This window comes from Emcibacter sp. (assembly GCF_048269205.1).
In the GTDB taxonomy this organism is placed as follows: domain Bacteria; phylum Pseudomonadota; class Alphaproteobacteria; order Sphingomonadales; family Emcibacteraceae; genus Emcibacter.
In genome coordinates this window covers 1,255,339-1,716,711 of sequence record NZ_JBLXJC010000001.1, presented here as the reverse complement: position 1 = coordinate 1,716,711, position 461,373 = coordinate 1,255,339, and the positions used below count along the sequence as shown (strand labels likewise).

423 protein-coding genes, 7 tRNA genes, 1 pseudogene and 2 riboswitches (2 of these 433 cut by a window edge) are annotated in these 461,373 nt (G+C 52.7%); of the genes and pseudogenes, 203 read left to right on the top strand and 228 right to left on the bottom strand.

Going from position 1 to position 461,373, the window contains the following annotated elements; genetic code table 11:
* The 3 genes in view from ACN0YD_RS08015 to ACN0YD_RS08005 are tightly spaced (at most 3 nt apart) and all read right to left on the bottom strand, a layout consistent with a single transcriptional unit that may run on beyond the window.
* Positions 1 to 179, bottom strand: the 5' portion of a protein-coding gene (locus tag ACN0YD_RS08015) for a MaoC/PaaZ C-terminal domain-containing protein (RefSeq protein WP_417318535.1). It extends 241 nt beyond the left edge of the window; only the first 179 of its 420 coding nucleotides appear in the window; the start codon lies at positions 177 to 179; the stop codon falls past the left edge of the window.
* Between the two features lie 2 nt (positions 180 to 181).
* Positions 182 to 637: an FAS1-like dehydratase domain-containing protein gene (locus ACN0YD_RS08010; RefSeq protein WP_417318533.1), complete on the bottom strand. Its 456-nt coding sequence runs from the start codon at positions 635 to 637 to the stop codon at positions 182 to 184.
* Positions 638 to 640: 3 nt separating this feature from the next.
* Complete coding sequence (locus ACN0YD_RS08005) at positions 641 to 1,843, bottom strand: lipid-transfer protein (RefSeq protein WP_417318531.1); 1,203 nt, start codon at positions 1,841 to 1,843, stop codon at positions 641 to 643.
* 218 nt (positions 1,844 to 2,061) lie between these two features.
* Positions 2,062 to 2,258: riboswitch (cobalamin riboswitch) on the top strand.
* Between the two features lie 134 nt (positions 2,259 to 2,392).
* On the opposite strand from ACN0YD_RS08005, the gene ACN0YD_RS08000 reads away from it, so the two are divergent.
* From ACN0YD_RS08000 to cobO, 5 genes are read left to right on the top strand one after another with little or no spacing between them, the layout of a single operon-like run.
* Positions 2,393 to 4,243, top strand: a complete 1,851-nt coding sequence (locus ACN0YD_RS08000) for a TonB-dependent receptor plug domain-containing protein (protein WP_417318529.1) — start codon at positions 2,393 to 2,395, stop codon at positions 4,241 to 4,243.
* A gap of 2 nt (positions 4,244 to 4,245) precedes the next feature.
* On the top strand, positions 4,246 to 5,118 hold the full coding sequence (locus ACN0YD_RS07995) for an ABC transporter substrate-binding protein (RefSeq protein WP_417318528.1): 873 nt from the start codon (positions 4,246 to 4,248) through the stop codon (positions 5,116 to 5,118).
* On the top strand, positions 5,115 to 6,077 hold the full coding sequence (cbiB, locus tag ACN0YD_RS07990) for an adenosylcobinamide-phosphate synthase CbiB (RefSeq protein ID WP_417318527.1): 963 nt from the start codon (positions 5,115 to 5,117) through the stop codon (positions 6,075 to 6,077). Before ACN0YD_RS07995 ends, cbiB begins: the two co-directional genes overlap by 4 nt.
* Positions 6,074 to 7,111, top strand: coding sequence for a threonine-phosphate decarboxylase (locus ACN0YD_RS07985; protein WP_417318525.1), 1,038 nt, complete (start codon positions 6,074 to 6,076; stop codon positions 7,109 to 7,111). Before cbiB ends, ACN0YD_RS07985 begins: the two co-directional genes overlap by 4 nt.
* Positions 7,095 to 7,706 (top strand): cob(I)yrinic acid a,c-diamide adenosyltransferase, encoded by a 612-nt coding sequence (cobO, locus tag ACN0YD_RS07980; protein WP_417318523.1) that lies wholly within the window; start codon positions 7,095 to 7,097, stop codon positions 7,704 to 7,706. The genes ACN0YD_RS07985 and cobO overlap by 17 nt, the downstream gene beginning before the upstream one ends.
* Here cobO and ACN0YD_RS07975 read toward each other — a convergent pair.
* The 6 genes from ACN0YD_RS07975 to ACN0YD_RS07950 all read right to left on the bottom strand — a co-directional run bounded on the left by ACN0YD_RS07975 (position 7,703) and on the right by ACN0YD_RS07950 (position 12,674).
* On the bottom strand, positions 7,703 to 8,326 hold the full coding sequence (locus ACN0YD_RS07975) for a histidine phosphatase family protein (RefSeq protein ID WP_417318521.1): 624 nt from the start codon (positions 8,324 to 8,326) through the stop codon (positions 7,703 to 7,705). The two genes, cobO and ACN0YD_RS07975, sit on opposite strands and share 4 nt — an antisense overlap.
* Entirely contained in the window at positions 8,323 to 9,123 is an 801-nt protein-coding gene (cobS, locus tag ACN0YD_RS07970; RefSeq protein ID WP_417318520.1) for an adenosylcobinamide-GDP ribazoletransferase, read from the bottom strand. The genes ACN0YD_RS07975 and cobS overlap by 4 nt, the downstream gene beginning before the upstream one ends.
* Positions 9,120 to 10,136, bottom strand: a complete 1,017-nt coding sequence (gene cobT / locus ACN0YD_RS07965) for a nicotinate-nucleotide--dimethylbenzimidazole phosphoribosyltransferase (RefSeq protein ID WP_417318881.1) — start codon at positions 10,134 to 10,136, stop codon at positions 9,120 to 9,122. Before cobT ends, cobS begins: the two co-directional genes overlap by 4 nt.
* Before the next feature lie 5 nt (positions 10,137 to 10,141).
* Complete coding sequence (cobU, locus tag ACN0YD_RS07960) at positions 10,142 to 10,714, bottom strand: bifunctional adenosylcobinamide kinase/adenosylcobinamide-phosphate guanylyltransferase (RefSeq protein WP_417318518.1); 573 nt, start codon at positions 10,712 to 10,714, stop codon at positions 10,142 to 10,144.
* A 210-nt stretch (positions 10,715 to 10,924) separates the two neighbouring features.
* Complete coding sequence (locus ACN0YD_RS07955; protein WP_417318516.1) at positions 10,925 to 11,545, bottom strand: hypothetical protein; 621 nt, start codon at positions 11,543 to 11,545, stop codon at positions 10,925 to 10,927.
* Positions 11,546 to 11,558: 13 nt separating this feature from the next.
* Positions 11,559 to 12,674, bottom strand: a complete 1,116-nt coding sequence (locus tag ACN0YD_RS07950; protein WP_417318514.1) for a pyridoxal-phosphate-dependent aminotransferase family protein — start codon at positions 12,672 to 12,674, stop codon at positions 11,559 to 11,561.
* A gap of 156 nt (positions 12,675 to 12,830) precedes the next feature.
* Here ACN0YD_RS07950 and mgtE (ACN0YD_RS07945) point away from each other — a divergent pair, with 156 nt between their 5' ends.
* Positions 12,831 to 14,255, top strand: a complete 1,425-nt coding sequence (gene mgtE, locus ACN0YD_RS07945; protein WP_417318512.1) for a magnesium transporter — start codon at positions 12,831 to 12,833, stop codon at positions 14,253 to 14,255.
* 8 nt (positions 14,256 to 14,263) lie between these two features.
* The gene (locus ACN0YD_RS07940; RefSeq protein WP_417318510.1) at positions 14,264 to 14,689 is read left to right on the top strand and encodes a DUF1489 family protein; all 426 of its coding nucleotides are present in this window, start codon (positions 14,264 to 14,266) and stop codon (positions 14,687 to 14,689) included.
* A gap of 102 nt (positions 14,690 to 14,791) precedes the next feature.
* Here the strand turns inward: ACN0YD_RS07940 and panC are convergent, their stop codons facing one another.
* Together panC and ACN0YD_RS07930 are read right to left on the bottom strand one after the other, a co-directional pair.
* The gene (panC, locus tag ACN0YD_RS07935; RefSeq protein WP_417318508.1) at positions 14,792 to 15,661 is read right to left on the bottom strand and encodes a pantoate--beta-alanine ligase; all 870 of its coding nucleotides are present in this window, start codon (positions 15,659 to 15,661) and stop codon (positions 14,792 to 14,794) included.
* A 41-nt stretch (positions 15,662 to 15,702) separates the two neighbouring features.
* Positions 15,703 to 16,635: a glucosaminidase domain-containing protein gene (locus ACN0YD_RS07930; RefSeq protein WP_417318506.1), complete on the bottom strand. Its 933-nt coding sequence runs from the start codon at positions 16,633 to 16,635 to the stop codon at positions 15,703 to 15,705.
* A 164-nt stretch (positions 16,636 to 16,799) separates the two neighbouring features.
* On the opposite strand from ACN0YD_RS07930, the gene ACN0YD_RS07925 reads away from it, so the two are divergent.
* The 9 genes from ACN0YD_RS07925 to ACN0YD_RS07885 all read left to right on the top strand — a co-directional run bounded on the left by ACN0YD_RS07925 (position 16,800) and on the right by ACN0YD_RS07885 (position 25,698).
* Positions 16,800 to 17,657 carry a division plane positioning ATPase MipZ gene (locus tag ACN0YD_RS07925; RefSeq protein ID WP_417318504.1) on the top strand — a complete coding sequence of 286 codons (858 nt, stop codon included), beginning with the start codon at positions 16,800 to 16,802 and terminating at the stop codon, positions 17,655 to 17,657.
* A gap of 8 nt (positions 17,658 to 17,665) precedes the next feature.
* Positions 17,666 to 18,154 (top strand): hypothetical protein, encoded by a 489-nt coding sequence (locus tag ACN0YD_RS07920; RefSeq protein ID WP_417318502.1) that lies wholly within the window; start codon positions 17,666 to 17,668, stop codon positions 18,152 to 18,154.
* A 17-nt stretch (positions 18,155 to 18,171) separates the two neighbouring features.
* Positions 18,172 to 19,560 (top strand): phosphoglucomutase/phosphomannomutase PgmG, encoded by a 1,389-nt coding sequence (gene pgmG, locus ACN0YD_RS07915; protein ID WP_417318500.1) that lies wholly within the window; start codon positions 18,172 to 18,174, stop codon positions 19,558 to 19,560.
* A gap of 271 nt (positions 19,561 to 19,831) precedes the next feature.
* A complete protein-coding gene (locus ACN0YD_RS07910) occupies positions 19,832 to 20,389 on the top strand; it encodes a phasin family protein (RefSeq protein ID WP_417318498.1) in 558 nt (185 codons plus the stop codon).
* 231 nt (positions 20,390 to 20,620) lie between these two features.
* Entirely contained in the window at positions 20,621 to 20,947 is a 327-nt protein-coding gene (gene clpS / locus ACN0YD_RS07905; protein ID WP_417318496.1) for an ATP-dependent Clp protease adapter ClpS, read from the top strand.
* A 34-nt stretch (positions 20,948 to 20,981) separates the two neighbouring features.
* Complete coding sequence (gene clpA / locus ACN0YD_RS07900) at positions 20,982 to 23,297, top strand: ATP-dependent Clp protease ATP-binding subunit ClpA (RefSeq protein ID WP_417318494.1); 2,316 nt, start codon at positions 20,982 to 20,984, stop codon at positions 23,295 to 23,297.
* A gap of 119 nt (positions 23,298 to 23,416) precedes the next feature.
* Positions 23,417 to 23,851 carry a LexA family protein gene (locus ACN0YD_RS07895; RefSeq protein ID WP_417318493.1) on the top strand — a complete coding sequence of 145 codons (435 nt, stop codon included), beginning with the start codon at positions 23,417 to 23,419 and terminating at the stop codon, positions 23,849 to 23,851.
* Positions 23,852 to 23,858: 7 nt separating this feature from the next.
* A complete protein-coding gene (locus tag ACN0YD_RS07890; RefSeq protein ID WP_417318491.1) occupies positions 23,859 to 25,148 on the top strand; it encodes a Y-family DNA polymerase in 1,290 nt (429 codons plus the stop codon).
* Between the two features lie 109 nt (positions 25,149 to 25,257).
* A complete protein-coding gene (locus ACN0YD_RS07885) occupies positions 25,258 to 25,698 on the top strand; it encodes a hypothetical protein (protein WP_417318489.1) in 441 nt (146 codons plus the stop codon).
* Positions 25,699 to 25,718: 20 nt separating this feature from the next.
* Here the strand turns inward: ACN0YD_RS07885 and ACN0YD_RS07880 are convergent, their stop codons facing one another.
* The 7 genes from ACN0YD_RS07880 to ACN0YD_RS07850 form a co-directional block, all read right to left on the bottom strand.
* A complete protein-coding gene (locus ACN0YD_RS07880; RefSeq protein ID WP_417318487.1) occupies positions 25,719 to 26,870 on the bottom strand; it encodes a GNAT family N-acetyltransferase in 1,152 nt (383 codons plus the stop codon).
* Between the two features lie 32 nt (positions 26,871 to 26,902).
* Complete coding sequence (locus tag ACN0YD_RS07875; RefSeq protein WP_417318484.1) at positions 26,903 to 27,373, bottom strand: RidA family protein; 471 nt, start codon at positions 27,371 to 27,373, stop codon at positions 26,903 to 26,905.
* 85 nt (positions 27,374 to 27,458) lie between these two features.
* Positions 27,459 to 28,208: a GGDEF domain-containing protein gene (locus tag ACN0YD_RS07870; RefSeq protein WP_417318482.1), complete on the bottom strand. Its 750-nt coding sequence runs from the start codon at positions 28,206 to 28,208 to the stop codon at positions 27,459 to 27,461.
* A gap of 178 nt (positions 28,209 to 28,386) precedes the next feature.
* Entirely contained in the window at positions 28,387 to 29,640 is a 1,254-nt protein-coding gene (locus ACN0YD_RS07865) for a DNA polymerase IV (RefSeq protein ID WP_417318480.1), read from the bottom strand.
* Position 29,641: 1 nt separating this feature from the next.
* On the bottom strand, positions 29,642 to 30,544 hold the full coding sequence (locus ACN0YD_RS07860) for an ROK family protein (protein WP_417318479.1): 903 nt from the start codon (positions 30,542 to 30,544) through the stop codon (positions 29,642 to 29,644).
* Entirely contained in the window at positions 30,545 to 31,198 is a 654-nt protein-coding gene (locus ACN0YD_RS07855; protein ID WP_417318477.1) for a hypothetical protein, read from the bottom strand.
* Positions 31,199 to 31,218: 20 nt separating this feature from the next.
* Positions 31,219 to 31,497, bottom strand: a complete 279-nt coding sequence (locus ACN0YD_RS07850; RefSeq protein WP_417318475.1) for a DUF3572 domain-containing protein — start codon at positions 31,495 to 31,497, stop codon at positions 31,219 to 31,221.
* 172 nt (positions 31,498 to 31,669) lie between these two features.
* Between ACN0YD_RS07850 and ACN0YD_RS07845 the strand changes: the two genes are divergently transcribed.
* Positions 31,670 to 32,035, top strand: a complete 366-nt coding sequence (locus ACN0YD_RS07845) for a response regulator (protein WP_139938453.1) — start codon at positions 31,670 to 31,672, stop codon at positions 32,033 to 32,035.
* A 9-nt stretch (positions 32,036 to 32,044) separates the two neighbouring features.
* A complete protein-coding gene (locus ACN0YD_RS07840; RefSeq protein ID WP_417318473.1) occupies positions 32,045 to 33,415 on the top strand; it encodes a PleD family two-component system response regulator in 1,371 nt (456 codons plus the stop codon).
* Between the two features lie 13 nt (positions 33,416 to 33,428).
* Here the strand turns inward: ACN0YD_RS07840 and fumC are convergent, their stop codons facing one another.
* The gene (gene fumC, locus ACN0YD_RS07835) at positions 33,429 to 34,811 is read right to left on the bottom strand and encodes a class II fumarate hydratase (RefSeq protein ID WP_417318471.1); all 1,383 of its coding nucleotides are present in this window, start codon (positions 34,809 to 34,811) and stop codon (positions 33,429 to 33,431) included.
* A gap of 121 nt (positions 34,812 to 34,932) precedes the next feature.
* Between fumC and ACN0YD_RS07830 the strand changes: the two genes are divergently transcribed.
* From ACN0YD_RS07830 to ACN0YD_RS07820, 3 genes are all read left to right on the top strand, one after another.
* On the top strand, positions 34,933 to 35,652 hold the full coding sequence (locus tag ACN0YD_RS07830) for a TerC family protein (protein ID WP_417318470.1): 720 nt from the start codon (positions 34,933 to 34,935) through the stop codon (positions 35,650 to 35,652).
* On the top strand, positions 35,642 to 36,235 hold the full coding sequence (locus tag ACN0YD_RS07825) for an exopolysaccharide biosynthesis protein (protein WP_417318469.1): 594 nt from the start codon (positions 35,642 to 35,644) through the stop codon (positions 36,233 to 36,235). Before ACN0YD_RS07830 ends, ACN0YD_RS07825 begins: the two co-directional genes overlap by 11 nt.
* 139 nt (positions 36,236 to 36,374) lie before the next feature.
* Positions 36,375 to 36,971 (top strand): NAD(P)H-dependent oxidoreductase, encoded by a 597-nt coding sequence (locus ACN0YD_RS07820; RefSeq protein WP_417318467.1) that lies wholly within the window; start codon positions 36,375 to 36,377, stop codon positions 36,969 to 36,971.
* A gap of 65 nt (positions 36,972 to 37,036) precedes the next feature.
* On the opposite strand, the gene rpmG is transcribed toward ACN0YD_RS07820, so the two are convergent.
* From rpmG to ruvX, 8 genes are all read right to left on the bottom strand, one after another.
* The gene (rpmG, locus tag ACN0YD_RS07815; protein ID WP_417318466.1) at positions 37,037 to 37,204 is read right to left on the bottom strand and encodes a 50S ribosomal protein L33; all 168 of its coding nucleotides are present in this window, start codon (positions 37,202 to 37,204) and stop codon (positions 37,037 to 37,039) included.
* A gap of 125 nt (positions 37,205 to 37,329) precedes the next feature.
* Positions 37,330 to 39,612 carry a ribonuclease R gene (rnr, locus tag ACN0YD_RS07810; RefSeq protein WP_417318464.1) on the bottom strand — a complete coding sequence of 761 codons (2,283 nt, stop codon included), beginning with the start codon at positions 39,610 to 39,612 and terminating at the stop codon, positions 37,330 to 37,332.
* A gap of 16 nt (positions 39,613 to 39,628) precedes the next feature.
* Positions 39,629 to 42,175 carry a type I DNA topoisomerase gene (gene topA, locus ACN0YD_RS07805; protein WP_417318462.1) on the bottom strand — a complete coding sequence of 849 codons (2,547 nt, stop codon included), beginning with the start codon at positions 42,173 to 42,175 and terminating at the stop codon, positions 39,629 to 39,631.
* A 109-nt stretch (positions 42,176 to 42,284) separates the two neighbouring features.
* Positions 42,285 to 43,409, bottom strand: a complete 1,125-nt coding sequence (gene dprA, locus ACN0YD_RS07800; RefSeq protein ID WP_417318460.1) for a DNA-processing protein DprA — start codon at positions 43,407 to 43,409, stop codon at positions 42,285 to 42,287.
* 21 nt (positions 43,410 to 43,430) lie between these two features.
* Positions 43,431 to 43,955, bottom strand: a complete 525-nt coding sequence (plsY, locus tag ACN0YD_RS07795; RefSeq protein WP_417318879.1) for a glycerol-3-phosphate 1-O-acyltransferase PlsY — start codon at positions 43,953 to 43,955, stop codon at positions 43,431 to 43,433.
* A gap of 80 nt (positions 43,956 to 44,035) precedes the next feature.
* Entirely contained in the window at positions 44,036 to 45,322 is a 1,287-nt protein-coding gene (pyrC, locus tag ACN0YD_RS07790; RefSeq protein ID WP_417318458.1) for a dihydroorotase, read from the bottom strand.
* Positions 45,319 to 46,305, bottom strand: a complete 987-nt coding sequence (locus tag ACN0YD_RS07785; protein ID WP_417318456.1) for an aspartate carbamoyltransferase catalytic subunit — start codon at positions 46,303 to 46,305, stop codon at positions 45,319 to 45,321. Before ACN0YD_RS07785 ends, pyrC begins: the two co-directional genes overlap by 4 nt.
* A 100-nt stretch (positions 46,306 to 46,405) precedes the next feature.
* Complete coding sequence (gene ruvX / locus ACN0YD_RS07780; protein ID WP_417318455.1) at positions 46,406 to 46,867, bottom strand: Holliday junction resolvase RuvX; 462 nt, start codon at positions 46,865 to 46,867, stop codon at positions 46,406 to 46,408.
* Between the two features lie 76 nt (positions 46,868 to 46,943).
* A riboswitch (TPP riboswitch) is annotated at positions 46,944 to 47,045 on the top strand.
* A 68-nt stretch (positions 47,046 to 47,113) separates the two neighbouring features.
* Here ruvX and thiC point away from each other — a divergent pair.
* The 5 genes from thiC to ACN0YD_RS07755 all read left to right on the top strand — a co-directional run bounded on the left by thiC (position 47,114) and on the right by ACN0YD_RS07755 (position 56,532).
* Positions 47,114 to 48,964 (top strand): phosphomethylpyrimidine synthase ThiC, encoded by a 1,851-nt coding sequence (gene thiC, locus ACN0YD_RS07775; RefSeq protein WP_417318453.1) that lies wholly within the window; start codon positions 47,114 to 47,116, stop codon positions 48,962 to 48,964.
* A gap of 793 nt (positions 48,965 to 49,757) precedes the next feature.
* Positions 49,758 to 50,348, top strand: coding sequence for an RNA polymerase sigma factor (locus ACN0YD_RS07770; protein ID WP_417318451.1), 591 nt, complete (start codon positions 49,758 to 49,760; stop codon positions 50,346 to 50,348).
* Positions 50,349 to 50,360: 12 nt separating this feature from the next.
* Positions 50,361 to 51,467 (top strand): FecR family protein, encoded by a 1,107-nt coding sequence (locus ACN0YD_RS07765; protein ID WP_417318449.1) that lies wholly within the window; start codon positions 50,361 to 50,363, stop codon positions 51,465 to 51,467.
* A 63-nt stretch (positions 51,468 to 51,530) separates the two neighbouring features.
* A complete protein-coding gene (locus ACN0YD_RS07760; protein WP_417318448.1) occupies positions 51,531 to 54,989 on the top strand; it encodes a TonB-dependent receptor domain-containing protein in 3,459 nt (1,152 codons plus the stop codon).
* 310 nt (positions 54,990 to 55,299) lie between these two features.
* Positions 55,300 to 56,532: an argininosuccinate synthase gene (locus tag ACN0YD_RS07755; RefSeq protein WP_417318446.1), complete on the top strand. Its 1,233-nt coding sequence runs from the start codon at positions 55,300 to 55,302 to the stop codon at positions 56,530 to 56,532.
* A 46-nt stretch (positions 56,533 to 56,578) separates the two neighbouring features.
* On the opposite strand, the gene ACN0YD_RS07750 is transcribed toward ACN0YD_RS07755, so the two are convergent.
* Positions 56,579 to 58,699, bottom strand: coding sequence for a molybdopterin oxidoreductase family protein (locus tag ACN0YD_RS07750; protein WP_417318444.1), 2,121 nt, complete (start codon positions 58,697 to 58,699; stop codon positions 56,579 to 56,581).
* Positions 58,700 to 58,856: 157 nt separating this feature from the next.
* Here ACN0YD_RS07750 and ACN0YD_RS07745 point away from each other — a divergent pair, with 157 nt between their 5' ends.
* Positions 58,857 to 59,864 carry an XdhC family protein gene (locus ACN0YD_RS07745; protein WP_417318442.1) on the top strand — a complete coding sequence of 336 codons (1,008 nt, stop codon included), beginning with the start codon at positions 58,857 to 58,859 and terminating at the stop codon, positions 59,862 to 59,864.
* A gap of 8 nt (positions 59,865 to 59,872) precedes the next feature.
* A complete protein-coding gene (locus tag ACN0YD_RS07740; protein WP_417318440.1) occupies positions 59,873 to 60,439 on the top strand; it encodes a nucleotidyltransferase family protein in 567 nt (188 codons plus the stop codon).
* Here ACN0YD_RS07740 and ACN0YD_RS07735 read toward each other — a convergent pair whose 3' ends face one another.
* Positions 60,440 to 61,624, bottom strand: a complete 1,185-nt coding sequence (locus ACN0YD_RS07735) for an acetyl-CoA C-acyltransferase (RefSeq protein WP_417318439.1) — start codon at positions 61,622 to 61,624, stop codon at positions 60,440 to 60,442.
* A 175-nt stretch (positions 61,625 to 61,799) separates the two neighbouring features.
* Entirely contained in the window at positions 61,800 to 62,276 is a 477-nt protein-coding gene (locus ACN0YD_RS07730; RefSeq protein ID WP_417318437.1) for an Lrp/AsnC family transcriptional regulator, read from the bottom strand.
* 174 nt (positions 62,277 to 62,450) lie between these two features.
* Here ACN0YD_RS07730 and ACN0YD_RS07725 point away from each other — a divergent pair, with 174 nt between their 5' ends.
* From ACN0YD_RS07725 to kynA, 3 genes are read left to right on the top strand one after another with little or no spacing between them, the layout of a single operon-like run.
* Positions 62,451 to 65,918, top strand: coding sequence for an indolepyruvate ferredoxin oxidoreductase family protein (locus ACN0YD_RS07725; protein WP_417318877.1), 3,468 nt, complete (start codon positions 62,451 to 62,453; stop codon positions 65,916 to 65,918).
* Positions 65,919 to 65,976: 58 nt separating this feature from the next.
* On the top strand, positions 65,977 to 67,044 hold the full coding sequence (locus tag ACN0YD_RS07720; RefSeq protein ID WP_417318436.1) for a Glu/Leu/Phe/Val dehydrogenase dimerization domain-containing protein: 1,068 nt from the start codon (positions 65,977 to 65,979) through the stop codon (positions 67,042 to 67,044).
* 21 nt (positions 67,045 to 67,065) lie between these two features.
* Entirely contained in the window at positions 67,066 to 67,911 is an 846-nt protein-coding gene (gene kynA, locus ACN0YD_RS07715; RefSeq protein ID WP_417318434.1) for a tryptophan 2,3-dioxygenase, read from the top strand.
* Here kynA and ACN0YD_RS07710 read toward each other — a convergent pair.
* Complete coding sequence (locus ACN0YD_RS07710; RefSeq protein ID WP_417318432.1) at positions 67,903 to 68,775, bottom strand: alpha/beta hydrolase; 873 nt, start codon at positions 68,773 to 68,775, stop codon at positions 67,903 to 67,905. The two genes, kynA and ACN0YD_RS07710, sit on opposite strands and share 9 nt — an antisense overlap.
* Positions 68,776 to 68,974: 199 nt before the next feature.
* Here ACN0YD_RS07710 and kynU point away from each other — a divergent pair, with 199 nt between their 5' ends.
* The 4 genes from kynU (at position 68,975) to ACN0YD_RS07690 (ending at position 73,622) form a co-directional block, all read left to right on the top strand.
* The gene (gene kynU, locus ACN0YD_RS07705) at positions 68,975 to 70,210 is read left to right on the top strand and encodes a kynureninase (protein WP_417318430.1); all 1,236 of its coding nucleotides are present in this window, start codon (positions 68,975 to 68,977) and stop codon (positions 70,208 to 70,210) included.
* A gap of 112 nt (positions 70,211 to 70,322) precedes the next feature.
* Positions 70,323 to 71,807, top strand: a complete 1,485-nt coding sequence (locus tag ACN0YD_RS07700) for an FMN-binding glutamate synthase family protein (RefSeq protein ID WP_417318875.1) — start codon at positions 70,323 to 70,325, stop codon at positions 71,805 to 71,807.
* A gap of 160 nt (positions 71,808 to 71,967) precedes the next feature.
* Positions 71,968 to 72,693 (top strand): queuosine precursor transporter, encoded by a 726-nt coding sequence (locus ACN0YD_RS07695; protein ID WP_417318428.1) that lies wholly within the window; start codon positions 71,968 to 71,970, stop codon positions 72,691 to 72,693.
* Complete coding sequence (locus ACN0YD_RS07690; protein WP_417318427.1) at positions 72,690 to 73,622, top strand: DUF3108 domain-containing protein; 933 nt, start codon at positions 72,690 to 72,692, stop codon at positions 73,620 to 73,622. The genes ACN0YD_RS07695 and ACN0YD_RS07690 overlap by 4 nt, the downstream gene beginning before the upstream one ends.
* Here ACN0YD_RS07690 and ACN0YD_RS07685 read toward each other — a convergent pair.
* Entirely contained in the window at positions 73,617 to 74,027 is a 411-nt protein-coding gene (locus ACN0YD_RS07685; protein WP_417318426.1) for a hypothetical protein, read from the bottom strand. The two genes, ACN0YD_RS07690 and ACN0YD_RS07685, sit on opposite strands and share 6 nt — an antisense overlap.
* A gap of 121 nt (positions 74,028 to 74,148) precedes the next feature.
* Here ACN0YD_RS07685 and ACN0YD_RS07680 point away from each other — a divergent pair, with 121 nt between their 5' ends.
* Positions 74,149 to 75,090, top strand: coding sequence for a hypothetical protein (locus ACN0YD_RS07680; RefSeq protein ID WP_417318424.1), 942 nt, complete (start codon positions 74,149 to 74,151; stop codon positions 75,088 to 75,090).
* 207 nt (positions 75,091 to 75,297) lie between these two features.
* Positions 75,298 to 76,050, top strand: a complete 753-nt coding sequence (locus ACN0YD_RS07675; protein WP_417318422.1) for a carbonic anhydrase — start codon at positions 75,298 to 75,300, stop codon at positions 76,048 to 76,050.
* Between the two features lie 53 nt (positions 76,051 to 76,103).
* Here the strand turns inward: ACN0YD_RS07675 and ACN0YD_RS07670 are convergent, their stop codons facing one another.
* The 3 genes from ACN0YD_RS07670 to erpA form a co-directional block, all read right to left on the bottom strand.
* Complete coding sequence (locus ACN0YD_RS07670) at positions 76,104 to 76,673, bottom strand: PEP-CTERM sorting domain-containing protein (protein WP_417318420.1); 570 nt, start codon at positions 76,671 to 76,673, stop codon at positions 76,104 to 76,106.
* Positions 76,674 to 76,892: 219 nt separating this feature from the next.
* Positions 76,893 to 77,669, bottom strand: coding sequence for an exodeoxyribonuclease III (gene xth, locus ACN0YD_RS07665; RefSeq protein WP_417318418.1), 777 nt, complete (start codon positions 77,667 to 77,669; stop codon positions 76,893 to 76,895).
* Positions 77,670 to 77,689: 20 nt separating this feature from the next.
* The gene (gene erpA, locus ACN0YD_RS07660; RefSeq protein WP_417318416.1) at positions 77,690 to 78,031 is read right to left on the bottom strand and encodes an iron-sulfur cluster insertion protein ErpA; all 342 of its coding nucleotides are present in this window, start codon (positions 78,029 to 78,031) and stop codon (positions 77,690 to 77,692) included.
* Between the two features lie 162 nt (positions 78,032 to 78,193).
* Here erpA and ACN0YD_RS07655 point away from each other — a divergent pair, with 162 nt between their 5' ends.
* The 15 genes from ACN0YD_RS07655 to ACN0YD_RS07585 all read left to right on the top strand — a co-directional run bounded on the left by ACN0YD_RS07655 (position 78,194) and on the right by ACN0YD_RS07585 (position 91,544).
* A complete protein-coding gene (locus ACN0YD_RS07655; RefSeq protein WP_417318414.1) occupies positions 78,194 to 79,396 on the top strand; it encodes a deoxyguanosinetriphosphate triphosphohydrolase in 1,203 nt (400 codons plus the stop codon).
* Entirely contained in the window at positions 79,393 to 81,144 is a 1,752-nt protein-coding gene (gene argS / locus ACN0YD_RS07650) for an arginine--tRNA ligase (RefSeq protein WP_417318412.1), read from the top strand. Before ACN0YD_RS07655 ends, argS begins: the two co-directional genes overlap by 4 nt.
* 32 nt (positions 81,145 to 81,176) lie before the next feature.
* Positions 81,177 to 81,938: an SPOR domain-containing protein gene (locus tag ACN0YD_RS07645; RefSeq protein WP_417318410.1), complete on the top strand. Its 762-nt coding sequence runs from the start codon at positions 81,177 to 81,179 to the stop codon at positions 81,936 to 81,938.
* Positions 81,939 to 82,967: a beta-N-acetylhexosaminidase gene (nagZ, locus tag ACN0YD_RS07640; protein WP_417318408.1), complete on the top strand. Its 1,029-nt coding sequence runs from the start codon at positions 81,939 to 81,941 to the stop codon at positions 82,965 to 82,967.
* On the top strand, positions 82,968 to 83,645 hold the full coding sequence (locus tag ACN0YD_RS07635) for a site-2 protease family protein (protein ID WP_417318406.1): 678 nt from the start codon (positions 82,968 to 82,970) through the stop codon (positions 83,643 to 83,645).
* A 6-nt stretch (positions 83,646 to 83,651) separates the two neighbouring features.
* Positions 83,652 to 84,458, top strand: a complete 807-nt coding sequence (locus ACN0YD_RS07630; RefSeq protein WP_417318404.1) for a segregation and condensation protein A — start codon at positions 83,652 to 83,654, stop codon at positions 84,456 to 84,458.
* Positions 84,458 to 85,054, top strand: coding sequence for an SMC-Scp complex subunit ScpB (gene scpB / locus ACN0YD_RS07625; protein ID WP_417318402.1), 597 nt, complete (start codon positions 84,458 to 84,460; stop codon positions 85,052 to 85,054). Before ACN0YD_RS07630 ends, scpB begins: the two co-directional genes overlap by 1 nt.
* A 132-nt stretch (positions 85,055 to 85,186) precedes the next feature.
* On the top strand, positions 85,187 to 85,417 hold the full coding sequence (locus tag ACN0YD_RS07620; protein WP_417318400.1) for a twin-arginine translocase TatA/TatE family subunit: 231 nt from the start codon (positions 85,187 to 85,189) through the stop codon (positions 85,415 to 85,417).
* Between the two features lie 20 nt (positions 85,418 to 85,437).
* The gene (gene tatB, locus ACN0YD_RS07615) at positions 85,438 to 85,806 is read left to right on the top strand and encodes a Sec-independent protein translocase protein TatB (RefSeq protein ID WP_417318398.1); all 369 of its coding nucleotides are present in this window, start codon (positions 85,438 to 85,440) and stop codon (positions 85,804 to 85,806) included.
* Positions 85,803 to 86,630: a twin-arginine translocase subunit TatC gene (tatC, locus tag ACN0YD_RS07610; RefSeq protein WP_417318396.1), complete on the top strand. Its 828-nt coding sequence runs from the start codon at positions 85,803 to 85,805 to the stop codon at positions 86,628 to 86,630. The genes tatB and tatC overlap by 4 nt, the downstream gene beginning before the upstream one ends.
* Entirely contained in the window at positions 86,623 to 87,897 is a 1,275-nt protein-coding gene (gene serS / locus ACN0YD_RS07605) for a serine--tRNA ligase (RefSeq protein ID WP_417318394.1), read from the top strand. Before tatC ends, serS begins: the two co-directional genes overlap by 8 nt.
* The gene (gene surE, locus ACN0YD_RS07600) at positions 87,894 to 88,676 is read left to right on the top strand and encodes a 5'/3'-nucleotidase SurE (RefSeq protein WP_417318392.1); all 783 of its coding nucleotides are present in this window, start codon (positions 87,894 to 87,896) and stop codon (positions 88,674 to 88,676) included. Before serS ends, surE begins: the two co-directional genes overlap by 4 nt.
* Positions 88,676 to 89,326, top strand: a complete 651-nt coding sequence (locus ACN0YD_RS07595) for a protein-L-isoaspartate(D-aspartate) O-methyltransferase (RefSeq protein ID WP_417318390.1) — start codon at positions 88,676 to 88,678, stop codon at positions 89,324 to 89,326. The genes surE and ACN0YD_RS07595 overlap by 1 nt, the downstream gene beginning before the upstream one ends.
* 294 nt (positions 89,327 to 89,620) lie before the next feature.
* The gene (locus tag ACN0YD_RS07590) at positions 89,621 to 90,325 is read left to right on the top strand and encodes a peptidoglycan DD-metalloendopeptidase family protein (protein ID WP_417318388.1); all 705 of its coding nucleotides are present in this window, start codon (positions 89,621 to 89,623) and stop codon (positions 90,323 to 90,325) included.
* A 40-nt stretch (positions 90,326 to 90,365) separates the two neighbouring features.
* Positions 90,366 to 91,544 carry a PQQ-dependent sugar dehydrogenase gene (locus ACN0YD_RS07585; protein WP_417318386.1) on the top strand — a complete coding sequence of 393 codons (1,179 nt, stop codon included), beginning with the start codon at positions 90,366 to 90,368 and terminating at the stop codon, positions 91,542 to 91,544.
* On the opposite strand, the gene ACN0YD_RS07580 is transcribed toward ACN0YD_RS07585, so the two are convergent.
* The gene (locus ACN0YD_RS07580; protein WP_417318874.1) at positions 91,541 to 92,398 is read right to left on the bottom strand and encodes an ATP-binding protein; all 858 of its coding nucleotides are present in this window, start codon (positions 92,396 to 92,398) and stop codon (positions 91,541 to 91,543) included. The genes ACN0YD_RS07585 and ACN0YD_RS07580 overlap by 4 nt on opposite strands.
* Before the next feature lie 164 nt (positions 92,399 to 92,562).
* Here ACN0YD_RS07580 and yajC point away from each other — a divergent pair, with 164 nt between their 5' ends.
* From yajC to ACN0YD_RS07560, 4 genes are read left to right on the top strand one after another with little or no spacing between them, the layout of a single operon-like run.
* Positions 92,563 to 92,898 carry a preprotein translocase subunit YajC gene (gene yajC, locus ACN0YD_RS07575; RefSeq protein ID WP_417318384.1) on the top strand — a complete coding sequence of 112 codons (336 nt, stop codon included), beginning with the start codon at positions 92,563 to 92,565 and terminating at the stop codon, positions 92,896 to 92,898.
* Positions 92,899 to 92,916: 18 nt separating this feature from the next.
* On the top strand, positions 92,917 to 94,530 hold the full coding sequence (gene secD / locus ACN0YD_RS07570) for a protein translocase subunit SecD (RefSeq protein WP_417318382.1): 1,614 nt from the start codon (positions 92,917 to 92,919) through the stop codon (positions 94,528 to 94,530).
* Positions 94,531 to 94,541: 11 nt separating this feature from the next.
* Positions 94,542 to 95,489 (top strand): protein translocase subunit SecF, encoded by a 948-nt coding sequence (gene secF / locus ACN0YD_RS07565; RefSeq protein WP_417318380.1) that lies wholly within the window; start codon positions 94,542 to 94,544, stop codon positions 95,487 to 95,489.
* A 9-nt stretch (positions 95,490 to 95,498) separates the two neighbouring features.
* Positions 95,499 to 95,876, top strand: coding sequence for an Mth938-like domain-containing protein (locus ACN0YD_RS07560; protein ID WP_417318378.1), 378 nt, complete (start codon positions 95,499 to 95,501; stop codon positions 95,874 to 95,876).
* 52 nt (positions 95,877 to 95,928) lie between these two features.
* On the opposite strand, the gene ACN0YD_RS07555 is transcribed toward ACN0YD_RS07560, so the two are convergent.
* Both ACN0YD_RS07555 and ACN0YD_RS07550 read right to left on the bottom strand, forming a co-directional pair.
* A complete protein-coding gene (locus tag ACN0YD_RS07555) occupies positions 95,929 to 96,468 on the bottom strand; it encodes a urate hydroxylase PuuD (RefSeq protein ID WP_417318376.1) in 540 nt (179 codons plus the stop codon).
* A complete protein-coding gene (locus tag ACN0YD_RS07550; protein WP_417318374.1) occupies positions 96,428 to 96,574 on the bottom strand; it encodes a hypothetical protein in 147 nt (48 codons plus the stop codon). Before ACN0YD_RS07550 ends, ACN0YD_RS07555 begins: the two co-directional genes overlap by 41 nt.
* Positions 96,575 to 96,762: 188 nt before the next feature.
* Here ACN0YD_RS07550 and ACN0YD_RS07545 point away from each other — a divergent pair, with 188 nt between their 5' ends.
* Positions 96,763 to 97,614 carry a phytoene/squalene synthase family protein gene (locus ACN0YD_RS07545; RefSeq protein WP_417318372.1) on the top strand — a complete coding sequence of 284 codons (852 nt, stop codon included), beginning with the start codon at positions 96,763 to 96,765 and terminating at the stop codon, positions 97,612 to 97,614.
* Here ACN0YD_RS07545 and trmFO read toward each other — a convergent pair.
* Positions 97,597 to 98,967, bottom strand: a complete 1,371-nt coding sequence (gene trmFO / locus ACN0YD_RS07540; RefSeq protein ID WP_417318370.1) for a methylenetetrahydrofolate--tRNA-(uracil(54)-C(5))-methyltransferase (FADH(2)-oxidizing) TrmFO — start codon at positions 98,965 to 98,967, stop codon at positions 97,597 to 97,599. The two genes, ACN0YD_RS07545 and trmFO, sit on opposite strands and share 18 nt — an antisense overlap.
* Before the next feature lie 225 nt (positions 98,968 to 99,192).
* On the bottom strand, positions 99,193 to 102,036 hold the full coding sequence (uvrA, locus tag ACN0YD_RS07535; RefSeq protein ID WP_417318368.1) for an excinuclease ABC subunit UvrA: 2,844 nt from the start codon (positions 102,034 to 102,036) through the stop codon (positions 99,193 to 99,195).
* Between the two features lie 192 nt (positions 102,037 to 102,228).
* Here uvrA and ACN0YD_RS07530 point away from each other — a divergent pair, with 192 nt between their 5' ends.
* The 10 genes from ACN0YD_RS07530 (at position 102,229) to ACN0YD_RS07485 (ending at position 111,946) form a co-directional block, all read left to right on the top strand.
* Positions 102,229 to 102,735 carry a single-stranded DNA-binding protein gene (locus tag ACN0YD_RS07530; protein WP_417318366.1) on the top strand — a complete coding sequence of 169 codons (507 nt, stop codon included), beginning with the start codon at positions 102,229 to 102,231 and terminating at the stop codon, positions 102,733 to 102,735.
* Positions 102,736 to 102,883: 148 nt separating this feature from the next.
* Complete coding sequence (locus ACN0YD_RS07525; protein WP_417318364.1) at positions 102,884 to 103,105, top strand: hypothetical protein; 222 nt, start codon at positions 102,884 to 102,886, stop codon at positions 103,103 to 103,105.
* Positions 103,105 to 104,049, top strand: coding sequence for a hypothetical protein (locus tag ACN0YD_RS07520; RefSeq protein ID WP_417318362.1), 945 nt, complete (start codon positions 103,105 to 103,107; stop codon positions 104,047 to 104,049). The genes ACN0YD_RS07525 and ACN0YD_RS07520 overlap by 1 nt, the downstream gene beginning before the upstream one ends.
* 259 nt (positions 104,050 to 104,308) lie before the next feature.
* Complete coding sequence (locus ACN0YD_RS07515; protein WP_417318360.1) at positions 104,309 to 104,929, top strand: PEP-CTERM sorting domain-containing protein; 621 nt, start codon at positions 104,309 to 104,311, stop codon at positions 104,927 to 104,929.
* An 814-nt stretch (positions 104,930 to 105,743) separates the two neighbouring features.
* Positions 105,744 to 108,503: a DNA gyrase subunit A gene (gyrA, locus tag ACN0YD_RS07510; protein WP_417318358.1), complete on the top strand. Its 2,760-nt coding sequence runs from the start codon at positions 105,744 to 105,746 to the stop codon at positions 108,501 to 108,503.
* Between the two features lie 3 nt (positions 108,504 to 108,506).
* A complete protein-coding gene (coaD, locus tag ACN0YD_RS07505; RefSeq protein ID WP_417318356.1) occupies positions 108,507 to 109,022 on the top strand; it encodes a pantetheine-phosphate adenylyltransferase in 516 nt (171 codons plus the stop codon).
* A gap of 27 nt (positions 109,023 to 109,049) precedes the next feature.
* A complete protein-coding gene (locus ACN0YD_RS07500; RefSeq protein ID WP_417318872.1) occupies positions 109,050 to 109,580 on the top strand; it encodes a peptidylprolyl isomerase in 531 nt (176 codons plus the stop codon).
* Positions 109,581 to 109,589: 9 nt separating this feature from the next.
* Positions 109,590 to 110,630: a tRNA preQ1(34) S-adenosylmethionine ribosyltransferase-isomerase QueA gene (queA, locus tag ACN0YD_RS07495; protein WP_417318354.1), complete on the top strand. Its 1,041-nt coding sequence runs from the start codon at positions 109,590 to 109,592 to the stop codon at positions 110,628 to 110,630.
* Complete coding sequence (gene tgt / locus ACN0YD_RS07490) at positions 110,627 to 111,769, top strand: tRNA guanosine(34) transglycosylase Tgt (RefSeq protein ID WP_417318352.1); 1,143 nt, start codon at positions 110,627 to 110,629, stop codon at positions 111,767 to 111,769. Before queA ends, tgt begins: the two co-directional genes overlap by 4 nt.
* A 101-nt stretch (positions 111,770 to 111,870) precedes the next feature.
* A tRNA-Lys gene (locus tag ACN0YD_RS07485) sits at positions 111,871 to 111,946 on the top strand.
* Positions 111,947 to 112,184: 238 nt separating this feature from the next.
* Here ACN0YD_RS07485 and ACN0YD_RS07480 read toward each other — a convergent pair.
* Both ACN0YD_RS07480 and ACN0YD_RS07475 read right to left on the bottom strand, forming a co-directional pair.
* On the bottom strand, positions 112,185 to 112,631 hold the full coding sequence (locus tag ACN0YD_RS07480; protein WP_417318350.1) for a helix-turn-helix transcriptional regulator: 447 nt from the start codon (positions 112,629 to 112,631) through the stop codon (positions 112,185 to 112,187).
* A gap of 29 nt (positions 112,632 to 112,660) precedes the next feature.
* Positions 112,661 to 112,993 (bottom strand): DUF4258 domain-containing protein, encoded by a 333-nt coding sequence (locus ACN0YD_RS07475; protein WP_417318348.1) that lies wholly within the window; start codon positions 112,991 to 112,993, stop codon positions 112,661 to 112,663.
* Between the two features lie 732 nt (positions 112,994 to 113,725).
* Here ACN0YD_RS07475 and ACN0YD_RS07470 point away from each other — a divergent pair.
* Positions 113,726 to 114,370: a DUF4760 domain-containing protein gene (locus tag ACN0YD_RS07470; RefSeq protein WP_417318346.1), complete on the top strand. Its 645-nt coding sequence runs from the start codon at positions 113,726 to 113,728 to the stop codon at positions 114,368 to 114,370.
* Positions 114,371 to 114,614: 244 nt separating this feature from the next.
* Here ACN0YD_RS07470 and ACN0YD_RS07465 read toward each other — a convergent pair whose 3' ends face one another.
* Together ACN0YD_RS07465 and ACN0YD_RS07460 are read right to left on the bottom strand one after the other, a co-directional pair.
* Positions 114,615 to 115,298, bottom strand: coding sequence for a hypothetical protein (locus ACN0YD_RS07465; protein WP_417318344.1), 684 nt, complete (start codon positions 115,296 to 115,298; stop codon positions 114,615 to 114,617).
* A gap of 146 nt (positions 115,299 to 115,444) precedes the next feature.
* A complete protein-coding gene (locus ACN0YD_RS07460) occupies positions 115,445 to 116,056 on the bottom strand; it encodes a putative 2OG-Fe(II) oxygenase (protein ID WP_417318342.1) in 612 nt (203 codons plus the stop codon).
* 327 nt (positions 116,057 to 116,383) lie between these two features.
* On the opposite strand from ACN0YD_RS07460, the gene ACN0YD_RS07455 reads away from it, so the two are divergent.
* Positions 116,384 to 117,007, top strand: a complete 624-nt coding sequence (locus tag ACN0YD_RS07455) for an antibiotic biosynthesis monooxygenase (protein WP_417318340.1) — start codon at positions 116,384 to 116,386, stop codon at positions 117,005 to 117,007.
* Here the strand turns inward: ACN0YD_RS07455 and ACN0YD_RS07450 are convergent.
* From ACN0YD_RS07450 to ACN0YD_RS07435, 4 genes are all read right to left on the bottom strand, one after another.
* Positions 117,004 to 117,393 (bottom strand): acyl-CoA thioesterase, encoded by a 390-nt coding sequence (locus ACN0YD_RS07450; RefSeq protein WP_417318338.1) that lies wholly within the window; start codon positions 117,391 to 117,393, stop codon positions 117,004 to 117,006. The two genes, ACN0YD_RS07455 and ACN0YD_RS07450, sit on opposite strands and share 4 nt — an antisense overlap.
* Before the next feature lie 25 nt (positions 117,394 to 117,418).
* Positions 117,419 to 118,114, bottom strand: coding sequence for a S24 family peptidase (locus ACN0YD_RS07445; RefSeq protein WP_417318336.1), 696 nt, complete (start codon positions 118,112 to 118,114; stop codon positions 117,419 to 117,421).
* 58 nt (positions 118,115 to 118,172) lie between these two features.
* Positions 118,173 to 119,930 carry a putative bifunctional diguanylate cyclase/phosphodiesterase gene (locus ACN0YD_RS07440; protein WP_417318334.1) on the bottom strand — a complete coding sequence of 586 codons (1,758 nt, stop codon included), beginning with the start codon at positions 119,928 to 119,930 and terminating at the stop codon, positions 118,173 to 118,175.
* Positions 119,931 to 120,035: 105 nt separating this feature from the next.
* Positions 120,036 to 123,662 (bottom strand): vitamin B12-dependent ribonucleotide reductase, encoded by a 3,627-nt coding sequence (locus ACN0YD_RS07435; protein ID WP_417318332.1) that lies wholly within the window; start codon positions 123,660 to 123,662, stop codon positions 120,036 to 120,038.
* A 305-nt stretch (positions 123,663 to 123,967) separates the two neighbouring features.
* Here ACN0YD_RS07435 and ACN0YD_RS07430 point away from each other — a divergent pair, with 305 nt between their 5' ends.
* The 3 genes from ACN0YD_RS07430 to ACN0YD_RS07420 are packed head-to-tail and all read left to right on the top strand — an operon-like array spanning position 123,968 to position 125,255.
* Entirely contained in the window at positions 123,968 to 124,354 is a 387-nt protein-coding gene (locus ACN0YD_RS07430) for an NADH:ubiquinone oxidoreductase subunit NDUFA12 (protein ID WP_417318330.1), read from the top strand.
* A gap of 23 nt (positions 124,355 to 124,377) precedes the next feature.
* Positions 124,378 to 124,824 (top strand): outer membrane lipid asymmetry maintenance protein MlaD, encoded by a 447-nt coding sequence (gene mlaD / locus ACN0YD_RS07425; RefSeq protein WP_417318328.1) that lies wholly within the window; start codon positions 124,378 to 124,380, stop codon positions 124,822 to 124,824.
* A gap of 8 nt (positions 124,825 to 124,832) precedes the next feature.
* Positions 124,833 to 125,255 carry a DUF2155 domain-containing protein gene (locus ACN0YD_RS07420; RefSeq protein ID WP_417318327.1) on the top strand — a complete coding sequence of 141 codons (423 nt, stop codon included), beginning with the start codon at positions 124,833 to 124,835 and terminating at the stop codon, positions 125,253 to 125,255.
* On the opposite strand, the gene aat is transcribed toward ACN0YD_RS07420, so the two are convergent.
* From aat to aroQ, 4 genes are read right to left on the bottom strand one after another with little or no spacing between them, the layout of a single operon-like run.
* Positions 125,192 to 125,848 (bottom strand): leucyl/phenylalanyl-tRNA--protein transferase, encoded by a 657-nt coding sequence (gene aat / locus ACN0YD_RS07415; RefSeq protein WP_417318325.1) that lies wholly within the window; start codon positions 125,846 to 125,848, stop codon positions 125,192 to 125,194. The two genes, ACN0YD_RS07420 and aat, sit on opposite strands and share 64 nt — an antisense overlap.
* A gap of 10 nt (positions 125,849 to 125,858) precedes the next feature.
* Positions 125,859 to 127,205, bottom strand: a complete 1,347-nt coding sequence (gene accC / locus ACN0YD_RS07410) for an acetyl-CoA carboxylase biotin carboxylase subunit (protein WP_417318323.1) — start codon at positions 127,203 to 127,205, stop codon at positions 125,859 to 125,861.
* Positions 127,206 to 127,219: 14 nt separating this feature from the next.
* Complete coding sequence (gene accB / locus ACN0YD_RS07405; protein ID WP_417318870.1) at positions 127,220 to 127,672, bottom strand: acetyl-CoA carboxylase biotin carboxyl carrier protein; 453 nt, start codon at positions 127,670 to 127,672, stop codon at positions 127,220 to 127,222.
* A 42-nt stretch (positions 127,673 to 127,714) separates the two neighbouring features.
* Positions 127,715 to 128,167 carry a type II 3-dehydroquinate dehydratase gene (gene aroQ, locus ACN0YD_RS07400; protein WP_417318321.1) on the bottom strand — a complete coding sequence of 151 codons (453 nt, stop codon included), beginning with the start codon at positions 128,165 to 128,167 and terminating at the stop codon, positions 127,715 to 127,717.
* Positions 128,168 to 128,400: 233 nt separating this feature from the next.
* Here aroQ and thiS point away from each other — a divergent pair.
* Positions 128,401 to 129,364: pseudogene (gene thiS, locus ACN0YD_RS07395) on the top strand (sulfur carrier protein ThiS).
* Positions 129,365 to 129,413: 49 nt separating this feature from the next.
* Here thiS and purN read toward each other — a convergent pair.
* Positions 129,414 to 130,076: a phosphoribosylglycinamide formyltransferase gene (gene purN / locus ACN0YD_RS07390; protein ID WP_417318319.1), complete on the bottom strand. Its 663-nt coding sequence runs from the start codon at positions 130,074 to 130,076 to the stop codon at positions 129,414 to 129,416.
* A gap of 9 nt (positions 130,077 to 130,085) precedes the next feature.
* Complete coding sequence (gene purM / locus ACN0YD_RS07385) at positions 130,086 to 131,204, bottom strand: phosphoribosylformylglycinamidine cyclo-ligase (protein WP_417318317.1); 1,119 nt, start codon at positions 131,202 to 131,204, stop codon at positions 130,086 to 130,088.
* A gap of 253 nt (positions 131,205 to 131,457) precedes the next feature.
* Between purM and ACN0YD_RS07380 the strand changes: the two genes are divergently transcribed.
* The 4 genes from ACN0YD_RS07380 to ACN0YD_RS07365 all read left to right on the top strand — a co-directional run bounded on the left by ACN0YD_RS07380 (position 131,458) and on the right by ACN0YD_RS07365 (position 136,956).
* The gene (locus ACN0YD_RS07380; RefSeq protein WP_417318315.1) at positions 131,458 to 132,573 is read left to right on the top strand and encodes a DUF2066 domain-containing protein; all 1,116 of its coding nucleotides are present in this window, start codon (positions 131,458 to 131,460) and stop codon (positions 132,571 to 132,573) included.
* Complete coding sequence (locus ACN0YD_RS07375) at positions 132,570 to 133,244, top strand: HdaA/DnaA family protein (protein WP_417318313.1); 675 nt, start codon at positions 132,570 to 132,572, stop codon at positions 133,242 to 133,244. The genes ACN0YD_RS07380 and ACN0YD_RS07375 overlap by 4 nt, the downstream gene beginning before the upstream one ends.
* Before the next feature lie 73 nt (positions 133,245 to 133,317).
* On the top strand, positions 133,318 to 135,456 hold the full coding sequence (locus ACN0YD_RS07370; RefSeq protein ID WP_417318311.1) for an RNA degradosome polyphosphate kinase: 2,139 nt from the start codon (positions 133,318 to 133,320) through the stop codon (positions 135,454 to 135,456).
* A 6-nt stretch (positions 135,457 to 135,462) separates the two neighbouring features.
* Positions 135,463 to 136,956 (top strand): Ppx/GppA family phosphatase, encoded by a 1,494-nt coding sequence (locus ACN0YD_RS07365; protein ID WP_417318309.1) that lies wholly within the window; start codon positions 135,463 to 135,465, stop codon positions 136,954 to 136,956.
* Here the strand turns inward: ACN0YD_RS07365 and rnd are convergent.
* Positions 136,931 to 138,085, bottom strand: coding sequence for a ribonuclease D (gene rnd, locus ACN0YD_RS07360; RefSeq protein WP_417318307.1), 1,155 nt, complete (start codon positions 138,083 to 138,085; stop codon positions 136,931 to 136,933). The genes ACN0YD_RS07365 and rnd overlap by 26 nt on opposite strands.
* A gap of 112 nt (positions 138,086 to 138,197) precedes the next feature.
* Between rnd and aspS the strand changes: the two genes are divergently transcribed.
* Entirely contained in the window at positions 138,198 to 139,976 is a 1,779-nt protein-coding gene (gene aspS, locus ACN0YD_RS07355) for an aspartate--tRNA ligase (RefSeq protein ID WP_417318305.1), read from the top strand.
* 96 nt (positions 139,977 to 140,072) lie between these two features.
* On the opposite strand, the gene ACN0YD_RS07350 is transcribed toward aspS, so the two are convergent.
* Positions 140,073 to 140,267, bottom strand: coding sequence for a hypothetical protein (locus ACN0YD_RS07350; protein WP_417318303.1), 195 nt, complete (start codon positions 140,265 to 140,267; stop codon positions 140,073 to 140,075).
* Positions 140,268 to 140,430: 163 nt separating this feature from the next.
* On the opposite strand from ACN0YD_RS07350, the gene ACN0YD_RS07345 reads away from it, so the two are divergent.
* Both ACN0YD_RS07345 and ACN0YD_RS07340 read left to right on the top strand, forming a co-directional pair.
* On the top strand, positions 140,431 to 141,708 hold the full coding sequence (locus ACN0YD_RS07345; protein WP_417318301.1) for a tetratricopeptide repeat protein: 1,278 nt from the start codon (positions 140,431 to 140,433) through the stop codon (positions 141,706 to 141,708).
* 34 nt (positions 141,709 to 141,742) lie between these two features.
* Positions 141,743 to 142,093 carry a chorismate mutase gene (locus tag ACN0YD_RS07340; protein ID WP_417318299.1) on the top strand — a complete coding sequence of 117 codons (351 nt, stop codon included), beginning with the start codon at positions 141,743 to 141,745 and terminating at the stop codon, positions 142,091 to 142,093.
* Positions 142,094 to 142,115: 22 nt separating this feature from the next.
* Here the strand turns inward: ACN0YD_RS07340 and ACN0YD_RS07335 are convergent, their stop codons facing one another.
* From ACN0YD_RS07335 to parE, 5 genes are all read right to left on the bottom strand, one after another.
* Complete coding sequence (locus ACN0YD_RS07335; RefSeq protein WP_417318297.1) at positions 142,116 to 142,289, bottom strand: hypothetical protein; 174 nt, start codon at positions 142,287 to 142,289, stop codon at positions 142,116 to 142,118.
* 77 nt (positions 142,290 to 142,366) lie between these two features.
* Complete coding sequence (locus ACN0YD_RS07330; RefSeq protein WP_417318295.1) at positions 142,367 to 143,434, bottom strand: GGDEF domain-containing protein; 1,068 nt, start codon at positions 143,432 to 143,434, stop codon at positions 142,367 to 142,369.
* Positions 143,435 to 143,569: 135 nt separating this feature from the next.
* Positions 143,570 to 144,922, bottom strand: a complete 1,353-nt coding sequence (locus tag ACN0YD_RS07325) for a DEAD/DEAH box helicase (RefSeq protein WP_417318293.1) — start codon at positions 144,920 to 144,922, stop codon at positions 143,570 to 143,572.
* Between the two features lie 148 nt (positions 144,923 to 145,070).
* Positions 145,071 to 145,760: an aspartate/glutamate racemase family protein gene (locus tag ACN0YD_RS07320; RefSeq protein WP_417318291.1), complete on the bottom strand. Its 690-nt coding sequence runs from the start codon at positions 145,758 to 145,760 to the stop codon at positions 145,071 to 145,073.
* A 39-nt stretch (positions 145,761 to 145,799) separates the two neighbouring features.
* Complete coding sequence (gene parE, locus ACN0YD_RS07315) at positions 145,800 to 147,770, bottom strand: DNA topoisomerase IV subunit B (protein WP_417318289.1); 1,971 nt, start codon at positions 147,768 to 147,770, stop codon at positions 145,800 to 145,802.
* Between the two features lie 166 nt (positions 147,771 to 147,936).
* Here parE and ACN0YD_RS07310 point away from each other — a divergent pair, with 166 nt between their 5' ends.
* Complete coding sequence (locus ACN0YD_RS07310) at positions 147,937 to 149,097, top strand: divergent polysaccharide deacetylase family protein (protein ID WP_417318287.1); 1,161 nt, start codon at positions 147,937 to 147,939, stop codon at positions 149,095 to 149,097.
* A 27-nt stretch (positions 149,098 to 149,124) separates the two neighbouring features.
* Here the strand turns inward: ACN0YD_RS07310 and trpE are convergent, their stop codons facing one another.
* The gene (trpE, locus tag ACN0YD_RS07305; RefSeq protein WP_417318285.1) at positions 149,125 to 150,651 is read right to left on the bottom strand and encodes an anthranilate synthase component I; all 1,527 of its coding nucleotides are present in this window, start codon (positions 150,649 to 150,651) and stop codon (positions 149,125 to 149,127) included.
* Positions 150,652 to 150,670: 19 nt separating this feature from the next.
* On the bottom strand, positions 150,671 to 152,584 hold the full coding sequence (locus ACN0YD_RS07300; protein WP_417318283.1) for a SurA N-terminal domain-containing protein: 1,914 nt from the start codon (positions 152,582 to 152,584) through the stop codon (positions 150,671 to 150,673).
* A gap of 209 nt (positions 152,585 to 152,793) precedes the next feature.
* Between ACN0YD_RS07300 and tpiA the strand changes: the two genes are divergently transcribed.
* From tpiA to ACN0YD_RS07235, 13 genes are all read left to right on the top strand, one after another.
* Positions 152,794 to 153,543, top strand: a complete 750-nt coding sequence (gene tpiA, locus ACN0YD_RS07295; protein WP_417318281.1) for a triose-phosphate isomerase — start codon at positions 152,794 to 152,796, stop codon at positions 153,541 to 153,543.
* A 101-nt stretch (positions 153,544 to 153,644) separates the two neighbouring features.
* Positions 153,645 to 153,962, top strand: coding sequence for a preprotein translocase subunit SecG (gene secG / locus ACN0YD_RS07290; RefSeq protein ID WP_417318279.1), 318 nt, complete (start codon positions 153,645 to 153,647; stop codon positions 153,960 to 153,962).
* A 63-nt stretch (positions 153,963 to 154,025) separates the two neighbouring features.
* Complete coding sequence (locus ACN0YD_RS07285; RefSeq protein ID WP_417318277.1) at positions 154,026 to 155,660, top strand: CTP synthase; 1,635 nt, start codon at positions 154,026 to 154,028, stop codon at positions 155,658 to 155,660.
* A gap of 28 nt (positions 155,661 to 155,688) precedes the next feature.
* Positions 155,689 to 156,960: a phosphopyruvate hydratase gene (gene eno, locus ACN0YD_RS07280; RefSeq protein WP_417318276.1), complete on the top strand. Its 1,272-nt coding sequence runs from the start codon at positions 155,689 to 155,691 to the stop codon at positions 156,958 to 156,960.
* A gap of 226 nt (positions 156,961 to 157,186) precedes the next feature.
* On the top strand, positions 157,187 to 157,519 hold the full coding sequence (locus tag ACN0YD_RS07275) for an FtsB family cell division protein (protein WP_417318274.1): 333 nt from the start codon (positions 157,187 to 157,189) through the stop codon (positions 157,517 to 157,519).
* Positions 157,520 to 157,706: 187 nt separating this feature from the next.
* Positions 157,707 to 158,768 carry a pyruvate dehydrogenase (acetyl-transferring) E1 component subunit alpha gene (gene pdhA / locus ACN0YD_RS07270; RefSeq protein ID WP_417318272.1) on the top strand — a complete coding sequence of 354 codons (1,062 nt, stop codon included), beginning with the start codon at positions 157,707 to 157,709 and terminating at the stop codon, positions 158,766 to 158,768.
* Between the two features lie 14 nt (positions 158,769 to 158,782).
* Positions 158,783 to 160,162 (top strand): pyruvate dehydrogenase complex E1 component subunit beta, encoded by a 1,380-nt coding sequence (locus ACN0YD_RS07265; protein ID WP_417318270.1) that lies wholly within the window; start codon positions 158,783 to 158,785, stop codon positions 160,160 to 160,162.
* A 13-nt stretch (positions 160,163 to 160,175) separates the two neighbouring features.
* Positions 160,176 to 161,447, top strand: coding sequence for a pyruvate dehydrogenase complex dihydrolipoamide acetyltransferase (locus ACN0YD_RS07260; protein ID WP_417318268.1), 1,272 nt, complete (start codon positions 160,176 to 160,178; stop codon positions 161,445 to 161,447).
* 11 nt (positions 161,448 to 161,458) lie between these two features.
* Complete coding sequence (lpdA, locus tag ACN0YD_RS07255; RefSeq protein WP_417318266.1) at positions 161,459 to 162,880, top strand: dihydrolipoyl dehydrogenase; 1,422 nt, start codon at positions 161,459 to 161,461, stop codon at positions 162,878 to 162,880.
* Positions 162,881 to 162,914: 34 nt separating this feature from the next.
* The gene (gene lipA / locus ACN0YD_RS07250) at positions 162,915 to 163,937 is read left to right on the top strand and encodes a lipoyl synthase (RefSeq protein ID WP_417318264.1); all 1,023 of its coding nucleotides are present in this window, start codon (positions 162,915 to 162,917) and stop codon (positions 163,935 to 163,937) included.
* Positions 163,937 to 164,368, top strand: coding sequence for a type II toxin-antitoxin system RatA family toxin (locus ACN0YD_RS07245; protein ID WP_417318262.1), 432 nt, complete (start codon positions 163,937 to 163,939; stop codon positions 164,366 to 164,368). Before lipA ends, ACN0YD_RS07245 begins: the two co-directional genes overlap by 1 nt.
* Positions 164,369 to 164,445: 77 nt before the next feature.
* A complete protein-coding gene (locus ACN0YD_RS07240) occupies positions 164,446 to 165,957 on the top strand; it encodes an oligosaccharide flippase family protein (RefSeq protein WP_417318260.1) in 1,512 nt (503 codons plus the stop codon).
* Complete coding sequence (locus tag ACN0YD_RS07235) at positions 165,950 to 167,098, top strand: CDP-alcohol phosphatidyltransferase family protein (protein ID WP_417318258.1); 1,149 nt, start codon at positions 165,950 to 165,952, stop codon at positions 167,096 to 167,098. The genes ACN0YD_RS07240 and ACN0YD_RS07235 overlap by 8 nt, the downstream gene beginning before the upstream one ends.
* Here the strand turns inward: ACN0YD_RS07235 and ACN0YD_RS07230 are convergent.
* Genes ACN0YD_RS07230 through ACN0YD_RS07220 form a run of 3 tightly spaced genes read right to left on the bottom strand, consistent with a single transcriptional unit; the run spans position 167,075 to position 169,225 of the window.
* A complete protein-coding gene (locus tag ACN0YD_RS07230) occupies positions 167,075 to 167,578 on the bottom strand; it encodes a CinA family protein (RefSeq protein ID WP_417318256.1) in 504 nt (167 codons plus the stop codon). The two genes, ACN0YD_RS07235 and ACN0YD_RS07230, sit on opposite strands and share 24 nt — an antisense overlap.
* On the bottom strand, positions 167,571 to 168,068 hold the full coding sequence (locus tag ACN0YD_RS07225; RefSeq protein WP_417318254.1) for a phosphatidylglycerophosphatase A: 498 nt from the start codon (positions 168,066 to 168,068) through the stop codon (positions 167,571 to 167,573). The genes ACN0YD_RS07230 and ACN0YD_RS07225 overlap by 8 nt, the downstream gene beginning before the upstream one ends.
* Positions 168,069 to 168,070: 2 nt before the next feature.
* The gene (locus tag ACN0YD_RS07220) at positions 168,071 to 169,225 is read right to left on the bottom strand and encodes a bifunctional 2-C-methyl-D-erythritol 4-phosphate cytidylyltransferase/2-C-methyl-D-erythritol 2,4-cyclodiphosphate synthase (protein WP_417318252.1); all 1,155 of its coding nucleotides are present in this window, start codon (positions 169,223 to 169,225) and stop codon (positions 168,071 to 168,073) included.
* A gap of 187 nt (positions 169,226 to 169,412) precedes the next feature.
* On the opposite strand from ACN0YD_RS07220, the gene dusB reads away from it, so the two are divergent.
* From dusB to ACN0YD_RS07170, 10 genes are all read left to right on the top strand, one after another.
* On the top strand, positions 169,413 to 170,393 hold the full coding sequence (gene dusB / locus ACN0YD_RS07215) for a tRNA dihydrouridine synthase DusB (RefSeq protein ID WP_417318250.1): 981 nt from the start codon (positions 169,413 to 169,415) through the stop codon (positions 170,391 to 170,393).
* Positions 170,393 to 171,493, top strand: a complete 1,101-nt coding sequence (locus tag ACN0YD_RS07210; RefSeq protein WP_417318248.1) for a two-component system sensor histidine kinase NtrB — start codon at positions 170,393 to 170,395, stop codon at positions 171,491 to 171,493. The genes dusB and ACN0YD_RS07210 overlap by 1 nt, the downstream gene beginning before the upstream one ends.
* Before the next feature lie 20 nt (positions 171,494 to 171,513).
* Positions 171,514 to 172,965 (top strand): nitrogen regulation protein NR(I), encoded by a 1,452-nt coding sequence (gene ntrC, locus ACN0YD_RS07205; protein WP_417318245.1) that lies wholly within the window; start codon positions 171,514 to 171,516, stop codon positions 172,963 to 172,965.
* Positions 172,966 to 173,029: 64 nt separating this feature from the next.
* Complete coding sequence (locus ACN0YD_RS07200; RefSeq protein WP_417318243.1) at positions 173,030 to 175,282, top strand: ATP-binding protein; 2,253 nt, start codon at positions 173,030 to 173,032, stop codon at positions 175,280 to 175,282.
* A complete protein-coding gene (locus ACN0YD_RS07195) occupies positions 175,272 to 176,642 on the top strand; it encodes a sigma-54-dependent transcriptional regulator (RefSeq protein ID WP_417318241.1) in 1,371 nt (456 codons plus the stop codon). The genes ACN0YD_RS07200 and ACN0YD_RS07195 overlap by 11 nt, the downstream gene beginning before the upstream one ends.
* Positions 176,643 to 176,665: 23 nt before the next feature.
* A complete protein-coding gene (trkA, locus tag ACN0YD_RS07190) occupies positions 176,666 to 178,042 on the top strand; it encodes a Trk system potassium transporter TrkA (protein WP_417318239.1) in 1,377 nt (458 codons plus the stop codon).
* A gap of 3 nt (positions 178,043 to 178,045) precedes the next feature.
* Complete coding sequence (locus ACN0YD_RS07185) at positions 178,046 to 179,506, top strand: TrkH family potassium uptake protein (RefSeq protein WP_417318237.1); 1,461 nt, start codon at positions 178,046 to 178,048, stop codon at positions 179,504 to 179,506.
* 151 nt (positions 179,507 to 179,657) lie between these two features.
* A complete protein-coding gene (gene hfq, locus ACN0YD_RS07180; protein WP_417318235.1) occupies positions 179,658 to 179,903 on the top strand; it encodes an RNA chaperone Hfq in 246 nt (81 codons plus the stop codon).
* 11 nt (positions 179,904 to 179,914) lie between these two features.
* On the top strand, positions 179,915 to 181,315 hold the full coding sequence (gene hflX, locus ACN0YD_RS07175) for a GTPase HflX (RefSeq protein ID WP_417318233.1): 1,401 nt from the start codon (positions 179,915 to 179,917) through the stop codon (positions 181,313 to 181,315).
* Positions 181,316 to 182,125, top strand: coding sequence for an inositol monophosphatase family protein (locus ACN0YD_RS07170; RefSeq protein ID WP_417318231.1), 810 nt, complete (start codon positions 181,316 to 181,318; stop codon positions 182,123 to 182,125). It abuts the gene before it with no gap.
* On the opposite strand, the gene mazG is transcribed toward ACN0YD_RS07170, so the two are convergent.
* Positions 182,105 to 182,935 carry a nucleoside triphosphate pyrophosphohydrolase gene (gene mazG / locus ACN0YD_RS07165; RefSeq protein WP_417318229.1) on the bottom strand — a complete coding sequence of 277 codons (831 nt, stop codon included), beginning with the start codon at positions 182,933 to 182,935 and terminating at the stop codon, positions 182,105 to 182,107. The two genes, ACN0YD_RS07170 and mazG, sit on opposite strands and share 21 nt — an antisense overlap.
* Positions 182,936 to 183,204: 269 nt before the next feature.
* Between mazG and ACN0YD_RS07160 the strand changes: the two genes are divergently transcribed.
* Positions 183,205 to 185,820 carry an ATP-binding protein gene (locus ACN0YD_RS07160; RefSeq protein WP_417318227.1) on the top strand — a complete coding sequence of 872 codons (2,616 nt, stop codon included), beginning with the start codon at positions 183,205 to 183,207 and terminating at the stop codon, positions 185,818 to 185,820.
* Between the two features lie 21 nt (positions 185,821 to 185,841).
* Here ACN0YD_RS07160 and ACN0YD_RS07155 read toward each other — a convergent pair whose 3' ends face one another.
* The 3 genes from ACN0YD_RS07155 to ACN0YD_RS07145 form a co-directional block, all read right to left on the bottom strand.
* Positions 185,842 to 186,429: a GNAT family N-acetyltransferase gene (locus ACN0YD_RS07155; RefSeq protein WP_417318225.1), complete on the bottom strand. Its 588-nt coding sequence runs from the start codon at positions 186,427 to 186,429 to the stop codon at positions 185,842 to 185,844.
* A gap of 100 nt (positions 186,430 to 186,529) precedes the next feature.
* Positions 186,530 to 187,453, bottom strand: a complete 924-nt coding sequence (locus ACN0YD_RS07150) for a bifunctional helix-turn-helix transcriptional regulator/GNAT family N-acetyltransferase (protein WP_417318223.1) — start codon at positions 187,451 to 187,453, stop codon at positions 186,530 to 186,532.
* 119 nt (positions 187,454 to 187,572) lie between these two features.
* Positions 187,573 to 187,662, bottom strand: a tRNA-Ser gene (locus ACN0YD_RS07145).
* A 243-nt stretch (positions 187,663 to 187,905) separates the two neighbouring features.
* On the opposite strand from ACN0YD_RS07145, the gene ACN0YD_RS07140 reads away from it, so the two are divergent.
* The 11 genes from ACN0YD_RS07140 to ACN0YD_RS07090 are packed head-to-tail and all read left to right on the top strand — an operon-like array spanning position 187,906 to position 198,539.
* A complete protein-coding gene (locus ACN0YD_RS07140; RefSeq protein WP_417318222.1) occupies positions 187,906 to 188,952 on the top strand; it encodes a lytic murein transglycosylase in 1,047 nt (348 codons plus the stop codon).
* 2 nt (positions 188,953 to 188,954) lie between these two features.
* Positions 188,955 to 189,848, top strand: coding sequence for a septal ring lytic transglycosylase RlpA family protein (locus ACN0YD_RS07135; RefSeq protein ID WP_417318220.1), 894 nt, complete (start codon positions 188,955 to 188,957; stop codon positions 189,846 to 189,848).
* 50 nt (positions 189,849 to 189,898) lie between these two features.
* On the top strand, positions 189,899 to 191,071 hold the full coding sequence (locus ACN0YD_RS07130) for a D-alanyl-D-alanine carboxypeptidase family protein (RefSeq protein ID WP_417318218.1): 1,173 nt from the start codon (positions 189,899 to 189,901) through the stop codon (positions 191,069 to 191,071).
* Complete coding sequence (tmk, locus tag ACN0YD_RS07125) at positions 191,064 to 191,723, top strand: dTMP kinase (RefSeq protein WP_417318216.1); 660 nt, start codon at positions 191,064 to 191,066, stop codon at positions 191,721 to 191,723. The genes ACN0YD_RS07130 and tmk overlap by 8 nt, the downstream gene beginning before the upstream one ends.
* Positions 191,720 to 192,841 (top strand): DNA polymerase III subunit delta', encoded by a 1,122-nt coding sequence (locus ACN0YD_RS07120; protein WP_417318214.1) that lies wholly within the window; start codon positions 191,720 to 191,722, stop codon positions 192,839 to 192,841. The genes tmk and ACN0YD_RS07120 overlap by 4 nt, the downstream gene beginning before the upstream one ends.
* A gap of 36 nt (positions 192,842 to 192,877) precedes the next feature.
* Positions 192,878 to 194,422 (top strand): methionine--tRNA ligase, encoded by a 1,545-nt coding sequence (metG, locus tag ACN0YD_RS07115; RefSeq protein ID WP_417318212.1) that lies wholly within the window; start codon positions 192,878 to 192,880, stop codon positions 194,420 to 194,422.
* Positions 194,422 to 195,201: a TatD family hydrolase gene (locus ACN0YD_RS07110; protein ID WP_417318210.1), complete on the top strand. Its 780-nt coding sequence runs from the start codon at positions 194,422 to 194,424 to the stop codon at positions 195,199 to 195,201. The genes metG and ACN0YD_RS07110 overlap by 1 nt, the downstream gene beginning before the upstream one ends.
* A gap of 12 nt (positions 195,202 to 195,213) precedes the next feature.
* Entirely contained in the window at positions 195,214 to 195,969 is a 756-nt protein-coding gene (locus tag ACN0YD_RS07105; RefSeq protein WP_417318208.1) for an MBL fold metallo-hydrolase, read from the top strand.
* The gene (locus ACN0YD_RS07100) at positions 195,966 to 197,234 is read left to right on the top strand and encodes an MFS transporter (protein WP_417318206.1); all 1,269 of its coding nucleotides are present in this window, start codon (positions 195,966 to 195,968) and stop codon (positions 197,232 to 197,234) included. The genes ACN0YD_RS07105 and ACN0YD_RS07100 overlap by 4 nt, the downstream gene beginning before the upstream one ends.
* Entirely contained in the window at positions 197,224 to 197,862 is a 639-nt protein-coding gene (locus ACN0YD_RS07095) for a peptidylprolyl isomerase (protein WP_417318204.1), read from the top strand. The genes ACN0YD_RS07100 and ACN0YD_RS07095 overlap by 11 nt, the downstream gene beginning before the upstream one ends.
* Before the next feature lie 20 nt (positions 197,863 to 197,882).
* Entirely contained in the window at positions 197,883 to 198,539 is a 657-nt protein-coding gene (locus tag ACN0YD_RS07090) for a TIGR00730 family Rossman fold protein (protein WP_417318202.1), read from the top strand.
* On the opposite strand, the gene chrA is transcribed toward ACN0YD_RS07090, so the two are convergent.
* Positions 198,540 to 199,769, bottom strand: a complete 1,230-nt coding sequence (gene chrA, locus ACN0YD_RS07085) for a chromate efflux transporter (RefSeq protein WP_417318201.1) — start codon at positions 199,767 to 199,769, stop codon at positions 198,540 to 198,542.
* Positions 199,770 to 200,173: 404 nt separating this feature from the next.
* Between chrA and ACN0YD_RS07080 the strand changes: the two genes are divergently transcribed.
* Both ACN0YD_RS07080 and ACN0YD_RS07075 read left to right on the top strand, forming a co-directional pair.
* A complete protein-coding gene (locus ACN0YD_RS07080) occupies positions 200,174 to 201,820 on the top strand; it encodes a hypothetical protein (RefSeq protein WP_417318199.1) in 1,647 nt (548 codons plus the stop codon).
* 16 nt (positions 201,821 to 201,836) lie between these two features.
* On the top strand, positions 201,837 to 202,361 hold the full coding sequence (locus ACN0YD_RS07075; RefSeq protein WP_417318197.1) for a hypothetical protein: 525 nt from the start codon (positions 201,837 to 201,839) through the stop codon (positions 202,359 to 202,361).
* Here the strand turns inward: ACN0YD_RS07075 and ACN0YD_RS07070 are convergent.
* The 7 genes from ACN0YD_RS07070 to ACN0YD_RS07040 all read right to left on the bottom strand — a co-directional run bounded on the left by ACN0YD_RS07070 (position 202,330) and on the right by ACN0YD_RS07040 (position 210,269).
* A complete protein-coding gene (locus tag ACN0YD_RS07070) occupies positions 202,330 to 203,562 on the bottom strand; it encodes an ABC transporter permease (RefSeq protein ID WP_417318195.1) in 1,233 nt (410 codons plus the stop codon). The two genes, ACN0YD_RS07075 and ACN0YD_RS07070, sit on opposite strands and share 32 nt — an antisense overlap.
* A complete protein-coding gene (locus ACN0YD_RS07065; protein ID WP_417318193.1) occupies positions 203,559 to 204,281 on the bottom strand; it encodes an ABC transporter ATP-binding protein in 723 nt (240 codons plus the stop codon). Before ACN0YD_RS07065 ends, ACN0YD_RS07070 begins: the two co-directional genes overlap by 4 nt.
* Positions 204,281 to 205,744, bottom strand: coding sequence for an efflux RND transporter periplasmic adaptor subunit (locus ACN0YD_RS07060; protein WP_417318191.1), 1,464 nt, complete (start codon positions 205,742 to 205,744; stop codon positions 204,281 to 204,283). Before ACN0YD_RS07060 ends, ACN0YD_RS07065 begins: the two co-directional genes overlap by 1 nt.
* Positions 205,745 to 205,841: 97 nt before the next feature.
* Positions 205,842 to 206,306: a MarR family winged helix-turn-helix transcriptional regulator gene (locus ACN0YD_RS07055; protein WP_417318190.1), complete on the bottom strand. Its 465-nt coding sequence runs from the start codon at positions 206,304 to 206,306 to the stop codon at positions 205,842 to 205,844.
* Positions 206,307 to 206,801: 495 nt separating this feature from the next.
* The gene (locus ACN0YD_RS07050) at positions 206,802 to 207,023 is read right to left on the bottom strand and encodes a hypothetical protein (protein WP_417318188.1); all 222 of its coding nucleotides are present in this window, start codon (positions 207,021 to 207,023) and stop codon (positions 206,802 to 206,804) included.
* Positions 207,024 to 207,026: 3 nt separating this feature from the next.
* On the bottom strand, positions 207,027 to 209,555 hold the full coding sequence (locus ACN0YD_RS07045) for an ABC transporter permease (protein WP_417318186.1): 2,529 nt from the start codon (positions 209,553 to 209,555) through the stop codon (positions 207,027 to 207,029).
* Complete coding sequence (locus tag ACN0YD_RS07040; RefSeq protein ID WP_417318185.1) at positions 209,556 to 210,269, bottom strand: ABC transporter ATP-binding protein; 714 nt, start codon at positions 210,267 to 210,269, stop codon at positions 209,556 to 209,558.
* Positions 210,270 to 210,317: 48 nt separating this feature from the next.
* Here ACN0YD_RS07040 and ACN0YD_RS07035 point away from each other — a divergent pair, with 48 nt between their 5' ends.
* The 4 genes from ACN0YD_RS07035 to ACN0YD_RS07020 all read left to right on the top strand — a co-directional run bounded on the left by ACN0YD_RS07035 (position 210,318) and on the right by ACN0YD_RS07020 (position 213,342).
* Positions 210,318 to 210,998, top strand: a complete 681-nt coding sequence (locus ACN0YD_RS07035) for an arylesterase (protein WP_417318183.1) — start codon at positions 210,318 to 210,320, stop codon at positions 210,996 to 210,998.
* A gap of 160 nt (positions 210,999 to 211,158) precedes the next feature.
* Positions 211,159 to 211,518 (top strand): hypothetical protein, encoded by a 360-nt coding sequence (locus ACN0YD_RS07030; protein WP_417318181.1) that lies wholly within the window; start codon positions 211,159 to 211,161, stop codon positions 211,516 to 211,518.
* A 132-nt stretch (positions 211,519 to 211,650) separates the two neighbouring features.
* A complete protein-coding gene (locus ACN0YD_RS07025) occupies positions 211,651 to 212,415 on the top strand; it encodes an alpha/beta fold hydrolase (protein WP_417318179.1) in 765 nt (254 codons plus the stop codon).
* 3 nt (positions 212,416 to 212,418) lie between these two features.
* The gene (locus tag ACN0YD_RS07020; RefSeq protein WP_417318177.1) at positions 212,419 to 213,342 is read left to right on the top strand and encodes a ketopantoate reductase family protein; all 924 of its coding nucleotides are present in this window, start codon (positions 212,419 to 212,421) and stop codon (positions 213,340 to 213,342) included.
* Here ACN0YD_RS07020 and ACN0YD_RS07015 read toward each other — a convergent pair.
* Genes ACN0YD_RS07015 through cysE form a run of 3 tightly spaced genes read right to left on the bottom strand, consistent with a single transcriptional unit; the run spans position 213,336 to position 216,394 of the window.
* Entirely contained in the window at positions 213,336 to 214,496 is a 1,161-nt protein-coding gene (locus ACN0YD_RS07015) for a cysteine desulfurase family protein (protein ID WP_417318175.1), read from the bottom strand. The genes ACN0YD_RS07020 and ACN0YD_RS07015 overlap by 7 nt on opposite strands.
* Positions 214,493 to 215,614, bottom strand: a complete 1,122-nt coding sequence (locus ACN0YD_RS07010; RefSeq protein WP_417318174.1) for a cysteine desulfurase family protein — start codon at positions 215,612 to 215,614, stop codon at positions 214,493 to 214,495. The genes ACN0YD_RS07015 and ACN0YD_RS07010 overlap by 4 nt, the downstream gene beginning before the upstream one ends.
* 45 nt (positions 215,615 to 215,659) lie before the next feature.
* Positions 215,660 to 216,394, bottom strand: a complete 735-nt coding sequence (cysE, locus tag ACN0YD_RS07005) for a serine O-acetyltransferase (protein ID WP_417318172.1) — start codon at positions 216,392 to 216,394, stop codon at positions 215,660 to 215,662.
* Between the two features lie 211 nt (positions 216,395 to 216,605).
* On the opposite strand from cysE, the gene ACN0YD_RS07000 reads away from it, so the two are divergent.
* A complete protein-coding gene (locus ACN0YD_RS07000) occupies positions 216,606 to 217,247 on the top strand; it encodes an alpha/beta hydrolase (RefSeq protein WP_417318170.1) in 642 nt (213 codons plus the stop codon).
* Here the strand turns inward: ACN0YD_RS07000 and ACN0YD_RS06995 are convergent, their stop codons facing one another.
* Positions 217,248 to 218,387, bottom strand: coding sequence for an anhydro-N-acetylmuramic acid kinase (locus ACN0YD_RS06995; RefSeq protein WP_417318168.1), 1,140 nt, complete (start codon positions 218,385 to 218,387; stop codon positions 217,248 to 217,250).
* A gap of 104 nt (positions 218,388 to 218,491) precedes the next feature.
* Here ACN0YD_RS06995 and tyrS point away from each other — a divergent pair, with 104 nt between their 5' ends.
* Positions 218,492 to 219,763: a tyrosine--tRNA ligase gene (tyrS, locus tag ACN0YD_RS06990; RefSeq protein WP_417318166.1), complete on the top strand. Its 1,272-nt coding sequence runs from the start codon at positions 218,492 to 218,494 to the stop codon at positions 219,761 to 219,763.
* Here tyrS and ACN0YD_RS06985 read toward each other — a convergent pair.
* The gene (locus tag ACN0YD_RS06985; protein WP_417318164.1) at positions 219,760 to 222,918 is read right to left on the bottom strand and encodes an AsmA-like C-terminal domain-containing protein; all 3,159 of its coding nucleotides are present in this window, start codon (positions 222,916 to 222,918) and stop codon (positions 219,760 to 219,762) included. The two genes, tyrS and ACN0YD_RS06985, sit on opposite strands and share 4 nt — an antisense overlap.
* 157 nt (positions 222,919 to 223,075) lie before the next feature.
* Here ACN0YD_RS06985 and ACN0YD_RS06980 point away from each other — a divergent pair, with 157 nt between their 5' ends.
* From ACN0YD_RS06980 to ACN0YD_RS06960, 5 genes are all read left to right on the top strand, one after another.
* On the top strand, positions 223,076 to 226,078 hold the full coding sequence (locus ACN0YD_RS06980) for a bifunctional [glutamine synthetase] adenylyltransferase/[glutamine synthetase]-adenylyl-L-tyrosine phosphorylase (protein ID WP_417318162.1): 3,003 nt from the start codon (positions 223,076 to 223,078) through the stop codon (positions 226,076 to 226,078).
* A 12-nt stretch (positions 226,079 to 226,090) separates the two neighbouring features.
* On the top strand, positions 226,091 to 226,552 hold the full coding sequence (bcp, locus tag ACN0YD_RS06975; RefSeq protein ID WP_417318160.1) for a thioredoxin-dependent thiol peroxidase: 462 nt from the start codon (positions 226,091 to 226,093) through the stop codon (positions 226,550 to 226,552).
* A 7-nt stretch (positions 226,553 to 226,559) separates the two neighbouring features.
* Positions 226,560 to 227,363: a ferritin-like domain-containing protein gene (locus ACN0YD_RS06970; RefSeq protein WP_417318159.1), complete on the top strand. Its 804-nt coding sequence runs from the start codon at positions 226,560 to 226,562 to the stop codon at positions 227,361 to 227,363.
* 190 nt (positions 227,364 to 227,553) lie between these two features.
* The gene (locus tag ACN0YD_RS06965) at positions 227,554 to 228,735 is read left to right on the top strand and encodes a peptidoglycan DD-metalloendopeptidase family protein (RefSeq protein ID WP_417318157.1); all 1,182 of its coding nucleotides are present in this window, start codon (positions 227,554 to 227,556) and stop codon (positions 228,733 to 228,735) included.
* Positions 228,736 to 228,748: 13 nt separating this feature from the next.
* A complete protein-coding gene (locus ACN0YD_RS06960) occupies positions 228,749 to 229,162 on the top strand; it encodes a bactofilin family protein (protein ID WP_417318155.1) in 414 nt (137 codons plus the stop codon).
* Between the two features lie 75 nt (positions 229,163 to 229,237).
* On the opposite strand, the gene prfB is transcribed toward ACN0YD_RS06960, so the two are convergent.
* The 3 genes from prfB to ACN0YD_RS06945 all read right to left on the bottom strand — a co-directional run bounded on the left by prfB (position 229,238) and on the right by ACN0YD_RS06945 (position 234,078).
* Positions 229,238 to 230,366, bottom strand: a protein-coding gene (prfB, locus tag ACN0YD_RS06955; RefSeq protein WP_417318153.1) for a peptide chain release factor 2 whose coding sequence is annotated in 2 segments (ribosomal slippage) — positions 229,238 to 230,296 and positions 230,298 to 230,366 — 1,128 coding nt in all. Because the reading frame shifts where the segments join, the coding sequence is not laid out codon by codon here.
* 30 nt (positions 230,367 to 230,396) lie between these two features.
* The gene (locus ACN0YD_RS06950; protein ID WP_417318151.1) at positions 230,397 to 232,844 is read right to left on the bottom strand and encodes a penicillin-binding protein 1A; all 2,448 of its coding nucleotides are present in this window, start codon (positions 232,842 to 232,844) and stop codon (positions 230,397 to 230,399) included.
* A 118-nt stretch (positions 232,845 to 232,962) separates the two neighbouring features.
* Positions 232,963 to 234,078: an N-acetylmuramoyl-L-alanine amidase gene (locus ACN0YD_RS06945; RefSeq protein ID WP_417318149.1), complete on the bottom strand. Its 1,116-nt coding sequence runs from the start codon at positions 234,076 to 234,078 to the stop codon at positions 232,963 to 232,965.
* A gap of 684 nt (positions 234,079 to 234,762) precedes the next feature.
* Here ACN0YD_RS06945 and ACN0YD_RS06940 point away from each other — a divergent pair.
* The 3 genes from ACN0YD_RS06940 (at position 234,763) to ACN0YD_RS06930 (ending at position 239,682) form a co-directional block, all read left to right on the top strand.
* Positions 234,763 to 237,309: an Rne/Rng family ribonuclease gene (locus tag ACN0YD_RS06940; RefSeq protein WP_417318147.1), complete on the top strand. Its 2,547-nt coding sequence runs from the start codon at positions 234,763 to 234,765 to the stop codon at positions 237,307 to 237,309.
* A gap of 140 nt (positions 237,310 to 237,449) precedes the next feature.
* Complete coding sequence (locus ACN0YD_RS06935) at positions 237,450 to 238,910, top strand: M48 family metalloprotease (RefSeq protein ID WP_417318145.1); 1,461 nt, start codon at positions 237,450 to 237,452, stop codon at positions 238,908 to 238,910.
* 22 nt (positions 238,911 to 238,932) lie between these two features.
* Positions 238,933 to 239,682: a DsbA family protein gene (locus ACN0YD_RS06930; RefSeq protein WP_417318143.1), complete on the top strand. Its 750-nt coding sequence runs from the start codon at positions 238,933 to 238,935 to the stop codon at positions 239,680 to 239,682.
* A gap of 62 nt (positions 239,683 to 239,744) precedes the next feature.
* On the opposite strand, the gene ndk is transcribed toward ACN0YD_RS06930, so the two are convergent.
* Positions 239,745 to 240,167 carry a nucleoside-diphosphate kinase gene (ndk, locus tag ACN0YD_RS06925; protein WP_417318141.1) on the bottom strand — a complete coding sequence of 141 codons (423 nt, stop codon included), beginning with the start codon at positions 240,165 to 240,167 and terminating at the stop codon, positions 239,745 to 239,747.
* A gap of 148 nt (positions 240,168 to 240,315) precedes the next feature.
* Here ndk and ACN0YD_RS06920 point away from each other — a divergent pair, with 148 nt between their 5' ends.
* Both ACN0YD_RS06920 and ACN0YD_RS06915 read left to right on the top strand, forming a co-directional pair.
* On the top strand, positions 240,316 to 242,211 hold the full coding sequence (locus tag ACN0YD_RS06920) for an ABC-F family ATP-binding cassette domain-containing protein (RefSeq protein ID WP_417318139.1): 1,896 nt from the start codon (positions 240,316 to 240,318) through the stop codon (positions 242,209 to 242,211).
* A 111-nt stretch (positions 242,212 to 242,322) separates the two neighbouring features.
* Complete coding sequence (locus ACN0YD_RS06915; RefSeq protein ID WP_417318137.1) at positions 242,323 to 242,589, top strand: hypothetical protein; 267 nt, start codon at positions 242,323 to 242,325, stop codon at positions 242,587 to 242,589.
* A gap of 52 nt (positions 242,590 to 242,641) precedes the next feature.
* Here the strand turns inward: ACN0YD_RS06915 and ACN0YD_RS06910 are convergent, their stop codons facing one another.
* Positions 242,642 to 243,094, bottom strand: coding sequence for a DNA polymerase III subunit chi (locus ACN0YD_RS06910; protein ID WP_417318135.1), 453 nt, complete (start codon positions 243,092 to 243,094; stop codon positions 242,642 to 242,644).
* On the bottom strand, positions 243,094 to 244,584 hold the full coding sequence (locus ACN0YD_RS06905) for a leucyl aminopeptidase (RefSeq protein WP_417318133.1): 1,491 nt from the start codon (positions 244,582 to 244,584) through the stop codon (positions 243,094 to 243,096). The genes ACN0YD_RS06910 and ACN0YD_RS06905 overlap by 1 nt, the downstream gene beginning before the upstream one ends.
* A 183-nt stretch (positions 244,585 to 244,767) precedes the next feature.
* On the opposite strand from ACN0YD_RS06905, the gene ACN0YD_RS06900 reads away from it, so the two are divergent.
* The 4 genes from ACN0YD_RS06900 to rsmA all read left to right on the top strand — a co-directional run bounded on the left by ACN0YD_RS06900 (position 244,768) and on the right by rsmA (position 250,197).
* On the top strand, positions 244,768 to 246,963 hold the full coding sequence (locus ACN0YD_RS06900) for an LPS-assembly protein LptD (protein ID WP_417318131.1): 2,196 nt from the start codon (positions 244,768 to 244,770) through the stop codon (positions 246,961 to 246,963).
* Between the two features lie 78 nt (positions 246,964 to 247,041).
* Complete coding sequence (locus ACN0YD_RS06895) at positions 247,042 to 248,331, top strand: peptidylprolyl isomerase (RefSeq protein WP_417318129.1); 1,290 nt, start codon at positions 247,042 to 247,044, stop codon at positions 248,329 to 248,331.
* The gene (pdxA, locus tag ACN0YD_RS06890; RefSeq protein WP_417318127.1) at positions 248,309 to 249,343 is read left to right on the top strand and encodes a 4-hydroxythreonine-4-phosphate dehydrogenase PdxA; all 1,035 of its coding nucleotides are present in this window, start codon (positions 248,309 to 248,311) and stop codon (positions 249,341 to 249,343) included. Before ACN0YD_RS06895 ends, pdxA begins: the two co-directional genes overlap by 23 nt.
* On the top strand, positions 249,340 to 250,197 hold the full coding sequence (gene rsmA, locus ACN0YD_RS06885) for a 16S rRNA (adenine(1518)-N(6)/adenine(1519)-N(6))-dimethyltransferase RsmA (RefSeq protein WP_417318126.1): 858 nt from the start codon (positions 249,340 to 249,342) through the stop codon (positions 250,195 to 250,197). The genes pdxA and rsmA overlap by 4 nt, the downstream gene beginning before the upstream one ends.
* Positions 250,198 to 250,200: 3 nt before the next feature.
* Here the strand turns inward: rsmA and gmk are convergent, their stop codons facing one another.
* Positions 250,201 to 250,833: a guanylate kinase gene (gene gmk, locus ACN0YD_RS06880; protein ID WP_417318124.1), complete on the bottom strand. Its 633-nt coding sequence runs from the start codon at positions 250,831 to 250,833 to the stop codon at positions 250,201 to 250,203.
* Between the two features lie 9 nt (positions 250,834 to 250,842).
* Entirely contained in the window at positions 250,843 to 251,730 is an 888-nt protein-coding gene (locus ACN0YD_RS06875; protein WP_417318122.1) for a YicC/YloC family endoribonuclease, read from the bottom strand.
* A 64-nt stretch (positions 251,731 to 251,794) separates the two neighbouring features.
* On the opposite strand from ACN0YD_RS06875, the gene ACN0YD_RS06870 reads away from it, so the two are divergent.
* Positions 251,795 to 252,559 (top strand): SDR family NAD(P)-dependent oxidoreductase, encoded by a 765-nt coding sequence (locus ACN0YD_RS06870; protein ID WP_417318120.1) that lies wholly within the window; start codon positions 251,795 to 251,797, stop codon positions 252,557 to 252,559.
* Between the two features lie 47 nt (positions 252,560 to 252,606).
* Here ACN0YD_RS06870 and ACN0YD_RS06865 read toward each other — a convergent pair whose 3' ends face one another.
* The 7 genes from ACN0YD_RS06865 to fabD all read right to left on the bottom strand — a co-directional run bounded on the left by ACN0YD_RS06865 (position 252,607) and on the right by fabD (position 258,027).
* Positions 252,607 to 252,921 (bottom strand): hypothetical protein, encoded by a 315-nt coding sequence (locus ACN0YD_RS06865; protein WP_417318118.1) that lies wholly within the window; start codon positions 252,919 to 252,921, stop codon positions 252,607 to 252,609.
* Between the two features lie 114 nt (positions 252,922 to 253,035).
* Positions 253,036 to 253,458: a tetratricopeptide repeat protein gene (locus ACN0YD_RS06860; protein WP_417318116.1), complete on the bottom strand. Its 423-nt coding sequence runs from the start codon at positions 253,456 to 253,458 to the stop codon at positions 253,036 to 253,038.
* Between the two features lie 19 nt (positions 253,459 to 253,477).
* The gene (mltG, locus tag ACN0YD_RS06855; RefSeq protein WP_417318114.1) at positions 253,478 to 254,458 is read right to left on the bottom strand and encodes an endolytic transglycosylase MltG; all 981 of its coding nucleotides are present in this window, start codon (positions 254,456 to 254,458) and stop codon (positions 253,478 to 253,480) included.
* Positions 254,459 to 254,473: 15 nt separating this feature from the next.
* Positions 254,474 to 255,736 (bottom strand): beta-ketoacyl-ACP synthase II, encoded by a 1,263-nt coding sequence (fabF, locus tag ACN0YD_RS06850; RefSeq protein WP_417318112.1) that lies wholly within the window; start codon positions 255,734 to 255,736, stop codon positions 254,474 to 254,476.
* Positions 255,737 to 255,872: 136 nt separating this feature from the next.
* Positions 255,873 to 256,106 carry an acyl carrier protein gene (locus ACN0YD_RS06845; protein ID WP_417318110.1) on the bottom strand — a complete coding sequence of 78 codons (234 nt, stop codon included), beginning with the start codon at positions 256,104 to 256,106 and terminating at the stop codon, positions 255,873 to 255,875.
* Between the two features lie 215 nt (positions 256,107 to 256,321).
* Positions 256,322 to 257,059 carry a 3-oxoacyl-[acyl-carrier-protein] reductase gene (fabG, locus tag ACN0YD_RS06840; protein ID WP_417318108.1) on the bottom strand — a complete coding sequence of 246 codons (738 nt, stop codon included), beginning with the start codon at positions 257,057 to 257,059 and terminating at the stop codon, positions 256,322 to 256,324.
* Between the two features lie 20 nt (positions 257,060 to 257,079).
* A complete protein-coding gene (gene fabD, locus ACN0YD_RS06835; RefSeq protein ID WP_417318106.1) occupies positions 257,080 to 258,027 on the bottom strand; it encodes an ACP S-malonyltransferase in 948 nt (315 codons plus the stop codon).
* A 330-nt stretch (positions 258,028 to 258,357) separates the two neighbouring features.
* Here fabD and rpsF point away from each other — a divergent pair, with 330 nt between their 5' ends.
* The 11 genes from rpsF to ACN0YD_RS06780 all read left to right on the top strand — a co-directional run bounded on the left by rpsF (position 258,358) and on the right by ACN0YD_RS06780 (position 268,508).
* The gene (gene rpsF, locus ACN0YD_RS06830; RefSeq protein ID WP_417318104.1) at positions 258,358 to 258,822 is read left to right on the top strand and encodes a 30S ribosomal protein S6; all 465 of its coding nucleotides are present in this window, start codon (positions 258,358 to 258,360) and stop codon (positions 258,820 to 258,822) included.
* Positions 258,823 to 258,847: 25 nt separating this feature from the next.
* Complete coding sequence (gene rpsR, locus ACN0YD_RS06825; RefSeq protein WP_417318103.1) at positions 258,848 to 259,111, top strand: 30S ribosomal protein S18; 264 nt, start codon at positions 258,848 to 258,850, stop codon at positions 259,109 to 259,111.
* A gap of 11 nt (positions 259,112 to 259,122) precedes the next feature.
* Positions 259,123 to 259,791 (top strand): 50S ribosomal protein L9, encoded by a 669-nt coding sequence (rplI, locus tag ACN0YD_RS06820; RefSeq protein ID WP_417318101.1) that lies wholly within the window; start codon positions 259,123 to 259,125, stop codon positions 259,789 to 259,791.
* A 149-nt stretch (positions 259,792 to 259,940) separates the two neighbouring features.
* Complete coding sequence (locus tag ACN0YD_RS06815) at positions 259,941 to 261,452, top strand: replicative DNA helicase (RefSeq protein ID WP_417318099.1); 1,512 nt, start codon at positions 259,941 to 259,943, stop codon at positions 261,450 to 261,452.
* Positions 261,452 to 262,570: an alanine racemase gene (alr, locus tag ACN0YD_RS06810; RefSeq protein WP_417318097.1), complete on the top strand. Its 1,119-nt coding sequence runs from the start codon at positions 261,452 to 261,454 to the stop codon at positions 262,568 to 262,570. The genes ACN0YD_RS06815 and alr overlap by 1 nt, the downstream gene beginning before the upstream one ends.
* Before the next feature lie 19 nt (positions 262,571 to 262,589).
* Complete coding sequence (locus tag ACN0YD_RS06805; RefSeq protein WP_417318095.1) at positions 262,590 to 263,366, top strand: MlaE family ABC transporter permease; 777 nt, start codon at positions 262,590 to 262,592, stop codon at positions 263,364 to 263,366.
* Positions 263,363 to 264,154 (top strand): ABC transporter ATP-binding protein, encoded by a 792-nt coding sequence (locus ACN0YD_RS06800; protein ID WP_417318093.1) that lies wholly within the window; start codon positions 263,363 to 263,365, stop codon positions 264,152 to 264,154. Before ACN0YD_RS06805 ends, ACN0YD_RS06800 begins: the two co-directional genes overlap by 4 nt.
* Positions 264,155 to 264,158: 4 nt before the next feature.
* Positions 264,159 to 265,538 (top strand): DNA repair protein RadA, encoded by a 1,380-nt coding sequence (radA, locus tag ACN0YD_RS06795; RefSeq protein WP_417318091.1) that lies wholly within the window; start codon positions 264,159 to 264,161, stop codon positions 265,536 to 265,538.
* Positions 265,538 to 266,182 carry a CvpA family protein gene (locus ACN0YD_RS06790; RefSeq protein WP_417318089.1) on the top strand — a complete coding sequence of 215 codons (645 nt, stop codon included), beginning with the start codon at positions 265,538 to 265,540 and terminating at the stop codon, positions 266,180 to 266,182. Before radA ends, ACN0YD_RS06790 begins: the two co-directional genes overlap by 1 nt.
* A gap of 91 nt (positions 266,183 to 266,273) precedes the next feature.
* The gene (gene purF / locus ACN0YD_RS06785) at positions 266,274 to 267,767 is read left to right on the top strand and encodes an amidophosphoribosyltransferase (protein WP_417318087.1); all 1,494 of its coding nucleotides are present in this window, start codon (positions 266,274 to 266,276) and stop codon (positions 267,765 to 267,767) included.
* A 21-nt stretch (positions 267,768 to 267,788) separates the two neighbouring features.
* Positions 267,789 to 268,508 (top strand): SDR family NAD(P)-dependent oxidoreductase, encoded by a 720-nt coding sequence (locus ACN0YD_RS06780; RefSeq protein WP_417318085.1) that lies wholly within the window; start codon positions 267,789 to 267,791, stop codon positions 268,506 to 268,508.
* Between the two features lie 220 nt (positions 268,509 to 268,728).
* On the opposite strand, the gene ACN0YD_RS06775 is transcribed toward ACN0YD_RS06780, so the two are convergent.
* The 12 genes from ACN0YD_RS06775 to ACN0YD_RS06720 form a co-directional block, all read right to left on the bottom strand.
* The gene (locus ACN0YD_RS06775; protein WP_417318083.1) at positions 268,729 to 269,406 is read right to left on the bottom strand and encodes a hypothetical protein; all 678 of its coding nucleotides are present in this window, start codon (positions 269,404 to 269,406) and stop codon (positions 268,729 to 268,731) included.
* 33 nt (positions 269,407 to 269,439) lie between these two features.
* Positions 269,440 to 270,858: a ribosome biogenesis GTPase Der gene (der, locus tag ACN0YD_RS06770; RefSeq protein WP_417318079.1), complete on the bottom strand. Its 1,419-nt coding sequence runs from the start codon at positions 270,856 to 270,858 to the stop codon at positions 269,440 to 269,442.
* Positions 270,859 to 270,934: 76 nt separating this feature from the next.
* On the bottom strand, positions 270,935 to 272,278 hold the full coding sequence (locus ACN0YD_RS06765; RefSeq protein WP_417318077.1) for a PQQ-binding-like beta-propeller repeat protein: 1,344 nt from the start codon (positions 272,276 to 272,278) through the stop codon (positions 270,935 to 270,937).
* Between the two features lie 20 nt (positions 272,279 to 272,298).
* Complete coding sequence (locus ACN0YD_RS06760; RefSeq protein WP_417318075.1) at positions 272,299 to 272,943, bottom strand: tetratricopeptide repeat protein; 645 nt, start codon at positions 272,941 to 272,943, stop codon at positions 272,299 to 272,301.
* Positions 272,944 to 273,064: 121 nt separating this feature from the next.
* Positions 273,065 to 273,889 (bottom strand): 3-methyl-2-oxobutanoate hydroxymethyltransferase, encoded by an 825-nt coding sequence (gene panB, locus ACN0YD_RS06755; protein WP_417318073.1) that lies wholly within the window; start codon positions 273,887 to 273,889, stop codon positions 273,065 to 273,067.
* Between the two features lie 62 nt (positions 273,890 to 273,951).
* Complete coding sequence (locus ACN0YD_RS06750; RefSeq protein ID WP_417318071.1) at positions 273,952 to 274,473, bottom strand: GNAT family N-acetyltransferase; 522 nt, start codon at positions 274,471 to 274,473, stop codon at positions 273,952 to 273,954.
* Positions 274,474 to 274,575: 102 nt separating this feature from the next.
* Positions 274,576 to 275,313, bottom strand: a complete 738-nt coding sequence (locus tag ACN0YD_RS06745; protein WP_417318867.1) for a GNAT family N-acetyltransferase — start codon at positions 275,311 to 275,313, stop codon at positions 274,576 to 274,578.
* Positions 275,313 to 276,860 (bottom strand): glutamine-hydrolyzing GMP synthase, encoded by a 1,548-nt coding sequence (gene guaA / locus ACN0YD_RS06740; protein WP_417318069.1) that lies wholly within the window; start codon positions 276,858 to 276,860, stop codon positions 275,313 to 275,315. The genes ACN0YD_RS06745 and guaA overlap by 1 nt, the downstream gene beginning before the upstream one ends.
* Before the next feature lie 51 nt (positions 276,861 to 276,911).
* A complete protein-coding gene (locus ACN0YD_RS06735; protein ID WP_417318067.1) occupies positions 276,912 to 278,201 on the bottom strand; it encodes an RsmB/NOP family class I SAM-dependent RNA methyltransferase in 1,290 nt (429 codons plus the stop codon).
* A 15-nt stretch (positions 278,202 to 278,216) separates the two neighbouring features.
* The gene (guaB, locus tag ACN0YD_RS06730; RefSeq protein WP_417318065.1) at positions 278,217 to 279,677 is read right to left on the bottom strand and encodes an IMP dehydrogenase; all 1,461 of its coding nucleotides are present in this window, start codon (positions 279,675 to 279,677) and stop codon (positions 278,217 to 278,219) included.
* 146 nt (positions 279,678 to 279,823) lie between these two features.
* A complete protein-coding gene (locus tag ACN0YD_RS06725) occupies positions 279,824 to 280,549 on the bottom strand; it encodes an RlmE family RNA methyltransferase (RefSeq protein ID WP_417318063.1) in 726 nt (241 codons plus the stop codon).
* On the bottom strand, positions 280,546 to 281,724 hold the full coding sequence (locus ACN0YD_RS06720; protein WP_417318061.1) for a Ppx/GppA phosphatase family protein: 1,179 nt from the start codon (positions 281,722 to 281,724) through the stop codon (positions 280,546 to 280,548). Before ACN0YD_RS06720 ends, ACN0YD_RS06725 begins: the two co-directional genes overlap by 4 nt.
* A gap of 197 nt (positions 281,725 to 281,921) precedes the next feature.
* On the opposite strand from ACN0YD_RS06720, the gene ACN0YD_RS06715 reads away from it, so the two are divergent.
* Positions 281,922 to 281,995: transfer RNA gene (locus ACN0YD_RS06715), tRNA-Gln, on the top strand.
* A 91-nt stretch (positions 281,996 to 282,086) separates the two neighbouring features.
* Here the strand turns inward: ACN0YD_RS06715 and ACN0YD_RS06710 are convergent.
* A complete protein-coding gene (locus ACN0YD_RS06710) occupies positions 282,087 to 283,361 on the bottom strand; it encodes a dicarboxylate/amino acid:cation symporter (protein ID WP_417318060.1) in 1,275 nt (424 codons plus the stop codon).
* A 165-nt stretch (positions 283,362 to 283,526) separates the two neighbouring features.
* Here ACN0YD_RS06710 and ACN0YD_RS06705 point away from each other — a divergent pair, with 165 nt between their 5' ends.
* The 6 genes from ACN0YD_RS06705 to lexA all read left to right on the top strand — a co-directional run bounded on the left by ACN0YD_RS06705 (position 283,527) and on the right by lexA (position 288,391).
* On the top strand, positions 283,527 to 284,132 hold the full coding sequence (locus tag ACN0YD_RS06705; protein WP_417318058.1) for an anthranilate synthase component II: 606 nt from the start codon (positions 283,527 to 283,529) through the stop codon (positions 284,130 to 284,132).
* Positions 284,129 to 285,145 (top strand): anthranilate phosphoribosyltransferase, encoded by a 1,017-nt coding sequence (trpD, locus tag ACN0YD_RS06700; protein ID WP_417318056.1) that lies wholly within the window; start codon positions 284,129 to 284,131, stop codon positions 285,143 to 285,145. Before ACN0YD_RS06705 ends, trpD begins: the two co-directional genes overlap by 4 nt.
* A gap of 4 nt (positions 285,146 to 285,149) precedes the next feature.
* Entirely contained in the window at positions 285,150 to 285,950 is an 801-nt protein-coding gene (trpC, locus tag ACN0YD_RS06695; RefSeq protein ID WP_417318054.1) for an indole-3-glycerol phosphate synthase TrpC, read from the top strand.
* Positions 285,947 to 286,423, top strand: coding sequence for a cyclic pyranopterin monophosphate synthase MoaC (gene moaC, locus ACN0YD_RS06690; protein WP_417318052.1), 477 nt, complete (start codon positions 285,947 to 285,949; stop codon positions 286,421 to 286,423). The genes trpC and moaC overlap by 4 nt, the downstream gene beginning before the upstream one ends.
* Positions 286,424 to 286,425: 2 nt before the next feature.
* Positions 286,426 to 287,634: a gephyrin-like molybdotransferase Glp gene (gene glp / locus ACN0YD_RS06685; protein WP_417318050.1), complete on the top strand. Its 1,209-nt coding sequence runs from the start codon at positions 286,426 to 286,428 to the stop codon at positions 287,632 to 287,634.
* A 94-nt stretch (positions 287,635 to 287,728) separates the two neighbouring features.
* A complete protein-coding gene (lexA, locus tag ACN0YD_RS06680) occupies positions 287,729 to 288,391 on the top strand; it encodes a transcriptional repressor LexA (protein WP_417318865.1) in 663 nt (220 codons plus the stop codon).
* Between the two features lie 9 nt (positions 288,392 to 288,400).
* Here lexA and ACN0YD_RS06675 read toward each other — a convergent pair whose 3' ends face one another.
* A complete protein-coding gene (locus ACN0YD_RS06675; protein ID WP_417318048.1) occupies positions 288,401 to 290,437 on the bottom strand; it encodes a ComEC/Rec2 family competence protein in 2,037 nt (678 codons plus the stop codon).
* Positions 290,438 to 290,708: 271 nt separating this feature from the next.
* On the opposite strand from ACN0YD_RS06675, the gene gltX reads away from it, so the two are divergent.
* On the top strand, positions 290,709 to 292,127 hold the full coding sequence (gltX, locus tag ACN0YD_RS06670; RefSeq protein ID WP_417318046.1) for a glutamate--tRNA ligase: 1,419 nt from the start codon (positions 290,709 to 290,711) through the stop codon (positions 292,125 to 292,127).
* A gap of 171 nt (positions 292,128 to 292,298) precedes the next feature.
* Entirely contained in the window at positions 292,299 to 293,615 is a 1,317-nt protein-coding gene (gene gltA / locus ACN0YD_RS06665; RefSeq protein ID WP_417318044.1) for a citrate synthase, read from the top strand.
* A 69-nt stretch (positions 293,616 to 293,684) separates the two neighbouring features.
* Here gltA and gloA read toward each other — a convergent pair whose 3' ends face one another.
* The 51 genes from gloA to ACN0YD_RS06410 form a co-directional block, all read right to left on the bottom strand.
* Entirely contained in the window at positions 293,685 to 294,077 is a 393-nt protein-coding gene (gene gloA, locus ACN0YD_RS06660; RefSeq protein WP_417318042.1) for a lactoylglutathione lyase, read from the bottom strand.
* Positions 294,078 to 294,091: 14 nt separating this feature from the next.
* Entirely contained in the window at positions 294,092 to 294,556 is a 465-nt protein-coding gene (gene fabZ / locus ACN0YD_RS06655; RefSeq protein WP_417318040.1) for a 3-hydroxyacyl-ACP dehydratase FabZ, read from the bottom strand.
* 186 nt (positions 294,557 to 294,742) lie between these two features.
* Positions 294,743 to 295,318, bottom strand: coding sequence for an OmpH family outer membrane protein (locus ACN0YD_RS06650; RefSeq protein ID WP_417318039.1), 576 nt, complete (start codon positions 295,316 to 295,318; stop codon positions 294,743 to 294,745).
* Entirely contained in the window at positions 295,318 to 297,588 is a 2,271-nt protein-coding gene (gene bamA, locus ACN0YD_RS06645; RefSeq protein WP_417318037.1) for an outer membrane protein assembly factor BamA, read from the bottom strand. The genes ACN0YD_RS06650 and bamA overlap by 1 nt, the downstream gene beginning before the upstream one ends.
* A gap of 96 nt (positions 297,589 to 297,684) precedes the next feature.
* A complete protein-coding gene (gene rseP, locus ACN0YD_RS06640; RefSeq protein WP_417318035.1) occupies positions 297,685 to 299,061 on the bottom strand; it encodes an RIP metalloprotease RseP in 1,377 nt (458 codons plus the stop codon).
* Positions 299,062 to 299,071: 10 nt separating this feature from the next.
* Entirely contained in the window at positions 299,072 to 300,253 is a 1,182-nt protein-coding gene (locus ACN0YD_RS06635; protein ID WP_417318033.1) for a 1-deoxy-D-xylulose-5-phosphate reductoisomerase, read from the bottom strand.
* A gap of 11 nt (positions 300,254 to 300,264) precedes the next feature.
* Complete coding sequence (locus tag ACN0YD_RS06630) at positions 300,265 to 301,041, bottom strand: phosphatidate cytidylyltransferase (protein WP_417318031.1); 777 nt, start codon at positions 301,039 to 301,041, stop codon at positions 300,265 to 300,267.
* A gap of 36 nt (positions 301,042 to 301,077) precedes the next feature.
* Positions 301,078 to 301,827, bottom strand: a complete 750-nt coding sequence (locus ACN0YD_RS06625) for an isoprenyl transferase (protein WP_417318029.1) — start codon at positions 301,825 to 301,827, stop codon at positions 301,078 to 301,080.
* Between the two features lie 14 nt (positions 301,828 to 301,841).
* A complete protein-coding gene (frr, locus tag ACN0YD_RS06620) occupies positions 301,842 to 302,402 on the bottom strand; it encodes a ribosome recycling factor (RefSeq protein WP_417318027.1) in 561 nt (186 codons plus the stop codon).
* Between the two features lie 6 nt (positions 302,403 to 302,408).
* On the bottom strand, positions 302,409 to 303,131 hold the full coding sequence (pyrH, locus tag ACN0YD_RS06615; RefSeq protein ID WP_417318025.1) for a UMP kinase: 723 nt from the start codon (positions 303,129 to 303,131) through the stop codon (positions 302,409 to 302,411).
* A 164-nt stretch (positions 303,132 to 303,295) separates the two neighbouring features.
* Positions 303,296 to 304,222, bottom strand: coding sequence for a translation elongation factor Ts (gene tsf / locus ACN0YD_RS06610; protein ID WP_417318023.1), 927 nt, complete (start codon positions 304,220 to 304,222; stop codon positions 303,296 to 303,298).
* 87 nt (positions 304,223 to 304,309) lie between these two features.
* Complete coding sequence (gene rpsB / locus ACN0YD_RS06605) at positions 304,310 to 305,191, bottom strand: 30S ribosomal protein S2 (protein ID WP_417318022.1); 882 nt, start codon at positions 305,189 to 305,191, stop codon at positions 304,310 to 304,312.
* Between the two features lie 309 nt (positions 305,192 to 305,500).
* Positions 305,501 to 306,313, bottom strand: a complete 813-nt coding sequence (locus ACN0YD_RS06600) for a THxN family PEP-CTERM protein (protein WP_417318020.1) — start codon at positions 306,311 to 306,313, stop codon at positions 305,501 to 305,503.
* A gap of 429 nt (positions 306,314 to 306,742) precedes the next feature.
* Positions 306,743 to 307,570: a THxN family PEP-CTERM protein gene (locus ACN0YD_RS06595; RefSeq protein ID WP_417318018.1), complete on the bottom strand. Its 828-nt coding sequence runs from the start codon at positions 307,568 to 307,570 to the stop codon at positions 306,743 to 306,745.
* 386 nt (positions 307,571 to 307,956) lie between these two features.
* Complete coding sequence (locus ACN0YD_RS06590; RefSeq protein WP_417318016.1) at positions 307,957 to 308,757, bottom strand: NUDIX hydrolase; 801 nt, start codon at positions 308,755 to 308,757, stop codon at positions 307,957 to 307,959.
* Positions 308,754 to 312,269: a DNA polymerase III subunit alpha gene (gene dnaE, locus ACN0YD_RS06585; protein ID WP_417318014.1), complete on the bottom strand. Its 3,516-nt coding sequence runs from the start codon at positions 312,267 to 312,269 to the stop codon at positions 308,754 to 308,756. The genes ACN0YD_RS06590 and dnaE overlap by 4 nt, the downstream gene beginning before the upstream one ends.
* Before the next feature lie 21 nt (positions 312,270 to 312,290).
* On the bottom strand, positions 312,291 to 312,692 hold the full coding sequence (locus tag ACN0YD_RS06580) for a DUF1761 domain-containing protein (RefSeq protein ID WP_417318012.1): 402 nt from the start codon (positions 312,690 to 312,692) through the stop codon (positions 312,291 to 312,293).
* Between the two features lie 10 nt (positions 312,693 to 312,702).
* On the bottom strand, positions 312,703 to 313,383 hold the full coding sequence (locus tag ACN0YD_RS06575; protein WP_417318010.1) for an ABC transporter ATP-binding protein: 681 nt from the start codon (positions 313,381 to 313,383) through the stop codon (positions 312,703 to 312,705).
* Positions 313,376 to 314,632 carry a lipoprotein-releasing ABC transporter permease subunit gene (locus tag ACN0YD_RS06570; protein ID WP_417318008.1) on the bottom strand — a complete coding sequence of 419 codons (1,257 nt, stop codon included), beginning with the start codon at positions 314,630 to 314,632 and terminating at the stop codon, positions 313,376 to 313,378. The genes ACN0YD_RS06575 and ACN0YD_RS06570 overlap by 8 nt, the downstream gene beginning before the upstream one ends.
* A 9-nt stretch (positions 314,633 to 314,641) precedes the next feature.
* Positions 314,642 to 315,946: a proline--tRNA ligase gene (proS, locus tag ACN0YD_RS06565; RefSeq protein WP_417318007.1), complete on the bottom strand. Its 1,305-nt coding sequence runs from the start codon at positions 315,944 to 315,946 to the stop codon at positions 314,642 to 314,644.
* A gap of 74 nt (positions 315,947 to 316,020) precedes the next feature.
* Entirely contained in the window at positions 316,021 to 316,464 is a 444-nt protein-coding gene (locus ACN0YD_RS06560) for a hypothetical protein (protein WP_417318005.1), read from the bottom strand.
* A 289-nt stretch (positions 316,465 to 316,753) separates the two neighbouring features.
* Positions 316,754 to 316,996 carry a DUF1467 family protein gene (locus ACN0YD_RS06555; RefSeq protein ID WP_417318003.1) on the bottom strand — a complete coding sequence of 81 codons (243 nt, stop codon included), beginning with the start codon at positions 316,994 to 316,996 and terminating at the stop codon, positions 316,754 to 316,756.
* Positions 316,997 to 317,005: 9 nt separating this feature from the next.
* Entirely contained in the window at positions 317,006 to 317,410 is a 405-nt protein-coding gene (gene mce, locus ACN0YD_RS06550; RefSeq protein ID WP_417318001.1) for a methylmalonyl-CoA epimerase, read from the bottom strand.
* A 14-nt stretch (positions 317,411 to 317,424) separates the two neighbouring features.
* The gene (locus ACN0YD_RS06545) at positions 317,425 to 319,101 is read right to left on the bottom strand and encodes a ribonuclease J (protein ID WP_417317999.1); all 1,677 of its coding nucleotides are present in this window, start codon (positions 319,099 to 319,101) and stop codon (positions 317,425 to 317,427) included.
* Positions 319,094 to 319,867 carry a type III pantothenate kinase gene (locus tag ACN0YD_RS06540; RefSeq protein ID WP_417317997.1) on the bottom strand — a complete coding sequence of 258 codons (774 nt, stop codon included), beginning with the start codon at positions 319,865 to 319,867 and terminating at the stop codon, positions 319,094 to 319,096. The genes ACN0YD_RS06545 and ACN0YD_RS06540 overlap by 8 nt, the downstream gene beginning before the upstream one ends.
* Before the next feature lie 27 nt (positions 319,868 to 319,894).
* Positions 319,895 to 320,662: a biotin--[acetyl-CoA-carboxylase] ligase gene (locus tag ACN0YD_RS06535; RefSeq protein WP_417317995.1), complete on the bottom strand. Its 768-nt coding sequence runs from the start codon at positions 320,660 to 320,662 to the stop codon at positions 319,895 to 319,897.
* Positions 320,663 to 320,677: 15 nt separating this feature from the next.
* Positions 320,678 to 322,138 carry an NADH-quinone oxidoreductase subunit NuoN gene (nuoN, locus tag ACN0YD_RS06530; RefSeq protein WP_417317993.1) on the bottom strand — a complete coding sequence of 487 codons (1,461 nt, stop codon included), beginning with the start codon at positions 322,136 to 322,138 and terminating at the stop codon, positions 320,678 to 320,680.
* Positions 322,139 to 322,152: 14 nt separating this feature from the next.
* On the bottom strand, positions 322,153 to 323,670 hold the full coding sequence (locus tag ACN0YD_RS06525; protein ID WP_417317991.1) for an NADH-quinone oxidoreductase subunit M: 1,518 nt from the start codon (positions 323,668 to 323,670) through the stop codon (positions 322,153 to 322,155).
* Between the two features lie 3 nt (positions 323,671 to 323,673).
* Entirely contained in the window at positions 323,674 to 325,599 is a 1,926-nt protein-coding gene (nuoL, locus tag ACN0YD_RS06520) for an NADH-quinone oxidoreductase subunit L (protein WP_417317990.1), read from the bottom strand.
* Positions 325,600 to 325,606: 7 nt separating this feature from the next.
* Positions 325,607 to 325,915: an NADH-quinone oxidoreductase subunit NuoK gene (gene nuoK / locus ACN0YD_RS06515; RefSeq protein WP_417317988.1), complete on the bottom strand. Its 309-nt coding sequence runs from the start codon at positions 325,913 to 325,915 to the stop codon at positions 325,607 to 325,609.
* Positions 325,916 to 325,932: 17 nt separating this feature from the next.
* Complete coding sequence (locus tag ACN0YD_RS06510; protein WP_417317986.1) at positions 325,933 to 326,544, bottom strand: NADH-quinone oxidoreductase subunit J; 612 nt, start codon at positions 326,542 to 326,544, stop codon at positions 325,933 to 325,935.
* 9 nt (positions 326,545 to 326,553) lie between these two features.
* The gene (nuoI, locus tag ACN0YD_RS06505) at positions 326,554 to 327,042 is read right to left on the bottom strand and encodes an NADH-quinone oxidoreductase subunit NuoI (protein WP_417317984.1); all 489 of its coding nucleotides are present in this window, start codon (positions 327,040 to 327,042) and stop codon (positions 326,554 to 326,556) included.
* Between the two features lie 5 nt (positions 327,043 to 327,047).
* The gene (nuoH, locus tag ACN0YD_RS06500; protein WP_417318863.1) at positions 327,048 to 328,079 is read right to left on the bottom strand and encodes an NADH-quinone oxidoreductase subunit NuoH; all 1,032 of its coding nucleotides are present in this window, start codon (positions 328,077 to 328,079) and stop codon (positions 327,048 to 327,050) included.
* Between the two features lie 25 nt (positions 328,080 to 328,104).
* Positions 328,105 to 330,165: an NADH-quinone oxidoreductase subunit NuoG gene (gene nuoG, locus ACN0YD_RS06495; RefSeq protein ID WP_417317982.1), complete on the bottom strand. Its 2,061-nt coding sequence runs from the start codon at positions 330,163 to 330,165 to the stop codon at positions 328,105 to 328,107.
* 9 nt (positions 330,166 to 330,174) lie between these two features.
* A complete protein-coding gene (nuoF, locus tag ACN0YD_RS06490) occupies positions 330,175 to 331,452 on the bottom strand; it encodes an NADH-quinone oxidoreductase subunit NuoF (protein WP_417317980.1) in 1,278 nt (425 codons plus the stop codon).
* Positions 331,452 to 332,075 carry an NADH-quinone oxidoreductase subunit NuoE gene (gene nuoE, locus ACN0YD_RS06485; protein ID WP_417317978.1) on the bottom strand — a complete coding sequence of 208 codons (624 nt, stop codon included), beginning with the start codon at positions 332,073 to 332,075 and terminating at the stop codon, positions 331,452 to 331,454. Before nuoE ends, nuoF begins: the two co-directional genes overlap by 1 nt.
* A complete protein-coding gene (locus ACN0YD_RS06480) occupies positions 332,072 to 333,250 on the bottom strand; it encodes an NADH-quinone oxidoreductase subunit D (RefSeq protein WP_417317976.1) in 1,179 nt (392 codons plus the stop codon). The genes nuoE and ACN0YD_RS06480 overlap by 4 nt, the downstream gene beginning before the upstream one ends.
* Positions 333,251 to 333,874 (bottom strand): NADH-quinone oxidoreductase subunit C, encoded by a 624-nt coding sequence (locus ACN0YD_RS06475; protein WP_417317974.1) that lies wholly within the window; start codon positions 333,872 to 333,874, stop codon positions 333,251 to 333,253.
* 14 nt (positions 333,875 to 333,888) lie between these two features.
* Positions 333,889 to 334,410 carry a NuoB/complex I 20 kDa subunit family protein gene (locus ACN0YD_RS06470; protein ID WP_417318861.1) on the bottom strand — a complete coding sequence of 174 codons (522 nt, stop codon included), beginning with the start codon at positions 334,408 to 334,410 and terminating at the stop codon, positions 333,889 to 333,891.
* A gap of 29 nt (positions 334,411 to 334,439) precedes the next feature.
* Positions 334,440 to 334,805 carry an NADH-quinone oxidoreductase subunit A gene (locus ACN0YD_RS06465; RefSeq protein ID WP_417317972.1) on the bottom strand — a complete coding sequence of 122 codons (366 nt, stop codon included), beginning with the start codon at positions 334,803 to 334,805 and terminating at the stop codon, positions 334,440 to 334,442.
* Positions 334,806 to 335,124: 319 nt separating this feature from the next.
* Positions 335,125 to 335,201 (bottom strand) — tRNA-Asp (locus tag ACN0YD_RS06460).
* Positions 335,202 to 335,310: 109 nt separating this feature from the next.
* Positions 335,311 to 335,386, bottom strand: a tRNA-Val gene (locus ACN0YD_RS06455).
* Between the two features lie 129 nt (positions 335,387 to 335,515).
* A complete protein-coding gene (locus ACN0YD_RS06450) occupies positions 335,516 to 335,791 on the bottom strand; it encodes an HU family DNA-binding protein (protein WP_321391577.1) in 276 nt (91 codons plus the stop codon).
* Positions 335,792 to 336,013: 222 nt separating this feature from the next.
* Positions 336,014 to 338,407: an endopeptidase La gene (lon, locus tag ACN0YD_RS06445; protein ID WP_417317969.1), complete on the bottom strand. Its 2,394-nt coding sequence runs from the start codon at positions 338,405 to 338,407 to the stop codon at positions 336,014 to 336,016.
* 129 nt (positions 338,408 to 338,536) lie between these two features.
* Complete coding sequence (clpX, locus tag ACN0YD_RS06440) at positions 338,537 to 339,808, bottom strand: ATP-dependent Clp protease ATP-binding subunit ClpX (RefSeq protein WP_417317968.1); 1,272 nt, start codon at positions 339,806 to 339,808, stop codon at positions 338,537 to 338,539.
* Between the two features lie 274 nt (positions 339,809 to 340,082).
* Entirely contained in the window at positions 340,083 to 340,712 is a 630-nt protein-coding gene (clpP, locus tag ACN0YD_RS06435; protein ID WP_417317966.1) for an ATP-dependent Clp endopeptidase proteolytic subunit ClpP, read from the bottom strand.
* Positions 340,713 to 340,821: 109 nt separating this feature from the next.
* Positions 340,822 to 342,390 (bottom strand): trigger factor, encoded by a 1,569-nt coding sequence (gene tig, locus ACN0YD_RS06430; RefSeq protein WP_417317965.1) that lies wholly within the window; start codon positions 342,388 to 342,390, stop codon positions 340,822 to 340,824.
* Positions 342,391 to 342,487: 97 nt separating this feature from the next.
* A tRNA-Leu gene (locus tag ACN0YD_RS06425) sits at positions 342,488 to 342,572 on the bottom strand.
* A gap of 166 nt (positions 342,573 to 342,738) precedes the next feature.
* Positions 342,739 to 344,256 (bottom strand): NAD(P)H-hydrate dehydratase, encoded by a 1,518-nt coding sequence (locus ACN0YD_RS06420; protein ID WP_417317963.1) that lies wholly within the window; start codon positions 344,254 to 344,256, stop codon positions 342,739 to 342,741.
* 25 nt (positions 344,257 to 344,281) lie between these two features.
* Complete coding sequence (locus ACN0YD_RS06415) at positions 344,282 to 346,144, bottom strand: DUF885 domain-containing protein (RefSeq protein WP_417317961.1); 1,863 nt, start codon at positions 346,142 to 346,144, stop codon at positions 344,282 to 344,284.
* 157 nt (positions 346,145 to 346,301) lie between these two features.
* Positions 346,302 to 346,378 (bottom strand) — tRNA-His (locus tag ACN0YD_RS06410).
* 288 nt (positions 346,379 to 346,666) lie between these two features.
* Between ACN0YD_RS06410 and ACN0YD_RS06405 the strand changes: the two genes are divergently transcribed.
* From ACN0YD_RS06405 to ACN0YD_RS06395, 3 genes are all read left to right on the top strand, one after another.
* On the top strand, positions 346,667 to 347,005 hold the full coding sequence (locus tag ACN0YD_RS06405) for a P-II family nitrogen regulator (protein WP_417317959.1): 339 nt from the start codon (positions 346,667 to 346,669) through the stop codon (positions 347,003 to 347,005).
* A 62-nt stretch (positions 347,006 to 347,067) separates the two neighbouring features.
* Complete coding sequence (glnA, locus tag ACN0YD_RS06400; protein ID WP_417317957.1) at positions 347,068 to 348,477, top strand: type I glutamate--ammonia ligase; 1,410 nt, start codon at positions 347,068 to 347,070, stop codon at positions 348,475 to 348,477.
* A 146-nt stretch (positions 348,478 to 348,623) separates the two neighbouring features.
* The gene (locus tag ACN0YD_RS06395) at positions 348,624 to 349,181 is read left to right on the top strand and encodes a hypothetical protein (RefSeq protein WP_417317955.1); all 558 of its coding nucleotides are present in this window, start codon (positions 348,624 to 348,626) and stop codon (positions 349,179 to 349,181) included.
* Between the two features lie 12 nt (positions 349,182 to 349,193).
* On the opposite strand, the gene ACN0YD_RS06390 is transcribed toward ACN0YD_RS06395, so the two are convergent.
* Positions 349,194 to 349,832: a TetR/AcrR family transcriptional regulator gene (locus ACN0YD_RS06390; protein ID WP_417317953.1), complete on the bottom strand. Its 639-nt coding sequence runs from the start codon at positions 349,830 to 349,832 to the stop codon at positions 349,194 to 349,196.
* Positions 349,833 to 350,059: 227 nt separating this feature from the next.
* On the opposite strand from ACN0YD_RS06390, the gene ACN0YD_RS06385 reads away from it, so the two are divergent.
* Together ACN0YD_RS06385 and ACN0YD_RS06380 are read left to right on the top strand one after the other, a co-directional pair.
* Entirely contained in the window at positions 350,060 to 351,169 is a 1,110-nt protein-coding gene (locus tag ACN0YD_RS06385) for an efflux RND transporter periplasmic adaptor subunit (RefSeq protein ID WP_417317952.1), read from the top strand.
* Positions 351,162 to 354,314 carry an efflux RND transporter permease subunit gene (locus ACN0YD_RS06380; protein WP_417317950.1) on the top strand — a complete coding sequence of 1,051 codons (3,153 nt, stop codon included), beginning with the start codon at positions 351,162 to 351,164 and terminating at the stop codon, positions 354,312 to 354,314. Before ACN0YD_RS06385 ends, ACN0YD_RS06380 begins: the two co-directional genes overlap by 8 nt.
* A 58-nt stretch (positions 354,315 to 354,372) precedes the next feature.
* Here ACN0YD_RS06380 and pssA read toward each other — a convergent pair whose 3' ends face one another.
* The 3 genes from pssA to ACN0YD_RS06365 all read right to left on the bottom strand — a co-directional run bounded on the left by pssA (position 354,373) and on the right by ACN0YD_RS06365 (position 357,782).
* Entirely contained in the window at positions 354,373 to 355,071 is a 699-nt protein-coding gene (gene pssA / locus ACN0YD_RS06375; RefSeq protein ID WP_417317948.1) for a CDP-diacylglycerol--serine O-phosphatidyltransferase, read from the bottom strand.
* 71 nt (positions 355,072 to 355,142) lie between these two features.
* On the bottom strand, positions 355,143 to 355,868 hold the full coding sequence (locus ACN0YD_RS06370) for a phosphatidylserine decarboxylase (RefSeq protein WP_417317946.1): 726 nt from the start codon (positions 355,866 to 355,868) through the stop codon (positions 355,143 to 355,145).
* A 33-nt stretch (positions 355,869 to 355,901) separates the two neighbouring features.
* Positions 355,902 to 357,782, bottom strand: a complete 1,881-nt coding sequence (locus ACN0YD_RS06365; RefSeq protein WP_417317944.1) for an ABCB family ABC transporter ATP-binding protein/permease — start codon at positions 357,780 to 357,782, stop codon at positions 355,902 to 355,904.
* Between the two features lie 186 nt (positions 357,783 to 357,968).
* Here ACN0YD_RS06365 and ACN0YD_RS06360 point away from each other — a divergent pair, with 186 nt between their 5' ends.
* A complete protein-coding gene (locus ACN0YD_RS06360; RefSeq protein ID WP_417317942.1) occupies positions 357,969 to 358,403 on the top strand; it encodes a hypothetical protein in 435 nt (144 codons plus the stop codon).
* 30 nt (positions 358,404 to 358,433) lie between these two features.
* On the opposite strand, the gene ACN0YD_RS06355 is transcribed toward ACN0YD_RS06360, so the two are convergent.
* Entirely contained in the window at positions 358,434 to 359,507 is a 1,074-nt protein-coding gene (locus tag ACN0YD_RS06355; RefSeq protein WP_417317940.1) for a LysM peptidoglycan-binding domain-containing protein, read from the bottom strand.
* A 215-nt stretch (positions 359,508 to 359,722) separates the two neighbouring features.
* Here ACN0YD_RS06355 and ACN0YD_RS06350 point away from each other — a divergent pair, with 215 nt between their 5' ends.
* Positions 359,723 to 360,307, top strand: a complete 585-nt coding sequence (locus tag ACN0YD_RS06350; protein ID WP_417317938.1) for a TIGR00730 family Rossman fold protein — start codon at positions 359,723 to 359,725, stop codon at positions 360,305 to 360,307.
* 149 nt (positions 360,308 to 360,456) lie between these two features.
* Positions 360,457 to 361,671, top strand: coding sequence for an NADP-dependent isocitrate dehydrogenase (locus tag ACN0YD_RS06345; protein ID WP_417317936.1), 1,215 nt, complete (start codon positions 360,457 to 360,459; stop codon positions 361,669 to 361,671).
* A gap of 68 nt (positions 361,672 to 361,739) precedes the next feature.
* On the opposite strand, the gene ACN0YD_RS06340 is transcribed toward ACN0YD_RS06345, so the two are convergent.
* The 10 genes from ACN0YD_RS06340 to flgB form a co-directional block, all read right to left on the bottom strand.
* The gene (locus tag ACN0YD_RS06340) at positions 361,740 to 362,933 is read right to left on the bottom strand and encodes a cyclic nucleotide-gated ion channel (RefSeq protein ID WP_417317934.1); all 1,194 of its coding nucleotides are present in this window, start codon (positions 362,931 to 362,933) and stop codon (positions 361,740 to 361,742) included.
* Positions 362,934 to 362,978: 45 nt separating this feature from the next.
* Positions 362,979 to 365,633 carry an alanine--tRNA ligase gene (gene alaS, locus ACN0YD_RS06335; protein ID WP_417317932.1) on the bottom strand — a complete coding sequence of 885 codons (2,655 nt, stop codon included), beginning with the start codon at positions 365,631 to 365,633 and terminating at the stop codon, positions 362,979 to 362,981.
* Between the two features lie 209 nt (positions 365,634 to 365,842).
* Positions 365,843 to 366,916, bottom strand: a complete 1,074-nt coding sequence (gene recA, locus ACN0YD_RS06330) for a recombinase RecA (protein ID WP_417317930.1) — start codon at positions 366,914 to 366,916, stop codon at positions 365,843 to 365,845.
* Positions 366,917 to 367,122: 206 nt separating this feature from the next.
* A complete protein-coding gene (locus ACN0YD_RS06325) occupies positions 367,123 to 369,615 on the bottom strand; it encodes a response regulator (protein WP_417317928.1) in 2,493 nt (830 codons plus the stop codon).
* A 64-nt stretch (positions 369,616 to 369,679) separates the two neighbouring features.
* The gene (flhB, locus tag ACN0YD_RS06320) at positions 369,680 to 370,792 is read right to left on the bottom strand and encodes a flagellar biosynthesis protein FlhB (RefSeq protein WP_417317927.1); all 1,113 of its coding nucleotides are present in this window, start codon (positions 370,790 to 370,792) and stop codon (positions 369,680 to 369,682) included.
* A gap of 21 nt (positions 370,793 to 370,813) precedes the next feature.
* Positions 370,814 to 371,572, bottom strand: a complete 759-nt coding sequence (gene fliR / locus ACN0YD_RS06315) for a flagellar biosynthetic protein FliR (protein ID WP_417317925.1) — start codon at positions 371,570 to 371,572, stop codon at positions 370,814 to 370,816.
* Positions 371,565 to 371,831, bottom strand: a complete 267-nt coding sequence (gene fliQ / locus ACN0YD_RS06310; RefSeq protein WP_417317923.1) for a flagellar biosynthesis protein FliQ — start codon at positions 371,829 to 371,831, stop codon at positions 371,565 to 371,567. Before fliQ ends, fliR begins: the two co-directional genes overlap by 8 nt.
* 36 nt (positions 371,832 to 371,867) lie before the next feature.
* Positions 371,868 to 372,209 carry a flagellar hook-basal body complex protein FliE gene (locus ACN0YD_RS06305; protein ID WP_417317921.1) on the bottom strand — a complete coding sequence of 114 codons (342 nt, stop codon included), beginning with the start codon at positions 372,207 to 372,209 and terminating at the stop codon, positions 371,868 to 371,870.
* A gap of 22 nt (positions 372,210 to 372,231) precedes the next feature.
* Complete coding sequence (flgC, locus tag ACN0YD_RS06300) at positions 372,232 to 372,639, bottom strand: flagellar basal body rod protein FlgC (protein WP_417317919.1); 408 nt, start codon at positions 372,637 to 372,639, stop codon at positions 372,232 to 372,234.
* 14 nt (positions 372,640 to 372,653) lie between these two features.
* A complete protein-coding gene (flgB, locus tag ACN0YD_RS06295) occupies positions 372,654 to 373,070 on the bottom strand; it encodes a flagellar basal body rod protein FlgB (protein ID WP_417317917.1) in 417 nt (138 codons plus the stop codon).
* Between the two features lie 280 nt (positions 373,071 to 373,350).
* On the opposite strand from flgB, the gene ACN0YD_RS06290 reads away from it, so the two are divergent.
* The 3 genes from ACN0YD_RS06290 to fliP are packed head-to-tail and all read left to right on the top strand — an operon-like array spanning position 373,351 to position 374,764.
* A complete protein-coding gene (locus tag ACN0YD_RS06290; protein WP_417317915.1) occupies positions 373,351 to 373,683 on the top strand; it encodes an EscU/YscU/HrcU family type III secretion system export apparatus switch protein in 333 nt (110 codons plus the stop codon).
* The gene (locus tag ACN0YD_RS06285; protein ID WP_417317914.1) at positions 373,683 to 373,994 is read left to right on the top strand and encodes a FliO/MopB family protein; all 312 of its coding nucleotides are present in this window, start codon (positions 373,683 to 373,685) and stop codon (positions 373,992 to 373,994) included. Before ACN0YD_RS06290 ends, ACN0YD_RS06285 begins: the two co-directional genes overlap by 1 nt.
* On the top strand, positions 373,991 to 374,764 hold the full coding sequence (fliP, locus tag ACN0YD_RS06280; protein WP_417317912.1) for a flagellar type III secretion system pore protein FliP: 774 nt from the start codon (positions 373,991 to 373,993) through the stop codon (positions 374,762 to 374,764). Before ACN0YD_RS06285 ends, fliP begins: the two co-directional genes overlap by 4 nt.
* 12 nt (positions 374,765 to 374,776) lie before the next feature.
* Here fliP and ACN0YD_RS06275 read toward each other — a convergent pair whose 3' ends face one another.
* The 8 genes from ACN0YD_RS06275 to ACN0YD_RS06240 all read right to left on the bottom strand — a co-directional run bounded on the left by ACN0YD_RS06275 (position 374,777) and on the right by ACN0YD_RS06240 (position 382,823).
* Positions 374,777 to 377,701: a tetratricopeptide repeat protein gene (locus tag ACN0YD_RS06275; protein WP_417317910.1), complete on the bottom strand. Its 2,925-nt coding sequence runs from the start codon at positions 377,699 to 377,701 to the stop codon at positions 374,777 to 374,779.
* A gap of 56 nt (positions 377,702 to 377,757) precedes the next feature.
* Positions 377,758 to 378,465: an OmpA/MotB family protein gene (locus ACN0YD_RS06270; protein WP_417317908.1), complete on the bottom strand. Its 708-nt coding sequence runs from the start codon at positions 378,463 to 378,465 to the stop codon at positions 377,758 to 377,760.
* Complete coding sequence (locus tag ACN0YD_RS06265) at positions 378,462 to 379,193, bottom strand: hypothetical protein (RefSeq protein WP_417317907.1); 732 nt, start codon at positions 379,191 to 379,193, stop codon at positions 378,462 to 378,464. The genes ACN0YD_RS06270 and ACN0YD_RS06265 overlap by 4 nt, the downstream gene beginning before the upstream one ends.
* A 94-nt stretch (positions 379,194 to 379,287) precedes the next feature.
* Positions 379,288 to 379,929 carry a protein phosphatase CheZ gene (locus ACN0YD_RS06260; RefSeq protein ID WP_417317905.1) on the bottom strand — a complete coding sequence of 214 codons (642 nt, stop codon included), beginning with the start codon at positions 379,927 to 379,929 and terminating at the stop codon, positions 379,288 to 379,290.
* 114 nt (positions 379,930 to 380,043) lie between these two features.
* Entirely contained in the window at positions 380,044 to 380,721 is a 678-nt protein-coding gene (locus ACN0YD_RS06255) for a MotE family protein (RefSeq protein ID WP_417317904.1), read from the bottom strand.
* A 40-nt stretch (positions 380,722 to 380,761) separates the two neighbouring features.
* Positions 380,762 to 381,175, bottom strand: coding sequence for a DUF6468 domain-containing protein (locus ACN0YD_RS06250; RefSeq protein ID WP_417317902.1), 414 nt, complete (start codon positions 381,173 to 381,175; stop codon positions 380,762 to 380,764).
* A complete protein-coding gene (gene fliM / locus ACN0YD_RS06245) occupies positions 381,172 to 382,278 on the bottom strand; it encodes a flagellar motor switch protein FliM (protein WP_417317900.1) in 1,107 nt (368 codons plus the stop codon). Before fliM ends, ACN0YD_RS06250 begins: the two co-directional genes overlap by 4 nt.
* Before the next feature lie 5 nt (positions 382,279 to 382,283).
* Positions 382,284 to 382,823: a flagellar basal body-associated FliL family protein gene (locus tag ACN0YD_RS06240; protein ID WP_417317898.1), complete on the bottom strand. Its 540-nt coding sequence runs from the start codon at positions 382,821 to 382,823 to the stop codon at positions 382,284 to 382,286.
* A 338-nt stretch (positions 382,824 to 383,161) separates the two neighbouring features.
* Here ACN0YD_RS06240 and flgF point away from each other — a divergent pair, with 338 nt between their 5' ends.
* The 4 genes from flgF to flgH are packed head-to-tail and all read left to right on the top strand — an operon-like array spanning position 383,162 to position 386,477.
* A complete protein-coding gene (gene flgF / locus ACN0YD_RS06235; protein WP_417317896.1) occupies positions 383,162 to 383,908 on the top strand; it encodes a flagellar basal-body rod protein FlgF in 747 nt (248 codons plus the stop codon).
* A 23-nt stretch (positions 383,909 to 383,931) separates the two neighbouring features.
* Complete coding sequence (gene flgG, locus ACN0YD_RS06230; RefSeq protein WP_417317894.1) at positions 383,932 to 384,717, top strand: flagellar basal-body rod protein FlgG; 786 nt, start codon at positions 383,932 to 383,934, stop codon at positions 384,715 to 384,717.
* Positions 384,718 to 384,727: 10 nt separating this feature from the next.
* Complete coding sequence (gene flgA / locus ACN0YD_RS06225; RefSeq protein WP_417317892.1) at positions 384,728 to 385,699, top strand: flagellar basal body P-ring formation chaperone FlgA; 972 nt, start codon at positions 384,728 to 384,730, stop codon at positions 385,697 to 385,699.
* 16 nt (positions 385,700 to 385,715) lie between these two features.
* Positions 385,716 to 386,477 carry a flagellar basal body L-ring protein FlgH gene (gene flgH, locus ACN0YD_RS06220; protein ID WP_417317890.1) on the top strand — a complete coding sequence of 254 codons (762 nt, stop codon included), beginning with the start codon at positions 385,716 to 385,718 and terminating at the stop codon, positions 386,475 to 386,477.
* A gap of 115 nt (positions 386,478 to 386,592) precedes the next feature.
* Here the strand turns inward: flgH and dksA are convergent, their stop codons facing one another.
* Together dksA and ACN0YD_RS06210 are read right to left on the bottom strand one after the other, a co-directional pair.
* On the bottom strand, positions 386,593 to 387,009 hold the full coding sequence (gene dksA / locus ACN0YD_RS06215) for an RNA polymerase-binding protein DksA (protein WP_417317888.1): 417 nt from the start codon (positions 387,007 to 387,009) through the stop codon (positions 386,593 to 386,595).
* 164 nt (positions 387,010 to 387,173) lie between these two features.
* Complete coding sequence (locus tag ACN0YD_RS06210; RefSeq protein ID WP_417317886.1) at positions 387,174 to 387,590, bottom strand: flagellar assembly protein FliX; 417 nt, start codon at positions 387,588 to 387,590, stop codon at positions 387,174 to 387,176.
* 338 nt (positions 387,591 to 387,928) lie between these two features.
* On the opposite strand from ACN0YD_RS06210, the gene ACN0YD_RS06205 reads away from it, so the two are divergent.
* From ACN0YD_RS06205 to ACN0YD_RS06190, 4 genes are all read left to right on the top strand, one after another.
* A complete protein-coding gene (locus tag ACN0YD_RS06205) occupies positions 387,929 to 389,017 on the top strand; it encodes a flagellar basal body P-ring protein FlgI (protein WP_417318859.1) in 1,089 nt (362 codons plus the stop codon).
* Entirely contained in the window at positions 389,017 to 389,334 is a 318-nt protein-coding gene (locus ACN0YD_RS06200) for a rod-binding protein (protein WP_417317884.1), read from the top strand. Before ACN0YD_RS06205 ends, ACN0YD_RS06200 begins: the two co-directional genes overlap by 1 nt.
* Before the next feature lie 16 nt (positions 389,335 to 389,350).
* The gene (locus ACN0YD_RS06195; protein ID WP_417317882.1) at positions 389,351 to 389,803 is read left to right on the top strand and encodes a hypothetical protein; all 453 of its coding nucleotides are present in this window, start codon (positions 389,351 to 389,353) and stop codon (positions 389,801 to 389,803) included.
* Positions 389,804 to 390,138: 335 nt separating this feature from the next.
* Positions 390,139 to 390,969, top strand: a complete 831-nt coding sequence (locus ACN0YD_RS06190) for a flagellin (protein ID WP_417317880.1) — start codon at positions 390,139 to 390,141, stop codon at positions 390,967 to 390,969.
* A gap of 75 nt (positions 390,970 to 391,044) precedes the next feature.
* Here ACN0YD_RS06190 and pseB read toward each other — a convergent pair whose 3' ends face one another.
* The 14 genes from pseB to flbT form a co-directional block, all read right to left on the bottom strand.
* On the bottom strand, positions 391,045 to 392,079 hold the full coding sequence (gene pseB / locus ACN0YD_RS06185) for a UDP-N-acetylglucosamine 4,6-dehydratase (inverting) (protein ID WP_417317878.1): 1,035 nt from the start codon (positions 392,077 to 392,079) through the stop codon (positions 391,045 to 391,047).
* A gap of 114 nt (positions 392,080 to 392,193) precedes the next feature.
* Positions 392,194 to 393,159, bottom strand: coding sequence for a hypothetical protein (locus ACN0YD_RS06180; protein ID WP_417317876.1), 966 nt, complete (start codon positions 393,157 to 393,159; stop codon positions 392,194 to 392,196).
* Positions 393,146 to 394,462 carry a DegT/DnrJ/EryC1/StrS family aminotransferase gene (locus ACN0YD_RS06175; RefSeq protein ID WP_417317874.1) on the bottom strand — a complete coding sequence of 439 codons (1,317 nt, stop codon included), beginning with the start codon at positions 394,460 to 394,462 and terminating at the stop codon, positions 393,146 to 393,148. Before ACN0YD_RS06175 ends, ACN0YD_RS06180 begins: the two co-directional genes overlap by 14 nt.
* A 21-nt stretch (positions 394,463 to 394,483) precedes the next feature.
* Positions 394,484 to 395,464 (bottom strand): Gfo/Idh/MocA family protein, encoded by a 981-nt coding sequence (locus ACN0YD_RS06170; RefSeq protein WP_417317872.1) that lies wholly within the window; start codon positions 395,462 to 395,464, stop codon positions 394,484 to 394,486.
* Positions 395,461 to 396,222, bottom strand: coding sequence for a cytidylyltransferase domain-containing protein (locus ACN0YD_RS06165; RefSeq protein ID WP_417317870.1), 762 nt, complete (start codon positions 396,220 to 396,222; stop codon positions 395,461 to 395,463). The genes ACN0YD_RS06170 and ACN0YD_RS06165 overlap by 4 nt, the downstream gene beginning before the upstream one ends.
* Before the next feature lie 12 nt (positions 396,223 to 396,234).
* Positions 396,235 to 396,867 (bottom strand): pseudaminic acid biosynthesis-associated methylase, encoded by a 633-nt coding sequence (locus ACN0YD_RS06160; RefSeq protein WP_417317868.1) that lies wholly within the window; start codon positions 396,865 to 396,867, stop codon positions 396,235 to 396,237.
* Between the two features lie 30 nt (positions 396,868 to 396,897).
* Positions 396,898 to 397,644: a cytidylyltransferase domain-containing protein gene (locus ACN0YD_RS06155; RefSeq protein WP_417317866.1), complete on the bottom strand. Its 747-nt coding sequence runs from the start codon at positions 397,642 to 397,644 to the stop codon at positions 396,898 to 396,900.
* On the bottom strand, positions 397,628 to 398,302 hold the full coding sequence (locus tag ACN0YD_RS06150) for a glycosyltransferase family 2 protein (protein WP_417317864.1): 675 nt from the start codon (positions 398,300 to 398,302) through the stop codon (positions 397,628 to 397,630). Before ACN0YD_RS06150 ends, ACN0YD_RS06155 begins: the two co-directional genes overlap by 17 nt.
* Positions 398,303 to 398,308: 6 nt before the next feature.
* Complete coding sequence (locus tag ACN0YD_RS06145; RefSeq protein WP_417317863.1) at positions 398,309 to 399,487, bottom strand: N-acetylneuraminate synthase family protein; 1,179 nt, start codon at positions 399,485 to 399,487, stop codon at positions 398,309 to 398,311.
* Positions 399,484 to 400,323, bottom strand: coding sequence for an SDR family oxidoreductase (locus tag ACN0YD_RS06140; RefSeq protein WP_417317861.1), 840 nt, complete (start codon positions 400,321 to 400,323; stop codon positions 399,484 to 399,486). Before ACN0YD_RS06140 ends, ACN0YD_RS06145 begins: the two co-directional genes overlap by 4 nt.
* Before the next feature lie 75 nt (positions 400,324 to 400,398).
* Positions 400,399 to 400,860: a flagellar protein FlaG gene (locus tag ACN0YD_RS06135; protein WP_417317859.1), complete on the bottom strand. Its 462-nt coding sequence runs from the start codon at positions 400,858 to 400,860 to the stop codon at positions 400,399 to 400,401.
* A 176-nt stretch (positions 400,861 to 401,036) separates the two neighbouring features.
* Complete coding sequence (locus tag ACN0YD_RS06130; RefSeq protein WP_417317857.1) at positions 401,037 to 401,852, bottom strand: flagellin; 816 nt, start codon at positions 401,850 to 401,852, stop codon at positions 401,037 to 401,039.
* A 258-nt stretch (positions 401,853 to 402,110) separates the two neighbouring features.
* Positions 402,111 to 402,533 carry a flagellar biosynthesis regulator FlaF gene (flaF, locus tag ACN0YD_RS06125; protein ID WP_417317855.1) on the bottom strand — a complete coding sequence of 141 codons (423 nt, stop codon included), beginning with the start codon at positions 402,531 to 402,533 and terminating at the stop codon, positions 402,111 to 402,113.
* The gene (gene flbT, locus ACN0YD_RS06120) at positions 402,493 to 402,918 is read right to left on the bottom strand and encodes a flagellar biosynthesis repressor FlbT (protein WP_417317853.1); all 426 of its coding nucleotides are present in this window, start codon (positions 402,916 to 402,918) and stop codon (positions 402,493 to 402,495) included. The genes flaF and flbT overlap by 41 nt, the downstream gene beginning before the upstream one ends.
* 163 nt (positions 402,919 to 403,081) lie before the next feature.
* Between flbT and ACN0YD_RS06115 the strand changes: the two genes are divergently transcribed.
* The 6 genes from ACN0YD_RS06115 (at position 403,082) to ACN0YD_RS06090 (ending at position 411,267) form a co-directional block, all read left to right on the top strand.
* On the top strand, positions 403,082 to 404,761 hold the full coding sequence (locus tag ACN0YD_RS06115; protein ID WP_417317851.1) for a tetratricopeptide repeat protein: 1,680 nt from the start codon (positions 403,082 to 403,084) through the stop codon (positions 404,759 to 404,761).
* A 36-nt stretch (positions 404,762 to 404,797) separates the two neighbouring features.
* Positions 404,798 to 406,489, top strand: a complete 1,692-nt coding sequence (locus ACN0YD_RS06110; RefSeq protein WP_417317850.1) for a tetratricopeptide repeat protein — start codon at positions 404,798 to 404,800, stop codon at positions 406,487 to 406,489.
* Between the two features lie 66 nt (positions 406,490 to 406,555).
* On the top strand, positions 406,556 to 407,401 hold the full coding sequence (locus ACN0YD_RS06105; protein ID WP_417317848.1) for an AAA family ATPase: 846 nt from the start codon (positions 406,556 to 406,558) through the stop codon (positions 407,399 to 407,401).
* 15 nt (positions 407,402 to 407,416) lie between these two features.
* On the top strand, positions 407,417 to 409,066 hold the full coding sequence (locus ACN0YD_RS06100) for a tetratricopeptide repeat protein (protein WP_417317846.1): 1,650 nt from the start codon (positions 407,417 to 407,419) through the stop codon (positions 409,064 to 409,066).
* A 56-nt stretch (positions 409,067 to 409,122) separates the two neighbouring features.
* Entirely contained in the window at positions 409,123 to 410,307 is a 1,185-nt protein-coding gene (locus ACN0YD_RS06095) for a vWA domain-containing protein (protein WP_417317845.1), read from the top strand.
* 87 nt (positions 410,308 to 410,394) lie between these two features.
* A complete protein-coding gene (locus ACN0YD_RS06090) occupies positions 410,395 to 411,267 on the top strand; it encodes a universal stress protein (RefSeq protein WP_417317843.1) in 873 nt (290 codons plus the stop codon).
* A 66-nt stretch (positions 411,268 to 411,333) separates the two neighbouring features.
* Here ACN0YD_RS06090 and ACN0YD_RS06085 read toward each other — a convergent pair whose 3' ends face one another.
* The 3 genes from ACN0YD_RS06085 to ACN0YD_RS06075 all read right to left on the bottom strand — a co-directional run bounded on the left by ACN0YD_RS06085 (position 411,334) and on the right by ACN0YD_RS06075 (position 413,003).
* Positions 411,334 to 411,837: a hypothetical protein gene (locus ACN0YD_RS06085; RefSeq protein WP_417317841.1), complete on the bottom strand. Its 504-nt coding sequence runs from the start codon at positions 411,835 to 411,837 to the stop codon at positions 411,334 to 411,336.
* On the bottom strand, positions 411,830 to 412,381 hold the full coding sequence (locus ACN0YD_RS06080) for a response regulator (RefSeq protein ID WP_417317839.1): 552 nt from the start codon (positions 412,379 to 412,381) through the stop codon (positions 411,830 to 411,832). The genes ACN0YD_RS06085 and ACN0YD_RS06080 overlap by 8 nt, the downstream gene beginning before the upstream one ends.
* A 103-nt stretch (positions 412,382 to 412,484) precedes the next feature.
* Entirely contained in the window at positions 412,485 to 413,003 is a 519-nt protein-coding gene (locus ACN0YD_RS06075; RefSeq protein WP_417317837.1) for a DUF962 domain-containing protein, read from the bottom strand.
* 174 nt (positions 413,004 to 413,177) lie between these two features.
* Between ACN0YD_RS06075 and ACN0YD_RS06070 the strand changes: the two genes are divergently transcribed.
* Positions 413,178 to 415,787, top strand: a complete 2,610-nt coding sequence (locus ACN0YD_RS06070) for a hypothetical protein (protein ID WP_417317835.1) — start codon at positions 413,178 to 413,180, stop codon at positions 415,785 to 415,787.
* 85 nt (positions 415,788 to 415,872) lie between these two features.
* On the opposite strand, the gene ACN0YD_RS06065 is transcribed toward ACN0YD_RS06070, so the two are convergent.
* Positions 415,873 to 416,991: a DUF2336 domain-containing protein gene (locus ACN0YD_RS06065; protein WP_417317833.1), complete on the bottom strand. Its 1,119-nt coding sequence runs from the start codon at positions 416,989 to 416,991 to the stop codon at positions 415,873 to 415,875.
* 205 nt (positions 416,992 to 417,196) lie between these two features.
* Between ACN0YD_RS06065 and ACN0YD_RS06060 the strand changes: the two genes are divergently transcribed.
* The 3 genes from ACN0YD_RS06060 (at position 417,197) to ACN0YD_RS06050 (ending at position 420,077) form a co-directional block, all read left to right on the top strand.
* Positions 417,197 to 418,750, top strand: coding sequence for an alanine/glycine:cation symporter family protein (locus ACN0YD_RS06060; RefSeq protein WP_417317831.1), 1,554 nt, complete (start codon positions 417,197 to 417,199; stop codon positions 418,748 to 418,750).
* Positions 418,751 to 418,796: 46 nt separating this feature from the next.
* A complete protein-coding gene (locus ACN0YD_RS06055; RefSeq protein ID WP_417317829.1) occupies positions 418,797 to 419,180 on the top strand; it encodes a c-type cytochrome in 384 nt (127 codons plus the stop codon).
* 201 nt (positions 419,181 to 419,381) lie between these two features.
* Positions 419,382 to 420,077 carry an MlaC/ttg2D family ABC transporter substrate-binding protein gene (locus ACN0YD_RS06050; RefSeq protein WP_417317827.1) on the top strand — a complete coding sequence of 232 codons (696 nt, stop codon included), beginning with the start codon at positions 419,382 to 419,384 and terminating at the stop codon, positions 420,075 to 420,077.
* A gap of 13 nt (positions 420,078 to 420,090) precedes the next feature.
* Here the strand turns inward: ACN0YD_RS06050 and ACN0YD_RS06045 are convergent, their stop codons facing one another.
* Positions 420,091 to 420,630, bottom strand: a complete 540-nt coding sequence (locus ACN0YD_RS06045; protein WP_417317825.1) for a glycine cleavage system protein R — start codon at positions 420,628 to 420,630, stop codon at positions 420,091 to 420,093.
* Between the two features lie 140 nt (positions 420,631 to 420,770).
* On the opposite strand from ACN0YD_RS06045, the gene ACN0YD_RS06040 reads away from it, so the two are divergent.
* Positions 420,771 to 420,992 (top strand): DUF4170 domain-containing protein, encoded by a 222-nt coding sequence (locus ACN0YD_RS06040; RefSeq protein WP_417317823.1) that lies wholly within the window; start codon positions 420,771 to 420,773, stop codon positions 420,990 to 420,992.
* Between the two features lie 15 nt (positions 420,993 to 421,007).
* Here ACN0YD_RS06040 and ACN0YD_RS06035 read toward each other — a convergent pair whose 3' ends face one another.
* Positions 421,008 to 421,193 (bottom strand): hypothetical protein, encoded by a 186-nt coding sequence (locus tag ACN0YD_RS06035; protein WP_417317821.1) that lies wholly within the window; start codon positions 421,191 to 421,193, stop codon positions 421,008 to 421,010.
* Between the two features lie 137 nt (positions 421,194 to 421,330).
* Between ACN0YD_RS06035 and ACN0YD_RS06030 the strand changes: the two genes are divergently transcribed.
* Positions 421,331 to 421,894, top strand: a complete 564-nt coding sequence (locus ACN0YD_RS06030; RefSeq protein WP_417317819.1) for a PadR family transcriptional regulator — start codon at positions 421,331 to 421,333, stop codon at positions 421,892 to 421,894.
* 82 nt (positions 421,895 to 421,976) lie between these two features.
* Complete coding sequence (locus ACN0YD_RS06025; RefSeq protein WP_417317817.1) at positions 421,977 to 422,945, top strand: NAD(P)H-dependent flavin oxidoreductase; 969 nt, start codon at positions 421,977 to 421,979, stop codon at positions 422,943 to 422,945.
* Here the strand turns inward: ACN0YD_RS06025 and ACN0YD_RS06020 are convergent.
* The 3 genes from ACN0YD_RS06020 to ACN0YD_RS06010 form a co-directional block, all read right to left on the bottom strand.
* Positions 422,931 to 423,683, bottom strand: a complete 753-nt coding sequence (locus ACN0YD_RS06020) for a PhoH family protein (protein WP_417317815.1) — start codon at positions 423,681 to 423,683, stop codon at positions 422,931 to 422,933. The genes ACN0YD_RS06025 and ACN0YD_RS06020 overlap by 15 nt on opposite strands.
* 268 nt (positions 423,684 to 423,951) lie before the next feature.
* Positions 423,952 to 424,602: an OmpW/AlkL family protein gene (locus ACN0YD_RS06015; protein WP_417317813.1), complete on the bottom strand. Its 651-nt coding sequence runs from the start codon at positions 424,600 to 424,602 to the stop codon at positions 423,952 to 423,954.
* 112 nt (positions 424,603 to 424,714) lie between these two features.
* On the bottom strand, positions 424,715 to 427,042 hold the full coding sequence (locus ACN0YD_RS06010) for an EAL domain-containing protein (RefSeq protein WP_417317811.1): 2,328 nt from the start codon (positions 427,040 to 427,042) through the stop codon (positions 424,715 to 424,717).
* Positions 427,043 to 427,298: 256 nt separating this feature from the next.
* Between ACN0YD_RS06010 and ACN0YD_RS06005 the strand changes: the two genes are divergently transcribed.
* Positions 427,299 to 427,565, top strand: coding sequence for a hypothetical protein (locus ACN0YD_RS06005; protein ID WP_417317810.1), 267 nt, complete (start codon positions 427,299 to 427,301; stop codon positions 427,563 to 427,565).
* Here the strand turns inward: ACN0YD_RS06005 and thpR are convergent.
* Positions 427,562 to 428,149 carry an RNA 2',3'-cyclic phosphodiesterase gene (gene thpR / locus ACN0YD_RS06000; protein WP_417317808.1) on the bottom strand — a complete coding sequence of 196 codons (588 nt, stop codon included), beginning with the start codon at positions 428,147 to 428,149 and terminating at the stop codon, positions 427,562 to 427,564. The two genes, ACN0YD_RS06005 and thpR, sit on opposite strands and share 4 nt — an antisense overlap.
* A 23-nt stretch (positions 428,150 to 428,172) precedes the next feature.
* On the opposite strand from thpR, the gene ACN0YD_RS05995 reads away from it, so the two are divergent.
* A complete protein-coding gene (locus tag ACN0YD_RS05995) occupies positions 428,173 to 429,261 on the top strand; it encodes a substrate-binding periplasmic protein (RefSeq protein WP_417317806.1) in 1,089 nt (362 codons plus the stop codon).
* A gap of 220 nt (positions 429,262 to 429,481) precedes the next feature.
* The gene (locus ACN0YD_RS05990; RefSeq protein ID WP_417317804.1) at positions 429,482 to 431,542 is read left to right on the top strand and encodes a TonB-dependent receptor; all 2,061 of its coding nucleotides are present in this window, start codon (positions 429,482 to 429,484) and stop codon (positions 431,540 to 431,542) included.
* 2 nt (positions 431,543 to 431,544) lie between these two features.
* Here the strand turns inward: ACN0YD_RS05990 and ACN0YD_RS05985 are convergent, their stop codons facing one another.
* Together ACN0YD_RS05985 and ACN0YD_RS05980 are read right to left on the bottom strand one after the other, a co-directional pair.
* Positions 431,545 to 432,573: a zinc-dependent alcohol dehydrogenase family protein gene (locus ACN0YD_RS05985; protein ID WP_417318857.1), complete on the bottom strand. Its 1,029-nt coding sequence runs from the start codon at positions 432,571 to 432,573 to the stop codon at positions 431,545 to 431,547.
* A 96-nt stretch (positions 432,574 to 432,669) separates the two neighbouring features.
* Entirely contained in the window at positions 432,670 to 433,545 is an 876-nt protein-coding gene (locus ACN0YD_RS05980) for a LysR family transcriptional regulator (RefSeq protein WP_417317802.1), read from the bottom strand.
* Positions 433,546 to 433,682: 137 nt separating this feature from the next.
* Between ACN0YD_RS05980 and rimK the strand changes: the two genes are divergently transcribed.
* The 7 genes from rimK (at position 433,683) to ACN0YD_RS05945 (ending at position 441,000) form a co-directional block, all read left to right on the top strand.
* Positions 433,683 to 434,597: a 30S ribosomal protein S6--L-glutamate ligase gene (gene rimK / locus ACN0YD_RS05975; protein WP_417317800.1), complete on the top strand. Its 915-nt coding sequence runs from the start codon at positions 433,683 to 433,685 to the stop codon at positions 434,595 to 434,597.
* A gap of 3 nt (positions 434,598 to 434,600) precedes the next feature.
* Positions 434,601 to 435,641 (top strand): succinylglutamate desuccinylase/aspartoacylase family protein, encoded by a 1,041-nt coding sequence (locus tag ACN0YD_RS05970; protein ID WP_417317798.1) that lies wholly within the window; start codon positions 434,601 to 434,603, stop codon positions 435,639 to 435,641.
* Positions 435,642 to 435,643: 2 nt separating this feature from the next.
* A complete protein-coding gene (locus ACN0YD_RS05965) occupies positions 435,644 to 436,981 on the top strand; it encodes an HlyC/CorC family transporter (RefSeq protein WP_417317796.1) in 1,338 nt (445 codons plus the stop codon).
* Positions 436,982 to 437,044: 63 nt separating this feature from the next.
* A complete protein-coding gene (locus ACN0YD_RS05960) occupies positions 437,045 to 437,935 on the top strand; it encodes a mechanosensitive ion channel family protein (protein WP_417317794.1) in 891 nt (296 codons plus the stop codon).
* Positions 437,928 to 438,788, top strand: coding sequence for a magnesium transporter MgtE N-terminal domain-containing protein (locus tag ACN0YD_RS05955; protein ID WP_417317792.1), 861 nt, complete (start codon positions 437,928 to 437,930; stop codon positions 438,786 to 438,788). Before ACN0YD_RS05960 ends, ACN0YD_RS05955 begins: the two co-directional genes overlap by 8 nt.
* The gene (gene mgtE / locus ACN0YD_RS05950; RefSeq protein ID WP_417317790.1) at positions 438,781 to 440,100 is read left to right on the top strand and encodes a magnesium transporter; all 1,320 of its coding nucleotides are present in this window, start codon (positions 438,781 to 438,783) and stop codon (positions 440,098 to 440,100) included. The genes ACN0YD_RS05955 and mgtE (ACN0YD_RS05950) overlap by 8 nt, the downstream gene beginning before the upstream one ends.
* A 228-nt stretch (positions 440,101 to 440,328) precedes the next feature.
* Entirely contained in the window at positions 440,329 to 441,000 is a 672-nt protein-coding gene (locus ACN0YD_RS05945; RefSeq protein ID WP_417317788.1) for a hypothetical protein, read from the top strand.
* Between the two features lie 73 nt (positions 441,001 to 441,073).
* On the opposite strand, the gene ACN0YD_RS05940 is transcribed toward ACN0YD_RS05945, so the two are convergent.
* From ACN0YD_RS05940 to ACN0YD_RS05910, 7 genes are all read right to left on the bottom strand, one after another.
* Positions 441,074 to 442,225 carry a DUF819 domain-containing protein gene (locus tag ACN0YD_RS05940; RefSeq protein ID WP_417317786.1) on the bottom strand — a complete coding sequence of 384 codons (1,152 nt, stop codon included), beginning with the start codon at positions 442,223 to 442,225 and terminating at the stop codon, positions 441,074 to 441,076.
* Between the two features lie 55 nt (positions 442,226 to 442,280).
* Positions 442,281 to 444,191 (bottom strand): serine hydrolase domain-containing protein, encoded by a 1,911-nt coding sequence (locus tag ACN0YD_RS05935; RefSeq protein ID WP_417317784.1) that lies wholly within the window; start codon positions 444,189 to 444,191, stop codon positions 442,281 to 442,283.
* Between the two features lie 38 nt (positions 444,192 to 444,229).
* On the bottom strand, positions 444,230 to 445,396 hold the full coding sequence (locus ACN0YD_RS05930; RefSeq protein ID WP_417317782.1) for a dipeptidase: 1,167 nt from the start codon (positions 445,394 to 445,396) through the stop codon (positions 444,230 to 444,232).
* Positions 445,397 to 445,423: 27 nt separating this feature from the next.
* Positions 445,424 to 447,325: a serine hydrolase domain-containing protein gene (locus tag ACN0YD_RS05925; RefSeq protein ID WP_417317780.1), complete on the bottom strand. Its 1,902-nt coding sequence runs from the start codon at positions 447,323 to 447,325 to the stop codon at positions 445,424 to 445,426.
* 42 nt (positions 447,326 to 447,367) lie between these two features.
* Positions 447,368 to 448,345, bottom strand: coding sequence for a dipeptide epimerase (locus ACN0YD_RS05920; RefSeq protein ID WP_417317778.1), 978 nt, complete (start codon positions 448,343 to 448,345; stop codon positions 447,368 to 447,370).
* Positions 448,342 to 449,409, bottom strand: coding sequence for a DUF1611 domain-containing protein (locus ACN0YD_RS05915; RefSeq protein ID WP_417317776.1), 1,068 nt, complete (start codon positions 449,407 to 449,409; stop codon positions 448,342 to 448,344). Before ACN0YD_RS05915 ends, ACN0YD_RS05920 begins: the two co-directional genes overlap by 4 nt.
* A gap of 116 nt (positions 449,410 to 449,525) precedes the next feature.
* Entirely contained in the window at positions 449,526 to 451,724 is a 2,199-nt protein-coding gene (locus ACN0YD_RS05910; protein ID WP_417317774.1) for a TonB-dependent receptor, read from the bottom strand.
* Between the two features lie 225 nt (positions 451,725 to 451,949).
* On the opposite strand from ACN0YD_RS05910, the gene ACN0YD_RS05905 reads away from it, so the two are divergent.
* Positions 451,950 to 452,648, top strand: coding sequence for a GntR family transcriptional regulator (locus tag ACN0YD_RS05905; protein ID WP_417317773.1), 699 nt, complete (start codon positions 451,950 to 451,952; stop codon positions 452,646 to 452,648).
* A gap of 39 nt (positions 452,649 to 452,687) precedes the next feature.
* Here the strand turns inward: ACN0YD_RS05905 and ACN0YD_RS05900 are convergent, their stop codons facing one another.
* A complete protein-coding gene (locus tag ACN0YD_RS05900; protein WP_417317771.1) occupies positions 452,688 to 454,241 on the bottom strand; it encodes an amidohydrolase family protein in 1,554 nt (517 codons plus the stop codon).
* 323 nt (positions 454,242 to 454,564) lie between these two features.
* Between ACN0YD_RS05900 and ACN0YD_RS05895 the strand changes: the two genes are divergently transcribed.
* On the top strand, positions 454,565 to 454,801 hold the full coding sequence (locus tag ACN0YD_RS05895) for a YdcH family protein (RefSeq protein WP_417317769.1): 237 nt from the start codon (positions 454,565 to 454,567) through the stop codon (positions 454,799 to 454,801).
* Between the two features lie 110 nt (positions 454,802 to 454,911).
* Here the strand turns inward: ACN0YD_RS05895 and ACN0YD_RS05890 are convergent, their stop codons facing one another.
* The 6 genes in view from ACN0YD_RS05890 to ACN0YD_RS05865 are tightly spaced (at most 54 nt apart) and all read right to left on the bottom strand, a layout consistent with a single transcriptional unit that may run on beyond the window.
* Positions 454,912 to 456,528 carry an MFS transporter gene (locus ACN0YD_RS05890; protein WP_417317768.1) on the bottom strand — a complete coding sequence of 539 codons (1,617 nt, stop codon included), beginning with the start codon at positions 456,526 to 456,528 and terminating at the stop codon, positions 454,912 to 454,914.
* Between the two features lie 35 nt (positions 456,529 to 456,563).
* Positions 456,564 to 457,832 carry an MFS transporter gene (locus ACN0YD_RS05885; protein WP_417317766.1) on the bottom strand — a complete coding sequence of 423 codons (1,269 nt, stop codon included), beginning with the start codon at positions 457,830 to 457,832 and terminating at the stop codon, positions 456,564 to 456,566.
* 54 nt (positions 457,833 to 457,886) lie between these two features.
* Positions 457,887 to 459,176: a TRAP transporter large permease gene (locus ACN0YD_RS05880; RefSeq protein ID WP_417317764.1), complete on the bottom strand. Its 1,290-nt coding sequence runs from the start codon at positions 459,174 to 459,176 to the stop codon at positions 457,887 to 457,889.
* Positions 459,177 to 459,180: 4 nt separating this feature from the next.
* A complete protein-coding gene (locus ACN0YD_RS05875) occupies positions 459,181 to 459,717 on the bottom strand; it encodes a TRAP transporter small permease (RefSeq protein ID WP_417317763.1) in 537 nt (178 codons plus the stop codon).
* Between the two features lie 54 nt (positions 459,718 to 459,771).
* Complete coding sequence (locus ACN0YD_RS05870) at positions 459,772 to 460,809, bottom strand: TRAP transporter substrate-binding protein (RefSeq protein ID WP_417318855.1); 1,038 nt, start codon at positions 460,807 to 460,809, stop codon at positions 459,772 to 459,774.
* Positions 460,810 to 460,831: 22 nt separating this feature from the next.
* Positions 460,832 to 461,373, bottom strand: the 3' portion of a protein-coding gene (locus ACN0YD_RS05865; protein ID WP_417317761.1) for an NAD(P)-dependent oxidoreductase. It continues 406 nt past the right edge of the window; only the last 542 of its 948 coding nucleotides appear in the window; the start codon falls outside the window, past its right edge; it ends in the stop codon at positions 460,832 to 460,834.

Sequence of the window (461,373 nt, the reverse complement as noted above, 5' to 3'; positions counted from 1 at the left end):
CCGTGACAGAAGACATCCTCCATGCCCGCTTTTTTGGCAAAATCGAGATCAATATGGATTGGATTGTGATCACCGGAAGCCCCGGCAAAAAGAGCCAGCGTTGCCCTTGAGACAGGCCCCAGATCAAGGGGCGGAATGCTGTCGCCTGCCTTTAATGTGGAAAGGTCCATATAAGCCATTGTCATGCTCCCTTCTTCGGGTTGCGAACAACCACTGTCATGATTTGTCTGGCCAGAAGCTCACCGGCCTTGTTCTCGGCCCGGACCTCTTTGATCACGAATTCAAGGGCGCCGTTTTTCTTATCGTAAATGTCTTTAATGACTGCTTTCAGGATAACGGTGTCCCCGGCAAAGGCGGGCTTGAAATATTCGAAATCCTGGGTGCCGTGAAGCACATGGGCAATATTGATGCCCAGGGTCTCGAAATATTTGAATGGTTCGTCCTGAAGCAGGTCCATTGAAAAATAGTAGGTCGGTGGGACCGGCAGGCCGGGATAACCGGCTTCTGCAGCGGCGGCTTCATTAAAAAAGACCGGATTTTCCTGCCCGATAGCTTTTGCGAAAAACTTCAGCGCGCCTTTCTCTGGCTGCACCTCGTGGGACCCCAGGTCCAGCCCGATAAAGCTTTTGTCGATCATGGCTTAACCCCCGACGGCTTGGTACAGCGTGACAACACAGGCGCCGCCCAGGCCCAGATTGTGCTGCAGGGCATTCCGGGCACCGTCAACCTGTCGTGCTTCGGCAGTCCCGCGAAGCTGGTTGGTCAGTTCATAGCACTGGGCCAGACCGGTCGCGCCGAGAGGGTGCCCTTTAGAGAGCAGCCCGCCGGACGGGTTGGTGACGACTTTCCCACCGTAGGTGTAATCGCCGTCTGCGATAAATTTTGACGCGCCGCCTTCGGGGCACAGGCCAAGACCTTCATAGGTGATCAGCTCGTTGTGGGCAAAACAGTCATGCAGTTCCACCACATCAACATCATCCGGTCCGATCCCGGCCTGCTCATAAACCTGGCGGGAGGCCTCATAAGTCATGTCGTAACCGACAAGCTTCATCATGTCCCGGGAATCAAAGCTGCCTGGCATATCCGTGGTCATGGCCTGGGCCGCAATCGATACATCGCTTCGCAGGTTATGCTTTCTGGCGTATTCCTCTGAGACCAGAACGGCGGCGGCCGCACCGCAGGTCGGCGGGCAGGCCATCAGGCGTGTCATTACCCCGGGCCACATAACGGGGGAGTTAAGGACATCTTCAGGGGACAGCTTCTGTCGGAACAGGGCCAAAGGATTGTTTGTCGCATGAAGGCTGGCTTTGGCGCGGATTCTGGCGAAGTCTTCCAGGGTTGAACCATATTTTTCCATATGCGCCAGTCCGGCTCCGCCGAAATAGCGTAATGCCATGGGGATTTCCGGCTGGTTGATCAACTCGCCGCAGGTTTCATCAAAGGGGTCGAACGGGCTCGGCCGGTCCGTAAACTGGGCACCCAGGGCGCCTGGGTTCATCTGCTCGAACCCCAGGGCAATGACGCAATCGGCCATGCCTGACTCGATCGCCTGACGGGCCAGGAACAGAGCGGAGGAGCCGGTCGAGCAGTTATTGTTGACATTGAAAACCGGAATGCCGGTCATACCCACCTTGTAAAGTGCCTTTTGGCCGGAGGTGGAGTCACCATAAACATACCCCACATAGGCTTGCTGCAATTGATCATAGGAGAGTCCGGCATCGGTTAAAGCCTCTCTGGTCGCCCGGGCCCCCATAATGTCGTAGGTTTCCGAAGCGCCGGGCTTGGTAAAAGGGATCATTCCCACACCGGCAACGATAACGCGGTTTTGAGTTGACTTGGTCATGAATGCTCCTGGGTGGCTGGTTGATATAGTGGATATGATAGAAGAGGAAATGGCATGCGTAAAATGCATATTGTGCATTATATATTCATAACATGAATGCTTCAAAAAGCGTAAGCTAAGGTCCGAAAATCATTGGCTAATTTAACCGGCGAGGGTCCTGAGGAGGCCGGCTCGAGCGAAATTGAATTCTCTTGCATTGCACAAAATAATAACTGTGTGTATAAGTCTCCCTGGATGGTGCCCCGTAAGGGGGTAAAAGGGAACATGGTGCGGAATTATTCAAAACCATGGCTGTACCCGCAACTGTAACCGGCGAGCTTGAGCCCGTTTATTGACCACTGGACAATGTCCGGGAAGGTCGGGCGAGAGTGAAAACCCGGAAGCCAGGAAACCTGCCATCCGGTCGCCCTTCTGACCATCGGGCTAATGGATCAGAGCGGTAATCCGTACAGGCGACACCCGTTGCTTGTGCGGAGTGTCTGGCAAATCTTTCAAATACTCCCACAGCATTAGTGCAAACAGTCCCTTGGGACACTTGGAGTATTTAGAATGTTAGTCAAACAACAACTCAGATCATCCACACTCACCCTGTTGGCCGGTACGGCTCTTGTTAGCCCTGTGCTGGCCGAGGACGTAACCGACATTGCCGAGGAAATCGTTGTCACGGCAACACGTTATGAAAAACCGCTTTCAGAAGTGGGCAGCAGTATCGAGGTGCTGAATGATCTGGATATTCAAAAGCGGCAGGATTACTTTGTGCAGGACATTCTGCAGAATGTGCCGGGCCTGAGCCTGAATGGCAACGGATCTTTCGGAGGATCTTCTTCCATTCGCATTCGCGGGGCCTCCAGCGACCAGACCGTCATCCTGATTGACGGCGTGCAGATTAATGATGTTTCCGGCACCGGCGGCAGCTATAATTTTGCCAATCTGGAAGCGAATGGAATTGAGCGGATCGAGGTGCTTAAAGGCCCGCAATCCATCATGTATGGATCCGATGCCATTGGCGGCGTAATCAATATCATTACCAAAAGCGGCAAGGAAGGTCTGGGCGGAACGGCCACCGTCGAAGCCGGTTCCTATAATACATATCGGGGTAGTGGCCTGCTGCTGGGCGGCAATGACAAGCTGAAATTCAGCCTCGGTATATCCGGCATTGATACAGACGGTATTTCAAAGGCCGATGAAAATAACGGCAATTCCGAAGAAGATGGTTACTGGAACTATACCCTGCACGGTAAGATCAATGCGGAAATTGCCCCTGAATTTAATACGGAAGTTGTGACCCGCTATTCAAAAAGCCGCAATGAATATGACGGCTACGGTCCGGCGGATGGCGATGAAGTCGGCTTTACGGAAGAATTCCTGATCGGCGGCAAATGGTTCTATGATGTGGCCGATGGAAAGTTCCACAATACGGTTTCCGTGAACTATTCTGAAACCGACCGGGAAAATTTTTCTGACGGGGTACAGAGTTATCTGGCCGAGGGAACGCGCTGGAATGTTGACTATTTTGGCGTATATGAAATCGATCCGTCTCTGACCTTGTCCTTTGGGGCCCAGCACGAGGAAACAAAAGCGGAAACAGTCACAGACGAAAAATTCAATATCGACAGTCTGGTGGGCGAGGTTGCCTGGCAGGGGCTGGCGGGGCTGACCCTGACGGCGGGTCTGCGTTATGACGATCATAACCGTTATGGCGACACCACAACCCCGCGTCTGACGGCTTCCTATTATATGGAAGATACCGGCACAAAGCTCTTTGCCAACTGGGGTGAAAGCTTTAAGGCGCCAAGTGTTTATCAGCTGACCTATATCTGTACCTTCTGCGGCCTGACGGTAGCCAATCCCAACCTGAAGCCGGAGGAATCCGAGGGCTGGGAAATCGGTGTTGAGCAGAATCTCTTCGAGGACCGTTTGTTTGTTGCTGTGACTTGGTTCCATCACAACATCGACAATATGATCGATTTTTCCTATACGGCCGGGTATGACAATATCGCCGAGGTCGAAACCCAGGGGCTGGAACTGCGGTTTGACGCCCAGGTTCTGGACAGCATTCGTCTTTCCGCCAATTATACCTATACGGATGCGGAAGACGGTGCGACAGGAGTAAAGCTGGACCGTGTGCCGGAGCATATGGTTTTTGGCCAGATCGAATGGCAGGCGAGCGCCGACCTGTTACTGGCGTTGAGCGCCACTCACAATAGTGAGGAAAGGGATCCCTATTCGCCGTCTGTAGAGGCATGGACCCGGGTGGACCTTCGCACCAGCTACCGGATCAATGATACCTTCGAAATCTTTGGCCGTGTAGACAATCTGTTCGATAAGGAATATCAGCAGATATACGGTTACGGCACACCGGACCGTTCCTTCTATATCGGCGCCCGGGCAGGGTTCTGATCATGAAATGCGCCGCCCTGAAATTTGTGTTGTTTTTCGGGGCGGCACTTCTGTTGCCGTTTTCTGCTCAGGCGGATGAAGCACAAAAACCACGGGCCGTCTCTCTGGATTATTGTTCCGACCAGTATGTGCTGGCACTGGCAGACCGGGAGCAGGTTATCGCCCTTTCACGGGACGCCACCGACGTGCACAGCTTCTATCGGGATCTGGCCGAGGGCTTGCCACAGTTTGGGTCCACGCTTGAGGAAATTCTGGCCTATCAACCTGATGTTATCGCCCGATACTGGGCCGGATCCGGGTATGTGAACTATTTACAGGATCAGGGCTATAAAATCGCTTCGGCAGGATACGGATACCAGAGGGATGTTCTGCTGAACAATATCAGGATTATCGGTCACGCCTTGGGGCAGGAGAAACGTGCCGAGGAAAAAATCAAACAACTTGCCGGCCGTTTCGACAAACTGGAGCATTTGCCAAGGAAACCACAATTGGTTCTCTACCTCACGCCAAGCGGAATTACTGCAGGCAAGGGTACCTATGTGAACGATCTTCTTAATCTGGCGGGCTTCAGAACCATGGCCGATGAATTCGATTATTCCGGCTGGCAGCAAACCCCGCTCGAGCACCTGGTTTCCCGAAAGCCCGACCTGATCATCGCCAGTTTTTTTGACATGGAGTCCAATCACAATTCCAGCTGGAGCATCTCCCGGCATGGCATGGTGGAGCGCATGTTGAAGGATATTCCCACCATCTATGTGCCGGGAAAATACCTTTCCTGTAACGGGATATTCCTGCCGGATGCCGCCGAATATATCCTCGCCGAACTGGCAAAACTGGAAAATGCGGAAGGACAGGTGGCGGGGGCGTCTGAATGAACCCGGCGTTGGCGCTTTTCCTTATTCTAATTCTGGATCTGATCAGCGGGGAACCGAAATGGCTTTATGGCCGGGTCCCGCACCCGGTTGTCATCATGGGGAATATTCTGGACTTTTTCGATCGCCATTTCAATCACTGGCATACTGCAGGCCACAGGGAAAATTTTCTTCGCGGCCTGCTCTCCCTGTCAGTTTATCTGTCGTTCTGGATTTTGGGGGCCTGGGGTGTCGAGCGTCTTCTGTTCCAGATGTTACCCGACTGGGCGGCCTGGGGGATGGTGGTTGTTTTTGGCAGCAGCCTGGTTGCGGCACGAAGCCTTTATGATCATGTGTCTGCCGTTGGTGCTTCTCAGGATATTGACAGCGCCAGAGCCGCGGTTGCTCTGATTGTGGGCAGGAATGTTGAAACACTGGATGAGGCGGGCGTGAATCGGGCAGCCGTGGAAAGCCTGGCGGAAAATTTCTCGGATGGTGTGGTGGCGCCGGCGTTCTGGTTTCTGATTGCCGGACTTCCGGGACTGGTAGGCTACAAGGCCATAAATACGGCGGACAGCATGATTGGACACCGATCAGACAAGTACGAATATTTTGGCAAGGCCGCCGCTCGCCTGGACGATCTGGCTAATTTTCTGCCGGCGCGGATTACAGCAATTATCTTTGCTTTGGCGGGTTGGGTCGGGGGGCGGTGTCAGTTTCTGGAAACAATGAAGCAGACCATGAAACAGGCACAGGGGCATCTTTCGATCAATGCTGGCTGGCCAGAGGCAGCCATCGCCAACGTTCTCTCTTTCCGCCTTGGCGGGCCGCGGAGCTATGGCACCACCGAAGTCAGTGGCGCCTATCTGGGAACAGGGCGCGACCATCTTGAGAAAGGAGATATCCTCCAGGCCCTTGGCGTGGTCAAGACGACCTGTGGCATATTGCTCGGATTGTCGCTGAGTATGGGAGTGCTGCTATGAAAAAGAGAGTCCATGGCGGAGACCTTGCCGAGGCAATGGATCTATACCCGACCGCCCCGGTGCCCTGGATTGACCTGTCCACAGGCATCAATCCCAATCCCTGGCCCTGGACGGAAAAGGTCCCGATGGCGGAGCTGGAAGCGGCGGCAGCGCGGTTGCCGGGGGGGCAGGATATGGAGTTTTGCCGCACGGCCTGTGCCCAATATCTCGGTGTAGAAGACGACCATGTGACCCTGACACCCGGTTCCCAGGCCGCGATCGAAATGTTGCCGCTCTGCGTGGATGCCGGGCGTGATGTCTATATTCCCGGTCCGACCTATTCGGAGCATGGCCTGGCCTGGCATAAAAACGGACATCGGGTCCATCATATCCCTTATGACTGGGACATCATGACCTTTTTACCGGAAGGCTCCGTTTTGGTGCTGACCCATCCCAATAACCCGGATGGCCGGAAATTCGATCCGGAAAAGCTCTATCTGCTTTGCCTCGCGCATATCGAGCGGGGCGGGACAGTCATCATTGATGAGGCCTTTGCAGATATCGAGCCGGGGCTCAGCCTGTTGAATTTTCCTCTGCGGGAAGGATTGGTTGTGCTGCGGTCAGCGGGAAAATTTTCCGGACTTGCGGGATTAAGGCTCGGGGCCGTGGTTGCGACGGGAAGCCTGAAGGAAAACATCACGGCTAAATGCCCTTTGTGGGAGATTTCGACCCTGACCTTAAGGGTGTTCGGGCATTTTTACAGGGACCACGAATGGATCGCGGGAACCCGTGAAGCACTTGCCGGGGAAATGGACAGGCTTGCCGCCCTGCTATCGACATCCGGTTTCAGGGTTGTCGGCTCGACCCTGCTTTATTGTCTTGTGGAGGCAGAGGATGCAGCGGCCCGGGCTGAACATCTGTTACGGGAAGGAATTTATGTGAGGACTTTCCCGGAAAATTCCCGCCATCTCCGTTTTGGACTGCCGGGGAGCGAGGCGGCCTGGAAAAGACTGGAGCAACAGCTGAAAAGGAAAGCAGATGACTGCGCAGGATAAAAACGAACAGCACCGCGAAGAAATGAAAAAGCAGCAGGCGGCCCATCGGCAAAAGATGGCGGAGAAAGCAAAGCAGGAGTGCGGCCTTCTGATGGTCAATACCGGTTCGGGCAAAGGCAAGACAACGGCGGCCTTTGGCACTGTTCTGCGCGCCCTGGGCTGGAATAAAAAAGTCGGTGTGGTGCAGTTTATCAAGGGAAAATGGAAAACCGGTGAGCGGCTGTTTTTCAAGCGTTTCGAGGATTTGGTCGATTTCAGGGTCATGGGCGAGGGGTTTACCTGGGATACCCAGGACCGGGAGCGGGACATTGCCGCGGCGCGTGAAGCCTGGAATGTCGGGCTCGGGATGATGCAGAGCGGAGATTACGCGCTGGTTGTCCTGGATGAGCTGAATATTGTCCTGCGCAATGATTACCTGCCGGTCGAGGAAGTGATTGCAGGACTTCAGTCGCGACAGAAGGATTGCTCCGTCTTTGTTACCGGACGGGATGCCCCAAAGGAATTGATGGAGGTGGCCGATCTGGTCACGGAAATGCAGAATATCAAGCATCCTTTTGATGCTGGCTTCAAGCCGGTCCGCGGTGTTGATTTTTAATCCGGAAGGACGTGATTGAGGCCAACCAGCCGCCAGTGGCCGCCGCGAAACTCCTTGGCACTGAACTGCAGATGGGTAAGGGAAAGGGTATCCAGGGCGAAATTCAGGGCCAGGTCCGGGGCAAGCTCGAAGCAATGACCGAGAATGGCCCGGATGACGCCGGCATGGGTGACAATAACCCGGGGTGCCGTCGAACCATCCCCGACATGACCTTCCAAAAAGCTTGTCGCCCGTGCAGCAACCTGAGTGAAGGATTCCCCGCCGGGAGGGGTGCTGTCTGCCGCCAGCAATGACCAGTTATGGGGTGGCAGGCCCTCTATTTTAGGCCATAGTTTATCAAATTCCAGACCGTACCAGTCGCCGAAATCCTGTTCCGTCAGTTCCGGGGAGGTGATCAGCTCCCCGGTTACCTGCTTGCGTTCCCGCAGGGCCTGCGCGGTTTGCCGGGTACGCTGAAGCGGGCTTGAGAACCACTGGGCCTGATCCGGTAACCTTTGGGCAATCCAGTCAAGAGCTGCATGGTTGGAAAGATCGGCCGGTTCGTCGGCGGATTTATAAAGATTTTCCCTGGCACCGAGAACCGGGGCATGACGGACAAGATACCAGTCGATGATGCTCATGAGGCGAAATTCCAGAAGGAGAGCAAACCGAGCAGGATGGCAATTTCGCTGATCTGCTGGACGGCGCCAAGGACATCTCCGGTGATACCGCCCACCTGCCTCATGGCAAGCCTTCCCATGAGGAAAACCGCAGCAAGTGACAGAAGCAGGCACAGGGTCATTGCGGGCCAACCGAGCAGGAAAAACGCCGGCAGCAGACTTATACCCAGGGCAACGCCGATCAATATCGGTGCGGGTTTTTCCGTCCCTGCCGCAAGACCGTCCTTGCGGGCAGGGGGGAGGGAGGAAATGGCAAAGACAATCGCCAACCGGCTGAAAGCGCCACTGATCAACAGGGCGATGAGGGCGCCGGACGATGTCATAACGCCAAGGGCTGCAGCGCGCAGGGCAATGGATAAAATCAGGGCCAGGGCCCCGTAAGTGCCGACCCGGCTGTCCCGCATGATTTCCAGCTTGCGGTCCCGCGTCAGGCCGCCGCCGAAACCGTCCGCCACATCGGCAAGGCCGTCTTCATGGAAGGCGCCTGTGAGAAAAATCATGGCGGCCAAAGCCAGAAAGGCGGCAATCCAGGACGGTAACAGCAGTGCCTGGGTACCCCAGAATATAAATCCACCACATGCCGCTACCAGCAGACCCACAAGCGGATAGGCCCACAGGCTGCGGGAAATGTCCGGCGCATGATCCGAAAGGCGTTCCCATGGGACAGGTATTCGTGTCAGCACCATCAGGGCAGCGGCAATATCCCGGACCAGTGCGGGGCTGTGATGTTGTTTCTGGGTTTCTGGCAACTCATTCATTGCACTGACCTGGAGACATGGGCTTCTTCGAAACTGGCCATGCCGGAATAGGTGGCAAGCGCCGCCCGCAGGATCATCAGGGCTACGGCGGCGCCGGAGGCTTCGCCGAGCCGCATATCCAACTGCAGGATGGGGGATTTGCCAAGTGCTTCCACCAGATGACGATGACCGGGCTCGACCGACAGGTGCGAAACCTGGCAATGATCAAGACTGTCCGGGGCGCTTCTGATCAGGCTGGCCGCCGCCGCGGTAGAGATAAAACCATCCAGCAGGACCGGTATCCGGTTATGGCGGGCGGCGATTACCGCCCCGGCAATGGCGGCAAGTTCCCGTCCGCCCAGACGCCGCAGCAATTCAAAGGAATCTGCAATCCCGGACTGATGCAGTTTAACGGCCTTTTCCACGACTGCGGTTTTATGGGCCAGCTTTTCATCTTCCAGTCCGGTGCCGCGGCCGACCCACTGTTGCCCGCCGCCGCCGAACAACGCCAACGACAGCGCCGCTGCGGATGTTGTATTGCCGATACCCATTTCCCCCAGCAGCAGGCAATCAGCCTCCGTCGGGACCGCATCGGCACCGGCCTGTAATGCCTTGCACAATTCTTCCTCGCTCATGGCCGGTTCTTCAGTGAAGTCGCCCGTGGGACGGTCAAGGTCGAGGGGGATGACTTTGAGTTCTGCTCCGGAAAGTGTGCAGAGTTGATTTATAGCGGCTCCGCCATTTTTAAAATTCTGAACCATCTGCGCGGTGACTTCCGGCGGATAGGCGGAAATACCTTGCGAGACAACACCGTGATTGCCGGCAAATACAAGGCATGAAACCTTTTCAAGCCGGGGAAATTCACGGGTTTGCCATCCGGCCATGAATATGGAAAGTTCTTCCAGCTTGCCGAGGGAGCCCTGCGGCTTAGTCAGGCTATCCTGCCTGTGGCGGGCAAAATCCGTATAACTTTTATCTGTGGTTGGCAGGTTTGTGAGGACGCTGAGGAAATCTTCTCTGCTGTTAAAGGGCAGGCTCGTCACATATAGTCTCCCCAGATTGGCTCACCGTTTTTTTTGAGGACCATGGGCAAACCCGCGGCCATGAAAATGACGTTGTCGGCCACTTCCGCAACTCTCTGATTAAGGCGCCCGGCCTGATCGCGGAAGGTTCGGGCCAGGGCATTGTCCGGCACGATGCCGAGCCCCGTTTCGTTGGAAATCATAATGACGTTACCCTGGCTTTGGCCGAGGGCGTTGACAAACCTCTCTGTTTCTTTCTTCACATCTCTTTCCCGTTCCATCAGATTGCTGAGCCACAGGGTCAGGCAGTCGATGACCATGGTCCCCTGTCCGGCAATTTTGTCGGCAATCTCCAGCGGTTCCTCAAGGGTGGTCCAGTTATCACTGCGGTCCCTTTTGTGCAGGTCTATTCTCTCTCTCATCTCTTCATCCCGAATCTCTGCTGTGGCGAGATAGACGGGGTTATCGTCCAGTCCAAGGGCCAGGCGTTCGCCAAACCGGCTTTTGCCGGAGCGGGCGCCGCCGAGGATCAGGCTGATACCGGCTAGCCGGGTATGGTCAGGAGTATTGTTCCGGGTGAAGTCATTCATTTTTCAGGACGCTGTGGTTACTTGTTTAATTCAATGGCACTATATCCCCGAAAGGGATGGCGGGTAACAGTTTTATATCATCCGATATCTCTTAATTCAGCACCCGCCTCAACGCCTGCAAGCAGAGCTCTACATTCTCTTCCAGATACCTCGTCCATAAAAGTTCACTGAAATTAATCAATAAAAGGGGTTACCCGAAGGTTGAGCCGCCTAAAGCAGCCCTACCGTTTCGTATATCTTATCTATTTCGGGATTGGACCCGCCAAATAGAAAAGCAATACCTTCTGTTTTTAAGGTTGGGTTTGAAGGTACCCAAGTTAAACATTGGAAAAAGTAGTCTCCGTCAGGGAATGCTAAATTTAGCGCGTTACATTCTATTTGATCTATACGGGGTGTATTCCAGTCAACGTCTTTATGGATACACAGAATAGTAAACCTGAAATGTTGTCCGAAGATATTAATTGGAGTGTATATTATGTTTTTTTTAGATGAATTCACTTTTTCAATAGAGACTTTAGGAAACTTTTCAGCAAAAAGAAATTCTGCGGTTGCCACATGCCGTACCAGCTTTTCAGTGGTCGGCTCTTGAATGATCCTTTTCGAGCCTTCGGTTTCACCCCTTTTTTCATGTATATTGACTATGCCGGAACTATGCATAGTAATTCTGACATCTTGTTGGTTCACGGGATTCTTGAAGAATAGATAGATGCAATTTTCATTCTTGGCGAACTTCATTCTGAATAGTTCAACAATTTGTAGATTTGATTTAATGCCGGTAAAGCGAAGGTATTGCTTTTTATCGGTTGTAAATGTCATATCGAAGAAATGCATTTTACAGTTGCTCCTAATTCAGCACCCGCCTCAACGCCCGCAAGCAGAGCTCTACATTTTCTTCCCGCGCGCTATGGCCCATCAGGCCGATGCGCCAGACCTTGCCGGCAAGCGCCCCTAATCCGGCGCCGATCTCCAGATTGAATTCCTCCAGAAGCCGTTTCCGAAGTGTTGCCTCGTCAGTGACATGATCCGGGACTTTGATAGTGTTGAGCTGCGGCAGGCGATATTCCGGGGCGACAAGGAACTCGATGCCCATTTCCTCCAGCCCGTCGCGCAACCTTTCATGCATGGCGGTGTGCCGGGCCCAGGCGGCTTCCAATCCTTCCTCCTTTAGGATCAGCAGGCTTTCATGCAGGCCATACATGGCGTTAACAGGGGCGGTATGATGATAACTGCGACCGCCTTCGCCGTCCCAGTAATCCATAACCAGGCTCAGGTCCAGGAACCAGCTCTGGACCTTTTCTGTCCGGCTCCTGATCACATCCAGCGCCCGTTCGGAAAAGCTGACCGGGGAGAGGCCCGGCGGGCAGCTGAGGCATTTCTGACTACCGCTATAGACCGCATCAATGCCCCATTTATCCACCTCCAGCGGGCTGCCGCCGAGGGAGGTTACCGCATCCACCACGGTCAGGCAGTCATGGTCCCGGGCCAGACGGCACAAGGTTTCCGCATCGGACATCACCCCGGTGGAGGTTTCAGCCTGGACAAAGGCCAGAAGTTTGGCGTCCGGATGGTCGAGGAGGGCGTCCTCGACCATTTGCAGGTCCACGGGCTCTCCCCAATCATTTTCAACCACTACGGCAATGGCGCCTGCGCGTTCCACATTCTCGACCATGCGTCCGCCAAACACACCGTTGCGGCAGATGATGGCCTTGTCGCCGGGCTCCAGCAGATTGACAAAGGCGCATTCCATTCCGGCCGATCCCGGAGCGGACAACGGAAAGGTCAGGGCGTTTTCCGTCCGGAAGGCATATTTCAGGAGTGTCTTGATCTCCTCCATCAGGCCCTGGAAGGCCGGGTCAAGATGGCCGATGGTGGGGCGGGCCAGGGCCTCGAGCACGCGGGCGGGCACATCAGAGGGGCCGGGCCCCATCAGGGTTCTTTTTGGCGGGATGAATGTGTTCATGAAAAGACCTCAATTTTATTTTATGCGGATTATGCCTTCCGGCTTTCAAAAGCGGAAGGGCGTCGTTAAAATAAAATTTCACGGGTCAAATTCATTGGACCTTGACCCGAAACCTGAATCATCGGATACCTGTCGCATACCATAAGGGCGAAGCATATGACGGCACCGGACCTTCTTGAGCCCGAGCGCAAGAAGAAAAAGAAGAAAAAGAAGCGGAAAAAGAAAAAACTGAAGCAGGAAGTGCTTCAGCACGGTCCCGAGCTTGTCCAGGAAGTTGTCCGCGCCCTCGAGGAAGAAGACCATGACGTCATTGATGAAGTGGTTGAAGCCCTCCATTCGGCCGACCTGGCCGACCTTCTTGAGCAGCTGACCACAGAAGATCGCGCCGCCCTGGTGTCCCACCTGGGGGAGGAGCTTGATCCAGGGGTCCTGACCGAACTGGACGAGGTGGCTCGTGATCATGTGATCACGGAGATGGAAGACCGGCATGTGGTCAAGGCCATTTCCGAACTGGAAACCGATGACGCCATTCACCTTCTGGAAGATCTGGACGAAACGGATCAGCGCAGGATTCTGGAAGCCTTGCCGGAAGACGACAGGATTGCCGTCGAAGAGGGGCTGTCCTATCCGGAAGAGAGCGCCGGGCGACTGCTGCAGAAAAAGCTTATCGCTGTGCCAAGCCTTTGGTCCGTGGGTAAGGTTATTGATTTCCTGCGCGAGGATGCTTCCCTGCCGGAAGATTTTTACGAGATATTTGTGGTTGATCCGTTGCATCACCCTATCGGAACATTAAGGCTCAGCCATCTACTGCGGTCCGGTCGCGACGTATTGGTCAGCGAGATCATGGATGCGGACCCCAAGGTGGTGCCGGTGGATATGGACCAGGAGGAAGTGGCCTTCCTGTTTCGTCAGTATGACCTGACTTCCATGGGGGTAGTCGACGAGAACGGACGACTGATCGGTATGATCACCGTCGATGACGTCGTGGACGTGATGGACGAAGAGGTTCAGGAAGATATCCTGCGTATGGCCGGTGTGCAGGACACGGATATTCTGGAAAGCGTGTGGGAAGCTTCGCGCAACCGCATTTTGTGGCTGGTGGTCAATCTGGGAACGGCTCTGTTGGCGTCCTCGGTGATTGCACAGTTTGACGCTACCATCCAGCAGATGGTGGCCCTGGCTATTCTGATGCCCATTGTGGCCTCGCTGGGCGGCAATGCGGGCAATCAGGCCATGACCGTTGCGGTCCGGGCGCTGGCGACCAAGGAACTGACGCCCTCCAACGCCCTGCGCGTGGTGACCCGTGAATTATCGATTGGATTCCTCAACGGTTGCGCCCTGGCAGTGCTGATCGGTGTGTTGACGTTACTATGGTTTTCAAACACGGCGCTGGGCGGGGTGATTGCCCTGGCCATGGTGGTCAACATGATCGTTGCCGGTCTTGCCGGAATCATGGTGCCGTTGACTCTCGAAAAGATGAAGGTGGACCCGGCCCTGGCCAGTACCGTACTGGTGACGGCTATTACCGATGTGATCGGGTTTCTGGCCTTTCTCGGTTTCGCTGCCCTTTTCCTGCTCTGAGCGATGCCATGACCGTTCATCTTCTGAAACTCTGTGTGGGAATTGACAGCGTTGAGCACCTGATTGAGGTGCGCAAAGGGCGCGAACAGACATTGCCCGATGGTCGTCCCTATAATTACCACATCACCCGCTTTGCCCCGAAACGGGCGGAAGAAGTTCTGGACGGTGGGGCACTCTATTGGGTCATAAAGGGTTTTATCCTGGTGCGGCAACCGATCATCGGCTTTGAAGAAGTGAAAACGGATAACGGCACCAAGTGCAAGATCATCCTGGATACCGGTCTGGTGCGGACGGAAAGCCAGCCGCGGCGCCCGCATCAGGGCTGGCGGTATCTGGAACCGGCCGATGCGCCAAGGGACTTGCCGGAAGGACAGAGGGCGGATGATTTGCCAAAGGCGCTCCGCCGGGATCTGCAGGAACTTGGCCTGATTTAGCGCTTGATTTAACGTCTGATTCAGCCACAAGGCCCGCTGCTTCAGCACCTGCTATGGCTGAGGTTTGTTGTCGCCAGGCTTGCTTGCTGTTTATATCCCGTTTTATCTATAGGCCGGTTCGATCGCCATGTTGTCGATGAGGCGTGTCTTGCCGAGCACAGCAGCGACCAGCACACGGGCCGGGCGCTCGATGCTATCGACCAGTTCCAGGGTTTCCGCATCGCGTACTTCCAGATACTGAACTTCGTTGAACCCGGCCTCCAGCAGATGCTTTTCTCCGGCTGTGATGGCTTCGGAAACAGTCCTTGTTCCTGCCTGGAGGTCGGTGACGATCCGGGAGAGGCTTTTGTGTATTTCCAGCGCTGTTTGGCGTTCCTCAGGCGAGAGGTAGACATTGCGCGAGGATGTGGCAAGGCCGTCTTCATCGCGGATCAGTGTGCCGGACACAACCTCCACCGGAATATCCAGGTCTTTAACCAGTTTTTTCAGGACGGCTAGTTGTTGAAAATCCTTTTCGCCGAAAATGGCCCTGTCGGGCAGGCATTGGAGAAGCAGCTTGGCAACTACGGTGGTGACGCCGTCAAAATGGCCGGGCCGGTTGGCGCCGCAGAGAATTTCGGTCATTCTGGTGATGGAAACGGTGGTCAGGAAACCGTCCGGATACATTTCATCGACTGTCGGCGCATAGAGAAGCTCGACCCCGGCTTCGGTAAGTTTATCTGCATCCTGACGTTCCTGTCTTGGATATTTGTCCAGATCCTCATTGGGGCCGAATTGTTTGGGATTGACGAAGATGCTGACCACGATGCGGTCGCAATCTTCCTGTAACCGTTTGACCAGGGAAATGTGACCATGGTGCAGGGCGCCCATGGTCGGTACCAGTCCCACTTTCAGACCCTGTTGCTTCCATTCACCGACCTGTTGCCGCAGGTCCTTGACAGTTCTGACGATTTTCAGGGGTGCGGAAGGCATTTTTTCCTCTTTTTCTATAATGATATCGGGGAGCTGTGGTGCTAACTTTGCGGAGGCTGCAGACGTGCCCCGTCAAAATCCCGCATCCTGTTGACACGGATAATGTTTTTCAGGGTTTGCACATATTTTTCGCGAAGTTCAGAATAATTGTCCAGTGTTTCCACCAGCTTCTGAACATTAAGTTTGCCGGTTCTGGTCTGTCGGGTACGTTCTTCCCGAAATTTCCGGTAGGCCCGGTGGGTGTTCAGGTTATGGACATATCCGAAAACCGCCTCAATAGTGTTGGGAAAGCTTCTGATTTTATGTTTCTTTCCGTCATCCCGGCGTTCAGGGACCAGCCCGTCTTTTCCCCATGTCCATTGTCCGTAAAGCGCATTGCCTTCCTGGGCAAACCGGGAGGTGCCCCAGCCGCTTTCGATGGCGGCCTGGGTCAGGGCCAGAGACGGCGGAACAACATTGATCCGTTTCCTGAGGGCATAGAGGTCTTCTGTTTTCATTCTGTACTGTTTCTGCTTGCGCTGAAGCCAGTGAAGTTCGGAAGTCGTGGGTACGGTGCCCACCTCGATTTTGCGGATGATTCTTTCCAGCTTTTGCCGGTCCTCCAGAATGATTTCATTTACTTTTAGAATGAGCGGCAACATAGTGGAAATAAATAGTTTTTTTCTTTCCCTTATGTCGGACATTTCGGCCAGCTCGGAAGGGACGCCGGACAGATAAAGCCGGGGTACATCGGTGGCACCCCGACGGACGAGGCCCAGATCATAGCCGTAAGCGGCAAAATATTTTATGGCGCTGGTGTTTTCGGGAAGCTTTAAATTCTTGACCAAAGTGACTGGGGCCAAATGGTTTCTGCTCTGGTCTATCTGATCGACCGCAAGCCACAGCGGGATCAGGACAAAAAACACTATTGCATTGGTCGCAAGAATAGTGTTTCTGATAGAGTTGCTGGAACGTTTCGTATAACTTGCGGGCATTTGTCCGGGCCTGTCACGATTGGTCTAATCATATGCTATCAGATATTATATAGTTTTATGTTAACGGGAATGCCAGACTTTGAATCAAATAACAGAAATACACAGGGTCTTGGGAGGGGTTATGCAAAGTGGTGAGGGTATCGGGAAATTGGTAAGGGGAAAATATGGTACAGGATACATCAGCAGGTAAGTCTTCGGGCACTCATGTTATTGTGGTGGGCAACGAAAAAGGCGGGTCGGGAAAATCCACGACAGCCATGCATGTGGTCATAAGCCTGCTGAAAAGAGACTTCACCGTTGCTGTTCTTGATCTTGATGCTCGTCAGAAATCACTGGCTCGCTATCTGGAAAATCGGGAAAACTACGCCCGACAGCATAACCTGAAGCTGAGTATGCCCGAGGTCCATGTGGTGCCAAAATCCACACTGACAACCAAAGAAGAAATGGACGCCGACGAAATCGAGCGCTTCAATGTGGTCATGGACGGGCTGCGGGGGCAGGTGGATTTTGTCCTTATTGACTGCCCGGGAAGTGATTCCCATCTTTCTCGGCTTGCCCATGCAGTTGCCGATACGCTTATTACACCGATCAATGACAGCTTTGTGGATCTTGATCTTTTGGCCCAGGTCAATCCGGATAACTTCAAGGTGGAAAAGCTGAGCCTGTACAGCGAGATGGTCTGGGATGCCAAAAAGCGCCGGGCCCTGGCGGACCGGGGAAATATCGACTGGATTGTCATGCGAAACCGGACCTCTGCCCTGGATGCCAAAAACAAACGCCGGGTGCACAAGGCGTTGAAGGAACTTGAGAAACGGGTAAATTTCCGTTACGTAGCCGGGCTCGGCGAGCGGGTGATCTACCGTGAAATGTTTCCCAAAGGCCTGACACTCGTTGATTTTCGCGATGCGGACAGCGACAAAATGACCATGTCCCATGTGGCGGCCCGGCAGGAAATCCGCCGGCTGATGGACGACCTGAAGTTGCCCGGCTGGAATGAAAGTGCTGCCGCCGCAGCGGAATAGGACAATAAATGCCCCAGCTTCTCCTGATTGTCGGCCTGATCATTCTGATCTATGTGGCCGTAAGATATTTCAAGCAGGCTGATCCTCGGAAGCTGGCAAACCTTTCCCGGTATCTTGTTGGCGCCATTCTCGCGGGCCTCGGACTTTTTATTCTGCTCCGGGGTAACGTCTATGTGGCGCTGATCCTGGCAACCGGCGCTGTGCTGGCCTGGCAGGGCACCTTGTGGGGCTACCTCGCCAGTCGTGCCGGCGGCAAAGGCAAAGGGGAAAATACCGGCGGGCAATCGGCCGGAAAAAACAGAACGCCGGGGCGGACGGTCATGGACCGGGAAGAAGCCCTGGATGTTCTCGGCCTTAGGGGTAACCCGACTGTAACGGAAATTAAAGATGCGCATCATAAACTGATCCGAAAGATTCATCCGGACCAGGGTGGTTCCGATTATCTGGCCATGAAAATCAATGATGCCAGGGATGTGCTTCTGAACGACAATAAATAACGGGAAAATGACGACCGATGGCGCATGAATTCAATCCGACGGTTTTACGGGAATATGATATCCGGGGCATTGTGGGGAACACAATTACTGCGGCGGATGCCGAAGCTCTTGGCCGGGCGTTTGGTACGCTTGTACGGCGAGCCGGCGGCAAGAAAGTCTGTGTCGGCTATGACGGTCGCCTGAGTTCTCCCGACCTTGAAAAATCGCTGATCAATGGTCTGGTTTCAACAGGACTGGCTGTGATCCGGGTCGGGCGGGGCCCCACGCCCATGCTCTACTATTCTGTTTTTGAGCTGGATACCGACGGCGGCATCATGATTACCGGGTCACACAATCCACCTGAGTACAACGGTTTTAAAATGATGATCGGCAAGGAGTCCTGTTTTGGAGAACGGATTCAGGAGATCGGCCGGCTGAGCGCGACCGGCGATCTTGAAACCGGCGAGGGGGCCGTCTCGGATGAGGATATTTTTGACCGCTATGTGGAACGTATCCTGAAAGATGTGGATACGGAAAGCCTGGCCCGGGCGGACCTGACGGTAGCCTGGGATACGGGCAACGGTGCCGCCGGGGAAGTTGTTGAGGCGGTGATCAACCGTTTGCCGGGCGAGCATATCCTGATTAATGGCGATATTGATGGTACCTTTCCGGCACATCATCCGGACCCGACTGTAGAGGAAAACCTTGTCCAGCTGCAGGAAACTGTAGCCGGGGAGAAGTGTGACCTGGGACTGGCTTTTGACGGCGACGGTGACCGTATTGGCGCTGTAGACAGTGACGGGCGCGTGGTCTGGGGCGATCAGCTGCTGGCGATCCTGTCGCGGGAAGTGCTCGAGGATCATCCCGGCGCCACAATTATTGCCGATGTAAAGGCAAGCCAGGTACTGTTTGATCATATTGCCGCAAGCGGTGGCAAGCCGCTGATGTGGAAAACCGGCCATAGTCTGATCAAGAGCAAGATGCATGAAACAGGTGCGCCGCTTGCCGGGGAGATGAGTGGCCATATTTTCTTCAAGCACAAGTTTTACGGTTTTGATGACGCCATCTATGTGGCCTTGCGGCTACTGAATGAAGTCGCCCTGACAAATGGCGGCCTGAAGGCGCTTAAGGACAAGTTGCCCCAGGTCATCAACACGCCCGAGCTCAGGTTCCCCTGCAGCGAAGAACGCAAGTTCCGGATTGTGCCGGAAGTACACCTGAGGTTGAAAGCGACCGGCGCCGATGTAAATGACACCGATGGTGTGCGGGTCAATACGGAGGACGGCTGGTGGCTTCTGCGTCCCTCAAATACACAGGATGTCCTTGTGGCCAGATGCGAGGGCAGGGATGAAGCTTCCCTCGAGCGCCTGAAAGCCGCCCTGGCAGAACAACTTCGCGCCAGCGGCATTGAACCTCCGGCCATGTAGTGTATAATATGGAAGGCCCCTGGTTCCCGTTTTCCGGATAATAAACCAGGGCTATTTTCCGCGGTATAGCAAATGGTTTATTGCGAATGCGTGAAAAAAATATTGCAATGCACAAAATAACCTTGACATAGTTAAAATTATCCATATATTGAATATTATGTTGCAGCGCACAAAACAGTAAAATGTTGTGACATACCGGACAAGTATGATCTCCGGGTGTGATGCGTGAATAAATTGGGTAAAGACACATTATTGGTTAAGGATACGACACATGACCACTGCAAAGAAAACTACATCTTCCAAGAAAGCTGAAGATGCTGCAACTGAGAGCATCAAAGCCGCACAGGAAACCGTTCAGAAAGCTGTTGAAACCAGCAAGGAAAATATCGAAAAGGCTGTAAAAGCAAGTACCGAGACTGTCCAGAAAAACATTGAAAAAACCGTCGAGCTTTCCAAAAAGCAGATGGAAGACGCCACCAAGTCCTATGACGACGCTGTGGCCTTCAGCAAGGAAAACTTCGATGCTGTTATGGCTGCCGGCAATGCCGCTGTGAAAGCTGCCGAGACTGTCAACAGTGAAGTGATTGCTGCTGCCAAGAAGGCTGTGGAAGGAAATGTTGAAGCCATGAAATCCCTGATGGCCGCTAAATCACCGGCTGATTTCTTTGAAATCCAGGCCAGCCTGATGAAGAGCCGTTACGACGACATGGTTGCTGAGAGCACACGTATCAACGAAGTTGCCACCAAAGCAAGTGGCGAAGTGATCGAGCCTCTGAAAGCACGGTATGAAGCTGTTGCTGAAAAACTGAACCTGCCTCTGGCCGGATAATTTTTCACAACGCCATTCCAGCGTATAATCAAGGCCCGGTTTTTCCGGGCCTTTTTTTATATCCGGACTTTATTATTCAACGAATAGGTGTTTTTATTTACCGAACGTTAATGCTATGAAACTAATATTCAAAGGTAGATAGAAGTTATTTTTTACCTTTGGTATCTTTAAATTCCGTTTCATCGTTCTAACTAGAAATATAGTAACTTCAGTACAAAACGCGATTGACTCATGAGCGACGAAAATAACGACGGATACGAGAATACCGAAACCGGTACTCTCACCAAGACGGAACCAAAGACAAAGAAACCTTCTTTGTATAAGGTTTTGATGCTGAATGACGATTATACGCCCATGGATTTTGTGGTGCATGTTCTGCAGGCCATTTTTGGCAAGAATGAAACTGAGGCAGTGAAAATCATGCTTCAGGTCCACCAGAAAGGCGTAGGAGTCTGCGGCATATACAGTTTCGAGGTAGCAGAAACGAAGGTGAACAGAGTCGTGGAATATGCCCGCAGACATCAACACCCGCTGCAATGCACCCTGGAGAAGGAATAACACCATCCCTGTAAGATTAAGATAGGAATTTATTGTGCCGACATTTTCACCGAACCTGGAACGGACTTTACATCGCGCTATCAGCGAGGCCAACAACCGCAAGCATGAATTTGCAACGTTGGAACACCTGCTGCTCGGCCTTCTTGACGATCAGGACGCGGTGTCGGTGCTCAGGGCCTGCGACGTAAACATTGCCCAGCTGCGCGCCGAAATAAAAGCCTATCTTGATGTGGAACTAAGGAATATCGTCACGGACAGTGACGAGGATGCCTCGCCGACGGCCGGCTTCCAGCGGGTGATCCAGCGCGCGATCCTGCATGTGCAGAGTTCCGGACGCGAGGAAGTGACTGGCGCCAATGTGCTGGTCGGCCTGTTCTCTGAACGGGAAAGCCATGCGGTCTATTTCCTTCAGCAGCATGATATGACCCGCCTGGATGCGGTAAGCTATATTTCCCATGGCCTTGCCAAATCGGCCCAGCATGGTGACCCCCGGCCGCCAACCGGCGCTGATGAAGATGAAGACATGATGGATGAAGCCATGGGTGATACGGCGCTCGACAAATATTGCGTCGACCTGAACCAGAAGGCAAGGGACGGCAAGATCGACCCCCTGATCGGTCGCGATAGCGAGATCAACCGTACCATTCAGGTGCTGTGCCGCCGGTCCAAGAATAATCCGCTTTATGTGGGGGATCCGGGGGTGGGTAAAACCGCCATTGCCGAAGGTCTGGCCCGCCGTATCGTGGAAAAGGAAGTGCCCGACGTTCTTCAGGATGCCGTCATCTATAGCCTTGATATGGGGGCGCTTCTGGCGGGTACCCGTTATCGCGGGGATTTCGAGGAGCGCCTGAAAACCGTGATCCGGGAAGTTGAGGAGCACGACGGCGCGATCCTGTTTATCGATGAAATTCACACTATTATCGGTGCTGGCGCCACCAGCGGCGGGGCCATGGATGCCTCGAACCTGCTGAAGCCGGCCCTGGCCAGCGGCGCTTTGCGCTGCATCGGCTCTACCACCTACAAGGAATTCCGGTCCTATTTTGAAAAAGACCGGGCCCTGCTGCGCCGTTTCCAGAAGATTGATGTGACGGAACCAACCATTCAGGAAACCAAGGACATCCTGAAGGGCCTGAAGAAATATTTCGAAGAACATCATGATGTGAAATATTCCGACGATGTCATTGATACGGCAGTGGAACTGTCTGCCCGTTATATCAACGAACGCAAGATGCCCGACAAGGCCATTGATGTGATTGACGAGGTGGGTGCGTCGCAGAAGCTTCTGCCGTCCGCCAAACGCAAGAAACTCATCACCGTCGAGGATGTGGAAGGTGTGGTTTCCAAAATGGCCCGCATTCCCCCGAAATCTGTTTCCAAGGATGATATGGCCATTCTCAAAAGCCTGGATGTTGACCTGAAGCGTGTGGTCTTTGGCCAGGACAAGGCCATCGAGGTATTATCCGATGCGATCAAGCTGAGCCGTGCCGGCCTGCGCGAAGGCGACAAGCCGATCGGTTGTTACCTGTTCAGCGGTCCCACCGGCGTCGGTAAGACCGAAGTGACCAAACAGCTGGCCAGCCTGCTGGGTGTGGAACTGCACCGTTTTGACATGTCCGAATATATGGAACGTCACAGTGTCTCCCGCCTGATCGGCGCACCACCGGGCTATGTGGGGTACGACCAGGGCGGTCTGTTGACTGACGCCGTCGACCAAACACCTCATTGTGTGCTTCTGCTCGACGAGATCGAGAAAGCCCATCCGGACCTGTTTAATATCCTGCTGCAGGTCATGGACCACGGCCGACTGACCGACAGTAATGGCAAGAAGATCGATTTCCGCAATGTAGTGTTGGTGATGACCACCAATGCCGGGGCTGCGGAAATGAGCAAGGAAGCCATTGGTTTCGGCTCTACTGTGCGCCAGGGCGACGATGAAGAGGCCATCAAAAAGCTGTTTACACCGGAGTTTAGGAACCGGCTGGATGCGGTTGTTCCGTTCGCCAGCCTGCCGCCGGAAGTTATCAACCGGGTGGTCGACAAATTCATTCTCGAACTGGAAATGCAGCTTGAAGACCGCAATGTCCATATCGAGCTTACCCCGGCTGCCCGGAACTGGCTCGCGGATAAAGGCTTTGATCGTCATTATGGCGCCCGGCCTCTGAAACGGGTGATCCAGGAGCACATCAAGAAACCGCTGGCCAACGAACTGCTGTTCGGCAAGCTGGTCGGCGGCGGTGACGTGACCTTCCGGGTCAAGGACGGCGAGCTCAGCTTTGATATTGTGCCCGGCAACCTGCTGCCCAAACCGCAGTCCGGTGGCCAGGACAAGTCGGAAGAGCTGGTGAAGTAAGCTACAGTAATTAAGCAGATAGAGGGATGCGGTTTCGGCTGCATCCCTTTTTTTGTATGAGTTGAAAAGAACATAACAAGAACATTGACAGAAGGAGCCGTTCGGCGCATTCTGTCCATATGAGTATATGTGAATATAAAATTCTCCTTCCCCGGACGGAAAACTGTTGTGCCTTGCCGCTTTACGGCTGCAGGGTCGAGGCGGGCTATCCTTCGCCGGCGGAGGACTATCTGGAGGGGCGGCTGGATCTGAACGAGCATCTGATCCGGCGCCCGGCGGCCACTTTCTTCCTGACTGTTTCAGGAGAGTCCATGACCGGGGCGGGAATTTTCCCAAATGACATTCTGGTGGTAGACCGTTCTCTTGAAGCGAAGCACGGCAGTATCGTCATTGCCGTGCTGGACGGGGAACTGACGGTCAAGCGTCTGTACCGCAAGGGTGGCGTGCTGCGCCTGATGCCGGAAAATTCGCAGTTCCGGCCCCTTGATATCCGGGACGAAATGGAGTTCCAGATCTGGGGGGTTGTACGCCATGCCATCCACTCCTTTGAATAAGGGCCCTTTGAGTAATGGTTATGTGGCGCTGGTGGACGTGAATAATTTTTATGTCTCCTGCGAACGCTTGTTCCGCCCGGACCTGCAGAACCGACCGATGGTGGTGCTCTCTAACAACGACGGCTGTATCATTTCCCGTTCGGAAGAGGCCAGGCAGATGGGGATCGGCATGGGGGCAGCCTTTCATGACGTTCGCCGTCTTCTGGAGGAAAACCGGGTCGTGGTATTTTCCTCCAATTATCCGCTGTATGGGGACATGTCCGGGCGTGTCGTGTCTGTCCTTTATGAGTTTACGCCTTTCCTGGAGGTTTATTCCATCGACGAGAGCTTTCTTGACCTGACGGGATTTGAAGATTTGGCCGCCCATGGCCTCAGGATCAGGGAGCAGGTGCTGCAGTGGACCGGCCTGCCGGTCTGTGTCGGCATCGGTCGAACCAAAACCCTGGCCAAGATTGCTAACCGGCTGGCCAAGCAGCGGGTACGTGAGAACCCGCAAAGCGGCGGAGTTATGATCATTCCGGAGGACAATGATAGCATTCTTGCTGATCTGCCGGTCACGAAAATCTGGGGCATTTCCCGGGGTTTTGGCAGGCAACTTTCGGAACTTGGCATTGCCACGGCTCTGGACCTGAAGCGGGCGAATCCGAAAATGGTCCGCTCCCGCATGAATGTGGTGGCGGAGCGGATTGTCCATGAACTGAACAATATTCCCTGTATGGCGCTGGAAATGGTTCTGCCGGACAGGAAACAGGTGATGGTGTCACGCAGCTTCAGCCGCCGGGTTTATGCCCATGACGAGCTCAAGGAAGCCGTTTCCACTTATATCAGCCGGGCCGGGGAAAAACTGCGCAATCAGCAGCTTGTGGCTTCCGGGCTCAATGTTTTTATCCGGACCAGTCCTTTTGATAAGGATAATTTTTATTCCAACAACTACAGCACCTGCTTTTCCGAGCCCCATTGTGACACAATCCGGATGATCCGGGCGGCCTTTGACTGTCTGGGGCAGATTTACAAGCCGGGATATGTCTATCAGAAGGTAGGTGTGCAGCTGTTCGGCCTGGAGAAGGAAGGGAGGGCCCAGCGGGACCTGTTTCTTTCGGGGCCGGAGGAAGAGAAAAGTCGTGTCAAAAGCCGTGCTCTGATGGCGGCCATGGATAGTCTGAACGGAACCTGGGGTGGGAATACGGTCAGCTTTGCCTCTTCCGGAATTCGCCGGAGCTGGGCCATGAACCAGAAGCTGCTGTCGCCGCGCTATACCACAAGATGGAACGACATCAGGCGGGTCAGCGCCCGGTGATGGAAGCCTAAACTTTTACTCCCGCTGGGCCAATTCACTCTAGGTTCAGTTTGACCCTGCTAGAGATTGCAGATATTCTCTCGGGAAGGGACGTTACAGGAGAAACCTTATGAAGATGAAGTATTTCATTCCGGGACTGTTTGTTGTGTTGGCAGGGGGGCTGGCCGGATTTTCCGCCCATGCGCAAGACGGTTCAAAAAAGGCAGATACCGAAGTTGCCGAGCCCGAAGAGCTCGCCAAATATGAACGGACCGGCGAAATAAAACGCTGCGTATCAGTCAGTTTCATTGACCATACCCAGGTGCTTGATGACTGGCATATTATTTTCCATATGAAGGGCAAGAAGATTTACCTCAACAAGCTGCCGCGGCGCTGCCACAGGCTCGGCTTTGAAAGGTCCTTTGCCTATAAAGTCAGCGTCAACCAGCTCTGTAACGTGGATATGATTACGGTTTTCGATAATAGCGGTATCCCGGGCCCCCGCTGCGGCCTCGGTGATTTTGAAGAATTGAAGAAAAAAGAAACCGGCGAAGACAAAGAACAGGACTGATCCTGTAAACCTTTCCTGCTTCATCCCTTTTTGAAGGGGGTGAAGCTTTCCAGAAAAGTCATTTCTCCTTCGACCTGATTGCGTTCCTGACGCAGGTAACGCTCCACCGCGTCCCGGAAGCTCTCGTTGCCGATCCAGTGGGCGCTGAAGGTTTTTGACGGCACATACCCCCGGGCCAGCTTATGCTCGCCCTGGGCACCGGCTTCCACCCTGGCCAGACCCTTTTCAATGGCATACTCAATGGCCTGGTAATAACAGACCTCGAAATGCAGGAAGCGGTGCTCCTCGACGGCGCCCCAGTAACGGCCGTACAGCGTATCGTCACCGATCAGGTTCAATGCCCCGGCAATATAGCGGCCGTCCCGTTTGCACATTATCAGCAAAATCCGGTCTGAAAGTGCCTCTCCCAGCCGGCTGAAGAACTCCCGGTTGAGGTAGGGCCGTCCCCATTTTCGATTGGCGGTATCCATGTAGAAATTAAAATAATGGTCCCAGTGATCCTCGGTGATTTCCCGGCCGGTGAGCCGTTCTATCCCGATATCGTCTGCAATGGCCTCACGCCGTTCCTTGCGGATGTTCTTGCGCTTGCGGGAGGAAAGGGCGGCGAGAAAGTCGTCAAACGTCTGATAACCATCATTCAGCCAGTGGAACTGCTGGTCCTGCCGTTGCAGCATGCCGCAATCTGCCATCAGCTTCCAGTCCTCTTCAGGGGCAAAGGTGACATGCAGCGAAGACAGTCCCAGATCCTCACACCGCTGAATGGCGCCCTTCACAAGCAGACGGCCAACCGTGTCCCGGTTCGCCCCGGGATGGACCATCAGCCTTGGACCGGTGACCGGGCTGAAAGGAACGGAACTCTGTAGTTTGGGATAATAGTTTCCACCGGCCTGCTCGTAAGCATTGGCCCAGCTGTGATCGAACACATATTCGCCGTAGGAATGACTTTTCAGATAGAGCAGAAGTATGCCGGTGATGCCGCCATCATCTTCTTCCACCAGTAAGTGCTGACCGAGCCAGCCTGTGTCCGCCGTGGCGCAGCCGCTTGCTTCCAGGGCATGAAGAAACTCGTGCGAAACAAAAGGATTATGGCCGCTGGCCGCCTGCAGGGCGCAGGCGTTCCAGCTTTCCGGACTAATTTTGGAAAGACTGTCAATAATGCGGAGGCGGGGCATAAAAGCCGTCTTTCCTTTCCTAAGTTTTCAATTTAAGAAATTTCGATAAGCGCATCAATTTCAACGGGAACATTGAGAGGAAGTGCATTGGTTCCAACGGCAGAGCGGCTGTGTTTGCCTTCCTCTCCGAACACCTCGACCATAAGGTCGGAAGCGCCGTTGACAATGGCGGGCTGGCCGCCAAAACCGTCTGTGCAGTTAACAAAAGCGCCCAGTTTGATGATCCGGCGGACCCGGCTCAGGTTACCGTCACAGGCGGCTTTTGCCTGGGCAATAATGTTGACGGCGCAAAGGCGCGCGGCCTCGACCGCGGTTGCCTCATCGACCTCTTGTCCCACTTTGCCGACATAGGCCAGTTTGCCGTCCGCACCGAGCGGAATCTGGCCCGAAATGGATACCAGGGTGCCACTGGCTACGTATGGTACATAGTTGGCCACCGGCTTGGCGGGTTCGGGCAGGGTAATGCCGAGTTCGGCAAGGCGCTGTTCATAGATATTGGTCATCTTGTCATCCGGTTTGTTATTCTTTCCGGAAGACATTAGCGCCTGCAGGCGACTTTGAAAAGACCCGACCGGTACCGTCCGGGATTTATTCCGCCATACCGGTCACAGCCAGAATACGGCTTTTGTCGCCACGGTTCCGGCATCGGGATTTTTTGTCGAAATACATTTGTTCATCAGCGCGGTGCATGATGTCGGTCCGGCAGCTGTCGTCTATGGCGGTGATGCCGAAGCTGGCTCTCGCTGTCAGGGTGAGGTCCTGGAAATGCAGAGGGGTTTTTTCCAGCTTTTTGCGAATGAAAAGGAGGTGCGTGTTGGCAAATTGTTTGGCATCGCAATGGCTCAACAATAGACCAAATTCATCTCCGCCGAGACGGGCGGCGTAATCTGTCTGGCGGATGGAGCTTTTCAACAGGTCGGCCACATGAGAAATCAGGGCGTCGCCGGCGGCATGGCCGTAGTGGTCGTTGATTTCCTTGAAACCGTCAAGGTCAATATAGACAAAAAGGGACTGTTCCTCATGGCGTTTGTAGCGGGCAATGGCGTGCTCAAGTTCCATCTCCAGTCCGCGGCGGTTGAGAAGTCCGGTAAGCGGGTCCTTGATGGCCTGGGTTTTCAACTCGCCGATGAGCTTTTTTTGCTCTGCAATGGTCTGTTCCGCCTCGACAGCAAAATCAAGAATTTCTGTCAGAAGCGACCAGCTGCCGTTGGACAGGCCTTCGGGCACGACCTTGAATTTTTCGATCAGTTCTCCGGCCATCCGGGTCATGGCATCATTATAATCCACATTGGTTTTTGCTTTCCGGGAGTTCGGTAAAGACAGGGAAATATGGGTCATGATGTTGTCCTCGCTTTGAAAATGCTATTTTTCCACCTCACTACAAAGCAAAGGTCGTGCCAAATATTAGATCATTGAACTTAAAGGAAAAAATGTTGCTCACGAGACAGGACAAGGTCTGGGCCGGAAATAACTGCCGCCCGGATGCGGCAAAAAATGCGAAACTATGGTTAATTTTTCAGAAGTTTCGGCCCTTTTTGATTTTGTCCGTGCCGAACCGGCCGCGGATCTTGTCCATGGCTTTTTCCGCCTCCAGTTTTTTTGTCTTTCCTGTATCCACCAGGTCAGGTTGGTCGGCACCGTCCTCGCTGGCAAGATTGCCCACTCCGATGCCGATCAGGCGGTATTCCAGTCCCTGACATTCAGGTTTCAGAAGATGCATCCCGGTCTCGAAAATAACCTCCGCCATGCGGGTCGGACTGTCCAGCGACAGGGAACGGCTGACCTGGCGGAAATTGGCGGTCTTGAGTTTGAGAGTGATGGTCCAGCCCGCCAGATGCTTCGCCTTGAGCCGGGAGGACACTTTTTCGCATAGAGGCCAGAGCAATTTTCGCAATCTGTCGAAATCGGCAATGTCCGTATCCAGGGTAATTTCATTGGAAATGCTTTTTACCTTGCTGTCCGGGCTAACCGTGCGCACATCCTCGCCGCGGCTGAAATGATAGAGCCGTTCGCCGAGAATGCCATAGCTCTTCATCAGGTCATGTTTGTCCATATGCTGCAACTGACCGATGGTGGTGATGCCGTTGCGTTTCATTTTTGCCTGCGTGACCTTGCCAACGCCCCACATATTGGAGATCGGCTGGCGGGCGAGGAAGCCGGGGGCTTCGGCTCGTCCGACCACCGAGAACCCCCGTGGCTTGTTCATGTCAGAGGCCATTTTGGCGAGAAACTTGTTGTAGCTGAGACCGATAGAAACGGTGATGCCGATGTTCTGCTCGATCTCTTTGGCCGCCCGGGCGAGACTGGCTGCAGCCCGGGCATGGTGCAGTTTTTCTGTGCCGCTCAGATCAAGAAAGGCCTCGTCAATGCTCAGCGGTTCTACCAGGGGGGTCAGATGATCGAAAATTTCGCGGATTTCCTTGCTGGCGGCGGCATATTTTTTCATGTTGGGCGGCATGACAACTGCATCGGGGCAGAGTTTATTGGCCTTGAACATGGGCATGGCGGAATGAACGCCGTAACCCCGGGCCAGATAACAGGCGGTTGAAACCACACCCCGGTGGCCTCCGCCAATGATCAGGGGCTTACTCAGTAAGGCCGGGTTGTCCCGCTTTTCAATACTGGCATAGAACGCGTCACAGTCGATATGAGCCATGGTGAGGTCAAACAGTTCCTCATGCATGACCTGGCGCGGGCTGTCGCAACGGGGACAGGGACCATCGTGTTCCTGTTCATATTCATGGAAACAGTCCCGGCAGACCGTCTGCATGTCAGTTCTCCTGATCAAGCGGCCAGAGCCAGGCTGCGCCGCGCACACCGCTTGAGGTACCGTGTGCAGCTTTCCTGAGCGGCGTATCGCAATAATCGGAAAAGATAAACTCCTGCCACAGCTCGGGGACGCGGCTATAGAAGCTGTCGATTTCCGAGAGGCCGCCTGCCAGGACAATCACCTCAGGGTCCAGGATATTGATAACATGAGCCAGGGCGCGGGCGAGACGACGCTCATATTGTTCCGTCAGTTGCTGACACAGGGAATCCCCGGCCTGCGCCCGGGTGGCAATCTCTTCAGGCGGGACCTGGTCCGGATGCTGCTTTTGCAGGGCGGGACCGGACAGAAAGGTCTCGATACAGCCGGTTCTGCCGCAATAGCATGCCGGTCCGGGCCATTCTTCCTGAGAGAGGTCTGGCCAGGGCAGGGGATTGTGCCCCCATTCTCCGGCAATGGCATTGGCGCCCACCAGTGTACTGCCGTTGACATAGAGACCAGCGCCTACGCCGGTACCGAGTATCACGGCAAGGACGCTGTTGGCGCCGGCCGCGGCACCGTCGATGGATTCGGAGACGGCCAGACAATTGGCGTCGTTCGAGATGCGCACTTCCCGTTTCAGCAGTTTTTGCAGGTCCTGTCTCAGGGGCTGCCCGTTGAGCCAGGTGGAATTGGCGTTTTTGACAAGTCCGGTGCGGGGGGAGAGGGCACCCGGGATACCGATGCCGATCGTGCCCGTCAGACCAAGGATATGTTCCGTCGACTTGACCAGATGGCCTATGGCCTTCAGGGTGGCCTTGTAGTCGTTTTTCGGGGTGGCGATACGTTCCCGGTGCAGAATATCGCCATCGTCTTCAAGGGCGATAATTTCCGTTTTCGTGCCACCAAGGTCAATACCGATACGCATCTATTTTATATCCCCGATATGTCCCATGACCAGTTTGTGGATATGGTTCCAGTCGTCGCAGCGGTGATGGCTGTCTTCCGCCTTTTCAACAGTCTTTCCCAGTGCTTCATGGGCCACGTAATGCAGCCGCAGGGAGTCCGGTACGCACTCCGCCACCGAGCTGATGTGTCTGGAAATATCATCAATAAAAACAAGGGGATGGCTAACCCCGCTGGATATTTCCCGCACTGCCGGACCCTTGGGTCCGCTATTGGTGACCACGGGATGATGGATGTCATGCTGCCTGAACAGCGCTCGCCGCCTTTCGGCAAAATGATGGGGCAGGTTGGTCAGGATCACGATCTGGCAATGTTCCGACAGGGCGTCCAGGTTTTGCTTCGCGCCGGGCACCAGATCCTGCTGATCCACCGAATAGTCGAAGAAGTCCTCCAGCAGCAGGGAGAATTCTTCCTGCGGCACCGGTTTGTCGTTTGCCCGGTTTCGTATGTTGCCGAAAAGGGCGTAGCTCTTATAGGAGATATACATGTCCCGGGAGGACAGGAAACGGTCGAGAATATTGGCAAAATCCAGTACGACTTCGTCCGCGTCGGTCACAAGAAGAGGCCTGGACGGGTCAAGACTGAGACTTTTGATTTGTGAAATGGCCTGTTGCATGGCAATATAATCCAAAAAGATTATTGGTTTTGAAGATATTCGGCACCGGGCAGTGACATTCGGGCGCGGGCTGGATGATCGGGGCTCAGGTTTCGGCTTTCGCAGAAGGCAAGAAGTCTCTTTTCGTCCTGGAGAAGAAAATCCAGAACGCTGCCCAGAACTGCAGGATCGCCGGCATGGCCCGTCAGGGTTTCCCTGTCAAGGCCGGATAGCCTGAGGAACGCCATAAAGGCCTCTGTGTCTTCAGCGATGTAGCGCAAGGCTTCAAGGGCAATAAGTTCTGCCTGTTCCTGCATCATGAGGCTTGTCCCGGTTGGTGAAGGGGAATATAACTAGACTTGTTGAGTGAGTGTATCGTGTTAACAGCTTTTTCATAAGATGTTGTTATACAACAAGATAGAATTTAATACATATTTTGGCAGTGCAAAAAACATAAAACGCCCAACTAAATAATGATCAACGGGACAAATTATGCCTAAAAAGATTTTAGTAGTGGAAGACAACGAACTCAACATGAAACTCTTCTGTGATCTTCTGGAAGCTCATGGCTACGAGACCATTCAGACGCAGGAGGGCATGAAGGCGCTTGAACTTGCACGTACTGAAAGCCCGGACCTTATCCTTATGGATATCCAGCTTCCGGAGGTATCAGGCCTTGAAGTGACCAAATGGATCAAGGAAGATGATGATCTGAGGTCAATTCCGGTGATTGCCGTAACGGCTTTCGCTATGAAGGGGGACGAGGAAAAAATTCGTGATGGAGGCTGCGAAGCTTATATAGCCAAGCCGATTTCCGTCAGTCAGTTTATCGAAACCGTAAAAAAATTTGCAGGATAGCTCCCCCGGATGACCGCTCGAGTACTTGTTGTCGATGACGTTATTCAGAATGTGAAATTGCTGGAAGCAAAATTATCCAGTGAATATTTTGACGTTCTGACGGCAATGAACGGTGAAGAGGCTCTGGAGGTCATTGCCAGGGAACAGCCCGATATCGTGTTGCTGGATGTGATGATGCCGGGGATGGACGGTTTCGAGGTCTGTCGCCGTATTCGTGAGAATCCCAAGTCAGCTCATATTCCTGTAGTCATGGTCACCGCCCTTGATCAGCCGAGGGACCGGGTGGCCGGACTCGAGGCCGGCGCCGACGATTTTCTGACCAAGCCGGTGCAGGATACACCGCTGTTTGCCCGGGTGCGTTCCCTGGTGCGGCTGAAGATGCTCATGGATGAATTGCGCATGCGTGAATCAACCGGTGAGACCTTCGGTGTTAATTTGTCTAATGAAACCGGCCCAGTCAGCATTGCCAATGCCCGCGCTCTCCTGATTGAGGATTACGGCCGGGTGGCCGACCGGATCAGCCGCTATCTCGGCGATCTGGTACAGATGGATGTGGACGATGTGGAGAGCGGCGAGATTTCCACGCCCGGTCTGGAAAAATACGATCTCTTTATCATCAGCCTCAGCCTGAAGAATGTGGAGGGGTTGAGGCTCTGCTCCCAGCTCCGGTCCATGGAGAAAACCCGCCATACGCCGATCCTGGTGCTGGTGGATGAAGGAGACGACAAGCAGATGGTCAGGGCTATGGATATCGGTGTGACCGATTATATCACCCGTCCCATTGACAGCAATGAACTGGTGGCCCGTACCAAATCCCAGTTGCGTCAGAAGCGCTATGCCGCCCGTTTGCGCCGCAATATGAAGAAAAGTATGGAAATGGCCATGACCGATGCGGTTACCGGGCTTTATAACCGTCATTTCCTGTCATCCCACCTTGATAATCTGATGTCGCCGGACAACGACAAGCGCTCCAATGTATCCCTGCTGATGATGGACCTGGATCATTTCAAGGAAGTCAACGACACCTACGGCCATGCCTCCGGCGACGAAGTGCTGCATGAATTTGCCAAAAGGATCAGCAATAATATCCGCGGCATTGATCTTGCGGCCCGCTTCGGCGGTGAGGAGTTCGTCGTGGTGATGTCCGAGACCGATCTGGAATTCGCTTATTTCGTGGCGGAACGTCTGCGTCGTAGCGTGGCCGAGGTGCCGTTCGAGATCACTGCTTCCGAGAAGCCCATTAGTGTGACCGTCAGTATCGGAATCGCCCGGACCGGGGAAATCCGCCAGTCAAGCACGAAGCTTCTGGTGGCTGCCGATGAGGCCCTTTACCAGGCCAAAAATTCCGGCCGCAACAAGGTCTGCATCATAGAGGAATAGAGGGATTAGTCCCCTAGACCATCCCTGACGGTTCCACCCATTTGTCAAACTCCTCCGCTGTCACCAGCCCCAGATCCTGTGCGGCGTCCTTCAGGGTGATATTCTCTGCATGGGCCTTTTTGGCAATTTTTGCCGCGTTGTCGTAACCGATATGGGGATTAAGCGCAGTGACCAGCATCAGTGACTGTTCCAGAAGCTCGGTGATCCGCTCCCGGTTGGCCTCAATGCCGATCAGGCAGTTGTCGGTAAAACTCCGGCAGGCATCGGACAACAGACGGACGGACTGCAGGACATTATAGATGATCACCGGCTTGAAAGCATTGAGTTCGAAATGGCCATTTGAGCCGGCTACGGTCACAGTAACATGATTGCCCATGACCTGGGCCGCCACCTGGGTCAGGGCCTCGCACTGGGTGGGATTGACCTTGCCCGGCATGATGGAGGAGCCGGGTTCGTTGGCGGGCAGGATCAGTTCACCGAGGCCTGATCGTGGTCCACTGCCCAGGAACCGGATGTCATTGGCGATTTTCATGCAACCGGTGGCGATTACATTCAATACGCCGGAGACTTCCACCATGGCGTCATGAGCGGCAATGGCCTCGAATTTATTTTCTGCGCTGGTGAAGGCAAGCCCGGTTTCCCGGTTCATATGTTCGACAAAAAGCCCGGCAAAGTCGGGATGGGCGTTAAGGCCGGTGCCGACGGCTGTGGCGCCCTGGGCGAGCTCCGACAGCCGGGGCAGGGCCTCGCGCAATCGTTCCAGGCCCAGTTTCATCTGCCGGGCGTATCCGGAGAATTCCTGCCCCAGGGTCACAGGCGTGGCGTCCTGGGTATGGGTGCGGCCGATCTTGACGATGTCCCTGAACTCCTCCGATTTGGCCATCAGGCCCTGATGGAAGCGGGCCAGGGCCGGGACCAGGCTTTCCTGAATTTCCACAGCTGCCGCCACGGACATGGCCGTGGGGAAGCTGTCGTTGGAACTCTGGCCTTTATTGACGTCGTCATTGGGGTGGACCGGCTCCTTGCCGCCGCGTGTGCCGGTCATAATCTCGTTGGCGCGTCCGGCAATGACCTCGTTGGCGTTCATATGGCTCTGGGTGCCGGACCCGGTCTGCCAGACCACCAGCGGAAATTCCTCCAGCAGATCGCCGGCGATGATTTCTCCGGCGGCCCTGACGATGGCCTCGCACTTGTCCTTATCCAGCAGCCCGAGCTCTATATTGGCCAGGGCCGCACATTTTTTCTGCAGCCCCAGGGCCCGGATCAGAGGCGCGGGCATTTTCTCTCCGCCAATCCTGAAGTTTTCCAGCGAGCGCTGGGTCTGGGCGCCCCAATAGCGGTCTGCCGGGACCTCAATGGGGCCAATGCTGTCTGTTTCCGTCCGGGTCTCAACCATGGCCTGCTCCTGTTCATGGAACTTTTTTCAATCATAAGCTATTGACGGCTTGTACAAAAGAGCGATTTACATCAAGCTGCAATTGCGTCTATCGAAGTTATATTTGCTTTGGAATTATCAAATGGATTGGATGTTTGATTATCATATCTGGGCCAGTCTTCTGTCCCTGACCGCGCTTGAGATCATCCTCGGCATAGACAATGTGGTTTTCATTGCCCTGCTGGTCAATCACCTGCCGGAACAGCAAAGACAGCGGGCCCGACAGGCCGGGCTTCTGTTGGCCTTGCTGATGCGTATCGGCTTGTTGTTCGGTATCGTCTGGTTGATCGGGCTCAGTGAACCAATGGTTACCCTGTTCGGGCTTGATTTTTCCGGCCGGAGCCTGCTGATGTTGGGCGGGGGACTGTTCCTGCTGGCCAAGGGGACCACCAGCATCCATGACGAAGTTACCGGTGAGCGCGAGGAAAATTATTCCGCCTACAGCGGCGGGTTTCTGATCACGGTGCTGCAGATTGTGGTGATTGATTTTATCTTTTCCTTTGATTCCGTGCTGACTGCTGTGGGCCTGACCAGCAATATCTGGGTCATCGTAGTGGCCATGGTGATCGCCATGCTGGCCATGCTGCTCTCTTCCCGGGTAATATCGGATTTTATCCTGCGTTTCCCGACGCTCAAGATGCTGGCCTTTTCCTTCATCATGATGATCGGCGTGTTCCTGGTGGCCGAAGGGCTCGGCTTCCACGTACCCAAAGGCTATATTTACTTCGGCATGTTGTTCTCGCTGATGGTTGAAAGCCTTAATTTACTGGCGAAAAGGAAAAGAAAAAAGAATGAGCAGTAAGCTTCTGCCGCCGCGTCGGCTTTCGGCTGTTCTTAATGACCTGATGGATAGCCTGCAGGGGGAGGTGCTTTCGCTGAGGCAGATTTCAGACCAGCTAGGCACCCGTGCCTATGGTGCCTTTATTGTGGTGCTGACTTTGCCCAATTTCATTCCCGGCCTGTCGCTGATTAGTGGCGCTTTCATGGTCCTCTTTTCGGTGCAGATGGTGATGGGAGTGGAGCATCCCCGGTTGCCGGCCTTGATTGGCCGTTTCAGCATCCGCCGGGCCACATTGAGAAAAGCTATGACCGTGATTCTGCCGCGGCTGGAATATTTCGAGTACCGGATCCGGCCCCGGTGGGTGATTTTGAATACTCAGATTGCCATTCGCATCATGGGACTGGTGGTGGTATTCCAGTCCCTGGTCATCATGTTGCCGGTCCCGTTCAGCAATTTCATTCCTTCGGTGGCCTTGTTGTTCATGGCTTTCGGTATGATGCAGAAGGACGGATTGGTGGTGGTGCTGAGCGCGCTGCTGGGTGTCCTTTATTCTGTTGTTTATCTCTGGTTTGCCTGGGATCTTTTGACCAGACTTCTGGCCTGATTTATCTCCCTTCCGTCATCCCGGTGAAAACCGGGATCCAGACATGGCTTCCCCAGACAATCTGGTTTATTATTGGACTGGATTCCCGCCTTCAATCACTTTGGCGCGCGAATGACGAATGTAGAGGCAGGAATGACAAATGGGAACAGCCATGCCGAAAAAAATCCTGATCATTGATGGTCACCCGGATCCGGACGAGGCGCGTCTGTGTCATGCCCTGGCCAAGGCCTATTGGGACGGGGCCCGGGAAGGCGGGCACGAGGTGCGGGATATCGAGGTGGCCCGGTTTGACTTTCCGATCCTGCAATCTCTGCAGGATTATTATCACGGTGAACCCTGTCCCTCCATTCACAATGCCCAGAAGGACATCGAGTGGGCCGACCATATCGTCATTATTTTTCCCCTGTGGATGGGCGGCATGCCGGCGCTCCTCAAGGGGTTTCTGGAACAGGTGCTGAGACCCGGTTTCGCCTATGAGGCAAAGGAAGGCGGCTTTCCCGGCAAGCTTTTGCATGACAAATCCGCCCGCATCATTGTGACCATGGGCATGCCGGCCTTTGCCTACCGCTGGTTTTTCATGGCCCACAGCCTGAAGAACCTGAAACGCAATATTCTGAAATTCTGCGGCATCAACCCGGTACGCGATACCTTGTTCGGCATGGTTGAGGCGGTCAGCGACGAAAAGCGCAAGGGATGGATCGAGAAGATGCGGGATATGGGGCGCGGGGGAGAGTGAAACGAAAACCGGCCGGGAGAAACTCACCGGCCGGTTCGACAAACTTTGGCAGAAACCAGAAAATCTTATTTGATTTTATGTTCCTTGAATTCCACATGCTTGCGCACAACGGGGTCATATTTGCGCATGACCATTTTTTCCGTGATGTTGCGCGGATTCTTTTTGGTTACATAGTAGTAGCCAGTGCCAGCAGAGCTGACGAGTTTGATTTTTACACTAGCGGGTTTTGCCATTTTTCTGGTCCCGATCCTTAATCTAAGAAATTGATTGAGCGGAAAATACAGTGATTGCGGGCGAAGTCAAGAGGAGATCAGGGATTTACCTAAAAAAATCCGCTTCGAAGCTCCTCCCGTCCGCGTTAACGACGCCTGCGACTTCTTTCCGGCTGTTTTCCACCTTTTCGCGGTGTTCCGCCCCGCTTTGTGGCAGCGCGCCGTCCCTTTGATTTTGCAGCCGGCCGCCCGGCTTTCAGCAGTTCCTCGTCAATCAGTTCCAGCATCAGGCCGCCGGTCACCGGATTCGCTTCACGCAACCGGACCGTCACCTTGTCGCCGAGCTGATAGACGATGTTGGTATATTCCCCCTCCAGCATATGCAGGTCCGCATCATGGCGGAAATAGTCGCCGACGAGGGAGGAAACCGGCACCAGGCCGTCGCCGCCGCTTTCCTTGAGGGTGACGAACAGGCCCGCCCGGCTGACACCGGAGATGGTGCCGTCAAAAACATCACCCACATGATCCTTCATATAGGCGGCCACATAACGGTCGGTGGATTCTCTTTCGGCCAGCATGGCGCGCCGTTCCATATCGGAAATATGCTGGGCGGTTTCTGCAAACTTCTCCCGGTCCTCCTTGCTCAGGCCGTCATCACCCAGCTTCAGGGCGCTGACCAGGGCCCGGTGCACCATCACATCCGAATAACGCCGGATGGGGGAGGTGAAATGGGCGTACTGTGGCAGGGAAAGGCCGAAATGGCCTGCATTGTCCGGTGAATATATGGCCTGTGACTGGCTGCGCAGGACGACCGTGTTGACCACTTCCTCCTGCGGCGTATCCGCCACCTTGCGCAGGATGTTGTTAAACACCTTCGGTTTCATCACCTGTCCCTTGGCAAAGCTGTAATCAAGGCTCTGGAGGAATTCACCCAGGGCTTCCAGCTTTTCGGGGGTCGGTGGCTCATGCACCCGGTACATGCAGGGCCAGTCCTTGTGCTGCAGCTGCTGGGCGGCGGACACATTGGCCTGGATCATGAATTCTTCCACCAGCTTGTGCGCCGGCAGCACCATGCGGGGCACGATGCTTTCGATATGGCCGTCTTCGCCGATGGTGATCTTGCGCTCGGGCATTTCCAGTTCCAGCGGCTCCCGGTGCCGGCGGCCCTTCATCAGGCACTCATAGGCGCCCCAGAGTGGCTTGACAACCGTGTCCATGAGCGGTTTGGCAGCGGAGCCGGGTTTGCCGTCCACAGCGGCCTGATATTCCTCGTAAGAGAGGCCTGCCGCACAGCGCATCAGACCGCGCACGAATTTATGGCGCAGTTTCTTGCCGTTTTTCGCGAACCACATGTGTACGGCCATGCAATAGCGGTCCTCATTTTCATTGAGGGAGCAGAGCCCGTTGGAGAGCCGTTCCGGCAGCATGGGCACCACCCGGTCGGGGAAATAGACACTATTGCCCCTCTCGCGGCCTTCCTTGTCCAGCGCCGAGCCGGGCCGCACATAACGGGCCACATCGGCAATGGCGACAATCACGTGCCAGCCGCCTTCGTTGTTCGGGTCTGTGTCCGGTTCCGCCCAAATGGCATCGTCATGGTCCCGGGCATCGGCCGGATCGATGGTAATCAGGGGAATATCCCTGAGGTCCACCCGCTTGTCATCCATCGCCGGGGTTTCGGATTTCTCTGCTTCCTTGATGGCTTCGTCACTGAAATCAATGGGGATGCCATGGGCATGCACGGCAATCAGGCTGATGGAACGGGGCTCGTCCATGGCGCCGAGGCATTCACGCACCCGTGCCGGTTTCGGTTCGCCGCGTGCGCTGCGCCGGGCCTTGCGGGCCTCCACAAGGACAAGTTCGCCGTCCTTGGCGCCCTGCCAGTCCTTGCGACCGATCACATAGATATCGCGGTTTTTCTTGTCCGTGGGATAAACGAGGGCGACATTGTCGTCCTGTTGCCGGAAAAAGCCCATGACCAGACCGCCGCTTGATTCCAGCTTGCGGATGATCCGGGCGACGTAACCGGATTTATTATCCCGGTTGCGGCTGAGCCGGGCCAGAACCCGGTCGCCGACACCTGCTTTCCCTTTTGTTTCATGGGAAAACAGGATGATTTGCGGCGGCGGGCCTTCTTCTTCCCAGTTTGTGGGCTGGGCCAGAAGATCGCCCATTTTGTCCAGTCCGGTGATTTCAATCACTGAGACCGCGGGCAGGCCGTCGTCGGGGTGGATAGTCTTTTTGTGACCTTTTTTCAGAAGGCCTTCTTCTTTCAGTTCCAGAAGCATGGCTTTCAGGAGGATGCGGTCTTCGCCGCGTATGTGAAAGGCCCGGGCGACTTCACGTTTTGTCTGTCTGTCCGGATTGTTCCTGAGGAACTCGAGCACCTCTTCCCGGGAGGGGAAGGGGATATGTTTTTTATCTGTCATTTTTTCCTGCGCCTAATCAGGCGCTTTTTTTCTTGCGCGTGCTTTTCTTTTTGCCTTTGGCGGCGCGCGCCTTCAGAAGCTCAACGGCTTCTTCCATTGTTATCGATTGAGGGTCTTTATCCTTCGGAATTGTGGCATTTATACGTTTATGCTTCACATAGGGGCCATATCGGCCGTCCATGACCAATACCGGTTCCTTGTCCTCGGGATGGGGACCCAGTTCTTTCAGCGCTTCCGGCGCTTTCTTTTTCTTCGCACCTTCGGCGATCAGTTCAACAGCCCGGTTGATGCCCAGCGTAAAGACCTCTTCCGGGTCCTTCAGGCTTACAAACACACGGTTATGGGCTACATAGGGTCCATAGCGTCCGATCGCTGTAATAATCGGTTCCTGGTCTTCAGGGTGCTTGCCAACTTCACGGGGCAGGGACAGTAGCTGCAGGGCGCGTTCCAGGTCAACCGAGTCCGCAGACATGCCTTTCGGAATAGTGGCGCGTTTTGGCTTTTCTTTCTTGTCCACCGGCTCGCCAAGCTGGATATAGGGACCGAATCGACCGGTGCGCACAGTCACTTCCATGCCGCTTTCCGGATCAACGCCCAGGACTTTCGGACCGTCATCGGCCGCCCCGTCACCATCTTCACCGCTACCGGTTTTCATATGGCGGGTGTAGTTACATTCCGGATAGTTGGAACACCCGATGAAGGCGCCGAACTTGCCGGTTTTCAGGCTGAGCTGGCCTTCCTTACATTTGGGACAGCTGCGCGGATCTGATCCGTCTTCCCGCTCCGGGAAGATATAGGGCGCAAGAACATTATTCAGGGTTTCCAGAACCTCGGAAACACGAAGATCCTTGGTGCCTTCGACGGCCTTGCTGAACTCCAGCCAGAAGTCAGCCAGAACTTTTTTCCAGGCAATGTCACCGGCGGAAATCTTGTCGAGCAGTTCCTCCATGTCGGCGGTAAAGTCATATTGCACATATTTGCCGAAGAAATTCTCGAGGAAGGCAATCACAACCCGTCCCTTGTCCTCCGGGATAAAGCGGTTCTTGTCCATGACCACATAGGTGCGGTCGCGGAGCACCTGCAGGACGGAGGCATAGGTGGACGGCCGGCCGATGCCCAGTTCTTCCATTTTCTTTACCAGGCTGGCTTCGGAATAGCGGGGTGGCGGCTCGGTGAAATGCTGGTTGGCTTCCACTTTATCCTGATTTACGGACTCTCCGTTTGCCAGTTTGGGCAGACGTTTGCCGTTCTCTTCATCGTCCTCGTCGTCCTTGCCTTCCTGATAGAGGGTCAGGAAGCCGTCAAAAATCTGAACGGTACCGGTGGCGCGCAGGCCCTGTTTTCTGTCTTCGGACTGAAGATCCACTGTGGTGCGCTCCATTTGCGCTTCTGCCATCTGGCAGGCGATGGTCCGTTTCCAGATCAACTCGTAAAGCCGGGCCTGGTCATCATCCAGATATCTGGCCATGTCTTTTGGCAGACGGTTCAGGTCGGTGGGCCGGATCGCTTCGTGGGCTTCCTGGGCGTTTTTGGCCTTGGATTTATACATCCGCGGGCTTTTCGGCAGATATTTGTCGCCAAAGTCCCGGCCGATGACGGACCGGGCGCCCTGAATGGCTTCCTGGGCCAGGGTCACGCCGTCAGTACGCATATAGGTGATCAAGCCCACGGTTTCGCCGCCGAGGTTGGTGCCCTCATAAAGTTTCTGGGCTGTGCGCATGGTGCGGGTGGCATTGAAGCCGAGTTTGCGGGCTGCTTCCTGCTGCAGGGTGGAGGTGGTGAAGGGCGGCGCCGGATAGCGTTTCGCCGGTTTGCTCTCCACGGATTGGACAGTAAATTTAGCCGCTTCGACCTTCGCCTTTGCCGCCATGGCGTCGGCTTCGTTGGTCAGGGTGAATTTCTGAACCTTCTCACCGTCCAGCAGGCTGAGACGCGCTTCAAAGGACTGGTTTTCTTCACTTTTCAGGGTGGCAAGAATGCTCCAGTATTCTTCCGCGGTGAAGCTTTCGATCTCCAGTTCCCGCTCACAGATCAGGCGCAGGGCCACGGACTGTACCCGGCCGGCAGAACGGGAGCCCGGAAGCTTGCGCCACAGGACGGGGGAAAGGGTAAAGCCCACCAGATAGTCCAGCGCCCGGCGGGCGAGGTAAGCCTCAACCAGCGGCGTGTCAATATCGCGTGGTTGTTCCATGGCCTTGAGAATGGCGCTTTTGGTGATTTCATTGAACACCACGCGCTTGATTTTCTGGTCCTTGAGAACGCCGCGTTTGTTTTTAAGCAGTTCCAGGACGTGCCAGCTGATGGCTTCTCCCTCGCGGTCCGGGTCGGTGGCGAGGATCAGTTCGTCCGATTTCTTGGTCGCGTCGGCGATATCCTTGATACGCTTTTTGCTGTCGCTGTCCACTTCCCATTCCATGGCGAAATCTTCGTCAGGTTTGACGGAGCCGTCTTTGGAAGGCAGGTCTCGCACATGGCCGAAACTGGCAAGGACTTCATAGTCTTTGCCCAGATATTTGTTGATGGTCTTGGCCTTGGCCGGGGATTCTACAACTACAGTTTTCATGCGATCAGCTTTGTTCTGGATGTTTCCGGACTGGTTGGGGGGATGGTCTGTTTCCTGCCCCTGTTCCGTCTCCGGATAATTTCGTAATTTGGCAGGGGTTTAGCATATTTTACTTAACAAATGCTACCCTGTTTCCCGGATGTCGGACAATTTCCCCGGCAAGTTCCAGTTCCAGAAGAACCGTTTGTACGTCTGCCGCGTCCACGCCCGACAATCGGATCAAATCGTCTATGGGTACAGCGGTATGACTTAATTTTTCCCGAATTGCAAGCCTTGTGGAGTCAAATGAAGCATGAGGCAAGTCCGCTGGTGGGGGCGGCTGAAGGTGAATTTCCCTCTGGCTGGAACGCAGAGGGAGGTTTTGTTGTATCAGGATATCTAAGACGTCATCGATGCTTTCTGTCAGTTGCGCCCCATCCCGAATCAGGCTGTTTGGCCCCCTGGCCCGGGGATCAAGCGGATGACCGGGGACGGCAAAAACCTCGCGTCCCTGTTCCGCCGCCTGCCGGGCTGTGATCAGGGAACCGGAGCGCAGGGTGGCCTCCATCACCAGGACACCGCAGGAGAGACCCGAGATGATGCGGTTGCGTCTTGGAAAATGCCGGGCCTGAGGCTGTATGCCAAGTGGCATTTCAGAGACGACAAGCCCTTTTTCGACAATTTCCTCATAGAGCGGAATGTTTTCGCTGGGGTAGGGTTCGTCTATGCCGCCGGCCAACACGGCAATTGTGCCGGTCTCCAGCGCCCCCCGGTGAACGGCAGTATCGATGCCCCGGGCCATGCCGGAAACAATGGTCAGATCTTGTGCGCCTAACCCCCGGGCGAATTCACCTGCGAGTTTCATACCGGCGGCCGAGGCATTTCGTGCCCCGACAATGCCGAAACACCTGCTGTGAAGTAATTCCGTCCAGCCAAGCGTCATAAGGATGGGCGGCGCACTGTCTATGGCGGCAAGCGGCTTCGGATATTTTTCGTCCCCGATGACAATCAGTTCTCCACCAAGTTCGGCAAGGCGATCAAGCTCTTGCTGCAGGGCTTCCCGAGGCGGCGGTACAAGCGGCTTCTTTCGTCCACCGCGGCGGGACAGACCGGGAAGGGCCTCAAGCGCTGTTTCAGCATCAGCATATATGTTGAGCAGGTCCCGGAAGGTAACAGGGCCCACTCTTTCCGTCCGGCTCAGGCGCAGCCGATTAAGTTTTTCCTGTTCTGATAGAGAGGTTGTTATTGAGGTCACACAGAGTCCCGGGCGTTACGCTCAGGACTTTTTACCGATCCTCGGCTCTGTGCCCTGGAGCAGGCGTTTGATGTTATCCTTGTGTCTGAGGAAGATCAGCAGACATAATATGCAACTTAAAGTAGCAAGTCCAGTCCCGGATATATAATATGCGTAGAGGGGAGAAAGAAATGCAGCAACCAATGCGGAGAGCGAGGAGATGCGAAAGATCAGGGCTGTGAAAAACCAGGTGAGGCAGCAGGCGAGGCCCACGGGCCAGCTCAGCGCCAGCAGGGTGCCGAGAAAAGTGGCCACACCCTTGCCGCCTTTGAATTTAAGCCACACCGGGTAGATGTGGCCGATGAAGGCTGCACCACCGGCATAAAGGCCGGCACCCGGGGACAGATATTCTGCAATCAGGGCCGCCGCGGCCCCTTTGCCGCCGTCCAGGATCAGGGTAAGAAAGGCGAGAAACTTATTTCCGGTGCGCAAAACATTTGTGGCGCCGATATTGCCGGAACCGATGTTGCGGATATCACCCTGGCCGGCCAGCCGCGTCAGCACCATGCCGAAAGGAATGCTGCCGAGGAGGTAACCCCCTGCCAGTGCCGCGGCCAGTATTTCCACAGATAAAGCCACCCTTTGTTTTATCCCTTATATTCGAAGACGGTTTCGCCGCCGACCACGGTGCGAAGGACGCGACCCTGGACCGGCTTGCCGTCAAAGGGTGTGTTTTTCGTGATGCTGGGCAGTTTTTCCGGATCAATGCGCCAGGGGACATCCAGGTCAAACAGGCACAGGTCCGCCGGAGCGCCTTCCTTGAGGACGCCACTGTCCAGGCCCAGGATACGGGCCGGGTTGACGGTCATTTTTCTCAGAATGTCGAGCAGTTTCATCTGGCCGTTGTGGAACATCTCCAGGGTAACCGGCAGCATGGTTTCCAGTCCGATCACGCCGGCTTCCGCCTGTTCGAAGGGCACTCGCTTGCTTTCGGGATCTTCCGGATCGTGGCTGCTGACGATGACATCAATGATGCCGTTCCTGAGGGCCTCGACCACGGCGACACGGTCTTCTTCTGCGCGGAGCGGCGGTGAAACCTTGGCAAAGGTACGATAGTCCTCGATGGCGAATTCGTTAAGCGCCAGATGAGCCACGGACACACCGGCAGTGACGTTCATGCCGTTATCCTTGGCAGTTTTCATCACTTCGATACTGTCCTGGCAGGTAATCTGGGCCGCATGATAGCGGGTTCCAATTTTGCGCAGAAGACGCAGGTCCCGCTCCAGCATGATGGTTTCTGCCTCGGTAGGAATGCCGGGCAGGCCCAGCCGTGTGGCCAGTTCACCCGCATTCATGCAGCCGCCGGAGGAAAGTGAAGGATCCGCCAGATGCTGGATCAGGAGGGCGTCGAAATGTTTCATATATTTCAGGATACGTGTCATCAACGAGGCGTCGGCGATGCTCACATTGCCGTCGGTGAAGGCTTTCACGCCGGCCTGGCTCATCAGGCCGATCTCGGTCATTTGCTCTCCGCCAAGGTTTCTTGTAGCCGCGGGCAGGGCGATAAAATTGACGGCGGCATCCCGGGCCCGGCTCATGAGATATTCCACACGAGCCATGTCGTCGATAATGGGACTGGTGACCGGCTGCACGCAAACAGTTGTCACACCGCCATAGGCGGCGGCCTCACCGGTATTGTGGATGGTGTCGCGATAATCCGCACCGGGAATACCCACAAATACCCGCATGTCGATCAGACCGGGGGCCAGGCAGTGTCCCTTGCAATCGATAACGGTTGCGTCAGTTCCCTTCAGATCCACTTTTTCGCCAAGGGCGACAATAAGGTTGTCTTTGGTCAGGAGCTGTCCCTTGATATCCAGGTTGCTGGCCGGGTCGAGAAGCCGGGCATTGTCGTAAAGAACACGAGTACTCATTGGCTGTCCTCCTGCTCGACAAGGCGTTTTTTACGGGTCAGAAGGTCGAGGCAGGCCATGCGAACGGCCACGCCCATTTCCACCTGTTCCTGGATTACGCTGCGGGTAAGATCGTCGGCCACGGCAGCGTCAATTTCAACACCCCGGTTCATAGGGCCCGGATGCATGATCAGGGCGTCTTCTTTCGCCACACTCAATTTTTCATAGTCCAGGCCGTAGAAGTTGAAAAACTCGCTGATGGAGGGGAAATATCCGCCTTTCATGCGTTCAGTTTGTACCCTTAGCATCATGACAATATCGCAGTCCTTCAGCCCTTCCTTCATGTCATAAAAGACTTCCACTCCCAGGCGCTCCGCCTTGGCAGGGATCAGGGTCGGCGGTCCGATCAGCCTCACCCGTGCCCCCATGGTGGTCAGCAGGTGAATGTTGGAGCGGGCAACGCGGCTGTGGGCGATATCGCCACAAATGGCGACCGTCAGCCGTGCGATGCGCCCTTTGCGCCGACGAATGGTCATGGCGTCCAGCAGGGCCTGTGTCGGGTGCTCGTGGCGGCCGTCCCCGGCATTAAGCACGGCACAGTCTACTTTCTGGCTGAGCAGGTTCACGGCGCCGGACTGGCCGTGTCGCACCACCAGAAGGTCCGGCTGCATGGCGTTAAGCGTCAGAGCCGTATCCAGCAGAGTTTCCCCCTTTTTGAGAGAAGAGGTGGAGATGGACATGTTGATCACATCCGCGCCCAGCCGTTTACCGGCAAGTTCAAAGGACATCTGGGTTCGGGTGGAAGCCTCGAAGAAGAGGTTGATCTGGGTGAGGCCGCGCAGAATGCTTTTTTTCTTGTTTGTCTGGCGGTTCTGTTCCGCATAGAGATCCGCCACATCAAGTATTTGGGTGATTTCCTTTTCCTTCAGTCCTTCTATCCCCAGAAGGTGCTTGTGCGGGAAAAGTTCGCTCGTCACCGTTGAGGAGAGGGCGGCCTTAGACATGCTTCAGTCCTTGTATGTTCTCGTTATCACTGAAGAGCTATTTTATAGGGGCTTTGCATCTGGCAGGCAAGAAGAGTTTCTCGAGAGGGTCAAGAAGATTTTAAAGCTGTGAAAGAAGATCCAGCGCCCCCTGTAAAATATAGGCGGCAGCCATTTTATCGACCAGTTCACTACGTCGCTTGCGGCTGGCGTCCGCATCCAGAAGTGTGCGGGTCACGGCCATGGTCGACATGCGTTCATCCTGAAAGATGATCGGGATGTCGATTTTCGTCAGCATGTTGGCGGCAAATTGCCGGGTTGACTGGCAGCGGGGTCCCTCTGTTCCGTCCATATTCATGGGCAGGCCGAGCACCAGGGCGCCGACATTCTGTTCTTTGATGATCTGTAGAAGCCGTTCCGAGTCTGTGGTGAATTTTTTGCGTTTGATGGTTTCCATGGGGCTGGCGATACCAAGCAACACATCAGAAAGGGCAAGGCCGATGGTTTTGCTGCCCAGGTCCAGTCCGAGCAGGCGCTGACCGGGCTTAAGATGGCTTTTGAGGTCTTGGATGTCAGTGATCATGGGCCCTAGATAGACTGTTTGCGGATATTTTCAATATTTTCTTGAATTCGGCACCGCTTTCAATATCTAATGGGGCAAGAATTCCTAGGGGGGCCTTTTGAGGCTGAGAGGTGAGACACACCGACCCTTAGAACCTGATCCGGGTGATGCCGGCGGAGGGAAGGAATTGTCGCATTGACATTTTCACATTATACCCTCCAATCGCATCGCTGTCCGGGTTCTACATTTTGACAATTGGAGATCCTGATGAATATCGCAACCAAACCTGAAAAAATGGAAGTCACCACCGGGCCGCTGCCGGCGTCGCGCAAGGTTTATTTGGAAGGCACGGTTGCGGACAATATCCGTGTACCCATGCGGGAAATTGAACTGCATCCTTCCGCTAACGAAAAACCGGTGCCGGTGTATGATACGTCCGGCCCCTATACCGACCCCGAGGTAGAGATCGATATCTACAAGGGCCTGAGCCGTACCCGCCAGGAATGGGTGATCTCCCGCGGTGATGTGGAGGAATATGAAGGCCGGGATATCAAGCCGGAAGATAACGGCAATGCCAGTGGCAAATATCTGGCCCAGGAATTTCCTGTCAAACATAATCCTTTGCGCGCCAAGGACGGCCAGGCGGTAACACAGCTGGCCTACGCCCGTCGCGGTATCATCACTCCGGAAATGGAATATATTGCCATCCGGGAAAATATGGCCCGGGCGGAACTTGCGGAAAATTACACCCCAGATGAATATGCGGAAAGTTTTGGGGCAGAGATTCCTGACCAGATTACGCCTGAATTCGTCCGTGACGAGATCGCCCGCGGCAGAGCCATTATTCCCTGCAATATCAACCATCCGGAACTGGAGCCGATGATCATCGGCCGCAATTTCCTGGTCAAGATCAATGCCAACATCGGCAACAGCGCTGTGGCTTCTTCCGTAGCCGAGGAAGTGGAAAAGATGGTCTGGTCGACCCGTTGGGGTGCCGATACGGTGATGGATCTCTCCACTGGCCGTAACATCCACAACACCCGGGAATGGATCATTCGTAACTCACCGGTGCCAATCGGCACCGTGCCGATTTATCAGGCGCTGGAAAAAGTTGACGGTGTGGCTGAAGACCTGACCTGGGAAGTGTTCCGCGATACGCTGATCGAACAGGCCGAACAGGGGGTGGATTATTTCACCATTCATGCCGGTGTGCTGCTGCGCTATGTGCCGATGACCGCCAAGCGGGTGACCGGCATCGTCAGCCGCGGCGGCTCTATCATGGCGAAATGGTGCCTGGCCCATCATAAAGAGAATTTCCTCTATACCCATTTCGAGGAAATCTGCGAAATTATGAAAGCCTATGACGTGAGCTTCTCCCTTGGGGACGGCCTGCGTCCGGGTTCCATTGCCGACGCCAATGACGAGGCCCAGTTCGGCGAACTGGAAACCCTGGGTGAATTGACAAAAGTAGCCTGGGAACATGACGTGCAGGTGATGATCGAAGGGCCGGGCCATGTGCCCATGCACAAGATCAAGGTCAATATGGACAAGCAGTTGAAAGAGTGCCATGAGGCGCCGTTCTATACCCTCGGCCCGCTTACGACAGATATTGCGCCGGGCTACGATCATATCACCAGCGGCATCGGTGCCGCCATGATCGGCTGGTTCGGCTGTGCCATGCTTTGTTATGTGACGCCGAAGGAACATCTTGGCTTACCAGACCGGGACGATGTGAAGGTGGGGGTCATCACCTACAAGATCGCCGCCCATGCGGCAGACCTTGCCAAGGGTCATCCAGGTGCACAGATCAGGGATGATGCCCTCTCACGCGCCCGTTTCGATTTCCGCTGGGAAGACCAGTTCAATCTGGCTCTGGATCCGGAAAAGGCGCGGGAATATCATGACGCGACCCTGCCGAAGGAAGCCCACAAGGTGGCGCATTTCTGTTCCATGTGTGGGCCGAAATTCTGTTCCATGAAAATTTCCCAGGAAGTGCGGGACTTTGCCGCCCAGAAGAACCAGGAAGGCATGCTGGAAATGTCGAAGAAGTTCCGCGAAAGCGGCTCCGAGATTTATCAGACCGTGGATGCGAACAAGGAAGCTAACAAGGCGCTCTAGAATCGGGAAAAATATTTTTGGAAAAGGCTCCGCCGGAGACGGCGGAGCCTTTTCAAGTTGTCATGGAGGAGACTGGCGTTTACGACGAATTAACACAAATATGAGACAAAGGCTTGTCCGGGGCCTATGAGACTTATATTTGTTATAATATACTGGCATTGTGTAACAGGTTGTGATATCCGTAATTGCAGTGTTTAAACCGAATATTATTTTGCGACAGCCAAGTAAATAACAGTTTTTGCAGGTGTAACGCACCATACGGGGTATTACCACATCAATTTCCTAGATAGCTATTTTCCCACACAGAAATAGCTATCCTCCGTAGGAGAACTGGCTGCAGCTTTTTAAGCTGCAGCCTTTTTTATTCGTGGGGAGTGAGTCGAGGGAAGTATAATCGGCAGAAGATTCACTGTTCCGGGAGTAGACCCGGTTTGCAGCCGGTTCGCCAAACATTCTGTTTCCCTGATATATCCTTTAGATATAAAATTTTGCTGAACCCGTGTATCTGCGACACAAGCCCATAAAAAACAAAGACCCCTGGGAAAGTAAAACCCGCCAGTAGACTTTTATTTTTTTTGTTTTTACGATTTATCGTGGAATTTAAAGGGTTTCAGCCGGTTATGACGGCAGTCTGTCGCAATAATCCGGGCCTTGATCTCATTGATGGTGTGGGGTGCCTTCCGAGGCGCTAAAATCTAAATTCCACAATATGCTTAGCTCGTGCGGAGGAAGCTGGTGACGGGGACGGGTCTAAAGATGGCCGGAATTGTCCGTTCAGAAACGGGTGTCGGTTATGAAAGATAGCCGCAATTCGATTCTGGAGGGCCTTTACAAGGAACATAGTCAAAGTCTGAAAGGCTATGTCTACCGTTTTTTGCGTTCTGAAAACGAGGCGGAAGAACTGGTTCAGGAAACTTTCCTGAGGTACCATAACGCAAAAAACCAGGAGGATATCAAGTCTCCCAAGGCCTTTCTCTACCGGATTGCCCATAACCTCGCGATAAAGGCCCTCAGGCGACGTAAGATCGTACGGTTTGAAAACAGCCTGGACGGTGAACATATGGAGGTGAAGTGTGCCGAGCCTCTTGCCGACCAGAGGCTAAACTCCAAGCAGGAGTTCAAGCTGTTTTGCGATGCGGTCTGGAAATTGCCGCCGAGGTGTCGTCAGGTTTTTATCCTCCGCGTTATCAAGCGACATTCCTATAAAGAAATAGCCCAAAAACTGGAGATTTCCGTCAGTACGGCTGAAAAGCACGTGTTGAAAGGAATGCGCGATTGTCAGCATTATATAAAACTGCACCAGAAGAATCCTGCAAGCGTTCCGACGGAAAAAAGAGACGGCAGGAAAAAAGTAATAGGAATAACGCGGTTAAAATATAAATAAACGGTGAGTATTGTGGAAAACGAGAATATTGAGCAGGGTCTGGAAGACCAGGCAAGACAGTGGTATCTGCGCCTGCAGGAAGATCCCGGGAATGACGAACTTCGGGAGTCGTTTCTGGAATGGTATGAAGCAGACGAGCGTCATCGGGATGTCTATACCGAAGTGGCAGCCTTCTGGCTTGAGATTGATGAGATGGCCGAGGCAGAAGAACTGCCTGAGGAACTGTTGTCCGATGATGAAAGTCAGGCTGCCGTTGACACCGTAAATCCAGTCTTGGATTCCAGGATAGTGAATGTGACCTATTTGGGTTCACGCCAGAGAAAACATGCTGATACCGGGACCAGGCAGTTCCCGGGACGACGTATTGCACGGGTTGCTGCTGCGGTTGTTGTTCTTGTTGCTGTTTCAGTTGCCTATTATGGCTACAGCCGATATTTGCCTGAAGGAACTTACCGGACGGGTGTTGGTGAGCAGGCGCAGTTAGAACTCGCTGACGGCTCAAGAGTTTTCATGAACACAGACACGGTGCTGAGGGAGGAGTATACCGACAACCTCAGGAAAGTTGTATTGGTGAATGGTGAAGCCATTTTTGATGTCAAACAAGACCCAGTCCGTCCGTTTCTGGTTGAGACAGATTTTGGTTCGACCCGGGCTGTAGGCACTTCCTTCAGTGTTTATGACCGCGATGACAAGATCGAGGTGATTGTTATCGAGGGCACTGTTGCCTTGCATAGAAATAGTGATCTTCAGGAGGTGCTCAAGACTTCGGAGGACGAGGAAAGTAAGCCCCTTTACGTAAAGGGCGGACAGAAAATATATGTCTATGACGATCATTTTGGCACTGTGGGACAGGCCAGTGCTCTTGATCTTGATCGGCTGATTTTCTGGAGAGAGGGCAAAGTGGTTTTCAGAGGCCAGCCCCTGTCGGAAATCGTTCGCGAGATGGCCCGCTACACAAACAGGAAAATCATTATAACCGACAGGTCGATCAAGCAGATGAAAATGGGAGGTGCTTTTGATATCGATGACTTTGATGCTTTTATAAATGCAGTTGAGGACGCCTTTCCGGTAAAGGTGATAAGGGTCACGCCTTATGTCACCTTTATCATAGAAGCCTGATCCGGGGGCGAATGTCGATTCAATGTATGCCCGGATATAAAGTTAGATTGGAAGGGTGATTTTGTGTGCTGTAGGTTTCTTACAGGTGCTGGCAGGGTACTGGGAACGCTGGCGTTTCTGTCGGCGGGACCACATTGTGCTGCGTCTGCTGCACAGGCTGAACAGCAGGTGGAGAGCACTGAAAGCCAGCAGATTGATTTTTCCATCAGGGAACGTGACAGTCTCGCTGAATCCCTGCTGGCGTTTGCCCGCATCACAGGTGAGCAGATTATTTTTCCCTATGACGTTGCAAGCACTTTTCCCTCTCGGCCGCTGGAGGGTAAACTGAATGCAAATGATGCCCTGCTGCAGCTTCTGGAACAGACCCCCTTGAAAGCCTACAGGAACGGGGAGGGGGTTATCATCATACGGTATGACGAGGAACAGGCAAAAAGGCTTCGTTTCCAGGCTCAGCACGGGAACGGGAGCCGTCAGGCAGATTTAGGTGCGACAAACGCTCTGACTGTTGATGATACGGCATTCCAGGAGCCAATACTGGAGGAACTGGTGATTACCGGTTCTCAGCTCACACGTCGTGAATTGACGACGGTAAACCCTCTCTCAATTGTTGACTCCGAGATGATCTCGACAACCGGGACGGTGAATTTGGAAAATGCCCTGAACCGTTTTTCCCAGGTTATTCCTGGACTTACGGCTCATTCCAATAATCCCGGAAATGGAACGGTTACTGTCGATTTGCGGGGGTTTGGCCCGAAACGGACCCTGGTTCTTGTCGACGGGCGGCGCTATGCTCCAAGTGATCCGGATGGTATCGTGGACCTGAATGCAATACCCGTCGTCCTGCTGGAGCGGGTTGAAATCGTTACCGGCGGCACCTCGGCTGTTTACGGTTCCGACGCTATATCAGGAGTGGTCAATTTTATTCTCAAGGATGATCTGGAAGGCTTTCTTTTCGACGGTCGTTACCGGACTTCACACCAGGGTGACGCGGACAAGGTCAGTTGGGATATGGTTTATGGCGAAGCCATAGGCGGGGACAGCGGGAATTTCTTTTTTCATGTCGGCTATCTGGAACGAGAGTCTCTGTTGCAGGGAGAGCGGGATTTTTCCAGCAATGCACTGACAGACTATTATATAGTTCCGGGAAGTGTCGATGAGAAATATGGTTTCGGAACTCCACTGTTGCCGGCTGAAGGCGGGGTTCCGGGGTTGATCCGTGCCGGTAGCGCGGCAATTCCCGGGACATTGATATTTGGTGTGCGGGAATCAGGACCCTATCCGGGCCTCGCCACTTTTAACGCAGACGGGGAAAGCATCGAATACAACAGCCTGACGGATTCCTATAACTATGCCCCGGATAACTATCTTCAGGTTCCCCAGAAAAGATGGATGGCAACCTTTGGTGCCAACTACGACATATCCCATAATATGAATATCTACCTGCGGTCCATTTTTGTGCACAACAGGGTTGATACGGAGCTCGCCCCGACGCCGGGTTACCTTGAGGGGGTCGAAGTGTCTGTTGATCATCCTTTTCTTGCTCCGGAAGGCCGGTTGGCGCTGCAGGGGATCGACTGGTATGCGACCGGTGCCCCCATGCAGGCCCGGGACAGTATGGGGAGTCTTTTGTTTGATTCATCAGGGCGTCCTGTGCAGGCACGTCAGGCTATTGAATATGTTTATGACAGTACGGGGGAGATCATCGGGTCAAGCCCGCTCTGGAATCCGGATGGAACACCTGTTCCCGTGACAGGAATACCTGATACCGGTAACTCAGGCAGCCTGCTCTATGAAAGCGACGGCAGAGCACGAATTCCCACACTGGCTCGCAGGTTTGTGGAGATCGGTCCCCGGCGTCAGGAGAACATGCGAAAAACCTTTAATGTCGTTTTCGGTACGGATGTCGACATTTCTGACAATCTGGGTGTGTCGGTGAATTACAATTACAGCAGCTATAGTCACAACCAGCTCCAGGTGAATGACGTTTCAGCTCAGCGGCTTCGTTATGCTCTCGATGTCATCAAGTCGGGTGATCGTAATATATGTGCTGACGAGCAGGCGCGAAGGGAAGGATGTCAGCCGGCGAATATTTTCGGTGCCGGAAATATCTCGGCCGGGGCCGCGGAGTATATCCGCACCGATCTGGAGAGCAGTACCGAATATCAGCGTCATGTCGCCAGCCTTCATTTTGCAGGCGAATTTAGTAATCCGCTGGGAGGGGAAGCCAGGTATCTTATTGGCGCCGACTGGCGGCGTGAAGACTTAAAGCGTATTGCGGACGCGCAACTGGCCAGCGATGAGTCACTGGGATTTAACCATGTGAATAGCCTGGTGGGTGACTATGAAGTTATAAGCCTTTTTGGTGAAATTGATTTTCCGCTCATCCGTAATGAGGCCGGTCTTGATGTACTTAAGCTTTCCAGCGCTTTTCGCCTTTCCGATTTTACCACATCCGGCAGGGCCTCCTCCTATGCGGCGGGGCTTTTCTGGCAACCCTCCGAAGTTATAAATTTCCGGGGACAATATCAGCGCGCCGTCAGAACGCCGAGCATTAACGAGTTATATTCCGGCACTTTCGAGACATTTGAACCGGCGCGGGACCCTTGTGCAGCGGAGCATAATAACGGGTATACGGGGATAGAGGAACTCTGCGAAGCGACAGGTGTTCCGGCCGGTATGATGGGAGACTTTTACCAGACGAGTGACCAGGTCCGCAGTATATATGGCGGAAACCGTGAACTGGTAGAGGAATATTCCGATACTTTTTCTGCAGGTTTCGTGCTGAAACCGGCAAAGCTCGGAAATTTTCAGATTACGATGGACTATTACAATATCCAAATTCACGACATGATCGACATTTTTGCGGGCGGAACGGCCAATATTATCGACCTTTGCTACTCCGGGACAGAATATTCCACCTATTGTTCCGCTATCCATCGTTTTGATTCAGGAAGTATCGACTATGTAGAGGCCCTGTTGACCAATCTGGGCAAGGCATCCACATCAGGCATCGATACCCAGCTTTTCTATTTTGTCGAACTGGGCAGCGGTCTGATGAGTGAGAATGATACGATCGACATATTTTTCCAGGGCTCCTATGTCATGGATTTCACTCTGCTGGCGGCCGGAGGGTTGCAGGAATATAACTGTGCCGGCTATTTCGGCGATCATTGTGGTGATCCCCATCCCAGATTTCGCTTCACCCAGATGACCACCTGGGAAAGCGGTCCGTTCAGCCTGACAGTCAGATGGCGTTATCTTAGTGGTGTCAGGGAAGGGGCCATTCTGAGCGGTACCTTGCCGGAGGAACTGGCTGTGGCTTCTATTCCAGGTGAACATTATTTTGATCTTGGTGTGAAATATCAGATAGAGGAAAATATAACGCTGCGCGGTGGTGTGGACAACATGTTTAACAATAGGCCGGCCCCGCTGGGCAGCAGACAGCAGCAGGCCAATACCTTCCCCAATTTTTACGATGTACTTGGCCCCTATATGTACTTTGGACTGGAAGCGCGTTTTTAGGCTGCTGTTTACGGGACAGAATCTTTGCCGGCTTTTTCCGGTTTTCAGGAAATTTTAAAAGGGAGTAGCGGGTTTTGTCCGCTTAGGAGTCATGGAGTGTGAATGATCGGGCTGTGCATATGGCCCCGAGCACCTGAACCCTATGATAGTTATTATGCCACACACTAATAGCTATCCTCCGTAGAAGGGCTGGCTGCAGCTTGAAAAAGCTGCAGCCTTTTTTCTGCCGTTCTCCCGCGGCTTTTCAGTTGACCTCCCCCAGGCGTCAGAGTATTCACAGGACAGAAATTTGAGTAAAGGATGCCTCCTGATGACTGATAAAATCAACAAAGTGGTGCTGGCCTATTCTGGCGGGCTTGACACCTCCATTATTCTGAAATGGCTGCAGGATACCTACAACTGCGAAGTCGTGACCTTTACGGCCGACCTGGGCCAGGGAGAGGAACTGGAGCCGGCGCGTAAAAAAGCGGAAATGTTTGGCTGCAAGGAAATCTATATCGAGGACTTGCGCGAAGAATTCGTCCGCGATTATGTCTTCCCCATGTTCCGAGCAAATGCTCTCTATGAAGGGGTTTACCTGCTGGGGACCTCCATTGCCCGGCCGCTGATAGCCAAGCGCCAGATTGAAATTGCCAAAGCGGTGGGAGCTGAAGCCGTCTGCCACGGAGCAACCGGCAAGGGCAACGACCAGGTTCGTTTCGAACTGGGCTATTATGCCCTGAACCCGGATATCAAGGTCATTGCACCCTGGCGCGAATGGGACCTCAACAGCCGCACCAAACTGATCGACTATGCGGAAAAGCACCAGATTCCGATCGCCAAGGACAAGCGCGGTGAAGCCCCGTTCTCGGTTGACGCCAACCTGCTGCATACCTCAAGCGAGGGCAAGGCCCTGGAAGATCCGTGGGATGAAGCCCCGGAATATGTCTATAACCGTATTGTTTCCCCTGAAGAAGCGCCGGACAAACCGACCTATATCGAGATCGAGTTTAAAAACGGTGATGCGGTAGCCATTGACGGTGAGAAGATGTCTCCGGCGACCCTGTTGACCAAGCTCAACGAGCTGGGCGGGGCCAACGGCATTGGTCGTCTTGATCTACTGGAAAACCGCTTTGTCGGCATGAAGAGCCGCGGCATTTATGAAACGCCGGGTGGTACCATCCTGCTGACCGCACACCGGGGCATGGAAAGCATTACGCTCGACCGGGGCGCCATGCACCTGAAAGACGAACTGATGCCGAAATATGCAGAGTTGATCTATAACGGCTTCTGGTTCTCGCCAGAGCGCGAAATGCTGCAGGCCCTGATTGACAAGTCTCAGCAGCATGTGGAAGGCACCGTGCGCCTGAAACTTTACAAAGGCAGTGCGACACTGGTCGGCCGCAAGTCACCCAAGTCTCTTTACAGCATGGAGCATGTGACTTTCGAAGAAGACCAGGTTTACGATCAGCGTGATGCAGAAGGCTTTATCAAGCTCAACGCCCTGCGACTGCGCCTGCAGAAAAAGCGCGGGGATGCGGACATTCCGCCGACCTACGAATAAAATCTGATTATCAGATAAAGAAAAGGCCGGGATTTCCCGGCCTTTTTTATATTCGCTTTATCTTCACGGGTACGCCATTCACCGCGGCGGTGCCGGCAATGGGATCGCGCAGGGTGTCATCGGTAAAGTCATTGACACTGACACCGGCATGATCCCTGGCAACGGACAGTCGTGTGCCGTCCCGGTCATGGCCCCAGCCGTGTGGCAGGCTGACGGTGCCGGGCATCATGTCCTCGCAACTTTCCACCAGAATTTTCTGTTCTGTTACCCGGGAGGAAAGCAGGGCATAGCCTCCCTCAGACAGTCCGTATCTGTCGATGTCATCGGGGTGCACCAGCAGGGTGCAGCGGTTCTTGCCTTTCACCAGTCGGTCGTAATTATGCATCCAGCTGTTGTTGGAGCGCAAATGCCGCCGGCCGATCAGTAAAAGGCCGTTCTGTTTGGGGCCTGAGTTCAGTTTCTCGAGGAATTCCTCAAGCCCCTGCCGGATCAGATCGGGGAAGCAATTAATTTTCCGGTTTTTTGTTTTCAGCTTCTGTAACAGGCCGGGGTTCAGGGGGCCCAGATCAATGCCGTGGGAATGATCTTTGAGCTTTTGCAGGGAGAGCCCCGGTTCTGCTCTTCGCCTTTTGCCATAGGGGCCATAGGCCAGTCCCAGGTTGACCAGCCGGTGGGGGGCTCGCTTTTTTGTCGTTATGGGCGCGCCCATTTTTACCGCCATGCGCCGGGTCAGTTCATCATAGATCTGCCAGTCATGCAGTGTGCCTTCCGGTGGGGTGAAAACAGTCTCGCTGTAGCGGGTCACATTGCGGACCGCCAGCATCAGGAAGGTGATGTCATAATGGTCATGTTCCAGCGGCGCCGTTGGCGGCAGAATGATATCGGCATGACGGGTGGTTTCGTTGAGGTAGAAATCAACGCATACCATGAAGTCCAGGCTTTCCAGCGCCCGTTCCAGCTGTTTGCCATTGGGGGTGGAGAGCACCGGGTTTCCGGCCGCAATGATCATCGCATTGATTTGTCCGTCGCCGGGGGTGAGGATTTCCGTCGCCATTTCCGTTGCCGGCAGGTCGCTGCAGGCTTCGGGAAGGTCATTGATCCGGCTTCTCCAGCGGCCATATCCACCCGGGCCCATTAGATGCATGCCGACAAGGTCAATGGCGGGATCGGTGACCAGGGTGCCGCCAATTTTGTCCAGATTGCCGGTGACGATATTGATCATCTGGATCAGCCAGTGATTGAGGGTGCCGTTCTCTGTCACACTGACACCGAGGCGGCCATAACAGGTGGCCTTGTCAGCCGCGGCTAGCTCCTTCGCAATTGTCTCGATATCTTCCCTTGCAATACCGCATTGATCGGCGCAATCCGAAACTTTCACCGGTTTCAGAATGTTCTCAACCTGATCAACATTGTCCAGATGATCCGACAGGTGCGCTCGTTTCTCGGGTGCAGTTGTTTCCACCAGGACTTTCAACAGGGCCAACAGGAAAGCGGTATCGCCGCCCGGACGAATGAAATGGTGCCGCTCAGCCATATGGGCGGTTTCCGTGCGCCGGGGATCAATGACAATGATTTTGCCGCCCCGGTCCTGGATCGCCTTGAGTCGCTTTTTGATATCCGGGCAGGTCATCATGCTGCCGTTGGACACCAGCGGATTGCCGCCGAGGATCAACATATAGTCCGTGTGGTCGATATCCGGCACCGGCAGCAGGAACTGATGGCCGTACATCAGGTGACTGACAAGCTGGTGCGGGAGTTGATCCACCGTTGTGGCGGAATAGCGGTTCTTTGTGCGCAACATTTTATAGAAGATGGGCGCGTGGGTCATGGCGCCCAGGTTATGCACATTGGGGTTGCCGAGATAGATGCCGATGGAATCAGCGCCATGCGTTCTGTTGATTTCGAACAGCCGGTCCGTGACCTCGTCCAGGGCGTCATCCCAGCTGATTTCGCGCCACTGGCCGTCAACTTTCTTCAGCGGCTTTTGCAGCCGGTCAGGATCCTCCTGGATATCCTTCAGCGCCACGGCCTTGGGGCAGATATGTCCCCGGCTGAACGGATCGTCTTTATCCCCGCGAATGGAGATAACTTCCTGACCATCGGTTTTGATTTCCAGCCCGCAGATGGCTTCACACAAAGGGCAGGCGCGATAGATCGTCTGTTCCATTTTAGCGTCCCTGTTATATCTGTTAGATAGAATATTATATCAGACCCCGACCAAAGACAAACCGGATACGCATACTGTAAGGGGAAAGATAAGAGTATCACATCCGACGGGGCATGAATATATTTGCGGTACAAACAATTGCCGTTATAAGGAACTCATGACAGCAGACTGGCAACCCATTTGGAAAAAACTTGAACAATGGCAGGGCGAGGGAAGAACCCTGGCGCTGGCCACCGTTGTCGAGACCTGGGGCTCTTCGCCCCGTCCTGTTGGGAGCCATATGATTGTGGATTCCGACATGCGGATCGAGGGCTCGGTATCTGGCGGCTGCATTGAGAGCAGTGTCATCCAGGCGGTGATGGAGGTTTTCCGGGAAGGGCGACCCCGGTTGCTTGAGTTTACCGTGACAACCGAAATGGCTTGGGAGGCGGGGCTGTCCTGCGGCGGGCATATGAAAGTGCTGGTGGAGCCCTTCGGGGCAAAGGAGCAGTTGTTTCCCCAATTGACCGGCAAGTTAAAGCAGGGGGTGTGCTGGCTGGTAACCGATTGTGAAAGCGGAGACTTCTGGTTTAGTCAGGGGGAAACCTCGGTCGGATCAGATGCGGTCCGTGCGGCAGTTGAAGACAGCTTACCCAATCTCTACAAATCCCGCCTGCAGGAGATCAATGGGCGCTGCTATTTCCTGCAACGTTATGACGATCCCATCCACCTGGTGGTTCTGGGTGCCGTTCATGTGGCGCAAGCGCTGCTGCCCATGGCAGAGCAGCTCAACATCCGCACAACCCTGATTGATCCGCGAACGGCTTTTGCCACAGAGGAACGTTTTCCCGGGGTGGAAATCTGTCACGACTGGCCGGACGAGGCGCTGGATAAGATGGAGGTGGGACCGGGTACGGCTATTGTCACGCTCACCCATGACGCCAAACTGGACGATCCGGCCCTTGATTTCGCCCTGAAATCAAACGCCTTTTATATCGGCGCTCTGGGCAGCAGGAAAACCAATGCCCTTCGCCACAAGCGGTTGTTGGATGTCGGATTCACAGAAGATGATCTGAAACGCATCCATGGTCCTGTCGGGCTGGACATCGGCTCGGTAACCCCGCAGGAAATTGCCCTGTCTATTCTGGCCGAAGTGGTAGCCGTTTATCGCGGTCGGGAAGATTGATGAGCCGGATGGCTGCAATTGTCCTTGCTGCCGGTCAGTCCCGCCGCATGGGCGAACAGAATAAACTTCTTCTCCCCTTCGGCAATAGTGCCATTCTCGGAACTGTCCTTGATAACCTTTTGGCTGTGGGGCTGGGTGAAATTTATCTGGTTACCGGGCATGAGGCCGAAAAAGTCCAAGAGGCTGTTGCAGGGCAGAATATAAGGATCATTCATAACCCGGATTATGCACTGGGACTGTCCTCGAGCCTGAAGGCAGGAATTGCCGCCCTTTCAGAAGCGACAGAGGCCGCCATGATCTGCCTCGGCGATATGCCCGGCGTGACGGCGGAAGATTATAGAAAACTGGTTGAGGCTTGGGCGCCCGGCAAAATCATTGTGCCGGTGCAGGACGGCAGGCAGGGCAATCCGGTAATTTTTGATCGGAAGTATTTTTCGGAGATCATGGAATTTCAAGGAGACCGGGGCGCCAAAACGCTGCTGGTAAAATACCGTGACCAGCTTGTGACTGTTCCCTGCGGTCATGAAGGTATCTTCCGGGATGTGGACACCCCGGAAGATTATCATTCAACTTGATCAGGCGACCTCAAACAGTCCGGCTGCACCCATGCCGCCGCCGACACACATGGTGACAACCACATATTTGGCGCCGCGGCGCTTGCCTTCAATCAGGGCATGGCCGGTCATGCGTGACCCGCTCATACCATAAGGATGGCCAATGGAAATGGCGCCGCCGTTGACATTGAAAAGTTCAGGATCAATGCCAAGATGATCGCGGCAGTAGAGCGCCTGGACAGCGAAAGCTTCATTAAGTTCCCACAGGCCGATGTCATTGATGGTCAGGCCCGCCTTGCTCAGCAGTTTGGGAATTGCATAGATCGGACCGATGCCCATTTCCTCCGGCGGACAACCGGCGACGGCCATGCCGCGATAGATGCCGAGCGGCTGCAATCCCTTTTGTTCCGCGAGTTTACGTTCCATCAGGACACAGGCAGACGCGCCGTCGGAAAGCTGACTGGCATTACCCGCGGTTACCGTACCGCCTTCGATGACCGCATTAAGGTTCTGCAGGCTTTCAAGCGAGGTCTCGGGGCGGTTACCTTCGTCTTTTTCAAGGGTCACGGGCACTTCAGATACTTCGCCTGTTTCCTTGTCCTTAACCAGTTTGACAGAGGGCAGAGGGACGATTTCATCATCGAATTTACCCTCATGCTGCGCCTTGGCGGTGCGCTGCTGGCTGAGCAGGGAATATTCATCCTGGGCATCACGGCTGATGTTGTATTTTTTCGCCACGACTTCGGCCGTCTGCAACATGGGCATATAGGCGTGTTCGCTATATTTGGTTACGTTGGGGTCGGTGCTTTCCATCAGCCATTTAAAGGCCTGGTTCTGTACCATAGAGATATTGTCCAGGCCGCCGCCGACAGCAACATCCATGCCGTCAAACATAATCTGCTTCGCAGCTGTGGCAATGGTCATCAGGCCCGAAGAACACTGCCGGTCCATGGTCATTCCGGAAACAGTATCCGGGAGCCCGGCGGCAAGGGCGCTCATCCGGCCAATGTTCCAGCCGCTAGTACCACAGGGCAGGGAAGATCCCATGATAACATCTTCAACTTCGGCACCGTCAAGGCCGGCCCGTTTTACCGCTTCCCTGACGGCGTGACCGCCAAGGGTGGGTGATTTGGTATTATTAAACGCGCCCTTGTAAGCACGCCCGATCGGGGTGCGGGCAGTTGATACGATAACGGCTTCTCTCATGGTTTTTCTCCCGGCTATTGTGGTTTTCGCCGGGAGTTTAGTTCAGTCTTGATGTCAGGGCAACACAAAAATAAAACGGATGTTTTAACGCGCGAGTGAATGAAAATCTGTGCTTTCTTATAAAGGCTGGATAGCGGGGAAAAACTTTGGAATTTCAGCCCAAATGCCACCCGGATTATTTGGAAAGCTTGAGAGGTAAAATGGTGGTGTTTTTGACCTTTGTCACGGCAAAGCGGGAATGAACTTCGTTGACCATTTCCATTTTCAGAAGCTTCTGGCGCAGGAAATTTTCATAGGCTGTCATATCTGTTGTGATGATCTTTAGCATATAGTCCATTGACCCGCTGATGGTGTAGCACTCAACCACTTCCGGATAGACCTCGATCAGCTTTTCAAACTCTTCCAGTGAATTGTCCTTATGGTGAGCCAGTTTAACATTGGCGAAGGTAATGATGTGGAGCCCCAGTTTTTCCGCATTGAGGATGGCCACGCGGCCATCGATCAGGCCAAGCTCTTCCAGTCGTTTCACCCGCCGCCAGCAGGGAGCCGTGGACAGGCCGACCTTATCGGCAAGTTCCGTATTGGTGAGGCTGGCATCCCGCTGCAAGGCATCAAGAATTTTGCGATCTATATCGTTTAATTTATCAAGCATCAACGTTTCTCTTTTCACTAAAAAACCATAAAAATATAGCCAAAACTATCGTAATAAACCTGAAAAAGAAACTTAATTTCGCGAAAAATATGCAAAAATAATTCATTATAGGGTTGGAATGGAAAATGGAGCAGGGCAGTGAAAAAAGACCTAATTTCCCTTGATGATAAATATATGCTGGAAGAAGGCAGTGCCTTTATGTCCGGGACCCAGGCGCTGGTGCGTATCCCCATCGTGCAACGGTGGCGGGACCAGACCGCCGGTTTGAATACAGCCGGGTTTATTTCCGGTTATCGGGGGTCTCCACTTGGCGGTTACGACCAGGCGGTCATGAAAGCCAAAAAAATACTGGACGGCAACAATATTCATTTCCAGCCTGGCCTGAATGAGGAACTTGCCGCCACGGCGGTCTGGGGCACGCAGCAGGTCAATATGTTCAAGGGCGCCCGCTATGACGGGGTGTTTGGAATCTGGTACGGTAAGGGCCCGGGCGTGGACCGGACCGGTGATACCTTCCGTCACGCCAATGCAGCCGGTACAAGCCCGCACGGTGGTGTCCTGGCCATTGCCGGAGATGACCATTCCGCCAAATCTTCTACCCTGCCACACCAATCCGACCACAGTTTTTATGCCACCATGCTGCCGATGCTTTACCCGGCCGATATCCAGGAGTTTGTGGAATACGGTCTGCTGGGCATCGCCATGTCCCGTTACTCCGGTTGCTGGAGCGCCTTCAAGGTAACCAGCGAGACCGCCGAGACAACCGCAACGGTGGATCTGACCCGTGAACAGAGAGAAATCCTGTTTCCGGATGAAACGGAATTTGAAATGCCGCCGGGCGGGGTTCATATCCGCCCCAACGATGTCTGGAAAGATCAGGACTATCGTCTGCAGCGCTACAAGCTGTTTGCGGCGCTCGCTTTTGTGAAGAAAAACAAGATCGATCAGATCGTCATGAACAGCACGAAGTCGCGTTTCGGCATCATCACCAGCGGCAAGAGCTATGGCGATGTGCGTCAGGCCCTGTTTGAACTTGGAATTGACCAGGAAGTGGCTGAACAGATCGGCCTGAGAATCTACAAAGTAGGTATGCCCTGGCCGCTGGAGCCTGACGGGGTGCGCAATTTCTGTACCGGTCTCGAGGAAATCCTCATCGTTGAGGAGAAACGCGAACTGATCGAAAACCAGCTCAAGCAGCAGCTGTTCAACATGCCGGCGGATATCCGTCCCCGGGTCGTGGGCAAATATGACGAAAAAGGCAATTGGCTTCTGCCGCCGGAAAATGGTCTCAGTGTCGGCCTGATCACCCATGTGATTGCCGACCGGATTTCCCGCTTCTATCATAGTGACCGTATTGATGAACGGCTGGAATTCTTCAAACGCCGTGAGGAAATGCAGAAACATTATGCGACGCCTCTGGCGCGGACACCCTATTTCTGTTCCGGTTGTCCCCACAATACCTCCACCAAAGTGCCGGAAGGAAGCCGCGCCTCTGCCGGGATCGGCTGTCACATTATGGCGCTGTGGATGGACAGAAATACCTCTACTTTTACCCAGATGGGTGGGGAGGGCGTGCCCTGGGTTGGTCATGCGCCTTTCACCGATGAGAAACATATTTTCGCCAACCTGGGTGATGGCACCTACTTCCATTCCGGCATATTGGCCGTAAGGCAGTCCATCGCCGCCGGTGTGAACATCACCTATAAAATTCTTTATAATGATGCGGTCGCCATGACAGGCGGTCAGCCCCATGACGGACAGCTGACAGTTCCCGGTATTGCCACCCAGATGATGGGGGAGGGTGCCAAGAAGATCTGGATCCTGACCGAGGACCTGGACCGTTATAAAGACCGCAGCGGTATTCCTTCCCATATCCCGGTGCTGCATCGGGATGAACTTCCCGCCATTCAGGAAGAAGCCCGCAATACCGAAGGCTGTACGGTTATTATCTACGACCAGACCTGTGCGGCCGAGAAACGCCGCCGCCGGAAGCGCGGTCTTTTTCCCGATCCCGACCGGCGGGTTTTCATCAATGATGCGGTCTGTGAAGGCTGCGGTGACTGTTCCGTCAAATCCAACTGTGTTTCCGTGGAGCCGCTGGAGACTGAATACGGTCGCAAGCGGACCATCAACCAGTCTAGCTGTAACAAGGATTACAGCTGTGTAAATGGTTTCTGTCCGTCCTTTGTCAGCGTTTACGGCGGTAAGCTGCGCAAGACGCAGGCCACCGGCTTTGAGGAACTTCTGGAAAATATTCCCGAACCCGTGGTGCCGGAGCTGGACCATGCCTATAACATCATGGTGTCAGGTGTCGGCGGGACCGGTGTTCTGACCATCGGCGCCCTGCTTGGTATGGCGGCCCATGTGGAAGGCAAGGCGAGCCTGCTTCTGGATATGGCCGGCCTGGCCCAGAAAGGTGGCGCGGTACTGTCCCATGTGCGGCTTGGTCCGGATATGAATGAGCTCAGAACCCCGCATATTCTTACCGGCGGTTCCCATCTTCTTCTGGCCTGCGACATGGTGGTGGCTGCTAGCCCCCAGGCGATCGAAGCCATTCAGAAGACCAAGACAAGAGCGGTGATTAATTCACACCGGATTCCCGTCTCCTCTTTTGTCGGCAACAACAATATCGATTTCCGGGAAGAGGCGCTGAAAAAAGCCATCGCCGAGCATACCCGGGATGACGGACGCTATTTCATCGAGGCGTCGGAAATTGCCACCCTCCTTCTGGGGGACTCCATTGCCACTAATATCTTCATGCTGGGCTACGCCTGGCAGCAGGGATTGATTCCGCTCAGCTTTGCCTCCCTTAAACGGGCCATCGAACTGAACGGTGTGGCTGTGGCGCAGAATCTGAAAACCTTTGCCTGTGGCCGTCTTGCAGCTCACGCGCCGGAGAAGGTGGAAGAAGTTATTCGTCCGCTTCTGGACCCGTCCAGCCACGAACATATCTCCGACACTCAGGAGGAACTGGTTGAAAAACGTCGAAAGTATCTGGCCGAATATCAAAATGCGGCATATGCCAGAAAATATACCGATCTTCTCGCCCGGGTACAGGCCAAAGAGGTGGAATTGTTCGGCGAGGCAGGCGACCTCAGCGAAGCTGTCGCACGCTATTACTTCAAGCTGATGGCCTATAAGGATGAATATGAAGTTGCCCGGCTTTACAGCAATGGCAACTTCCTGAAAAAACTTGCCGCCCAGTTCGAAGGCGATTTCAAGCTGCGTTTCCATCTTGCACCGCCGATCATGGAGAAAAAGGACAAGGCAACGGGTCTTCCCAAAAAACGGGAATTCGGTCCCTGGATGCTTAAAGCCTTTGGATTGCTGGCTAAGGGCAAGGTGCTTCGCGGCACGGCCCTGGATATCTTCGGCTATACCGAAGAGCGTCGTCAGGAGAGGCAGCTGATCCGTGACTATGAGGAGGTCGTCGAGAAAATCCTGAGCCGCCTCAACAAGGAAAACCTCCAGCTGTGTACCGAGATTGCTTCCTTCCCGGATCGTATCCGTGGCTATGGTTATGTGAAGGAACGTAACCTGAAAGAACAGAAAGAGAAGCTTGCCGGCCTGTTGAGTGACCTGGAGGCCGAAAGATACTCCGGCCAGAATGCCGGGAAGACGGACGAGAAAATTCCGGCCTGAATGGCTCGGGATACCCAACAACAGTGACGCTGAAATATTTAGGAAGAAAGTCAGAGTAATGATTGAGACAAATCAGTTCAGGGAACATGAACAACTTGTTTATCTGCACGACAAGGAAACCGGCCTGAAAGCCATTATTGCCATTCACGACACCACCCTTGGACCGGCCGGCGGCGGCTGCCGCATGTGGCCCTATGACAATGAAATGGACGCTATTGCCGATGTGCTTCGGCTGTCCCGTGGCATGAGCTATAAAAATGCGGTTGCCGGTCTTGCCCTCGGCGGCGGAAAATCAGTAATCATCGGGAACCCCCACAAAGACAAGAGCGAGGAATTGTTCCGCGCCTTCGGTCGTATGGTCGAAAGCCTGGGAGGTAAATATATCGCTGCCGAGGACGTGGGCATTTCTGTGGAAGATATGGAAATTGTTGCTCGCGAGACAAAGCATGTTATCGGTCTGAGTGAGGGGGAGCATGCGTCAGGCGATCCATCTCCTTTCACGGCCGACGGTGTGTTCCAGGGCATTCGCGCCGCCGTCAAATACAAGCTTGGCAGGGAAGATCTTTCCGGTCTGACCGTTGCCGTGCAGGGTGTCGGCCATGTGGGATATTATATCTGTCGCCATCTGCATGAAGCCGGAGCGAAGCTGGTTGTCTCCGACATTCACCAGCCGTCACTGGACAGGGTTGTGTCCGAATTTGGCGCAACCGTTGTTGATCCCGGCGAGATTCTTCAGGTGGAGTGCGACGTCCTTTGCCCTTGCGCCTTGGGCGCGGTGTTGAATGATGATACCATTCCCAACCTGAAAACAACCATTGTTGCCGGCGCAGCCAACAATCAGCTGGCCCGGGATGAACATGGTCGCATGCTTAAGGATCGTGGTATACTTTTTGCGCCGGACTATGTAATTAATGCCGGTGGAATTATCAATGTATCCGCAGAGGCACGCGGCAAATATGATGTGGAATGGGTGCGTGAGAAAGTGGCCAACATTTATAATACGCTCATGACCATTTATCGCCGGTCTGACGAGGAAAATCGTCCGACCAACGTGATCGCCGATGAACTGGCCGAGGAAATCATAGCCGCCGGTCGTGAGCGCAACAGCAAAGGCAAAGCGGCCTGAAGTTAAGCATGGGGAGGCCTGATGACAGATAAACATGGACCTGGAGCAGTTGACCTGACCGGTGAAGAGATACACTGGGACCAGGATATCAGCTATGGTCAGTATCTTGGACTCGAAAAATTGCTGGACTGCCAGAATCCGCGCAGTGACCAGCATGACGAAATGCTGTTTATCATTATTCATCAGGCTTCCGAGCTATGGATGAAGCTGTCCATCCACGAGCTTGTCTCGGCCATGGATCATATCAGCCGGGATGATCTGGGACCCGCTTTCAAAATGATCAGCAGGATTGCCCGCATCCAGGAACAGTTGATCCAATCCTGGAATATCCTGGCCACCATGACACCAAGCGATTACCTCAAGTTCCGTGACACTCTGGGCCAGAGCAGTGGTTTCCAGTCCTATCAGTACAGGATTATTGAATTTTCTCTCGGAAACAAAAATCCGGGAATGGTTGAGGTTCACAAGGCCCATCCGGAAATTTACGAACAGGTCAAGGCGGCGCTGGACGCTCCCAGCATCTATGACCTGACCCTGAAACTGCTGTTCGATCGCGGTTTCAATATTCCCGTGGACAAACTGAATCGGGACTGGAGCACTCCCTATGAGGCCAGCGAGCAGGTTGAAGCGGCCTGGAAACAGATCTATGGCATGTCTGACAAATACTGGGATCTCTATGAACTGGCGGAAAAGCTTGTGGATCTGGAGCATCGTTTCCAGAGCTGGCGTTTCAGTCACCTGAAAACGGTGGAGCGGATCATTGGCTATCGCCGCGGTACCGGCGGTACAGGCGGCGTCAGCTATCTGTCAAAGGCGCTGGACTTGCAGTTCTTTCCGGAACTCTGGTCGGTGCGCACTTCACTCTGAGCGGATCAGACGCAGGAGGTCCTGAAACAGCCGACTGTTCGGTTTGCTCAGTTCCATGACAATGTCGAAGTGATTGACTTCCGGGGTTTCGAAACAGTCGCCGGCAAGTCCTCTTTCTTTCCAGGACTGGAAAAATTCCTTACTCTGGCGCTTGAATTCCGAAGTTTCGTTTTCCCCCCAGGTCACAATCAGTGGGCAGCACTGGTCTGGCAGATGAAACAACGGGCTGCAATTTTCCGCTGTTTCTTCATCGAGCCCAAGCGGGTCGTTGATATAGGTATGCACCAGCGGCCGCACATCGAAGACGCCGCTCATGCAAAGCGCCGCCTTCAGCGGGCAGTTTTCAAATCCCCAGGATACCCAGTCGGTGCTCAGCATTTCCATGACCAGATGGCCGCCGGCCGAACTTCCGGACAGGCTGATATTACTGGCATCACCTTTGAATTTATGGGCGGTTTTCAGCAGACTGATAATCCCCCGGCGGGTCTGATCAATGATTTCCGGCAGTGTGGCCTCGGGTGCCAGGGTATAGTCGAGAGCCACATAGATAATACCCTGGTCAAGAAAGTTGGAGGCGGCAAAGCTGCTTTCCTGTTTTGACAGTTGCTGCCAGTACCCGCCATGGATGAAAACATGCACCGGAAAAGGGCCTTCTCCGTCCGGTATAAAAATATCCATCACAGATCGTTCCTCCGGCCCGTATTTCACATCCGGCAAAAGGTTTGCGACCCATTTGTCCCGTGCATCGGTGCTCTGATCTTCATACCTGCGGATAAAGACATTTATGTCGTCAATGCAGGAACTTGGCGAATATTCCCGCTCAAGTTTTTCCCGGTTCCAGGTGCGCCAGATGTTATTCTTCATCCCATTTTCCTTGCTGCAAAATTTTTACCTGTTTTATCCGCCTGTCGGCGCAGTTTTTGCTGTTTATTTGGCTTAGAAAAAAATTACTGACAGAGAAAACAATGCTAACTTTTCTCTTGAGGCATACAAGATAATTGATGCGATGAAATTTGTCATTGCCGGATAGGGCAAACAAGGTTTCTGTTAAGGAGTACACTGCATGCTGAATCGGGAGCATTTCGAGGATCTGGATAAAACTGATCCGCTGACATCCTTCTATGAGGAATTCGATCTGCCCGAAGGCATAGTTTATCTGGATGGAAACAGTCTCGGCCCGCTGCCGAAAAAATCGAAGGAGCGCGCCCGCCAGGTCGTTGAGCAGGAATGGGGACGGGACCTGATCAAAAGCTGGAACAAGGCAGGCTGGTTTCATATGGGGGAACGCATTGGCGACAAGATCGGCGGGCTGATCGGTGCCGACCCCGGCGAAGTGATTGCCTGTGACAATACCAGTATCAATCTGTTCAAGGTGTTGAGCCTGGCGCTTGATATGCGGGCCGACCGGCGCAAGATCCTGATGGAAGGCTCCAACTTTCCTACTGACAATTATGTGGCCCAGGGGCTGACGAAGCATCTGGGATATGGGCATGAGGTGATCTTTGCCGAACGGGATCAACTGATCGATGCCATAACAGAAGATGTGGCCGTGGTTTCCCTGGTGCATGTACATTACAAGACCGGTCGCATCATGGATGTGAAGGCGGTTATGGAGAAGGCGCGCTCAGTCGGTGCACTTGTGGTCTGGGACCTGTGTCATTCGGCGGGGGCTGTGCCTGTGGAGCTGAATGACTGGAAGGCGGATTTCGCCGTCGGCTGCGGTTATAAATATCTGAACGGCGGTCCCGGCGCCCCGTCCTTTGTCTATGTGGCAAAGCGCCACCAGGGCCGGTTCCGCCAGCCACTGGACGGTTGGTGGGGCCACAAGGCGCCGTTCGACTTCACCCGGGATTATGAGCCGGCAGAGGATATCTGGCAGATGATGACCGGCACCCAGCCGATTCTGTCCATGTCTCTGCTGGAAGAGGGGGTGGACCAGATGACCCGGGCCGACATGGGGCTGATCCGGGAAAAATCAAAGCGCATGGGTGATCTTTTCATCCAGCTTGTCGATGAAAAGCTGGAAGGCTACGGTTTCGAAATTGTCAGTCCGCGCGATGCAGAGGAACGGGGCAGCCAGGTTGCCATGACCCATGAGTATGGCTATCCCGTCGTCCAGGCCCTGATCGAGCGGAATATTATTGGTGATTTCCGGGCGCCGGATATCCTCCGCTTCGGCTTTGGGCCGCTTTATACGCGCTATGTCAACATCTGGGACATGGTAGAGACACTTCAGGACGTCATGCAGAAGAATTTGTGGAATTTGCCTGAATATCAGGCAAAGGCTGCTGTGACCTGATCCGTCACGGCATTACTGTCCAACTCAGGCCCCGGTGGTAACGCCGGGGTTTTTTTCGTTTCAATAATATTCTCGTCCAGTGTAAACTATTGAAAAACAAAGGGTGTATATGATGGGAAATTTCTCCGGCCTGGCCATCAATTTTATCGAAATACTGGCTTATATGTTCCTGTTTGTGGTCGGTACGCTGATTATCTGGGTTCTGATCCTTTATGTGGTGGACAAGACCCAGACCGAAAGCACGCTCCGGCGGAATTTTCCGGTCATCGCCCGCTTTCGCTATTTCTTTGAACATCTGGGGGAATTTTTCCGCCAGTATTTCTTTGCCCAGGACCGGGAGGAAATGCCCTTCAACCGGGCGGAACGGTCCTGGTGTTACCGGGCTGCCAAGGATGTGGACAGCACTATTGCTTTCGGCTCGACCCGCGACCTGCGGCCCGTGGGTACAGTTTATTTCGTCAATACGGCCTTTCCTCATCTGGACGAGGAAATTATCGAACCGGGGCCGGTGACCATCGGCCCGTACTGCCGGGAACCTTACGAGACCGACAGCCTGATTAATGTTTCCGGCATGAGTTACGGAGCCTTGTCGATACCTGCAATCCGGGCCCTGTCAAAAGGTGCAAAAATGGCCGGGGTGTGGATGAATACAGGGGAAGGGGGGTTGTCTCCCTACCATCTGGAAGGAGGCTGCGACATCGTTTTCCAGATTGGCACCGCCAAGTTCGGTGTGCGCAGGCCTGAAGGCGGATTTGACGAAGAAAAACTGAAGGCCGTTGCGGCCCGCGAACAGGTCAAAATGTTTGAAATCAAGCTCAGCCAGGGGGCCAAACCCGGCAAGGGCGGAATCCTGCCGGGCATCAAGGTCACGCCGGAAATTGCTGAAATCCGTGGTATCGAGGTCGGCAAGGACGCCATCAGCCCCAACCGTCACCCGGAGGTGAAATCCCCGGCCGACCTTTTGGATATGATCCAGCATGTGCGGGACGTGACCGGCAAGCCGGTGGGTTTCAAAAGCGTGATGGGATCGGAGGATTTCTACCGCGACCTGTGCACAGAGATCAACAAACGTGGTGAGGAAAGTGCGCCGGATTTCATCACCATCGACAGCGCCGATGGCGGCACCGGTGCGGCGCCCATGAGCCTGATTGACAATATGGGCGTGCCGATCCGGGAAAGCCTTCCCGTTGTGGTGGACATCCTCAAGAAGAATGGATTGAGGCAGCGGATCAGGGTCTGCGCCAGCGGCAAGCTGATCACACCCTCCGAGGTGGCCTGGGCCTATTGCGCCGGGGCGGACTTTGTCAATTCGGCCCGGGGCTATATGTTTGCGCTCGGCTGTATCCAGTCGCTCCAGTGCAACAAGAATACCTGTCCTACCGGCATCACCACGCACAATAAAAAACTGCAATATGGCCTCAACCCCGAGGACAAGGCGGTCAGGGTCGCCCATTATGCAGAAAACATGGAAAAGGAAGTGAAAATCATCGCCCATAGCTGCGGGGTGGATTCCCCCCGGCAGCTTACCCGGGCACACGCCCGTATCAGGCTTGGCAATAGCAAATCCGTACTAATGAGCGAGATTTATCCGGACTGAGCTCCTGTATATGGGGGAATCCTGCTGTTTATCTCATCTTCCGGGCCATCTGCCGACTTTTCCTGTACAGGGGAGAGGCTTTTATGCAGAATGGCTCCAATGAAAAAGACAAGATGTTGAGTTTTTTGGCAATTAAGTAACCGGGTGAAATAACCAGACAATGGGGCTTCACAGATTTAAATATTATGACCTGGTGATGGCGGCGTTCGTTACCGTGCTGGTCTGTTCCAACCTGATCGGCCCGGCCAAGGTGGCTTCGCTAGAGGTGTTCGGGTCTCCGTTCGTCTTTGGTGCCGGTGTATTGTTTTTCCCCCTGTCCTATGTGTTCGGCGATATCCTGACCGAGGTTTATGGCTATGCCCGGGCCCGCAAGGTCATATGGGCCGGGTTCGCCGGTCTGGCCTTTGCTTCCTTCATGAGTTTCGTGGTGGTGAAACTTCCGCCGGCGCCGGGCTGGGGGCAGCAGGAAATCTATGCCAGCGTCTTTGGCCAGGTACCGCGCATCGTCTTTGCCTCGCTGACGGCTTTCTTCGTCGGTGAGATCGTCAATGCCTATGTGATGGCGAGGATGAAGGTCTGGACGAAAGGGCGTCATCTCTGGACCCGAACTATAGGTTCGACCATCATCGGCCAGGCGGCAGACAGTCTGATTTTCTATCCGGTAGCTTTTTACGGCATCTGGAGCACGGACCTGGTGATCCAGGTAATGTTCAGCAACTTTCTGCTCAAGGTGGGCTGGGAGGCGGTGCTGACCCCGGTGACCTATCGTATTGTTGGCGCTCTGAAAAAGGCCGAGGGTGTCGATGTTTATGATACCGAGACCGATTTCACACCCTTCAGTCTGGAAACCACTGATGATAGCCTGGAGGCGGAGGACAAGGCATGAGGCTCTTATTGTGCCTGACCATAGTCTCCCTGTCGTTTCTGCCGGGCTTTTCCCGGGCAGAAGAAACCTATGAAAAATTCAAACTGCAGGCGACCTATCATGCCTACTGGGCCGGCTTTGTCGTTTCCACCATTACCTCCGAGGTTTATCTGTCCAGGGACAGCTACAAGGTGGAGGTTTCCTACAAGACGCGGGGTCTGCTCAGCTTTTTCAGCAAGGCGGAAAGCACCACCTATGCCAAGGGAAAGATTGACGATGAAGGTTATTTCCTGCCGTTGATATACAAGAAGCAGGGCTATTGGGGCAGCACCCATTACAAACATGTTCTGGAGCGGGAGCCCGAGAGCGGCGAGGCGCTAACCATCGGCATCTATAACGAAGACAGAAAATGGGTCCGGGAACCGGTACCGGAGAAATTCTGGAACTATGTGGACCCGCTCACCTATATGCTGAACCTGTTTACCGAGAACCGCGCCAATATCCAGACCATGACCCGGGATAAGAAATATGTCAGCGATCCGGTCTTTGACGGTTCGGCTGCCGTTGAATATAGCTATAGCTGCCCGACGATCGAGACTTTGCCGCAAAATCGCAAGTCGCTTTATACAGGTGACGCCATTGTTTGCGGGTTTACCGAGCGGTTGCTGTCAGGGAAAATCAAAGGCAAGAGAGAATATGAAGACAAGAAGGAAAGCACCGAACCCCAGACTTTCAAGCTCTGGGTGGTGCCCTGGAAAGACCTGCCCTTTGTTATTCCGGTGAAAGGTGAATTTCCCACGGGATGGGGGACGGTAACGGTCTATCTGTCACAGCTTGACCTGGAGGTATTCATGGACGAGGAAGATTCCACCGCACCGCAGGCAGGTACTGAAGAAGACGAGGATGAAGCAAGACAGGGCCGGGAAGAATTCCTGGAGGGGAACTTATAAGCCCAGATTTGACCCGTCGCATTTGAGCATTCGGGCATCAAGAACGCTTGCGGTGCGGTGAATGGTCAGGGCAATAAATTCCGGCGAAGACAGAAGATCAAGCAGCATCCGCATGCTCGGATACCAGATCAGGTAAAACCTGTCCCATTTTTCATCCTCAGGTCCTATGAAAATATTCTGGATGGATTCACCTACCAGTATTCTGCCGCCGACTTTTTCGGCTATCTCTGTTCCCATTTCAACATAGGTATCAAAGGCTTTGGCGCCAGAGCAGGGTCCGTGATCACTGTTTTCAGGATACTGGGCATTTTCCCTGAGGCGCACCAGATTAATCATCAGGACCGGCTGGTCCGGATCGCTCTCGGTAAACTCTTCGATCTGTTTGTCTGTTGGAAAGACGTACATAAAACTGTCCTGAATAGACCCCTGCAATCCTCACATATTGCATTTCGCATTTTAGCAGATAGACTATTCAGGGAAATAATCAATTTATTCTATATTTGTAATATTATGGGGGAGGGGAAGCATGACCTCAAACAATAGTGACGATATCAACGGGTCATCCACAGACAATCTGGCCGAAAAATTTGACCTTTATCCGATACCACCTGTCGAATTATTCAAAGGAAGTTTCCTGGCTCCATTTAAGGATAGTGCATTACTTGTCTCATCTTTTATCTTGATAGTGGGGCTCACATTTGCTGCTGTATTGATTATTATGCTCTTGAGTTTAGTGAAAAGCGGGGTGCTCAATCTTGTGGGCATTGTCACCATTGCCATATTGATATCAGCTGGAATTGTCGGTGTCTTTAATGAGTGGGTTCGGCGCGGTTTGGGTCTGCCGGAGAACAAGTGTGCCGGGCGTTTTGGAAGGTTTTACAATGGCATTCTCCGGAATTATGGCTGGTTCATCCTGATTTCGATCATATCCGGGCTTATATCTTTTGCTGGGATTTGGCTATTGTCTCAGGTTTTGCCTTCAATATTAGGTATAGAGCACGCTCTCAATAAATCCAGGGGAGTTGATATTTCTGCCCTGAAAACGAAATTGTTTTTCCTGGGAAATATCTACAATCTGTTTGCCATCATGGTTTTTGCGTATGTCATCTACCGTTATGCAGCAGATTTGGTAACTGGAAGCCTGGGGGATAAACTTGGACCTGAGGTTGAACAACGGATCCCCTTCGGTGCCCGGCTTAAAGGACTATATCTGCCGTTCCTTGGATTGTTTTTTACTTTTTTGCTGTTTTCAAGCCTTATGTCATTTGTTCCGCTGGCAATAATGCCTGCCGGTCTTGCTGAATTTGGCCTGGGGCTGGGGGCGCTCGTAAGTTCGGGACTAATGTTTATAATCGGTATAGCCATTTCTGTACTGGAATTAGCTATGGTGGCCAGTATGTTGGCTTATGCTTTCCGGTATCGCTTCGGGCTTTCCGTACAGGGCTTATTGCAGGAACAGCAGGACTAAATCAGAGTTATTTTATCTCATTCAGGTCACACCAGATCGGGGTGTAATTGATGGTTGCTCCTTGCTGTGCGGTTTATGGCCCGGCGACGAGCCCTGAACCTATTCACGCCATTCCAAAGACCTTGATTCTTCTGTTGAATTAATATTTACTAATACTTCGTAGTTTCACCCAGTATATGATTAAACCCATAAAATCAGGAGGTTTTCGTGCGGGTCCTTACTATATTTATTTCAGCAATTCTGTTTGTTTTTTCCGGCGTTGTAGTTTCAGCCGCGGACTCTACCGCACCCCATTGGAGTTATAGCGGTCATGATGGCCCGGAATATTGGGGCGAGCTTTCACCAAAATTTCATGCCTGTTCTTCTGGTCGTTCACAGTCACCGATCGATATTGCCCGCATTGGTGGCTCCACCGATGGTATCGTCACAAATTACAGGTTGACGGCTCTGGATGTTTTGAACAACGGCCACACCATTCAGCTCAACTATGAGCCGGGAAGCACCCTGATGTCCGAAGGGCGCGAATATGAACTGCTACAGTTTCATTTTCATTCCCCCAGCGAACATACCATTGAGGGCAGGCATTTTCCGCTGGAAGTGCATCTGGTACACAAAGATGACAGCGGCAAACTTGCGGTCGTCGGGGTGATGTTCAGGGAGGGGCAGGAAAATCCTGACCTGGCGGCACTATGGAATCATATGCCTGAGAACGCCAATACCGGCTATGTCTCATCCGATCTGGTGAACGCTTCGAACCTGCTGCCGTCCAATTTGTCTTTTGTGCGCTATAACGGATCCTTGACGACACCGCCCTGTTCTGAGGGTGTCAGGTGGCATGTGGTGGCGGAGCCCCTGGAGGCCTCAGCCGCTCAGATCGACAAATTCCTGTCTGTGGTGCAGGAAAATAATCGCCCCATCCAGGCGCGCAATAAGAGGTTGCTGGAGAAGCATACGGAATAAATACATAAAAGGCCCCCGATGGGGGCCTTTTTCATTTCTGGCAGCAAAAACAATTAGCCGCGGCGTTTGCGTACCAAGACAAGTGCCATAAGGCCGAGACCAAGAAGCGCAAGCGGTGCAGGTTCCGGGACATTGGTGAGGGTTGCCTGAAAGGATACCTCACCGTAAGATGAGAAGCCTAATGCGCCAAGACTGGTCGTCAGGCCGCTGAACGCAAATGCGCAACAAGGGGATGCTTCGCTGTAAATTGCTGTAGAACTTGCCAGGTCATAGGATTTTAATTCAGGGGTGTTCAGAAAATCAATGAGATCCGAGTTCGCGGGTCTGCCCAGTCCAGTTCCAATATGATTGGTGAACATCCTTAGTATTTCACTAAAAAAACCTGATCCCACTCCATCAATGCTGAATGTTGCGCTATCTGCGAGGAGACTCTCTGTAAAGCCATCCGTAGTAATATTATTTGTATCTGCAAACAGCTCAATGGTGAAGTCGGCTGCATTAAAGTCAGTTTGATCCAGGGTGCCGCTTCCAGTTCCCCAGAAGGAGAATTTAATAGGTGCAGCATTTGCCGTCCCTGCAAAGAGGCACATCGTAAATGCCAATAAAAATATTTTCTTCAACATAAATAACCCCACTCTTGGATTGAATAATCTCCAGTAGAAAGCAATTAGTATGCCATTTATATTGGGTGCGTTATTTTCCGGGGGATTAAGTTGAATCAATTGTTCAAAACTGAACCTGACAATTGCAATTGTGTAAAGAATTCTGACACTTCAATACTCAAAAGCAGGGTTATTTTACACTTTTGGTATTCAGGTGAAGAGGCTCCTGGGGCCAGAGAGTTATCCCGCCACATCCAGTTCACACCAGATCGGGGTGTGGTCAGAGGCTTTTTCCCTGCCGCGCGGCTTGCGGTCCACGTCGCAGGCCTTGAGCTTGTCGGCCGCCTGGGGGCTGAGCAGCAAATGGTCAATGCGCAGGCCGTTGTCTTTCTGCCAGGCGCCGGCCTGATAATCCCAATAGGTATAGTTATGACCGCTGGGGTGAAAGGCGCGCAGGGCGTCGGTCAGGCCCAGGTTGACCAGGGTCCAGTACCGATCCCGGCTTTCCGGCATGCACAGGGCGTCACTGGCAAAGCGTTCCGGGGCGTAGCAGTCTTCATCCATGGGGCAGACGTTATAGTCCCCGCCCAGCACAAAGACCTCTTCAGTTTTCAGGAGCTTTTTTGCCCGCTTGATCAGGCGGTCCATCCAGCGGAGTTTATAGTCAAACTTTTCCCCCGGCACAGGGTTGCCGTTGGGCAGGTAAATGGCGGCAACGCGAACGGTATTGACGGTGGCCTCCAGATAGCGGGCCTGTTCATCGCTGGTATCGCCGGGAAGACCGACCATGACGTCCTCTATGGGGTATTTCGACAGGATTGCGACCCCGTTATAGGTTTTCTGGCCGTGGGTGACCACATTGTAGCCCAGGTCCTCTATCTCCATGCGGGGGAAATTTTCGTCAATGCATTTCAGTTCCTGAAGCAGAACCACATCGGGTTGAAATTCGGAAAGCCATTCCACCACCCGTGGCAGCCGTGCCTTGACGGAGTTCACATTCCAGGACGCTATTTTCATGGATTATCCTATAGGGCGTATTAGACAGCGAAAGAGGAACCGCAGCCGCAGGAGGCTGTGGCGTTGGGGTTCTTGACCACAAACATGGATCCGGCGAGTTCCTCCACGAAGTCCACTTCGGAGCCCGTTAGATAGAGCAGAGAGAGGCCGTCCACCAGCATGGTTACCCCATCCCGTTCCACAACCAGATCGTCGTCCTTCTGGTCGTTGACCAGATTGAAGTCATACTGGAACCCGGAGCAGCCGCCGCCGTTGACGGCGATACGGAATTTAAGTCCCGGATTACCTTCACCCTGGATCAAAGTGGAGATCCGTTTTGCGGCACTGGCCGACAATGTCACCGGTGTGTCCATGTTATCCATAATTCTGTCCTGTTGCCCTGATTTTCCAAAAACTTATCACATGCTTTATAGCATTATATGTAGGTCAGCTCAAAGAATTGTCAATATTCCAAAAAATAGCGGGAAATTGTCGTGAAAAGCTTGTAAGGTCGTGCGAAACGGGGAACAGCAAAGCATTACGCCATGACTTCAGAATTCACACTTTTCGAACCGCAACAACATTATGCACCCTATGCCTGCCTTGCGGCAACCAGTCGCGGCCGTCTTTATGAGGAACCAGAAACCGTCACCAGATCGCCGTTCCAGCGGGACCGGGACCGGATCATTCATTCCAGCGCGTTTCGCCGGCTGAAACACAAGACCCAGGTTTTCGTCTATCATGAAGGTGACTATTACCGGACCAGGCTCACCCATTCGATAGAGGTGTCACAGATTGCCCGCTCGATCGCCCGTGTGCTGGGACTGAATGAGGAGATCACCGAGGCCCTGTCCCTGGTTCATGATTTCGGCCATACGCCCTTTGGGCATGCGGGGGAGGATGCGCTGGATGACCTGATGAAGCCCTATAACGGTTTCGATCACAATGCCCAGTCCCTGCGTATCGTTACAAAACTGGAAAGGCGGTACGGCGGGTTTGACGGGCTCAACCTGACCTGGGAAACCCTTGAAGGCCTCGCCAAGCATAACGGGCCCTTGTGCCGTGAAGGGGAGACCGACCACCTGCACGTTAACTTCTTGGAATATAACAGGGAACATGACCTGGAGCTGCATACCTATGCCAGTCTGGAAGCGCAGGTGGCGGCCATTGCCGACGATATCGCCTACAATAACCATGATATTGCGGACGGGCTCAGGGCCGAGCTTTTTACGGTAGAGGAAATCTGCGAGATTCCGCTGGTGGCTGAAATTGTCGCCGAGGTCCGTGACACTCATGGCGAGATGGAAGAGCGGCGTTTTGATCATGAGATCATTCGCCGCCTGATCAACCGGATGGTCAATGACATTCTGGCGGAAAGCCGGGAACGGCTCATGGCCCTCAAGCCGGAAACCGTAGAAGACGTGCGCCGGGCGGAACGGCGCATGATAGCCTTTTCCCCTGAAATGAAGCAGACAGACAGAGAGCTGAAAGTCTTCCTGATGCGCAACATGTACCGCCATTACAAGGTCTGCCGCATGACCAGCAAGGCCAAAAGGGTTGTTCGTGATCTTTTTGCCCTGTATATGGGGGAACCTGAATGTCTGCCGGAAAAATGGCAGGAGCGCTTGACTGACCTCGAGGAACAGGATAGAGCCCGTCATATTGCCGATTTCATTGCCGGGATGACGGACCGCTATGCCCTTCTGGAGTATAGAAGGCTTTTTGATATGACGATGTTTGAATTATGAATATTTATAAAGATTTACAGAAAAAAATTAAACTAATAGTTGAAGATCTCTGCACGGCCGGAGATTTGCCGCAGGGGCTTGATCTGACTCATATGACCCTGGAAAGTCCGCGTGATCCGTCCCACGGCGACATGGCAACCAATGTGGCCATGATTCTGACCAAGCAGGCAAAGATGAATCCCCGCCAGATTGCCGAAATGGTGGTGGCAAAAATGGAGAAGCTTGAGGAGGTAGCCTCGGTTTCCATTGCGGGCCCCGGGTTTATCAATCTGAACCTGAAGCCGGAGGTTGTTCTGGCCCAGGTCGGTGTGATCCTTGGGGCAGGTCATGATTATGGCCGGTCCGAGACCGGTGAAGATGAAAAGATCAATGTGGAATATGTTTCCGCCAACCCGACGGGGCCAATGCATGTGGGCCATTGCCGGGGCGCTATTTTTGGTGATGCCCTGGCGTCATTGCTTGATTTTGCCGGTTTTGACGTCACCAAGGAATATTACATTAATGACGCGGGTGCCCAGATTGATGTTCTGGCCCAGTCCCTTTACCTGCGCTACAAGGAAGCTTTGGGGCATGATATCGGAGAAATCCCGCAAGGGCTCTATCCTGGGGACTATCTGGTCGAACCGGGCCGGGCACTGGCTGAAAGGGATGGGGAAAAGTGGCTGAATGCGGCTGAAGAGGAATGGCTGCCGGCCGTTCGCAAGTTTGCCACCGACAAAATGATGGAAATGATCCGCGAGGACCTGGCTGTGCTGGGCATCCATCACGATGTTTTCTTTTCCGAGAAAACCCTGCATGAAAATGGCGGTATTGAGGAAGCGGTTGAGGAACTGAGGAAAAAGGGCCTGATCTATGAAGGCATTCTCGAGCCGCCGAAAGGCAAGTTGCCCGATGACTGGGAAGAACGCCCCCAGCTTCTGTTCAAGGCGACGCAGTTTGGTGATGATATTGACCGTCCCCTGCAGAAATCCGACGGCACCTGGACCTATTTCGCGGCCGACGTGGCTTACCATCACAACAAAGTGGATCGCGGTTTCTATAACATGATTGATGTCTGGGGCGCTGATCATGGTGGTTATGTCAAACGGGTTCAGGCCGCTATCAAGGCCATTACCGACGGCAAGGGTGAACTGGATGTGCGCCTCTGTCAGCTTGTTAACCTGCTGAAAGATGGCCAGCCCTATAAAATGTCCAAACGGGCCGGTACCTTTGTCACCCTGCGCGATGTGGTTGACGAAGTAGGCAAGGATGTGGTGCGTTTCATCATGCTGACCCGCAAGAATGACGCTGCCCTGGATTTTGACTTTGCAAAAGTGACAGAGCAGTCCAAGGACAATCCCGTCTTTTATGTGCAGTATGCTCACGCCCGGGTGCATTCCGTATTGCGCAAGGCCTGCGAGGCATTTGAAGGACTGGATGTGTCAACAGAGGCTCTTGCCGGGGCTGACCTGTCTGTTCTTTCCGATGAGGCGGAACAGTCCCTGGTGAAGACCATGGCGGGCTGGCCGCGACTTGTAGAAAGCGCTGCCCTGGCTCACGAACCGCACCGGATATCTTTCTACCTCTATGACCTGGCCTCAGAGTTTCATGCCTTGTGGAACAAGGGAAATGACAATCCGGGGCTGAAATTTATCCTGGAAGACAACAAGGAACTTACATTGGCCCGCTTGGCCATGATTTCGGCACTTGCCAATATTGTCGCAACAGGGCTTAATATACTGGGTGTTCAACCGCTTACAGAAATGTAAAATACCTCAGGCGCTAGAAAAGGGGATTAGCAATGGCAGAAGAACGTAAGGACAAATCATCCTGGCTGGAGCCTCTGCCGGATGAATATGCCGGTGAAGAGAATATGACAAGTCGCCGCATGATTATTGCTGCCATTACTGTTGTGGTGCTGGCGATTTTTGCAGGTGTGATCTGGTATAGCTATATGCAGGGCGCCGATAAGGGGCCGGTGCCGGTTGTGCGCGCCGATAAATCCGTTATCAAGGTTAAACCGGAGGATCCGGGCGGAATGAAGGTGCTGCACCAGGACAAGGAAATATTTGAACAGGTGGCCGGAAACGCAGAGCAGAAAGAAGAGGTTCTGGGTTCAAGTTCTGAAATTCCCATGAACCGGCCGTCTGCCGACACCCCGTCACAAAATCCCTCTGAGGAGGTGAATGCGGCCTTGCCGCCGAGCCCGCCCGGGGATGAGGCCGGCAGCACTGCTGCCGCGTCCAGCAAGGTGGAAGACCAGGTGGCGCCGGCCGCCTCGCCGACGCCCAAGCCTGCAGTTGTTGCAGGAAGCGGGGATTTCATGATTCAGCTCGGTGCGTTTAGCCAATTGTCCAGTGCTGAAAGGCTCTGGGCGAATCTTTCTGAAAAGCATGCCAGCCTGCTTGGCGGCCTGTCGCCGGATTATATGGTGGTGGATCGTGGGGACAAGGGTGTCCTCTATCGGGTACGGGGGGGTAACATTAAAGACCGTGCGAGCGCCGATAAAATCTGTGATCAACTTAAAAAAGCAGATCAGGGCTGCCTTGTGGTGAAAAAATAGATGTCTCGCCCGGTTATTACTGATTGTGACGGTACCAGGCTCAGTGAAGAGGAAAAATCACTTTTCAGCGAGCTGCAGCCCTTCGGTTTTATTCTTTTTGCCCGCAATTGTGAAAGTCCGGACCAGGTCCGGGCCCTGACCAACGAGATGCGGGAAGTTGTCGGCCGGGAGGATATTCCGATCATGATTGATCAGGAAGGCGGACGTGTGGTTCGCCTCAATCCCGAAATCTGGCGCAAACCCCCGCCACCCAAAGTATTCGCCGATCTGTATGATATTGATCCCGACCGGGCTGTCGAGGCCTTGTCTATTAATACATTTCTGATTGCCATGGATCTGGCGGAACTGGGTATTACCATTGACTGTTTTCCCCTTCTGGATCTGCTGTTCGATGATACCCACAACATTATCGGCGACCGTTCTTTCGGTACCGATCCCGCGAAGGTGATTGCCCTGGGCATTGCTGCCTGCGAAGGGCTGATATCCGCCGGTGTGCTGCCCATGATCAAACATATTCCGGGGCATGGCCGGGCAAAGGTGGACAGCCACGAGGAACTGCCCGTCGTGGATGTTCCACTGGAAGATCTGAGAAATATGGATTTTGTTCCTTTCCAGGCTTTGTCAGGCATGGGGTGTGCGATGACGGCTCATGTGACTTATACCGCTATTGATCCGGATCATCCGGCGACCCTCTCCTCGAAACTGATCCGCCAGGTTATCCGCAAGGAAATCGGCTTTAGTGGTGTGCTGTTTTCCGATGATATCAGCATGAAGGCTCTTAGCGGAACGGCTGCCGAGAATGCCAAGGCGGCGCTCAGGGCCGGCTGTGATCTTGTGCTTCATTGTAATGCCAGCCTTGAAGAACGGGAAGATGTTCTTAAATCCCTTTATGACTTCAACCCGACCAATGAAGCCTGGATCCGGGATGTTCTCGGTCGTCGCCGTATGCCGCGGGAAATTGATAAAAAGTCCCTGCAACTGTGGCTGAACGAGGCGCTTGGCGATATGCTGGAAAAGAAAGCCGATTAATTGTCACAGTTCTTCACTACTCTAAGTGTCTGGATCCTGCCCCTGTTGCTGGCCATTACACTGCATGAAGCCGCACATGGCTGGGCAGCCTGGAAACTGGGGGATGATACCGCAAAGACGCAGGGGCGGGTCACCTTCAACCCCATGGCGCATATTGATCCCTTCGGCACTGTGTTGCTGCCTTTACTGTTGTTACTGATGCAATCTCCCTTCCTGTTTGGCTATGCCAAGCCGGTGCCGGTAAATTTCAGCCGTCTCAATAATCCGCGCCGGGACATGGTCTGGGTGGCGCTGGCGGGACCCATGGCGAATATTTTTCTGGCTCTGCTTGGCGGGCTGGTTTTCAACTTGATTGTCTTTCTGCCCGAATTTACCTGGGAATGGTTTTCGCTGAATATCCAAAATCTTATTGTTATCAATGCGATACTGGCCATTTTCAATTTGCTGCCGATTCCGCCGCTGGACGGGGGCAGGGTGGCGGTTGGCATTCTGCCGGACGTTCTGGCCCGGCCGCTGGCCCGTGTGGAGCCCTATGGCATGATGATTCTTCTCGGGTTGATTTTCCTGCTGCCCATGATCGGAGCAACCTTGGGATTGAATTTGAACATTTTTTTCGCCATTATTAAACCCTTGGCCGAACTTATCGATAGTCTGGCCCGCGCACTGATATTTATATGAGGGTAAATGGCAACCACCGGTGACATCGGTTTTGAGGAGCAGACGGATACCGCCGCCGCAGTATCCGGTCTGGATGAAGCCGAGCGGCTTGTCCTGGATATCCGGGGTTTTGAAGGCCCGCTGGATGTGTTGCTCGCCCTGTCCCGCACTCAAAAAGTTGACCTGAAACAGATATCGATCCTCGAGCTGGTAGAGCAGTATCTGGCCTTTATCACCGAAGCCCGTAAAATGCGTCTGGAAGTGGCGGCGGATTATCTTGTGATGGCGGCGTGGCTGGCCTATCTGAAATCCCGGCTTTTGCTGCCGGTTGAGGAAAATGATGAGGAAATTTCTGCCGATGAACTGGCCGCCCGGCTGACCTATCAGCTGCAGCGGCTGGAGGCCATGCGGGATGCGGCGGCCAAGCTGATGTCCAGGGACCAGCTCGGCCGCGATGTTTTCGTCCGTGGGGCGCCGGAACCGGTTCAGGTCACGAAAAATGCCAGTTATGAGCTTAGCCTGTATGAAGTGCTGAAGGCTTATTCTGAACATAAAATCCGGAAATCGGTCTCTGATATCCGGATCCACAAGCGGGATGTCTATACGCTTGACCAGGCGCTGGAACGCCTGGGTGACATGATCGGACAGGTGCTGGACTGGACTTCCCTGGAGGCCTTTTTGCCAGCTGACCTGGGAAGTGGTGAGATGATCCGGTCGGCCAAGGCGTCCTTGTTTACCGCTACGTTGGAAATGGCACGGCAGGGCAAGGCGGAGATCATTCAGAAACAGATATTCGGGCCGCTGATGATCCGCGGCCGGAACAGGGAGGACTGATGGAAAAACCGGAGCAGATCAGGATCGTTGAGGCGCTTTTATTTGCCAGCGACAAACCGCTTTCCGCCATTGCCCTGGCAGAATATCTGCCGGAAGGGGCAAATATGGACGACCTGCTGGCGGAACTTGCTGAAGAATATCAAAAACGGGGGGTAAATCTGGTCGAGGTTGCGGGGAAATGGATGTTCCGCACGGCGCCGGACCTGGCTTTCCTGTTGCGCAAGGAAGTGGAGGAGGAGCGGCGTTTGTCCCGTGCGGCTATAGAAACCCTTGCCATTGTTGCCTATCACCAGCCGGTCACACGCGCGGAGATGGAGGAGATCAGGGGCGTTTCCATGAGCAAGGGCACCCTTGATGTACTTATGGAAGCGAACTGGGTGCGTATGATGGGACGGCGTCGGACACCGGGGCGGCCCATGACATACGGGACGTCTGATCATTTTCTGGTTCATTTCGGTTTGGACAGCATCAAGGATCTTCCGGGGCTCGCTGAACTGAAAGCGGCAGGTTTCCTGGATAATGTCAATACGTCCCGGCTTAATCTGCTTGAAGATACGAAACCGACCGAAGAACAACCTGAACTTCCGGGTTCCTGAGATCGTCCGGCGTCCAGACTACATTTTTGTGCATGCGCATTTTTTTGTTGCTTTAAGGCAAGTTTTTATTGATTTTGAGCATCAACTCCCCAGTTATAGAAGGCAGGGGACAGGTGTATTAGGAGAACAGGCATGGGTTTAAGTATTTGGCAGATTTTGCTGGTTGCCGTTCTGGCAATTCTTCTTTTCGGTCGCGGACGCATTTCCGACCTGATGGGGGATGTGGCCAAGGGCATCAAAAGTTTCAAAAAGGGTATGGCCGAGGATGACGATGAAAACGACAAGCCCGATCCGCCCAAGGTGATTGATCAGAAAGCCGACAAAGTCGTCTCTGAGAAAACGTCGGAAAAATCTGAAAATTAACCGGTTCCGGGAATTTCCCAATGTTCGATATCGGCATGTTCGAGATGTTTGTGATTGTCGTCCTGGCAATCATTGTGGTGGGCCCCAGGGACCTGCCGAAAATGTTGCGGACAGCCGGGCAGATGGTGCGCAAGATCAAGGCGCTGGGACAGGAGTTCCAAACCGGGATCAAGCAAATTGCCGATGAGGTAGAACTGGAAGAAGTTACCAGGAAACTGAATGAAGCCGGGAATATTCCCATGGAGAACGTGGAACGCCGGCCGGACATCACTGATGATGACCTGGATGGGCAGGATGCGGAAACTCCGGCTTCTTCACCATCAGATGATGTTTCCGGGGAAGAGGTGGGTCAGTTAGAAAGTGACAAGGCGAAGGGGACAACACCGTGAGCGGTGAACAGGCACCGGAAATGGAGCATAGCGCTGCGCCGTTGATTGACCATCTGATTGAGCTGCGGCAGCGACTGATCTGGTGTGTTGTCTATCTTCTGGTCGGTTTCGGTATCTGCTATGTGTTTGTCGAGCAAATATATACTTTTCTGGCCCAGCCTTTCGTGGACGTGGCCAACAGCAACGGCCAAAATCCGGACATGATTGCTATTGGCATTCATGAACAGTTTTTTGTCTATCTCAAAGTCGCCTTCTTTGCCTCCTTTTGCCTGACATTTCCGCTGATATCGATGCAGGTGTGGAAATTTGTAGCACCCGGGCTTTATCGTAACGAGAAGAAGGCCTTTCTGCCGTTTCTGATTGGTACTCCGGTGTTGTTCGCCATGGGGGCGTCGCTATCCTATTTTGTCGTCATCCCGCTGGCCTGGGATTTCTTCATGTCTTTCCAGATTTCTGCCAACAGCGCCGCCGAAGCTGCCAGCGCGGCTTCGGCTGCTGCGGAACATCCGCTGGCAAAATTGTCGGTAACGGTCATGCCATCGGTCAAGGAATACTGGTCGCTGGTGATGATGATGATCCTGGCTTTCGGATTCAGTTTCGAACTACCCATATTGCTTCTGCTTCTGGCCCGCGTCGGCATTGTCACGGCGAAGGGGCTGGCGGAAAAACGTAAATATATGATCGTGGCTGCGTTTGCCTTTGCGGCCATTATGACCCCGCCCGATTTTGTCAGCCAGATTCTGCTTGGCGTTCCCATACTGCTTCTGTATGAATTGTCCATCATCGCCATCAGGTTAACGATCAAGGAAGAAAAGAATGTTTGATATCAAGGCAATCCGGGAGAACCCGGAGGCATTTGATAACGGTTGGAAAAAACGCGGTATCGATCCTCAATCCGCTGAAATTCTGGCGCTCGATGAAAAGTGGCGCACAAAACAGACGGAATTGCAGGAAGCGCAAAGCCACCGAAATGAAGCTTCCAAAGCCATCGGCATGGCGAAATCCAAAGGCGAAGATGCAGAAGATCTTATCAAAGAAGTGGCGGAACTGAAACAGCGCATGCCTGCGCTTGAGGAAGAAATTCGCGCGCTTGAGGAAGACCTGAACGGCCGCCTGTCCCGCCTTGACAATATTCCTGCTGATGATGTGCCTGAAGGCGAAAGTGAAGAGGATAATGTGGAGGCGCGCCGCTGGGGTGACCTGCCGTCCTTTGATTTCGAACCCAAGCAGCATTTTGAAATCGGTGAAAACCTTGGCCAGATGGATTTCGAGGGCGCCGCCCGCATGTCGGGCGCCCGCTTTGTTACCCTGCGCGGTGATCTGGCCCGCCTTGAACGTGCTTTGGCGGCTTTCATGCTGGATATGCATACGGGTGAATACGGCTACGAGGAGGTTTCTCCCCCCGTGCTGGTTCGCGATCAGGCCCTGTACGGGACAAGTCAGTTGCCCAAGTTCGAAGAGGATATGTTCAAAACAGATACGGGCCATTATCTGATTTCCACCGGCGAAATCCCGCTCACGAATATGGTGATGGAGGATATTCTGGAGGAAGAAAGCCTGCCGCTGCGCTTTACGGCGCTGACCCCCTGTTTCCGTTCCGAGGCAGGTTCAGCGGGCAAGGATACCCGGGGCATGATCCGTCTGCATCAGTTCCAGAAAGTGGAAATGGTCAGCATCACATCTCCCGAACAATCCTGGGATGAACTTGAACGCATGACCGGCATTGCCGAAGAGGTGCTGCAGCGGCTGAAACTGCCATACCGCGTGTTGACACTGTGTACGGGCGACATGGGATTTGCGGCTCGTAAAACCTATGATCTAGAGGTCTGGCTTCCGGGACAGGACACCTACCGGGAGATTTCCAGCTGCTCCAATACAGGCGATTTTCAGGCCAGGCGCATGAACACCCGTTGCCGGCCCAAGGGCGAAAAGAAAACCCGCTTCGTTCATACTCTTAACGGATCCGGGCTTGCGGTTGGACGCACATTGGTGGCGGTTCTGGAAAATTATCAGCAGGCAGACGGTACTGTGAAAGTGCCAAGTGTCCTCAGGCCCTATCTGCGCGGGCAGGAAGTGATCAAGAAATCATGATGCAGCCGGATCCCCGCCGAATTCTGGTCACCAACGATGACGGTATCAATGCGCCAGGGCTCGAAATTCTGGAAAGAATCGCCCATGAGCTGAGCGATGACGTCTGGACTGTGGCGCCGGAAGTGGAACAGAGCGGGAAGGGGCATGCCCTGACCCTGACCGAGCCGCTGCGGTATCGCCAGATTTCCGAGCGACGCTTTGCTGTCACGGGAACACCAACTGATTGTGTGATGCTGGCAACGCACCGAATTATTCCTGACGAAAAGCCGACGTTGCTTTTATCCGGGATCAACCGGGGTGGCAATCTGGCCGAGGATATGACCTATTCGGGAACCATCGCGGCGGCAATGGAAGGCACAATTTGTGGAATTCCCTCGATTGCGCTTAGCCAGGATGTGGACAAACGCAATCGTCGTAACCCGTTTCCCGTGTCAGAGAAATATGCTCTGGATGTGGTCCGAAATGTAATTGCCGAAAGCTGGGAAGACGGCATTCTTATCAATGTGAACTTCCCTACAGATGTATCGGCGGTCAGAGGCATCCGCGCTACCCATCAGGGGTTCCGGGACGAGGCGGAACTGTTCATCGAGGAACGTCAGGACCTGCGTAACAATAATTATTACTGGATCGGCTTCAGGCGCGCTTATGGAACGCCGATGGAATCCACGGACCTGGAGGCTATGACCGAGGACTATATATCCGTTACGCCTCTCCATCTGGACCTGACCCACTATACGACCTACAATAGCCTGAGAAAGAATATTAACCGGGATTTCTGATGTCTGCTTCACTGGAAGAAAAGAAACAGCGGCTTCTGGATATACTCCGTTCGGACGGAATCCATGACGAAAATGTTCTCGCGGCCATCGGCGACGTTGAACGGGAAAAATTCATTCCCGATTATTTGCGTCAGCAGGCTTATGAGAATGCAGCTCTGCCCATTGCCAGCGGTCAAACCATTAGCCAGCCCTATATTGTCGCCTACATGACCCAGGAACTGCAGGTGGATGACAGGATGAAGGTTCTGGAGGTGGGAACCGGATCTGGCTACCAGGGCGCTGTGCTGTCAAAGCTTTGTCGTCGTCTGTTCACCATCGAACGGCATTTACCGCTGATGCAGAAAGCCGACACCTTGTTCAAGGAAATGGGGCTGAGGAATATAACCACCCTTTTCGGCGACGGCATGAAGGGTTGGCCAGAACAGGCGCCTTTTGACCGGATCATGGTTACAGCGGCGTCCGACAGGGTGCCGGAGAAACTTCTGGATCAGTTGAAAGAGGACGGCGGGATTATGGTTATCCCCATCGGTGAACAGGAGCAAACGCAACATATCTATCGCATTACCCGTCAGGGGGATGATTTCGAAACCGAGATATTGCTGCCTGTGAAGTTCGTACCGCTGTTGGGCGGAATTGTTCACGATTCCTGAAGTATATTGATCTTGGGGAGCCGACTTTCTACAATCCGTTTCATGACCGGTGTGCACCCAAGATATTTATTTCTACTGTCCGGACTGCTTGCAGTCTCTGTTCTCCTGAGTGGCTGCCAGGAAGGACATCCCTATCAGATCGGGTATAAAAACAAAGCCCCTGACCAGACAACAAAAAACTCGCCGAAGCCGGTGCCAGAACCGCGCTCCAAACCCGTTGCACCCACCCGTTACGTGGCTCTTCCGCACAATACCCCTTCGGAATCAGTTGTTCTGTCGGGTAAATGGATAAAGGTGAGGAAAGGGGATACGGTATATGCCATATCCCGCAGGTATGGGGTTACTGTTCGCCAGCTCATCAGTCACAATAACCTGAAAGCCCCCTATCTTCTGCGTCCTGATCAGAGACTTTCCCTGCCGTCCAAGGGACATCATGTCGTGCGCAAGGGAGATACAGTCTACAGCATTTCCCGCCGCTACAATGTGGATATGACAGAGCTGTCACGTTTGAACCACCTAAAGAAGCCCTATGTTCTCCGGGTCGGACAGAAGCTGAATGTTCCGGGCGGGCAGAGTGGTAATACGGTTAAGGTGGCGCTGCCGTCACCTCCGCCCAGCAGTGGTAGGGGATTCATGTGGCCGGTCAGTGGCAAGGTGATTTCAAGGTTTGGTCCGAAAGCCGTGGGTCTGCATAATGACGGCATTAATATTGCAGCCCGGCACGGAGACACTGTACGTGCGGCCGAGGCGGGTGTGGTCGTTCATGCGGATTCCAAACTAAAGGGATACGGCGGTCTTGTCCTGATTCAGCATGCCAATGGCTGGATGACGGCTTATGCCCATAACTCCAGGATTCTGGTTAAAAAGGGACAAAAGATAAGCCGGGGTCAGGCCATCGCCCATGTGGGAAAAAGCGGAAGGGTGACATCGCCCCAGCTCCATTTTGAACTACGCAAGGGCAACCGGGCGGTTAACCCGGAAAAATATTTGAGAGTATGATACTCTCGCGCAGGGATATCTATTTGAAGAGGAAAAGAAAATGAAATTTGCGGGGAAACTGCTTTTTATTCTTGTCGCTGTTGCATTGGCTTCCGGTGCAGCTCTTGACCCCGTGCCAGGCAGGATTACCGACCGGTATGACACGGAAAAGGGCAGCATTCAGGTGGAGACGATTGCCACGGGGCTTCAGTTTCCCTGGTCAGTGGCTTTTCTGCCGGACGGAACGGCGCTGGTGACGGAAAAACCGGGACGGCTGCGCCATGTGAGCGGTCACAAACTATCTGCCCCGATCAAGGGTGTGCCGAATGTGCATTATGATCGCCAGGGGGGTCTTCTGGAAGTGGCGGTTGATCCGGATTTCGCGCAAAACAGCATTATATTCCTGACCTATGCTGAACCTGACGAGACGGGAACGATATCCGGGACCGCAGTGGCCCGGGCCCGGCTGGTGCTGGATGACAATCCCCGGCTCGAGGACCTGAAAGTGATCTTTTCCCTGCCGAAAAAGTCGGAGCTTTCTGTGCATTTCGGTTCCCGTATCGTTTTTGCAGATGACGGCACCATGTTCATAACCATTGGCGACAGATATATATCCGAGGAAAAAGGCATCGGAATGCGGGCACAGGATCCTTTCGATCCGGCGGGCTCGGTGATCCGGTTGAACCGGGACGGTTCGATCCCGGTGGACAACCCCTTTGCCGACGGAAAGAAGGCTCATCCAGCGATTTGGTCCATCGGCCATCGCAACCCCCAGGGCGCAGTCTGGAACAAGGCGACCAAGTCACTCTGGACGGTCGCCCACGCAGCCCGGGGCGGGGATGAAATCAATCATCCCGAAGCCGGAAAGAACTACGGCTGGCCGATCATTACCTATGGGATCAACTACAATGGCGAAAAGATCGGTATCGGCACCCATAAGGAAGGGATGGAGCAACCGGTCTACTACTGGGATCCCTCGATCGCCCCATCCGGCATGGTCTGGTATGATGGCGCGGCGTTTCCCGACTGGCAGGGCAATCTGCTTGTCGGCGCCCTCAAGGACGAGATGATTGTCCGTCTGGAGTTAAAGGACGGCAAGGTCGTGCATGAAGAACGGCTGCTGGCGACAAAATACGGGCGTATCCGTGATGTGCGACAGGGACCGGACGGTTATCTTTATTTTGTAACTGATGAACGTAAGGGCAAGCTGTATCGGGTCAGCCCGGCGGCGACAGATTAGTCCAGTGTGATTCCCTTGCGGCCGGCCAGGTCCTGGATATATTGCCAGGCCACACGGCCGGAGCGGGATCCGCGGGTGGTGGCCCATTCCTTGGCCTCTCCGTGGACAGTCTCCAAATCCGCCGGAATCTTATAATGTTCGATATAGGCGTCGATCATGCGCAGGAACACCTCCTGCGGGCAACCGTGGAAGCCGAGCCACAGGCCAAACCTGTCGGAAAGGGAGACTTTTTCCTCAACAGCCTCCGAGGGATTGATGGCCGTAGAGCGTTCGTTTTCCATCATGCTCCTTGCCATCAGGTGCCGCCGGTTGGATGTGGCGTAAAAGACGACATTTTTGGGACGTCCTTCTATACCGCCTTCAAGCACAGCCTTCAGTGATTTATAGCTGCTGTCTTCAGTGTCGAAGGACAGGTCGTCACAATAGAGGATCACCTGGCGGTCTGAGTTTCTGATGACCTCGAGAAGCCGGGGCAATGTGGGAATATCTTCCCTATGAATTTCCACAAGGGCCAGTTTCTTTTCCGCCGTTTTATTGATCTCCGCATGCAGAGCCTTGACCAGGCTGCTTTTTCCCATACCGCGTGCCCCCCAAAGCAGGGCGTTGTTCGCCGGCAGGCCGCTGGCAAATTGTTCCGTATTACGTCTCAGAATGTCGCTGACATGATCAATCCCCTTGAGCAGGGAGAGGTTGATATGATTGACTTCTTCCACTTTCTGCAGCCGGTCGGGGTCTGCCAGCCAGACGAAAGCGTTACCCTTGTCCAGGGAAAGAGAATCTTTGGGAGCAGGGGCCAGCCGGTCCAGGGCTTCGGCAATCCGGGTCAAAAGGGGGGTGATTTCTTTACTGTCCATCATAATCATTATCCTCTTTCCGTTTGCTGTAGCATAGAAAAGCACTCGTTCAAATAATTTCCGCCTTGTTTTTTGACAGGGTGCATCCTATATCGGACTGAAGATTGAAAAAAAAGCCAGAGACGCTATAGTTCCAGCAATCAATAAACAAAAGGGAAATGAAAATGTTTATTTCAACTGCATACGCACAGGACGCAGCAGGCGGCGGCGATCCGATCATGAGTTTCCTCCCCCTGATCCTGATCTTCGTTGTTTTCTATTTCCTGTTGATCCGTCCACAGCAGAAACGGGCCAAAGAACATAAACAGCTTGTGGAAGGCTTGCGTCGCGGTGATATGGTTGTAACTACCGGCGGACTGATTGGCAAAATTTCCAGGGTCGTTGATGACAATGAAGTTGAGGTGGAAATTGCCAATGACGTGAAAGTGAAAATCGTGCGCAGCATGATTGCCACGGTCCAGGGCAAGCCCGAACCTGCCAACGATACCGAGAAAAAATAAAACCGACGGGATAAACCCATGCTGAACTTTCCCCGCTGGAAGGTCATTGTCATAAGTCTTGTATCTTTATTGGGGATACTTGCGGCTGTACCGAACTTTTTTACTGAAGAGCAGTTAAAGGACTATCCGTCCTTCCTGCCGTCGAAGCAGGTAACCCTCGGGCTTGACTTGCAGGGCGGCGCCCATCTCCTTATGGAGGTGCAAATGGAAACTGTTCTCGAGGATCGTCTCCTGGACAAGAGTGATGAAGTCCGGGATGCCCTTGTTTCCGAGAAAATCCGGCATCGGCGCCGTATCCGCGGTGACAAAATCATTGTTACTCTGAACGATCCGTCACAGCAGGAAAGAGCGGTTTCGCTTATCAACAGTGAAGCAACCAGCAGGGTTGGGGCGTCAATGACCTCCATCGGTGCCGATGATATCGAGGTTACCGATATGGGTAACGGACTCATCGAGGTAACCCTGACCCCCGGAGCCATCAAGGAATACAAGCGCCTGACTGTGGCCCAGTCGGTGGAAATTGTCCGGCGTCGTATCGATGAACTGGGGACCAAGGAACCTGCCATTCAGCAGAATGGTGAAGACCGTGTGCTGATCCAGGTGCCGGGAATTGACGATCCGGACGAGCTGAAGGATATTCTTGGCAAAACAGCGAAACTGGAATTTCGTCTTGTCGACCAGTCTGTCAGTCCCGAAGATATCGCCCGCGGGCGGGTGCCACCGGGAACGGGGATTGTGCCCCCCTCAGATGAAGACGTCGCTGCGGGCATGCCGCCTTATGCTGTGCGCAAGCGGGCGATCCTGTCCGGGGAAAATCTGGTGGATGCCAGCCTGGGATATGACCAGAACGGGCAGCCTGCCGTCAACTTCCGCTTTGACAATGTCGGCGGCAAGAAGTTTGCCGATGTCACCCGCAAGAATGTGGGCAAGCCTTTCGCCATTGTACTTGATAACAAGGTGATCAGTGCGCCGCGTATTAACAGCCCGATTCTTGGTGGTTCCGGCATCATTACCGGCAATTTCACCATAGATAGTGCCAATGAACTCGCGTTACTGCTCAGGGCAGGGGCCTTGCCGGCACCTCTCAAGGTTCTTGAGGAAAGGACCGTCGGTCCGGATCTCGGTGCTGATTCCGTGGCTGCTGGTGAAGTCGCGGCTATTATCGGTCTTGCGGCGGTGATGGTCTATATCCTGTTGTCCTATGGCTGGTTCGGCGTGGTGGCCAATGTTTCCCTTGTAGTGAATATTTTCATGATCCTTGGACTGTTATCCACGATCGGGGCGACATTGACCCTGCCGGGTATTGCCGGGATTGTACTGACCATCGGGATGGCGGTTGATGCCAATGTGCTGATTTTCGAACGTATCCGTGAGGAGTTACGTGCAGGGCGAAATGTCTTGTCGGCAATGGATCATGGATATCAGAAGGCATTCAGCACCATTCTGGATGCCAATGTGACAACCCTGATTGCCGCGCTTATCCTGTTCCAGTTCGGATCCGGCCCGGTCAAGGGATTTGCCGTGACGCTTGCCTGCGGTATCTTTACCTCGGTCTTTACGGCAGTCAGTCTGAGCCGCCTGATCCTTTCCACATGGGCCCGCAAGCGGCGCCCTGAAACACTGAAGATATAAGGAGCCCGGATATGTTACTGAAACTGGTTCCTGAAAAAACCGATATTAAATTCGTCAACTATCGGATGGTCGCCTTTGCCATATCGGTAGTGGCCCTGATCGCCTCAGCTACACTGTTCTTCACCCATGGCCTGAGCTATGGGATCGACTTCAAGGGCGGCGTGCTGATGGAGATCAAAACCGAACAAAAAGCAGACCTGAGTGCAATTCGACAGTCTGTCGGTGACCTTGGTATGGGAACACCGGTGGTTCAGGAGTTCGGCGCTGATACCGACGTCTTGATCCGCCTGGAATATCAGGAAGACAAATCGCTCGAACAGATCGTCGACGAAGTCAAGGTGACCCTGGATCAGGCCCTTGAAGGCGAAATAAGTTTCCGTCGGACAGAAACCGTGGGCCCCAAGGTATCCGGCGAACTGATCCAGGATGGGATCCTGTCCGTAACCCTCGCGGTACTGGCTGTTCTGGTCTATATCTGGTTCCGGTTTGAATGGCAGTTCGGCCTTGGCGCTGTCATTGCCCTGGTGCATGATGTCCTGCTTACCATTGGCCTGTTTTCCTTTATCGAGATGGAGTTCAATCTTTCCATTATCGCCGCGATCCTGACCATCGTCGGTTATTCGCTCAATGATACCGTTGTGGTCTATGACAGGGTCAGGGAAAACCTGCGGAAATACCGCAAGATGGAAATGCTTGATCTTCTCAATCTCAGCCTTAACGAGACCCTGTCCCGAACAGTCATGACGTCGCTCACCACGCTTCTGGCGCTGGGGGCACTGTTCTACTTCGGCGGGGAGAATATCCATGGCTTTACAGCTGCCATGATCTGGGGCGTATTCGTCGGAACCTATTCTTCCGTCTTTATCGCCTGTCCGGTGCTCCTGTGGTTCGAAATGCGGCGTGAGCCCGATGCTGAATTGCCGGAAGGCATGGAAGTCTTGCCGCCTGAAAAAGGCTAGGTCTGCTCAATGAAGTTTGAAGAGGCGAAATCCCAGTCCGGAAACAGCATTTCCTCCTATGGAAACGGCGGTTTCCGGGTTGGGGAGAATCAGCGTGTGGAAGGTTCTCTGCTTCTGACGCCGCAGGGTTATTATCCCTGGAATGTTGCGTCCAAAGAAGACTTCAGCCGCGAATGCTTTGCCCAAGTCGTCGAGATAAGTACCGAACTGGAACTTCTCATTATCGGGACCGGCGAGAACATGATCTTTCTTGATCGTGATCTGCGAGCCTACCTTGAAGGCCAGGGGATTGGCGTAGAAGTGATGGCGACCGGTGCGGCGTCCCGGACCTACAATGTTCTGTTGCTGGAAGGGCGGCGGGTTGCGGCAGCCCTGATTGCCGTGTGAACTAAAAAAGGCCGGAATATATCCGGCCTTTTCCTTTGATATGTAATATCTCTTACAGACCTACTGAATTCTGTCCCGAAATCATGCTGAACAGCATGGGGATGGACAGAAGCGTATTGGTCCGGGAGAACAGCATTGCCCGGCGTGCGGACTTCGGTTTTGCCTCGGGCGCGGCTTCGACAATGCCAAGGGCAATTTTCTGGTTAGGCCAGATGATGAACCAGACATTGAAGGCCATGATCAGTCCGAACCACATACCGAAACCGATATCCGGCTGCTGCAACATCAGGGCTTCTACCAGATAGCCGTTCATCCAGGCCAGGAGAAGACCGAAAACAATGGTGCTGAGTGCCGCCCAGCGGAACCAGAACAAGGCCTCGGGAGCAATCACCTTGCTGATGGCAGGTTTTTGCTCATCAGGAATTTTTGGCATGCTGGGAATCTGTACAAAGTTAAAATACCAGAGAATGCCGATCCACATTACACCGCTGAGAACGTGAAGATAACGTATAAGAAAAAGTCCGAATTCATGTGTCATGATATTTGCTCCCTTACATCTTTTCCATAACGTCGGAGGCAGCTTTACCTGCATCCGGCATATCGCGGTTTTCAAGATAGTTTGTTGCAAATACCATGATTATGGTAAGTACAATGCCGGCGACCACAGTCAGCGGCAAGGATTCCAATATTTTGCTCATTTTATCTATAGTCCCTATATCTGTAATTTGCCTGTGTTTTATGTATGGCAAATTTCCCTCTATCCTTTTGTAGGATAAAATGAGGTTACCAGTTTATTGGGGTTTCGTCAAAAAACCTTTTTTTCCGGCAGGTTAGACTTGTTCTGCGGCGTTATTTGCGGCATCAAGGTGATAATCGGAACCATGGCATGACAAACAGTGGAAAAATGACAGGATATTGCGCAGAACAGGTCAGGAAACAGGATCATGACCGGTTTCAGACCGTGTTGTTTGCACCTGCAGACAAACGCGACGATCTGTTTGCCATTTATGCCTTTAATCAGGAACTGGCCAAGATCCGCGAGACTGTTTCAGAGCCCATGCTCGGGGAAATCCGACTCCAGTGGTGGCGGGAAGCCATTGATGAAATTTATGGAGGGACTCCCCGCAAGCACGAGGTTGTCGAGGCGCTTGCCCAGGCTGTCGGGATGCGTGATCTGCCGCGGGAATTGTTTGACCGGATGATAGACGCCCGGACGCAGGATATCTATGACGAGAGCCCCCGCACGATGGAAGAATTGTCCACCTACCTTGAGAATACGTCGGGCAATTTGGCTCGTTTGGCTGCCGTAGTTCTGGGCGGTAAGGACGAGATACTGGCCGAAGCGGCAGGAAAAAGCGGCCTGGCCTGGGGCATGATCGGGATTATCCGGGCGGTGCCCTATCATCTGTCCCTGCGCAAGACTTTTCTGCCGACGGAGTTGCTTGCCCGGCATGGGCTTTCCGGAAATTCTTTGGCCGCACCGGAAAACCGTGAGGCCCTTTCCCGGCTGACCGCCGAGGTATGCGGACAGGCGGAGCGTCTGCTTGGCGAACTCCGAACCTCGCGCAAAGTCATCCCGTCCGGGGTGCATTCCCTGTTCCTGCTGAATTCCCTGTCCAGAAGCTATCTGAAAAGTTTGAGGAAAGCGGGCTATAGCCCCTTCAGTCTGCAGGAAAAATCGGATGCTTTTGCCCGTCAGTGCCGACTGATGGTTGATGCTCTATTCAAGCGAGTCTAGCCAGTCCTGCAGATCACGAAGAGCCCGGGCTGATTTGGCCGGCTTGCGTTCGGCTTTCTTCAGCTTCCGACCATTTGGTCCTTTGTTATTTTCCAGCGGAGGCATGATGCCGAAATTAATGTTCATGGGCTGGAAGGTTTTCTGCTCGGGGAGTCCCGGAATATGACCGCCGGTGATATGGTTGATCAGCGCCCCGAAGGCCGTGGTAACAGGTGGTGTCGTAATTTTCCGGCCCAGTCGCTCGGCAGCGGCATAGCGACCCGCGATAAGGCCCATGGCGGCGCTTTCCACATATCCCTCTACCCCTGTCATCTGACCGGCGAAGCGCAGGCGCGGCATTTGCTTCAAACGTAACTGGTCATCCAGGAGTTCCGGGCTGTTGATGAAGGTATTGCGATGCAGTCCACCAAGACGGGCGAACTCGGCTTTTTCCAGGCCGGGAATTTTACGGAAAACTTCTTTCTGGGCGGTATATTTCAGTTTCGTCTGGAACCCGACGATATTATAGAGGGTGCCCAGTGCGTTATCCTGTCTCAGCTGCACAACGGCATAGGGTTGCTCGTCGCTATGGGGATTATGCAGCCCCACAGGTTTCAGGGGGCCAAAACTCAGGGTCTGGCGTCCCCGTTCAGCCATGACCTCGATGGGCATACAACCCTCAAAATAGGGTGTGTCTTTCTCCCAGTCCTTGAAATCGGCCTTGTCGCCGTCCAGCAGGTCATCGATCAGTTCGTTATATTGCTCTTCGCTCAGGGGGCAGTTGATATAGTCGGCGCCTTCACCCTTGTCATAGCGGGACTGGAACCAGGCCTTGTTGAAATCAATGCTGTCCTTGTAGACGATGGGGGCGATGGCATCAAAGAAGGCCAGCGAATCCTTGCCGGTCAGCTCCAGTATGGCATCGGCGAGGTTCATGGAGGTGAGGGGGCCCGTGGCGATGATCACATTGTCCCACGCGGCCGGGGGAATGGCCGCGACTTCTTCACGAACCAGGGTAAACAGCGGATGGGATGCCAGTTTGTTTTCCACATACTGGCTGAACTGCTCCCGATCAACGGCGAGGGCGCTGCCGGCCGGCACCTTTGTGGCAGCCGCAGCTTCCATGACAAGGCTGCCGAGCCGACGCATCTCCTCGTGCAGCAGGCCCACGGCGTTATTTTCGTGATCGTCCGAACGGAAACTATTGGAACAGACCAGTTCGGCAAGCCCCTCGGTCTGATGGGCATCGGTTTTAACCTGCGGGCGCATTTCGTGCAGAGTAACCGGAACCCCGGACTGCAGAATCTGCCAGGCGGCTTCTGTGCCGGCCATGCCGCCACCGATGATATGTATGGGAGAATGCTCTGATGTCATGACTGTTCCTTTTCTCTCCGGCTACATAACATCCGGTGAAAACAGGTGCAATCGGAAAGAAAAAAGGCGCCTGCTTGGGGGGAAGCAGGCGCTGGTCACAATGGAGATTGTATTGAGTAATAGAGTACTAGGTTTTACAGAATAGGTTGGGTATCTGTAATGAACTTATCATAGTGATTCCATGGTTAACAAATGGTTAACAATAGAAAAAATATTATCAAATCTTTATATAAGAGATTTAAGATATTGGGCGGTATAGCTTATTTCTGACAAAGAAATTTCTTCCGGTGTGCCCTCTGCAATAATTTGTCCGCCGCCGTCACCGCCTTCGGGCCCCAGGTCGAGAATCCAGTCAGCCAGTTTGATCACTTCAAGGTTATGTTCGATGATGATCACCGTATTTCCCTGGTCCACCAGATGCTGCAGCACCTCCATCAGCTTGCGCACATCCTCGAAATGGAGCCCGGTGGTGGGTTCGTCCAGGATATAGAGGGTGCGGCCGGTGGATCGTTTGGCGAGTTCCTTGGAAAGCTTGACCCGTTGGGCCTCGCCGCCGGACAGGGTGGTCGCTGCCTGGCCGATCTGGATGTAACTCAAGCCCACCTTGTCCAGCATCTTGAGTTTGTCGCGGATGGCGGGCACGGCGGCGAAAAATTCGCAGCCGTCTTCGACGGTCATATCCAGGATATCGGAAATGCTCTTGCCCTTGTAGGTGATCTCAAGGGTCTCCCGGTTATAGCGCTTGCCCTTGCAGACGTCGCACTGCACATAAACATCGGGCAGGAAATGCATCTCGATCTTGATCACCCCGTCGCCCTGGCAGGCTTCGCAGCGTCCGCCCTTGACGTTAAAGGAAAACCGTCCCGGCTTGTAGCCTCTCGCCTGGGCCTCGGGCAATCCGGCGAACCAGTCGCGGATCGGGGTGAAGGCGCCGGTATAGGTGGCCGGGTTGGACCTTGGCGTGCGGCCGATGGGGGACTGGTCGATATCGACAATCTTGTCGATGAATTCGAGCCCGGTGATGTCGCCGTGCGGAGACGGAATATTGCGGTTGTTGTTGAGCTTCCTGGCCACGGCCTTGTAGAGCGTATCAATCACCAGCGTGGATTTGCCTGATCCGGATACGCCGGTCACACAGGTCAGGGTGCCGAGCGGGAAGGCGGCCGTCACATTCTGCAGGTTATTGCCCGTGGCGTCCTTGACGGTGATTTGCTTGCGCTTCTTGCCGGCCATATGACCGGGTCGGCGTTCTGTGGGCACTGGAATGGACCGAGTGCCGGACAGATATTGGCCGGTCAGGCTTTTGGGATCGGCCATGATCTCTGCAGGCGTACCCTCGGAAACTACTTCACCGCCATGTACCCCGGCGCCGGGTCCCATGTCGATTACATAGTCGGCGGCGCGGATGGCGTCTTCGTCATGTTCCACCACCAGCACGCTGTTGCCCATGTCGCGCAGGTTCATCAGCGTTTCCAAGAGCCGGTCGTTGTCACGCTGGTGCAAACCGATAGAGGGTTCGTCCAAAACATAAAGCACACCCGTGAGGCCAGAGCCGATCTGGGAAGCAAGGCGGATACGCTGGCTTTCGCCCCCGGACAGGGTGCCGGAGTTGCGGCTGAGGTTCAGGTAATCCAGTCCCACATTATTGAGGAAGCCGAGCCGTTCGGTAATTTCTTTGAGGATACGTCCGGCGATCTCGCCATGTTTTTCGCTCAGATGACCAGGCAGACTATTGAACCAGTCATAGCTGTCCTTGACGGACAGTTCGGTGACCTGGCCGATATGCTTGCCGTCCACCTTGACCGCCAGCGCTTCCTGTTTCAGGCGATATCCCTCACAGGTCTCACAGGTGGCGCTGCTCTGGTATTTGCCCAGTTCGTCGCGGATCATGTTGCTGTCGGTCTCCCGCCAGCGCCGCTGGATATTGCCGATCACTCCTTCAAAGGGCTTTTCCACCACATAGCTCTTGCGACCGTCAATATAGACCATTTCAATCACTTCATCGCCGGAGCCGTAAAGCAGTACATCCTGGTATTTTTCGTCCAGTTTCTCCCAGGGATAATTGGTCTTGAAGCCGTAATGCCGGGCGATGCTGTCGAGGGTCTGGGCGTAATAGGGGGCGTTTGATTTCCCCCAGGGCGCCAGCGCCCCGTCTTTCAGGCTTTTTGTCTTGTCCGGCACCACAAGGTCCGGGTCGAAATAAAGCTTTTGGCCGAGCCCGTCACAGGTCGGACAGGCACCGAAGGGATTGTTAAAGGAAAATAGACGGGGTTCCACTTCCTCGATGGTGAATCCGGATACCGGGCAGGCGAATTTTTCGGAAAACATGATCCGCTCACCTTCCTTGTCACCACCGGCAAGTTCGGCAATGGCGAGGCCGTCTGCAAGCTCCAAAGCGGTTTCCAGGCTGTCGGCGAGGCGGGTTTCGAGGCCCCCCCTGACCACAAGCCGGTCGACCACCACCTCGATATCATGTTTGAGTTTCTTATTCAGCGCCGGCACCGCATCCAGCTCGTAAAACTCACCGTCGACCTTGACCCGCTGGAAGCCCTTTTTCAGAAGCTCGGCGAATTCCTTGCGGTATTCTCCCTTGCGGCCCCGCACAATGGGGGCCAGCAGGTAAAGCCTTGTGCCTTCTTCAAGCGCCATCACCTTGTCGACCATCTGGCTGACGGTCTGGCTTTCGATGGGCAGGCCGGTGGCCGGGGAATAGGGCACGCCGATACGGGCGAACAGCAGGCGCATATAATCATAGATTTCGGTGACCGTACCGACGGTGGAACGCGGGTTGCGGGATGTGGTCTTCTGCTCGATGGAGATCGCCGGGGAGAGCCCCTCGATATGTTCGCAGTCGGGCTTCTGCATCATTTCCAGGAACTGGCGCGCGTAGGCGGACAGGCTTTCCACATAGCGGCGTTGGCCTTCCGCATAGATGGTGTCAAAGGCGAGGGACGATTTGCCGGAGCCACTAAGGCCCGTAATCACCACCAGTTTGTCCCGGGGGATATCCACATCGATATTCTTGAGATTATGCTCTTTCGCCCCGCGAACGGAAATTTTGGTCAGCATGGTCCACCACAGATGATTTTACCTAACTATTTGCCAATTTGGGGGTTTTTGTCCATAAGTCAAGTTCTTATTTTGTTCTCATGGGAAAAGAGGCATAAAATTCCTTTGCAGCCAAGAAAAAATTACTTTGCAGAGTGGGGCGGTGTCGCTATGGTGAGGCATCACATAAATAGGAATAAGAAGGAAATACAGATGGCAGGAAGTGTCAATAAAGTCATTCTGGTGGGGAATCTGGGCCGTGATCCGGAAGTGCGCCATACCCAGGACGGCTCGCCGGTGGTGAACCTGAGCCTCGCAACCTCCGAGACCTGGAAGGACCGGAATACAGGGGAGCGCAAGGAGCGCACCGAATGGCACCGTGTGGTGATCTTTAATGAAAACCTCTGCCGGGTGGCGGAACAGTATCTGAAAAAAGGCTCCACCATTTATATCGAGGGCGCCCTGCAGACCCGCAAATGGACCGACCAGAGTGGCCAGGAAAAATACACCACCGAGATCGTGCTGCAGAAATACCGCGGTGAGCTGACCATGCTCGGCGGCCGCAATGAAGGCGGCTCCGGCGGCGGCTTCTCCAGCGGCGGCGATGACTTTGGTGGCGGTTCATCAGGTGGTTCGGGCGGCGGTTATGGCGGCGGCTCCGGTGGTGGGTCAGCCCCGTCCGGTGGCGGCGGCGATATGGACGACGAAATCCCGTTCTAAGCGCGGATATCAGTTTCAGAATTCAGAAAGCAGGTCTCCGGGCCTGCTTTTTTATGTCGTTACTTTCGAATACTCCAAAGTTTTATTGTCAAACCCGAGCAACAATTATAAGATGTGCGCATATCCACAAGGCACGCAGGAGGAGAATATGGCAGGAAGAAAATTGAATTTTGTCGGCGCCGGGGAACATGACATCTCGGAAGTGACCATCAGCACTGGAACCCACAACGTGAAGGAAACCGATAAAACACGCCGGGTGACCTATACGATTTCCTACAATGAAAAGGATCTGCTCAAAGCCTTTAACCAGGCGGCGGAAGAGATCATCAAGGATGCCAAGAAAAGGGGCGTCGAGCCCGGTCAACCCTAATGTCATTTGTAAGTTTGGGGGAGCTTTTCCCGTCATCAAAGATGCCGGCTGTCGTCAGCGATTCCGCTTTTCTGTTGGATAAGTTCCGGGCGTCGGGGTTTCACACCCTCTCTATCGACGATGTCTGTAACGGCAAGGTTACCGCGCCGCCGGAAGTGCTGCTGATACCAGCGTTGCCCGCCAAACATCCTGTGGATGGATTGAGTGAGGCGCTCGGGGAGGCCGCGGTTTTGCTGGTACCCTTGCTGGCGTTCGCTCATGACAACAAGTCCATAACCTATCTGCATGACCGGCTGCAGGCTCTGGATTTTTCCGCAGCCTGCGTCAAAAACAACAGAATGGTTGAACATATCCAGCATATGGGTGAGGGGATGAGGGTGGATTCGTCCGGCTGCCGTCTGGAGATCGAGCTGGGTGAGAATGTGGATGTGTTTGCGCCAAAGCTGAAACCGAAAATACATTTCGACGAATGGATCAGCATTATCCAGTTTTTCGAAATTGGCCTGGTGCCCGGTGAAGACTATGAGTCTTTCAATGTCACCGGAACGCTACATTGCAACGGTATCTCGGTGGCGCACCATTTGCATAGTCATTTTGACTCCGGCCCGCCGGCCCAAGAAGTCTGGTCCCTGCTGGCGGAAAGATACAGCAACGGGGAATTTCCGCTGGTGCTGGAGGTGGAGGAGTCGAAAATGACCCGCATCCTGACCCGGCAGGGGAAGGACATCCTGCCGGAGATTCTGCCCTATACCGATAAAATGATGCGGGGCAATCTGACCGAAGTGGGGTTCGGCGCGCTGGAACCATCCGATGACGTTGACTGGTTGATCAATTCGCAACTGAACGAGCCTGCCGGCGGCATCCACTTGGCGCTCGGCGCCGGTGAGGAGGCGGCTCATATCGATTTCATCTCGCCCTATGCCCGGATCGCAGGATTCAGTTAAACCCAAATTCCGTTCTAGGATCAGGGTGAAGTTTGAGAATTCAGAGAGCAGGTCTTGGGGCCTGCTTTTTTACTTGTCGCTTCTGCTCTCTAAACCTGTAAAGAAGTCTGACAAAATGTCAGGAAATTTTACACTTTAGTCAGTTGGCACTATTAAAAAGATATATTTTCTGCGGGTTTTCTATAATGGCACGAAAATTGCTTTTATGTTTAGTGTCGCTAATATTCTAAATGAGAATGGGAAAATGAGAAAAATCTTTTTGTCAATTATAGCTGCCATCGGACTGACGTCCCTGACGGCTACCGCAAATGCCGGAATTATTTCCGCTGATATCGAAGTTGTTATGGATCTTGAGTTTTGTTGCGGTGTAGGTCCATCTGTCTCAACAGTCAATGGCGCCATTGTCGGACCGGGTGCCGAACTGACCGTCGCTGACCGAACCATTAATCCTTCGGATTGGGGCGGTCATATTGCCGTAGATATCGACAATGATGGCGCAGGTTTTACGCTGTTCAACGATGATGGCAGCAATGTATTCCAGTCTGCGATCGTGACCATTAGCAATATCACCTCTGACATGGGGGATATTGTCAATGTGGTTATGACCTCAAACTCATTGTTTACAGATTATGATGAAGAAGATGAAGAAGAACTGGACCCCTTCGTTCTGGATCTTTCGTTTACGGCTAATTCTATTGTTCTTTCCGTATTGCTTGAGACCCCGTCGGAAAATGCCGCTTGGGGTATTACTGAGAATGGTCTTGCGTTGTTCGACATTACCTTCGCTGGGGCTTCCCAGGAAATTTCCGAGCCGGCCATGCTAGGCCTGTTAGGTCTAGGCCTTGTTGGCCTTGGACTGGCTCGCCGCCGTGTAAAATAATAAGCTCTGTTTGAGAGCGGGGAAAAGCAGGCCTTAGGGCCTGCTTTTTTTAAAACTCAACCAGTGAAGTGGATTGACTAAGCCATTCTTTGGCGCATCCCATGTCCCGAGCTTGATAGGTGTAAGTTGTTTTACTTACCGAACCATCTTTTGATGGATGGGTGCGTACAGAAATAATTTGGTTTTGTCCTTTCGTTATATATATGCCTGATGATACTTCTTGGCCTAATGTTTTGGAAAAGTTGTCAAAATAATCAAAAACCAGACTTTCTCCTGTAATCACTGTGCCGCCACAAACTTCAGCTTCAAAAGTTATGTATGAAGAATCTATGCCTTCTGAAAATTCTAGATTTTTGACCTTTTCATGAATTGCGATGAAGCTATTTCCAAATTTAATGCCGTTGTTAGCATATACGGGCGGAAAAGTTTTCTCAGTATCCCCATCTTTCTGACAGCCGGAAAGACAAAGTAATAAAAGTAATAATGGGATTATTTTGTTTAAATGCTTAATGGTGCCCCCAATAAGATTTCTAACTGATGATATGTTACTTTAATTTCTGAGGCATATTATTACAAAAAATAGCACTGAAAGTGGGAAAAACTAGTTTACCTTCTGGGGCTTTCACATCAATATTTCCACTCTGTCCGACAACCATCATAAAACTGACATTTAACGGGTAGTTAACCTTGCTTAAGCCCCCCGGAATTGCTATCAATTGACCTTGCGTTTGTCCTGTTTCGCGGGAGGGGGAATTTCTGCATCAAGAAACAGGATGAAGGACAAATACAAGAGTAAAAAATAAGGGACAATTCCTTGAGTGATAATGTCGTTCTAGACCCCACGGATCCGCATATTTCAAGCATCACCATCGAGGAGGAAATGAAAACCTCCTATCTCGATTACGCCATGAGCGTGATCGTGAGCCGCGCCCTGCCGGACGTGCGTGACGGCCTGAAACCGGTGCACCGCCGAATCCTCTACAGCATGTATGAAAACGGCTATGACTGGACCAAGCCCTACCGTAAATCGGCCCGCGTGGTCGGTGACGTCATGGGTAAGTACCACCCGCACGGGGATAGCGCCATTTACGAGGCCATGGTCCGCATGTCGCAGGATTTCTCCCTGCGCCTGCCGCTGATCGACGGCCAGGGCAACTTCGGCTCCATGGACGGCGACAAGGCCGCCGCCATGCGTTACACCGAAGCCCGCATGGACAAGTCGGCCAGCGGCCTGCTGGAAGACATCGACAAGGATACGGTTGATTTCCATCCCAACTATGACGAATCCGAGCATGAGCCCGGTGTCCTTCCGGCCCGCTTCCCGAACCTTCTGGTTAACGGGGCCGGCGGTATCGCCGTGGGTATGGCGACCAACATTCCGCCCCATAACCTGGGCGAGGTGCTGGACGCCTGCTGTACGCTTGTGGATAATCCGGAAACCACCATCGAGGAACTGATCGAAATCGTACCCGGGCCGGACTTCCCGACCGGCGGTTTGATCATGGGCTCTTCCGGCGCGCGCCAGGCGGCCATGACCGGACGCGGCTCCATTGTCATGCGCGGCAAAACCCATGTGGAGGAGATCCGCCAGGGCCGGGAAGCCATTATCATCACCGAAGTGCCCTTCCAGGTGAACAAGGCCCGCATGATCGAGCATATTGCCGATGTGGTGCGCAACAAGCGCATCGAGGGCATCTCCGAAATCCGCGATGAATCAGACCGTGACGGCGTGCGGGTTGTGGTGGAAATCAAACGTGATGCGGTGCCTGAAGTGGTGCTCAACCAGCTGTTCCGCTATACCCCGCTGCAGACCAGTTTTGGCTCCAATACCCTGGCCCTGAACAACGGCCGGCCGGAAGTAATGAACCTTCGGGAAATTCTCGAGGCCTTTATCCGCTTCCGCGAGGAAGTTATTACCCGGCGGACAAAGTTCAAGCTGGGCAAGGCCCGCGACCGGGCCCATATTTTGGTTGGACTGGTGATTGCGGTCAATAACCTGGACAAGATTGTTGCCATGATCCGCAAGGCGCCGAATCCGGCTGCCGCCCGCGAGGCCCTGATGGCCGAGGAATGGGATGCGGTCGATGTGGAAGACTATATCAATCTGATCAACGAACCGGGCCGCGGGGTGGTTGACGGCAAATATATCCTGTCGGAAATCCAGGTCCGGGCGATCCTTGAGCTACGCCTGCATCGCCTGACAGCACTGGGCCGGGATGAAATCGGCGGCGAGCTGAAAACCATTGCCGTTGAAATCGAGGAATATCTGGAAATCCTGCGCAGCCGGGAAAAACTTTACGGTATCATGCGGGACGAATTTGTCGCCTATCGGGAGGCTTTCGCCACCCCGCGCCGTACCGAAATGGTGCCGGCTGAATTTGGTGATATCGATGACGAGGACCTGATCCAGCGCGAAGACATGGTGGTCACGGTAACTCACTCAGGTTACATCAAGCGGGTGCCGCTCAATACCTACCGGGCGCAGCGTCGTGGCGGCAAGGGCCGCAGCGGCATGCAGACCAAGGAAGAGGATTTCCTCCAGAATGTCTTTGTGGCCAACACCCATACGCCGGTGCTGTTCTTCTCCAACCTGGGTCAGGTTTACAAGCTCAAGGTCTGGAAACTGCCTCCGGGTACGCCACAGTCCAAGGGCAAGGCGCTGATTAATATCCTGCCGTTGCAGCAGGACGAGACCATCTCCACCATCCTGCCGCTGCCTGAAGACGAGGACAGCTGGAGCGAGCTGCATGCGGTCTTTGCCACCTCCAAGGGCAATATCCGCCGCAACCTGCTCAGCGATTTCTCCAATGTGCGGGCCAACGGTAAAATCGCCATCCGCCTGTCCGAGGGTGACAGCCTGATCGGGGTTGCCGCCTGTGAAGAAAGCGACGATGTGATGATGGCGGCCCGGGGCGGCAAATGTATCCGCTTTAACGCCACGGCAGTGCGCCTGTTCAAGGGCCGTAACTCCGACGGGGTGCGCGGTATCAGGCTTGCTGACGGCGATGAAGTGGTGTCCATGTCGATCCTGAAGAATACAGATATCGTGATGGAAGAACGGGATGCCTATCTGAAATATGCCAACGCCCAGCGGCGCGGTGAAGAGCCGGAAGTCCCCGAGGGACTGACCGTCGAGCGTATTGTCGAGCTTCAGGCGCAGGAAGAATTTATCATCAGCCTGACTGTCAACGGCTACGGCAAGCGGACTTCGGCCTATGAATACCGGGTGACCAACCGTGGCGGGCAGGGCATTGTCAACATTGAAACCTCCGAACGCAACGGTGAAGTGATCGGGGCTTTCCCGATTGAGGAACAGGATCAGCTGATGATGGTGACCGATCAGGGTCGCTTGATCCGTGTCCCGGTTCATGACGTGCGCATCGCCGGACGCAACACCCAGGGCGTGACCCTGTTCAAAGTGGGTGATGACGAACATATCGTCTCCGTTGAAAGGGTAACTGATACCGGCGATGACGAGGAAGACGACACTGAGGAGGCCGGTGAAGACGGTGTGGAAACTGCCGAAGGCGAAGCATCGGAAAGCGATACCGAAGAAGGCAATGCCGAGGAGTAGGCCATGAGCAAATACCAGGAAGTTGTCGGGCTTTATCCCGGTACATTTGATCCCATCACCCTGGGGCATATGGATATTATCAAGCGGGCCGCCAAACTGGTGGACCGTCTGGTGCTTGGCATTTCCACCAATCCCTCCAAGAATCCTCTGTTTTCGCTGGAGGAACGGGTGGAACTGGTCAAGACGGAAACCGCCTTCATTGAAAAAGTTCATAATACGACCATTGAGGTCAGGCCCTTTAGCAGTCTTCTGATGACTTATGCGGAGGAAATCGATGCGTCCATGATCATCCGGGGCCTCAGGGCCGTGTCTGACTTTGAATATGAGTTTCAGATGACGGCCATGAACTATAAGCTCAATCCGGATGTGGAAACGGTGTTTCTGATGGCGGATCCGTCCTATCAGGCCATCGCCTCGCGGCTGGTCAAGGAAATCGCCTCCTTTGACGGTGATATCTCGGCCTTTGTTACGCCACATGTGCGTGAAAAAATGTTGGCAAAGATGGGCAAAACTGTATAAACAGCCCAAATTCAGGAATCAGTGATGATGAAAAATCTCTTCAGGGCGCTGGTCGCCTATTTCTTATTATCCGCAGGAGCATATGCCATGGATCTCGAAAATACCCTTTATCTTGACCTCAAAGACGGTCGGGTTGTGATTGAACTCTATCCGGATGCAGCTCCAAAACATGTGGCACGGGTCAAGGAACTGACCCGCGAGGGCTTTTATGACGGTTTGAAATTCCACCGGGTGATTCCGGGCTTTATGGCCCAGACCGGCGATCCGAAAGGCGACGGTACCGGCGGCTCTGGCCAGAACCTGCCTGCAGAATTCAATGATATGCCGCATTTGCGCGGCACCGTTTCCATGGCCCGTGCCATGGACCCCAACAGCGCAGACAGCCAGTTTTTCATCTGTTTCGAGCATGCCCCGCACCTGGACGGCCAGTATACTGTCTGGGGCCGGGTGATTGAAGGCATGCAGTTTGTGGACAATATCAAATTCGGCGAGGGCCCGGGCTTCACCGATCCCGACATCATTGTGAAGATGCAGGTCGCTGCCGACGCTAAGGAATAAAAAGGTCCATTGAAAGTCGATCTGTTTGATTTCATGCTCCCCCGGGAGCTGATTGCTCTTCGCCCCGCCGCCAATCGCGCCGGGGCGCGCTTTCTTGTGGTCCAGGAACAAAAACTGGAAGACCGGCAGGTCTCCGATCTGATCGACTATCTGAAGCCCGGCGACGTCATGGTTTTCAATGACACCCGGGTTATTCCGGCACGGCTCACCGGTAAGCGGCGGGATGCGAAGATCGAGGTGACCCTGCATATGAATGCGGGAGAAGGGTGCTGGAAGGCCTTTGCCAAACCGGCCAAGAAACTGAAGCCCAGGGATGTCATCAATTTTCAGGATCAGCTTTCGGCGGAGGTGCTGGAAAAAGGCGAGGCCGGGGAAGTCACCCTTCAGTTCGATCGTCAGGGGACCGCGTTACGGGAAGCACTGGATGAGGTTGGGATGATGCCGCTACCGCCATATATCGCTTCCCAGCGGCCGGTGGATGAGCAGGATCTCAGCGATTACCAAACCGTCTATAGCGAGAAAGACGGCGCCGTGGCGGCGCCGACTGCCGGGTTGCATTTCACCGACGAACTTTTGAGAAAGATTGATGATGTCGGGGTGGAGCGGCTGACCGTGACCCTGCATGTAGGGGCGGGGACCTTCCTGCCGGTCAAGGCCGAGGATACCGAGGATCACAAAATGCATGCTGAATGGGGCGAGGTCACGCCTGAGGTGGCGGACAAGATCAATGAGGCCCACAGGAATGGCAACCGGGTCATTGCGGTCGGCACCACCTCGCTGAGGCTTCTTGAAAGCGCTACAGACGAGCAGGGGATCACCTATCCGTTCTCCGCCGACACGGATATCTTTATTACCCCCGGCTATAAATTCCGCTGTGTGGATGTGCTGATGACCAATTTCCACCTGCCGAAATCCACCCTGTTTATGCTGGTCAGCGCCTTTGCCGGGTTCGAAAATATGAAAGCCGCTTACAGCCATGCCATCGGGGAAGGCTATCGTTTTTATTCCTATGGGGACAGCAGCCTGCTGTTTCGGGAGGATCAGATATGAAAGATAACTTCAGGCTGAAAATCGAAGCCACAGACGGCAATGCCCGCACCGGGGTCCTGAAAACCTGGCGCGGCGATATCCGCACCCCGGCCTTTATGCCGGTGGGCACCGCGGCGACGGTCAAGGCCATGAAGCCTGAAACAGTGCGTGGCACCGGGGCAGATATTCTACTCGGCAATACCTATCATCTGATGCTGCGGCCGACGGCGGAACGTATCCATAATCTGGGCGGCCTGCACAAATTTATGAACTGGGAGCGGCCTATTCTGACTGATTCAGGCGGCTTTCAAGTGATGTCGCTGGCCCAGTTACGCAAGATCACCGAGGAAGGGGTAGCCTTCCAGTCCCATATCGATGGCAGCAAACATATGCTTTCCCCGGAACGCAGTATGGAGATCCAGCGTTTGCTCGGGTCTAACATCGTCATGGCCTTTGATGAATGCACCCCTTACCCCGCGACCAAGAAGGAAACGGCGGACAGCATGCGCCTCAGCATGCGCTGGGCGAAACGGTCCTTTGACGGGTTTCATAATGGCTCGGAACATGCGGAAAAGAACGCCCTGTTCGGCATTGTCCAGGGCGGTGTGTTCGAGGACCTGCGCCATGAATCCATAGAGGCCCTGACGGATATGGGCTTTCAAGGGCTGGCGGTCGGCGGCCTTGCCGTGGGGGAGGGGCAGGAGGTGATGTTCAAGGTGCTGGATTATACCATGCCGAAGATGCCGACCGACATACCCCGCTATCTGATGGGGGTGGGCAAGCCCGATGATATCGTCGGTGCCGTGGAGCGGGGCATTGATATGTTTGACTGTGTATTGCCGACCAGGTCCGGCCGCACCGCCCAGGGCTTTACCCGCCGGGGCACGGTGAATCTGAAGAATGCGCGCCATACGGACGATCCCCGACCGCTGGACGAGGAATGCGGCTGCGACGCCTGCACGAAATACAGCCGGGCCTACCTGAGCCATCTGATCCGAAGCGGGGAGATTCTCGGCGCCATGCTGTTGACCGAACATAACCTGACCTATTTCCAGGACCTGATGCAGGGATTGCGGGAGGCAATCGCGGCCGGCAAACTGTCTGAATTTGTTGCTGGTTTCCACGCCAAACGGGCGCTCGGCGATATAGAAGCCCTGTAAGTATTTTGTCTGGATAAGGGTGATATTTTTTTTTACAAAAAAGTGTCAGAAAATTATTGACCGGGGCGGCGTCAGACTCTATGTTCCGCCTCATCCTTTGAGGGCCCTTAGCTCAGTTGGTAGAGCAACTGACTTTTAATCAGTAGGTCGAAGGTTCGAATCCTTCAGGGCTCACCAAAAACCCGCTTTCCTTTCAATAGGTTAGCGGGTTTTTTGATTCAAAACCGTTTCCAATTTTTGAACCGTTTCCAAAAACCGTTTCCAATTTTCACTGATTTTCTAAATATGAAGTGATTTATTTTCAATAGGTTAGAGAATCACCGCCACTAATCTATGGTTAGTAGTATCAATTTGGGTTAAGCCAAAATAAAAAACCCCGCATTAAGCGGGGTTTTCATTAATTATTTAGCTTGCTTTAGGCTGCAGTCTTATAATGTGTAGGGTCACTACCATCAATTTGAATGACACTGAATTCCGCTCTTGGAATACAGTTTTTCACCAAGTCAGCTATTGGCATATCTACTTGAATACCGAGTACTTCTGCAGCATGAAGCCGAATGATTGTCTCGATATTTGTTTCGATCGGGCATTCACCACGTTCCCAACGTCCTACTGTCTGTTGATCTTTATTGACCAACTCAGCCAGTTGAGCTTGAGTTTCGCCCATCTCGGTGCGTAGGAATCTTAATTCATTTGGTGACATTCCATGCGGTTGCTTGATAATGCTTGCCGCAATTACTTTATGTAATCCTATGATATTGGGAATTTGGAACGTCTCTTCTCCAGCATGATCTGTAACTATATCAATGCCGGAAATGACAACATTATCCAATCCGCATTCTGTATAGTTGAATTCAGCCATACATCTTCTCCTTTTTTTTCCGGAAGACTTTAGTCCTTCCAATAAACGGTCACAACTTTCAGCTTGTAATATCCTCCAGGTATTACAATGGCGGTTACTGTTCTGCCGTTCGAGTTCGGTGTTGTTGATTGTATTTTATATTTGAAGTAGCCTTGCAGAGTAGCAGGCTTTCCTTCTTTAAAAACGAAGCCAAATTTGAGGATGTGCAAGACATCACTCATAATTAGGCCGCGGTCGCTCATTTGCTCTTTAGCATGGTTCGTCCATAGTAATTCTAATGCTTCGTTATAAAACGTCCTTAAAACCTCGGTTGCTGTAGCCGGGTCCATTGGTGCATCGCTTGGAAAATTTGGTTTTGCCATTCCGCCCCCAATTATTTTTCAGTTCCCAGCCACTTATCATGTATCATGATGATACACCATATCGTGGCCAGAAGCTATCATGATGATATATGCTGTCAAATTAAAAATAGGTTAACGAGTGTTTTTTTCAAGTAGAACAACTCAGTTTTTATTTCACATTTCGCGTAATATCATGAAACTAAAGAAGAAAATAGCCGGAGAGAATATTAAGCACGTAAACACAAAAATTTGTGAATATTTTTTAGCTTGAGATGCTTTCCTGAATATCTTGAAAAAATTGATTCTAAGTCATTAAGTAGCATGCAGGTCAATTAAAGGGTAGCTGACTAAATTCAAATAAAGATTCGCCTGGCCTGTAAATTTTACTGAGTTAAAACCGCTTCCAAATTTTCCTGATTTTTCAAATATGAAGTGATTTATTTTCAATAGGTTAGAGAATCGCTGCTACTAATAGTGGGTTAGTCGCTTGAAGTAAGCTATTGTTGCCCCATATTTGCCAAACTGAAGTAGTAGGTTTTAGATAAGTTTTGTAGTTAATTGAATATAGGTTAAGCTCTACTGTAGAGAGGTCTTATGAATTGGGAAGCCCAGTATTCTGCGATTCTCACTTGATTTTGCTTAAATTAACTTTATATTAACAATTGAAACTAGATAATAAAAGACAACTATTGGAAGGAGAATAGACCATGACTTACGTAACGAAAGAGGGTTTCTGGGGCTAAGTTGTTTTTTATGTGGGGGGAAGTCATTCAATGGACTAAAGATTATGGCTCGGCCTTTACAGGCGGAGCCATTGTTATTTCTGCACTAGCCGGATCCGGGTTATGGATTAGTCAAAGGGATATCGCGAAAAAACGTGCGATGATAGATCACATTACTCGATCTCAATCTGATATTGATTTCCAGGAACATAGGGCACGATTCAATAAGCTTCGGAAGGCAAACAGTATCACAAAAGCTGTTCTTGCCGGCGAAGAGGTGGATGAAAGCGCGGAAGATTTTGAAGAAACAGAGCCATTTAAAGACAGGCAAGCGGTTTTGGAGGTTCTGAACGATTACGAATTGATAGCCTGCGGTATTAAAGAAAGAATATATTCCGAACGGCTTTATATGCGATGGTTCAAAACCACTGTAACTCGGGATTGGGATGCATGTAAAACCGCCATTGGATCACTCAGAGACGGGAATGGTGGAGTAAAGTCACATTTCGTTGAATTTGAGAAATTAGCGGAAAAGTGGAAAAATTGCGCTGATCCAAATGTGCCAAAATTAAAGTCCATATATTGGTGGATTTGTGGTGCTTGGTGGCGCAATGTTTTGGCAGTAGTCGCAATAGTGGCTATGTCAATATGGGTGTATGAACACTATATCAGGTGATCTGAGATGATCTACATATTGGTCATTGAAAATCATAAAAAAACCGTTTCCAAATTGATGTAAAATTGCCCGAAAATTAGCATATTATGCTGCATTGTGAAGGAAACGAATTCCTTTAATATCAATGTCTTATAAGGATTTACTTATAACTTTTAATCAGTAGGTCGAAGGTTCGAATCCTTCAGGGCTCACCATTAAACCCCGCTGTCGAGACCAAGTCTCCGGCGGGGTTTTTGTTTGGTGATCAATCGTCCCGGACGGTTTCTGTAACTGGATAAGAAAGATCAAAAGCGGTGATTTCCTCGATCTCTGCATTTAACGGGCCAAGCCAGCTGTACTCCAGCGGATGAAACAGCCAAAGCTGCGAGGCTGTTCTGACCGCGATGGTGCCGTCTACCTGTTCCATGGTGATGATTTCTCCTCCGGTTTCCAGTTTCGCATCCCATTTCAGAGCGGCCGGATTCCATACCCAGACCGTATCTTTGTCCCGGGTAGTAATGAAGCTGCGATTGGAAATGCCTACTTTGAGGCGGGACTTGCTTTGCTCGGAGACAATACCGACCTGGATCAATCCTGGGCTTGGCGATCCGGGGCCTGGAAACCCCGGCGGCGGCGGCCATGGCCAAGGCCAGATCCAGGGTGGGGGAGGTGGCGCTGGATTCATGCGCCCTGGGTTCTGGATGAAACCTCCCAGGTCCTCCATTTCCTCATCCAGATCCTCCATTTTCTTTTCCAGGATCTGCTTTTTAAGGTCATTAAAGGCAGCTTTTGCCTCTTTCATTCTTTCGGGCCAGCCCGGCTCCTGAACATCTGGCGGCAGTTTATTTATCAGGTCGCCGATAATCTGGAATTTTCGATCGATATCTCCCTCATGTTCCTGCAATTGCTGGACGATCTCATTAAAGGGATTGCTGGGTTTATCAGGCATACTACCTCCTGTTTGTTAACGGGATAGGGCGATGCGACAAACTTTACTATTCAAATGACAGGGAATAACTGTTGTGAATGCTCATTATAGCAGGGACCGGGCAAACATGAAAGTTTTCCCGGTTTTGGGGCTGGTTGTCCCTATTTCTAAAGCTCGACCGGTGAAACTCTCCGCAGCCTTTTCATCAGGCCCGGGAACATTTTCCAGGCCAGGGGCAGGCGGCGATAACGGGGATTGATATCCACATCTATGGCCGGATGTGCCAGGTTGAAGGCAAGGGAAACCCGTTCGCCCACACCCTTATAGGGTTTTACATGGTGGCGCAGCCAAGCTGGAAATATAAAGAACTTGCCGGCTTCAGCGGCGAACTCGACCGTACGCATTGGCCGGACAGGAGTGGCCACTTCCTTTTGCGGGCCGAGGAAGTCATCCCTGAAGACAATCTCGCCCTCGGGAGGAATGTCTCCGTCCGGTGCACCGTTATCCACATAGTAGACACCAGCCCAGATGTTGCTGTGATCCTGGTAGTAGCTGCTATGATCATGCCAGGCATTATAGGCATCCCGACCATTTGAATTAATCCAGGATTCCATTCTCCAGTCTTCGGGGCGAATTTCTCCGACGTCGGGGTATATCTCTCGTGTGACTTGTTCTGCCGTGTTCAGTACATGCCCGAACAATTGCTTGAGTGCAGGGTGGTCGTGCTGGTGCAGATTAATGTCTGAATGCCACCCGCCACCCATATTGGTTTTGAACACACCGCTGCTTTTTGCTCTGATCTCTCGCGTAAGTTCAAGCAAATCACGATTTAACTGATCTGAATTCCCTATGGTTCCCTGATAAATCTCAATGGGAAACAGTGGGATTTTTTTTACGTCCCCTAACACTCTTACACTCCTGAAACAAACTTTATCCCGCTGTTATATATCAAAAGTTGTTAAATACATATTGATTATGACTATTAACTGAAAATATTTCGTTAAATTTGACATGCGTCAATTGCATGGCTGAATCAATATAATAACTATGGTTATACGTCAGGCGCATGTCTTATAGTGTTAACAGTCATGAGGAAAGGCTGTGAAATGTACGCTGACGCATTGAAAACAAATGATTTTTGCGGTGAATATTATCGCGAAGGCGAGAATGAGCCGGTAACGGTGACCTTTGCCCGCAAGGTGAAGGCCGGAAGAGAAGCTGCATATGAAGAATGGGCCCGCGGAATTTTTGCCGCGGCGCGTCGTTTCTGCGGTCACCAGAGCCTGAGCATCCTGCGTCCAAGCCCCTCAACGGGAGGCAAATATGTGTTTATGCTGCATTTCGACAACCGCGAACATGAACAGGCATGGGAAAAGTCAGACGTGCGAGCCGAGTTCCTCAAACGGCTTGAAGATGAAGACCTCGTCGAGGGAGAAACCGAGATCAATCTGGCATCGGGTTTTGAATTCTGGTTTCCGCTGGCCGAAGTTCCCAGTGCCGCGCCGCCGCCGCGCTGGAAAATGGTAACCATCATTATCCCTACGGTTATTGCCCTTGTCATGCTGGCCAATGCACTCCTTGCGCCGCTGAATCTGCAATGGCCGCTTGAGCTGAAAATTGCCGCCCAGTGTGTCTTCCAGGTGCTGTTGATGACCTATGTGATCATGCCCCGGATTATGACCCTGTTCCAGCCCTGGCTCTATCCCCGGGAAAAGGTAAAAAGGGCTTAGGGTCGATTGATCTTCTTCGGTCTGTGATTTTCATCGAGGGCGACAAAGATAAAGTCGCCTTCGGTGACCTTGATTTCTTCCTCTACACCCTGACGCATGACGGTAACCTCTATATTGATGGTGATGGAGGTGGTACCCACCCTGGTAACGCTGGTATAGACGCTGAGCCAGTCACCGGGCAGGACGGGCGCATGGAATTTCATGGCTTCCACAGCTACAGTAGCCACCGGTCCCTTGACATAGCGAATGGCTTCGACCCCTGCGGCGGAATCCATCTGCGAAAGGATCCAGCCACCGAAAATATGGCCGTTTGAATTCAGGTTGGAGATGTTGGGGATGGTTCTGATTGTGGGTTGTCTTTTACAGGTGTCGTCAAGCTCGTTCATTTTTTTTCCTATCAGCAATCATCTGCTATATTTTCCGGCCCATCCAGATGATACGGCCCAGAATATCCAGGGCGTCGGGCTCGCAATCGTTCCAGGCTTCATAGAGCGGATTGTCGCTCTTTATCGTACACAGCCTGGTGATCGGGTTGATTGAAATTCTTTTCACCAGTAGCATGTCATCATTTCTGAGCACATAAATCCCGTCATTCCGGATATGCCGTTCGCTCATATCCACCAGAATATGGTCGCCGTCCTGCAGAGTAGGCGACATGCTGTCACCGGAAACTGTGATAACGGCCAGATCTTCTGCTGGTGCATTCGAACTGGTCCTGATCCAGCTCTTGCGGAAGGCGAGCCGGTTGTGGATGTCATTATTGTCGGCAAAGGCGCCGGCGCCGGCCGCGGCATGAATGTCATAAACATTTACCAGAACATAGTCGTCGGGAGAAAAGTCCCCGGGCAGGGCAGCTCCGGATGGGGACGGGGTGGGAAAGTCTGCCGGTGAACCGAAATAATCGCTTTCCAGACTGAAATGATCCATGATTCTGGCAAGATCCCGGTCATTGAGGCATTTGGGGACGCCCCGCTTGATATATTGCTGGATATAGGCGTGGTTCTTGCCGATCAGGGCGGAGACAGAGGCATAATCCTCTGAGGCGCTGGTGCGGATAAGATGATCCAGCTTCTCCCGTATCTGCCTGTAGTAACGGTTGTAGTCCATTTCCTGCCCCGCAAAATATGAATAGGCATTATAGGACTATTACAGGATTTGGGAACTGTTAAATTTGATGTAGCGTGGTTTTGTTCAGAAGCTCTTCGGCTTCATGAGCGGGAAGGGGGCGGGCGAAAAGATAGCCCTGGCCGGCATGGCAGCCCAGGTTTCTGAGAATGGCCAACTGGCTTTCCTCTTCAATGCCTTCCGCCACGAGATCCATACCCAGGGTCATGGCCAGGTTGGTGATGATGTGGACGATTTTCAGGCTGTCCTCACTGTTGTTCATCTGGCTGATGAATGAGCGGTCAATTTTTAAGGTGTCCGCCGGGAATCGATTGAGGTAGCTGAGTGACGAATAGCCGGTGCCGAAATCGTCAATGGCCAGGCTGATGTTCAGGGATTTCAGGTCAAGCAGAATATCCCGGGCAAGATCCGAGTTTTCAACCAGCGTTGATTCGGTGATCTCCAGTTTGAGGTGATCCCCCTGAAGCCCGGATTGATAAAGAGCGTCACGGGTTACCGCGACAATGTCATCTTCGGCAATCTGGATATTGGAGACATTGACATTCATTTTCAACGAGGACGCCGAAGGATATTTCTGAATCCAGTCCGCCAACTGGCGGCAGGCTGTATTCATGCACCAGCGCCCCATAGGCATGATCATCCCGGTATCCTCGGCGATGGGTATGAACTCGACCGGTGAAATCATTCCCCGTTCCGGGTGTTTCCACCTGGTCAGGGCTTCAAAGCCGGTTATGATTCCGGTGCTAAGGTTGATAATCGGCTGATAGTGAAGTTCCAGCTGGTTGTTCTCAATGGCGTGGCTCAATTCGTTTTCCATGCGCAGAAGGGACTGTGCACGGGTTTTCAGCTCGGGACGATACACCAGGGTTCTGTCGGAACTCAGACCGTTAATCCGCTGCATCGCCATATGAGCATCCTGAATCAGATTGATCAGGTCGTGCAGGCTGGAGCTCCCGGAGGAGATCCCGATTGTAGCGGCAACCTGAAGATACTGTCCGCCAAGCCTGATCTTGCGGCCCAGTTCGTGATGGATGCTGTCAGCCAGGGCCCGGGCCTCGCTTTCAGCATTATGCATGTCTTCATCGGCCAGAAGAACGACAAATTTGTCGCCGTCAAATCTGGCCAGAATAGCTTCAGCGGGCAGGCAGTTCTGTATCAGGTGAGCAACTTCGCGCAGCAGGTCGTCGCCCACTTCATATCCATAGCTCTCGTTGATTCGCTGGAGCTTGAAAATATTGACAAACAGAACGGCCGTTTCCCCGAGCGGGATATCGTCTCCAAAACGGTTTTCGATAATCTGGTAAAAATGATGTTTGTTGGGCAGGTTGGTCAGGCTGTCGTAGTAGGTATATCGTTCCAGCTCTCTTTCAAATGCTGTTTCGATACTATTGTCCGCAGTCAGAAGAATGAATTTTTCGATTTGTCCTTCCGATGATTTGAGAGGAATGAGGCGACAGAAGAGAGAAACTTCCTCCATGTCCGGACGGGTGAAATTCCAGCTAAGGTCAATGTTTTCAAAGCTTCTTGCGGCCTCTTCAAGGGCGCTCTGCAATTGATTGCCGTCATCGAGCCAGTCAATTTCGCTGACCAGTTTGCCAATGGGGTTTTGCTGCCCGTAACTGATACAAGAGATAAGTTCATCGCTGGACTGGCTGAATATGAAATCGGTGTCACCAACAACCTCGATTTCTCCCACACCGTCGGCAAGTTGCCTGCTGAATATGCGGTCGTCATTCGGGACGCTGAATCTCGGTTTGTTGTCTCTGAAAAGATATGGCGTCTTCTGTGAAGGAAGCATGCCTGAACTCTCACCCTGGGTTACACGTACGTTTATAGGAGCCGGATTAGTATACGAGCTCATCAGGGTGAGTGAATTGTGTAAATATTTCGTAAACTTTTAGCTTCAGGAACACCCGCTGGTTGCGCCGCAACTGTCACATTTCAGGCATGTTCCGTTTCGGACCATGGTGAAATTTCCGCATTCCTGACAGGCATCGCCTTCATATCCCTTCATTCTGGCCTGAAGGACCTCGCTGTTCAGGGTTTCGCTGGTGACAACTGTGGCATTTACGACAGCCTGCGTTGTGGATGACAGGGAAGACGCCTCCATCGTGATTTCGCTATCCTTCGACTCAGCGGTTGTATTCAGGACATAAAGGTTGCTTTTCCTGACATATCCCGTGCTCGCGAGACCAATTACGCGGTCCAGTGTCTGTTCGGTCGCCGGCTCCGCGGTTCGGGTCTCTTCACCATTGCCGATAGAATCAGGCATCAGATCTTCGGGGTTGACGTGGGCCAGGTCATTGCGCCCCAGATAGGAAACTGCCAGTTCCCGGAAGATATAGTCGAGCACAGAAGTTGCCATCTTGATGGCATCGTTTCCGACAACCTGTCCGGACGGCTCGAAGCGGGTAAAGGTAAAGGCATCCACATATTCTTCCAACGGAACGCCGTATTGAAGGCCAATGGACAGGGCAATGGCGAAATTATTCATCAGACTGCGGAAGGCGGCGCCTTCCTTGTGCATATCGATAAAAATCTCGCCCAGGGTGCCGTCATCATATTCACCGGTTCTGAGATAGACCTTGTGACCGCCGACCATGGCTTTCTGGGTATAGCCCTTGCGCCGTGTCGGCAGTTTGCGCCGTTCGGCAGGCCCAGCCTGCTCGACAATGCGTTCTACAATACGCTCAGCAACAATTCGGGTCTTTTCCGGCAGAGGAATATCCTCATTTACCTCATCCTCCTCCAGCAGGGAAACATTCAGTGGCTGTGAAAGTTTTGAACCATCGCGGTAAATGGCATTGGCTTTCAGGCCAAGATTCCAGGACAGCATATAGGCGCTCTTGCAGTCCTCGACCGTAGCTGAATTGGGCATATTGACGGTTTTGGAAATGGCCCCGGAAATAAAGGGCTGAGCCGCTGCCATCATGCGGATATGGCTTTCGGGGCTGAGGAATCTTTTTCCGATCCTGCCGCAAGGATTGGCACAATCGAATACCGGAAGATGATGGTCCTTTAGGTAGGGGGCGCCTTCCAGGGTCATGGTGCCGCTGCAATAGAGGTTGGCTTCCTCAATCTGTTTCTTGTCGAAGCCCAGTGCCTCGAGCATATTGAACGTGAGATCGTCAAGTTGTTCGTCGGCGAAGCCAAGCACGTCCCGACAGAAATCCCGTCCCAGAATCCAGTGATTAAAGGCAAAGCTGATGTCGAAGGCGCTGGCGATGTTGCTTTCCAGTACATCCAGCTGAGCCTGTGAGAAACCCTTGGCCTTCAGACTTTCATGATTAATGTGGGGTGCGCCCGCGAGGGTGCCGTGCCCGACGGCGTATTTGGCCATTTCATCGATCTGTTTCGGGCTGTAGCCAAGCGTTTTGAGGGCCGTCGGCACCAGCCGGTTGATGATCTTGAAATGACCTCCACCTGCCAGTTTCTTGTATTTGACAAGCGAGAAATCGGGCTCGATGCCGGTGGTATCGCAGTCCATGACCAGACCGATAGTCCCCGTCGGCGCAATCACGCTGACCTGGGCGTTGCGGTATCCGTGCAGGGTGCCGATCTCCAGGGCCTGGTCCCAGACCCTGCCGGCAGCAGTGGCTATTTCGGGGAAGGGACAACTGGCGATATCAAGGGCGACCGGTGTTGTGGAAAGCTCTTCATATCCCTCGTCGTTACCCCAGGCGGCCCGCCGATGATTGCGAATGACCCGCAACATGTCGTCCTTGTTTGCCGCATAGGAGGGAAAGGCGCCCAGTTCCCGCGCCATCTCGGCGGAGGTGCGATAGGCGGTACCCGTCATCAATGCGGAAATGGCGCCGCACAGGGCGCGTCCCTCATCACTGTCATAGCCCATGCCGGAGGCCATGATCAGGCCACCAATATTGGCAAAACCGAGCCCCAGGGTTCGGAAGTCAAAGCTCAGTCTGGCGATTTCCTTAGACGGGAACTGGGCCATCAGAACGGAAACCTCAAGAACAATGGTCCACAGGGTGACCGCATGCTCGAAGCTGTCCACGTCGAATCCATCATCCGCTGTTCTGAACTTCATCAGGTTCAGGGAGGCCAGATTGCAGGCCGTATTGTCCAGGAACATATATTCGGAGCAGGGGTTGGACGCCCGAATCTGTCCGGACTGCGGGCAGGTATGCCAGTCATTGATGGTGGTATGATACTGGATGCCCGGGTCTGCACACTGCCAGGCGGACAGGGCAATGTCTTCCCAAAGGGCGCGCGCCTTGACTGTCTTACTGACCCTGTGATTGCCACGGTTAATCAGATCCCAGTCGCCATCGTCCAGAACTGTCTGAAGGAAGTCATCCGTTACCCGGACCGAGTTGTTCGAATTCTGCCCGGACACGGTCATATAGGCTTCGGAATCCCAGTCGGTATCATAGGTTTCAAACTCTATTTCCGTAAAGCCCTGTTTGGCGAACTGGATGACCCGCTGGATATAGTTTTCGCTGACAAGAGAATTGCGCGCCGCAAGAATGGCTGTTTTCAGGGCGGCGTTCATCTCCGGATTGCAGGCGTCCTCTTCCTCCAGGGATTTATCCTGGCAGGCGGTCATGATTTCCTGCAGATGTTTCTCTACAATTTTTGAACCGGTAACGAGGGCGGCGACCTTCTGCTCTTCCCTGACTTTCCAGTTGATGAAATCCTCAACATCCGGATGATCGATATCCACAATCACCATTTTTGCCGCCCGGCGCGTCGTGCCGCCGGACTTGATCGCCCCGGCAGCCCGGTCGCCAATTTTCAGGAAGCTCATCAGTCCCGATGACTTGCCGCCACCGGACAGGGGCTCACCCGAGCCGCGGATGTTGGAAAAGTTGCTGCCGGTGCCGGAACCGTATTTGAACAGGCGGGCTTCCCGGGTCCAGAGATCCATAATGCCGCCGTCATTGACCAGATCATCGTCCACACCCTGGATAAAACAGGCGTGGGGCTGGGGATGTTCATAGGAGCTTTTGGATTTGGTCAGTTTGTTTGTCTCATAATCCACATAGAAGTGTCCCTGGGCCGGCCCGTCAATGCTGTAGGCCCAGTGCAGGCCGGTATTAAACCATTGTGGCGAATTAGGCGCACACATCTGGTTGGCAAGCATAAACCTGAGCTCGTCATAGAAAGCATGGGCATCGCTTTCGTGACTAAAATAGCCGCCTTTCCAGCCCCAGTAGGTCCAGGTCCCGGCAAGGCGGTTAAAGACCTGCCGGGCACTTTTTTCCGGACCTGTCCTTTTGTCTTCGGGCAGGGCTTCCAGTGCCTCCACATCGGCCTCGTGACGCCACAGCCATTCAGGCACATCGGCTTCGGGGACGGGACGAAGATGCTGGGGAACGCCGGCCTTGCGGAAATATTTCTGCGCAATAATGTCCGCGGCTACCTGGCTCCAGCCTTCCGGCACCTCAATTTCTCTGAGCTCAAAAACAACGGTTCCGTCCGGGTTGCGGATTTCACTGTCCGTGGTTCTGAAGCCAATGTTGTGGTATGGCGACTGGTCTGGCGACGTAAAGCGACGTTTTACCTTCATTTATATTCCCCGGGGGCATATTTGACAAATTTATGATTGACGAAGTGTATCTGACTCTTGGTTAATGCTCCAGATATTTTTCTTATATATTGTGTTTGACACGTCCGCATGAACTACATCTTGTGTCTATCGAGTCGGAAAGGGATGGTTAACCTGATCGGGCTATATTCCTGTGAGAGGCAATCATGAAAATGCCGCTTTCGGGCCGGATAATAATTATCGTCTGCCAATGTTTTAGGTTGTTCTGTGGGGGCGGGCGCGGTATAGAATGATGAACTTTGACAAAAGGTGGGATTGACAGAAATATGTTTTCCTTGCTCAAGAGAATTTTCACATGGTGGCATGACAGTACAATTGGCACCTGGGTATTTACCGGCCTTAATGGTGAAAAGGTGGGTGAAGACGACCAGGGCAACGTCTACTATCGTGAGAAAAAAGGCAAAAAGCGCTGGGTGATGTTCAACGGTGAAATCGAGGCCTCGCGTGTCCCTCCCGAGTGGCATGCCTGGTTACATTACACCATTGATGAGACACCGGTCGAGCGTCCTCCGGTGGTAAAGTCTTGGGAAAAGGAACATCAGCCCAATCTGACCGGGACAGTAGAGGCCTATTATCCCACAGGCAGTTTGAATGCTGCCGGCGATCGTCCCAAAACCACAGGCGACTATAAGGCCTGGACACCGAACAGCTGATCCCGAAAGCAGGAGTTTGTCGTATGCGAAATAATCTGGTTGAAACCCTTGTCGGAGGTGTGGTTCTAGTTATCGCCGCAAGCTTTCTCTATTTCGCATATACCCACGCCAATCTAACGTCCAATGGCGGCGTTCACCTCAAGGCGAAATTTGACAAAATTGACGGTCTGGTTGTGGGCAGCGACGTGCGCGTCAGCGGCATCAAGGTCGGCAGCGTGGTCAAACAGTATATTGATTCGGATACCTTTATGGCCGTGGTTGAATTTACTGTTAACCCGGACATCAATATCCCGGAGGATACCTTTGCAAAAATTACCGCAGAAGGACTTCTGGGCGGAAACTACCTTGCCCTTGATCCCGGTGGGAGTGACGAGTTCCTCCAGGACGGGGATGAAATTCTTGATACCCAGGGATCTGTTGATCTTCTGGGGCTGCTGGACAAATTCGCAGGGTCCGGCGACGAGGAGTAACCTTCGTCATGCGTAATCTTATCTTTATTGCTCTGTTCACCTGCCAGGCTTTCCTGGTGTCCATTGCGGCTGCCGAGGAATTTCCGACACTGGCGGAAGAACGCAAAGTGCCTGTGGTTGTGCTTGGCGCTCTGGACAAGATTACGGCCCGGCTTTCCAGTATCGAGGCGCGACAGAATGAACCGGTACGTTTTGGCACACTGGAGATTGTCATGCGCCATTGCCGCTCAAACCCGCCGGAAGAAACACCGGAAAGTGTTGCCTTTCTCGAGATCACTGATATAGGGCAGGGCAAAAAATCGGAAAAGGTTTTCAGTGGCTGGATGTTTGCTTCTAGCCCGGCCGTATCCCCGCTGGAACATCCGGTTTATGATATCTGGGTCACCAGATGTAAAATGGTCTCCGGCGAGGCATCTCCCCCCAGCGAATAAAAATCCGGTTCAAGCTCCAGGGCGCGGGCCAGCCTGGCCTTATATTCCATTCTCGGGATTTCCACCGCACCGAATTTCTCCAGATGGTCAGTAACGAACTGGGTATCCAGCAGTGTGTAGCCTGCTTTTTTCAGTCGGGCGACCAGATAGACAAGGGCGACTTTGCTGGCGTCGGTTTCCTTGTGAAACATACTTTCCCCGCAAAAGGCTCCCCCTATAGAGACGCCATATAGTCCACCAACCAGTTTATCCTCTCGCCAGCATTCGACGGAATGGGCAAACCCCATTTTGAATAGTTCATAATAGCGATCAAGGATGGTGTCGTTGATCCATGTATTGTCGCGTTCTGTATCAGGAATGGTTTCCGCACAGGCCTTCATCACATCACGGAAAGCGGTATCGAGCCTTATCTCGAAGGGCTGTTTTCGGATTTTACGCGCAAGTCTGGATGGGACATGAAACCGTTCGAAGGGGAAGATCCCGCGGAGCTCGGGATCGACCCAGAATATTTCATCGCTGTCGGCACTTTCTCCCATGGGGAAAATACCCTGGCTATAGGCATGTAGCAGAAGTTCTGCTGTTATCTCCGTCATTTCTCCAGGTTCAGTCGTCCAGGTTGTTCAGGAAGTTCTCCAGCCAGTGGATGTCATAGGCGCCGTTCATGAAGTCGGTTTCCCGGATCAACCGCTGATGCAGCGGGATCGTCGTCTTGATCCCGTCGATCACATATTCTTCGAGGGCGCGACGCAGACGCATCAGACATTCGTTACGGGTTTTGCCATGTACGATCAGTTTGGCAATCATGCTGTCATAGTAAGGCGGAATGGTATAGCCGCTGTAAAGGGCTGAATCCACCCGGACTCCAAGACCGCCCGGCGTATGATAGTCACCGATTTTCCCAGGCGAGGGCATGAAGGTAAAGGGGTCTTCTGCATTGATACGGCATTCGATCGCATGGCCGGAGAACGTGATATCTTCCTGTTTCAGGGACAGAGGCAGCCCTGCGGCAATACGAATCTGTTCCCGCACCAAGTCCACACCGGTAATCATCTCGGTCACCGGATGCTCCACCTGCAGGCGGGTATTCATTTCGATGAAATAGAATTCGCCGTTTTCATACAGGAACTCGATTGTGCCGGCGCCGCGGTAGCCAAGCCCCTGGATGGCCTTCGCGACAACGTCACCGATTTTTTCTCGCTCGTCCGCATTAAGCGCCGGTGAGGGGGCCTCTTCCAGCACCTTCTGGTGCCGTCGCTGCAGTGAACAATCCCGTTCGCCGAGGTGAATACAGTTCCCGTGTTCATCTGCCAAAATCTGAAGTTCAATATGCCGGGGCAGGGTGAGGAACTTTTCCAGATAGACCGCGTCATCGCCGAAGGCCGCCTTGGCTTCTGTTCTGGCAGAACTTACTGCATTCTGGAGCTCGCCTTCGTTATGTACCACTTTCATGCCACGACCGCCGCCGCCTGCGGCAGCTTTGACGATTACGGGATATCCGATTTCTTTGGCCACCTTGGAGGCGGTTTCAAAATCCCTGACTTCGCCTTCGGAGCCCGGAACAACCGGAATACCGAGCTTTTTGACGGTGTCCTTGGCCGAAATCTTGTCGCCCATGACGCGAATATGCTGCGCCGTGGGGCCGATAAAGGCGATGTTATGCTGTTCAACGATTTCGGCAAATTTCTCGTTTTCCGACAGGAAACCGTATCCGGGATGGATTGCATCCGCATTTGTGATTTCAGCCGCGGCAATAATGGCCGGAATATTCAGGTAGCTATCCGCCGAGGGTGCAGGGCCGATACAGACGCTTTCATCAGCGAGACGGACATGCATGGCATTTTCATCGGCTTCCGAATGAACGGCAACCGTATGAATACCCATTTCCCTGCAGGCTCTGTGAATCCGCAGGGCGATCTCGCCCCGGTTGGCTATAAGAACTTTATCAAACATATGTGTCTGGAACCTTATTCAATAATCACCAGAGGCTCGCCATATTCAACTGGCTGGGCATTTTCAACCAGGATCTGCGTGACCGTACCGGACTTGGGGGCATGGATGTGGTTCATGACTTTCATGGCTTCCACAATCAGCAGCGTATCACCGGCACTTACCTTGTCCCCAACCTTGATAAAGTTGTCGGATTCCGGCTCGGGAGCAGAATAGACCGTTCCCACCATGGGGGACAAAACGGCACCCGGATGATCGGCAGCCTGTGCTTCGCCACCCGCTTGTTCTACACCGGCAGCACCAGCGGGTGCGGCCGCTACAGCGGCAGGTGCGGCAACAGCTGCAGCTGCAACCGTAACATTGCGGCAGACCTTGATCTTGCGATCGCCGTCCTCAACCTCGATTTCGGTAAGGTCAGTTTCGTTAAGCAGTGCTGCCAGGTCGCGAATTAGTTCCTGATCGACGTGCATTTTTGACATCTGGTTGTAGTCCCTTGTTTTATAAATTCTCGATTATTTTTTAATTGTCTCGGTGAGGGCGTCAAGTGCCATCAGGTATCCCCGGCTGCCAAAACCGCATATAACGCCAACAGAAGCTGGAGATATATAGGAATGATGACGGAATTCCTCACGTTTGAATATGTTTGACAGATGCACCTCGACCACCGGCAATTCCACGGCGAGAAGAGCATCCATCAGCGCGACAGAGGTGTGTGTATAGGCACCGGCATTGATGATAATAGCCTGTGCATTGTTTCTGGCCTCGTGAATCCAGTCAACGATTTCACCTTCGGAGTTACTCTGGCGAAAAATCACGGACAGATCCAGGCGGGCGGCATGGGCCTTGCACTTTTCCTCGATGTCGGAAAGGGTCTCTTTGCCGTAAATTTCCGGTTCACGTGTGCCCAGCAGATTCAGGTTTGGGCCGTTGATCACCAGAATATTTCCTGGAGTGCTCTCTGTCATAAAAGCCTTCTTGTTCTATTGTGTCCTTCGGATAATATACCGATCCTGCCGGAAAATTATCTGGATGTCCTGTATAATCAGTTAAGAACGGTTTGAAAACCGGAATCGTCACTTGTCGGTTGACGCTCCCTTGACGGAGCTTTTTGTGGTCAAAATATTTGCGAACTATAAAGGATTGCTTTAATCCTGCAAAGTCTTAAGAATTAAAAAGGATCAGATCATTGATCAGCTTGATGATAAACGGCGATGAGCATAGTTTTGAAAATCAGTTGACCCTGCATGAATTGCTGGAAAAGCTGGACATCAATCCGGGTAAGGTCGCCGTGGAGCGAAATCTGGAAATTGTGCCGAAAACAACATATCAGCAGGTTCAGATTCAAGATGGTGACCAGCTGGAAATAGTACATTTTATTGGTGGTGGAAAAATTGACTGACACATTTGAAGTTGCAGGCCGGAAATTCTCTTCGCGCCTGATCGTGGGAACAGGAAAATACAAATCATTTGAGGAAAATGCCGCTGCCCTGGAGGCCTCGGGCGCGGAGATCGTGACTGTGGCGGTACGCCGGGTTAATGTGACCGATCCAAAGCAGCCCATGCTTGTGGACTTCATCGACCCGAAAAAATACACCTATCTGCCGAATACGGCAGGCTGTTTTACGGCCGATGATGCGCTGCGCACTCTCAGGCTTGCCCGGGAAGCCGGTGGCTGGAAGTTGGTGAAACTTGAGGTTCTTGGCGATCAGAAAACCCTGTATCCCAACATGCCGGAAACATTGAAGGCGGCGGAAGTCCTGATCAAAGAGGGTTTCGACGTGATGGTTTATTGCAGCGATGACCCGATCCAGGCCAAAGTGCTTGAAGACATGGGCTGTTGCGCGATTATGCCGCTTGGTGCGCCGATCGGGTCGGGCCTCGGTATTCAGAATCCGGTTCAGATACGCCTGATTGTGGAACAGTCAAATGTCCCCGTGCTTGTCGATGCCGGTGTGGGTACGGCGTCAGATGCAGCAGTAGCCATGGAACTGGGCTGTGACGGGGTGTTGATGAACACGGCCATTGCCGAGGCGAAAGATCCTGTCAGGATGGCGCGGGCCATGAAACTGGCTGTTGAGGCTGGACGGGAAGCATATCTCGCCGGTCGTATGGGCAGAAAACTTTATGCAGATCCGTCCTCGCCGCTGGCGGGCCTGATCTAAGGCCCAGGGAAAAGTCAAAAAAAAGGGAGCCTGTGGCTCCCTTTTTTAATCAGACTTCTATGTCGTCGCCGGGCAGGGGATTGATCCAGCCGCCGTCCGGATAGGTAGCGGATTCAATCATCACTTTGTCCCCGGCTACCCGGGCTCTTCCACTGGCCATCAGGCGCAGGGCTTCCGGATAGATAATATGCTCATACTCAAGAATGCGTGCTGCCAGCTCATCGGCCGTTTCATCGGGATTGACCGCTACGGCAGCCTGCAGAATGATCGGGCCGTCATCCATTTCCGGCCGGACAATGTGAACTGTGCAACCGGTAAAACGCACTCCGGCCTCCAGAGCCCGCTCATGGGTGTGAAGCCCTTTGAAAGAGGGCAGCAGCGAAGGGTGAATGTTCAGGATACGGTCTTTCCAGCGATTCACAAACCGGGGTTCGAGTATACGCATGAAGCCGGCAAGGCAGATCATCTTGGCTTTGCAGGCATTCAACTCCTTATCCAGGGCCTCTTCGAAGGCCTCTTTGCTTTCATAATCCTTGTGACTGATGACCGACGTGGCAATGCCGGCCTCTTTTGCCCGTTTCAGGCCATAGGCTTTGGCATTGTTGGAAATAACCCGGACGATGCGGGCGGGGAATTCCTCGTCAGCACAGGCGTCGATCAGGGCCTGCAAATTACTGCCACGTCCGGAAATTAAGACTGCTACATCAAGCATATGACTCTCTTATTTCTTACCGGCCGAAATGGCCGTCCAGGTCTCGGAATAGCCCCAGTCGCCGGCATTGCCGTTGACAACGGTGGCCGGGGCGCCGTCGGTGCGCTCCACAACACGCCCTATGGTGTAGACGGTCTCACCATTGTCTTCAAAAATATTTCTGGCCCGGTCGGCATTTTCCGCAGCAACAACAACCGCCATGCCGATTCCGCAATTAAACGTCTTGGCCATTTCCGCGGCGGTGATATTACCCTGGGTGCGGAGCCAGTCAAAGACGGGGGGCAGGGTCCAGGTGCCGGCATCAACTTCCACGGCTACATTCTTCGGCAGAACGCGCGGGATATTTTCCACAAATCCACCGCCGGTTATATGGCTCAATCCCTTCAGGGTACCTTCCTTCAGATTGGCAAGGCAGCTTTTCACGTAAATCCGGGTGGGGGTAAGCAGGGCTTCGCCGAATGTCTTGTTTTTGTCAAAGGGGCAGGGATCGGCATAGCCGAGGCCGCTGTCCGCTACCAGCCGGCGGACGAGGGAAAATCCGTTGGAATGAATGCCGCTGGACGCGAGGCCGAGCACAATATCTCCGGGAGCAATTGTCTCTCCGCTCAGAATCTCTTCCCGCTCCACGGCGCCGACGCAAAAACCGGCAAGGTCATAATCTCCATCTGCGTACATGCCGGGCATTTCCGCCGTTTCTCCACCAATCAACGCGGCATTGGCCTGGCGACAACCCTCGGCGATACCGCCGACGATATCCCGTCCGGCATCAACGGACAGGTGCCCGGTGGCAAAATAATCGAGAAAGAACAGGGGCTCTGCCCCCTGGACAATCAAATCGTTTACGCACATGGCAACAAGATCGACGCCAACAGTGTTGTGAATGCCGGAATCTATGGCGATCTTGAGTTTTGTTCCCACACCGTCAGTGCCGGATACCAGGATCGGATCTTTATATCCTGCCGCTTTCAGGTCAAAAAGAGCGCCGAAGCCGCCAAGGTCGTCGGTCACACCAGAGCGTTTTGTTGAGGCGGCTGCCGGCTTGATGGCATCGACCAGGGCATTGCCGGCATCAATATCGACGCCTGCATCCTTGTAGGTATAGGAAGTTTTCTGCTTGTTTTCGCTCAACGTTGTATATCCCGGAAATAAGTCTCGTTCAGATGCCCAGATATAAGGGGCATTTCACGAAAATGCCACAGTCATTTTTGATTATGACTTTTTTCGCTTCGTGCTATATCTGGTCATATGTGGCAGTTCGGGCGATGCATATAATATGAAATGTTGCCCGCCAGAGGTAAACAGTCATCGAACTGGAAGAAGAATATTGTCTATAAATATAGTAAAAATAAAAAGATATATAATTTTCCTAATGTATTGCTTTATGATTACTGCAGTGCAGGCGGATGATGGCGACGGACGGGTGGCGCGCACCTATACGATTTATGATATCAAGATCGACCAGACCAGCGAGACAGTCAATGAGGCCCGCCGTGTCGCATTGCTGAGCGGCCAGAGAGAAGCCCTGCAGAAGCTGTTTAAAAAAATCCTTCGTCCCGGAGACCTGTCCAGGCTGCCGTATTTTGACGACCGGCAGGTACGCGAGTTGATCAGCGGTTTTGAAATTCTGGACGAGCGTAATTCAAGTATTCGCTATATTGCCACATTGACGATTCATTTCAGCCGCAACAAGATCTACGACCTTCTCGCGCTTTTACAAATTCCTTTTGCCGAAAGTCTGGCTTCACCGGTAACCGTGTTGCCTGTGCTGGAACGGGACGGTGCCTATTTCCTGTGGGAAAAGAACAACGACTGGAAACAGGCGTGGGAACAGTTTGGAGGATTGAATAACCTGGTGCAGCCGGTTATCCCGCCTTCAGAACTGTCACAGCAGCTTTTGATTAACAGCTGGCAGGCCTATGACGGGCTAGAGGTCAAGATCCGCGAATTTGCCCGCAGGAACAAACTGGATGATCTCCTGATTGCCATCGCCACCCTCGAAAGAGACCTGGGAAGTGACCGGTACAGACTTGTCCTGACCCTGAGGCGCGGGCTCGAGGGGCGAACTGTTCATCGAGAGGCAATCACTCTGTCTCAGGATGCGGATGATATGGTGGATCTGCAGGAGCAGACAGATGATCTCTACAGTCGCGCCATAGATGCGACAATGACCTGGCTGGACGATCAGTGGCGGGAAAAAGTACTGATCCGGTTTGGGGTTTCATCCGAAATCAAGCTGAAGGTCAGGATTGCAGGCCTGAAAGACTGGGTCAGGATACAGGAACATCTCAGGTCGGTCTCCCTGGTCAGGGATTTTACGGTGAACAGACTGGAACTGGACCATGCCCTTATTACGATCAGCCACTCCGGTGATCTCGATCAGTTGTTCCTGACCATGACCCAGCGGGGATTTGCTTTTGAGGTCTACTGGACCACCCCCGAAGGTGAGGCGCTGGCTGAGGATACCGTCGTCCTTACCCTGGAGCGGGCGCAACCATGACACCGCAGCAGCTTCCACTCAATCTGCCGCACAGGCAGGCGTTCGGGCATGAGGATTTCCTGGTGGCAGAGTCCAACAAGGATGCTGTGGACTGGATTGACCGCTGGCCGGACTGGCTGTCCTATGTGCTGGTCATTTATGGTGATGAGGGGTGTGGCAAAACGCACCTCAGCCATGTCTGGCAGGACAGGAGCCATGCCGTACGCCTTAACGAAGAGGAGTTTTTCGGGCAGCCCCTGGTTGGACGGGAAAAAGCCTATATTTTCGAGGACGTGGACAGCTATCTGTCCGGGGCCGGCAGGGAAGAGCAATTTCTTCATACCTATAACTGGTTGAAAGAAAAAGGAAGTTTCCTTCTTTTGACATCGCGAAGTCATCCGCGTTCATGGGGTATGGGACTTCCCGATCTTGCGTCCAGAATTCTCAGTTGCCCTATTATTGAGCTGGGCCGGGCTGATGACAGCCTGCTCGCTTCCGTTATTATCAAGCAGTTTGCCGATCTTCAGATTACACTTCCGGCTGAAGTCCTGGACTATCTTCTCCCGCGGATAGACCGTTCCTTTGCAGGGGTGCGCCGGACGGTGCGGAGGATTGACCGGCTTGCCCTGACGGAGAAAAGACCCATCACCATTCCTTTGGTCCGGAAAGCGTTGGAAACGCTTGAAGATTGAGATTTGGTAATAGATATGAAATAATCATCCTGTAGAAAATCTGATAACTATATCTTCTGAACTGAGAGCATACATGGCTGAGGAAATCGCTGAAGGTCCTATCAATATCGAGGACTTTGAGGCAAGCGAGAAATATATCAACCGGGAACTGTCCTGGCTGAGGTTCAACATACGGGTGATGGAAGAATCCTTCAACGAGAACCATCCGTTGCTTGAGCGTCTGCGCTTCCTGTCCATTTCCGCAAGCAATCTGGATGAATTCTATATGGTCCGGGTGGCCGGTATCCGTGGCCAGATCAACGCCGGGGTGGAAACAATAACTCCCGAGGGCCTTACACCTGGCCAGCAGCTCAAACAGATCAATGAACTGGCGGAAGAGCTCATCAGTGAACAGCAGCGCCGCTGGCAAAGCATTATCACTGAACTTGCAGCGGAGAAGATTTTTCTTGTCAAGGGAGATGCCCTGTCGGAAGGCGATACCGAATGGCTGGAAGATTATTTCCTGGAAAATATCTTTCCGATCCTCACACCGCTGGCTGTAGATCCGGCACACCCGTTTCCCTTCATTCCGAATCTGGGCTTCTGTCTGGTCCTTGATCTGAAGCGTGAAGATACCGGGGCGCCGCTGATGGCGCTGTTACCGGTGCCACCCCAGGCCCGGCGCTTTATACGTTTGCCGGGGGATGAGATACGCTTTATTTCCCTTGAAGATACAATTCGATTGTTTCTCGATCAGCTTTTCCCCAACTACGGGGTTCTTGGCGAAGGCATTTTCCGTTTGATTCGCGATAGCGAAATGGAAGTGGACGAAGAGGCCGAGGATCTTGTCCGGGTGTTTGAGTCTGCCCTGAAAAGGCGCCGGCGGGGACATGTGATTCGTCTCAAGATGACATCCAGCATACCGGACAAACTGAAGAAAATGGTTATGCAGGAACTTCGCATCAGTGAAGATGAAGTGGTGATGGTGGATGGTATCCTTGGACTGTCCGAGGTAAGTCAGTTAATTGTTGATGAGCGGACAGACCTGAAGTTTACACCTTATAACCCACGCTTCCCGCAGCGCATCCGCGAACATGGCGGTGACTGTTTTGCCGCTATCCGGGAAAAGGATTTTGTGGTTCATCACCCCTTTGAAAGTTTCGACGTGGTGGTCAGCTTCCTGCGTCAGGCAGCTACCGATCCCAATGTGGTGGCCATCAAACAGACCCTTTACCGGACCAGTGAGAATTCACCCATTGTCAGCGCCCTGATTGATGCGGCCGAGGCTGGCAAGTCGGTTACCGCGCTGGTGGAACTCAAAGCCCGCTTTGATGAAGCCCGGAATATCCAGTGGGCCCGCGATATGGAACGGGCCGGGGTCCAGGTGGTTTACGGTTTTCTTGAACTGAAAACCCATGCCAAGGTGTCACTGGTGGTGCGTCGGGAAAACGATAGCCTCAGGACTTATGTTCATTATGGCACTGGAAACTATCACCCGATTACTGCGAAAATCTATACGGACCTTTCCTTTTTCACCGACGACGAGACGCTTGGCCGCGATGCGGTGCATATTTTCAATTATCTGACCGGCTATGCCAAACCGCGCCAGCTTGAAAAGGTGGCCATATCGCCCCAGGGTATTCGCGATCGCCTGATCAAGGAAATCGATCGGGAAATTGCCAACGCTACCGCCGGAATACCTGCCGCCATCTGGGCAAAGATGAATTCGCTGGTTGACCCCAAGATTATCGACAAGCTTTATGAGGCTTCCTGCAGTGGCGTGGAAATCGATCTTGTGATCCGCGGGATTTGTTGTCTTCGTCCCGGTGTCCCCGGCCTGTCCGAGAAAATCCGGGTAAAAAGCATTGTTGGGCGGTTCCTGGAACACTCTCGCATTGTCTGTTTCGGAAATGGGGCTGAGCTTCCTTCCGATCAGGCAAAAGTGTTTATTTCCTCCGCCGACTGGATGCAACGGAACTTTGACCGGCGGGTGGAAGTCATGGTGCCTGTGGAAAATCCCACGGTGCACTCACAAATCGTCGATCAGATCATGGTTGCCAACCTCAAGGACGGGGCCCAGAGCTGGTATTTACAGTCGGATCACACCTATAAAAGACGACCTGCCGGGCCGGATGCCTTTTCCGCGCATCATTATTTCATGACAAACCCAAGTCTTTCCGGTATGGGTGGGGGATTGAAAGGAATCGAAATTCCGCACCTGTTGAAAGAGTAAAGCTACTTGGGCAGATTTGCAGTCATCGATATCGGATCAAACTCGGTTCGCCTTGTTGTCTATGAGAGCAGGGACCGTGTCCCCTATGTTATTTTCAATGAAAAGGTATTATGCGGTCTCGGCCAGGGCGTATCCGAAACCGGCCTTATGATGGAGGAGTCCATTCTGACGGCTCTCTCCACGCTAAGAAGATTCGCAATGCTGGTCGACAAGATGGAGATTAGTGATACTCGTGCTATTGGCACTTCGGCAGTTCGTGATGCGAAGAACGGCCCAGAATTTGTTGAAAGGGTCAAGGAATCCAGTGGCCTGGATGTTGAGGTGATTGACGGTGAGGAAGAGGGACGGCTTGCCGGGCTGGGTGTCATTTGCGCATTTCCCAAGGCAAACGGTATTGCCGGTGACCTGGGCGGCGGCAGCCTCGAACTCATTCATATCAATAACCTGGATGTCTGTGAAAAAATCACCCTCCCCATCGGCCCGCTGCAGTTTCAAACCCGGGAAGGGGAAGTGTTTCATACGCCCAAGAAGGAAATAGACAAGGCCTTGTCGGAAGTGGACTGGCTGGAAAATTATGTCGGCCGACCCTTTTACGCTGTTGGCGGGTCCTGGCGGGCCCTGGCCAAGATCAACATGCTGGAAACGGGATATCGGCTCAATAACATCCACAACTATCGCATCAATATTGAAGACGTCACGAACCTGACCAAAAAGCTTTCCAAAATGACTTTGGAAGAACTACAGGTCTATAGCGGGCATATTTCCAGCCGGCGTTTGCGTGTTCTTTCCCTTTCTGCCCTTATCCTCTGGCGGGTGTTGAAGAAACTGAAACCGTCTGAAATCGTCGTTTCCGGATACGGCATCAGGGAAGGGATATTGTTTGACGGCATGGCTCCTCCGGTCCAGAACGAGGACCCTTTGATACAGGGATGCCATGAGGTAGCGGAAATGACAGGACGCTTTCCTGAACACGGTCTGCGTCTGCTGAACTGGGTCGAGCCGCTCTTCGAAGAGGAAAGCCCGGAAGACAAGCGCCTGCGTCTGGCCATCTGTATGCTGAGCGATGTGGGGTGGCGGGGACATCCGGAGTATCGTGCGGACAAGGTAATTTCGGAAATCATGTATGGACGCCTTATCGGGATCGATCATCGCGGTATCGGCCTGATCGGCCTGGCGCTTTATGTCTGTTACGGAGGCACCATTGGCAACGAGCGCACTGACATCTGCATGTCACTGGTCAGTGAGGAAGATGTCCAGTATGCCCGCCGTGTCGGATTGTCACTTCGGCTGGCCCAGAGGATTTCTGCGGGGACAGCACGGGGACTGAATGCCGCGTCACTGGAGATTGACGGTAACCAGCTGGTGCTGAATGTACAGCCCGGCAAAGAAGAGCTTGTCAATGAGGTCGTTCGACGGCGCTTTGACAAGCTTGCGTCGGAACTGGGTCTCGAACCGTCCGTCCAGATTGATGAAACTAGTTTTCCAGAGGAAACAGAATAATTTCCCCATCTTTCATGGAAAAGCCCAGCTTGCCATGTTTAAGGGCAAGGGCGTGCTTTCCGAAAAGCTCATAACGCCAGCCGTGAAGCGCCGGAATATCGGCGTTATCGTCTGCTGCCAGTTTCTCCAGTTCGTCCATGGTGGCAACCAGTTTGTTCGCCACCCCCTCTTTCTGACATTTATGTTTCAGCAGGACCTTGAGCAACTCCATAACCGGATCAACATTCTGGGCCGGAGGTTTTGGCCGCGCGATAACCGGAAGATCCTCATCAGATATTTCCAGCGCCTGGTTCACATAATCGAGCACCACTGCGCCCGGTTTGCTGGAGCCAAATTGCGGCGGCAGGCCGCGAATGCCGTTGAGGGAATTGCTGTGTTGTGGTCTGATCGCGGCAACTTCCAAAAGCACTTCGTCGCGCATAATCCTGTTGCGGGGTATATTCCTGCGCTGGGCCTCGCTCTCCCGCCATTCTGCAAGCTTGCGCACAATAGCGTGAAAGCGTCGGTTATTGTTTCTGATCTTGATTCTTTTCCAGGCGTCTTCGGGATGGGTGACATAGGTTGCAGGTGTAGTCAGCTCTTTCATCTCCTCATCAAGCCAGGAGGTCCTGCTGTTTTTCTCTAGCTGGTCCCTGAGTTTCTGGTAGATCACCCTGAGATGTGTCACATCGCCCAGGGCATACTCAATCTGCCTCTGGGTGAGGGGCCGTCGGGACCAGTCGGTAAAGCGTGAACTTTTGTCCAGGGTCTTTCCGGCGAGACTTGAAACGAGCTTGTCATAACCGATACTGTCGCCAAAGCCGCAGACCATGGCGGCAACCTGGGTGTCAAACAGGGGCTGTGGTACCTTTCCGGTTTCATTGACGAAGATTTCGATATCCTGGCGGGCGGCATGGAAGACCTTGGTGACCGCCTGGTTTGTCATCAATTCATAAAAGGGAGAAAGGTCAATGCCATCCGCCAGCGGGTCAATCGCATGAAATTCCTCATCGTTGGCAATCTGAATAAGACAGAGCTTTGAATAGTAGGTTTTATCCCTCAGAAATTCCGTATCGACAGTCACATATTCCGATGCCGACAGACGTTCGCAAACTTCTGCCAGATGCTGATTTTTTGTAATAACACTCATTTAGGGAACCGATCCTGCCTTTTCTTTGGTATTGTCACTGGAATGACTTGACAAATATGCAATAAAGCACAAAAACAACGGGAATTGAACACGAAATATAGAAGAAAACACAATGCACGAATACAGAACTCATACCTGTGCCGAGCTGCGCGAAGATCGTGTCGGGGATACAGTACGCCTGTCTGGCTGGGTACATCGCAAGCGTGATCACGGCGGGCTACTTTTCATTGATCTGCGCGATCATTATGGCCTGACCCAATGCGTCATTGATGTGGAGAGCCCGTTTTTCAAGGAAGCAGAGAGTGTGCGTCCGGAAAGTGTGATCTGTGTCGATGGTACCGTGGTGGCCAGAAGCGAAGAGACCATCAATCCCAACCTGCCGACCGGCAAGATAGAAATTCAGGTCAAGGAATTCACTATTCTTTCGCTGGCCGAGGAACTTCCGCTCCCGGTATTCGGAGAACAGGAGTACCCCGAGGATACACGTCTGAAGTATCGCTTTCTTGATTTGCGGAGAGATCGCATTCACAGCAACATAGTGCTGCGATCTGATGTGATTTCCAGCATTCGCCGTCGCATGGTGGATCTGGGCTTTAGGGAATACCAGACGCCGATCCTGACGGCATCATCGCCTGAAGGGGCCCGTGACTTTCTCGTACCGAGCCGGATGCACCCAGGTAAATTCTATGCCCTGCCGCAGGCGCCGCAGCAGTTCAAGCAGCTTCTGATGATTGCCGGTTTCGACCGCTATTTCCAGATAGCGCCTTGTTTCCGCGATGAGGATGCCCGTGCCGACCGTTCCCCGGGCGAGTTCTATCAGCTTGATATGGAAATGTCTTTTGTCACCCAGGAAGATGTTTTTGCCGCCATTGAGCCGGTGATGCAGGGAATTTTCGAGGAGTTTTCCGATAAAAAGGTAACACCTGCGCCGTTCCCGCGGATTCCCTTTAAAGAATCCATGCTGAAATACGGTAATGACAAGCCGGACTTGCGGAACCCCGTTGAAATTACCGACGTAACGGAAGTCTTCCGTGGGTCAGGCTTTGGCATTTTTGCCGGCATGATCGAAAAGGGTTCGGTCGTCCGCGCCATTCCGGCGCCCGGTGCCGGTGCCTCCCAGGCCAGAAGCTTCTTTGACAAGATGAACAGCTGGGCCCAGTCCGAGGGCTATGCCGGTCTCGGTTATGTGATTTTCAAGGACGGAGAGGGCCGCGGCCCGATCGCCAAGAATCTGGGTGAAGAGCGTCTTGCCCAGCTTCGTGAAGTTGCCGGCCTCGGCGAAAATGACGGTGTTTTCTTTGCCTGTGCCAAGGAAAATGATGCTGCCAGACTGGCCGGTGTGGCCAGGACCAAGGTGGGCGAAGACCTGGACCTGATCGAACAGGATGTTTTCAAATTCTGCTGGATCGTGGATTTCCCCATGTATGAATGGGACGAAGTGGAAAAGAAACTGGACTTCAGCCACAATCCCTTCTCTATGCCCCAGGGAGGTATGGAGGCTCTGGAAACTATGGATCCGGAGGATATCCTGGGATATCAGTATGACATCGTCTGTAACGGTATCGAGCTGTCCTCTGGCGCCATCCGGAACCACAAGCCTGAAATCATGTACAAAGCGTTCGAAATTGCGGGCTATGGGCCGGAAGTGATCGAGGAACGCTTTGCCGGCATGCTGAATGCCCTGAAATACGGCGCACCGCCCCATGGTGGTATTGCTCCTGGTATTGACCGGATCGTCATGCTTTTGGCCGATGAGCCCAATATTCGTGAAGTGATTGTCTTCCCCATGAACCAGAAAGCGGAAGACCTGATGATGAAGGCGCCGAGCGAAGCGAGCAATGCCCAGCTTCGTGAGCTTCACTTGCGGACTGTGTTGCCAGAAAGCAAATAGGAAATTTCGGAAGACACTGAAGTTTCACAAGAGGAAAAAACAAAAGGCATGGCCCGTGGGTCATGCCTTTTCAATTCTGTGTAATCGCAAAAAAAATCAGGCGCGAACGTCTACGTTTTTGCCCACATCAGGGCCCGTATCCGCTTCGACTTCCTTACGCTCGAAAGAGGAGTCGTCAGCAATATTCTGAACTGTCTGCTGGACAGCTGCCTTGTTTTCAAGGCTGCTGCTGCGTCCGGCATCAAACTGGACGGCGTTGGAGGCTTTACTTGCTTCTGCAACATCTACCATTTTTTCTCTTCCTTTTTTAATTCCACACAAGGATATAGCATATTCATTACCCAAATATTAACTTCTGATTCACTTTTATCAAAAGAATTCTGGTTATGGTTAATGCTTGCCTGTATGCTTTGGACCGGTGTAAAAGTGTTGAAAAACAAAGGCATATGGAACCATGTTACTGATAAAACGTCATAATGTCTTCCTGTCCGTTATCCTTACGGTAGTTCTGTTCCTGTCCGGTTGCAGTGCATCGGGTCCCAAAAGAGTGAATGGCGAGCTTGTTTTTGACGCTGATTCTCTGGTCAATATGGCGGACAGCTTTATCAAAACGGGCGATTATGGCAATGCCCTGAGGCTTTATCAGCGTGCGGCATCGGAAAACCCAGAACACTTACGTGCCAAGCTTGGACTTGCTAGAACCTATCTCAGTCTCGGCGCGGCTGATGCTGCCATTGCCGTCTACCAGTCCGTTCTGGAACTTGATCCGACCAACGCAGAGGCCAATATCGGCATCAGCCAGATGCTGATTAAAAAGGATAAGCCCGACGAGGCGCTGGAATATCTTGAACAGAGTGCCGCGCAGGGACAGGTTGTGGACAACTATCGCTATTACAACATCCGCGGCCTGGCCTATGATCTCAAAGGGGAGCACGAGGAGGCCCAGTTGACCTATGGTACCGGCCTGAACAGCTATCCTGATAATATTAGCCTTTTGAACAATCTTGGCCTGTCATTTGCCATACAGGGGCAATATGCCCCGGCCATACGCATACTCAGCAAAGCGGCAAATCTGGATGTGAACAATAAAACCGCGTTGCAGAACCTGGTTATGGCCTATGCACTTTCCGGTGAGAAAGAGGCGGCGCAGGAAATGGCCGCAACGATAATGTCCGAGGAGGAAATCCCGGCCAATTTCCAGTTTTACGATTGGCTCAAAAGCCTGACCTCACAGCAGAAGGCCCAGGCCATATTTCTCGGCAAGCGTACTTTTCCCAAATCTGAACCTGATGTTGCTCATGCAGATGTCGTTGAAGAAGGCGCTACTGTCCCGAAACAGGAACCAATCGATCCGAAAAAGAAAAAGCTGATGGAAATCCTGAAGCAGGGCACCCAACCCTCTTTGCAGGCTGACATTGCCGTTCCGGCGGATGCCGGGGCCGTCGAAGCGCCGGTAGCGCCCACTAAGATGAGTGACAAGGTGTATCGTGTCCAGCTGGGCTCTTATCCTCTGGAAAGTCTGGCCATTCAGGGGTGGGAGCGACTGCACAGGAAATCCTCGGAGATTCTGTTATCCTACAGCCCGCTAGCCCGTGAGGTCTCCCTCGAGGACGGTAGCGTGCTCTATCGCCTGTTTGTCTCTGAAATAGAGGACAAGAGGGAGGCCCGGGATATTTGCACAAGATTGCAGGAAGAGGGTGTTGACTGTCTCGTTATCTATACGGATCGCTGACCCGGATCTATTCCATATCATGAGAAAAAATATAATGAATTCTACATCTCTGTCGTTTGACGGAAAAGTGATCACTGTCGGTAGGGCAGAAAACTGTGAGACCATGGCAGCGCTCAGGGAAGAGATAGACAAGCTGGATCGTTTTCTGGTGGAAGTTCTGAAGTTCAGGCTGTCTTTTATGGAGCAGGCCGCCGTGCTGAAAAAAGACCGCACCCTTGTTCGTGACGATGAAAGGATCGAAGCGGTCGTAAAAAATGTCACGGACCACGCAAAAACCATCGGGCTGAATGAAGGGTTCGCGGAAAGGCTCTATAGACATCTTATCGAATTGAGCATTGACCACGAATATGATGCCTTCGACATCGAGGCCGGGGCGATGGAATAGTCTTTCCTGTCAGCTTTTCACATCATTCCGTGACCAGACTGGGCCGAAGAATCCGGTTAGACGCAAAATCAATAAATTGTGATTGCTTGGGAAGGACAGAAGGGGCAGCCCTGAAAATCTCACGCAGGGCGGAACCGATCTGTAGAATCATGAGCGGGATGAAAAGAAGTCCGATAAAATGCAGCAGGTATTCCATGACTATCTCCTTTATGTTCTTTGTTTGTTCTATTGATTATTTGACGGTGAGTCAAGAACAAAAAAGGAACAAACGAGCTAGGCAGTTATACGGTTCTTACCCTGCTGCAGATCGAATTCGGATTTAATGCAGTTGCGCCCGGCCTTTTTGGCCAAATAGAGCGCTTCGTCAGCCCGGCCAATGATTTCCGATTTGTTGTCTCCGGAATGATATTCCGCCACACCGAAGGAAACCGTGATTTTGCCGATACGTTCCCCGGTGCTTTTCCGTTTCATGGAGCGTTGGGAAACAGAATCCCGTATGGCTTCGGCCATTTCCAAAGCATCGCTGATAGCTGTTTCGGGCAACACCACACAGAACTCTTCACCGCCGAAGCGGGCGGGTATGCCCTTGTCACCGACACGCAGTTTCATGATGTGGGCAACCGCTTTCAGAACCTGGTCGCCGACCTGGTGTCCCCAGGTGTCATTGAATAGCTTGAAATAGTCGATATCGCCAATCAGAAGAGACAGTCCCTTGCCGTGTTTCTCGCAGTCACGGAACGCCCGGTCCAGTTCATTCTCGAAACATTTGCGGTTGCCGATGTTGGTCAGCATGTCTGTCATACTTTCCTGGCGTACGGCCTCCAGACTGGACTGGAGTTTCTGGATCTCCTGGGAAGAGGACTTTAGATCGGCTTCCATTTTATGGCTTTTCTCTTGCATGCGCTGTGTATCGGCCAGAATATTCTTGAGAATGGCCGCGATTTCACCACCGGCCTTAATGTTCTCGAGATAATCCATGTGACCTGTGAGGGAGCTGTTGTATTCAGACGTGCTGTCGCCATTCTCCTTGAGGGTCTTGAGAATTTTGACCAGTTCCTTCTGAATCGATTGTCCGGATTCTTCAATTGCCGCCTGGGACATTTCCGCGGAAAAAAACCTCTGATACAGATTTTCACAGATTTCGGTGTTGAAACGTGTAGCCTTGCCAATCAGCCCGTTGATGGCGCCGCTGAGTGCAAGATCGGAGCCCGCCGAATAGGTATACCAAATCTCATAATTCATTGGTGTCGGAACGATATTATACTCCGACATAAAGTCCAGCGCCTTGTCAGACGTTTCCCTTATAAATTCGATATCATCCCTGTCCTGGATAAATGACATGCGTCGTCCCAACCCTAGCTGTTGTACGTGTATCCGCCCGATATCAGCTGTATATGCTACTATTCCTAAAAAATGGCTAAGGAGCAGGGTAAATAAAGGGTAAAAATTAGTACATAAGGCCTTGATGGCAGGGAATTATTTGGCGTCTCGCAACAGAAACGCAGGGACATGGTCGCCCATGCCGACGACGGGTTTACCCCTGTCTGCGGGCTCTTTTTCCCGGGGCGGCCTGTCTTTTCGGGGAGAGGACTCCCGTGAAGGAGCTTTATTCTCTTCACGACCGGCTGGTGCTTTGCTTTGCCTGCCGTCGTCTTTTTGCCGGGGCTTCCGGCTGGATTTGCGATCTCTGGAGGCAGGAGCTTCGAAACCTTCCAGTTTTTCTTCCGGAATGTCCTTACCCAGCATTTTTAGAAGGGCATCGAGATATTTTTTGTCCCGCGGTGTGGTCAGGCTGAAGGACCAGCCTTCCTTGCCGGCACGACCAGTGCGGCCGATGCGGTGAATATAATCTTCCGGGTTGGACGGAATATCATAGTTGAACACATGGGTGATGTCTGAAACATCCAGCCCCCGGGCGGCAACATCGGACGCCACAAGCAACTGAATTTCGCCGGCCTTATATTTGGCCAGGGTCTGGGTACGGGTTTCCTGCGGCAGGTCGCCATGAATTTCAGCCACGCTGAAGCCGTGCACGGCCAGCGATTTTGCGACCACTTTAACATCCGACTTGCGATTGCAGAAAATGATACCGTTTTTCACATCGTTTGTTTGGATCAGGTAACGCAGAGCAGCCCGTTTTGTTTTGTCGTCAGCGGCCACCCGGACAATTTTCTGGGTAATGGTCGTCGCCGTGGACTTGGGCGAGGAAACGGTGATTTCCTTGGGGTCCTTGAGGAACTGGTCCGTCAGACGCTTCACTTCTTTCGGCATGGTGGCCGAGAAGAAAAGGCTCTGCAGACGAGGCGGCATCAGTTTACAGATTTTCTCCACATCGGGGATAAAACCCATGTCAAGCATGCGATCCGCTTCGTCAACCACAAGGATCTCGGTGCCGGTCAGCATGACGCGACCGCGGTCCAGATGGTCAAGCAGACGACCCGGTGTGGCGATCAACACGTCAACGCCGCGGTCCAGAAGCTTTTCCTGTTCGGCAAAGGCCACACCACCGATCAGCAGGGCCATGGTCAGCTTTGAATTTTTGCCGTATTTTTCGAAACTTTCAGCCACCTGGGCAGCCAGTTCGCGGGTTGGCTCGAGAATCAAGGTGCGCGGCATGCGCGCCCGGGCCCGGCCTTCGGAAAGAATATCGATCAGGGGCAGGGTAAATGAGGCGGTTTTACCGGTTCCGGTCTGGGCAATACCCAGAATGTCCCTGCCCTGAAGGACAGCGGGAATGGCTTTGGCCTGGATGGGGGTGGGCTCGGTATAGCCGGCATCTTTGATGGCGGCGAGGAGCTGTTCACTTAAACCTAAATATTCAAAACCCATGTGGTCGAGTAGTCTTTCAAAATTGCAATCATGATCAGAGGCGCAGGATAGGCAATTCTGTCAATAAGTCAATGATACTATGTGCAGGGCAGCATTGAATGTGGTGATTGAACAAAAATTGAGAAGTTCAAGACATAATAGTGAGGGGTTAGCCAATCGCTTTCATCAGCGCCGTACGGGCGAGGAGGCGGGTGGAATCCAGCGTTGGCAGCGGGGAGGTGTCGTCATCGACCAACAGCGGGATTTCCGTGCAGCCGAGTACCACGGCGTCGCAGCCCCTGTCCTTTAGGCCCTGGATAACTTTCTGGAAAGTGCCGAGCGCCTCTGGCTTGCAGATACCATAAGTCAACTCATTCATGATGATGCGGCTGATTTCCTCCAGCTGTTCGGGCTCGGGCTGTACATAATCGAGGCCGCGGGCGTGGATTTTCTCCGGATAGACCTCACTGTCCACCAGCCAGCGGGTGCCGGTGAGGCCAAGCTTGCAGTAGCCCCTTTTTACAGCCTCATCCACCACCACCTCTGCGATATGGAGCCAGGGCAGAGGGGAACGGTCCAGGATAAAGGGCAGGGCCTGATGAATGGTATTGTCGGGGCAGATGACAAAATCCGCCCCGGCGCCGGCCAGTTTTTCAGCGGATCGGAGCATCAGGTCGCCTACGCCCTGCCAATCATCCCGGTCGATGCACTTCATATAGTCGGACAGCGGCGGGGTATGCATGGTGATTTCCGGATGGCCATGCGGGCCGAGATGCTCCGCCCCCTCGGCGCAGATGGTCCGGTAACACAACGCCGCGCCCTCTGACGAGCAGGCCACAATTCCGATATGCTGTGGCATGGGGATCTCCTGAAAATTGGAGGCTAAGAAACAATCCGTCTAAATATCCAGCTCTTTCGCCTTCTCCGCATTTTCCTGGATGAACTGGAAGCGGAGCTCCGGTTTCTTGCCCATCAGCTGATCGACCTTTTCTGACGTTTCCAGACGCCCGCCTTCGGGGATGACAATGCGCAGCAGGGTGCGTTTACCGCGGGTCATGGTGGTCTCACGAAGCTGGGCCGGTGGCATTTCACCAAGGCCTTTAAAGCGGCTCACTTCCACCTTGCCGCGACCGGAAAACTCGCTGGCCATCAGTTCGTCCTTGTGGGCGTCGTCCCGGGCATACAGCACCTTACCGCCCTGGGCGATACGGTAGAGCGGCGGCTGGGCCAGATAGAGGTGACCGTTTTTAATGAGTTCGGGCATTTCCTGATAGAAATAGGTCATCAGCAGCGTGGCGATATGGGCGCCGTCCACGTCCGCATCGGTCATGATGACGATCTTTTCGTATCTTAAGTCGTTTTCGACATACTTGTCGCCATGGCCGCAGCCCAGCGCCTGGTTGATATCGGCGATTTCCTGGTTGCCGCGAATCTTGTCGCGAGTGGCTGAGGCCACATTGAGGATTTTACCACGGATCGGCAGGATCGCCTGGGTCTTGCGGTCCCGGGCCTGCTTGGCGGAGCCACCGGCTGAATCGCCCTCAACGATATAGATTTCCGTGCCTTCGGAACCGTCCTTGGAACAGTCAGCCAGCTTGCCGGGCAGGCGCAGCTTGCGCTTGTTGGTGGCGGTTTTGCGCTGGGTGTCCTTTTCCTGACGGCGGCGCAGGCGTTCCTCGACCCGCTCCAAAGCCCAGGCCAGCAGATCGTTGGCCATATCCGGCGCGCCGGACAGCCAGTGGTCGAAATGGTCACGCACCGCCTGTTCCACCAGTTTGGCGGCTTCCGGGGTGGTCAGCTTGTCCTTGGTCTGCCCCTGGAACTGCGGGTTCTTGATAAAGACGGAAATCAGTGAACAGGCGGCGACAAAAATATCCTCGCCGGTGATCTGGGCGGCTTTCTTGTTGCCGATCAGTTCGCCGTAGGCCTTGATGCCCTTGAGCAATGCCGCCCTCATGCCGGCCTCGTGGGTGCCACCCTGGGGCGTGGGCACTGTGTTACAGTAGGAACGGGTGCTGCCGTCGCCATATTCCGGCCAGGCAATGGACCATTCCACATTGCCCATATTGTCGGCCAGCGGTACCCGGCCATGGAAGTTTTCTGTGGTGACGAGACTGCGCTTTTCCATGGTCGCAGTCAGGTAATCATTCAGCCCGCCCGGGAAATGCAGCGTATCTTTTTCCGGGGTGTCGTCGCCTTCCTTCAGAAGTTCCGGGTCACAGGCCCAGCGTATTTCCACACCGCGGAACAGATAGGCCTTGGATTTGGCAGACTGGTAAAGCCGGGCCGGTTTCAGCTTCGCGTTTTCGCCGAAGATTTCCGGGTCCGGATGAAAAGTCACTTTGGTGCCGCGCCGGTTCGGGGTCGCACCCAGGTTTTCCAGTTTTGTCTGTGCATGACCCCGGGAAAATTCCTGTTTCCAGACCTGTTTATCGCGGGCAACTTCTACGGTCATAACATCCGATAGGGCGTTCACCACGGAAATACCGACCCCGTGCAGGCCGCCGGAGGTCTCGTAGGCCTTGCTGTTGAACTTGCCGCCTGAATGAAGCGTGGTCAGAATCACCTCAAGCGCCGACTTGTCCTTGTATTTGGGGTGCGGGTCCACGGGGATGCCGCGGCCATTGTCGGTAATGGTGACGGACCCGTCTACATTGAGTGTCATTTCGATGCGGCTGGCGTGGCCGGCAACGGCCTCGTCCATGGAGTTGTCGAGAACCTCGGCCACAAGATGGTGCAGGGCACGTTCGTCGGTGCCGCCGATATACATGCCCGGACGCATGCGGACGGGCTCCAGGCCCTCCAGTACCTCGATATCCTTGGCGGAATATTCACCGGCTACGGGGGTCGTCTCAAACAAATCACTCATGATATGATATGGGTCTCAACTTCTTTATTTTGACCGGTCGGCGGGGCCGGACCGCTGTTTCTGATTGCTGTATCGCAACACTATAAGCCAACATCGAAAAGCTGCACAACAAGATATTGATTGGAATTGCAATTAACCATTTGTGTGGGCATACTCGGACCCGTTCATGAGTCATTATAAAGAGCAGATTTTGAAATATTCATCCACCAGCCAGCGGCGTAATATGCTGATCAGGAATACGGACGCAATCCCCTCTGCGCCTGTGGGGCTTCGGGAAAATATTCTCCATCTGTGGCAGCAGCTCTGGCAGCGCCGCCGTTATGCCCTGTTCGGGGGGTATCTGCTGTTGATGGGATTCGCCCTCGGCGTGATTTATCTTTATGCCAGCGGCCGGGCCGGCCATGCGGCAACCGCTCCCGCAAGCAAACAGATTGCCGCAGTCGAGAAGGTGCTTCCGATTCCCTTTGAGGAGGGGCACAGGCAGACGGAAGTGGTGGTAAGGCTTCCTGAAACGCTCGAAGTTGCGCCCGGCTTTCCCCGTATTGAGGAAGAGGTCACAGAAGGCGCACCCTTGTGGCAGGCCAATGCCGTCGCCGTGGGTACCCTTCTGCCCGGGCGGCCGAAAATCTCCATCGTTATTGATGATCTTGGTATCGTCAAAAGCAATACCCGGCGCATGATTGACCTGTCACCGGGCCTGACACTGTCCTTTTTGCCCTATGCCAGTGACCTTAAGGAAATGACCTCCCTGGCGCGGCGCAGGGGGCATGAATTGATGCTGCATTTGCCCATGCAGCCGCAGGGGGATGCCTTTCCCGGCCCCCATGCCCTGAACTCCGGTCTCGGTGAAAAAGAGCTTCATCGCCAGATCCTCTGGAACCTTGACCGTTTTGACGGTTATGTGGGCATCAACAACCATATGGGCAGCGCCTTTACCGAAGACAGCATGGGCATATCCCGCCTGTTGTCGGTGGTGGAGGACAGGGGACTTCTGGTTCTGGACAGCCGGACCACGAACAACTCCGTGCTGGCGGACCTGTCTGAACAGAGGGAAATTCCCTATACGGTGCGGGATATCTTCCTCGATAATACCCAGGATGTGGAATATATTCTGGACCAGCTAGAAAGGCTTGAAAAGATGGCCCGCAGACATGGCAGTGCCGTCGCCATCGGCCATCCCTATGACGAGACTATTCGGGCGCTGGAGATCTGGCTGCCGAAGCTGAAGGAAAAAGGCATCAACCTGGTGCCCTTGAGCCATATCGTCGAAGGCAAATACCGCAAGACACTGATTGCCCATAGCGGCATGGATATGGCGGCGGAATAAACTTCAAATAATCATTTTTTTGAAACGTTACTGACCGCGTTCGGCCTGGCCAGCGAAGTTGATGGCTTCCTCGGCGGCGCGGAACAGGGCCCGGGCCTTATGCTGGCACTCGGCATATTCGCTGTCCGGATCGCTGTCGGCGACAATACCTGCCCCGGCCTGCACATACATCATGCCGTCACGGACAATGGCGGTCCTGAGCACGATGCAGGTGTCCATACTACCATCGACGGAGAAATAGCCGACGCCGCCCGCATAGATGCCGCGTTTTTCCACCTCGAGCTCGTCGATGATTTCCATGGCCCGGACTTTGGGCGCGCCGCTCACGGTGCCGGCCGGGAACCCTGCGGCAAGTGCCTTGAGGGCGTCATATTCCGGGCTGATCTCACCCCGCACGTCAGAGACGATATGCATCACATGGGAATAATATTCGATAATCATCCTTTGGGTGACCTCGACCGAACCCACCTTGCTGACCCGGCCCACATCGTTGCGGCCCAAATCCAGCAGCATCAGGTGTTCGGCCAGTTCCTTGGGATCAGCAAGCAGGCTTTCCGCATTGGCTTTATCCTCCTGCGGGGTCTTGCCGCGCGGTCGGGTACCGGCGATGGGCCGGACGGTCACTTCATTATCGCGCAGGCGCACCAGGATTTCCGGGCTGGAACCAATGACAGAGAAATCACCGAACTTCAGATAATAAAGGAAAGGCGAGGGATTGGTCCGGCGGAGCGCCCGGTAGAGCGCGAAGGGCGGCAGATCAAAGGGGCAGGAAAAACGCTGGGACAGCACCACCTGGAAGATATCGCCGGCCCGGATATAGTCCTTGGCCTTGTCCACCATCTCGAAATAGCGGTCCTTGCCGGTGTTGGAGACGGCGGCCTCCAGCTCCAGGTCTTCCTGCAGGGATTGCCGGGAAATCTGCAAAGGCTGTTCGAGTGCATCCTCGATGGCGGCAAGGCGTTCCTCGGCCCGCATATAAGCTGTTTTGGCATCAATGCCTTCTTCAGGGCGCACGGGAGTGACAATGGTCAGGAGGTCAGTGACCGCATCGAAAACCACCATGATGGTTGGCCGGACAAATATGCTGTCGGGCAGGCCGAGGGCATCCGGGTTTGGTTCCGGCAGCTTTTCCATCAGCCGCACCATGTCATAGCCCATATAGCCAATCAGGCCGGCTGCGGATGGGGGCATACCGTCCGGCAGTTCCATTTTGGATTCTTCAAACAAGTCACGAAGGCTGTCGAGGGAATTCGTGCCCAGCTTTTCAAAAGCTGTCTCGTCATTCCAGCGGGTCAGGGCCTGGTGGTTGATTTCCGGCGCATCACCGTTACAGCGCCAGATGATGTCCGGCTTCAGGCCTATGAAGGTATAGCGGCCGCGAATGGCGCCGCCTTCTACGGATTCCAGCAGGCTTCCGAAAGGCTCGTCTGCGGCCAGTTTGAGGAATGCGGAAACAGGAGTTTCCAGGTCGGCCACATGTGTGGACCAGACAAGCTGGGCTTTTCCGGCGTCATAGGCAGCCTGGAAACTCTCGAAATCCGGTAGAACAGACATTCATGATCCCTGTTGAGGTTTACTGGTCCGAAGCAGTAGACAACTGATCCAGCACCGCTTTCACCACCCGGTCGTTAATCTGGACGGGCAGGGCCTCGGTCAGATAGTTCCGGTAGGCGCTGAGGATTTCGTTCTGATAGACCCGCAGCATGGCGTTTTTCAGTTCCGGCATTTTCTCGGGAACATCTTCCGGCATGGTCTTGGACTTGACCTGGAGAAGCACGAAGCCATTCTGGTCTGCCGCCCGGCTCGAGGTGATTTTCCCGGTATCCGCCTTGAAAATGGCCTCCATTACCTGCGGGGAAACCTTGCCGGTGCGATCATCACGAGAGATCGTCACAGTGTTGATGTTGGCGCCTTTGATATCCTTGGCGAGAACGGCCAGAATCTTGCCGTCTGCGGCTTGCTCGATGATGGAATTCACTATGGCTTCTGCTTTTGCAAGTTTTTCATCATAGGTCCAGGAGGTTTTCACCGCCGAGGAGACTTCCTCAAAGGGACGAAGACGTTGGTCAACGACATCGGCAACAGCCAGTACATAGAAGGCATCTTCTCCGGCTTCTTCAAGCTTCGGATCGTCGCTGGGATCAATTTCAAAAGCACGGGACAGGAAGGACGGCAGCCCCGGCAAGCCCTCTGCGGTTTTTCCAGCGGGCGAAAAGCCGTTACGATCAGTAAGACCGCTGGTCTTGAGCTCAAGCCCCAGATTGTCGGAAATTTCCGGCAGGCGGGCGCCGCCAGCAAGTTCGTCCTCAACCTTGTTGGTCATGTCATAGACATGATCCATGGCCCTCTGGTGTTTCAGTTCCGTTTCCAGCTCGGTGCGGAGTTCCTCGAAACTCTTCGCGCTTCCGGCCTCGATACCGATCACATTGAAAATATACCAGCCGAAATCCGTTTCCTGCGGAGCAGTATACCCTTCACCGGACAGGCCGAAGACGGCATCTGCGGCGGCCTGGCCGTAAACTTCTTCCATATCGGTTGGGGTCTGTTCCCCGATATTGGAATCTTCAATGTCCTGGTCGCTGTATTTTTCCACTACATCGAGGAAGCTCATGCCGCTTTCAAGATCCGCGTAGGCCGCATCTGCGTCTTCCTTGCCATCGAGGATCAGCTGCTGCAGGGTGCGTTTTTCCGCCACCGTATACTCATCCAGCCGGTCCTCATAAAGAGTGCGCACTTCCTGTTCCTCAAGCTCAATGGCGTCGATGAACTGGTCGGCTTCGATCACGATATAATTGAGGGACCGGTATTCAGGCGCCATATAGCGTGAAGAGTGGGCCTCGTAATAGGCTTTAAGGGTGTCCTCTCTGGCTTCCGCAATGTCCGTGATGTCCGAGGCGCGAATGGTAATCACATCGGCAGTCCGGCTTTCGCGCTCGAACTTGTAGATGGTTTCCAGGGCCGCGCGGGGAACCTGAATGTTCGCGACCAGGCTAGCCACAAAATCCTGGCGTACCAGGTCCTCCCGCAATACTTCCTCGAACTGGCTGGAAGTATATCCCTGATTCCGGGCGATGCGTTCAAAGGCAAAGCGGTCGAAAATGCCCAAGTCATTCTGGAACACCTTCTGGGATGTAATGTAGTCGCGCAATCTTTCGTCGGACACCCTGATGCCGGCCTGTTGTGCCGCCTCGAAAAAGGCCTTCTGGTTGACCTGTGTCTGCAGCACCTGGGTGGCCAGTCCCATGCGGATGGCCAGTTCCTGGGTCAGTTCGCCGTTATAGTTCTGCTGCTCCCGATAGAGGCTGCTCTGGAACTGACGGGCAAAGTCCTGCGCCGTGATCTTGTCTTCCCCGATAACGGCAACATTGTTTCCACCCTTGACAAAGGCATCGCGACCAATGCCCCAGAGCGCAAAGCTCGCTATCAGAATACCAAGCAGGGCGAGGGTGAAATAAGAAGATAGTCCGCTACGGAAAAAATTTAACATTAACCTGAACCTGTCATGATTGATTGATTGTATCCCGGTGCGGACCCTTCCCCAGCCCGGAAATTTTGCGCATGATAATAAGCTGCCCTCCCGTTCGCAACAGGAAACAATGCTTTCTGTTGCCTTTTTCATGAAAGTCGGTGGAAATGAATCAACATTTCTGATAGGGAACGGGGGTCTTGAAGAAAAATAACAAAGGAAGATTGTCCATGACCACGCCTAGGGCCCTGGTTGCCGGTAACTGGAAAATGAACGGCGTTGCTGCAAACCTGGCAGAAATCGAAAAACTGAATGGTCTGATTGCGGAGGGTGGCGCCAACTGTGACGTGCTTGTCTGTCCGCCCTTTACCCTGATCCACCAGTCCCTTCAGGTGGCTGATGACCGCGTTGATATCGGTGCCCAGGACTGTCATGCGAACTTTTCCGGTGCCCATACAGGGGATATTGCGGCCGGCATGCTGCAGGACCAGGGCTGCAAGTATGTTATTGTGGGCCATTCCGAGCGTCGCACGGATCATCACGAACATAGCGAACTGGTCAGTGAAAAGGCCAAAGCTGTTCAGGAAACCGGGCTGATCGCCATTATTTGTGTTGGCGAGACAGAAGGTGAAAGGGACGGGGGCAATACACTTCCTGTTGTGACCACTCAGGTGCGCGATTCAATTCCTGCGGACGCCACAGCTGATAATACTGTAATTGCCTACGAACCCGTCTGGGCGATCGGTACGGGGCGCACACCGACGATCGCTGACGTGGCCGAGGTCCATGCCGCCGTCCGTCAGGTGTTGGTCGAAAGGTTCGGGGACAGCGGCAATACCATCCGCATTCTGTATGGCGGATCGGTCAAACCGGAGAATGCCCGGGAGCTGATGTCGGTGGAGAATGTGAACGGGGCACTGGTCGGCGGCGCAAGTCTGAAAGCTGACAGCTTTTACGGCATTATTCAGGCCTATGACTGAAACCGATAGCGGTTTACAAAAAAAAGCTGGTCATCAGGTATGCTTTGGAGTAAAAGCCGACAGGTATTTAATGATCAGCACTAAAGAAAAAGAGTTATAAAATGCAAGAAGTCATTCTTGTTGTACATTTGATGTTGGCGGTAGCCCTGGTTGTTGTGATTCTTCTGCAACAGTCAGAGGGTGGCGCTCTTGGTATCGGTGGGGGACCTACCGGGTTGATTTCCAGCCGCGGTGCAGCTAACCTGTTGACCCGAACAACGGCAATTTTGGCGACTGCCTTTTTCATCACCAGTCTCGTTCTTGCCATCATGGCCAAAAAGGATGTTGATACAGGTTCCGTCCTGGACCGGCCAGTTGAGCAGACTACAGAACAGCCTGAGGATGAAAACAAGATCCCAGAAGTGCCAGTTTCAGAATAAGTGCTCCGTCAGGGGCATTGAGCCAGACACACAACTCAGTTTGTTCGGGAATATATAAGACCCATGACGCGTTATATTTTTATCACCGGAGGTGTTGTTTCTTCTTTAGGGAAGGGCCTCCTGTCCGCCGCTTTGGGCGCACTTCTTCAATCCCGTGGTTATTCTGTGAGATTGCGTAAGCTCGACCCTTATCTGAACGTGGATCCGGGCACCATGAGCCCCTATCAGCACGGTGAGGTATTTGTCACCGATGACGGGGCGGAAACCGATCTGGACCTAGGCCATTACGAGCGCTTCACCGGGGTTCCCTGTCACCAGAGCGACAATGTAACGTCCGGGCGCATCTATCAGCAGATTATTGACCGGGAACGTCGTGGTGACTATCTGGGGGCCACCGTGCAGGTGATCCCTCATGTGACTGACGCGATCAAGGAATTCGCCACCAGCGACGTGCCGGAGGGCACGGATTTTGTGCTGTGTGAAATCGGCGGCACCATTGGCGATATCGAAAGTCTTCCCTTTCTGGAAGCCATTCGCCAGCTGGGCAACGAATTGGGCCGGGAACGGGCCATCTTTGTGCACGTCACCCTTGTCCCATATCTGGGGGCGGCCGGTGAGCTGAAAACAAAGCCCACTCAGCATAGTGTGAAGGAACTGCGCAGTATCGGCATTCAGCCGGAGGTGCTGGTCTGCCGTTCGGAACATGAAATCCCTGATTCCGAGCGCCGCAAGATTGCCCTGTTCTGTAATGTGCGGGAATCTGCTGTAATCCAGGCCCTGGATGCGTCAAGCATCTATGAAGTGCCGCTCAATTATCATGCGGAAGGACTGGACGACGAAGTTCTCTCCGCCTTTGGCCTTAGTCCGACTGATACATCCATCGAACTTTCCCGCTGGCACGAGATTGTCGATCACGTGAATAATCCGGAAGGCGAAGTGACCATCGCAGTTGTCGGCAAATACACCGAACTGAAGGATGCCTATAAATCCCTGATTGAGGCCCTGGTTCATGGTGGTTTTGCCAATAACGTCAAGGTGAATATCGAATGGTTTGACGCCAAGATTTTCACCGAAGAGGATGTGGCGACCCATCTCGAGAATGTGAACGGGATTCTGGTTCCTGGTGGTTTTGGTGAACGCGGAGCGGAAGGAAAGATTGCCGCCGCCCAATATGCCCGCGAACATAAAATTCCCTATTTTGGAATCTGTTTCGGCATGCAGATGGCCTGTATCGAGGCCGCCCGCAACCTGGCCGGCATTGAAGGCGCAAGTTCAAGCGAGTTCGGGGAATGCGAAAACCCTGTGGTCGGCCTGATGACCGAATGGCAGACGGAGAAGGGAACGGAAACCCGTTCTGCAGAGGATGATATGGGCGGGACCATGCGTCTTGGCGCCTACAAGGCAAAAATCCTGCCGGGGACAAAAGTATTTGAAGCCTATGGCACCGAAGCCATTTCGGAACGCCATCGCCATCGTTACGAAGTAAATATCAATTACCGGGAACAGCTCGAAGCTGTCGGCCTCAAATTTTCCGGCCTTTCACCGGATGGTTTGCTTCCGGAAATTGTCGAATTGGAGGGGCACCCCTGGTACATAGGGGTGCAGTTCCACCCGGAACTCAAATCTAAGCCGTTTGACCCCCATCCCCTGTTTGCCTCCTTTATCGAGGCGGCTGTTAAACAATCAAGACTGGTCTAGAGCCACCACCAGAACCTTAGAGGATAAGATGACTGCAATTATCGATATCACCGGCCGCGAAATTCTCGACAGTCGCGGCAATCCGACCGTTGAAGTTGATGTGACACTGGAAACCGGCGCTTTTGGCCGGGCGGCCGTCCCTTCCGGCGCCTCCACCGGCGCCCATGAGGCGGTTGAGCTGCGTGATGGCGGCTCCCGTTATCTCGGCAAGGGTGTGCTTAAGGCTGTGGAAGCGGTGAATGGTGAAATCTATGACGCCCTGACAGGCACGGATGCGGAAGAACAGGTGCTGCTCGACAAGGTGCTGTGTGAACTGGATGGCACTCCCAACAAGGCCCGTCTCGGCGCCAACGCGATCCTCGGTGTTTCCATGGCAGCAGCCAAGGCAGCAGCCGATGAGGCCGCTCTGCCGCTTTACAATTATCTTGGTGGTCCGTCCGCACGTATCCTGCCGGTGCCGATGATGAATATCATCAACGGCGGGGAACATGCCGACAACCCCATCGATATCCAGGAATTCATGATCATGCCTGTGGCAGCAGAGAATATCAAAGATGCTGTCAGGATCGGTGCGGAGATTTTCCATACACTCAAGAAAAAGCTGTCTGATGCCGGTCATAACACCAGTGTAGGTGACGAGGGCGGTTTCGCCCCGAACCTGAACGGTACCGAAGATGCGCTGAGCTTTATCATGCAGGCCGTTGAGGCCGCAGGATACAAGCCGGAGGAAGACATCATGCTGGCGCTTGATGCGGCTTCTACCGAATTCTACAAGGACGGCAAATATGTGTTGAGCGGCGAAGGCAAGAGCCTGGACAGCCAGGGCATGGCCGAATATCTGGCAGACCTCACCAAACGCTTCCCCATCCTGTCCATCGAGGACGGCATGGCAGAAGACGACTGGGACGGCTGGAAGATCCTGACCGATCTGGTTGGCGACAAGGTGCAGCTGGTGGGTGACGATCTATTCGTGACCAATCCGGTGCGACTTGCTGACGGTATCAAAAAGGGTGTCGCCAACAGCATCCTGGTGAAGGTGAACCAGATCGGTTCCCTGACAGAGACATTCGAAGCCGTGGAAATGGCTCATCGGGCCTCCTACACCTCTGTCATGTCCCACCGGTCCGGCGAGACAGAGGATGCGACCATTGCCGACCTGGCCGTGGCCACCAATTGCGGACAGATCAAAACCGGCTCGCTCGCCCGTTCCGACCGGCTGGCGAAATACAATCAATTGATCCGGATCGAGGAAGCCCTGGGCGATGCTGCCAAATATGCCGGCAAATCGATCCTGCGCTAAATCGGTCCTCACAGCTTAAACAATTTTCAAAGCAGCCTTTTCCAAGGCTGCTTTTTCTTTCCAGGGTGAAGCAGAAGTGTGCAAAAGATTAACAACGTCTTATTCTCTAGTGCCCTTATAAGATTGTGCTACCAGATATGGTATGTGATCCTAGAGTCTTGACTCTAAAGGAAAAAAAATCACGAAATATCTTGACCCGGCGAATCGGGTGTGATTCGATGGGCATATGAAAAAGATACAGGACATCATAAATCGCTTTCAGAAAATGGCTGTGCCACTGCTCAGCCTGTTTGTGCTGTCTTATTTTGGCTATCATGCCCTGCATGGGAAAAATGGCTTGCCCGCCCATGTAGAGCTTCAGAAAGATATCGATACCCTGCAGGCGGAATATGATGAAATCCATTCCGTCCGAACTGAACTACAGACTCACATCGATCTTCTGCAGAGCGAAAACATCGATCCCGACTATCTGGATGAGATGAGCCGGCGCTATCTTGGCTACAGCCATAAAGATGAAATAATCATTCCGGATAATTCAACTTCTTCCTCTTTTATGTAATTTTATTATAATATACCGCCCTAAATTCTGAAATTAATACTTTGACAGAATAATGTGCGGTTTTGCTGCACCTGCACAGAATTAATCATTTTAAGGTTAATTCTGTTTTTTTCTTGTTTTTCAATAACTTTTAACAATTATTATTGTAAACAGAAGTTGTAAAAACTTGAAAATATAGGCTTGAAACATGGTGAAAGATGTCTCCCCCCGAAAAAGCGGGGCAAAAACTCCCCCTAAACCAACGCGCAGGGCTCGTAGCAGGTCTTCCTCCAAAAAGGAATATGCTGCCAGTCACGAGGAACTGACGAAATATTACCGCGACATGTTGCTGATGCGCAGGTTCGAGGAAAAGGCGGGCCAAATGTATGGCATGGGCCTGATTGGTGGTTTCTGTCATCTTTATATCGGACAGGAAGCGGTTGTGACCGGCATCCAGGCGTCCTTGAAAGAGGGTGACAGCATCATCACCAGTTATCGCGATCATGCGCATATGATCGCCTGTGGTATAGATCCCAAGGAAATTCTGGCCGAGCTCACCGGCCGGGCCGGCGGCATTTCGAAAGGCAAAGGCGGTTCCATGCATATGTTCAGTGTGGAGCATGGTTTTTATGGCGGTCACGGGATTGTCGCAGCCCAGGTGCCAATCGGCGCCGGACTTGCCTTTGCTCACCAGTATCGCGGCAACGACAATGTGTCCGTGGTCTATTTCGGTGACGGGGCGGTTAACCAGGGACAGGTTTACGAGGCATTCAATATGGCCGAGCTCTGGAGCTTGCCGGTTATTTTTGTAATTGAAAACAACCAGTACGCCATGGGTACCGCTGTGAGACGCGCTTCATCCGAAACCGAGCTGCACAAACGCGGTGAGAGCTTCAAAATTCCGGGCGAGGCTGTGGACGGCATGAATGTGCTTGCGGTCAAGGAAGCCGCCGGCCGGGCTGTCGAATGGTGTCGCAGCGGCAAGGGCCCGATCCTGCTTGAGATGAAGACCTACCGTTATCGCGGGCACTCCATGTCGGATCCGGCTAAATACCGCTCCAAGGAAGAAGTACAGAAAATGCGCGCGGAACATGACCCTATCGACCAGGTCAAGCAACGCCTGCTGGACAGTAAAAAGGTGACCGAAGACGATCTCAAGGCCATCGACAAGGAGATCAAGGCGACTGTGGCCGAGGCAGCAACCTTTGCCCAGGAAAGCCCGGAACCCGATCCGTCCGAACTTTACACCGATGTGCTGGCTGCAGAATAAGAAGGAAGACAGAAATGAGCATTGAAATTTTACTTCCCGCAATGTCGCCGACCATGGAAAACGGGACAATCGCAAAATGGAATGTCAAAGAGGGAGACAAGGTCTCCGCCGGTGACGTGCTTGCTGAAATTGAAACAGACAAAGCGACAATGGAGCTTGAAACCGACGAGGAAGGTGTTGTCGGTAAGATTTTCGTGTCTGAAGGGACCGAAGAAGTGGCTGTAGGGACCCGGATCGCCGTTCTGCTGGAAGAGGGAGAGGATGCCTCCGCGCTCGATCATATGTCTGCTACCCCGACCGCTGCGCCCACTGCCTCGGTTTCAGAATCGGCAGACACATCAGCTGCGCCTGCAACTTCCGCCCCGGTTTCACTGGCGCCTGAAGAAAAGGACCTTCCGGCCGGAACGACCTTTTCCAAAATGACCGTCCGTGAGGCGCTTCGTGACGCCATGGCGGAGGAAATGCGTAAAGATGGTGACGTCTTTGTCATGGGCGAAGAGGTAGCCGAATATCAGGGCGCCTATAAGGTCACCCAGGGTTTGCTCGATGAGTTTGGCCCGAAAAGGGTCATTGATACGCCGATCACGGAACACGGCTTTGCCGGGCTCGGGGTAGGGGCCGCCATGGCGGGCCTCAAGCCTGTGGTCGAGTTCATGACCTTCAACTTCGCCATGCAGGCCATTGACCAGATCATCAACTCTGCCGGCAAGACCAACTATATGTCCGGCGGTCAGATCCGTTGTCCCATGGTGTTCCGCGGCCCGAACGGTGCGGCGGCCCGGGTGGCGGCGCAGCATAGTCAGAACTATGCCTCATGGTATGCCCATGTACCCGGCCTGATTGTGGTCGCGCCCCATGATGCTGCAGACTGCAAAGGGCTTCTGAAGGCGGCTATCCGCAATCCGAACCCGGTGATTTTCCTGGAAAATGAAATTCTTTACGGCGCCAGCTTCGAAGTGCCCGATGTGGAGGACTATGTGGTGCCTATCGGCAAGGCCAAGGTGGCCCGGGAAGGCAGCGACGTGACCATCGTCAGCTATTCCATTGGTGTCCGTGAATCCCTGGCCGCCGCAGATAAACTGGCGGAAGAGGGGATCAGCGCAGAGGTTATCGATCTTCGTACCATCAGGCCACTGGATATGGAAACCGTGATCAAATCGGTGCAGAAAACCAACCGGGTCGTCTGCGTCGAGGAAGGCTGGTCCAACTGTGGTGTCACGGCGGAACTTTCCGCCCGTATCATGGAAGAAGCCTTTGATTATCTGGATGCGCCGGTTGCCCGATGCGCCAACGAAGATGTTCCCATGCCCTATGCGGCCAATCTGGAAAAACTTGCTCTTGTAAATTCGGACAAGGTGGTCAAGGCCGCCAAAGCCGTTTGCTACAAAGACTGAGGGGAGAGAAGACATGCCAATCGAACTACGTATGCCGGCCCTGTCCCCGACCATGGAAAGCGGGACCCTGGCCACATGGTCCGTCAAGGAAGGCGACGCCGTCGAAAGCGGCACCATCCTGGCGGAAATCGAAACAGACAAAGCAACCATGGAATTTGAAAGCATCGATGAAGGTGTGATGGGTAAAATCCTTATCCCCGAAGGCACAGAGGAAGTGAAGGTCGGCGAACTGATCGGTCTTTTGCTAGAGGAAGGCGAAGATGCTTCTGCGCTGGAAGGATATAGTGCCTCTCCAGCCCCAGCCCCTGCGCCTGCTGCCAAGACACCGGAACCAACACCTGCAGCCGCTCCGGCTTCAGTGGCATCTGCGCCGGCATCGCCATCGCCAGCGAAACCTGCTGCACCGCCAACAGGTGGTCGGGTATTTGCCTCACCTTTGGCCCGCAGGCTTGCCGAGCAGCAGGGTATTAATATTGGCGATATCCCAGGCAGCGGGCCGCACGGCCGGATTGTCAAACGGGATGTGGAAGGCTTTACACCGTCCGCCAAGCCTGCTGCGGCGGCTGGTGTCATGGCCGGTGCTGTTATGGAAGGCGATGCCCCTTATCACGAAGTCAAGCTCTCCAGTATGCGCAAGACCATTGCCAAGCGCCTGACTGAATCCAAGCAGAATGTGCCCCATTTCTATCTGGGTATTGATATTGAGCTGGATAACCTCCTGGAAGCCCGTAAGCAGCTTAATGTTGTTGGTGGCGATGACTTCAAGCTGTCGGTGAACGATTTTATCATTCGCGCCTGTGCCCTGGCCCTGAAGAAGGTGCCGGAAGCCAATGTACAATTCGGCGGCGATGTGATGCGTCAATATGAACGCGCCGATGTTTCCGTGGCCGTCGCAATTGACGGCGGGCTGGTGACCCCGGTCATTCGCGGGGCCGAACATAAAGGCCTTCGCCAGATTTCCGAGGAAACCAAGGAACTGGCCAAGAAGGCCCGCGACGGCAAGCTGATGCCGGAAGATTACCAGGGCGGGACATTCTCGGTTTCCAACCTGGGCATGTTCGGCATCAAGCAGTTCCAGGCCGTGATTAATCCGCCACAGGCGGCAATCCTGGCCGTGGGCAGCGGGGAACAGCGGGCCGTGATCAAAGGTGGTCAGGTGGTGCCGGCAACGGTTATGTCCGTGAACTTGGCTTGTGATCACCGGGCCATTGACGGGGCCGTGGGGGCCAGGTTCCTCGAAGCCCTGAAGATGTTCCTTGAAACACCTACCACGATGCTGCTCTAGGAGAGACCGACATGTCTGCACAGAAATTTGATCTTGTTGTCGTGGGCGGCGGTCCCGGCGGTTATGTGGCGGCAATCCGGGCCGCTCAGCTTGGCCTGCAAACGGCACTTGTGGAAGCGGAACACCTTGGCGGCATCTGCCTCAACTGGGGATGTATCCCGACCAAGGCATTGCTTCGGTCTGCCGAGGTCTATCACAATATGAAACATGCGGCTGATTACGGCCTGAAGGCGGACAATGTCGGCTTTGACATGGAGGCAGTGATCAAGCGCAGCCGGGGTGTGGCAAAGCAGCTGAATTCAGGCGTCAAAGGCCTGATGAAAAAGAACAAGGTCACTGTCTTCGATGGCTATGGCAAGCTGGTCAAGCCAGGACATATTTCCGTCGAAAAGGACGGTAAGAAGGTGGCTGACGTCGAAGCCGGCCATATCATTCTTGCCACCGGTGCCCGGGCGCGGGAATTGCCGCACCTGAAAGCCGACGGCGAACAGGTCTGGACCTACAAACACGCCATGACCCCAAAAGAAATGCCGAAATCCATGCTGGTAATCGGTTCCGGCGCCATCGGTATTGAATTCGCCAGTTTCTATAACGAGTTCGGCGCCGACGTGACTGTGGTGGAAATGATGGACCGGGTGTTGCCGGTGGAGGATGAGGAAATCTCCGCCTTTGCCGCCAAGTCTTTCAAGGCGCAGGGCCTGAAACTGATGACCGAAGCCTCGGTGACCAAACTGGACAAGAAGAAAAACTCTGTGGTCTGCACCGTCGAGGATAAATCCGGCAAGGCCCAGACCATCGAGGTGGAGAAAGTCATTCTCGCCATCGGTATTACCGGCAATGTGGAAGGCATCGGGCTCGAGGAAAACGGCATCAGGGTCGACCGCGGCCATGTAGTCACTGACGAGTGGGGCTTTACCGGCGTTAAGGGTATCTATGCCATCGGTGACCTGACCGGCGCGCCCTGGTTGGCCCACAAGGCCAGCCATGAAGGTGTTATCGCCGTGGAGAAAATCGCCAAGGATCTCGGTAACAAGGAGATCAAAGACCTGCATCCCATGGACAAGTCCAATATTCCGGGCTGTACCTATTGCCGTCCGCAGGTGGCCAGTGTCGGCCTCACTGAAAAGGCGGCCAAGGAAAAAGGTCTCAAGATCAAAGTGGGAAGTTTCCCCTTCATTGGTAACGGCAAGGCCATTGCCCTGGGTGAGGCGGAAGGTTTGATCAAGACTATTTTTGACGAAAAGACCGGCGAACTGCTGGGCGCCCATATGGTAGGGGCGGAAGTGACCGAGCTGATCCAGGGCTATGTGGTGGCCCGCACACTGGAGACAACAGAAGCCGAACTGATGCATACCGTCTTCCCGCATCCGACCCTTTCGGAAATGATGCATGAATCAGTGCTTGACGCTTACGGCAAAGCCATACATTTTTAGGGCCGTACAGGAAAGCTGAACAGGATATGTCATTGTGAGCAGTGAAAGCGATAAAGTCACCCCGATCAGGGACAATGAGAGCCGTTTGCGCAAGCCGGACTGGATTCGGGTCAAGGCACCGGTCTCTAAAGGTTATCATGACACCCGTAAAATGATGAAGGACCTGAACCTTCATACGGTCTGTCAGGAAGCCGCCTGTCCCAATATCGGTGAATGCTGGGAAAAAAAACATGCCACGGTGATGATCCTAGGCGATACCTGCACCCGGGCCTGCGCTTTCTGCAACATCAAAACCGGTAAGGGTAATCCGGTGGATCCTTTCGAGCCCGACAATGTCGCCATTGCCGCGGGCAAGATGGGGCTCAATCATATCGTGATCACATCAGTGGACCGGGACGATCTGGATGACGGTGGTGCCGATCAGTTCGTGAAAGTGATTCAAAGACTTCGTGAAGAGGCACCGGATACCACCATTGAAATCCTGACCCCCGACTTCCGCAATAAACCCGGGGCACTGGAAAAGGTCATCGAGGCCCGGCCCGATGTGTTCAATCACAATCTGGAAACGGTGCCGCGCAACTATACCCGTATCCGTCCAGGCGCGCGTTATTATCATTCGCTCAGACTTCTGGACCGGGTGAAAGAGGTGGATCCTACCATTTTCACCAAGTCCGGCATCATGGTTGGACTGGGGGAGACAAAGCAGGAAGTTCACCAGGTGATGGACGACATGCGGTCCGCAAATATTGATTTCATTACGATTGGCCAGTACCTGCAACCGACACCGCGTCACGCCAAGGTCGAGGAATTTATCAAACCTGATGATTTTGCCGGGTACGCCCGGATTGCGAAAACCAAGGGTTTTCTGATGGTTTCTGCTTCTCCGCTGACCCGTTCTTCACATCATGCCGGATCTGACTTTGAAAAGCTGAAAGCGGCGCGGGAGGAGAAGCTTGCCAAAGAAGGGGCCAGGGCCCTGAGGGCAGGCGACGCACCGGTGGACATCGAGGAGATGGCCCGGCTCAACCCCAACCAGTCGGATTCTGCCAAAGACTGATGCCCAGATTTGAGGACAAGCGCGATCTGCCGTATCGGACGGAACAAATGTATGATCTGGTGGCCGATGTGGGCTCCTATCAGGAATTCCTGCCCTGGTGCCAGGGAACGCGTGTGTATAACCAGAAAGATAAAGATTTTCATGCTGACCTGATCATCGGCTTCAAGATGTTCCGGGAACGTTTTACCTCTCACGTGCATCTGGGAGAAAATGTCATTGAGGTGAAGTACGTCAAGGGGCCGCTTAAATATCTGGTCAACCGCTGGGAGTTCACCCAAAAAGAAGATGGCGGCTGCCATATCGATTTCCTGGTGGATTTCGAATTCAAAAACCGGTTGTTCGAGAAAATGGTTGGCGCACTTTTTTCTGAAGCTGTCAGCCATATGATCCAGGCCTTTGAGAAGCGGGCTCACCAGCTTTACCAAGAGTGAATGAAGCGGGGCTTTATTTTCCCGGTTTTTCATGCAACATTTAGCTGACCACAACAAAGGTAATTGAAAGTTTCCGGTTGAACAACGCGGCTGAAGCCACTTCGAGTAACAAAAGGGATATCGCCAAAGGAGCAGGCGCCAACTTCGGCGGCTTTCTGATCCGGCTGGGCGCAAGGGTGCCATTTCTTTTACTTGCCGGGCACCTTTATGGTGCCGGTATTTTCGGCCAGTTTGTTTTCGCCGTCACCTATGTGGAAACCCTGTCGGTGTTGGCTGTTTTTGGTTTCAAGCGCTCCATCTTCAAGTTTCTCAACGGCCATATACAAGACCGGAATATGCCGGAAGCCGGCCGGGCCGTTCTCAACTGCCTGATGATAGTCCTGAGTTTTGCCACCCTGATTGTATTGGCAACCTATCTGGGTAGCCCGTTGCTCCGCGGCTTGTTCGGTGAGGAAATGGCCACTGCCGCCTTGATGCTGGCCCCCGCCATCCTGCTTTACTCCCTGACGGAAATTCTGCTGGCTTCAACCCGGGCTTTCCGGCTGATGCGGTATGAAATTTTCACCAAAAGCATTATGGAGCCCTACAGTTTGTTGATTTTCGGAACCCTACTGTATTTCCTCGGGATGAAGGGGCAGGGGCTTCTGTTTGCTTACCTGTTCATGATTACATTGTCTTTCAGTTCGGCACTATACGGTTTTTCCCGCATATTTACCTTCTCCCACTTCAAGGGTTTCATCCCGGATTTCGGCCTGGTCCGGTCCATGCTGGCCTTTTCCGGGCCGACGGCTGTGTACGATCTTGGTAATTTTTTCCTGCAGCGTATCGATGTATTCCTCCTTTCTTCTCTGACCTCCAGCTCAACAGTGGGAATTTACGGAATGGCCCTGAATGTGGCGACTACAGTCAAGAAGATCCGCCAGAGCTTTGATCCGATCCTGGAGCCTGTCCTGTCCCAGTCGGTAGAGAATGACAATCTGAAGAAAACCGTTAGCGAAATGGCCCAGGTCAGCTACTGGATGGCATCGATCCAGGTGATTATTGTTGTCCTGCTGTTTTTCTTTGGCTCGGCACTCATGTCGCTTTTTGGACCCGACTTTGCAGTGGCCGGCCTGATCCTCTCACTGATTATCCTGGGCGATGCGGTGAACGGATCCCTCGGCATCTCGGAACTTCTTCTGCTGTATAAAAAACCATCTGTAAATGCAGTGATTATTTTTATCATGCTGCCGTTTCACCTGGGGCTCTGCTATCTGTTGATCAAAGCCCATGGCGGAGAAGGTGCGGCACTCAGCATATTTATAACCTACGTGGTCATGAATATCCTGCGCCTTATCACAGTAAGGAGAGTGTTTAAAATATTCCCGCTTGATGTTAGAATGCTCCGGCCAGTTGGTGCGGGTGTGGTAGTAGTTTTAATATTGAGTATGATCACGCAGCTCATTCCCCTGAACTCTCTACAGGGTATACTTGCAGGATTACTCATCGCCATTCCGAGCTATTTTACTTCGATATACCTGCTTTCTTCTGCCGATGAGAAAACCAAAATAAAAGATCTTTTGCCTGTCGGGAGGACGGGAAATGGGTAGTGCTGAAACGGGACCACAATTGGAAATAAAGCAGGTGCAGGTTTGCATCATTTCCACCGGTGATGGTGACAAGCCACTGATTAATATGACGGTCAGGGATCGTCTGCTCAAGCAGCTGTGTGACCTGGAACTGAAAGTGATCTACCAGCTGGGTGGTGACGCTCCCCTCAGGTTTGTGGTCACAGCCAATGAAAAGCAGAGCACGGTCGTTGTTGTGGAAAGTGAAGAGCAGTTGGAGAAACACCTGCTTCCTCATGTTGCCTGCCTCAGAATCCGGGACGATGTTGTTTATTCGGACGCCTTTCTAAAAAAATCAGTGATCCATGCTATCGGTCATTGCAGCCTTTCCCCAGAAGGCGGTTATCCTGTTTCAGAATATAGTCGGAACATCCTCGAGAAAATCATTTTCAGCAGTCTCGCCAAAGAGACAGATGGAATCGTGTCCAGGATCCTGAACCGGCCGCTGTCAGGCATGATCAGTCGGCAACTGGCCCGTGCCGGTTTTTCACCAATGATGTTTACCTGGGTGACCGGGGTGTTGTCATTTCTGATGTTGTGGGTTCTTTTGTCCGACAAGGCTTATGCCATTGTCGGGGGTTGTCTGCTGTTTCATCTTGTCTCGGTTCTTGATGGTGTCGATGGGGAGATCGCCAGATCCACTTATACAAAAACGGCATTTGGGGCGCGCCTCGATACCGGCCTGGATATGATGGCAAATGTTATGTTTATGGGCGGCCTGCAATATGCCCTTTGGAATTTCTATGGAGCGGAATTTCTTGTCTTCGGCGGCTATATCATTACTCTTGTGCTGAGCGGTATTCTGATGATGACGGCATTGCTCTACTTCGGGCCCGGCGGCGGCAGTTTTGATGTTTTGGCCCAGACCATCCGCGAGCGGCTTAAAAACAATCCTTTCTGGCTCGCCACCTTTAACAATCTGAATTATTTTTTCAAGCGGGACTGTTTCGCTTTTATATTTGCCATTGTCGGCCTTCTGGGACTGGAAAGGCTTATCCCTGCCAGTCTGATTTTCGGCCTGATTGTCTGGAATCTTGCTATTGTGTTTAATGCCCGATATATCCTGAGCCAGAAACCGGAAAAGCCGGTTCCCGTCAGGTCAGATCTTAACGAGCTCAATTAACTCCAGATAAAGCTCGAGCGCCGTCCGAACGGTTTCCTTTCGAACTGTGCCGCGTCCAATATCTCCAAAGCGCTTTTCCAGATGACATGTTTCACCACCCCTGAGGCTTGCGGCGAAATGAACGAGCCCTACCGGTTTTTCCGCGGACCCGCCACCCGGTCCAGCAATGCCCGTAACAGCAACGGTAATTGTGGCGGAAGAAGCAGCGAGGGCGCCTTCCGCCATGGCCCGGGCGCAAGCTTCACTTACGGCCCCGTGGTCCCGTATAACTTCAGCAGGCACGCCAAGAACTTCCATTTTGGCGCGGTTGGTATAGGTAATGAAACCCCGATCTACCACATCGGACGATCCGGCAATTTCAGTCAGGCAGCCCATGATCAGGCCGCCGGTGCAGGATTCTGCAGATGCCAGATGGACACCTTTTTCGCGTGCCTTTTCCAGAACCTGGGTTGCGAGAGCTATAAGTTGGTCATCAAACATAGAGCTTGTACCCCCATAATATAACAGCCGCCATAATACCGGCCACCACATCATCCATCATCACGCCAAAGGCGCTGTGCTTGCGATCAAAAATCCGGATCGGCCAGGGCTTCAGGATATCAAACAAGCGGAACAGGGCAAAGGCCATTCCGTAATCTTCGAGTGCGATGGGAGCGGATAAGAGGACAAGAGGCAGACAGGTGATCCAGACACCACAGACCTCGTCGATAACGACTTCACCCGGATCGGCGCGGCCGGAAATCTGCATATAAATGCTACTGGACCAGATACCGACAACAAAGGAAAGTATAATTCCTGCCCCAAGTCCCAATGTTCCACCATTTGAAATCAGCATCCAGGCAAAGGGCATGGCGGCAAGTGATCCCCAGGTGCCGGGGGCCTTGGGCAGAAGTCCGCTGTAAAACCAGGTGGATATCACAAAGGCCGGATGCAGTGGTGAGGCGGGCCAGTTTTTCGTCCAGTTGGCCATGTCTACTTCTCCGCAACCATTACCGTGGCAATGGCCTGTGCGGCAATCCCTTCGCCGCGGCCGGTAAAGCCAAGCTTTTCGGTGGTGGTGGCCTTGACGCTGATAATATCCGTATCAAGGCTGCAAATTTCTGCAATGGTTTCCCGCATATCCTGACGGTGCGGACCTATCTTCGGGGCTTCACATATGATGGTCAGGTCCAGTGAGGTGATTTTTCCGCCTCGTTCCTGGACAAGTCTTACGGCCTCCTTCAGGAAAATATCAGAAGAGGCGCCTTTCCATTTGTCATCAGACGGCGGGAAATGATCGCCGATATCTCCCGCGGCTATGGCGCCGAGCAGAGCGTCGGTCAATGCATGCAGGGCCACATCAGCATCGGAATGACCCTTGAGCTTTTGAGTGTGGGGGATTTTGATCCCCCCAAGGATGACCGCATCGCCATCCTCAAAAGCATGAACATCAAAACCCTGACCGGTACGTACCATATTCCTGCTCCCCATCATGATCCACGCCTTTTCCAGATCTTCCCAGCTGGTAATTTTGAAATTCTGTTCCTCGCCGTTTACTATGGCGATCTGCAGGCCTGCACGTTCCGCTACGGCGACATCGTCGGTCAGTTCCAGGCCCTTTGCGGTTCTGTGCCCTTCGAGAATATCCCCAAACCTGAAGGCCTGCGGTGTCTGGGCGCGCCAGAGGCCGGCACGATCAACAGTTCCGGAAACAAATCCGCCAGCCACATTTTTCAGAGTGTCGGCAACCGGCAGGGCGGGCAGGGCGGCGCCATTCTCCTGCGCACACTTTATGACCCCGCTGATGAGGTCGGCAGAGAGCAGCGGGCGGGCCGCATCATGGATCAGGACAATATCCGGACTTTCCTCAATCAGAGCTTCAAGACCGCAAAGAACGGATTCTTGCCGCGTAGCCCCTCCGTTTACAGGCGGCATCAGGTCCAGGTCGCCAACGGCAGCGTTATATAGCTTGAGGTCGTCGGGATGGATGACCACTAGAACGCGGCTGATTTCAGGGTGGTGGAGAAACCGGCTTGCGGTATGATAAAGCACAGGATGATCGCCCAGACAAAGATACTGTTTCGGTATGTCTCCACCCACTCTTTGGCCACGCCCGGCGGCGACGATAACTGCTGCAACCTTCATCAAATGATCCCTTTTACCAGTCTGCGGCATCAATTTACTGGAAACTATCATCGGGCCCGCAGAAAGTCTGCATTTTTTTGTGATTTCATTCTTTGACCTGCCCAGTCTTTTCCTATATATTCCGCCGCTGGATTTGACTAATATTTAGTCACTGGTTGAACTCACTTTAATTTGTGCATAGATTTTAATCATGAAAATTGGTTCGGTTAACATTGAAGATCCCGTACTGCTGTGCCCTATGGCCGGGGTGACGGATCGTCCCTACAGGCGCCTGGTAAAGCGTTTCGGCGCCGGTCTTGTGACCTCCGAAATGATTGCCAGCGAAGCCATGATCCGCGCCCATGACCGCACTCTCAAGATGTCGGCGCCAGAAAGCGACGAATATATGATGTCGGTGCAGCTTGCCGGCTGTGAGCCCGGCGTTGTCGCCCAGGCCGCAAAAATCAACGAGGACAGGGGGGCGCCGATTATTGATATCAATATGGGATGCCCCGCAAAGAAAGTGGTCAATGGTTATGCGGGCTCCGCGCTGATGAAAGAACCCGCTCTGGCCCGAGAAATCCTTGAGCAGACCGTCAAGGCCGTCAATGTGCCGGTCACCCTGAAAATGCGTACCGGCTGGGACGACAGCAGCCGCAATGCACCGGAACTGGCCCGTATCGCCGAGGATGTTGGGATTCAGATGCTTACGGTACACGGCCGTACCCGCTGTCAGATGTACCGGGGATCCTCTGACTGGACCTTTGTCCGCCAGGTCAAGGATGTTGTGAACATTCCGGTGATTGTCAACGGCGACATCAATGCACCGGAAGATGCCGTGGAAGCCATGCGCCAGTCCGGCGCTGATGGTGTCATGATCGGTCGGGCAAGCTATGGCAAGCCCTGGTTCCTGGCCCAGGTCATTCATTATTTGAAAACCGGCGAGAAGCTTCCCGATCCCGCACTGGAAATCCAGAAAGACATTCTGATGGAGCACTACGAAGCACTCCTGGAGCATTACGGCGAACATTCCGGTAAGAAAATCGCCCGTAAACATATCTCCTGGTACACCAAAGGGCTTCGGGACTCCGCCAGCTTCCGCCAGAAAGTCAATCATCTGACTGATGTGAGTGAAGTTCAGGACGAAATAAACCGCTTTTTCGACCCGCTGATCGAGGAGAGAGCTGCCTGATGGGAACGGTGCTGGACAAAATCAAGCCTTCCTCCTCGGCCTTCAGTCACGATGTGATCCTGAATTCCCTGCCGGACAGCATTCTGGTGATCGACAAGGATAACCGGATACGTTTCGTCAATATGGCCTGCCAGAGCCTGTTCTCCCGCAGTGCCAAGACTCTCCTGAAAAAGGATGTGGCATCTTTGGTGCCCTTCGATAGTCCGCTGATGTCCCTGATCGCACAGGTGCGGCAGAAAAAGCTGATCGTTTCGGAATATGATGTACCGCTGTCCAACATGCGGCATCTGGACCAGCGCGTAGACATTCATGTCTCGCCAATCCTGGATGTGGAAGGCAGCTTGCTGATTCAGCTGCAGGACCGGGGCATTGCCCACAAGATCAATCAGCAGCTCAACCACAGGGGGGCGGCACGGTCTGTTTCCGGCATGGCTGCGGTCCTGGCTCATGAAATCAAGAATCCCCTGTCCGGCATCAGGGGGTCGGCACAGTTGCTGGAACTTGATGCCACAGAGGATGAAAAGGCCCTGACACGGCTGATCTGCGAGGAAACGGACAGGATTTGTGCCCTTGTGGACAGAATGGAAGTCTTTTCGGACCGCAAACCCATTGATCCCGAGGAAGTCAATATCCACAGTGTTCTTGAACATGTGCGGAAGCTGGCGGAGAACGGGTTCGGCAAGCATGTCAAATTCTTCGAGAAATATGACCCGTCCATTCCACCGACCATTGGCGACAAGGGTCAACTGATCCAGGTTTTTCTCAATCTTGTGAAAAATGCTGTGGAGGCCGCTCCGAAAGTGAGCGGCGAGGTTACCCTGACGACGGCCTATCGTCACGGGGTAAGGGTCATCATTCCCGGCGGTCACGAAAGAATTCATCTTCCACTTGAAGTCTGCGTGATCGATAACGGTCCCGGCGTGCCTGAGGACCTGAAACCGCATCTATTTGACCCGTTTGTAACAACAAAAACCAACGGAACCGGCCTCGGGCTGGCTCTGGTGGCCAAAATTATTGGCGAACACGGTGGCATTATCGAGTGTAATTCGGAACCCGGGAAAACTATTTTCAGGGTGATGTTGCCGGTGGCTAACAGCTAGCCGGAGGGGGCGCAGAAACAATGACCGGAAAAACCATATTAATTGCAGATGACGACCGCGCCATCAGAACGGTTCTGTCCCAGGCCCTGGGCCGGGAAGGATATGATGTGCAGGTGACCAGTAATGCCTCAACCCTGTGGCGCTGGGTGTCCAACGGGGAAGGGGACATGGTGATCACCGACGTGGTGATGCCGGACGAAAATGGTCTCGACCTTCTGCCCAGGATCAAGAAAATCCGGCCCGAATTGCCGGTGATTGTCATGAGTGCCCAGAATACCCTGCTGACGGCAGTCAAGGCTACAGAGCGCGGGGCTTATGAATATCTGCCCAAACCTTTTGATCTCAACGAGGTCAAGTCAGTGGTCCAGAAGGGGCTTGCCGCCAGGTCAAAGGTGGAAAAACCCGCACATGTTGAAGATGATTCCGAAGACCTGCCGCTGATTGGACGCTCCGCCGCCATGCAGGAGGTATACCGGATCATGGCGCGTCTGATGAATACAGACTTGACGGTCACCATCGCTGGAGAGTCCGGGACGGGTAAGGAACTGGTTGCCCATGCCCTGCATGATTTCGGTAAGCGCAAGAATGCCCCTTTCGTCGCCCTGAATATGGCCGCCATCCCCCGGGAGCTCATTGAAAGTGAGCTGTTTGGTCATGAAAAAGGGGCCTTCACCGGCGCGGACAGCAAGAATATTGGGCGTTTCGAGCAGGCCCAGGGCGGTACGCTCTTCCTGGATGAAATCGGTGACATGCCCATGGATGCCCAGACCCGGCTTCTCAGGGTTCTCCAGGAAGGAGAATATACCACTGTCGGTGGCCACAAGGCCATCAAGGCGGATGTGCGTATTATCGCGGCCACCCACCGCGATCTGAAGCAGCTCATCAATCAGGGGCTGTTCCGGGAGGATCTGTATTACCGGCTTAATGTGGTGCCCCTGCGCATACCGCCACTGCGCGAGCGCAAGGACGATATTCCGGACCTGGTGCGCCATTTCCTTGTCACCTATGCCCAGGAAAACAATCTTCCGCCAAAACTGATCGACACAGATGCGCTGAACTATCTGAAACAGCACAACTGGCCGGGTAACGTGCGCGAGCTCGAAAATCTGGCCAATCGCCTGGCCGCGCTCTATGTGGAAGATATCATCAATCTGGAAATTGTCCGTTCGGAGCTGACGGCGGTGTCCGGTCAGGATATGGCCGAAGCTTCCGCAGCGCCGGAAGATGAGACAATGCGCGACGCCATTTATCGTCATCTCAAGAAATATTTTGACGCCCATGCCCCTCACGAGCTGCCGCCCACCGGCCTCTACGCACGGGTCCTGAAAGAGCTGGAAATTCCGCTTATTGAACTGAGCCTTGGCGCCACGCGCGGAAACCAGATCAAGGCCGCAGATTTGCTGGGCCTTAACCGGAATACCCTGCGTAAAAAAATACGGGAACTTGATATCAACGTGGTGCGCGGCGGCTGATGTTTTGATATGTTGCAATTATGCAACATTGTGATATCCTGCACGCTGTATTGACAGAGGTATCATGAGTCAGGTCATCGATAAAAAGACACCGCGGTCTTTTTTCCGCTTCATTCTATGGGCCAAACGGATAAAGCTCACCAACAAGGTGGCCTATCTGCTGGCGGTTGGAGTCCTGCTTTCCGGGATACTGACCTATGCCACATTTTCCGAACTGGGGCCTATAGAACCCATCCCTACACCCATTGGCCTGCTGTTATTCAACCTGATACTTTTGCTGGTGCTTGGCACACTGGTTTCGAGACAACTTGTCAAATTGCTGTCAGCCAGAAAAGCGGGGATGGCAGGGGCGCGTCTGCACAGCCGAATTATCACGCTGTTCAGTATTGTCGCGATTACCCCGACAATTATTGTTGCGGTTTTTTCCGCACTGTTTTTCGAGTTCGGTCTCCAGGCCTGGTTCAATGACAAGGTGCAGACCGTGCTCAACAGTTCACAGAGTGTGGCCGAGGCCTATATCGAGGAACACAAGAAAGTCATCAAGGCGGATATTCTGGGCATGTCCAGGGATCTCAATGCCCAGGGACTGGCCATGTCCAACAACCGTGATCTGCTTGAACAGGCGCTGACCGGCATGTCCCAGATTCTTGGTTTGTCAGAGGCGATCATTCTGAGTTCCACCGAGGTCGTTGCCCGTGCCAAGGGGAGCCTTTCCCTAATCAGCGAGCCGTTTCCCCTCCAGGCCCTCAATCTGGCGGCTGAGGGCAAGGTTGTCTTCCTCAGCAGCGAAGACGACGACAGGATCAGGGTGTTGATACAGCTGGACGGCTTTCTGGATCGCTACCTCTATATCAGCCGATTTGTGGACTCCCGGGCGCTGGCGCTGGTGAATGAAGCCTCGGAGGCACAGAAACAGTATAATGACGTGCTGGCCAATCTGTCCGAATACCGGCTTTTGTTCAATCTGACGTTTATCGTTATCGCCCTGTTGATCCTGTTTGCGGCGGTCTGGATGGGCCTTCGCCTGGTGAACAAGCTGATGGAACCCATCGGCAATCTGATCAATGCTTCTGCGCAGGTGGGTAAAGGTGACTTTTCCGCCCGTGCCCCGATTGAAAACACATATGATGACCTTGGCGGGCTCACCAAGGCCTTCAACAACATGACCTGGCAGCTGGAAAACCAGCAAAAAGACCTGTTGAACGCCAACCTTCAGCTTGACGAACGCCGCCGCTTTACAGAAACTGTTCTTTCCGGTGTCAGTGCTGGCATCATGGGGCTTGCCCCGGACGGCATCATTACCCTTCCCAACAGGTCTGCAGCCCACCTTCTGGGCGAGAAAACGGACAAGCTGAAAGGCAAGCTCCTGACAGATGTCCTGCCCGAGGCAGGAGAACTTTTTGATAAAGTTAAAAGCGGCAACAGTAAATCCCTGCAACAGCAGATCACCCTGAAACGGGGCGAGAACACGCTTAATCTTCTGGTGCGTATTACCGCAGAGATGAAAGATGGGGAAGTGGAGGGATTTGTCATCAGTTTTGATGATATTACCGACCAGGTTGCCGCCCAGCGCACAGCAGCCTGGGCAGACGTCGCCCGTCGTGTGGCCCACGAAATCAAGAACCCGCTGACGCCAATCCAGCTATCTGCCGAAAGGCTGAAAAGAAAATACGGGAAAGAAATCAAGACCGACGTTGCCGTATTTGAGCAATGTACCGATACGATCATCAGGCAGGTCGGTGACCTGAGGCAGATGGTGGACGAATTTTCCTCCTTTGCCCGTATGCCGGCGCCGGTCATCAAACCGGAGAATCTGGCTGAAATTATCAAACAGTCAGTATTCCTCATGGAAGTTGCCAATTCGGATATCGGTTTTTCCATCAAAATGTATGACAAGACCCTGCCGGTCATGTGTGATGCGCGTCTGATCGGGCAGGCACTGACTAATCTGATCAAGAATGCCACCGAGGCTATTGCCGCCCTGCAGGAAACGACCCCGGACATCAAAGGAAAAATCCGTATAGATGTGGAACAGAAGGGGGAGGACAAAATACTGGTTTACGTCAGTGACAATGGCGTGGGACTGCCTGAAGAGTTGCTGCACCGGCTGACCGAACCCTATGTGACAACCCGTGCCAAGGGAACCGGGCTCGGACTGGCGATTGTGAAAAAAATCATGAAAGATCACGGCGGAGACCTTGTTCTGGAAAACCAGGAGCAGGGCGGGGCGCGAGCCTGCCTGATTTTTTCCACCGATGAAAGCGTAAGAGAGTCGCTTGAGTATGAAGATGATTTGAGGATAGTACATGGCTCTTGATATATTAATCGTAGATGACGAACAGGATATCCGCGAACTGATCGCCGGAATTCTGGAGGACGAGGGATTTGAGACCCGTGTTGCGGGAGACAGTGATTCCGCCCTTGCGGAAATAGAGGCCAGGCGCCCCTCACTGCTCATCCTTGATATCTGGCTGCAGGGAAGCCGCCTGGACGGCCTTGAAGTTCTGGAGGAGGTCAAGAAGCAACATCCGGACCTGCCGGTCATCATCATCAGCGGCCACGGCAATATTGAGACTGCTGTCACCGCCATCAAGCGTGGGGCCTATGACTTTATTTCCAAACCTTTTGAAACCGACAAGCTGCTGATCCTGGTAGAGCGTGCCACGGAAGTGGGGCGTCTGCGCAGGGAGAACAGCGAACTCAAGGTCAAGGCCGGCTATGACCTGGACCTGACAGGCAATTCGTCCGCCATCAACCTGGTCCGCAATACCATCGAAAAGGTGGCCCCGAGCGGCAGCCGCGTCCTGATTTCCGGCCCTCCCGGTTCCGGCAAGGAAGTGGTGGCAAGGCTGATTCATAAACAGTCCAAGCGGGCCAACGGCACCTTCGTGGTGGTCAATGCCGCAAGCATGTCGCCAGAGAATATGGAAAGCGAACTGTTCGGCACTGAGGAAAACAGTGTGGTGCAGAAAACCGGTGTGTTCGAGCAAGCTCACGGCGGCACCCTTTTTATCGACGAAGTGGCCGACATGCCGCAGACCACACAGGCCAAAATCCTGCGTGTACTTACTGATCAGAGCTTCGAACGGGTCGGCGGCAACACCCGGGTCCACGTGAATGTGCGGGTGATCAGCGCCACAAGTCGCAACCTTCGGGACGAGATCGAGGCACAGCGGTTCCGCGAAGACCTCTATCACCGTCTCAATGTGGTCCCGGTAATGGTGCCGCCGCTGACCCAGCGACGGGACGATATCCCGCAACTGACCTATCAGATTATGTCACAGCTATCGTCTGTGACCGGCCGGGTGCCACGGAATATAAGCCCGGAGGCCATGGCCGCCCTGCAGGCTTTTGACTGGCCGGGAAATGTGCGGCAACTGCGCAATATTATCGAAAGGCTTCTCATTTTATCGTCTGACGGGGAGGAAATAGGCGTTGAAATGCTGCCAGCAGAGCTTGTTGCCGATATGGATGTGGTCAGTCCCGGACGCAATAACGAGATCATGTCACTGACCCTCCGCGATGCCAGGGAGAAGTTCGAAACCGAATATCTGAAAGTCCAAATCAACCGGTTTGACGGAAATATCTCGAAAACGGCTGAATTTGTTGGTATGGAGAGATCGGCACTGCACCGGAAGCTGAAAAGCCTCGGCCTTTCGGGACAGGAACGAAAATAAAAACCAAACAGAGGTAACCGGAAATGAAGGTCATCGTATGCGGAGCCGGACAGGTCGGGTTTAATATTGCCCGTCACCTTGCCAATGAACATAACGACGTTACCGTTATTGACCGTTCTCCCAAACTGATTGCAAAGATCCAGAATTCCCTGGATGTGCAGGCCATCGTCGGCTATGCCTCCCACCCCGATCTTCTGGAGCGGGCCGGGGCGCGGGATGCCGACATGATTATTGCCGTGACCCTTTTTGACGAGGTCAACATGATGGCCTGTCAGGTGGCACATTCCCTGTTTGATGTCCCCACGAAAATAGCCCGGGTAAGGGACCAGAGTTACCTGAAATCCATGTGGCAGGACCTGTTCAGCCGCGATCATATGCCCATTGACGTGATCATTTCACCGGAAATCGAAGTGGCAAGGGCGGCGATCAGGCGTCTCGAAGTTCCCGGCGCTTTCGACATGATTCCCTTTGCCGACGACAAGGTTCAGGTGGTCGGGGTTAAACTGGGAGAGGACTGTCCCGTGGTGGACACGCCTCTGCGCCAGCTGAGTGAACTGTTTCCGGATCTGAATATTGTGGTCAGTGGAATTATGCGTAACGGCAAGTTGATTGTACCTTCCAGTACGGACCAGCTTCTGGTTGGGGACGATATCTATTTTGTTGCCGAAAAAAGCCATGTCCAGCGTGCCCTCAATGTGTTCGGACACGAGGAAGAGGAAGCCCGGCGTATTATTATTGTCGGCGGCGGCAATGTTGGGCTTTTCATCGCCGAACAGCTTTTTGAGGAAGACCCGAAGTTTCAGATCAAGATCATCGAGCTCAAACAGGAACGGGCAACTTACGTCGCTGAGAAGCTTCCCAAGGCCATTGTCCTCAACGGTGACGCCCTGGATCTTGAGTTGCACAAGGAAGCCAATGTGGCGGGCACCGAAACCATCATTGCCGTAACCAATGACGACAAGGTCAATATCCTGGCATCATCCCTGGCCAAACACGGTGGATGCAAACGCGCCATTTCCCTGATCAATAACCACGATTTTGGTCCCTTGACCCATTCCGTGGGGATTGACGCTTTTGTAGATCCGCGGCAGACCACAGTTTCCAGTATTCTACAACACATGCGGCGGGGACGTATCCGGTCACTTCAGACGCTGGCCGGCGGGGCCGCAGAAGTGCTGGAGGCCGTTGCCCTCGAAACATCACCACTGGTGGGCAAGCCGCTCAGGGATGTGAAACTGCCGGCGGGTATTATCATCGGCGCCATTATTCATGAAGATGAGGTTATCGTGCCCCGCGGCGGAAGCGTCATCAAGACCAATGATATCGTGATCGTCTTCACCCGCGCTGATGTGGTGCGTAAGGTGGAGGAGCTCTTCACGGTAAAACTGGAATATTTCTAGGGAATGTTTGCCAGGATAGGAAATCTGGTCGGATATTTGCTGATCATTCTTGGCGCCAGCGAACTATTGCCGGCCCTGATGGCGAGTTTTTTTAACGAACCAAATCTCATCCTGCCTTTCCTGATCAGCGGCCTTGCGACCATGTTTGTCGGAACGGCGCTCTATTTTGCCTTTCAGGACTTCAATGAAAACGCCAGCCGGCACGAAATTATCCTGTTTATGTTTTGCGCCTGGACGGGGCTGCCGCTTTTTGCCGCCATCCCCTTTATGACGACGGGCGTTCTGACGAAGCTTTCCGACAGCTATTTCGAGGCGGCGTCTGCGCTTACCACCAGTGGCTCTACCGTGCTGGCGAATATCGACCTGGTTCCCAGGACAATCATTTTCTGGCGTTCCCTGCTGCAATGGGAGGGCGGCCTGCTGATCCTGTGTATTGCAGTGGCCATTCTTCCGCTGACCAGGATCGGGGGTATCGACCTGTTTCGTTCCGCCCTGCCGCATGGAGAAGGGGTGGGGCTTCTTGCCCGCATGCGTTATGCACTGATCCCGCTGGCCAAGATATACAGTTTTCTGACGGCATTCTGTATGATTTTGCTTCTGCTGTCCGGGTTGGGGGCCTTTAATTCCTTCAATGTGGCCATGGCAACCCTGTCGAGCGGCGGCTTTCTGCCCTTTGAAACCGCGGACAAGAATTTATTTAGTGGAATGGTGGAGCTGATATTGCTGCCGTTCATGATTCTGGCGGCGACCAATTTCACCTATCACTGGGCCTTTTTTTCCGGGAATAACCTGAAAATATACAAGACAGATTCTGAAGTGCGCGGATTTTTCGTAATATTGATGACGGCGATAATTCTGTTCTTCATAGCACTTGTTCTGGCCAATTCCGGTTTTGAGGCCAATATCCTCAGGAAGTTCTGGATTTCCATATTCTCTGTGGTTTCCATTATTACCACGACAGGCTTTCTTCCTGACCAGGCGGCGGACATGCCGGTATCCGTCGTTGTTATCGGTTCAATTCTACTCTTTATCGGCGGCACCACTGGATCCACGGCGGGCGGGTTCAAGATATTGCGCTTCAAGATATTGATGCGGCATGCAGACCGGGAGATCAGCCGTCTGGCTCATCCACACAGTATTGTGCCGCTCAGAATTAATCACTTGAATGTTTCCAGTACTACATTATATGCAGTGTGGATATTATTATTTATCTTTATGTCAGCCGCGGCTTTTGGCGCTATTTTCTATGGTGCGATGGATTTGGGCCTGCAGACCAGCCTTGGTCTCACTATTGTAAATCTGTTCAGCGCCGGTGGACTAACCGGGCTTCTCGCTCCGGATTTTGTGGGATATCACAGTCTTCCCCTGGCCGGAAAGTGGCTGACATCAGCGATAATGATAATCGGCAGGCTGGAAGTGATTGCTTTCCTACTCTGTTTTATGCCGTCGTTCTGGAGAAACTAAAAAATTGAAATGTTCACGTTTAGCCGGTTACATGGCAATGGCGCCTGTGCTATGATTGGACAGACCTTTGAGTTGGATAAAGTCGGGTCCGGTAAACTGTTCAAAGTTATCAAGCCAACCTTGAACCAAAAACTATAAATGGAATAAAAACATGTCAGATAAGAACCATAACCTTCAAGATGCTTTTCTCAACCATATCCGCAAAAACAAAACACCGATCACAGTTTTCCTTGTGAATGGCGTCAAATTGCAGGGAATTATCACCTGGTTTGACAATTTCTGTATCCTGCTGCGCCGGGATTCGAACGTACAGCTTGTTTACAAGCACGCCATTTCCACTGTCATGCCGGGAGCACCGATCCAGCTTTTTGATCCGGAAGCCGAAAATCAGGAGTGAATCTGCCCTAGATGACAGCCAGGATTACAACCGACGAACTGACGTTCAGAAAAAAAAGTTTCAGTTCAGTCTGGGATGATCCCTACAGTGAAGATATCGCGCTCCCGGAACATACCGCGGGAGCGCGAACTTTTATTTTTCATCCCTACTTACGCAACAAACAGGAAAACCTTTCCTGGTCACGAACTCCCCGGGCTCGTCTCGAGGAGGCCATATCTCTGTCCGCTGCTCTTGACCTGGATGTGGCAAAGGCCGTGACCATCGGCATTTCCAACATCCGTCCGGCTACCTATCTGGGGCGCGGAAAAGTTAAGGAGCTGGCCGATTATATTTCCACCAACGAGATTGAATTGGTTGTAGCTGACTGTGAGCTTTCCCCCGGTCAGCAACGCAATCTGGAAAAGGAGATGGGGTGTAAGGTCATTGACCGAACAGGGCTCATTCTGGAAATATTCGGAGAACGCGCCGAGACCCGGGAAGGCGCACTGCAGGTAGAGCTTGCTCATCTTTCCTATCAAAAGAGCCGCCTTGTGCGTTCCTGGACCCACCTTGAACGTCAAAGAGGTGGCTTTGGATTTATGGGCGGCCCCGGTGAAACCCAAATCGAGGCCGACCGGCGCATGATCGATGAACGTATCGGCAAAATTAAACGCCAGCTGGGCACAGTCACTAAAACCCGCGAGCTGCACAGAAAAAGCCGCAGGAAGGTACCTTTCCCGGTCATCGCCCTGGTCGGCTATACCAATGCGGGGAAATCGACCCTGTTCAACCGGCTGACCAGCGCCAGTGTGATGGCCGAAGACCTTTTATTTGCGACGCTGGATCCGACCATGCGCCAGCTCGATTTACCAAATAGCAAGAAAGCCATTTTCTCGGACACTGTGGGATTTATTTCCGACCTGCCGACCCATCTGGTTGCCGCTTTCCGGGCGACGCTCGAGGAAGTGATAGAGGCGGATATTATTGTCCATGTCCGGGATATTTCCCATCCGGAGACCGAAGACCAGCGCCAGGATGTGCTGGATGTTCTGAAATCACTTGGCATTGAAGAAGGTGAGGACAGGACCATTATCGAGCTCTGGAACAAGGTTGACCTGGTCAGCCCAGAAGACCGGCAGACGCTGGAAAATATGGCGGCAAGACAAAATAATGTGGCCTTGCTATCCGCAGTGACCGGCGAAGGCTGCGATGACTTCCTTCAGAAAATATCCGATCACCTGGCACGGGATGAAAGAACATATTCTTTCCGTTTCAGACCCGAGCAGGGGGCCGAAGTGGCTCAGCTATATAGTCAGGGCGAGGTCCTGTCCCGTGACGACAGGGAAGACATGGTCCTCCTGACAGTAAAACTGGGGACAAAGGCGCTTGGGTCTCTTGAAAAACAGGGGATTTTCCCTGTCGGGACGGTATAGATGTCGCTTAATCCTGACCGTATATCTGACTATGTCCGGGAGATATCCCATCAGGAAATTCTACGCCGTTTCGAAAAACTGGAAGATCACGAGATCCGGGACAAAGCGGCCGGGGAGATGGTCACCATCGCCGATATCGAGGCAGAGAAGCAGCTCAGCCGGCTGTTAACCGATCTGCATCCCGGTGCAGTTGTCGCCGGCGAAGAGAGTATTGCAGAACATCCGGAGAGGATCCACGATCTACTGGATGCGGACCTGGCCTTTCTCATTGATCCGGTTGACGGAACCAATAATTTCATACGGGGAAATCACCGTTTTGCCATGATGGTCGTCGCCCTGCGGAAAGGGGAAACGGTTGCCGCCTGGATCTACCTTCCTGCCGATGACGTTCTTGCAGTTGCCGAGCAGGGAAGCGGCGCTGTATTAAGTGATGACAAAGTGGTTCTGCCGAGACCTCCAGCTGACATAGCCCAACAGATTGCAGCAGCCCATATCAAGCGCTTTCCAGATGACTTGAAGGAAATGGCACGGGTGAACCTGAAGAAATTTCTCAAGAACAGTCCTGCTTTCTGTGCCGGATATGATTATGTGAGTCTGCTTGGCGGGCGGAAGCATTTTTCCGTTTATTTTCGCACGTTGCCCTGGGATCATCTGCCGGGAAGCTTTATCCTGAAACAGGCGGGGGGGTGCAGTCGCCGCCTGAATGAAGAGGACTATACCATTCACGAAAGGGGAAGGGGCCTTTTGAGCACATTGACCGAGCCACAATGGTATCAGGTTCGGGACGCCTTATTCCCCGGCCGGTTCTGAGGTCTTTTTCTCCTGTGCCTTTACCTTGTCCCAGTAGCGGTCGAGCTCTTCCAGGGTGCAGTCTTCCGCATTTCTGCCTTCCAGGGCCAGAAGATCCTCAATTTTCCGAAAGCGCCGTTCGAATTTAGCGTTTGCAGATCTTAGGGCTCTTTCCGGGTCTATTTTTAAATGGCGGGCCAGGTTGGCATAAACAAACATCATGTCGCCAAATTCTTCAGCAATCAGCTCAGGGTCCTGATTGTCGCGATTTTTGACTAACTCAGCGGACAATTCCGCCATTTCCTCATTCAGTTTATCCAGGACCTGAGCTGTTTCCGGCCAGTCAAATCCCACGCGCGCAGCACGTTTCTGCAATTTGACAGCGCGGGTGAGGGCGGGCAGCCCCCAGGTCACGCCATCCAGTGCGCTATCCTGTTTATTCTTGTTTTTAGCGGCCCGTTCTTCCGCCTTCATCTGTTCCCAGGCCTTGCCCTGTTCCTCCACGGAGGCATAGGTCATATCGGAAAAGACATGGGGATGGCGCCGAACCATTTTGTCACTGATGGCTTCGACCACATCGTAAAAGGAAAACTGTTCCTCTTCTTCAGCCATACGGGAATGAAACACCACTTGAAACAGCAAATCCCCCAGCTCATCCCTGAGGGAGTCCATGTCGCCGTGCTCGATGGCTTCGGCCACTTCATAGGCTTCCTCAATGGTATAGGGAGCAATGGTTTTATAGGTCTGAACCTTGTCCCAGTCACAGCCGTTATCCGGATCTCTGAGCCGGATCATGATATCGAGCAGTTTTTGTAGTCCGGTATCGGTCATAGAGTGTGTTAACTGATTTGGCAAAAGAAACTCAAGGCGAGATAATTGCTTAACAGGAGGCATATGTGAAGTCCAACAAAAATATGAGTAGATCGTTCCACGGCTCACAGTACAGTCTGTCTGCTGTTATCAGATTGTTAATACTACCTTCTATATATTAGTTTATTCGAATAACAATATTCGGTGTGTTTGATGACCACTTTACTGAAAGACAAGAGCAATCTGTTCTGCTGTAATCCGTTGTCAGCTTCTTTCGGGACATTTCTATAATGCGTTTCCTGTACAGATGGTTGGGTCATAACTATACATTCTTGTCATTGGCCGGTCTGCTTGTTGTAATGGTTGTCGCCTTTATTTCTCTGAGTGTGATCTGGAACCAGAAAACAAGAGTGTCATCGGTACGGCTGGCTTCAATTGAGAACCTGGAAATTAGTTTTTCCCGACTTGATATGCTTTTTGGCTATGGAGGTTTCATCCACAATTTCAAGAATTATGTCTTGCGCGGCGAAAGCCGTTATCTTGAACTTGCACAGGAAAATCTCGAAACAGTCCGGGCTGAATGGACTGTTCTCAAAAATAATGTGGAGGGATTTGAGAAAGAGAAAAGTCATCTGGAAGAGATGTTGAATGCCTATGAGCGCTCCATCAAACTTGCTGGTAGCCTTCCCTACAATGGTGCCGAGAACCTCGATAAACTTGTCAAGGTTGAAGACACCATGGCCTTCACTGCCCTGACGGTTCTGAGAAAGTATGTTTCAACAGAGTTGGAAGAAGCCATACTCCGCCAAATTGAACTGGACGAGAGTTGGTCGAGCACAGAGGTGTATATATTTTCAGCAGGCGGAACCGTCTTCATCCTGATGTTGATGAATTTCCTGATTCAGAATGAAAACCGGACGATCAGAGAAGATGATGAGAAAGCGCAACAGAAAATAGAGGATATGGGCAGGGAAATCAGTGACCTGGAGTATAACAGTCAGGTTCTGAAACTGCAGCATGAGCAGGCAGAGAAGCTGGGCGGCTTCGGTACATGGCTTTTGAACCTTGAAAACAAAACATTCTACTGGTCTGACGGAATCTTTCAAATTCATGGGCGGGATCCGGCCAGAGGTGTGCCCACCGTCGAGGAATCTGCACGTTATTATACCGAGCCGGCACGGAGAACCGCTCTGGCTCAGATCGGGGAGGCCGCCCGGACAAAATCGGGCTACACCATCAAACATGAACTTGTGCGTGACGATGGGGAGAAAAGACGTATCGCCAGCACCGGACAATATATGGAATATGACGATGTGCCCTATATGATCGGTGTTTTCCGGGATATCACCAACGAATATCTTCTGGAAACAACACTGAGGGACGCCGCCAAAACAGCCAGCGATATTGCCAAGTCCAGAAGTGATATTCTTGCCGTAATGAGCCATGAGATCCGAACGCCGATAAATGGTGTTATGGGTGTGCTGCAACTCCTTGAAACCATGGAGTTGCCGGAAAAGGCCCAGGAACTTGTCGACATGGGCATGCAGAGCAATGAACAACTGCTGACCATTATCAATGATCTTCTTGAGATGTCCAGACTGCAGTCTGGCAAGGTTCAGCTTGTTATGGAACCCTTCAATATAGGACAGGCGGTCAAAAGCGCCGTTTATCTCCATTCTGCAACAGCTCACAGCAAAGCACTGGAACTAACGGTCGACATACCCGAGCATTCACCGCCTATACTGATTGGAGATGAGGTCAGGCTCAAACAAATACTGGGGAATCTGGTCAGCAATGCTGTCAAGTTTACCCTTGAGGGCGGGGTATATATTTCCGTTCATTTCCATGATTCCGGTCTGGAGAACACTACCGAAACGGAGATCAGGGTCCGTGATACGGGTATAGGCATACCGGCCGACAGGCTTGGCGATCTTTTTCAGCCCTTTGAACAGATAGAGGATGCCTATCGCCGACAGTTCGGCGGCACAGGGCTCGGCCTTTCCATCTGCCAGAACCTCGCTGATCTTATGGGCGGCTCCATTTCCGTCGATTCAGTCGAGGGAGAAGGTACAACTTTCACCTTCCGCCTGGCCCTGGAACTTGCCAGCGACGAAATAAAGGAAAACCGCCTGCTACTTGACCCCGCGGTGATAGCCGGATTGAAGGTTCTGGTAGTGGAAGATGTCGAGTTGAATGCCCGCCTGATGCAGAAAGTTCTGGTTGACCGATGGAAGATGGATGTCACCTTTGCCCAAAATGGCCAGGAAGCTATTGATATCTGCATCAACAAGAACTTTGATATTATTCTGATGGATATTCAGATGCCTGTTCTGGATGGCATAGAGGCTACCAGGATTATTCGTTCGTCCATGCTTCATCATCGTAATACACCGATTATCGCCGTCACGGCAAATGCCATGAAAGACGAAGTTGCCCAATATTATGAGGCCGGAATGCAACATTGCATTACAAAGCCGGTTGATTGGGGGGAAATGGCCTACATTATGAAAAACCTTCAGAAACTGAAAATCAGTGAAGCGGATGGTTCCATCCATCAGATACCTGACTGGCTGGAGCAGGAAATCGTAAAATTACTCGATCCCGGTGATGAGAGCGAAGATGCTGATCGCTTCAGGCTCAATCTGCGAATGCGAAACGACAAGCTTTATACGATAGTCCGTCAGCTTGATATTGAACGCAATAAACCTGCAATGCTTGTCGCAATTGCCCAGGAACTGCGGCAAATGGATCACCATTTTGAATATGGGTTCCTGAAATCATTCGCAGTCAAACTGGAAAAAAATGTCTATGACCCGATCAGTGTCCAGCACCTTGCCCTGGAACTTGCCAACGTTGTGAACCGCCTTTGCTATCCCGAAAATTTGCCGCAGGTCATATCAAGCTGAGCCTTCCAACTGATGTATGGATCAGTTCTCCTGCACCCAATGATCCAGAGTCATGCCATACTCCAGGGCCGGCTGGTCATGAATAAACATTTCCCCCTGCAAATTAAACCCAAGGCGTTCTGCAACATTTCTGGAAGCGGTATTTTCTTTCATGATAAGTGAACAAAGACTTGTGTAGCGACGATCGCCGAATCCGTGATCACGGACTCTCAGCGCGGCTTCGGTGGCATATCCGTGCCCCCAGGATTCTTTCGTGAAGCTGTATCCGATTTCCAGTTTGGATTTTTTACGTTCGTCCTCGGGACCGTTATAGATGGTTTCCCAATAGAAATAGTCTGCGCCATCTTTTTCATAGCCGTAGAAATGACTGAACCCGCAACGCCCGAGCGGATGGTTATCCGATTTTCGTATAACCATATAGGGACCGGTGCCGTCTTGCTCGTGTAACTGCATTACCAGGTCAAGATAGGCCTTGTTTTCCTCGTGTGTGCGGACGCGGCCAAGCGTGTAACGCATGACATCCATGTCACCATGCAGATAATCCAGAAAGTCCAGATCATTTTGGCAGAAGGGCCTCAGGATCAGTCGATCAGTTTCAAGTGTCTGCATCAGAGCCTCCAGATTATCAAAAATTTACTGGTTATACATAGCAGTAGGCAAGATGATATCAAATACAGCTGGTGCAGGAGGCCTGCGCTACTTCAAAACTTCAAAGCGGGCGCTCCCATACCTGACCCACAAGATCTTTGCCAAAGTTGTGATGAGGATCTTCTTCTATCAGGTTGAAACCGGCGGCTTCATATATCCGTCGGGCGGAGACCAGGATATCATTGGTCCAGAGAACCATTTTTTTATACCCCTTGTTTCCGGCAAAACGGATGCATTCATCAACCAGTCGCGCGCCGAGACCCAACCCCCGCGCACCGGGCTCGACATAAAGAAGACGAAGCCTTGCCGTCTCTTCATTCTCGCGTACAACAAAAACAGATCCGACAATCTCGCCTTCGCTTTCGGCAATCCAGCAACGATCTTTTTCGGGATCATAGTCATGTATAAACCGGCCGATAATTTCAGCAACCAGTCCTTCGAAGGTCCAGTCCCAGCCGTATTCCTTTGTATAAAGGTGCGCCTGCCGGCTGGTGACCCAGCTGAGATCACCCGGTTCGGGATCACGTAGAATGAATGTCTTTTCCCGGGATAGATCGCCCAGAAGTCGGCGGATTCGTGTCATCGCTCCGATCAATTCACGTCGTTCTCTTGCAGAGAGCGGAGACATGAAAGATTCCACTTCCCGGACAGAGGCGTTATTCAACTTCTCATAGGTTTCCTTACCGGTCGGGGTAAGAGTGAGTGCGAGGCGCTTGGCGTTATCCACAGACGGAGTACGGGCAATCAAACCCTGTTCCTCAAGACCTGAGGCCAGACGGCTAAGGTAACCCGGATCCATGTTCAGAGATGTCGCCAGGTCCTGAGCAGAAGGGGCCTGCCCCTTTCGCGCGATGCCGATTTCGTAGAGCACGCGGACCTGGGGCAGGGAAAAGCCGGAAGAAAGCAGGTGTTCGTTCAGGGCGCCGACCAGACGTGTATGGAACCGGTTGAATTCGCGAAATGAAGTGACATCATCAGCAATCATATTGCTTATCCCATAATATATATTGACAAAGTCAATATAATATACCCACAACCGAGATGCAACTGATACGGGGCTGATATCAGTCCTGTAAGGATGAAGATAAAATTGCGACAGGTTAATGGCGGAGAGGGTGGGATTCGAACCCACGATGGGCTTGCACCCATGCCGGTTTTCAAGACCGGTGCATTCAACCGCTCTGCCACCTCTCCGTGATCCGTGTGCTGAATTGAAATGCAATGGGCCAAGGATTTATCCCATAGACTCCATCAGGTCAAGACCGAATTCGTCACAATACGGTAATGTTGTATTGTCTGGCCGGTAATGTCCTATTAATGGGTTGAAAATATACTGCAGATGGTCTTTTATGCCTTGATATGGTCACGATTTTTGACGATGATCAAGCCATAACCAGCGGTAATATCATATAATTCAGCCATCGAGGTCCGTGCAGCGTGAAAATAACCGGAATATTGCTCAGCTTTATCCTTGCTGTTGTCGTTTCTTTGTCTTCACTCAGAGCCGAAGAAAAATCTGTCCCTGACAATCCCCAGCCTTTCGAAGTTTGGCTGGCCGACCTGAAACAAGAGGCGCTGGAACAGGGGATCAGCCCGGGAACCCTCGAGACGGCCTTCACAAATGTGGCGCCGATTCCCAAAATCATCGAGCTGGATCGCCGGCAGCCGGAATTCACCCAGACTTATGCACAATATATCAGCCGCCGGGTCAGCCCGACGCGGATTGCCAAGGGGCGGGAAAAGATCAGCGAATTTTCCGGACTTCTTTCCCCGGTGGCACAGAGCATGGGTGTCCAGGAACGCTTTATCGCCGCAATCTGGGGCATGGAGACCAACTATGGCAGCTATACCGGCGGGTACAGTGTCATTGCCGCCCTGACGACGCTGGCTTATGACATGCGCCGGCCGACCTATTTCCGTAAAGAGCTTTTGCGCGCCCTCAAAATCCTCGACGAAGGTCATATTTCTCCTGAGGATATGAAAGGCAGCTGGGCCGGCGCCATGGGGCAAGGGCAGTTCATGCCTTCAAGCTTCTATTCCTATGCTTATGATTTTGACCAGGACGGCCGCAAGGACATCTGGGTCAATGAATCCGATGTATTCGCCTCTATTGCCAATTACCTGAAAAGACATGGCTGGCGTGAAGACCAGACTTGGGGCAGGGAAGTAACCCTGCCGGAAGATGTGGACGGTCTCTGGGAAAAAGTACAACAAACCGGAAAAATCAAGAGCTGCCGCCGGGCGCTCAAGGATCACAGCAAGCAGTTATCCCTGGATGAATGGAAAGCTCTTGGTGTCAAAAGTAAATTTGGTGGCGATTTGCCCGATGTGGGGGAGCGGCCCTTCAAGGCATCTCTGGTAATGCCCGCGGGTAAAGACGGTCCGGCTTATCTGACCTATGAAAATTTCCGCTCTATTCTGCGATATAACTGTTCAAACTTTTATGCTCTTGGTGTCAGCCTGCTGGCAGATGAACTGAGATGAGAATGCTGCGCCATATATCATTGCTGGCTCTGATGACCGCCCTTGCGGCATGTTCCTCTGTGCCGGGTGGCGCTCCGGTCAGCCAGAGCGGCGGCGAATACAAGGTGGGCAACCCCTATAAAGTTGCCGGCAAGGTTTATGTACCGAAAGAGGACCCGGACTATGTGGCCGAGGGACTGGCTTCCTGGTATGGCCCGAAATTTCACGGACGCAAAACAGCCAACGGGGAAACGTTCAATATGAACGCCCTGACAGCGGCGCATACCACTTTACCGATGCCCAGTTATGTGCGGGTAACCAACAAGGAAAACGGACGCTCGTTGATTCTCAGGGTCAATGACCGGGGTCCGTTTGTCGGCGACCGCCTGATTGATGTTTCCCGCAGGTCTGCCCAGTTGCTTGGTTTTGAAAAACAGGGTGTAACACGGGTTCGGGTGGAAATCGTACCCGGCCCGGATGCCCCGCCCACTGCCGCCTTTGCCCGGAAGCGCCAGCCTGAAAAGCAGGCTCCGGTGACAACAGCATCACGGGAGGCACCGGCGCCGGTTGTCGTTGCCGATGCAGCACCGGTGGCAACAAATGCACCTGGTGCGGCGGCATTGGAAAAAGTGATAGTCGAGACGCTTGAACAGGAGGCGCCTGCTGCAGGAAACAGTGCCGCAGAGGAAGAAAACATGTATGTTCAGGTCGGCGCTTTCTCTGACAAAAACAGGGCAAAGATGGTGGCGGATGACATCCGCCATGTAGGTCAGACCCTTCTGGAGCTTGTGAATGTCAATGGACAGAAACTCTATCGTGTCCGGATCGGACCACTTGCCTCGAGGGAGCGGGCTGATGAAACACTTGGCAGAGCGCTGGCCTGGGGACATAATACCGCACGTATTGTATTGGATTGATAAATAACCGGATAACGGGACGAGGAATGATTAATAAATTTGGAAGACATATGGCATCCACACTAAGGTTGCTGGGGCTGGCACTGTTGCTGTTTGCCGCCGGTTCTGCTGGTGCCTCCGCCCAGTCCATCAGGACCGCTGCGGAAGAAGCCATTCTGATAGAAGGCTCAACCGGCGCCGTCCTGTTCGAAAAAGACGCCGATACCTCCATGCCGCCGTCTTCCATGAGCAAGCTGATGACCGTTTATCTGGCGTTTGAGAAACTGAAAGACGGTGTCATCACTCTGAATGATGTTTTCGAGGTCAGCGAGCCGACTTATCGAAAATGGCGTCTGCAGGGTTCCACCATGTTTCTCAATGCCGGCGACAAGGTAACCGTTCGCGAACTCCTGCTGGGTATTATTGTCCAGAGCGGCAATGATGCCTGCGTGGTGCTGGCCGAGGGCATCGCCGGGTCTCCCGATATCTTTGTGGAGTGGATGAATGCCAAAGCTGCGGAACTTGGCATGAACAACAGCCACTTTACCAATGTGAATGGCTGGCCGGACGAAGAGCACTATATGACAGCACGGGATCTGGCGATCCTGGCCCAGGCCATGATCAAGAATTTCCCTGAATATTATCCCATGTTCGCGGAAAAGAGCTTTACCTACGCCAATATTCCCCAGTCAAACCGCAATCCCATTCTCTACAGCATGAAAGAAGCGGACGGTTTGAAAACCGGCCATACGGAAGCGGGCGGATACGGCCTTACCGCCTCTGCGGTCAAAGACGGCCGGCGGCTGATCCTGGTTCTGAATGGCATGACCAGCGAAAAAATGCGGGCCCGGGAATCCGAACGTCTTCTCAACTATGGTTTCAGGAATTTCGATATATATCCCCTGCTGGAAGCGGGACAGGAACTGCCGAAGACCCATCAGGCCAGTGTCTGGCTGGGTGAATCCAGCCTGGTGCCGCTTGTGATTGAACAGGATGTTATCCTGTCCCTGAGCAAGCACGCCCGACGCAGGATGAAAGTGAAGGTGGTGTATGATGGCCCCATTCGCGCCCCCGTCGTCAAAGGACAGCCCATTGCCACCCTCGAGATCACATCCGCAGACATGAAGCCGATTACCTATCCGCTGGTCGCCGGTCACGATGTCCCGGAACTTAGCGGTTTCAGCAGATTGAAAGCCGCCTTCGACTATTTGCTTCTCGGGCCCAGCGGAAATGGTGATGAGTAGCGACTACCGTGGAAAATTCATAACATTTGAAGGCGGTGAAGGTGTCGGCAAGTCAACCCAGGCCATGGAACTTCGCCGCTTTCTGGAATCCCGGGGTGTGGATGTCGTCCTGACCCGGGAGCCCGGGGGCTCCCCCGGTGCAGAAGAAATCCGCCACCTTCTGGTCACAGGCGGTACAGACAAATGGTGTGCCATGACCGAAACCCTGCTGCATTACGCGGCCAGGGCGCAACATCTTGAGGAAACCATCCTGCCAGCGCTCAAACGTGGCGCCTGGGTGATATGCGACCGTTATGCAGACAGCACGCTGGCCTATCAGGGCTATGGACAAGGGCAGAATATTGACAAGATTCTTGAGATTCACCGTCTGGTGACCGGTGATTTCTGGCCCGACCTGACCATCCTGCTGGATGGCGGTGTAAAGCTGGGCCTGAACAGGGCGCGGCATCGGGAAGACCTGGAAGACCGGCAAACCCGGGAAGACCGCTATGAGCGTATGGGGGAAGAGTTTCATCAAACATTGAGAAATTCTTTTCTGGATATTGCCCGCAAAAACCCGGACCGTATAACTGTCGTTGACGCCGAAGGCGGTATTGACCTGATTGCCGGACATATTGCACAAGTGATCTGTGACAGGTTTTTCGGAAAGTGACAGCAAACGTGGATATCGAGGATGTACCCCCGTCAAGGCAATGCAGAAAAGTCGTCGGCCACAGCCATGCCCAGGATCTTTTCCTTGATGCCTTCACTGCGGGCAAACTGCATCATGCCTGGCTGATCACCGGCCCTCGCGGTGTCGGCAAGGCCTCGCTTGCCTATACCATGGCTCGCTTTCTTCTACACAACCCTCCTGTATCGAACGAAGGTCCCGGCCTGTTTGGCGATGTACTCGAACCGGTGTGTCCCGAAAGCCTGGAAACGGATCCGGAAAGCCCGGTTAATCACCGGATTACGGCGGGAAGTCATCCGGACCTCATCAGTATCGAACGTTCCGTGGATGACAAAACGGGCAAGAAAAGAAATGAAATTCTGGTCAATGACGTGCGCCGGCTGCAGGGATTTTACAATACCACCTCGGGCGAGGGAGGATGGCGTGTTGCCATTGTGGATAGCGCCGACGAACTGAACCGCAATGCCGCAAACGCCCTGTTGAAGATCCTGGAGGAACCGCCCTCCAATTCCATTCTGTTTGTCCTTGCCCATGCACCGGGCCGGCTTCTGCCGACCATCAGGTCGCGCTGCCGTCAGCTCAGGCTCATGCCGCTGGAATTCAACGAGGTCAGCCAGGTTGTCGGCCGTCAGTATCCGTCCCTTCCAGCCGGGGAAGTTCAGGGATGTGCATTGCTCAGTGAGGGAAGCCCGGGATATGCCATTACACTGGCCGAACAAAAGGGGCTGGAACTTTATGGTCAAATTCTCAGCCTGATGTCGCTTCTTCCGGCTATGAATATTCCTGCGCTGCATGCTCTCGCCGATGATCTGGCCGGGGCCAAGAACAAGGATCGCTTCGGGCTCTTTACAGACCTGCTGACCCGCTTTTTTAACAGGCTGGTCCGTGTCAATGCCGGTGAGGGGCATGAAATTGCCGAAATTCTCGATGGAGAGCTGGAACTCATGAAGTCTCTGGGGCAGAGATTACCGCTTGATCAATGGGTCGAGCTATGGGAAAAGGGTTCGCATATACTGGCCCGCACCGACGCGGTCAATCTTGATCGCAAGCAGGTTGTGCTGAACATTTTTGCCATGATCAGCCAGTCGCTTCGGGCCTGACAGAGTTAAAGAGTTTTTACCGGAGAGACGAAGAATATGGCGCCTGCCTTTTACATCACGACGCCCATTTATTATGTCAATGACAAGCCGCACATCGGGCACGCCTATACCACGCTGGCCTGTGATTTTCTGGCCCGCTTCAAACGTCTTGACGGCTATGATGTCATGTTCCTGACCGGTACTGACGAACATGGCCAGAAGGTGGAAAAATCCGCCCAGGCGGCAGGCAAAACGCCAATCGAGTTCTGCAACGAAGTATCGCAAAGGTTCCGTACTCTGGCAGAGTTCATGAATTACTCCCATGACGACTTCATCCGTACCACAGAAGAGCGGCATAAAAAGGCCTGCCAGGCTTTGTGGCGGAAGCTGGAAGAAAGCGGCAACATCTATCTCGATAAATATGCCGGATGGTACAGCGTACGGGACGAGGCTTATTTTGCCGAAGGGGAACTGATTGACGGCGAGGGCGGCGAAAAACTGGCCCCGACCGGCGCCCCTGTAGAATGGGTTGAGGAGGAAAGTTATTTCTTCAAGCTCAGCGCCTGGGGCGAGAAGCTTCTGGACTGGTATGAGCAGATCCCGGAAACGGTTCTGCCCAAAAGCCGCAAAAATGAAGTGAAGAGCTTTGTTGAAAGCGGCCTTCGTGATCTTTCCATCTCCCGCACCAGCTTTTCCTGGGGTATTCCCGTGCCGGGTAATGACAAACATATTATGTATGTCTGGATTGACGCCCTGACCAACTATATGACGGCCGTGGGCTATCCGGATACGGACAGTGAAAGTTTCAGCAAATTCTGGCCGGCTGATGTCCATATGGTGGGCAAGGATATCCTGCGCTTCCATGCGGTCTATTGGCCCGCCTTCCTGATGGCGGCAGATATCGAACCGCCAAAAAGGGTTTTCGCCCATGGCTGGTGGACCAATGAAGGCCAGAAAATTTCCAAATCCGTCGGCAATGTAATTGACCCCTTCGAGATCGTTGAGGAATTCGGTCTTGATCAGGTACGTTATTTCCTGATGCGCGAAGTGCCCTTCGGCAATGACGGGGATTTTTCCCGACAGGCCATGATCAATCGTATCAACAGCGATCTGGCCAATGACCTCGGTAATCTGGCCCAGCGCTCCCTGAGCATGATATTCAAGAACTGCGCGGCGGAAATACCAACTCCTGGCGAGTTTAGCGATGCCGACCTGGAAATCCTTGCAGCCGCCGATGCCCTTCTGGACCGGGTGCGGGAAAAAATGGACCAGCAGTCTTTCAATCAGGCGCTGGAGGTCATCTGGAAGATTGTCGGGGACGCCAACAGCTATTTCACTGCGCAGGAACCCTGGGCCCTGAAGAAGACCGACCCGAAGCGTATGGGTACTGTACTTTATGTTACCGCGGAAGTGATCCGCCAGGTGGGTATTCTGACCCAGGCGATTATGCCGGAGTCTGCATCAAGGCTTCTTGATCAGCTTCAGCTTCCTGCAGACAAACGCGGTTTTGCCGAACTTGGTCAAACCGGCCGCCTGACCAGTGGAACCCCGATGGAAAAGCCGGAAGGTGTGTTCCCGAGATATGTGGAGGCAGAAGCCTGATGATTGTCGACAGCCATTGTCATCTTAACTACGGCAGCATGACCGAAGACATGGAAGGCGTGATTCAGCGGGCCCGCGAGGCCGGCGTCGGCACCATGCTGGCCATCAATGCGCGCCTTAGCGAGTATGACGAAGTGCTGACCATCGCTGAAAATCACGAGAATGTCTGGTGTACCGTAGGCAGTCATCCCCATGAAGCGGAAAAGGAACCGGGTATTACGGCGGAACAGCTGATCGAGATGACCCGGCCGCAAAAGGTTGTCGGCATCGGGGAAACCGGTCTCGACTATTTCTATGAACACGCGCCAAGAGAGCTTCAGAAAGAAAATTTCCACGCTCATATCGCCGCCAGCCGGGAAACCGGGCTGCCGCTGATTGTCCATGCCCGGGATGCCGATGAAGATACGGCAAGCCTGATGAAAGAGGAGATGGGCAAGGGCGCCTATCCGGCAGTGATCCATTGCTTTACAGCCAGCCGTGCCCTGGCGGAAGCCTGCCTGGAAATGGGATTTTATATTTCCATTTCCGGCATTGTCACTTTCAACAGTGCGAAAGACCTGCAGGAAACGGTAAAAATCATCCCTCGCGACCGATTGTTGATCGAAACAGATGCCCCCTATCTTGCGCCGGTACCCAAGCGGGGCAAGCCGAACGAGCCATCCTATGTCAAATATACGGCTGAGTTCCTTGCCGGCCACCTGGGTATGGAGTTCGAAGAGCTCGCCCGGATAACCACCGACAATTTCTTTAGCCTGTTTTCAAAAGCCCGACGGCCCTGAGGACCATCCGCCATGAAAGTCACCATACTCGGATGCGGCACCTCAGGCGGAGTACCCCGGATCGGAGAAGTCTGGGGTGCCTGCGACCGCGACAATCCAAAGAACCGGCGACGGCGCTCCTCGATCCTGGTGGAGGAGGGGGAAACGTCCCTCATGATCGACACCACGCCCGACCTCAGGGAACAGTGCCTGGATAACGGGATCATGCGCCTTGATGGCGTGCTCTATACCCATGACCATGCAGACCACACCCACGGCATTGATGACCTCAGGGGCATCGCGCAATGTATGAAGAAAAAAGTCGAGGTCTATGCGAACCGGGAAACCCGGGAAGTTCTCACCCGAAGGTTTGATTATATTTTCGAAAGCAAAAACAACTATCCGGCTATTGCCAACATGCACGAGATTGATCTGACACCATTCAGGATCGGGGCAATTGACGTCCAGCCGTTCAAGCAGATTCATGGCGATAATGGCTCGTACGGTTTTCGTTTAAATAAAATGGCTTATAGTACAGATTTTAATGTAATACCTGAAGAAAGTTTTGCCCATCTGCAGGGGCTTGACCTCTGGGTTGTGGATGCACTCCGCCCTCAGCCTCATCCTACTCACAGCCATCTGGCGCAGACCCTGGAATATATCGACAGGGTGCAGCCGAAACGAGCTATCCTGACCCATATGACCTGGGACATGGATTATGAGACATTGAAGCGAGAATTGCCGGCACATGTTGAGCCGGCCTGGGACGGGATGGTAATCGAATTATGACGGACCTTTCCGGAGATTATAAAAGAAACGTAACCCTGCTGTGCATCTGCCAGGCGTTTATCATGGCCTCGTCCATGACACTGATCACCTATGCAGTTCTGGTCGGGCAAATGCTGGCACCGGATCCCAAATGGGCAACCGTCCCGATGGCCACCGGAATTGTCGGTGCTGCGCTGATGGCTTTTCCGGCGTCTTATTTCATGAAATATTTCGGCCGCAAGCGGGGGTTTCAGTTTGGTGCCCTCTGTGCGACAATTTCCGGGGCAGTAGCCATATATGCCCTGTGGATACAGAGTTTCCCTCTTTTCTGTTTCGCCACCCTGCTGCATGGCGTCTATCAGGCCTTCGCCGCCTATTACCGCTTTGCCGCCATGGAGGTCAGCCCGCCGGATTTTCAGAAGCAGGGTATTTCACTGGTTCTGGCTGGTGGCATGATCGCAGCACTGGTGACGCCAACCATTACCGGTTTCTACAATGATGCTTTCGGGCCATTCACTTTTGCGGGGCCCTATGCCCTTGTTACCACCCTGAGTATCCTGGCTCACCTGCCAATAGGACTGCTGAAGATTTCACACAGAAGTCCCGCAAAAGAGCCGGAGGAGAAGGCGGACAGTGAGGAAAAAGCGGACAGCAAGGTCAATATAGGAGAGATCATCCGCCGGCCGGCGTTTATATGCGCGGTGCTCAATGCCAGCGGGTCCTACTTCCTGATGTCCTTCATCATGGCCGCAAGCCCTATCGCCGTGGTGTTCTGCGGCTTTGAAAATGCGGATGCCGCCACGGTCATTCAGGTGCATGTTCTTTTCATGTTTTTCCCGGCCTTTTTCACAGGCTCTCTGATCGCCCGTTTCGGTAATATCCCCATTATCCTGATTGGCATGTTGCTCTTTGCGATGGCCGCGGCCATCGCCATCTATGACGTGCAGCTGACGAACTTTTATCTGTCGCTGGGGCTTCTTGGTGTTGCCTGGAACTTCATGTTTACGTCATCCACCAGCCTTCTGGCGGAAGCCTATTCGGAAAAGGAAAAGGCCTTTACCCAGGGGATCAATGATTTTCTTGTTTATGGCATGACAGCGACCGCGTCGCTCACCTCCGGATATATCTTTGCTACCCTTGGCTGGACAAAAATGAACATGATGAGCTATTCCATACTTGCCGTTCTGTTTGTGATTACCCTGTGGTATGTTAGGCGGACAAGACAACAGAACGAGGAGAGGGCTCTTGAGGTTCCGGTCACAGAAGGGGAGCATTATGGTGAGTAGAAAAACAGGTTCATTGATTGGAAGCAGCTTTCTTCTGTGCCTTGCCCTTCTGGTTTCCCTCAGCCTGCCTGTCCGGGCAGAGGAAAAGACCATTGACGTGGTTATTGAAACAGAGCTCGGCAATATCGATGTGCGGCTCTATCCGGAGAGAGCGCCTCAGACCGTTGCCAATTTCCTGAGAAACATGGATGCCGGGCTTTATAACGGGGGCCAGTTTTACCGGGCTGTGCGCATGGACAACCAGCGACCGGCCAGAACAACCATTACCCTGATCCAGGGAGGGCGTAACCTGGCCAAGAAGCCTCTGACGGCAATTCCTCACGAGACCACCAAAATGACTGGAATCTCCCATCAGAACGGTGTTATCTCCATGGCCAGACTGGCGCCGGGTACGGCGGATACGGAATTTTTCATCTGTGTTGGTGACAACAGCGCCCTGGATTACGGCAGCGATCGCAACCCGGACAAGCAGGGATATGCCACTTTCGGTGTCGTCACGACTGGTATGGATGTGGTCATGCAGATACAGAGCCAGCCTACCAATGTGCCCATGGAAGACCCCAGCTCACCGGTCAAGGGCCAGATCATGGAACATCCGATCAGGATCTTTGCGGTCAGTAGAAAATAACCTCTCGAAAGTTCTTCAGTATGCTCGGCGAAAAATTCGGCTGGTACAGGGATATACGACGTCTGTTCAAGGTTTCCGCAGAAATGTGGCGGGGGTTTGCCCTGTTGCGCCAGCTTGGCCCCTGCGTGACCATATTCGGCTCGGCCCGTTTCGGTGAAGACCATGTCTATTATCAACAGGCACGGGAAATTTCGGCAAAGCTGGCCAGGGCCGGTTTTTCGATTATGACCGGGGGAGGGCCAGGCATTATGGAAGCCGCCAACAGGGGCGCCTTCGAAAATGGCGCCCTGTCGGCGGGCTGCAATATTCAGCTGCCTCATGAACAGGTGCCGAACCCTTATCTGCATATCAGTACGACGTTTAAGCATTTTTATGTTCGCAAGCTGATGCTTGTCCGTTACTCCCAGGGGTTCGTCCTGATGCCCGGCGGGTTTGGCACTCTGGACGAGATGTTTGAAACCCTGACCCTGATGCAGACCGATAAGATCACGGATTTCCCGGTTGTGGCTTTCGGTAGTGAGTACTGGGGCGAACTGATCCCGTTCCTGGAAAAAACCATGATCCGTTTTGGCACCATCGATCCCCAGGATCTGGACCTGATCCGGGTGACCGACGATGTGGACGAAGTGGTAGCGATCATGACCGGCGAGGCCAGCGAGGAACATTTCGAGGGCTGATCAGAACAGGAAATATCCTGCGACAGCGGCCAGTCCGATCAGCGCCCATGGCGGTATCTTCCAATAACGCAGCAAAAGATAGGCTGTCACAGCTCCCAGGAACGGCTTGTATCCGGTTATGGTGGCTGTAAAAACAGGATCATAGAAAACCGCAGCCAGAAGACCGACAACCGCGGCATTTATCCCCTTCATGGCGTTTCTGGCGTGCTCTGCGGTGCGAATTCGGTTCCAGAGCGGCAAACCGCCGAGCACAAGCAGGAAAGACGACAGGAATATGCCCACCGTTGCAATAAGCGCTCCGAGGACCGGGGAAGCGGACGGGGCGGCAATCGTTCCCAGATAGCTGGCGAAGGTAAAGAGGGGACCGGGAACAGCCTGGGCGAGGCCGTATCCGGCGAGAAAGTCATCAGTACCCACCAGGCCGCTGTCGACCATTTCCGCCTGCAGCAGCGGAAGAACCACGTGGCCGCCCCCGAAAACCAGCGATCCTGAACGATAGAAGCTGTCCAGAAGTTCAATCTCGGGCGCCCGGGTAGTAGCAGCAAGAAGCGGCAACAGGATGAGAAGAGCCGCAAATACCGCAAGGCATAAGACAGAGGTTGCCATCTTGCCCGTATGGCCCAGTTTTTCGGGTGCGGAAGTTTCGGAACTGTTCGCACCTTTAGTCTGGCGAAGCCAGATCAAACCAATCAGTCCACCAAGAACAATCGCCAGCACCTGACCGACAGCACCGGATATCATAAAAACCACACACATGGACAATACGGCAATGGTTGCGGTTCTAGGGCCGGAAGCAAGGGATGAGGCCATACCGCCCAGGGCATGGGCCACAATGGCCACGGTTGCCGTTTTGAGGCCGGTAATCCAGCCACTGCCGCCCAGGTCGGCAAAGTTCAGCACGCCATAGGCGAACAAAAACATGAGCAGGGCGGAGGGGAGCGTAAAGCCCAGCCAGGCGGCAACCATGCCGCCATACCCCCCCTTGGTCAGGCCGATAGCCATTCCCGCCTGGCTTGATGCCGGTCCGGGCAGAAACTGGCAGAAGACGAGCAGGTCCGCATAAGCCGCATCACTGAGCCACTTCCGTCTGTTGACGAATTCTTCCCTGAAATAACCCAGATGAGCCACAGGACCGCCAAAAGAGGTGCAGCCCAGAATAAAAAACAGCCGGAATATTTCCCAAAAGGAAAGCCTAGTATTGTCGTCTGTTGGATACTTGGGGACAGGCATTTTGATCACTCAATGTTCATGGTTTTCGATAAATATATTATGGTTAATGCAATCTTAATTGAAATAATATTCGTATATTTTAAATCCCGTAAGAATATTATTTCATAAATTATACAAAATAAAGAAAAGACAATATATATAATGTGTTAGGAATTCTTTACACTTTTGCTATTGCTATTATTTGCATAGATAAGTAAGACCTTATTCTCCTTATGATATTAATTTTTGGCGCAGTTCTTGCATTAACTATATTACGGCTTTGTTTTTACCAATAACTGTAAAATTTACTGACAAAGCAGGGGAGAGGGAAGTCATACAACATCTTTCCCGACCAGTATGCCGTCTGTAAACCTGCCTTCAAGGCAGGAATATAAACTATTAATTCTTACGGAAGGGGATTTTCCATGAAAATGGATTTTCATACGACAATTTTCAAAGTTAAAAAAGCGGCACTGATGGGGGCAGTTTCAGCCGCTATCTTCGCTGCACCTGCCTTGGCGACAACGGTTGATCCGGTGCTGAATGTTCAAGATTTTACCAGTTTACTGCACACCCACTCAACATCCTGCACGCACTGGAACAATGCGGCAATATCCCAAAAAGAACAATTACTGCTTGGCGAAAGAACAAAAACTGCTGTTCTGGAAAGGCTGGAAAACCTCAACAGAAGCAATAAGCTCGTAGCCGACGGATTTGCCGAAGGCCAGGTCAGCAAATCTGCCTCGACCGGCGCTAATGCCACAGGGCCTCAGATTGTCTATCTTGATTTCGACAGCGCCACGACAGGAACCTACAGCCGCACATTCAAGGAAAACCCTGATGGAACTGGCGCTGATGTTACCCGTATACTTGACGAACATATTTATACGCAGCAGGAGCGGGATTATATCCAGGCTCGGTTCCAGGCAGACTATGGACAGTTTAATTACCAGATAGTTACGGACAAACCTTCTGATGATACAACCTACAGCACCGTCTTTTTTAACGCCAACATGCCGGGCGAGGGGGCAGATGCCGGGCCTGCCGGGATTCAGTTTGGTAACGGTGGTGCTCCCCAGGGCATTCTTTTCGGTATCGCCGACGCAATCGATTTTCGTAACCTTGACCGGGGTGAAAATGCCAATGTAGACGGCAATGCTTGGGCGATTATCGCCGAACTTGGCATCTTTGAAGATCGCCTGGGAATGCCCCCGACACCTGAGAATATTGCCCTGGCGACGACAATCCAGAGCGCGCAGACCGGCGCCCACGAATTGGGGCATGTGGTCGGACTCAGGCATTATGAAGCCTGGGGGCCGATCGGTAAGGGTTTGCCGGATACAGGAACTCCACCGGATGACGCCTTCCTACCATCTTATACAGGACCGCGCGAAGGTGATGAAACTACCCTTCATTTGATGGGGTCTGGGGCCAGTGCAGGTCTTACCCTGGCCGACTCCGTTGTCACAGACCGGTTCTTCAGTGAACGTTCAGCTATCAAGCTGGCCTTTAATGAGCAGGGCAGGGTTGTCGAGGAAATTGACGGCGTCCATAACGACTTCGCTTCAGCACAGGAAATCAAGCTTGAAAAGCTGGTAGTGCCCAACACCATTGTCGAGGGCGATAATGCCGAAGCAAGGCTGAATGTTTCTGCAATTTCCATCGAGGGTACCATTGATGAAATTAACCAACTGGACTTCTATGCCTTTGAGGGCGAAGAGGGAGATATTTTTAACCTGGAGCTGATTTCCATTGTGGACTGGAATAATGATGACTTCTTTGATCCCATACTGGCGCTCTTCGACGAAGACTTCAATCTCGTTGCGCTCAGTGATGACGAGTTCGAATCTCCGGATTCCTTTATCTTTGATTTCATCATGGAATATACCGGGATCATCTATGCGGCTGTGACAAGCTTTGACTATACTGAGTTCGACAGGCCGGATCTCAGTCTCGGTAATTATCAGTTGTTTGTTACCCGAACGTCCATTCCGGCACCGGCGACCGCCTTGATCTTTGCACTGGGGCTTGGCTATCTGCTAAGGTCGCGTCGCAAGAAATTCGCCAACTAACTATAAAAAGGGAAAAATGGTTATCAGGTCTCCACTTAACCGGGTTCTGTTTTTCCCAATTGCTTTATTACTTGCACTTTCCGGTTTGCTATCGGAAAGTGCCTTTCCTCAATCCTCTCCTGCACATGGCAAAATCATCATCTTCAAAGGCTCCCTTGCAGAAGCAGTCCAGAGTGCACATGCTGTTGTGCTTGCCACGCCGATAACCAGACGCCCTCTATCTTCTGCGATTGACAAACCCGGGCATATCACTTTCGAAATACAGGACATCCTGAAAGGAACTGTAGACAACAAGATTGATATACTGATGCCTGGACAAACCATGGCCTTTCGTCCTGTACCGGGCAAAAGCTACCTTTTGTTTATTGCCGGCCGGGCAGGCAACGTCCATGCTTTGATGAACCATAGTCTGGAAGTCCCCCTGGCCTTTGAAATGAAAGTCGGTGCGCTGACCGACAGCAAACTTCCCCGCGGATGGGAAAATTTTTCGTTAAGTGATGTAAAGATCCTTATTCAAACCGCAGGGCATCAATCGGATTAAGACTGGCGGCCTTGTGAGCCGGATAATAGCCAAAGAATATACCGACCGCCGCAGCGGCACCGATGGCCAACAGGATCACCGATGGTCCGATGACGATGGGCCAGTTCCCGATCTGGCTGATGATCACTGTTGCCGTCACCCCGAACGCTATACCAATCAACCCGCCAATCAGGCATAGCGTGATACCTTCGACCAGGAACTGCTGGAGGATATCGCGCTTTCGGGCGCCGACACTGAGCCTGAGACCAATTTCCCGGGTTCTTTCCGTCACCGAGACAAGCATGATATTCATAATCCCGATTCCTCCGACAATCAGCGAAATAGCGGCGGTTGCAGCCAGCAACAAAGAAAGTGTGGTTTCCGTCGAAGTACGCGCCTTGACCATTTCCGACAGGTTATGAACCCCGAAGTTGTCAGCTTCACCAGCCTTGATCTTGCGGCGTTCCCGCAGAACTTCCTCTACCCGGGCCTTGGCCACATCAAGATTGACCCAGTCCTCCATTTTAATGGTGATGGAGGGTATCTGGTCAGGGACTGTTTCATTGCGTCCGGCAATACGTTTTCGAGCCGTGGAAATGGGAATGACAACAATATCATCCTGGTCCCGGCCAAAGGCATTCTGGCCCTTTTCCCTGAGAACGCCAATCACTGTAAAAGGCACTTTCTTGATTCTGATGCGCTGACCCAGGGGATCTTCTTCGCCAAACAATTCCTCGACAACAGTTTTACCAAGAACAGCTACCTTGGCAGCGGACCTGACTTCCTGTTCGGACATATTGCGGCCGCTATCCAGCTCCCAGTCCATGGTTTTCAGAAAACCGTCGTGCCCACCCTGGATTGAGGTCAGCCAGTTGATATTGCCATTGATCACAGGAGCAGACGTTGTAAGTGAACCGGTCATGGCATAAACACCTTCCACTTCTTTATGCAGGGTTTCAAAGTCCTTTTCGGAGAAGGGGGATTCGGAACCGGCGCCGGAACTCCTCCGTCCCATGAAACCCGCTCCGGGACGCACCATCAGGATATTTGTACCAAGGGAGTTGATTACGGCTTCCACCTGTTTCTGGGCACCGTTGGAGATGGAGACCATAACAATGACCGCGGCCACGCCAATAATAATGCCCAGCATGGTCAGGAAACTGCGCAACGCATTCAGCCGGAGCGCATTAAGCGCAATGATGATACTTGTGGTCAGCCTCATGGTGCCGCTCCTGAATTTGCGCTGTCGGAAATAATCCGCCCATCCCTGAAAACTAGCTGCCGGCGGGCATAATCGGCCACCTCCTGTTCATGGGTCACAATAATAACCGTAATGCCCTGGTTATTGAGTTCAGTAAAAAGATCCATAATGTCCCTGGACGTGCGGCTGTCCAGTGCGCCCGTGGGCTCGTCCGCCAGAATGATTTTGGGCCGGTTGGCAAGCGCGCGAGCAATGGCTACACGTTGTTGCTGTCCGCCGGAGAGCTGTGAAGGCATATGGCCGGCACGCTCTTTCAGGCCAACGAGGCGCAGGCATTCCAGCGCCCTGGCTGCCATATCCGGAGAGGGCATCGGCGAATAGAGCAGGGGCAGTTTGACATTCTCGAGCGCGGTGGCCCGAGGAAGAAGGTTAAACTGTTGAAAAACAAAGCCAATTCTTTCATTTCTGAGCCCTGCCAGTTCATCTGAACTCATGTCGGATACCTTTCGGCCATCGATATACAGTTCGCCGGAAGAGGGAACGTCCAGCATGCCCACCATATTCATAAAGGTCGACTTGCCCGAACCCGACGCCCCCATAATGGCCACATATTCACCTTCGCGGATTGTAGTCGTTACCCCGTCCAGGGCTTTGACAAGGGACTCCCCGAGCTGATAATGGCGATGCAGATCATTACAGGATATCAGCGGTTGGGTCGTGCTGCCGGTTTGCCCGTTCATCAGTTTTTCCTGACTATCTTATCCCGCAGAATGACATTGGCACCGGACGCAATTCCGGAAGGCGCCCGGATAATTTCCGTATAGTCATCATCACTCAGGCCGATCAGTACTCTATGACGCAGGAGGCGGCCGTCAGGTCCAACTGTATGTAATGTGCCGTCCCGTGGCCTTTCCCGACTGTTTCGCGCCTTTTCCATCAGGTCGAATTGTTCAGGCGTCAGAATCTCGCGGAATATATTGTTCATTCGCTGGCGCATGGCGTCCCGTTCTGCCGCACCGGGGGGCGGGCCAAACCCTCTCTCCCGATTGCCGGCAAACAGTTCCTTCATACGGGAAGAAATTTCTGTCTGCTGTTCGGCAGTAAGGTCGATGCCCTCCGGCATACGTGGACCGAACCGGCGCTCGTCGGGCCCTTCGGTACCGGGTTGTCCTGCGTCGGCCTCAGCCACGGTATCTTCGTTTCGAGGGACGTAGCGCAGAGCCTGGTTGCGCACCCGCAACACATCCTTGCGCTGGCCGGTTATGATATTCACATTAGCGGTCATACCGGGCAGGAGCTTCAGTTCCTCGTTCCGGGCGGAAATAATCACGGTATAGGTGACAACGCTCTGGGATTCCTCGGGCGCAAGGCGCACCTGTTTTACCCGTCCGGTGAAATTCATGTCGGGGAAGGCGTCCACGGTGAAAGTTGCCGCATTGCCCTCGCGGATATTGCCGATATCCGCTTCATCCACATCCGCCTCGATTTGCATTTCCCTGAGATCCCCGGCAATGGTGAACAAAACCGGCGTGGACATGCTGGCGGCTACGGTCTGGCCCACATTGACCACACGGTCAATCACCACACCATCAATGGGGGAAAGAATATCCGTGCGTTCCAGATCAAGCTGGCTCTGTTCAAGGTTTTCCCGGCTTTGCAACAGGCCGGCTTCCGCATTGCTGACCTGGGATTTGGCCACCAGCACAGCAGCCTCTGCGGTCCTGTATCCGGCTTCCCCATCATCATATGCGCTTTGGGAGACATTGCCTTTTTTCAACAGCTCCTTTTGCCGCCTGAATGAAAGGGAAGACTGGTGAAGTTTGGCCTGTTCCTGAACCAGGCTCGCCTTCGCCTTTTCGAGATTTGCTTCGGCCAGGGCCACATCGGCCTCGGACTGGCGCACCCGGGCGGCAAAGGAGCGGGGATCGATCTTGGCAATGATTTCTTCCTTGCTGACCTGTGAATTATAGTCCTTGTAGAGCGCAATGATCTGGCCGGACAGCTGCGAGCCCACATCCACCGATACCACCGGCTGGACAGTGCCTGACGTATAGATGCTGCGATTGATAGATCCCTGATCAAGGGGCTCTGTCACATAAGTTATATTTTCCGGGCCGGAAGAGGGGGACCAGACAAGGAAATACAGGCCTGCAAGGATTATCAGGCCTGTAATGACAAGGACGGTTTTATTTCGGATCAACAAGACAGCTTTCCCACCACAGGTTACAGAACATAACCATAATACGATAGCGGGTCGAAATTCCGACGTTAAATGATAACTTACCCCGGCCGGCAGAACGTTAGTTTGCGTTCAGCCTGTTCAGAAGTTTCTCCAGACTTTCAATCTGGTCGAAGGACAGCCGCTGGTCAAAAAAGCTGTCCAGGCGGCGGATAATGGAGGGGTAGTTCTTCTCGAACACCGCTTGCCCGGAAGGCGTCAGGTTGACATAGACCACCCGGCTCGACTTGTCGGAACGCTCGCGCTTGACCAGCGCCTTTTTTTCCAGTGAGGAGACAATATAGGTGGCGTTGGGCGGTGAAAAGAAGCAGGCCCGGGCCAGATCGCTCATGGACTGGGTGCCGCTTCTGCCAAGCGAAATGATCAGCGCCAGCTCGGAACTTTTCAGATTATAGTCCCCAGCCGTTTCACTAACCATTTTATAAAGCCGGTGCCGCAAACTCATGATACTCTGGGTCAGGCACAAAGCCTTTGACTCCTGCAGCGTAAGATCCCCGGTTTTTGTTCTGCTGTCTTTTTTTGTCATGGGTCTACCGGCCTCATTTACTTCAGCCGTTCCCTCGTTCGCCGGTTGATTTACCAGCCATTACAATCCCCAAAAAACCGCGCAAAATATATATGTGCACCTACATAGAGTCAAAGTTTTTATTTAAAATCAATAAGTTAAAATTTTAACTAAATTTTTCACATGCAGAAAAAGATCAACAAAATGGGGATGATAGGTGTTTTATGAAGAGATTGTTGTCGATCATAAAAATGCAACATAAGAGCGCAATTTGACGATTTTAGGGAAAAATGATGAAAAATCGCGCTCTTGTTTGATCTTCCTGTAACTCGTTACAGGGGGCATCATTTACCCGAGGCATAGCCTGGTGGGCAATAAAGTCGAGATCATCAATCAATAGACATCATCAAGACGGGACAGGTGGTTTTCAGGGACCTGGAATTCGGCGGGACAGGGCATCTGTGAGTGGTAGCAGAACAGTCTGGAGCATTTGATCCATTATTCGCATAATTTATATTATGGAAAATAATATATCGCCACTAGAATGCCAATAATGCTCAAACTCACGGCAATCTTTACAGCCAGCGCCTTGACCCACTTACCGGTCACTCGTTTATTATATGCCTCCATCGCTTGGCGTGCTTTGACAATCTTCTTCTCACCATAAACCTCGACACCGGCTTCCAGGATCGCGCGGAGTTCCGCTGCGGAAAGCTCCGTCAGTTCATCATCTTCCATCAATCAGGCTTCTCTCAGCACCTGGGCCGGGCGCGCCGACATGGCGAGCCAGATGCTCATCATGCCGCTGGCCAGTGTGAAGGCAATGCTCACTGAAATGGTCAGCGCTGGTATATCCGGTGCGAAATGCCAGGCCATATTCATGATGCCCGTGACAATGCCCCAGGCCGCGAGACTGCCGAGCCCGATGGCGACAAGGCCCGCAAGCAGCCCAAGAATGACAAATTCAAGCACGTAGGCTTTCAACACATCCTTCCGGGTCGCGCCCAGGATTTTAAGAACCGCCGCGTCATAGACCCGCCGTTTGTGCCCGGCGGCAATGGCGCCGGCCAGCACCAGTATCCCGGCCAGGATGGTGATCCCGGCCATCACATCCACGGCGGCGCCGATCTTGATCAGCATATCCTGCAGGGTGCTCAGCACCTCTTTCATACGGACAATGGAAACCTGCGGGAACTCCCGGGCAATGGCGCGGAAGGTTTCACTCTCCAGATCCGGCGCCACCTTGGCCGTGGCCACATAGGTAAAGGGCGCAGGTTTCAGCGTGTTCGGATCAAACATGACCACATAATTGATGCCATAGGTGCTCCAGTCCACCTCACGCAGGGAAACGATCTCGGCGGTGATGGAACGGCCCAGGACATTGACGGTGATCTTGTCACCGGTCGCCAGGGACATGGTATCGGCCATTTCCTGTGACACACTGACCTGTGGCGGGCCGCTGTAGCCTTCGGGCCACCATTCACCGGCGCTCAGCGGATTGTTTTCCGGCCGCTTGGCGGCAAAGGTCAGGCCCCGGTCACCTCGCAGCATCCAGCGGCCCTCAGGATCAATTTCCACTTCTTCCGCAGGAACGCCTTTCAGATGGGTAATGCGGCCGCGCAGATTGGGCACGCTTTCGACCTCGCTGACACCGTCAAGATTGCCCAGAAAGGACGTAAAGGCATCATGCTGGTTTTTCTGCACATCAATGAAGAAATAGGACGGCGCCTCCAGGCTCGCCCGGCCGTCGATTTCCCGGGTGATGTTATATTCGGTAAGCGCAATGGCGGTGAACAGGATCAAACCAAGCCCGAGCGACAGCACCACTGAAACGGTGGCGTTCCCGGGCCGGTGGATATTGCCGAGCGCAATGCGCAAGGCCGGGCTTTTTGGACGCGGCATACGCCGGGCCAGAATGCGGATCAGCCCCCCTGCTCCGTATAGCACCAGAAAGGCAAACAAAGTGCCGCCCAGGAAATAAACCGTAATCATACGATGTTCCGCCTGCCAGACGACAAGTCCCGCCAGCATAGCCAGAAGGCCGAGGATCAGGACCATGAAGCTTTTGGGATATTTCACCCGCTCCCCTTTATTCACCAGTTGGCGGAACAGGCGCGCTGCCGGGACATTCTGCGCCCGGCTCAATGGCCACAGGGTGAAGATCAGGGTGATCAGCAGGCTGTAAAGCCCGGCCAGAAGAATCGGCTTAAAATAAAAACCTGCTGCCAGCGGCACAGGCAGGAACCGTCCCAAAAGATCGCCAACCAGTACCGGCATGACCGCCCCGAGCAAAAGCCCTGCCGCTGTCGCCATCGCCGCCATCAGCAACACCTGGATCAAATAGATCTGCATGATCATGCCCGAGCGGGCACCGAGAATTTTGAAAGTTGCGATGGTGGCGGTCTTGCCGGACAGATAGGCGGTGACCGCATTGCTGACCCCTACCCCGCCGACCAGAAGCGCGGTCAGCCCGACAAGAGACAAAAACTGGCCGAGGCGGGTGACAAAGCGCCGGATTCCGGCCCCGCCATCACCCCGGTCCCGAAGACGCCAGTCCGCATCGGGGAACGCGGCTTTGAGGTCTTTTTTAAACTGTTTGATGCCGTTATCCTCGTCCAGCCTGAGCCGATAATAGTTGCGGATCAGGCTTCCGGGCCGGATCAGGCCGCTTGCCTCGAGCCCCGCATAGGACATGAGCGCTCCGGGGGCAAGCTGAAGGCCCTGGTTCGAACGATCGGGCTCATAAGTAACGATGGCGGAAACATGATAGACGGTCTCGCCCAGCTTCAATCTATCCCCTTTGCCCAGGTCAAGCCGGTTGGCCAGCGCCTCGGAAATCACAACGGCGGGATGGCCATCTTTCTCTGCGTACAGGTTTTCCGGGCCATCATCGTCAAGAAATTTCAGTGCTCCGACAAGGGGATAGAGCTCATCCACGGCCTTGAGCTCCACCAGCGAGCTGTCCTCTTTCCCCTCCACCAGATGGGCCATGGCCCTGAGGGTTGAAACCCGGGATATTGTCCCGTACGCTTCGAAAAAGGCTTTTTCATCTTGTGTCAGCTCCCGCTGCATCATGCTGACTTCGATATCACCCCCCAGAAACAGCCGCGCCTCCTGGCTCAGCCCTTCGGTAATATTGACGGTCACCGAGCCTACAGAAGCAATGATGGCGGTGCCAAGGAACAGGCAGGCGAGAAAAATACGAAAGCGCCTGATGCCGGATCTCAGCTCCCGGATGGCGAAGCGAAAGGCTGTGGCAAGACTGTCCATCTATTCGGCCGCCTTTCCATTTGCTGTGCCGGCCTCTTCGATCCGCTCGATCAGACCGTCCTGGATATAGAGAACCCGGTCGCATTTTCGGGCCAGTTCAGGATCGTGAGTAATCAGGATCATTGTGGTGCCCAGCTTTTCCCTGAGGGAAAAGATCAGCTCGATGACAGATTGACCTGTCCTGCCGTCAAGATTGCCGGTGGGTTCATCGGCAAACAGGATTTCCGGTCGCGGAGCCACGGCCCGGGCAATGGCGACACGCTGCTGTTCGCCGCCGGACATCTGGGCCGGATAATGATCCAGGCGATGACCAAGCCCCACATCCCTGAGGCTTTGCTCGGCAATTTCAAAAGCATCCCGGCGGCCGGCGAGCTCAAGCGGTACGGCGACATTCTCCAGCGCCGTCATGGTTGGAATGAGATGAAAGGCCTGCAGGACAATGCCGATATGATCCCGGCGGAACAGGGCCATGTCGTCTTCGTTCAGGTTGTCAATGCGCTCCCCGGCTATGGTAATCTGACCGCGGGAGACCTTTTCCAGGCCGGTCATGACAGACATGAGGCTGGACTTACCTGATCCGGATGGCCCCAGAATGGCGATGGCCATACCCGTCTCAATAGTGAGGTCAATACCACGCAGGATGTTGACATCATGGCCCTCGCCCTTAAATTCAAGATGTATGTTTTCGAGTTCAACGATATTTTTGACAGTCATCTCTTTTTTACTTTCGTTGGGCGGCCGTGACCTAAAGGATATAATATAATGTACGCAGGCGCAGTTAAAACCCGGTTACGCAAAATATTCTCCTTCGGCAATGCCCTGGCGGTAACTATTGCTTTTTTTACGATGAGCAGCGCCCCTGCCCTTTCTTTCGCCCAATCCAGTGAGAAAACCATCCTGGCCATTGGCGACAGCCTGACGGCAGGATACGGTCTGCCACCGGGTGAAGGCTATCCGGAACAGCTGGCAAAAGCCCTTGAGAGCAAGGGGGAAAGTATCAACATGGTCAATGCCGGTGTGTCCGGCGATACCTCGTCCGGTGGTCTGGCCCGGCTGGAATGGGTTCTGGACAGTATTGACGGCGGCGGCCCGGATCTGGTGATTCTGGAGTTCGGGGCCAATGACGCCCTGCGCGGCATTGATCCGGCTATCACGCGGGAAAATCTGGACCGGATGCTGGCCATTCTCCGGGCAAGGAAGATTCCCATCCTTTTTGCCGGAATGATTGCGCCACCGAACATGGGGCCGGACTATGCGAACAAATTTAATCTCATTTATCCCCAGTTGGCGGAAAAGTACGACGTCGAGTTTTATCCCTTTTTCCTGAATGGCGTGGCTGGCGAACTGCATCTGAACCAGTCGGACGGCATGCACCCTAACACAAAGGGAGTTCAGGAAATTGTGAAAGGGATTCTTCCGCATATCCAGCCGTTACTCAACTAAATCTTGTCCCGAAAGTACCGTTTGCCGCAGCTCAATACCTCTTTATCGCACGCATTTTCGTTTACCGCAAATGGAGCCGGGTTCATCGCATATGGGTTTCCGGTGAGGTGCTCATTTGGTTAAATGATCCTACCACACAGCATACCGTAGGAGACAACGAATGACACACAAACCTGGAGTTACCACACTCGCCTCCATTATCGCCCTGGGCGGTGCCTTTGCCGTTCCGGTTTACGCAGACAGCATTGAACACAGCAGCAACATCCAATCAGTCGAATATGCCAATGTCGGGAAGGTCGAAGCAAAAAAACTGGTGAAAAAGTTCCTGAAGGAAAAGGGGCATACCTCTCTTCGTCCGGGGGAAGTACAGAAAATCAGCGTCGTCGCCGGATTTGACGATGAAAATAATGAAAAAATCTATCGCGAAAAATGGAAAGTGGATGTCCGCTCCCTGAACAGGGCGCAGGTGGGCACCCTTTACGTAGATACAGAGACAGGTGAAATTACTACTAAACGGTAATACCCCTACTACCCCTCGATCTGTCTCTGTGGAGCAAGCCTGTCCCCTCGGGCTTGCTCCATTTTTTTATCTTTTCATTTAAAAACCGGCGCACCTGGGATAGTCTGAGCTCAATCCAGGGAGCACTATCAAATGAAATTACGTTTTGATCATTACGGGGAGGCCGGTTTCCCTCTGATTATCCTGCATGGCCTGTTCGGTTCCGCCTCCAATTTCCGGAGCCTCGCCAAGCTTTACGGCGAAAAATATTCAGTATACTGCCTCGATCTTCGCAATCACGGGGAAAGCCCCCATGACGACGATACGTCATACGGTGCAATGGCTATGGACGTGATCGAGTTTATGGATGATCATAATTTGCCAGCAGCCTACATTATCGGTCATTCCATGGGGGGTAAAGTGGCCATGCAGATGGCCCTGAACTATCCTGACAGGATCGAAAAGCTGATTGTCGGCGATATTGCCCCGGTGACCTACCCGCCGAACCATGTGACTGTGTTTGATGGCCTGAATGCCATTGATCTGAAGGAAATAACCTCCCGCGGCGATGCGGAAAATGTGCTTAAAGAATATATTTCAGAACCGGGCGTGCGGCTTTTCCTGCTGAGCAACCTTGCCCGTAAAAAGGACCAGGGATTTTACTGGCGCATGAACCTGCCGGTTCTGGACGCACACTATACGGACATAGCGGCCGCCCCCGCTGGCGTCCCCTATGAAAAAGAGACGCTTTTCATCCGGGGTGAACATTCCGAATATATTCCCGAGAGCTTTTATCCTGCGATCCATGAACTCTTTCCCCAGGCCCGGATTGAAACACTTGAGGGTGCGGGACATTGGCTGCATGCGGAAAAACCGCAGGAATTTACAAAACTGGTTATGGATTTTCTGGAGGAGTGAAATATGAGGATCGGCATCATCGGCGCAGGCGGCATGGGAGGATTCCTGGGGGTAAAACTGGCCAGCGCCGGACATGATATCTTTTTTGTTGCTCGGGGTAAGCACCTTGAAGCCATGAAAAAAAAAGGCCTGACCCTGAAAATGGAGGAAGGCGATGAAACCACCCGTGACTTTACGACCGCCGAGAGTCCTGAAAATTTCGGCCAGATGGACCTGATAATTTTTGCCGTCAAACTTTATGATACCCTGGATGCGGCAAAGCTTTGCCTGCCCATGATGGGGCCGGAGACCGTGATCCTGACCCTGCAAAACGGCGTGGAAAGCGTCGATCTGATTTCGGAAGTGGTCGGAGCGGGGCACACCATTGCCGGTTCGATCTATGTTTCTGCCAACATCGAGGAGCCCGGCGTAATCCGTCATAATGGCGGCGCTAACATGATGATGTATGCGGGCCCGAACGGCTTTGACGAAGCCCGCTACGAAAAAGTTGCAGCTATCATCCGGGATACCGGAATGGCGGGAGACCGCCATGCTGACATGATGGTCATGTTGTGGGAGAAATTTGTGCTTCTGGCGGCAAATGCCGGTCTGGGCGCCATGACAGGACTGGATGCGGGCGCCCTCTGCAGTGATCCCGACAGCCGTCCCTTGTTCGAAATGGCCCTGACAGAAGCGGAAGCCGTGGCCAATGCCTCCGGCGTGGCCCTCCAGGAAGGACTTGTATCCATGTTCATGGAGCGCATAGACGCTCTCAAAGATCAGAAACTTCTGGCTTCTCAGGCTTATGCCAAACTGCATGGCAACAAGCTTGAGGTGGAATGGATACAGGGCACCATCCACAGGCTGGGACAGAAATATGGCGTGCCGACACCGGTACATTCGCTGTGCTATGTGTGCCTGAAACCCTTTGCCGATGGCGCTCAATAGGGATTGCGGGCTGTCCGCACGGTTTCCGTAATGATGTCGGCTGAAAAATCCACTTCTGCCTCTGTTGTCATGCGGCCAAAACCGATGCGTACGCTGCAATCGATTTGCTTGCGAGCAAGGCCAAGTGCTGTCAGGACATGGGACGGCTGTGGCTTCGCGGTTGAACAGGCGGATCCGGTGGACAGGGCAATATCCCGTATGCCGGAAACCAGAAGATCGCTTTTCACGCCTTCAAAAGTGAGGTTTAGGTTAGCGGGCAAGCGCTTTTCGGCTGAACCGTTGAGTGTCACTCCCTCAAGCTGAGCCTGAATCTTTTCGAAAAACCGCTTAGACAACATCTCTGTATGTTTACGGTCCTGGTCCATTTCCCGTTGCGCGATGGCACAGGCGGCGCCAAATCCGGCGCAGAGTGCCGGCGCCAGCGTTCCGGACCTGAGTCCCCTCTCCTGACCGCCGCCACTCATCAGTGAAACCGGCCGGGTTTTCAGGCTGTTGCTCACATAAAGAGCGCCAATTCCCTTTGGACCATAAAGCTTGTGGCCGGAAATACTCATCAGGTCGATCGGCATTTCCTTCATACTCAGGGGGATCTTGCCCACTCCCTGTGCCGCGTCGGTATGGAAGAGCACTCCCTTTTCCCGGCACAGGCGGCCAATGGCCGCAATATCCTGAATAACCCCGATCTCGTTGTTTACCGTCATCACTGATACCAGTCCGGTTTTATCGCTAATGCTTTCTGCCAGAAGATCAATATCCAGCAGCCCGTCAGGCTTTACCGGCAGCACGGTAACTTCAAGGCCGCTTTGCTCCAGTGAGCGGCAACTTTCCAGGACGCAACCGTGTTCGGTAGCAACGGTGATAATATGGTTTTTATCCGGATACAGGGCATAGGCCGTGCCCTTTATGGCCAGGTTATTGGACTCTGTTGCGCCGGACGTGAATATGATTTCGTCATCATCTGCCCCGATCAACCCGGCGATTTCGCTCCGCGCCTTTTCGACACCAGCCTCGGCCTCCCAGCCAAAACTGTGATTGATGGAATGGGGATTGCCGAATTTTGTGGTGAGATAAGGCATCATGGCCTCGAGTGCCCTGTCATCCAGCGGTGTTGTCGCCTGGTAATCGAGATATATGGGCAGGTTCGGCCGGGTCATGCGCTGTGTTTCCTGTCATAAAGTTTACACCAGGCTTTTATGAACCGCTCGACATCCTCTTCACAGCTGTTCCAGCCGAGACTGACGCGAATGGTGGAAGTGGCTTCCTGTTTGCTTGCTCCCATGGCTGTGATAACATGGGAGGCCTTGACCTTGCCGGAAGAACAGGCGGAACCAGCGCTCACACAAATACCCTCCAGATCCATAGCCATGACCTGTGTCTCGCTGGAAACTTCAGGCATCAGGATGCTGGTGACATTGGACAGGCGCTGGCTTTTAGCCCCGAAGAAACGCACCGTATTGGTATGCCGGGCAAGTTCCAGTTCAATCCGGTCACGCCATTCTCTGACCTGATCCATAAACTGCAGGGACTTTGGAACCATCCCGGCAGCAATGCCAAATCCGGCGATACCGGGCAGATTTTCCGTTCCGGAACGCCGCCCGAGCTCCTGTCCGCCGCCCCGGATCAGAGGCTCCACATCAATTTTTTCCCAAGCCACGAAGGCTCCAGTCCCTTGTGGACCGCCGATCTTGTGCGCCGACAGACTCATCATGTCCACGCCGAGCGCGCGGAAGTCCAGCGGAATTTTCCCGAAAGCCTGGACCGCATCGGTATGCATCAGGGCATTATATTCATGAGCCAGAGATGACAGCGAAACAATATCCTGGATCACGCCGGTCTCATTGTTGGCCAGCATGACTGAAACTACCGTTTTCAGGTCACTTGCTTTCAGATGTTTTTCCAGTTCGCTCTCATCAACGAGACCGGTTGCCCTGACCGGCAGTATGATGATCTCTCCGGGAAAGTGACGTGCTACATCAAGGATGGAATCATGTTCTGTTGCCGCTACAATCAGGCGCTCGGCCCGGATACATCTGAGCGCAATATTGTTGGCCTCGGTGCCGCCGCTTGTGAAGGTAATCATCTGCGGGCGGCAGTTGATCATGTCGGCAATGGTCGATCGGGATTTTTCCAGAACCGCCTTTGTCTTGCGGCCAAGACTGTGAACGGAAGAGGCATTTCCGCCAGCCGACAACACCCGGCCCATTTCGTCTATGACTTCGGGCCGGACTGGCACTGTGGCGTTATAGTCCAGATAGGCAGCTGGTCTGGTCAATGGAAATACCCTGTTCCCCGTCCGGGCCGTTAATTATTCACTTAACTATTCACTGGCCGGAAGTTTTTTGTCTCTGGATTTTTTTTTGCCCCGGGCCAGCAGACTGTTTTCGGTTTCAAGCTCGGCCACTTCCTTCTCCAGTTCCTCGATCCGCGACCGAAGCCCGCAAACCATGTCGAACATGCCTTCAAGTGAGCGCGCGATGGGGTCAGGAATATCATCCGTCGGCATGCCATAGGCACAGAAGTCCTCGATCTTTCTGCTTTCCGGCGGCTGAACCACCTTGGCCGGGATGCCAACCACGGATGTATTCTCGGGTACCGGCTTGACCACAACAGCATTGGAGCCGACACGACTGCCCCGGCCCAGAATAATCGGGCCAAGCACCTTCGCACCGGCACCTACAATCACACCTTCTTCCAGGGTGGGGTGGCGTTTGCCCTTCTCCAATGATGTCCCGCCGAGCGTAACACCCTGATAAAGGGTACAGTTGTCACCGACTTCGGCGGTTTCCCCGATCACCACACCCATGCCGTGATCGATGAACACGCCTTTACCGATTTTCGCGCCGGGATGAATTTCTATGCCGGTAAATACACGGCCGATATGGGAGAGGATGCGCCCCAGGGTATGGAAGCCCGAATTCCAGCACCAGTGAGCCCAACGGTAAAAAATAAGAGAATGAATGCCCGGATAGGCAAAGAAGGCCTCGAACCGTGACCTGGCGGCTGGATCTCGTTCCATTGCGACGGAGATGTCGTGGCGAATATTGTCAAACATGGTTTTCTGCCAAATCTCAGCTTGCCCTTTTGACCCGCTTTTATGCTATAACAGCACGGAATCGGTGAGACCAGCCTGTTTAAACTGCTAACATATTAATTCATATAGGCGCGGCAATCAATTACGTCAAGGTATTGCCATAGGGGCGGGTCGTCACAATATATTGGGAATTCCATTGCTTTTGCACTTATAGAGGTAAGACAAACTAAAGATGCCTGAAGTTATTTTTAATGGCCCCGAGGGCCGCCTGGAAGGGCGTTATCACCCGGGCAAAGGCGAAAATGCCCCCATTGCCCTGATCCTGCATTCCGATCCGCAATATGGCGGAAACATGAACAATAAAATCTGCTACTATCAGTACCATTCCTTTGCCCGGCGCGGATTTGCCGTACTGCGGTTTAATTTCCGCGGTGTCGGGCGCAGCCAGGGTGAGTTTGACAGTGGCGTAGGTGAACTGAGTGATGCTGCGGCCGCTCTTGACTGGCTACAATCTTTTAACCGGGATGCAGCAAGCTGCTGGATTGCCGGCTTCTCATTCGGTGCCTGGATCGGCATGCAGCTTCTGATGCGCCGTCCGGAAATCGAGGGCTTCCTGTCGGTCTCCCCGCCAGCGAACCTGTATGATTTCAGTTTCCTTGCGCCCTGCCCGTCTTCCGGACTGATTATGCAGGGGACGGCTGACACGGTGGTATCGGAGCCCGCCGTGCAGAAACTTGTGGACAAACTACAGAGCCAGAAAGGCATTACTATCGATTATGAAAAAATCGACAATGCCGATCATTTCTATGAAAGCCATCACGAACCTCTGGTGCGCAGGATAGACGAATATCTGACCAAACGGCTTGGTTACTGATCAGCGATCAGAAGGTAGATGAATAACACCCCCCGGCATGGGCTGGCTGATGCCGGTTGTGCCGGGAAAAGTTATGGGCAGACCCCTTAGCCGACGAACAGCCAGAAAGGCAAAAGCCTCGGCCTCAATAAAATCGCCGTGCCAGCCAATAGATTCCACAGGCGAAATCAGGGCTGGCATTCTTTTTTCCAGTTCTGCCATCAGCACGGGATTGTGACGCCCCCCGCCACAGATAAAGCAGCTTTCCGGCTGTTCGGGAAAAAGTTTCATGGTTTCGGCAATGGTATGGGCGGTAAAAGCCGTCAGGGTTGCCGCTCCGTCCTCCAGTGAAAGCCCGTCCAGGCCCGGCGTTTCAAAACTGTTGCGGTCAAGAGACTTAGGCGGGGACAGTTTGAAATACGCGTCATCCATCCATTTATCAATCAGCTCTTCGTGGACAATGCCCTGACGAGCATGGTTGCCATCCCGGTCGCAATCCTCGCCTGTATGATTCCTGACCCAGTCGTTGATTAGAGCATTGCCGGGACCGGCATCGCAGGACCTCAGGTCTTCGGGGGCTCTGCTTGAGGCCACCCAGGTAACATTGGAAACACCGCCAATATTAATGATGGCAAGGACCGCATTGCCGGCGCGGTTTGCCAGATGAGAAAGGTGATAAACCGGAACAAGCGGTGCGCCCTGCCCGCCGGCAGCCACATCCCGGCTTCTGAACTCATTGACCACGGGAATCTGCAGACTATCCGCGAGCATCTGACCATCACCTATCTGCCAGGTCCACCCCTCTTCCGGCCGGTGCAGCAGAGTCTGGCCATGAAAGCCGACGACCTCGACTTCACGGACCTTTACTCCATTGTTGCTCAGGAGATCCCGAACAGCTGATATATGATGTTCGGTCAGTATCTCTTCCAGCCGGTTGATTTTGGCATCGTCGGAAACCGGCTTTCCATGCAGGCGCGCCAGAGCCAGACCTTCAAGCAAAAGGTTCTGTATTTCCTGGCTGTAGGGGATGTGAACCGGATGTCCCTGTGGTTCTGCAATTATGCCATCTGTCAGCAATAAAGACGCATCGACACCATCAAGCGAGGTACCGCTCATCAGGCCTACGGCAAGTATTTTTTGCTCGGAAAGCTGTTTTTCCATGAAGTTTCCGTTTATATATTTTGTCAACCTATGCTACATGATGCGCCTGAAATCATACAAGAATATAATTGCGACATATTTTTTAAACCGTACAGAACAGAGTAATGACCGAAACAATCGACGACTTTCAACCCAAGGCTCCCTTCCTCTCAATCATGAAGGAACGGGGATATATCCATCAGTGTACAGACCTGGAAGGTCTGGACAAAGCTCTTGGACAAAAAGTTGTACCGGCCTATATCGGTTTTGACTGTACGGCCAAGAGCCTTCATGTGGGCTCCCTTGTGCAGATCATGATGCTGCGCCATTTGCAGAAATCGGGACACAAACCCATTGTTCTGATGGGCGGCGGCACGACCCGGATCGGTGACCCTACCGGCCGGGATGAATCCCGGGCCATGCTCACAGATGAACAAATCAATGAAAACATGAATGGCATCCGCAAGGTGTTTGAGAAGTACCTGACCTTCGGCGACGGCCCGACCGATGCCGTCATGGTCAATAATGCGGACTGGCTGGACGAACTGAAATATATCGAATTCCTGCGTGACATGGGGACCCATTTCACCATTAACCGCATGCTGACTTTCGACAGTGTCAAACTGCGTCTTGAACGTGAACAACCCATGACCTTCCTGGAGTTCAACTATATGATCCTCCAGGCCTATGACTTTCTGGAGCTGAACCGCAAAGTCAACTGTTGTCTGCAGATGGGCGGTTCCGACCAGTGGGGCAACATTATCAACGGTGTCGAACTCAACCGCCGGGTAGACCAGAAGGAAGTTTTCGGTCTGACCACCCCGCTGGTGACGCTGGCCAACGGCCAGAAAATGGGCAAGAGTCTCGGCGGTGCCGTCTGGCTCAATGATGACATGCTGTCTTCCTATGAGTTCTGGCAGTTCTGGCGCAATACGGACGATGCCGATGTGGGACGTTTCCTGCGCCTGTTTACCGAGCTTCCGCTCGAAGAAATTGAGCGACTGGAGGCCCTGGAGGGTGCCGAGATAAACGACGCCAAGAAGGTACTGGCCAACGAGGCCACCAAAATGTGCCACGGCGAGGAAGCCGCCCTTGCGGCAGAGGAAACGGCACGTAAGGCGTTTGAGGAAAAATCCCTCGCTGCGGACCTGCCGAAAATTTCTGTGCCCAAAGGCGAACTGGAAAGCGGCCTTGCCTTCAGCGATCTCTTTACCCGGGCCGGGCTTGCCAAGTCAAAGGGTGAAGCACGGCGCCTTGTCCAGGGTGGCGGTGCGCGCATCAATGATGAAAAAGTTGAAGATAGCGAACAGCCGATCACACTTGATCATTTGAATGAGGAAGGCACCATCAAACTGTCCGCCGGCAAGAAACGGCATATCCTGATCGAACCGTCCTAGTTCTCGTCGTTCTTCTTCTGATGGGCTTCCGGCGGTGTGTCCGGCGATATTTCCTGTAGCTCCTCAGCTTCCTCACGAAGTGATTTCTTGCTGGACCCCCCAAGGGCACTGAAAATATTACGCAGGATCCCCGGGGCGAGTGCTGCCAGTGGGTTCACGCTGATCTCGGTTTCCTGCATCGTTCCTGTCATTTCGAAAGTGGCGGCAAATATACCCTGATCCTTGCCGCCCGTCAGTATTGTCCCCACGATGGGAATATTGCTGAACAGGGAATTCAGTCCGTAGGCCGGCACAATTGTGCCCTCTATGTCCACTTCGTTATAGGACTGGTCCACCGTGCCGGACATGTTGACACCTATGGAACTTCCTTTTGCCGTTCCCTTCTTGATATCAAGAATGCCGTTATACTGATGAAAATCCATCTGGAAACTTTCGAACTTCAGGCCACCCTTTTTCAGCTCTTCCCGGGCCTTGGCGAAATCTTCATCCTCCAGAAGCTTTGAAACACCTGGCGAGTCACTGATAAGAAAATCTTCCGCCGTCATCCTGCCCTCAATGGACAGAAGAGAGTCTTTTCTGCCATAGTCCGCGACAATTTCCATACTGCCTTCAACGCCAACATTGAAAACCCCGGCCCCGCGCAGGGTTTCGCCTGCGTTGTTGCTCTTTACGGTCAGGACCCTGTCCTTTTCGTTTGATCCCAGGGTGACAGAAAACTCTTTTCCGTCTTCGAAAAAGGCCCTGAAATCGATTTGCCGGAAATCACTTTGAGCATAGGCGCCATCAAAGGTGGCATCATAGATAATGACGCCGTTTTCCGCCGTCACCTTGTCAAAACTGGCGACAACATCAAAATCCGGCATACCGTTTTCTTCATCCTCATCACCGGCATTTTTAAGGATAGCAAGCAAGGGTCTGGCGTCGAATTCACGTGCCCTGAGGGTCGTATCGTAATTCTGTTTTTCCGCATTCCAGACCATATCCAGGCTAAAGTCCATCTCCGGCATTTCAAGATACTGAAGGGTAAGGCGTGCTGTACGATCCTCTACAATCAGAACATTGGAAGACGCCCGAAAATCCTTGCTGGCGATATCGATGTCATTGACCTCAATAATATTGCCATCCCTGAAATTCAGGGCGAAGTCCGCCCGGGCGGGAACATCCTTTTCCTTCACCCAGCCGATGGGATCAAAGGTGATGCGGCTTTCGCCAAGATCTACCGTGCCTCTGCCAGAGACCAGTTTTGCGCCCCGGCCTTCGATCGTCAGGTCGACCTCTGCGGGCCCTTCCACGTAAGGCCGGAAGGGAAGATTGAAAGCATCCCAGTCAGCTCCGGCAAGCTTGCCCCTGATATGGTAATTTGTCGGAAACTCACCTTCCGAAGCCTTGAACTTCTCGTGCCATTCCGCCGCAAACCCGACGCCGTTCATATGCACCTGCCCCTCCGCTTTCAGTGCGTCGCCATTGACAAGCAGCCTGATATCCCCATCCGTAATGGCAAGATTGTCCGAAAGGTGGGGGATTTTCAGATCGTCGACAACCGCGTCCACGTTAAATTCAACCTGCTTGAGGGTCAGGTTCTTTATCAGCGGAAAGCTCAGGGAAAGAAGGGCATTCCCGTGCCCGGTTACACTACCCGGTTCGATGCCGTATTTTGAGGGATAACCCAGCGGCTTGTGGTCAATTACGGCCAAAATATCCTCAACCGTGCCTTCCAAAGGAAGTGCAAAGCTTGCCAGCGCTTTTCCTTTTTTGTCGATATCACTAAACACCAACCTGCCATTTCTGACTGTGACGCCCTCAATATCTCCTTTCTCAGCTGTAAGAGTAAAATCCTTCAGATTCAGGTAAGCGGTCCCATTGACGTTTTTCAAAAGCGGCATGGGACGAAGATAGTCGGCCACCACATCGCGTATATCAAAACGAAACTCGAACGCTGTGGGAGGGAGGCTGTCGGCAAGCCACATCTCCGGTTCTATTTTCACATCCATTGTTCCGTTATGAACCGATCCCGCCCTGATATTTTTCGCTATCCATTTTCGGGCCCCACGCGCCCGTTCCGGAGGCCAGTATGTGACGAGATCGGAAAACATAAGACTGTCAATGGAGGCATTTATGGTCATGCCCGGCTGATCCATGCTGCCGTACACCAGCCCGTCGCCCCGAATAATTGACTTGTGCAACTGCAGCTCAAACTGATCCAGAAAGATGATCTGTTTTTCCCCGCTGTAGTGACCGCTGAGAAACATATTGTCCAGGGCAACCGGAGCGGGATAGAGCTGTGCCGGATTAAGGCTTCCCTTCCCGGCCTCCAGTTCAAAAATTACACTGTCGAGATCGAGCGTCTTGTCAATCGCGATATCAATAATGCCGTTCAGAGGTACATTGAGAGAGGTGATTTCCTCCAATTCCCGGATGTCGGCCGCCAGCATGCCGGGAGAAAGGTTTGAAAACCGCAACTGCAAAACAGCATCCTTGCGCTTGTTGTTATGGGCCAGGGAAAGATGAACCGGCGCCTTGACGCTCTCGGAAAGCTGTATTTCTCCCTCTAAAAGCGCAAGCAACCCTTCCTCTGTGCGTTTCATGTTCAGTACAGCTTCGGGAATGGTCCAGCGACTGCCCGACTTCTCGTCGACAATAACGAAGGAGGTGTCCAGGAAGGTCAACTCTTTCAAATAGCCCGCCGCATTCATAGGTGCCGGTTTGGACAGAATCTGACGGGTTATTCGGGGAATTATTTTCTGACTCATCTGGAAATCATCCAGCAAACGCTGTAGTCTCACCTGAAAAGGTTCCGTACTTTCCCCTTCCCAGATTTCCCGTGGCAGCATTACTTCGATCTGGAGGTCCGAGAAGTCGGCCTTTACCGGGGCGAGAAGGCCACGCAAAAACCCCAATGCACTGAACTCCACATCCGCCTCCGGAATTACTATGGTCAGTTCATTGGCACTGTCAGTCAGTGAGATATTGTCAAACCGGATTTCGATGCCGCTGCTTTTCTGCTTTGTTTCCGAAGCAGATCGCCAGGTCAGCACCACAGTGTCAAAATCAATTACAGTATCGGTGAAACTGCGGGCGAAACCTGATTTAAGATATGGTGCTGCCCAGTTCAGAGCAACCGGCCCCATGCTCAGACGCCATATGAAGACCAGCATCGATAAAGCCAGCAACGCAAGCAGGGCGGATAAAATCTTTAATGTTCCCGTAGGTCGTCTCAAATCCAGTTTTCTCTTTTTTGCTGTTTTTTTTACAGCTAATATCTATCGGGCGCTACTTTAAAGAATAAAATCATTCAAAATAAGGCAAGTATTTGTGACACACGCATTTTCTGATCATTTTCCGCTTCCTGTCGACGATACTGCGGCCGAAAAAAAGCTTTCCGATTTTATCAGGCTTTGCCTTGATCGGGGATTGACTAATGGGGAAAAACTACTTGCGGAAGCCCGCCATAAAGAGCTGTTGAAAGCCATACTGGCCAACAGCCCCTATTTATCAACCCTTGCCACGAGAAACCCGGACTTTCTGCTCCGGGTGCTGGAATCTTCTCCCGGAGACTGCCTTACCGATCTTGAAAAAGAGCTGAAAGACCTGACGCCTGATGATATGGACACGGACACACTGAAAAAGATGTTCAGGCAGTTTAAGGCCCGTGTCGCGCTGCTTGCCGCCTGGGCAGACCTGTCCGGACAGTGGCCGCTGTTCAAGGTGACCGAAACCCTGAGCTGGTTTGCTGAATCCACCCTGAAAGTTGCTGTGGAACACCTGCTGGCAAAGGCCGTTGCCGCGGGAGACCTTCAGGCAGGAGGTGACGACAGCTCGACACCGTCCGCCAACAGCGGATATACGATCCTCGGCATGGGCAAACTGGGCGGACGGGAGCTGAATTATTCCAGCGATATCGATCTTATTGTCCTCTATGATCAGGATATAGTCAGATATACGGGGCGTAAGTCGGCCAAGGACCTGTTTATCAAGATCACCCGCAATCTGGTCAACTTCATGCAGGAGAGAACGGCAGACGGATATATATTCCGCACCGACCTGAGACTGAGGCCGGACCCCGGCGCCATGCCGGTGGCCATATCCATGGAAGCCGCAGAAACCTACTACCAGAGCATGGGACTGAACTGGGAACGGGCTGCCATGATCAAGGCTCGTCCGCTGGCCGGCGATATACAGGCCGGGCAGGATTTTCTTGGGCGCATTCGCGGTTTTGTCTGGCGCAAACATCTGGACTATGCCGCGCTGGAAGATATCTACGCCATCAAGAAATTGATCCACAAACATCACAAACACGGCGATATTGCCCTTGCAGGGCAGGATATCAAGCTTGGCCCCGGCGGCATCAGGGAAATCGAATTCTATGCCCAGATTCATCAGCTGATTTCCGGCGGTCGCGAACCGGCACTCAGAATCGCCCCCACCTGCGCGGCGCTTAATGTGCTGGTGGAAGAAGATCATCTGGATCAGGAAGACAACAACGTTCTGCAGGCGGCCTATGTTTATTTCCGAACCCTGGAGCATCGTCTGCAGATGATTAATGACGACCAGACCCATTCCATTCCGGAACGGGCCGAGGATATTTTCAGGATAGCTCGTTTTATGGGCTTTGAAACGGTCGGGGATTTTGAAAAGGAAACCATTTCCCACCTGGAAAAAGTACATGCTCTTTTTGACGAACTCCTCAAGGACAGCAGACAGACCCCTGAAGCTGCCGGAGATCAGGAACTACAGTTTCCTTCCGGAGACAACCGTTCTCCCGAAACCCTGGAAATACTCGCTGAGAACGGTTTTGAAAATCCCGGCGGCGCCTATGATATCATTCAGAACTGGTTGCTTGGCCGCTATCGCGCCTGCCGGACCGAGCGGGCCAGAAAAATACTGAAAGGGCTGGTGCCGCATATCCTGGAAGCGTTCTCCCAAAGTGACAGTCCCGACGCTGTCCTGAGAAGATTTGACGACTTTCTTTCAAAACTGCCCTCCGGGGTACAACTTTTTGCCTTTATCAATGCGCATCCCTGGCTTCTGGAACTGCTGACCGAAATTATGGTCAGCGCCCCTTCCCTGTCCGAACAGCTGGCCCGGCGTCCATTGCTTCTGGATGCTGTCCTTACGCCAGAGTTTTTTGAAGCTTTTCCGGAACGTGAAGAGCTGGAAGAAAGCCTCTCCATCTTGCTGGCGACCGCCCGGGACTACCAGGATGTGCTCGATATTACCCGGAAATGGACCAACGAGCAGAAATTCCAGGTCGGGGTGCAAATCCTGCGCAATGTCATTGATGTGAAGATGTCTGGACTGCTTCTTACCCGAATTGCCGAGGTTGTGGTCGAGCGCATGCTGCAGGAAGTAACAAAGGAATTTTCCCGAAAACACGGTTGTATCGACGGCGGTTCCTTCTGTGTTGTCGCCATGGGCAAACTCGGGGGGTATGAACTGACAACCACGTCAGATCTCGATCTTGTATTTATTTATAACTGTAAAGGGCCGGGCGGTTTTTCGGACGGAAAAAAGTCTCTGAGCGTCAACCATTATTATGCCCGTCTCAGCCAGAATATCATCAATGCGCTGACCGCACTGACAGGAGAAGGGAAGCTTTTTGATGTGGACATGCGCCTGCGTCCTTCGGGAAATGCGGGACCGATTGCCGTCAATCTTGAGACTTTCTGTGAATATCAGGAGGGCAAGGCGTGGACCTGGGAACATATGGCCCTGACCCGGGCTCGCGTGATTGCCTGTGATAGAGAACTTGGGGATAAGGTCAATGCCGCAATCCATAATATCCTGACCCACCGGAACAGGGATCAGGACAATCTCCTGTTTGAAGTGGCCAAAATGCGCAGCCGAATGCGAAAGGAATTTGATACCGACAACGTCTGGGCAGTCAAACACACACAGGGCGGGCTGGTAGATATTGAATTTATCTGCCAGTATCTCCTTCTGTCCCGGGCAACGGAAAAGCCGGAAATTCTGGATACAAATATTCTCAATTTCCTGAAAAAGGCCTCTGGCGCAGGCATCATTGACGATGAAAAGGCGGAAATATTGTCCCGGGCCACTGAAATGATGCAGACCATACAGCTTTTGCTCAGGCTATGCATGGGGAGCGCATCAAAAAGCGAAAACAAACCTGCGGCGCTGGTAAAAATACTTCTCCAGAGAACAGAAACCGGGACGCTCGGGGAACTGGAAGAAAAAATCGCCGCGGCTCAGCATTCCGTATATGAAATCTATCAGGAAATTATTGAAACACCTGCGGCAAACATGTTACCTCCTGCACCGGTAACACCGCTTGGAAACCCCGTGGATCAAAATTAAAAAGGATAAAAGATGCTGGAAACAGGACAGAAGGCACCGGAATTCAAACTTCCCGACGAAAACGGGGAAGAGGTTTCCCTTTCTGACTACAAGGAAAAAAACGTCGTCCTGTATTTCTATCCCAAGGACAGCACACCGGGCTGCACCAACGAAGCCAAGGATTTCAGCCGCCTTATCAACGATTTTGCCGCCTGCGATACCGTGGTGCTCGGCGCCTCCAGGGACAGCGTCAAACGCCATCAGAATTTTATTACCAAGCAGGATCTCAAGGTAAAGCTGCTATCGGATGAAAGCGGCACCCTGTGCGAGGACTACACCGTCTGGGTCCTGAAAAAGCTCTATGGCCGGGAATATATGGGCATAGAACGTGCCACCTTCCTGATTGACGGTGAAGGCGTCATTCGCCAGATCTGGCGCAAGGTCAAGGTCAAGGGCCACGCGGAAGAGGTCCTGGCCGCTGCACAGGCCCTCTGATCCCTCCATGGGTGAACAACTTTCCATCTGTCAGGCCGCTTTGCACGTACTCTCCACATCTGACGCGAGAGAAAAGGCCGCCATTGCCCGTGAAACGGCAAAACTATGGAAGGCCGGTCATTTTACCGGCAGGGAACGTGCCTTTCCAGAAGACCGGCCTGCCCGGCCGGAAAAGCCCGAACTTTTGTTCCCGAAAGACATGCCGAAACGCGGTAGAGGCGGCAGCCTGGAAAACCGCATCGCCCTGATGCACGCTATTGCCCACATCGAACTGAACGCCATTGACCTGGCCTGGGATATTGTTGCCCGTTTCGGTCACGACATGCCCGAGGACTTCATTAATGACTGGGTGGAAGTTGGAGACGACGAAGCTCGGCATTTTATGCTCATCGAGCAGCGTCTCGAGGACCTCGGTACCTTCTACGGCGAGTTGCCGGCCCATGACGGTCTGTGGCAGGCGGCACATGATACCCGGAATGACCTGGCCGCCAGGCTTGCAATAGTGCCATTGGTACTTGAGGCGCGGGGTCTGGACGTTACGCCCGGGATGGTAAAACGCATGGAGAATTTCGGCGATAGCAAGAGTGCATCGGCCCTGAAAGTCATTTATGACGAAGAAATCAGCCATGTTGCCAAGGGACAGAAGTGGTTCTCCTGGCTTTGTGAGCAAAAAGGCTGGAATGGGCAGGAAAAATACCAGGAACTGGTGAAAAAATATTTTAGCGGTAAATTAAAACCACCTTTTAATAAAAAAGCCCGAAAGGCCGCAGGACTGCTGGAATCCTACTACTTACCTCTTTCGGCCATATAATTTTGTTAAAAAGCGTTGCATTCATTTACCTTTTGGTATCAAATGCCGGTTATAAAGGAAAAGCTTTGATTTAAAAGTGGTATTTTGACGTAAGCAGGGGGTAAGAGCGATCCGAAATCTTGCCAAAAAGTTAAAAGAGCTCAGTGCAAAGCTTAGAGAGCTCAGCGCCACGTATTTTCCTGAACGACAAATGTATTTCAGGACCAACGGCGTAGTTCGCTTTGTAACCGTGTCAGAACGGACCCAGCTGGCCTTTGTTGGTCTTTTGCTGGTCCTGCTGCTTTGGGTGATCATTACCTCTGTTTTCTTTGCCTTCGAACAACAGATTTTGGCGGCAAAGGAAGAAAAGGTTCAGGAAGCCAACAGAGAGTACCAGCTTGCCCACGAGCAGTTTCAGACAATGAAAGAAACGCTTGAAGAAACAGCCCGTGCTCTGGAGCAACGTCAGATATACCTCCAGCAGTTGATTGACACGGACCAGTCTCTTTCGCAACAGGCTGATCAGGCGGAACAGGAAAACTCCGCTCCGGCCGGCGGGACGGATACGGCCGTCGGAGACAATGTGGACCTGATCTCCCATGTGTTCAGCACCCAGGAGCGTCAGAAGCAATATAATGACCGCAAGAGAGAGCTGGAATATTATAATTTTGAACTTAAACGGATCGAGAACCGTCAGCGTCAGCTGGCCGAGGGCATGATCCGCGGAATTTCCGGCAAACTCGCCTATATTGACAGTACGCTGGAAAAATCAGGTATCAAGACTGAGAAGCTTATCCAGATTGCACAAAAGCGCGCTTCTTCAGATCTCGTCGGTCAGGGTGGTCCTCTTGTGGTTTTGGGAGAAGCGGTTGACGAAGCAGGTGACCAGTCTGAATCCTTTGTCCGTCTGCAGGCGCATTATAACCGTCTGGTCGGCCTGGAAACAGCTATGCAGAGCATGCCGGTCGCGGTACCTGCGAAAAAATATTATCTTTCCAGCGGATTTGGCCCCCGCCGGGATCCATTTAAGAAGACATGGGCTACACATCATGGTCTCGATATGGCTGGCTGGTGGAAAACACCTATTTATGCCTCCGGCAACGGCATCGTGACGAAGGCTGGGCGCAATGGTGCGTACGGTAATTTTATTGAAATCGACCATGGAAACGGGTTTAAGTCACGATATGGCCATCTTTCGAAGATAAAAGTGAAACGTGGCCAACAGGTCAGTGTTAGCCAGGAGATCGGGCTGATGGGAAGCACAGGACGTAGTACCAGTCCCCATTTGCATTACGAAATCTGGTTTAACGGTAAACCCATTAATCCTTTGAATCTATTCAAGGCAGCAGAAGATGTTCTCAAGATCCAGCGACAAGAATATTCCAGAAGCTAGAGAGTTGAAAGAAATGAAACCTAGTAATAACGCAGCTCCGTCCATTATCGGATCCGATGTGACCGTAAATGGCGATATCACGACACTCGGCGAAATTCAGCTTGATGGTACTGTAGATGGTGATGTCCGCAGTGAATCTCTGACCATTGGCGAACATGGCGCCGTTAACGGCACCATTATGGCCAATAATGTAATCGTCAAGGGTTCTGCCAGCGGGCAGATCAGGGGACGTAACGTCCGCCTCGAGAAAACCGCCAGAGTCAAGGGCGACATCATGCATGAGGCTCTCAGTGTAGAAGCCGGTGCCGTCGTCGAAGGCACATTGATGCATCAGGAAGATGCTCTGCAGGAAAATGGCCCAAAGCCGGTTCAGCCCGTTGAGGTTGCCCCTGCTCCCGAGGAAGAGCACAACGTAAAGACTGCCTGAGTGTCTCTCTGGACTGGAAAATAGAAAAGCCTTCCACTCTGCAGAAGGCTTTTTGGCGCTGGATAATTACTTCTTCTACTCTATATCTTCCACCTCTACCGAGGTGCCGTGCACCCGGGCAGCAAGAGCTGCTGTCAGAAACTGATCTATATCTCCATCAAGCACCTTGTCGGGCTGACCACTCTCCACACCCGTACGCAAATCCTTGACCATCTGATAAGGCTGCAGCACGTAGGATCGCAGCTGATGCCCCCAACCGATCTCTGTCTTGCTGGCGTGTTCCGCGTTGGCCTCTTCTTCCCGCCGCTGCAGTTCCGCTTCATAAAGGCGGGCCTTCAGCATATTCATGGCCGTCGCCCTGTTTTTATGCTGTGAGCGGTCATTCTGACACTGCACAACTATGTTGGTCGGGATATGGGTGATACGGATGGCACTGTCGGTGGTATTCACATGCTGACCGCCCGCACCACTGGCCCGATAGGTATCGACACGCAGATCACTTTCGTTGATTTCCACCTCGAAATTGTCATCCACCACCGGATAAATCCAGACACTGGCGAAACTGGTATGTCGGCGGGCGTTGGAATCGTAAGGAGAAATACGGACCAGGCGATGTACACCGCTTTCCGTCTTGAGCCAGCCATAGGCGTTTTCTCCCTTCACCAGAAGGGTGGCGGACTTGATCCCCGCCTCATCACCTGCGTGATACTCAATCATATCAACCTTATAGCCGTGTTGCTCTGCCCAGCGGGTGTACATGCGCAGCAGCATGTTGGCCCAATCCTGGCTTTCCGTACCGCCCGCACCGGAATGGATTTCCACATAGGTGTCAAAGCTGTCGGCTTCCCCGCTCAGCAGGGTCTGGAATTCCATCTCTCCAGCTTTATCGGTCAGCGCTTCAATAGCTTGCTCGGCCTCTGCAACAACTTCTTCATCACCTTCCATCTCCCCCATTTCAATGAGTTCGATGTTATCGTTCAGGTCCTGTTCGACATTTTTACACAAGGAAATAGCCTGATCCAGTTTTTGGCGTTCCTGCATCAGTTTCTGTGCTTTGGAGGCGTCATTCCAGAGATTGGGGTCTTCGGAAAGGGCGTTCAGCTCTGCCAGTCTGTCAAGGGCGACATCCCAGTCAAAGATGCCTCCTCAGCAGTGCGAGAGACTGCTTGATTTTGTCAACGTGATGTTGGGTTTCTGCTTTCATCGTCGTGTATTCTCGTGAAATTACAGGTTACTAGTATATTCCACCGGTACCGGTGCGAACTTTTGTCCCTGTTTGCACCAGGGAATTAAATCCGTCAAGCACATCTGCTGTTTTTGTCGGAAAAGTTCCCTGACGGAACGCTTCGAGAATGGCATTTTTTTCTCCGGCCTGGGCGATCTGGCCTGTTTTCGGGTTCACCCGGACCAGCCGCACCCCGGGTGGAATACGGAAAGGAATAGACGGTTCATTTTTCAGGGCTTCCTGCATGAAATCCCGGAAAATTGGTACAGCTACACTGGCCCCCTCTTCACCTGCGCCGAGGGAACGGGGTGTATCAAAACCGGCAAACACGCCGACAACCAGGTCCGGAGAAAACCCTACAAACCAGGCATCAAAACTGTCGTTTGAGGTCCCGGTCTTGCCCGCTAGCGGTTTGTTCAGGGCCCTGATACGAATACCGGTTCCCCGCTGTACAACACCTTCCATCATGGAGACAAGCTGATAGGCGGTTACTTCATCCAGAACCCTCCTGCGCTGATCAGGAAGTCTGGGTTCATTCTGATATTGCCATTCCTCAGCAAGACAATTTTCACATTCACGCTGGTCGTGTCGGAAGATGGTCTCGCCATAGCGATCCTGAATACGATCGATCAGCGTCGGGGTAACCTTCTTGCCGCCATTGACAATCATGCCGTATGCCGCAGTCAGCTTCATAAGAGTTGTATCCCCCGCCCCCAGTGACATGGACAGAAGCGACGGCAGGTTATGTGTTATACCCATACGGTCGGCTATATCTACAATCCCGTCCATCTTGATGTACTGGGCCAGACGCACTGTCATCAGGTTTCGCGACTTCTCCAGCCCCAAACGAAGGGTGCTCGGGCCATAAAATTTGTCACTGGAGTTCTTGGGTTTCCATTTCCCGAGCCCGAAGCCCTGCTCCATCACGAACGGGGCGTCCAGGATCAGACTGGAGGGAGTAAAACCCTTTTCCAGGGCAACGGCATAGACAAAGGGCTTGAAGGCACTGCCCGGCTGCCTTTTGGCCTGTGTCGCCCGGTTATATTCGCTCAGATTATAGTCAAATCCGCCGGACATGGCCAGGACCCGCCCGGTATGGGGATCCATGGCGACAATGGCGCCGTTGATTTCTGGTATCTGACGCAGACCAAAGGCCGCAAATTCCGGCTCCACCTGTTTGTGATCCGAACTTGCCAGTTCCTCGACAATAATGACGTCCCCCACAGACAGGACTTCCTTGACGGACTTGATCCGCTGAGCAACATATTCACCCTTGAGGTATTTGCGGGCCCACTTAACCTCATCCAGGGGGACCTGGCCGAGAGTACCATCTTTGGTCAGAACAGAAGCTCTCTGATCCTCTACTTCCCGGACCACAGCCAGCCGCCAGCTATCCATACCAAGCGGGATATCCATCTTCTCCAGTTCCGCCTGCCAGTCCTCGTCCTTTGAAAAGCGTGTCACAGGCCCTTTGTATCCATGACGGCGATCATAGACAATGAGTCCCTGCTTCAGTTCCCGTTCAGCAATAGCCTGGAGACGCGGAGAAAGAGTTGTCCGCACAAACAGGCCGCCACCATAAAGTTCATCATCTCCGTAAAGATCCTTGAGCTCCCGGCGAACTTCCTCTGTGAAATATTCCGCCTTGAATATGGTTGTCCGTTCCGGTTTTTTCGTAACCAACGGGTTTTTCTGGGCTTCGGCAGCTTCCTCCGGTGTAATGTAGCCTACCTGAGCCATGCGCCCCAACACCCAGTTTCGCCGGCCAACGGCAGCATCATATCTCCTGACCGGATGATAGTTGTTGGGCCCTTTCGGAAGGGCGGCAAGATAGGCGATCTCATCGAGGGTCAGTTCGCCCAGAGATTTGTTAAAATAATAAAGGCTTGCTGCCGCCACACCATAGGTGCCGGAGCCCAGATAAATCTCGTTCAGATAGAGCTCAAGGATCTTGTCCTTGGAAAAAGTACGTTCGATACGATAGGCAAGAATGGCTTCCTTGATTTTTCGCTCATAACTAACCACACCGGAAAGCAGAAAGTTTTTGGCCACCTGCTGGGTGATGGTGGAAGCGCCCACCGGCCGCCGTCCGCTGAAACTGTTCTTGATATTCAGCAGAGCTGCCCGGATAACACCCATATAATCGATGCCGCCATGGGTATAGAAAGACTTGTCCTCAGCCGCCAGAAAAGCATGGATCAGCGGCTTGGGAATTGCAGAAATAGGGACAAACAGTCGTTTCTGGCGGGCGTATTCGGACAACAGGTTTCCGTCCCCCGCATATATGCGACTGACAACCGGTGGTTCATAGTCCGCCAGTTGGTGATAGTTGGGCAAATCCTGACCGTAACTGTTCAGAAGATACAGCAGACCGGCAACGGCACAGATAAAGCCGACAAGCGCCGCCACCGTGGTCGCCCCAAGAATATTTATCCAGATGTTTGTCCGTTTCGCCATTATGCCTGACAGTTATATAATAAAACCAGTTTTTCTGTCCGTCAAAATTCGCACAGTAATACGCGCCCAATGTGTCATCTATATGGCCCAATCCTTTATTTTAAACTAAAGAATACCTTTAATTTGAGGCAAAATTCTTCTGGAAATAACGATCAACAGCCTTGACGATGGAACGCCCGATTTTCTGCTGTGTTTCCCTTTGCATCAAAAGTGCCGCATCCTTTCTGTTGGTCAGATAGCCGAGTTCCAGGAGAACCGATGGCACATCAAGACCTTTGAGAACGAGAAGACTGGCGGTTCTGTGAGGGCGCGTTCTAAGCAGGGTTGCATTTTTTAACTGACCGACAAGCTCTGTAGCAAAGCTGCTGGACAGGTTCATGGTTTCCCGCTGGAGAAGTTCAATCAGTATGCCCTGGACCTCATCCGGTTCTGCCTCCAAGTCCATACCGGCGATAATATCCGACTTGTTTTCCCGGGCGGCAAGTGCCGCGGCTTCCCGGTCAGAGGCTTTTTCCGACAGAGTGTAGACCGTGGCGCCCCTCACCCGGCTATCGTCAATCGCATCGCAATGAACCGAAATAAACAGATCAGCCTGGTGGGCATGGGCGACATGGCTGCGTGCCCGGTGTTTGACGTAAATATCCCTGGTGCGGGTCAGGATCACTTCATAGCGTCCGGTTCTTTCCAGTTCTTTCTTTATGGCCCGGGCGGCAGTCAGGGCGACTGTCTTCTCGGGGAATTTTGACGAACCGTTTTTACCCAGATTTCCAGGGTCATGACCACCGTGTCCGGGATCAAGCACAATCAGTTTTTTGGTCCGTCCTATCCGGGCGCTTTCCACAACCGGTTGTGGCGGCCGCGAAGCCAGGGTCATCTGTCTCGGCTTACGGATAGTGCTGGAAAAATCCTTTTGATCTGTTCTTTTTAAATCCACAACAAACCGGTATGGATATTTCTTTTTGGGTGGAAGAAAAAAGGACTTGTCGACTTTCACCGGATATTGAAGATCAAGAACAATGCGGGATGTGCCAGGCTTGAAAAGGCCATATCTATATCGCTCAATAACCCCTTTACCGTCTGCACCGCCCGGACCGATTTTCCAGTCAACCTCGTCTATATCGATCACTATCCGGTTGGGGTCAGCCAGCGTGAAAATGGAGAACTTCACCTTGTCGCTCATCTCCAGCACGAAGCGGGTGCGATTTTTATCAACGCCAATTCGTGCACCGGACACTTCCGGAACGGCAGAAGAAGCATATGAAGTGTCGACAACATATGAAATTATCAGACAAAAGAGCAGTAATGCTTTCGATACGTTTTGCTTAAAAATCATAATTCGTTACTGTTCCCAATCCGGTCTGAACTATATTTCTAATATAAATTGCTCGCCAGCCAAAGTTTTTTTAATCTTTTCAGTCTAATTATCACATTCTCTATTGTAAGAGCCAAACTGTCGGCTTATGTTATAGAAATACTGGAAGGTGAAATTCTATAAGCTGTTTAGTTAATTATGGAAATATCGCCGAAAGTTGAAAAGTTTTAGGACGAGTTGGTCTACGGACGGGAGGAATGCTCTACATTTGCTCCTGGAAGTCGATACAAGCGTCTGAAAGAAAGAAATTTCAGGTGACTGTGTTTCTTTTTTCCCGATAACCGGGGCTTCTTATTTTCTCTGGAAAATAAAAATAATAACCAAAGTAACCGAATATGAAATTCAGAACGCGTCATTTTTCAGGGGTACCTTCGGCAACAGATTGCCGCCCTGCCCCTGCCGGTCAGTGTAATACCACCAGGCCGCGTTATCTGACGGGTTCCCTTTTATCCAAACAACCCAACCTGATAAAACAAAGCTCAGCTCACCCACAGGCGATCAATATCCCTGTGCGTTGGAGCGAACTTTGTCGTGGAGACTATTTAAATGGCAATTCGTATGCTCATCGACGCATCACACGAGGAAGAGACTCGTGTAGCCGTCGTTCGCGGGAATCGTGTGGAGGAATTCGACTATGAGTCCACTTCCAGAAAACCGCTCAAAGGAAATATCTATCTCGCCAAGGTAACCAGGGTCGAACCCTCCCTGCAGGCTGCCTTCGTCGATTATGGCGGAAACCGACACGGTTTTCTGGCCTTCAGCGAGATCCACCCCGACTACTACCAGATCCCTGTTGCTGACCGGGAAGCCCTGATCGCCCAGGAAGCGGCAGCCAATGCCGATATCCTCGAAGAAGAGGCGCCTGCGGAAGAAGCTTCCGACAGCCCGGAGATCGAAGCGCCGGAAACAAAAGAAGAATCCGCAGAGGCTCCGGAAGGCGACAGTGAAGCTCAGCCTGAAGTTGCTGCCGAGAGCGAAAACGGCGAGGAAGAAATCGAATCTCTTCATGCAGATGACGAAGAAGAGGAAGCGAAACTTCGCCTGCGCATGGCCAAACGCCTGCGCCATAAGTATAAAATTCAGGAAGTAATCAAGAAACGCCAGATCATTCTGGTCCAGGTGGTCAAGGAAGAACGCGGCAATAAAGGCGCGGCGCTGACTACATATCTGTCCCTTCCCGGTCGTTACTGCGTACTGATGCCCAATACACTGCACGGTGGTGGCGTCAGCCGTAAAATCGGCAGCAGCCAGGACCGCAAGCGCCTGAAATCCATTCTCGCCGACCTGAATATGCCGGAAGGTATGGCCTGCATCATCCGGACTGCCGGAGCCAGCCGTACTAAGCTGGAGGTCAAACGGGATTATGACTATCTGACCCGCATGTGGGAAAAAATCCGCGAGCTGACTCTCAAGTCAATTGCCCCGACTCTGATCTATGAAGAAGGCAATCTGATCAAGCGCAGTATTCGCGACCTTTATACCCGCGAAATTGACGAAATTTTCGTCGAGGGTGAGGAAGGCTACAAGACAGCCAAAACCTATATGAAACTTCTGATGCCGAGCCATGCCAAAAAGGTTCAGCATTACCAGGACGATATTCCGCTTCTGCAGAGGTTCCAGGTCGAAAGCCATCTGGATTCCATGTATAATCCCTCGGTCCAGCTCAGGTCCGGTGGTTATATCGTAATTAATCCGACCGAAGCCCTGGTTTCCATCGATGTGAACTCCGGCAAGGCCACAAAAGAACACAATATCGAGGAAACCGCCTACAAGACCAACCTTGAAGCGGCAGAAGAAATCGCCCGCCAGCTCAAACTGCGTGACATGGCCGGGCTGATCGTGATCGACTTTATCGATATGGAAGATCGCGGCAATATCCGAACTGTTGAACGCAAGATGAAGGACTGCCTGAAGTCCGATCGAGCCCGTATCCAGGTCGGCAAAATCAGCACCTTCGGCCTGATGGAAATGTCTCGTCAGCGCCTGCGCGCCGGCGTCCTGGAATCAAGCACCAGAACCTGCCCGCATTGTGACGGCACCGGAGTTATCCGTTCTGTAGAATCCCAGTCCCTACACATCATTCGCGTGATCGAGGAAGAAGGCATCCGCAAACGGACCAGCAATATCGTACTCTATCTTCCCGCCAACGTGGCCATCTATATCCTGAACCAGAAACGTTCACAGCTGACGGATCTGGAACAGCGCTATGGCTTCAGCGTCGGTATTTCCATTGACGAGAGCCTGACAGAAAACGGCTACCGGATGGAACGTACCGAAGGCCAGAAGCTGAAAACAGAATCAAAAAACAGTCTGCAGCTTGGTGGTGACGTGTCCACACTGGTGGATGTGACCGAGGACGACGTTACTCCCGACAGTGAGGAACGTGAAAGGCCGAAACGCAAACGTCGGCGCCGTCGGCGCAAGCCCCGCACTGGCGAAGGCGAAAGCCCGGAAGCCGAAAGCAAGTCTGCAGAGTCTGCTGATGAAGCCGCACCGGAAACGGAAGAAGGGGAAAAAGACAGCAGCGAGAAAAAACCTTCGCGCCGCCGTCCCCGTCGCCGCAACCGTCGTGACAAGACTGAACAAACCGAAGCTCCCTCTTCTGAAGGCGAAGTAGCCGCAGAAGCAAAAACAAGCGAGACCGCCCCGGAAGAAAAAGAAACGACCGGAGAGGAAGAAAAGCCGAAAAAACCACGCCGCCGCCGGACCAGGAAACCCGAAACACATGCTGAGGCTGCAGAACAGCCCGCAGAAGCCAAGGGTGAACAGACAGCCCCTGCCGGTGAAGGTGATACAGCGGCGACTGACACTGTGAAGGAAGAAAAGCCCAAACGGCGCAGAACCCGCAAACCGAAGTCCGATGCCGGCGCTGAAGACAAAGGTGAGAAAACGGCAGAAAAACAGGCCGCCAAAGCCCCAGAGGCCGAACCGGCCCCTGAAAAGAAAGCTGATGTGAAGACCGCGCCTGAACCCTCTCGCTTCGTTAATGTGATAGAAGTCGGCAGTGCCGATAAGAAATCGGAAGAGGCTGATAGTGCAGATAACGCGAAGGGCGGCAAAAAAGGCTGGTGGCAGCGCGCCTTCGGTGATTGATTTTTAGATACAGCATAACAATATAAATAAGGTCCAGTCATGATTGGGCCTTATTTTTTTGTCTGTATCATGACAAAGATATGAATGGGGGTGTGGTGAGTTTTTATTTGACGTAGTTCCGGAGGAACCATACCTTAACCATGATGTTTTCTTTACTGGCAAAAAGCGGGTTGGCAAGAGCATTAGCTCTTATACTCCCCCTCAGCATGATCCTCGGTCCTGTCGCCCAGGCCCAGAGAGGCGGCGGGCTTTCAATCCTGAGAGACGCTGAAATAGAGAAGACCATTCGTGATTTCTCAGAACCGCTTTTTATCGCTGCCGACCTGTCGCCGGCCTCAGTCGACACCTATATAGTAAACGACCGAACCCTGAACGCTTTTGTTGCCGGCGGACAGAATATATTTATCCATACCGGTCTTATCCTCGAGTCCAGCGACTATAATCAACTGGTCGGAGTTATTGCCCATGAAACGGGACATATTACCGGCGGGCATATTTCAAGATTTTCCGATGGCCTTAAGGGGGCAACGGCAATGACCATTCTCGGTACTCTGCTCGGTGCTGCCGCCATTGCGGCGGGCTCAGGCGATGCCGGTATGGCCCTGATGATGGGTGGCCAACATCTCGGCACTCGCAGCTTCCTCAAATACAGCCGCACCCAGGAATCAGCTGCCGATCAGGCCGGTCTGACTTTTCTTGAAAAAACCCAGCAGAGTGGTGAAGGTCTGATCACTTTTCTGGATTACCTGGGGGATCAGGAGTTGCTCAGTTCCTATCAGCAGGACCCCTACGCCCGCACCCACCCTGTCAGCATTGAAAGAATTTCGAAACTGCGCGAGCGTGTTACCACCTCCGCATGGTACAAGGCGCCGCCAGACCCTCTTATGGAGTACAAGTTCCTTCGCATGCAGGCCAAGCTGTTCGGCTATCTGAAACCGGGAGAGACGACACTCAACAAATATCCTGAGTCTGACCGAAGCGTCTATGCCCGCTATGCCCGGGCTTTTGCTTACCACAAACTGCATCAGGTTCCCGAGGCCATCGGTGAAGTCAATTCATTGATCAGCGAATATCCGAAGGATCCCTATTTCTATGAAACCAAGGGACAAATCCTTTTTGAGAACGGCTTTGTCCGGGAAGCTTCAGACGCCTACAGGATGGCGGTCAAATACCTGCCGGGTAATCCCCTGATCCGGGTATCCTTTGCCCAGGCATTGCTGGGCACCGAAGATGACAGCCTCGTTGATGAGGCCCTGGATAGCCTCAAGGTCGCACTCGCCCGTGACCCCGCAAATTACTTCGGTTGGTTGCAGGCTTCGACTGCCTGGCACCGAAAGGGGAATGAAGCCATGACACGTTACGCCTCTGCTGAACGCTTCCTCCTTGCCGGTGATGTGCGGGGCGCCATGGTCAATGCCAAATTCGCAATGGACAAGCTGCCCAAAGGATCAAGCGAATGGATCAGGGCGCAGGATATTCTGGTTACAACCCAATCAAACCTGAGTGACAAAGCCAGGGAAAAACTGCCCCCAATACCGGAAGAAAAACCGGATCAGAAAAATGAGCCAGAAGACGGTTTAAAAGCTTCTTCTGACAGTTAAAGGACATTACTCGGGATATATTATGAAATTTGAACTTATAAAATCCGGCCGCCGCGCCGGCAGTATTTTTGTTTTTATCTTTGGTGTATTTTTCTCCGGCCAGGTGCTTGCCGAAGACAACAGCTTTACACCGACCCAGAAAAAAGAGATCAATAGCATGATCCGCCAGTATCTGCTGGACAATCCGGATATTATTCCGGAAGTCATCGGCATCCTGCAACAGCGGCATACGGCGGAAATCCTGAAACAGCTGCATGTGCCGATTTATGAAGACGGCGTCAGTTACGTGGACGGCAACCCGGACGGCGACATCACCATCGTGGAGTTCCTCGATTATAACTGCGGCGTCTGTAAAGCCAGTCTGGCGACAGTGGCACAGCTCAGGAAGCAGGATCCGAACATCCGGATCATCTACAAGGAATATCCGATTCTCAAGGAAAGTTCGGTAACGGCGGCTAAGGCCGTTCTGGCCGCAAAGCGCCAGGGAAAATATATGGAGCTTCATACGGCACTTCTTGAAAATACGCGGCCGCTGAATGAATCCACAATCTTCGAGATCGCTAAAAAAACGGGAATCGATGAACAAAAGCTGGCGATCGACATGCTGGACCCTGTGATCGAGCGCACCCTTCAGGAAAACTCCGCTCTCGGGGAAAGACTGAATATTTCAGGCACACCGAGCTTTATTATCGGGAATAATATCCTGATCGGTGGATACCGCCTGCCGACCCTCAAGCAGGCGGTTGCCGACGCCCGGGCGGAAAAAGATTAAAGCCGCCAAATAAAAAAGGCTCCGCAGTGGCGGAGCCTCTTCATCAACTGAGATATTTCCGTTCAGCCGACGAGTTCATCGTCACTGAAAAAGAATTTGATCTCGATTTCCGCATTCTCAAGGGAATCTGAACCGTGAACGGAGTTTTCGCCGATGGACAGGGCATATTCCTTGCGGATGGTGCCCGGTGCGGCTTCTTCCGGATTGGTGGCACCCATGATCTCGCGATTGCGAGCCACGGCATCTTCACCTTCCAGAACCTGAACCACAACCGGCTCAGACATCATGAACTCAACCAGTTCACCAAAGAATGGACGTTCTTTGTGAACCGCGTAAAAACCCTCAGCCTGTTCCTGTGTCATGCGAATACGTTTGGAAGCGACGACGCGGAGACCGCCCTCTTCGAGAATCTTGGTCACGGCACCGGTCAGGTTCCGTTTTGTAGCGTCGGGTTTAATGATGGAAAAAGTGCGCTGAATAGCCATATGTTTAAATCCTTGTCGTCAAATATAATGAGCCGTTTGCGGCGGTTTATAGTGCCTTCCACAACTTTGTGCAACAGTAGAAATGATCCGTTGCACTTTTGAGAAATCCTGTTAAATCCTTTAGAGAACAGCAAAGCAGGAACAAAAAGTGTTACAGATTCAGAATGTCAGTTATCGCATCGGCGGAAAGTTACTCCTGGACGACGCCTCCGCACGCATTCCTGCAGGACACAAGGTCGGCATTGTGGGGCGGAATGGCGCCGGCAAATCCACCCTGCTCAAACTGATATCTGAGGAACTTGAAGCAGACAGCGGCAGCATCCAGCTCCAGAACCGGGTCCGTCTGGGACAGGTCGCCCAGGAAGCGCCGGGCGGGCCGGAAAGCCTCCTTGAAACGGTTCTGGCCGCAGACAAGGAACTGCAGCAACTGGAACGGCAGGCGGAAACCGAAACCGCCCCCCACAAGATCGCTGAAATACATATCCGGCTGGCAGATATCGATGCCCATACAGCTGTCGCCCGCGCCGCCAGCATTCTGGCCGGGCTGGGATTCAATGATGAAGCGCAGGCACGCCCCTGCTCCTCTTTTTCCGGCGGTTGGCGCATGCGGGTTGCCCTGGCCTGCACCCTGTTTACGCGCCCGGACCTTTTGCTGCTTGACGAACCGACCAACTATCTGGATCTGGAAGGGGTAATGTGGCTTGAAAACTTCATTCGCACCTACCCCTATACAGTGATCATCGTCAGTCATGACCGGGACCTTCTCAACAGTTCTGTATCCGCCATCCTTCATCTGGATCAGTGCAAGCTGAAACTCTATACCGGCGGTTATGACGATTTCGAAAAAATGCGCCGTGAGCAACTTGCCCTGAGGCAGGCGAATATTGTCAAGCAGGAAGCCGCCCGGAAACATCTGCAAAGCTTCATTGATCGTTTCAAAGCCAAGGCGAGCAAGGCAAAGCAAGCCCAGAGCCGCGTCAAGATGCTCGAAAAAATGGAACCTCTGGATGCCATCATCGAGGAAAGAAGCCTCTCCTTCGAGTTTCCGAACCCGGATCAACTGGCCCCGCCGTTACTCACTCTCGAAAACGGCGAAGTTGGATATACCGACGGGGCTCCCATTTTACGTCATTTGAATCTGCGTATGGACATGGATGACCGGATTGCCTTGCTGGGACAAAACGGTAATGGTAAGTCCACATTCGCCAAACTGGTGGCCGGCAGGCTGGAGCTTATGGCCGGCGAAATGAGAAAATCAGGCAAGCTGGAAGTCGGTTATTTCGCCCAGCATCAGCTTGACGAACTGAATCCGAAGGGAACCGCGCTGGGTCATCTCAGAGAGCTGATGCCGAACGTACCCGAGAGTAAAGTCAGGGCAAAACTGGGCAGTTTCAATTTCGGCGCAGATCAGGTGGAAACCGTGGTCGAAAACCTTTCCGGGGGCGAAAAAGCTCGCCTGCTGTTCTGCATCATGAGCCTCAGAGCGCCCCATATCCTTATTCTTGACGAACCGACAAACCATCTTGATATGCAAAGCCGCGAGGCCCTGGTGCATGCTATAAACGCCTATGAAGGCGCTGTAATTATGATCAGCCACGACCGCCACTTGCTGGAAGCCTGCGCCGACCGGCTCTGGCTCGTTCACGACGCAACTGTCACCCCCTATAACGGCGACATGGAGGATTACAAAAACTTCATCCTGAAACAACGTTCCACGGGTAAGGCCACGAAAGACAAGCGGGATAACGTCGTGCCGGAGCTGGATTCTTCAGCACAGAGCAAGGCTGAACTCGAAAACCTTGAAAAGCAAACGGCAAAACTGGAACAAGCCATAGCTACCCTGGAAAAGGAAATCGCGAAGTACGATCGTGCCATGAAAAATCCGAAACTTTATGATCGGGAAGACCCCAAAAGCAGACTGGCACTGGAAAAATTCACACGTGAACGGGAACAACTGACTCAAAAACTGGCAATCAGGGAAGCAGACTGGGTGGAGATCAGCGAGAAAATAGAAAAACACCTCGAGAATGCCTCGGGCTTGTAAATTTTTATCTGCTTGTTAACCCCGGTTTTACCTTCCCTGCCTATAAACGGAACCTGCAAAACTATATAAACCTCTCAGTTTTTTCGGTAACGTATTATTTGGGTGAAAATTATGCAGGACGGTTCGGGATCACTTAAAAGATTTGAAGTCTCTGTTTTCAATCAGGAAGTTCGCGATTGCGAAAAAAAAGGCCGCGTGCACCCCAGTTTCGACGCCTCCTGGGCGGACCTGAACTTCTTCACATACGAATCCGATTCTAAAGAGGATGTCATCCGACAGATCGAAAGAAGATATCCGCCGCGCAAAGGCTTCGTAATCAGCGACATTATCGAAATCAAGGAATTCGAATTCGTCAAACCGAGAGGTGTCAAAGTCTGACCACAGCCCCCAGTGGCTATAACGCTTCTCTTTTCTCCGGAAATAACGACAATCAGGACGCTTTTTGCGCCCAGCCCCCCGTCTCCGTTTGCTGCCAATAGGTCAGCGCATGACCTGACGCTTTGTATGATGACCAGCGCTCTCTCGCTGCCTGCACCATATTCGGATCAGTACCGTCAAACATCTCCAACACTCGCGAATAACTGCTAAAATCGTCTGTACTGCAGCCGTCGACAAGCACCAGAATATCTGCATTATTCGGGTTTTCAGCCTCCGTGGTGATATAGACCGGCTGATCAGACGCCCACTTATATCCTTTGCTGCCGTGCGGCAGAAAACTCGCGGGATCAAAGGTCCAGAGGGCCTGGTCCAGATCTTCCATAGTTTCCTGGCTCCCTGTAAGGACCACGGTGCGATGCCCCCGCTCCAGGACCTTTTCCAGAAGTTTGGGCAGAGCCTGGCTCAGGGATTGTCGTTGCAAATGATAAAAGCTGATTTCGGTCATCAGTCCTCGTAGTTATCTCTGATGAAGCGATCCAGGAGACGAACTCCGTATCCGGTGGCGCCCTTTTCGGCCAGGTCAGAGGCTTTCTGCTTCCAGGCAGTTCCGGCAATATCAATATGTACCCAGGGCACATCATTGGTGAAGCGCTTCAGGAATTGCGCTGCTGTAATGCTTCCCGCATACCGTCCACCAATATTTTTCATATCGGCAATATCGGAATTAATCAGTTCATCATAGGCCGGTCCTATGGGCAGGCGCCATACACCCTCACCTACTTCTTCACCAGCCTTGAACAATTGTTCGGAAAGCTTGTCGTCATCAGAAAAGATACCGGCATATTCCTGGCCCAGAGAAACAAGAATTGCCCCTGTCAGGGTGGCAAGGTCAATCATGAATTTGGGTTTGAACCTGTCCTGGGTGTACCAGAGTGCATCACAAAGCACGAGACGACCCTCGGCATCCGTATTGATAACCTCGATGGTCTGGCCGGACATACTGGTCACAACATCACCTGGCCGCTGAGCCGTACCCGAAGGCATGTTTTCCACCAGTCCGACAACACCGATCACATTGACTTTTGCCTTGCGACCGGCAAGCGCCTTCATCAGGCCAACGACAGAAGCGGAACCGCCCATGTCAAATTTCATATCCTCCATGCCTGCACCAGGTTTGAGGCTAATTCCGCCCGTATCAAAGGTTACCCCCTTGCCGATAAAGGCGAGCGGCGCTTTTTTCTTGTCCGAGCCGTTCCAGCGCATAATAACCATATGTGATTCACTGGCACTGCCCTGGCCTACGCCAAGTAGCGCTCCCATGCCCAGTTCCTCCATTTCATCTTCACCGAGAACCTGCACATCAACACCGAGGTCTGACAATTCGCGAATATGCTCCACATAGCTTTCGGGATAGATCACATTGCCGGGTTCGGTTACCAGGTCACGGGCGAAAATGACGCCGTCAGCAACCTTGTCCATCGGCGCAAACAGATTTTCCGCCTTTGACGGCGCAGAACAGAGCACATTGAAAGCAAGGACAGAAGGTTTTTTGTCCTCCGTCTCCTTTGTCCGGTATTTATCAAATCGATAGCGCCGCAATTTTGCACCGTAAGCGATATTGGCGGCCGCCTCGTCGGCACTGACCTCTGCTTTTCTAATCGCCTCGGCAGCGACGGAAATCTCTTCCTCACCGGACGTCATCAGCCGCGCCATGATCTTTCCACCCGCCTGTTGCAGCTTGAGCTCCTTCAGTTCATCCGGCTTGCCAAGCCCCATAAGAAGCACATTATTGACGTTAAGTCCTGTCGGTGCCGGAATGGAAAGAAACTCTCCGAACTTGCCCTTGAACCTGGAGGCCGTTAGTGCGCGGCCAAGCTGGCCCTTCATTTCCGTATCAACTTTCTTGGCAAAGCTTGAGAGCCTGTTGTTTTCATAGGCAAAAACCACCAGGTCACCTTTTTTAGGCATTGCGTTTTTCAGGAAATTAATTTTCATGTTTGCCTCAATTATGTCCATGTCACATTCGAAATTATCTTATAGTAAAGAGATAGACCCGCATGCGCTGATGTTCAAGAAGAAACTCCTGCGAGGGAAGCCTTCAGGCGAAAAACTTCTTTAACTGACATTTCAATAATTTAAGGTAGGCAAGAAAAACAAAAATCTGTAAAACAGGCCCCCATGAAAAAATCTTTTTTATTGTTATTGCTTTCCTCCTCCCTCTGCACGCTCGTGGTCCCTGTCGGCCAGGGTGCAGAAGCCGATGAAAGCAGCAATAAAAATATATCCTCACCGGAAAAAATAGATTTTGCTGCAGACAGTATTGTTTATGACCCGGACACCGGTAACGTCACAGCCAGCGGTGACGTGACCCTGTATCAGGATGGCCGGGTGCTTCGGGCGGATGTTATTACCTACAATGAAAAAACCGGCATGGTGAAGGCAGATGGTAAAATCACCATCCAGGACCAGAGCGGTAATGTGCTGTATGTGGAAAAGGCAGAGCTGGAAAAAGGGTTCCGGGACGGCTTTATTCGTAACGTCCGGGTTCTCTTTTCAGATGATTCACGACTGATGGCCCGCGAAGGCGAGCGCCGGGGCAAGCAGACCATTGTCCGGAACGCTGCCTATTCCCCCTGTCACATTTGCCTGAAAGAGGGCCCGGAAAAACCCCTGTGGCAGATCCGGGCAAAGAAAGTCACACACGACGAAAACGACCATATCATTCGTTACGAGGATGTGGTTCTTGAAGTGGCCGGCATACCGATTTTCTATACTCCCGTTTTTTCCCATCCTGACCCGACAGTCAAATATATGTCCGGTTTTCTGACTCCCGAAATCGGCAGTTCAGGGGAACTGGGGATCTTCGCCCAGATTCCCTATTACTTCGCCATAGATCCGCACCGGGATTTTACATTCGAACCCATTTTTACCACCGATGAAGGTGTTGTCGCCGGCGGTACCTTCCGTCAGCATACCGGCAATGGCCAGTTCCGGATCAATGGATCGGCTTCGAATGTGAATGAAAGGGACGAGAATTTCCAAAAAACCGGTGATCACGAGATCCGCGGACATTTTCTGAGTGACGGCAAATTCACCCTGGATACCTTTCGGCCCCTTGATGTCGGAGACTGGCAGTGGGACTATACCCTTCACTGGGTGAGTGATGATACCTATCTGCGGCGCTACTATGCTGACAAGTCAGACGTCCTTGAGAGCCATGCCCGGCTCGAATGGTTCAACAACACGGATTATGCCTCTTTCGGTCTTTACGGTTTCCAGGGACTTGATGAAGTGGACGATATCAACAAGACTCCCTTGGCCCTGCCCGCCCTTGATGTCAATCTTGTCAGTCGGCCTTTGTTCTGGAACAGCACCCTGACGACGAAATTCAATACGGCCTCGATCTACCGGGTGGAGGGCATGGATACCCACAGGGCAAGTCTGGGTAGTGAATGGAATCTTCCCGTCCAGGGCCCTATGGGGGATTTCTACAGTTTGTCAGCAAGCGTGCGCGGGGATGTCTATTATAACCAGCAGACCAATGAACCGGACCGGACACAATATGCCGGAGAAGACGGTACATATGGTCGTCTGTTGCCGATGCTTGCCCTTGACTGGCGTATGCCTTTCATACGTCATGGTGACGCCACACAGCAGATTATTGAGCCGCTGATCAGCGTAATCGTCGCCCCCAATGACAAAAATATTCCGGAAATTACCAACGAGGACAGCCGCAACTTCGAATTCGATGAAAACAATCTTTTCACTCACAACCGCTACAACGGTTATGATCTCTGGGAAGGCGGTACCAGGGTCAACTACGGCGTCAGATACAGCCTCTATTCCAACATATTCAACTTGCAGGCTACTCTCGGTCAAAGTTATCGGGTCGATGATTCAGAAGCCTATCCTGTAGGATCAGGATTTGACGGCAATCTTTCCGATTTTGTGGGCCGGCTGGATGTCAGCATCGGCGAATACCTGGACTATGTGCACCGTTTCAGGCTCGATAAAAACAGTTTCGCCCTCAGGCGCAATGAAATGCTGGTGTCAGGCGGCTGGAAATGGTTCCGTGCAAACATCCGCTATCTCGATCTGGACCGGGATACAACCGATCTGACCGGCTCGGAACTTCTCAACAGGCAGGAACTCGGCATGGGTGCCGAAGTCTATGTCAACAGCAAGTGGACTGTTCATGGCAGCTGGGTTCAGGATCTTCTGAACGAGAAAACCATCTCTTACGATGCTGGTGTCATTTATCGCGACGAATGTCTGGAATTCGGCCTCAGGTACGAACAGAGGTTCACATCGGACCGGGATATCGCGCCGTCAAAAACCATTCATTTCCGGCTTGTGCTGAAGAATCTGGGTTAGGCTGGATTTTTGAAATAAAAGGGTTTAGAAGTTAGACAGTATGCCGATTGCGGCAATAGGATTATGAGAGTGTATGGAATGAAAAATTTTTACAGGCTGATATTGTGCAGTCTTCTCGGCTGCCTTGTATTTTCAGCAGGATCTCTTCAGGCACAGCAACAGCAGGAGCTGGATGACGTCCAGGAAATTGTTGCCATTGTCAATGACGAGGTCATTTCACTCTATGATCTCAAACAGCGGATGCTTCTTTTCCTGATTTCCTCCGGACGGCAACAGCTCACCGAGGAAGAAACCAAATATGTGCAGCAACAGTCTCTGCAGAGCCTGATTGATGACAAACTGAAGCTCGGGGAAGCAGAGAAATATAAGGCCGTTATTTCCGAAGAGGAGCAGGAACAGGCCTTTGCCGGATACGCGCAACAGTTCAACTTGACCGCGGAACAGTTCGAACAGCAGCTTAACCGGGCCGGTATCGACAAGAAATCCATGCTCAAGCAGATATCAGCCAGCCTTGCCTGGGAACAGGTCGTCGGCGGTCTCCTGATGCCACAGGTCAGTGTTACCGATGATGAGATCTACAACACCATCGAGCGCTTCGAAAACAACAAGGGTCAGGATGAATTCCGCATCCGGGAGATTTTTCTTCTGGTCACCGACAATGCACGTCGGGACGAGACAAGACAGGCCGCAGAACGTATTCACGAGCAGTTGAAAGGCGATTCTGCTCAATTTCCCATCATGGCACGACAGTTTTCCGCCTCAACCACATCCGCCGTTGGCGGTGATATGGGCTGGGTAATGAAAAGCGAACTGCCGAAGGAATTCACCAGCGCCGTTTCAGGTGCCAAAAAGGGTGACGTCCTTGGCCCCATCGCCCGTGAGGATGGGTTCTATATCCTGCAACTTGTTGAAAAGAGACAGGTTCTGACACCGAGTACGGAAGATACCCAGGTCACCCTGAAGCATATGTTCTTCAAAATCGCCGAGGGGGCAAAGGAAGATGAAATAGCTGCCCTCGAAAAAGCCGCACTGTCAATGGGACGGCAGGTCGAAGGTTGCGATGATGTGGGCTCAAAGGCAGCCGCCTTCGATGCTACCAGCAGCGGCGATCTCGGTACCCTGCGGGTCGGCGAGTTGCCCGAAGCTATGCAGAAGACTGTGCTTGAGGCAGAGGTCGGCAAAGCGACCAGGCCGCTCCGTGAGGACGACGGTTTCCGGTTGATGGTGGTCTGCGACCGGAAGGTCCCGGAAATCAACGTACCGGATTATGATGCTGTCCAGAATAATCTGACAAACCAGCGTGTGGGCCTGATTGCCCGGCGTCATTTGCGGGATCTGCGCCGCGATGCCATCATCGATTACAGGTAACCGGACGGAAAAATCACCTCCCCTGGCGGTCTCCATTGGCGAACCGGCCGGCATAGGACCGGAAATTATCGCCAAGGCCTGGCATCTCCGGCATCAAGAGAGTCTGCCGCCATTTCTGCTTCTGGGATCGCTGGATATTTTCCGGGAACTTCAACCGTCACTTCCCCTTCAACTGATTAACGAGCCAGAGGATTGCGCTGCCATTTTCAACAAGGCCCTTCCGGTGCTGGATATTCCCGCCTCGGGCAAAGTTGTGCCGGGTGAGCCCGCCCCGGAAACCGCTGATATGGTCATCGGCGCACTGGACCGGGCAGTTGATCTTTTCTTTGAAGGGCGCATTTCCGGCCTGGTAACGGCGCCGATTCAAAAGTCAGTACTTTATCAGGCCGGATTTGACTGTCCAGGGCATACAGAGTATCTGGCAAGGCTATGTGCCGACAAAAGCGGCAAGCCGCAAAAGTCTGTCATGATGCTGGCCTGTGAGCAACTCAGGGTCATTCCCCTGACCATTCATGTCCCGCTTTCAGAAGTGCCCGCGCTGATTTCTGAAAACCTTATTATAGAAACCTGCCGGACCGTAGCCGCCGCGCTGACGAAAGATTTCGGTATAGCAGCTCCGCGCATTGTCGTGGCCGGCCTTAACCCCCATGCGGGCGAAAATGGTGGCCTGGGCCGCGAGGAGATCGAAATCATTGCCCCTGCGATTGAAAAGCTGCAAGAGGAAGGGCTGAGTATCTTTGGTCCGCTGTCTGCCGATACCATGTTTCATGAGGCAGCCCGCACCGGTTATGATGTGGCCGTTTGCATGTATCATGACCAGGCGTTGATCCCCATCAAAACCCTTGATTTTGACGGCGGCGTGAATGTCACCCTGGGGCTGCCCCTGATCCGGACCAGTCCTGACCACGGCACAGCATTAAATATTGCCGGACAGAACAAGGCCAACCCGGAAAGCTTCCTCAGGGCCATCAAAACCGCTGACTTCATGGCTCACCAGCGAGGCCTCTTATGACGGAAGATGGACTGCCGCCTCTCAGAGAGGTCATCAACAGCTTTGGCCTCGCCGCCAAAAAGTCCCTGGGGCAGAACTTCCTGACCGATCTTAACCTGACGGGCAGGATCGCGAGGTCAGCAGGCGATCTGGAAAACAGCATCATCTATGAGGTTGGACCGGGCCCTGGAGCCCTTACCCGCGCCCTTCTCATGAACGGGGCTCACCGTGTTGTGGCTGTAGAAATGGATGAACGCTGTATCGAGGCCCAAAAGCAGATCCAGACCGCCTATCCCGGACGGCTGGAGGTCATTCACGGCGACGCCATGAATGTGAACGAACAGGAGCTGATTGGAGATCCCGGGGACAAGGATATCCGCATTGTCGCCAACCTGCCCTATAACGTGGGCACTGCCCTGCTGGTCAAGTGGCTGACCGAAGAGAAATGGCTGCCCTGGTACACATCGCTGACCCTGATGTTCCAGAAGGAAGTGGGTGACCGCATCGTGGCCAAACCAGGCAGCAAAGCCTATGGCCGTCTTTCAGTGCTCGCCCAGTACCGGGCCGAAGCCCGGAAGGTGTTTGACGTCCCTGCCCGCGCCTTTGTGCCGCCGCCAAAGGTCACAAGTTGCATTGTGCACATTGTGCCTCATGAAGAGAAGCCGGGAACCCCGAACCAGAAAGTCCTGGAACGTGTGGTCAGTGCGGCTTTCGGTCAGCGCCGCAAAATGCTGCGCGCCAGCCTGAAAAGTCTTGGTGTGGATCCTCTGCCGAAACTGGAAGCTGCCGGAATCAGGGAAACTGCCCGGGCGGAAGAATTATCCGTAGAGGATTTTTGCCGGCTGGCCGTGGAATATGAACACCAGAAAAACTGAAAGTCAGTTTTCCTCGCCCATCAGGTCTTTGACGAAAGAAACAAGGCCGGTCTGGCGTTCCCGCTTCAGACGCTCGGCCTTGAGGATAGAAAAGAGTTCCTGCTCGGCCTTTTCCAGATCATCATTGACGATGATATAGTCATATTCCGCCCAATGGCTGATTTCCTGATTGGCCTTTGACATGCGTTTGGCAACCACTTCATCACTGTCCTGTGCCCGGCTCTTGAGGCGGTGTTCCAGCTCATCCTTGCTCGGCGGCAAGATAAAGACCCGAACCAGATCACCTTTCGCCTTCTGTGCCAGTTGCTGGGTGCCCTGCCAGTCGATATCGAACAGGATATCCCTGCCCTCCGACAGCGCTTTTTCCACCGGCGCCGCCGGGGTGCCGTAATAATTGTCAAACACCCGGGCATGTTCAAGAAAGCCATCCTTTTCCACCAGTTCCTCGAACTCCGGGATGGTGACAAAGTTATAATCCACGCCGTCCTTCTCTCCAGGACGCGGCGGACGGGTGGTGCTGGAAATACTCATGGTAACCGCACCGTCCTTTTCCAGAAGAAGCCGGCTCAGGGTCGATTTACCGGCCCCGGAGGGAGACGACAGAACCAGCAGCAATCCGCGACGTTTGATATCCATGAATCCAGCCTATTCCACGTTCTGGACCTGTTCCTTAAGCTGATCAATGGCAGCTTTCAGCGACAGGCCGATCTGGGTCAGGGTAATATCCGATGACTTGCTGCACAAGGTATTGGCTTCCCGGTTAAATTCCTGGGACAGGAAGTCCATCTTGCGTCCAACCGGTTCTGTGATGACAAGAAGTTTACGGGCCGCCTCTATATGGGCAACCAGCCGGTCCAGCTCTTCCTTTATATCCGCTTTGGTCGCCAGGATCGTAACTTCCTGAGCGATACGGTCCGGATCAAGCCCCTTGCTGTCATCAAGCAGCGCGGAAACTTTCTCCATAAACTTTTGCCGGATAAGGTCCGGCTGGCCTGCGGCAATTTTCGTGGCTTCTTTTACACCGCCTTCAATATCGGCAATGATTTTTTCCAGCATGGAGGTGGTCGCAGCACCTTCCTGCAGACGATTTTCCTTGAGCGCGGCAATGGCCTCGAGAAAACTTTCCTCGATGGCCTTGTCCCGGGCCTTGCGGAAATCTTCATCTTCCTCACCCTCGATAATCTGCACCAGATCCCGGACACTCATCAGATTAGCGATATCCGGCTGAGGCAGATGATTGTGGGAACTGGTATCCACCACAATCTGGACAAGCTGGTCCAGGGCATTCTGATTGACCTTGACCTGAACTTCCTCACTTTCCCGATGCATCTGAAGATTCACATTCAGGCTGCCACGGGCGATATGTTTTTTCAGATGCCCGCGCACGGTCTGGTCCATGGCCTCGAAACCGGACGGTATTCGGCAGCGGATATCCAGGCCGCGCCCGTTGACGCTCCTGATTTCCCAGACCCAGCTGTAGTTTTCCCACTGGCCCTGGGTGCGGGCGAAACCCGTCATGCTAGATAAAGTCATTTGCAGCAGCCTGTCTGTTCACTATAGTTTGCATTTTGTAATGCTATAGCAGGAACATCCCCTCATGGACAATCCCAAATCCATTCTCATTACAGGCGCCAGCAGTGGCATCGGCGAAGCGCTGGCGCTGGAATATGCCGCGCCAGGCGTGACACTCTTCCTTTCCGGCCGGGATGCAGAAAGGACGACGTCCGTATCCGAAGCCTGCCGACAGAAGGGGGCAACAGTGGCGGGCAAAGTCATTGATGTCAGCAATCGGGAGGCCATGGATGCCTGGATCAGGGAATGTCATACGGAACTTCCGCTTGACCTTGTCATCGCCAATGCCGGGATCGGGCTTGGTTTTCATAAGGATGTGGATCTTGCAAAACATACTGCCGACATATTCGACATCAATGTCAACGGTGTTTTCCACACCGCTCATCCGGCCCTGGAACTGATGCGCCGGCAGGGGCACGGTCAGATTGCCATCATGGCCTCTCTGGCGGCCTACCACGGCATGCCGTCTTCTCCCGCCTATTCCACCAGCAAGGCTTGTGTGAAGGCTTATGGGGAAGCCCTGCGCGGCGCCTACTGGTCAGACGGTATAAAAGTGAATGTGATCTGTCCGGGATTTGTGGCAAGCCGCATCACCCGGCGAAATAAATTCCCCATGCCCTTTTTCATGGATGCGGACAGGGCAGCAAGAATCATTCAAAAGGGGCTGCGCAAAAACAAAGGCCGGATTAGTTTCCCCTGGCAGGTCAGGTTGATGTACGGCGGAGCGATCAGGTTGTTGCCGGAATTTGTGCTGGAACGGTTCCTGAGGGCCCTTCCCGACAAGACCTGATATAATAAAGGGGCCCGAGGGCCCCTTTATGTATTCATCAATCGCACTTATTCGGGCGATTCCGGATCTACAACTTTTTCTTTTGTGGCTTTCTTGTGAACCGCCTTGGTTTCCGGAGCTTTCATGACATCTTTTTTATCATATACCTTCGGTTCAACTTCATCCACAGGCCCGGCAGCCGGATCAACTCCCTGGATTTCCTCGGCAGCTTTCTCCATCTCGGTTTTACTTTTCTCCATTTCCGATTTCATTTTTTCCTGCTTTTCACCGGCCTGGACAGCCGCCGGCAGCATGAAGAAAGCGGAAACCACACAGAGGGTGAGAGCCCGGAACAATGGAAGACTTTTTAGACGTACACACATGGCTATGCTCCTGTTTAAATAATGTAATTGAATTCAAACACACTGAACACTTTGGGTATGCGGTAGGTAAGAGAGAAATAATATACTATTTTGACGGGAATTAGGCAAATGTCACTACAATCCTGTTTTTTTACGGTATTTTTCCGCCTTTTTTGGGTCGGGTTTCACGCCCAGTCCCTTTTCATATATTTCCGCCAACAAGGTCTGGGCGCCGGAGTGACCGGGATGGGCGTCGTGAGTATCAACTCTTTTGGTGGTTCCGTATTTTTGCGATCCGACAGGGGGGATATAGATATAAGTATAGCCGCTATTGGGTTCAGCTGCGATCTTGAGCCATTTCAAGGCCGTCTTATAGTCTTCATCCACAAAGGCTTCACGACCAATATTATACTGGGCTTCCCTGTCACCGTTTTTGGCCCGGCATTCCCGGAACTTTTCAAAATCATCCCTTACCTTGCTGCAATCGGGAAGCAAAAGGCCGGCACAGGAATTCAAAAGAATAACCGATCCCAGAATACCGACAAACCTCGCGAACATTTTCTCCCCCCCCCGATAGTCACTGGCTCAGTAGGTTACGCTGCTTCTCCAGTTTTCGCAATTTCTGTACATTGCGGTTATGCTCTTCGTTTGTCGTGGCGAAGCTGTGTCCGCCATCACCATTGGCAACGAAATAAAGCTCGTCAGTCGGTAGCGGATGCAGAGCCGCGCGAATACTGGCCTTGCCCGGATGGGCGATAGGTGTGGGCGGCAAACCCCGGATCACATAGGTGTTGTAATATGTATGCGTACGCAGATCCTTTCTGGACAGCGGACGGCCCAGGTCTCCGGTCTTGTTGAGACCATAGATCACGGTCGGGTCGGTCTGGAGGCGCATTCTTTTGCGCAAGCGGTTGGTGAAAACACCCGCGATACGGGCCCGTTCTTCTTCCAGAGAGGTTTCTTTTTCAACAATACTGGCAAGGATCAGGGCGTCCTCGGGGCTGTCCAGCGGCAATTCAGGATCACGCAGCGACCATTCATCCAGCAGAAATTCCCGCTGACGATCCTGCATGCGCCGGATCAGATTATTTCTGTCCTCGTTCCGGGTGTACAGATAGGTTTCCGGCATGAGGCTGCCTTCCTTAGGCATCTCAGCAATTTCGCCAGCCAGATTCTCGATGGAGTTGAGATAGTTCACAATCTGGTGACTGGTCCAGCCTTCGACAATGGTCAGCCTGTGATGAACAATATTTCCACTGGCAAAGAGCCGCATAACGTCCCGCATGGTCGAGCCGGCCTTAATTTCATACTCTCCGGCCTGAAAGGCCGTATCCTGTCCAGTAAGCCGAACGCCGAGCCGGAAGATATCGCCATCACTGATAATCCCCTTGTCAGCCAGATCAAAGGCCGTTTGGCCCACCCCCTGCCCCTTGGGCAGGACATAGACCACATTATCTGCCAGCGTTGTTTTCGCCGTAAATTCCCTATAGGCCAGATAGGCAAACAGCGCCGCAAATGCGACGCTGCCCACCAGTAATAAGAATATATATTTCCGCATCCCCCTCATGGGGTGTCAGACCGCTTTGAAAATCAGGGAAGCGTTTGTCCCGCCAAAGCCGAAACTGTTGGACAGGGCCGCATTGACTTTCCTGTCCTGGGCCTCATGGGGTACCAGGTTGATGCCTTCGACCCCTTCGGACGGATTGTCCAGATTCAGGGTTGGCGGCACCACGCCATGGTTCATGGCCAGAATAGTGAAAATCGCTTCGGTACTGCCGGCAGCCCCAAGGAGGTGTCCGATCGCGGATTTCGTGGAAGACATGGCAATCTTGCCTGCTGCATCCCCGAACAGACGCTTGACAGCACCGAATTCCAGTTCGTCGCCGAGCGGCGTGGATGTACCATGGGCATTCACATAGTCAATATCCTCAGGCGTCAGGCCTGACCGTTTGAGTGCCATTTCCATAGCCCGGTAGCCGCCGTTTCCGTCCGGTGCCGGCGCCGTTACGTGATAGGCGTCTCCAGACAGGCCGTAACCGACAATTTCCGCATAAATTTTGGCGCCGCGTGCCTTGGCATGCTCATATTCCTCAAGAACCACCATGCCGGCACCCTCACCAATGACAAATCCATCACGGTCACGGTCCCACGGACGAGAAGCCTTTTCCGGAGTATCATTGAAGTGAGAACTAAGCGCCTTTGCCTGGGCAAAACCTGCGACACCAATGCGGCAGATCGCGGCTTCGGCACCGCCGGCAACCATCACATCTGCATCATCAAGCATGATCAAGCGGGCGGCATCGCCCAGCGCATGAGTGCCTGTTGCACAAGCGGTAACTACTGCGTGGTTCGGACCCTTCAGGCCGTGACGAATAGAAACATTTCCGGAAATCAGATTGATCAGGCAGCGCGGAATAAAGTGAGGACTTACCCGGCGAACCCCACGTTCGTGCATATTGATGGATTCATCCTGAATTCCCGGCAGGCCGCCGATGCCGGAACCGGCAAGAATACCTGTACGACAGCGATCTTCTTCTGTCTCCGGTTTCCAGCCGGAATCTTCCAGCGCCATGTCACAGGCGGCAATGCCGTAAAGAATGAAGTCGTCAATACGGCGGCGGTCCTTGGCGCTCATCCAGTCGTCGGGATTGAAGGTTCCGTTTGTGCCGTCGCCCTGTTTGACTTCGCAAGCGATCCGTGATGACAGATCAGACGGGTCAAACTTGGTGATCGGCCCTGCACCGGATTCCCCAGCGATAAGCTTTTTCCAGGTTGCCTCCACCCCTGTTGCCAGGGGGGTAACCATTCCAAGTCCCGTAACTACCACTCGTCTCATAATATCGACCTCTGTTCTTTATAGTGTTTTTATTCGGTAATATGCGTCAAATATGACAAAGCCGCGTCAATACTGCTACCGAAATCGGCACAAGCAGGATTGCGCGGCATTTGACGATTCAAACTGGCCTACGTTATTAAGCGTTGGCGCTGATGAAATCGATAGCATCCTTAACAGTGAGGATCTTTTCAGCTGCATCGTCAGGAATTTCACAACCGAACTCTTCTTCGAAAGCCATTACCAGTTCAACAGTATCGAGGCTGTCGGCGCCCAGATCATCAATAAAGCTGGCAGAATCCGATACCTTGTCTTCTTCGACACCCAGATGCTCTACCACGATTTTTTTAACGCGCTCAGCTACGTCACTCATATTCTATTTCCTTTAGTTCTGTGGATCAACTTGATCCAGTTAGTAACAAAACTATGTCTGGCGAACCAGTACTAAATACCCCAAGATCAATATTTTCAAAAGACAATCTTGTGATTTTTTGCCATCTAATTGAAACATTTCAAATATTCGAGGGCTACCTAACATAAATTCCGGCGATTTGCCAAGCATTATATGCAGGTACAAAAACCCGCCCGTCAGATCATAGCCATACCACCGTTAACATGAAGTGTCTGACCCGTTACATATCCGGCTTCCTCACTTGCCAGATAGACGACGCCAGAGGCAATTTCCTGTGCCTGGCCAAGACGTCCCATGGGCACACTAGTCAGAATCCGTTCTTTCTGACCCTCATCAAGAACGTCAGTCATCGGGCTTTCAATAAAGCCGGGTGCCAGGCAATTGACCGTAATACCGCGGCTCGCCACTTCCTGTGCCAGTGACTTGCTCATGCCGATGAGGCCTGCTTTTGAGGCAGCATAATTCGTCTGTCCGGGGTTGCCGGTAACGCCAACCACAGATGTAATGTTGATGATCCGACCGAAACGGCGTTTCATCATCCCGCGCAACATGGCCTGGCTCAGCTTGAAAGCGGCTTTTAGGTTGACCTGCTGGACCAGGTCCCAATCTTCGTCCTTAAGGCGCATGGCCAGATTATCCCGTGTGATTCCCGCGTTATTGACCAGGATATCAATCTGTCCCAGAACTTCCTCTGCCGCTTTTGGCAGAGCGGCAACGCTTTCCGGATCACTCAGGTTGGCAGGAACCACGTAAGCTCCCTCACCCAGCTCTGCGGCCAGCGCCTCAAGAGGCTCTACCCGTGTTCCGCTCAGCGCCACTTTTGCGCCCTGTGCATGAAGGGCACGGGCGATTGCTGCGCCCAGTCCGCCGGACGCACCGGTTACCAGCGCGCATTTTCCCTCTAAATTAAACATTGTAATTCTCCCCGTTAAAATCAGTTCTTCAGAGAAGCCGCGAAAGCCTCGATCTCTTCCGCCGTCTGCAGCGAAATACCGCTGATTGACTTGTCGATCCGCCGCACCATGCCGGTCAGTACTTTCCCGGCGCCAGCCTCGACCAGGGTATCAACGCCGAGTTCACCCATTTTCAGGACGCTTTCGCGCCAGCGCACACGTCCTGTTACCTGCTCCACCAGAAGATCACGAATTTTCACAGGATCGCTTTCCGGTGCCGCGGTAACATTGGCAATTACCGGGACCGCAGGCGCATTTATGGTTGTTTCTGCAAGTGCGGCCTTCATTTCTTCTGCTGCCGGCTGCATCAGGGCGCAATGGAACGGAGCACTCACCGGAAGAAGGACACCTTTCATCGCGCCTTTTTCCTTGGCAATGGGAATGGCACGCTCCACAGCCGCTTTGTGACCGCTGATCACAATCTGACCGTTGGCATTATCATTGGCAGCAGTACAGATATCTCCCTGTGCGGCCTCTTTAACCACTTCCTCTACGGCTTCCATCTCAAGCCCCAGGATTGCCGCCATGGCACCTTCGCCAACGGGAACGGCACGCTGCATGGCTTCACCACGAAGACGCAACAGTTTCGCTGCATCGGAAAGGGAAAGCGCGCCGGCTGCAGTCAGTGCTGAATACTCCCCAAGGGAATGACCGGCCACATAAGCCGCCGCATCCTGAAGCTTCACGCCGAAATCTTCTTCCAGCACGCGCATGACGGCGATGCTGACGGCCATCAGGGCCGGCTGAGCATTATGGGTAAGGGTCAGCTCTTCCTGCGGACCATCGAACATGACTGATCTGAGATCCTGCCCCAGCGCGTCATTGACTTCTTCGAAAACCCGGGCGGCGACGGGACGGCTTTCCGCCAGTTCCCTGCCCATGCCGACAACCTGGCTTCCCTGTCCCGGAAACGTAAATGCACGTGTCATAAAGTTATTTCCCTCTTTATCATTGAGTTGTCTTTGCCTTCTCTTAAAGCATGCCGGGAATGTGTCAAGGGAACTTGAAAAAATGCTTAACAGGCCGTGATAAATTGCCGCTTTTATCGTTCTTTGTAAACCCGACAGATTTTTTCAGGGAATTCTGCCGGTTTTTTCCGGGAAAAGGCTTGTATTTGTCAATGGTTCATGTATATATCGCGCCTTCTGCCCCTGCATGTCGGGGACGGAAACCACTTCGGTTGATTTCGTAATGTGACGCATTTGATATTCGTGGTCACCCCGGAATGTTGAAACTCTTAAAGGTTAAAAGGAATACCGATGCCTTGTTATGAATATACATATATCGCTCGGCAGGATATCCAACCTCAACAGGTTGAAGCGATTACCAATGATCTGACATCCGTCATTGAAAACAATGGCGGCAAAGTGACCAAATCAGAATATTGGGGTCTGCGTAATCTTGCCTATCGTATCAAGAAATACAAAAAAGGTCATTATGTTCACCTGAATGTGGACGGACCCGCAGCTGCCGTGGCAGAACTGGAGCGTAACTCCCGCCTGCACGAGGATGTAGTTCGCTATATGACCGTTCGCGTAGACGAATTTGAAGAAGGTGAATCTGTCGTTCTTAAATCCAAAGGTCGTGAAGACCGCGATGGACGCGACAACCGCGGCGGACGTTTTGAGCGTAATGATCGTGGCGACCGTAATGATCGTGGAGATCGTGGTGACCGCGCAGAACGCAGTGATCGTAGCGAAAAATCAGCTTCGTCTGACTCCTAAGAATTTCTGGTAAAGGACAATAATTATGTCAGAGAAAAGAGAAAATACTCGGTCAGGCGGCGGCGCCCGTCGTCCGTTTTTCCGTCGTCGCAAAACCTGCCCGTTCTCCGGTGAAGGTGCGCCGAAAATCGATTACAAGGACGTGCGCATGCTGTCCAAATATATTTCCGAACGCGGAAAGATCGTTCCCAGCCGTATTACTGCCGTTTCTGCAAAGAAACAGCGTGAACTGGCCCGCGCCATAAAACGCGCCCGGAACCTGGCTCTTCTGCCATATGTGATTCAGTAGGGAGATTTGTTATGGAAGTCATTCTGCTAGAACGCGTTGCAAAACTGGGCCAGATCGGTGATGTGGTAAAAGTTAAAAACGGCTTTGCCCGTAACTACCTGCTGCCCCAGAACAAGGCGCTTCGCGCCACCAAGAGCAATCTTGAAGTCTTTGAGGCTCAGCGCAAGGAAATCGAAGCCCGCAACCTGGAAGCCAAAAAAGAAGCTGAAGCCGTTGCCGCCAAGATGGACAATGTTTCCGCTGTTATTATCCGCAGCGCTGGTGAAACCGGTCAGCTTTACGGTTCCGTTTCCACCCGCGACATTGTCGATGTCCTTTCCGAGCAGGGTTACAGCGTTGCCCGCAGCCAGGTGGTCCTGGATCGTGCCATCAAGGCGCTGGGCATCGAGGAAGTTGAAATCCGCCTGCACCCTGAAGTGAGCATCACTGTGAAAATCAACGTGGCCCGCTCTGAAGCCGAAGCCGAGATGCAGGAAAAAGGCGTCGCCGCTGCTGCTGCAGAGGAAGAAGCTGCCGAAATCTCTGTTGAAGATTACTTTGAAACTCAGGAAGCTGCCGAAGCTGCTGAAGCTGCCCTGACTGAGGAAGAAGAAGCTGAAGTTCAGGCTGCTGCCGAGGAAGAAGTTGCTGAAGAAGAAGCTTCAGTTGGCGAAGCCGAAGAAGAAGAAAAATCTGAATAATTTTCTTCTGGAAATAATTTTTCAGGAAGGGCAGCCTCATGGCTGCCCTTTTTTGTTTCCGGTCCAATTTTTGCCACTAGAGCTCCTTGTTTCTAACAGGTTTACAGACTACTATTGTCACTATAAAGAGTCGGAGCAGAATATAAATTATGGAAGATTTTCCAGACATCCCTCTGCAAGAGGAAAATGACAATGTGGTAAGCGGAACTTTCCGCGAAACACCTCATAATCTGGAAGCCGAGCAGGCGTTGCTGGGCGCTATTCTGACAAACAATGAGGCCCTGAGCAAAGTCCAGGACTTTCTTGATGCAGAACATTTCATTAATCCTGCCCATCAGAAAATCTATGAAGCTACCCGCAAACTGATTGAAAAAGGCCTTGTGGCCTCTCCGGTGACCCTGAAACCCTATTTCGAGAAAGAGGAACATCTGGCGGATGTGGGCGGTGCCCGATATCTGGCCTCCCTAGCCTCTTCTGCCATCAGTATCATCAATGCAGCTGAATATGGTCAGATCATTCATCAGATGGCGCTCAAGCGTGAGCTGATCAACGTGGGGACGGAGATCGTTAACGAGGCCTATGACCACGACGTGGACAAAACAGCCCAGGACCAGATCGAACGCGCCGAACGGTCACTCTATTCACTGGCTGAAACCGGCGCCTCGGAGGGTGGCTTCAAAGCCTTTGCCAAGGCGGCTGCTGAAGCCGTCAATATTATCGAGATCTCCCGGAAAAATGCCGGCAAACTTTCCGGTATCACCACAGGCTTTACCTCCATTAACAATCATATTGGTGGCCTGCACAAGTCTGACCTGATGATTCTGGCCGGACGCCCTGCCATGGGGAAAACCGCCCTGGCGACAAATATTGCCTTTAATGCCGCCAAATTCTATATGGAGCAACTGCAGGCCGGGATCCCGCACGAGGAAAACCGGGGCGCTGTGACAGCTTTTTTCTCCCTTGAGATGTCCGCCGACCAGCTGGCGACCCGTATTCTTGCCGAACAGGCCAACCTACCGTCCCAGGACCTGAGGAAAGGCCAGATCAACCAGGATCAGTTTGCTGCCCTCGCCCGTACCAGCATGGAGCTGGAGGAGCTGCCCCTGTTTATTGACGACACGCCGTCACTCAGCATTGGTGGCCTCAGAACCCGGGCCCGGCGTCTCAAGCGCCAACATGGACTAGGATTACTAATTGTTGACTATCTGCAGCTTTTGCGCGGTGGAGATCGCGGACGTGGCCCTGAAAACCGGGTTCAGGAAATTTCAGAAATTACCCGTGGACTCAAAGGGTTGGCGAAAGAACTTCAGATTCCGGTTTTAGCTCTTTCCCAGCTCAGCCGTACCATCGAATCCCGCGATAACAAACGTCCGCTTCTATCGGACCTGAGGGAATCCGGTTCCATCGAACAGGATGCGGATATGGTGACCTTTGTCTACCGCCCGGAATATTACCTGCATCAGCAACAGCCGGACCCCGGCACACCGGAACACGCCATCTGGCTTGAAGAATGTGACAAAATGCACGGCAAGGCGGAATTCATCATTGGTAAACAGCGCCACGGCCCCACCGGCATTATCGAGCTTAACTTCAGCAGTGAAACCACCAAATTCTCCGACCCGCCCGTGGCCGATGATCATCTTCCGGAGCGTTTCACCTGATGCCAGTGGACTTGCAAACGTCTCTGCCTGCAGATTGCCAGGCCACCCTGACCGTTGACCTGCCGGCAATTATTGAAAACTACCACACGGTTCGCGAACTTGCCAATGGTGCCGACGCTGCCGCCATGGTCAAAGCCGATGCTTACGGCATGGGCATTGCAGAGGTCGCGCCGGCCCTGTTTCACGAAGCCGGATGCAGCGACTTCTTTGTGGCCAACCTGGCCGAGGCTGTTGAATTGCGCCAGCATACCGCCGAAGCGGTAATTTATGTGCTCAACGGGCTTTTCCCCGGCCATGAAGACTATTTTGCGGAGTTTAATCTGCGACCGGTCATAAACAGCCCTGAGCAGCTTGCCTTTTGGAAAAACAACGGCCGCGGCCAGCCCTGCGCCCTTCATTTCGATACGGGTATCAACAGACTTGGTTTGTCGCCGGAAGAAACAATCCGGTTGCTGGACCACAAAAACACCCTCAAAGGGGTAAATGTCACCCTCATCATGAGCCACCTGGCCTGCGCCGACGACAGGTCCAGTTCCCTTAATAGCCGCCAGCTCGGCAGCTTCAGGGAAATATGCGCCTCGTTCCCCGGCATACCGGCATCGCTGGCTAATTCCGGCGGCATATTGCTGGGGCGGGACTATCATTTCGATTTGGTGCGCCCCGGTCTCCTCCTGTTCGGAGGCAACCCGTCACAAACGGCTTCCCTGCCCGGCGGTATTCGCCAGACATTCACCATTACAGGTCGTATCCTCCAGGTGCGGGAACTCCGGGAAGGCATGGGCGTCGGATACGGCACCACCTGGACGGCGCCGCAGAGAAGCCGTATCGCCATTGTAAACATCGGTTACGCAGACGGTTACCTGCAGGTGTTCAATAATGTGGGACATCTTTATCTTTCAGGCACAGAAGTACCGGTGGTCGGGCGGGTTTCCATGGATATGCTCGCCATTGATATTTCGGGACAGGCTTTTGCCGCCGTCTCGGAAGGCGATGCCATTGAACTGTTGGGACAGCATATAACACTTGAAAAGGCGTCCGAACTGTCTAACCTAAGCCAGTATGAAATACTGACCGGGGTTCGGGAGCGTTATCAGAGAGTCTATATTCCGGTAAAATAACAAGCAGGTTGCGGATCAAATGAATTTTCTAGCCAGAATCGGACGCGTAGTTTTTAGTTTTCTTCAGGCGGCAGGCCAGCTTGGGATCTTTGCCTATTCTGCAGTAACTCACATGTTCGTGCCCCCCTTCTATCCCCGGGCCATTGTCCGGCAGATGATGGTGATCGGATACTACAGCCTGCCGGTGGTCGGGCTGACGGCACTGTTTACCGGTGCTGCTCTGGCGCTCAACATCTATGAGGGCGGCTCCCGTTTCGATGCCGAAAGCGTTCTGCCTTCCATCGTCGTGATCGGCATTGTGCGTGAACTGGGCCCCGTCCTCTGCGGCCTGATTGTTGCCGGGCGGGTCAGTGCCTCCATGGCCGCCGAAATCGGCACCATGCGGGTGACCGAACAGATTGACGCCCTGGCCACCCTGTCCACCGACCCGTTCAAATATCTTATTGCCCCGCGTATTCTCGCCACCCTGATCATGATGCCCTTCATGCTGGTTATTGTGGCCGATACCGTAGGGGTTATGGGCGGCTTTCTGATCGCCACCGGCAAGCTGGGTTTTAATCCCAGCGTCTATATGACCACCACCATGGAATTTCTGGAAGCCACCGATATTCGCGCCAGCCTGACCAAGGGCGCTGTCTTTGGTTTTGTGATTTCCCTGATGGGTTGTTATCACGGCTTCAACAGCCGCGGTGGTGCGCAAGGCGTGGGCGTAGCCACGACTAACGCTGTGGTCTCCGCCTGCATGCTGATCCTGCTGACAAACTATATTGTAACCGAGATGTTCTTTTCCACATGACCCAGACTCCCGATCAACAGACACCGAAAATCAGCCTGAGAGGCGTACGCAAGGCCTTTGGCAACAAGGTCGTGCTGGACAGCATTGACCTGGACGTGATGCCAGGAGAATCCATGGTTATCATCGGCGGGTCCGGGTCCGGCAAGTCCGTGACCCTTAAATGCATTCTCGGCCTTCTGGAGCCGGACGCCGGCAGCATCAAGATCGACGGTGAGGAAACCGTTGGCTTGCGCGGCAAGGACCGTCAGAAAGTCCTGGCCAAGTTCGGCATGCTGTTTCAGGGTGCGGCCCTCTTTGACAGCCTGCCTGTCTGGGAAAATGTCGCCTTCCGCCTGCTGGCGGAAAAGCAGATGTCCCGCAAGGATGCCAGGGAACTTGCCATCGAAAAATTGCGCCGTGTAGGCCTCGAGCCCGAAGTGGCCATGCTCAGCCCGGCGGAGCTTTCCGGCGGCATGCAGAAACGTGTTGGTTTGGCCCGCGCCATTGCCGACGAACCGGAAATCATTTTCTTTGACGAACCTACGACCGGTCTTGACCCCATCATGGCCGACGTGATCAATGACCTGATCGTGGAATGCGTGAAGGACCTGGGCGCCACGGCCCTTTCCATCACCCATGACATGGCCAGCGTGCGCAAGATCGCCGATAAATGCGCCATGATCTACAAGGGCAACATCATCTGGAGCGGCCCCCGGGACGAGATCGATCAAAGCGGTAACGACTATGTTGAGCAATTCATCCACGGTCGCGCCGTCGGTCCGATCAAGATGGAAATTCTGAAAGCCTGACCCTATGGCCAAAGCCCGCCGCACATATGTCTGTCAGTCCTGCGGCAGCGTCACCTCCAAATGGATGGGACAATGCGAATCCTGCGGTGAATGGAACAGCATCACCGAAGAAGCCGACCAGAGCCTGCCCAGCGGGCTCGGAAAAGGCTCCTCGCCGGCCAAGGGTCAGGTGATCGAGCTTGGCGAACTGCAGGGAGAGGAAAATCCCCCCGCCCGCATGATGTCGGGCATGGCCGAATTTGACCGGGCCTGTGGCGGCGGCCTGGTGCCAGGCTCCGCGACCCTGATCGGCGGTGATCCCGGAATCGGCAAATCCACAATCCTGTTGCAGGCCATGGCAAAGCTTGCCGGTTCCGGACATAACACCATCTATGTCTCGGGTGAGGAATCCACCAGCCAGGTCCGCATGCGCGCCAAACGGCTTGGGCTCGAGAAAAATCCCGTCAAACTGGGTTCCGAAACCAATCTGCGCAATATCATCGCCACCCTCGAACATGGCGACCTGCCGCAGGTGGTGGTGATTGATTCCATTCAGACCATGTTCGCCGACACCATCGAATCCGCACCGGGCACCGTGGCCCAGGTCCGGACCTGCGCCCAGGAACTGATCCGTTTTGCCAAACGGCGCAATGTGGCTGTGGTGCTTGTGGGACATGTGACCAAGGACGGCCAGATCGCCGGTCCCCGGGTTCTTGAACATATGGTCGATACGGTGTTGTATTTCGAGGGCGACCGCGGCCACCAGTTCAGGATCCTGCGCGCCGTCAAAAACCGTTTCGGCGGCACCGACGAAATTGGCGTCTTTGAGATGAGCGACATGGGCCTGCAGGAGGTGCATAATCCCTCGACGCTGTTCCTCGGCAATCATACGGGCGATGTGGCCGGTTCCGCCGTCTTTGCCGGCATGGAAGGCTCGCGCCCCATGCTGGTGGAAATCCAGGCATTGGTGGCGCCTTCCTCTCTCGGCACGCCGCGCCGGGCTGTTGTGGGCTGGGATTCGGGCCGGCTGTCCATGATCATTGCCGTACTCGATGCCCGTTGCGGTCTTGGCCTCGGGGCCTTTGATATTTACCTCAATGTGGCCGGGGGCTTGAGGATTTCTGAACCGGCCGCCGATATGGCCGTGGCTGCCGCCCTCATTTCGTCACTTTCCGGTTATTCAATAGCGAAAAATACGGTATTGTTCGGGGAAATCAGCCTGTCCGGCGAAATCCGCCCGGTAAGCCAGGCGGACGCCCGTCTCAAGGAATCCGCCAAGCTCGGTTTTGAACAGGCCTATATCCCGGCAAAGATAAAACAGAAAGGCAAGGAATTGCGTGTGGTTGAACTGGATGAAATCCGCAAGCTTGTCGACCTGATTGCCGTAGACCTCGAGGGCGCATAATGGAAGGTTTTCTGAACCCGCTGGACGTGATTGTCATCTCCACCCTGCTGATATCAGGCATTATTTCCTGGTCAAAGGGCTTTACAACGGAGGCTCTCAGCCTTGCGGCCTGGGCCGGCGCCATCATTATCACCCTGCAGGGGCATCCCGTGGTCTCCCCCCATACCTACAAGCTGATACAGCCGGAAATCATGGCCGATATCATCACCTACGCCCTGCTGGGAATTGGCAGCCTGGTGATTTTCAAGCTGATCGCCAGCACAGTCGGCAGAAGAATCAAGGAAAGTCATATTGGCGCCCTGGACCGGGGGCTCGGCATCCTGTTCGGCACATTGCGCGGCATGCTGCTGATCTGCTTTGTCTATCTTCTGACCACCCCGTTCATTTCGCCCAAAAACTATCCGGACTGGTTTATCGAAGCCAAATCCCGGCCGCTGGTTGAATATGGCGCCAGCATGCTGAACGCCATGAATCCCTATAAGGACGACATAGACCTGGAAGAAACCCGGAAGGATATCGAGGCGCTGGAACGGCTGAAAAAGATGATGCCGTCCTTCCCCAGCAATTCCCGAAAAGAAGAGGGATACGACAAGAAGTCTACCGAGGAAATGGATGAACTGTTCAAGAAACTCTCAGACGAGTAAAAAAAGGTTCACATAGAAACGGATTCGACATATAACGCCCCTGAGGCCACGACAACCCTGACACTCAACGATTTTGTGACGAGTTGACTATATGACGGATTATACTGCTCCCCGACACGGCTCCCCCGACGACTTTATCGGCACCAACCCCTTTGATGACGACAAACTGCATGAAGAATGCGGTGTTTTCGGCATCTATAACCATGTGGAATCCGCGGCCCATACGGTGCTCGGCCTGCATGCCCTGCAACACCGGGGACAGGAAGCCGCCGGAATCGTCGCCTTCGATGGCAAGCAATTCCATTCCCATAAATCCATGGGCCATGTGGCTGATAATTTCAACAGCCAGAAGGTCATTGAATCCCTGCCCGGCATGTCCGCCATTGGCCATGTGCGCTATTCCACCACCGGCGGTTCGGGCATGCGCAATATTCAGCCGCTTTTTGCCGACCTGTCCTCGGGCGGATTTGCGGTTGCCCATAACGGCAATCTCACCAATGCCTGGACCCTGCGCAAGCTGCTGGTGGAAAAAGGCGCCATCTTTCAGTCCACCTCGGATTCGGAAGTGATCATTCACCTTGTGGCCACCAGCACCTATATGAACCTGGTGGACCGGGTGATTGACGCCCTGCGCCGGATTGAAGGCGCCTATTCCGTTGTCGCGCTGAGCCAGAAAAAATTGATCGGCGCCCGCGACCCGCTGGGTGTGCGCCCGCTGGTGCTGGGTAAACTGTCCGATGATACCTATATCTTCGCCTCGGAAACCTGCGCCCTTGATATTATCGGCGCGGACTATATTCGTGACGTGGAGCCGGGCGAGCTTATCGTTATTGATGCGGACGGCTTTACCAGCCATCATCCGTTCCCGGCCAAAAAACCCCGCCCCTGTATTTTCGAACATGTTTATTTCTCCCGCCCCGACAGCATCACCAACGACAGAAGCGTCTATCAAGTACGCAAGAACATCGGCAAGGAACTGGCCAAGGAAAGCACCGTTGATGCCGACCTGGTGATTCCCGTGCCTGATTCCGGTGTTCCCGCCGCCATCGGTTATGCCCAGCAGTCCGGCATCCCGTTCGAGCTCGGCATCATCCGCAACCATTATGTGGGCCGGACCTTCATTGAGCCGTCCGACCAGATCCGCCATCTGGGCGTGAAGCTGAAACATAATGCCAACAAAGGGGAAATCGAGGGCAAACGCATCGTGCTTATCGACGACAGTATCGTCCGCGGCACCACCTCGGTTAAAATCGTGGAAATGATGCGCGCCGCCGGGGCCAAGGAAGTGCATATGCGCATCGCCAGCCCGCCAACCACCAACAGCTGCTTTTACGGCGTGGATACGCCGGAAAAAGACAAGCTTCTGGCGTCTCGCATGTCTGTTGACGAAATGGCCAAATATATCAAGGCCGACAGCCTTGCCTTTGTCTCCATCGACGGGTTGTACCGGGCCGTGGGCGAAGCCAACAGGGACAGCATCAGTCCCCAGTTTTGCGATGCCTGCTTCAGCGGTGAGTACCCCACCAAGCTTACTGATGAAGAGCTGGGTGAAGACAACAAACAATTCTCCTTCCTTACTGACTGATAACGGCCTGACGGACTGACCATGGGAAAACTTGACGGAAAAATCGCCCTTATTACAGGGGCCTCCCGGGGCATCGGCCGCGCCGTGGCCCTTGAATTCGCCCGTGAAGGCGCCGAAGTGATCCTGGTCGCCCGCACCGTCGGCGCGCTTGAGGAACTGGACGACCAGATCAAGGCGGAGACCGGGCGCGAAGCTCTGCTGGTGCCGCTCGACATCACCGACTATGACGGCATTGACCGTCTTGGCGCGGCGATTTATGAAAAATACGGCAAGCTGGATATCCTGGTCGGAAACGCCGGTTATCTTGGCATCCTGTCCCCGCTCAGCCATATTACGCCCAAGGACTGGGATATGCTGCTGAATGTGAACCTGACCGCCAATTACCGGCTGATCCGGTCCTTCGAAGCGCTGCTCAAGCAATCTGATGCCGGCCGGGCGGTCTTTGTATGCTCAGGTGTGGCCCAGAAGGCACGAGCTTACTGGGGCGGATACGCCATGACCAAGGCGGCCCTTGAAGTGACTGTGAAAACCTGGGCGGAGGAAATGAAAATTACCAATGTTCGCGCTAACCTGATCAACCCGGGCCCCATCCGCACCGGCATGCGCGCCAAGGCCATGCCGGGTGAGGATCCGGAAAGCCTGCCCCATCCCAAAGAGATCGCGCCCATGTTCGTGGAGCTGTGCTCGGAAGAGTTCACCGAGACCGGCCAGGTGTTTGATTTCCGGGAATGGAAGAAGTAACCTTTTTCCGTCACTCCCGCGAAAGCGGGAGTCCATGGCTCCTCCTGATAGAGTCTTTCCGAAATTAACATGGATTCCCGGTCAGGTCGGGAATGACGACAGAGTGCGCGATAACACTCGTCATTCCTGCGAAAGCAGGAATCCATAGCTCATCCTGAAAGTTCACCCAGACGGTCACATGGACCCCGGCTTTCGCCGGGGTGACGCCAGGACAATAGCCCTAGGGAGCTTCTTTCCGGAAGTAGCGGAAATAAATCGATATCGGTACAAACGACATCATGAAAATCATCAATCCGCTAGCCCACACGAACAGAGTAGAATAAAGCAAATACGGGACTTTCATGTATGTTCCATTGCAGTCCACAATTGGCTCATACGCCAAGACCACGCGCGAGATAATCAACACTGCCGCCAAAGTTATGACGGACAAAGAGAACAGAGATACAGCGCCTCGGTCCAAGGTCATGACCCGTCGGGGTATCTCTCGCGATAAGGGAAACAATCTAAATAATAGAAATACCATGCCTACAGCTGTCGATAGAAGACAGTTCCTAAGAATGTTAACCTGCTCAACGGCAATCGTCGGATTGGAACATTTGACAAAGCTATCGATAAAATCTCTTTCGAAACTAAATCCATTTCCGGTCCAGGGAAAAAGATAAATATTGGAAAAGGATAAAACCATACCAATCAGGACAGTTACGACAAACACATAGAACTCGTTGTTCTTCACAGGGCCATATTCGCCTGTCTTTTTACCTGACACAGCCACACCATTGGCATTTTGCCCCAATCGTGTGCCTAAGCGATATCCTGCTTTACCGACCCAAATTGCTATAGTTATGGGAAGTACAACGAAAATAAGTATGAGGATTGCAGCAACAAAAATATTTAACACTATATCCCCCATAACCAGTGTTTTTTACTGTTCCTACTTCTTCTTGTGATACGGGTTATCGCCACGTCTTAGCAGCAGACGGATCGGCACACCGGGCAGTTCAAAGTCCCACCGAAGCTCATTCATCAGATAGCGCTGGTAGCTGTTGGCCACATCGGCCGGGCGGTTGCAGAAGATGGCAAAGGTCGGCGGCCGGGTCTTGACCTGGGTGATATAGCGCATTTTGATGCGGCGGCCACTGACCGACGGCGCCGGATGATAGTCTGTGGTGTCCGAAAGCCAGCGGTTGAGCTTTGAGGTACTGATGCGACGGTTCCACTGCCGATAAGCTTCAAAGACCGCCGGAATCAGCTTGTTAACCCCCTTGCCGGTCAGAGCGCTGATCGGGATCACCGGAATGCCCTTGACCTGCGGCAGGGTATGTTCCAGCTTCTCGGCAATATCCTTCAGGACTTCCTGGCGGTTTTCGATCAGGTCATATTTGTTGAGCGCCAACACCAGGGCGCGGCCTTCCTGCACTACCAGGCTGGCGATGCTCAGGTCCTGCCGCTCGAACGGCATGGTGGCGTCAATCATCAGGACGACGACCTCGGCAAAGTTGAGCGCCCGGATGGTATCGGCGACCGACAGCTTTTCCAGTTTTTCCTGGACCTTGGCTTTCCTGCGCAATCCCGCCGTATCAAACATACGGATTTCCCGGCCCTCATAGTCAAAGCTGACGCCGATGGTATCGCGGGTCAGGCCCGCCTCGGGACCGGTGATCTGCCGCTCCTCGCCCAGGATCTGGTTGACCAGGGTGGATTTTCCCACATTGGGCCGGCCGACAATGGCAAGTTGCAGCGGCAGGCCGCTGTCAATTTCACTGGCGGCTTCCTCTTCCTCGGTCACCTCGCCCTCAATGGCGACGGAGAAGCTTACCACCTGCTCTTCTTCCTCGGAGAGCGGATCAATACGAAGCTCGCGGCATTTTTCGTCAAAGGCCTCGATCAATTCCGCAAGACCCTCGCCATGTTCGGCGGATACCGGAATCGGCGCGCCCAGGCCAAGGCTGAAGGCATCATAGAGCCCTTCTTCACCGGCCCGGCCCTCTGCCTTGTTGGCCAGCAGGATCATCGGGTGATTTCCCCGGCGCAATAGTTCGGCGAAATGTTTGTCCAGCGGGGTAACCCCGGCCCGGGCGTCAATCATGAACAGGGAAAAGTCCGCTTCTTCAATGGCCTTTTCCGTCTGTTCCCACATGCGCGCGGACAGGCTTTGAGCCTTGCCCTCCTCAAGACCGGCGGTATCAATAATCTTGAATTTATACTCCCCGAGGGAGCCCATGGCCTCGCGCCGGTCGCGAGTCACGCCGGGCGTGTCATCGACAATAGCCAGCCGTTTGCCAACCAGACGGTTGAACAGGGTGGATTTGCCCACATTGGGGCGGCCGATAATGGCGATGGTAAGAGCCATGGTTTTGTTACCTGCAAATAAATGTGGCCCGCTTTTACCAAAACGGGCCAAATAATCAATGTAATTATGACAAACCTTAGCGGTAAGCGACCACTTCACCGTCTGTTGTCATGATATAAAGGATCCCGTTGGCAATAATCGGACCATACTCCGCACCGTCCGGCAGCTCAATGCCGCTGAGGACGTCACCGGTATAGGGCGACAGGGAAACCGCATAGCCGTGTGAGGATGTCACCAGAACCCGGTCCCCGGCAAGAAGCGGCCCGGACCAGTGTACTGGCTCGTCACGTCGTTCCGGATTTTTATAGCGTTCGAGCTGGGTAATCCAGCGGATCTTGCCTTCCCGGCGTGTCAGACAGACAACCTGTCCTTCAGGGGTGACCACATAGATGAAATCACCTGCCACCCAGGGCGTGTATTGTGAGCCCACATTCTGTTCCCAGATACGGGTGCCGGAACGCAGGTCAATGGCCACCATACGCCCGGAATGGCTGACGGCATAGACCTTGTTGTCATAAATCACCGGGTGACCGTCCACATCGCGCAGGCTGGCCATGGCGGTGAGCCTGCCCTGCCGGGACAGGGTATCGGTCCAGAGTGTCCGACCGTTTTCCACCCGCATGGCATAAACTTCGCCGGAGCTGTAGGCGGAAATCACTGTATTGCCGATAACGGCCGGGCTTGCGGCCCCTACAAGGCCGGCATTTTCGGATATACCGATTTCGTTCCAGAGAATCTCGCCCGTGTTGGCGTCAAGGGCATAGGTCTGATTGTCATGGCTCAGGGCAAAAAGACGACCGTCTGCGTAAGTCGGTGCGCCGCGCATGGGAATGCCGGTTTTCGCCTGCCATTTAACGTTCCCGTTCGCCGGGTCCATGGCCGCAATATGCCCGTATCCGTTGGTGATAAACAGCGTGCCGTTGCCATATGTCACTCCGCCGCCATAGGCATTCTTGACAGTTTCGCCTTTTTCCCGGAAATCATGATCCCAAAGTTTTTTGCCGGTCTCCGCATTGAAGGCACGAACCCTGGCGCGGGAATCAATCATGAACATACGGCCATTGGCAATCACCGGCATGCCCCCAAGGGCGTGACGGCCATTTGAGCCTTCACCGATATCCGTGGACCAGATTTTCTGAGGATTCTCGGACAGGGCAGGATGTCCTACATAATGAAAGGCATTCTGTCCCGGCTGCGACCAATCGCCACTGGCGGAAGGTGTCGGCAGCGTGATCTGATAACTGGAAACCTGGGGATCGATTTTCAGGCTTTGCTCAAAAGTCAGAACAGGTATTCTTTCCCCGTCGAGCCGGTTTTTATCCTTGTTACCCCCGCCCCCGCAAGCCGCGAGACCGGTTGCCAGAAGGGCAACCAGTGTGATACGGACTGCAGTCCGGCCCGGAAAGTATTCAGTCGCCATAAAATTTCCCATTATCCGCCTTACTCGATTACAGTGATCAGCTGGTCAGCCCTGAATTTCACCTGTTCCGGTGTTTCCAGGTCCTCGCTCAGGTCACGCAGCAGCCCCTTGGCTTTTTCCAGATCGCCGCTTTGAATAGCAGCCATGGCCAGGAGTTCCTTTGCCAGGTAATGCATTTCGTTGCGCCGCTCCAGAAGCGGCTCGAGACGGGCCGTGGTTTCCTCGTAGCTGGACTCGTCCATCAGGATCGTAGCCGCCTGAAGGCTGGCCAGATCGCGATAGAATTCCCCGACCCCGGAATTTTTCGCCAGACCGTCCAGAATACCGACAGCCAGAGCCTGTTCCCCGTTCCCAAGATGCAACTCCGCCCGTTTCATGGCAGAAAGAACGGTGTATCCCTCCACATCCTTGTCGGAAAGCTCTTTGAGCTTGACCAAAGCCTGCTGCTGGTTGCCTGAACCGATATTGTCCAGTGCAGCAGTATATTGCTCCGACACATCCAGATATTTGCCTTCGGTATATTTCTTATACCCCTGGGATCCGGCAACAAAAATGACAATGCCCACAGCCACGGCTATGACATATTTGCCGTAGTTTTTCCAAAATGCTGTAAGCTGCTGGTGACGAAGATCTTCGTCTACCTCGCGAATAAATTCCTCAGACAATCAGGCTCTCCTGTATTACTTTCTCTGGCCCAGATATTTGATCAGCGGACAAGATAGCCCGCCTTTTCCCATAAGGCAACGCGCAATAGAGCCTCCGGGAAAAAACTGGCAATATTGAGGCCTATTTCTCTGTTTTCATGGCATAGGTGTGTTCAGTGCCCGGAAATGCGCGGCTTTTCACTTCCTCCGCATACTGCTGGATGGCTTCATCGATCATTTTGCCCATTTCCGCATAACGTTTGACGAACTTGGGATTGCCGGGAAACAGGCCGAGCATATCTTCGGTGACCAGGATCTGGCCGTCACAATATTTACCGGCCCCGATACCAATAGTCGGAATATCCAGTTCTTCTGTAATTTTCTGCGCAAGGGGTTCTGTGACCCCTTCCAGAACAACGGCGAAGGCGCCAGCCTCCTGTACGGCCCGGGCATCTTCCAGAATCGGTCCCCAGCTGTCTTCCGTCCGTCCCTGGGCCACATAGCCGCCCATCACATTCACGGCCTGGGGTTTCAGCCCGATATGCGCCAGCACCGCCACCTTACGATCCGTCAGATATCTGATGGTCTCTGCCATCTCCACACCGCCTTCAAGCTTGACCGCGGCACAGCCGGAATTCTTGACCGCCTGCGCTGCATTATGAAAAGCCACTTCAGGGCTTTCTTCATAGGTACCGAAGGGCAAGTCAATAATCACCATGGCTTTCTGCGATCCGCGCATGACCGCCTTGGTATGTTCGATCATAATATCCAGGGTCATGCCGGTGGTACTCTCGAAGCCGTAAAGCACCATATCCAGAGAATCACCAACAAGCAAAAAATCCACATGATCATCCAGCCAGTTGGCCATGGGCGCGGTGTAGGCGGTCAGGGAGACGATAGGACGCTCCCCTTTCAGCTTCGCAATGTCTCTTACGGTTTTGCGTCGTGCCTTGTGATCTGCATACATGATCTCGTATCCCTCTGTTATGTTTTTACCCGGAGCGCTTTGGGAATGCTCTTCGAGAAAGGCTAAGACAGGTTAAGCCCGAAATCCAACTGGTTCATCCATTCACCATTATAGAAAAGATGGTTTATCCGTTTACCCTCTAACTGAAAACCGTTCTTTTCCAAAACTTTCCTGCTGCCGGTATTAGGCTCCGCACAGCCAGCATACAGTCTATGAAGTTTATAATGCTGCTTTGCCAGTTTGACAATTTCGGAGATTGCCCAAGCGGCAACACCTTTTCCCCAGTAGTCTTTTGCCCCCACCACATAGGTTATCTCTGCGCGATTATGGGGGCTGTTGAAACCTGAGAGCGTAATATTTCCGATGTGTCGTCCGTTGTCAAAAATTCCATAGAGATCCATGTCAGGATTATCCAGACAGGACTTCACATATTCCTTTTGACCGACCAACGAAAAAGTCCTGTACTGGTTATCGGAATAGCGGACAATATCGACATCGGAAAACCATTTAACATAGTCTTCGGTGACATCATCGACCTGCAGAATTCTGAACTGATAGGGGGTTGCTGTGCTTGCACCGGACATTTCTCTACCCTGCTTGCATACGGAAAATTCCGCCCGGGAAATTCTTCACTTGAAACTCCGAGCAGATTGTTTCTAGCATCCTTTGAGCAAGTGCACAAAAGATTATTCAGGTCCGTCCAGGTCCGGATCTGTTTTAAAAAGAAGCTTCCGGGTGAGAGAAGAAAGCGATTTAATTTGCAGGCCATCCTGGTCAAAGTTTCCTGGATCCAGATAGGTCTGAAAAGCCTTTTCCAGCTCCGGCCATTCCTTGTCGATGGCGGCAAACCAGGCTGTATCCCGGTTCCGCCCCTTGGTTACCAGTGCCTGGCGGAATATGCCTTCATAGGAAAAACCAAGCCGCTGTGCCGCCCGGCGCGACGCCAGGTTAAGGGCGTTGCATTTCCATTCATAACGCCGGTAGCCGGCCTCGAACGCCCATTTCATCATCAGATACATGGCTTCCGTCGCGGCGATATTTTTTTGTAGCTTCGGAGAAAAACACAGATGTCCCACTTCCATGGTACCGGCCTTTGGTGTAATGCGCATGAAGCTTGCCACGCCACAGAACTCGCCGCTATCTTTTCTCTGGATGGCGAGGAAACAGGGATCTGGCTTCCCTTCCATGGATTTCACCCACTCTAAATAGTCATCTAAAGAGGCAAATGGCCCATAGGCCAGGTAATCCCAGATCGCGCCGTCTGCATCCAGCGCATTCGCTTCAAAGAGGTCCTCTCCATGAACTTCGGCTGAAAGTGGCTGAAGAGAGACATATTCTCCCTCCAGTCTCATATCACTGGACGGTTCAGGAGGGGGTGACCAGTTCTCGACAGTCTCCCCCAGCTTCCTGTTCTCACCAATCATTATTCCCACTCAATGGTTCCCGGGGGTTTGGAAGTGATGTCGTAAACGACCCGGTTGATGCCACGCACCTCGTTGATAATCCGGGTCGACACCCGGGACAGGAACTCATGGTCGAAATGATAATAATCCGCCGTCATGCCGTCGGTGGAGGTCACAGCACGCAAGGCACAGACATATTCGTAGGTCCGTTCGTCGCCCATTACGCCCACGGTGCGCACAGGAAGAAGTACCGCAAAGGCCTGCCAGATGGCATCATATAGCCCGGCGTTGCGGATCTCCTGAAGATAAATGCTGTCCGCCTTGCGCAGGATATCGCATTTTTCCTGGGTGATGTCTCCAGGAATGCGAATGGCAAGGCCCGGTCCCGGGAACGGATGACGGCCAATAAAACTGTCCGGCAGGCCGAGTTCACGGCCAAGCGCCCTGACCTCATCCTTAAACAGTTCGCGTAACGGCTCCACCAGCGCCATGTTCATACGTTCCGGCAGACCACCCACATTATGGTGCGATTTGATGGTCACACTGGGACCGCCGGTGAAGGAAACACTCTCGATTACATCGGGATAGAGTGTGCCCTGGGCCAGAAAGTCAGCGCCGCCAACTTTTTTCGCCTCTTCCTCAAACACATCAATGAACAGGCCGCCGATGATCTTGCGTTTCTTTTCCGGGTCATTGACCCCGTCCAGTTTGCCAAGGAACATGTCGCTGGCATCCTTGTGCACCAGATGAATGTTATAGTGATCCCGGAACAGGGTCACCACTTCCTCCGCTTCATTGGCGCGCATAAGGCCATGGTCGACAAAAACACAGGTCAACTGATCGCCAATGGCTTCGTGAAGAAGTACGGCCACAACGGAGCTATCGACCCCGCCTGAAAGACCGCAAATCACCCGGCCTGACCCCACTTGTTCTCGGACTGCCGCAATGGCGGTTTCCTTGAATGACGCCATGGTCCAGTCGCCCGCACAGCCGCAAATATTATGGACAAAATTGGACAGCAGTTTGGCCCCGTCCGGTGTGTGCACCACTTCGGGATGGAACTGCACCGCATAAAAACGTTTTTCTTCGTTGGCAATGGCGGCATAGGGCGCATTGTCACTCACACCGACTACATGGAACCCTTCTGGCAGAGCGACAACCCGGTCACCGTGGCTCATCCAGACCTGGTGTTTTTCACCCTTGTTCCAGATGCCGTCAAACAGTCCACAACTGTCAGTCACATCCAGAAAAGCGCGGCCGAATTCACGCTCGTCCGAGCTTTCCACCTTGCCGCCGAGCTGCTCGCACATGGTTTGCTCGCCGTAACAGATGCCGAGGATCGGCAGGCCCATGGTAAAGACCTTTTCCGGGGCGCGGGGCGTATCGATGCCGGTGACGCTGTTTGGCCCGCCTGACAGGATAATACCGGCCGGATCAAATGTTTCCAGAACCTCGTCCGCCTTGTTAAAGGGAACGATCTCGGAATAAACGCCACTTTCCCTGACCCGGCGCGCAATAAGCTGGGTAACCTGGGAGCCAAAATCAATGATAAGAATACGGTCTGTCATGAACGAAAAATACCCTTTGTACCATGGCTTGTCCAGCCGATTAGACGGCTCTCAAACCTTCTTCTCCAGTAGTGCGACAAAGAAACCGTCGCAGTTATGTTCATGGGGTGAAAGCTGCAGGGCGCCGTCCAGAACGGACAGGCTTTGCGGGCTCTCTCCCCGAATAAAATCCTTATAATTCAATAAGCCGGCTTCCGGTATTGACGCCAGGAAGTCGTCAATTTGCTGCTCGTTTTCCTGTCCAAAGACGGAACAGGTCATATAAACAAGTCTGCCGCCCGGCTTCACATAGTGCCAGGCTTCGGCAAGAAGCTCTTTCTGCAGGTTTACATACTCTTCCAGCTTTTCCGGTGTGAGCCGCCATTTGCTTTCCGGATTGCGCCGCCAGGTGCCGGAACCGCTACAGGGCACATCCAGCAAAAGCCTGTCGATTTTACCGATATGTTGTTCCAGCTGTTTTTCGCGTTTGGCTGCACGATGTCCCAGAAGCAGGGTCTGGATCACATGGGCGCCAGCCCGTTTGGCCCGGGGTTTCAGCTCGTTCAGCCGCGACTTGTTCACATCCAGAGCGTAAATCTGGCCCTTGTTCTGCATGAAAGCCGCCGCCGCCAGAGTTTTGCCCCCTGCCCCGGCACAATAGTCCATGACCTGCTGCCCGGGCTGAATGTCGGCAAGTTCCATGGCAAGCTGCGCCGCCTCGTCCTGGATTTCCACGTGCCCGTCCCTATAAAGCGGCAAATCACGAATCTGTAAGGGATTATCAATAATCACAGCGCTTTCGGCCCAGCGGCCATCACGAACATCAATGTCGAGGTCTATAAAAGCCTTGCGGACTTTTTCCCTGCTTGATTTAAGAGAATTAACCCGAAGCCCCATTGGCGCCCGCTTATTGAACGCCTGCATGGCCTTATTCAGGTTCTCACCAAACCGCGCTTGCAGGCCCGCATCCATCCATTCCGGGTAAAGCACGTCGGAAAAATTCTGGCCTGAAATTTTCTCCAGAAAACCTTCTTCCTCTTCTGAAAGTACTTCCGGGCCGTGTGTCTGACCCGAGAAAAGCTCCCGAATATGATTAGTTTCGGCCTTTTGAATATACAGGAGTCCAGCCAGGGTCATTTTGCGGGATGAAAACCCGCCACAGACTTCGAGCAGACCGCCCCAATGGCGGATAATCTGATAATAGAGACCGGATACGGCCCGCCGGTCCTGCGATCCGGCATATCGGCGGCTCTGGAAATACTGACGCAGAAGTACGTCGGCCGACGCACCGTCTTCGGAAAAACTGTGCGCCAGCCGGTCAAGAAGCTCGATGACCGACTGAATTCTTGCTGCGTCTTTCATATTTTCCCGCGATCTTTACTGTGACGGATAGTTGGGAGATTCCCGCGTGATCGTCACGTCATGCACATGGCTTTCGCGAAGGCCTGCATTGGAAATCTTCACAAACTGTGCCCGCTTGTGCAGCTCCGCGATAGTGGAGCTGCCGGTATAGCCCATGGCTGCCCGAAGACCGCCCACAAGCTGGTGAATCATCGCCCCGACCGGCCCCTTGTAAGGCACCTGTCCCTCAATACCTTCCGGCACCAGTTTCAGGTTGTCCTGTACTTCCTGCTGGAAATATCGGTCGGCGGAGCCCCGCGCCATGGCGCCAAGAGACCCCATGCCGCGATATGATTTGTAAGAGCGTCCTTTATAGAGGAACACCTCGCCCGGAGATTCCTCGGTCCCGGCAAGCAGTGATCCGATCATCACCGTGTTGGCCCCTGCAGCAATGGCTTTGGCAATATCACCGGAAGTCTTCAGTCCGCCATCACCAATGATCGGCACACCTTCCTTACGGGCAACTTCCACAGCATCCATGATGGCGGTCAACTGCGGCACACCAACACCGGCCACCACACGGGTGGTACAGATGGAGCCCGGTCCGATCCCCACCTTGACCGCATCCACACCGGCATCAATCAGGGCCTTTGTCCCGTCCCCGGTGGCCACGTTACCGCCGACAACCTGGATATGGCTATATTCCTTCTTGATCCGTTGTACAGCTTCCAGAACGCCGTTGTTATGGCCATGGGCCGTATCCACTACCACCAGGTCCACACCGGCCTCAATCAAGGCTTCCGTGCGCTCATAGCCCGCATCCCCCACTGATGTGGCGGCACCGACCCTGAGGCGGCCTTCCTCGTCCTTGCAGGCATTGGGATGGGTTTTGGCTTTCTCGATATCCTTTACCGTAATCAGGCCGATACAGCGATAATTGTCATCCACCACCAGAACTTTTTCAATCCTGTTCTTGTGCAACAGGCTCTTGGCCTCATCCATGGTGACACCCGGCTTGACCGTAACCAGGTTTTCCCTGGTCATGATCTCGCTCACCGGCTGCATCATATTGGTGGCAAAGCGTACGTCACGGTTTGTGATGATGCCGACAAGTTTGCCGTCGCCGCGCTCCACCACAGGAACGCCGGAAATCTTGTGATCTGTCATCAGCTGAAGCGTGTCGGCAAGGGTATTGTCCGGATAGATGGTCACGGGATTGACGACCATGCCGGATTCAAATTTCTTGACCATCCGGACCTGCTCAGCCTGTTCTTCGTTGCTGTAATTTTTGTGGATGATGCCGATACCGCCGGCCTGGGCCATGGCGATGGCCATCGGGGCCTCGGTCACTGTATCCATCGCCGCAGCGATCAACGGGATGTTCAGGATGATCTTGCGGGTCATCTGCGTCTGCACATTGACTTGGGCCGGCAGAACATCAGAGGCCTGCGGGACAAGAAGTACATCGTCAAATGTGAGAGCTTCGCGGATTTTCATTCCTATTCCTAACTTGGCTGAGATTTTTGTAAAAAAACCCCCTCTTGGCAGGAATATGTATCATTGCCAATTGGATCGGGTATTGGCCTTGGGTAAATATCAGCAATTTATACAAAGGTCAAAAGGGAAATGCGCCCCCTGACGTTTTATTCTTCGCTGGCGCTACCCCGGAAGCCCATGGCCACCAGATAGGTTTCCGGCGAGCCGGTTCTGCTTGCCGGAGGTTTATAGTGCCGAATACTGTCAAAGCGACCCTTGATACGGTCCAGGAGTTCATTATTTGTACCGCCGGCAAAAACCTTGGCGACAAAGGCGCCGCCCGGCTTCAGAACGTCTTCAGCAAAATAGTAGGCCGCTTCCACAAGAGCCATGGTCCGCAAATGGTCCGTCTCCTTGTGGCCTGTGGTCGGCGCCGCCATGTCACTGAGCACCAGATCAGCCTGACCGTCGATCAGCCGGCTCAGTTCCTGTTCCGCTTTTTCAGACAGAAAATCCATTTCCAGAATGGTGGCCCCCGCTACCGGCGCCATGGGCAGAATATCAATACCGACCACCACGGCGTCCTTCTGGCATTTTTTAACCACAACCTGGGTCCAGCCACCGGGCGCCGCACCAAGGTCGACAATGGTGCGGGCGTTTTTCAGGAAATGAAACTTTTCATCCAGCTCGATCAATTTATAAGCCGCACGGGAGCGATAGCCTTCCCGCTTTGCGGCCGCGACGTAAGGATCGTTCAACTGCCGCTGCAGCCAGCGGGTGGACGACAGCTTGCGTCCCCGGGCCGTATGCACCCGTTGTTTCTTGCCGCTGGTGATACCGTGACCGGAAATCTTTCTCGGCTTGCCCGTTCTGGTCAACTTGGGACGTTTCATTTGTTGCCCTCCGTTCCGGAACCGGTGCGCGCAGGTTTCCTCTTCCGTTTCCGGAAGAACTTCTTGTTCCCGGACCGGTTGTTGCGGGATTTTCCCGAAGGCCTGTTTTTTTCCATCAGGTCAAGCAGTACACCCTCCCGGATTCCCCGGTCTGCAACCCGGATCTGTTCTATGGGCCAGAGATCCATGATGGCCTCCAGAATGGCACAACCCGCTACGACCAGCTCCGCCCGGTCCAGGCCGATGCCGCCCCGGGCAGCGCGCTGTTCATAGCTCATGCGGGAAAGTTCAAGACACAATTCCTGCATATGGGCGCTGGTCACCCAGGTGCCGTCGACCTGGTCGCGGTCATAACGCTCCAGATCAAGATGCATGCTGGTGAGCGTGGTGATGGTGCCGGATGTGCCCAGAAGCTGAACCTTGCCCTGCTCCACATGAGGCCGCATGTCATGCTCGGCCTCGAAAGCCTCCAGTTCCGCCTTCACCATGTTTTTCATTTCGAGATATTGCCCGTCAGTGAGCGCGTGTTTGGTGCCGTATTTTTCCGAGAGATTGACCACACCGAAAGGCACAGACGTCCAGCCGATAATTTCCGGAGCGACTTTTTCACCGATTCTGAGCCAGATCAGCTCGGTGCTGCCGCCGCCGATATCAAAAACAATGGCATTGGAAAACCGCTGGTCCAGAAGCGCCTTGCAGCCCATGACCGCAAGCCGTGCCTCTTCCTGTGGATCAATGATGTCCAGCTTGATGCGGATTTCCTTTTCCACCCGCTCCATGAATTCGGCACAGTTGTTGGCCTCCCTGCAGGCCTGGGTGGCCACATTGCGGCTGAACCGGACCTGCCGGCGTTCCATTTTATCCACGCAGACACGCAGCGCCTCAAGGGTACGCTCTATGGCCTGCTCGGAAAGCTCGCCACTTTGTGAAAGCCCCTCGCCCAGTCTGACAATTCGGGAAAAGGCATCAACAACCTTGAATCCCGTCGCTGTGGGATGCGCCACCAGAAGGCGGCAGTTGTTGGTGCCAAGATCAATGGCGCCAAAAGCAGGAGAAGTATTCTTTTTCCTGAAAAACCTGCTTCTGCTTCCTTTTCTTGCCTGTTTTTTTCCCGGACCCGTGTCAGATTTGGCCGCAGCCTTTTCACTTTTATCAATCTTAACCTGGTTATTCATGTCCGTCGGGGCCGTGCCCCTCCAAAATCTTTGTAAAAACAATCTATACTATTTTATATAGAGTGCCTTCGCCGCCCTTCCTAGTGAAAAAGAGACAATTTTATTAAAGCGGATACACATTTTAGACTGGACCTCGACGGAAAAATCCTTATATAAGGGCTCCATCCGGCGGCAACGCCTGATTATCCATCCCCTGATCCGGGGTAGTTTAATGGTAGAACTATGGACTCTGACTCCATCGGTACTGGTTCGAATCCAGTCCCCGGATCCAATATTTTCCCCAAGAAATTTTCGAGAAGTTTTCGCAAATAAAAAGCCCCGGCTTTTACACCGGGGCTCTATATTTCAATATTGGATCAGGATCAGCTTTCGGCTTCCTCGATCCTGTCGGCAAAAACCTCGACCATGGCGGCCTCTTCGTCACCCATCATATATTTATTCATGACGGCGGCGCCGACCGCATCGCCCCACACATTAACTGTGGTACGGAAACGATCCAGGAACCAGTCGACGGACAGGATCATACCGATGCCTTCCGCCGGAAGCCCCACGGCCGCCAGAACGATTAACATGGTGACTGTGCCCGCCTGCGGGATACCGGCGGCACCGATAGCCGCCAGAGTAGCCGTCACCACGATCAGGATCTGAGCCCCCAGCCCCAGGTCAATGCCATACATCTGGGCGATAAACATCGCGGCAATGGCTTCATAAAGCGCCGTGCCGTTCATGTTCACCGTACTGCCCAGCGGCAGGACGAAACGCACGGACCGTTCGCTAAGACCGTGTTCCTTGGCGCATTCCATGGTTATCGGCAGGGTGGCCGATGATGAAGCCGTACCAAAGGAGGTCAGCAATGCCCGCCCCATGTCGGTGAGAAAGACGGGACCTCGACGGGACATGAAAATCATGATCAGAAACAGGACCACGGAATGAACCGCCAGTGCGATAAGAACCGTGCTCACATATTTGCCGATACCGAGGATCGTGGCCATGAAGGCGTCCCCGCCGCCGGCCTCCCCCAGGGATGACGCCACCAGGGCGAAGACCCCGATTGGCGCAAAATACATGATCCAGCCCACAAGCTTCATCATGGCTTCGTTGAGGCCTTCGAAGAAACGAATAACTGCGGCACCGGATTCTCCGACCGTTGTCACAGCGGCGCCAAAGATCACCGCAAAGACCACCAGAGGCAAAAGCTGCAATTCGGCAGCGGACTGCACCAGGTTGGGTGAAATCAGGCTCATGATGATATCAACGAAGGTTGAGCCGCCCTTTTCCTGGGCCAGAGAGGCCCCGGCAGCTTGCGCCTCGGCGCTCATTTCAACGCCTACACCTGGCTGAATGACATTCACCAGGAACAGACCGATAATAATGGCCAGTACCGTGGTGCAGAGATAATAAAGCATGGTCAGGCCGCCGGGCCGGCCAAGCTTGCGCACATCGCCCAGCGAGGCGACCCCGGAAATCACTGCCGCAAGGATCAAAGGAATAATTGTCATTTTCAATGCGTTGAGGAAAAGAACGCCGAGCCATTTGATGACCAGAACATCTTCCCCGAAATACCAGCCTGCGCCCAGGCCTGCGATCATACCCAATGCAATCAAATATAGTACAATCATCGAATGTTTATGGGACATTTATTATGTCTCCCCTTGTTGTTTTATGGATAGAAAGCCGGAAAATCTGGCCTTCATACGACTTGTACCTGTTTTTTTGTGTGCCGACCGTTATTTAGTATTAGCCCTTTCCGGTCAACTTTTGTAAAAGGGTAGCGAATAATAACAGAAATAACCGGGCAGTAAATGTTTCTACTGATCGATAACTACGATAGCTTTACCTATAACCTTTACCACTATCTGGGCGAACTGGGAGTGGATGTAGAGGTTGTGCGCAATGACGCCATGAGCGCCGATGATGTTCTTGCCCTGCAGGCAAAGGGCACGCTGGAAGGGGTCATTCTGTCTCCGGGTCCCTGCACCCCCACCGAAGCAGGCATCTGCCTCGAACTGCTTGATAAAGCAGCTGGCCGTCTGCCCATATTCGGTGTCTGCCTGGGACATCAGTCCATCGGACAGGTTTATGGCGGCAAGGTCATTCGCGCACCCTACCTGATGCACGGCAAGGTCAGTGATATATACCACAAAGGCCAAAGCGTCTTCAAAGGCCTCGAAAACCCGTTCCGGGCCACCCGCTATCACAGCCTGATCGTGGAAAAGGAAAGTCTGCCCGACTGCCTGGAAATCACAGCGGAAACGGAGGACGGCCTGATCATGGGCCTGGCCCATAAAAGCCATCCGGTGCACGGCGTTCAGTTCCATCCGGAAAGTATCGAAAGCCAGCACGGACATGACATTCTCAGGAATTTCATTGATCTCGCCCGGGCTTTTAACGGAGCAAAAGCGGCATGAGTTTCGAGTTCAAGAAAATTATCGATAAAATTGCCCGCGGTCTGCCCCTGAACCGGCAAGAATCCCGTGACAGTTTCGAGTATATGATGAGCGGTGATGCCACCGGTCCACAGATCGGCGCTTTCCTTATGGGCCTGCGCGTTCGCGGCGAAACCGTCGAGGAAATCACCGGTGCGGCCGAAGTCATGCGCGCCAAGGCAAGTGCCATTCAGGCCCCTGAAGGCGCCATTGACACCTGCGGTACCGGCGGAGACGGGGCCAGTACCTATAATATTTCCACAGCCGCCGCCATCGTCATTGCCGCCTGCGGCGTACCGGTAGCCAAACACGGCAATCGGGCTCTGTCGTCAAAATCCGGTTCTGCCGACGTCCTGGAAACGCTCGGCATTAATATTGATGCTGATATGGACGTGGTGGAGAAATGTATCCGCGAGCTGGGCATCGGTTTCCTGATGGCCACACGGCACCACAGCGCCATGCGCCATGTGGGCCCGGCCCGGGCCTCGCTCGGCACCCGTACCATTTTCAACCTGCTCGGTCCGCTGGCCAATCCGGCCGGCACAAAACGCCAGGTGATCGGTGTATTTGACAAAAAATGGCTTGTTCCCATGGCCGAGGTGCTGGGTCAGCTGGGGTCTGAACATGTCTGGGTGGTGCATGGATCCGACGGTCTCGATGAACTGACCATCTGCGGTCCGTCATATGTGGCGGAATACAAGAACGGACAGGTTTCTGAATTTGAAGTATCACCTGAAGATATTGGTATTAACATTTCTAATATAAAAGAAATTAAAGGCGGTGATGCCAGTTATAATGCCAAAGCTCTCAAGGATATACTGGCCGGAACCAAAAACGCCTATCGGGATATCGTTATCCTCAACAGCGCCGCCGCCCTGATGGTGGCTGACCAGGCAAAATCCCTGAAAGAAGGGGCCAAGATGGCCGCCGCGGCACTGGATAGCGGTGCGGCGGATGAAAAACTGAAACAATGGATCAGGATGTCGAATAGTTAGTATCATGACGACCATACTTGACAAAATTGCCACAGACAAAAGAACCCACGTCAACCAGTGCAAGGCCCGCCGGTCCATTGGCGACCTCGAAACCCTGGCCCGGGAAGTCTCCCCCGTGCGGGGTTTTTACAATGCCCTCGCAACCGCCCGGGCAGAGGATCGCTTCGGCCTGATCTGTGAAGTCAAGAAAGCAAGCCCCAGCAAGGGCCTGATCCGGGCCGATTTCGACCCGCCGAGCCTGGCCCAAGCCTATGAGAGCGGCGGGGCGAGCTGCCTTTCCGTTCTCACCGACGTTCCCTATTTTCAGGGGGCCGATGATTATCTGATCGAGGCCCGCGCCGCCGTTTCCCTGCCTGTTTTGCGCAAGGACTTCATGATTGATCCCTATCAAATCGTCGAAGCGCGCGCCATCGGCGCAGACTGCATCCTGCTGATCATGGCCATGCTGGACGACGCACTTGCTTCAGAACTGGAACTGACCGCCTTTGACATGGGGCTTGACGTGCTGATCGAGGTTCATGATGAGGAAGAGCTGGAACGGGCTCATAAACTCAAAAGCCCCCTGCTCGGCATCAACAACCGGAACCTCAAGACATTCGAGACCACCCTGGATACGACAATCCGGCTGGCCGGACTGGTGGAGCCGGACCGGCTTCTGGTCAGTGAAAGCGGCATTTTCACCCATGACGACCTGGTTATGTTACAGTCACAAGCCGGGATCAGCACCTTTCTGATCGGGGAATCTCTCATGCGTCAGGAAGATGTGACAGAAGCCACCCGGGAACTATTGGGAATAAACGGATGAGCAAACTGAGCCACATCGACAGCAGCGGCAAGGCCCGGATGGTGGATATTTCCGCAAAGAAGGAAACCAACCGGCTGGCGGTGGCCAAGGGCGCAATATATATGGCTGCCGAAACCCTGAAACTGATTGAAGACGGCGGTGTGCCCAAAGGAGACGTTTTGTCTGTGGCCCGCCTCGCCGGGATCATGTCCGCCAAAAAAACCGCAGACCTGATCCCGCTCTGTCACCCCCTGCCCCTGCACGATGTGGATGTGGAGCTTCAAGCGGATAACGATAAAGGATGTGTGGAGATCACCGCATCCGCCAGCCTCTATGGCCGCACAGGTGTGGAAATGGAGGCTCTTACAGCTGTCTCCGTCACCGCACTCACCATCTACGACATGTGCAAGGCCGTGGACAAACACATGAAAATCGGCGACGTCCGTCTAATCTATAAATCCGGCGGCAAGTCCGGAACCTTCGAGGCGGATTGACCATGAGCCTTCTTCCGGTACAGGACGCCCTCGACAGTATTTGCGCTGCCTTTACAGCGCTGGATGCAGAGACTGTACCTATTGCCGAGGCTCTTGGCCGGACAACCGCGGAAGCCATTTCCGCCAGACTGACCCAGCCGCCCTTTGATGCCTCGGCTATGGACGGCTATGCGGTATTTGCCCGGGATGTCGAAGAATGCCCGGTCGAACTGGAAGTCATTGGCGAAGTTGCAGCCGGTCATGATTTCAAAGGTATGCTGGGTACCGGGGAAGCCATAAGAATCTTTACCGGGGGGCCTGTCCCCAAAGGCGCAGACGCCGTCCTGATCCAGGAAAATACCGAAAAACTCCCCGATGGACTCATCAAGGTTCTTGAGCCGGTATCAAAAGGGAAAAACATTCGTTCCATGGGCAATGATTTTGCCGAGGGGGACGTGTTGGTGGAAAAAGGCATTCGCCTCACTTCCCGCCATATCGGACTGCTTGCCGCTGCCAATGTTTCAGAGGTCCAGGTCACACGCCAACCCCGGATCGCCTTCCTGGCCACCGGAGACGAACTTGTTTCCATCGGTGAACCGGTGGGGCCAAACCAGATTGTCAGCAGCAATTCCCTGCTACTGGCCTCCCTGATTGAAGAACAGGGTGGTGAAGCAATCGACCTGGGTATCGCGCGGGATAACGAACAATCCCTGCGCATTATGGCTGACAAGGTCCGGGATGTGGATATGTTCATCACCATTGGCGGCGCCTCCGTGGGCGACCATGACCTGGTGCAGAAAGTCCTGGGTGAGGAAGGGCTGGAAGTGGATTTCTGGAAAGTCGCCATGCGTCCGGGCAAGCCGTTGATTTTTGGAAAATTTCGCGGCATTCCCATGCTTGGCCTGCCCGGCAACCCCGCTTCCGCATATGTATGCGCTCTGGTTTTCCTTTTGCCTGCCCTGCATATCCTGTTGGGAAGGCTGGCGATTGGTGCAGACCGGCAGGTTGCCCGTCTGAAAAACCACCTTCCCGCCAATGGCGACCGGCAGCACTATATGCGCGCCCGGGCGGAATTTGACAACCAGGGCCTGCTGATCGTGGAAACCGCCTCCAGCCAGGACAGCGCCAAACTCAGCACCCTGTCAGGCGCCAATTGCCTTGTAATCCGTCAACCCCATGCGCCCGAAATTGATCTCGGTGACATGGTGCCGGTTCTCATCCTGCCGTCCTGACGCCTTTTTGCCAATCTCCTGGCACCTTGACAAAAGAATAAAAATAGAACATAAAAGAACAAAAGTGAAATTTACCTTTGTCGAGGAGGCAGAAATGCTGACCAAAAAGCAGCGCGATCTTTTGATCTTCATTAACGAGCGTATCAAGGAAAACGGCGTTTCCCCGTCTTTCGATGAAATGAAGGATGCGCTTCAACTGAAATCAAAGTCCGGTATTCACCGACTGATCAGCGCCCTTGAAGAGCGCGGTTTCATCCGTCGCCTGCCCCACCGGGCCCGGGCGCTGGAGGTTTTGCGCCTGCCTGATCAGGAGGGTCCCCGGGAAGATAATTTATTCCGTCCCGATTTCGGTGCCGCCAATGAGGACAATGACCCCAATACAGTGGATATTCCCCTACATGGAAGAATTGCCGCCGGTACCCCCATCGAGGCTCTGGAACAATATGAAAACATCAGTATTCCTGCGACCATGATCGGCGGTGGAAGCCACTATGCCCTTGATGTTGATGGGGATTCCATGGTCGAAGCCGGTATTCTTGATGGTGACAGGGTCGTGATCCAGCGCTGCGAATCTGCAGAAAACGGCGCCATTGTGGTCGCCCTGGTGGATGAACAGGAAGCCACCCTCAAGACCCTGCGTAAAGTTGGCCCCGATGTGGAACTTGTTCCGGCCAACAGAGAGTATCAGACCCAGGTCTATCCGGCTAACCGGGTACGCATTCAGGGCCGCCTTGTGGGGCTTCTCAGACAATATTGATATCTTTTTCTAGCGGGGTGGCAGGGTCCAGGGACGCGCGCCCCGCAAATCGCGCATGTTCCGAACTTGTATCCCCTGATCCGGCCGATCCGGAAGCCAGATAAAATGTCCGCCCTTTTCATAGAAATCCCACCGGTCCAGGATAAGCCGGGGAGCAGAGCATTTTATTTTCACCGGCACCAGACTGATCACAATATCCGCTGATCGGCAATCTTCATCAAGGGCGCGCTCATCCTGGACAAAGGCAATCTGCCAGTTATGTTCACCGCGGACGGGGTGATAAAGGCAACTCAGGGAATCGCAGCCTATCGGCAAAAGACCAGACTGGCCATCTTCGGATGATATCCATTTATCCGCCCTTTCCTGACCATAATATTGCGCCCACTGTTCCCGGACAATCCGGCTGCCCCGCCTGTCGGAAAGCCTGAGGTCCCCATCCGCCCCCTTTACAGCGATTAACCGTCCCCTGTTGTCGATCATGATATCCGGTGTCCTGTAAAAAAGCGCCAGGCCCACTCCCGCCAGAAAAATAAACAGCCCCGCCCGCCGGATCTTACCCTGCCAGAGTATAAACCAGAGTGCCCCGATAACCATGGTGACCAGGGCCCCGGTTCCCATGGACGGTATGAGACTGATGGACCAGGGCAATTTTGCTACATAACCGGCGCAGGCAATGATCACATCAAGACCAAACATCATCGGCTGAAGAGCCAGATTTTCCATTTGCACTGGCAGCAGCAACAGATATATGACAATCCAGGGCATGACCCATAGCGCCATGACCGGCATGGCCACCAGATTGGCCAGAAGACCGAAGTGTACAATACGATTGAAATGAAACAGGGCGATTGGGCCGATGGTCAGTTCCGCGATGATCGTGGTCAGCACGATGGCGAGCTGATATCCCACAACCTTGCGGAACATACTGTTTTCCCGGTTGCTCCAGCGGGTCAGACTAGCCCCATATCTTTCATAAAAATACACCAGTCCTGTCACCGCTGCAAAGGACATCTGGAAGCTGATGGAAAGGAGCACTTCGGGTGTGGCAAGCAGCAACAGGATGGCCGCCAGCGCCACAAGCCGTAGCGAAATGGCCTTTCTGTCAAACATCACCCCGAGAAACACAATAGAGACCATGATAAAGGCCCGAATAGTGGGAATACTTCCGCCGCTCAGCAACAAATAGACGGCGCCCCCGAGCACAGCAAGACCAGCGGCATACTTCTTAATGGGAAGGTTAAGAGCCAGTGAAGGAAATCCTGCTAGCAGCAGACGCACAAAAAAGAAGATAGCGCCCGTGAACAGCCCCATATGTAACCCGGAGATGGCGAGCAGATGAGCAAGGCCGGCGTCCCTCATATTCTCCGTGGTTTGTTCCGATATGCCGTCCCTTACCCCGGTAATCAGCGCCGCCGCCAATCCTCCCCTGTCGCCGGGGTATGCCAGTCGGATGCGCTCCGCCAGGGCCTGGCGATACTGCCCGACCCTGTCCACCCATCCCGGCGGCCGAGCTGTCACCTCCGGTTCCCCAACGGCGTACCCCACACCGCCTATGCCCTGAAACCAGAGCTGGCGCGCATAATCATATCCCCCGGGCAGGCTTGCAGTGGGGGGCGGCATAAGCACAGCCGGCAATCTGACTGTATCCCCTGCCTGTGGCGTCCTGGAAAATTTTCTGACCGTAATGCGAACCGAAAGATCCCGCGCAGGGGAAGACACCAGTCGCTCCGGCAGATGAACCCCGGATATCACCAGCCTCAGAGCTGCGTTCCCGGACTGCTGCACCTTTTCCACCTGCCCGGTGATGCTCATCACCCGGCTTTCACGAAGAACCATCGGGGTATCCAGCACATAGGCCCGGGCGCCGACAATAAAAAGCCCCAGATTAAACCAGAAAAGGGCGCCGAAAATCAGCGGCATATCATGATGGACCCGACCAGATGCATACCCCGCTATCAGCAACGGAACCAGCGGCGCACCAGTCCAGACAAGAGAAGGTTCCATATCAAACAGGAAATAGACACCCACCCCCGTCCCAATAAGCACGGGAATCCAGAGAAAAAACCTGTTTCTCTCCAGAAAGGTGAATTCTTCCAGTTTGCGTATCCGCTCGATTTGCTTCCCCCCCCTTTGGGCTATCTATTTTATGTGCAATGCGGAAAAATACGTCTTTTTTTGCACAACAGTGTTTCTTTTTTTCCCTGAAATGTGCTAGAAACTGGCCAACCTGTTGGCTGTGAAGGTCATTATAGCAAATCTGCTAGCCATTAGCATCTTCACATACCGTTTAATTATTCATCTTCGCAATCGGGGTTATATGGTAACTCAGAACAAAAAAGTTGTGACACGTTTCGCACCGTCTCCCACCGGATTTCTGCACATCGGAGGCGCCAGAACCGCACTGTTTAACTGGCTGTTTGCCAAACACCACGGCGGCGAGTTTTTACTGAGAGTTGAAGACACCGATCGCAAGAGATCAACGGAAGAGGCCGTGGCGGCCATTTTCGACGGCATGAGCTGGCTCGGCCTGGATCATGACGGTGACGTGGTCTATCAATACGCCCGGCGTGACCGGCATGTGGAAGTGGCGCAGAAACTGCTGGACGAAGGCAAGGCCTATTATTGCTATTGCTCACAGGAAGAACTGCAGGAAATGCGTGACAAGGCCCGGGCGGAAGGCCGCCCCCTGAAATATGACGGCCGCTGGCGTGACAGACCGACTTCAGACGCCCCGGAAGGTGTACCCCCGGTCGTGCGTTTCAAGGCCCCGCAGGAAGGCGAACAGATCATAGACGACCATGTGCAGGGCAAGGTTACCGTTGCCAACGCTCAGCTTGACGACATGATCCTGCTCAGGGCAGACGGCTCCCCCACTTACATGCTTTCCGTTGTGGTCGATGACCATGACATGGGCGTAACCCATGTTATCCGGGGTGATGATCACCTGACCAATGCTTTTCGCCAGGCCCAGCTGATCAAGGCCATCGGCTGGGATCTGCCGGAATATGCCCATATCCCGCTTATTCACGGTCCGGACGGTGCAAAATTGTCAAAACGCCACGGCGCACTTGGTGTGGATGCCTATCGCGATATGGGATATCTGACGACGGCCCTGAAAAACTACCTGTTGCGGCTTGGCTGGGCGCACGGCGATGACGAAATTATTTCCGAACAGCAGGCCATTGAATGGTTCGGCCTCGAAGGTATCGGCAAATCCCCTGCCCGGTTTGATTTCGCCAAGCTGGAAAGCCTCAACGGTCATTACATGCGGGAAGTGGAAAGCAACGAAATGCTGGCCGCGCATATCCGTGATAGGATTGAAGGGGCCATCGGCCGCCCACTGGCGGAGGACGAGATGTCCATGCTTGTCTCCAGCATGGACGAGTTCAAGCCAAGGGCGAAAAATTTGATCGAACTTGCTGAAAGCACGCTGTTCCTGTTTGCCAAACGCCCGTTAACCCTGGTACCCAAAGCGGAAAAGCTTCTGGGCGAGGATGCACGGGCCATGCTGGACAAGCTTGTTGCGCAGCTGGAAGCCATAGAAAACTGGGAACTTGAAACCCTGGAAGAGGAAATCCGGTCCTTTGCCGAAGTACAGGAACTCAAGCTTGGCAAGATTGCCCAGCCTCTGCGGGCCGCTCTCACCGGCAGCAATATGTCGCCCGGAATATATGATGTTCTGATATGGCTTGGAAAAGAAGAAAGTCTGGCCCGGATACGGGATCAGGCAGGCTAATCGCAAATGCACGTTAGCGCATATATATTTGCGGTTATTAATAAGTGGTTAGTCATTATTTATATATAACTTTATGTAATATACTGTTCATAGTTGATGACTAATGATTGAAAGCGGAGCGGTCAAACGTGATGGTTCCCGGCACTGATTTGAAGGAAAGGAAGTGGTTATATGTCAAATAAATTCGAAAAAACGGTTTCAGGAGAAACTGCAAAACTGACGGTCGGAGATAAAACCACTGAGCTACCGATTTTCAAGGGCTCTGTCGGACCGGACGTCATTGACATTCGCACCCTTTACAGGGACACCGGAATGTTCACCTACGATCCCGGATTTACCTCCACTGCCAGTTGTGAATCCAGCATCACCTATATTGATGGTGACGAAGGTGTGCTGCTATATCGCGGTTATCCGATCGATGAACTTGCCAATAATGCAGACTTTATGGAAGTGGCCTACCTTCTGCTCAACGGCGAACTGCCAAACAAAGCGGAAAAAGAAAAATTTTCTCATGACATCACGTATCACACGATGATTCATGAGCAGATGGCCAAGTTTTTCAGCGGCTTCCGCCGCGACGCCCATCCCATGGCCATCATGGTCGGCGTGGTCGGCGCCATGTCCGCTTTCTATCATGACAGCACCGACATCAGCGATCCAAAACAGCGCAAGATCGCATCCTATCGCCTGATTGCGAAAATGCCGACCATTGCAGCCATGTCCTATAAATATTCCGTTGGCCAGCCGTTCGTATATCCGCGCAACGACCTCAGCTATGCCGAGAACTTCCTTTATATGACATTCGGTGTTCCCAGCTGCGAGCCCTATGAAGTTAGCCCGGTTCTCGCCAAAGCCATGGACAAAATTTTCACACTGCATGCCGACCACGAGCAGAATGCCTCTACATCAACAGTTCGTCTGGCGGGCTCTTCCGGCGCAAACCCCTTTGCCTGTATTGCGGCCGGCATCGCCTCCCTCTGGGGTCCGGCACATGGTGGCGCCAACGAGGCCTGCCTGAACATGCTCAACGAAATCGGCCATGTGGACAACATCCCCGAATTCATTAACCGGGCCAAGGATAAAAACGATCCTTTCCGTCTCATGGGCTTCGGTCACCGGGTCTATAAAAACTATGACCCGCGCGCCAAGGTCATGCAGGATACCGCTCACCAGGTTCTGCGCGAGCTGGGTATCAACGATGATCCGCTTCTGGATGTGGCCCGCGAACTGGAGCGGATTGCTCTTGAAGACGAATATTTCGGTGAAAAGAAACTCTACCCGAATGTGGACTTCTATTCCGGCATCATTCTGAAAGCCATGGGCTTCCCGACAGAGATGTTCACAGTTCTGTTTGCGCTGGCCCGTACCGTGGGCTGGATTGCACAGTGGGGTGAAATGATCGAGGACCCGACCCAGAGAATCGGTCGTCCGCGTCAGCTGTTTACCGGATCCCCGAAACGCTCTTTCGTTCCGATCGACAAGCGTTAAAATATTCAGACTACAAAAGAAAAGCCCGGTTTTTACCGGGCTTTTTTTGTGTCTGATAAATCAGCGATATTATTTTTCAATCAGTTCGATCATATATCCGTCGGGGTCCTTGATGAAGGCGATAACTGTCGATCCATGCTTCATCGGTCCCGGCTTCCGGGGAACTTCCACTCCCTGCGCTTCCAGCTTGCCACAGACATCATAAATACCTCTGACACCGAGTGCGATATGGCCGAAGCCATTGCCGAGATCATAAGGCTCTTCACGTCCCCAGTTGTGGGTAAGCTCGATGACAGTATTATTCGCCTCATCACCGTACCCTACGAATGCGAGGGTAAACTCCCCTTCGGGATAATCCTTTTTCCGTAGCAGCTTCATACCCAGGTTTCCGCAATAGAAATCAATGGACTTGTCCAGATCTTTCACCCGGATCATGGTATGAAGCATGCGAAATTCGGTCATTGGGTCCCGTCCTGTCAGTCGTCCACGATCATGGCCGTATAGGTTGCCTCTGCAACAAGCTGGCCATCTACCTTGCCCTGGGCGCTAAACTTCCAGACATTGCGCCGGTTTTGTTCCTTTTTCACATGCAGTTCAAGCTGATCGCCGGGAACCACCGGACGGCGGAATTTTGCACTGTCAACGGACATGAAGAATACAATCTTGCCCTCTGCTTCCTGTCCAAGGGTCAGCATAACCATGGCTGCCGACGTCTGGGCCATGGCTTCCACAATCAGCACTCCGGGCATAACCGGCTGTGCCGGGAAATGGCCCTGGAAAAAAGGCTCGTTGATGGTGACATTTTTGATACCGACAGCGGTTTCACCGGGCACGATATCCTTGAGGCTGTCTATCAACAGCATGGGATATCTGTGCGGGATAAGTTCCATGATACGCAGAACGTCAATTTCTGTCGGAATGCCCTTGGTTTCGTCGCTCATAAATTATCCAGTCCTTCTTCCTGAACCATAGTCCTGATGGCGATGTCTTAATGCTTTTATATGCCAAAGGCAAGAAAGACAACCCTGTCGGGGAGAAGCCAATATCTTTTTCCCCGATGGATGCCACTCGGCCTTGAAATAAAAATGCCCCGCCTCTCAGCGGGGCATCATTCGAAACGGAACTTGTTACTGCGCCGCCGGTGCCTTGGCCTCTACCTCGACAGCGGGCAGAACCTGATTAAGCTGCTCGATCACCTCGTCAGTGACATTAAGAGCGGCCGCGTGCTCAATCACCAGACTTTTATCGATAATCATGTTAGCACCGCGCTCCTTAAGGATCTTCTGGTAGATGGGAGTCAGGGCGCTTTGCAGTTTATTCTGCGCGTTCACGAGTGCAACTTCCAGCTCGCGGTTCTTTGCCTGCGCGTCACGCTGCATATCGGCAACCTTGCCCCGGAATTCCACAACTTTCTGCTCGTATACCTCTTTGGGTACGAGAGAACGCTGATTGGACAGGCTTTCCTCTTCTTTTTTCAGCTCGGTTTCCTTGGCAACGATCTCTGCCTGGAATTTCTGCCGGATCAGGTCAAGCTGACGGCGAATATCCTTACCGGCTGCTGAATCCATCGTGATCCTGCGGCTGTCAATAACAGCGATGGATACCTTGGGCAGTGCCTGTGCAGTTGCCTCTTCAACTGAAGAGAGTGAGTTGATGCCCAGCACAATGGCGGCCATCAGGGCAAATTTCGTAATATGTCTCATTAAAACCTTGTTCCGATGTTAAATTGGAAAAATTCCGTTTTGTCGTAATCATCTTTAAGCAATGCCTTGGCAAAGTCAATCCTGAAGGGCCCGAACGGTGACATCCAGGAGAAACCCACCCCGACGGATAGCCTGGGGGATACTGAGTCGCCTACAACAGAATGGATATTTCCTGTCCGGCTGTTCAGGAGTGTCGGCTCTTCATCAATGTCCCAAAGAGCACCCATATCCACAAAGGCACTTGCCTCAATACCCATTTCACGGGCGCCCGCACCAAGCGGCACAAACAACTCCAGAGAACCGGTATAATACATGTTACCTCCCAGAGCGTCGCGGGTCAGGTCGTCACGCGGCCCTATGCCCCCCTGTTCAAAGCCCCTGACTTTGGGGTTCCCCAGGAAAAAGCGATCGGACAGTCTTACGTCCTCGCTTATGCCGAACACATTACCTGCTTCAGTCGAAAGATTAAATATCCATTTCCCGAAAAGAGGATAATAGAAGTCATAGGAAACACGAGACCGCAGGTAGGATACATTGCCCCCGAGACCCGCAAAGTCCTGGTTGAAGACAAGCCTCTGACCCCGGCTGGGATGCTGGCGGTTGTTCAGTGTGTCATAGGAGACCCCATAGCCAACGGATGAGGTTGTGAATTTACCCACGTTGTTATCAAGATAGGGACTGCTGGAGACAAAGGTGGTTTCCACATCGTCAACCCGGATCGTGTAACGTCCGCTCATGACAATATATTCTGTAACAGGGAAAGCTGTCCTCAGGCTGCTGCCATAGGTCTGCTGTCGGAAGTCACTTTCCACAAAGTCCGTATCCCGGAGAAACAGGTCAATACCGGCCACGACAGCCCGGTCCAGAAAATAGGGTTCGGTAAAGCTGACATCCACTTCCTTGCGGTATGAGGAGATACGGGCGCCAAGGCGGAGATTCTGCCCCTTACCCATAAAGTTCCGCTCACCGATGCTAAAATCAAACAGGAAACTTTCCGTGCTTGAGAAACCGGCGCCAACGGATAGTTCACCGGTCGCCTGCTCCTCCACAGTCACATCAAGAACCGTCTGATCTTCAGAGGAACCTTCGAGCTGCTCGATCGTGGCTTCCTTGAAGTAACCCAGGCTTTTGATGCGGACTTCAGACCGCTTCACCTTGGAGGAATTGTAGGCATCCCCCTCAACAATACGCATTTCACGGCGGATTACCTTGTCGTGGGTTCGTACGTTACCATTAATGTTGACGCGCTCCACATAGACACGCGGCGCCTTGTTAACAACATAGGTAATATCAACGGTACGTTCCTCACGGTTACGGCGAATCCTCGGCCGCACATCCACAAATGCATAGCCTTTGAGGCCAGCAACATCGGTCAGGAACTCTACGGTTCTGTCAATCTGCGTGGAATCATAGATATTGCCGCTTCTGGTCAGGACCAGCGGCTTGAGATCCTCGGCTTTGATGTCGGGAATCTTACTTTCCACATCAATCTTGCCAAAGTTATAGATTTCACCTTCCTCAACCGTCACATTGATGAAGAAATGTTCCTTGTCGTGGGCAAGTTCCGCCACAGCAGACGTAATCCGGAAATCTGCATAACCCTGGGAACGATAGTAGTCCCTCAACAACTGCTTGTCATAAGCCAGACGATCCGGATCGTAGGTATCCTCGGAAGTCAGGATTTTCCACCAACGACTTTCCTTGGTCGCCATGACCCCGCGAAGAACATCATTGTCGAACTGTTTGTTCCCCATGAAGTTAATCTTGCCGATCTTGCTTTTCGGGCCCTCGCTGATCTCAAAGACCAGGTTTACCCTGTTCTGGTCAAGCTGGATCACCTTTGGCTCGATAGTGGCGGCAAAGCGGCCGGCGCGGCGATATACTTCAAGAAGTCTCTGCACGTCGGCACGGACTTTGGCACGGGAAAATACGATACGCGGGCGCAGGGTTATTTCTTCATAAAGCTTGTCGTCCTTCTTGGACTTGTTGCCTTCGAACACAATCCTGTTAAGGATCGGATTTTCCACCACATCCACAACCAGTTTTTCGCCTGAGCGGCCGATTTTCACGTCGGAAAAAAGGCCTGTATTGAACAGTCGCTTGAGGGACGCATCCACCTTCTCTTCGGAATAATCATCGCCCTCGTTGACCAGAAGATAGGATTTGATGGTTTCAGCCTCGATACGCTGGTTGCCGACCACGACAATCTCCGAAATCACCAGACCGGTGCCATAGACACCCTGCTGGGCATGAGAGACCGAGCTCAGCACTGCGGGCACAAGGCAGAATAAACAAAATAAAGATGAAACTCTAAAGAAGCGATTTAACACTAGTACATTTTCCTGTTTATTATCTTTTCAGGCTATTCAGCCTGCCAACCCCATCAAGTCGTTCATTGTGGCAAATATCATTAACCCAAGAATGATCACTAATCCAATACGAAATCCAAATTCCTGCGTTCTTTCGCTCAATTTCCGGCCCAGTGCTGCTTCAAACCCGTAAAAAAGCAGATGCCCCCCGTCCAGCATCGGAATGGGCAGAAGATTAATAATGCCCAAATTAATCGAAATCATGGCAATAATATTAATATAGGAAAGAATCCCCTCTTCGACTGATACACTGACTATCTGGGCTATTTTGATGGGCCCCCCCAGTTCTTTCGTGGAGCGGTCGCCGCTGATGATCTGCCAGAGCCCCAGGAACGACCGTTCGATAATATTCCCGGTCTCTATAACAGCTTCCCACAGGGAAGCGAATATACCCATTTCCCTGATCTGCATATCAAAAGCCCGGACGATACCGATAATCGGCGCCGTTCTTTCCTCTCCATTGTCCGTAAAGGTCTGCATCCGCGGTGTAACCTCGAACGTCAACTCCTGGCCGTTACGAACAACACCAATTGTAATCGGCCGACCGTCATGTTCTCTGATTGTATTCTGGAGAAACCGGTAACTGGTGATCGATTGGCCGTTCACGGTTTCGAGCCGGTCACCTGGCTTTAGTCCAGCCTGCTCTGCCGGACTGCCCGAAGAAACAGCACCGATCAGTATATTGTGGCTCAAGCCCATATGAGGCAGCTTCACCGGATCGCCAAACATATCCTTGGCATCGATAAACTCCGGCATCACACGGAGCGTCAGCGGCACCCCGTTGCGCAGGATTTCCACCTCGATCTCGGTCCCCACATTCATGATTTCGTTCAGCAGAACATCCCGGAAACTGTCGACCTTGTCGCCATCCATGGACACGATCTCGTCACCCGGCATAAAGCCTGCCTTCTCTGCCGGGCTGTCGACAACAACCTTATCCACCACCGGCGGTATATAAGGCCGGCCAAGGAAAGCAAAAAACGAAGCCAGGATCAGGACCGCGAACAGAAGATTTACGAATGGGCCGGCAAACACAATCGCCGCCCTCTGGTAAAGTGGCTTATAATGAAAAGCGACCGCCTTTTCCTCGGCTGTCATACCCTGAAGCGAATCTTCATCCGGTGTGCTTGAAGCTCCGGCATCACCAAAAAACTTCACATAGCCGCCAAGCGGAATATAACTGAATTTCCAGCGGGTACCGTTCCTGTCCGTCCGCCCCCAGATTTCGCGTCCAAAGCCGATGGAAAAAACATCCACCCTGACACCACAGAGGCGAGCCACAATATAGTGGCCCCACTCGTGAACAAATACAAGCATCGACAAGGCTATTACAAAGGCAATGCCATAATATAGATAAGAAAACAGAGTTTCCATAATTCGTCTTCTAGTTACCCATGAACCCTGCTGAAACCCTGCGTGCCTCACGATCTATTTCGTGAACTGTTTGCAGACATTTCAGGTCCGTCGAGCCCATGGCGTCAAGCGTTTTCTCTACAATCCTGGAAATTTCCAGGAACCCTATTTTCCCCTCGAGAAAGGCATGTACCGCAATTTCGTTGGCAGCGTTGAGGATAGTAGGCGCACTGCCACCCGTTTGCAATGCTTCTCTTGCAAGTTTCAGCGCCGGAAAACGCACCGGATCCGGCTCGAAGAAGTCAAGTCGTCCAAGCCGGGCAAGATCAAGCTGACGTGCCGGCGTGCCGATACGTTCCGGCCAGGCAAGCGTATAGGATATGGGTGTGCGCATATCCGGCGAGCCAAGCTGGGCCAATACAGAACCATCCACATAGGACACCATACTGTGAACAACCGATTGCGGATGGACAATAATTTCAATTTTGTCTTCGGAAACCGGAAAAAGGTGATAAGCCTCGATCAGCTCAAGTCCCTTGTTCATCATGGTGGCGGAATCAACGGAAATCTTGGCTCCCATGTCCCAGTTGGGGTGAGAAACCGCCTGACAGGGCGTTACCTTTGCCATTTCCTCGAGAGAATTCTGGTAAAATGGTCCGCCGGATGCCGTCAGAGTAACATGGGAGATTTTTTCGGGTTGCTCGAAGTCAAAGACCTGGAAAATGGCGTTATGCTCGGAATCCACAGGCAACAGAGTAGCGTTGTGCTCCAGTACTTCTCTCATGACCAGGTCACCGGCACAGACAAGACATTCCTTGTTGGCCAGGGCAACTATGGCGCCGCGGCGAATGGCACTCAGGGTGGGTTCCAGCCCGGCAGCGCCGACGATGGACGCCATGACCCAATCCGAAGGAAGTGAAGCGGCCTCAACCAGAGCCGCCTGCCCCGCCCCGACGCGGATATTGGTACCGGACAACGCCTCTTTCAGCGCGCCATAGCAGCTTTCGTCAGCCACGACCGCCATTTTTGCGTCAAACTTGATGGCTTGTTCCGCAAGCTCCCGCACACTCCTGTTGGCCGTCAGAGCCACTACTCTGTATTGCTCGGGATATCGCCCAACCAGATCCAGAGTGTTACAGCCAATGGAACCGGTCGACCCCAGCACCGACACTGTTCTAATCTTTCTGTTTTTCGGCAGAAGCGATGCTTCCATTCAAATTCTCCTTAGGCCCCGAAATACAGATACAGGGCCACAACCGGCATCACGAACAGAATACCATCCACCCGGTCCATAATTCCGCCATGACCGGGGATAATAGCACCGGAATCCTTGACATCGAACTTTCTTTTGACCGCGGATTCAGCCAGATCACCAACCTGGCTCCAGAGCGCAAGCACAATTGAGGCAGCCGCATACAGATAAAGCGGCTCGAAGCCGAAAAACCGCGCTGACATCACACCTGTGACAACAGCCAGAAGAGCACCACCCACAAGGCCAGCCCAGGTCTTGTTGGGGCTGATCCGTGGTGACATTTTGGGACCACCGATTTTCTTGCCGGCAAAATAGGCGCCCGTATCCATGGACCAGACGATAATCATGGCCCAGAGGATAACATAGGCGCCGCCCACCACGAATTCGCGAAGCCATATCATGGCAAGGGCCGGCAGCAAGGCATAGAACCCCCCGGCTATCGCCAATTTGAAATCCTTTTTACTCAGCAAAGCCGCCAGAAGAACAGCATTCAGAAAAACGATAACATCAATAATTGTCACGGTTCCCTGAAGTTTCATTCCGCAGCCAAGCGCAATGACAAGTAGGGCCTGAACCAGGAACAGAGGGGTTTTCCATTTGCCGGTCGTAATCATATTCCATTCCAGAAGAATGAGTACAGATAACAACAGGATAACGACGGTATAGGCCCAGCCGCCAAAAAGAATAAGTGCGATGGCAACCGGCAACATGACCAGGGCAGACAGTATTCTCAGAAGAAGATTGTTCATTATATGAATAAGCCCCGGTTTCCGGTCAATTGATCATCAGGGGCGTGCCCCGTAACGCCTTTCGCGCTTGTGGTATTCGCAGATCGCCTGGGACAAGCTGTTCTCGTCAAAATCCGGCCACAGCGTCTCGACAAATATGAATTCGGAATAAGCAGCCTGCCAAAGCAGGAAGTTGCTCAGGCGCTGTTCACCACTGGTGCGAATAATCACATCCGGATCAGGAATGTCCGGCAAGTATAGGTGTTCCGCGAATGTTTTTTCATCAATCTCGTCAGGAGAAAGGCGCCCCTCTGCAACCTCCCGGGCAAGCTCCCGGGCTGCCATCACTATTTCGGCCTGAGACCCATAGTTGAGAGCCAGTACAAGCTGCAGGCCGTTATTATTGAGGGTTTTCTGCTCGGCACTCGTGATCAGCTCATTGATAGAAGGGCTGAGGCGTTCACGCCCGCCCATGAAGCGGAGCCGGACATTCTGCTCGTGCAACTGATCAATTTCGTTGTTAAGATAGTGTTTCAGAAGCCCCATCAGATCCTTGACTTCTTCTTCCGGACGCTTCCAGTTTTCAGAGGAAAAGGCATAAAGGGTGAGATATTTCACCCCGATCCTGGAGCATTCCCGCACACATTTGCGGACGACTTCTGCGCCCTTGCGGTGCCCTGCCACTCTTGGCAGCAGGCGCTTCTTGGCCCAGCGGCCGTTCCCGTCCATGATAATGGCGATATGGGCCGGCGGCGATGCCACATCCGCCAATTCCGCAATCGTTTCTGCCTCTTCAGCCACAAGCATCAAGAAATCCCTAATCAGACCTGCATTATTTCTTTTTCTTTTGCTGCGGTCAGTGTGTCTATTTCAGCAACCCTGCTGTCAGTGAGCTTCTGGATCTGCTCTCCCAGATTCTTCTGCTCATCTTGACTTATTTCACCGTCTTTTTCCAGCTTCTTGATGGTATCCATGCCGTCACGACGTACATTTCTTACGGCAATCTTGGCCTGTTCAGCATATTTACCCGCTACTTTGCTCAATTCCTGACGCCGTTCCTCGTTGAGTTCCGGGATCGGAATGCGCAGATTCTGGCCGTCAACAACCGGATTCAGCCCAAGTCCGGCGTTTCTGATTGCTTTTTCCACAGCGCTGACAAGGGTCTTGTCCCAGACCTGGACGCTGATCAGACGGGCCTCCGGTGTCGCCACCGTGCCGACCTGATTAAGCGGCATGTTCGAGCCGTAAGCATCAACCACCACCGGATCCAGAAGGTTCACAGACGCCCTGCCGGTCCGCAGGCCCGTAAACTCCGTCTTCAGATTTTCAATGGCGCCGTCCATGCGCCGCTTAAGATCATCAATTTTCAGTTCAGATGACATCTTGTCTCACTCCTGACGTATTATTGTAAATTGCCCTTCGCCCTTCAGGACACGGGCAAATTCACCAGGTTCATGAATAGAAAATACAAGTATGGGAATATCATTCTCGCGGGCAAGCGCGATGGCAGACGTATCCATTACCTGCAGGTTGCGCGTCAACACCTCCTGATAGGACAGACTGTCATATTTTTCCGCCTGCGGATCCTGCTTCGGATCCGCCGTATATACACCATTGACCTGGGTACCCTTGAGCAGAGCATTACAGTTCATTTCTGCTGCCCTGAGCGCAGCTGCAGTATCGGTTGTAAAGAACGGGTTCCCTGTGCCTGCTGCAAATACAACCACCCGGCCCTTTTCCATATGCCGAATGGCGCGTCGGCGAATATAGGGTTCACAAACGGTGGAAATGGGAAATGCGGAAAGAACCCTGGTATCGACGCCGATTTTCTCCAGTGCATTCTGTATCGCAAGAGAATTCATCACCGTCGCCAGCATACCCATATGGTCTGCTGAGGTCCGATCAAAGCCACTGGCCACACCGGACATGCCGCGAAAAATATTACCTGCCCCAACGACAAGACAAACCTCTACCCCAAGTTCTCTGACCGTCTTGACTTCCTCGGCGATACGGTTGACCATCTTCGTGTCTATGCCATATTCCAGCTCCCCCATTAGAGCCTCGCCGGACAATTTCAGCAGCACTCTTTTATAACGGGGTTCCTCGGACATATTGCAGACACCTGTAGAAGTTTGTGAATTTTTTATCAATGTAGTTGCAGTTTCGCACATCTTGCATCACGGACAAGGATAAGTCCATGAAGAATATACGAAACGGGCCCATTTACCCAGCCCTGACAATATGGACGGCAAATGAGCCCGAATGATGACTAATGTTAGTTGCCAGCGGCAGCAGCAACCTCAGCAGCAAAATCGTCTTCTTCTTTTTCAATACCTTCACCAAGAGCAAGACGGACAAATCCCGTAACCTTGATGTCTGTACCGGCTGATTTTGCGGCGTTATCAACAACCTTGGAAACCTTTGTTTCACCGTCAATCACGAAAGTCTGTTCCAGAAGAACGACTTCTTCGTAATATTTACGAATACGGCCCTCGATCATTTTCTCGATAATGTTATCGGGCTTGCCAGATTCACGGGCCTGCTCGATCAGTACGTTGCGCTCGCGCTCCAGCAGTTCCGGATCAAGGTCCTCGACAGACAGGGAAGCCGGGTTCGTCGCGGCAACATGCATGGCCAACTGTTTGCCCAGGGCAGAGAGGGTTGCTTCGTCAGCATCTGATTCCAGGGCAACAAGCACAGCGATTTTACCCATACCGTCAACCACAGTACCGTGGATGTATGAGGCAACGACCCCTTTGTCCACGCTCAGGCCAATTGAACGACGGAAGTTCATATTTTCGCCAATGGTGCCAACGGCTTCTTTAACTTCCTCGGCAACATTGCGGGATGTTCCCGGATATGTCGCATTTTGGGTAGCCTCAAAATCGCCATTGTTGTCCAGAGCGATCTGGGCAATGTTCTTCACCATTGCCTGGAATTTTTCGTTACGGGCAACAAAGTCTGTTTCAGAGTTCACCTCGATGGCAACGGCGCGCGCACCGGAAGCCGCCACGGCAACAAGACCCTCGGCAGCAACACGACCCGCTTTTTTCTCAGCCTTGGCGATACCTTTCTGACGCAACCAGTCAACGGATGCTTCCAGGTCACCATCATTTTCAGCCAGAGCTTTCTTACAATCCATCATGCCTGCGCCGGTTTTGTCGCGCAGTTCCTTAACCAATGCAGCAGTAATTTGAGCCATTTTCTTTCCTTGAGCTTTTCGGAATAAAAATCATTGCCGGTTCGCTACAGCATTAGCGGCTTGGAACCGGCAACTCCAATGAAATTTCTAAGAAGCTTTTTCTTCTGCAACAGCCTCTTTTTCGGCTGGGGCTTCTTCAGCGGCCGGTGCTTCTTTAGCGGCCGGGGCTTCTTCAGCAGCGGGAGCTTCCTCGGCGGGCGCCTCAGCAACTTCCACTTCAGCAGCCAGAGCCGGTTCCACCGGATTTTCTTCCTCGCCGATGTCAACACCGTGACCGGAAAGTTCCTGCTGGATACCTTCGAGAACGGAATCGGCCAGCAGATCACAATAGAGCTGGATAGCGCGCGTTGCGTCATCGTTACCAGGGATCGGGAAATCCACACCTTCAGGGTTGCTGTTGGTATCCAGAATACCGACCACAGGAATTCCAAGCTTCCGGGCTTCCTGAATAGCAAGCTCTTCCTTGTTGGTGTCAATCACCACAATAACGTTCGGCAGACCACCCATGTCCTTGATACCACCAAGAGAACGTTCCAGTTTGTCACGCTCGCGGGTCAATTGCAGAATTTCCTTCTTGGTCAGACCGGAATGCTCCTGGCTCAGAAGCTCCTCCAGGGTCTTGAGACGTTTGATTGAGTTGGAAATTGTCTGCCAGTTTGTCAGCATGCCGCCAAGCCAGCGGTGGTTGACATAGTACTGACCACAACGTTTCGCAGCTTCTGCAATCGGGCTGGAAGCCTGACGCTTGGTGCCAACGAACAATACACGACCGCCAGCAGCGGTCACGTCACGAACCTGTTCCATGGCGCGATGCAAAAGAGGAACGGTAATCGACAGATTGATGATATGAATCTTGTTACGTACACCGAAGATATAGTCGCCCATACGGGGATTCCAACGGTGGGCCTGATGGCCAAAATGTACACCAGCTTCCAAAAGCTGACGCATGGTAAAGCTAGGCATTGCCATGTCTTTTCTCCTTTTCCGGTTAATCCTCCGCGGGCATTGGTCTTTATAGACACCGGAAAGTCGACCTCAATATGTAGGAGGCAAACTTCTAAGCCCGCGTGTGAAGTAGGCGCGTATTACGATGTTTTTCAGGGAAAAGCAAGGGGCAAATCGTGAAAAACCACAAAAAACAAAGGAAAATATAAAAACGCTCTCTGCGGGAAACGATGGCATCAAACAAAAATGTGAGCGGCTCGTACAGATATCCGCTCACATTCATTCTTTTCTCAGTCCGGCCAAACTAAAAGGGCGGAGAGTATAACCTCAGTTTCAGGGTTTGCGGCGACGCAGCCCCATGACAACCAGTCCCAGTCCAAGCAGGCCCAGCACAGCGGGCTCGGAAATTTCTTCTGCTGTGATGAACACTGATGTGAAAAGTGTGGTGAAGGCGCCTTCCACTGTCATGAAACCCTGACAACCCGGTGCTGCACCGGCAGTCAGACAGGCATCGTCATCAAGGAATGATGACAGTCCAAGATCAAGGGTCACAGTGTACAACCAGCCATCAACAACAAAGCTGAAGTCCAGGGCGCCCGGATTGGCCAAGACGAAGATGTCATCACATACGCCGACAGAGCCAGGCAGGCAGGTACCAGTGATATTTTCTGTTTCCTTGAAATTAATGAACAGTGGAAATTCAATCGGACCAAGGGCAAATCCCGGCGGCGTCACAGCTGTCAGGGAAATAGCGTCCTGAATCGTCACTTGCCTCAGGGAAGAGTTTACAGAAATAACATTATTCACATGTGTCAATGTTGCGGCGGCCTGAGCAGGCCCATTGGTCATCAGGCCATTGACTTCGGTGTGGCCGGTTGCATTATCATCTGGTGACAGAAGCGGGTCATAACCAGCCTGGTCACCAAGCAGGATCATACTGCGACGACCATCCGTCCCCCCCCAGCTTATCCAGTCAACGTTATTGGTAATGACAGCCCCGGGTTCGCCGATGGAGGAACCCGCCGGGAAAAAAGCATCCGCAGTAAAGTCCCATTCTGTAATCAGGGTACCGGCATTTGCGGTAACGGAAACAAAAACAGTTGCAGCAACGCCGATGGCAAGGGAAGTGAGTTTTTTAATGATCATGACAGTCTCCAATGAATTCACTCTAAACGAACGGTATTCCAAATCGAATAAGCGAGAAGAAGAACTGCGAATGTTCCGTCACGGAACCATCTGGTGCGCCTCTTATCACTATTTAAGAAGCAAATAATGTGCCAATTTTCGAGATCTGTTTCTTTGCAAAGACTTATGGGAAATTGGTCTGGAGACCCGGATTATAAATGTAAAGAAAGCCGACACTCCTGAACAAAGAAATCACCGCCTGTAAAAAACGAAATTAATTTTTCCTATTATTTTCCATGCTGTTAGCATCGGCTGGAATGAAACAGGCGTCGATTTCCATGTGTAAAGTTTTTCGACACAAAAAAAGAGCGGTTATTTATGATAACCGCTCTTTTCTTTATTTTATTTCTGTCCAGTGATTATGACACCGGGCGTAGCTCTTCAAAAGCCTCAGGCTTTACGGCGACGCAGGCCCGCGAAGACAAGACCCAGTCCGAGAAGACCCAGCATTGCCGGCTCGGAAACTTCTTCAGCAGTGATGAACACTGATGTGAAGAGAGTTGTGAAAGTGTCTTCTTCAGTCATGAAGCCCTGACAACCTGATTCAGCACCGGCAGCGGCACAGGCATCGTCATCCAGGAAGGATGTGGCACCCAGGTCCAGAGTTACAGTGTATTTGTAACCGTCTTCAGTGAAGCTGAAGGACAGGTTTTCCGGGTTTACCAGAACGAAGATGTCGTCACAAACGCTGACGGAGTCACCCGCACAATCCTCGGGAGTAGCATCCGGGTTGTTAACCAGGTTCGGTGTTTCCTGAAATTCAATGAACAGCGGGAACACAACCGGGCCAAGGCTAAAGCCTGACGGAGTTACAGCTTCCAGGCTGATGGAGTCAATGATAGTAACGGTTGCCAGTGATGTTGCTGTAGAAATCACGTTATTCACGTGAGTCAGGGTAGCAGCAGCTTCGGCAGGACCGTTGGTCTGGATGCCGTTTACCTGGGTCAGACCATTTGCATTGTCAGATACTGACAGGTTGTTGTCGTAACCGGCCTGGTCACCAATTACCAGATGGCTGCGACGTCCGTCTTCACCACCCCAGGAAATATAGTCACCATTGTTTTCAAGAATAGCCTGCGGATCACCAGTTTCACCAGCGAAAAACGCGTTAGCTGTCAAATCCCATTCTGTAATCAGGGTTCCTGCGTTAGCAGATCCCGCAAACACGACACTCGCGAACACGCCAGCGATGAGGGAAATTACTTTATTGCTTTTCACAATAACCTCCTGTGAAGTTCGTATGAGTGCAGCTTAACGCATCCATACATCGAAAATTAAAAATCTATACAAACACTCAAGTTCAGTTGTGGCCGCAGCCACTTTATCCGATAACGGTATCCTTATAAGCAAATTGCGTGCCAGTTTTATTTTTCTTTTATTTTCAATAGGTTAATATTTTTCATGCTTTGGGGTGCGTCAGATGTGTAAAGAATATCGACACCATATTTGTCAAAATTTCATAAATCAGGCCGAAATACACATATATATTCTTTTATATCAATGGCTTAGAGCTTTTCCTGATATAGGAGCACATTTCAGGTACTGTAAAAAAACCTGACAGTTGCCAAATCTTCGATACTTTAACAGCCCCTTGATTTACGCTGCTAACCCTTTTTGATTCCAGTATGAATCCCGTTCTGGTCGATACTTCCATAGCCAGCTTCTTCAGCAATGATCCTGATATCCCCCTTTTTGTTTTTTTTGATTTCCGGCAGGACAGTGACGATTTTCGATTTGGCGGTTTCTTCGAAAAGTTCGCGGACAGAACCGTAGCCGGAAATCTTATTCAGGTTCATCAGTGTGGGAAACATGAGTGTACCGTCGGCGCGATCGATAATTTCCTGCGGCGACGCCCAGGTTACCTCCAGTATTTCCTGACCGTCTGCCGAAGCGGTCTGCCCCTCCGGGGCCTCGCAGATAAAAAAGCGGGTGTCGTAACGTTTCGGTTGCACAACCGGGGTGATCCAGTGGGCAAAAGGAACAATGGCGTCCAGGTCCGGCTGGATACCGGTCTCCCGGAGAAAATCGAGAAGGCACATGCCTTCATAATGCACGAGGTTCCGGTAGTCGCGGTCGATGCTTTGCCGCAGTTCCTCGTCCAGCGGCTTCCCGTCCTTTTTGCCGATGATCAATCCGGTTTCCTCGAATACTTCCCTTATGGCAGTAAAGCGAAGCCCCTGAAATTGTTCCGGCAGGCCCTCGTCCCGCGATGCCGCCATTTCCAGTTCCGCCTTTTCATCCCGCGGATCCACCTTCCCGCCCGGAAAAACCAGCGCCCCTCCGGCAAATTGAATTTCGCCGTGCCGCTGCCCCATCAGCACTTCCAGGCCCGCATATCCATCCCGCACCAAAATAACAGTGGCAGAATCAATGGGCTCCGCTGTTTCGGATGGTTTCGAAGTCATATCTCGCGCGCCTCCACTATTCCTTTCATGGTGACAATGGCATTGCGAACAGCAGGAGAAATAACGTAGCCCTCCCCAAGCTCCACATCGATATCAAACTTTTCACCATCATCCACCCTGATCTTGAAGGTCACGGTGCCCCGGCCACCCTTGTATTGTTCAAGAATATCCCTTACCGCTGTCAGGGAAGTTTCATTTTCCACAAAAATTTCCATCCCTTTGGCCGTGCGGGCGGCAACCTGGTCAATGGCCTCAATTCCCTGGGCCGTAAGCCGAACCGCTCCATCGTCTGTCTTGCGCACTTCTGCCGTGACAATCACGGAATTGCCGGCCGTAAGGATTTCCCGCTTTGCATTCAGCACCTCCGAGAACAGGGTTACTTCATATGCACCAAAGGCATCCGACAAGCCAAGAAAGGCGTACTTATTGCCCCGTTGAGAGCGCTTTTCCTTGAGCCCCTGAATGGTTCCGGCAAGTTTGACAATCCCGCCCTTACCAGTCGCACGCTGTTCGATCTCCACCGAGGGCACCACCTTCTGCCGTGCCAACACCTTGTCATAGGCATCGAGCGGATGGGCAGACAGATAGAAGCCGATGGCTTCGCGCTCATAGTTCAGCCGGTCTATCAGCGCCCAGTCATTCACATCCGGCAGGGCAAGCTTCGGTTCCTCAACCACATCCCCGAACAAACTGACCTGGTCGCTGTTTCTTTCCTGGGTTGCCGCACTGGCCTGCTTCAACAACATCTCCACTGACTGAAACACCTGAGCCCGGTTCGGGTTGATGCTGTCAAAGGCCCCTGCCCGCGCCATATTTTCCAGGGCCCGCTTGTTGATATGATGAGTATCGATGCGGGCACAGAAGTCCTCGAGGCTTTTGAAGGGACCATTTTTCTCCCGCTCTTCCACCAGCGATTTCATCGCCGAAGAGCCCACATTCTTGAGGCCGGCCAGGGCATAGCGCACACCCCTGAGAACACCATCGCCCAAGGCACCGCCGATATTCTCCTCGTCCTTTTCGCCTTCGATCACCTCAACCGAGAATTCCACCTGGGACCTGTTCACGTCCGGCGGCAGGATCGGAATGTGCAGGCTCTTCAGTTCCTCCTTGAAAATCTGCAGCTTGTCGGTGTTATTCAGATCCAGCGACATAATCGCCGCCATGAACTCCACCGGGAAATTGGCTTTCAGATAGGCCGTATGATAGGCCACCAGCGCATAGGCGGCGGCATGGGATTTATTGAAGCCGTAGCCCGCGAATTTCGCCACCAGGTCAAAAATATGTGCCGCCTGCTTGGGGTCCACACCTTTCCTGTCAGCCCCTTCCTGGAAGCGGGCCCGCTGTTTGTCCATTTCGGCGGCAATCTTTTTGCCCATGGCCCGCCGCAGAAGGTCGGCCTCGCCGAGCGAATAATCGGCCAGAATCTGGGCGATCTGCATCACCTGTTCCTGGTAAATAATCACCCCGTAGGTTTCTTTCAGCACGTCTTCCAGAAGGGGATGTAGATAATCCGGCTTCTCTTCACCGTGCTTGCAGGCGATGTATTTGGGAATATTATCCATGGGACCCGGCCGGTACAGCGCCACCACAGCGATAATATCCTCAAACAGGTCAGGTTTCATCTGCAACAGCACGTTCTGCATGCCGCTACTTTCCAGCTGGAACACGCCGACTGTCTTGCCCCGCCCCATCAGATCAAAGGATGGTTTATCATCCAGCGGCACTCTGGACAGATCGATATCGATGCCGCGGGGCTTGATATTCTCCACGGCCTTGGCCAGAACGGTCAGGGTCTTGAGCCCGAGAAAGTCAAATTTGACCAGCCCCGCCTGCTCGACAAACTTCATGTTGAACTGGGTCACGGGCATGTCTGACTTGGGATCGCGATAAAGCGGGACCAGTTCCTGCAGTGGCCGGTCGCCGATCACAACACCGGCCGCATGGGTCGAGGCATGACGGAACAGTCCTTCGAGCTGCAGGGCCATATCGATCAGCCGGGCTGTGGTCGGGTCGTTGTCCCGTTCTGCCTGCAGCCGCTCCTCCGACTCCAGCGCTTCGGACAGGGTGACAGGATTGGCGGGATTGCTGGGGATCATTTTGGACAGCCGGTCCACCTGACCGTAAGGCATTTGCAGCACCCGGCCCACATCACGCACTACGGCGCGGGCCTGCAGCTTACCGAAAGTGATGATCTGGGCGACCTGGTCATGACCGTATTTATCCTGCACATATCTGATCACCTGGTCGCGTTTGTCCTGGCAGAAATCGATATCGAAGTCGGGCATGGACACACGTTCCGGATTGAGAAAACGTTCGAACAGCAGGCTGAAGCGCAGCGGATCGAGATCGGTGATCAGCAGCGCCCATGCTACAACCGAACCGGCGCCCGATCCACGTCCCGGCCCCACCGGGATATTATGGTCCTTTGACCACTGGATAAAGTCTGACACGATCAGGAAATATCCGGGAAAATCCATGCGGATGATAATATCCAGCTCATATTTCAGGCGATCATAATAAGGCTTTGCTTTTTCTTCCCGCTCCTCCGGGGTTTCTTCCCCGGTAAAGACATGGGCCTCCAGACGGTCCTCAAGCCCCTTTGTGGCAAACTGACGGAGGGTGTCTGCCTCGGACGTATTCTCATCGGCAGTAAATTTCGGAAGAATCGGATCAATTGTCGGCACCCGGAAAGCACATCGCCGGGCAATGACCACCGTATTGGCCGCGGCCTCGGGCAGGTCCTCGAAAAGTGTCGCCATTTCCTCGGACGATTTAAAATAATGCTCGGGCGTGAGCTTGCGCCGGTCGTCCTGCTCCACATAGGCGCCGTCTGCAATACACAACAGAGCATCATGGGCGGCATACATGTCGCGAACGGGAAAATGAACGTCATTTGTCGCCACCAGTGGCACATCATGTGCATAGGCCAGGTCCACCAGACGGTCCTCGCACTGGTCTTCCTCGCTCATTCCATGGCGCATCAGCTCCATATAGAAGCGGTCGGGGAAAAGCTCTTGCAGCTTCAGAGTGACCTCTTCGGCTTTTTCGTCATCGCCGTCCAGAAGATATTTACCGACCGGCCCCTTGTGCCCGCCGCTCAGGCAGATCACCCCTGCCGTCTTGCCGGCAAGACGACTCAGCCCGATCTGGGGCGGCTCGTGAACAGCGGAATCCAGATGGGCCTGACTGACCAGTTCCATAAGATTGCGGTATCCCTCTTCGGTCTGAGCCAGGAGCACCACTGATCCCGGATCCGGGCGACGCACAGTCCCCTGAAGCTCCTCGGGCCCATGGGTAATGGACAGACAACAGCCGACAATGGGCTGGACCCCGTTATCAGGCAATGCCAGGGAGGCCTCCAGCATACCAAACATATTATTGGTATCGGTGATCGCCACAGCAGGCATGTTATATTTACTGCAGAGTTTCGGCAACGCCTTGACGTGTATGGCCCCTTCTGACAGGGAATAGGCAGAATGAAGTCTGAGATGAATAAAGCTGTGCTGGTTCATTCCTGCCCGATAGATAAGGAGTTACTGAAAATATCCAATGATGCCGGCCATGAGCACGGCCTCACAAAGATACTGGCCGGCATATATCATGTAAAGCCTGAATGACCGTCCTTCGAAAGCAAACTGAAGGGAAAGATTAGCGGCGCTCACACCAATGCCGATAACAAGCCCCAGAATAAGGCATCCCAGCAGCGGCAGGCCTGCGATGTCTATAATAACGGCCATTGCCAGTGCAGCGATGATGCTGACAATAGCCGCCACGATCAAAGCGAAACGCGGATTATCCAGATCGGTTTCTCTCAGCCGCAACTCGTTCATCCAGGTCCTGCCAAACAGGAGCGATGAATACCATAGCCCCCCTAGAGCAAACTTGGCAACGGCGGCGGCAAGCACCGCCAACATGCTGATGTTTTCAAACCCCATACCAGCCCCGTCAGCTATCGTGAAGTGTTCCGTCCTTCAGGATAACACAACGGCCGGTTTTTTTGGCAAATTCATTGTTGTGAGTGGCAAGAAGGGCCGCCGTTCCCTCCTCCCGGGCCAGATCAAGCAGGATTCTCAATACTTCCGTACCGGTTGCTTCATCCAGATTTCCGGTCGGCTCGTCAGCCAGCAGTAGCCTCGGCCGGTTGGCCAGGGCCCGGGCAATGGCGACACGCTGCTGTTCCCCGCCGGAAAGCTGCGATGGCCGGTGGGTCAATCTTTCAGACAGTCCCATTTTACCAAGAAGCTCCTCTGCTCTCTCCCGGGATTTTTTACGCCCGACACCGGCGATCATTTGCGGCATGACCACATTCTCTAGGGCCGTGAATTCCGGCAGCAGATGATGAAACTGATAAACAAAGCCGATGTCGTTCCGGCGAATTCGGGTGCGGCGGATATCGGACAGTCCGTTGCAGGATACCCCGTCAATAATCACATCACCCTTGTCCGCTTTTTCCAGCAGGCCGGTAATATGCAGCAAGGTTGATTTCCCTGCCCCGGACGCCCCGACAAGGGAAACGGTTTCACTTGCACGGACTTCCAGATTGACGCCTTTCAGGATATGCAGGTCTTCCCCGCCCTGAAAGAAATGACGATGTATATCCTTGAGCTGAAGAATGGAATTACTCATAGCGCAGCGCCTCCACCGGATCGGTCTTGGCAGCTCGCCAGGCCGGATAAAGCGTCGCCAGGAAAGTAAGTGTCAGGGACACAACCGTCACCGCAATCACTTCAGACGGCTCGATAATGGCAGGAATTTCCGAAATAAACCTGATTTCCGCATTCCAGACCTCGGCCCCGGTGGTTGCCTCGATAAAATCGGAAATGCCCTGAAGATTTTTGGCCACAAAAATTCCGGCAACAACCCCCAGAAATGTTCCCAGTACACCGATGATCGAGCCGGCAATAAAGAACACCTTGAGAATAGACGACCGCGCCGCGCCCATGGTCCTGAGTATGGCAATATCCTTGTTCTTGCTGCGCACCAGCATGATCATGGTGGAAATGACATTAAACACCGCCACCAGAATGATCAGGGACAGGATGATGAACATCACATTGCGTTCAATCTGCAATGCATTAAAGAAACTGCGGTTCAGAACCCGCCAGTCAATCAGCCGCCCTAAATGTCCAGTCGCCTTGAGGCGCTGATCGATATAGGGATAGGTTTCCGAAATCATGTCAGGATGGCTGAGGGTGACTTCCAGATATTGGGCCGTATCGCCATATTTAAAATACTTCTGCGCCTGATCAAGCGGCATGAAAAAATAGCTGGAATCATAATTATATTCACCAACTTCAAAAATCGCCTTGATCTCGTAGCTGGAAAGCCGCGGCACCGTTCCAAAAGGCGTCACCCGCCCTTTGGGTGTAATAAGGGTAACCAGACTTCCGATTTTCAGGCCATAATTTTCCGCAAGCCGAATACCAACAGCAAGATCATGCTCGCCGGTCCCGAAATCATCGAGACTCCCGTCAACGATGTTATTCGCCACCAGCGGGCGCTCCCTCAGGTCTTCGGGGCGAATGCCCCGGACCAATGCGCCGGTGGCATGGTCACCGAAGGAGGCCATAACCTGCCCTTCGATGATCGGGTCCACATGCACCACATTCTCTACTGATGAGAGCAGTTTGACAGACTCATCGTAATCCGCCAGCTTGCCGCTGACCGGCTGGAAAAGAAGATGCCCCTTGAAACCGATGACCTTGCCCAATAGTTCCTCGCGGAAACCTCCCATTACCGACATGGTGATAATGAGGGCGGCAACGCCAAGAAATATGCCTAGCAGGGAAAAAACGGCAATGACGGATATGAATCCCTCATGCCCCTTTAGCCTGAGATATCTGAAGGCCAACGCCCACTCAAAGGACTGAAACATTTTTTCCCCTTATGCCGTCAGCTGGTTCAGAAGCTCTTCTTCGCTCAGCTCTTCCCGTTCACCGGTTCTGCGGTTTTTCAACTCGACCACGCCTTTTTCAAGTCCCTTGGGCCCGATCACCGCCTGCCACGGCAGGCCAATCAGGTCCATATTGGCGAATTTGACCCCGCCCCCAACTTCGCGATCATCATACAGCACCTCGACACCGACGTTCTGCAGCTTCTGATACAGTGCTTCGCTGGCGGCTGTACAGGCCTCGTCCTTGCCGCGCAGGTTGATCAGGCCGACTTTATATGGCGCCACGGCCTCGGGCCAGATAATACCGTTCTCGTCGTGGTTAGCCTCGATCAGGGCGCCCACCAGGCGGGACACGCCAATACCGTAAGAGCCCATCTCCACATTGACCAGTTTTCCGTCCGGGCCGGTAACCTGGGCGTTCATGGCTTCTGAATATTTATCCCCGAAATAGAAAATATGCCCAACTTCAATACCCTTGGCGGTGCGCAGGTCCTCCGCGGCAACCGGGCAGTTTGCCGGATCATGCTTTTCTTCTTCCATGGCATATATACCCTGCAGGCTGGAAATGGTCTCTGCATCGATATCACCAGTCAGCTTTTGCAGTTCGAAACTTTCGATCGCCTTGTCGTAATAAAGCGTACTTTCCCCGGTTTCCGCCAGAATCTGGAACTCATGGCTGAGATCACCGCCGATGGCGCCGGTATCCGCCTTCACCGGAATAGCCACAAGACCAAGCCGGGCAAACGTCCGCAGATAGGCCACATACATCTTGTTATAAGACACCCGCGCGGATTCCTCGTCCAGATCAAAGCTGTAGGTATCCTTCATGAGAAATTCACGGCCGCGCATGACACCGAACCGGGGACGGATTTCATCCCGGAACTTCCACTGGATGTGATACAGCAGCTTCGGCACGTCCTTGTAGCTCTTCAGGTTGTTACGGAACAGATCCGTGATCATTTCCTCGTTGGTCGGACCATAGAGCATTTCCCGGTCATGGCGGTCGGTGATACGCAGCATTTCCTTGCCGTAAGCATCATAGCGCCCGCTCTCCTGCCACAGTTCCGCTGACTGTATGGTCGGCATCAGCAATTCCTGGGCTCCTGCCCTGTTCTGTTCTTCCCTTACGACCTGTTCGATATTGCGCAGTACTTTCAGCCCAAGCGGCAACCAGATATAGATGCCGGCACTGGTCTGCCGGATCATACCTGACCGCAGCATCAGGCGATGGGACACCACCTGTGCTTCACTTGGGTTTTCTTTCAGCGTGGGAAGAAAATATGTGGAAAGGCGCATATCACTACCTTGTAATCGTTGAACCTGTTTTTTGACTTCATACCAGTTCTTAACAGGCTTTCAAACTAGTGCAATTATCTTTTCTGTTCGGCGGCAGCTTTTTCCGACTTTATTTTCCCGCAGATATAAACAATTTCACTGTTTTGCGCCGGTGAAAGCGGTTTGCCGTTAAGCCATGCTGTGCCGTCCCGCACCTCGACAAACCCCAAAATCAAATCCTGGCTAAGCCCCGGATATTCGTCCGCCGTATTGCTGCCGGACAGTTCCGAAAGGTCCTGAACTAGATAAAAGGAAATATCGGACGTTCCGATATCAAGCGTGGGACCCGGAACGTCCGCCGGTACGACTTTCTTGCCGCGTACATCCTCGCCCGCTTTATAGGCTACATCCGGGTCAGATATATGGGGGACAAGCTGTCGGCAAATATTGTGATCCACGACCACAATCTGGTTATCTGCATATGCAATATTAACCATAAACAGGCTGGAAAGCAGCGTGGCGAAAACAACACATTTCATATAATCACCTCTCTATCTCCCTATATTTTATACCATTTCTGCAGATTAGCCACATGTTGCTTTTTTGCAACAAAATCAGAAAAACTTTCCGATTATTAAAGTTTTATGATGACACGAACTGGAGACTGAACTAACGTCTTTTCAAACGGGAGGCCCAAGTTTGGGGAGGAAAAAAACCTACACCAAATAATAAAAATACGGGCATATAAAAAAGAAGAATAAAACGTATAAAAAAAAACAACGCAAGGCCTTAAAGGCCTTGCATTTTTTTTGCCTTAAACCGGGTGTTCTAGCCCAGTGAAATCAGTTCAAATTCCATAACCGCCCAGAAACAGGCCCAGACCACAATGGTGATGGCCGTGGTAATCAGCATCTTTTTACCGATATTCGGCTTGACCGGCGCCGCCATTTCGACGCCATCTTCCCCGTCCTCGCCAGCTTCATGATGGCTCTGAACGCCAAACGGCAGCACCATAAACAGGATCAGCCACCAGGCAACGGCAAAAACTACAATATGACCGGCAATATTCATGCGCTTGTCCTAGACCTCTTCAAGTTCCACCAGGGTACCACAAAAATCCTTGGGATGTAGAAACAGCACCGGCTTACCGTGTGCGCCGATTTTTGGATTACCATCACCAATAATGCGCAACCCGTCCTGCTTCAGTTTTTCTGCTGCCGCCTGGATATCTTCCACCTCATAGCAGACATGGTGCATACCACCGGCCGGGTTTTTGGCCAGAAAACCGGCGATCGGGGAATTGTCCCCCAGCGGGTGCAGGAGCTCGATCTTGGTATTTGGCAACTCGATAAATACGGTAGTCACCCCGTGATCGGGCTGGTCAACCGCCTCGGAGACCTTTGCGCCAAGGGAGTTCCTATACAATTCCGCCGCAGCTTCCATATCCGGTACGGCAATAGCCACATGGTTCAGTTTTCCAATCATTCTTTTCCTCCAGCTTACCCGTTCGGGCGTAGTATATTAACAATGGTGACAGGCCCGGTCTCCCGGTTGCCAAAAGCCTTGCTCGACCGCCGGGCCACGATGCGAATTTCCTCCTTCAGGGCGTTGTCATCCCTGAGAATACGGTTCGGCAGCCGGTCATAACGGTCCAGGATATGTTGTTTTATATAGGGTATGACACCGCCTTCGTCATCGTCCACAATGCCCAGAAGCGTAATTTCCGGGGAACAGGCAAGATCAAAGTCCGGTTTCAGGACCAGGGTCACAACAAGCCCGCCGTTATACATGATGCGACGACGGGTGACGATGGCTTCATCCTCGGCAGATACCAGAAACTGTCCGTCAAGAGCCAGATAGCCGTGTTCCTCTTCCCTGATCAGTTCCGGCCCGTCCGGCGCCAGCCTGATCCTGTGGCCGTTCCGGGGCACAATGCCCTTCCTGATCCCGTGTTCCCTGCCCAGCTCCGCCTGACGGGTCATATGGCGTAACTCACCGTGCACCGGCACAAGAATTTCCGGCCTGATCCAGCGGTACATCTGACACAGTTCCTTTTGCCCCGGATGACCGGAGACATGCACAAAGGCATCCTTTTCCGTGATGACCTCCGCTCCCTTGTCCACAAGATGGTTGTGCAGGCGGCCGAGGGGCAGTTCATTGCCCGGAATAATCTTGGAGGAAAAGACCACCGTATCGCCCCTGGAAATGGAAATGTTGCGGTTGTTATCCTGGGCAATACGCATCATGGCGGCGCGGGCTTCGCCCTGGCATCCGGTACAGACGAATAATACTTTGTCCGGCGGCAGGTGTCCTGCCTCCTCTTCATCCACCACCGGTGGGAAATCCTTCAGGTAGCCTGCCGCACGGGCCGCAGACACGTTGCGTTTCAGCGAAGCCCCTACCATACACAGGTGCCGGCCGCTGGATTGTGCGACCCTGGCCAGGGTTTCCACCCGGACCACATTGCTGGCAAAGGTGGTACAGAAGACCTTGCCTTTTTTATCCGAAAGAAGCTGGATCATATTATCCCGCACCGTCTTTTCCGAGCCGGTGGATTGCACGTTGAACACATTGGTTGAATCACAGATCAGGGCAAGCACACCCTCATCGCCAATGTTGCCCATCTCAGTTGCATCCACGGCATCACCGATCAGGGGGTCGGGATCAAGTTTCCAGTCACCGGTATGGAACAGGTTGCCCAGCGGGGTTTTGATCTTAAGCGCATTGGGTTCCAGTATGGAGTGGGTCAGGCTCACATAGTCCACCTCGAACGGACCGAGCTCAAAGCTGCCGCCCAGCGGTATTTCCCTGATCTCCACCTGGTCCAGAAGGCCCTTTTCCTCCAGCTTGCTGCGCAGCAGAATGGCCGTAAAGGGGGTGACATAAACCGGACAGCGGAGATAAGGCCAGAGGTGAGCCACGGCCCCCACATGATCCTCATGGGCATGTGTGATGATCATGCCCAGAAGCTGATCCTTCCGGTCCTCAATAAAGCCAATATCCGGCATCAGAAGATCAATGCCCGGGTAATAGATATCGGCGAAAGAAATCCCGCAATCCACCATGATCCACTGCTGGCGATCATTCGGGCCATAACCGAACAGATTGAGGTTCATGCCGATTTCGCCGGACCCGCCAAGGGGCAGGAAATGGAGTTCGTCCCTGTCCTCAGTCATCCCGGTTCCGGTCATAAATCTCGAACAGGCCACGAGTGGTCAGCTCCTGGTTGACGATCTCTATAATATCTGTCGAATCATTAAACAGCGGCGCCAACCCGCCGGTGGCCAAAACCTTCATAGGTTTACCATATTCCTTGCGAATTCTTTCGACGATCCCCTCGATCAAACCGATATAGCCCCAGAAAATACCCGACTGCATGGCGGAAACCGTTCCGGTTCCAATCACCTTGGCAGGTTTTTCCACGGCCACGCGGGGCAGCTTGGCGGCCGCCATGTGCAGGGCCTCCATAGACAGGTTCACTCCCGGCGAAATGACCCCGCCGTGGTAATTCCCCTGATCATCAATGACATCGAAGGTGGTGGCGGTGCCGAAATCGATAATGATCATGGGACCACCATAGAGCTTGTGCGCCGCGACCGCATTGACCAGACGGTCTGCACCCACTTCGCGGGGATTATCCAGTTTCACCTCGATCCCCAGATCAACATTCTCTTCACCGACAACCATGGCATCGCAGTTGAAATAACGCCGACACAAAAGCTGCAGCGGGAACAGGGCCTGAGGCACAACGGTGGCGATTATGGCCCCGGTGACGATCGAGGTCTCCAGATTTTCCAGCTTCATCAACTGGGTCAGCCAGACCATGTATTCGTCAGCCGTGCGGCTTGAGGAGCTGGAAATACGCCACTTATGCAGAAGTTCTTCACCGTCATGCAGAGCAAAAACAATATTGGTATTTCCGGCATCTATCGCTAACAGCATCTCAGATCCCTCGAATGTTGGCGCCGGTTATTGGCCCGGTGCAAAGAATACATCACCCGCGGCAATCACCCGGATGCCGCTTTCTGTTTCAACTTTTAACCCGCCGGTAACATCCAGGTCAATAAATCTTCCGTTTATTTCCTCATCCGGCAGGCGCACGATAATCTCTTCCCCCTGCCCTTTTGCATGATCCATCCAGCACTGACGGATATGGCCAAACCCTTTATTGCGCCATTCCGACATCCAATGGTCCTGCGACGCGGCAAGGCTTTGCAAAACCCCCAACGGCGCCAGGTCCTGGCATCCCAGTTCTGTCAGGCTTGCAGCGGGGTAAAGGGTTTCAGGCGGGCTGCTGGCCAGGTTAATGCCGATTCCGATGATAACATACTCTGGCTGCTCTGCACCTTGTCCCGCTGTTTCCAGCAAAATGCCGCTCACTTTCCGTCCGTCCGCCAACACGTCATTGGGCCATTTACAGGCAACCCGCCGGTCGGCTTGCAACAGATCAGCAATCACGTCCCGCACGGCAAGCGAAGTCACAAAGGAAAGCTGCGAAGCGGTTTTCAGATCGCAATCCGCTTTCCACAGCAGTGAACAAAACAGGTTGCCGGCTTCGGATACCCATTCGCGGCCCCGGCGCCCGCGCCCGGCAGACTGACGCGCAGCCTGTATCCAGACATGCCGCTGCGGTCTGGCCGCAGCCAGCCTTTTGGCTTCCTCGTTGGTACTGTCCAGAACGTCAAAAGCCTGAAGGTCGTAACCCTCAGGCAATTGAATATTGTCGGATATGGTCATAAATCAGGCCATGCCTCAGGACAACAGGGCCCGCGCGGCCTCCTGAGCGCTTTCCAGCACAGGCATGGAAACCTGCGGCAGGATAAAGGCCACAATCAGCACCGCAGACACAACCATAATCAACTTCATTTCCCGTGACTTCTGTGGCAGGAACTCTTCCGCCGGTTTGTCAAAATACATGACCTTGATAATCCGCAGGTAATAGAAGGCCCCGATGACACTGGCCAGCACACCGATCACCGCAAGCAGATAGAGGTCGGCCTTGATGGCGGCGGCAAAGACATAGAATTTACCGAAGAAACCGGCCAGCGGCGGAATACCGGCAAGGGAGAACATGAAAATCGCCAGAATGGCGGCCATGGCCGGACGGGTACGGGCCAGTCCGGACAGATCCACGATCTCTTCCACCATACCGTCCTTGCGACGCATGGAAAGAATAATGCCGAATGTGCCGACGTTCATCACCAGATAGATGGTCATATAGATGATCAGGCCGGTAATCCCTTCTTCAGTACCGGCCGCCAGGCCGACAAGGGCAAAACCAATATGACCGATGGAGCTGTAGGCCATCAGACGCTTGATATTTGTCTGGGCAATGGCCGCCGCAGACCCGAGAACCATGGAAGCGATGGCCATGAACACCAGGATCTGATGCCAGGCGCCGCTCATTTCCGCGAAGGGAACAAACAGGACGCGGCTCAGCAGGGCCAGGGCCGCTACCTTGGGTGCCACGGCAAAGAAAGAGGTGATCGGTGTCGGCGCGCCTTCATAAACATCCGGCGTCCACATATGAAAGGGAACGGCGGAAATTTTGAACGCCAGTCCGGACAGAACAAACACCAGACCGATAATGGCGCCGATAGAGGCTCCATGCTCGCCACTGTGAGACAGGGCCTCGGCGATAGCGGTGAAGTTGGTGCTGCCCACGAAACCATAAACCATGGAGGAACCATAGAGCAGGATGCCGGAAGACAGCGCACCGAGAACGAAATATTTCAGGCCGGATTCTGTGGCCCGTTCCGAGTCACGGCGGACGGAAGCGAGAACATAAAGGCTCAGGGACTGAAGTTCCAGCCCCATATAGAGGGAAATCAGGTCATTGGCCGAAACCATGACCATCATGCCGAGGGTCGCCAGCACCATCAATACCGGCACTTCAAACCGTTCTTCATCCAGTTCTTTGAAATACTGAAGCGACATCACCACAGCCAGGGCGGAGGCAATCAGCACCAGGGCTTTCATGAATGTGGTGAAGCCGTCGGTCACGAACATGTCAGCAAAAGCATAAACCCTGTCACCGGCCTCTCCCACCGTAACGGCAAGGGCCACAAACATCAGCAGAACAGCCAGCCAGGAGACCAGCGGTGTGGACTGGTTACCGCGAAACACGCCCAGCATCAGAAGCGCCATGGCGCCAAGAGCCAGAATGATTTCAGGCAGTGCAATTGTCAGATCAGGAAGCATTGTAGTTGTCATTTCCTTATCCCTCCCTATTGACCGTTTGCGGCGATGGTGAAGGCATTGATAGCGGCTTCATGGTTCTGGATCAGGTTATCCACGGAAGCATGGATGAAATCCAGGAATGTAATTGGATAAACACCCATCCAGATGGTGAAAATCACCAGCGGTGTGAATATCCAGATTTCCCGCTTGTTCATGTCGAGAAGAGCTTTCAGCTCCTCCTTGACCAGTTCCCCGAAAACCACCCGGCGGTAGAGCCACAGCATATAGGCGGCGCCCAGGACCAGGCCCGTAGCTGCAAAGAATGTCGCCCAGGTATTGAATTTGAACAGGCCGGCCAGGACCAGGATTTCACCGACAAAGTTTGCGGTACCCGGAAGTCCTACGGACGCCATGGTAAAGAACATGAAGACCAGAGCGTATTTGGGCATGTTGTTGGCAAGTCCGCCATAACGGGAGATCTCGCGAGTATGCATCCGGTCATAGATCACCCCGACGCACAGGAACAGGGCGCTGGAGACAAAGCCGTGCGCCAGCATCACAATAATCGCGCCTTCGATACCCTGGGTGTTAAAGGTGAAGATGCCCAGTGTCACATAGGCCATATGGGCCACAGAGGAATAGGCGATCAGCTTTTTCATATCCTCCTGCATCAGGGCCACCAGCGAGGTATAGACCACAGCCACACAGGACAGGGTCATGACCAGCCAGGCCAGCTCCTGCGAGGCGACCGGGAACATGGGCAGACTGAACCGCAAAAAGCCATAGCCACCCATCTTCAGCAGGATGCCCGCCAGGATTACCGAACCAGCCGTCGGGGCCTGTACGTGAGCATCCGGCAGCCAGGTATGAACCGGCCACATGGGAACCTTGACCGCAAAGGAGGCAAAGAACGCCAGGAACAGCCAGGTCTGTGCATTAACGGCAAAGTCATACTGCATCAATTCCGGGATACTTGTGGTGCCGGCCTGCATATACATATACAGCAGCGCCACCAGCATCAGAACGGAACCCGCCAGCGTATAGAGGAACAGCTTGTAAGCCGCATAGACCCTGTTCTGCCCGCCCCAGATACCGATAATCAGGAACATGGGGATCAGGCCGCCTTCGAAGAACAGATAGAACAGCACAATGTCGAGCGCAGAGAAAACGCCAAGCATCAGGGTTTCCAGGATCAGGAAGCAGATCATATATTCCCGCACCCGGGTCGTAATCGCCTCCCAGCTTGCCAGGATACACAGCGGCATGATGAGAGTGGTCAGCAGCACAAAGAGCACGGAAATACCATCCACACCCATGTAATAACTGATCCCGCCACCGAACCATTCGGCCTGTTCCACAAACTGGAAGCCGGCCGTTGTCTTGTCAAAGCCGAACCACAGGACCAAAGAGAAGATCAGGGTCGCAATGGTAGTCAGCAGCGCCACATAGCGTGAATTGCGGGCCACCAGTTCCTCATCCCCCCGCACCAGAAGCAGGAACAGCACACCAATCAGCGGCATGAAGGTGATAAAGGACAGGAAAGGGAAATGTTCAAAAATACTCATGACTTAGTTCCCTCCCACGATAAACCAGGTGGTGATGGCCGCCACGCCGATCAGCATGACGAAAGCATAATGATACAAATAACCGGTCTGCATTTCCCTGAATTTCCTCGCCAGTGCGGCCACGGAACCTGAAACGCCGTCCGGACCGTAACGGTCGATGGTCTGTTCGTCGCCCCGTTTCCACAGGAAAACGCCAAGGCGCTTTGCCGGACGTACGAACAGGAAATCGTAAATTTCATCCACATACCATTTGTTGAGAAACAGGTTGTAGAGGTATTTGAAGGTACGAGCCGCTGCCGCAGGTGTCTCGGGCGCATAGATATAGCTGAACCAGGCAACGGCAAAACCGGTGACCATGGCCACGAACGGTGACCAGATCACCCAGGCCGGTACATGATGAGCTTCAACCATCACATTGTCACCGAGGATCTTGAGAGCGCTGCCCCAGAACTCGTCATAATGATGGCCGATAAAGTTCCCGCTGAAGAGCATGCCGGCAAAGACGGCACCAACAGCCAGAACATACAGCGGGATCAGCATGACCTGCGGGCTTTCATGTACATGATCCTGAACCTTCTTGCTGGCCCGGCTTTCACCAAAGAAGGTCATGAAGACCAGGCGCCAGCTGTAAAAGCTCGTAAACAGGGCGGCAACTACACCCATAGCGAAGGCATACTGGCTAACCGGGCTGTGGGAAGCAAAAGCCGCCTCGATGATCATATCCTTGGAATAGTAACCGGCGAAGAAGGGGAAACCGGTCAGCGCCAGGGTGCCGATCGTCATCATCCCGAAAGTCACAGGAATTTTCTTCCACAGACCGCCCATCTTGCGCATGTCCTGCTCATCGCTCATGGCGTGGATTACAGAACCGGACCCCAGGAACAGAAGCGCCTTGAAGAAAGCGTGCGTAAAGAGATGGAAAACCGCTGCTCCGTAAGCAGAGACCCCGAGGGCAAAGAACATATATCCAAGCTGTGAACATGTGGAATAGGCAATCACCCGCTTGATGTCATTCTGGGCTACGCCAATAGTGGCGGCAAAGATAGCCGTCGACGCACCGACCACACAGACCACCATCAGGGCATCCGGGCTATATTCGAAAATCGGGGAGCAACGGGCCACCATGAACACACCTGCGGTCACCATGGTCGCGGCATGGATCAGCGCGGACACCGGGGTCGGGCCCTCCATGGCATCCGGCAGCCAGGTATGCAGGCCGAGCTGGGCGGATTTACCCATGGCGCCGATGAACAGCAGGATACAGATCGTGGTGATCAGGTCAAATTCCCAGCTGAGGAAGTGGATTGTCTGGCCGGCTGCACCCGGGACGGCGGCAAATACCGCATCGAAATCCAGAGTGCCAAAGGTCATGAAGATCGCAAAGATACCAAGTGCGAAACCGAAATCGCCTACCCGGTTGACCACAAAGGCCTTGATGGCGGCGGCACAGGCCGAAGGTTTCTTGTACCAGAAACCGATCAACAGATAGGAAGCCAGTCCCACGCCTTCCCAGCCGAAGAACATCTGCAGGAAGTTGTCGGCGGTCACCAGCATCAGCATGGCGAAGGTAAAGAGTGACAGATAGGACATGAACCGCGGAATATCCGGATCATGGCTCATGTAGCCCACGGAATAGATATGCACCAGGCAGGACACGGTGGTGACCACCACCAGCATCACAGCGGTCAGCGTATCCACCTTGAACGCCCAGCTTAAGGAAAAGTCGCCGGAGACAATCCAGGACAGGACCTCCACATAGGCCACATTATGGCCGAGGGCAATGTCGAAAAAAGCCACCCAGGACAGGATCGCGGAAATGATCAGGCCGCCACAGGTTATGATCTGGGCACCGCGGTCACCTATATTCTTGCCGAATATGCCGGCAATGAACGAGGTGATCAAAGGCAGGAAGACAATTGTCTGATACATATTCTTGTTACCCTTTCATCAGATGGATGTCTTCAACGGCAATGGAGCCGCGGTTACGGAAATAAATCACCAGAATGGCAAGACCGATGGCCGCTTCGCCAGCCGCCACAGTCAGAATGAACATGGCGAACACCTGGCCCATCATATCCCCCATATAGGAGGAAAAGGCCACCAGGTTGATATTCACCGCCAGCAGCATAAGTTCCACCGACATCAGAATGATGATTACGTTTTTCCGGTTCAGGAAAATACCGAAGATGCCGAGCGTGAAAAGTATCGCGGCAACGGTCAGGTAATGAGCTAGTCCGATTTCCATTTAATCCTCTTCCCTCTTTATGCACCCTGACCGGGTTTTACTTTGACGATTTCATAGGCATCACCGCGACGGCGGCGGACCTGGTCACCGATATTCTGTTTCTTGACACCCGGCCGCTGACGATGGGTCAGGACGATGGCGCCGATCATAGCCACAAGCAACACCATACCCGCCATCTGGAACAGGAAGGCATAGTCAGTGTAAATCAGCTGCCCCAGCGCCTGGGTATTGGTCACTTCAGTGATTTCAGGCGTCTTGGCCGCGGCAACCGTGGACATTTCACCGGTCAGATGCCAGCTGCCGGCCACCAGGGCCAGTTCCACCAGAAGAATAAGACCAATCAATGCGCCAATGGGGAAATAGGCCTGGGCTCCCTTGCGCAGTTCGACGAAATCGATATCAAGCATCATGACTACGAACAGGAACAGTACGGCGACCGCGCCCACATAGACAATCACCAGGATCATGGCCAGGAATTCAGCCCCCAGCAGCAGGAACAGGGCGGCTGAGTTGAAAAATGCCAGGATCAGGAACAGTACCGAATGCACCGGGTTACGGCTTGAGACGACCATCAGGCCGGAAATCACCGTGACCGAGGCAAAGATGTAAAAGCAGATTGTTGCGATCATGTTTTTTCCTTACCTGTAGGGGGCATCCAGCTCCAGGTTCATGGCAATTTCCCGCTCCCAGCGGTCGCCATTCTCCAGAAGCTTGTCTTTGTTGTACATCAGTTCCTCACGGGTTTCCGTGGCAAACTCGAAGTTCGGGCCCTCAACGATGGCATCCACCGGGCAGGCTTCCTGACAATAACCGCAATAAATGCATTTGGTCATGTCGATATCATAGCGGGTTGTCCTGCGGCTGCCGTCTTCCCGGGGTTCGGCCTCAATGGTGATGGCCTGGGCCGGACAGATCGCCTCGCACAGTTTACAGGCAATGCAGCGCTCTTCCCCGTTGGGATAGCGACGCAAGGCGTGCTCGCCGCGGAAGCGCGGGCTCAGCGGTCCCTTTTCGTAGGGATAGTTGATGGTCGCCTTCGGCTTGAACATATATTTCAGGGTCAGCCACATGGCCGAGACAAACTCGCTCAGCAGGAAGGTGCGTGCTGTATGATCCAGAAAAGCCATAGTTATCACCCAATCTTGTCAGTAAAGGCTATGAGCCACAGCCCGGTCAGGAACACCCATAGCAGGGACAGGGGAAGGAAAACCTTCCATCCCAGCCGCATCAGCTGGTCGTACCGGTAACGCGGTACGGTCGCCTTGACCCAGGCAAAGACGAAGAAGAAGAAACAGATCTTCGCAAACAGCCAGATGGGTCCGGGAATCCAGTACAGGGCCTCGATTTCAAACGGCGGCAGATATCCGCCAAAGAACAGAATGCTTGTCATGCAGCACATCAAAAGGATGTTTGCATATTCGCCGAGGAAGAACAGGGCAAAAGCCATGGAGGAATATTCCACCTGATAACCGGCCACAAGTTCAGCCTCTGCTTCCGGCAGATCAAACGGCGGGCGGTTGGTTTCGGCCAGTGCCGATATCAGGAAGACGACGAACATGGGGAACAGCGGTGTGAACCAGAAGCCGTTAACCCCCAGGAAAACCGCTTTCTGGGCCTCGACGATGTCAATCAGGTTCAAACTACCCACCACCATCAGCACAGTTACCAGCACAAAACCGATGGACACTTCGTAGGAAACCATCTGGGCGGCGGAACGCAGAGCCCCGAGGAACGCGTAACGGGAATTACTGGCCCAGCCTGACATCACGATGCCGTAGACCCCGAGGGAGGAAATGGCAAACAGGTACAGGATACCCACATTAATATCCGCCAGAACCAGTTCCGGGCTCCAGGGAATAACGGCCCAGCCGACCAGCGCCAGAATGAAGGTCAGACATGGTGCGAGAAGGAAGATTCCCTTGTTGGCACCGGCCGGTACAATGGTTTCTTTAAGGAATAGTTTAAGTCCGTCAGCAAAGGACTGCAGCAATCCCCAGGGGCCCACAACGTTGGGTCCACGGCGCAGCTGCATGGCTGCCCAGACCTTGCGGTCCACATAAACGCTCATGGCCACGGTAATCAGCAGCGGCAGGACAATAATCAGGATCCAGCCGATGGTATTCAGGGAATAAGTCAGCCAGGGGTGCATAACACCCGCATCCATGGAGGAAAGAAGATAGTTGATTAAATCACCCATTGGTTCCTGTTGCCTCCTCGCTTGCACCAGTTCCATTGAAAACGGCTGAACATTCCGCCATGATCGCGGAAGCCCGGGCAATGGGGTTGGTCAGATAGAAATCCCCGACAACACTCTTCACCGGCTCGGCAGAAAGATCGCCAGCCGCACCGAAGTCGGCCCACTTGGCGGTCGGTTTCACATCGATCTCCGCAAACTGCGGATGGTCGGCCACAAGTTTGCTGCGCAATTCGTTGATGTTATTGAATGGCAGGGTCTTGCCCAGCACTTCGGACAGGGCCCGAAGGATCGTCCAGTCCTCGCGGGCATCGCCCGGACCAAAGATCGCCCGTTGAGCCATCTGCACCCGGCCTTCCGTATTCACGTAAAGCCCCGGTTTTTCCGTATAGGCCACCCCCGGCAGAATCACGTCAGCGCTTCTCACGCCGTTGTCACCATGGCTGCCCTGGTAAATCACAAACGCTTTGTCCAGCCGGCTCGTATCAATTTCGTCGGCCCCAAGGTTAAACACAACCTCGATGTCGCCCTTCTCGGCGCCGGAAAGAATGCCTTCCACACCATCGTCGGTCACCAGTCCCAGATCAAGGGCACCAACACGGGCGGCTGCGCCGTGCAGCACGTTGAAACCGTTCCAGTCCCCTTTCACCAGGCCGAATTTGTCGGCAATGTCACGGGCCAGTTTCAGGATGGCAGCACCGTCTTCGCGGCCCAGCGCCCCTGCCCCGATGATCAGCATCGGCTTTTCGGCGGCTTCAAGGATCTTGGCGAAATCATTCTTGCCATCAAGGATATCCTTCAGGACAGAAGCTTCTGTTCCCAGGCTTTCCACCTTGTAGGTAAGATCGTCATGCTCGCCAACAGACGCGATGTGATAACCACGTTCGAGGCTTTTGCGACGCAGGCGGCTGTTGAGAACCGCTGATTCCCGACGCGGGTCGGTACCGATCAGCAGACAGGCGTCACTTTCATCAATACCGGCGATGCCGGAATTGAAGAGATACCCCGCCCGCTGGCCAGCCGACAGCTTTTCGCCGGCCTGACGGCCTTCAACATTTTCAGACCCAAGTGCCTTAAGCAGCAATTTCAGCGCATACATGCTTTCCGCATCCTGCAGGTCACCTGCAAGACCGGCAATCTTCTTGCCGTTTACGCCTTTCAGCTTCGCGGCAATGGCCTCAAAGGCCTCGTTCCAGGTTGCTTCCACCATCTTGCCGCCCTTTTTCACATAGGGGCGATCAAGCCTGCCGACTTTCAGGCCGTCAAGAGCATGGCGGGTCTTGTCGGAAATCCATTCCTCATTCACCTCGTCATGCAGACGGGGCAGGACGCGCAGTACTTCTCGACCGCGAGTATCCACCCGGATATTGCTGCCGAGCGCATCATGAACATCGATGGTTTCCGTATGTTTCAGTTCCCAGGGACGGGCTGCAAACGCATAGGGCTTGCTGGTCAGCGCCCCCACCGGACAGAGATCAACCACATTGCCGGAAAGTTCGGAGGCAAAGGCGGTTTCCTGGTAGGTGGTGATTTCGGTATTTTCCCCGCGCCCAACAGCGCCGAGAGCCGGTACACCGGCAATTTCATCGGCAAAGCGCACACAGCGGGTACAGTGAATACAGCGGGTCATCACTGTCTTCACCAGCGGCCCCATGTATTTCTCTTTCACTGCACGCTTGTTCTCGTGAAAGCGGTTGTGATCCATGCCATAAGCCATGGACTGGTCCTGCAGATCGCATTCCCCGCCCTGGTCACAGATCGGACAGTCCAGCGGATGGTTGATCAGCAGAAACTCCATCACCCCTTCCCGGGCCTTTTTCACCAGCGGTGTATTGGTATGGATCACCATGCCATCGCCGGCGGGCATGGCGCAGGAGGCAACCGGTTTCGGTGCTTTCTCCATTTCCACCAGACACATACGGCAATTTCCGGCAATTGAAAGCCGTTCATGGTAGCAGAAACGAGGTATTTCCACCCCGGCCTGCTCACAAGCCTGCAGAATGGTCATTCCATTCTCGACTGTTACTTCAGTTCCATCGATCGTCAGCGTTGGCATTTTCTACTCCTACGCAGCCTGACTTTTATATTCTTCAATACGACGCTCCACCTCAGGGCGGAAATGGCGCATCAGACCCTGAATGGGCCAGGCTGCCGCATCGCCGAGAGCACAAATTGTATGGCCCTCGATCTGTTTGGTCACATCCAGCAGCATGTCAATCTCGCTCACATCCGCTTCACCGGTCACCAGGCGCTCCATGACCCGCCACATCCAGCCGGTGCCTTCGCGACAAGGCGTACACTGGCCGCAGCTTTCATGTTTGTAGAAAGCTGACAGGCGGGCGATCGCCTTGACGATGTCGGTGGATTTGTCCATCACAATCACCGCCGCCGTACCAAGGCCACTTTGCACTTCGCGCAGACTGTCGAAATCCATCAACACGTCATCACAAATGTTTTTAGGCAGAACCGGAACTGAAGATCCGCCGGGGATCACAGCCAGAAGATTATCCCAGCCGCCGCGTACGCCGCCGCAATGGCGCTCGATCAGTTCTTTGAGCGGAATGCCCATTTCCTCTTCTACGGTACAGGGGCGTTCCACATGGCCGGAGATGCAGAAAAGCTTGGTACCGGTATTGTTTTCACGGCCGAGACCGGCAAACCAGGCACCGCCGCGACGCAGGATTTCCGGCACCACAGCAATAGATTCCACATTGTTCACAGTCGTCGGGCAACCGAACACACCCACATTGGCCGGGAACGGCGGTTTCAGGCGCGGCTGGCCTTTCTTGCCTTCCAGGCTTTCGATCAGGGCAGTTTCTTCACCACAGATATAGGCGCCAGCGCCGCGATGCACATAAACATCAAAGTCGTAACCGGTGCCGCTGGCGTTCTTACCGATCAGGCCGTCGTCATAGGCTTCCTGTATGGCGGCTTCAAGCACATTGGCTTCATGCACGAATTCGCCGCGGATATAGATATAGGCGGCAATAGCGCGCATGGCGTAACCCGCGATCAGGCAGCCTTCGATCAGCTTGTGCGGATCATGGCGCATGATTTCCCGGTCTTTACAGGTGCCGGGCTCGCCCTCATCGGCGTTCACCACCAGATAGTTGGGGCGACCGTCTGATTCCTTGGGCATGAAGGACCATTTCAGACCGGTCGGGAAACCCGCCCCGCCGCGACCGCGCAGACCGGAACTTTTCATTTCCTGGATCAACCAATCATGTCCTTTGTCGATCATGGCTTTGGTTTGGTCCCAGTCACCGCGCTTCTTGGCAGCCGGCAGATTCCAGTCCTGAAAACCATAGAGGTTGGTAAAAATGCGATCTCTATCTGCTAGCATTATTTGTCCCCTCCTCCGGTCAGATTTTCGGGTGCATACTCGGTCAGGCTGGTCGGGCCGCCCATGGGACAGGCTTTGAAACGGTTGATCTGAGGCCCTGCTGCGGGGACCTTGCCGGCCTTGATACCGCGAATGAAGGCGCGGGTGCTGCTCTCATCCAGGTCTTCGTAATATTCTTCCTTATAGGCGATCACCGGGGCATTGACACAGGCCCCAGCGCATTCCACTTCAAGGAGAGTAAACTCGCCGTCCTCGGTGGTTTCGCCGAAACCAATGCCCAGCTCTTCCTTGCAGGTCCGAACTATGTCATCAGATCCGCGCAGCCAGCAGGGTGTCGTGGTGCAAACCTCGATCACATGCTTCCCTACCGGCTTCAGATTGTACATGGAATAGAAACTGGCCACCTCATGCACGCGGATATAAGGCATATCCAGCATGTCGGCGATATATTCCATAATCGGCACGGTGATCCAGCCACCATTCTGATCCTGGGCCTTGTGCAGAAGCGGCATTACGGCGCTCTGCTGGCGACCTTCCGGATATTTGGCGATCTGGCCCTTGGCCCATTCCAGGTTTTCCGGCGTAAACTCGAAGGTTTCGCTGTTCTTGACACTCACGCTCATCGGTCGATTTCTCCGAACACAATATCAAAGGACCCGATCAAGGCCGGTATATCAGCCAGCATGTGACCCTTTGCCATATAATCCATGGACTGCAGATGGGCATATCCCGGCGCCCGGATCTTGCAACGGTAAGGCATATTGGAGCCATCAGATACCAGATAGACGCCGAATTCACCCTTGGGGGCTTCGACAGCCGCATAAACCTCACCCTCGGGCACTTTGAAGCCCTCGGTATAAAGTTTGAAATGATGAATCAAAGCTTCCATGGAATTCTTCATGTCGGCGCGGCGCGGCGGCGTCACCTTGTTATTCACTGACATCACCGGACCTTCAGGCATTTTCTCGATGCACTGGCGCATGATCTTCAGGCTCTGGTGCATTTCCTCCAGACGCAGGATATAGCGGTCATAACAGTCGCTGTGCTTGCCGACCACCACATCAAAATCCAGCCTGTCATAGCAGTCATAGGGTTCCGCCTTGCGAATATCCCAGGCAATGCCGGTACCGCGCAGCATGGGACCGGTATAGCCCCAGGCCAGAGCATCTTCCTTGCTGATCACACCGATATCCACGTTGCGCTGCTTGAAAATGCGGTTTTCAACGATAAGGCCCTCGGTATCCGAGAGAACCTGAACAAAATCATCGCAGAACTGCAGAATTTTCTCTGCCATACCGGCTGGCATATCCTGATGCACCCCGCCGGGGCGGAAATAGTTGGCATGAAGACGGGCCCCGCAGACCCCTTCATAGAATTCCATCAGCTTTTCGCGTTCCTCGAACAGCCACAGAATCGGCGTCAACGCGCCTACGTCCATGGCGTGAGTGGTGACATTCAGAATGTGGTTGAGGATCCGGCCGATTTCGGAAAACAGCACCCGGATATACTGGCCGCGTTCCGGCACCTCGATATCCATCAGTTTTTCAATCGCCAGGACAAAAGCATGTTCCTGGTTCATGGGCGCCACATAGTCGAGCCGGTCAAAATAGGGAATAGCCTGCAGGTAGGTCTTGTTTTCGATCAGTTTTTCCGTTCCCCGGTGCAAAAGACCGATGTGCGGATCGCTGCGCTCTACAATTTCGCCGTCCAGCTCCAAAATCAGGCGCAGCACACCGTGTGCAGCGGGGTGCTGGGGACCGAAGTTGAGGTTGAAGTTCTTGATATCCACTTCAGACATTTATTTACCCTCCTGCCCGTTTTCGGCCTTTTCATCGCCGGGCAGAATATATTTCGCACCTTCCCAGGGGCTCATAAAATCAAATTTCCGGAATTCCTGGGTCAGCTGAACAGGTTCGTAAACCACACGTTTTTCTTCCTCGCTGTAACGCAGCTCCACATAGCCGGTCAGCGGGAAATCCTTGCGCAGGGGGAAGCCCTGAAAACCATAATCGGTAAGAAGCCGGCGCAAGTCCGGGTTACCGTCAAACATGACGCCATACATGTCCCAGGCTTCACGCTCGTACCAGCCGGCAGCCGGATATACATCAACCACGGAGGGCACTGGCGTTTCCTCGTCGGTTTCGATCTTCACGCGCAGACGTTGATTCTGGGTTATGCTGAGCAGCTGATAGACCACATCAAACCGTTTCGCGCGTTCCGGATAATCGACGCCGCACAGATCGGTAAGCTGGGTGAATTTACAGCTTGAGTCACTTTTAAGAAAAGTCAGAACCTCGACAATCCGCTCGGCACGGGCCAGAACGGTGATTTCATCAAAGGCAATGACAATGTCATTCACTTCATTGGGCAGCGCGGCAGAAATATGCTCGCGCAGGTCCTCAAGTGCTTCCTGATTGATCATCAACAGTCTCCTGCTTACCGGTCAATGGACGCCGTACGGCGAATCTTTTTCTGCAGCTGCAAAATACCATACAGCAACGCTTCCGCCGTGGGAGGACAGCCCGGCACGTAAACGTCGACCGGTACGATCCGGTCACAGCCACGCACCACAGAATAGGAATAATGGTAATAGCCGCCGCCATTGGCGCAGCTTCCCATCGAAATCACATAGCGCGGTTCGGACATCTGGTCGTAAACCTTGCGCAGGGCCGGCGCCATTTTATTGGTAAGCGTTCCGGCCACAATCATCACATCGGACTGACGCGGGGAAGCACGCGGCGCAAAACCAAATCTTTCCACGTCGTAACGGGGCATGCTTGAATGCATCATTTCCACAGCGCAGCAGGCCAGGCCAAAGGTCATCCACCATAGGGAACCGGTCCGGGCCCAGGCGATGACATCGTCCAGCTGGGTGACCACAAAGCCCTTATCGGCAAGTTCGTCAGAAATGGATTTGAAATAGGCGTCCTGCTCAAGGCCCGCCATTTCGGCTTTCATTTCAGGTGAGGTCATTTCCTGAGACATATTTACTCCCATTCCAGTGCGCCCTTTTTCCATTCATAAATAAAGCCGATGGTCAGCACACCGAGGAAAATCATCATGGATACAAATCCGAAGATTCCGATGTCGCCCAACGCCACAGCCCAGGGAAAAAGAAAAGCCACTTCCAGGTCAAAAATAATAAAGAGAATTGCCACCAGATAGAAACGCACGTCAAACTGCTTCCTGGCGTCACCGAAGGCTTCGAAGCCGCATTCGTAAGCGGAAAGTTTTTCCGCATCGGGCGCCTGCTTGGCGATCAGCATAGGCAGGGTTACAAAAACCCCGGACAAAACAATGGCAATTACAAAGAAAATCAGGATCGGAAGATATTCGAGCAGCATATCGTTCATCTATGCCCTACCCCTTCTAATAGCGGTCAACTCACAGGCAGGTTCACCCATCCGCCGAAATCACTGCCTGGAGATTCCGGCCCGTCTTGAAGTCCTATACTACATAACGCAGCCCGGCACGATTGGAAACAATTAACTGCTTTTCAGTTTGCCAAATCCCGTCCAACCGGCAACATGGAACTTCAAGAACTTCCATGGCCTGTTAATAGACCCTCATAAGGCGTGTTGCCAAGGACTTTTTTGAGAAATTCCATAGAAAATAGGTAAATGCCATCCACTTGGGGATCATTAGGTATTTGTTAATATTTTCGGAGAGAAATGGCGGGAGTGACGGGGCTCGAACCCGCGACCTCTGGCGTGACAGGCCAGCGCTCTAACCAACTGAGCTACACCCCCGCGGGTGTGGTGCGACTGATTTAGGGGATGACCCCGATCAAGTCAAGCAGCTTTTTCAAGTTTTTATCCATTTGGATCAAGACCTAAGTCACTGCTTTAATTTATAAAATGGTGGGCGATGAGAGACTCGAACTCCCGACATCTTCGGTGTAAACGAAGCGCTCTACCAACTGAGCTAATCGCCCGTTTTTGACCATCTTATTGCAACGTTTCCGTTGCGTGGGTGCATGTCTAACGTTTGTTCATGCTGTTGTAAAGAATAAAAAAGGCGGTTGGCTTTTTTTTTGCCAACCGCCTCTGAAAACAGTAAATAATTACTTGTTTACAGCATCTTTAAGGGCCTTGCCTGCCTTGAATTTAGGCTGCTTGGACGCAGGGATCTGAATCTTTTCACCTGTGCGAGGGTTGCGGCCTTCGCTGGCAGCACGGGCTGCGACGCTGAAAGTACCGAAGCCGACCAGGCGAACTTCGTCACCAGAAGAAAGCGCTGAAGTAATTGCGTTAAATACACCGTCAACAGCTTGAGCGGCGTCTGCTTTTGAGATATCAGCGGCGGTTGCGACGCTGGCGATAAGATCATTCTTATTCACTATCTTCCCCTTTGTGTAAGTCTCTACTGAAATAGTTATGAAGCCGGTGCAGTGTAGACAGCATTTAGCTTTCCGTCAAAGGTAAAACCTCACAAAACTGCCGTTTTTTACAATAAAGTTCGCTTGACATTGATTGAAAAAAACTTTTCCGGAGCAAAAAACGCCCATCCCTGAAGGATGAGCGTCTCTTGATTAAATATTTAGGTGTTTCCGGCTGAAATTCTAGTGCCTCAACTGACCCTCGAATTCAGATTCGCCGCCCCCTTCAGCCAGCGGTGTCACAGTCTCCACATCGCTGGGATCGAGAGGAATCAGGGGTGACGCGAGCGCATGCTCCAACACTTCCTGGGCGGTAGAGACCGGAACGATCTCCAGGCCTTTTTTCACATTGTCAGGAATCTCGGCCAGATCCTTTTCATTATCCACAGGGATAAGAACCTTCTTGATTCCGCTACGATGAGCCGCGAGAAGTTTCTCTTTCAGGCCGCCGATGGGAAGTACCCTGCCGCGGAGTGAGATTTCACCAGTCATGGCCACATCCCGGCGCACCGGAATTTCCGTCAGAACGGAGACAATCGACGTGATCATCCCGACACCGGCAGACGGCCCGTCCTTGGGGGTGGCCCCTTCAGGCACGTGAATATGGATATCCGTCTTGTCAAAAGCGTTGGGCTGAATGCCGAACTCCACAGCCTTGGAGCGGACAAAGCTCATGGCGGCCTTGATGGATTCCTGCATCACATCGCCCAGCTTACCGGTGATGGTGAACTTTCCCTTACCCGGAGAGGTAATGGCTTCGATAGCCAGAATTTCCCCGCCAACCTCGGTCCAGGCCAGACCGGTGGTCACGCCGATCATGTCCTTTTCCTCGAGTTCGCCGTAACGGAACTTGCGAACACCGGCATATTTCTCCAGATTCCGGCAGGTTACATGAACCGCTTTCTTCTTGCCGAGCACAATTTCCTTTGTTGCCTTACGAACCAGGTTCGCGATTTCCCGCTCCAGATTACGTACACCGGCTTCGCGGGTGTAATAGCGGATCAGGTCCCTGAGGGCGCTGTCGGAAATGGACCATTCATCTTCCTTAAGGCCATGATCTTCAACCTTTTTGCTGACCAGGTGACGTTTGGCAATTTCCACCTTTTCGTCCTCAGTATAACCGGACAGGCGGATAATCTCCATACGGTCGAGCAGCGGCTGCGGCATGTTCAGCGTATTGGCTGTGGTAATGAACATCACATTGGACAGATCATAATCCACTTCCAGATAATGGTCGTTGAACTTGTTATTCTGTTCAGGGTCAAGAACCTCGAGCAGTGCAGATGCCGGATCACCGCGGTAATCGGCCCCCATCTTGTCAATTTCGTCAAGCAGGAACAGCGGGTTGTTGCTGCCGGCCTTTTTCAGATTCTGGACGACCTTGCCCGGCATGGAGCCGATATAGGTCCGCCGGTGACCCCGAATTTCAGCTTCATCACGAACACCGCCGACAGAAAAGCGGACAAATTCGCGCCCGGTCGCCCGGGCAATTGATTTACCCAGAGAAGTCTTACCCACACCCGGCGGGCCAACAAGACACAGGATCGGGCCCTTGATTTTCTTGGTTCTCTGCTGCACGGCCAGATATTCGACGATGCGTTCCTTGACCTTGTCCAGGCCATAGTGATCCGCATCCAGAATCTCTTCCGCCTTGGACAGGTCTGATTTGACCTTGGACTTCTTGCCCCAGGGCAATGACAAAATCCAGTCAAGGTAGTTCCTGACCACGGTGGCTTCCGCAGACATTGGGCTCATGGATTTGAGTTTTTTCAACTCAGCCGAGGCTTTCTCGCGAGCTTCCTTGGAAAGCTTGGTCTTGGCTATTTTTTCCTCGATTTCGGAAAGCTCGTCACGACCTTCATCGCCTTCGCCCAGCTCTTTCTGAATGGCTTTCATCTGCTCGTTCAGATAATATTCGCGCTGGGTTTTCTCCATCTGGCTTTTCACGCGCCGGCGGATTTTCTTTTCCACCTGCATAACGCCGATTTCGCTTTCCATCACGCTGAAAACTTTTTCCAGGCGTTTTTCCACATCAGTGTTTTCCAGAAGATCCTGCTTGTCGGAAATCTTCAGGGACAGATGTGAGGCGACGACATCGGCAAGCTTTTCCACATCCTCAACCTGCTTGACGGAAGCAAGAACCTCGGGCGGAATTTTCTTGTTCAGTTTGACATATTGTTCGAACTGACCAACCACGGACCGGGCAAGCCCTTCCACTTCCGGACTGTCGGTACCGGTAGAGGCAAGAACCTCAGCCTCCGCTTCGAAAAATTCTTCATTTTCCAGATATCGTGTGACCGTTGCACGCTCACTGCCTTCCACCAGCACCTTGACGGTGCCGTCGGGAAGCTTCAGGAGCTGCAGAACAGTCGCCAGGGTACCGATCTCGTAAATGTCATCAACACCCGGATCGTCCTGGTTCGCATCTTTCTGGGAAATAAGGAGAATTTTCTTGTCATCTCCCATGACGTCCTCAAGCGCCTTTACCGACTTTTCCCGTCCCACAAACAGGGGCACAATCATGTGCGGGAATACAACGATATCGCGAAGAGGTAATACTGGATATACTGAGTTCATTGGCGTTACCAATTTTCTACCTTTGTCTAAATACTTGAGTGTTACTGTGTTACACTTCAGGTAAGAACAAAAGGGATATATTCAAGACGGGACAATAAAAATCTACCGGGCGTCGTCCGCCCGATGGGATCAGGCTCCGGCACCGCCGGCTTCTTCCTTCTTCTTGTCCGTATAAATATAAAGGGGCTGGCCCTTACCCTCGACAACCTCGGCGTTGATCACAACCTCTTCCACTCCCTCAAGTCCGGGGAGTTCGAACATGGTGTCCAGAAGAATGTCTTCCATGATAGAGCGCAGGCCGCGAGCACCGGTCTTGCGGGCGATAGCCCGGCGGGCAATGGCCAGAAGCGCATCTTCCGTGAAGGTCAGTTCGACCTCTTCCATGGCAAACAGACGCTGATACTGTTTTACCAGCGCGTTTTTCGGCTTGGAGAGAATTTCCACAAGTGCGCCCTCATCCAGATCCGTCAGTGTCGCCAGAACAGGCAGACGACCGATAAACTCGGGGATAAGGCCGAATTTCAGAAGATCTTCGGGCTCCAGATCCATCAGTAGATCACCGACACGGCGATCTTCATCGCTGGTCACATTGGCGCCAAAACCGATGGACTTGCCTTCCCGGCGATGGCCGATGATCTTGTCAAGGCCGGCAAAGGCCCCACCGCAGATGAACAGGATATTGGTAGTGTCCACCTGAAGGAATTCCTGCTGCGGATGCTTGCGGCCGCCCTGGGGCGGTACGCTGGCCACTGTGCCTTCCATGATTTTCAGCAGAGCCTGCTGAACCCCCTCGCCCGATACATCGCGGGTGATGGAGGGATTGTCGGATTTACGGCTGATCTTGTCCACCTCGTCGATATAAACGATACCGCGCTGGGCCCGTTCCACATTATAATCGGCAGACTGCAGAAGCTTGAGAATGATGTTTTCCACATCTTCACCCACATAACCGGCTTCGGTCAGGGTGGTCGCATCCGCCATGGTGAAGGGGACATCCAGAATACGGGCCAGGGTCTGGGCGAGAAGCGTTTTACCGCAACCTGTGGGCCCTACCAGCATGATGTTGGACTTGGCAAGCTCAACGTCATTGCTCTGGCCGGCGTGCTGCAGCCGCTTGTAATGGTTGTGAACAGCAACGGACAGGACTTTCTTGGCCTGGCTCTGACCGATCACATAATCATCAAGAACGGAAAGGATTTCCAAGGGTGAAGGAACACCGTCGCTGGACTTGGTCAGGGAGGTCTTGTTCTCTTCCCGGATAATGTCCATGCAAAGCTCAACGCATTCATCACAGATAAAAACTGTGGGTCCGGCTATCAGCTTTTTCACTTCATGCTGGCTCTTGCCGCAAAAAGAACAGTAGAGAGTACTTTTAGAATCGCCAGATGTTGATTTGGTCATATGTTCCTGTTCCTAGTAACTTCTCAAACATGCTACTCCGACTGGCTGCAAAATCTCAACGGATTTTTTTGCCGGAGGCCGCTTTTTTGCAGTAGCGGGAAAATTCCCCCCCATCAAAATCAGCCGTCGCATGCTTTCCTATATAGTAGTAAGGGATTTTCAGCACAATACAACGGATAATTTCAATTGATATTAGAAGAAAGTGTAAAACAATTAATTAACGGGAATGGTAAACCTGTCGTTACCATTCCCGTCTATTTTAATTACACTATTTTCAGTCGTCCTGTGAATCGCCCTGGCGTTTCTCGTAGACTTCATCGATGAGACCGAATTCCTTGGCCTGCTCCGGAGACATGAACTTGTCGCGCTCCATATTTTCCTCGATTACATCCAGAGGCTGACCAGTGTGTTTGACATACATATTGTTGAGGCGCTTGCGCAGTTCCAGGATTTCCCTGGCATGGATTTCGATATCGGTTGCCTGCCCCTGGGCGCCACCGGACGGCTGGTGAATCATGATCCGGGAATTCGGCAGAGCAAAACGCTGCCCGGGCTCACCCGCAGCAAGCAACAACGACCCCATGGAACAAGCCTGACCAATGCAGATGGTTGTTACCTTGGGACGAATATACTGCATAGTGTCATAGATGCCGAGACCGGACGTCACGACGCCACCCGGTGAATTGATATAAAAGGAAATGTCCTTCTTCGGATTTTCCGCTTCCAGGAACAGAAGCTGAGCCGTAATCAGGCTGGCGACCCCGTCATGCACCTGCCCGGTCAGGAAAATAATCCGTTCCTTGAGAAGGCGGGAATAGATGTCATATGAACGCTCACCGCGACTGGTCTGCTCCACCACCATGGGAACCAGAGTATTCATATAGGTATCGATAGGGTCGCTCATTTCAGCTTATCCTCTTCTTCAAGTGATAAAGCGGGCATCTTAATCGATACCCGCTCAATTTTCTCTAATTATATTTTATATGCGTGCTGAAAATTCAATAGCTAAATTCTCAGGCATCGTCTTTTTTGGCAGCAGCCTTTTTAGCCGGAGCTTTCTTTGCAGGAGCTTTTTTGGCCGGAGCCTTCTTCGCCGCTGCAGTTTTCGGTTCCGCTTTTTTGGCCGGGGCTTTCTTCGCTGCAGCTGTTTTCGGCTCCGCCTTCTTGGCAGGAGCTTTCTTTGCTGCGGCTTTTTTGGCCGGGGCCTTTTTTCCCTTGGCCGGTGTCGGTGCCGCTTCGTCTTCTTCAATCTTCGCGATCAGTTCGTCACGGCTGACTGCTTTTTCAGCAACCGTTGCCTGCTCGAGGATGAAATCAACTACTTTTTCTTCGAACAAAGGCGCGCGAACCTGGGCCATGGCCTGGGGGTTGTTCTGGTAGAATTCGAAAACCTGCTTTTCCTGACCCGGGAAACGGCGCGCTTCCTGGGCAATCTGGCGGGTCACTTCTTCCTGACCAACAGTCACCTTGTTCTGCTGACCGATTTCAGAGAGCAACAGGCCGAGGCGCACACGACGCTCTGCAATGGCCTGATATTCGCCCTTCACGTCATCACCGGGTTCTTCAATGTCTTCCGGTTTGAGATCGGCATCAGTTTCTGCAGCCTCACGGTACATATCCATTTTCAGCTGGTTCCAGATCTGGTCGAATTCCATCTGCACCATGCCTGACGGCACATCAAAATCGACCATTTCGGCCAACGCATCCAGAAGCGAGCGCTTCAGGCAGGTCCGTGACAGGGAATCTGTTTCCTGTGACAGCTGTCCCTTGACGGCCTCTTCCAGGGCAGCAAGATCGGCAAGACCGAGCTTCGTGGCCAGTTCGTCATCAACCTTGGCGTCTTCGGGTTTCTGCACTTCCTTGACAGTCACCTCGAATACGGTCGGTTTGCCGGCAAGGTCTTCAGACTGATAGTTTTCCGGAAACGTCACATTGACGTCTTTTTTGTCGCCGGCTTTCACACCAGTCAACTGCTCTTCGAAACCGGGAATAAACGTATTGGAGCCCAGCACCAGCTGGAAGTCTTCGGCAGCACCACCGTCAAAAGGTTCACCGTCAAGTTTGCCGAGGAAATCGATGACCACAGCATCACCTTCAGTGGCCTTGTAAGTCTTTGCAGCAGCTTTGTAGTTCTTCTGCTGACCGGCAATATTCTCAAGCGCTTCCTTGACCTGCTCCCTGGCAGGTTCGGCGACCAGTTTCTCCAGCTTCAGCTTGGAAAGGTCCGGAACTGTGAACTCGGGAACAATTTCCAGGTCCATTGTATATTCCAGGTCTTTACCTTCTTCATAGCCTTCATCGATGGCGATATCAGGCTGGGTTGCCGGGCGAACCTTCTTTTCCTCAAGAACATCCTGGGATGTTGAATTGATGGTTTCCTCCAGAACCTGCCCCATCAGGTTTTTGCCGTGGAGTTTTTTCAGAAGGGAGATCGGCGCCTTGCCCGGACGGAAGCCGGGCATTTTGATCTGGGTGCGAACCTTTTCCAGTTCACTGTTGAGTTTTGCCTCGATGTCACCGGCCGGAATAACGACCTTGTATCCACGTTTGAGACCTTCAGAATTTGTTTCAGTTACCTGCATTGCTCGCTCTGTTCTTCTGCTCGGCCGCGACTACGGCCTGTTAAAATTACATCCCTCACCTTGATGATGGGCAAACCCTTTGAATTACGCGGTCATTTGGTGCGGGTGGAGGGACTTGAACCCCCACGTCCGAAGACACTAGAACCTAAATCTAGCGCGTCTACCAATTTCGCCACACCCGCAAATGTCCGTCATGGCATTCAGACCCGCCTTTATAGTCAATTGCGTATAAATTTCCACAAAAAAAGATGACCGTAGTTTTTCGGCGGACGAATTACCGGACGGATCACAATTTACGGAAGGAAATAAGAGATACCGGCAGGCGCTTCCCTGACCGCCCAGATCACATTAATGCAGGCTTTTCCGCAACTTTTCAAGCACCGGGGGCAAGCAGGGCGCGATATCTTCCGCAATCAATCCCGCCCCGAAGGCGCGGGCTACCTGTACATGCAGCCAGACTGCCGCAGAAGCTGCTTCAAATGCCGGCATACCCTGGGCCAGAAGACCGGTCACCAGCCCTGACAAAACATCCCCGGACCCGGCCGTTGCCAGATCCGCCGGCGCGTTTTCCATGATTGTCGCCCTCCCTCCGGGACCGACTACAACAGTATCGGGCCCCTTCAGAAGCACCACCGCCCCGGATCGCTTTGCCGCTTCACGGGCCGCGGCCAATCGGTCATAATGTCCCTCCCGTCCTGCCAGGTCGGGAAAAATACGGGCGAACTCACCTTCGTGAGGCGTAAGCACCGTACCACAGCCAGCATCCTGTCGGCCGAAGGACTTGATTGCCGCAAACAGCTCCTCCGGCTCAGACTTGAAAATGCTGAGTGCATCTGCATCAATCACCACATGCTTTCCGGCAAGCAGAATGGAAAGCACATTTTCCCTGGTTTCTTCCGTCACACCATTTGCCGGTCCGATACACCAGGCATTAAGGCGGACATCATGCAGAAGCTCCTTAAAGGCCTCCGGGCTCTCACAACATTTGATCATGACGGCGGTTAGGTGGGCTGCATGAGCAGCCACCGCCTCCCCATCACATATCACGCTAACCAGGCCCGCCCCCACTCTCAGGGCCGCCCCTGCAGCAAGCCTGCAGGCACCGGTATGGGCAATATCGCCACTGACAATGGCGGCATGCCCCCGGGAATATTTGTGACCTGTCACCGCGAGGCGGGGATATCTCTCCCCCCATACCGCAGGGGTATTCACCCAGGTGTGCGGATGTATGTCCTCCAGCACCCTGTCGGATATACCTATGTCGGTGACAAAAAGTTCTCCGCAGAATGCCTTTCCCGGATACAGGACGTGGCCAGGCTTCCGCCTTAAGAAGGTTACGGTGATATCCGCCTCGATACAGGCGCCCAGCGCAAGGCCGCTGTCACCGCTAAGACCGCTGGGCACATCTATGGCCACTTTGCGAGCGGTACTTTTATTGGCCGCCATTACCAGATCAAGAACCTCTCCGTCCAGAGGACGATCAAGACCCGCACCGAAGAGGCCATCAACAATCAGTTCATAGTCGTCCAGCCCCTCCCTCGACAACGGCAGGATTTCGCCGTCCCAGAGATCGGCCATGATGCCGGCATCCCCGCCGAGCTTTTCCCGAGCTCCCATGAGCATGAGTACAACCGGCCAGCCTTTTTCTTTCAGGACCCGGGCAACCACAAAACCGTCGCCACCGTTGTTGCCCGGACCGCACAGAACAAGTGTGCGACCCGGATTGAATTTATCGAGTATGATCCGGGCAATTGACTGTCCAGCCGCTTCCATCAGTTGCCGTCCCGGGAGTCCGGCATCAATAGTCAGGCGATCCGCCTGCCCCATTTCCGCTGTAGACAGCAAGACTTCTGCAGTTTCATCCATTACCCGGTATACTCCTCAAGAGGGTCTAGCTCTCTTTCTTGCTGGCGATCCAGGCATCAACCTGCTCTTCCAGAATGGCAAGTGGCAGGGCGCCGTCTTTCAGAACAACTTCGTGATACTCCCGGATATCAAACCTGTCACCCAGTTCAGCCTTGGCTTTTTCCCTAAGTTGCTGGATCTTGATCATGCCGATCTTGTAGGCCGTCGCCTGGCCGGGCAGCACGATGTAGCGCTCGATCGCCTTGACCACATCACCATGCGGGTTTGGTGTGTTGGTAGCCAGATAGTCGATGGCCTGCTCACGGGTCCACTTCTTGGCATGAATACCGGTATCCACCACAAGGCGGCAGGCGCGCCAGAGTTCCATGGCCAGACGGCCGAAATCTGAATAGGGATCCTCATAGAATCCCATTTCCTTGGGCAGAAATTCAGAATAAAGGCCCCAGCCTTCCGTATAGGCGGTATATCCGCCGAACTTGCGGAATTTGGGCACATTTTCCAGTTCCTGCATGATGGCAAGCTGCATATGGTGACCCGGGATACCTTCGTGATAGGCCAGCGCCTCCATCTGATAGATGGGCATGCTCGACATTTTGTAGAGGTTGGCATAGTAAATGCCCGGCCGACTGCCGTCTGGCGCCGGTCGACTGTAAAACGCCTTGCCTGCGGATTTTTCCCGGAACGGCTCCACCGCCTTGACGATCAGGTCGGCCTTGGGTTTGGTGATAAAGACCTCGTCCAGATGTTCCTTCATGGTGTCGATGAGTTTCGTCGCCTCGGCCAGATAGGCCGCCTTCCCTTCCTCCGTCTCGTCATAATAGAACTGCTTGTCGGTGCGGGTGAATTCAAAGAAGTCCTGCATGGATCCCTTGAAACCTACCTTTTTCATGATCTCCCGCATCTCGCCGTGGATACGCTCCACCTCACTCAGGCCAAGATCATGTATTTCATCAGCAGTCATGTCGGTTGTGGTAATCTTGCGCAGGCGGAAATTATAGTAATCAGCCCCGTCAGGCAACTTCCAGACACCGTCGTCGGTGTTGGTCATTTCCTTCTCGGCCCGGGCAATGTCGGCAAGCTTTGCAAAGGCAGGTTTGACGGAATTTATAATGGCCGCTTCGGCCCGTTTGACAAGTTCCTGTTTCTTGTCCCCGTCAATTTCGATTTTATCCAGTTTGCCTTTCAGGTCGGCAAGCAGGGTGTGATCTTCCCCGCTATCATCCAGCGGTGCCCCTTTAAGCATATTTTCCGCATCCCGGATCACATGCTCATAGACAAATTTCGGCGGCAGGATGCCTTTTTTCTCGCGAATTTTCAGCTGTTCAAAGCGCTGTTCCGCCATCGCCTGCATGTTTTCCATGCGGGAAACATAACCTTCTGCATCGCTGACCGACGTAATCCGGTGAAAGTTGATCATGAAGGCAGGCGTTCCCGACTGCCAGCCATGCATCTGATTAAGTGGGTAGCTGTAGTGACGCCATTTATAGGCCTCAATTTCCTCATTCAGGGTGCGCTCGAAGAGCCGGTAGCTCAACCGGGACGCCTCATCCAGTTTGTCAAAGTCAAAATCGGCCTTGAGGGTTGCCAGATCTCTTTTCGCCTTTTCCAGGTCGCGGACCGCTTTTTCTTCCGTATATTCGTCCCACTGACCCGAATTTTCCATCATGCCCAGATAGGTCTGGAATTCCGGACTATCCATGACGGCTTCCATAAAGCTTTCTTCGAAAAAAGCGTTAAGCCGTTCTGACTCGGTCTGCACCTGGGCAGAAGCACTTTGTGCTGCTTGGTTTTCCCGAGTTGTATTTTCAGCTGATTGATCCCCTTCGGAACAGGCAACCAGACTAAGAGCCGCCAACAGGGCAACTGATGCAAGAAGCTTGGACTTCATTTTTGGATATCCCCTTGAATTATGGTTTTAATGACGTTTTTTTCTGTGTCTACAGGGTAGCAAATAGAAATAATTTGTACAGCCCCGAGGAACCATTAAAACCGGTGTTCAAAAGGATCGCGAATAGATGATCTTGGAAAAGCCTGTGGCGGAGGAATGGGGCGAGTGACCGGATTTGAACCGGCGACATCCAGGATCACAACCTGGCGCTCTAACCAACTGAGCTACACCCGCCCTAAAAGAGTAAAGTCCTTTTACGGACAGAAATTCTTATCGTCAAGAGGAGTTTTTACTTTTCAAAAGGGTTTTTTTGCGGGATCTTTTCCCCTGGTTTCTGCACATAGGGTGAGTAATGTTTATTTTTAAGGCACGATTTGCACATATTTTAATCACCACCATCCTGGAACACTTAAAAAAGTCTTATTTTTCCGTATCTCACGAATTTGGCACGATTAATGCTTATCAAGCACCGAGTAATTTAATAACGTCAATTTCAACGCTGTCACTGAATGGTAAGTTCTCATGAAAAAAATTGAAGCGATCATCAAACCTTTCAAACTGGACGAAGTGAAAGAAGCACTTCATGAAGTCGGTCTGACCGGCATCACTGTAACCGAAGCCAAGGGGTTCGGGCGCCAGAAAGGGCATACTGAGCTCTACAGAGGGGCGGAATATGTTGTAGATTTCCTTCCCAAGGTTAAAATTGAAATCGTGCTGAGTGACGATCTTCTTGAACCAGCCCTGGAAGCTATCCAGCAGGCCGCCAAAACCGGACGTATCGGAGACGGCAAGATTTTTGTCAGCTCGATCGAAGAAGCCATCCGGATTCGCACCGGCGAAACCGGTGACGATGCCGTTTAAATAAAGCGGCGACAAAGCCACAACACTAACTTTAATTAACAATCAGACAGGAAATAAAGAGAATGTCCGACGTAAAAACTATCCTTGCTACTATGAAGGAAAAAGATATCGCCTTTGTGGATCTCCGGTTTACCGATCCCAAAGGTAAATGGCAGCACCTGACCATGGACTCCAGTGTCGTTGACGAAGATATGTTCGAGGAAGGCGTCATGTTCGACGGTTCCTCCATCGCCGGCTGGAAAGCGATCAATGAATCCGACATGATCCTGAAGCTTGACCCAAGGTCAGTTACAATGGATCCCTTTGCCGCACAGCCGACAATGGTAATTTTCTGTTCGATTGTCGAGCCCTCCACGGGCGAAGGCTATAACCGTGACCCGCGTTCCACAGCCGAACGTGCCGAAGCCTACCTGAAATACACCGGCATTGGCGATACAGCCTATTTCGGTCCGGAGCCTGAATTCTTTATGTTCGATGAAGTAACCTTTGACAACCAGTACAACAAAGCCTCTTACGAACTGGACGATATCGAAGGCCCCTACAAGTCAGGTACTTCCATGGAATCCGGCAACTATGCTCACCGGCCCGCAGTAAAAGGCGGATATTTCCCGGTTGCTCCGGTGGATTCCTGTGGCGATATTCGCGGCGAAATGGTTACCATCATGAAAGAACTGGGCCTGCCGATGGACAAGCACCACCACGAAGTGGCTGCTTCCCAGCACGAACTGGGCATGATGTTCGGTACCCTGCTGCAGACAGCTGACCGGGTCCAGATTTATAAATATGTGACACACCAGGTTGCTCACAGCTACGGCAAAACTGCAACTTTCATGCCGAAGCCTGTCGCGGCTGACAACGGTTCCGGTATGCATACCCACCAGTCCATCTGGAAAGACGGAGAGCCTCTGTTCGCCGGTAGCGGCTATGCAGACCTGTCCGACACCTGTCTGTACTACATTGGCGGCATCATCAAGCATGCGAAAGCGCTTAACGCCTTCACCAATGCGTCCACAAACAGCTACAAGCGTTTGACACCCGGATTTGAAGCACCGGTTCTGCTGGCTTACTCCGCCCGCAACCGCTCAGCTTCCTGCCGTATCCCCTACGCCACAAGCGCCAAGGGCAAGCGCGTTGAAATCCGCTTCCCGGATCCGACCGCCAACCCGTATCTGGCTTTCTCCGCCATGCTGATGGCCGGCCTTGACGGAATTGAAAACAAAATTCATCCGGGCGATGCCATGGACAAAGACCTGTACGCCCTGCCGCCGGAAGAGCTGAAGGAAGTACCGACTGTTGCCGGCTCCCTGCTTGAGGCTCTCACCTGTCTGGATGCAGATCGCGAATTCCTGAAAAAAGGCGACGTCTTCTCCGACGATCAGATCGATGCCTATATCGACCTGAAAATGGAAGAAGTACACGCTGTTGGACTGGCTCCGCACCCGATGGAGTTCCAGCTCTACTATTCCGTATAAAACCGGAACAGTATCATCTAACGGAAAAGGCCTCCCTAAACGGGGGGCCTTTTTTGTTGCATCTACATATTAGCTAATTATTAATAATTATCCGGCAGTATATCCATGCTATTTTGCCGATAACAGTTTAAAAAAAGATTATATAAATGAATGCGATAGCGTCGAAAGTGTCAGAAAACGACAGGTATCTCGAGTATCAGAAGAAAGTTGCGGGGGAAAACATCAATCCCCAAACACTGCTGGCGACGGACTATCTGAACCATTTCAATGAAGTGCATATGCTTCTTGATATGCTCTCTGACATGCCCGACTGTATCGAAGACGTGCAGGAATGGCATCCCAAATCCTATCAGGACCATTTTCGCGACAGCGCCTTTAATGCCAAGGACCTGGCCGTCGAGGCCTATGACCATTCCCCGGGTGAGTATCGTATCCCGTTCGAAGAAATGGTGCAGCAGATGGACGATCTCGTTCTCGATACCATTAGCAAAGTTTCAAAGGCCATTGAAAACTCCGATACGGTGTCCCTGCCCAGGCTTGTCGATGACTACCGGCCGCGTATGGAAAAGATGATTGAGGACTGCGGTGCGATCATTAACGGCACCAAGGGGAGTGCCCATCAGGAGGACATCGACAGTTACTTCTCCGAAGAGATTGACGAATCCGGTCTGGACCAGGGCGCTATTGACGACCTGTTCGGCTAATCCCGGACCGGTTTAAAAACCTTCCACACAAAACTGAACAATGCGATCCCTGGTATCCTCCCAAGTGGTAGCCCGGCAGTTATTGTGTGACAGGATGCCAATCCTATCCAGGTGGTTGATGGTGTGATGCATGACCCCCATCATGAAATGAATGCGCCAGAATATATCCTCGTCCGACAGCTGCGGGTGAATATCCCGAATGAAGGGAATGAACTTGTCGAAAACAGCCACTTCCTCTTCCAGAACGTTAGCCATATCGCTGGCTTCTTCCAGATAAGCCCGGGCAATGAATTTGATATATACGGAAAGACCGCTGTCCTCGTCATATAGCCATTTGACGGGAGGAGAAATCAGTGCATTCACCAGGTCACGCATTTCCAGTTTTCGACCGGCTTTTCTCGCCTGATCTGCTGCTGAATACAGCAAATCAAGCCGCAGGCGGTTCATTTCCGTACAGCGTCTGACATAGACCGCCTGGAAAAGCCCCTTTTTAGAGCCAAAATAGTAATTGACCGCAGATAAGTTCACACCGGCCTCGGCCGTCACAGTTCTTACCGATACACTGGCAAAGCTGCTTGTTGAAAAAAGTCTTTCCGCCACATCGAGAATTTTCTCGCGGGAATCTTGTCTGGCCGTGTTTTTCTTGTCCATACTCAAAATACTACACCTGTCCCTGTCGCCCCAATTGGCATTTGTTTAAAACATACGTTTTAAAATCATTAGTAACTAACTACCATTATTTTTACCGGTCGGAAACAATGTTTTTGTACGTATAAGACAAATTGCCCAAAATAGTGATACACACGTCTTGTTATTTACACTATTAAGTACATGTATTTGTTAGCTATGCAGAATTTACAAAATTGATTGAGTCGATTATGAACAAATCATATATTACCGCTGCTGCCATTTTCATACTTGTTATTCTGTGGATTGCATCGGGTATGTTGTTTTCCGAGGATACTTCGGAAGACAAGGCATTCACAACAGTAGACACAAGTGCTTCCGGTCAAGAAGAGATCGCAGTAACGGTGGCTCACCTGTCTCCCCGCCCCTATCGCCGGGAAGTCTCCGTACGGGGATATACCGCCGCTCTGCGCCAGGTTGAAATCGCCAGTCAGACAAAGGGGCGTGTTTCCGAACTTCCGATTGAGGAAGGAATGCGGGTCAAGGCCGGTGATATGATCTGCCGCCTGTCAGTCGACGACCGGGAAGCCAACTATCAGGAGGCTCTGGCCCTGAAAACCCAGCGGGAACTGGAATATAAGGCATCACAGGAACTTGCCGCCAAAGGGTACCGTTCGGAAACAAAATCCCTGGAAGCCAAGGCCCTGCTGGACGCTGCTATAGCCCAGGTTAAAAAAATGGAAATTGAGCTCGAGCATACCTATCTGCGCGCGCCCTTCGACGGAATCGTGAACGAGAGATATGTGGAAAAAGGCGCCTATCTGAAAGAAGGCGAGAGTTGTGCCCTGCTCATGGAGGAAACACCCTTTCTGATCGTCGGGGATGTGTCGGAAAAGGATGTTGTTCTGCTTCACGTGGGGCAAAAAGGCGCCGCGCGTCTGTCGGATGGAAGACGCGCCGAAGGTGAAATACGGTATATTTCCTCTATCGCCAATGCTGACACCCGCACTTTCCGCGTAGAGCTGAAAGTGGATAATGCGGATAGATCTCTCCGTGATGGCATGACCGCAGAACTATTGCTGCCTGCCGATCAAATACAGGCGTATTATCTTTCTCCGGCCTATTTTGTCCTCAACAGCAAAGGTGTTGTCGGCGTACGTGTCGTTGACGACCGGAATATTGTCCGGTTTGTCCCGATTGATATCCACGGATCAGATTCAACGGGGGTCTGGGTGACAGGTCCTGAAGAAAACAGTCGGTTGATTATTACAGGACAGGATTTCGTAAAAGAAGGCCAGAAAGCCAAACCCGTATTGGCGGACCAGAAAGCACAGGTTCCGGGAGCCACCGGAAATGAATAGTATCATCAATGCTGCCATAGAACATTTCAGGGTCGTTCTTCTATTTCTCTCACTGATTTTTATTGGTGGCACGGCGTCCTATGTCACCATGCCAAAAGAGGATATGCCTGACATCACAATCCCGATGGTCTATGTGCATATGAACCATGATGGCATTTCACCGGAAGATTCCGCGCGCCTGCTGATCAAGCCTATGGAAGTTACCCTCAGAACCATTGAGGGTGTAAAGGAACTTCGGGGCATAGCCCAGGAGAATGGAGCCAGCATCATCATCGAGTTCAACGCAGGTGTTGACCCGGATCTGGCTATATTGGATGTGCGCGAACAGGTGGACAAGGCGCGTTCTGAACTGCCGGAAGAAACTGATGAACCCAGTGTAATGGAAATCAGCACCAGCGAATTCCCGATCCTCAATATCGTCCTGTATGGGAACGTTCCGGAAAGAGTGCTTTATGCCCTGTCCCGCAAACTCCGGGATGATTTGGAAACCATTCCAAGTGTTCTGGATGCAGAGATCGCCGGGGACCGTGAAGACCTGCTGGAAATCATCATTGACCCGCTCAAACTTGAAAGCTATCAGTTATCGCCCGCCGATATCCTTACTGTGGTTAATAACAACAACAAGCTTGTGGCAGCCGGTTCCCTTGATAGTGGTGCGGGGCGTTTTTCTGTTAAAATACCCGGCGTTTTTGAGTCAGCCCTTGATATTTATAACCTGCCGGTGAAAGTATCCGGTAATAGTGTTGTCACACTTGCTGATGTTGCCGATGTCCGGCGCGCGTTCAAGGAACCATTGAGCTATTCGCGGTTCAATGGCCTGCAGGCCGTTTCTATCTCTCTCAAAAAAAGAGCCGGAGAAAATACCTTTGAAGCGATTGATCGCACCAAAGAGATTGTTGAAAGAAGCGCCAAACTATGGCCGCAGGAAATGAAGTACGCCTATCTCGGGGATCAATCCATCGAGGTCCAGAATTCTGTCAGTAGCCTTCAAAACAGTATCATCTCAGCTATTCTTCTGGTAGCGATCGCCATTATCATTGCGCTCGGCAACCGTGCCGCCTTTCTGGTGGCGGTAACTATTCCCGGTTCATTCCTGTTATCCATTTACCTGCTGGACACTTTTGGTTTTACCATCAATCAGATGGTCATGTTCGGTTTAATTCTTTCGGTTGGCCTGCTTGTGGATGGCTCCATCGTGGTCAGCGAATATGCGGACCGAAAACTGCATGAAGGCCTTGATAAAAAAGAAGCTTACAAACTTGCCGCCCAGCGTATGGCATGGCCTATTTTGGCTTCTACCGCAACGACACTGGCAGCCTTCTTTCCACTTCTGTTCTGGCCTGGTACCACAGGCGAGTTCATGCGGTACTTACCGCTAACCCTGATTTTTACGCTCAGCGCCTCATTTCTTATGGCCCTTATCTTCATGCCCACACTTGGCAGCAAGATCGGCAAAAAGGAAGGCATGTCATTTGATGCCGCCAGCAAGCTGGCAGCAAGTGAGCATTTCAGCTCGAAAGACATCCCGGGGTTTACTGGGGCTTATGTGCGCCTTGTTGACCGGTTAATCCGGCATCCCTTCCGTGTAATTCTTGGCATTTTTGTTGCCATCATTTGCATTTTCATCCTTTACGGAAGTTCTCAGACCCCCGTGGAATTTTTTCCCCAGGGAGAACCGGATAAAATCATTCTGAATGTACATGCCCGCGGCAACCTTTCCATTGACGAGAAGGATGTCCTTGTAAGGTCAGTTGAGAACCTCGTGCAAAATACCAATGGCGTCGAAAGCATCCAGGTGCAGACCATTGCCAGTGTTTCTGCCAGTTCGGAAGCTACAGAAGATGTCATAGGCCAGATCACCCTGAATTTCCTGAACTGGAAAGAAAGGCGTAATTCATTCGAGATCATAGACGAGCTGCGGGAGAAAACAGCAAATATTCCCGGTCTTGTTGTCGAAGTTGTGACGCCTGCCTTTGGCCCTTCAGCTGGCAAGGATATCCAGATTGAAGTCAAGGCCGAAGATGTCCTCAAAGCGGCTATTGTCGCCTCGCAGGTATATCAGAAGCTGGAAGAAGTGCCTGGACTGTCAGACCTTGACAGCACACTGCCCCTGCCCGGCATCCAATGGGAATTGGAGGTGGACAGAGCAATGGCCGGTCTTTACGAGACCGATCTTCTAAGTGTAGGCAATATGGTGCAGCTGGTCACCAACGGCATAAAGGTCGGAGAATACCGTCCTGATGATACGGATGACGAAGTGGACATCAGGGTTCGGTTCCCCGAGAAATACCGCAATCTGGAACAGCTTGACGATGTCAGGGTCTGGACGCAAAAAGGCCTGGTACCCATCAGTAATTTTGTCACGCGTGAGGCCAAACAGAAAATCAGCACAATCGAGCGCATAGACACCCTTCCAACTTTTATGGTCCGCGCCAATGTGGTCGACATCAGAACGCGCAGCACTATTGTAGGCAAAATGCAAGAATGGCTGGAACAACAGGAACTGGACCCTTCAGTGAACGTTGCCTTTGCCGGACAAGATGAAGACCAGCAGGAATCCTTTGAATTCCTCCTGCAGGCCTTTGTGATGGCCCTTTTCCTCATGTGCCTGATCCTTGTGACCCAGTTTAACAGCTTCTATAACGCCTTCCTGATTCTTCTGGCCGTACTGTTGTCAACAGCAGGGGTTCTTGTAGGAATTATCCTGTTTGATAGAAGCTTCCAGGTGATTATGACCGGTGTGGGCATCATATCCCTGGCGGGTATTGTGGTAAACAACAACATTGTGCTGATCGATACCTTTGATCGGCTGCACAAATCCGGAATCGACGCCTATGACGCCATTGTCCAGACGGTCGCCCAACGCCTGCGCCCGGTCATGCTGACCACCATTACAACGGTCATCGGGCTGATGCCCATGGTCTTTCAGATTAATATCGATTTTTCCGCCCGGCTGCTGGAGGTCGGTTCCCCCTACTCGAAAATCTGGGTGGACCTGGCACTGGCTGTATCTGTGGGACTTATCTTCGCGACCATATTGACTCTGCTTCTCACCCCCTGTCTGCTGGCAGCCAAAGTCAAGGTTTCCCTGATAAGGGCGCGAAAAAGGGAAAAAAAGATCGCCAAGCTGAAGCAGGCGGCCTGAACAGGCATCACCGGGCAGGGAAATCCGGGCAGGGAAATCCGGGCAGGGAAATCCGGGCCTAGAGTTTCCCTGCTTTTTCCTGACGATATTTCCTGACCGCCAAGGGAATGCTGGACAAATAGAGAAATCCGATCACCGACATGGTAACCCAAAGGTGGGTCACAAGAAGCGAGAACAGAATCGCCACCCCCAGGAAGTAAAACATCACATAGTCGCGATTAATCGCCAGCCGCTTGAAACTGAATGTGGGGATATGGCTCACGGCCAGCAGGGCAATGACACCTACATAGGCAGAACAGACGATCGGGTTGCGCATAATCTCTAAATCAGTCTCAAAGGACAGGATCATGGGCCATACAGCGAGTGCCGCTGCCGCAGGTGACGGAATGCCGGTAAAATAGTTTTTCACTTTCTTGCCGCTTGTGGTTTCCTCGGTCAGTTCGGTGTTGAAGCGGGCCAGCCTGAGCACCATGCAGATAACAAAGGCAAGAGAGACAGCCCACCCCAGCCCCTTTACATCGTTAAGCACCCACATGTACATGATCAGGGCCGGAGCGACACCGAAGGAAACAATATCCGACAGGGAATCCAGTTCCGCCCCAAACTTGCTGGTCCCTTTGAGCATTCTGGCAACCCGGCCGTCCAGGCCGTCAAAGACGCCGGCCACAAGAATACAGACGACCGCTGCTTCCCACTTGCCAAGAATGGCAAAACGAATGGCAAACATGCCCGAGCAGAGCGCAAGGATGGTTATCATGTTCGGCGCCAGACTCCTGACCGGTAAAATCGGAATTCTGGAAGTGCCTTTTTGGGGATCCTGAATGCCGCTCACCGGATTTCGCCTTCCCGGTCTTTTTCACGGATCTTCTCGTTACCGATGACCGTTTCCCCGGCAATAGCCCGCTGTCCGACGCAGACCTGGGAATGCACGCCTTCCGGCAGATAGACATCCACCCGGCTGCCAAACCGAATCAAGCCAAAACGCTCACCGGCCTTCATCTCGTCACCATCCACAGCCCAGCACAGGATACGCCGTGCCACCAGGCCAGCAATTTGCACAAAGGCAATCTCTTTACCGCTTTCAGTCTCCATCAGAATGGCGTGACGCTCGTTCTCTTCGCTCGCTTTATCCAGGGAAGCATTGAGATATTTTCCCGGTGTATAGGCCTGACGGACAATCTTCCCGTCTGCGGGGATCCGGTTCACATGCACATCGAAGACGTTCATGAAAATACTGACCCGCATACGGGGTTTGTCCCCCATTTCCAGCTCGGCAGGGGGAACGGCTTCGCCAACAGACTGGACAACGCCGTCAGCCGGACTGATGATAAGCCCTTCCTTGACCGGCGTGACACGATCCGGGTCCCGGAAGAAATAGGCACACCAGACGGTCAGGATAATTGCCAGATTGACAAAAAATGACGGCATTTCCATCAGATACAGAAGAAGTGTGGCGACAAGAAAGGCGCCAACAAATTTATACCCTTCACGATGTATAGGCACAAAAACCGATAGGATACTGTCCATGGTCAAGACTTTCTGTTGATTCAACATTCTGTTTATTCTTAATCCACTAGGCGAAAATCATCAAATGCTTTCGGTCTCGGGGACTGCGCTTTCCTCCAATGCCGCAAGTTTTTCGCGAGCTTCGGAAGCTTCCTGCTGTTTCTGCCACATGCTGTAGTAAACTCCCTTTTTCGCAAGTAGGTCACTATGACGCCCGCGTTCCACAATGTGGCCGGCCTCCATGACCAGAATTTCGTCAGCATCTATAATAGTGGACAAACGATGGGCAATAACAATTGTGGTCCGGTCTTTCGCTACCAGTTTCAGCGCCGCCTGAATATCCCGTTCCGTATGACTGTCCAGGGCAGATGTCGCCTCATCAAGGAGCAGAATGGAGGGATTCTTCAGGATCGTACGGGCAATGGCCACCCGCTGCTTTTCCCCACCGGACAGTTTTAGTCCCCGTTCACCCACTTCCGTATCATACCCCTCGGGAAGGCTTTCGATAAATTTATCTATCCGCGCCAGGCGGGCCGCTTCCTCCACCTGTTCATCGGTCGCCTCCGGGTTGCCGTATCGGATGTTATAGCGAATGGTGTCATTGAACAGTACCGTATCCTGCGGCACCACACCAATATGACGACGTACAGACGACTGGGTCACATCACGAATATCCTGTCCGTCGATTTTCACATGTCCGGCAGCGATATCATAGAAACGGAACAATATCCTGGAAATGGTCGATTTGCCGGCTCCGCTCGATCCGACAATAGCCGTCATCGTGCCGGCCGGTACTTTGAAAGAAACATCCCTGAGGATCTGCCGGTTTTCCGCATAGTAGAAGGAGACATTCTCAAAAGAAACTTCACCACCATTTATAGTCAGGTCAGTTGCACCAGGCTCGTCCTGTATCTCGGCGTTCTCGGATATGATTAAGAACATTTTCTCCATGTCTACAAGAGACTGCTTGATCTCCCGGTAGACAAATCCCAGGAAGTTAAGCGGCTGGTATATCTGGATCAGCAAAGTATTGACGAGAACAAAATCCCCGATGGTCAGAACGCCGTCAACTACCCCCTTTCCAGCCAGGATAAGGACAACCACCAGGCCAAAGGAAATAATGACACCCTGCCCCACGTTAAGAAGTGTCAGGGACAGTTGGCTTCTTACAGAGGCATCCTCATATCTTTCCAGCGCAACGTCGTAGCGCCGGGCCTCGTGCTCTTCGTTGTTGAAATATTTTACAGTTTCGTAGTTCAGCAGACTGTCGATGGCCTTGGTGTTGGCCCGGGTATCGTGCTTGTTCATCTCCCGGCGGTATTTCAGACGCCATTCCGTAATCGCGATTGTGAAATAGATGTATCCGCCCAGACTTACGAAGGTTACGGCGGCATAAAGAAAACCGAAATTGATCCAGAAAATAGCCGAGATCAGCACAAGCTCCAGCAACGTCGGCAAAATATTGAACAGCATAAACCGGAGAAGAAAATCAATCCCCTTGACCCCGCGCTCGATAATTCGGCTGAGCCCGCCTGTCTTTCGGTCCAGATGAAAGCGTAGCGAAAGTATATGCAGGTGCCGGAAAGTTGTCAGCGCCACTGTTCTAAGGGCATGCTGTCCCACTCTCACAAATATGGCGTCCCGGAACTCGCCGAAAACAAGGCTGAGCACCCGGGCTAACCCGTAGGCCAGGATCAGACCCAATGGAAGGGCAACAGCGAGTCTCTCTCCGGGCATGCCACCTTCCCCGGAAAGCATGTTGATGGCGTCCTTGAGCAGGAACGGCACATAGACACCGATCAGTTTCGCTGACACCAGGAAAAACAGTGCCAGAATGACTCTGGTTTTAAGATCGGTACGCCCCTCAGGCCATAGGTAAGGCAGAAGAGTCTTTACCGTCTGCCAGTGATTTTCCTCTTTTTCCGGGTCTTTTTTTTCCGGATTCTCCGCCATTGATCTCATCGAATGCCCTGTTTTTAATAAATAATTTATAAGTATTTCATAATATTCGTTTAAATGGTTATTCTGTTTACACTATTTTAAGGGGGCCAAATTAGTCTGTCATGACCATAAGCAACCAGCTTTAAGTGGAGTACGCAGGTGTCAGAAGCTATCATAAAAAACACCTCGTTTGATATGGGTACAAACGTGAATAAAAACAAGAAATCAGACGCAAGTATATACGAGTTAGATCGCCTTCTCGAAAAGCTAGCCTCTCAAGTCACAGATGAAAAGCTCGAATTGCCCGCAAGTTTCTCCTTCCGCTGGCACAATATCCCCTTTGCCGGCCAGATCCTGTCATACGAAGGCAGTAACAAGCTGGGACTAAACCTGGTCGCCAATCTGGGACATGTTTCCTACAGTGCCGAAGACCGCTCCCGCAGGCTGGAACTGCTGGCCCTGTTTATGCCGCTGGTTCGGAAAGGCGAATTTGTTATTAACCGGCACAGCCAGATTCAAATGATCACACAGACCAGCTTCTCGGGCGGCCTCAACGCCATAAATATCATGTCCGCAATGACCTTCACGCTGCTGGATATTCGCGACAAGATAACCGACATCGCCGCCAGGATTGACACCTGAGGTTAATGCAGGTTTTTCATAACCGCTCTTTTAGTTTTGCTGCTGTTCCTGTTTAGGCAGAGTGAATTTCTGCCCTGGATAAATCAGGTCAGGATCCCGGATAACTTCCCGGTTGGCGCTGAAAATCATGGTATAATGGAAACCCGAACCATATAGCTTGCGGGCGATATGCCACAGACTATTTCCCGGATGAACAATCACCTCCCCCTTTGCCCGGCCCGGATCTATCTCCAGCAACGGATCAAAAGGCTGTTCGATACGAACCTCCACGTCGTCACCGTCAAGCAACTGGTCAAGGCGAAGAAGATGTTCACCGTCAGCAAGCTTATTCTCAAAGGAAATTGTCCAGCCTCCGTCTTCGGAACCGTTAACCTCCCCCACGTAATCATTGTCCAGGTAAATCCGAACAGTCGAAAGGGGCGCCGCAGTGCCTGAAATCATAACCCGGCCCTGGTCATCATAATCGAGAGAATCCAGTGACAGCCCCTTGGTCAGTTCACCAAGGTTCAGCTTTCTCGGTTTCTGCAGGACGCGGCTTGGTCCGTGCCCGGCGCGCGGGGACAGGATGGCCACCACGCCTTCTGTTTCATCATCAATGAACCGCTGTTCATCCCGGTCCGGCACGGCCACGATCACCACGTCGCTTGAATAGACGTCAAAGGAACCGGGCATCTGGGATTTCAGGGAAAGCTCGGTAGGCCCGCCCGGCAGCGGCGTATCAAAAATCAGCACCCATTCGCCGTTCCTGTCGGCAACGGCGGCACCGATTTCATCTTCCCAGGCGTATATATAAACATCGCTGTTGGGTTCTGCCCGACCGGCAATCACACCTGTCCCGTTACGGCTGATACGTACAATATCGAAAGTGGGAATGATGGTGCGGACGACTTCTTCACTGGCGGTTTCTACGGACTGGGTTTTCAGTTCCTCGTCCTTGAGAAGGTCGGAACTGAAGATATCCATGCCGCGCTCGTCGGCAAAGAACATGATCCAGATAACCGCACAAACGGCAACTACACCCAACAACGTCAAGCTTGCCTTCAGTGCCCAGTCGGAACTGCTGCTATCCCTTTTCCGGGGTGGTTTTCCGAGATCGTCTGCCAAGAAACTACCAAATCACCTAAGTTTGTTTCTTCTGATATATAACGGCTGGCGCACAGATGCCAGAACCAATTTTATTTTACATCAGGAAATGAAATCATATTCTGCATGATGTTATGAAAATTTGTCCAAACTGTGACTACAGCTTCACATTTTTATGAAACAGAAGAGCAAAACCTTTTATAGTGATAATCACACAAAAAGAAACGGACAACCTGATGGCCAATATCAAATCCATTTGCGTCTATTGCGGCTCTAAAAACGGAAACAACGGTAACTTTACCGCCCTCGCCCGGGACCTGGGCCATATGATGGCCGACAACGGCATACGCCTTGTCTATGGCGGGGGAAGTATCGGGCTCATGGGCGTAATCGCCCGGGCCGTCATGGAGAAAAACGGCGAAGTTACTGGCGTCATTCCCGGACATCTCGAAGACCTGGAGGTGGGAGAGAAAAATCTTACCGACAAATTTGTCGTCGGCAACATGCACGAGCGCAAACGCATGATGTTTGACCATTCCGATGCCTTTGTCATTCTGCCGGGCAGTATCGGCACCCTGGACGAGACCATTGAAATGGTCACCTGGAAACAACTGCAACTGCATGACAAGCCGATTGTGATTGTCAATGCCGACAACTACTGGAACCCGTTCCTTGACATGCTGAAACATATTGTCAGTGAAGGGTTCATGACGGACTACACACTGGAGCTCTTCGAGGTGATTTCCGGCCTGGATGAGCTGTTGCCACTGCTGGAACGGTTGCCCGAACCACAAATCGATCCGAAAAATACCCTTTTTTAGCAAGATTCTTTGCTTTCGGGACTTCCAAACAGCGATATCCGGTGGTATGTTGCGCCCCATCAAACAGGCAATCTTCCCTGCCTGATTTACGGAATTCTGCTAACCCCGGCAATCATGCGGATTGCCGCCGAACTGAATAAGGGTCCAATATGGCAAAAATCAAAGTTGCAAATCCGATCGTCGAACTCGACGGCGATGAAATGACACGCATTATCTGGGCGTGGATCAAGGAAAAACTGATCCATCCCTATCTGGATGTCGATCTTAAATATTATGACCTGGGCATCGAGGCCCGGGACGAAACCGACGACCAGATTACCGTTGATGCGGCCAATGCCATCAAGGAAATCGGTGTCGGCGTAAAATGCGCCACCATTACTCCCGACGAACAACGCGTTGAAGAATTCGGCCTGAAAAGAATGTATCGGTCCCCCAACGGCACCATCCGTAACATCCTGGGCGGTACCGTATTCCGCGAGCCGATCATCTGTTCCAATGTGCCCCGGCTGGTGCCCGGCTGGACAGACCCCATTGTCATCGGCCGTCATGCTTTCGGCGACCAGTACCGCGCCACTGACTTCCTGGTTCCCGGTGCTGGCAAGCTGACCATCAAGTTCGAACCTGAAGGCGGCGGCGATCCCATCGAGCACGAAGTCTTCAACTTCCCGAGCGCCGGTGTCGCCATGTCCATGTATAACCTGGATGACAGCATTCGCGATTTTGCTCGCGCCAGCATGAACTACGGCCTGGTCCGCGGCTGGCCCGTATATCTGTCCACCAAAAACACGATCCTGAAAGCCTATGATGGCCGCTTCAAGGACCTGTTCCAGGAAGTTTTTGACAGCGAATTTGCCGAAAAATTTGCCAAAGCCGGCATCACCTATGAGCATCGCCTTATTGACGACATGGTGGCCTGTGCCATGAAATGGAACGGCAAGTTTGTCTGGGCCTGTAAGAACTACGACGGCGACGTACAGTCCGACACCGTTGCCCAGGGTTTCGGTTCCCTCGGCCTGATGACATCCGTTCTGATGACCCCAGACGGGAAAGTGGTAGAATCCGAAGCGGCGCACGGTACCGTGACACGTCACTATCGCATGCACCAGGAAGGCAAGGAAACCTCCACCAACCCGATCGCGTCCATCTATGCCTGGACAGGTGGCCTTAAACACCGTGCCAAACTGGACAGCAACGACGAGCTGATGAAGTTTGCGACCACACTGGAAAAAGTCTGCGTGGAAACCGTGGAAAGCGGCTCCATGACCAAAGACCTGGCCCTGCTGGTTGGTCCGGAACAGGGATGGCTCACCTCACGCCAGTTCTTCGACAAAATCGACGAGAACCTGCAGAAAGCCATGGCATAAGCTTTTTTACATCCGGAAAGAAAAAGGCCCGCACAACATGCGGGCCTTTTTTGTTGCACTGTTTTTGCTCAGGCCAGATCCGTATCACATTCGGGCTGACCGTAGTCTTCGGTCTCATAGCTCCTGTACTGGGCCTTTAGACGTTCTTCAATCTCCGGATAATTTGCCATCAGATTCTGATAGTCGTTAACCTCAAGCACCAGAAGCTGACAGCGCGACATGGCAACATAATTGGCATTGAAGTTTGCGTTTTCTACCAGCGACTTAACACCGAAAAAAGCCCCCTCCCGCAACCTGACAATATCGCGACCACTTCGCCGGGCCACCTCTCCATTAACAATCAGATACATCTTGTCGGCCTTGTCCCCGGCCCGGGCGATCAGACGTCCTTCCGAGACCACTCGTGATCTCAGATATTTGGCAATGGAGGTAATCATGGCCGCATCAAGGTCGCTGAACAGCGGCACCCGAGCCACGAGCCCCCAGCGGACAACGAACTCCTGCCGGTGAATCTCGTCAGAAAAACCGGAAACCAGAATCCCGATAGGAAGGGCATACATGGCCAGACCGAAAATCATTACGATGCCGCCAAAGGATTTACCCAACACCGTAACCGGGATCACATCGCCATAGCCAACCGTTGTCAGGGTCGCCAGCGACCACCAGACCGCCTTGGGAATATTGCCGAAGGCCTCCGGCTGGATTTGACCTTCGATATAATACATGATGGTCGCAGAGAAGAGCACCAGACCCGCCATAATGATCAGGGTTGCCAGAAGAGCGCGACGCTCCTCATAGATTACCCGCCCCATGGAACTAAGCGCCGGAGAGTAACGCATCAGCTTGAAAATACGCAAAAGCCGGAAGATAAGCAGGAAACGCAGGTCCAGACCAAAAAAGAAAAACACAATCATCGGCGCGATGGCAATAAAATCGATCACCATCAGGGGACTGAGCGCGAATTTCAGACGGAACCCGACACTGCCCACCTTATCTGCTTCCGAGAGATATTCCTCGCTGGCCCAAAGACGCAGCAGATACTCCACCAAAAAAACTGCCAGGGAAAATATCTCGAAATACAGAAGGGGTACATAATAGGCATCGTGAATGGTGTCCACTGTGGCCAATGCCATGGCAACAATATTCACCAGGATCAGGGAGATCATGAAAATGTCGAAGACCTGACCGGTTATGGTACCGGTCCCCCCCACCTCCATAATTTCAAAAATTTTGCGCCTGATTGGTTTATTAGTCGCCGCCATATATTCCCTCAATAAAAAAGGCCGCTTTTTACAGCGGCCTTCATCTTACAAACCTGCGATCAAATTTTCTATGGCTTTTATGGCGTCTTCCGCCTTGCCCCCGTCCGGCCCGCCTGCCTGGGCCATATCCGGCCGGCCTCCGCCGCCTTTGCCGCCGACCGCTGCCGCACCCGCCCGCACCAGGTCAACGGCGCTCACCTTGTCAGTCAGATCGTCAGTGACAGCCGTCAATACCGCTGCCTTGCCGTCATTGACAGCCACAAAGGCAATAATACCGGAACCGATCCTGCCCTTGGCCTCATCGGCCAGACCGCGCAGGTCCCTGGCCGCAACGCCGTCAAGCACCTGGCCAAGGAAGGTGAAATCGCCGACAGTCCGGGCCTCCTGGCCGGCCGAGGCTCCCCCGCCCCCCATAGCGAGTTGCTTTTTCAGCTCGCTAATTTCCTTTTCCATAACCTTGCGGTCGTCGAGAAGTTTTTTCAACCGTTCCGGCAACTGTTCCGGCGTCACCTTGAGCGCCGCCGTAGCTTCCGTAAGGTAAGACTCCTCCTCCTCCACATAGTCCAGGGCGGCCTGACCTGTAACAGCCTCGATCCGGCGAACACCGGAAGAAACAGCACCTTCGGATATGATCTTGAACAGCCCGATATCGCCGGTCCGGCTCACATGGGTACCGCCACACAGTTCTACCGAAAATTTGTCTTCAGGCCCCTGCTTCAGCCCCATGGAAACAACCCGGACCTCATCGCCGTATTTTTCTCCGAAAAGAGCCATGGCCCCGGCCTCAATGGCATCTTCGGGTGTCATCAGACGGGTTACAACTTCGCTGTTCTGACGAATGATGCGGTTCACCGATTGTTCAACGGCTCTGATTTCATCATGTGACAGGGCCTTCGAGTGGCTGATGTCAAAGCGCAGCTTGTCAGGCGCGACGAGAGACCCCTTCTGGGTAACATGATCACCAAGGGCGTCCCTCAGAGCTGCGTGAAGAATATGGGTGGCGGAATGATTGCCGCGAAGACGACTGCGGTTTTCTCCATCCACCTGCATGTCGACAATATCGCCAAGCCTTATTTCCCCGTCCAGAACCTTGCAGTGATGAACATGCAGGGCATTCAGCTGTTTTGAAGTGTCCGTCACCTGTATTTTCAGACCGGCTTCACTGCTGATGGCGCCCATGTCCCCCATCTGACCGCCGGATTCACCGTAAAAGGGCGTCTGGTTGGTCAGTATGGCAACCGACTGTCCCTTGGAGGCGCTGTCCACCTTCTTGCCGTCGACAACAAGCCCCACGACCTTGCCTTCCGCACGCTCGGCCGTATAACCGACAAATTCTGTCGCTCCCTGCGCGTCATAAAGCTCGAACCACAATTCGTCCGTGGCTGCCTCACCCGACCCTTTCCAGGCGGCGCGGGCATCAGCCTTCTGCTTGGCCATGGCTTTCGCGAAGCCCTCCTCGTCGACACCATAACCTTTGGAACGCAAGGCATCCTGGGTCAGGTCGAGGGGAAAACCATAGGTGTCATAGAGCTTGAAGGCCACATCCCCGGCCAGAGTTCCGCCCTGGGAAAGCTCTTCCACTTCTTCATCCAAAAGTTTAAGACCACGTTCCAACGTCTTCTGAAATCGGGTTTCTTCCAGTAAAAGTGTTTCCGTAATCAGGGCTTCTGCACGGCCCAGTTCAGGGAATGCCTGACCCATCTGGGCGATCAGGGCCGGCACCAGACGATACATCAACGGATCCTGGCAACCGATCATGTGAGCATGGCGCATGGCCCGGCGCATGATCCGACGCAACACATATCCCCGTCCCTCGTTCGAAGGCAGGACGCCATCCGCAATCAGGAAACAGCTGGACCGCAGATGATCGGCAATCACCCGGTGCGAAATATTGTGCGCCCCATAGGGATCCACACCGGTGAAATCGGCCGAAGCCTCTATCAAATGCCAGAACAGGTCTATTTCATAATTGTCATGAGTTCCCTGCAGAACGGCGGCAATTCGTTCCAGCCCCATGCCGGTATCGATGGACGGCTTGGGCAGGTCGATCCTGCTGCCATCCGCTTGTTGGTCGAACTGCATGAACACCAGGTTCCAGATTTCCACGAAACGATCGCCGTCCTCATCCGGGGAGCCCGGAGGACCGCCGGCGATATGTTCCCCATGATCGTAAAATATTTCCGAGCAAGGGCCGCAGGGACCGGTATCCCCCATGGACCAGAAGTTATCAGAAGTGGCGATACGGATAATCCGCTCTTCCGGCAGTCCGGAAATTTTACGCCAGAGGTCAAAGGCCTCATCGTCTTCATGGTAGACGGTAGCTGTCAGCTTGTCCGCAGACAGACCATATTCCTTTGTAATCAGTTCCCAGGCATAGGAAATGGCCTCTTCCTTGAAATAGTCACCAAAGGAGAAATTGCCCAGCATCTCGAAAAAAGTATGATGGCGGGCCGTATAGCCCACATTGTCAAGATCGTTATGCTTGCCGCCGGCGCGCACGCATTTCTGGCTTGAAGCAGCACGTACATAATCCCGGTGCTCGACGCCGGTGAATACATTCTTGAATGGCACCATACCGGCATTGGTAAACATCAGGGTCGGGTCGTTGTGCGGCACAAGAGGACTGCTGGCAACAATCTCGTGATCGTTTTTCCGAAAATAGTCCAGGAAAGCACTCCGGATTTCATTGGTGCCTTTCATATTATACTCAACCCTTTCCCTGGCAGAGGCTCTGCAGTCTCCAGCCTGTATTAAATCTCCTTGCCCGTCAATATATCGAGCATCTTCTTAGGGATAGTCTTTTACCGCCTCAATATGGCCCTGTCCAGCGTTGTATACGTCTTTGAAACACAGGCCCTGCAATAAAAAAGGCGCCCCGGGGGCGCCCTTTTCGAAATCAAACAGATGACCTATTCATCCTCTTCCCGAATGGTGGCGCCTTCCTTGAGCATGACCTTGTCAAGGATGCCCGCATTATGACGGATCGCCTGCTCTATGGTTCCGGCAATTTCCGGGTTTTCCTTGAGGAAACGCTTGGCGTTTTCACGCCCCTGGCCAATACGCTGGCTGTCATAGGAGTACCAGGATCCGGACTTTTCCACGATTCCGGCTTTGACGCCCAAATCAACAAGTTCGCCCATCTTGGAAATACCTTCCCCATACATGATGTCAAATTCGATCACCTTGAACGGCGGCGCAACCTTGTTCTTGACCACCTTGACCTTGGTCTGGTTGCCGACAATTTCCTCTTTTTCCTTGATGGCGCCGGTGCGGCGGATATCAAGGCGGACGGACGCATAGAATTTCAGAGCATTACCACCGGTAGTGGTTTCCGGGCTGCCGTACATCACACCGATCTTCATCCTGATCTGGTTAATGAAAATCACCATGCATTTGGACTTGGAAATGGAGCCGGTCAGCTTGCGCAGAGCCTGGCTCATCAGGCGGGCCTGAAGACCCACATGGGAATCTCCCATTTCACCTTCCAGCTCGGCCCGCGGTGTCAACGCGGCCACACTGTCGATCACCAAAAGATCAACCGCGCCGGAGCGCACCAGGGTATCGGCAATTTCAAGGGCCTGTTCCCCGGTATCAGGCTGGGAAATCAACAGTTCGTCAATATCGACACCCAGCTTGGAGGCATAAACCGGATCAAGGGCATGTTCCGCATCCACGAAGGCCGCCACACCACCGGTACGCTGAATTTCAGCGGCGGCATGCAGGGCCAGGGTCGTCTTGCCTGAACTCTCCGGGCCATAAATTTCGATGATCCGGCCTTTTGGCAGACCGCCAATACCAAGGGCGATATCCAGACCGAGTGAACCGGTCGATACAGCCTCAATATCCACAGCTGTGTTGTTCTGCCCCAGCTTCATCACAGAACCCTTGCCAAATGCACGTTCTATCTGTCCAAGGGCTGCCTCAAGAGCTTTCTGTTTATCCATATTATCCTGTCCGACCAGCTTCAGCTGCGATGTTGCCATAATCCTTCTCCTCTTATTCCATAGCCCGTTCAAGGTTGCAATGAAGGATAATGTACATGTTTTGTTCTTTTTTGCAAGAACATTTTTAACCCATTGTATTAATGGAGAAAAAATTATAGTTGTCTATAAATGTTCCTGTAAAAAGAACAAAAAAAAGACCGGTAGCACTGACGTCAACCGGCCCGTCTCCCAGAATCAGCTGTCATTCAGTTTTCCAGAACATCCTTCACCTGTTCCGCAAGCTGTTTAAGACTGAAGGGCTTTGGCAGGAAATTGAAGTCCTCTTCCCCCAGATTCTTGTCAAAGGCGTCTTCCGCATAGCCGGAAATAAAAATCACCTTAAGAGTGGGATATTTCTCTTTCACTTTTTTGACCATGGTCGGTCCATCCATCTGCGGCATCACTACATCACTGATGATCAGATCCAGGTCCCCTTCCAGCTCATTCACAATCTTGAGCGCCTTGTCACCGCTGTTTGCCTCATAGATCTTGTAGCCCTTGTTTTTGAGCGCGCGGGAGGCAAACATCCTTACCGCATCCTCATCTTCAACCAGCAGGATGTTGCCCTTGCCCGTCAGGTCCTTGGCCGCTTTCTTTTCACCCTCTTCGGCAACCTGGTCCTCTTCCACATCCCGTTTGCTTTCCTTGTGCATGGGAATATAGATGCTGAATGTGGTCCCTTTCCCAAGTTCACTGGTCGGGAAGATAAAACCGTCAGTCTGCTTGATAATACCGTAAACGGTCGACAGGCCGAGACCGGTCCCCTTGCCAACTTCCTTGGTGCTGAAGAAAGGTTCGAAAATCTTGCCCAGGTGTTCCTTGGCAATACCGGTACCGGTATCTTCCACTTCCAGAAGCACGTAATCGTTGGGCGGCATCACCTTATAGCGCTCGCTGATCTTGGTTGACTCCTGATAGGGAATATTGCGGGTCCGGATCATGATCCTGCCGCCCTCCGGCATGGCATCCCTGGCGTTCACACAGAGGTTGATAATCACCTGTTCCAGCTGCCCCTGGTCGACCTTGACCGGACCAAGGCCGCGGCCGTGCTTCATTTCCAGCTCGATGGTCTCACCGATCAGGCGCCGAAGCAGGTTGGACAATTCTGCAAGAACATCGGTAATGATCAACACCTTGGGACGCAGGGTCTGCTGACGGGAAAAGGCCAGAAGCTGACGAACGAGGTTGGCCGCCCGGTTGGCATTCTGCTTGATCTGAATAATGTCGGAGAAAGACTGGTCACCGGGACCATGGCGGACCAGCAACAGGTCGCAAAACCCGGTGATCGCCGTCAGCAGGTTGTTGAAGTCGTGGGCAATGCCGCCGGCAAGCTGGCCAACGGCCTGCATTTTCTGTGACTGGGCGAACTGCAACTCCAGGCTTTTCTGTTCGGTTGTATCAATCAGATAAAGAATGGACACGCCATCGTGCTCTGCAAAATGTTCGAGCCGGGTGATATAGAGCTGCCCCCGCTTTTCCTCCCTGCCCTTAAAGGCCACATCGGCAACCGTGCTGGCCTCACCGCTTTCAATGGTATGTTCTATTTTCCCGATGATCTCTTCATAGTCCTCGGTTTCGAGAAAATCCTTGAGCCGTTTAGTCTTTACAAGCCCGAGAGCCGCAAGAAAATTCCGGAAAATGGTGTTCCGTTCCAGAACCTCCCCCTTTGCCGTCACAACCGCAATACCGATGGGAGAATCCATAAAGAAATGCTCGATATTCACATCAGACGGCATGGCATGGGCAACTGCTTCCCTGCCGGGCCGCAGCAGGACATACAGGGAAAGGTCGCTTTCCCCATACGCCGCTTCCATGTCTTCAACGGCATGCACTTCCAGCATTACCTTTTCGCCGTCGCCGCTCCTGAATGACACCTTTCCATCAAGAGTGGTTTTTTCCTGTTCCGTCAATTCCTGAAGCGGCAGCGGCAACTGCAATTCACCGCTTTCGCTTTCCCCGTCAATAACCCATTCCCGGAACAGGTCGTTGACATAGACCACTTCACCATCGCCATTGACAGCCATGAAACCTGCATCCCCAAGCTCCATGAGGCGCCCGATCCCGGACAAATCGATTCTCCGGCCAAGTTCCGGCACCGGATTTTGCGCAGCGTCGCCCGCCACGATATGCCAGCGAATATAGCCTTGCCGCTCTCCCTCGTGATACAGATCCACGGTGAGCAAAAGCGGATGACGTTTCGTATCCTGCACGGTAATATTCAGGCTCTTCTTTTCTCCGGGTTTCAGTTTCCGGACAATCGCCTCAAGCTCAACCTTCTCGCTATCATTGACAAAAGAAAGGGCAAAAGGCGAGACCTTCTGTTCTCCGCCGATGCTCTCGACCAGTTGGCGAAATCTGGAGTTGGCGTAGATCACCTCCCCCGCACGACTGGTCAGCAGATAGGCCTGCTCATTACCGTTTTCTGCAAAAACATGGGCAGACGCTTCCGCAGCCGCGAAAGACCGCTCCCGGTACAGGAAATAGGCGATGATAACGGCTGTCACCAATATAACGCCGGCACCAAGGATTACGCCTGCGCTGACAAACCCCGTCCCGAAACCGAAGATAAACAAGGCAAGTGCAAAAAGGACGCCAATTCCCGCCAGCGTCAGCAAAAAAGCATAGTCGACGGCCTCACGACCTACCTCGGCATCTGAAACATAGGCGCTGTCTTTGGTGATCGGGCTGAATTTGTTCATTTTATTGTTCTTCAGTTTTCGTGTCCGGGATTATTATTGTTCTGACTTTATTATTTTGGCCGATTTAAGCAGGTTTCTCTCCCGGTTTCAATGTCGGTCGATAGCTTGCTCTTTGTCCGGCTTTCAGCTTGAGAATATAGCCGATTACTTCAGCAACCGCCCGGTAATGTTCCGGATGAATTTCATCATCTATTTCAACAGCCGCATGAAGGGTCCTGGCCAGCGGCGGATTTTCAAGAATAGGAATATTGTTTTCCTCGGCAATTTCCCTGATTTTCAGGGCAATATTGTCCACACCTTTGGCAACCACGACCGGAACTTCCATGGCACCCTGCTGATATTTCAGGGCAACCGCAAAGTGGGTCGGGTTGGTGACAACCACATCAGCCTCGGGCACCGCAGCCATCATTCGTTTGCGTGAACGTTCCATCCTGATCTGGCGCAACCGCGCCTTAACCATGGGATCGCCATCGGTTTGCTTCATCTCGTCCTTGATTTCCTGCTTCGTCATGCGCATCTGTTTCATGAACTGAAAACGCTGAAACAGATAGTCGAGGCCGGCGATGATGGCCATGACGAAAATAACGCCTCCAAGCATCCTGAGCACCATCTGATAGACGATCTGTACCACATCGGATATCGCATGCGTCATCATCTGCTCAAGCAAGTTTCTATCGGGCCAGATCAGAATAAAGACCACTGCTGCCACGATGCAGATCTTGAGGATGGATTTGCTGATCTCCGCAACATTCTGCATGGAAAAAAGCCGCTTGAGACCGCTTAAAGGAGAGATTTTATTGAGCTTGGGCTTGATTTTCTCAACAGACAGCATCGGCTTGTGCTGGATGACAGTCCCGACCAGCGCCCCGGCAAGGAGCAGTATGACGGGCAGAATAAGGACAAACCCAATCTGACCAAAGAGCCGGGCCAGGAATGACTGGAGACCTTGAGGGTCAGTAGGAATTTCATAAGAAAACTCGAGAATACGTGCCAGGGAATCGCTGACCCCCCCCATGGTGGAAGCGCCGCTGATCAACACCATGAGAGTTGCGGCCAGCAGGATAAAGAAATGCTTGACCTCCTGACTCTTGGCGACCTCGCCCTTCTCCATGGCATCCTGGAGTTTCTTGGCCGTGGGCTCTTCGGTCTTTTGTGACTGATCCTGATCTTCCGCCACAGGAACTCCTCAATCCTATATTTACACAAGAAACAGCGACAGGCTGTTTTCCATATATTGCGTGAACCACGCCATTGCCGCCGCGAGAACAATTATCAAAATGAGAAAACCCATCATGATGTTCAGGGGCATGGCGATAAAAAACACCTGTAACTGCGGCATCAACCGGGCAAGTATACCAAGACCAATATTAAAAATCAGTCCATAAACAATAAAAGGTGTCCCGATCTGCAGCCCCAGCCGGAATGAATTTTCCACTGTATCCAGGACCCGCTGGGCAAAATCATTCAACATCAGCTCCGAACCTATGGGAAACAGCTTGTAACTGTCATGCATGGCACCAATCATCATATGGTGAAGATCCGTCACCAGAATCAGGGTCGTCCCCATCAGTGTCAGGAAGCTACCCATCTGGGCACTTTGCGCCCCTTGCACCGGGTCGAATGCCTGGGCGGTCGCCAGGCCGCTATTCATGGCAATAATGGTCCCTGCCACATGCAAAGCACTCATCAGAAGACGGATTGACATTCCGATCATCAGGCCGATGGCAACTTCCTTAAGCACCAGAATAAACAGCAGGAGGGGCTGGTCCGGCATAACCGGTATGTCCGACCTGACAACAATATAAACCAGGAGACTGACACCCAGGGCCATGCTCAGCCTGATCCTGGGGGCAACCGCGGTCTCCCCGAGAGCGGGCAGCACGGTGAACATGGCGCCAAGGCGAGTAAAAATCAGCAGAAATCCGAATACTTCCTGCGGCAGATACTGACTAAACAAGACCTATGATCCGTTCGGCGATATGTTGCATAAAGGTGCCCAGGGTCTCACCCATGAAAGGCAGAAAAAAGAACAGGGACAGGAAAATAGCGATAATCTTGGGTACAAATGTGAGGGTCATTTCCTGAATTTGCGTCAAGGCCTGGAAGAGTGAAATAAAAAGGCCGACAATCAGGGCGATCATCATCACCGGGCCCGCCACCTTGATCAGTACCCAGATGGATTCCTGTGCCAAATCAATGACGTCTGCCCCATTCATGTAAAATAACCTTTGTGTCTGAAACCCCAGCCGCCGTCAGATGGGCATTCTGATAATGTCCTGATAAGCGGAAATCACCTTGTCGCGAATTGCCACAACTGTATCCAGGACCATTTCCGCATTCTGAACATTGGTCACCACATCGACCAGGTCCGCCTGTTTGTTGAGCGCCTGAATACCGGTGGCCTCGTTTGTGGCCACGGCTTCAGCTGTCGCCCCCAGGCTTTCTTTCAGGACCGCGGAAAAGGAACCTGCGCCATTTCCTTCCACGGAACCGATTGGCGAGATTTTCTCGATTTTATTGTCAATGCCGGATATCCCCTGATTTTTCAGGGCGCTTGCATAGGCATTTGCGGCATCCATGGCTTTGATGTTCATTGTAAAAACTCCCTGATCCCGCTTATCTCAGAAGATCAATGGTGCGCATGATCATGTTCTTGGACACGTCAATGGCGTTGAGGTTCGCATCGTATGACCGCTGCGCCTGTTTCATGTCGATGGCTTCCACCAGGGAATTCACATTGGGTGTCCGGATATAGCCGTTTTCATCGGCAGACGGATGTCCCGGTTCGTATTCCATACCAAAGTCGGACTTATCAAATTTGACATCACTGACCTTGACTTCATGAATTCCTATCTCGCGGTTAAGCTCGTTAACGAAAGTGATCACTTTGCGCCGGTAGGGATCCTCGCCGGGCGTATTGGAGACGGAGTTGGCGTTAGCCAGGTTTTCCGAAATCACCCTCATACGAACGGTCTGCGCCTTCATTCCGGCGGCGGATATTATCATGGATTTTGACAGATCCATCTTAGTCTCCTAAATCAGCTTTTCTTGCCAAGAGCCGTTTTCAGCAACCCGACCTGCTTTTTATACAGGTTGACGGCCATTGTGTAGTCCATCTGGGTTTCCGTCATTTTAATCAGCTCGTCTTCCAGGTTCACGGCGTTTCCATCGGGACTGGTCTCGGAAAAACTGGCTTCTATTTCCTTGATCTCAAATGCAGTACCGTTGGAACCACCTCCGGACAAATGCTCACGTTCGTCAGTTTGCAACTGCAAACTGCCGTCACCTGCATGCTGGTCCACATGTGCCTTGAAGCTGACTTTCTTCAGATCCCTGGGGATATACCCCGGTGTATTGGCGTTGGCAATATTCTGTGCCAGGACCTTTTGCCGTTCATTCAGCCATTCCATTTTTTTGCTGATTGAACTGAATATGGAAATCTTATTCAGGTCCATTCACTTTACCTTGTTCAATGTACCGTTGCCGGACATTCAATCGCATCGATAAAATAGATTCAATGATTAACGATACAACACTACGAGCCTATTGTGGAGAGATAAAATTAACAATCTGTTAATCTCCTGCCCCGAGAATGCTTTCCGAGCAAAAAAACATCCAAACTTGCGGCACGAACAGCATATATTATGGTTAATAATAAGTACTGTAATTTTTTTCTGCCTGTGCTTATTATCCATGATAATAACGAGGAATAATCAAAACTGGAAAAACCCATTGATGACAAAGGACAACTTCCCCCGAGAGAAACGCCAGACCGCGGTCGCCCTTAGCCAGGAAGGCGAAAGGGAAAACGTGCCGCGCATTACGGCGACCGGTAAGGGAGAGAATGCGGAAAAAATTCTGGAAATTGCCTTTGCCAGTGGCGTAAAGGTCCGGCAGGATGAAGACCTCGTCACTCTACTGGGCATGTTTGACGAAGGGGAGCTTATTCCTGTTGAAGCATTGGAAACAGTCACGGAAATCCTGAGTTACCTTTACAATGGCGAGGTCAACCTCAACAAAGAGAGCTATGACAGGCCGGCCGCGAACCCGGAAAGGGGCAATAACTGATGGATATTGTGAGTTACGGTCAGTACCTTATTGCCCTCCTGTTTGTTATCGCTCTGCTTTTTGGCTTGGCCTATGCCGCAAAGAGAATGGGGTTGTCGGCACGGGTAACCATCCATTCTCCAAAAGCCCGACACCGGCGCCTCAATATTGTGGAGATTTTACCTATCGACGCCAAGCGCAGGCTTGTCCTGGTCCGACGTGACCAGACAGAGCATCTTCTTATGCTGGGCACGGAAAGGGATCTGGTTGTCGAGCAAGATATTTCCGTACCGCAAACAGACGAGCGGGACACAGGGGACGAGAAAGTATGATGAAAAAATTCACAAACAGGTCGGCCCTGTTTTCCCTGGTCCTGACTGGCTTGCTCGGGCTTTTCCTGTTTTCCCTGCCGGCAGAAGCACAGCAATTCAGCCTTGATCTCGGGGAAGAAGGAAGCCTCTCGGGACGCGTTGTCCAGCTCATCCTTCTGATGACCGTGCTCAGTCTTGCTCCGGCAATTCTCGTGGTCATCACTTCTTTTACCAGAATCATCATTGTCTTCTCGCTTCTGAGGAGCGCCCTTGGCACCCAACAGACACCGCCGAACGTTGTGTTGATCAGTCTGGCCCTGTTCATGACGGGATTTATCATGGCCCCCACCATCCAGGATGCCTATGAGCAGGGAATAAGTCCACTCATCGAGGAACAAATAACCGAGGCAGAGGCCTTTGACCTTACCGTTCAGCCGTTCCATAATTTCATGATGCGTCATGTCCGGGAAAAGGACCTCGTCCTGTTTCTGGACCTGTCGGGCACAGAACAGCCGGCGAATCCGGCGGCCACCCCGCTTCAGATCGTTGTCCCCGCCTTTATGATCAGCGAACTGCGCCGGGCATTCGAGATCGGCTTTCTGATTTTCGTTCCGTTTATCATCATTGATCTCATTGTGGCCTCGATCCTTATGTCCATGGGCATGATGATGCTGCCGCCGGTCATGATTTCCCTGCCCTTCAAACTGATTTTCTTTGTGCTGGTGGATGGATGGCATCTGATCGCCGGCAGTCTTATCCAGAGCTTCAATACCGGAATACCGGCAGGATAGATAGCCTGGAGATCAGTTGGTCCTGCTGACCTGATCGGTATTGCTGGCGAATTCGTTGCGATAGGCGTCCATAAAGGTCTCCAGGCGATCAACGCTCGCAATGCTTTGGGTCAGACGCCTGACGTCATCCCCGCTTCTCTGCTGCTGAGCGGTGATGACCTCAAAGGCATCGGCATATTTTCCATTCTGCATATGGTCCATGTAACGTTCCCGCACAGTACCCAGACCATTGTTCTCCTCCGCCAGCGACAGGGCAACAGCAAGCCTCAACACCGTCAATCGCTCATCGGAAGTCAACGGCTGATCCGACTGCCAGCGATTTCCGAGCAGTTTGTTGCTGTGTGAAATCACACGGCTCCAGTTTTCCGATTTCCAGTAGATATCAGACCTGAGCTGTTCGATTTCCTCTCCGTTGTAATCGGATAACAGAACTTCGGCTTCTTCATAGCTGCCAAGCTCGATCAGGGCCCGAGCCTCAATCATCCGGCGCCGGCGTTCGATATCATCCGGTGTTTGGGCCTGGCGGGTGAAACGGAGAATTTTCAGGGCTTCGTCGGACCTGCTGTCCAGTATGTAGATCATGGCCAAGCGGCTGGCGACATCGGCCTGGGCAATCCCTTTCAGCCGGTGTTTTATCTGATGGTCCAGGATTTCCGCAGCCTTGTCCAGAAGGTCCACTGAAACCAGCCTGTCGGCCAGGCGGCGGGTCATCAGGTCGCCATCAGGACCGAGCGGTGTCAGTTCCCGATAGTCGTTATAAAGGGCTACAGCCTTGATCGGCGCAAGCCGGTCGGCTCCTCCTTCCAGGAAAAGGCCCCTGTATATGGACGACATGGTCTTGGTCAGTTCCCGGGTCTTCTTGCTGTCCCTGAAATAGGTCGCCGCCTGCCTCAGAGTCTCAAGCCCTGTCCGGTAATCACTCTGCTGGACATACAATTCGCCAAGCCGGGAGAGAAGTTCCAGCTCAAAATCATCACCGCGCCAGGAAAACCGAAGTTTTTCAAGTCTGTCAATGGCTTCGGCCGGCGCTATCTTTCCACTTTCCAGTTCCGAATTAACCAGCGCCAGGCTGGCCCAGGCGCTTGTCTTTCGCACCCCGGCCTTGATCACCCTGTCATATTCGCCTTCGGCTTTTTCCCGGCTTCCGGACAATTCAGTGAGTTTCGCCTGCCAATAGTCAACTTCCGTCAGCTGCTCGGCAGATAACGGATATTTGCGGAGAATTTTCATCTGGTCAGACATAAATTCCAGATCGCCCTTCCGATAAGCCGCCCGAATTGCAGACAGAAGGAATCTGGCTCTGTCTCTGGGTTCATGCAGAGACAGAATGTCCGATCCCTTTTTATAATCCTGGAGCACCCTCTCATCGTTGCCCAGAGCCCCGTTGGCAACGGAACGCCAGAGATAGGCGTCAAGCTCTGTCATCAAGCCCTTATGAGTCAGAAGCCGTACTGCCTCATCATAGCGCCGCAACAGAATATTCGTCACCCCGAGAACCGCCCTGTATTCCGGACTTTCCAGAAGCTCTGGCTCCTGCTCGCGCATTAGCTCAAGAATTCCGTAGGCGTCAGCGGCAAAGCCATTCCCGAGATAAAACCTGGCCAGATCCCAGCGCGCCTGATTTCTTTCATCATCTGTGGTCTGGGACAGAGAATACAGAAGCTCACGCCGGTTAGCATCGAATTCGCTATTCCGGTCCGGCCCCTCTCTCCACCTGCGCAGATCTATGAGTCTGACATCTTCCGCCGTCTGCTCAGACTTTTTCGTCTCGTCCTTTTCCATCACAAACTTGCTGGAAAGGCGGCTTCTCGACATGGACAACCCGTCATCGGAAGAAATTCCCACACCGTTTCTGTAGCGCACGACCTCGAGCCTGTCCGAATAAAGCTCCACGGCAATTCCCTGGGCGGTTTCCAGCACGCGGAACTCTGGATATTCCCGCCTCTTGATCACACCCTGGGAAGATTCCTGCGCCGGTGCCATGAAAATCCTGTCACCAATCACCGGGTCCTTGACCGTAATCAGAGAGCCGACACCTTCATAGGAGAAGAAAAAGTTTTCCCCTTTGCCGCTCCCCCTTTGCTGGCCAATGTCGATGGGCAACATGGCAACCGAATAGTTCGACCTCAAAGCAACTGACCAGGCATGCCCGTCTTTGGTTGCCTTCGCAAAATACCCGGGGGCCATTTCATAGATAAATATGGTGGCTTTATCATGTGGAATCTTGCGGAAACCGTTGATAGTACTGTTTTTGCCAATCCAGCCGGCAAGAGCAGACTGATCAATCTCAGCTTTGCCCTCGAACGCCACCCACAAAATGTTGTGTCGGATGAATACTGCCGCTTTTACATCCTTATCCCAGGGAAATGTCAATATCGGCAGGTCCTTTGAACCGGATACCCTTAGGGCTAAACCAGTCTTCCCTGCAACAGCCGTTTCTTGGATTTGCTCCGTATGAACTTTAGTTGTGGCCGCAGCCGCTACTACGTTGGACTCCGCTTTATCCGCTTTCGGCGGCGTGACGGGTTTTACTCCCGTTGCTGCGGTGGAGGCATCCTCGTTAGCCATCTCAATCAGATCAACGACGACCTTGTTTTCAGTGACAAAATGCTCGAGACGTCCAGTCTCACGCAGCTCCATCGTCACAACAAGTCGGCCATTCTCAATTGAATAACTGGGATTCTGGAGGAAACGGACAGGCTCCAGCGGCAACAGCCCGAAATCAGGTTCGGCTGTCCGGCCAAAGGTGATACGGAGCCTGTTATCGACAATGGCGGCCGTATAGTCCACAGGCTCGGTCCAGTCAAACACAATGCGGCTAAAGGTCAAATGATCCCCATTTCTGACTTGCAGACGCTCCTGGGCAAAGAGCTGTTGCTGCCAAAAAACCACAAAGGCCATCACTGCCATGACACAGAGATGGCTGAGGACCGTCATGACCTGACGCGTGCTTACGCTATATATTCCAATGGTTCGCATCTGCCCTGTTGTCTCTATTGCTTTTCCTGCTTGTGAATCATCACATCCACCCGTCGCGCCAGCACAAATCGCTCATCAAGATCAATCTGTTCATCCAGCTCCCTGAAGCGGGACGAGCCGTTGCCATAGGCTTCGATCGTATTGGCGTATCCGGCCTCTTCAATCATTTTTGCAACCGTCAGCGCCCGAACCAGTGAAAGTTCCCAGTTGCTGGGATATCTTGCTCCACTGGTAGGTTCCAGATCCGTATGCCCGACAACCACAATCTTGTTGGGAATATCCCTGAGCGCATCGCCCAGCTCGACCATCGCCTTATAGGCTTCCTTGCCAAGTTCAGAACTGCCCTGTTCGAAAATCATGTCCGACGGCAGTGATATGGCCAGACGGTCATCAAGCACTGTTATTCTGCTTCGCTGTAAAATGGGATCATATTGCAGCTTGTCTTCAAAGATTCGTTTCAGATAGAGCAAACTGAGAGCGGGCTCCTTGTGAACAAGTGCGGTCTCGACCTTTTCCCAATCCTCATCGATCACCTTGGCGCGTTCCGGATTAAGCTGTTCACTGAGTGCCTCCACAACCGCCTTCCATTTGGAAACCTGAACGGAATTCATGGAAAACATGAGCACGAAAAATGTCAAAAGCAGAGCCAGGAGGTCTGCAAAAATAATCATCCAGCTGTCCGCAACTGTCTTGCGGCTTTTTTGCAGGGCAGGCTCGCTCATGGCCTCCCCTCCTCGCTGGCGTCGGGACCACTGACCGGCATATCATCGAAACCGGACAGGCTCTGCCGGGAATTAATCTTTTCCCGGTTGAAAAAGGTCACCGTAATCCTGTTTTTCTTCCCGGTAACGACACCGATTGATATCTGATCTCCGGCAACACCGAGATCCTCCAGTTTTGCAACAATGGCCCCGGCACGAAGGATATTCAGGTCCTTCCAATATTGGGGCCCCTGCGGCAGGTCTTTACCTGTGCTGACCAGAAATTCTATTTCCCTTTTGTCACTTTGCCGCCCTGTCTTGAGAAATACAGCAAGCTGATTGAGAAATTCCCGTTGATCTATGCGAAACTGGGCAGTCCCCCGTTCGAAAAGATCATTCACGGAAAAATTCACCGAAATAATATGTCCCCCCTGGCTCGGAAATTTACCTTCGAACCCGACGAGTGAGGCGAAAACACCCTGGATTTGGTCGTAAAACTCGTCGTTCGGTGTAACCGAGTCCGCGCTGGAGGTAACGTCAATGAAATCCGCGTCCGGCTCAAAAGGATTCTTGAAAGCCCGGGTCACACTTTCGGTCGCTGCCGCAACCCGGTTCTCCTCCTGGTTGGAAATAGAGTTCATCACCATGAAAAAAGCCAGCACGATCAGATACAGGGATACGAAAATCCCTGTCGTCTGGTCGTTCGCCGACTGTTTTTCCCCGTCTTCCTCGAGGTCGAGATGTTTCATTTCCATACTGTTGAGTGCCAAACCTTTGTTCAGGCTACATTATCTGGTCTGTTAACCATAATTTGCGCTAGCCTAAACAAATTTTCCGCCACAATCAATCAAAGCTGGCCAGAAGGGCGTCGATAGAATCCTGATCGTTGGCTGTTTCCTCCAGCTGCGGGCCGTGCAGAAGTTCATGGGCCTCCATGTCTTCCGGTGCCTTGGCATTGGCGCCTTCTTCATAAACTTCGTTGTCACCAATTGCCTTGGCCAGTTCTGAAAGTTTTTCTTCCAGATGGCGCAGGGTATTGACCACTTTCGTCACCCTTTGTCCGGTGATATCCTGGAAGCTGGAAGCCTCAAAAATTTTCGTGGAAAGAGTCTCCAGTTTCTCAGCCATTTCACCCTCGGCGGAAGCAGCAAGGTCACCAAGCTCCTCGGCAGCATCCATAATACTGGAAGCGGCTTCCTCGGTAGCGCTGACAACCGCATCGAGCTGGTCTGATGCCTCCGGGAGCTGCCGCTCACTCAGGTCTTTGGGCCGGATCTGGCTGATATCGCTCTTCGCTTTGTCGATAAACTGCAGCAGGTCGCGCAGTTCGTCCTGAAAGTGGATCTCCACAAGGGCCAAGTCACCATCAATGGTACCCATCACTTCACCCACAATCATGGACACGTCTTCCACGGGAACCTCATTCCCGAATTTTTCACGGATATGGACAATTCTGTCCTCGAGCGCAACGATATTCGAACCCATAACTTTTTCCTTGAACTATTATCTGAAATTTCAAGATTTAACGTAATGGGCAAGCATAAGGAACAACTGTTAATGGCGGGTTAACCCCCGCCCTTAATCTATCTTAAGCCGTTGTTATCCCTCGATATCGGGCATCTGGCGCCTTGTAGCAAGCTCGACTGTCAACTCCTTAGCCGTTTGCGATGACATCTTGGCCAGAATTGGCGCCACTTTCTTTTCGTTCATATTTTCAATGATATTGATCAGGATATCCATATCCAGACTATCGAAAATCCGCGCCGCGTCTTTCGGTTTCATCGCCGTATAGGTTTTCACAAGGCTCTCGAGTTGTGCCTGTTCGCGCTCGTCATGGGCCTTGAGAAGCCCCTGGATCTGGGCCTCGATTTTCTTCAGAGAGGCGATTTTCTGGTCAATTCGGTTTTCCGTCGCTTCCAGGAGTTTCTCACGGATGTCCATCTCCTTGGCTCTCCCCTCAAGGACTTCCCGACGTTCAGAAAGTTCCTGAAGCAATTGAACCTCTGAGCGGCTCCAGCCGGCAACAAAGCCCTCATCATCATCCATGTGTGTATCTGTGGCCTCCCCGGCAGGATCGGCTTGTCCTTCAGCCTTGTCTCCGGCAGCTGAGACAACATCGGAAAGGTCGCGCGCTGTGGGATTCTCCATCTCGGGAACAGGTTCCCCGGCATTCGCGGCAAAGACCTGCTCCACGCCGACAGCAAAGTCATAAGCCCTGAAGCCGAAAAAGAGAACCATCACCAGAATCAGTACCGGTAAAAATCTGATTTTGCCCATATTGTTATCCTAAGCCTTTCCTTCGAAGTCGATCACGCCGTCAGCGTACATTTCTGAGGTTTTCCAGAAGCTCGTCTTCTTCATCTTCCGGTTCCTCAATCTTCGCGCTGCTAACAGGCGTTTCGCCTTTATCAGTATCCGGCAAAAGCCCCCTTTCGAGCCTGTTTGCCAGATTTGAACCCACGTCGGTAATGACAGAGAGTTCGTCAGCCATCTTGCGGGCCTTATCCAAAAGTTCCGCCAACTTGATTTCTTCGTCTCCAACAGACTGCTTCAGGGTGCCGATGCTTTGTTGTGCCCTTGTCGTCGCCTCATTCAGCTGCATGACCATCTGCGCCATTTCATCCTGGGCATTGCGAAATTTTTTCAGTCTGCCGTTCAGTACAATGCAGTATACGATAAGCACCGCCATGAACAGAGTGATCACACCGTCAAGTATAAACTCCATACTCATGACCCTGCCTCCTCGTACAGTTTGCGATAAAGCTGATCTACCTTGATGGCGACATAGCGGCCCATGCGACCGATCTTACCCCGCATCATGGGCACGCCAGAGCATTTGATTTCGATGTCGCCATCCGGCACTGCGTTAAGCATCAATGTCTGCCCTATTTCCAGTCCCAGTACCTCGCCAAGCGTCATCGTCTGTTCGTCAAGAACGGCTTCCAGGGAAACATCCGTCATCATCAGCTCTGTGGCCAGGTGGGTTTCCCAAATGGAGTCACGACCGAATTTCTCCCCCATATAGCGCTGCAGGAGCAGCTCACGCACCGGTTCAACCGTGGCATAGGGCAGAACCAGTTCCATACGCCCGCCCCGATCTTCCATATCGGCGCGCATCTTGATCAGCAACGCCGCGTTGCTGGGCTGGGCGATACTGGCAAAACGCGGGTTTGTTTCCAGCCTGTCGAGCTTGAAAGTGACCGGGCTCAACGGTTCAAAGGCTGCACACAGGTCCTTGAGTATAACACCGAGCATCTGTTCCACCAGCGTATGCTCGATGGTGGTATAGGGCCGGCCCTCAATACGCATGGGCGCCGTACCGCGACGGCCGCCAAGCAGTGCATCAACAACCGAATAGATCAGGTTACTGTCAATGGTAATCAGACCGTAGTTATCCCATTCCTTGGCCTTGAAGACCGCCAGCATGGCCGGCAGCGGAATACTGTTCAGATAGTCCCCGAAACGGATCGACGTCATGTTGTCGATCGAAACCTCGAAGTTGTCGGACGTAAAGTTACGAAGAGACGTGGACATCATCCGGACATAACGGTCAAAGATAATATCCAGCATGGGAAGGCGTTCGTAGGCTACCAGCCCACTGTTGATCAGTGCCTGGATACCGGATTTAGTGCCTTCGCCACCTTCATCGCCGTCAAAACCCAGAAGACTGTCGATCTCGTCCTGATCCAGGACGCGATCGGTTCCCATGGCCGCGGCCATGTCTTCTTCGCCGTCCTCCATACCTTCTTCGCCGTCACCATCATCGGCGGCGGCCATGGCTTCCCATTCAGCAGCTACGGCATCATCATCAATTTCTTCGTCTTCTTCTGACATCCATGTTATCCGTTAATAAGTATTTCCTTGAATAACACATCATGAACCCGGGTCGGGTATACAGCCTCGTTCACCCGGATCAACAATTCTTCCTTGAGCCTGAACATGCCGGCAGAACCGTTCAGATCTTCCACCCGCAGTTCCCTCAGATAAATCTGAAAGTTATCGATCACCCGTGGCAGCTTGGCCTGCAGATCATCGAGAGAACTCTGTCTGTCTACTTCCAGTGCAATCGTCAGCTTGAGATAGCTTGGCTTACCGCCGGCCGTGCTCAGATTCACAAGCAGCGGCTCCAGGTCCAGGAAAAGAAGCTCTGTGGGCTCATCGGGGTTTTCCTCATGCAGCTCGGCCTGTTCGGCACCATGCTCGCCTTCGGCAACCTCCGGATCGTCGCCACCAAGAAACATCAAGGCCACACCACCACCAATTAGCAACAGCAGCAATGGCAAAACGACAAACAGTACGAGCTTCTTGCCACTGAATTTTTTCTGCTCGAGACCTTCAGCCAGGTCATCAATATTTTCTTCGCCGTTTTCTTCGCTCATAAGTTCAAACTATCCCACTCAATCCTGCCGGGTTGCATCTACATAAAGGTCGAAACTAAAACCTGTTGGTTAATAACTCGTTAGGAATGTCTCCTGTCTCTGCAGTCGGTCGGCCGATTATGGTTAACATAACAGGCTCCATTGTTAAATGGAATATGGAAACCATCGGCATTTTCCCTCCCCGTCGGGAAAAGATTGCCCGGCAATCCCTACCGGTCGCCATGAGAAGTCTCACATGATACTTAATTAACCCATTGTTTTTTATAGATATTAAATTCTGGCACGGTAAATGCATATAGAGCAGCGGGAACATTTGACTGGCCAGAAGGACCATAAAGATGGATACAAATATTTACGTAGCACTTTCACATCAGGTCGCCATGCGGCGACAGATGGATATTATAGCCAATAACATTGCGAACATGAACACCACTGCTTTCAAGCGGGAATCGGTCATGTTCAAGGAATATATTGACGAAATCGACGGCGATATGCCGAAATCACTGAAACAGGTTGCCTTCGTTCAGGATTACGGGATCTCCCGCAAGATGACCGATGGAAACTATGACACTACGGGCAACCCATTCGATATTGGCCTGAGCGGTGACGGCCTGTTCAAGGTCAGACGCGAAAATGGCGAGATTGCCTATACCCGGAATGGACACCTGGCGCTCGCAGATGATGGCACACTGGTTGTCTCAACCGGCCAGCCCATTCTGGATGCCGATGACAATCCGATCCAGTTTCCCATTCCGACCAACTTTACCGGAGTGGAGATTGCAACCGACGGCACGATCTGGTCGAAGGACCGGGGCACGCTGGGCAAACTTGGCGTCGTTACCTTTGCCGACACTTCCCAGCTTAACAAAATCGGGGACAATCTCTTCAATACCGAGCAGCAACCCATCGCTGCAGAAAACTATTCAATCATCCAGGGCGTGGCCGAGAGTTCCAATGTGGAACCGATAGTCGAAATCACCAAGATGATTGAAATCAGCCGAGCCTATACGTCCATGGCCAAGATGATGGAAGACACTCATAAGATCGAGGATCAGGCCATCAACAGACTGGCCCGACTGAGCTAGGCGGCAAGGATTAGGATAGAACCATGAAAGCACTTAGTATTGCAGCAACCGGCATGTTGGCCCAGCAGTTGAATGTGGAAGTTATTTCCAACAACATTGCCAATATGAATACCACCGGGTTCAAACGGCAGCGCGCCGAATTCCAGGATCTGCTGTATCAGAATATCGAACGCGTGGGCGCCGCCTCTTCGGATACCGGCACGATCGTTCCGTCCGGTATTCAGATCGGTGTCGGCGTGAAGGCCGGCGGCGTTTACAGGATCACGGAACAGGGCGAACTGGTGAACACCAATACCCCCCTTGATCTGGCCATTAACGGGGCCGGTTATTTCCGGATTGTTCTGCCGAATGGGCAGGACGCCTTTACCCGCGCAGGATCGTTCCAGTTGAGCCCAACTGGCGAAATGGTAACGCCGGAGGGCTACACGGTCGCCCCAGGAATCAATATTCCACAGGAAGCGACGGACATTTCCGTCAATGAGCAGGGCGAGGTCTCCGTCAAGCTTGACGGCCAGATTGACCCTCAGGTGGTTGGGCAGTTCGAATTGGTTATATTCCCCAACCCTGCCGGCCTGGAAGCTATTGGCCAGAACCTGTTTCTGGAAACACCGGCCTCCGGCGCACAGACTGTGGGTAGTCCAAACACGGACGGTTATGGCTCCATTGTTCAGGGTTTTCTTGAAACTGCCAACGTGAACTCGGTTGCAGAAATCACCTCTTTGATTACGGCTCAGCGGGCCTATGAAATGAATTCAAAGGTGATCAGCACTGCCGACGAAATGATGAGCGTCACTTCTAACCTGAGATAAGGAACGAAACATGTTTAGAATGAAATATGTTATCGCCATAATGGCTAGTTTCCTGATCTGGCTTTCCGGTGGACAATTTTCTTCAGCGGCAATTGCCGACCTGAAAAAGGAAGCCCGGGTGGAAAATGAAGTGGTCACACTTGGCGATCTTTTTGACGATCTTGAAGACAATCATGACCTGCAGGTAATGGATGCTCCGGCCCCCGGCAAAAGAACATACATCTCGGCCTCCTATCTAGCACAGCTCACCCGCCAGCATGGTATTTACTGGCGCAACAGCCGGGCGGTAAAACAGGTTGCGATCTATCGTGTGGGTAAGGAAATCAGTCGCCGGGACCTGGTCACCCTGCTCAATGAAGAGGCGAAGCTTCACGTCAACGATGGCCGGGAGCGTACCATCAGCCTTTACGGCGCCAACCAGCAGATTGTCGTCCCGATTGATTCCGGTATAGAGGAGATTGAGGTCGCCATGTTTGACCTGGACAAGCGAAGCGGCAAGTTTGCAGCAACAGTCAACTACCCCACAGGTGCGGGAAAAAGACTGTCTGCGTCCATAACCGGAAAACTTACGGAAGTAGCCTATGTCCCTGCCCTGAGCAAATCTATCACCCCCGGTACAATCATTGGCAAAAGAGATATCAAATGGATTGCAGTTCCGGTCTACAGCGTCAGCAAAAATATTGGCAGGAGCCAGGAACAGCTTCTTGGTATGACTGTCAGACGTCCTCTGAAAGCAGAAGCCCCGGTTCGGCTTGCCGACCTGAAACGACCCGAAATCATTCATCGCGGAAAACCCGTCAGTATAACCTATGAAACGTCAAGAATGACATTAACTGTTGTCGGCAAGGCAATGGAAAACGGTGGTGTCGGCGACGTGATCCGGGTGATGAACGCAGCCTCACTCAAAACAATGGAAGCCCTGGTGACAGGCCCCGGCGAAGTAACCGTTATGTCCGCCGGCATGAACCTGGCCGCGAACTAGGAAAGGATTACCCATCATGATCTATGCAAGAAATATATTATTTGCTGTTTGCGCCTTGTCCGTTTCTGGCTGCAGCACCTTTGACCGGATATCCAATATCGGCAAAGCGCCCGATTTGGCCCCTATCGATGCTGACTCGGTCATCCCCCAGAACCGGGCTCCGGACAGACAGGCCGTCGTCTATGCCACCAGCCCGGCATCGCAGGACGTAAGACACAACAGCAATTCGCTCTGGAAAACCGGCAATAAAATGTTCTTCAAAGACCAGAGAGCCAGCATGGTGGGAGACATCCTGACGGTCAACATCACCATCAACGACGAAGCAAGCATCGACAACAAGACAACCCGGAGCAGGTCGAGTTCAGAAGATGCCGGCTTGTCGAATTTCCTGGGCCTTGAGTCACATCTGGACGCCATTTTACCCTCGGAGGTCAATCCGTCGAGCCTGGTTGACATGGGCAGCACTACTTCCAACAGCGGATCGGGTTCCGTGGACCGCAAAGAGGCAATCAGCCTGACTGTTGCAGCCGTTGTCACGCAGGTTCTCCCGAACGGCAACCTGATCATCCAGGGACGTCAGGAAGTTCGTGTGAACTATGAGGTGCGCGAGTTGACAATCATGGGCGCTATCCGGCCGGAAGATATCAGTTCAACCAATACCATTGAGCACACTCAAATCGCCGAAGCGAGAATTTCCTATGGCGGTCGCGGCCAGATCACCGATGTCCAACAGCCACGCTACGGCAGTCAGCTTTTTGACATTCTGTTCCCCTTCTAGAGGAACCCGGTAAAACCATATTTGTATCTGCTGTGTCTTCTACAGTATGATTCCCAAAAAAGGGCCGCCCCAGAATGGAGCGGCCCTTTTACATTCCAACAGTATATCGGTGTTCTCAATCGTCCCGATGTACCTTCTCATATTTCTCGTGCATTTCCTGGGCTTCCAGGGTCATGGTCGCAATCGGGCGCGCATCGAGCCGCTGCAGACTAATGGGCTCGCCGGTAACCTCGCAATATCCGTATTCGCCCTGCTCAATTCTGTTCAGAGCAGCATCAATTTTGGAAATCAGTTTGCGCTGACGATCCCTGGTGCGGAGTTCGACTGACCAATCTGTTTCAGACGACGCCCGGTCCGCAATATCAGGTTCCTTGAGACTGTCTTCCTGCAGATGAGTCAGCGTCTCTCTGGAATCACGGAGAATATCTTCTTTCCAGTCGATCAGCTTCTTGCGGAAATACTCCAACTGCGTCGGGTTCATGAATTCCTCGTCAGGAGATGGAACATAACCTTTAGGCAACTCTACGCTCATTGATCACCTCAGATATGGGTTTACTTTAAATCGACCACAACCTACTCAACTCAATGTCACTTTTCAAGCGGCTTTTGAGCGATTCCGGATAATTATCTGATGGTGTAAGAAATAATCGTTACAGCAATATTACCAGGGGACAGACATTAGCTTTTCAGCAAGTACTATTTCCCAAGTTTGGCAAGCTCTACTTTGACCCTTAATTCAATATCATCAAGAAGATCATTCAGGGCGGGATCATCAACCTGATCCCTCTTCTGTGCGACAATGGACGATACTTCCCGCAGCTTCTGCATCGGAACATACCCAAGAAGCAGGCCGTTCTGTATTGCTTCAAGGTGTTTGACGAGATCTTCCGCCCGCATCAGCCCCCTTGACCTGCCATCTGTTGCGGTTTCCGCTTCCTGCAGGGCAAGGAGGGAAGTTACTGCCGTCAGTGGCGCTGTACCACTTACGCTGCTTGCCGATGTCGTTTCATCGGTTTCCAGCGCCTTGTTAAAGGCGCCCTTTTCCACGCCCTTTTTACGCTTTTTAGAAGATACGCCGGAGGTGGAGATTTTGCCGGGACCTTTGATTTCCATGAAAGCTCCTCATCTATTTGCTTACCTTCTTATGAATACCAGATGGCGGAACCGGGTAAAAGCAGAAGATAATAAATAATTGCCCGGCAAGCCTTTCCCTTTGCCCGGTATTTTTTGCGCCCCTTCTTCCCACTCATACACTACATAATTTTTTATTATTTAATTTCAGTAGGTTACACATATCGATTTACAGAATATTTCTGGCATGACTTTTGCTTATAACAACCTGAACAATTTTGTAGATCAGGTAAAAGATGAAAACAGAACAGATTTTCAAGGCGTTTTGCCAAACCGGTAGAAAAGGACAGTCCAGCAGGATCACATGGCTTGCAGGACTGATGTCGGTTGTCATGATCCTGCAGGCGGCTCTGCCGGCCCACTCTGCTTCCAGGATCAAGGATCTTGTGTCTGTGGAAGGCGTTCGGGAAAACCAACTGGTCGGATACGGCCTGGTTGTTGGCCTGAACGGCACAGGAGATTCTCTCCGCAACGCCCCCTTCACCCAACAGAGCCTGACTGCCATGCTGGAACGGCTCGGGGTCAATACTCGCGACGCCAATATGAAAACCGACAACACGGCGGCCGTCATGGTGACAGCGAGCCTGCCGCCCTTCGCCCGCAAGGGATCACGCATTGATGTGTCCATTAGTTCGCTCGGCGACGCCGACGACCTGCGCGGCGGAACCCTGATCGTAACGCCGTTGCTGGGTGCCGATGGCGAAGTATATGCCGTTGCCCAGGGGTCACTTCAGATTGCCGGTTTTTCGGCAGGCGGTGATGCGGAATCCATCACTACAGGTGTGCCCACCTCAGGCCGTATTCCCAACGGCGCGTTGATTGAACGGGAACTGAATTTCAGCATGGGGCATATGAATTCCCTGGCACTTTCCCTTCGCACTCCGGACTTCACGACGGCACGTCGCATCGCTGCCGTGATCAACGAGGAAATGGGCATGAATATTGCCAACCCTCTTGATCCAGCAACTGTCCAGGTACAGAAGCCTCTGGGTTACCAGAAAGACATGGTTTCCCTGATGACGGATATTGAACAGCTGTATGTCACACCGGACCAGAAAGCCCGGGTCGTGATCGACGAGAAATCGGGCATTATTGTCATCGGGCATGAAGTCCGCGTCAGCGAAGTCGCAATCGCCCAGGGCAACCTGACCATTCGGGTAACCGAAACACCCCAGGTTTCTCAGCCGGGCCCGCTGGCCCAGGTCGGGCAGACCGCAGTTGTACCAAGAACAGAGGTTGAAGTGGATACCGGCGAAGGCAAAAAGCTTGCCCTGCTCAATCCGGGCGTAAACCTCCAGGATCTTGTCGATGGACTGAATGCATTGGGGATCGGCCCGCGTGACATGATCGCCATCCTCCAGGCCCTCAAGGTATCCGGCGCCCTGCATGCCGAGATCGAGGTGATGTAATGGAACCGAATATCTACACCCTTCCCGGCTCCAGAAGTGTCGTCAGACCGGATGTTGAAGCCCCGAAAACCGCGCAACAAAGAGCAGCCCGGGCCGTAGCCGATGATTTCGAAGCCATCTTCCTCGCCGACATTCTGAAAAACCTTTCCGTTGGGCTGGAAACCGACGGTCCCTTTGGCGGCGGACATGCGGAGGAAATGTACAAGGGTATTCTGAACGAGCAGATTGCCAACAGTATTTCAAGAAATGGCGGCATTGGCCTGTCCGATGCCGTTTACCGGGAAATTCTCAAGACACAGGAAGCCGGGCAGGAATAACCGACTGGAACCAACAATGACCGAGACACAATTGACAAACCAGAGCATCATATCCTCCCTGATTGAAACCACCAGGGAACTCACAAGCGTCATCCGTCAGGAAATAGCGCTGTTGAAAGACAAGCGGCCGGCCGAGATTCAGCCCCTCAACGAAGTCAAGAACAGGTTGATGGACAGTTATCGGCAACACATGGAGGCACTGAACAGAAATGGTGGTTTCAAGGCCGCCGGCAATGGCGAAATCGTCAGGCAGTTCAAGAAGGAAAACGAGACTTTCAGAGATGTACTCAAACAGCATAAGTCCACGTTGTACGCCCTGAAAACCATATCGGAAAGCATGATCAAGGCCATCGGTGAAGAAGTCGCCCGCCAGGCTTCGCAGAGTAGTGGCTACGGCGCCAATGCGCAGATGCAATCTGCAAAAGGCAGCAAGACACCGACCACACTGACATTAAATAAAACCATATAAAAAGTTCTCTTACTTTGGGTCTTCCAACAGGGCTTCGGCCCTTTTTTTTTGCTCGTTTCAAAACAACAAACACCCTTATTGCGGGTAATTTCCCGCTAGGCAAAAAATGTCCGGGAACCGGACACACACAGCTTGTCCTAGCAAGCTTTTCCGCCCTTCCGGGCACAATTTACCTACCCCGTATCTACTTCTGATTTTCATCATTTTTTATTGTTTATATTCAATAACTTATGATGTTTTTATAAATTGGCACGGTTATTGCAAATAGCTTATTCAGCAACAAGTATTGCGATAAGAAATACAGCCAGAATACCTGTAGAATAAGGAGAGCAATAATGGCCTTTTCAGTAAATACAAATGCAAGCGCCCTATCGGCGCTTTTCAACCTGAACTCGACGACCAGAGATCTGGAACAAACACAAAATAAAATTAATACGGGTCTGCGAATTTCCTCAGCCAAAGATAATGCTGCGATCTATTCCATCGCCCAGGGCCTGCGCGCCGACCTCAAGGGGTACAATGCGGTTAAACAAAGCCTTGACCGCTCCATCAGTACAATCGACATCGCCCTGGCCGCTGCCGGTTCGATTTCCGATCTTCTGATTGAAATGAAAGAAAAGGCCGTGGCAGCAGCCGATGCCGGCCTTGGCACACAAAGTCGTAATGCCCTTTCCGAGGACTTCGAAGCGCTGCGCGACCAGATCACCACAATCGTTAATAACGCAGAATTTAACGGCACCAATATTCTTGATAATGGTGCCGACACCATTGTCGCCATTACGAACCCGGATGCCACCCAGACCATCAGCATTGCACATCAGGATCTGACCCTTGGCGGTCCCAACATAGGTGTTACTGCTTTAGCGACCATTTTGACACAGGCCGACGCTGCAACCATGGTCACCACTGTCGATAACTCCCTGGACCAGGTGAACTCCGTGTTGACCTCCCTTGGCGCCGGCGGTAAATCCCTTGAGGCCCAGCGTATTTTCTCTGATAAGATCGCAGACACCATCCAGGTTGGTATTGGTAACCTTGTCGACGCCGACATGGCCAAAGAAAGCGCCAACCTGCAAGCACTGCAAGTGAAGCAGCAACTGGGCGTCCAGGCGCTCTCCATCGCCAACCAGGCTCCGCAGTCTATTCTCAATCTATTCGGCGGCTAACACGTCCCTGCAAGTATTCTGGCGCAAAAAGACCGGCAAAACTGCCGGTCTTTTTCTTTTTACAGAAATAAGAATTCAGAGTTTGCCGAGCAGATCCTTGAATGTTCTGTCATCCATCCACTCAGAATTATTGTCACTGGAATAATGAAACCCTTCACTCACAGGCTTTGCTCCCTGCTTGCTATAGTAGTTTTGATCCCAGAATGTGAATTGGGGCGTAATGATATAGCGATCATCCAGTTCAATAGTTTCCCGCCCGTCATCTTTAGTTATCATCTGTTCGTGCAGTTTTTCACCCGGACGAATGCCGATCTCCCTGTGGGGTAGGTCTGGCGCCATGCAGCGGGCCATATCAGTCACCTTCATGCTGGGAAGTTTCGGCACATAAATTTCTCCCCCCTGCATCATCTCAAGACAGCTGAGCACAAAATCCACCCCCTGGGGAAGAGTGATCCAGAAACGGGTCATTCTCTTGTCAGTTATCGGTAGTTCCTCAGCACCATTTTCTAGCAAATTCCTGAAAAATGGAATGACAGACCCCCTCGATCCCATCACGTTGCCGTATCTCACAACAGAGCAGGAAAATTCCTGTTCCCCGCCAAGAGCGTTGGCGGCAACAAAAATCTTGTCAGACGCCAATTTGGAGGCGCCATAGAGGTTGATCGGACTAGCTGCCTTATCTGTGGACAGAGCGACAATTTTGGTCACGCCTGCCGACAGGGCCGCTTCGGCCACATTCTGAGCCCCCATGATATTGGTTTTAATACATTCAAACGGGTTATATTCGGCAATGGGGACATGTTTCAGCGCCGCTGCGTGGATCACATAATCGATCCCGCGGAACGCCAGATTCATACGCTTCGGGTCCCTCACATCCCCGATAAAGAAACGCAGCTTCTTATAATGGGGATGAGAGGAAAACTCCTTGTCCATTTCATATTGCTTCAGTTCATCACGGGAAAAAATAGCCAGTCGGCGAATTTCCGAATGGTCCAGTATTGTTCTGGCAAAGCTCTTCCCAAAAGACCCGGTACCACCGGTCACCAAAATGCTCTTGCCTTTCAGAAAATCGAGATTGGTACGAAAACTCCGCATTGCTGAAGAAGCCATTTCATTTCTTTCCCTTAGTATAAAACTCTGCAAAGTATACGAAAAAATCCTGTAAAGACAAAACCTTAAATATCCCGTTGACCTGTTTAAGAGCAAAGACAATCACTTGGTCGATCAATCCTGCTGAACCAGAGGAATTAAAGGAACAACAGGCACCCCCAGAACTTCTGCTTCCCTGAAGAGTGAAGAATTCATACCCACAACAATATCCGCGGCACCAACAGCTTCCAGCGATGAACCCTGGTCTGTGACAATAATTGCCAGACCGTTCTGGGATTGCTCTGGATAATTGTCGTATTTTCCAGGGGTATCCTTAGGATGGGGACGGATAACAAGACGAAAAGGTGCTTTCAGTCCCTCAAAACTATTTCCACCCCTCAGAGCCTCCAGCAGATACTCCAGGCAATCAAACTCGCTAACTTTGTGTGGGAACTTATCAAGGCCGATTTCCGAAATATAATCGGAAGCAAAAAGAATAACACTTTCACCTTCCTCGACCTGCCAATGCGCTCTAGTCTCTCCCGCCTGTCCGGCAAGATTTTCCACTGTCCCAAGATGCGTCCTGTATAAATCGCCGCCAACTGTAATATGGGCCTTCTTTACGCCCGCATCTGTCAGCTCTTGTTTTGAGCGAGCGTCGACCACAAAAATCCTGTCAGGTGTAACAATGACATTTCTGTTGTCGGTAAATCTCAACAGTATGCTGTTCTGAGAATCCACAAGTGCCGCTGTAGGGATGCCCATCTGGCTCGCCACTCGCCAGACTTCCTGTTCAGTCCGGTCATCAATATGGCTGGTACCGGTATAGATAAAATCCGGCTGGATCCGGTTCAGCAGCTCCCTGATCCGATCTTCACCCAGGTCCTGCTCCAGAGCGATGATATCCTGACCTGCATTGCGCCATATAGCCTGGGCAAATTCTTTTGCAGCAATAAAAAGTTCCGGCACATCATCTGAGTCTGGAATTCCGAACTTGCCGCCCTGTCCGGAAAGAAGCAGTTGACGCAGAGCAACCAGTTGATTGGTTCCTCCCGGGTCCCGGCTTATCAGAAGAATTCTGGCAGATTTACTGCTGGTCAACGGCCTTCAACTCCCCGAGGCTTTCAGAAACCTTATGAAAAGCGGCTACCACATCATCCAAATCTTTTTTGCTCAATGAAGGTCTGACAAGTTCGTGGGTTATGACCGTTGCATGGGCGTCTTCCACATTAGGACACATGCCAGCTTTATAGTCCTGCTTTCCCTTGTAATGAGGGCATTTAAAGGGACATTGCACCGAGCCATAGGCTATCTGTTCCCGGAACATGGGATAAAGATAGATGGGCTTCACATAGCCCTGGCCGATCAGGGCACCTTCCCCTTCCCGCAGTTTCATTTCCGGCAACTCGGCGCGGACCGCCCTGACGAATGTATCCCGTCGTATCCCTGTTTCACTCTCCATATAGCGCAGCACATGCATATAATAGGAATGCTCGACATAGTCCGGAACCTCGGGCAGGCGAATCCCCGGAAGCCCCTTCAATTGTTCTGACAGATAGGCCACATTGTGGCGGCGCTTTTCCACCAACTCCCGGCTCTTTTCGTTCTGGACCGAGGCTATCGCAGCCTCAATCTCGCCGAGCCGGAAATTAAAACCAACCATATTGACCAGACTGTCCACTTCCCGGCCCTGAAGTACTGCTTCGGCATGGTTGCGGATCAGCTGAAGACGGTCGCAATAACTGTCATCATTGGTGGTGATGATCCCACCCTCACCGGAATGGATGTGCTTGTGATAATTCAGCGAGAAAACCCCCATATGCCCAAGAGTACCAACAGGCCGTCCCTTATAGCTGGCGCACGGTGCCTGAGCACAATCTTCAATCACAACCAGATTATGCTCCCGGGCAATCTCCATGATTCCATCCATTTCCGCCGGCTGACCGAAAATATGAACTACAATAATGGCTTTGGTCCGGGGAGTCAGGACCTTACGAATTGTTTCCGGCGAAATACAGTAACTTTTCGGATCAATATCAGCAAATACAGGGACTGCATTAAAAGCGATTGCAGCTGTCACCGAAGCTGCCATGGTATAGGGCGAGACGATAACCTCGTCACCCGGCCCCACCCCGGCGGCCCCAACGGCAGCATAGAGGCCGCTGGTACAACTGTTGACCGAGATGGCATGCTTTGCCTTGTAATCCACGGCCCATTGCTTTTCAAAGGCCTGGACTTCCGCCCCACCGAAGAAATCCTTGTGCCAGACCCCCAGGAATTTGGACAGCACACCGCTGTCCAGAACTTCCATTACCTTTTTCTTTTCAGCATCTCCGATAAAGTTATGGGCCGGAAAAAACTCTGACCTGACAGGCTGACCGCCCAATAATGCCAGTTTTGACATTTCTTGATCCTTTAATTTATCTCAGGCAGGCACTCCGGCCTTTTGCCGGATTGCCGCACAAACCTCCAATGTTCTCAGTGCTTCCCCTGCCGTTATTTTAAGGGGTGCTCCTTCTATGAAAAACTCAGCGATATTATCCGCCAGCTTCAGGAATGTTTTCTCGCGGCCTGTATCGATTGTTTCCGCCTTGCGAACAGGCATCCCCTCATCTCCCAGTTTTCGGATGATCAGTCTGTCCCCGAAATCAGCCATGTCGATAACTGCCTTTTCCATGATCAGACGGCACTCGAAAAATTGAAAGTGCCTGACATCGGTACCCGCCAAATGAAGGGGAAGACCATTAGCCGTCCTCAACCCCGCATTCAGTGTCGGGTCACCGTCCCAGAAATCATGCATTACATTTCCCGCATGGTTCACCGAAAGCTCACCAAAAAACATTCTGAACAGATCAACCATATGGGATCCATTGTTATAGAGGCCTTTGTTGTACCATCCTGCGCCTCTCTGCAGGCCGCCGAATTCACCCGCAGCTATGCGCCGGGCTAAATCCTGAAAGGCACTGTTCCAGCGGCGGGTATAGTTTACTGTAAGAACAGTACTACCCTTACTGTAAGCCTCTGCTACCTCCCTGCTACTCTCGATGCTGTCCGTCAGGGGTTTTTCACAGAGCACCAGCCTTATGCCTCTGTCCTGCAATAGCTCCAGTTGCCTGGCGTGGTATTTTGTCGGACTGCACAGGCAAACGACATCCGGCTTCAACTGAGTGAGTGCCATCTCAATTTCATCTGCGACGTGTTCGATCTTCCAAGTCCGGGCAAATCGCCGGGCCCGGTCTTTATCGGCATCATAGCTGCCGATAATCCGGAATCTCCGATCAAGAGAAAAAGCCTTGGCATGGGTTTGAATCACATCTGGACCTTCGGGATCATGTTCATCATAGCCGCCGGCGATGGCCCCGCAGCCAATAATAAAGACTTTAATGGCGTCCCGAGAGCTATTCACACTTTTACCCTGCCTATCTTCTGATTCAGGGCAGCAATTTCCGGATTTTCCTGTAAAAACTCAAGGATATCCCCCAGGATAAATTCGGGATTGACTGGATAAAGATGGTCAAAAACCGCCTTGATTAACTGATAATCCTCGGGCGTATCGAGAGTAATGGAAATATCCGGAGCACGAAGATGTTCCGGTGCACCGATGAATTTCACACTGTAGAGATCCAGATGCTGATAGATAAACCGGCTGACATGTTCCAGGTCCAGCGGGTCATCGGTCCTCTTGAAGGCATCATCCAAGACCTCAGTCCCAAAGACCTGCACTGAACAGCCGATGGGATAGGTTTCCGCCGTGTCAAAGCTCAGATAATTAAAGTTGGACAGATAGTCCACACCGCACTCCAGATACTTTTTCACGGCCTCATCAATCAAAGCCGGGTCCATTAGCGGGCAGTCGCCGGTAAGCTCGACAATAACGTCTGCCCTGTGCGCCTTAGAAGCCTCCAGAACCCGTGACATAACGTTATCTTCGCTGCCACGAAAACACTCCACACCAAGTTTTTCTGCCTCACTGACGATTACGTCATCTGTTGCATTGACGGTTGTGGCGACAACAATGCCATCAATATGTTCGGCCCGCCGGACACGTTCCACCATCAGCGCCAGCATGGATTTTCCCTGACACTCCCTCAACACCTTGCCCGGCAGACGGGTTGACGTCATGCGTGCCTCAATAGTGGCGATTATATGATCTTTGCCCGGCATGGAAATTGTGTCCTACTTTTTCTCGAACACCCACCAGGTGAAATTGTCCAGCCCGCTAACCCGTTTCCATTCAAAGCCGTAATCCAGCAGCTTCAAGTCGGGGAAGTTATCCAGCCAGAAACCACCAAAATCGCATTTAAACAGTTTGTTGCTATGGCCCCGATACTCTCTCATTTCCTGCTTGTCGGAAAAATATTCGATGCAGACAACATATTTGCTGGTTGCCCGGTGAATCCTTTTGCAGGCTGCCAGAAGATCATCCGGATGTATATGAATCATCACCGTACAGGTAAAGGCCATGTCCACGTCCCCATCCGCCAGATCAAATTCTGACGCGACGCCGTCAATTACATTTTCCGGTGCAGCCACCTTATCCCGGATCAGTATTTCCCTTGCCTTGCCGTTGGGTTCCACAGCAACCATTTCCGCGTCGGTCAACAGGTTCAGCGCCCTGAGATTAAGGCCAACGTTGGAACCGATTTCCAGTATCCTCTTCGGCATATCGCCCCGCATCGGCGCAATGATGCGGCTCCACATGGCCAGCCGGTTGCTAAGATGCTCCGCATCAGCCGCATTGCGGTCAATATATTCGTCACCGAATTCTCCACGCCAGAAGGAGGTTTGTTCCGTATTTGATGCATTCATCTTTTCTTCCTCGCTACCGGACTAACCGGTTTATTTTACATAAGGATTTTGCGCCACAGTGGCGTTAATTTCAAGTAATTCCGGCTTTGCTTCAAAGAGGCTTTTCAAATCCTCAAGCCCAAAGCACGGCCTGGCCGGATAGAGTTCATCAAACACACGACAGGCAAACTCATAATCTGCGGTCTCATCTACAACAAGCCGCCAATGGCGCAGGTCCGGTAGATGATCAAGCATAAGACACCCGTATTGTTCATGACGGCGCCAGATATAAGGGGTCACATGTTCTTTTTCATATTCGTCTGTATCAGCTTCATAGACTTCGCGCAGGAGGTCCATTGACAGCACCTCCGTATCAAACCCCAAGGGGAAGCCTCTGTCCATGGGCAGACGGGCATAGCGGGCGCCGGCCTGATGGTAAGCGGCCAGCAAGGCCCCAGATACATCAGGATCGATAAATGGGCAGTCTGAGGTAACTCGCAGCACTGTCCGGGCGCCAACGGATTGTGCTGCCAGAAAGGTTCTTTCCAGAACATTGCTCTCTGAGCCTTGGAAAAATGACACTCCCTCAAGCTCCTGCACGAATTCCACCAACGGCGTCTGGGCTTGATCATCTGGCATGGCGATACAGATCTCGTTCACCCCCGTTATCCGGCGACAGCGCTCAATGACATGCTCGATAATTGTTTTTCCTGCCAATGTTTTCAGCACCTTGCCAGGCAGGCGGGTAGATGTCATTCGGGCCTGGACAATCACCACTGTCTTATCCATCGCGGGCATAGACCCCTCCTGAAAAAATATCACCAAGCATAGCCTTGAAGATAATCCAGTTGGCGCGAAGGACCCGCCCAATCCTCGGCGTATCCTCCCTTTCACGCACCGGCATATCAAGCTGGTAGATAGCTTCACCTTTCCGGGCGGCGGCCAGGGTCACTCCGGTCCCGATGGTAGGATGTCGAAAAATATGGATATAGTTTTTCAGAGCTTCCGTATCATAGGCCTTCATTCCGCAAAGAATGTCCCGTATCCCCCAGCGAGCGCGGGTATAGAGGCGGAACAACGCTTCCGAAAGCCGCGCCGGCTTGGGCCGCACCCCAATAGAGACGATAGCTTGTCCCTCTTGAAGGGGTCGCACAAGTTCGGGAATACAATCGGGACAATGCTGATTATCTGCATCAATGGACAGGCAGATTTGATATCCTTGCTCAATGGCGTGGGAAAAACCGCTAAACAGGGCCATGTCATAGCCTTGATTTAGGGGATGAGACACTACCTGAGCTCCTGCCTCTCTGGCAGTCTTCGCCGTCTGATCCATAGAGCCGTCATCCACCACTATCACGTCACCATAGGACATTACCGCCTTTACCACTATCGCGATAGTATTCTCTTCATCGAGTGCCGGAATTATAATTGCGATATGTTTTTCTTCTTTATTCATAAAGTGTTACACCAGATGTTCCAAGGTGATATGTTCCCCCTCTTCAATATCTTTCGCAAGTTTCCGACTAACACATTTCACAAATTCATAGGGGGGCAGAGCATCAGTAGGACAGGGCCGCAGGGGAAACAGATCCTCTTTCCCAATTGCTTCTCCCGCCTTCATATCCCGGGTTGCCCGCAGCCCCCGGCGTTGTAGCACAACCGTATCCTTTTCATTGACCTCAACCCTCTTTATCCCGTCCCCTATGGCAAGGGCCAGTCCTTCCGGATCATCACAAAGAGATTCTACAATCTGATACTTCTCTTTCCAGGACATGTCGCCGGACAGTTCTTCATCAAGCTCGGCCGTCCTGTCGACCATTAACTTCCAGCTTTCCGGGTTCATGGAAAATGGATGATCCGGGCCGACAAGATTGTTATCCAGGGTATAGTGTTTTTCGATTGAGCGGGCACCGAACAATCCGACTGCCCCCAAGACCGTGCTGTGCCCGTGGGTATGGTCCGACAGCCCAAGGGAAAGACCGGGAAATGCTCCGGCAAAAGTTTCCAGAACCTTCAGATTTATATTCCTGAATCGTTCTAGTGTAACCCCCCTGGGCTCATCAGGCCTGGCGGTATAATTGGTATTGCACTGCATGAGGATCATCTGGTCCGTATGTGTCCGCGCCACATTCACTGCGGCACTCACCTCTTCCATGGTGGAAGCCCCGGTTGCCATGATAAACGGCAGGCCTGACTTTGCCATGGCCTCGATTTCCTCGTGCCAGGTGATATCTCCGGATCCCATTTTCCAGGCTGAGACATGGGGTTGCAAAAGTGCAACGAGTTCCAGCGAATACGGGGCGGTAAAATAATCGATGCCGGCGTCAGCACATGTTTCCTTCAGGGTTTCGGTCCAGGTCACCGGCAGGGAAGCATCTTCATAAATCTCGAAAATACTTTTATCCCAGGCTTCCTGATGGGAAAACTTGCCTCCCATCTGACGAAAGCCCTTGTCAGAGACGATTGATTTGGCGAAAAAATTCTGGAATTTGGCGGCGCGGGCCCCGTTTTCAGCGCAGGAATAAATCAGATCCTTGGCCTTTTCCAGGTCTCCATCGTGATTGGCTGCAACATCTGCTATAAAATAGACCGGGTCCGAGGGCCCCACATAATGATTTCCGATTTTGATCCGGTTAGTCATATCTTTTCAATCTCTTCCTGCAAACCAGGCAATTTTATCCCGCTTTTCCCTTCAAACCAGGCAACATCCATCCTCAAATCCCGGGGCCTTGCAGCACGACCGGGTAAGTCACTGCTGTCAGCAATTGTCACATTTGAGGCATCCAACCCCTTATATTCCGCTAGTTTCAGGGCAAAATCCTTTTTACTCATCCCATCATGGGACCCTATATTAAAAGTTCCTGTTAATTTCTGGCTGTAACATTGTAGCAAAACTTGTGCCAAAGTCTTCATATGTAACGGAGAAAACAGAACATCCTGAAAAAGTCTGATATGCCGTTTTCCAGAAAAGGACTGAATAAAAAAGTCACTGAGGCTGGATCTTCCCTCTGTCCGGGAAGGACCGACAATATTGATCCGTGCGATCAAGCTGTCCGGATAATCGCGAACCGCCTGTTCTCCCTGCAATTTTGTAGCTCCGTAAACATTAACCGGCGCCACCTGGTCTTCCCTGAACGGCCCACTTCCGTCCGGGTAGACCTGATCGGTAGAAATATAGATCAGATAGCTGCCCGAGCCCTCAAGAGCCGCAACCAGATTGCTCGTCGAGACAAAATTGACTTCCCGGGCTTCGCCAGGGTGTTTCTCGCAATAATCCACATCAGTCAGGGCAGCCAAATGAACAACTACAGAAGGCCTAATCTCCTGAATCAATGAGTTCACCTGATCTTTTGAGGTCAGATCGCAGGGATGATTCCGATTACTGCGGGAAGTCAGTATGACCTCCCCCACCTGCTCGAATACCTCCCGAATATAGGGCGCCAGCAAACCTGATCCGCCCGTCACCAATATTTTCATCAGAAAATTTAACCCAATAAAAAACCCACCTGATTATGTCAGGCGGGTTCTTATTTTAAAATCTTTTTCTGCCAGTCAGGTTTCAACATCAACGACAATACCTTCCGCACCTTCCTGTTCCCTGTGATGAGCCAAGAATTTCAAAACTTCGTCAGCTGGCCACTGATGCACCACTTCACCGGAATCCTTGTCTATACCCTGATAAATGAAAACACCTGTGGCATCATCCTTGTCAATTCGAAGCCGGGTATCAGGTGGATCCTGCGGCAGCGAAGCATTGATGATCTCTTCCGCGGCCTTGAGAAAGTCCTTCGTGCTATCAGCATTTAGGGCACGCGTTTTCTCTCCAGCAGCCCGAGTAATTGCTGCAGAGAGTTTGCTTTCCTTTTCCGCTCCGGACCCTGGAGTCCTGAATATATTTTCAGTTTTGTATAAAGCCGTTTTTTGTTTTATTTTGTTCGGACCGCCATAGCTTTCTGCGTCTTTGGCACTCCCGGCTCCAGGGACCGACGGATTTATTTTAAGTCCGTCAACCATCGCTTTTCTCTTACTTTGTTGTAATCTCCGTTAACACTGCTAGTTTTCTGTTTTCCACTTTTAAAAATTTCTTATGCAACAAATTTTATTCTAAAAAAATAGCAAAAACAATAAAGTTCTTTTTGGAGATCGGCGGGGCGAATATATCGCCCCGCCGCTTGTTATATTGGGAAATATTACCCGAAGAGTGACAGCACTGTACCCGGCTGCTGGTTGGCAATCGCCAAAGCCTGCAAGCCTAGCTGCTGTTTCACCTGCAGTGACTGCAAGTTCGCACTCTCTCGAGCCAGGTCGGCGTCGACAAGGTTACCAATACCCACCTCGATCGTATCCGACAGTTTATTCACGAATGACTGCACAGATTCGATACGTTTAGAACCGGCACCAAGAACCGCCAAAGCAGCGTTCGTGCTGTCCAGAGCGTTGTCAACGGCGGTAACTGCGTTACCTGCGTCGGTAACTGCACCAATCGTTGAAGCGTTCAGAGACAGACCAGTCAGTGTCAGTGTCTGAGCGGCAATAGTGATCGAAGAAGACGCGTCCTGGTTCACAATGCCCACAATGTTGTCAGAACCGTTAATCGCGTTAACACCGTTAAATTCAGCATTGCTCACGATGGTGTTGATCTGATCACGCAGCTGCACAAATTCGTTATTCAGTTTTGTACGCTGAGCATCATCCTGGCCAGGGTCTTTCGCGGCCACAGCCTTTTCCTTCATTTCAATGAGAAGGTCAGACACAGCTTCGGCGCCGGCCAGTGCCGTATCGATAGCACCGGTAGCGAAGTTCAGGCTGTCTTTAACAGCCTTCAAACCGGAAAGCTCACCACGCTGGGACTGGGCAATAGAATAAACCGCAGCATTATCCTTAGCAGTCGCCACTTTAAAACCAGTGTTAACACGGTTCTGGGTGATGTTAAGGGATTTATTGGTTTTATTGAGAGTCTGCAGGGCAATAAGCGCACCCGCATTGGTGTTTACTGAAAAAGCCATCTATATATCTCCATTCTGAGAGTAACAATCAACAGGACCTTTTGTCCCGCCGGGCATTTTTACCCGATTTTGTGAACCACCAAGACATCATTCTGATACCACAGCTCACAAAACCAGATTATTCTATAAACTGTAAACAAAAGGTTAACAAGAGTATTAATAATTAGATTTCGATAATTTCATATCTTTTACAAATAGTTACAGCGCAAACACCTTATTGGAGTTTGCGCTGCTGCCAAATAAAATTAATAATTCAGACTACACCGTTGTGGAGGTTCCGGAGTAATTCATGTCGGGCTCTTTTACTGCGGATGAATCGGATTTCATTAATGAGGCCTGGGCCGCAAGACCGTCCATAATATTACGATTCACATTGATCAAAGCATCAATATTCTCTTCTCCCCGCGCCACCTGAGAACTATATTTACCAACCCATATAGATAGAGAGATAATTTGAGCACGCACTACGTCAGGTAATTTATTGCCCTCCACTGCACAATCTGTAGCAAGGGTAGACCAAAGCCGTCTGTTCCAATGAAGTGCCTCATGGAGCCGTTTATCTGTTTTTTGCAGATCCTTAGCTTCCATCAGCGCTCGCGTAACTTCCGTAAATATTCTGTACTCAGTCTGAGAATGTGTCTCAGTTGCTGTCTGTGTCTTCTGGTAGGCTTCCAGGGACATAATTCAATCTCTCTTTTTCATAATCAAACAGTTTTTTGCACTTATTAAGAGCTTTGTAATATTCCTGATTCATTACATCATGACTGATGGCGACACACAATGTACGGGCAGCGGGATTTTCGATAACCCCCAGCAATTCAGTCATTCTTAACACGAATTGCTCGTAATAATCCTTGTATCCTGCCTCATCCATATACATTAGCATTATAGGAAAATATACATGCTTGACCGGTGTATTCACCTCTTCCGCCTGCATAATATCCTTCTCACGCAGCAGTGAGGCCTTATTCTGAAGAACCAGTGTCGCTCGCCGGTCCCCATTGACCATCACAGCCCCATTGACGACAAATTTTTCTCCCGGTTTCAAAGACAGCTTTAACGCCATTTCTTTAACTTTCTTTATAGTTGATCCAGTTTGATATTAACCATATGATCCGGATCATACCTGTTATTTTGTATTTTCACAAACAGGTGGTTAACATATTATAAACGAATTCAATTTTATTTTGAGTTTCGTTAAAAATTTTCCTCAGGAATGCCTCTGCATTATGCCAAGAAATAAAACAGCAAACGACAAACCTGTCGCCCCTCCCCAAACCAAAGGGCAATTTGGTAAATACATAAAAAAAGGTAACCTGCTGTATAAAAATGGTGAATACAGTCAGGCTCTGCAAATCATGAATGCCGCCTGGCAATTTGATCCGGAGAATACTGAGATTGCGGTAATTGTCGCAGACTGCCTGTTTCATTTAGGTATAAAAAACAAAGCTCTTGAATTGCTGACACATATACTGGAGAAATCCCCCGGCAATCCGGACATATGCTCTGTTCTTGGCCAAGCGGCCATGAAAATGAACTTTTTCGAACTATCCTATAAATGCTACGAACTCTACACGCGGTTAAAACCCGATAATTATCGGGGGTATGTAAATCTTACTTCCGCCTTGAGAGAGATGGGAAGACTTGATGATGCGATCGGTCTGTTACAAGAAATCCTCCCACTTTTCCCGGAAACAGCAGATCTCTGGAACAGCCTTGCCGCTGCAGTTCAAGCACGGGATGGTCTCGAGGCCAGCCTGGTGTTTTATGAAGAAGCATTACGTCTTGACCCGAATAACCGACAGGTTCTGAATAACCTTCCCGACATTTATTACGGCATGGGAAGAATAGAGGATGCAAAAAAAACATTGGAACATTGCCTGGAGGTAAGTTCAGAATATGCATCCCCTCACCTGCGATATTCACAAATCCTTTTGTGTGAAGGTAATTTTGAGGAGGGCTGGAAACACTATGAATGGCGAAAACATAAATCAAATACAAACCATTTGCCGGCCATCTATTCCATACCCGAGTGGCGCCCTGGACAAAGCCTGAAAGGCAAGACCCTCCTCATCTCCGCCGAACAGGGGGTTGGCGACGAACTATTGGCAACGCCTTTGTTCGAACGGATCATTTCCGAAGCAAAAAAAGTGCATATCGGCTGCGACCGGAGACTTGTCGACCTTTTGCAGCATAGCTTTCCTTCGGCAACTATTCACGCCTGTTATTTTCAAACCAATCCAACAACAGGTAACGATTTAAGGGTTTATCCGGATCTTGATGTCAAGGAAGTTGACCTTATGTGCTACAGCCTTGATACACTGAGAAACCAGTGGCGGCACCTAAATGACATAGAGGCCAAAAGCAAAATTCTTTTTCCCCCTGAAGAGTTGGTCCAAAAATGGCAAGAAAGAATAGCTGCATTACCGGGACGTCTAAAAGTAGGGATTTGCTGGAGAAGTGGCGTGCTTCATGTCCAGCGCAAAAGACACTATGCAGAGCTCGAAGAATGGCTTCCCATACTGCAAAATAAAAAAGTTGATTTTATCAATATTCAGTATGGTGAGTGTTCTGAAGAACTTAAAAGCATATCTGAGAAATTTGATATAGAAATTCACAATTTCCAGGATCTTGATCTTAAAGACGATTTTGAAGGGACGGCAGCAATGATGAGTTGCCTGGATCTTGCTATGGGCCCGACGACAACTCCTGTGCTTCAGGCAGGCACAACAGGTGTAGAAACATGGTGGCTCACTGATAACATGCCATGGTGGACATTCGGTGAGGAAAAACCCCGCTGGCTGGAAAAGGGTTATATCCACGCGAAAAAACCCACAGAAAAATGGTCTGAATTCATGAAAGAAATGGGCAAAACATTTGATGAATGGGTTGAGAAAAAACTTTCCTAATCACCATCAAGGCACTTTACGTTGAACAAATAGATCATGACATCACAGAAACAAAACACACATGAAACAGGACTGGTTGTCAGGAATAGAGGACAGTTCAACAGGGTTCTTCTGAAAGGGAACCAGCTTTTTAAAAAAGGGCAATATACTCAAGCCGCTCACTTTCTGGAGGCGGCCTGGAAATTTGATAATTCCAACTCGCAGATTGCCGTGCAGATCGCCAATTGCCTGTTTCATATAGGTGAAAAAGCCAGGGCGATTGAAACACTTATAGAGTGTCTTGAACAAGATCCCGGCAATGCGGATATATGTACTGTCATTGGCGGGGCAGCGCTCAAGTTCAATTTTCACGACATCGCTTTCAAGGCATATGAACATTACACCAGATTGAAGCCCAGTGATCCCAAAGGATATGTCAATCTTGCCGCAGCACTAAAGGAAATCGGCCAGTTCGATAAAGCCATAGATTTGTTACAGGAGATTATTCCGATTTATCCTGAATATGTCGGTCTCTGGACGTCCCTCGCCAGCGTTGTACAGCTTCGTGATGGACCCGAGGCAAGCCTGGTATTTTATGAGGAAGCCCACAGGCTCGATTCTGATGATCGACTCGCTCTTTATAACCTTTCGAAGATCCATGATGATCTGGGTAACAGGGATCGGGCAAAGGAGTTGGCACAAGCCTGTGTCAAGAAATTCAATGAATTCCCTCAGGCCCACATGCTTTATTCCAAAATCCTGCTGAATGAGGGCATCTTGTCCGATGGATGGAAAGAATACGGCTGGCGCCATCATCCAGGAAGCAACAGTTCCTGTTATCTGCCTTATAAGATTTCCAGATGGGAAAACAATGCCGATATTAGTGGAAAAACACTGCTGATTTCTGCGGAACAGGGCGTTGGTGATGAGCTTCTCGCCACGCCAGTCTATGATCAGATTATTGACAGGGCAGCGCATGTCTATATTGGCTGCGATCCAAGACTGGTTTCCCTGTTCGAGAATTCATTTCCAAAGGCAACCATCCTTGCCTGCACAATTATCCAGACCCCGGACGGACGCGAAGGACGCCATTACGCTGCACTAGAGGAAAATATCGCCGAAAGAATCGATTATATGTGCACCAGCCTGGATTGCCTTGCCAACCTATGGCAGTCCGTGGATAATATAAAATCCCGGAATAAAATACTGACCCCTGCCCCTGAGCTCGTTACAACGTGGCAGAACAGGCTGGACAGTCTGCCCTCAAAACCGAATATTGGTATCTGTTGGCGTAGCGGTGTTCTGCATGTGCAGCGTAAAATTCATTATGCGGATCTTGATGACTGGTTGCCGGTTCTCAAGAACAAGAATGTTAATTTCGTCAACATCCAGTATGGCGACTGTAAGGATGAACTGAAACAACTGGAAAAAAAACACGGAATCATAATTCACAACTTTGAAGATCTTGATCTCAAAGATGATTTTGAAGGAACCTCCGCCATGATGTCCTGCCTCGATTTGGCCATGGGACCGACCACAACTCCCGTCATCCAGGCCGGACTTACCGGAACCGAGATCTGGTGGATGAGCGAGGAACACCCCTGGTGGACTTTCGGCGAGGAAAACCCACGCTGGCTGGAAAAAGGCTATATCCATGCTAAAAAAGCCACGGACAAATGGCCAGTCTTTATGAAAGAAATGGCCAACACATTCAACGAATGGGTCGATAAAAAACTCGCCGGGAAATAAAATCTTTGACCCTGTTTCGACCTTTCGGTAACTTTCCACAAACAATCTAAAACAGGTGTTTGAAAAATGAAGTTTAAGGGTACCGATACTTATGTGGCAACCGAAGACCTGATGGTCGCCGTCAATGCCGCCATGACGCTGCAGCGTCCCCTCCTTATCAAGGGAGAACCGGGCACCGGAAAAACCGTACTGGCCCATGAAGTCGCCAAAGCCACCGGTAAAAACCTGCTGGAATGGCACATCAAATCCACCACCAAGGCCCAGCAGGGCCTGTACGAGTACGACGCCGTTTCCCGCCTGCGTGATTCCCAGCTTGGCGACGAAAAGGTCAAGGATATCAAAAACTACATTAAAAAAGGTAAGCTGTGGGAGGCCTTCGAGGCGGATGATTCCCCGATCCTTCTGATTGATGAAATCGACAAGGCGGATATCGAATTTCCCAACGACCTGCTGCAGGAACTGGACCGCATGGAATTCAATGTCTATGAGACCGGTGAAACCGTCAAGGCCGAGCAGCGCCCGCTGGTGATCATCACCAGTAACAATGAAAAAGAACTGCCGGACGCCTTCCTGCGGCGCTGTTTCTTCCATTATATCCAGTTCCCGGACCGGGACACCATGCACCAGATTGTCAATGTCCATTACCCGGACATCCAGCAAATGCTGGTGCGGGAGGCGCTAAACCTGTTCTATGACATCCGCGACGTTCCCGGCCTGAAAAAACGCCCGTCCACGTCCGAACTTCTCGACTGGCTCAAGCTTCTGATGATTGAGGATATGCCTGTCGACGTGCTCAAAAGCCGCGATCCGAAAAAGCTTATCCCCCCGCTGCACGGTGCCCTGCTGAAAAACGAGCAGGACGTGCATCTGTTCGAGCGCCTGGCCTTCATGAACAAAAGAGAAAACCGGTAAGAAGGCAGGAATGCAATGCCTCAGTCAAGCAAGCTATCCAGACAAACCGGGGCACAGTCCAGAAAACTGTTTCAGAATGCACAGTCTTTTTATCAGAAAAAGAACTATGTAAAGGCCATAGAGCTGATGGAAGGCGCCAAGGCGCTCGGCATGGACTCTACTGACCTTCTTTTGTTGTTGTCGGACAGCTACCTCAGACTGGGGCAGATCAATAAGGGGACCGATATGCTTATGCAGGCTGCCGCCAGGGACGAAAATAATCCGGAAATACTTTCGACGGCAGGAAATACATGCCTGCGACTGGGCCTGAATGATCTTGCGGTCAAATTCCTCGCCAGGAATCTTCAACTGAGTTCCGGAGATCCCAAAGCTTACTACCACTATGCCAATGCCTTGAAAAATGATGGACAGATAGACGAAGCCATATCCCTCCTGCAGGAAATAATCCCCATCTTTCCCGACCAGGAATATCTCTGGGATAGCCTCGGCAATGTGGTGAGCCTGAGAGACGGGCCAGACAAAGCCCTGGTATTTTTTGAAGAGGCCCTCAAGCTCAACCCTGAAAACGGCACAGTCTATAACAACATTACACTTTCATATGAAAGTGTGGGCAATTATGAGCAGGCAGTAAAGCACGCCAGAAAAGCTGTGGAGTTTCTTCCCGATTCTCCCGATGCCCATCTGAATCTTGCCACCACCCTGCTGATCTCCGGCCAGTTGGAAGAAGGGTGGAAAGAGTATGAATGGCGCAAGAGCCTACTGAACCCCAATTCCCGGAAAATGCCGTCACACATCCCTTCCTGGACTGGAGAAGACCTGAAGGACAAGACGCTGCTGATCGGCGCCGAACAGGGTGTCGGTGATGAAATTTTCCTCTCCGGCCTCTACGCTGAATTGATATCGCAGGCAAAAAAACTATACATCGGTTGCGATGAGAGACTTGTCCCTTTGTACGAATCCTGTTTCCCGGACGCCGAAGTTATCCCCTATGAAGAGAAAAAAGACCGCAAGACCGAGAAACTGGCCCGGATATATCCCGCCCTTAAAAATATTGATATCGACTATTTCTGTCTGAATTTCGATCTGTTTAAAATTTTCTGGCCGACACCGGACGATTTGAAAAAATACACTGCTTCTCCGCTGAACATCCCGGCTGAACTTAAGTCAGTCTGGCAGGAAAGGCTCGGTAAACTTCCGCATAAGAAGAATATCGGCATCAGCTGGCGTAGCGGAAAATTGTCTGTCCTCAGATCTCTTCAGTATGCGCCCCTCACTGAATGGGCCGAACTGATCAAAAGCAACCCCGAGGCAAATTTCATAAACCTTCAATATGGAGAGTGCGGCGAGGAACTGGCAGAACTGGAAAAAATGTCCGGGCAAAAAATTTACAGTTTCGAGGAACTGGATCTCAAAAATGATTTCCTGAACAGCGCAGCTCTTATGTCTTGTCTTGACCTGGCGATCGGTCCTGCGACTACGTGCAATGCCCTTGCAGTCAATACAGGAGTAGAAACCTGGTGGTTGAATTCCGGAGACACATGGTGGACATTTGGAACCGACAATCCGCCCTGGCTGAACAACGGCCGGGTTTTCAAAAAGAACCTCAATGAGAAATGGCCTGGCTTTATGGGAAAGGTTTCTGAGCATCTGGAGAAGCACATTTGACTTGCCTGAATAAACAGACCACTTTCTCATACAGGCTTCAATAAAAAGAGACTTGAATGTTTATAGATTTCTTTTTGGCGTTACGTGAAAATAATGTTCCCGCATCCCTGCGGGAGTACCTTACCCTCATGGAGGCCATGAAAAAAGGGCTGGCGGATTATTCCATAGATGACTTTTATTATCTGAGCCGGGCGACCCTGGTGAAGGACGAACGCAATCTGGACAAGTTCGACCAGGTTTTCGGCCATCACTTCAAGGGACTGGAAGCCCCGGCGATCGAAGATCTGACAACGGAAATTCCTGAAGAATGGTTGCGCAAGCTGGCGGAAAAATTTCTCACGCCTGAGGAAATGGCGGAAATCGAGGGCATGGGCGACTGGGACAAGCTCATGGAAACCCTGCAGAAACGCCTTGAGGAGCAGAAGGAACGCCACCAGGGCGGCAACAAATGGATCGGCACGGCCGGCACCTCCCCCTTCGGCGCCTATGGCTATAATCCGGAAGGTGTGCGTATCGGCCAGAAGGAAGGACGGCACGGCAAGGCCGTCAAGGTCTGGGACAAACGCCAGTTCAAGAACCTGGACGACAATGTGGAGCTCGGCACCCGCAACATCAAGGTGGCCCTTAAACGCCTGCGCCGCTTTGCCCGGGAGGGCGCGGCCAGCGAACTCGATCTGCATGACACCATCCATAGCACTGCCAAACAGGGCTGGCTTGACATCAAGATGGTCCCGGAACGCCATAATGCGGTAAAAGTCCTATTGTTTTTTGATGTTGGGGGCTCCATGGACCCCTTTATCAAAATCTGCGAGGAACTTTTTTCCGCCGCCCGCACCGAATTTAAGAATATGGAATATTTCTATTTTCATAACTGTCTTTATGAAGGCGTCTGGCAGGACAACCGCCGCCGCAATGTGAACCGGATCAATACCTGGGACATCCTGCATAAATATCCCCATGACTATAAGGTGATCTTTGTCGGTGATGCTTCCATGAGCCCCTACGAAATTGTCTATCCTGGCGGCAGCGTAGAGCATTGGAACGAGGAAAGCGGCGAAATCTGGATGCGTCGGATTCTCAAGGTTTATGAAAGTGCGGTCTGGCTTAATCCGGTAAAGGAAAAATACTGGGACTACACCCATTCTGTCACCCTGATAAAGGAACTGATGGAAAACCGCATGTATCCCCTCACTTTGGCCGGCCTTGAAGGCGCCATGAAAGAACTGAGCCGGAAAAAATAATTTACCCGAATGACCTGCTTCAATTGAAAAGCCAACCTCCCCACCTTATGATAATAGTACCAAGAGAAAAACCAGAAGGTCAAAGTCATGAAAAAAATTCTTGTCATCGCCGAACAACTTCCCGCGGCCCCGTCCCTCGCCCTGGACAAAGCCATGTTTTTTGCAGAAAAGGGAGATGCGGAAGTTCACATTTTCTCGCTTGTCTATGACGAGGTCTTTGATCATCCCGAACTGATCACCGCCGAAGAGGCTGAGCAGCTGCAAAAGAAATTGATGGATAAGACAAAAGCCAGGCTGGACAAGCTGATTGCGGGCAAAAAAAATGTTACCGGCGAGGTGAACTGGGGCAAAAACCTGGCGGAGGCTGTTGATCTAAGTTGTCAGAAAACCCCCCGCGACCTGATCATCAAAACCGGCCATCGTTCCGAGTCTATTTTGCATCACCCTTCCGATTTCCGGCTTCTGAACCTGCCTGCAACCCCTGTCATGATCCTGAGTGCAGAAAGCTGGCGCACCAAACCGGTGGTTCTGGCCACCATTGACTTTTCCAGCGATGATGCGGAACAAAAGGCCTTGAATGATAAGGTCCTTGGCCAGGCCAGGGAATTTGCGGATTTGATGGGTGCTGAACTCCATTGCTGTTACGTGGTCACCTATAACTCAGCTCTCGCCGACCTGGATATCATCCACAAGGATGAAATATTTGAACGTTTCAAGGCAAAACAGCTGAAGAAACTCCAGGATTATGTAGCTACTTTTGGCATTCCCGCCAAGAACCTTCATTATAAAGCGGGACTGGTCGAGAAAGTCATTCCGTCGATTGCCAACCGCCTAAAAGCTGAACTGGTTGTACTTGGAACCCACCGCAGAAAAGGACTTTCCAGAATTGTGATCGGTAACAGCAGCGAAAAAATTCTGAAGATCTTACGCACGGATATCCTCGCCATCAAACCCGATTGAGGCGAAGAAAAAAAATCCTCCTGCGGCAATGCTGCAGGAGGACAGTACTGTTCAGAATGAAAATTACTAGCGCCGATATTTTGAAATCGCCGCTTCAAGAGATTTTTTAATCTCTGTACCGATTTGGCCACCGTCACCCTCAATGCGATCCTTGATTACCACACGCATGGCATCGATATGGGCCTTGATAATCTCCACGTGACTGTCCCCCATCCCCGCACTGGGACCGGTGAAGTTGTACAGCCCTTCGGCAAAATCGGTTATCAGCTGATAGCCGAATGTACCACCCTGGCCCTTCATATCGTGGGCAATAGCGTTGATCTTCTCATAGTGAGCCTTGCGATATTCAGGAGTATCCACACAACGGCGATGTTCCTCCGCAAGATTGTCAATCAGCGTGGATACCCAGTCCGGATAATCCTCGGCCATTTCCTGTAGTGCTTCATGGGCCTTGAGCATCATGCCTTCATCAAATGACACGTCTTCCGGATTGACATTGCCCAGCCCGACAGCTTTTTCTCTCAATTTGTTTTTCAGGCGATAAAAACGCACCTTCACCGGCTTACCCATTGATTACTTCCACTTCTTCACTTTCATAAGTCAGCTTGCGACGATCTTCTCCTTCGAAAGGAACATTCTGGCGTCGCCTGTCCGGGCCAAAGTACGACGCAGTGTGGACAAACTGACGCGGCTTCATGATGACAGAAAAAATCTTGTCGGCCAGCGCGTTGATGGAAAACGGCTTGGACATGAATTCATTGACACCCATCTCGCGCGCTTCCTGCACGCGGGCAGGTTCGGAATAGCCGGTAATCATGACGAAGGGAACGAAACGATCCGGGGATTCTTTGTGCCGGCGCACCCAGCGCAGCAGCATCATGCCGTTCACAGGCGACATTTCCCAGTCGGAAATGATCAGGTCAACGGACATCATTCCGGCTTTCATCGGGTTTTCCACGACCAGTTTGAGAAATTCAATAGCTTCTCCTCCGTCCCCGACGGATTTGATCGTCCCGACGCCCAGCACGCGCAGACTATTGACAATTAATGAACGGATAAATTGGCTGTCTTCAACGACCAGGACACTGATCCTGCTCAAGTCCAGATTACTCATATCTATTATCTACCTTAATCTTCAAATGCTTTGAGGCAATCTTGTGGGATTAGGGTAAATAAAGTATGAAACTTTGCTCAAATTTTTCAGTTTTTATCTGCAGTTAGCTTGCCTGCACAGTATACTCAGCGGTGTGACTGCCGATCTCTGCCCTGAGCTTCTTGTGCAGACCAAGATGAAAAAGGGCCTCCGCGATCAGAAAACCCGGTGCCATGAAAATCTGGAAAAGATTATCCAAAAGGGCTGGTTTTCTGCCCTCGAATACATGCCCCACAAGCTGGAATATCCACCCGCCCACGAACAGCACTGCAAACCATATCCAGCCGTTGCTGTCGGCAACCGGCGCCAGACTAGCGGACATTTTCAAGAGTGGGATAAAGACTATGGCGGCAACAACGCCGATCACCAGATCTGACAGTAGATAAAACAGCAAAATCACTGCCAGAAAAACCATGGCAAAGGTAACCTGTATACCGTTCAATGTGAAAAGACCGATCCAGGAAAAAAGCATAAACAGGGAGATCACGATGGATGGAACGCCAATATAGTGAGTTATCTGGTTACGTGTATCCATATGATAAGCAGAATACATGGCCATCTGCTGTATAAAGAAGTTCTTCATCTGTCTTTCCCGTTACGAAGCATCCAGTTTTATGTTCTTTTTGAAGGCCTGATTGTATCATAGTTCACAGATACACCCAATTTATCTTTTATTGTCACCGGGGCAGTTGCTACACCCTTGGTAGCCTGTTAGAATGCACGGCAAATTCAACCCCCAAATAACTATGATCGCAGCATGAGTGAACAGAGCACAAGCCAGGCCGACACAGAAACCAAGCAGGCCGAGGCATCGAACAATGACCAGGTGGTTACCCCTCACCCATCGTCCCTGAAGCACCACAAGGTCAATATCACGCGAGAGGCAGGGACCAAAGCCTGGCTGAAAACCTACTGGCCCATGCTGACCTCAACGGTCCTGAGCATTTTGTGGGTTGGTGCCTGTATCAGCCTTTTCCTGACCTCGGACCGTCAGCTTGATAGAATGCCGCTTTATGAGATGGCGGGACTTCTTGCCGGCGCCATGTTGCCGCTCATGGTGATCTGGTTGATGACACTTGCCTTTTTGCGTGTCACCCCCCTGCGGGAGGAACGGCTTGCCCTGTCCAGTGGACTGGAAAACCTGCTTTCCCCCCTGGATATCGCCCAGAAGCGGGTAGAAACAATTGTCGCCAACCTGCACAAGGAAATCAAACATATCGAGGCGGCAGGGGATATCGCCCAGTCAAGAATTGAAAATCTGGAGAACCGCTTTCAGGAACAGATCACATCGCTGTTCGAGGTCACAACAAACGCAGAAAACCGCACCCAGGACTTCCAGGAGCTTCTCGGCCGGGAGCGGGAAGCTCTGCATGGCGTGAGCGAGGATATCACAGGCCGCCTGAAGGAACTGGAGACAGTTTTCAGCCAGCTCAGGTTCGATAGCGAAACCATCACCAATATCACCCGCAAGAATTCTGAAAAAGTCAGCAACGAGATCGTTTTCCAGAAAAAAACGCTCGATGAGCGGGCTCATCAGATTGAGGAGCGACTGGATACGCTTGGCGAGAAACTTCGCAAGTTGACGACCGATATTGAACAGACTGTAGATACTTCCGGCGAAAAACTTGCTGCGATCACCAGCGACGTAGAAACCAAGAGGGAAGGTCTGGCCGCAACGATAGGACTATTGTCCGAGCAAACCACCGAAATCTGCACGAAACTTGAAGAGCAGGCGGGCAATATTGGGAAAATCACGGAAGGGACGGCTTCGGACAGCGAACGCCTTACGGCAATGATCAGGGAGCAGGCAAACGACCTCTCTACGGTTGCGGCAGGCGCCCTTGCCCAGACTGCGGAAGCCGGCGAGAGTTTCCAGACCCACGCGACTAACCTTGGCCGACTATTTACGGAAGTAACTGAAAAGGGCAACCTCCTGATCGAGGAAGCTGGCGGCAGGTTCGCCGAGAACACGGATATGATCCAGCGGATTATCAACGACTTTTCCACCAATTTGGCGGAACAGATCGAAGAGACGACCCGGCGAATCAATACCCAGAACGAAAGCCTGGAACATTCGCTAGCCGCGCGCATTTCAAATGCCGAGGAAATTCTCGAAACCCAGGCGGAAGTCATTCGCGAAGGACTCAGGCTCCAGGCCGAGGAAATCCAGTCTATTCTGTCCGGCAATACGGAACAGATCGGCCAGTCCATCCAGGGCTCCCTGATGGACATTCAGAAGCATTCCGAAAGTATCAACCATGTGGTCGATGCCAATGTCGCCAAGCTGAACGAAAACGTCAGCCTGATGGATACCCAGAGCAGCCGCTTTGAGGAAATTTCCGAAACCTATCGGGCACAGCTTGACCAGTCCGGGGAAAAACTGAAACAGCAGCATGAAAGCCTCACAGACAGCATCGGTACCGTCACTGAACATATCTCACTTGCCATCGACAGGCTCAAGGACCAGTCCTCTGACCTTGGCATCCACGGCCAGACAGTCATTGACAATATCCTCGGCCAGACTGAACAACTGACGGTCCACATAGAGGAAATTCGCCAGCGGGCTGAAAGCAGCCTTCGCGACATGCAGGACATTGAAAACAATATCAATGCCCAGATGAACGCCACTGAAGAGAAAACCGGTCATATCACGGAAGACTGGCGCAAGACATCTGATTATATCAGTTCAAAATGCAATGAAACCATCGAGCACCTGGGCAGTCTGATCGAACGAATCCAGTCTCTGGAAATTGACAACAACAAGACCGCAGAGACGGCAGAGGCCAATATCAAACGTATTTCAGACGAGCTTCAGCATGCCTCGGAGAGCATCTATCTTGCCTCTGCCAGTGCTGTCGAGGCAGCCGATGAAACCAATAAGGTGATCGAGCGGCATAATGAGAAGTTCCAGCAGTTGATCAAATCCATCCAGCTGTCCAGCAACAGTGTCATTGCCGATGCCGAATCCTTTGAAAAACGCATCACGCAGAAAACAGGAACCGGCTTCCCCGCCCTCGCCTCCCGGGTTATGGAACAGCTTCAGTCCTCGGCAATTGATATCGGCAGATATGTTGATGAAGATGTCTCAGACGATCTGTGGCAACTCTATGTCAAAGGCGATAAGGGCGCTTTCCTGCGTCGTCTGAAGAAAGTCAGCAACAAGAAAATTCAGGCCAAGGTTGCTGAAAAGTGCCAGAACGATGCTGACTTCCGCCGGTATGTCCAGGAATATATGCAGAACTTTGAAGACCTGATGGGCAAAGCCATGGGCAGCACCTCAAATTCTGCTTTTGCCGTGGCATTGATCTCTTCCGATGCGGGCAAAGTATACCTGGCTCTGGCGCAGGCCGTTGGAAAACTTTCATAAACCAGCTCCCTGCCCCTGCAAAGCATCAGACAAAATAAAAGCCGCCTGTGATTAGGCGGCTTTTCAATTGCTGAAACAACTGGCGCTATGCGGCAACCGTTTTCCCGGAAGATCCCATCTTGGTAATAAAGTAATCCAGGTTTTCCGGATCAACATCATTCTCACAGTAGGTCAGAACACGTTCCAGCATCCTGCTGCGGAACCGTTCACGATCTTCCCCGGCGCTAACTGACATGTCATCGGCCACATCAAGGGCAGCCTTGGCCAGCGGAAGCAGCTCTCCTGGCAGACTTGCCTGGCTGAAAACAGCCGTAATACCAAGATCACCACGATCATGAAGCAGTTTGTAGGCATTGCTGACTGGAATATTGCAGAGTTTCGCCACTGCGGCTTCAAAGAAGACCAGGTCGCCCATGCACAGTGCCCGCATAATCAGTGTCGGCGTCAGACGGCCGTTACTATACAGCTGGTCCACAAGCTGGCGTACATCCATCACATCGGCACCGGAATCCAGCAGGCTGACCGTCGCCCGCTCCCGGGCGCTCAAGAACAGGTCCATTACGATATCCGGTGACATTTCATGATGTGTCACAAGATGATCCCTGACTTTTTCGGATACCAGACTGACCAGCCGTTCAGCCACCTTGATTGGCAGCTGGCCACGTTTGGCCATGGGGGCATTTATCTTCTCGCTTTCACCAAACTTGTCCAGGACTTTGTCCATGGTGCCTTCGGAAAGATCGGCGCTTTCGTTGGACACCAGAGTAGCAACCACATCTTCATCTGCACTAGTTTCAACGATGGCTTCGGCGACATCGGATGACAGATTTTCACGACGGGCAACCGCTTTCTGGCCTTCAGCACTGCTATTAGCAATAATTTCCTTGAGATCCTCGTCGGTCAGCACTTCCGAGAATTCCAGAATTGGCAGAGAAACCTCGGTAACATCATTTGCCAGGGAAAGGGCAACCTCACGCGGGATTTCCGGGTTATCCATCAGGCTGGCTGAAAGCGCCACGCGCACGCGGACCTCCGCATCTTTTACCATTGCCTTGAAGATATCTTCAGCTATCTTTTTTTCTTCCGGTGACAGGTTACCTTCCGAAAAATGCTTGCTGACTTTTTCCGCCGCTTCAGCGCGATGATCGGGAGACGGATCCTGAAGGAGTTTTAAGACGTCAGTCTGGCTGAGAGTATTCGTCATTGAATCCTATGCCTTTGTTTCTTGAATGTAATCATTCCCGTATATTCGTCCACGGCCATTTTCCACAGTATCGACATTCCGGGGTGCAATAATCCCTTTATTTCTGAACTACACGCTGTCATTTTCAACAAAAGTAGTTAAACTGACGTTAATATTCGACATAAGTTCGAAAAATCAGAACGACAACAGTTTTCAGGGGATGAAAATGAAGAGAAAAACCAGCCGAGACATCTTATCTGCACTCATTTTACTTTCGTCAGTGATAGTTACATCTTCAGCCCAGGCTCTTTCCCTGGATACAGATAAGATCGATAAGGCTATCAACGGGGCTATTGCACCGTTCACGGACACATTTTCCAACTTCATCTTTTATCCCATCACCATCGCCGGCCAGGAACTGCCCTGGATTGTGGTCTGGCTGGCCACGGCGGCCATCGGTTTCACACTCTATTTCCGATTTATCAACTTCAGGGGATTTGGCCTGGCCATCCGCATTGTACGTGGTGATTATACAAAGAAATCCGATGCGGGCGAAGTAAGCCATTTCCAGGCCCTGACCGCCGCTCTTTCGGGCACTGTTGGGCTCGGCAATATTGCTGGGGTCGGCGTTGCCATCAGCCTGGGCGGCCCGGGCGCCACTTTCTGGATGATCCTTGTCGGGCTTTTCAGCATGACGTCCAAGTTCGCCGAGTGCACCCTTGGGGTAAAATATCGGGAAATCGACGAACATGGTGTGGTTTCGGGCGGCCCCATGTATTACCTGAAAAAAGGGCTGGCAGAAAAGGGCTTGCCCCGGCTGGGCGCCATCCTGGCCACTATTTTTGCCATCTGCTGTATTCTTGGGGCCTTTGGTGCCGGAAATATTTTCCAGGTCAGCCAGTCCCTCTCGCAGATCAAGCTGGTGACCGGCGGCCAGGAAAGTTTCCTACACAATAACGGCTGGATATACGGCGTTGCCGTTTCCATTTTCGTGGGCGTTGTCATTATTGGCGGCATTCGGTCAATTGCGTCGGTAACTTCAAAACTTGTTCCGTTCATGTGCGGTATATATATGCTGGCGGCCTTTGGTGTGCTGTTCGCCGATTTCAGCCAGATTCCGGCAGCTTTCAACGCCATTATCAAGGGTGCCTTCGCGCCTGAAGCCAGCATTGGCGGGGTCATCGCCGTGATGATCCAGGGGATGAGACGAGCCACCTTCTCCAACGAAGCCGGTATCGGATCAGCAGCTATTGCCCATTCCGCGGTTAAAACAGAAGAACCGGTTACCGAAGGCCTTGTGGCGCTCCTCGAACCCTTTATCGACACTGTGGTCGTCTGTACGACCACAGCGCTGGTTATCATTATCACAGGTGCGTATCTTTCAGGCGATGCTTCCGGCATCGTCCTGACCTCCAATGCCTTTACTTCTGTCTATCCCAGTTTTGACAAGGCCCTGGCTGTTATCGCCTTCCTCTTTGCCATTTCCACGACCATTACCTGGGCCTATTATGGACAGAAGTCATGGAACTTTTTATTCGGCGATAACAAAATCATCGACATAACCTACAAGCTTATTTTCTGTGCCGTGGCCATCATCGGATCAACAATGCCCCTGGGCAAGATCGTTGACTTCGGTGACGCTGCGCTCTTTTCCATGGCCATTCCCAATATTATTGGTGTCGTTATTCTGGCGCCTGTTGTAAAACAGGAAATCAATTCCTATCTTGAGCGTATAAAAAGCGGAGAGATAGCCCCCGTGACAGCGGAGGATAAAGGCTGAATTTATAGCAAAAAAAGAGATTTTTAATACCCAAAAGGACCATACTATGAAATCACTTTTGAAACTTATACTCGCATCTTCAATTGGCATGGCTGTTGCTAGTGTAGCCAATGCTGAAGGCGATGCCGCCCTCGGACAGAAAACATTTAAGAAGAAATGTTCCGCTTGTCACACGGTGGACAAAGGCGGAAAGAAAAAAGTCGGCCCCAACCTCTATGACATTGTTGGACGCGCCGCCGGTACCTCCGAAGGTTTCAAATATTCAAAAGACATGGCGGCCTCCGGCCTGACCTGGGATGAAGAAACCCTGGACAAATATCTGACCAAACCCAAGGCTGTCGTGCCCAAAACCAAAATGATTTTTGCCGGCCTGAAGAAGGAAGACGACAGAAAAGACCTGATCGCCTATCTGAAAACATTGGCCGACTGAGCCGCATAACGATCTTTAAAATGGGTGCTTTTTCAGAGAAGCGCCCATTTTTTGACATTTTGACACAAGAGAATGCTTGATTGATTGAGCAATGGGCATAACATTGGTGATCAGTCAGAAAACAAAACGACTTTAGGGCCGCTTGACATGTATACCGCTTCAAAAGCAATCACGGAAAAACCATTCCTGTCTTTCAGGAAGATGATCCTCGCATTTTCCCTTCTCCTTTTCATCGGCGCCCTCTTCGCCATGCAGCCTCTCATGGCTGCAGAGGAAGCAACGCCGAACCAGAGCGAAGAGGAACAGGCAAAGGGTAGGCATTTTATCGATGTTACCTCCCGCAGGGCCCTTGATGTACTGAATAAAAAAGATGTTCTGACCCAGGAAGAACTGGAATCTGAATTCAGGGTTATCCTGACCGATTCCTTCGCTATCGACTATATTGGCAAACTGGTCCTGGGCCGGCACCGGAAAACGGCGACAAAGGAAGAACTGGAAACCTATTACGATCTGTTTCCCGATTTCCTGATAAAGGTCTATGCCTCCCGCCTGACAAAACTGGACACCACCGAGATCAATATCGAGCGGATAATTCCCCACGGCAAAAAAGACATGTTCGTCCGTACAAAAGTATTGGGTGAAAACAACGAAGTCTATGACGTCGACTGGCGCATCCGTCCGTTCAAAGACGTCGATTACCAGATCATTGACGTGAAAATCGAAGGCATCAGCATGGCCCGGACCCAGCGGGATGATTTTACTTCCCGCGTCTCTGAAAGCAAAGTATCCGGCCTAATCCAATACATGAGGAATATCATTGAAGGTGTTGAAGAAGCAGAGCCTTTAGAGATCGAAAAAGACGGAAAATCCGACAAAAAGAACGATATCGACAATTAGTCACACATAGTGATCATACCTGACGAGCACGGCAGGTCAGCTGAAGCTGGCCTGCCGTATTGTTTATGGCGGCTATACAGGCTTCGGCCCGGTCCGGATCGACAGATATGGCAAAGGTGGTGTGATAGGCCATGGTTCCATCCTTACCGATACGCCGGGTGGAATGCATGCGCACCACATTGGCGTCATAGTCGATGAAGGCTTCTGCCAGCCGGGCTATCAGGCCGGGCTGGTCCCCTCCACCGACTTCAATGAGATGTGTGACTTCAGATGAATTGTCCTGATCGAGCGGGAAACGGAAATCGGTAACAAGACAGTCGGCATGTTCCAGACAATCAAGCGACTGCAGTTCGCTCTGCAGAAACCGGCTCGAAATGCCCCTCGGCAATTCGGCGACACAGGAAAATTCACAGCCCTTGCCCAAAACCGCAAAGGATGTATCCGCCAGATTAACCCCAAGATCAAACAGACGACCGGCAACGGCCGCCACAAGACCAACCTGGTCAGGACTGACAATGGAGATGAGCACCGTGTGATTTGCAGTATTTGACATGTTGCGCTTTGTCCAGAATAGCTATATTACAATGTTTCGTTATTCACAAAAAAATAACCGATTAGTTGCTATTCTGCCAACAATGATTTCAGGATCATCGATTGCAGACAAGACACACCCCAATTGCAGCAGGTAATAACATGTCAGAACAGCTCTTACATCTCGTCTTCGGTGGCAAAGTCAAAGACCCCACCGGACTGGAATTTGAAAATACCGACGAACTGGATATTGTCGGCATTTATCCCAACTACAAAGAAGCAAAGAATGCCTGGAAAGGCGCCAGCCAGGCAAAAGTTGACGACGCCCTCACCAAATATGTTGTTGTGCATCTCCACAGACTTCTGGAACCCGAAACCAAATAGATTATATGCGCCGGATTAGTTGAAGTAACTATCTATCTCCTGATCCAGGCTTTCTTTTCGGGTAACATATACTCCCAGACGTCCTTCCAGAATCTCCCGCGCCTCGTCCCTGTTTCTCGGGCGAATGTGTTTTAGTAACACTCTTGCGATGCGGCGGGCGGTCTCCGGGTCATGAATGAGTTCCGGAACAATTGATTCCATCAGTGATAACCTCCATATGAAATTTGTCGAGGTTTGTTGTATACTCCCCTACTGTGACCATGAGATTGAGCTAATATGACGTTAGGGTGACAGATACCGGTATAGATATCCGGAAGGGACAAGACAGAGGCAGCCAGATGGGCAAAAGCAGAAAAAGCCGAACAATATATGCCATACTGGGGTTTCTTTGCAGCAAACCCCGATCCGGTTACGACATCAAAAAAGCCATAGAAAAAAGCGTCGGCTTTTTCTGGAGTGAAAGTTACGGCCAGATCTATCCCATGCTGAAAAAGCTCGAGGAAGATGAGCTGGCGGTAAAGTTTGAAGACGATACACCGTCAAGCCGCAGACGCCAGCGTTACGCCATCACCGACAAGGGACGCAGGGAACTCGCCCGGTGGATAGAAGAGGATGCCGACTATCGCGGGTTTCGCAACGAGCTTCTGCTGAAACTTTTTTTCGGCAGCACTGTTGATACGGCAATCAGTATCCATCATCTGCAGGATTTTATCGCCCACGAACAAAACCGGCTGGAAATGTTTGAGGGCTTTCATGCCACCCTGCCCCGGGACCCCGGCGAGATGACCCCCTCGGTCGCCTTTCTTGCCGCTACCTTGAACTATGGCCTCTCGGGCACACAACATAACATCCAGTGGGCAGAAGAAACTATTGAACTGCTGAAAAATGTAATCGAACAGTAACTGCTTTTGCACTTGAGTCCGGCAGGTCATTGCTGTATTTTCCCAATAATGTATCTGTAAGATATATTAAAGGAGAATTTTCATGTCCCTGCCCAAACTTCTTGAGAACAATCTGACACTGCCTGTCGTCTGTTCCCCCATGTTTATCATTTCAAATCCGGATCTTGTGATTGAACAATGCAAGGCTGGTCTGGTCGGCTCATTTCCGGCACTCAATGCCCGTCCGGCCCATGTCCTGGATGAATGGCTGACCCGGATCAAATCTGAACTGGCAGAACATCAGGCTGCAAATCCCGACAAAAGAGTGGCCCCCTTTGCCGTCAACCAGATTGTACATCAGTCGAATGATCGCCTCGAACATGACCTGAAGCTGTGTATCAAACACGAGGTGCCCATCATCATCACCAGCCTCAGGGCCCCCAATGACCTCGTCGAACCCGTACATGATTACGGCGGACTGGTGTTTCATGACGTGATTAATCTTCGACATGCCCGCAAAGCGGCAGAAGCCGGGGTGGACGGACTTATTCTTGTCTGCTCAGGTGCAGGTGGCCATGCCGGCGGGCTCAGCCCCTTTGCGCTGGTGCAGGAAGTTCGGGAATTCTTCGACGGTACAATTCTTCTGGCCGGCTCAATCAGTACCGGGCGTTCCGTTCTGGCCGCCCAGGCCATCGGGGCAGATCTGGCCTATATGGGCACCCGTTTTATCGCCACAAAAGAAGCGAATGCAGACCCCGCCTATAAACAGATGCTGGTTGATCACGCGGCAAGCGATATCGTCTATTCCTCGCTTTTCACCGGTGTACACGGCAACTATCTTAAGCCCAGCATCACCCGTGCCGGCCTTGACCCCGACAACCTGCCGGAAGCGGACAAGTCGAAAATGGATTTCGGCAACGCCGACGCGAAGGCCTGGCGGGATATCTGGGGTGCCGGACAGGGCCTGGGTAGCATCAAGGATGCGCCAGGCACTGCCGAACTTGTTTCGAGACTGAGAAAAGAATATCAGGAGGCCAAAGCCGACCTCCTGAAGGTCTCAGATTACCTGTAACATGGCCGCCACCAGCGGGTGGCGGACAATGTCCTTGTCCGCCAGCCTGATTACGGCCACGTCATCAAGAGAGGAAAGCCTGTCAGAAATGTCGGCAAGACCGGACAGCCCGTCAAGCAAGTCAGTCTGGGCCGGGTCTCCGGTCATAACCATGGTGGACTGCCATCCCAGACGGGTCAGCAGCATCTTGATCTGCCCGTAAGTACAGTTCTGCGCTTCGTCCACGACGATGAAGGCGTTGTTGAGGGTTCGTCCGCGCATATAGGCTACAGGGGCGATTTCAATGGTACCGTCATGCAGGTATTTTTTAAGGTTTTTCAATCCCATCCTGTCAGCCAGGGCATCATAGAGAGGCCGCAGATAGGGCGCCAGTTTCTCGTCGACCGCACCGGGCAGATAGCCAAGGTTTTCTCCCGCCTCGACCGCTGGACGACATAACAGGATTTTTGAAACTTCTCCGGCCTCCAGGGCCTCCACAGCCTTGGCAACGGCGATATAGGTTTTACCGGTTCCGGCAGGCCCCACTGAAAGAACTACATTGTGTTCCTCAATCGCCTTTATCAATTGTGCCTGATTGTCGCTCTGTGGTTTTATTTTCCTGACGTATTTCCTGTCTCTTTTGCCTTCCTCGGCCGATAGCGGATCCCAGCCTCCATCGCGATATAAGGGACGAATATTCGAGGAATGAATATTCTGGTTTTCTGCAGAATTGTAGGTGCGTCTGGATTTTTTACCCATTACAGTCTCCATAAGTAAGATGGACAGGAAATACGCTCTTCACAACAACAAAAAACGCCTTCCCGGCAGGGAAGGCGTTTGATTTGCATTTTCTGGCAACAGAAAGGTATTCAGATTTTCGATCTGGGTCGGTTGTTCCCGCTCGCGGTAACTTCACTCTGAACCATCCTTTCTCAAAGATTCGTTACATAGATAGTAATCTTTCAGAACAGGAATGTAAAATCTTTCTGCAGCGCGTCATAAATATTTCTTTTATGACACCCGGTTATCAGAACAGGTAACCGAAGCCGACACCGACGATCCAGGGATTGATGTCCACCCCGTCAGCCGTCACAGCGCCACCGGCAATGCTGACGTCTGTATCAAGCCACAGTTTTTTCACATCAATGTTGAGATACCAGCTATCCTTGATTTTGTAATCAAGACCGGCCTGCAGCGCCCAGCCGAAACCATCGGAATAGTCGATTGTGGTAAATCCCAGTCCATCAAGAGCGGCGGAAGTATTCTCGCTGTAGAAGAAGGTGTAGTTCACACCTGCCCCGACGTAGGGGCTGAAATCTTCCTGGGGCGCGAAGTGATACTGCACAGTCAGGGTCGGAGGCAGAAGCCAGACACTGCCAAGTTCTACATCACCTGCAGCACTTCCATTAACAACTGGATGGTGCTTGGTTGTAGCCGCAATGAGCTCCAGACCGATATTGTCGGTAACAAAATAGGTAAAGTCCAGTTCAGGCACGACGGAATTGTCGATATCAACTTCACCACCGATGGAAGTCGTACCGCCAGCGTCAGGTGCAATGAGAATACCGCGCGCGCGGACCATCCAGTCACCTTTTTCCTTCGCATCGGCGACACCGGTCATCAGGGTGGCGCCAGCCAGCCCTGCAAGACAGTAAGTTGCAAGAAGTTTTGTTTTCATGGTGTTTCCTCTTTAGTCAATATTGGGAAATAAATACCCTCAGTTACTGACGCAATTTTAATGAATAAACACCCGTTTGAAATTGATATAGATCAGATTTTAAAAAGAAAATTCAAACACTTGCATGAGCGTAAAACCATTCGGTCACCTTGTCGGCTTCCATCGGGCGACTGATATAATACCCCTGTGCCTGATCGCAACTCAGCTTTGCCAGCAGTTCAAGCTGTTCTATATCCTCGACCCCTTCGGCAATCACCTTGAGATCGAAACTATGTCCCATTCTGATGATCGCTTCAATCAGGGACTGGGATTCCCGTTCCTCCATCATCCCCTGGACAAAAGCCCTGTCTATTTTGAGTTTATCAACCGGGAGACGCGGCAGATAGGACAGGGAAGAATAGCCGGTTCCAAAATCATCAATGGAAAGCATGATCCCGAGATCGGCGAGCCCGTTGAGGGTGCCCAAAACTTCCTCGGTCTTGCTCATGACAATACCTTCCGTAATCTCAAGTTCCAGAAACTCCGGTGCAAGGGAAGCTTCCTCCAGGCACTCGCGGACAAAATCAACAATCCGATTGTCGTGGAAATGGAGTGGAGAAATATTCACGGATACCGGAAAGGGCGGCAAGCCCCTCGCCTGCCATAGTTTGGCCTGTACACAGGCTTCCGGCAACAACTGCTCGGTCAGGGGAATAATCTGTTTCGACCATTCGGCAAGAGGAATGAATTCACCGGGCGAAACGGATCCACGTTCCGGGTGATTCCAGCGCATCAGAGCCTCCATACCGCAAATCTGACGGGTTGCAAGATCAATCTGCGGCTGATAATGCAGCAGGAACTGGCTGGATTCCATATTCTCGCGAATATCGGACAGCAATGTATTCCGGTCCACCAGTTGTGCCTGCATCTCGCTGTCGAAGACCATGACCTGGCTGCCACCTTCTTCCTTGGCTTTATGCAGCGCAATGCCCGCATTGCGCACCATATGTTCGGCAGACCCCGTGTCCAGCGGATGATAGGTTATGCCAATGGACAGCTCTACCGGGATCTGGGCCCCTTCGATATTGACAGCTTTTCTGGCATTGTCCCGGATATTGCGGGCTTCGGCTACAATTTCGTCAATGCTGCCGTAGCAGTCGCCGGTAATAGCAAACTCGTCACCCCCAAGACGGGCCAGAAACTCGTCCGGGCGCATATAGGACCTGAGAACCTCGCCAAGCCGGACGATGACGTTATCTCCCACGGCATGACCGAAGACATCATTGATGTTTTTAAAATTGTCGATATTCACCAGAATGACACTGACAATACTTTCACTGTCCTTCGACTGCAGAAGTTTCTTTTTCAGTTCCCTCCTGAACATCATCCGGTTTGGCAGATTGGTCAATGAATCAAGCTGGGCCATTTTCACAAGCGCATCCGTACTGGCCTGGGCTCGATGCGTCATATCCGAGAAACTCAGTATTGTTTCCCCGTCAGCCAGGAAATCAGCTCGCATGTCATAGACGCGACCATCGCTAAAATCGACCTGCTTATGGAAACTTCCGTCTATTCTTTTCTCCTCCAGCTCCTGGAGCTTGTCCTCCACCACGTTTTTTATCTCGTTGGCCGGCAGGCCTTCCCTTTTCATGGGCCAGCCGGATAACTCTCGGAGATTTACCCCCATTTTCAGAACATGATCCGGGAAGTCGAAAATTTTCTGATAGGCTTTATTCCAGATAATCAGATCAAAATTCCTGTCGAACATGGCAAGGCCCGCCCCCATACGGTCGACAAGATGATGAAGGCTCTCTATGGACTTGTAATGGTTCCCATAGACTTCGGAAATTTCATTCACCAATTCCTTGTTCTTGCGCTGGAGGGTGACAGACTTGACAAATACTTTGTTGAGCTGATCTCCCGTATATCCCAGAATAAGCACGAAAATGATGCAGGCCAGGGCAAATGTATAGTGATAGGTCTCTCCCGAACTGATGAAATAAATCAACACCGGGATACTGCATGGCACCATAAAGGCCCAGACTGCCGCCCGGTGCGTCACACCGACCAGAACTGTTGCCGCGGAAACCCCCGCCAGCATTCCCATGATCAGAAACGGGTTAACAATATCCGGATTCAGCTTCGTAAAGAAAATAGCTGAGCCCCAGACAAACCCAGCCATGGAAATTGACAAGATGTAAAGTCCCAGCAACAGAGTACTGTTTTTTTCATAGTCCAGTCGTTTCGCGAGGAAAAACATGATCAGGCGAGGCACCATGCTGACAGCAAGAGCACCATACCAGGCAACTGCAAAATTTAGCGGTACCCGGCCCCATAACATCCAGAGAAAAACAAGGCCCAGCGAAAGCGCAGCAACCACATTGGGAATCGCAACGTTGTGAAAAGTTCTCACCTGTTCGGTACACAGCCTGGATCGGCTGTCGGAAGACATATGAATCATACTGTCCTCCGTCCCATCTTCCAACACGTCAGGGGTTATACCAACAAGTGGTTTCATAAATTTGGTTCGTCTGTTTTTCTAGATTAAGATTGTATATAAAACTGAATTCGTAAATAAATTAAAAAGATACACCGAAATAGTACATCAATTGTTCGCAGGCTTCAACTGACTGACCACACAGGATTTTTCCCTGGAATTGTTACCGTTTGTTTTTTTACGACCCGCGTGTAAAATGACCCCGGAGGATAGACCCAATATGTTGACACAAGATCAGCTCACCCTGACAAATATACGCGCAGAACTGGACAGGATCAGCAAGGAAATGATTGAGCTGATCCAGAAATACAGCCTTGATGCCAGTTCCTCCCTTGAAATCATCATGGTGGCCAGAGAAAGAATCTCGGAACAGCAAGACTATATCCGCTTTCTTGAGCTGTCGTTAGAGGGCAGAATATATGGCGAGGCTGCCGAGATGCTGGAAAAAGCGATCGTATCTGACGAAGATTACAAGACAACTCACTAAGCCCTGCTACCGAGCTGAACGGTTTTCAACAACGTATAGACTGCTCCCGTTTCCAGGGTAATGCTTTCATAAAGCCCCATTGTTCTCACTTGCTGCCTGAGAGAAAAGTTCACACTGGAAAGTTGATCCGGTGAAATTCTCTCCTGCTTTAGACGGGCCAGGGTGACATGGGGCATGTATTCTCTTTGATCCAATCCCTCTATATCCAACGAGGCCAGACTCCGGGCGAGGTCCAGCTGCAAATTCCGAAGGGAGTCATTTTCGCGAACCATCGCCATCAGAACCCCTTTTTGCCAGTTATTGCGAGTGGTCTGAAGGCCTTCGATCACAATATCAAAGGACTGGTGTCGTGGGGCAACTTCTGTCATGGTCGCGGCAATCCGGCTTGCATCTTCCGCGCTTTGCCTACCCAAAAAAACAAGGGTCACATGCAGATTCTCGGGACGCATCCAGCGGACACCTTCAAAGGCCTTATCCCTCTTCAGTTCGATACAGGCACCGCCCAGCGCTTTGACGACTGCTTCATCTGGACGAAGAGCCATGAAAAGACGCTGATAAGCCTTGCCATTCTCCCTGCCATTCATCTTCGTTTTTTCCCGGACATATCATGCAAAATCAAAAAACTCCCCGGATAATAACCGCAAATATCCGGCCCGGCATATTTATTTATATGGCCGCCATCGCTGGTGAAGGACATGAAGAAAAAATCATCACAGAAAACCTTACTCCCGCTTTCTTTATTTGCATTTTAATTTATTCGCTATATCTTAATCTCGTAAAGGTTGTTTGCTTCCCTGATCGTAAGATACTGTGGGAGTCGTACGGGAGGTTATTTTTGGCGTTCAGGATTTTTTCTATTATCAGCCTGTTTTTTATGCCTTTTTCTCTAACCATGGTAAAAGCAGAAGAATTATCGGTTGTTACAATTCAATTGGGTCCGGGACTGCAGGAACCCGGCGAAATCGGATTATATGATACCATTTTCAATGCTGTAACCGAAAAAGCCCAAGTACACGGTAATTTACAGATACATCCATTATCTCGTGCACTTCGCATCTTTGAAGAGAAAAAAGCCTCCTGTTTCTGGACCGCAGATGAAAAACTCGCCAAGCAATTGACCAATGTTGGTGATGATCTTCTCGAAGGGCTCCCTTTTCTCAAGGCAAGACAAAGGATTGTTACACTTGAAGGGCAACCGGTCATCATTTCAGTTTCACAGCTGTCGGGAAAAAATGTTGCGGTGACAAGAGGGTCAAATATCCGGGACTTGCTGGAAAATGCCGATGTTAATGTGATTGCTGTACCCGAGCAGGAGCATAAAGTCAGAATGCTGCTAAGGGGGCGCCTGGATGCCATCCTGACCTGGACACCAGATATCTATGTCATTCTGGAGAAACTGGCTCCCGGAACGAAGATCAATGTTTCTCCGTTAGTTTTTACAACCACTCAAGTCCGGCTCGTATGCCATAAATCTCCGGAAACGGTATCCGCCATGAAGAAAATAGACCAGGCGATTGCCTCATACAGGGGATCACAAAACTTTCTGGATATATTCAGAAAATTTGGCGTCCCGGAGGGTGGTCTGGATGATATCACTCTTCTGAATAGCCAGGAAGAAATCCTACGTCCCTACGCAACCAGGTCGACACAAGAACATATCGTCGTTCCTGCGTCGAATGATCTTCAGCTCCGGTAACTACCAGATACAAAAGCAAAGATTTATTAAGTTACCTCAACCTTGATAGACTTTTCCTGTTCCAGTTAATCACTGTGCAATCCCGGCATAAAGGACGGTTTACAGAGAAATGAGAAAGACACAAAAAATTCCATACGGCTCTCTGAGACAAGTAATATTCTGTGGTATTTTTATAGCTTCGGGAATCACAGCTGCCGCAGCAAATGACGTCACAACGGAAATGGACGAGATTTTCGTCTCCGGGACACTGCGGGAAGAACTTCTCAGTGAGACAGAACTCTCTGTAACAGCCCTGGACGGAAATACAGTCGAGGCCGCTTCACTGGAAAATATCATTGATATGGCCTATTTTTCCCCCGGGCTGGTGATCACATCCTATAATCCCACCTCTCCGCAGGTCTATATCCGTGGTGTCGGCACCAATGCCAGTTCTGTCGGTGACGAAAGTTCCGTCAGCCTGTATCAGGATGGGGTGTTTTCCGGCCGGGCCGGCGCTTTCAGCACTGATTTCTTTGACATTGAGCGCATTGAGGTTCTAAAAGGCCCACAGGGTACCTTTCATGGCCGCAATTCAGTCGGCGGCGTTATCCAGATCCTGACAAAGGATCCGACGATGGAGAAAACTGCTTCGGTTCTAGCGGGTTACGGCGAACATAACCTTTGGGAACTCAAGGGGCATCTCAATGCTCCCTTGTCCAATAAAGTTGCCGCCCGCATGGCCTTTTCCTATCGCAACGCAGACGGCTATACACCCAACCTTCAGACAGGCAACATACTGAAAGACAAGGATAACCTGGGCACCCGCTTGAAAGTTGCCGTCGATCTATCGGACGATACCCGGCTGTTGATCAGTGCCGACTATGCCCGCGATGACCTCCTTGGGCCGGCAGCCCGTACCGTGGCAGGATTTGAAGACTTCTTCGGTTTTCCGCCAGTGGTGGAAGCAGACGAACACAATGTGTCACTTTTTACCGATGGATATTCCCGGCGGGACATCTGGGGCACCAACATTACCCTCAGCAAAGACCTCCCTTCTGCCCTCTTCACTTCCCAGAGCGCCTACAGGGGCTATGACTTTTCCTTCGCCGATGATCTTCTCGGCACACATATTGCCGATACACTGGGCCTTGGTCTGGTTAACGAGGTTGAGGAAAATTCCTGGCACGTTTCCCAGAAATTTCAGTTGCAGTCAGAGACAGATACCCGGCTGGACTGGCTTGTCGGTGCCTATTATTTCCATGAGCAAACCGAGAGGACGGAAATCTTTGATTCCTCCCGGGTCTATGACCTGAGCGGATTCCCTGGCCTGCTTTCCAGACCTGTCTGGGATGCCAGGAATAAAACTGACAGCATTTCCGTTTACGGGGATGTTTCCTACAGGCTGAAACCCCGGCTAAAGTTGTCCCTGGGCGCCAGGTATACATGGGATAAAAAGTCCTTTTCTGTTGATGCCACAGCCCCCGATCTTCTGGGGTTTCTGGCCGAGGAATACCAAGTCTCCGGCAATAAAAGCTGGTCCAATTTCTCTCCGAGGATTGCCCTGTCCTACCACTTTACAAAAGAACTGATGCTCTATGGCTCCATCGCCCAGGGATACAAGGCCGGCGGTTTTAACGGTATCGCCCCCAATGCTGATCAGGCCTCCATTCCTTTCAACCCGGAAACGGCAACCAATTACGAAATTGGCCTGAAATGGCGGCACCCTGAAGGTATTTTACATTTCAATGCCGCCGCGTTCTATCTGGATTACAAAGACCTGCAGACATTTTTCGGCAGTGGAAGCGGTTTCCTGACCGTCACGTCCAACGCCAGAAGTTATGGCATTGAAGTCGATGGCGCCTGGTCACCGGCAGAAAATATGGAAATCAGTTTCAGTTACGGCTGGCTTGACGGCCGTTTCAAAACATTCGCCCCACAACCGGATTTTGCCAATAACCGCCTGCCACGGGCCCCGGTTCATTCAGTTCAGCTCTCCCTGCTCTACTCAGTGGAAATCGGATCCGACTGGACCGCCGGATTTCGCCTGGACGGCACCTACCAGAGCAGCTATTTCTTCTCCACCGCCAACAATCCCTTCAGCGGGGATGACGGGCATGTGCTGCTTAATGGCCGGATTGATCTGTCCAACACACAGGATTGGACCATATCGCTATGGGGTAAAAACCTGACCAATGCCATCTATCCCCTGCATGCCTTCAACTTTGCCAGCCTCGGCCAGGTAAGTTTTCCGGTTCTGGCAGAAGACCGTACCTTTGGCATTCAGGTCTCCAAAAGCTTTTGAGATCACCCGATCCGGAGAACCTTGGCGCCCTTGATATGTTTTTCTTTCATTTCCACAAGGGCGATATTGGCCTCTTCGAGAGCATATTCCCGGACTTCCGGTTTCAGAGGAACTTCGGCGGCAAGCTTCAGGAAATCACTCACATCCTCACGGGTGATATTGGCAACCGACTTGATTTCCTTTTCCATCCACAGGTGTTCGGGATATTCCAGCCGTAATAGCGCTTCCTTGTCCCCGGATTCCTTGCGAATGGCGTTGATGACGAGACGCCCTCCCGGTTCCAGATTCTGCAGGGCCCCCACGATCGGCAACCAGGCCGGTGTGGTGTCGATGATGGCATGGAGCGGCTCCGGCGCCATATCCATCGTATCCCCTGCCCAGTGGGCGCCAAGTTGCAGGGCAAACTTCCTTTCCGCCTCCTGACGGGCAAACACAAAGACTTTCACCTGCGGGTAGTGATGGCGAACCAGCTGCAACACAAGATGCGCAGAAGCGCCAAAACCGGTCAATCCCAGGTTCTGGCCGTCAAGCAAGCCTGTCAGCCGCAGGGAACGATAGCCAATGGCGCCGGCACATAGAAGCGGCGCGGCCTCGGCATCAGTAAATACCTCGGGTATGGGATAAGCAAAGCTTGCGGGCACACTCATCAATTCAGCATAGCCGCCATTGGCATCCCGTCCGGTCGCCTGGAAGTCGGGGCAGAGATTTTCCTCGCCCCGTTCACAAAAACGGCAATGGCCGCAGGAGGAATATATCCAGGCCACGCCAACCCGTTCCCCGATTTCCAAACCGGAGATGCCTTCCCCTAAGGCTTCAATGTGGCCAACCACCTGATGCCCCGGAATCACCGGCAGGTTGGGCGGCGGTGTGCGGCCTTCTATTTCATCCAGTTCGGTATGACAAACGCCACAGGTACTGACCCGGATCAGGACTTCCCCGTGACCGGCTACAGGATCAGGGAGTTCCACAAGGTCCAGTGGGGTTTTGTTGTCCTCAAGTGAGGTTAAAGAGTTCAATATCATGGCCCGCATAGAGAGCATTGTAACCGAATTCAACGATCAATAAATCGATTAATAGCGGCTTTAAAATTTCTAGTGACTGTAAAATTTCTGGTAACTGTCAGACCGTCACCTCCAGAACGGCGCGGGAAGCTCGTTATTGAGGGTTTGATCCACAATATCTTTCAAATGGATGATAGCCTGCTCCACAATCTTGGGCTTGATCTGGTCCCGCCAGGCCACATGCACCGGAAAGGGGAACTCGGGCATATCCGGAACAAAGAAAAGCAGCCCATCATCGGCAAAAGGATCTACCAGCCGTTTAGGCAGAAAAGCGCTTCCACCAATATTCAGAAGATAATTCAAGGTGATAGGCCCAAGATTGAAGGTCATCCTCGGATGATGATAATCCGGGAACTGTGTGGCATGAAATGCTGTAAATTCCTCCCCCCAGTCCACAAAAACATACTTATCATCTATTTCCGTGGTTAAAGGGTCAGTGGTCACGAACACCATGGTATCTTCGAACAAGGTTTCCACATTTATTCCCGGACGCACCTGGGGCGTGTACATGACAGCCATGTCAACGATTCCCTCAATCATTTGACGGGTGATCCGGTCTGGGCGGGCGACTTCTGCCCGAAAGGCAATATCAGGCATATGATCTGCCATAAGGGGGAGCCAGCGAATAAGTAGCCTGTTCCACAGACTATATTCACCGGCAATCACCAAAACATCCCGATATCCTTCGGGAACCGCAACTTGTTGCTTTGCTTCTTCCCAGACCTGTAGGATACTTTGCGCATATCGTTGGAATTGATGGCCTGCAGGTGTTAACTTAATACCTGTTTTACTGCGAACAAATACTTTTCGTCCCAGTTGTTCTTCCAGGGACTTAACTCGCAAACTCACGGCAGACTGGGAAACGTATAATTTATCAGCAGCTGCCGCAAAGCTGTCCGACGCCACGACTTCAAGAAAAGTTTTCACAAGTGTTATGTCCATAATCTGGTTTTATATCAAATAAATCCAAAATGCATAAGTAAAACTCACTTTATCCTTGAAAATAACGCGTTTGACTAATGGATGTATTTTAATTGAATATAACCCCTGAACATTCTTACGAGACCAAAGGAAAGAAGATGAAAATCGGTATTTTGTCCCGGAATCCCAACCTCTACTCCACGAAGCGCCTGATCGAGGCTGCCAAGGAACGGGGCCACGAAGTCAAGGTTGTGGATATTCTGAACTGCTACATGAATATCACGGCAAACGATCCCACCGTATATTACAAGCGGGGTGGCACCAAACAGAGACTTGACTTCAATGCGGTGATTCCACGTATCGGCGCATCCGTTACAGCCTATGGTACGGCTGTATTGCGTCAGTTCGAGGTTGGCGGAGTTTATTCTGTCAATGAATCCATCGCCATCGCCCGCTCCCGGGACAAGCTTCGCGCTCACCAGCTCCTGGCCCGGAGAGGTGTTGGCATGCCGAAAACAAGTTATGCACACTCTGCCAACGCCACAGAAGATCTTATCGAGTTTGTCGGCGGGGCGCCTTTGATCGTCAAGGTCATTGAAAGTACCCATGGTGCTGGTGTCATCATGGCCGAAACCGCGAAAGCAGCCGAAGGCGTGATCAATGCCTTCCGCGGGCTGGATGCGAACTTCCTGGTTCAGGAATTTATCGCAGAAGCCGGCGGGGCGGATATTCGCTGTTTTGTCATTGGTGACAAAGTTGTCGCCGCCATGAAACGGCAGGCTGCAGAGGGTGAATTCCGATCCAACCTTCATATGGGTGGGTCTGCAACGCTGGTGAAACTGAAACCGGAAGAGCGGGCGATCGCTGTAAAAGCCGCCAGGGTTATTGGCCTGGACGTGGCGGGTGTGGACATCATTCGTTCCGCACATGGCCCACTCGTTCTGGAAGTCAACTCCTCCCCAGGCCTGAAAGGTATCGAACAGGCAACCAACAAGGATGTTGCCGGCGCGATCATTGACTATATCGTCAAGGATTCCCAAAAGGGACCCAATAAAATGAAGGGCAAGGGATAATTCATGAATAAAACCCCTGACGAGCCATTTGAAATTTGTGGCACTCCTGTCCCCCGGGGGACACGGAAACGGATTGAAATACCGGTAACAAAGCTATTTGACTACACTGGCATTTCAGTCCCCGTAATGGTGGTGCGCGGCAAACAGGACGGTCCGGTTCTTTTTGTCTCTGCAGCGATCCATGGTGACGAAATCAATGGTGTGGAGGTCGTCAAGCGTCTTCTGGCGAGTAGACGCATCGGTAAAAACATGAAAGGAACCCTTATTGCGGTTCCTATCGTCAATGTTATCGGGTTTAACAACAATTCCCGGTACCTGCCCGATCGTCGCGACCTGAACCGGTGTTTCCCGGGACTGAGCAAAGGTTCACTGGGAGGCCAAATCGCCAATACCTTTATGAAAGAGATCGTGGCTAAATCCACCCATGGGATTGACTTGCATACTGGGGCCATCCACAGGACAAACCTGCCCCAGATCCGGGCCTGTCTGGATGATGAGGAAACCAATCGTCTGGCACATTCCTTTGGCGTGCCGGTGATTATCAACTCAACAATCCGCGACGGCTCACTCCGCCAGGCCGCAGCGGAAAGAGGCATTCCCATGCTTCTTTTCGAAGGTGGTGAAGCACTACGTTATGAAGAAAAAGTCATTCAGACGGGTTTGATGGGAATTCTTGCCGTCATGGAATCCATTGGCATGATCAAGGGACGGGAAAGAAGACGAAAGTCCTCTCAGAAAGAAACCTTTGTCGCCCGCTCAAGCTATTGGGTACGGGCACCGCACAGCGGCAGCCTGCGCATTCGCAAGAAAGTCGGCACGCTGGTCAAAAAAGGTGAAATACTGGGTGAATTGTCTGACCCTTATGGAGGGGACAAGATCCTGGTCAAGGCACAAAGGACCGGGATCATCATCGGCAAGACCATGATCCCCCTGGTCAATAATGGCGATGCATTGTTCCATATCGCGACTTTCGAGGATTCCGGCGCGGTGGAAGAGCAGTTGGAAGTATTTGAGGAAAATCTAGAACAGGAATACGAGGAATAATCATGGAAGACTCCTCTTCATTTACCCTGCCCTTTCTGTCCGTTCTTGGGCTGATCATTGTTTCGGCTTTTTTTTCCGGCTCGGAAACAGGCCTGACAGGAGTAACACGGGCAAAAATTCATAAGCTGAAAATGGAAGGAAACCGCCGTGCGATCCTGGTTAGTAAACTCCGGGAAAACAAGGAGCGCCTGATTGGCGCCATCCTTCTGGGCAACAATGTAGTCAATATTGCTGCTTCGGCAATCGCCACTGCTCTGGCTATTCGCTATGTTGGCGAAGAAGGTGTGATTTATGCCACCGGGATCATGACAGTACTTGTTCTGGTCTTTGCAGAAGTTCTGCCCAAAACCTATGCAGTCCGTCATGCGGAACAGGTAGCCCTGGCCGTGGCGCCGCTGTTTGTCATAATTACAAAAATCCTTTCCCCCTTCACGATCGCCGTGCAGGTCATTGTTGACAAGGTTCTTGCCTTGTTCTCCATGGCGCCGCCGGAGGAAATGTCCGGCGTCGAGGTCCTGCGCGGGGCCGTCGACTTATACCATGAGGAAGGGAATGTCCTGACAGATGACAAGGACATGCTCAGTGGTGTTTTTGACCTTGGCGAGACGGAGGTGAGAGAAATTATGATTCATCGTAGCGACATGGTTGCCGTGAATATCGACGAACCGGCGGAGAGAATTATTGATTTTATGGCCAATTGCTCCCATTCCAGGTTGCCTGTCTGGCATCATTCCCCGACCAATATCATCGGGCTCCTGCACAGCAAGGATGTTTTCAAAGCGGTCCAGAATAGAAAAGACGGCGATGAGACAATCGATATAAAATCACTGGTCCGGGATCCATGGTTTGTGCCTGAAACCATTACTTTAAAAAATCAGCTCAAGGCATTCCAGGAAAAGCAAAAACATATTGCTATGATAGTTGACGAATTCGGCAGTGTATCTGGCCTGATCAGCCTTGAGGACATTATCGAGGAAGTGGTTGGCGAGATTGAGGATGAACATGATCTGCCTGTTGAAAAGAAAATTCAGCGTTTCAAGAACGGCTCCTACAATGTCGATGGTGACATATCCATTCGCGACCTTAATCGCGAACTGGGCTGGAACCTGTCCGATGAGGATGCCAACACAGTTGCCGGATATATCATGGCTGCCGCACAAAGAATTCCAGAAGTTGACGACGTCTTCGAGATTGGTGAGTTCATGTTTAAAGTTCTTGCCAAAGACAAGACCCAGATCACCCGCGTCAAAATCCGGAAACTGACTGAACCCACAGAGGTGGAAAAGGTCCTGCCTGAGGGCGAAAGCGAAGAAGTCGATAAAAGCAAGGAAGCAACCTGATGGGAACCGGATAACAGGGTTTACCGGATCACGAAAGCAGAACAGAGACGGAAAGGATAGGCCATGTCAGAGAATACGATGAAAGCATTCAGCTGGAGTACAGCAATCGATGAAACCTTCCAGGAGATATCACAACAGGCCGTCAACTATGCCCCGCAACTGGCTGGTGCCCTGGCGCTTTTACTGGCAGGCGTACTTATCGCGCATTTTCTAAAGCTCGCGACCAAGAAGCTGGTTCAGGGTCTCGACTTCCTTTTCAAAAGGACCGATAAAGTCGATGGCTACAAACGCGAAAGATTAAAAAGGTCCTATTCCGTTATCACCAGCCAGATCGTTTTCTGGGCCGTTCTGATGTTCTTTATCGCCGCCAGCGCAAATCTCCTGGGTTGGAAAATGTTTACCGGCTGGATGGATAGCCTGATTGTATTTCTGCCCAGCCTGATCACCGGACTGCTTATCATCCTGGCCGGCTTCCTGCTAGGCAATGCGGCCCGGTCCGGTATCCTTAGCACTGCCGCCAGTGCAGATATCACACAGGGACCGTTGCTCGCGAAAATCGCCCAGATATTTATCCTGTGCAGTTCCATTATCATCGGCGTGGAGCAGGTCGGCCTGAACGTGCATTTCCTGACAACCATTATCGTCGTCACGATCGGGCTCCTTCTGGCCGGTGCCACCTTGGCCTTTGGGCTTGGCGCCCGCACCTTTGTCGAAAATATTCTGGGCGCCCAGAATATCCGCAAACATGCCCGGATCGGTGAGCATATGTATATTGGCGACCATGATGGAGAAATCCTGGAAGTTACCCAGACATCAATCATTCTGGACACAGCAACAGGGCGGGTGGTGGTACCCGCCAAGATGTTCCAGGAACAGGTGAGCCGCCTGAGCAACGATTTCATCACAGCTCCCCCGGAGCAACAGACTGAATCACAGGAGGTTGAAGATGAGTGAGCGTAAAATTTCCCTTGCCCTTGCCATGCTGCAGGACCATCCGGAACTAGCCGCCTCCACATTGGAGCAACATAACGCCGGCGAAGTTGCGGAATTGCTGAGTCAGATTCCGTCGACATATGCTGCGCCGGTACTCCAGAGGATGTTGCCGCAGTTCACCGCCAGGGTCTGCAGATTTCTGGCCCCCGACACATCTGCGGCCCTGATATCCCCCCTGGACAACAGTATGATTGCCTCCATCTTGCGACAGATGGACAAAAAACTCAGAAATAAGATTCTTGAGGAACTGCCCTTCAAGGCCAGAACAGGCTGTGAACTTTTATTACGTTTTTCCGAGGATACAGTCGGGGCATGGATGACACCACATGTCATCACCGTGACTGAAAACAGTATGGCCAAGGAGGCCCTGAACAGCATGAAAGATGCCGAGAAGGTTATTCAGTGCGATTTTATTTTTGTTGTGGACCGGAACCGCTCGCTCGTCGGTCGGATACATTTTGCCGATTTGCTTCGCACCCAACCGGAAACAAACGTAAACCGCCTGATCCAAAGACGATGCCAAACACTTTTCGGGCGTTCCTACCTGCAAAATATAGCCCGGCACAAGGACTGGGAAAGATATGACTCAATGCCGGTCGTCAACCGCCGGCAACAGTTTATCGGCGTCCTGCGCCATTCCGACCTGCACAGGGGCCTGACCCAGTTAACCACCCAGATCACTTCTCTCCCCGGCCAGGATCCCGCTTCAGGCATTTTTGAAGTCTACGGACAAACACTTCTCGCCCTGTTTCAAAGTGTTGGCGACATCATCGAAACCAGGTCTGCAAACAAAGGAGCGGTAAAAGATGTCTGAAGCCATTATAGATAATGATCCGGTTTACAGCCTTAATAAAGCTTTCCTGCTGAATTTTCCGGGAGATGCCGCACGACGCCTCGAAACCCTTCAGGTTCCCGATGCGGTCGGAGTCCTGCTTGATCAACCTGTTCATCTGGTTGCCAATGTTATCGAGAGGCTTTCACCCGGTATAGCCGAGACCTTTCTTGACAATATGCCGGATGAATTTTCCGTCAAACTTCTCAGCACCATGGACACCGGTCTGTGCACCACACTGTTGAGCCGACTTAATGAAAGTCGTCGCAGGCATTACCTGGATCTCATGAATGAAAGTGTCGCCCAGGAACTTGAAAGCCTGTTGGAGTATCCCGACAATACTGCGGGACGGCTGATGCAGACCCATATTATCGCCTTTAATGAAAACTTCACGGTTGAGCGCGCCCTGGACCAGATCAAGCATAAGGAAATGGATTCCCTGCACCATCTGTTTTTGCTGGACGATAACATGCGTCTTCACGGGCAGGTGGACATCCAGCGGATCGCCCTTGCCGAAGGGTCGGAAAAGCTGGCGGCCCTTGCCCTGCCGGTAACCGTTTACGTCAATGCCATGGATCACAAGGATGATGTGGTCGAGAAACTTGAAAAATACAGGGTCGACGTTATTCCGGTTGTCGATGGGGATCACCGGCTTGTCGGGGTGATTGAGGGACAGGGCCTTATCGACGTTCTTCGCGAGGATTTTGCTGCAGACATGCAGACGATGGTGGGTGCGAGCAAGGACGAAAGAGCCCTTTCAAGCAGTCTCTTTGCGGTCAGGAAACGCCTTCCCTGGCTGCAGATAAACCTGCTGACTGCTTTTCTCGCAGCCGCTGTCGTGGGGCTATTCGAAGATACAATCGCCAAATTTACCGCCCTGGCCATCCTGCTTCCCGTTGCTGCGGGACAGTCCGGGAATGCGGGAGCCCAGGCACTGGCGGTCACCATGCGTGGCCTGACCTTAAGGGAAATCACGATGCGGCACTGGCTGAAAGTGATGATAAAGGAATTCGGGACCGGCCTGATGAATGGCCTGGGCATTGCCCTGACCTGTTCCGCCGGTGTTTATGTCTGGAGTCAGAACATCGGGCTTTCCCTGGTTATGGCCCTGGCCATGATCATTTCAATGACCATTGCCAGTGTCGCTGGCGCCGTTGTCCCGATCCTTCTGAAACGGTTTGGCCTTGATCCGGCTCAGTCGTCCTCCATTGTGCTGACAACCATAACGGATATTGCAGGGTTTCTGTCATTCCTTGGTATTGCAACAGCACTGGCGAGCCTTCTGGAAAGCTGATCCCGCCCCTCACCGTCGCTGGCCTCTGACCGGCAATGAGATTGGTGTCTCACCAGATCAGCGCAAAGCTTGCCGGTGGCCTTTGGTATTCAGCCTTTTTCCGGTAACCAAATCGAAAGGATATGAAGTTAATCTCTGCGCCTGATCGACAGTTTCCGTTATGGGAGGGGCTGTCTTCCGCCGGTAAAAAAGTATCGTTCCGGCAAGGCAAAAAACGGAGTTAACTATATGATTAATAAAGCAAAGTATATTACTGCACTTATTGTCCTGACGTCATTTGGCGCAGGATTTTCCCAGGCTCACGCTGATACTTCTGCCGCTCTGAAGGCAAGCACCCAGGGGGTCGGGGTTGAACTGGCCACAGCTCTCAACGATCACATGGCTTTCCGTCTCGGTTTCAACTATTTTGAGCTCAACAAATCCATGGAAGAGAGCGATATCGAATATGACCTCGACCTGGAACTCAAAAGCCTGAACTTCCTCGTAGACGTTCACCCCTTTGACAATGGCTTCAGGCTTACAGCCGGCGGCGTATGGGACAAGAACAACCTGAATGGCCTGGCCGTGGATGCCGCCACCTATAACATTGGCGGAAACACTTACACACGGGAGCAGGTCGGCGCCCTCGCCGGCAAGATTGATTTCCGCGACGTCTCCCCCTATCTGGGTATCGGGTTCGGACATAATGTGAAGAAAGAGGGCGGCTGGAATTTCACCGCCGACATCGGCGTTATCTTTACAGGCTCTCCGCGAGTATCCCTGACCTCCACCGGCGGGACACTGTCAGACAATGAAATATTCCTGGAAAATATCCAGCAGGAACAGCAGGATGTGGCCGACGAGATCGACTTCTTCCGTTATTACCCGGTGATTTCCCTGGGGCTGACCTATACTTTCTGATACATCGTCAGAAAAGACCACATACAGGGGACCGCATCACAGGCTGCGGTCCTTTCTTTTTTGTCAGTCGTATTTACCCGCCCGAAAGCCAGACACTGAGGGTCACGCCAACGAAGTTGGCCACGGCATAACCAAATACGCCAAGTAACACGGCAGGCGCCACCAGATCGACCCGCCCCTTGCCCGCGGCCAGAGCGGCCGCACTGGCCGGGCCGGACGCACAAGCATTTGAGGCGATCACCACCTCCATCAACGGCAATCTGAAATAGTGACTGCCGGCAAAAATCACTGCCGCATGACAGACGACAATGATAGCGGCATAAAGTACAATGGAAAAGGCCTTGTCCAGCAGGGCCGCAATGTCGGCACTGATGCCGATGGCGGCGAAAAAGATATACATGAACAGGAGCCCGATCTCGTAGTCGCCCTTAAGATGCTTGAGATGCCGGGGAAAAAGATTGGCCACCAGCAGGGTAATCGCGGTCACAAACATGATGCTGTAGCCGGGCAAGCCAGCGAACACGGCGAGGAATTCACCCAGCGCACAAATCACCAGAGACAAGCCAAGGGCAAATGCCATATGTTTGAGGTCAAGGCCTGAAGCTGCCGCATCTGATTGCTCAGTCGCCTGCTCCGGCGCGTTCGCCTCTTCGATTTCCGCCGCCGGCAACAACCTGCGGAAAAACCAAAGGGACGGCACAATCGCCAGAAAGGACAGATATAACACACCAACCACGTTATCCGCCGCGATACTTGCCGCGGCCAGGGACGGCGTCAAATCAACGGACTGGATCACCGCTGCCATATTCATGGACCCCCCAATGTAGGTGGCGCTGAACACCCCGGCCAGTTTGGCAGCTTCTTCTCCCAATGGCAAAATTGAAAATCCGATCAGGGCACCCAGTGTCGTCCCCGTGGCCCCCAGGAAAAAAGCCACAATCATGCCTTTGGTTTCGGCGATAACCCGGCGCAAGTCCGCTTTCAACAGCAACAGGGGAATGGAGAGCGGCACAAGATAGCCCCAGACCACACCATAGACATCAGCCGATTTCGGCAACACGCCGAAATTGGACAGCGCCATGGAAACGGCAAGGATACCGGCCGCCCCGGAAATATTCCGCCCGATGCGGGTCTTGTCCAGCCAGAACCCAAAGGCTGCCATCAGGCATAGAATACCCAGCAACAGCAATGTGGAGTCGGGAGAAATCAGCGAAGTATCAGGCATAAAACTTCCAAAAAAAGCGGGGATCGGCATGAAGACACCGACCCCCGGGAGGGTCCTAACTAAAATAATTGAAGCCGAAAATGTTCCAGTAAAAATAGAACCAGGCCATGAGCAGCGCACAGACCGTCACCACCGTGTACCGGGTTCTGGCCCACCAGCCGCTGAACAGGCCTTCCCGCCACACCAGCACCGCCCTCAAGAGATGATAGAATGCGGCCAGTGTCGCCATCGTCCCAACGAAGACCGACAGCTTGATACTGAAGGGCAGTTCATACATCACTGGACCCAAACCATTCCTGAAGGCCCATACCGCCAGGATCAGGGTCAGAAGATTAAGGCCGGCCACCAAAAACGAAGCCTCCATCGCCCGGCGTGCCGGAACCGGCATCGCCCTGTAAACCGACCATTGATACGCCAATCGCAGGAAAACCCCGGCAAAGACAATCATAGAAACCCCGAGGATCAGAAAGTTGAAACCGCCCGTTTCGTAGAAAGGCGCACGGTAGAACCGCATGACACCGAACCCGTCCAGCACAAACCCGGTGATGACACCGTCCTTGTCTTCCTGGAAAGCAATCCGCCCTGTATCGTCCACTTCCCTGAACAGGTTTTTATCCACCTCAACATACCGTTTATCGCCGATCATCAGGCTGTTGTCGGGAAGCACGGCCACTTTCATTTCACTGAGCGGCCGCATCAGGGCTTCGATCTTGCTGTAGCTGTTGCGGCTGTTGTGATAGGTCCCGGCATATTTCAGGGCCCGGGTGGCAAAATCCTCTTCCGGGGCCACCACTGGAAGCTCTTGCGGGAAAAACTCATCATAAAATGATTTCACCAGCGCGTTATGCGCTGCCCTGCCCCCAGGTCCGCTGAAGGAGGTGAAGAGCATGAAATTTTCTTTTTTCGACAGGCCGAAGTGGGACAGGAAAAGCGTCGTCGCCCCGTCATGGCCGAAATTATCAAATCCGTCCGGACCCAAATCACGTTTCAGAAAACCAAGGCCCGTGCCCCGCACCCTGGGATCATGACTGAAGCCTTCGTCAATCATCTGCTGCAAGGTCTCAGGTTTCAGAATCCTGTTCCCCTCACAGGCACCATCGTTCAACAGGGCGCAGGCCAGACGCGTCATGTCATATGCCGTTACCGCAGCCGCGCCAGCTGGTCCGAAATTGGCAATAATTTCATAGTCCTGTTCAACATATTTGCCACCCTGCCAGATATAGCCTTTGGCCATCAGCGGCTCCAGGTGATCAGGCAGGGGCTCGACAAAGGTTGAGCGTGACATGCCAAGAACATCAAAAATATATTTCTGGATATAGGCATTAAACTCCAGCCCGGAAACATTCTCCACAATCAACCCGGCAAGCGCCGTTCCCCAGTTTGAATAGGCCACAATTTCGCCCGGGGCTTTTACGCGTTCCGGCTGGTACATGGCCAGAGAGTCTGCCAGAGGCATGATTTTAGCCGGATCATCTACAATCAAATAACCAAGGGATCCATCCTCAAAACCGGCCGTATGGGTCATGATATGACGCAGGGTGACCGGCTGACCGGGCCAGCTGTCCTTTACCTTGAACGTCTTGAGATAGACATTCACATCCGTATCGATATCCAGCTTGCCCTGTTCCGCCATCTGCATGACGGCGATCCAGGTGAAAAGCTTGGAAATGGAACCGGGCCGGAACATGGTTGTTTTCGGATCAACGGGAATATGCTGTTCCACATTCTGGTAACCATATCCCTTGGCAAATATCATTTTGCCGTCCTTCATCACGGCCACTACACCGGAGGGACTGTGATCCTTCTTCATGACGGGTTTGACGGCCCCGTCAACAAAGGCTTCAACCACTTTGGGATCAGTGACAACCAAACCCTCTGCCTGAACAAAGGGAGTACCAAATATCCAAGCCGCGACCAGGGCCATACCCAGGCTGGCTATCTTTTTTAGTTGTAACTCCAGCTGCATTTTTCTACCCCTTTTTGCTTTTAATAGCAGTTTGTTCTTTAAGCTTTCCAGATATCCCCAAGGACCCGTTCGAAATTGCGCCCCAGTATCAGGCTGATATCCACGTCGGAATAGCCCCTTTTGATGAGTCCCTCTGTCAGATCAAATATCCGCTTTGGATGATCAAAACCGTCAGTATCCAGTTTGTCCCGGAAGGCGTAGGATGATTTATAGCCCCCCTTGAGGGCGCTGTAGGCCGGCTCCGGAATATCATCATAACCATCCATATCCATATCGGAGCCGATCCCCACGTGCTCCACACCGACCAGTTTCGCAATATAATCAATATGATCGATCACATTTTCCAGCGTGGTCGGTTCCTTGGCACTAACGAACTGACGAACGCCGGTGATCCCCATCACACTGCCGGCGTTCGCCATCGCTTTAATCGCCTCATCGGATTTACAGCGAATATGTCCACCGGCCAGCTTGCGCACATTTGAATGCGTAATCAGCACCGGCTTCTTTGATATCTCGAATGCATCAAGGGTTGTCTGGTCACCGCAATGGGACACATCCACTGCCATGCCCACTTCGTTCATGCGTTCGACAATGCTGACGCCGAAATCACTGAGCCCGCCGTCACTTCGGTCGGTGGAACCGGTGCCAATCAGATTGCGGCTGTTATAGGTGAGCTGGCTGACCCGCTGGCCCAGGTTATAGTAAAGATTGACATCATCCGGTTCCCGGAAATGATCCGCATTCTGGATGCCGATGATAAAGCCAACCCGTTTGCCCTTTTTCAGGTCGGCAAAATCGGCAACGGAATCAATGCGGCGCAAATATTCCGGATAGTCGCCAACCAGCGCATTCATACGGCCGACGAAGGTGGCTGCTTCATCAGCCCCGACGCCGACCGCTGGATGAAACACATCGACCCCGGACGAAAGAAGAGTCTGGATATGTTCCTTCGGAATTGCATAAGCATCCTTCTGCTTGGGGCGATCGCCAAAAGCGGCTGTCATCATTGACCCCAGAGGCGCAAGGATAGACAGCATGTCAAACACCCTGGTCCGGGCGACAAGATCGACCGCCCGGCCGCTGTATTTCTTCTCACTGGCTGCAAAGACCTGGTAGGCCCCCATGTTGATCATGGGAAACGCCAGGGCTGCCGATGTGCCGGCGCGCAGGAAAACGCGCCGGTTCAGTGTTGGGTTATTCGACATGAGCTATCCTTTCACGTCCGTTTCCGGTTAATAGTACTGGAAACCGAGCATATTCCAGTACCAGCAGAAGATAACCATATAGACCGCCCCAAGTGTCACAAGCGTGTAATGGATCCTCCTGCCCAGGCGCCAGAACTTGTCCTTCCAGACGCGTACAGCAAAATAAACCATACCGGCCGTCAACAGGATGCCCACAAGCGGCAAAATGAGAGTCAGGGTCAGGGTTACCGGGATATCGACAAAGAGCTCATCAAACTGGGCCACCATGATAATTCCCAATGACACCACAAACAGCAGGAACGCGGCGCTTGTACCAAGTGAAAGGGCAATCGCCTGACGCTCCGCTTTTTGCATTGTTTTGAATTCCTTGCGGCGATAGAGCCAACCGACCCATACTGTCAGGAATAAAGCGAGAGAAGCCAGAGGAAGGATCATTTTGAAAAGTGAGCCTTCGAAAGCCGGCGCACGACGAGCAGCCATAAAAGGATATTGATCAATAAAAAGATCCTTCACGACACCGTTCTCATCCTCGCCAAAGGCAATGATGTTCGTACCGTCTACCTGTCGAAACAGGTTTTCGCCGATTTCGACGTATTGACGGGGCTCAAACAGCCCGGCAATCAGCAGCGTGCCTTCACCAGTCGGTGCAACGGACAGGCCGTTACTGAGCAGGCCAAGGGACTTCTCAAAACCGCTTTCATTGCGACGCCAGAAAATATAGCTGCCGGCATATTTGTCCGCCCGTGCATCAAAATCGGCCGACGGTGTAATAGACTTCAGCTCTTCCGGATAATAATAGTTATAAAATGCGGGAATGAATTCGTTCCTGCCCTTGCTGCCTTCCGGAGTCATGTAGGAAACGAATATCCCCAGATCCTCGGCATCATCGAGAAGCATGTTGGTATGGAAGAACATGGTGTCTCCGCCGTGACCGATCAGGCGATGTCCGTTGAGACGCTCTTCATAGAATCCATGAGCCATCCCGCCGAGCCGCTCATCCGGCCGGAAAATTGTCGAGTGCATCTGTTTAGCCGTTTCAGTTTTAAGAATACGGGCCTCACCGAGACGGCCTTCATTCAGGTGCGCCAGCATAAACTTTGACATATCCACCGCCGAGGCAGATACGGCGCCAGCCGGCGCAAAGGAGGAGATAAACTCGAACGGCTGGGGTGTCTGCACCCCGTTTTCCCGCTTGTAGGCGGTAGTCATATCCTTTTGCAGGTGTTCCGGCAACGGCTCGTCAAAGGTAGCATGTTCCATGCCCAACGGATCGAAAATGTTCTGTTTCACATAATCATTGAACGGCACACCGGTGACATTCTGTACGATCAGACCGGCAAGAGCCGTGGCATAGTTGGAATAGGAAGAATATTTTCCAGGCGGGTTAATGCGCGCAGGAACATATTTTGCCATAGCTTCCGCAAGAGGCAGGGTACCTTCCTTGGTGTACTGAATCAGATAACCAAGCGCACCTTCCTCAAATCCTGCTGTGTGTGTCAGGATATGCCGAAGTGTGATCGGCTCATCGAAAGTATCGGGAATCTGGAAGGTCTTGAGATATTTGTTTACATCCGTATCCAGGTCAAGATTTCCGCGCTCTACCTGCTGCATCACAGAGGTCCAGGTAAAGAGCTTCGAGGTGGAACCAATACGGAAGAGCGAGGTTTCCGCGTCAACGGGCCGCTTCTCCTCAAAGTCAGCGGTACCATAGCCCTTGGCAAAGATCAGCTTGCCGTCCTTGACGATAGACACCGTGACAGCCGGAATATCCAGCAGTTTCATCTGGCTGTCCACCAGGCCATCAATAAACGGTTCAAGTCCCGGATACGGTTCCAGTTTGTCCGTACCCTGCCCGACTGCGATTGAGGTCATGGAACACAGCCCCATCACCACCAACAGGCTTGTCAGCCTTTTTATCATTTTCGTCATTTCTATGCTCTTCCCTTTTGTTTTTCCTGTGTGGTAATCCCTCTAACCCCAGAGTTTGGCTGCGGGAATGCTTACGACCCCTCCATTCCCATACTCCAGCCCATGCTCAATATCCTGTTTCAGAAAATAAGGACCGTCAATGTCAACAAAGCGGCAGAATTGCCCGACCACATAGGCCGGGGCCATGGAAAGGGACGTCCCCACCATATTGCCGACCATCAGACCTTTGCCATCCTCTTGCGCCCGTTTTACAATCTTCAGACCTTCGGTCAGTCCACCGCATTTATCCAGCTTGATGTTGATCACATCATAGCGCTTTCTGGCGGTTTCATACTCCTCGAGACTAAGACAGGATTCATCGGCGCCAAGGGGAACTTCAGACACGAACCCCTCAAGTTCCTCATCCTCACCCCTTTTCAGCGGCTGCTCGATCATATCAATGCCGAGCCTTCCCGTGTGGGGAATATATTCTTTCAGTTCTTCAAAGCTCCAGCCCTGGTTCACATCAATGATCAGGGTCGCATCCGGCCTGGCTTTGCGGATGGCCTCAAGCCTGACAATCGGATCATCGCCACTCAGCTTGATTTTCAGATTGGGATAGGCGGACAGATTTTTCGCCTGCTCCCCCATCTGTTCAGGCGTATCAATGCCGACTGTACAGACAGACGTAAGTTTACGCGGCTCCATACCGAGAAGCTGCCAGATAGTTTTGCCGGCCTTTTTTGCCTCCAGGTCCCACAGAGCACAATCAAGGGCATTGCGGGCTCCCCCCGGCGGCAGCAGATCCTGCACCTCGGCACGAATTACACCTGCCTCTATATGCCCTGCCACTTCTTCGAGCTGCGCCATAATACCATCGGCAAAATCATTGGTATAATAAACACCAACGCCTTCGCCGCGGCCGATAACCCCCTTGTCTTCGAGGGTTACCCGCACGGTATCAATGCCGTCAAAAACATGCCCTGTAATTTCAAAGGGCATTTTCATGGGGAAGGAAATTTTTTCGATACTCAGTTTCATACTGCTTTACTCACCTGGCTCTGGTCCGGGACCGGAGGAAATTCTGAATTCATCTGTTCGATAATTCTGCCGACACCATCTATCAGCGGGTCAATGCAGGGCAGACCGGTACGCCGGGTGATATCCTCCTGCGCTTCCCTGCGCTGCGCCGCGGAGAGATTGGCGGTATAGAGGCTCACGCCCACGCAACGGATGTTCGGGTTCGTCAGCGAGCCAATAGCTGTGGTCCGTTCGATAACCTGTTCCACCGTCGGCAGCCTGTATCCCTCCCAGCCGGAAATAAACTCCCTGCCAGGTTCATGACACACTACAAAAGCGTCAGGCTGGGACCCGACAAGAAGACCGTAGCTGACCGCCCCGAACCCGGGATGAAAAATACCGCCCTGCCCTTCAATGATATCCCAGTGATCCGGGGCATTGTCGGGGGACAAAAGTTCCGCCGCACCGGACAGGAAATCAGCGACAACCGCATCAATGGGAATTCCCTGCCCGGCAATCATGATGCCGGTCTGGCCACTGGCCCGGAAATCAACATTCATGCCATTTTTTTTCATTTCACGTTCAAGAACAAGCGCCGTGTATTTTTTGCCGATCGCGCAATCGGTTCCCACGGTCAGAAGGCGCCGACCACTCCTCTTCCTGCCGCTACCGACAGGTATGGAAGACGGGGGCACCCTGATATCCACAAGACGGACACCGGAATTTTCTGCAGCCTCACGCAGGAAAGGCGTATCGCAAAGTCTGGTATGGACGCCGGCAACAATATCCAGTCCCAGACGAATGGCCTTGAGAAGCACCTCATACCATTCCTCGGGAATGGCGCCACCGACACTCGCGGTGCCGATCACCAGAGATTTGATTCCGATATCCCTGGCCAGCTCAAGGGTCAGATCCGGCAGCCCCAGATCAACCGCGTCGTTACTCAACCGCAGCTGTCCCTTGCAAAGCTCAGGCCGCCATTCGACAAGACCTCGGCCGGTCTTTGCCATGTCCGGCCTGCTCTCCGCCCCCACAAAAATGAGGTAGGGTGCGCGTATTTCAATATTATCCTGCTTGTTCCGCATTCCATTTATCCAAATTGCACTACTGCGTGCATCGTTAGAACCGCTTCCTCAAGCGGCAAAGAACAGGCTCTCCGGAACACTGGCCAAAAGCATCCCGGAGAGCAAATTGAAAGGGATTAGAAATCCACTTTCATACTCACACCAACTGTCCGTGGACGTTCAAAATAGCCTATGGAAACAGCCGTATCCCTGCGTCCAACGAGTGAGCGCGTGTTAAACAGATTGTTTGCATAGAGGCTAACAGACATATTTTCGTTTGAAAGCGACAGGTTCAGGTCAGCAACCAGCCTGCTGTCGTTTTGCGTATCCTTGGGAAATGCAGCGTTTTCATCAGGATTGGAAAAGGCTGTCTGGAATTTCCCCACATACCGCAGACCACCGCCGAGATTTGCCATCCATCCGGAAACCAGATCAAAGCCGTAATCCGCTTTGATAGACCATGTCCATTCCGGAACCTGGGGAACATCATCTCCATCTGCGCCGCCAATCTGCGCCTCGTAAGAGTTAAGCGTGCTCTTGGCATAGGCGAAATTCGCATTGACGGTCAGATTTTCGACAGGCCGGAAAATAAAGGCGCCTTCAAAACCATGACCTTTCACCCCGTCAAAGGCATTGCCGCTTGTCGAGATATTGTTCACGATGATCGAAGTCTGGAAATTCGACCAGTCAATCATCCAGAAGGCGACATCATAACTGAACATATTGTCCGCCAGCGCCCCCTTGGCGCCGATCTCATAACTCCAGACATGATCTGATTCCATCACCTCACTCAGTTCTGAACCACTGACCGGAAGAACGCTTGTAGCGGGTCGGTATCCGCTCGCGATACGGGCATAGAGCGAAAGCTCATCCATTGGACGATAACGGGCCGCTATCAGATAGGTATCAACCGTATCTTCCAGTGTCGGATATTCCTCGTCCGTTGTTTCAAACAGGAGTCCTGATGACGCAAACGCCAGATCCACATTGGATTTGCTCAGGCGCATCCCCGCAGTCACATCAAATTCGTCAGAGAAATAATAGGTTACATCTGCAAAGGCGGCATATTCCTCATATTCGGATGGGAAATTCGCATCAGCCGCGTTCACCACAGGTGTGACATCAAGAAACTGCAGATTGAAAGTTTCTTCGCTTGTGTAATAAAGGCCAGCCAGCCACTCCACATTGCCCATGCGATCCGCTGTCAGGCGTAGTTCCTGAACATATTTTTCGGATCCAGCTGAATTGAGAAACTTTACAGATGTCGTCGTTCCCGGCGCCTGACCGGAAAGAAAATCAATAAACCCTCCATAAACTGCCGTAACATCACTGACGCCGCCAACTTCATATTGCACATAACTGGTTGTCGATGAAATCTCCCCCCAGCCCAGGTCATAACTAACGGTACCTGAGGCAATTTCATAATCAATGGCATTGTCTCCAAGCTCATCAACGGTAACGTAATCGCCGAATGCTCCTTCATCTGTTTCCAGATCGGCCAGGTAAACAGCACCACCAATGGGATAACTTGTTTTCTGTTTAAGGTACTTCAGGCGGAAACGCAGTTTTTCCGTCGGCTCGAAAAGAACGTCCGCCGCATAACCATAAACATCCGCACTGTTAACATTCTCAGTCACTTCCCCCGAACCAAGATCCATATAATCAACATATCCGCCAATTTCGCGGTCAAATCCGGACAAAGTCACACCAAGCTTGTCCTGAACCAGCGGAATACTGACACGACCGCTGATATCCCGGCTCCAGTCACCGCCGTCAGTCGTGGACACATCCACCCCGGCCGTCGCGCGGAATTCCTCCAGCGCCGGATCGCGGGAAATATAACGCATCATGCCGCCAACGGATGTGGCGCCGTACAATGTGCCCTGCGGCCCCTTGATCACCTCGACCCGCTCAATATCCATGAGCATGGCATCAAAGAGAACGCTCCCCCCGCGTGCAAAGGCGGTATTTGTGGAAACCGGTGTATCATCAAGATAAACGCCAAAAACCGGCGTGTCTTCTGTCTGAGAGACACCGCGTGCGGCGATGCTGCCACGGCCGATTACCCCGGAATCACTATAGGATACACCTGCAGTATAATCGAGAATACCGCCAACCCCCTTGATGCCCTTCTCAAGAAACTCACTCGGGTCCACCGCAGTAACCGCCGCCGGCACGTCCTGAAGGTTCTGCTCGCGCCGTCCGGCCGTCACCACAATCTCTTCAAACTGAATCGCCTCTTCCGCTGATTCCTCAGCCTGCGCCTGACCCATAAGGGGCAGCACCAGAGTTGATGCTGCAGCCAGTAACGCTGCTTTTCCTTTAATAATCTGCATTCCTGTTTCCTCCATTTTTAACACTTGGTCACAATTTAAACTGCCTAATTAGTATTTATACCCTTTTTATAACTGTCTTAATATTATTTTTTTCGATTTTTGTAAATGTTATTTTTACATTTAGCTGTATTATATGGAGGATCCTTCAAGATTGCCGACTTGATTAAAATCGGCTAACCGGCTAATAATCCGAAGAAAAACACAGAAACCGGGGGTTAATAACCAATGACCAAGGAAATCAACAGAAACGGGGATGCCCGGGATGAGTTCCATGACGTCTACATTCAGATCATGGATGCTATCGTTACCCAGAAGCTGGCGCCCGGTCAGAAAGTGTCGGAAAATATCTTTGCCGATATGTTCGGCATCAGCCGCTCTATCGCCCGCAACCTGATGGAACGATTGACTGCCAAACATTTTCTTGTCTCCATTTCGCCGCGGGTAACCCTTGTCGCCCCGTTGACCCTGATGGAAATCAAGCAAAATTTCGTGCTGCGGAAAATCCTGTTGCCAGAGGTCTTTGCCCTGGCAGCCCCCAATGCGGACTATCCGGCCCTTATGGAACTGGTGGACAAAATCGAGAACATGCTGCCCATCGAAAACGACCAGGTCGCCCTCGACGTCTTGAAAGCCAACAAGAAACTGAATCTGGAAATTGTGAAAAAAGCCGGTTACCCCCTGGTTCTGGACTGGGTGGAACAACTGGAAGATACAGCCATGCGGATCTATTGGCTCTATACCAAAATCAACAACAGCTTCTTCTATTCACGGGAACAGATGGAAATGGCCATAAGTGTCATGAAAAATGATGAACCGGGCCGGACACGCAAGGTCATGCAGGACCTGCTGATGCAGACCGAAGACCGGATTCTGAATACCCTGTTCTCACAGGAACAATTCTATACCCAGAACCTCAAGGTCTGAGACGGCAACAAGTTGCCGCCTCATCCCCTTCTCCCTGTTTTAGTCACAGGTGGCACAAACAGGCTTTCCGGGCAGAACTGAAGTATCAAGCACTCCCTTCTCCACAAGAACGACCCCGTTCACAATAACATAGTCAAATCCGGTCGACGGCCGTGCGGGATTCTCGAAGGTGGCGTTGTCCGTCACCGTGGCAGGATCAAAAATCACAATGTCCGCATCGGCACCGGCCTGCAAACGTCCCTTGTTTTTCATCTGGGGCACTTCGTCTTCAAGAATCCTGGCCGGTCCATAGCTCACTCGCTCAATGGCCTCCAGCAACGTTGCGGCTTTTTTCTCCCGCATATACTGACGCAGGAACCGTGAGAAAGTACCCGCACTACGGGGATGGCTCCAGGCGGTTTTCGGCAGGGGCCATGTATCTTGCGGAACTTCCTTGCCGTTCAGCAGCCAGCCCCCGCCATCAGAAGCAATGACGCCGCCTGGAAACATGACGGATTTATCCAGCATTGCCTGGTCGCCAGGGTCTCCAGCTTCCAGAAAATGAATGACCGTTGCTGTCCCCGGCTGTTCTTTCTGCAGATGGGCCAGTTCCTCTTCCGAGAGCCTTTTGCCGTTAACATCAAAGTTCTGCGCCGACAGGCCACCGGCCCGTTCCCGCCAGTTTTCCCCCCGGAACATGGCCGCACCAATATTTGTGGCCCCTGCCCCGTACGGGTAGGCCTCGGTCGTGACACGAAGGCCCTGTTTTTGAGCTCCCAGTATCATGTCCCCGATTATATCAATGTCACGAAGGCTGATGGAGTTCAGATGAACAATATGCGTATGCGCGCCGGTACCGGCCGCAGCAGAAATGATCTCCGCCATCCCTTCAAAGGAACTTTCCGGCTCAAGCATGGAAAGATAGCGTGCGTGGGTAAAGGTCGGCAGATTATTGTCTGCCGCCAATTTGGTTATGGCATAATATTCCTTATGGCCACTCGCAGGCGCATATCCGGACAAAAACCCGACACCGATCCCGCCTTCATTTAACCCCTGCTGGATGATGCGGGAAATGTCTTCGAGCTGCTCCGGACTGGCGATCTCGTCCTGCCATTGCCTGTCAGCGAAAAGTTCCTCTGCCCAGCGCTGATCAGCTTCAGGCGTCACATCCATGAATACGGCCATACGTGCCGCTGCCCAGTTAACAGAAGCGCCGTAATTGATCGGACGGCCTTCCCTGGCCACCATGTCATAAAACGCCCCGACGGGAAGAACGCCAACCTCCAGCTCGAGCGCCGTCGTCACCCCGTCCAATGCCTGGACACGGGAGGCCAGAATGTTCTGACCATGGGCATGCAGATCAATAAAACCGGGACTGACCACCCGGCCCTCGGCATTAATCACTTTCCGCGCAGTGATCGTTTCCTTTGTGACCAGGACAATACGATCACCCTTAACGGCTATATTCCTGACAGCATCCAGACCGGAAGCCGGATCAACCACCCTGCCGCCGACAATTGCCATATCGAAATCAGTCTCGTCCGCCCGGACAGGCATCACACAACATGCGAGCATCAACATGATCTGCACAATACAAAGATAAAAACGCGTCATAATTCCAGGCCCTTTCTTGGTTTATCTTGCGGTCAGTACCGGCAATCCGCAGCTGTCCGATCTGGAGGCCGCCAGCCGAACGATTGTCCCCACAAGTTATAGCTGCCTTGTTTTATTATCAATCACTTTTTGGCTGCTTAAATAATATTTTTTATAATACATGACGCCCTTCATGACCATAATATGGTCTTAGAGCGGCAAAAGAATATGTTTCTCACCGTTGTCATGGAGTGAATGAAAAATCACAAAGTAAATGCGTTGCTTTTTCCAGGAAAAAATAAGAGGATCGGAACCTTCAGACATTCTACAGAAAGACGATCAAAATGACCCACGTTCACCACACATTGTTGGAAGAATTCCCCGAACACAAAGAGAAGCTTCACGAGCTAAAACTCAATGACGCTCATTTTGTCAGCCTGCATGACAAATACGACCAAGTGAACGAAGCCATTAACAAGGCCGAAGCCCAGATCGAAAACCTGTCCGATGAGCATCTTGAAGACCTGAAAAAAGAACGTCTTGCGCTCAAAGATGAAATCAATGCGATCCTGAGCAAATAAAAATTATATACCCGCCCCGGCAAAGACGGAGAACAACCGCCGGAATTTTTCCGGCGGGCTACTTCCCAACACGACAAGTCCCTCCAGGTTGGTTGATGCCACATCCCCTGTCAGCTGTCCGGATCGCCACTTCCTGACCTGCCGGCGGCAACAAGATGGAAAACTTGCGGCGGTTCTGCACCACCATGGAACCGCAGCACAGCCTCCTGCACAGCCTTGTCTGCAAGTGTCATGCGGTCATGATGCCGGAGATGTTCAACCCAGTTTTTTTCCATAAACTGCTCTATGAACCTGCCCTTGTGCTGTCCATCTTCAAAGACTCCCCAACCAGAGGCGCCATTCCGTTTGCGCGCCTTGCCTAACTTGTAAATTTCCCGGAGAAATCCCGGACGATCCCTATCCTCAATCTGATAGCAAATTTGCACAAGAACCGGACCAGCGTCATGGGATATATGGGACTGGTGGACAGGGGCGGGCCAATGATGCGATGGTGAATGATCAATATGGGCGGCCGACTGCAAATTGTGACGATAGGAAACACCGGCAAACAGAATACCGCCTATGGCCGCCGCCAGCATCGATATTTCAAAGGTCGCCTGTCCGGCCAGCCAGCCCCAGAATGCTGCGCCAATACTCATGCTGCCGAACAAGGCCATCATATAGATGGCAAGCCCCCTGCCCCGCACCCAGTCCGGTAAGGCCTGCTGGGCCGAAACATTGACCGTTGTCAGAATCAAGATCCAGCTAAAGCCAAAGACAAAACCTGCCACGATCGCCAGGAGCTGGCTCCCGGCAAATGCAAAATAGCCCGTGACAATACTGGTCCCGATTGATCCTGCAGCAACAAGCTGGTTTGCAGTCCAGCGTAAGGTCAGCCGGGGCAACAAAAGCGCCCCCACCACGGCAGCAACACCCACAGCGCCGATCAGCAGGCCATAAAAACCCGCATCACCCCCGAGCCTGTTTTTTGCAATGAACGGCAACAATCCCCAAAAGGCATTGCCAAAGAACATATAGCCAAGCACATGCCAGATGGTAATCCTGAGCGGTTGGCTATGGATCGCATAGCGAATACCGGTTTTCATCGCGGTCGTCACCTTTTCCATAGGGAGAACCGTTTGCCTGGCCGCTGATTTGTTTTTCCAGTACAGCAGCGCCAAAACAATAATGATAAAGAGGAGGGTATTGGCGACAAATGGCGAGACGATGCCATAGATACTGATCAACACGCCCGCCACAGCCGGACCGATCGCCCGGCTGATGTTGATACTTATGCCCCCAAGGGCCACAGCTTGCGGCATGACTTCTCTGGGAACCGTTTTCGGAATGACCGCCTGCCAGGCCGGCGCCATAAAAGCCGCTCCGGTCCCGAGCAGGAATGTGATAAGCAACAAGGATTCCGCCGTCACCAGATCCATCCAGACCATCACCGCAAACACACCCGCCGTCACCAGCATCAAACCGTTTGTGATCAACAATAATATCCGCCGGTCAAATATATCCGCCAACGCCCCCGCCGGCAGACCGAATAAAAATATCGGCAAGGTAGTCACGGTTTGCACCAGGGATATGATGAACGGCGAAGGAGACAGGCTCGTCATCAACCAGCCTGCCCCGACGGAGTGGATCCAGGCACCGAGATTGGAAACCATCAATGCTGTCCACATAACTGCAAAGGAACTATGCTGAAACGGACTGAGTGCCGATCTGTATTGTTGGTCATCCATGGCAAGCCCCCCGTCCATCGCTAAAAAGGAAACATTCAGGACGTCCTGAGTTTCGGCAGGAATCCAATCAGGCCATAAAGAATGGTCAAAACCATCAATCCCCAGGCCGCTGCCCGGAAGACACTGAAAGGATCCTGCATATCAACAAAAGGCTGGAAGACAATTGGCGAGAGAAACTGACCAAGGAACATGGCCGTTGTCACCAGTCCCACACCGAAACCACGTTTCTCCGGTGGCACCACATCAATGATCCAGGCACTCTGGGCCGGGACAATCAAACCAAACCCCAATCCGCTGACAATCATGGCGACGACCACGATAGTATAGCTTGGGGCATTGATCAGAATGAAGTAGCCCACCGCCATCGCCAGAAAAATAAACGCAAAAACATGAACGTAATTCAGCCGCGCCCTGAAGGTTGAAAACTTTAGCGCAATCAGGGCGCTGACCGTATTGGCAATGGCAATGGTGAGACCGGTGTAAAAATTGGGCATGTCAAAAGCATCACGCAGAAAGAAGCTCATCTGCACGACGGTCAGGTAAAAGAAAACCGACCCCAGGAACGCGCCCAGGAACGGATAGCTGGCCTGCAGGTAATTAATTTCAAGGTCTTTGGGATCAGTGGGTTCCTCATGACCGATTTTCAAATCCTTGCTTTCCGGCAGAAAGAAAAGGATATTCGGGACCACCACCAGGGCCAGCATGTAGGCCCAGAAAGGTGCCGACCAGTGGATGCTTGCCAGATACCCCCCGAGCAACATAAAGACAACGCCGCCCACCTTCATGGCTGATCCCTGGGCGCCGATAAATTTGGCACGTTCCGCCCCCCGGAAAAAATCCCCGGCCATTGTTATGGTTGAAGTTTTTATCCCTGCCACTGACAACCCCAGCAAAGCCCTGCCGACAAATAGTTCCGTAAAGGTACTTGCGAAAAAACCTGATGTGCCGGCAAAAGCGAACAGAAAGAGAGAGGCTACAAGCAGGTTCTTGCGGCCCAGCGTATCCACAATCCAGCCTGTTATCGGCGCGCCGATCATAATAAACAGGGCCGGAATGGACAGCAGGATAAATTTAACCAGAAAGATAACCGTGACCTCGCCCGGCAGAAAGCCGATCAGCCATAAAATCCCCCGCGCCAGAGCTTCCTGCTCCGCCTGATCTGCATAAATCACCGACAGATCTTTCATGATTGGCGCCACCAGGGGAGAGGCCAGCAGCGCCAGCGCCGTCGCCATCAGGATGCCAAGTTTCCCGGCGGTGGTAATAACAGGTTTTGAAGCCTGAGACGTTTCACTGGTATCCATTTTCAATCCCTGACTTATTTCGTTTTGCCCTCTGCCCATATGGCCGGGATCCGGTTACAGGTAACCGGCGAAGACCTGTTCGGGCAGGAAGGTGGAGATCACCGGCACATAGGTAATCAGCACCAGATAGGCCAATAACAGCAGCAACCAGGGGGCCACTGCCCTGATCACACTTGCCAGCGGCATCTGCATGACCTCGGAGGTGACAAACAGGTTCAATCCCACTGGCGGCGTCACAAGCCCGATCTCCATATTGATCACCATCATGATGCCCAGGTGAATAGGATCTATGCCCAGCTGCATGGCGATGGGGAACACGATGGGTACCACGATCAGGATTACCGCCGTGGGGTCCATGAAATTCCCGGCAATCAGCAACAGGACGTTGAGGATCAACAGGAACATCCAGGGCGACATGTCAGCATCCAGTATCAGGGATGCGGCCGACTGCGGAATCTGTTCCGTAGTCAGGACAAAAGCCAGCACATAGGCATTGGCGATCACAAACATCAGCATGACACTGGTTTTCGATGCCTTTATCAAAACATCAGGCACCTCTTTCAACCCGATATCCCGATAGACAAACAACGCCACGGCAAAGGCATAGAGCGCACTTACCGCAGCTGCTTCGGTGGGCGTAAAGATACCGCCGTAAATGCCGCCCAGGACGATCACGCCCAGAAGCAAACCCCAGAAAGCTTCCCGGCCCGCCCGGAACATTTCCCGCACACTGGCCCGGGGCAGCCGGGGCATGCCCTGACGGCGCGCCATGATATAAATGACAATCATCATGAGAAGAGTAAGCAGAAGACCTGGAATAATCCCGGCCATAAACAACTTGCCGACAGAGGTCTCGGTTACCGCCGCATAGACCACCATCACAATGGACGGCGGCAACAGAATTCCAAGTGTTCCCGCATTACAGATCACACCGGCCGCGAATTTTTTGGTATAGCCGGCCTGCACCATGCCGCCAATTACGATGGATCCCACAGCAGCCACGGTCGCGGGAGAAGACCCGGATACGGCAGCAAAAAGCATGCACCCCAGCACCGAGGCCATAGCCAGACCACCCCGGAACTGCCCAACCAGGGATATGGCAAAATCAATAAGTCTCTTTGCCACACCGCCGGTTGTCATGAAAGCACCAGCGAGTATGAAGAAAGGCACCGCCAGCAGCGAATGCACCTTCATGGCATGGGCGAATTTAATGGCCAGGGACATCAGGGACTGGTCCGCAAAAGTCAGCAACACAAAAATGCTCGACAGGCCCATGGCAATGGCCACCGGCAATCCCATGGCAATAAGCAACAGCAACAATCCGATCAAGATGAAAGCTGACATATCCTTACTCCGCCCCTGTTTCTTTATTTGTTATTTCAGCCTTATCATCACTTTGTCCCTCGTGTTCACCACCGAGGGTTTCGCGGCGCCCCTGATAGATATCCTTCAGGGCGTCGAGCAACCGCAGGATCAAAAATGCAAACCCGATGGGAAGAGCAGCGGAAAGAAGCCATTTCGGCACCGGGATATCCTGGGCGTCAACACCGAGAAAAAGAAGGCGATCCACATAAACATAGGATCCCTGCAGCATCAGAACCGCATAGACGATACATAATAGTCCCGCAAACAAGGTCAGAGTCCGCCTTGGCGCCGGGGAAAGTTTACGAACAAACAAATCCACCGCAATATGACTATTGGTCCGTATGCCATAGGAAACCCCCAGCAACACCATCCACAAAAAGGCGTAACTGGTCGCTTCCATACCCCACAGTATCCCGCTGTTAAACACATAGCGCAACACGACCTGCAGGCAGGTGGTCAAAGCCATAAAGGCAAGCAGACCGGCAATCAGCAATTCTTCAAGTCTGTTGATCACAGACATTCACGTCCTCCCAACATTAATTCTCACGGCGGTTAGACTACCCCGTTGTTTTATTCATTCCCCTTCCCGGGGATTCTCCGGCGGGGCTTTATCTTCACCATTTGCACGAAGTGCGGCCGCTATCAGGTCTTCCCCGATCACCGGCGCAAACTGGTCCCATACCGGTGTCATGACCTTTTTCCAGGCTTTTGTTTCGAGAGGGGTAAGTTGCAGAATTTTACTGCTCCCCTGTTCGAGAATTTTTTCCCGAGCGCCCTGATTAAGATCATAGGCCATTTTGTTGACCTGTTCGTTCACGTCCTCGACGATTGTCTCGAGAACTGCCCTCACGTCGGGTGGCAGGCTATCCCAGAATTCCGTATTGACCATCCAGGCATATCCGATAAACCCATGATTGCTTTCCGTAATATACGGCTGGACTTCAAAAAACTTCCGGGACCATATATTGGACCAGGTATTTTCCTGCCCATCAATGGTTCCGGTCTGCAGGCCCTGATAGACTTCCCGAAAAGCCATCTTCTGCGGATTGGCCTTTAGCGCCAAAAACTGTTCCTCAAGAACATCGGATTCCATGATCCGGAATTTCAATCCGGCAGCATCTGTCGGCAATTTCAACGGCCGGGGTGCGCCCAGCTGCTTCATACCATTGGGCCAGAAGCCAAGACCTTTAAACCCCTTATCCGCGAGAACATTCAGGAGTGACTGTCCTTCGGGTGATTTGAAAAACCGTTTCACCGCAGCCTGATCATCAAACAGAAATGGCAGGTCAAAAATCTGAAACTTTGTCGTGAACCGGTTATATTTGGACAGGGACACTGCCGTCATCTGAACATCGTTAAAGGCAAGAGCCTCCAGGGATTCATCATCCCCCATTAACTGGGAGGAAGGATAAACCTCCACCACAACCCGACCGGGCAGGCGTTTTTCCACAAGCTCTTTGAAAAGTGACGCCCCCCTGCCTTTGGGTGTGTTGGGCGCCACCACATGGGAAAACTTGATGACAATGGTTTTGTCACTTTCCACGTCCCTGCAACTGCCGACAAGCAGCATGCAAAGAAACAGAACAACATATTTTACCACCGGTTTAGTCATCATTACCATCATGTCCGAAGTATCAATCTGTTTCGAGGCCGGAGAGAACCTCGACATCTTCAGACACCAGGTCAAGTCCCGAACACTCAGCCATATACTTGAAGACAATGCCAAAATCGATGTCGCCTTTGTTGCCATGCCCCATGGATGACTGAATGACATCACGGGTAATGGATGTCACAGGCATCGGCACCTCCAGCTCTTTACCCATGGCAAGACCAAGGTCCACATCCTTTCGCATCAACTCAGGCGTGAATGTTGTCGTAAAGTCCAGGTTCACCCAGCTCGGAGTTTTATAGCGGGTAAACACCGACCCCATCACACTGTTATTGATAAAGTCAAGAAACGCGTGACGGGGCACACCGGCCTTCTCCGCAAGGATGGTAATTTCTGCAAGGTTTTGAGTAACAACCGCCAGAAGAACGTTGTGACAGATCTTCACACTGCGGGCCAGTTCGCCCTCACCCACATAGGTCACTCCAACCCCCACGGCCTGAAGGAACGGCTCCACCAGCTTGAAGGCTGCTTCCGGCCCGGAGGCCACGATCGTCAGTTTACCGGCCT

Coding starts and splice junctions, on each gene's coding strand:
- ACN0YD_RS07770 (WP_417318451.1), top strand. CDS start 49,758: ATGAAAGATAGCCGCAATTCGATTCTGGAGGGCCTTTACAAGGAACAT.
- nuoG (WP_417317982.1), bottom strand. CDS start 330,165: ATGCCAACGCTGACGATCGATGGAACTGAAGTAACAGTCGAGAATGGA.
- ACN0YD_RS07550 (WP_417318374.1), bottom strand. CDS start 96,574: ATGAGCAAAATATTGGAATCCTTGCCGCTGACTGTGGTCGCCGGCATT.
- serS (WP_417318394.1), top strand. CDS start 86,623: ATGTTTGATATCAAGGCAATCCGGGAGAACCCGGAGGCATTTGATAAC.
- alaS (WP_417317932.1), bottom strand. CDS start 365,633: ATGAAAGGCACCAATGAAATCCGGAGTGCTTTCCTGGACTATTTTCGG.
- ACN0YD_RS07685 (WP_417318426.1), bottom strand. CDS start 74,027: ATGTACGTCTTTCCAACAGACAAACAGATCGAAGAGTTTACCGAGAGC.
- kynA (WP_417318434.1), top strand. CDS start 67,066: ATGACAGATAAACATGGACCTGGAGCAGTTGACCTGACCGGTGAAGAG.
- ACN0YD_RS06470 (WP_417318861.1), bottom strand. CDS start 334,410: ATGAAAGCCGAAATGGCGGGCCTTGAGCAGGACGCCTATTTCAAATCC.
- ACN0YD_RS07000 (WP_417318170.1), top strand. CDS start 216,606: ATGCCTGAAGTTATTTTTAATGGCCCCGAGGGCCGCCTGGAAGGGCGT.
- mltG (WP_417318114.1), bottom strand. CDS start 254,458: ATGCGGAAATATATATTCTTATTACTGGTGGGCAGCGTCGCATTTGCG.
- ACN0YD_RS07845 (WP_139938453.1), top strand. CDS start 31,670: ATGCCTAAAAAGATTTTAGTAGTGGAAGACAACGAACTCAACATGAAA.
- ACN0YD_RS07245 (WP_417318262.1), top strand. CDS start 163,937: ATGCCCAGATTTGAGGACAAGCGCGATCTGCCGTATCGGACGGAACAA.
- ACN0YD_RS07585 (WP_417318386.1), top strand. CDS start 90,366: ATGAAATTTGCGGGGAAACTGCTTTTTATTCTTGTCGCTGTTGCATTG.
- pdxA (WP_417318127.1), top strand. CDS start 248,309: ATGCCATCATCGATTACAGGTAACCGGACGGAAAAATCACCTCCCCTG.
- ACN0YD_RS05925 (WP_417317780.1), bottom strand. CDS start 447,325: ATGACGAAAATGATAAAAAGGCTGACAAGCCTGTTGGTGGTGATGGGG.
- ACN0YD_RS06965 (WP_417318157.1), top strand. CDS start 227,554: ATGTATTTCAGGACCAACGGCGTAGTTCGCTTTGTAACCGTGTCAGAA.
- ACN0YD_RS06555 (WP_417318003.1), bottom strand. CDS start 316,996: ATGAATATTGCCGGTCATATTGTAGTTTTTGCCGTTGCCTGGTGGCTG.
- ACN0YD_RS05870 (WP_417318855.1), bottom strand. CDS start 460,809: ATGACTAAACCGGTGGTAAAATATGTTGTTCTGTTTCTTTGCATGCTG.
- ACN0YD_RS07910 (WP_417318498.1), top strand. CDS start 19,832: ATGACCACTGCAAAGAAAACTACATCTTCCAAGAAAGCTGAAGATGCT.
- fabG (WP_417318108.1), bottom strand. CDS start 257,059: ATGTTTAATTTAGAGGGAAAATGCGCGCTGGTAACCGGTGCGTCCGGC.
- ACN0YD_RS06040 (WP_417317823.1), top strand. CDS start 420,771: ATGTCAGAACAGCTCTTACATCTCGTCTTCGGTGGCAAAGTCAAAGAC.
- ACN0YD_RS07150 (WP_417318223.1), bottom strand. CDS start 187,453: ATGATTGCTGATGATGTCACTTCATTTCGCGAATTCAACCGGTTCCAT.
- nuoN (WP_417317993.1), bottom strand. CDS start 322,138: ATGACAACTACAATGCTTCCTGATCTGACAATTGCACTGCCTGAAATC.
- ACN0YD_RS06100 (WP_417317846.1), top strand. CDS start 407,417: ATGCCTCAGTCAAGCAAGCTATCCAGACAAACCGGGGCACAGTCCAGA.
- ACN0YD_RS07260 (WP_417318268.1), top strand. CDS start 160,176: ATGCCAATCGAACTACGTATGCCGGCCCTGTCCCCGACCATGGAAAGC.
- ACN0YD_RS06985 (WP_417318164.1), bottom strand. CDS start 222,918: ATGCTGGTCTTCATATGGCGTCTGAGCATGGGGCCGGTTGCTCTGAAC.
- trkA (WP_417318239.1), top strand. CDS start 176,666: ATGAAGGTCATCGTATGCGGAGCCGGACAGGTCGGGTTTAATATTGCC.
- ACN0YD_RS06005 (WP_417317810.1), top strand. CDS start 427,299: ATGTTGACACAAGATCAGCTCACCCTGACAAATATACGCGCAGAACTG.
- ACN0YD_RS07095 (WP_417318204.1), top strand. CDS start 197,224: ATGGTGAGTAGAAAAACAGGTTCATTGATTGGAAGCAGCTTTCTTCTG.
- ACN0YD_RS06115 (WP_417317851.1), top strand. CDS start 403,082: ATGCCAAGAAATAAAACAGCAAACGACAAACCTGTCGCCCCTCCCCAA.
- ACN0YD_RS07655 (WP_417318414.1), top strand. CDS start 78,194: ATGACTTCAGAATTCACACTTTTCGAACCGCAACAACATTATGCACCC.
- ACN0YD_RS07330 (WP_417318295.1), bottom strand. CDS start 143,434: ATGTCATTTATCCAGGACAGGGATGATATCGAATTTATAAGGGAAACG.
- ACN0YD_RS06405 (WP_417317959.1), top strand. CDS start 346,667: ATGAAAAAAATTGAAGCGATCATCAAACCTTTCAAACTGGACGAAGTG.
- ACN0YD_RS07545 (WP_417318372.1), top strand. CDS start 96,763: ATGACAAACAGTGGAAAAATGACAGGATATTGCGCAGAACAGGTCAGG.
- mgtE (WP_417318512.1), top strand. CDS start 12,831: ATGACGGCACCGGACCTTCTTGAGCCCGAGCGCAAGAAGAAAAAGAAG.
- ACN0YD_RS07865 (WP_417318480.1), bottom strand. CDS start 29,640: ATGCAGACGGTCTGCCGGGACTGTTTCCATGAATATGAACAGGAACAC.
- tpiA (WP_417318281.1), top strand. CDS start 152,794: ATGACCACGCCTAGGGCCCTGGTTGCCGGTAACTGGAAAATGAACGGC.
- ntrC (WP_417318245.1), top strand. CDS start 171,514: ATGACCGGAAAAACCATATTAATTGCAGATGACGACCGCGCCATCAGA.
- coaD (WP_417318356.1), top strand. CDS start 108,507: ATGAGCAAATACCAGGAAGTTGTCGGGCTTTATCCCGGTACATTTGAT.
- alr (WP_417318097.1), top strand. CDS start 261,452: ATGCCAGTGGACTTGCAAACGTCTCTGCCTGCAGATTGCCAGGCCACC.
- flgH (WP_417317890.1), top strand. CDS start 385,716: ATGATCTATGCAAGAAATATATTATTTGCTGTTTGCGCCTTGTCCGTT.
- tgt (WP_417318352.1), top strand. CDS start 110,627: ATGAAAGATAACTTCAGGCTGAAAATCGAAGCCACAGACGGCAATGCC.
- ACN0YD_RS06165 (WP_417317870.1), bottom strand. CDS start 396,222: ATGCCGGGCAAAGATCATATAATCGCCACTATTGAGGCACGCATGACG.
- ACN0YD_RS05915 (WP_417317776.1), bottom strand. CDS start 449,409: ATGCGGAACAAGCAGGATAATATTGAAATACGCGCACCCTACCTCATT.
- ACN0YD_RS07475 (WP_417318348.1), bottom strand. CDS start 112,993: ATGGCAAAACCAAATTTTCCAAGCGATGCACCAATGGACCCGGCTACA.
- ACN0YD_RS07130 (WP_417318218.1), top strand. CDS start 189,899: ATGGCATCCACACTAAGGTTGCTGGGGCTGGCACTGTTGCTGTTTGCC.
- ACN0YD_RS07455 (WP_417318340.1), top strand. CDS start 116,384: ATGTACGCTGACGCATTGAAAACAAATGATTTTTGCGGTGAATATTAT.
- ACN0YD_RS07035 (WP_417318183.1), top strand. CDS start 210,318: ATGTACGCAGGCGCAGTTAAAACCCGGTTACGCAAAATATTCTCCTTC.
- ACN0YD_RS08010 (WP_417318533.1), bottom strand. CDS start 637: ATGATCGACAAAAGCTTTATCGGGCTGGACCTGGGGTCCCACGAGGTG.
- radA (WP_417318091.1), top strand. CDS start 264,159: ATGGCCAAAGCCCGCCGCACATATGTCTGTCAGTCCTGCGGCAGCGTC.
- ACN0YD_RS07730 (WP_417318437.1), bottom strand. CDS start 62,276: ATGCTTGATAAATTAAACGATATAGATCGCAAAATTCTTGATGCCTTG.
- ACN0YD_RS07285 (WP_417318277.1), top strand. CDS start 154,026: ATGACGCGTTATATTTTTATCACCGGAGGTGTTGTTTCTTCTTTAGGG.
- fumC (WP_417318471.1), bottom strand. CDS start 34,811: ATGGTTGAGACCCGGACGGAAACAGACAGCATTGGCCCCATTGAGGTC.
- ACN0YD_RS05885 (WP_417317766.1), bottom strand. CDS start 457,832: ATGGATACCAGTGAAACGTCTCAGGCTTCAAAACCTGTTATTACCACC.
- ACN0YD_RS06030 (WP_417317819.1), top strand. CDS start 421,331: ATGGGCAAAAGCAGAAAAAGCCGAACAATATATGCCATACTGGGGTTT.
- ACN0YD_RS06535 (WP_417317995.1), bottom strand. CDS start 320,662: ATGACCATATCCGACAATATTCAATTGCCTGAGGGTTACGACCTTCAG.
- ACN0YD_RS07700 (WP_417318875.1), top strand. CDS start 70,323: ATGGGAAATTTCTCCGGCCTGGCCATCAATTTTATCGAAATACTGGCT.
- proS (WP_417318007.1), bottom strand. CDS start 315,946: ATGCGCCTTTCCACATATTTTCTTCCCACGCTGAAAGAAAACCCAAGT.
- ACN0YD_RS05960 (WP_417317794.1), top strand. CDS start 437,045: ATGTCAGAGAATACGATGAAAGCATTCAGCTGGAGTACAGCAATCGAT.
- ACN0YD_RS06845 (WP_417318110.1), bottom strand. CDS start 256,106: ATGAGTGACGTAGCTGAGCGCGTTAAAAAAATCGTGGTAGAGCATCTG.
- flaF (WP_417317855.1), bottom strand. CDS start 402,533: ATGTCCCTGGAAGCCTACCAGAAGACACAGACAGCAACTGAGACACAT.
- ACN0YD_RS07210 (WP_417318248.1), top strand. CDS start 170,393: ATGGGAACGGTGCTGGACAAAATCAAGCCTTCCTCCTCGGCCTTCAGT.
- ACN0YD_RS07135 (WP_417318220.1), top strand. CDS start 188,955: ATGCTGCGCCATATATCATTGCTGGCTCTGATGACCGCCCTTGCGGCA.
- ACN0YD_RS06710 (WP_417318060.1), bottom strand. CDS start 283,361: ATGTCCCATAAACATTCGATGATTGTACTATATTTGATTGCATTGGGT.
- tyrS (WP_417318166.1), top strand. CDS start 218,492: ATGACCGAAACAATCGACGACTTTCAACCCAAGGCTCCCTTCCTCTCA.
- cobS (WP_417318520.1), bottom strand. CDS start 9,123: ATGAATGAGTTGCCAGAAACCCAGAAACAACATCACAGCCCCGCACTG.
- fabD (WP_417318106.1), bottom strand. CDS start 258,027: ATGACACGTGCATTTACGTTTCCGGGACAGGGAAGCCAGGTTGTCGGC.
- nuoF (WP_417317980.1), bottom strand. CDS start 331,452: ATGCTAGCAGATAGAGATCGCATTTTTACCAACCTCTATGGTTTTCAG.
- ACN0YD_RS07995 (WP_417318528.1), top strand. CDS start 4,246: ATGAAATGCGCCGCCCTGAAATTTGTGTTGTTTTTCGGGGCGGCACTT.
- ACN0YD_RS06725 (WP_417318063.1), bottom strand. CDS start 280,549: ATGAAACGTCCCAAGTTGACCAGAACGGGCAAGCCGAGAAAGATTTCC.
- rsmA (WP_417318126.1), top strand. CDS start 249,340: ATGACGGAAGATGGACTGCCGCCTCTCAGAGAGGTCATCAACAGCTTT.
- purF (WP_417318087.1), top strand. CDS start 266,274: ATGACGGATTATACTGCTCCCCGACACGGCTCCCCCGACGACTTTATC.
- tsf (WP_417318023.1), bottom strand. CDS start 304,222: ATGGCTCAAATTACTGCTGCATTGGTTAAGGAACTGCGCGACAAAACC.
- hflX (WP_417318233.1), top strand. CDS start 179,915: ATGACAGCCAGGATTACAACCGACGAACTGACGTTCAGAAAAAAAAGT.
- ACN0YD_RS07950 (WP_417318514.1), bottom strand. CDS start 12,674: ATGAACACATTCATCCCGCCAAAAAGAACCCTGATGGGGCCCGGCCCC.
- ACN0YD_RS07335 (WP_417318297.1), bottom strand. CDS start 142,289: ATGGAATACCTGCTGCATTTTATCGGACTTCTTTTCATCCCGCTCATG.
- ACN0YD_RS07975 (WP_417318521.1), bottom strand. CDS start 8,326: ATGAGCATCATCGACTGGTATCTTGTCCGTCATGCCCCGGTTCTCGGT.
- ACN0YD_RS07170 (WP_417318231.1), top strand. CDS start 181,316: ATGTCGCTTAATCCTGACCGTATATCTGACTATGTCCGGGAGATATCC.
- cobU (WP_417318518.1), bottom strand. CDS start 10,714: ATGAATGACTTCACCCGGAACAATACTCCTGACCATACCCGGCTAGCC.
- ACN0YD_RS06915 (WP_417318137.1), top strand. CDS start 242,323: ATGCAGGACGGTTCGGGATCACTTAAAAGATTTGAAGTCTCTGTTTTC.
- ACN0YD_RS07720 (WP_417318436.1), top strand. CDS start 65,977: ATGATTGAGACAAATCAGTTCAGGGAACATGAACAACTTGTTTATCTG.
- fabF (WP_417318112.1), bottom strand. CDS start 255,736: ATGAGACGAGTGGTAGTTACGGGACTTGGAATGGTTACCCCCCTGGCA.
- dnaE (WP_417318014.1), bottom strand. CDS start 312,269: ATGAACCAGCACAGCTTTATTCATCTCAGACTTCATTCTGCCTATTCC.
- ACN0YD_RS06415 (WP_417317961.1), bottom strand. CDS start 346,144: ATGAAGTCCAAGCTTCTTGCATCAGTTGCCCTGTTGGCGGCTCTTAGT.
- ACN0YD_RS06110 (WP_417317850.1), top strand. CDS start 404,798: ATGACATCACAGAAACAAAACACACATGAAACAGGACTGGTTGTCAGG.
- ACN0YD_RS07470 (WP_417318346.1), top strand. CDS start 113,726: ATGTGGGGGGAAGTCATTCAATGGACTAAAGATTATGGCTCGGCCTTT.
- ACN0YD_RS06510 (WP_417317986.1), bottom strand. CDS start 326,544: ATGATCGCAACAATCTGCTTTTACATCTTTGCCTCGGTCACGGTGATT.
- ACN0YD_RS06735 (WP_417318067.1), bottom strand. CDS start 278,201: ATGAAAGACGCAGCAAGAATTCAGTCGGTCATCGAGCTTCTTGACCGG.
- cobO (WP_417318523.1), top strand. CDS start 7,095: ATGACTGCGCAGGATAAAAACGAACAGCACCGCGAAGAAATGAAAAAG.
- ACN0YD_RS07445 (WP_417318336.1), bottom strand. CDS start 118,114: ATGGACTACAACCGTTACTACAGGCAGATACGGGAGAAGCTGGATCAT.
- ACN0YD_RS05890 (WP_417317768.1), bottom strand. CDS start 456,528: ATGGATGACCAACAATACAGATCGGCACTCAGTCCGTTTCAGCATAGT.
- ACN0YD_RS07530 (WP_417318366.1), top strand. CDS start 102,229: ATGGCAGGAAGTGTCAATAAAGTCATTCTGGTGGGGAATCTGGGCCGT.
- ACN0YD_RS05910 (WP_417317774.1), bottom strand. CDS start 451,724: ATGCAGATTATTAAAGGAAAAGCAGCGTTACTGGCTGCAGCATCAACT.
- mce (WP_417318001.1), bottom strand. CDS start 317,410: ATGATTGGAAAACTGAACCATGTGGCTATTGCCGTACCGGATATGGAA.
- ACN0YD_RS06950 (WP_417318151.1), bottom strand. CDS start 232,844: ATGGCGAAACGGACAAACATCTGGATAAATATTCTTGGGGCGACCACG.
- nuoL (WP_417317990.1), bottom strand. CDS start 325,599: ATGTATCAGACAATTGTCTTCCTGCCTTTGATCACCTCGTTCATTGCC.
- ACN0YD_RS06325 (WP_417317928.1), bottom strand. CDS start 369,615: ATGAACAAATTCAGCCCGATCACCAAAGACAGCGCCTATGTTTCAGAT.
- ACN0YD_RS07595 (WP_417318390.1), top strand. CDS start 88,676: ATGTCTGCTTCACTGGAAGAAAAGAAACAGCGGCTTCTGGATATACTC.
- ACN0YD_RS05920 (WP_417317778.1), bottom strand. CDS start 448,345: ATGAAACTGAGTATCGAAAAAATTTCCTTCCCCATGAAAATGCCCTTT.
- ACN0YD_RS07430 (WP_417318330.1), top strand. CDS start 123,968: ATGTTTTCCTTGCTCAAGAGAATTTTCACATGGTGGCATGACAGTACA.
- ACN0YD_RS07320 (WP_417318291.1), bottom strand. CDS start 145,760: ATGCCACAGCATATCGGAATTGTGGCCTGCTCGTCAGAGGGCGCGGCG.
- der (WP_417318079.1), bottom strand. CDS start 270,858: ATGGCTCTTACCATCGCCATTATCGGCCGCCCCAATGTGGGCAAATCC.
- ACN0YD_RS07925 (WP_417318504.1), top strand. CDS start 16,800: ATGGTACAGGATACATCAGCAGGTAAGTCTTCGGGCACTCATGTTATT.
- fliM (WP_417317900.1), bottom strand. CDS start 382,278: ATGTCAGAAGAAGACGAAGAAATTGATGATGATGCCGTAGCTGCTGAA.
- ACN0YD_RS06350 (WP_417317938.1), top strand. CDS start 359,723: ATGGCCAATATCAAATCCATTTGCGTCTATTGCGGCTCTAAAAACGGA.
- ACN0YD_RS06720 (WP_417318061.1), bottom strand. CDS start 281,724: ATGAATAACCAGGTTAAGATTGATAAAAGTGAAAAGGCTGCGGCCAAA.
- ACN0YD_RS06580 (WP_417318012.1), bottom strand. CDS start 312,692: ATGGGGTTTGAAAACATCAGCATGTTGGCGGTGCTTGCCGCCGCCGTT.
- ACN0YD_RS05965 (WP_417317796.1), top strand. CDS start 435,644: ATGGAAGACTCCTCTTCATTTACCCTGCCCTTTCTGTCCGTTCTTGGG.
- plsY (WP_417318879.1), bottom strand. CDS start 43,955: ATGGTGCTGACGCGGCTGGCCGGCCAGGGTGATATCCGCAACATCGGT.
- ACN0YD_RS05990 (WP_417317804.1), top strand. CDS start 429,482: ATGGACGAGATTTTCGTCTCCGGGACACTGCGGGAAGAACTTCTCAGT.
- ACN0YD_RS06635 (WP_417318033.1), bottom strand. CDS start 300,253: ATGGAAGCATCGCTTCTGCCGAAAAACAGAAAGATTAGAACAGTGTCG.
- fliP (WP_417317912.1), top strand. CDS start 373,991: ATGATGAAAAAATTCACAAACAGGTCGGCCCTGTTTTCCCTGGTCCTG.
- hfq (WP_417318235.1), top strand. CDS start 179,658: ATGTCAGATAAGAACCATAACCTTCAAGATGCTTTTCTCAACCATATC.
- ACN0YD_RS07050 (WP_417318188.1), bottom strand. CDS start 207,023: ATGGAAGATGATGAACTGACGGAGCTTTCCGCAGCGGAACTCCGCGCG.
- ACN0YD_RS07300 (WP_417318283.1), bottom strand. CDS start 152,584: ATGTTAAATTTTTTCCGTAGCGGACTATCTTCTTATTTCACCCTCGCC.
- ACN0YD_RS06570 (WP_417318008.1), bottom strand. CDS start 314,632: ATGTTTCAGTCCTTTGAGTGGGCGTTGGCCTTCAGATATCTCAGGCTA.
- nuoI (WP_417317984.1), bottom strand. CDS start 327,042: ATGGCTTTTCTGGATCATACAGCACGCACCTTCCTGCTGAGCGAGTTT.
- ACN0YD_RS05900 (WP_417317771.1), bottom strand. CDS start 454,241: ATGACGCGTTTTTATCTTTGTATTGTGCAGATCATGTTGATGCTCGCA.
- ACN0YD_RS06395 (WP_417317955.1), top strand. CDS start 348,624: ATGAATGCGATAGCGTCGAAAGTGTCAGAAAACGACAGGTATCTCGAG.
- frr (WP_417318027.1), bottom strand. CDS start 302,402: ATGTCATCTGAACTGAAAATTGATGATCTTAAGCGGCGCATGGACGGC.
- secG (WP_417318279.1), top strand. CDS start 153,645: ATGCAAGAAGTCATTCTTGTTGTACATTTGATGTTGGCGGTAGCCCTG.
- ACN0YD_RS06290 (WP_417317915.1), top strand. CDS start 373,351: ATGACAAAGGACAACTTCCCCCGAGAGAAACGCCAGACCGCGGTCGCC.
- ACN0YD_RS07560 (WP_417318378.1), top strand. CDS start 95,499: ATGAAGTTTGAAGAGGCGAAATCCCAGTCCGGAAACAGCATTTCCTCC.
- rimK (WP_417317800.1), top strand. CDS start 433,683: ATGAAAATCGGTATTTTGTCCCGGAATCCCAACCTCTACTCCACGAAG.
- secD (WP_417318382.1), top strand. CDS start 92,917: ATGCTGAACTTTCCCCGCTGGAAGGTCATTGTCATAAGTCTTGTATCT.
- ACN0YD_RS06420 (WP_417317963.1), bottom strand. CDS start 344,256: ATGGATGAAACTGCAGAAGTCTTGCTGTCTACAGCGGAAATGGGGCAG.
- ACN0YD_RS06190 (WP_417317880.1), top strand. CDS start 390,139: ATGGCCTTTTCAGTAAATACAAATGCAAGCGCCCTATCGGCGCTTTTC.
- tig (WP_417317965.1), bottom strand. CDS start 342,390: ATGCAGGTAACTGAAACAAATTCTGAAGGTCTCAAACGTGGATACAAG.
- surE (WP_417318392.1), top strand. CDS start 87,894: ATGATGCAGCCGGATCCCCGCCGAATTCTGGTCACCAACGATGACGGT.
- ACN0YD_RS06365 (WP_417317944.1), bottom strand. CDS start 357,782: ATGAGATCAATGGCGGAGAATCCGGAAAAAAAAGACCCGGAAAAAGAG.
- cbiB (WP_417318527.1), top strand. CDS start 5,115: ATGAACCCGGCGTTGGCGCTTTTCCTTATTCTAATTCTGGATCTGATC.
- rpsB (WP_417318022.1), bottom strand. CDS start 305,191: ATGGCAATGCCTAGCTTTACCATGCGTCAGCTTTTGGAAGCTGGTGTA.
- ACN0YD_RS07680 (WP_417318424.1), top strand. CDS start 74,149: ATGACCTCAAACAATAGTGACGATATCAACGGGTCATCCACAGACAAT.
- ACN0YD_RS06210 (WP_417317886.1), bottom strand. CDS start 387,590: ATGGAAATCAAAGGTCCCGGCAAAATCTCCACCTCCGGCGTATCTTCT.
- ACN0YD_RS06650 (WP_417318039.1), bottom strand. CDS start 295,318: ATGAGACATATTACGAAATTTGCCCTGATGGCCGCCATTGTGCTGGGC.
- ACN0YD_RS07310 (WP_417318287.1), top strand. CDS start 147,937: ATGAGTCATTATAAAGAGCAGATTTTGAAATATTCATCCACCAGCCAG.
- guaA (WP_417318069.1), bottom strand. CDS start 276,860: ATGACAGACCGTATTCTTATCATTGATTTTGGCTCCCAGGTTACCCAG.
- pssA (WP_417317948.1), bottom strand. CDS start 355,071: ATGATAACCATCCTTGCGCTCTGCTCGGGCATGTTTGCCATTCGTTTT.
- ACN0YD_RS06085 (WP_417317841.1), bottom strand. CDS start 411,837: ATGGGTAAGCCGGTGAAGGTGCGTTTTTATCGCCTGAAAAACAAATTG.
- ACN0YD_RS06065 (WP_417317833.1), bottom strand. CDS start 416,991: ATGACGAATACTCTCAGCCAGACTGACGTCTTAAAACTCCTTCAGGAT.
- ACN0YD_RS07555 (WP_417318376.1), bottom strand. CDS start 96,468: ATGCAGGTAAAGCTGCCTCCGACGTTATGGAAAAGATGTAAGGGAGCA.
- ACN0YD_RS07735 (WP_417318439.1), bottom strand. CDS start 61,624: ATGAGAGAAGCCGTTATCGTATCAACTGCCCGCACCCCGATCGGGCGT.
- ACN0YD_RS07380 (WP_417318315.1), top strand. CDS start 131,458: ATGATTACTGCAGTGCAGGCGGATGATGGCGACGGACGGGTGGCGCGC.
- ACN0YD_RS06055 (WP_417317829.1), top strand. CDS start 418,797: ATGAAATCACTTTTGAAACTTATACTCGCATCTTCAATTGGCATGGCT.
- ACN0YD_RS05985 (WP_417318857.1), bottom strand. CDS start 432,573: ATGCGGGCCATGATATTGAACTCTTTAACCTCACTTGAGGACAACAAA.
- dksA (WP_417317888.1), bottom strand. CDS start 387,009: ATGAGCGTAGAGTTGCCTAAAGGTTATGTTCCATCTCCTGACGAGGAA.
- ACN0YD_RS06870 (WP_417318120.1), top strand. CDS start 251,795: ATGGACAATCCCAAATCCATTCTCATTACAGGCGCCAGCAGTGGCATC.
- accC (WP_417318323.1), bottom strand. CDS start 127,205: ATGTTTGATAAAGTTCTTATAGCCAACCGGGGCGAGATCGCCCTGCGG.
- ACN0YD_RS06255 (WP_417317904.1), bottom strand. CDS start 380,721: ATGGGCAAAATCAGATTTTTACCGGTACTGATTCTGGTGATGGTTCTC.
- kynU (WP_417318430.1), top strand. CDS start 68,975: ATGCTGAATCGGGAGCATTTCGAGGATCTGGATAAAACTGATCCGCTG.
- ACN0YD_RS06970 (WP_417318159.1), top strand. CDS start 226,560: ATGGGTGAACAACTTTCCATCTGTCAGGCCGCTTTGCACGTACTCTCC.
- ACN0YD_RS06020 (WP_417317815.1), bottom strand. CDS start 423,683: ATGGGTAAAAAATCCAGACGCACCTACAATTCTGCAGAAAACCAGAAT.
- ndk (WP_417318141.1), bottom strand. CDS start 240,167: ATGGCTATTCAGCGCACTTTTTCCATCATTAAACCCGACGCTACAAAA.
- ACN0YD_RS06090 (WP_417317843.1), top strand. CDS start 410,395: ATGAAAAAAATTCTTGTCATCGCCGAACAACTTCCCGCGGCCCCGTCC.
- ACN0YD_RS06390 (WP_417317953.1), bottom strand. CDS start 349,832: ATGGACAAGAAAAACACGGCCAGACAAGATTCCCGCGAGAAAATTCTC.
- ACN0YD_RS06260 (WP_417317905.1), bottom strand. CDS start 379,929: ATGGGTTCGAATATCGTTGCGCTCGAGGACAGAATTGTCCATATCCGT.
- ACN0YD_RS07230 (WP_417318256.1), bottom strand. CDS start 167,578: ATGTTTGATGACCAACTTATAGCTCTCGCAACCCAGGTTCTGGAAAAG.
- flgC (WP_417317919.1), bottom strand. CDS start 372,639: ATGGATCTGTCAAAATCCATGATAATATCCGCCGCCGGAATGAAGGCG.
- pgmG (WP_417318500.1), top strand. CDS start 18,172: ATGGCGCATGAATTCAATCCGACGGTTTTACGGGAATATGATATCCGG.
- ACN0YD_RS07030 (WP_417318181.1), top strand. CDS start 211,159: ATGACACACAAACCTGGAGTTACCACACTCGCCTCCATTATCGCCCTG.
- ACN0YD_RS06590 (WP_417318016.1), bottom strand. CDS start 308,757: ATGACTTCGAAACCATCCGAAACAGCGGAGCCCATTGATTCTGCCACT.
- parE (WP_417318289.1), bottom strand. CDS start 147,770: ATGAGTGATTTGTTTGAGACGACCCCCGTAGCCGGTGAATATTCCGCC.
- pyrC (WP_417318458.1), bottom strand. CDS start 45,322: ATGAGTACTCGTGTTCTTTACGACAATGCCCGGCTTCTCGACCCGGCC.
- secF (WP_417318380.1), top strand. CDS start 94,542: ATGTTACTGAAACTGGTTCCTGAAAAAACCGATATTAAATTCGTCAAC.
- trpD (WP_417318056.1), top strand. CDS start 284,129: ATGAGTTTCGAGTTCAAGAAAATTATCGATAAAATTGCCCGCGGTCTG.
- mazG (WP_417318229.1), bottom strand. CDS start 182,935: ATGACCGATACCGGACTACAAAAACTGCTCGATATCATGATCCGGCTC.
- ACN0YD_RS07195 (WP_417318241.1), top strand. CDS start 175,272: ATGGCTCTTGATATATTAATCGTAGATGACGAACAGGATATCCGCGAA.
- ACN0YD_RS07930 (WP_417318506.1), bottom strand. CDS start 16,635: ATGCCCGCAAGTTATACGAAACGTTCCAGCAACTCTATCAGAAACACT.
- ACN0YD_RS07870 (WP_417318482.1), bottom strand. CDS start 28,208: ATGACCCATATTTCCCTGTCTTTACCGAACTCCCGGAAAGCAAAAACC.
- ACN0YD_RS07695 (WP_417318428.1), top strand. CDS start 71,968: ATGGGGCTTCACAGATTTAAATATTATGACCTGGTGATGGCGGCGTTC.
- ACN0YD_RS06130 (WP_417317857.1), bottom strand. CDS start 401,852: ATGGCTTTTTCAGTAAACACCAATGCGGGTGCGCTTATTGCCCTGCAG.
- ACN0YD_RS06145 (WP_417317863.1), bottom strand. CDS start 399,487: ATGACTAACCGGATCAAAATCGGAAATCATTATGTGGGGCCCTCGGAC.
- ACN0YD_RS06765 (WP_417318077.1), bottom strand. CDS start 272,278: ATGGCGACTGAATACTTTCCGGGCCGGACTGCAGTCCGTATCACACTG.
- ACN0YD_RS06385 (WP_417317952.1), top strand. CDS start 350,060: ATGAACAAATCATATATTACCGCTGCTGCCATTTTCATACTTGTTATT.
- ACN0YD_RS06265 (WP_417317907.1), bottom strand. CDS start 379,193: ATGAAACATCTCGACCTCGAGGAAGACGGGGAAAAACAGTCGGCGAAC.
- ACN0YD_RS07630 (WP_417318404.1), top strand. CDS start 83,652: ATGGCAACCACCGGTGACATCGGTTTTGAGGAGCAGACGGATACCGCC.
- ACN0YD_RS07375 (WP_417318313.1), top strand. CDS start 132,570: ATGACACCGCAGCAGCTTCCACTCAATCTGCCGCACAGGCAGGCGTTC.
- ACN0YD_RS08000 (WP_417318529.1), top strand. CDS start 2,393: ATGTTAGTCAAACAACAACTCAGATCATCCACACTCACCCTGTTGGCC.
- ACN0YD_RS06195 (WP_417317882.1), top strand. CDS start 389,351: ATGACCGAGACACAATTGACAAACCAGAGCATCATATCCTCCCTGATT.
- ACN0YD_RS07875 (WP_417318484.1), bottom strand. CDS start 27,373: ATGACCAATATCTATGAACAGCGCCTTGCCGAACTCGGCATTACCCTG.
- aroQ (WP_417318321.1), bottom strand. CDS start 128,167: ATGACAGAGAGCACTCCAGGAAATATTCTGGTGATCAACGGCCCAAAC.
- ACN0YD_RS08005 (WP_417318531.1), bottom strand. CDS start 1,843: ATGACCAAGTCAACTCAAAACCGCGTTATCGTTGCCGGTGTGGGAATG.
- tmk (WP_417318216.1), top strand. CDS start 191,064: ATGAGTAGCGACTACCGTGGAAAATTCATAACATTTGAAGGCGGTGAA.
- ACN0YD_RS07740 (WP_417318440.1), top strand. CDS start 59,873: ATGGCTGCAATTGTCCTTGCTGCCGGTCAGTCCCGCCGCATGGGCGAA.
- flbT (WP_417317853.1), bottom strand. CDS start 402,918: ATGGCGTTAAAGCTGTCTTTGAAACCGGGAGAAAAATTTGTCGTCAAT.
- ACN0YD_RS06815 (WP_417318099.1), top strand. CDS start 259,941: ATGGAAGATTTTCCAGACATCCCTCTGCAAGAGGAAAATGACAATGTG.
- dusB (WP_417318250.1), top strand. CDS start 169,413: ATGAAAATTGGTTCGGTTAACATTGAAGATCCCGTACTGCTGTGCCCT.
- mlaD (WP_417318328.1), top strand. CDS start 124,378: ATGCGAAATAATCTGGTTGAAACCCTTGTCGGAGGTGTGGTTCTAGTT.
- lpdA (WP_417318266.1), top strand. CDS start 161,459: ATGTCTGCACAGAAATTTGATCTTGTTGTCGTGGGCGGCGGTCCCGGC.
- ACN0YD_RS06800 (WP_417318093.1), top strand. CDS start 263,363: ATGACCCAGACTCCCGATCAACAGACACCGAAAATCAGCCTGAGAGGC.
- ACN0YD_RS06630 (WP_417318031.1), bottom strand. CDS start 301,041: ATGAACAATCTTCTTCTGAGAATACTGTCTGCCCTGGTCATGTTGCCG.
- ACN0YD_RS07045 (WP_417318186.1), bottom strand. CDS start 209,555: ATGGACAGTCTTGCCACAGCCTTTCGCTTCGCCATCCGGGAGCTGAGA.
- ACN0YD_RS07055 (WP_417318190.1), bottom strand. CDS start 206,306: ATGACAAAAAAAGACAGCAGAACAAAAACCGGGGATCTTACGCTGCAG.
- ACN0YD_RS06480 (WP_417317976.1), bottom strand. CDS start 333,250: ATGTCTGAAGTGGATATCAAGAACTTCAACCTCAACTTCGGTCCCCAG.
- ACN0YD_RS07825 (WP_417318469.1), top strand. CDS start 35,642: ATGAGCAGTAAGCTTCTGCCGCCGCGTCGGCTTTCGGCTGTTCTTAAT.
- gmk (WP_417318124.1), bottom strand. CDS start 250,833: ATGGATATCAAACGTCGCGGATTGCTGCTGGTTCTGTCGTCTCCCTCC.
- ACN0YD_RS07070 (WP_417318195.1), bottom strand. CDS start 203,562: ATGAGGCTGACCACAAGTATCATCATTGCGCTTAATGCGCTCCGGCTG.
- ACN0YD_RS06305 (WP_417317921.1), bottom strand. CDS start 372,209: ATGAACATCAAAGCCATGGATGCCGCAAATGCCTATGCAAGCGCCCTG.
- fliQ (WP_417317923.1), bottom strand. CDS start 371,831: ATGAATGGGGCAGACGTCATTGATTTGGCACAGGAATCCATCTGGGTA.
- ACN0YD_RS06625 (WP_417318029.1), bottom strand. CDS start 301,827: ATGCTTGTGGCTGAAGAGGCAGAAACGATTGCGGAATTGGCGGATGTG.
- argS (WP_417318412.1), top strand. CDS start 79,393: ATGAATATTTATAAAGATTTACAGAAAAAAATTAAACTAATAGTTGAA.
- flgB (WP_417317917.1), bottom strand. CDS start 373,070: ATGGACCTGAATAAGATTTCCATATTCAGTTCAATCAGCAAAAAAATG.
- ACN0YD_RS06140 (WP_417317861.1), bottom strand. CDS start 400,323: ATGAAAATATTGGTGACGGGCGGATCAGGTTTGCTGGCGCCCTATATT.
- ACN0YD_RS07340 (WP_417318299.1), top strand. CDS start 141,743: ATGAATTCTACATCTCTGTCGTTTGACGGAAAAGTGATCACTGTCGGT.
- ACN0YD_RS07710 (WP_417318432.1), bottom strand. CDS start 68,775: ATGAAGAATAACATCTGGCGCACCTGGAACCGGGAAAAACTTGAGCGG.
- ACN0YD_RS06935 (WP_417318145.1), top strand. CDS start 237,450: ATGATGTTTTCTTTACTGGCAAAAAGCGGGTTGGCAAGAGCATTAGCT.
- ACN0YD_RS07015 (WP_417318175.1), bottom strand. CDS start 214,496: ATGACCCGGCCGAACCTGCCCATATATCTCGATTACCAGGCGACAACA.
- ACN0YD_RS06540 (WP_417317997.1), bottom strand. CDS start 319,867: ATGCTGTTAGCGATAGATGCCGGAAATACCAATATTGTTTTTGCTCTG.
- ACN0YD_RS07065 (WP_417318193.1), bottom strand. CDS start 204,281: ATGAACGGGCAAACCGGCAGCACGACCCAACCGCTGATATCCTGTAAT.
- ACN0YD_RS07370 (WP_417318311.1), top strand. CDS start 133,318: ATGGCTGAGGAAATCGCTGAAGGTCCTATCAATATCGAGGACTTTGAG.
- rnr (WP_417318464.1), bottom strand. CDS start 39,612: ATGACAGATAAAAAACATATCCCCTTCCCCTCCCGGGAAGAGGTGCTC.
- ACN0YD_RS06240 (WP_417317898.1), bottom strand. CDS start 382,823: ATGAGCGAAGAAAACGGCGAAGAAAATATTGATGACCTGGCTGAAGGT.
- ACN0YD_RS06080 (WP_417317839.1), bottom strand. CDS start 412,381: ATGAGTAATCTGGACTTGAGCAGGATCAGTGTCCTGGTCGTTGAAGAC.
- ACN0YD_RS06895 (WP_417318129.1), top strand. CDS start 247,042: ATGAAAAATTTTTACAGGCTGATATTGTGCAGTCTTCTCGGCTGCCTT.
- ACN0YD_RS07420 (WP_417318327.1), top strand. CDS start 124,833: ATGCGTAATCTTATCTTTATTGCTCTGTTCACCTGCCAGGCTTTCCTG.
- ACN0YD_RS07920 (WP_417318502.1), top strand. CDS start 17,666: ATGCCCCAGCTTCTCCTGATTGTCGGCCTGATCATTCTGATCTATGTG.
- thpR (WP_417317808.1), bottom strand. CDS start 428,149: ATGAATGGCAGGGAGAATGGCAAGGCTTATCAGCGTCTTTTCATGGCT.
- ACN0YD_RS06705 (WP_417318058.1), top strand. CDS start 283,527: ATGTTTCTACTGATCGATAACTACGATAGCTTTACCTATAACCTTTAC.
- nuoE (WP_417317978.1), bottom strand. CDS start 332,075: ATGAGCGTGAGTGTCAAGAACAGCGAAACCTTCGAGTTTACGCCGGAA.
- ACN0YD_RS06025 (WP_417317817.1), top strand. CDS start 421,977: ATGTCCCTGCCCAAACTTCTTGAGAACAATCTGACACTGCCTGTCGTC.
- ACN0YD_RS07100 (WP_417318206.1), top strand. CDS start 195,966: ATGACGGACCTTTCCGGAGATTATAAAAGAAACGTAACCCTGCTGTGC.
- moaC (WP_417318052.1), top strand. CDS start 285,947: ATGAGCAAACTGAGCCACATCGACAGCAGCGGCAAGGCCCGGATGGTG.
- ACN0YD_RS07525 (WP_417318364.1), top strand. CDS start 102,884: ATGGCAGGAAGAAAATTGAATTTTGTCGGCGCCGGGGAACATGACATC.
- ACN0YD_RS06150 (WP_417317864.1), bottom strand. CDS start 398,302: ATGAATAAAGAAGAAAAACATATCGCAATTATAATTCCGGCACTCGAT.
- ACN0YD_RS07265 (WP_417318270.1), top strand. CDS start 158,783: ATGAGCATTGAAATTTTACTTCCCGCAATGTCGCCGACCATGGAAAAC.
- clpP (WP_417317966.1), bottom strand. CDS start 340,712: ATGAGCGACCCTATCGATACCTATATGAATACTCTGGTTCCCATGGTG.
- ACN0YD_RS07985 (WP_417318525.1), top strand. CDS start 6,074: ATGAAAAAGAGAGTCCATGGCGGAGACCTTGCCGAGGCAATGGATCTA.
- flgG (WP_417317894.1), top strand. CDS start 383,932: ATGAAAGCACTTAGTATTGCAGCAACCGGCATGTTGGCCCAGCAGTTG.
- ACN0YD_RS05995 (WP_417317806.1), top strand. CDS start 428,173: ATGCAAAATCAAAAAACTCCCCGGATAATAACCGCAAATATCCGGCCC.
- ACN0YD_RS07075 (WP_417318197.1), top strand. CDS start 201,837: ATGGTTATCAGGTCTCCACTTAACCGGGTTCTGTTTTTCCCAATTGCT.
- ACN0YD_RS06070 (WP_417317835.1), top strand. CDS start 413,178: ATGAGTGAACAGAGCACAAGCCAGGCCGACACAGAAACCAAGCAGGCC.
- ACN0YD_RS07465 (WP_417318344.1), bottom strand. CDS start 115,298: ATGCCTGATAAACCCAGCAATCCCTTTAATGAGATCGTCCAGCAATTG.
- lon (WP_417317969.1), bottom strand. CDS start 338,407: ATGAACTCAGTATATCCAGTATTACCTCTTCGCGATATCGTTGTATTC.
- ACN0YD_RS06075 (WP_417317837.1), bottom strand. CDS start 413,003: ATGAAGAACTTCTTTATACAGCAGATGGCCATGTATTCTGCTTATCAT.
- ACN0YD_RS07690 (WP_417318427.1), top strand. CDS start 72,690: ATGAGGCTCTTATTGTGCCTGACCATAGTCTCCCTGTCGTTTCTGCCG.
- ACN0YD_RS06905 (WP_417318133.1), bottom strand. CDS start 244,584: ATGAAAATTAATTTCCTGAAAAACGCAATGCCTAAAAAAGGTGACCTG.
- ACN0YD_RS06910 (WP_417318135.1), bottom strand. CDS start 243,094: ATGACCGAAATCAGCTTTTATCATTTGCAACGACAATCCCTGAGCCAG.
- ACN0YD_RS06780 (WP_417318085.1), top strand. CDS start 267,789: ATGGGAAAACTTGACGGAAAAATCGCCCTTATTACAGGGGCCTCCCGG.
- ACN0YD_RS06010 (WP_417317811.1), bottom strand. CDS start 427,042: ATGATTCATATGTCTTCCGACAGCCGATCCAGGCTGTGTACCGAACAG.
- ACN0YD_RS07885 (WP_417318489.1), top strand. CDS start 25,258: ATGAAGATGAAGTATTTCATTCCGGGACTGTTTGTTGTGTTGGCAGGG.
- uvrA (WP_417318368.1), bottom strand. CDS start 102,036: ATGCTGACCAAAATTTCCGTTCGCGGGGCGAAAGAGCATAATCTCAAG.
- rpmG (WP_417318466.1), bottom strand. CDS start 37,204: ATGGCAAAACCCGCTAGTGTAAAAATCAAACTCGTCAGCTCTGCTGGC.
- flgA (WP_417317892.1), top strand. CDS start 384,728: ATGTTTAGAATGAAATATGTTATCGCCATAATGGCTAGTTTCCTGATC.
- gloA (WP_417318042.1), bottom strand. CDS start 294,077: ATGACCGAATTTCGCATGCTTCATACCATGATCCGGGTGAAAGATCTG.
- ACN0YD_RS06200 (WP_417317884.1), top strand. CDS start 389,017: ATGGAACCGAATATCTACACCCTTCCCGGCTCCAGAAGTGTCGTCAGA.
- ACN0YD_RS07480 (WP_417318350.1), bottom strand. CDS start 112,631: ATGGCTGAATTCAACTATACAGAATGCGGATTGGATAATGTTGTCATT.
- ACN0YD_RS07880 (WP_417318487.1), bottom strand. CDS start 26,870: ATGCCCCGCCTCCGCATTATTGACAGTCTTTCCAAAATTAGTCCGGAA.
- gltX (WP_417318046.1), top strand. CDS start 290,709: ATGGTAACTCAGAACAAAAAAGTTGTGACACGTTTCGCACCGTCTCCC.
- ACN0YD_RS07040 (WP_417318185.1), bottom strand. CDS start 210,269: ATGACTGTCAAAAATATCGTTGAACTCGAAAACATACATCTTGAATTT.
- purN (WP_417318319.1), bottom strand. CDS start 130,076: ATGCTTGATGTAGCAGTCTTAATTTCCGGACGTGGCAGTAATTTGCAG.
- pyrH (WP_417318025.1), bottom strand. CDS start 303,131: ATGTCCGAGGAACCCCGTTATAAAAGAGTGCTGCTGAAATTGTCCGGC.
- recA (WP_417317930.1), bottom strand. CDS start 366,916: ATGGCAACATCGCAGCTGAAGCTGGTCGGACAGGATAATATGGATAAA.
- ACN0YD_RS06805 (WP_417318095.1), top strand. CDS start 262,590: ATGAATTTTCTAGCCAGAATCGGACGCGTAGTTTTTAGTTTTCTTCAG.
- ACN0YD_RS07500 (WP_417318872.1), top strand. CDS start 109,050: ATGAAAAATCTCTTCAGGGCGCTGGTCGCCTATTTCTTATTATCCGCA.
- ACN0YD_RS06155 (WP_417317866.1), bottom strand. CDS start 397,644: ATGCCCGCGATGGATAAGACAGTGGTGATTGTCCAGGCCCGAATGACA.
- ACN0YD_RS07450 (WP_417318338.1), bottom strand. CDS start 117,393: ATGAACGAGCTTGACGACACCTGTAAAAGACAACCCACAATCAGAACC.
- ACN0YD_RS07110 (WP_417318210.1), top strand. CDS start 194,422: ATGATTGTCGACAGCCATTGTCATCTTAACTACGGCAGCATGACCGAA.
- ACN0YD_RS07225 (WP_417318254.1), bottom strand. CDS start 168,068: ATGGCCAACTGGACGAAAAACTGGCCCGCCTCACCACTGCATCCGGCC.
- ACN0YD_RS07620 (WP_417318400.1), top strand. CDS start 85,187: ATGGGTTTAAGTATTTGGCAGATTTTGCTGGTTGCCGTTCTGGCAATT.
- rnd (WP_417318307.1), bottom strand. CDS start 138,085: ATGAGTGTTATTACAAAAAATCAGCATCTGGCAGAAGTTTGCGAACGT.
- ACN0YD_RS07955 (WP_417318516.1), bottom strand. CDS start 11,545: ATGCATTTCTTCGATATGACATTTACAACCGATAAAAAGCAATACCTT.
- aat (WP_417318325.1), bottom strand. CDS start 125,848: ATGACGGAGATAACAGCAGAACTTCTGCTACATGCCTATAGCCAGGGT.
- ACN0YD_RS06790 (WP_417318089.1), top strand. CDS start 265,538: ATGGAAGGTTTTCTGAACCCGCTGGACGTGATTGTCATCTCCACCCTG.
- ACN0YD_RS06135 (WP_417317859.1), bottom strand. CDS start 400,860: ATGGTTGACGGACTTAAAATAAATCCGTCGGTCCCTGGAGCCGGGAGT.
- ACN0YD_RS06275 (WP_417317910.1), bottom strand. CDS start 377,701: ATGACGGTCCTCAGCCATCTCTGTGTCATGGCAGTGATGGCCTTTGTG.
- nuoH (WP_417318863.1), bottom strand. CDS start 328,079: ATGGATGCGGGTGTTATGCACCCCTGGCTGACTTATTCCCTGAATACC.
- flgF (WP_417317896.1), top strand. CDS start 383,162: ATGGATACAAATATTTACGTAGCACTTTCACATCAGGTCGCCATGCGG.
- ACN0YD_RS06960 (WP_417318155.1), top strand. CDS start 228,749: ATGAAACCTAGTAATAACGCAGCTCCGTCCATTATCGGATCCGATGTG.
- mgtE (WP_417317790.1), top strand. CDS start 438,781: ATGTCTGAAGCCATTATAGATAATGATCCGGTTTACAGCCTTAATAAA.
- ACN0YD_RS06270 (WP_417317908.1), bottom strand. CDS start 378,465: ATGAGCGAGCCTGCCCTGCAAAAAAGCCGCAAGACAGTTGCGGACAGC.
- ACN0YD_RS07850 (WP_417318475.1), bottom strand. CDS start 31,497: ATGATGCAGGAACAGGCAGAACTTATTGCCCTTGAAGCCTTGCGCTAC.
- ACN0YD_RS07275 (WP_417318274.1), top strand. CDS start 157,187: ATGAAAAAGATACAGGACATCATAAATCGCTTTCAGAAAATGGCTGTG.
- ACN0YD_RS07350 (WP_417318303.1), bottom strand. CDS start 140,267: ATGGTAGATGTTGCAGAAGCAAGTAAAGCCTCCAACGCCGTCCAGTTT.
- ACN0YD_RS05970 (WP_417317798.1), top strand. CDS start 434,601: ATGAATAAAACCCCTGACGAGCCATTTGAAATTTGTGGCACTCCTGTC.
- ACN0YD_RS06940 (WP_417318147.1), top strand. CDS start 234,763: ATGGCAATTCGTATGCTCATCGACGCATCACACGAGGAAGAGACTCGT.
- eno (WP_417318276.1), top strand. CDS start 155,689: ATGACTGCAATTATCGATATCACCGGCCGCGAAATTCTCGACAGTCGC.
- ACN0YD_RS06750 (WP_417318071.1), bottom strand. CDS start 274,473: ATGTCCGGTGCAAGCACAGCAACCCCCTATCAGTTCAGAATTCTGCAG.
- ACN0YD_RS07160 (WP_417318227.1), top strand. CDS start 183,205: ATGCGTTTCCTGTACAGATGGTTGGGTCATAACTATACATTCTTGTCA.
- ACN0YD_RS06095 (WP_417317845.1), top strand. CDS start 409,123: ATGTTTATAGATTTCTTTTTGGCGTTACGTGAAAATAATGTTCCCGCA.
- ACN0YD_RS06930 (WP_417318143.1), top strand. CDS start 238,933: ATGAAATTTGAACTTATAAAATCCGGCCGCCGCGCCGGCAGTATTTTT.
- cysE (WP_417318172.1), bottom strand. CDS start 216,394: ATGTTTGACAATATTCGCCACGACATCTCCGTCGCAATGGAACGAGAT.
- ACN0YD_RS06545 (WP_417317999.1), bottom strand. CDS start 319,101: ATGACTGAGGACAGGGACGAACTCCATTTCCTGCCCCTTGGCGGGTCC.
- ACN0YD_RS07755 (WP_417318446.1), top strand. CDS start 55,300: ATGACTGATAAAATCAACAAAGTGGTGCTGGCCTATTCTGGCGGGCTT.
- ACN0YD_RS07520 (WP_417318362.1), top strand. CDS start 103,105: ATGTCATTTGTAAGTTTGGGGGAGCTTTTCCCGTCATCAAAGATGCCG.
- accB (WP_417318870.1), bottom strand. CDS start 127,672: ATGCACGTCGATCAGGAACTAATTCGCGACCTGGCAGCACTGCTTAAC.
- ACN0YD_RS07750 (WP_417318444.1), bottom strand. CDS start 58,699: ATGGAACAGACGATCTATCGCGCCTGCCCTTTGTGTGAAGCCATCTGC.
- ACN0YD_RS06160 (WP_417317868.1), bottom strand. CDS start 396,867: ATGAATGCATCAAATACGGAACAAACCTCCTTCTGGCGTGGAGAATTC.
- ACN0YD_RS07820 (WP_417318467.1), top strand. CDS start 36,375: ATGGGAACAGCCATGCCGAAAAAAATCCTGATCATTGATGGTCACCCG.
- ACN0YD_RS06205 (WP_417318859.1), top strand. CDS start 387,929: ATGTCGGTTGTCATGATCCTGCAGGCGGCTCTGCCGGCCCACTCTGCT.
- rpsF (WP_417318104.1), top strand. CDS start 258,358: ATGCCTTGTTATGAATATACATATATCGCTCGGCAGGATATCCAACCT.
- aspS (WP_417318305.1), top strand. CDS start 138,198: ATGCACGAATACAGAACTCATACCTGTGCCGAGCTGCGCGAAGATCGT.
- ACN0YD_RS07345 (WP_417318301.1), top strand. CDS start 140,431: ATGTTACTGATAAAACGTCATAATGTCTTCCTGTCCGTTATCCTTACG.
- ACN0YD_RS07155 (WP_417318225.1), bottom strand. CDS start 186,429: ATGCAGACACTTGAAACTGATCGACTGATCCTGAGGCCCTTCTGCCAA.
- glnA (WP_417317957.1), top strand. CDS start 347,068: ATGTCCGACGTAAAAACTATCCTTGCTACTATGAAGGAAAAAGATATC.
- ACN0YD_RS07580 (WP_417318874.1), bottom strand. CDS start 92,398: ATGGACAGTAAAGAAATCACCCCCCTTTTGACCCGGATTGCCGAAGCC.
- thiC (WP_417318453.1), top strand. CDS start 47,114: ATGAATATCGCAACCAAACCTGAAAAAATGGAAGTCACCACCGGGCCG.
- ACN0YD_RS06045 (WP_417317825.1), bottom strand. CDS start 420,630: ATGTCAAATACTGCAAATCACACGGTGCTCATCTCCATTGTCAGTCCT.
- ACN0YD_RS06865 (WP_417318118.1), bottom strand. CDS start 252,921: ATGTGTGTACGTCTAAAAAGTCTTCCATTGTTCCGGGCTCTCACCCTC.
- panC (WP_417318508.1), bottom strand. CDS start 15,661: ATGCCTTCCGCACCCCTGAAAATCGTCAGAACTGTCAAGGACCTGCGG.
- pseB (WP_417317878.1), bottom strand. CDS start 392,079: ATGGCTTCTTCAGCAATGCGGAGTTTTCGTACCAATCTCGATTTTCTG.
- ACN0YD_RS06560 (WP_417318005.1), bottom strand. CDS start 316,464: ATGAAATGTGTTGTTTTCGCCACGCTGCTTTCCAGCCTGTTTATGGTT.
- trmFO (WP_417318370.1), bottom strand. CDS start 98,967: ATGACATCAGAGCATTCTCCCATACATATCATCGGTGGCGGCATGGCC.
- ACN0YD_RS06370 (WP_417317946.1), bottom strand. CDS start 355,868: ATGTTGAATCAACAGAAAGTCTTGACCATGGACAGTATCCTATCGGTT.
- ACN0YD_RS06380 (WP_417317950.1), top strand. CDS start 351,162: ATGAATAGTATCATCAATGCTGCCATAGAACATTTCAGGGTCGTTCTT.
- ACN0YD_RS05935 (WP_417317784.1), bottom strand. CDS start 444,191: ATGCAGCTGGAGTTACAACTAAAAAAGATAGCCAGCCTGGGTATGGCC.
- ACN0YD_RS06995 (WP_417318168.1), bottom strand. CDS start 218,387: ATGGAAAAACAGCTTTCCGAGCAAAAAATACTTGCCGTAGGCCTGATG.
- ACN0YD_RS07785 (WP_417318456.1), bottom strand. CDS start 46,305: ATGTCTAAGGCCGCCCTCTCCTCAACGGTGACGAGCGAACTTTTCCCG.
- lexA (WP_417318865.1), top strand. CDS start 287,729: ATGCTGACCAAAAAGCAGCGCGATCTTTTGATCTTCATTAACGAGCGT.
- ACN0YD_RS07200 (WP_417318243.1), top strand. CDS start 173,030: ATGAGTCAGGTCATCGATAAAAAGACACCGCGGTCTTTTTTCCGCTTC.
- ACN0YD_RS07020 (WP_417318177.1), top strand. CDS start 212,419: ATGAGGATCGGCATCATCGGCGCAGGCGGCATGGGAGGATTCCTGGGG.
- ACN0YD_RS07645 (WP_417318410.1), top strand. CDS start 81,177: ATGGCAGAAGAACGTAAGGACAAATCATCCTGGCTGGAGCCTCTGCCG.
- ACN0YD_RS07725 (WP_417318877.1), top strand. CDS start 62,451: ATGCTGGAAGAAGGCAGTGCCTTTATGTCCGGGACCCAGGCGCTGGTG.
- panB (WP_417318073.1), bottom strand. CDS start 273,889: ATGTATGCAGATCACAAGGCACGACGCAAAACCGTAAGAGACATTGCG.
- ACN0YD_RS05980 (WP_417317802.1), bottom strand. CDS start 433,545: ATGGACATAACACTTGTGAAAACTTTTCTTGAAGTCGTGGCGTCGGAC.
- ACN0YD_RS06875 (WP_417318122.1), bottom strand. CDS start 251,730: ATGACTTTATCTAGCATGACGGGTTTCGCCCGCACCCAGGGCCAGTGG.
- erpA (WP_417318416.1), bottom strand. CDS start 78,031: ATGGATAACATGGACACACCGGTGACATTGTCGGCCAGTGCCGCAAAA.
- ACN0YD_RS06525 (WP_417317991.1), bottom strand. CDS start 323,670: ATGAGTATTTTTGAACATTTCCCTTTCCTGTCCTTTATCACCTTCATG.
- ACN0YD_RS06105 (WP_417317848.1), top strand. CDS start 406,556: ATGAAGTTTAAGGGTACCGATACTTATGTGGCAACCGAAGACCTGATG.
- ACN0YD_RS07235 (WP_417318258.1), top strand. CDS start 165,950: ATGGGTAGTGCTGAAACGGGACCACAATTGGAAATAAAGCAGGTGCAG.
- ACN0YD_RS07090 (WP_417318202.1), top strand. CDS start 197,883: ATGCTCGGCGAAAAATTCGGCTGGTACAGGGATATACGACGTCTGTTC.
- ACN0YD_RS06600 (WP_417318020.1), bottom strand. CDS start 306,313: ATGATCATTAAAAAACTCACTTCCCTTGCCATCGGCGTTGCTGCAACT.
- ACN0YD_RS06035 (WP_417317821.1), bottom strand. CDS start 421,193: ATGGAATCAATTGTTCCGGAACTCATTCATGACCCGGAGACCGCCCGC.
- ACN0YD_RS07860 (WP_417318479.1), bottom strand. CDS start 30,544: ATGCGTATCGGTATTGACCTTGGTGGCACGAAAACGGAAATTATCGCC.
- rseP (WP_417318035.1), bottom strand. CDS start 299,061: ATGGAAACTCTGTTTTCTTATCTATATTATGGCATTGCCTTTGTAATA.
- ACN0YD_RS06060 (WP_417317831.1), top strand. CDS start 417,197: ATGAAGAGAAAAACCAGCCGAGACATCTTATCTGCACTCATTTTACTT.
- clpS (WP_417318496.1), top strand. CDS start 20,621: ATGAGCGACGAAAATAACGACGGATACGAGAATACCGAAACCGGTACT.
- ACN0YD_RS05940 (WP_417317786.1), bottom strand. CDS start 442,225: ATGCCTGATACTTCGCTGATTTCTCCCGACTCCACATTGCTGTTGCTG.
- ACN0YD_RS07080 (WP_417318199.1), top strand. CDS start 200,174: ATGAAAATGGATTTTCATACGACAATTTTCAAAGTTAAAAAAGCGGCA.
- trpE (WP_417318285.1), bottom strand. CDS start 150,651: ATGTCTGTTCTACCGGATTTCGAGAGTTTCCAGGCTGCCTATGACGCC.
- chrA (WP_417318201.1), bottom strand. CDS start 199,769: ATGCCTGTCCCCAAGTATCCAACAGACGACAATACTAGGCTTTCCTTT.
- ACN0YD_RS07940 (WP_417318510.1), top strand. CDS start 14,264: ATGACCGTTCATCTTCTGAAACTCTGTGTGGGAATTGACAGCGTTGAG.
- pdhA (WP_417318272.1), top strand. CDS start 157,707: ATGGTGAAAGATGTCTCCCCCCGAAAAAGCGGGGCAAAAACTCCCCCT.
- ACN0YD_RS07440 (WP_417318334.1), bottom strand. CDS start 119,930: ATGCTTCCTTCACAGAAGACGCCATATCTTTTCAGAGACAACAAACCG.
- ACN0YD_RS07435 (WP_417318332.1), bottom strand. CDS start 123,662: ATGAAGGTAAAACGTCGCTTTACGTCGCCAGACCAGTCGCCATACCAC.
- ACN0YD_RS07025 (WP_417318179.1), top strand. CDS start 211,651: ATGAAATTACGTTTTGATCATTACGGGGAGGCCGGTTTCCCTCTGATT.
- clpX (WP_417317968.1), bottom strand. CDS start 339,808: ATGACCAAATCAACATCTGGCGATTCTAAAAGTACTCTCTACTGTTCT.
- ACN0YD_RS07325 (WP_417318293.1), bottom strand. CDS start 144,922: ATGGGTTTTGAATATTTAGGTTTAAGTGAACAGCTCCTCGCCGCCATC.
- ACN0YD_RS06340 (WP_417317934.1), bottom strand. CDS start 362,933: ATGGCGGCGACTAATAAACCAATCAGGCGCAAAATTTTTGAAATTATG.
- ACN0YD_RS07840 (WP_417318473.1), top strand. CDS start 32,045: ATGACCGCTCGAGTACTTGTTGTCGATGACGTTATTCAGAATGTGAAA.
- scpB (WP_417318402.1), top strand. CDS start 84,458: ATGGAAAAACCGGAGCAGATCAGGATCGTTGAGGCGCTTTTATTTGCC.
- ACN0YD_RS05930 (WP_417317782.1), bottom strand. CDS start 445,396: ATGTCGAATAACCCAACACTGAACCGGCGCGTTTTCCTGCGCGCCGGC.
- ACN0YD_RS05895 (WP_417317769.1), top strand. CDS start 454,565: ATGACCCACGTTCACCACACATTGTTGGAAGAATTCCCCGAACACAAA.
- ACN0YD_RS06175 (WP_417317874.1), bottom strand. CDS start 394,462: ATGTCAAAACTGGCATTATTGGGCGGTCAGCCTGTCAGGTCAGAGTTT.
- ACN0YD_RS06745 (WP_417318867.1), bottom strand. CDS start 275,313: ATGATTGGTGAGAACAGGAAGCTGGGGGAGACTGTCGAGAACTGGTCA.
- yajC (WP_417318384.1), top strand. CDS start 92,563: ATGTTTATTTCAACTGCATACGCACAGGACGCAGCAGGCGGCGGCGAT.
- topA (WP_417318462.1), bottom strand. CDS start 42,175: ATGAAAACTGTAGTTGTAGAATCCCCGGCCAAGGCCAAGACCATCAAC.
- nagZ (WP_417318408.1), top strand. CDS start 81,939: ATGTCTCGCCCGGTTATTACTGATTGTGACGGTACCAGGCTCAGTGAA.
- ACN0YD_RS06250 (WP_417317902.1), bottom strand. CDS start 381,175: ATGAGTATGGAGTTTATACTTGACGGTGTGATCACTCTGTTCATGGCG.
- tatB (WP_417318398.1), top strand. CDS start 85,438: ATGTTCGATATCGGCATGTTCGAGATGTTTGTGATTGTCGTCCTGGCA.
- ACN0YD_RS07895 (WP_417318493.1), top strand. CDS start 23,417: ATGAGTATATGTGAATATAAAATTCTCCTTCCCCGGACGGAAAACTGT.
- ACN0YD_RS06465 (WP_417317972.1), bottom strand. CDS start 334,805: ATGAACGATATGCTGCTCGAATATCTTCCGATCCTGATTTTCTTTGTA.
- ACN0YD_RS06900 (WP_417318131.1), top strand. CDS start 244,768: ATGAAAAAATCTTTTTTATTGTTATTGCTTTCCTCCTCCCTCTGCACG.
- ACN0YD_RS07670 (WP_417318420.1), bottom strand. CDS start 76,673: ATGTTGAAGAAAATATTTTTATTGGCATTTACGATGTGCCTCTTTGCA.
- glp (WP_417318050.1), top strand. CDS start 286,426: ATGAGCCTTCTTCCGGTACAGGACGCCCTCGACAGTATTTGCGCTGCC.
- ACN0YD_RS06475 (WP_417317974.1), bottom strand. CDS start 333,874: ATGATCAATCAGGAAGCACTTGAGGACCTGCGCGAGCATATTTCTGCC.
- ACN0YD_RS05880 (WP_417317764.1), bottom strand. CDS start 459,176: ATGTCAGCTTTCATCTTGATCGGATTGTTGCTGTTGCTTATTGCCATG.
- trpC (WP_417318054.1), top strand. CDS start 285,150: ATGACGACCATACTTGACAAAATTGCCACAGACAAAAGAACCCACGTC.
- ACN0YD_RS07855 (WP_417318477.1), bottom strand. CDS start 31,198: ATGCAACAGGCCATTTCACAAATCAAAAGTCTCAGTCTTGACCCGTCC.
- ACN0YD_RS05875 (WP_417317763.1), bottom strand. CDS start 459,717: ATGTCTGTGATCAACAGACTTGAAGAATTGCTGATTGCCGGTCTGCTT.
- bcp (WP_417318160.1), top strand. CDS start 226,091: ATGCTGGAAACAGGACAGAAGGCACCGGAATTCAAACTTCCCGACGAA.
- guaB (WP_417318065.1), bottom strand. CDS start 279,677: ATGAAAATCCGCGAAGCTCTCACATTTGACGATGTACTTCTTGTCCCG.
- ACN0YD_RS06050 (WP_417317827.1), top strand. CDS start 419,382: ATGATCCTCGCATTTTCCCTTCTCCTTTTCATCGGCGCCCTCTTCGCC.
- ACN0YD_RS06860 (WP_417318116.1), bottom strand. CDS start 253,458: ATGTTCGCGAGGTTTGTCGGTATTCTGGGATCGGTTATTCTTTTGAAT.
- rplI (WP_417318101.1), top strand. CDS start 259,123: ATGGAAGTCATTCTGCTAGAACGCGTTGCAAAACTGGGCCAGATCGGT.
- ACN0YD_RS05955 (WP_417317792.1), top strand. CDS start 437,928: ATGAGTGAGCGTAAAATTTCCCTTGCCCTTGCCATGCTGCAGGACCAT.
- gltA (WP_417318044.1), top strand. CDS start 292,299: ATGTCAAATAAATTCGAAAAAACGGTTTCAGGAGAAACTGCAAAACTG.
- ACN0YD_RS06285 (WP_417317914.1), top strand. CDS start 373,683: ATGGATATTGTGAGTTACGGTCAGTACCTTATTGCCCTCCTGTTTGTT.
- nuoK (WP_417317988.1), bottom strand. CDS start 325,915: ATGGAAATCGGACTAGCTCATTACCTGACCGTTGCCGCGATACTTTTC.
- ruvX (WP_417318455.1), bottom strand. CDS start 46,867: ATGATCACTGACATCCAAGACCTCAAAAGCCATCTTAAGCCCGGTCAG.
- ACN0YD_RS07185 (WP_417318237.1), top strand. CDS start 178,046: ATGTTTGCCAGGATAGGAAATCTGGTCGGATATTTGCTGATCATTCTT.
- xth (WP_417318418.1), bottom strand. CDS start 77,669: ATGAAAATAGCGTCCTGGAATGTGAACTCCGTCAAGGCACGGCTGCCA.
- ACN0YD_RS06345 (WP_417317936.1), top strand. CDS start 360,457: ATGGCAAAAATCAAAGTTGCAAATCCGATCGTCGAACTCGACGGCGAT.
- ACN0YD_RS07105 (WP_417318208.1), top strand. CDS start 195,214: ATGAAAGTCACCATACTCGGATGCGGCACCTCAGGCGGAGTACCCCGG.
- ACN0YD_RS06575 (WP_417318010.1), bottom strand. CDS start 313,383: ATGAGTAATTCCATTCTTCAGCTCAAGGATATACATCGTCATTTCTTT.
- ACN0YD_RS05905 (WP_417317773.1), top strand. CDS start 451,950: ATGACCAAGGAAATCAACAGAAACGGGGATGCCCGGGATGAGTTCCAT.
- rpsR (WP_417318103.1), top strand. CDS start 258,848: ATGTCAGAGAAAAGAGAAAATACTCGGTCAGGCGGCGGCGCCCGTCGT.
- fabZ (WP_417318040.1), bottom strand. CDS start 294,556: ATGAGCGACGAAACCAAGGGCATTCCGACAGAAATTGACGTTCTGCGT.
- ACN0YD_RS06015 (WP_417317813.1), bottom strand. CDS start 424,602: ATGAAAACAAAACTTCTTGCAACTTACTGTCTTGCAGGGCTGGCTGGC.
- metG (WP_417318212.1), top strand. CDS start 192,878: ATGGCGCCTGCCTTTTACATCACGACGCCCATTTATTATGTCAATGAC.
- ACN0YD_RS07830 (WP_417318470.1), top strand. CDS start 34,933: ATGGATTGGATGTTTGATTATCATATCTGGGCCAGTCTTCTGTCCCTG.
- ACN0YD_RS05945 (WP_417317788.1), top strand. CDS start 440,329: ATGATTAATAAAGCAAAGTATATTACTGCACTTATTGTCCTGACGTCA.
- ACN0YD_RS07745 (WP_417318442.1), top strand. CDS start 58,857: ATGACAGCAGACTGGCAACCCATTTGGAAAAAACTTGAACAATGGCAG.